This window comes from Amycolatopsis sp. NBC_00348, assembly GCF_036114655.1.
In the GTDB taxonomy this organism is placed as follows: Bacteria; Actinomycetota; Actinomycetes; order Mycobacteriales; family Pseudonocardiaceae; genus Amycolatopsis.
In genome coordinates this window covers 7,536,359-7,989,423 of sequence record NZ_CP107994.1, presented here as the reverse complement: position 1 = coordinate 7,989,423, position 453,065 = coordinate 7,536,359, and the positions used below count along the sequence as shown (strand labels likewise).

439 protein-coding genes, 6 tRNA genes, 1 other RNA gene and 2 pseudogenes (2 of these 448 running past the window's edge) are annotated in these 453,065 nt (G+C 70.6%); 261 read left to right on the top strand and 187 right to left on the bottom strand.

Going from position 1 to position 453,065, the window contains the following annotated elements; all coding sequences use genetic code 11:
• The 5 genes from mshD to pstB form a co-directional block, all read left to right on the top strand.
• Positions 1-352, top strand: partial view of a mycothiol synthase gene (gene mshD / locus OHS58_RS35300; protein WP_326945125.1) — the final stretch only. The gene continues 554 nt to the left of window position 1, outside the view; the window shows 352 of its 906 coding nt (coding positions 555-906); the start codon falls outside the window, past its left edge; the stop codon is at positions 350-352.
• A 227-nt stretch (positions 353-579) separates the two neighbouring features.
• Positions 580-1,710, top strand: coding sequence for a phosphate ABC transporter substrate-binding protein PstS (gene pstS / locus OHS58_RS35295; RefSeq protein ID WP_326945124.1), 1,131 nt, complete (start codon positions 580-582; stop codon positions 1,708-1,710).
• A gap of 199 nt (positions 1,711-1,909) precedes the next feature.
• Positions 1,910-2,830, top strand: coding sequence for a phosphate ABC transporter permease subunit PstC (gene pstC, locus OHS58_RS35290; RefSeq protein ID WP_247063793.1), 921 nt, complete (start codon positions 1,910-1,912; stop codon positions 2,828-2,830).
• A 2-nt stretch (positions 2,831-2,832) separates the two neighbouring features.
• On the top strand, positions 2,833-3,747 hold the full coding sequence (gene pstA, locus OHS58_RS35285) for a phosphate ABC transporter permease PstA (RefSeq protein WP_326956666.1): 915 nt from the start codon (positions 2,833-2,835) through the stop codon (positions 3,745-3,747).
• A gap of 9 nt (positions 3,748-3,756) precedes the next feature.
• The gene (gene pstB, locus OHS58_RS35280) at positions 3,757-4,533 is read left to right on the top strand and encodes a phosphate ABC transporter ATP-binding protein PstB (RefSeq protein WP_247059102.1); all 777 of its coding nucleotides are present in this window, start codon (positions 3,757-3,759) and stop codon (positions 4,531-4,533) included.
• A gap of 159 nt (positions 4,534-4,692) precedes the next feature.
• Here pstB and phoU read toward each other — a convergent pair whose 3' ends face one another.
• From phoU to OHS58_RS35220, 12 genes are all read right to left on the bottom strand, one after another.
• On the bottom strand, positions 4,693-5,358 hold the full coding sequence (gene phoU, locus OHS58_RS35275) for a phosphate signaling complex protein PhoU (RefSeq protein ID WP_247059100.1): 666 nt from the start codon (positions 5,356-5,358) through the stop codon (positions 4,693-4,695).
• Between the two features lie 83 nt (positions 5,359-5,441).
• Positions 5,442-6,896 (bottom strand): LCP family protein, encoded by a 1,455-nt coding sequence (locus OHS58_RS35270; RefSeq protein ID WP_328649910.1) that lies wholly within the window; start codon positions 6,894-6,896, stop codon positions 5,442-5,444.
• 1,083 nt (positions 6,897-7,979) lie between these two features.
• Complete coding sequence (locus OHS58_RS35265; RefSeq protein ID WP_326945120.1) at positions 7,980-8,684, bottom strand: GGDEF domain-containing protein; 705 nt, start codon at positions 8,682-8,684, stop codon at positions 7,980-7,982.
• A 120-nt stretch (positions 8,685-8,804) separates the two neighbouring features.
• Positions 8,805-9,368, bottom strand: coding sequence for an isopentenyl-diphosphate Delta-isomerase (idi, locus tag OHS58_RS35260; RefSeq protein WP_328645349.1), 564 nt, complete (start codon positions 9,366-9,368; stop codon positions 8,805-8,807).
• 82 nt (positions 9,369-9,450) lie between these two features.
• The gene (locus OHS58_RS35255) at positions 9,451-10,284 is read right to left on the bottom strand and encodes an alpha/beta fold hydrolase (RefSeq protein WP_326945118.1); all 834 of its coding nucleotides are present in this window, start codon (positions 10,282-10,284) and stop codon (positions 9,451-9,453) included.
• Positions 10,281-13,451 carry an NACHT domain-containing protein gene (locus OHS58_RS35250; protein ID WP_328645348.1) on the bottom strand — a complete coding sequence of 1,057 codons (3,171 nt, stop codon included), beginning with the start codon at positions 13,449-13,451 and terminating at the stop codon, positions 10,281-10,283. Before OHS58_RS35250 ends, OHS58_RS35255 begins: the two co-directional genes overlap by 4 nt.
• A 9-nt stretch (positions 13,452-13,460) precedes the next feature.
• Positions 13,461-13,988, bottom strand: a complete 528-nt coding sequence (locus OHS58_RS35245) for a cysteine hydrolase family protein (protein ID WP_328645347.1) — start codon at positions 13,986-13,988, stop codon at positions 13,461-13,463.
• A complete protein-coding gene (locus OHS58_RS35240; protein ID WP_328645346.1) occupies positions 13,985-15,421 on the bottom strand; it encodes a purine-cytosine permease family protein in 1,437 nt (478 codons plus the stop codon). Before OHS58_RS35240 ends, OHS58_RS35245 begins: the two co-directional genes overlap by 4 nt.
• A complete protein-coding gene (locus OHS58_RS35235; RefSeq protein ID WP_247059088.1) occupies positions 15,418-16,296 on the bottom strand; it encodes a PfkB family carbohydrate kinase in 879 nt (292 codons plus the stop codon). Before OHS58_RS35235 ends, OHS58_RS35240 begins: the two co-directional genes overlap by 4 nt.
• Complete coding sequence (locus tag OHS58_RS35230) at positions 16,293-17,294, bottom strand: ADP-ribosylglycohydrolase family protein (RefSeq protein WP_326945113.1); 1,002 nt, start codon at positions 17,292-17,294, stop codon at positions 16,293-16,295. Before OHS58_RS35230 ends, OHS58_RS35235 begins: the two co-directional genes overlap by 4 nt.
• Positions 17,291-17,983 carry a GntR family transcriptional regulator gene (locus tag OHS58_RS35225; RefSeq protein WP_328645345.1) on the bottom strand — a complete coding sequence of 231 codons (693 nt, stop codon included), beginning with the start codon at positions 17,981-17,983 and terminating at the stop codon, positions 17,291-17,293. The genes OHS58_RS35230 and OHS58_RS35225 overlap by 4 nt, the downstream gene beginning before the upstream one ends.
• 32 nt (positions 17,984-18,015) lie before the next feature.
• The gene (locus OHS58_RS35220; RefSeq protein WP_326945111.1) at positions 18,016-18,675 is read right to left on the bottom strand and encodes a VC0807 family protein; all 660 of its coding nucleotides are present in this window, start codon (positions 18,673-18,675) and stop codon (positions 18,016-18,018) included.
• Positions 18,676-18,819: 144 nt separating this feature from the next.
• Here OHS58_RS35220 and OHS58_RS35215 point away from each other — a divergent pair, with 144 nt between their 5' ends.
• Together OHS58_RS35215 and OHS58_RS35210 are read left to right on the top strand one after the other, a co-directional pair.
• A complete protein-coding gene (locus OHS58_RS35215; RefSeq protein WP_328645344.1) occupies positions 18,820-19,170 on the top strand; it encodes a hypothetical protein in 351 nt (116 codons plus the stop codon).
• Complete coding sequence (locus OHS58_RS35210; RefSeq protein ID WP_328645343.1) at positions 19,167-19,874, top strand: hypothetical protein; 708 nt, start codon at positions 19,167-19,169, stop codon at positions 19,872-19,874. Before OHS58_RS35215 ends, OHS58_RS35210 begins: the two co-directional genes overlap by 4 nt.
• Before the next feature lie 11 nt (positions 19,875-19,885).
• Here the strand turns inward: OHS58_RS35210 and dusB are convergent, their stop codons facing one another.
• Both dusB and OHS58_RS35200 read right to left on the bottom strand, forming a co-directional pair.
• A complete protein-coding gene (gene dusB, locus OHS58_RS35205; protein WP_328645342.1) occupies positions 19,886-21,025 on the bottom strand; it encodes a tRNA dihydrouridine synthase DusB in 1,140 nt (379 codons plus the stop codon).
• A 223-nt stretch (positions 21,026-21,248) separates the two neighbouring features.
• A complete protein-coding gene (locus OHS58_RS35200; RefSeq protein WP_326945107.1) occupies positions 21,249-21,662 on the bottom strand; it encodes a MarR family winged helix-turn-helix transcriptional regulator in 414 nt (137 codons plus the stop codon).
• Positions 21,663-21,714: 52 nt separating this feature from the next.
• Between OHS58_RS35200 and OHS58_RS35195 the strand changes: the two genes are divergently transcribed.
• The 4 genes from OHS58_RS35195 (at position 21,715) to OHS58_RS35180 (ending at position 25,709) form a co-directional block, all read left to right on the top strand.
• Positions 21,715-22,311: a TIGR03086 family metal-binding protein gene (locus OHS58_RS35195; RefSeq protein WP_328645341.1), complete on the top strand. Its 597-nt coding sequence runs from the start codon at positions 21,715-21,717 to the stop codon at positions 22,309-22,311.
• Positions 22,308-23,273: a Gfo/Idh/MocA family protein gene (locus OHS58_RS35190; protein WP_328645340.1), complete on the top strand. Its 966-nt coding sequence runs from the start codon at positions 22,308-22,310 to the stop codon at positions 23,271-23,273. The genes OHS58_RS35195 and OHS58_RS35190 overlap by 4 nt, the downstream gene beginning before the upstream one ends.
• 60 nt (positions 23,274-23,333) lie before the next feature.
• Positions 23,334-25,244: a DUF2339 domain-containing protein gene (locus tag OHS58_RS35185; protein ID WP_328645339.1), complete on the top strand. Its 1,911-nt coding sequence runs from the start codon at positions 23,334-23,336 to the stop codon at positions 25,242-25,244.
• A gap of 72 nt (positions 25,245-25,316) precedes the next feature.
• Positions 25,317-25,709, top strand: coding sequence for a TIGR03667 family PPOX class F420-dependent oxidoreductase (locus OHS58_RS35180; RefSeq protein ID WP_247059063.1), 393 nt, complete (start codon positions 25,317-25,319; stop codon positions 25,707-25,709).
• A 7-nt stretch (positions 25,710-25,716) separates the two neighbouring features.
• Here the strand turns inward: OHS58_RS35180 and OHS58_RS35175 are convergent, their stop codons facing one another.
• A complete protein-coding gene (locus OHS58_RS35175; RefSeq protein ID WP_328645338.1) occupies positions 25,717-26,274 on the bottom strand; it encodes a superoxide dismutase in 558 nt (185 codons plus the stop codon).
• Between the two features lie 105 nt (positions 26,275-26,379).
• Here OHS58_RS35175 and OHS58_RS35170 point away from each other — a divergent pair, with 105 nt between their 5' ends.
• A complete protein-coding gene (locus tag OHS58_RS35170; protein WP_326945102.1) occupies positions 26,380-26,883 on the top strand; it encodes a DUF6328 family protein in 504 nt (167 codons plus the stop codon).
• Here the strand turns inward: OHS58_RS35170 and OHS58_RS35165 are convergent.
• The gene (locus OHS58_RS35165) at positions 26,859-27,251 is read right to left on the bottom strand and encodes a VOC family protein (RefSeq protein ID WP_247059057.1); all 393 of its coding nucleotides are present in this window, start codon (positions 27,249-27,251) and stop codon (positions 26,859-26,861) included. The two genes, OHS58_RS35170 and OHS58_RS35165, sit on opposite strands and share 25 nt — an antisense overlap.
• Before the next feature lie 142 nt (positions 27,252-27,393).
• On the opposite strand from OHS58_RS35165, the gene helR reads away from it, so the two are divergent.
• The gene (helR, locus tag OHS58_RS35160; RefSeq protein ID WP_442875572.1) at positions 27,394-29,631 is read left to right on the top strand and encodes an RNA polymerase recycling motor ATPase HelR; all 2,238 of its coding nucleotides are present in this window, start codon (positions 27,394-27,396) and stop codon (positions 29,629-29,631) included.
• 46 nt (positions 29,632-29,677) lie between these two features.
• Here helR and OHS58_RS35155 read toward each other — a convergent pair whose 3' ends face one another.
• The 6 genes from OHS58_RS35155 to OHS58_RS35130 all read right to left on the bottom strand — a co-directional run bounded on the left by OHS58_RS35155 (position 29,678) and on the right by OHS58_RS35130 (position 34,952).
• Positions 29,678-30,154 carry an Lrp/AsnC family transcriptional regulator gene (locus tag OHS58_RS35155; RefSeq protein ID WP_247059053.1) on the bottom strand — a complete coding sequence of 159 codons (477 nt, stop codon included), beginning with the start codon at positions 30,152-30,154 and terminating at the stop codon, positions 29,678-29,680.
• A 291-nt stretch (positions 30,155-30,445) separates the two neighbouring features.
• Positions 30,446-31,789, bottom strand: a complete 1,344-nt coding sequence (lysA, locus tag OHS58_RS35150; protein WP_328645336.1) for a diaminopimelate decarboxylase — start codon at positions 31,787-31,789, stop codon at positions 30,446-30,448.
• 381 nt (positions 31,790-32,170) lie between these two features.
• The gene (locus OHS58_RS35145) at positions 32,171-32,329 is read right to left on the bottom strand and encodes a DUF6307 family protein (protein ID WP_247059049.1); all 159 of its coding nucleotides are present in this window, start codon (positions 32,327-32,329) and stop codon (positions 32,171-32,173) included.
• Entirely contained in the window at positions 32,326-32,532 is a 207-nt protein-coding gene (locus tag OHS58_RS35140; protein ID WP_326945099.1) for an RGCVC family protein, read from the bottom strand. The genes OHS58_RS35145 and OHS58_RS35140 overlap by 4 nt, the downstream gene beginning before the upstream one ends.
• Positions 32,529-33,566 (bottom strand): fatty acid desaturase family protein, encoded by a 1,038-nt coding sequence (locus OHS58_RS35135; protein ID WP_247059044.1) that lies wholly within the window; start codon positions 33,564-33,566, stop codon positions 32,529-32,531. Before OHS58_RS35135 ends, OHS58_RS35140 begins: the two co-directional genes overlap by 4 nt.
• A gap of 480 nt (positions 33,567-34,046) precedes the next feature.
• Positions 34,047-34,952 (bottom strand): dihydrodipicolinate synthase family protein, encoded by a 906-nt coding sequence (locus OHS58_RS35130; RefSeq protein ID WP_328645335.1) that lies wholly within the window; start codon positions 34,950-34,952, stop codon positions 34,047-34,049.
• Between the two features lie 130 nt (positions 34,953-35,082).
• Between OHS58_RS35130 and OHS58_RS35125 the strand changes: the two genes are divergently transcribed.
• The 7 genes from OHS58_RS35125 (at position 35,083) to OHS58_RS35095 (ending at position 40,912) form a co-directional block, all read left to right on the top strand.
• Positions 35,083-36,309: an extracellular solute-binding protein gene (locus tag OHS58_RS35125; protein WP_326945097.1), complete on the top strand. Its 1,227-nt coding sequence runs from the start codon at positions 35,083-35,085 to the stop codon at positions 36,307-36,309.
• Positions 36,306-37,430 (top strand): ABC transporter ATP-binding protein, encoded by a 1,125-nt coding sequence (locus OHS58_RS35120; protein WP_328645334.1) that lies wholly within the window; start codon positions 36,306-36,308, stop codon positions 37,428-37,430. The genes OHS58_RS35125 and OHS58_RS35120 overlap by 4 nt, the downstream gene beginning before the upstream one ends.
• A complete protein-coding gene (locus tag OHS58_RS35115; RefSeq protein ID WP_326945095.1) occupies positions 37,427-38,347 on the top strand; it encodes an ABC transporter permease in 921 nt (306 codons plus the stop codon). The genes OHS58_RS35120 and OHS58_RS35115 overlap by 4 nt, the downstream gene beginning before the upstream one ends.
• Positions 38,344-39,171, top strand: a complete 828-nt coding sequence (locus tag OHS58_RS35110) for an ABC transporter permease (protein ID WP_326945094.1) — start codon at positions 38,344-38,346, stop codon at positions 39,169-39,171. The genes OHS58_RS35115 and OHS58_RS35110 overlap by 4 nt, the downstream gene beginning before the upstream one ends.
• A 14-nt stretch (positions 39,172-39,185) precedes the next feature.
• The gene (locus OHS58_RS35105) at positions 39,186-39,455 is read left to right on the top strand and encodes a tyrosine-protein phosphatase (protein ID WP_328645333.1); all 270 of its coding nucleotides are present in this window, start codon (positions 39,186-39,188) and stop codon (positions 39,453-39,455) included.
• Positions 39,455-39,961 (top strand): tyrosine-protein phosphatase, encoded by a 507-nt coding sequence (locus OHS58_RS35100; RefSeq protein WP_328645332.1) that lies wholly within the window; start codon positions 39,455-39,457, stop codon positions 39,959-39,961. Before OHS58_RS35105 ends, OHS58_RS35100 begins: the two co-directional genes overlap by 1 nt.
• Positions 39,962-40,072: 111 nt before the next feature.
• The gene (locus OHS58_RS35095; RefSeq protein WP_328645331.1) at positions 40,073-40,912 is read left to right on the top strand and encodes a MerR family transcriptional regulator; all 840 of its coding nucleotides are present in this window, start codon (positions 40,073-40,075) and stop codon (positions 40,910-40,912) included.
• Here the strand turns inward: OHS58_RS35095 and thrS are convergent.
• The 4 genes from thrS to OHS58_RS35075 all read right to left on the bottom strand — a co-directional run bounded on the left by thrS (position 40,845) and on the right by OHS58_RS35075 (position 43,824).
• Positions 40,845-42,083 carry a threonine--tRNA ligase gene (gene thrS, locus OHS58_RS35090; protein ID WP_442875485.1) on the bottom strand — a complete coding sequence of 413 codons (1,239 nt, stop codon included), beginning with the start codon at positions 42,081-42,083 and terminating at the stop codon, positions 40,845-40,847. The two genes, OHS58_RS35095 and thrS, sit on opposite strands and share 68 nt — an antisense overlap.
• A gap of 166 nt (positions 42,084-42,249) precedes the next feature.
• Entirely contained in the window at positions 42,250-42,873 is a 624-nt protein-coding gene (locus OHS58_RS35085; RefSeq protein WP_326956689.1) for a dihydrofolate reductase family protein, read from the bottom strand.
• An 80-nt stretch (positions 42,874-42,953) separates the two neighbouring features.
• Positions 42,954-43,421: a heme-degrading domain-containing protein gene (locus OHS58_RS35080; RefSeq protein WP_328645330.1), complete on the bottom strand. Its 468-nt coding sequence runs from the start codon at positions 43,419-43,421 to the stop codon at positions 42,954-42,956.
• A 25-nt stretch (positions 43,422-43,446) separates the two neighbouring features.
• On the bottom strand, positions 43,447-43,824 hold the full coding sequence (locus OHS58_RS35075; protein ID WP_328645329.1) for a VOC family protein: 378 nt from the start codon (positions 43,822-43,824) through the stop codon (positions 43,447-43,449).
• Positions 43,825-43,905: 81 nt separating this feature from the next.
• Here OHS58_RS35075 and OHS58_RS35070 point away from each other — a divergent pair, with 81 nt between their 5' ends.
• Complete coding sequence (locus tag OHS58_RS35070) at positions 43,906-45,867, top strand: phosphocholine-specific phospholipase C (RefSeq protein ID WP_328645328.1); 1,962 nt, start codon at positions 43,906-43,908, stop codon at positions 45,865-45,867.
• On the opposite strand, the gene OHS58_RS35065 is transcribed toward OHS58_RS35070, so the two are convergent.
• Complete coding sequence (locus tag OHS58_RS35065; RefSeq protein WP_328645327.1) at positions 45,864-47,093, bottom strand: M20 metallopeptidase family protein; 1,230 nt, start codon at positions 47,091-47,093, stop codon at positions 45,864-45,866. The genes OHS58_RS35070 and OHS58_RS35065 overlap by 4 nt on opposite strands.
• A 77-nt stretch (positions 47,094-47,170) precedes the next feature.
• Between OHS58_RS35065 and OHS58_RS35060 the strand changes: the two genes are divergently transcribed.
• The 4 genes from OHS58_RS35060 to OHS58_RS35045 all read left to right on the top strand — a co-directional run bounded on the left by OHS58_RS35060 (position 47,171) and on the right by OHS58_RS35045 (position 48,493).
• A complete protein-coding gene (locus tag OHS58_RS35060; RefSeq protein WP_247059016.1) occupies positions 47,171-47,653 on the top strand; it encodes a tRNA adenosine deaminase-associated protein in 483 nt (160 codons plus the stop codon).
• A gap of 23 nt (positions 47,654-47,676) precedes the next feature.
• Positions 47,677-48,105: a nucleoside deaminase gene (locus tag OHS58_RS35055; RefSeq protein ID WP_247059014.1), complete on the top strand. Its 429-nt coding sequence runs from the start codon at positions 47,677-47,679 to the stop codon at positions 48,103-48,105.
• A 57-nt stretch (positions 48,106-48,162) separates the two neighbouring features.
• Positions 48,163-48,372: a CsbD family protein gene (locus OHS58_RS35050; RefSeq protein ID WP_328649908.1), complete on the top strand. Its 210-nt coding sequence runs from the start codon at positions 48,163-48,165 to the stop codon at positions 48,370-48,372.
• Between the two features lie 33 nt (positions 48,373-48,405).
• A tRNA-Ser gene (locus OHS58_RS35045) sits at positions 48,406-48,493 on the top strand.
• A 64-nt stretch (positions 48,494-48,557) separates the two neighbouring features.
• Here OHS58_RS35045 and OHS58_RS35040 read toward each other — a convergent pair.
• On the bottom strand, positions 48,558-48,953 hold the full coding sequence (locus tag OHS58_RS35040; RefSeq protein ID WP_328645326.1) for a hypothetical protein: 396 nt from the start codon (positions 48,951-48,953) through the stop codon (positions 48,558-48,560).
• A gap of 171 nt (positions 48,954-49,124) precedes the next feature.
• Here OHS58_RS35040 and OHS58_RS35035 point away from each other — a divergent pair, with 171 nt between their 5' ends.
• Complete coding sequence (locus OHS58_RS35035) at positions 49,125-49,907, top strand: SDR family oxidoreductase (protein ID WP_328645325.1); 783 nt, start codon at positions 49,125-49,127, stop codon at positions 49,905-49,907.
• On the opposite strand, the gene OHS58_RS35030 is transcribed toward OHS58_RS35035, so the two are convergent.
• On the bottom strand, positions 49,900-50,472 hold the full coding sequence (locus OHS58_RS35030; protein ID WP_328645324.1) for a hypothetical protein: 573 nt from the start codon (positions 50,470-50,472) through the stop codon (positions 49,900-49,902). The genes OHS58_RS35035 and OHS58_RS35030 overlap by 8 nt on opposite strands.
• Positions 50,469-50,828 carry a hypothetical protein gene (locus OHS58_RS35025; RefSeq protein ID WP_328645323.1) on the bottom strand — a complete coding sequence of 120 codons (360 nt, stop codon included), beginning with the start codon at positions 50,826-50,828 and terminating at the stop codon, positions 50,469-50,471. Before OHS58_RS35025 ends, OHS58_RS35030 begins: the two co-directional genes overlap by 4 nt.
• Before the next feature lie 324 nt (positions 50,829-51,152).
• Between OHS58_RS35025 and OHS58_RS35020 the strand changes: the two genes are divergently transcribed.
• A complete protein-coding gene (locus OHS58_RS35020; protein ID WP_328645322.1) occupies positions 51,153-52,073 on the top strand; it encodes a TauD/TfdA dioxygenase family protein in 921 nt (306 codons plus the stop codon).
• A gap of 16 nt (positions 52,074-52,089) precedes the next feature.
• Positions 52,090-52,536: a limonene-1,2-epoxide hydrolase family protein gene (locus OHS58_RS35015; protein WP_328645321.1), complete on the top strand. Its 447-nt coding sequence runs from the start codon at positions 52,090-52,092 to the stop codon at positions 52,534-52,536.
• 290 nt (positions 52,537-52,826) lie between these two features.
• Here the strand turns inward: OHS58_RS35015 and OHS58_RS35010 are convergent, their stop codons facing one another.
• Positions 52,827-53,861, bottom strand: a complete 1,035-nt coding sequence (locus tag OHS58_RS35010) for a CapA family protein (protein ID WP_328645320.1) — start codon at positions 53,859-53,861, stop codon at positions 52,827-52,829.
• A gap of 126 nt (positions 53,862-53,987) precedes the next feature.
• On the opposite strand from OHS58_RS35010, the gene OHS58_RS35005 reads away from it, so the two are divergent.
• The 5 genes from OHS58_RS35005 (at position 53,988) to OHS58_RS34985 (ending at position 59,361) form a co-directional block, all read left to right on the top strand.
• Positions 53,988-56,474, top strand: a complete 2,487-nt coding sequence (locus tag OHS58_RS35005) for an endonuclease/exonuclease/phosphatase family protein (protein ID WP_326956703.1) — start codon at positions 53,988-53,990, stop codon at positions 56,472-56,474.
• Between the two features lie 141 nt (positions 56,475-56,615).
• On the top strand, positions 56,616-57,059 hold the full coding sequence (locus tag OHS58_RS35000) for a hypothetical protein (protein WP_328645319.1): 444 nt from the start codon (positions 56,616-56,618) through the stop codon (positions 57,057-57,059).
• Complete coding sequence (locus tag OHS58_RS34995; RefSeq protein WP_328645318.1) at positions 57,056-58,234, top strand: putative T7SS-secreted protein; 1,179 nt, start codon at positions 57,056-57,058, stop codon at positions 58,232-58,234. The genes OHS58_RS35000 and OHS58_RS34995 overlap by 4 nt, the downstream gene beginning before the upstream one ends.
• Positions 58,234-58,809 carry a hypothetical protein gene (locus tag OHS58_RS34990; protein WP_328645317.1) on the top strand — a complete coding sequence of 192 codons (576 nt, stop codon included), beginning with the start codon at positions 58,234-58,236 and terminating at the stop codon, positions 58,807-58,809. Before OHS58_RS34995 ends, OHS58_RS34990 begins: the two co-directional genes overlap by 1 nt.
• A 180-nt stretch (positions 58,810-58,989) precedes the next feature.
• Positions 58,990-59,361 carry a YbaB/EbfC family DNA-binding protein gene (locus OHS58_RS34985; protein WP_328645316.1) on the top strand — a complete coding sequence of 124 codons (372 nt, stop codon included), beginning with the start codon at positions 58,990-58,992 and terminating at the stop codon, positions 59,359-59,361.
• Between the two features lie 25 nt (positions 59,362-59,386).
• Here the strand turns inward: OHS58_RS34985 and OHS58_RS34980 are convergent, their stop codons facing one another.
• The 5 genes from OHS58_RS34980 to OHS58_RS34960 form a co-directional block, all read right to left on the bottom strand.
• Positions 59,387-59,794, bottom strand: a complete 408-nt coding sequence (locus tag OHS58_RS34980; protein WP_328645315.1) for a hypothetical protein — start codon at positions 59,792-59,794, stop codon at positions 59,387-59,389.
• Positions 59,791-62,520 carry an FtsK/SpoIIIE domain-containing protein gene (locus OHS58_RS34975; RefSeq protein ID WP_328645314.1) on the bottom strand — a complete coding sequence of 910 codons (2,730 nt, stop codon included), beginning with the start codon at positions 62,518-62,520 and terminating at the stop codon, positions 59,791-59,793. Before OHS58_RS34975 ends, OHS58_RS34980 begins: the two co-directional genes overlap by 4 nt.
• Before the next feature lie 33 nt (positions 62,521-62,553).
• Positions 62,554-62,799: a hypothetical protein gene (locus tag OHS58_RS34970; protein ID WP_247058978.1), complete on the bottom strand. Its 246-nt coding sequence runs from the start codon at positions 62,797-62,799 to the stop codon at positions 62,554-62,556.
• A gap of 4 nt (positions 62,800-62,803) precedes the next feature.
• On the bottom strand, positions 62,804-63,064 hold the full coding sequence (locus OHS58_RS34965; protein WP_247058976.1) for a hypothetical protein: 261 nt from the start codon (positions 63,062-63,064) through the stop codon (positions 62,804-62,806).
• A 914-nt stretch (positions 63,065-63,978) separates the two neighbouring features.
• On the bottom strand, positions 63,979-64,173 hold the full coding sequence (locus tag OHS58_RS34960; RefSeq protein ID WP_328645313.1) for a hypothetical protein: 195 nt from the start codon (positions 64,171-64,173) through the stop codon (positions 63,979-63,981).
• 1,657 nt (positions 64,174-65,830) lie between these two features.
• Between OHS58_RS34960 and OHS58_RS34955 the strand changes: the two genes are divergently transcribed.
• A complete protein-coding gene (locus OHS58_RS34955) occupies positions 65,831-66,661 on the top strand; it encodes a hypothetical protein (protein WP_328645312.1) in 831 nt (276 codons plus the stop codon).
• Between the two features lie 69 nt (positions 66,662-66,730).
• Here the strand turns inward: OHS58_RS34955 and OHS58_RS34950 are convergent, their stop codons facing one another.
• From OHS58_RS34950 to OHS58_RS34940, 3 genes are all read right to left on the bottom strand, one after another.
• Entirely contained in the window at positions 66,731-68,194 is a 1,464-nt protein-coding gene (locus OHS58_RS34950; protein WP_328645311.1) for a hypothetical protein, read from the bottom strand.
• Positions 68,195-68,248: 54 nt separating this feature from the next.
• Positions 68,249-69,724 carry a helix-turn-helix domain-containing protein gene (locus OHS58_RS34945; RefSeq protein WP_328645310.1) on the bottom strand — a complete coding sequence of 492 codons (1,476 nt, stop codon included), beginning with the start codon at positions 69,722-69,724 and terminating at the stop codon, positions 68,249-68,251.
• A 186-nt stretch (positions 69,725-69,910) separates the two neighbouring features.
• Positions 69,911-70,237: a GntR family transcriptional regulator gene (locus OHS58_RS34940; RefSeq protein ID WP_328645309.1), complete on the bottom strand. Its 327-nt coding sequence runs from the start codon at positions 70,235-70,237 to the stop codon at positions 69,911-69,913.
• Positions 70,238-70,357: 120 nt separating this feature from the next.
• Here OHS58_RS34940 and OHS58_RS34935 point away from each other — a divergent pair, with 120 nt between their 5' ends.
• The 10 genes from OHS58_RS34935 to OHS58_RS34890 all read left to right on the top strand — a co-directional run bounded on the left by OHS58_RS34935 (position 70,358) and on the right by OHS58_RS34890 (position 78,433).
• The gene (locus OHS58_RS34935) at positions 70,358-70,642 is read left to right on the top strand and encodes a hypothetical protein (RefSeq protein WP_328645308.1); all 285 of its coding nucleotides are present in this window, start codon (positions 70,358-70,360) and stop codon (positions 70,640-70,642) included.
• A gap of 122 nt (positions 70,643-70,764) precedes the next feature.
• Positions 70,765-70,995, top strand: a complete 231-nt coding sequence (locus OHS58_RS34930; protein ID WP_328645307.1) for a hypothetical protein — start codon at positions 70,765-70,767, stop codon at positions 70,993-70,995.
• Between the two features lie 13 nt (positions 70,996-71,008).
• Positions 71,009-71,314, top strand: a complete 306-nt coding sequence (locus tag OHS58_RS34925; RefSeq protein WP_328645306.1) for a hypothetical protein — start codon at positions 71,009-71,011, stop codon at positions 71,312-71,314.
• The gene (locus OHS58_RS34920; protein ID WP_328645305.1) at positions 71,314-71,517 is read left to right on the top strand and encodes a hypothetical protein; all 204 of its coding nucleotides are present in this window, start codon (positions 71,314-71,316) and stop codon (positions 71,515-71,517) included. Before OHS58_RS34925 ends, OHS58_RS34920 begins: the two co-directional genes overlap by 1 nt.
• The gene (locus OHS58_RS34915; protein ID WP_328645304.1) at positions 71,517-72,419 is read left to right on the top strand and encodes a hypothetical protein; all 903 of its coding nucleotides are present in this window, start codon (positions 71,517-71,519) and stop codon (positions 72,417-72,419) included. The genes OHS58_RS34920 and OHS58_RS34915 overlap by 1 nt, the downstream gene beginning before the upstream one ends.
• Positions 72,419-74,698 carry an FtsK/SpoIIIE domain-containing protein gene (locus OHS58_RS34910; RefSeq protein ID WP_328645303.1) on the top strand — a complete coding sequence of 760 codons (2,280 nt, stop codon included), beginning with the start codon at positions 72,419-72,421 and terminating at the stop codon, positions 74,696-74,698. Before OHS58_RS34915 ends, OHS58_RS34910 begins: the two co-directional genes overlap by 1 nt.
• Before the next feature lie 234 nt (positions 74,699-74,932).
• Positions 74,933-75,292, top strand: a complete 360-nt coding sequence (locus OHS58_RS34905; protein ID WP_328645302.1) for a hypothetical protein — start codon at positions 74,933-74,935, stop codon at positions 75,290-75,292.
• A gap of 35 nt (positions 75,293-75,327) precedes the next feature.
• Positions 75,328-76,482 carry a DUF3631 domain-containing protein gene (locus OHS58_RS34900; protein ID WP_328645301.1) on the top strand — a complete coding sequence of 385 codons (1,155 nt, stop codon included), beginning with the start codon at positions 75,328-75,330 and terminating at the stop codon, positions 76,480-76,482.
• A 288-nt stretch (positions 76,483-76,770) separates the two neighbouring features.
• The gene (locus tag OHS58_RS34895; RefSeq protein ID WP_328645300.1) at positions 76,771-77,073 is read left to right on the top strand and encodes a helix-turn-helix domain-containing protein; all 303 of its coding nucleotides are present in this window, start codon (positions 76,771-76,773) and stop codon (positions 77,071-77,073) included.
• A gap of 13 nt (positions 77,074-77,086) precedes the next feature.
• Positions 77,087-78,433: a tyrosine-type recombinase/integrase gene (locus tag OHS58_RS34890; RefSeq protein ID WP_328645299.1), complete on the top strand. Its 1,347-nt coding sequence runs from the start codon at positions 77,087-77,089 to the stop codon at positions 78,431-78,433.
• A 90-nt stretch (positions 78,434-78,523) separates the two neighbouring features.
• Here the strand turns inward: OHS58_RS34890 and OHS58_RS34885 are convergent.
• A tRNA-Ser gene (locus tag OHS58_RS34885) sits at positions 78,524-78,608 on the bottom strand.
• Positions 78,609-78,666: 58 nt separating this feature from the next.
• Complete coding sequence (locus tag OHS58_RS34880; RefSeq protein ID WP_326945071.1) at positions 78,667-79,410, bottom strand: PP2C family protein-serine/threonine phosphatase; 744 nt, start codon at positions 79,408-79,410, stop codon at positions 78,667-78,669.
• A gap of 77 nt (positions 79,411-79,487) precedes the next feature.
• Between OHS58_RS34880 and OHS58_RS34875 the strand changes: the two genes are divergently transcribed.
• On the top strand, positions 79,488-81,242 hold the full coding sequence (locus OHS58_RS34875; protein WP_328645298.1) for an HsdM family class I SAM-dependent methyltransferase: 1,755 nt from the start codon (positions 79,488-79,490) through the stop codon (positions 81,240-81,242).
• A gap of 22 nt (positions 81,243-81,264) precedes the next feature.
• Entirely contained in the window at positions 81,265-82,155 is an 891-nt protein-coding gene (locus OHS58_RS34870) for a serine/threonine-protein kinase (protein ID WP_247058973.1), read from the top strand.
• Here OHS58_RS34870 and OHS58_RS34865 read toward each other — a convergent pair.
• Positions 82,145-82,654 carry a hypothetical protein gene (locus OHS58_RS34865; protein WP_328645297.1) on the bottom strand — a complete coding sequence of 170 codons (510 nt, stop codon included), beginning with the start codon at positions 82,652-82,654 and terminating at the stop codon, positions 82,145-82,147. The genes OHS58_RS34870 and OHS58_RS34865 overlap by 11 nt on opposite strands.
• Positions 82,655-82,767: 113 nt before the next feature.
• On the bottom strand, positions 82,768-83,289 hold the full coding sequence (locus OHS58_RS34860) for a GrpB family protein (protein ID WP_328645296.1): 522 nt from the start codon (positions 83,287-83,289) through the stop codon (positions 82,768-82,770).
• 107 nt (positions 83,290-83,396) lie between these two features.
• Between OHS58_RS34860 and OHS58_RS34855 the strand changes: the two genes are divergently transcribed.
• The 3 genes from OHS58_RS34855 (at position 83,397) to OHS58_RS34845 (ending at position 87,650) form a co-directional block, all read left to right on the top strand.
• On the top strand, positions 83,397-84,053 hold the full coding sequence (locus tag OHS58_RS34855; protein ID WP_328645295.1) for a L,D-transpeptidase: 657 nt from the start codon (positions 83,397-83,399) through the stop codon (positions 84,051-84,053).
• 111 nt (positions 84,054-84,164) lie between these two features.
• Complete coding sequence (locus OHS58_RS34850) at positions 84,165-86,990, top strand: PQQ-dependent sugar dehydrogenase (RefSeq protein WP_328645294.1); 2,826 nt, start codon at positions 84,165-84,167, stop codon at positions 86,988-86,990.
• A gap of 132 nt (positions 86,991-87,122) precedes the next feature.
• The gene (locus OHS58_RS34845; protein WP_328645293.1) at positions 87,123-87,650 is read left to right on the top strand and encodes a L,D-transpeptidase family protein; all 528 of its coding nucleotides are present in this window, start codon (positions 87,123-87,125) and stop codon (positions 87,648-87,650) included.
• Here the strand turns inward: OHS58_RS34845 and OHS58_RS34840 are convergent.
• Positions 87,643-89,163 (bottom strand): 3-hydroxyacyl-CoA dehydrogenase, encoded by a 1,521-nt coding sequence (locus OHS58_RS34840; RefSeq protein ID WP_328645292.1) that lies wholly within the window; start codon positions 89,161-89,163, stop codon positions 87,643-87,645. The genes OHS58_RS34845 and OHS58_RS34840 overlap by 8 nt on opposite strands.
• 52 nt (positions 89,164-89,215) lie before the next feature.
• Here OHS58_RS34840 and OHS58_RS34835 point away from each other — a divergent pair, with 52 nt between their 5' ends.
• Complete coding sequence (locus tag OHS58_RS34835) at positions 89,216-89,806, top strand: TetR/AcrR family transcriptional regulator (protein ID WP_328645291.1); 591 nt, start codon at positions 89,216-89,218, stop codon at positions 89,804-89,806.
• Here OHS58_RS34835 and OHS58_RS34830 read toward each other — a convergent pair.
• The gene (locus OHS58_RS34830) at positions 89,803-90,474 is read right to left on the bottom strand and encodes a TetR/AcrR family transcriptional regulator (RefSeq protein WP_328645290.1); all 672 of its coding nucleotides are present in this window, start codon (positions 90,472-90,474) and stop codon (positions 89,803-89,805) included. The two genes, OHS58_RS34835 and OHS58_RS34830, sit on opposite strands and share 4 nt — an antisense overlap.
• Positions 90,475-90,601: 127 nt before the next feature.
• Between OHS58_RS34830 and OHS58_RS34825 the strand changes: the two genes are divergently transcribed.
• Entirely contained in the window at positions 90,602-91,048 is a 447-nt protein-coding gene (locus OHS58_RS34825; protein ID WP_326945062.1) for a nitroreductase family deazaflavin-dependent oxidoreductase, read from the top strand.
• On the opposite strand, the gene OHS58_RS34820 is transcribed toward OHS58_RS34825, so the two are convergent.
• The 4 genes from OHS58_RS34820 to OHS58_RS34805 all read right to left on the bottom strand — a co-directional run bounded on the left by OHS58_RS34820 (position 91,038) and on the right by OHS58_RS34805 (position 93,838).
• Positions 91,038-91,238 (bottom strand): hypothetical protein, encoded by a 201-nt coding sequence (locus OHS58_RS34820; protein WP_328645289.1) that lies wholly within the window; start codon positions 91,236-91,238, stop codon positions 91,038-91,040. The genes OHS58_RS34825 and OHS58_RS34820 overlap by 11 nt on opposite strands.
• Positions 91,239-91,262: 24 nt before the next feature.
• Positions 91,263-91,919 carry a response regulator transcription factor gene (locus tag OHS58_RS34815; RefSeq protein WP_326945061.1) on the bottom strand — a complete coding sequence of 219 codons (657 nt, stop codon included), beginning with the start codon at positions 91,917-91,919 and terminating at the stop codon, positions 91,263-91,265.
• On the bottom strand, positions 91,916-93,070 hold the full coding sequence (locus OHS58_RS34810) for a sensor histidine kinase (RefSeq protein ID WP_326945060.1): 1,155 nt from the start codon (positions 93,068-93,070) through the stop codon (positions 91,916-91,918). The genes OHS58_RS34815 and OHS58_RS34810 overlap by 4 nt, the downstream gene beginning before the upstream one ends.
• Before the next feature lie 120 nt (positions 93,071-93,190).
• On the bottom strand, positions 93,191-93,838 hold the full coding sequence (locus OHS58_RS34805; protein ID WP_328645288.1) for a hypothetical protein: 648 nt from the start codon (positions 93,836-93,838) through the stop codon (positions 93,191-93,193).
• A 183-nt stretch (positions 93,839-94,021) separates the two neighbouring features.
• Between OHS58_RS34805 and OHS58_RS34800 the strand changes: the two genes are divergently transcribed.
• The 11 genes from OHS58_RS34800 to ffs all read left to right on the top strand — a co-directional run bounded on the left by OHS58_RS34800 (position 94,022) and on the right by ffs (position 106,052).
• Positions 94,022-94,762 carry a response regulator transcription factor gene (locus OHS58_RS34800; RefSeq protein WP_371827598.1) on the top strand — a complete coding sequence of 247 codons (741 nt, stop codon included), beginning with the start codon at positions 94,022-94,024 and terminating at the stop codon, positions 94,760-94,762.
• The gene (locus tag OHS58_RS34795) at positions 94,740-96,251 is read left to right on the top strand and encodes a sensor histidine kinase (RefSeq protein WP_326945058.1); all 1,512 of its coding nucleotides are present in this window, start codon (positions 94,740-94,742) and stop codon (positions 96,249-96,251) included. The genes OHS58_RS34800 and OHS58_RS34795 overlap by 23 nt, the downstream gene beginning before the upstream one ends.
• Before the next feature lie 200 nt (positions 96,252-96,451).
• Positions 96,452-98,350, top strand: a complete 1,899-nt coding sequence (locus tag OHS58_RS34790) for a glycosyltransferase family 39 protein (protein WP_328645287.1) — start codon at positions 96,452-96,454, stop codon at positions 98,348-98,350.
• A gap of 631 nt (positions 98,351-98,981) precedes the next feature.
• The gene (locus tag OHS58_RS34785) at positions 98,982-99,992 is read left to right on the top strand and encodes an ABC transporter substrate-binding protein (RefSeq protein ID WP_328645286.1); all 1,011 of its coding nucleotides are present in this window, start codon (positions 98,982-98,984) and stop codon (positions 99,990-99,992) included.
• The gene (locus tag OHS58_RS34780; protein WP_328645285.1) at positions 99,989-100,930 is read left to right on the top strand and encodes an ABC transporter permease; all 942 of its coding nucleotides are present in this window, start codon (positions 99,989-99,991) and stop codon (positions 100,928-100,930) included. Before OHS58_RS34785 ends, OHS58_RS34780 begins: the two co-directional genes overlap by 4 nt.
• Entirely contained in the window at positions 100,927-101,715 is a 789-nt protein-coding gene (locus OHS58_RS34775; RefSeq protein ID WP_326945054.1) for an ABC transporter ATP-binding protein, read from the top strand. The genes OHS58_RS34780 and OHS58_RS34775 overlap by 4 nt, the downstream gene beginning before the upstream one ends.
• A gap of 26 nt (positions 101,716-101,741) precedes the next feature.
• Positions 101,742-104,561: a sensor histidine kinase gene (locus tag OHS58_RS34770; RefSeq protein ID WP_328645284.1), complete on the top strand. Its 2,820-nt coding sequence runs from the start codon at positions 101,742-101,744 to the stop codon at positions 104,559-104,561.
• The gene (locus OHS58_RS34765; RefSeq protein WP_247058954.1) at positions 104,558-104,992 is read left to right on the top strand and encodes a roadblock/LC7 domain-containing protein; all 435 of its coding nucleotides are present in this window, start codon (positions 104,558-104,560) and stop codon (positions 104,990-104,992) included. Before OHS58_RS34770 ends, OHS58_RS34765 begins: the two co-directional genes overlap by 4 nt.
• A 13-nt stretch (positions 104,993-105,005) precedes the next feature.
• A complete protein-coding gene (locus OHS58_RS34760) occupies positions 105,006-105,359 on the top strand; it encodes a DUF742 domain-containing protein (RefSeq protein ID WP_328645283.1) in 354 nt (117 codons plus the stop codon).
• Positions 105,337-105,936 carry a GTP-binding protein gene (locus OHS58_RS34755; RefSeq protein WP_328645282.1) on the top strand — a complete coding sequence of 200 codons (600 nt, stop codon included), beginning with the start codon at positions 105,337-105,339 and terminating at the stop codon, positions 105,934-105,936. Before OHS58_RS34760 ends, OHS58_RS34755 begins: the two co-directional genes overlap by 23 nt.
• Before the next feature lie 21 nt (positions 105,937-105,957).
• Positions 105,958-106,052, top strand: an RNA gene (gene ffs / locus OHS58_RS34750) — signal recognition particle sRNA small type.
• 348 nt (positions 106,053-106,400) lie between these two features.
• Here ffs and OHS58_RS34745 read toward each other — a convergent pair.
• Complete coding sequence (locus OHS58_RS34745) at positions 106,401-107,252, bottom strand: spermidine synthase (protein WP_326945051.1); 852 nt, start codon at positions 107,250-107,252, stop codon at positions 106,401-106,403.
• Positions 107,253-107,345: 93 nt separating this feature from the next.
• Between OHS58_RS34745 and OHS58_RS34740 the strand changes: the two genes are divergently transcribed.
• Together OHS58_RS34740 and OHS58_RS34735 are read left to right on the top strand one after the other, a co-directional pair.
• The gene (locus OHS58_RS34740; protein ID WP_328645281.1) at positions 107,346-108,899 is read left to right on the top strand and encodes an ALF repeat-containing protein; all 1,554 of its coding nucleotides are present in this window, start codon (positions 107,346-107,348) and stop codon (positions 108,897-108,899) included.
• Positions 108,900-108,943: 44 nt separating this feature from the next.
• Positions 108,944-111,313 (top strand): DNA polymerase III subunit gamma and tau, encoded by a 2,370-nt coding sequence (locus OHS58_RS34735; protein WP_328645280.1) that lies wholly within the window; start codon positions 108,944-108,946, stop codon positions 111,311-111,313.
• 309 nt (positions 111,314-111,622) lie between these two features.
• On the opposite strand, the gene OHS58_RS34730 is transcribed toward OHS58_RS34735, so the two are convergent.
• Positions 111,623-112,054 carry a TIGR03618 family F420-dependent PPOX class oxidoreductase gene (locus OHS58_RS34730; RefSeq protein WP_247058949.1) on the bottom strand — a complete coding sequence of 144 codons (432 nt, stop codon included), beginning with the start codon at positions 112,052-112,054 and terminating at the stop codon, positions 111,623-111,625.
• Between the two features lie 49 nt (positions 112,055-112,103).
• Between OHS58_RS34730 and OHS58_RS34725 the strand changes: the two genes are divergently transcribed.
• The gene (locus OHS58_RS34725) at positions 112,104-112,457 is read left to right on the top strand and encodes a winged helix-turn-helix transcriptional regulator (protein WP_326945048.1); all 354 of its coding nucleotides are present in this window, start codon (positions 112,104-112,106) and stop codon (positions 112,455-112,457) included.
• Here OHS58_RS34725 and OHS58_RS34720 read toward each other — a convergent pair.
• Entirely contained in the window at positions 112,442-113,302 is an 861-nt protein-coding gene (locus OHS58_RS34720; RefSeq protein WP_326945047.1) for an N-acetylmuramoyl-L-alanine amidase, read from the bottom strand. The two genes, OHS58_RS34725 and OHS58_RS34720, sit on opposite strands and share 16 nt — an antisense overlap.
• A gap of 78 nt (positions 113,303-113,380) precedes the next feature.
• Between OHS58_RS34720 and OHS58_RS34715 the strand changes: the two genes are divergently transcribed.
• Both OHS58_RS34715 and recR read left to right on the top strand, forming a co-directional pair.
• Positions 113,381-113,743 (top strand): YbaB/EbfC family nucleoid-associated protein, encoded by a 363-nt coding sequence (locus tag OHS58_RS34715; RefSeq protein WP_328645279.1) that lies wholly within the window; start codon positions 113,381-113,383, stop codon positions 113,741-113,743.
• A 5-nt stretch (positions 113,744-113,748) separates the two neighbouring features.
• Positions 113,749-114,345, top strand: a complete 597-nt coding sequence (gene recR / locus OHS58_RS34710; RefSeq protein ID WP_247058945.1) for a recombination mediator RecR — start codon at positions 113,749-113,751, stop codon at positions 114,343-114,345.
• On the opposite strand, the gene OHS58_RS34705 is transcribed toward recR, so the two are convergent.
• Both OHS58_RS34705 and OHS58_RS34700 read right to left on the bottom strand, forming a co-directional pair.
• The gene (locus tag OHS58_RS34705; protein WP_326945045.1) at positions 114,342-114,899 is read right to left on the bottom strand and encodes a glucosaminidase domain-containing protein; all 558 of its coding nucleotides are present in this window, start codon (positions 114,897-114,899) and stop codon (positions 114,342-114,344) included. The genes recR and OHS58_RS34705 overlap by 4 nt on opposite strands.
• A gap of 57 nt (positions 114,900-114,956) precedes the next feature.
• Entirely contained in the window at positions 114,957-116,054 is a 1,098-nt protein-coding gene (locus OHS58_RS34700) for a UDP-N-acetyl glucosamine 2-epimerase (protein WP_247058943.1), read from the bottom strand.
• Between the two features lie 84 nt (positions 116,055-116,138).
• Between OHS58_RS34700 and OHS58_RS34695 the strand changes: the two genes are divergently transcribed.
• From OHS58_RS34695 to OHS58_RS34645, 11 genes are all read left to right on the top strand, one after another.
• Entirely contained in the window at positions 116,139-117,158 is a 1,020-nt protein-coding gene (locus tag OHS58_RS34695) for a glycosyltransferase family 2 protein (protein WP_328645278.1), read from the top strand.
• Positions 117,155-118,459, top strand: coding sequence for a hypothetical protein (locus tag OHS58_RS34690; RefSeq protein WP_326945043.1), 1,305 nt, complete (start codon positions 117,155-117,157; stop codon positions 118,457-118,459). The genes OHS58_RS34695 and OHS58_RS34690 overlap by 4 nt, the downstream gene beginning before the upstream one ends.
• 81 nt (positions 118,460-118,540) lie before the next feature.
• Complete coding sequence (locus tag OHS58_RS34685; RefSeq protein ID WP_326945042.1) at positions 118,541-120,508, top strand: DUF6541 family protein; 1,968 nt, start codon at positions 118,541-118,543, stop codon at positions 120,506-120,508.
• 56 nt (positions 120,509-120,564) lie between these two features.
• A complete protein-coding gene (locus OHS58_RS34680; RefSeq protein WP_328649907.1) occupies positions 120,565-121,278 on the top strand; it encodes a glycosyltransferase family 2 protein in 714 nt (237 codons plus the stop codon).
• 13 nt (positions 121,279-121,291) lie between these two features.
• On the top strand, positions 121,292-121,726 hold the full coding sequence (locus OHS58_RS34675; protein ID WP_247058939.1) for a DUF2304 domain-containing protein: 435 nt from the start codon (positions 121,292-121,294) through the stop codon (positions 121,724-121,726).
• Positions 121,727-121,778: 52 nt separating this feature from the next.
• Complete coding sequence (locus OHS58_RS34670) at positions 121,779-122,321, top strand: uridine kinase family protein (protein WP_328649906.1); 543 nt, start codon at positions 121,779-121,781, stop codon at positions 122,319-122,321.
• A gap of 274 nt (positions 122,322-122,595) precedes the next feature.
• A complete protein-coding gene (locus OHS58_RS34665; RefSeq protein WP_247058938.1) occupies positions 122,596-124,266 on the top strand; it encodes an ABC transporter substrate-binding protein in 1,671 nt (556 codons plus the stop codon).
• A gap of 83 nt (positions 124,267-124,349) precedes the next feature.
• On the top strand, positions 124,350-125,351 hold the full coding sequence (locus OHS58_RS34660) for an ABC transporter permease (protein WP_247058937.1): 1,002 nt from the start codon (positions 124,350-124,352) through the stop codon (positions 125,349-125,351).
• Positions 125,348-126,277 (top strand): ABC transporter permease, encoded by a 930-nt coding sequence (locus OHS58_RS34655; RefSeq protein ID WP_247058936.1) that lies wholly within the window; start codon positions 125,348-125,350, stop codon positions 126,275-126,277. The genes OHS58_RS34660 and OHS58_RS34655 overlap by 4 nt, the downstream gene beginning before the upstream one ends.
• Positions 126,278-126,283: 6 nt before the next feature.
• Positions 126,284-127,279 carry an ABC transporter ATP-binding protein gene (locus OHS58_RS34650; RefSeq protein WP_247058935.1) on the top strand — a complete coding sequence of 332 codons (996 nt, stop codon included), beginning with the start codon at positions 126,284-126,286 and terminating at the stop codon, positions 127,277-127,279.
• A complete protein-coding gene (locus OHS58_RS34645; protein ID WP_326945041.1) occupies positions 127,276-128,388 on the top strand; it encodes an ABC transporter ATP-binding protein in 1,113 nt (370 codons plus the stop codon). The genes OHS58_RS34650 and OHS58_RS34645 overlap by 4 nt, the downstream gene beginning before the upstream one ends.
• Before the next feature lie 414 nt (positions 128,389-128,802).
• Here OHS58_RS34645 and OHS58_RS34640 read toward each other — a convergent pair whose 3' ends face one another.
• Positions 128,803-129,243, bottom strand: coding sequence for a YybH family protein (locus tag OHS58_RS34640; RefSeq protein ID WP_328645277.1), 441 nt, complete (start codon positions 129,241-129,243; stop codon positions 128,803-128,805).
• A gap of 84 nt (positions 129,244-129,327) precedes the next feature.
• On the opposite strand from OHS58_RS34640, the gene OHS58_RS34635 reads away from it, so the two are divergent.
• The 4 genes from OHS58_RS34635 to OHS58_RS34620 all read left to right on the top strand — a co-directional run bounded on the left by OHS58_RS34635 (position 129,328) and on the right by OHS58_RS34620 (position 132,341).
• Positions 129,328-129,699, top strand: a complete 372-nt coding sequence (locus tag OHS58_RS34635) for a YciI family protein (protein ID WP_326945040.1) — start codon at positions 129,328-129,330, stop codon at positions 129,697-129,699.
• Positions 129,696-130,859: an RNA polymerase sigma factor gene (locus tag OHS58_RS34630; protein WP_328645276.1), complete on the top strand. Its 1,164-nt coding sequence runs from the start codon at positions 129,696-129,698 to the stop codon at positions 130,857-130,859. The genes OHS58_RS34635 and OHS58_RS34630 overlap by 4 nt, the downstream gene beginning before the upstream one ends.
• Positions 130,860-130,939: 80 nt before the next feature.
• Entirely contained in the window at positions 130,940-131,581 is a 642-nt protein-coding gene (locus OHS58_RS34625) for an SDR family oxidoreductase (RefSeq protein ID WP_328645275.1), read from the top strand.
• A gap of 109 nt (positions 131,582-131,690) precedes the next feature.
• Positions 131,691-132,341, top strand: a complete 651-nt coding sequence (locus OHS58_RS34620) for a DedA family protein (protein WP_326956741.1) — start codon at positions 131,691-131,693, stop codon at positions 132,339-132,341.
• On the opposite strand, the gene OHS58_RS34615 is transcribed toward OHS58_RS34620, so the two are convergent.
• Entirely contained in the window at positions 132,338-133,246 is a 909-nt protein-coding gene (locus OHS58_RS34615) for an EamA family transporter (protein WP_326945036.1), read from the bottom strand. The genes OHS58_RS34620 and OHS58_RS34615 overlap by 4 nt on opposite strands.
• A gap of 86 nt (positions 133,247-133,332) precedes the next feature.
• Here OHS58_RS34615 and OHS58_RS34610 point away from each other — a divergent pair, with 86 nt between their 5' ends.
• Positions 133,333-134,241 carry a LysR family transcriptional regulator gene (locus OHS58_RS34610; RefSeq protein WP_326945035.1) on the top strand — a complete coding sequence of 303 codons (909 nt, stop codon included), beginning with the start codon at positions 133,333-133,335 and terminating at the stop codon, positions 134,239-134,241.
• 32 nt (positions 134,242-134,273) lie between these two features.
• Here OHS58_RS34610 and OHS58_RS34605 read toward each other — a convergent pair whose 3' ends face one another.
• On the bottom strand, positions 134,274-134,882 hold the full coding sequence (locus OHS58_RS34605; RefSeq protein WP_328645274.1) for a TetR/AcrR family transcriptional regulator: 609 nt from the start codon (positions 134,880-134,882) through the stop codon (positions 134,274-134,276).
• A 58-nt stretch (positions 134,883-134,940) separates the two neighbouring features.
• Between OHS58_RS34605 and OHS58_RS34600 the strand changes: the two genes are divergently transcribed.
• Complete coding sequence (locus OHS58_RS34600; protein WP_328645273.1) at positions 134,941-135,585, top strand: peroxiredoxin-like family protein; 645 nt, start codon at positions 134,941-134,943, stop codon at positions 135,583-135,585.
• Here OHS58_RS34600 and OHS58_RS34595 read toward each other — a convergent pair.
• Positions 135,572-136,123, bottom strand: a complete 552-nt coding sequence (locus OHS58_RS34595) for a DedA family protein (protein WP_326945032.1) — start codon at positions 136,121-136,123, stop codon at positions 135,572-135,574. The genes OHS58_RS34600 and OHS58_RS34595 overlap by 14 nt on opposite strands.
• 129 nt (positions 136,124-136,252) lie before the next feature.
• Here OHS58_RS34595 and OHS58_RS34590 point away from each other — a divergent pair, with 129 nt between their 5' ends.
• Positions 136,253-137,179, top strand: a complete 927-nt coding sequence (locus OHS58_RS34590; protein ID WP_328645272.1) for an SDR family oxidoreductase — start codon at positions 136,253-136,255, stop codon at positions 137,177-137,179.
• Positions 137,180-137,507: 328 nt separating this feature from the next.
• On the opposite strand, the gene OHS58_RS34585 is transcribed toward OHS58_RS34590, so the two are convergent.
• Both OHS58_RS34585 and leuA read right to left on the bottom strand, forming a co-directional pair.
• A complete protein-coding gene (locus tag OHS58_RS34585) occupies positions 137,508-138,482 on the bottom strand; it encodes a helix-turn-helix transcriptional regulator (protein WP_328645271.1) in 975 nt (324 codons plus the stop codon).
• Positions 138,479-140,242 carry a 2-isopropylmalate synthase gene (gene leuA, locus OHS58_RS34580; RefSeq protein WP_328645270.1) on the bottom strand — a complete coding sequence of 588 codons (1,764 nt, stop codon included), beginning with the start codon at positions 140,240-140,242 and terminating at the stop codon, positions 138,479-138,481. The genes OHS58_RS34585 and leuA overlap by 4 nt, the downstream gene beginning before the upstream one ends.
• 239 nt (positions 140,243-140,481) lie before the next feature.
• On the opposite strand from leuA, the gene OHS58_RS34575 reads away from it, so the two are divergent.
• Entirely contained in the window at positions 140,482-140,862 is a 381-nt protein-coding gene (locus OHS58_RS34575) for a hypothetical protein (RefSeq protein ID WP_328645269.1), read from the top strand.
• Positions 140,863-140,868: 6 nt separating this feature from the next.
• On the opposite strand, the gene OHS58_RS34570 is transcribed toward OHS58_RS34575, so the two are convergent.
• The gene (locus tag OHS58_RS34570; protein ID WP_328645268.1) at positions 140,869-142,044 is read right to left on the bottom strand and encodes a Fic family protein; all 1,176 of its coding nucleotides are present in this window, start codon (positions 142,042-142,044) and stop codon (positions 140,869-140,871) included.
• A gap of 123 nt (positions 142,045-142,167) precedes the next feature.
• Positions 142,168-142,758: a nitroreductase family protein gene (locus OHS58_RS34565; protein WP_328645267.1), complete on the bottom strand. Its 591-nt coding sequence runs from the start codon at positions 142,756-142,758 to the stop codon at positions 142,168-142,170.
• A gap of 283 nt (positions 142,759-143,041) precedes the next feature.
• Between OHS58_RS34565 and OHS58_RS34560 the strand changes: the two genes are divergently transcribed.
• From OHS58_RS34560 to OHS58_RS34545, 4 genes are all read left to right on the top strand, one after another.
• Positions 143,042-144,307, top strand: a complete 1,266-nt coding sequence (locus OHS58_RS34560; RefSeq protein ID WP_326945025.1) for an aspartate kinase — start codon at positions 143,042-143,044, stop codon at positions 144,305-144,307.
• On the top strand, positions 144,307-145,344 hold the full coding sequence (locus OHS58_RS34555; RefSeq protein ID WP_326945024.1) for an aspartate-semialdehyde dehydrogenase: 1,038 nt from the start codon (positions 144,307-144,309) through the stop codon (positions 145,342-145,344). Before OHS58_RS34560 ends, OHS58_RS34555 begins: the two co-directional genes overlap by 1 nt.
• 107 nt (positions 145,345-145,451) lie before the next feature.
• Positions 145,452-146,642 carry an RtcB family protein gene (locus OHS58_RS34550; protein WP_326945023.1) on the top strand — a complete coding sequence of 397 codons (1,191 nt, stop codon included), beginning with the start codon at positions 145,452-145,454 and terminating at the stop codon, positions 146,640-146,642.
• A 17-nt stretch (positions 146,643-146,659) separates the two neighbouring features.
• Positions 146,660-147,040 carry a hypothetical protein gene (locus OHS58_RS34545; RefSeq protein WP_326945022.1) on the top strand — a complete coding sequence of 127 codons (381 nt, stop codon included), beginning with the start codon at positions 146,660-146,662 and terminating at the stop codon, positions 147,038-147,040.
• A 54-nt stretch (positions 147,041-147,094) separates the two neighbouring features.
• On the opposite strand, the gene OHS58_RS34540 is transcribed toward OHS58_RS34545, so the two are convergent.
• Entirely contained in the window at positions 147,095-148,240 is a 1,146-nt protein-coding gene (locus OHS58_RS34540) for an MFS transporter (protein ID WP_328649905.1), read from the bottom strand.
• A 175-nt stretch (positions 148,241-148,415) separates the two neighbouring features.
• Between OHS58_RS34540 and OHS58_RS34535 the strand changes: the two genes are divergently transcribed.
• The 3 genes from OHS58_RS34535 to OHS58_RS34525 all read left to right on the top strand — a co-directional run bounded on the left by OHS58_RS34535 (position 148,416) and on the right by OHS58_RS34525 (position 151,448).
• Positions 148,416-149,942, top strand: coding sequence for a DHA2 family efflux MFS transporter permease subunit (locus OHS58_RS34535; RefSeq protein WP_328645266.1), 1,527 nt, complete (start codon positions 148,416-148,418; stop codon positions 149,940-149,942).
• Positions 149,923-150,519: an acyl-CoA-like ligand-binding transcription factor gene (locus OHS58_RS34530; RefSeq protein WP_247058911.1), complete on the top strand. Its 597-nt coding sequence runs from the start codon at positions 149,923-149,925 to the stop codon at positions 150,517-150,519. The genes OHS58_RS34535 and OHS58_RS34530 overlap by 20 nt, the downstream gene beginning before the upstream one ends.
• A 398-nt stretch (positions 150,520-150,917) precedes the next feature.
• Complete coding sequence (locus OHS58_RS34525) at positions 150,918-151,448, top strand: hypothetical protein (RefSeq protein ID WP_247058910.1); 531 nt, start codon at positions 150,918-150,920, stop codon at positions 151,446-151,448.
• A gap of 114 nt (positions 151,449-151,562) precedes the next feature.
• Here OHS58_RS34525 and OHS58_RS34520 read toward each other — a convergent pair whose 3' ends face one another.
• Complete coding sequence (locus tag OHS58_RS34520) at positions 151,563-152,615, bottom strand: alpha/beta hydrolase (RefSeq protein WP_328645265.1); 1,053 nt, start codon at positions 152,613-152,615, stop codon at positions 151,563-151,565.
• Between the two features lie 137 nt (positions 152,616-152,752).
• Between OHS58_RS34520 and OHS58_RS34515 the strand changes: the two genes are divergently transcribed.
• The 3 genes from OHS58_RS34515 to OHS58_RS34505 all read left to right on the top strand — a co-directional run bounded on the left by OHS58_RS34515 (position 152,753) and on the right by OHS58_RS34505 (position 154,391).
• On the top strand, positions 152,753-153,325 hold the full coding sequence (locus OHS58_RS34515; protein ID WP_328645264.1) for an NADPH-dependent FMN reductase: 573 nt from the start codon (positions 152,753-152,755) through the stop codon (positions 153,323-153,325).
• Between the two features lie 135 nt (positions 153,326-153,460).
• On the top strand, positions 153,461-153,883 hold the full coding sequence (locus OHS58_RS34510) for an organic hydroperoxide resistance protein (RefSeq protein ID WP_326956753.1): 423 nt from the start codon (positions 153,461-153,463) through the stop codon (positions 153,881-153,883).
• Between the two features lie 31 nt (positions 153,884-153,914).
• The gene (locus tag OHS58_RS34505) at positions 153,915-154,391 is read left to right on the top strand and encodes a Dps family protein (RefSeq protein ID WP_326945017.1); all 477 of its coding nucleotides are present in this window, start codon (positions 153,915-153,917) and stop codon (positions 154,389-154,391) included.
• A gap of 49 nt (positions 154,392-154,440) precedes the next feature.
• On the opposite strand, the gene OHS58_RS34500 is transcribed toward OHS58_RS34505, so the two are convergent.
• Both OHS58_RS34500 and OHS58_RS34495 read right to left on the bottom strand, forming a co-directional pair.
• Entirely contained in the window at positions 154,441-155,829 is a 1,389-nt protein-coding gene (locus OHS58_RS34500) for a glutamate decarboxylase (protein WP_326956755.1), read from the bottom strand.
• 320 nt (positions 155,830-156,149) lie between these two features.
• Positions 156,150-157,217: an NADH:flavin oxidoreductase/NADH oxidase gene (locus OHS58_RS34495; protein ID WP_328645263.1), complete on the bottom strand. Its 1,068-nt coding sequence runs from the start codon at positions 157,215-157,217 to the stop codon at positions 156,150-156,152.
• A gap of 73 nt (positions 157,218-157,290) precedes the next feature.
• Between OHS58_RS34495 and OHS58_RS34490 the strand changes: the two genes are divergently transcribed.
• Entirely contained in the window at positions 157,291-157,917 is a 627-nt protein-coding gene (locus OHS58_RS34490) for a TIGR03085 family metal-binding protein (RefSeq protein ID WP_328645262.1), read from the top strand.
• Here the strand turns inward: OHS58_RS34490 and OHS58_RS34485 are convergent.
• Genes OHS58_RS34485 through OHS58_RS34465 form a run of 5 tightly spaced genes read right to left on the bottom strand, consistent with a single transcriptional unit; the run spans position 157,883 to position 163,939 of the window.
• The gene (locus OHS58_RS34485) at positions 157,883-158,608 is read right to left on the bottom strand and encodes a hypothetical protein (RefSeq protein ID WP_326956758.1); all 726 of its coding nucleotides are present in this window, start codon (positions 158,606-158,608) and stop codon (positions 157,883-157,885) included. The two genes, OHS58_RS34490 and OHS58_RS34485, sit on opposite strands and share 35 nt — an antisense overlap.
• The gene (locus OHS58_RS34480) at positions 158,605-160,422 is read right to left on the bottom strand and encodes a carbamoyltransferase family protein (RefSeq protein ID WP_328645261.1); all 1,818 of its coding nucleotides are present in this window, start codon (positions 160,420-160,422) and stop codon (positions 158,605-158,607) included. The genes OHS58_RS34485 and OHS58_RS34480 overlap by 4 nt, the downstream gene beginning before the upstream one ends.
• A gap of 12 nt (positions 160,423-160,434) precedes the next feature.
• On the bottom strand, positions 160,435-161,694 hold the full coding sequence (locus OHS58_RS34475) for a hypothetical protein (protein WP_328645260.1): 1,260 nt from the start codon (positions 161,692-161,694) through the stop codon (positions 160,435-160,437).
• On the bottom strand, positions 161,691-162,869 hold the full coding sequence (locus tag OHS58_RS34470) for an ATP-grasp domain-containing protein (protein ID WP_442875484.1): 1,179 nt from the start codon (positions 162,867-162,869) through the stop codon (positions 161,691-161,693). Before OHS58_RS34470 ends, OHS58_RS34475 begins: the two co-directional genes overlap by 4 nt.
• Before the next feature lie 59 nt (positions 162,870-162,928).
• Entirely contained in the window at positions 162,929-163,939 is a 1,011-nt protein-coding gene (locus OHS58_RS34465) for a glycosyltransferase family 2 protein (protein ID WP_326945009.1), read from the bottom strand.
• Between the two features lie 323 nt (positions 163,940-164,262).
• Here OHS58_RS34465 and OHS58_RS34460 point away from each other — a divergent pair, with 323 nt between their 5' ends.
• The 6 genes and pseudogenes from OHS58_RS34460 to OHS58_RS34435 all read left to right on the top strand — a co-directional run.
• Positions 164,263-164,988, top strand: a complete 726-nt coding sequence (locus OHS58_RS34460) for a hypothetical protein (RefSeq protein WP_328649904.1) — start codon at positions 164,263-164,265, stop codon at positions 164,986-164,988.
• Positions 164,985-166,025, top strand: a complete 1,041-nt coding sequence (locus tag OHS58_RS34455) for a GNAT family N-acetyltransferase (protein ID WP_328645258.1) — start codon at positions 164,985-164,987, stop codon at positions 166,023-166,025. The genes OHS58_RS34460 and OHS58_RS34455 overlap by 4 nt, the downstream gene beginning before the upstream one ends.
• Entirely contained in the window at positions 166,022-167,080 is a 1,059-nt protein-coding gene (locus tag OHS58_RS34450; RefSeq protein ID WP_328645257.1) for a hypothetical protein, read from the top strand. Before OHS58_RS34455 ends, OHS58_RS34450 begins: the two co-directional genes overlap by 4 nt.
• Entirely contained in the window at positions 167,077-168,120 is a 1,044-nt protein-coding gene (locus tag OHS58_RS34445; RefSeq protein WP_326945006.1) for a GNAT family N-acetyltransferase, read from the top strand. The genes OHS58_RS34450 and OHS58_RS34445 overlap by 4 nt, the downstream gene beginning before the upstream one ends.
• A complete protein-coding gene (locus OHS58_RS34440; RefSeq protein ID WP_328645256.1) occupies positions 168,114-169,139 on the top strand; it encodes a GNAT family N-acetyltransferase in 1,026 nt (341 codons plus the stop codon). The genes OHS58_RS34445 and OHS58_RS34440 overlap by 7 nt, the downstream gene beginning before the upstream one ends.
• A gap of 36 nt (positions 169,140-169,175) precedes the next feature.
• Positions 169,176-169,367 (top strand): annotated as a pseudogene (locus OHS58_RS34435) (tautomerase family protein); the annotation flags it as partial.
• Between the two features lie 22 nt (positions 169,368-169,389).
• Here the strand turns inward: OHS58_RS34435 and OHS58_RS34430 are convergent.
• Both OHS58_RS34430 and OHS58_RS34425 read right to left on the bottom strand, forming a co-directional pair.
• Entirely contained in the window at positions 169,390-170,595 is a 1,206-nt protein-coding gene (locus OHS58_RS34430; protein ID WP_328645255.1) for an IS30 family transposase, read from the bottom strand.
• A gap of 117 nt (positions 170,596-170,712) precedes the next feature.
• The gene (locus OHS58_RS34425; protein WP_328645254.1) at positions 170,713-172,563 is read right to left on the bottom strand and encodes a prolyl oligopeptidase family serine peptidase; all 1,851 of its coding nucleotides are present in this window, start codon (positions 172,561-172,563) and stop codon (positions 170,713-170,715) included.
• Between the two features lie 39 nt (positions 172,564-172,602).
• Between OHS58_RS34425 and OHS58_RS34420 the strand changes: the two genes are divergently transcribed.
• A complete protein-coding gene (locus OHS58_RS34420) occupies positions 172,603-173,373 on the top strand; it encodes a methyltransferase domain-containing protein (RefSeq protein WP_326956771.1) in 771 nt (256 codons plus the stop codon).
• Between the two features lie 127 nt (positions 173,374-173,500).
• On the opposite strand, the gene OHS58_RS34415 is transcribed toward OHS58_RS34420, so the two are convergent.
• Positions 173,501-173,574: transfer RNA gene (locus tag OHS58_RS34415), tRNA-Pro, on the bottom strand.
• 29 nt (positions 173,575-173,603) lie between these two features.
• The gene (locus OHS58_RS34410; RefSeq protein ID WP_326956772.1) at positions 173,604-174,584 is read right to left on the bottom strand and encodes a metallophosphoesterase; all 981 of its coding nucleotides are present in this window, start codon (positions 174,582-174,584) and stop codon (positions 173,604-173,606) included.
• A gap of 183 nt (positions 174,585-174,767) precedes the next feature.
• On the opposite strand from OHS58_RS34410, the gene OHS58_RS34405 reads away from it, so the two are divergent.
• Entirely contained in the window at positions 174,768-176,582 is a 1,815-nt protein-coding gene (locus tag OHS58_RS34405) for a serine/threonine-protein kinase (RefSeq protein ID WP_328645253.1), read from the top strand.
• 122 nt (positions 176,583-176,704) lie between these two features.
• Here OHS58_RS34405 and OHS58_RS34400 read toward each other — a convergent pair whose 3' ends face one another.
• Positions 176,705-178,873, bottom strand: coding sequence for a transglycosylase domain-containing protein (locus OHS58_RS34400; protein WP_328645252.1), 2,169 nt, complete (start codon positions 178,871-178,873; stop codon positions 176,705-176,707).
• 343 nt (positions 178,874-179,216) lie between these two features.
• Between OHS58_RS34400 and OHS58_RS34395 the strand changes: the two genes are divergently transcribed.
• Positions 179,217-179,513 (top strand): WhiB family transcriptional regulator, encoded by a 297-nt coding sequence (locus OHS58_RS34395; RefSeq protein WP_247058884.1) that lies wholly within the window; start codon positions 179,217-179,219, stop codon positions 179,511-179,513.
• 42 nt (positions 179,514-179,555) lie between these two features.
• On the opposite strand, the gene OHS58_RS34390 is transcribed toward OHS58_RS34395, so the two are convergent.
• From OHS58_RS34390 to OHS58_RS34380, 3 genes are read right to left on the bottom strand one after another with little or no spacing between them, the layout of a single operon-like run.
• A complete protein-coding gene (locus OHS58_RS34390) occupies positions 179,556-180,683 on the bottom strand; it encodes an ArsA family ATPase (protein ID WP_247058883.1) in 1,128 nt (375 codons plus the stop codon).
• A complete protein-coding gene (locus tag OHS58_RS34385; protein ID WP_326945000.1) occupies positions 180,680-181,687 on the bottom strand; it encodes an ArsA-related P-loop ATPase in 1,008 nt (335 codons plus the stop codon). The genes OHS58_RS34390 and OHS58_RS34385 overlap by 4 nt, the downstream gene beginning before the upstream one ends.
• Before the next feature lie 21 nt (positions 181,688-181,708).
• Positions 181,709-181,957, bottom strand: coding sequence for a hypothetical protein (locus OHS58_RS34380; protein WP_328645251.1), 249 nt, complete (start codon positions 181,955-181,957; stop codon positions 181,709-181,711).
• Positions 181,958-182,098: 141 nt separating this feature from the next.
• Between OHS58_RS34380 and OHS58_RS34375 the strand changes: the two genes are divergently transcribed.
• The 7 genes from OHS58_RS34375 to OHS58_RS34345 all read left to right on the top strand — a co-directional run bounded on the left by OHS58_RS34375 (position 182,099) and on the right by OHS58_RS34345 (position 186,475).
• Complete coding sequence (locus tag OHS58_RS34375; RefSeq protein ID WP_020642049.1) at positions 182,099-182,260, top strand: DUF4177 domain-containing protein; 162 nt, start codon at positions 182,099-182,101, stop codon at positions 182,258-182,260.
• A 6-nt stretch (positions 182,261-182,266) separates the two neighbouring features.
• The gene (locus OHS58_RS34370; protein ID WP_326956775.1) at positions 182,267-182,722 is read left to right on the top strand and encodes a RidA family protein; all 456 of its coding nucleotides are present in this window, start codon (positions 182,267-182,269) and stop codon (positions 182,720-182,722) included.
• On the top strand, positions 182,722-183,348 hold the full coding sequence (locus tag OHS58_RS34365; RefSeq protein WP_247058879.1) for a hypothetical protein: 627 nt from the start codon (positions 182,722-182,724) through the stop codon (positions 183,346-183,348). The genes OHS58_RS34370 and OHS58_RS34365 overlap by 1 nt, the downstream gene beginning before the upstream one ends.
• A gap of 37 nt (positions 183,349-183,385) precedes the next feature.
• The gene (locus OHS58_RS34360; protein ID WP_326944997.1) at positions 183,386-184,531 is read left to right on the top strand and encodes a hypothetical protein; all 1,146 of its coding nucleotides are present in this window, start codon (positions 183,386-183,388) and stop codon (positions 184,529-184,531) included.
• 107 nt (positions 184,532-184,638) lie between these two features.
• The gene (locus OHS58_RS34355) at positions 184,639-185,457 is read left to right on the top strand and encodes an NUDIX hydrolase (RefSeq protein ID WP_328645250.1); all 819 of its coding nucleotides are present in this window, start codon (positions 184,639-184,641) and stop codon (positions 185,455-185,457) included.
• The gene (locus OHS58_RS34350; protein ID WP_326956777.1) at positions 185,454-186,224 is read left to right on the top strand and encodes an MBL fold metallo-hydrolase; all 771 of its coding nucleotides are present in this window, start codon (positions 185,454-185,456) and stop codon (positions 186,222-186,224) included. Before OHS58_RS34355 ends, OHS58_RS34350 begins: the two co-directional genes overlap by 4 nt.
• On the top strand, positions 186,221-186,475 hold the full coding sequence (locus tag OHS58_RS34345; protein WP_247058875.1) for a glutaredoxin domain-containing protein: 255 nt from the start codon (positions 186,221-186,223) through the stop codon (positions 186,473-186,475). The genes OHS58_RS34350 and OHS58_RS34345 overlap by 4 nt, the downstream gene beginning before the upstream one ends.
• Here the strand turns inward: OHS58_RS34345 and OHS58_RS34340 are convergent.
• Positions 186,453-187,640, bottom strand: a complete 1,188-nt coding sequence (locus OHS58_RS34340) for a carboxylesterase family protein (protein ID WP_328645249.1) — start codon at positions 187,638-187,640, stop codon at positions 186,453-186,455. The two genes, OHS58_RS34345 and OHS58_RS34340, sit on opposite strands and share 23 nt — an antisense overlap.
• The gene (locus OHS58_RS34335; protein ID WP_328645248.1) at positions 187,640-188,461 is read right to left on the bottom strand and encodes a VOC family protein; all 822 of its coding nucleotides are present in this window, start codon (positions 188,459-188,461) and stop codon (positions 187,640-187,642) included. Before OHS58_RS34335 ends, OHS58_RS34340 begins: the two co-directional genes overlap by 1 nt.
• A gap of 83 nt (positions 188,462-188,544) precedes the next feature.
• Here OHS58_RS34335 and OHS58_RS34330 point away from each other — a divergent pair, with 83 nt between their 5' ends.
• Both OHS58_RS34330 and OHS58_RS34325 read left to right on the top strand, forming a co-directional pair.
• Positions 188,545-189,510 (top strand): Lrp/AsnC family transcriptional regulator, encoded by a 966-nt coding sequence (locus OHS58_RS34330; RefSeq protein WP_328645247.1) that lies wholly within the window; start codon positions 188,545-188,547, stop codon positions 189,508-189,510.
• A 26-nt stretch (positions 189,511-189,536) separates the two neighbouring features.
• On the top strand, positions 189,537-190,397 hold the full coding sequence (locus tag OHS58_RS34325) for a hypothetical protein (RefSeq protein ID WP_328645246.1): 861 nt from the start codon (positions 189,537-189,539) through the stop codon (positions 190,395-190,397).
• Here OHS58_RS34325 and OHS58_RS34320 read toward each other — a convergent pair whose 3' ends face one another.
• Both OHS58_RS34320 and OHS58_RS34315 read right to left on the bottom strand, forming a co-directional pair.
• Positions 190,398-191,462 (bottom strand): DNA polymerase III subunit beta, encoded by a 1,065-nt coding sequence (locus OHS58_RS34320; protein ID WP_328645245.1) that lies wholly within the window; start codon positions 191,460-191,462, stop codon positions 190,398-190,400.
• 9 nt (positions 191,463-191,471) lie between these two features.
• Complete coding sequence (locus OHS58_RS34315; RefSeq protein WP_328645244.1) at positions 191,472-192,077, bottom strand: TetR/AcrR family transcriptional regulator; 606 nt, start codon at positions 192,075-192,077, stop codon at positions 191,472-191,474.
• A 50-nt stretch (positions 192,078-192,127) separates the two neighbouring features.
• Between OHS58_RS34315 and OHS58_RS34310 the strand changes: the two genes are divergently transcribed.
• Positions 192,128-193,558: an MFS transporter gene (locus OHS58_RS34310; RefSeq protein ID WP_328645243.1), complete on the top strand. Its 1,431-nt coding sequence runs from the start codon at positions 192,128-192,130 to the stop codon at positions 193,556-193,558.
• Between the two features lie 307 nt (positions 193,559-193,865).
• Here the strand turns inward: OHS58_RS34310 and OHS58_RS34305 are convergent, their stop codons facing one another.
• From OHS58_RS34305 to OHS58_RS34295, 3 genes are all read right to left on the bottom strand, one after another.
• On the bottom strand, positions 193,866-195,131 hold the full coding sequence (locus OHS58_RS34305) for an MFS transporter (protein WP_328645242.1): 1,266 nt from the start codon (positions 195,129-195,131) through the stop codon (positions 193,866-193,868).
• Between the two features lie 453 nt (positions 195,132-195,584).
• On the bottom strand, positions 195,585-196,259 hold the full coding sequence (locus OHS58_RS34300; protein ID WP_003081747.1) for a Crp/Fnr family transcriptional regulator: 675 nt from the start codon (positions 196,257-196,259) through the stop codon (positions 195,585-195,587).
• Positions 196,260-196,406: 147 nt separating this feature from the next.
• Positions 196,407-196,658 carry a hypothetical protein gene (locus OHS58_RS34295; protein ID WP_247058866.1) on the bottom strand — a complete coding sequence of 84 codons (252 nt, stop codon included), beginning with the start codon at positions 196,656-196,658 and terminating at the stop codon, positions 196,407-196,409.
• A 238-nt stretch (positions 196,659-196,896) separates the two neighbouring features.
• On the opposite strand from OHS58_RS34295, the gene nth reads away from it, so the two are divergent.
• The 4 genes from nth to OHS58_RS34275 are packed head-to-tail and all read left to right on the top strand — an operon-like array spanning position 196,897 to position 200,120.
• Positions 196,897-197,580 carry an endonuclease III gene (nth, locus tag OHS58_RS34290; RefSeq protein ID WP_326951698.1) on the top strand — a complete coding sequence of 228 codons (684 nt, stop codon included), beginning with the start codon at positions 196,897-196,899 and terminating at the stop codon, positions 197,578-197,580.
• Entirely contained in the window at positions 197,577-198,176 is a 600-nt protein-coding gene (locus OHS58_RS34285) for a TlpA family protein disulfide reductase (RefSeq protein ID WP_328645241.1), read from the top strand. Before nth ends, OHS58_RS34285 begins: the two co-directional genes overlap by 4 nt.
• A complete protein-coding gene (locus tag OHS58_RS34280; protein WP_328645240.1) occupies positions 198,173-198,931 on the top strand; it encodes an NUDIX hydrolase in 759 nt (252 codons plus the stop codon). The genes OHS58_RS34285 and OHS58_RS34280 overlap by 4 nt, the downstream gene beginning before the upstream one ends.
• A gap of 4 nt (positions 198,932-198,935) precedes the next feature.
• Positions 198,936-200,120: a MarP family serine protease gene (locus tag OHS58_RS34275; RefSeq protein WP_326944985.1), complete on the top strand. Its 1,185-nt coding sequence runs from the start codon at positions 198,936-198,938 to the stop codon at positions 200,118-200,120.
• Positions 200,121-200,172: 52 nt separating this feature from the next.
• On the opposite strand, the gene OHS58_RS34270 is transcribed toward OHS58_RS34275, so the two are convergent.
• Complete coding sequence (locus OHS58_RS34270; protein ID WP_328645239.1) at positions 200,173-201,063, bottom strand: GntR family transcriptional regulator; 891 nt, start codon at positions 201,061-201,063, stop codon at positions 200,173-200,175.
• Positions 201,064-201,172: 109 nt separating this feature from the next.
• Here OHS58_RS34270 and OHS58_RS34265 point away from each other — a divergent pair, with 109 nt between their 5' ends.
• Positions 201,173-202,267: an FAD-dependent monooxygenase gene (locus tag OHS58_RS34265; protein ID WP_328645238.1), complete on the top strand. Its 1,095-nt coding sequence runs from the start codon at positions 201,173-201,175 to the stop codon at positions 202,265-202,267.
• On the opposite strand, the gene OHS58_RS34260 is transcribed toward OHS58_RS34265, so the two are convergent.
• The 3 genes from OHS58_RS34260 to nhaA are packed head-to-tail and all read right to left on the bottom strand — an operon-like array spanning position 202,254 to position 204,921.
• On the bottom strand, positions 202,254-203,183 hold the full coding sequence (locus OHS58_RS34260) for an alpha/beta fold hydrolase (RefSeq protein WP_326944982.1): 930 nt from the start codon (positions 203,181-203,183) through the stop codon (positions 202,254-202,256). The genes OHS58_RS34265 and OHS58_RS34260 overlap by 14 nt on opposite strands.
• Before the next feature lie 5 nt (positions 203,184-203,188).
• Positions 203,189-203,683: a phage holin family protein gene (locus tag OHS58_RS34255; RefSeq protein WP_326944981.1), complete on the bottom strand. Its 495-nt coding sequence runs from the start codon at positions 203,681-203,683 to the stop codon at positions 203,189-203,191.
• 59 nt (positions 203,684-203,742) lie between these two features.
• The gene (nhaA, locus tag OHS58_RS34250; protein WP_328645237.1) at positions 203,743-204,921 is read right to left on the bottom strand and encodes a Na+/H+ antiporter NhaA; all 1,179 of its coding nucleotides are present in this window, start codon (positions 204,919-204,921) and stop codon (positions 203,743-203,745) included.
• Positions 204,922-205,106: 185 nt separating this feature from the next.
• Between nhaA and OHS58_RS34245 the strand changes: the two genes are divergently transcribed.
• On the top strand, positions 205,107-206,564 hold the full coding sequence (locus OHS58_RS34245; protein ID WP_326944979.1) for a peptide MFS transporter: 1,458 nt from the start codon (positions 205,107-205,109) through the stop codon (positions 206,562-206,564).
• Here the strand turns inward: OHS58_RS34245 and OHS58_RS34240 are convergent.
• Positions 206,561-207,268, bottom strand: coding sequence for a VIT1/CCC1 transporter family protein (locus OHS58_RS34240; RefSeq protein ID WP_326956802.1), 708 nt, complete (start codon positions 207,266-207,268; stop codon positions 206,561-206,563). The genes OHS58_RS34245 and OHS58_RS34240 overlap by 4 nt on opposite strands.
• An 84-nt stretch (positions 207,269-207,352) precedes the next feature.
• Here OHS58_RS34240 and OHS58_RS34235 point away from each other — a divergent pair, with 84 nt between their 5' ends.
• The gene (locus OHS58_RS34235; protein ID WP_328645236.1) at positions 207,353-207,694 is read left to right on the top strand and encodes a cupin domain-containing protein; all 342 of its coding nucleotides are present in this window, start codon (positions 207,353-207,355) and stop codon (positions 207,692-207,694) included.
• Between the two features lie 718 nt (positions 207,695-208,412).
• Here the strand turns inward: OHS58_RS34235 and OHS58_RS34230 are convergent.
• The 3 genes from OHS58_RS34230 to OHS58_RS34220 all read right to left on the bottom strand — a co-directional run bounded on the left by OHS58_RS34230 (position 208,413) and on the right by OHS58_RS34220 (position 211,754).
• Entirely contained in the window at positions 208,413-208,928 is a 516-nt protein-coding gene (locus OHS58_RS34230) for a DUF6319 family protein (protein WP_326944976.1), read from the bottom strand.
• Between the two features lie 142 nt (positions 208,929-209,070).
• Positions 209,071-211,053, bottom strand: coding sequence for an acetate--CoA ligase (acs, locus tag OHS58_RS34225; RefSeq protein ID WP_328645235.1), 1,983 nt, complete (start codon positions 211,051-211,053; stop codon positions 209,071-209,073).
• A 98-nt stretch (positions 211,054-211,151) separates the two neighbouring features.
• Entirely contained in the window at positions 211,152-211,754 is a 603-nt protein-coding gene (locus tag OHS58_RS34220) for a GNAT family N-acetyltransferase (RefSeq protein WP_328645234.1), read from the bottom strand.
• 113 nt (positions 211,755-211,867) lie between these two features.
• Here OHS58_RS34220 and OHS58_RS34215 point away from each other — a divergent pair, with 113 nt between their 5' ends.
• Complete coding sequence (locus OHS58_RS34215) at positions 211,868-212,365, top strand: phosphoribosyltransferase (protein WP_247058852.1); 498 nt, start codon at positions 211,868-211,870, stop codon at positions 212,363-212,365.
• Complete coding sequence (locus OHS58_RS34210) at positions 212,362-213,084, top strand: oxidoreductase (protein ID WP_326956810.1); 723 nt, start codon at positions 212,362-212,364, stop codon at positions 213,082-213,084. The genes OHS58_RS34215 and OHS58_RS34210 overlap by 4 nt, the downstream gene beginning before the upstream one ends.
• Here the strand turns inward: OHS58_RS34210 and OHS58_RS34205 are convergent.
• A complete protein-coding gene (locus OHS58_RS34205; protein ID WP_247058850.1) occupies positions 213,081-213,386 on the bottom strand; it encodes an ArsR/SmtB family transcription factor in 306 nt (101 codons plus the stop codon). The genes OHS58_RS34210 and OHS58_RS34205 overlap by 4 nt on opposite strands.
• Positions 213,387-213,501: 115 nt before the next feature.
• Here OHS58_RS34205 and OHS58_RS34200 point away from each other — a divergent pair, with 115 nt between their 5' ends.
• Entirely contained in the window at positions 213,502-214,650 is a 1,149-nt protein-coding gene (locus tag OHS58_RS34200; RefSeq protein WP_328645233.1) for an MFS transporter, read from the top strand.
• Here the strand turns inward: OHS58_RS34200 and OHS58_RS34195 are convergent.
• The 7 genes from OHS58_RS34195 to OHS58_RS34165 all read right to left on the bottom strand — a co-directional run bounded on the left by OHS58_RS34195 (position 214,577) and on the right by OHS58_RS34165 (position 224,326).
• Positions 214,577-215,662, bottom strand: coding sequence for a HoxN/HupN/NixA family nickel/cobalt transporter (locus OHS58_RS34195; RefSeq protein ID WP_326951697.1), 1,086 nt, complete (start codon positions 215,660-215,662; stop codon positions 214,577-214,579). The genes OHS58_RS34200 and OHS58_RS34195 overlap by 74 nt on opposite strands.
• Positions 215,663-215,728: 66 nt before the next feature.
• Positions 215,729-216,658, bottom strand: a complete 930-nt coding sequence (locus OHS58_RS34190; protein ID WP_328645232.1) for an N-acetylmuramic acid 6-phosphate etherase — start codon at positions 216,656-216,658, stop codon at positions 215,729-215,731.
• 23 nt (positions 216,659-216,681) lie between these two features.
• A complete protein-coding gene (locus OHS58_RS34185; protein ID WP_371827597.1) occupies positions 216,682-217,683 on the bottom strand; it encodes a MurR/RpiR family transcriptional regulator in 1,002 nt (333 codons plus the stop codon).
• A gap of 211 nt (positions 217,684-217,894) precedes the next feature.
• Positions 217,895-219,628 carry a serine hydrolase gene (locus OHS58_RS34180; RefSeq protein WP_328649903.1) on the bottom strand — a complete coding sequence of 578 codons (1,734 nt, stop codon included), beginning with the start codon at positions 219,626-219,628 and terminating at the stop codon, positions 217,895-217,897.
• Positions 219,629-219,675: 47 nt separating this feature from the next.
• Positions 219,676-220,950, bottom strand: a complete 1,275-nt coding sequence (locus OHS58_RS34175; protein ID WP_326944968.1) for an exo-beta-N-acetylmuramidase NamZ family protein — start codon at positions 220,948-220,950, stop codon at positions 219,676-219,678.
• Positions 220,947-222,704 carry a glycoside hydrolase family 3 protein gene (locus tag OHS58_RS34170; protein WP_326960022.1) on the bottom strand — a complete coding sequence of 586 codons (1,758 nt, stop codon included), beginning with the start codon at positions 222,702-222,704 and terminating at the stop codon, positions 220,947-220,949. Before OHS58_RS34170 ends, OHS58_RS34175 begins: the two co-directional genes overlap by 4 nt.
• A gap of 791 nt (positions 222,705-223,495) precedes the next feature.
• Positions 223,496-224,326: an HAD family hydrolase gene (locus tag OHS58_RS34165; protein ID WP_247058844.1), complete on the bottom strand. Its 831-nt coding sequence runs from the start codon at positions 224,324-224,326 to the stop codon at positions 223,496-223,498.
• A gap of 556 nt (positions 224,327-224,882) precedes the next feature.
• Here OHS58_RS34165 and ssd point away from each other — a divergent pair.
• From ssd to OHS58_RS34120, 9 genes are all read left to right on the top strand, one after another.
• The gene (ssd, locus tag OHS58_RS34160) at positions 224,883-225,956 is read left to right on the top strand and encodes a septum site-determining protein Ssd (protein ID WP_326944967.1); all 1,074 of its coding nucleotides are present in this window, start codon (positions 224,883-224,885) and stop codon (positions 225,954-225,956) included.
• A 29-nt stretch (positions 225,957-225,985) separates the two neighbouring features.
• Positions 225,986-226,123 (top strand): hypothetical protein, encoded by a 138-nt coding sequence (locus tag OHS58_RS34155; RefSeq protein WP_328645231.1) that lies wholly within the window; start codon positions 225,986-225,988, stop codon positions 226,121-226,123.
• The gene (locus tag OHS58_RS34150; RefSeq protein WP_328645230.1) at positions 226,120-227,271 is read left to right on the top strand and encodes a TadA family conjugal transfer-associated ATPase; all 1,152 of its coding nucleotides are present in this window, start codon (positions 226,120-226,122) and stop codon (positions 227,269-227,271) included. Before OHS58_RS34155 ends, OHS58_RS34150 begins: the two co-directional genes overlap by 4 nt.
• Before the next feature lie 46 nt (positions 227,272-227,317).
• The gene (locus tag OHS58_RS34145; RefSeq protein ID WP_328645229.1) at positions 227,318-228,085 is read left to right on the top strand and encodes a type II secretion system F family protein; all 768 of its coding nucleotides are present in this window, start codon (positions 227,318-227,320) and stop codon (positions 228,083-228,085) included.
• Positions 228,082-228,807 (top strand): type II secretion system F family protein, encoded by a 726-nt coding sequence (locus OHS58_RS34140; protein WP_328645228.1) that lies wholly within the window; start codon positions 228,082-228,084, stop codon positions 228,805-228,807. Before OHS58_RS34145 ends, OHS58_RS34140 begins: the two co-directional genes overlap by 4 nt.
• Before the next feature lie 23 nt (positions 228,808-228,830).
• Positions 228,831-229,007 (top strand): DUF4244 domain-containing protein, encoded by a 177-nt coding sequence (locus OHS58_RS34135; RefSeq protein ID WP_326944962.1) that lies wholly within the window; start codon positions 228,831-228,833, stop codon positions 229,005-229,007.
• On the top strand, positions 229,004-229,363 hold the full coding sequence (locus OHS58_RS34130; protein WP_328645227.1) for a TadE family type IV pilus minor pilin: 360 nt from the start codon (positions 229,004-229,006) through the stop codon (positions 229,361-229,363). The genes OHS58_RS34135 and OHS58_RS34130 overlap by 4 nt, the downstream gene beginning before the upstream one ends.
• Positions 229,350-229,829: an Rv3654c family TadE-like protein gene (locus tag OHS58_RS34125; protein ID WP_328645226.1), complete on the top strand. Its 480-nt coding sequence runs from the start codon at positions 229,350-229,352 to the stop codon at positions 229,827-229,829. The genes OHS58_RS34130 and OHS58_RS34125 overlap by 14 nt, the downstream gene beginning before the upstream one ends.
• 918 nt (positions 229,830-230,747) lie before the next feature.
• Positions 230,748-231,365, top strand: a complete 618-nt coding sequence (locus OHS58_RS34120; RefSeq protein ID WP_328645225.1) for a bifunctional DNA primase/polymerase — start codon at positions 230,748-230,750, stop codon at positions 231,363-231,365.
• 85 nt (positions 231,366-231,450) lie between these two features.
• Here OHS58_RS34120 and OHS58_RS34115 read toward each other — a convergent pair whose 3' ends face one another.
• A complete protein-coding gene (locus OHS58_RS34115; RefSeq protein ID WP_328645224.1) occupies positions 231,451-234,426 on the bottom strand; it encodes a DEAD/DEAH box helicase in 2,976 nt (991 codons plus the stop codon).
• A 349-nt stretch (positions 234,427-234,775) separates the two neighbouring features.
• Here OHS58_RS34115 and OHS58_RS34110 point away from each other — a divergent pair, with 349 nt between their 5' ends.
• From OHS58_RS34110 to OHS58_RS34100, 3 genes are all read left to right on the top strand, one after another.
• Complete coding sequence (locus tag OHS58_RS34110; RefSeq protein WP_326944959.1) at positions 234,776-237,070, top strand: sodium-translocating pyrophosphatase; 2,295 nt, start codon at positions 234,776-234,778, stop codon at positions 237,068-237,070.
• Positions 237,071-237,338: 268 nt separating this feature from the next.
• The gene (locus tag OHS58_RS34105) at positions 237,339-237,815 is read left to right on the top strand and encodes a hypothetical protein (protein ID WP_328645223.1); all 477 of its coding nucleotides are present in this window, start codon (positions 237,339-237,341) and stop codon (positions 237,813-237,815) included.
• Between the two features lie 51 nt (positions 237,816-237,866).
• The gene (locus OHS58_RS34100; protein ID WP_328645222.1) at positions 237,867-238,520 is read left to right on the top strand and encodes a hypothetical protein; all 654 of its coding nucleotides are present in this window, start codon (positions 237,867-237,869) and stop codon (positions 238,518-238,520) included.
• Between the two features lie 18 nt (positions 238,521-238,538).
• Here the strand turns inward: OHS58_RS34100 and OHS58_RS34095 are convergent, their stop codons facing one another.
• Positions 238,539-239,345, bottom strand: coding sequence for a S1 family peptidase (locus OHS58_RS34095; RefSeq protein WP_326944956.1), 807 nt, complete (start codon positions 239,343-239,345; stop codon positions 238,539-238,541).
• A 310-nt stretch (positions 239,346-239,655) separates the two neighbouring features.
• On the opposite strand from OHS58_RS34095, the gene topA reads away from it, so the two are divergent.
• The 7 genes from topA (at position 239,656) to OHS58_RS34060 (ending at position 248,933) form a co-directional block, all read left to right on the top strand.
• Entirely contained in the window at positions 239,656-242,547 is a 2,892-nt protein-coding gene (gene topA / locus OHS58_RS34090) for a type I DNA topoisomerase (RefSeq protein WP_326944955.1), read from the top strand.
• Positions 242,548-242,706: 159 nt separating this feature from the next.
• Positions 242,707-243,498, top strand: coding sequence for an ESX secretion-associated protein EspG (locus OHS58_RS34085; protein WP_326956833.1), 792 nt, complete (start codon positions 242,707-242,709; stop codon positions 243,496-243,498).
• Positions 243,491-243,703: a hypothetical protein gene (locus OHS58_RS34080; RefSeq protein WP_326956835.1), complete on the top strand. Its 213-nt coding sequence runs from the start codon at positions 243,491-243,493 to the stop codon at positions 243,701-243,703. Before OHS58_RS34085 ends, OHS58_RS34080 begins: the two co-directional genes overlap by 8 nt.
• Positions 243,696-244,487: a hypothetical protein gene (locus tag OHS58_RS34075; RefSeq protein WP_328645221.1), complete on the top strand. Its 792-nt coding sequence runs from the start codon at positions 243,696-243,698 to the stop codon at positions 244,485-244,487. The genes OHS58_RS34080 and OHS58_RS34075 overlap by 8 nt, the downstream gene beginning before the upstream one ends.
• A 318-nt stretch (positions 244,488-244,805) precedes the next feature.
• Complete coding sequence (locus OHS58_RS34070) at positions 244,806-245,435, top strand: hypothetical protein (protein ID WP_326944951.1); 630 nt, start codon at positions 244,806-244,808, stop codon at positions 245,433-245,435.
• Positions 245,436-245,583: 148 nt separating this feature from the next.
• Positions 245,584-247,731 carry a bifunctional MFS transporter/dTMP kinase gene (locus OHS58_RS34065; RefSeq protein WP_326956840.1) on the top strand — a complete coding sequence of 716 codons (2,148 nt, stop codon included), beginning with the start codon at positions 245,584-245,586 and terminating at the stop codon, positions 247,729-247,731.
• Positions 247,728-248,933: a DNA polymerase III subunit delta' gene (locus tag OHS58_RS34060; protein ID WP_326944949.1), complete on the top strand. Its 1,206-nt coding sequence runs from the start codon at positions 247,728-247,730 to the stop codon at positions 248,931-248,933. Before OHS58_RS34065 ends, OHS58_RS34060 begins: the two co-directional genes overlap by 4 nt.
• Positions 248,934-249,001: 68 nt before the next feature.
• Here OHS58_RS34060 and OHS58_RS34055 read toward each other — a convergent pair whose 3' ends face one another.
• The gene (locus tag OHS58_RS34055) at positions 249,002-250,663 is read right to left on the bottom strand and encodes a hypothetical protein (RefSeq protein ID WP_328645220.1); all 1,662 of its coding nucleotides are present in this window, start codon (positions 250,661-250,663) and stop codon (positions 249,002-249,004) included.
• A gap of 133 nt (positions 250,664-250,796) precedes the next feature.
• On the opposite strand from OHS58_RS34055, the gene OHS58_RS34050 reads away from it, so the two are divergent.
• A tRNA-Thr gene (locus OHS58_RS34050) sits at positions 250,797-250,870 on the top strand.
• A 677-nt stretch (positions 250,871-251,547) separates the two neighbouring features.
• On the opposite strand, the gene OHS58_RS34045 is transcribed toward OHS58_RS34050, so the two are convergent.
• From OHS58_RS34045 to OHS58_RS33980, 14 genes are all read right to left on the bottom strand, one after another.
• Positions 251,548-252,714 (bottom strand): tyrosine-type recombinase/integrase, encoded by a 1,167-nt coding sequence (locus tag OHS58_RS34045; protein ID WP_328645219.1) that lies wholly within the window; start codon positions 252,712-252,714, stop codon positions 251,548-251,550.
• On the bottom strand, positions 252,698-252,931 hold the full coding sequence (locus OHS58_RS34040) for a helix-turn-helix domain-containing protein (RefSeq protein WP_328645218.1): 234 nt from the start codon (positions 252,929-252,931) through the stop codon (positions 252,698-252,700). Before OHS58_RS34040 ends, OHS58_RS34045 begins: the two co-directional genes overlap by 17 nt.
• Positions 252,932-253,132: 201 nt before the next feature.
• On the bottom strand, positions 253,133-253,987 hold the full coding sequence (locus OHS58_RS34035) for a hypothetical protein (protein WP_328645217.1): 855 nt from the start codon (positions 253,985-253,987) through the stop codon (positions 253,133-253,135).
• An 8-nt stretch (positions 253,988-253,995) separates the two neighbouring features.
• Positions 253,996-255,045, bottom strand: coding sequence for an AAA family ATPase (locus OHS58_RS34030; RefSeq protein WP_328645216.1), 1,050 nt, complete (start codon positions 255,043-255,045; stop codon positions 253,996-253,998).
• A gap of 345 nt (positions 255,046-255,390) precedes the next feature.
• Positions 255,391-256,341, bottom strand: coding sequence for a bifunctional DNA primase/polymerase (locus OHS58_RS34025; protein WP_328645215.1), 951 nt, complete (start codon positions 256,339-256,341; stop codon positions 255,391-255,393).
• Positions 256,342-256,343: 2 nt separating this feature from the next.
• Entirely contained in the window at positions 256,344-256,523 is a 180-nt protein-coding gene (locus OHS58_RS34020; protein ID WP_328645214.1) for a hypothetical protein, read from the bottom strand.
• Between the two features lie 278 nt (positions 256,524-256,801).
• Positions 256,802-258,976, bottom strand: coding sequence for a cell division protein FtsK (locus tag OHS58_RS34015; RefSeq protein WP_328645213.1), 2,175 nt, complete (start codon positions 258,974-258,976; stop codon positions 256,802-256,804).
• Between the two features lie 17 nt (positions 258,977-258,993).
• Positions 258,994-260,100, bottom strand: a complete 1,107-nt coding sequence (locus OHS58_RS34010; RefSeq protein WP_328645212.1) for a hypothetical protein — start codon at positions 260,098-260,100, stop codon at positions 258,994-258,996.
• Positions 260,097-260,408: a hypothetical protein gene (locus OHS58_RS34005; RefSeq protein ID WP_328645211.1), complete on the bottom strand. Its 312-nt coding sequence runs from the start codon at positions 260,406-260,408 to the stop codon at positions 260,097-260,099. Before OHS58_RS34005 ends, OHS58_RS34010 begins: the two co-directional genes overlap by 4 nt.
• Before the next feature lie 17 nt (positions 260,409-260,425).
• Positions 260,426-260,644, bottom strand: coding sequence for a hypothetical protein (locus tag OHS58_RS34000; protein WP_328645210.1), 219 nt, complete (start codon positions 260,642-260,644; stop codon positions 260,426-260,428).
• 100 nt (positions 260,645-260,744) lie between these two features.
• A complete protein-coding gene (locus OHS58_RS33995; protein ID WP_328645209.1) occupies positions 260,745-261,182 on the bottom strand; it encodes an RRQRL motif-containing zinc-binding protein in 438 nt (145 codons plus the stop codon).
• Entirely contained in the window at positions 261,179-261,451 is a 273-nt protein-coding gene (locus OHS58_RS33990) for a hypothetical protein (RefSeq protein ID WP_328645208.1), read from the bottom strand. The genes OHS58_RS33995 and OHS58_RS33990 overlap by 4 nt, the downstream gene beginning before the upstream one ends.
• A 110-nt stretch (positions 261,452-261,561) precedes the next feature.
• A complete protein-coding gene (locus OHS58_RS33985) occupies positions 261,562-261,840 on the bottom strand; it encodes a hypothetical protein (protein ID WP_328645207.1) in 279 nt (92 codons plus the stop codon).
• Positions 261,841-261,881: 41 nt separating this feature from the next.
• The gene (locus OHS58_RS33980; RefSeq protein WP_328645206.1) at positions 261,882-262,061 is read right to left on the bottom strand and encodes a hypothetical protein; all 180 of its coding nucleotides are present in this window, start codon (positions 262,059-262,061) and stop codon (positions 261,882-261,884) included.
• A gap of 150 nt (positions 262,062-262,211) precedes the next feature.
• Between OHS58_RS33980 and OHS58_RS33975 the strand changes: the two genes are divergently transcribed.
• From OHS58_RS33975 to OHS58_RS33965, 3 genes are all read left to right on the top strand, one after another.
• Complete coding sequence (locus OHS58_RS33975) at positions 262,212-262,979, top strand: GntR family transcriptional regulator (protein ID WP_328645205.1); 768 nt, start codon at positions 262,212-262,214, stop codon at positions 262,977-262,979.
• Between the two features lie 71 nt (positions 262,980-263,050).
• Positions 263,051-263,449, top strand: a complete 399-nt coding sequence (locus tag OHS58_RS33970; RefSeq protein WP_328645204.1) for an HIT family protein — start codon at positions 263,051-263,053, stop codon at positions 263,447-263,449.
• Positions 263,450-264,015: 566 nt separating this feature from the next.
• Positions 264,016-264,252, top strand: coding sequence for a hypothetical protein (locus OHS58_RS33965; RefSeq protein ID WP_328645203.1), 237 nt, complete (start codon positions 264,016-264,018; stop codon positions 264,250-264,252).
• A gap of 244 nt (positions 264,253-264,496) precedes the next feature.
• On the opposite strand, the gene OHS58_RS33960 is transcribed toward OHS58_RS33965, so the two are convergent.
• On the bottom strand, positions 264,497-265,690 hold the full coding sequence (locus OHS58_RS33960; RefSeq protein ID WP_328645202.1) for a Fic family protein: 1,194 nt from the start codon (positions 265,688-265,690) through the stop codon (positions 264,497-264,499).
• Between the two features lie 607 nt (positions 265,691-266,297).
• Between OHS58_RS33960 and OHS58_RS33955 the strand changes: the two genes are divergently transcribed.
• Positions 266,298-266,591, top strand: coding sequence for a type II toxin-antitoxin system Phd/YefM family antitoxin (locus OHS58_RS33955; RefSeq protein WP_328645201.1), 294 nt, complete (start codon positions 266,298-266,300; stop codon positions 266,589-266,591).
• A gap of 6 nt (positions 266,592-266,597) precedes the next feature.
• Entirely contained in the window at positions 266,598-266,978 is a 381-nt protein-coding gene (locus OHS58_RS33950) for a type II toxin-antitoxin system RelE family toxin (RefSeq protein ID WP_328645200.1), read from the top strand.
• Positions 266,979-267,052: 74 nt separating this feature from the next.
• Here the strand turns inward: OHS58_RS33950 and OHS58_RS33945 are convergent, their stop codons facing one another.
• A complete protein-coding gene (locus tag OHS58_RS33945; RefSeq protein WP_328645199.1) occupies positions 267,053-268,078 on the bottom strand; it encodes a hypothetical protein in 1,026 nt (341 codons plus the stop codon).
• Positions 268,079-269,202: 1,124 nt separating this feature from the next.
• Between OHS58_RS33945 and OHS58_RS33940 the strand changes: the two genes are divergently transcribed.
• Positions 269,203-269,415, top strand: coding sequence for a hypothetical protein (locus tag OHS58_RS33940; RefSeq protein WP_328645198.1), 213 nt, complete (start codon positions 269,203-269,205; stop codon positions 269,413-269,415).
• Positions 269,416-271,311: 1,896 nt separating this feature from the next.
• A tRNA-Thr gene (locus OHS58_RS33935) sits at positions 271,312-271,394 on the top strand.
• 543 nt (positions 271,395-271,937) lie between these two features.
• Here OHS58_RS33935 and OHS58_RS33930 read toward each other — a convergent pair.
• Positions 271,938-272,393 (bottom strand): GreA/GreB family elongation factor, encoded by a 456-nt coding sequence (locus OHS58_RS33930; RefSeq protein WP_326944946.1) that lies wholly within the window; start codon positions 272,391-272,393, stop codon positions 271,938-271,940.
• A gap of 123 nt (positions 272,394-272,516) precedes the next feature.
• Here OHS58_RS33930 and OHS58_RS33925 point away from each other — a divergent pair, with 123 nt between their 5' ends.
• Positions 272,517-273,104, top strand: a complete 588-nt coding sequence (locus OHS58_RS33925; RefSeq protein WP_247058822.1) for a TetR/AcrR family transcriptional regulator — start codon at positions 272,517-272,519, stop codon at positions 273,102-273,104.
• Here the strand turns inward: OHS58_RS33925 and OHS58_RS33920 are convergent.
• Complete coding sequence (locus OHS58_RS33920; protein WP_328645197.1) at positions 273,095-273,670, bottom strand: TetR/AcrR family transcriptional regulator; 576 nt, start codon at positions 273,668-273,670, stop codon at positions 273,095-273,097. The two genes, OHS58_RS33925 and OHS58_RS33920, sit on opposite strands and share 10 nt — an antisense overlap.
• Before the next feature lie 65 nt (positions 273,671-273,735).
• Here OHS58_RS33920 and OHS58_RS33915 point away from each other — a divergent pair, with 65 nt between their 5' ends.
• The 5 genes from OHS58_RS33915 to glyA all read left to right on the top strand — a co-directional run bounded on the left by OHS58_RS33915 (position 273,736) and on the right by glyA (position 277,924).
• On the top strand, positions 273,736-274,701 hold the full coding sequence (locus OHS58_RS33915) for an ATP-binding cassette domain-containing protein (RefSeq protein WP_328645196.1): 966 nt from the start codon (positions 273,736-273,738) through the stop codon (positions 274,699-274,701).
• On the top strand, positions 274,698-275,501 hold the full coding sequence (locus OHS58_RS33910; protein WP_328645195.1) for an ABC transporter permease: 804 nt from the start codon (positions 274,698-274,700) through the stop codon (positions 275,499-275,501). Before OHS58_RS33915 ends, OHS58_RS33910 begins: the two co-directional genes overlap by 4 nt.
• Before the next feature lie 26 nt (positions 275,502-275,527).
• Positions 275,528-276,049 (top strand): gamma carbonic anhydrase family protein, encoded by a 522-nt coding sequence (locus OHS58_RS33905; RefSeq protein ID WP_326944942.1) that lies wholly within the window; start codon positions 275,528-275,530, stop codon positions 276,047-276,049.
• A 39-nt stretch (positions 276,050-276,088) separates the two neighbouring features.
• On the top strand, positions 276,089-276,511 hold the full coding sequence (rplK, locus tag OHS58_RS33900; RefSeq protein WP_328645194.1) for a 50S ribosomal protein L11: 423 nt from the start codon (positions 276,089-276,091) through the stop codon (positions 276,509-276,511).
• Between the two features lie 144 nt (positions 276,512-276,655).
• A complete protein-coding gene (gene glyA / locus OHS58_RS33895) occupies positions 276,656-277,924 on the top strand; it encodes a serine hydroxymethyltransferase (RefSeq protein WP_328645193.1) in 1,269 nt (422 codons plus the stop codon).
• Positions 277,925-277,978: 54 nt separating this feature from the next.
• Here glyA and OHS58_RS33890 read toward each other — a convergent pair whose 3' ends face one another.
• Positions 277,979-278,740 carry an inositol monophosphatase family protein gene (locus tag OHS58_RS33890; RefSeq protein WP_328645192.1) on the bottom strand — a complete coding sequence of 254 codons (762 nt, stop codon included), beginning with the start codon at positions 278,738-278,740 and terminating at the stop codon, positions 277,979-277,981.
• Between the two features lie 356 nt (positions 278,741-279,096).
• Here OHS58_RS33890 and OHS58_RS33885 point away from each other — a divergent pair, with 356 nt between their 5' ends.
• From OHS58_RS33885 to OHS58_RS33875, 3 genes are all read left to right on the top strand, one after another.
• Positions 279,097-279,426 (top strand): hypothetical protein, encoded by a 330-nt coding sequence (locus tag OHS58_RS33885; protein ID WP_328645191.1) that lies wholly within the window; start codon positions 279,097-279,099, stop codon positions 279,424-279,426.
• Positions 279,345-279,680, top strand: coding sequence for an Lrp/AsnC family transcriptional regulator (locus OHS58_RS33880; RefSeq protein ID WP_328645190.1), 336 nt, complete (start codon positions 279,345-279,347; stop codon positions 279,678-279,680). The genes OHS58_RS33885 and OHS58_RS33880 overlap by 82 nt, the downstream gene beginning before the upstream one ends.
• 95 nt (positions 279,681-279,775) lie before the next feature.
• Positions 279,776-281,431, top strand: a complete 1,656-nt coding sequence (locus OHS58_RS33875; RefSeq protein ID WP_247058813.1) for an MDR family MFS transporter — start codon at positions 279,776-279,778, stop codon at positions 281,429-281,431.
• A 57-nt stretch (positions 281,432-281,488) separates the two neighbouring features.
• On the opposite strand, the gene OHS58_RS33870 is transcribed toward OHS58_RS33875, so the two are convergent.
• Complete coding sequence (locus tag OHS58_RS33870; protein WP_247058812.1) at positions 281,489-282,007, bottom strand: inorganic diphosphatase; 519 nt, start codon at positions 282,005-282,007, stop codon at positions 281,489-281,491.
• A 175-nt stretch (positions 282,008-282,182) separates the two neighbouring features.
• Here OHS58_RS33870 and dacB point away from each other — a divergent pair, with 175 nt between their 5' ends.
• The 13 genes from dacB (at position 282,183) to folK (ending at position 296,312) form a co-directional block, all read left to right on the top strand.
• Positions 282,183-284,618: a D-alanyl-D-alanine carboxypeptidase/D-alanyl-D-alanine endopeptidase gene (dacB, locus tag OHS58_RS33865; RefSeq protein ID WP_328645189.1), complete on the top strand. Its 2,436-nt coding sequence runs from the start codon at positions 282,183-282,185 to the stop codon at positions 284,616-284,618.
• 102 nt (positions 284,619-284,720) lie between these two features.
• Positions 284,721-285,731 (top strand): zinc-dependent metalloprotease, encoded by a 1,011-nt coding sequence (locus OHS58_RS33860; RefSeq protein WP_328649902.1) that lies wholly within the window; start codon positions 284,721-284,723, stop codon positions 285,729-285,731.
• Positions 285,728-286,687, top strand: a complete 960-nt coding sequence (gene tilS, locus OHS58_RS33855) for a tRNA lysidine(34) synthetase TilS (RefSeq protein ID WP_328645188.1) — start codon at positions 285,728-285,730, stop codon at positions 286,685-286,687. Before OHS58_RS33860 ends, tilS begins: the two co-directional genes overlap by 4 nt.
• Before the next feature lie 3 nt (positions 286,688-286,690).
• The gene (hpt, locus tag OHS58_RS33850; protein ID WP_326944934.1) at positions 286,691-287,242 is read left to right on the top strand and encodes a hypoxanthine phosphoribosyltransferase; all 552 of its coding nucleotides are present in this window, start codon (positions 286,691-286,693) and stop codon (positions 287,240-287,242) included.
• A 154-nt stretch (positions 287,243-287,396) separates the two neighbouring features.
• Positions 287,397-287,762: a hypothetical protein gene (locus tag OHS58_RS33845; RefSeq protein ID WP_247058808.1), complete on the top strand. Its 366-nt coding sequence runs from the start codon at positions 287,397-287,399 to the stop codon at positions 287,760-287,762.
• A 22-nt stretch (positions 287,763-287,784) separates the two neighbouring features.
• Positions 287,785-289,206, top strand: coding sequence for a hypothetical protein (locus tag OHS58_RS33840; protein ID WP_326944933.1), 1,422 nt, complete (start codon positions 287,785-287,787; stop codon positions 289,204-289,206).
• Positions 289,207-289,272: 66 nt separating this feature from the next.
• Positions 289,273-290,058: an ESX secretion-associated protein EspG gene (locus tag OHS58_RS33835; RefSeq protein ID WP_328645187.1), complete on the top strand. Its 786-nt coding sequence runs from the start codon at positions 289,273-289,275 to the stop codon at positions 290,056-290,058.
• A 556-nt stretch (positions 290,059-290,614) separates the two neighbouring features.
• Entirely contained in the window at positions 290,615-291,430 is an 816-nt protein-coding gene (locus tag OHS58_RS33830) for an ESX secretion-associated protein EspG (RefSeq protein ID WP_326956919.1), read from the top strand.
• Positions 291,431-291,632: 202 nt separating this feature from the next.
• Entirely contained in the window at positions 291,633-294,044 is a 2,412-nt protein-coding gene (gene ftsH, locus OHS58_RS33825) for an ATP-dependent zinc metalloprotease FtsH (RefSeq protein ID WP_326944931.1), read from the top strand.
• Positions 294,013-294,627 carry a GTP cyclohydrolase I FolE gene (folE, locus tag OHS58_RS33820; RefSeq protein ID WP_326956921.1) on the top strand — a complete coding sequence of 205 codons (615 nt, stop codon included), beginning with the start codon at positions 294,013-294,015 and terminating at the stop codon, positions 294,625-294,627. The genes ftsH and folE overlap by 32 nt, the downstream gene beginning before the upstream one ends.
• Before the next feature lie 35 nt (positions 294,628-294,662).
• Positions 294,663-295,469 carry a dihydropteroate synthase gene (gene folP, locus OHS58_RS33815; RefSeq protein WP_326951692.1) on the top strand — a complete coding sequence of 269 codons (807 nt, stop codon included), beginning with the start codon at positions 294,663-294,665 and terminating at the stop codon, positions 295,467-295,469.
• On the top strand, positions 295,462-295,821 hold the full coding sequence (folB, locus tag OHS58_RS33810; protein WP_326944930.1) for a dihydroneopterin aldolase: 360 nt from the start codon (positions 295,462-295,464) through the stop codon (positions 295,819-295,821). The genes folP and folB overlap by 8 nt, the downstream gene beginning before the upstream one ends.
• Positions 295,818-296,312, top strand: a complete 495-nt coding sequence (folK, locus tag OHS58_RS33805) for a 2-amino-4-hydroxy-6-hydroxymethyldihydropteridine diphosphokinase (RefSeq protein WP_328645186.1) — start codon at positions 295,818-295,820, stop codon at positions 296,310-296,312. Before folB ends, folK begins: the two co-directional genes overlap by 4 nt.
• 71 nt (positions 296,313-296,383) lie before the next feature.
• Here the strand turns inward: folK and OHS58_RS33800 are convergent, their stop codons facing one another.
• On the bottom strand, positions 296,384-297,319 hold the full coding sequence (locus OHS58_RS33800) for a helix-turn-helix domain-containing protein (protein ID WP_328645185.1): 936 nt from the start codon (positions 297,317-297,319) through the stop codon (positions 296,384-296,386).
• Positions 297,320-297,408: 89 nt separating this feature from the next.
• On the opposite strand from OHS58_RS33800, the gene OHS58_RS33795 reads away from it, so the two are divergent.
• From OHS58_RS33795 to OHS58_RS33765, 7 genes are all read left to right on the top strand, one after another.
• Positions 297,409-297,870, top strand: a complete 462-nt coding sequence (locus OHS58_RS33795; protein ID WP_247058800.1) for a DUF3180 domain-containing protein — start codon at positions 297,409-297,411, stop codon at positions 297,868-297,870.
• Positions 297,871-298,035: 165 nt separating this feature from the next.
• Positions 298,036-300,330: a DUF6779 domain-containing protein gene (locus OHS58_RS33790; RefSeq protein WP_442875483.1), complete on the top strand. Its 2,295-nt coding sequence runs from the start codon at positions 298,036-298,038 to the stop codon at positions 300,328-300,330.
• A gap of 154 nt (positions 300,331-300,484) precedes the next feature.
• Complete coding sequence (locus tag OHS58_RS33785) at positions 300,485-301,588, top strand: PrsW family intramembrane metalloprotease (protein ID WP_328649901.1); 1,104 nt, start codon at positions 300,485-300,487, stop codon at positions 301,586-301,588.
• 89 nt (positions 301,589-301,677) lie between these two features.
• Positions 301,678-302,637, top strand: a complete 960-nt coding sequence (locus OHS58_RS33780; protein ID WP_410618578.1) for a Rossmann-like and DUF2520 domain-containing protein — start codon at positions 301,678-301,680, stop codon at positions 302,635-302,637.
• Complete coding sequence (panC, locus tag OHS58_RS33775) at positions 302,634-303,545, top strand: pantoate--beta-alanine ligase (RefSeq protein WP_328645182.1); 912 nt, start codon at positions 302,634-302,636, stop codon at positions 303,543-303,545. The genes OHS58_RS33780 and panC overlap by 4 nt, the downstream gene beginning before the upstream one ends.
• Positions 303,546-303,554: 9 nt before the next feature.
• Entirely contained in the window at positions 303,555-304,049 is a 495-nt protein-coding gene (gene panD / locus OHS58_RS33770; RefSeq protein WP_326944925.1) for an aspartate 1-decarboxylase, read from the top strand.
• A gap of 5 nt (positions 304,050-304,054) precedes the next feature.
• On the top strand, positions 304,055-304,834 hold the full coding sequence (locus OHS58_RS33765; protein WP_328645181.1) for a type III pantothenate kinase: 780 nt from the start codon (positions 304,055-304,057) through the stop codon (positions 304,832-304,834).
• On the opposite strand, the gene OHS58_RS33760 is transcribed toward OHS58_RS33765, so the two are convergent.
• Together OHS58_RS33760 and OHS58_RS33755 are read right to left on the bottom strand one after the other, a co-directional pair.
• Positions 304,831-305,235: a DUF6640 family protein gene (locus OHS58_RS33760; protein WP_328645180.1), complete on the bottom strand. Its 405-nt coding sequence runs from the start codon at positions 305,233-305,235 to the stop codon at positions 304,831-304,833. The two genes, OHS58_RS33765 and OHS58_RS33760, sit on opposite strands and share 4 nt — an antisense overlap.
• 47 nt (positions 305,236-305,282) lie before the next feature.
• Complete coding sequence (locus OHS58_RS33755; protein WP_328645179.1) at positions 305,283-306,044, bottom strand: class I SAM-dependent methyltransferase; 762 nt, start codon at positions 306,042-306,044, stop codon at positions 305,283-305,285.
• A gap of 76 nt (positions 306,045-306,120) precedes the next feature.
• Here OHS58_RS33755 and lysS point away from each other — a divergent pair, with 76 nt between their 5' ends.
• Together lysS and OHS58_RS33745 are read left to right on the top strand one after the other, a co-directional pair.
• Complete coding sequence (gene lysS / locus OHS58_RS33750) at positions 306,121-307,632, top strand: lysine--tRNA ligase (RefSeq protein WP_326944921.1); 1,512 nt, start codon at positions 306,121-306,123, stop codon at positions 307,630-307,632.
• 144 nt (positions 307,633-307,776) lie between these two features.
• The gene (locus tag OHS58_RS33745; protein ID WP_247058791.1) at positions 307,777-308,130 is read left to right on the top strand and encodes a histone-like nucleoid-structuring protein Lsr2; all 354 of its coding nucleotides are present in this window, start codon (positions 307,777-307,779) and stop codon (positions 308,128-308,130) included.
• A gap of 52 nt (positions 308,131-308,182) precedes the next feature.
• Here the strand turns inward: OHS58_RS33745 and OHS58_RS33740 are convergent, their stop codons facing one another.
• Positions 308,183-309,016 (bottom strand): AraC family transcriptional regulator, encoded by an 834-nt coding sequence (locus tag OHS58_RS33740; protein WP_328645178.1) that lies wholly within the window; start codon positions 309,014-309,016, stop codon positions 308,183-308,185.
• 63 nt (positions 309,017-309,079) lie between these two features.
• On the opposite strand from OHS58_RS33740, the gene OHS58_RS33735 reads away from it, so the two are divergent.
• A complete protein-coding gene (locus OHS58_RS33735) occupies positions 309,080-309,649 on the top strand; it encodes a TIGR03086 family metal-binding protein (protein ID WP_328645177.1) in 570 nt (189 codons plus the stop codon).
• 393 nt (positions 309,650-310,042) lie between these two features.
• Here the strand turns inward: OHS58_RS33735 and OHS58_RS33730 are convergent, their stop codons facing one another.
• Positions 310,043-310,867 carry a (2Fe-2S)-binding protein gene (locus OHS58_RS33730; protein ID WP_328645176.1) on the bottom strand — a complete coding sequence of 275 codons (825 nt, stop codon included), beginning with the start codon at positions 310,865-310,867 and terminating at the stop codon, positions 310,043-310,045.
• 370 nt (positions 310,868-311,237) lie between these two features.
• Between OHS58_RS33730 and OHS58_RS33725 the strand changes: the two genes are divergently transcribed.
• Together OHS58_RS33725 and OHS58_RS33720 are read left to right on the top strand one after the other, a co-directional pair.
• A complete protein-coding gene (locus OHS58_RS33725) occupies positions 311,238-313,796 on the top strand; it encodes an ATP-dependent Clp protease ATP-binding subunit (protein ID WP_247058787.1) in 2,559 nt (852 codons plus the stop codon).
• 155 nt (positions 313,797-313,951) lie between these two features.
• Positions 313,952-315,685 (top strand): Hsp70 family protein, encoded by a 1,734-nt coding sequence (locus OHS58_RS33720; protein WP_328645175.1) that lies wholly within the window; start codon positions 313,952-313,954, stop codon positions 315,683-315,685.
• Position 315,686: 1 nt separating this feature from the next.
• On the opposite strand, the gene OHS58_RS33715 is transcribed toward OHS58_RS33720, so the two are convergent.
• The 3 genes from OHS58_RS33715 to OHS58_RS33705 form a co-directional block, all read right to left on the bottom strand.
• Entirely contained in the window at positions 315,687-316,106 is a 420-nt protein-coding gene (locus OHS58_RS33715) for a hypothetical protein (RefSeq protein WP_328645174.1), read from the bottom strand.
• 23 nt (positions 316,107-316,129) lie between these two features.
• Positions 316,130-316,771 carry a pyroglutamyl-peptidase I gene (gene pcp / locus OHS58_RS33710; RefSeq protein WP_328645173.1) on the bottom strand — a complete coding sequence of 214 codons (642 nt, stop codon included), beginning with the start codon at positions 316,769-316,771 and terminating at the stop codon, positions 316,130-316,132.
• Between the two features lie 77 nt (positions 316,772-316,848).
• Entirely contained in the window at positions 316,849-318,282 is a 1,434-nt protein-coding gene (locus tag OHS58_RS33705; protein ID WP_328645172.1) for a M1 family metallopeptidase, read from the bottom strand.
• A gap of 162 nt (positions 318,283-318,444) precedes the next feature.
• Here OHS58_RS33705 and OHS58_RS33700 point away from each other — a divergent pair, with 162 nt between their 5' ends.
• On the top strand, positions 318,445-321,621 hold the full coding sequence (locus OHS58_RS33700) for a BTAD domain-containing putative transcriptional regulator (protein ID WP_328645171.1): 3,177 nt from the start codon (positions 318,445-318,447) through the stop codon (positions 321,619-321,621).
• A 69-nt stretch (positions 321,622-321,690) separates the two neighbouring features.
• Here the strand turns inward: OHS58_RS33700 and OHS58_RS33695 are convergent, their stop codons facing one another.
• Together OHS58_RS33695 and OHS58_RS33690 are read right to left on the bottom strand one after the other, a co-directional pair.
• Positions 321,691-322,497, bottom strand: coding sequence for an ABC transporter permease (locus tag OHS58_RS33695; protein ID WP_326944912.1), 807 nt, complete (start codon positions 322,495-322,497; stop codon positions 321,691-321,693).
• Positions 322,494-323,474, bottom strand: a complete 981-nt coding sequence (locus OHS58_RS33690) for an ATP-binding cassette domain-containing protein (protein WP_328645170.1) — start codon at positions 323,472-323,474, stop codon at positions 322,494-322,496. The genes OHS58_RS33695 and OHS58_RS33690 overlap by 4 nt, the downstream gene beginning before the upstream one ends.
• 171 nt (positions 323,475-323,645) lie before the next feature.
• Between OHS58_RS33690 and OHS58_RS33685 the strand changes: the two genes are divergently transcribed.
• Complete coding sequence (locus tag OHS58_RS33685) at positions 323,646-324,605, top strand: endonuclease/exonuclease/phosphatase family protein (RefSeq protein ID WP_328645169.1); 960 nt, start codon at positions 323,646-323,648, stop codon at positions 324,603-324,605.
• 30 nt (positions 324,606-324,635) lie between these two features.
• Here the strand turns inward: OHS58_RS33685 and OHS58_RS33680 are convergent, their stop codons facing one another.
• The 3 genes from OHS58_RS33680 to OHS58_RS33670 form a co-directional block, all read right to left on the bottom strand.
• Positions 324,636-325,442, bottom strand: a complete 807-nt coding sequence (locus tag OHS58_RS33680) for an SIR2 family NAD-dependent protein deacylase (RefSeq protein ID WP_328645168.1) — start codon at positions 325,440-325,442, stop codon at positions 324,636-324,638.
• Positions 325,435-325,746, bottom strand: a complete 312-nt coding sequence (locus OHS58_RS33675) for an antibiotic biosynthesis monooxygenase family protein (protein ID WP_326944909.1) — start codon at positions 325,744-325,746, stop codon at positions 325,435-325,437. The genes OHS58_RS33680 and OHS58_RS33675 overlap by 8 nt, the downstream gene beginning before the upstream one ends.
• Before the next feature lie 193 nt (positions 325,747-325,939).
• On the bottom strand, positions 325,940-327,370 hold the full coding sequence (locus tag OHS58_RS33670) for a M1 family metallopeptidase (RefSeq protein ID WP_328645167.1): 1,431 nt from the start codon (positions 327,368-327,370) through the stop codon (positions 325,940-325,942).
• Between the two features lie 74 nt (positions 327,371-327,444).
• Between OHS58_RS33670 and OHS58_RS33665 the strand changes: the two genes are divergently transcribed.
• Complete coding sequence (locus OHS58_RS33665; protein ID WP_328645166.1) at positions 327,445-328,191, top strand: alpha/beta fold hydrolase; 747 nt, start codon at positions 327,445-327,447, stop codon at positions 328,189-328,191.
• Positions 328,192-328,219: 28 nt separating this feature from the next.
• Here OHS58_RS33665 and OHS58_RS33660 read toward each other — a convergent pair whose 3' ends face one another.
• The 5 genes and pseudogenes from OHS58_RS33660 to OHS58_RS33640 all read right to left on the bottom strand — a co-directional run bounded on the left by OHS58_RS33660 (position 328,220) and on the right by OHS58_RS33640 (position 332,659).
• Complete coding sequence (locus OHS58_RS33660; RefSeq protein ID WP_328645165.1) at positions 328,220-329,185, bottom strand: peptidoglycan recognition protein family protein; 966 nt, start codon at positions 329,183-329,185, stop codon at positions 328,220-328,222.
• Positions 329,186-329,274: 89 nt separating this feature from the next.
• Complete coding sequence (locus OHS58_RS33655; protein WP_326944905.1) at positions 329,275-330,150, bottom strand: A/G-specific adenine glycosylase; 876 nt, start codon at positions 330,148-330,150, stop codon at positions 329,275-329,277.
• 9 nt (positions 330,151-330,159) lie between these two features.
• Positions 330,160-330,955: pseudogene (locus OHS58_RS33650) on the bottom strand (glycosyltransferase); the annotation flags it as partial.
• Positions 330,956-331,447, bottom strand: coding sequence for a beta-class carbonic anhydrase (locus OHS58_RS33645; protein WP_247058771.1), 492 nt, complete (start codon positions 331,445-331,447; stop codon positions 330,956-330,958).
• Positions 331,448-331,558: 111 nt separating this feature from the next.
• Positions 331,559-332,659, bottom strand: a complete 1,101-nt coding sequence (locus OHS58_RS33640; RefSeq protein WP_247058770.1) for a LacI family DNA-binding transcriptional regulator — start codon at positions 332,657-332,659, stop codon at positions 331,559-331,561.
• A gap of 186 nt (positions 332,660-332,845) precedes the next feature.
• On the opposite strand from OHS58_RS33640, the gene OHS58_RS33635 reads away from it, so the two are divergent.
• The 3 genes from OHS58_RS33635 to OHS58_RS33625 are packed head-to-tail and all read left to right on the top strand — an operon-like array spanning position 332,846 to position 335,493.
• Positions 332,846-333,760, top strand: coding sequence for a metal ABC transporter solute-binding protein, Zn/Mn family (locus OHS58_RS33635; RefSeq protein WP_328645164.1), 915 nt, complete (start codon positions 332,846-332,848; stop codon positions 333,758-333,760).
• 2 nt (positions 333,761-333,762) lie between these two features.
• Complete coding sequence (locus tag OHS58_RS33630) at positions 333,763-334,608, top strand: metal ABC transporter ATP-binding protein (RefSeq protein WP_326944902.1); 846 nt, start codon at positions 333,763-333,765, stop codon at positions 334,606-334,608.
• Between the two features lie 3 nt (positions 334,609-334,611).
• Positions 334,612-335,493, top strand: a complete 882-nt coding sequence (locus OHS58_RS33625) for a metal ABC transporter permease (protein ID WP_247058767.1) — start codon at positions 334,612-334,614, stop codon at positions 335,491-335,493.
• Here OHS58_RS33625 and OHS58_RS33620 read toward each other — a convergent pair.
• From OHS58_RS33620 to OHS58_RS33610, 3 genes are read right to left on the bottom strand one after another with little or no spacing between them, the layout of a single operon-like run.
• Entirely contained in the window at positions 335,490-336,707 is a 1,218-nt protein-coding gene (locus OHS58_RS33620) for a DUF445 domain-containing protein (protein WP_326944901.1), read from the bottom strand. The two genes, OHS58_RS33625 and OHS58_RS33620, sit on opposite strands and share 4 nt — an antisense overlap.
• A gap of 39 nt (positions 336,708-336,746) precedes the next feature.
• A complete protein-coding gene (locus tag OHS58_RS33615; RefSeq protein ID WP_326960032.1) occupies positions 336,747-337,922 on the bottom strand; it encodes a DUF445 domain-containing protein in 1,176 nt (391 codons plus the stop codon).
• 59 nt (positions 337,923-337,981) lie between these two features.
• Positions 337,982-339,211, bottom strand: a complete 1,230-nt coding sequence (locus tag OHS58_RS33610) for a DUF445 family protein (protein WP_328645163.1) — start codon at positions 339,209-339,211, stop codon at positions 337,982-337,984.
• A 129-nt stretch (positions 339,212-339,340) separates the two neighbouring features.
• Between OHS58_RS33610 and OHS58_RS33605 the strand changes: the two genes are divergently transcribed.
• Complete coding sequence (locus OHS58_RS33605; RefSeq protein ID WP_328645162.1) at positions 339,341-340,345, top strand: hypothetical protein; 1,005 nt, start codon at positions 339,341-339,343, stop codon at positions 340,343-340,345.
• Between the two features lie 155 nt (positions 340,346-340,500).
• Positions 340,501-341,151: a class II aldolase/adducin family protein gene (locus OHS58_RS33600; protein WP_328645161.1), complete on the top strand. Its 651-nt coding sequence runs from the start codon at positions 340,501-340,503 to the stop codon at positions 341,149-341,151.
• On the opposite strand, the gene OHS58_RS33595 is transcribed toward OHS58_RS33600, so the two are convergent.
• From OHS58_RS33595 to OHS58_RS33525, 15 genes are all read right to left on the bottom strand, one after another.
• Positions 341,148-341,819 carry an HD family phosphohydrolase gene (locus OHS58_RS33595; protein WP_326944897.1) on the bottom strand — a complete coding sequence of 224 codons (672 nt, stop codon included), beginning with the start codon at positions 341,817-341,819 and terminating at the stop codon, positions 341,148-341,150. The genes OHS58_RS33600 and OHS58_RS33595 overlap by 4 nt on opposite strands.
• Positions 341,820-341,892: 73 nt before the next feature.
• On the bottom strand, positions 341,893-342,531 hold the full coding sequence (locus OHS58_RS33590; RefSeq protein ID WP_328645160.1) for a hypothetical protein: 639 nt from the start codon (positions 342,529-342,531) through the stop codon (positions 341,893-341,895).
• Between the two features lie 2 nt (positions 342,532-342,533).
• Positions 342,534-343,547: a hypothetical protein gene (locus OHS58_RS33585; protein WP_326944895.1), complete on the bottom strand. Its 1,014-nt coding sequence runs from the start codon at positions 343,545-343,547 to the stop codon at positions 342,534-342,536.
• Positions 343,548-343,719: 172 nt separating this feature from the next.
• Entirely contained in the window at positions 343,720-344,313 is a 594-nt protein-coding gene (locus tag OHS58_RS33580) for a transglutaminase domain-containing protein (protein WP_328645159.1), read from the bottom strand.
• A gap of 73 nt (positions 344,314-344,386) precedes the next feature.
• Positions 344,387-344,995 (bottom strand): histidine phosphatase family protein, encoded by a 609-nt coding sequence (locus OHS58_RS33575; RefSeq protein WP_326956979.1) that lies wholly within the window; start codon positions 344,993-344,995, stop codon positions 344,387-344,389.
• A gap of 5 nt (positions 344,996-345,000) precedes the next feature.
• A complete protein-coding gene (locus OHS58_RS33570) occupies positions 345,001-345,387 on the bottom strand; it encodes a hypothetical protein (RefSeq protein WP_328645158.1) in 387 nt (128 codons plus the stop codon).
• 116 nt (positions 345,388-345,503) lie between these two features.
• Entirely contained in the window at positions 345,504-346,937 is a 1,434-nt protein-coding gene (locus OHS58_RS33565; protein ID WP_326944891.1) for an MBOAT family O-acyltransferase, read from the bottom strand.
• Between the two features lie 89 nt (positions 346,938-347,026).
• Positions 347,027-347,983 (bottom strand): 23S rRNA (guanosine(2251)-2'-O)-methyltransferase RlmB, encoded by a 957-nt coding sequence (rlmB, locus tag OHS58_RS33560; protein ID WP_247058755.1) that lies wholly within the window; start codon positions 347,981-347,983, stop codon positions 347,027-347,029.
• 32 nt (positions 347,984-348,015) lie between these two features.
• Positions 348,016-349,404, bottom strand: coding sequence for a cysteine--tRNA ligase (gene cysS, locus OHS58_RS33555; protein ID WP_328645157.1), 1,389 nt, complete (start codon positions 349,402-349,404; stop codon positions 348,016-348,018).
• A gap of 205 nt (positions 349,405-349,609) precedes the next feature.
• Entirely contained in the window at positions 349,610-350,308 is a 699-nt protein-coding gene (locus OHS58_RS33550; RefSeq protein ID WP_326944889.1) for an HAD family hydrolase, read from the bottom strand.
• 21 nt (positions 350,309-350,329) lie between these two features.
• Positions 350,330-350,725 (bottom strand): PPOX class F420-dependent oxidoreductase, encoded by a 396-nt coding sequence (locus OHS58_RS33545; RefSeq protein WP_328645156.1) that lies wholly within the window; start codon positions 350,723-350,725, stop codon positions 350,330-350,332.
• Between the two features lie 10 nt (positions 350,726-350,735).
• A complete protein-coding gene (locus OHS58_RS33540; RefSeq protein WP_328645155.1) occupies positions 350,736-351,131 on the bottom strand; it encodes a PPOX class F420-dependent oxidoreductase in 396 nt (131 codons plus the stop codon).
• Positions 351,132-351,375: 244 nt separating this feature from the next.
• Positions 351,376-351,843, bottom strand: coding sequence for a 2-C-methyl-D-erythritol 2,4-cyclodiphosphate synthase (ispF, locus tag OHS58_RS33535; RefSeq protein WP_247058750.1), 468 nt, complete (start codon positions 351,841-351,843; stop codon positions 351,376-351,378).
• Complete coding sequence (locus OHS58_RS33530) at positions 351,840-352,466, bottom strand: IspD/TarI family cytidylyltransferase (RefSeq protein WP_328645154.1); 627 nt, start codon at positions 352,464-352,466, stop codon at positions 351,840-351,842. Before OHS58_RS33530 ends, ispF begins: the two co-directional genes overlap by 4 nt.
• Positions 352,467-352,521: 55 nt before the next feature.
• On the bottom strand, positions 352,522-353,013 hold the full coding sequence (locus OHS58_RS33525) for a CarD family transcriptional regulator (RefSeq protein WP_005165253.1): 492 nt from the start codon (positions 353,011-353,013) through the stop codon (positions 352,522-352,524).
• Positions 353,014-353,289: 276 nt separating this feature from the next.
• On the opposite strand from OHS58_RS33525, the gene OHS58_RS33520 reads away from it, so the two are divergent.
• Both OHS58_RS33520 and radA read left to right on the top strand, forming a co-directional pair.
• Positions 353,290-353,955 (top strand): hypothetical protein, encoded by a 666-nt coding sequence (locus OHS58_RS33520; RefSeq protein WP_328645153.1) that lies wholly within the window; start codon positions 353,290-353,292, stop codon positions 353,953-353,955.
• Positions 353,956-353,994: 39 nt separating this feature from the next.
• On the top strand, positions 353,995-355,353 hold the full coding sequence (gene radA / locus OHS58_RS33515) for a DNA repair protein RadA (RefSeq protein WP_328645152.1): 1,359 nt from the start codon (positions 353,995-353,997) through the stop codon (positions 355,351-355,353).
• Positions 355,354-355,794: 441 nt separating this feature from the next.
• Here the strand turns inward: radA and OHS58_RS33510 are convergent, their stop codons facing one another.
• Together OHS58_RS33510 and OHS58_RS33505 are read right to left on the bottom strand one after the other, a co-directional pair.
• Entirely contained in the window at positions 355,795-356,937 is a 1,143-nt protein-coding gene (locus tag OHS58_RS33510; RefSeq protein WP_328645151.1) for a CU044_5270 family protein, read from the bottom strand.
• Between the two features lie 4 nt (positions 356,938-356,941).
• Positions 356,942-357,553, bottom strand: a complete 612-nt coding sequence (locus OHS58_RS33505; protein ID WP_326944882.1) for an RNA polymerase sigma factor — start codon at positions 357,551-357,553, stop codon at positions 356,942-356,944.
• A gap of 155 nt (positions 357,554-357,708) precedes the next feature.
• On the opposite strand from OHS58_RS33505, the gene OHS58_RS33500 reads away from it, so the two are divergent.
• On the top strand, positions 357,709-358,374 hold the full coding sequence (locus OHS58_RS33500; protein WP_247058744.1) for a C39 family peptidase: 666 nt from the start codon (positions 357,709-357,711) through the stop codon (positions 358,372-358,374).
• Between the two features lie 25 nt (positions 358,375-358,399).
• Here the strand turns inward: OHS58_RS33500 and OHS58_RS33495 are convergent, their stop codons facing one another.
• The 4 genes from OHS58_RS33495 to OHS58_RS33480 all read right to left on the bottom strand — a co-directional run bounded on the left by OHS58_RS33495 (position 358,400) and on the right by OHS58_RS33480 (position 364,607).
• Complete coding sequence (locus OHS58_RS33495; RefSeq protein ID WP_328645150.1) at positions 358,400-358,927, bottom strand: hypothetical protein; 528 nt, start codon at positions 358,925-358,927, stop codon at positions 358,400-358,402.
• An 86-nt stretch (positions 358,928-359,013) separates the two neighbouring features.
• Complete coding sequence (gene otsB, locus OHS58_RS33490) at positions 359,014-361,545, bottom strand: trehalose-phosphatase (protein WP_442788272.1); 2,532 nt, start codon at positions 361,543-361,545, stop codon at positions 359,014-359,016.
• A 35-nt stretch (positions 361,546-361,580) separates the two neighbouring features.
• The gene (locus OHS58_RS33485) at positions 361,581-363,026 is read right to left on the bottom strand and encodes an alpha,alpha-trehalose-phosphate synthase (UDP-forming) (protein WP_247058741.1); all 1,446 of its coding nucleotides are present in this window, start codon (positions 363,024-363,026) and stop codon (positions 361,581-361,583) included.
• An 81-nt stretch (positions 363,027-363,107) separates the two neighbouring features.
• The gene (locus tag OHS58_RS33480; RefSeq protein WP_326944878.1) at positions 363,108-364,607 is read right to left on the bottom strand and encodes a threonine/serine ThrE exporter family protein; all 1,500 of its coding nucleotides are present in this window, start codon (positions 364,605-364,607) and stop codon (positions 363,108-363,110) included.
• A gap of 250 nt (positions 364,608-364,857) precedes the next feature.
• Here OHS58_RS33480 and OHS58_RS33475 point away from each other — a divergent pair.
• Positions 364,858-364,930, top strand: a tRNA-Thr gene (locus tag OHS58_RS33475).
• A 45-nt stretch (positions 364,931-364,975) separates the two neighbouring features.
• Here the strand turns inward: OHS58_RS33475 and OHS58_RS33470 are convergent.
• Together OHS58_RS33470 and OHS58_RS33465 are read right to left on the bottom strand one after the other, a co-directional pair.
• The gene (locus OHS58_RS33470) at positions 364,976-365,599 is read right to left on the bottom strand and encodes a hypothetical protein (protein ID WP_328645149.1); all 624 of its coding nucleotides are present in this window, start codon (positions 365,597-365,599) and stop codon (positions 364,976-364,978) included.
• 9 nt (positions 365,600-365,608) lie between these two features.
• The gene (locus OHS58_RS33465) at positions 365,609-369,139 is read right to left on the bottom strand and encodes a hypothetical protein (RefSeq protein ID WP_328645148.1); all 3,531 of its coding nucleotides are present in this window, start codon (positions 369,137-369,139) and stop codon (positions 365,609-365,611) included.
• A gap of 428 nt (positions 369,140-369,567) precedes the next feature.
• Between OHS58_RS33465 and OHS58_RS33460 the strand changes: the two genes are divergently transcribed.
• The 15 genes from OHS58_RS33460 (at position 369,568) to OHS58_RS33390 (ending at position 387,752) form a co-directional block, all read left to right on the top strand.
• A complete protein-coding gene (locus tag OHS58_RS33460; RefSeq protein ID WP_328645147.1) occupies positions 369,568-370,980 on the top strand; it encodes a hypothetical protein in 1,413 nt (470 codons plus the stop codon).
• Positions 370,977-372,407 (top strand): DUF4407 domain-containing protein, encoded by a 1,431-nt coding sequence (locus OHS58_RS33455; protein ID WP_328645146.1) that lies wholly within the window; start codon positions 370,977-370,979, stop codon positions 372,405-372,407. Before OHS58_RS33460 ends, OHS58_RS33455 begins: the two co-directional genes overlap by 4 nt.
• Positions 372,408-372,422: 15 nt before the next feature.
• A complete protein-coding gene (locus OHS58_RS33450; protein WP_328645145.1) occupies positions 372,423-373,163 on the top strand; it encodes a vWA domain-containing protein in 741 nt (246 codons plus the stop codon).
• An 89-nt stretch (positions 373,164-373,252) separates the two neighbouring features.
• Entirely contained in the window at positions 373,253-374,149 is an 897-nt protein-coding gene (locus OHS58_RS33445; RefSeq protein WP_328645144.1) for a protein phosphatase 2C domain-containing protein, read from the top strand.
• Entirely contained in the window at positions 374,146-375,123 is a 978-nt protein-coding gene (locus tag OHS58_RS33440; protein WP_328645143.1) for a hypothetical protein, read from the top strand. Before OHS58_RS33445 ends, OHS58_RS33440 begins: the two co-directional genes overlap by 4 nt.
• A 109-nt stretch (positions 375,124-375,232) precedes the next feature.
• Positions 375,233-375,844, top strand: coding sequence for a protein DA1 (locus OHS58_RS33435; RefSeq protein ID WP_328645142.1), 612 nt, complete (start codon positions 375,233-375,235; stop codon positions 375,842-375,844).
• 155 nt (positions 375,845-375,999) lie between these two features.
• Positions 376,000-376,863, top strand: coding sequence for an alpha/beta fold hydrolase (locus OHS58_RS33430; protein WP_328645141.1), 864 nt, complete (start codon positions 376,000-376,002; stop codon positions 376,861-376,863).
• A 589-nt stretch (positions 376,864-377,452) separates the two neighbouring features.
• The gene (locus tag OHS58_RS33425; protein ID WP_328645140.1) at positions 377,453-379,291 is read left to right on the top strand and encodes an AfsR/SARP family transcriptional regulator; all 1,839 of its coding nucleotides are present in this window, start codon (positions 377,453-377,455) and stop codon (positions 379,289-379,291) included.
• Between the two features lie 97 nt (positions 379,292-379,388).
• Positions 379,389-381,257 (top strand): asparagine synthase (glutamine-hydrolyzing), encoded by a 1,869-nt coding sequence (gene asnB / locus OHS58_RS33420; protein WP_328645139.1) that lies wholly within the window; start codon positions 379,389-379,391, stop codon positions 381,255-381,257.
• A 41-nt stretch (positions 381,258-381,298) separates the two neighbouring features.
• On the top strand, positions 381,299-382,510 hold the full coding sequence (locus tag OHS58_RS33415) for a cytochrome P450 (RefSeq protein ID WP_328645138.1): 1,212 nt from the start codon (positions 381,299-381,301) through the stop codon (positions 382,508-382,510).
• Between the two features lie 324 nt (positions 382,511-382,834).
• On the top strand, positions 382,835-384,313 hold the full coding sequence (locus OHS58_RS33410) for an MFS transporter (protein WP_328645137.1): 1,479 nt from the start codon (positions 382,835-382,837) through the stop codon (positions 384,311-384,313).
• On the top strand, positions 384,310-385,953 hold the full coding sequence (locus tag OHS58_RS33405; protein ID WP_328645136.1) for an FAD-dependent oxidoreductase: 1,644 nt from the start codon (positions 384,310-384,312) through the stop codon (positions 385,951-385,953). Before OHS58_RS33410 ends, OHS58_RS33405 begins: the two co-directional genes overlap by 4 nt.
• A gap of 163 nt (positions 385,954-386,116) precedes the next feature.
• Positions 386,117-386,872: a PEP/pyruvate-binding domain-containing protein gene (locus OHS58_RS33400; protein ID WP_328645135.1), complete on the top strand. Its 756-nt coding sequence runs from the start codon at positions 386,117-386,119 to the stop codon at positions 386,870-386,872.
• Positions 386,869-387,063 (top strand): hypothetical protein, encoded by a 195-nt coding sequence (locus tag OHS58_RS33395; protein ID WP_328645134.1) that lies wholly within the window; start codon positions 386,869-386,871, stop codon positions 387,061-387,063. The genes OHS58_RS33400 and OHS58_RS33395 overlap by 4 nt, the downstream gene beginning before the upstream one ends.
• Entirely contained in the window at positions 387,060-387,752 is a 693-nt protein-coding gene (locus OHS58_RS33390; protein WP_328645133.1) for a FadR/GntR family transcriptional regulator, read from the top strand. Before OHS58_RS33395 ends, OHS58_RS33390 begins: the two co-directional genes overlap by 4 nt.
• A 94-nt stretch (positions 387,753-387,846) precedes the next feature.
• Here the strand turns inward: OHS58_RS33390 and OHS58_RS33385 are convergent, their stop codons facing one another.
• Positions 387,847-388,890, bottom strand: a complete 1,044-nt coding sequence (locus OHS58_RS33385) for an aminotransferase class I/II-fold pyridoxal phosphate-dependent enzyme (protein WP_326944867.1) — start codon at positions 388,888-388,890, stop codon at positions 387,847-387,849.
• A 194-nt stretch (positions 388,891-389,084) separates the two neighbouring features.
• On the opposite strand from OHS58_RS33385, the gene OHS58_RS33380 reads away from it, so the two are divergent.
• Positions 389,085-390,668 carry a hypothetical protein gene (locus tag OHS58_RS33380; RefSeq protein WP_328645132.1) on the top strand — a complete coding sequence of 528 codons (1,584 nt, stop codon included), beginning with the start codon at positions 389,085-389,087 and terminating at the stop codon, positions 390,666-390,668.
• Positions 390,665-391,795 (top strand): FAD-dependent oxidoreductase, encoded by a 1,131-nt coding sequence (locus tag OHS58_RS33375; protein ID WP_328645131.1) that lies wholly within the window; start codon positions 390,665-390,667, stop codon positions 391,793-391,795. Before OHS58_RS33380 ends, OHS58_RS33375 begins: the two co-directional genes overlap by 4 nt.
• A gap of 176 nt (positions 391,796-391,971) precedes the next feature.
• Here the strand turns inward: OHS58_RS33375 and OHS58_RS33370 are convergent, their stop codons facing one another.
• Entirely contained in the window at positions 391,972-393,909 is a 1,938-nt protein-coding gene (locus tag OHS58_RS33370; RefSeq protein ID WP_328645130.1) for an AfsR/SARP family transcriptional regulator, read from the bottom strand.
• Positions 393,910-394,670: 761 nt separating this feature from the next.
• Here OHS58_RS33370 and OHS58_RS33365 point away from each other — a divergent pair.
• Positions 394,671-395,306 carry a TetR/AcrR family transcriptional regulator gene (locus OHS58_RS33365; RefSeq protein WP_247058719.1) on the top strand — a complete coding sequence of 212 codons (636 nt, stop codon included), beginning with the start codon at positions 394,671-394,673 and terminating at the stop codon, positions 395,304-395,306.
• A 116-nt stretch (positions 395,307-395,422) separates the two neighbouring features.
• Here OHS58_RS33365 and OHS58_RS33360 read toward each other — a convergent pair whose 3' ends face one another.
• The 4 genes from OHS58_RS33360 to OHS58_RS33345 all read right to left on the bottom strand — a co-directional run bounded on the left by OHS58_RS33360 (position 395,423) and on the right by OHS58_RS33345 (position 398,199).
• Positions 395,423-396,691 carry a beta-ketoacyl-[acyl-carrier-protein] synthase family protein gene (locus OHS58_RS33360; protein ID WP_326944863.1) on the bottom strand — a complete coding sequence of 423 codons (1,269 nt, stop codon included), beginning with the start codon at positions 396,689-396,691 and terminating at the stop codon, positions 395,423-395,425.
• Positions 396,688-397,116: a cupin domain-containing protein gene (locus OHS58_RS33355; RefSeq protein ID WP_328645129.1), complete on the bottom strand. Its 429-nt coding sequence runs from the start codon at positions 397,114-397,116 to the stop codon at positions 396,688-396,690. Before OHS58_RS33355 ends, OHS58_RS33360 begins: the two co-directional genes overlap by 4 nt.
• A complete protein-coding gene (locus tag OHS58_RS33350; RefSeq protein WP_328645128.1) occupies positions 397,113-397,448 on the bottom strand; it encodes a TcmI family type II polyketide cyclase in 336 nt (111 codons plus the stop codon). Before OHS58_RS33350 ends, OHS58_RS33355 begins: the two co-directional genes overlap by 4 nt.
• A gap of 73 nt (positions 397,449-397,521) precedes the next feature.
• On the bottom strand, positions 397,522-398,199 hold the full coding sequence (locus OHS58_RS33345; RefSeq protein ID WP_328645127.1) for an SDR family NAD(P)-dependent oxidoreductase: 678 nt from the start codon (positions 398,197-398,199) through the stop codon (positions 397,522-397,524).
• Positions 398,200-398,353: 154 nt separating this feature from the next.
• On the opposite strand from OHS58_RS33345, the gene OHS58_RS33340 reads away from it, so the two are divergent.
• Genes OHS58_RS33340 through OHS58_RS33325 form a run of 4 tightly spaced genes read left to right on the top strand, consistent with a single transcriptional unit; the run spans position 398,354 to position 402,185 of the window.
• Complete coding sequence (locus OHS58_RS33340; protein ID WP_326957039.1) at positions 398,354-399,517, top strand: nucleotide disphospho-sugar-binding domain-containing protein; 1,164 nt, start codon at positions 398,354-398,356, stop codon at positions 399,515-399,517.
• 23 nt (positions 399,518-399,540) lie between these two features.
• Entirely contained in the window at positions 399,541-400,743 is a 1,203-nt protein-coding gene (locus tag OHS58_RS33335; RefSeq protein ID WP_328645126.1) for a cytochrome P450, read from the top strand.
• A gap of 36 nt (positions 400,744-400,779) precedes the next feature.
• A complete protein-coding gene (locus OHS58_RS33330) occupies positions 400,780-401,820 on the top strand; it encodes a methyltransferase (protein WP_328645125.1) in 1,041 nt (346 codons plus the stop codon).
• Positions 401,820-402,185, top strand: coding sequence for a SchA/CurD-like domain-containing protein (locus OHS58_RS33325; RefSeq protein WP_328645124.1), 366 nt, complete (start codon positions 401,820-401,822; stop codon positions 402,183-402,185). Before OHS58_RS33330 ends, OHS58_RS33325 begins: the two co-directional genes overlap by 1 nt.
• A gap of 446 nt (positions 402,186-402,631) precedes the next feature.
• Here the strand turns inward: OHS58_RS33325 and OHS58_RS33320 are convergent, their stop codons facing one another.
• On the bottom strand, positions 402,632-403,642 hold the full coding sequence (locus tag OHS58_RS33320) for a methyltransferase (RefSeq protein WP_326944855.1): 1,011 nt from the start codon (positions 403,640-403,642) through the stop codon (positions 402,632-402,634).
• Positions 403,643-403,829: 187 nt separating this feature from the next.
• Here OHS58_RS33320 and OHS58_RS33315 point away from each other — a divergent pair, with 187 nt between their 5' ends.
• The 19 genes from OHS58_RS33315 to OHS58_RS33225 all read left to right on the top strand — a co-directional run bounded on the left by OHS58_RS33315 (position 403,830) and on the right by OHS58_RS33225 (position 419,788).
• On the top strand, positions 403,830-404,567 hold the full coding sequence (locus OHS58_RS33315; RefSeq protein ID WP_328645123.1) for an SDR family NAD(P)-dependent oxidoreductase: 738 nt from the start codon (positions 403,830-403,832) through the stop codon (positions 404,565-404,567).
• Entirely contained in the window at positions 404,567-405,811 is a 1,245-nt protein-coding gene (locus OHS58_RS33310; RefSeq protein WP_328645122.1) for an FAD-dependent oxidoreductase, read from the top strand. Before OHS58_RS33315 ends, OHS58_RS33310 begins: the two co-directional genes overlap by 1 nt.
• 29 nt (positions 405,812-405,840) lie before the next feature.
• Positions 405,841-406,698 carry an LLM class flavin-dependent oxidoreductase gene (locus OHS58_RS33305; RefSeq protein WP_328645121.1) on the top strand — a complete coding sequence of 286 codons (858 nt, stop codon included), beginning with the start codon at positions 405,841-405,843 and terminating at the stop codon, positions 406,696-406,698.
• A 25-nt stretch (positions 406,699-406,723) separates the two neighbouring features.
• The gene (locus OHS58_RS33300; protein ID WP_328645120.1) at positions 406,724-408,346 is read left to right on the top strand and encodes an FAD-dependent oxidoreductase; all 1,623 of its coding nucleotides are present in this window, start codon (positions 406,724-406,726) and stop codon (positions 408,344-408,346) included.
• Positions 408,343-409,854 (top strand): peptide MFS transporter, encoded by a 1,512-nt coding sequence (locus tag OHS58_RS33295; RefSeq protein ID WP_328645119.1) that lies wholly within the window; start codon positions 408,343-408,345, stop codon positions 409,852-409,854. The genes OHS58_RS33300 and OHS58_RS33295 overlap by 4 nt, the downstream gene beginning before the upstream one ends.
• A complete protein-coding gene (locus tag OHS58_RS33290; RefSeq protein ID WP_326957052.1) occupies positions 409,854-410,234 on the top strand; it encodes a SchA/CurD-like domain-containing protein in 381 nt (126 codons plus the stop codon). The genes OHS58_RS33295 and OHS58_RS33290 overlap by 1 nt, the downstream gene beginning before the upstream one ends.
• A gap of 3 nt (positions 410,235-410,237) precedes the next feature.
• The gene (locus OHS58_RS33285; RefSeq protein WP_328645118.1) at positions 410,238-411,116 is read left to right on the top strand and encodes an NAD(P)-dependent oxidoreductase; all 879 of its coding nucleotides are present in this window, start codon (positions 410,238-410,240) and stop codon (positions 411,114-411,116) included.
• On the top strand, positions 411,113-411,562 hold the full coding sequence (locus OHS58_RS33280; protein ID WP_328645117.1) for a DUF1772 domain-containing protein: 450 nt from the start codon (positions 411,113-411,115) through the stop codon (positions 411,560-411,562). The genes OHS58_RS33285 and OHS58_RS33280 overlap by 4 nt, the downstream gene beginning before the upstream one ends.
• 115 nt (positions 411,563-411,677) lie before the next feature.
• A complete protein-coding gene (locus tag OHS58_RS33275) occupies positions 411,678-412,883 on the top strand; it encodes a ketosynthase chain-length factor (protein WP_328645116.1) in 1,206 nt (401 codons plus the stop codon).
• A 21-nt stretch (positions 412,884-412,904) separates the two neighbouring features.
• The gene (locus tag OHS58_RS33270) at positions 412,905-413,165 is read left to right on the top strand and encodes an acyl carrier protein (RefSeq protein ID WP_247058700.1); all 261 of its coding nucleotides are present in this window, start codon (positions 412,905-412,907) and stop codon (positions 413,163-413,165) included.
• A gap of 1 nt (position 413,166) precedes the next feature.
• Entirely contained in the window at positions 413,167-413,625 is a 459-nt protein-coding gene (locus OHS58_RS33265) for an SRPBCC family protein (protein WP_328645115.1), read from the top strand.
• A gap of 24 nt (positions 413,626-413,649) precedes the next feature.
• The gene (locus OHS58_RS33260; RefSeq protein ID WP_247058698.1) at positions 413,650-414,111 is read left to right on the top strand and encodes a DUF1772 domain-containing protein; all 462 of its coding nucleotides are present in this window, start codon (positions 413,650-413,652) and stop codon (positions 414,109-414,111) included.
• Positions 414,112-414,148: 37 nt separating this feature from the next.
• A complete protein-coding gene (locus OHS58_RS33255; RefSeq protein WP_328645114.1) occupies positions 414,149-414,901 on the top strand; it encodes an SDR family NAD(P)-dependent oxidoreductase in 753 nt (250 codons plus the stop codon).
• Positions 414,901-415,248, top strand: a complete 348-nt coding sequence (locus tag OHS58_RS33250) for an antibiotic biosynthesis monooxygenase family protein (RefSeq protein WP_326944843.1) — start codon at positions 414,901-414,903, stop codon at positions 415,246-415,248. The genes OHS58_RS33255 and OHS58_RS33250 overlap by 1 nt, the downstream gene beginning before the upstream one ends.
• Positions 415,245-415,568, top strand: a complete 324-nt coding sequence (locus tag OHS58_RS33245; protein ID WP_328645113.1) for an antibiotic biosynthesis monooxygenase family protein — start codon at positions 415,245-415,247, stop codon at positions 415,566-415,568. Before OHS58_RS33250 ends, OHS58_RS33245 begins: the two co-directional genes overlap by 4 nt.
• A gap of 172 nt (positions 415,569-415,740) precedes the next feature.
• On the top strand, positions 415,741-417,441 hold the full coding sequence (accA, locus tag OHS58_RS33240) for an acetyl-CoA carboxylase carboxyl transferase subunit alpha (protein WP_326957069.1): 1,701 nt from the start codon (positions 415,741-415,743) through the stop codon (positions 417,439-417,441).
• 2 nt (positions 417,442-417,443) lie between these two features.
• A complete protein-coding gene (locus tag OHS58_RS33235; RefSeq protein ID WP_328645112.1) occupies positions 417,444-417,959 on the top strand; it encodes an acetyl-CoA carboxylase biotin carboxyl carrier protein in 516 nt (171 codons plus the stop codon).
• A gap of 4 nt (positions 417,960-417,963) precedes the next feature.
• A complete protein-coding gene (locus OHS58_RS33230) occupies positions 417,964-419,337 on the top strand; it encodes an acetyl-CoA carboxylase biotin carboxylase subunit (RefSeq protein WP_326944840.1) in 1,374 nt (457 codons plus the stop codon).
• 7 nt (positions 419,338-419,344) lie between these two features.
• Positions 419,345-419,788, top strand: a complete 444-nt coding sequence (locus tag OHS58_RS33225; protein WP_328645111.1) for a MarR family winged helix-turn-helix transcriptional regulator — start codon at positions 419,345-419,347, stop codon at positions 419,786-419,788.
• A 5-nt stretch (positions 419,789-419,793) separates the two neighbouring features.
• Here the strand turns inward: OHS58_RS33225 and OHS58_RS33220 are convergent, their stop codons facing one another.
• Positions 419,794-419,961 (bottom strand): hypothetical protein, encoded by a 168-nt coding sequence (locus OHS58_RS33220; RefSeq protein ID WP_328645110.1) that lies wholly within the window; start codon positions 419,959-419,961, stop codon positions 419,794-419,796.
• 437 nt (positions 419,962-420,398) lie between these two features.
• Between OHS58_RS33220 and OHS58_RS33215 the strand changes: the two genes are divergently transcribed.
• Together OHS58_RS33215 and OHS58_RS33210 are read left to right on the top strand one after the other, a co-directional pair.
• Positions 420,399-420,824: a hypothetical protein gene (locus tag OHS58_RS33215; RefSeq protein WP_328645109.1), complete on the top strand. Its 426-nt coding sequence runs from the start codon at positions 420,399-420,401 to the stop codon at positions 420,822-420,824.
• A 35-nt stretch (positions 420,825-420,859) separates the two neighbouring features.
• A complete protein-coding gene (locus tag OHS58_RS33210) occupies positions 420,860-421,708 on the top strand; it encodes an ion transporter (RefSeq protein ID WP_326944821.1) in 849 nt (282 codons plus the stop codon).
• Positions 421,709-421,769: 61 nt separating this feature from the next.
• On the opposite strand, the gene OHS58_RS33205 is transcribed toward OHS58_RS33210, so the two are convergent.
• On the bottom strand, positions 421,770-424,109 hold the full coding sequence (locus OHS58_RS33205; RefSeq protein ID WP_328645108.1) for a chitobiase/beta-hexosaminidase C-terminal domain-containing protein: 2,340 nt from the start codon (positions 424,107-424,109) through the stop codon (positions 421,770-421,772).
• Between the two features lie 268 nt (positions 424,110-424,377).
• Between OHS58_RS33205 and OHS58_RS33200 the strand changes: the two genes are divergently transcribed.
• The 3 genes from OHS58_RS33200 (at position 424,378) to OHS58_RS33190 (ending at position 427,354) form a co-directional block, all read left to right on the top strand.
• Positions 424,378-425,637 carry a S53 family peptidase gene (locus tag OHS58_RS33200; protein ID WP_328645107.1) on the top strand — a complete coding sequence of 420 codons (1,260 nt, stop codon included), beginning with the start codon at positions 424,378-424,380 and terminating at the stop codon, positions 425,635-425,637.
• 140 nt (positions 425,638-425,777) lie between these two features.
• On the top strand, positions 425,778-426,416 hold the full coding sequence (locus OHS58_RS33195; RefSeq protein ID WP_328645106.1) for a hypothetical protein: 639 nt from the start codon (positions 425,778-425,780) through the stop codon (positions 426,414-426,416).
• A gap of 65 nt (positions 426,417-426,481) precedes the next feature.
• The gene (locus OHS58_RS33190) at positions 426,482-427,354 is read left to right on the top strand and encodes a sigma-70 family RNA polymerase sigma factor (protein ID WP_328645105.1); all 873 of its coding nucleotides are present in this window, start codon (positions 426,482-426,484) and stop codon (positions 427,352-427,354) included.
• Positions 427,355-427,535: 181 nt separating this feature from the next.
• Here the strand turns inward: OHS58_RS33190 and OHS58_RS33185 are convergent, their stop codons facing one another.
• Positions 427,536-430,736 (bottom strand): SpvB/TcaC N-terminal domain-containing protein, encoded by a 3,201-nt coding sequence (locus OHS58_RS33185; protein ID WP_328645104.1) that lies wholly within the window; start codon positions 430,734-430,736, stop codon positions 427,536-427,538.
• Between the two features lie 228 nt (positions 430,737-430,964).
• On the opposite strand from OHS58_RS33185, the gene OHS58_RS33180 reads away from it, so the two are divergent.
• From OHS58_RS33180 to OHS58_RS33150, 7 genes are all read left to right on the top strand, one after another.
• Positions 430,965-432,587 (top strand): S8 family peptidase, encoded by a 1,623-nt coding sequence (locus OHS58_RS33180; protein WP_328645103.1) that lies wholly within the window; start codon positions 430,965-430,967, stop codon positions 432,585-432,587.
• On the top strand, positions 432,584-433,159 hold the full coding sequence (locus OHS58_RS33175) for an RNA polymerase sigma factor (protein WP_442875482.1): 576 nt from the start codon (positions 432,584-432,586) through the stop codon (positions 433,157-433,159). The genes OHS58_RS33180 and OHS58_RS33175 overlap by 4 nt, the downstream gene beginning before the upstream one ends.
• Entirely contained in the window at positions 433,156-433,641 is a 486-nt protein-coding gene (locus OHS58_RS33170) for a hypothetical protein (protein ID WP_247058680.1), read from the top strand. Before OHS58_RS33175 ends, OHS58_RS33170 begins: the two co-directional genes overlap by 4 nt.
• Positions 433,642-433,726: 85 nt before the next feature.
• On the top strand, positions 433,727-436,282 hold the full coding sequence (locus tag OHS58_RS33165; protein WP_326944811.1) for a CHAT domain-containing protein: 2,556 nt from the start codon (positions 433,727-433,729) through the stop codon (positions 436,280-436,282).
• Between the two features lie 267 nt (positions 436,283-436,549).
• The gene (locus OHS58_RS33160) at positions 436,550-437,023 is read left to right on the top strand and encodes a DUF4232 domain-containing protein (protein ID WP_328645101.1); all 474 of its coding nucleotides are present in this window, start codon (positions 436,550-436,552) and stop codon (positions 437,021-437,023) included.
• Between the two features lie 137 nt (positions 437,024-437,160).
• Complete coding sequence (locus OHS58_RS33155) at positions 437,161-437,655, top strand: DUF4232 domain-containing protein (protein ID WP_328645100.1); 495 nt, start codon at positions 437,161-437,163, stop codon at positions 437,653-437,655.
• 35 nt (positions 437,656-437,690) lie between these two features.
• Positions 437,691-438,287 (top strand): DUF4232 domain-containing protein, encoded by a 597-nt coding sequence (locus tag OHS58_RS33150; protein WP_328645099.1) that lies wholly within the window; start codon positions 437,691-437,693, stop codon positions 438,285-438,287.
• A gap of 229 nt (positions 438,288-438,516) precedes the next feature.
• Here the strand turns inward: OHS58_RS33150 and OHS58_RS33145 are convergent, their stop codons facing one another.
• Entirely contained in the window at positions 438,517-439,500 is a 984-nt protein-coding gene (locus OHS58_RS33145) for a small ribosomal subunit Rsm22 family protein (RefSeq protein ID WP_328645098.1), read from the bottom strand.
• 144 nt (positions 439,501-439,644) lie between these two features.
• Here OHS58_RS33145 and OHS58_RS33140 point away from each other — a divergent pair, with 144 nt between their 5' ends.
• Genes OHS58_RS33140 through OHS58_RS33130 form a run of 3 tightly spaced genes read left to right on the top strand, consistent with a single transcriptional unit; the run spans position 439,645 to position 441,722 of the window.
• The gene (locus tag OHS58_RS33140) at positions 439,645-440,070 is read left to right on the top strand and encodes a YciI family protein (protein ID WP_326944806.1); all 426 of its coding nucleotides are present in this window, start codon (positions 439,645-439,647) and stop codon (positions 440,068-440,070) included.
• Positions 440,070-440,417, top strand: a complete 348-nt coding sequence (locus tag OHS58_RS33135; protein WP_247058672.1) for a YciI family protein — start codon at positions 440,070-440,072, stop codon at positions 440,415-440,417. Before OHS58_RS33140 ends, OHS58_RS33135 begins: the two co-directional genes overlap by 1 nt.
• Before the next feature lie 39 nt (positions 440,418-440,456).
• Positions 440,457-441,722, top strand: a complete 1,266-nt coding sequence (locus OHS58_RS33130; RefSeq protein ID WP_247058671.1) for an RNA polymerase sigma factor — start codon at positions 440,457-440,459, stop codon at positions 441,720-441,722.
• Here OHS58_RS33130 and OHS58_RS33125 read toward each other — a convergent pair whose 3' ends face one another.
• The 4 genes from OHS58_RS33125 to OHS58_RS33110 all read right to left on the bottom strand — a co-directional run bounded on the left by OHS58_RS33125 (position 441,723) and on the right by OHS58_RS33110 (position 445,733).
• Positions 441,723-442,586, bottom strand: coding sequence for a thermonuclease family protein (locus OHS58_RS33125; protein WP_326944804.1), 864 nt, complete (start codon positions 442,584-442,586; stop codon positions 441,723-441,725).
• A 104-nt stretch (positions 442,587-442,690) separates the two neighbouring features.
• On the bottom strand, positions 442,691-443,248 hold the full coding sequence (locus OHS58_RS33120) for an HD domain-containing protein (RefSeq protein WP_328645097.1): 558 nt from the start codon (positions 443,246-443,248) through the stop codon (positions 442,691-442,693).
• Positions 443,249-443,257: 9 nt separating this feature from the next.
• Positions 443,258-444,949 (bottom strand): L-lactate permease, encoded by a 1,692-nt coding sequence (locus OHS58_RS33115; protein ID WP_328645096.1) that lies wholly within the window; start codon positions 444,947-444,949, stop codon positions 443,258-443,260.
• A 1-nt stretch (position 444,950) separates the two neighbouring features.
• Positions 444,951-445,733 (bottom strand): IclR family transcriptional regulator, encoded by a 783-nt coding sequence (locus OHS58_RS33110; RefSeq protein WP_326944801.1) that lies wholly within the window; start codon positions 445,731-445,733, stop codon positions 444,951-444,953.
• Positions 445,734-446,072: 339 nt separating this feature from the next.
• Between OHS58_RS33110 and OHS58_RS33105 the strand changes: the two genes are divergently transcribed.
• The 6 genes from OHS58_RS33105 to OHS58_RS33080 all read left to right on the top strand — a co-directional run bounded on the left by OHS58_RS33105 (position 446,073) and on the right by OHS58_RS33080 (position 451,717).
• A complete protein-coding gene (locus tag OHS58_RS33105) occupies positions 446,073-447,293 on the top strand; it encodes a Mur ligase family protein (protein ID WP_247058666.1) in 1,221 nt (406 codons plus the stop codon).
• Positions 447,286-448,008 (top strand): type 1 glutamine amidotransferase, encoded by a 723-nt coding sequence (locus tag OHS58_RS33100; protein WP_328645095.1) that lies wholly within the window; start codon positions 447,286-447,288, stop codon positions 448,006-448,008. The genes OHS58_RS33105 and OHS58_RS33100 overlap by 8 nt, the downstream gene beginning before the upstream one ends.
• Before the next feature lie 29 nt (positions 448,009-448,037).
• Entirely contained in the window at positions 448,038-449,441 is a 1,404-nt protein-coding gene (locus tag OHS58_RS33095) for a sensor histidine kinase (protein ID WP_326957111.1), read from the top strand.
• A gap of 1 nt (position 449,442) precedes the next feature.
• Positions 449,443-450,117 carry a response regulator transcription factor gene (locus OHS58_RS33090; protein WP_247058663.1) on the top strand — a complete coding sequence of 225 codons (675 nt, stop codon included), beginning with the start codon at positions 449,443-449,445 and terminating at the stop codon, positions 450,115-450,117.
• Between the two features lie 194 nt (positions 450,118-450,311).
• Entirely contained in the window at positions 450,312-450,821 is a 510-nt protein-coding gene (locus tag OHS58_RS33085; protein ID WP_247058662.1) for a GvpL/GvpF family gas vesicle protein, read from the top strand.
• 80 nt (positions 450,822-450,901) lie between these two features.
• Positions 450,902-451,717, top strand: coding sequence for an NHL repeat-containing protein (locus OHS58_RS33080; protein WP_328649900.1), 816 nt, complete (start codon positions 450,902-450,904; stop codon positions 451,715-451,717).
• Here OHS58_RS33080 and OHS58_RS33075 read toward each other — a convergent pair.
• The 3 genes in view from OHS58_RS33075 to OHS58_RS33065 are tightly spaced (at most 56 nt apart) and all read right to left on the bottom strand, a layout consistent with a single transcriptional unit that may run on beyond the window.
• Entirely contained in the window at positions 451,714-452,115 is a 402-nt protein-coding gene (locus OHS58_RS33075) for a CoA-binding protein (RefSeq protein ID WP_247058661.1), read from the bottom strand. The two genes, OHS58_RS33080 and OHS58_RS33075, sit on opposite strands and share 4 nt — an antisense overlap.
• A 23-nt stretch (positions 452,116-452,138) precedes the next feature.
• Positions 452,139-452,708, bottom strand: coding sequence for a hypothetical protein (locus OHS58_RS33070; protein WP_328645094.1), 570 nt, complete (start codon positions 452,706-452,708; stop codon positions 452,139-452,141).
• 56 nt (positions 452,709-452,764) lie between these two features.
• A protein-coding gene (locus OHS58_RS33065; protein ID WP_328645093.1) for a VOC family protein crosses the window boundary here: on the bottom strand, positions 452,765-453,065 show its 3' portion. The gene runs 203 nt beyond the window's last position; only the last 301 of its 504 coding nucleotides appear in the window; its start codon lies off the right edge, out of view; the stop codon is at positions 452,765-452,767.

The window sequence follows — 453,065 nt, the reverse complement described above, 5'->3', positions numbered from 1 at the left end:
GGCGGACGACATCCGCGCCGACGAACGGCGGTCGTGGTTCGCCCCCGCCGGCTTCTTCCTCGCCGAGGAGAACGGTGCGGTGATCGGCTTCCACTGGACGAAGGTGCACGAGGCCACGCCGGGCCGGTTCGGCGGCGAGCGCGTCGGCGAGGTGTACGTCGTCGGCGTCGACCCGGCCGCCCAGGGCGGTGGCCTCGGCCGGGCGCTGACGCTGGCCGGGCTGCGGTACCTGGCGGAGCAGGGGCTGCGGCAGGTGATCCTGTACGTCGAGGGCGACAACGCGCCGGCGCTGGCGGTCTACACCAAGCTCGGGTTCACGCGTCACGAGACCGACGTCCAGTACGGTCGGTGACCACGTTGGACGCCGTGCAAGCAAGTCGTCACTGTCGGCAAACCCCCAGGTCACGGCCAGGACACGGCATCCTTTCGGAGTAGTCGCACTGCTCACATCCGGGGCCTTGTTCACTTTGCGTTCATTTGTTCACGGCTGACCGTCCACCAGGGCTGCCTAATGTCCGGATCCGGCGCGGCGAAACACGCCGCTGCCGAACCCGTGATGCTCCTGATGGAGGAAATGCAGTGAAGATCATGCGGCCCCTGAGCGCGGTCGGCATCGTGGCGAGCGCCGCGCTCGTGCTCGCCGCCTGTGGTTCCGACCCCGCGGCGACGAACAGCAGCAGCTCGAACTCGGCTGCGGCTCCGGCCGCCACCGGCACGGCCGACGTGGCGTGCGGCGGCAAGAGCCCGCTGTCCGCCGAAGGCTCGTCGGCACAGAAGAACGCGATCGACATCTTCACGCAGCAGTACAGCAAGAAGTGCTCGGGCCAGCAGGTCAACTACAACCCCAGTGGCTCGGGCGCCGGCGTCAAGCAGTTCAACGCCAACCAGATCGACTTCGGCGGCTCGGACTCGCCGGCCACCGGCGCGGACCTCGAAGCGGCCACCAAGCGCTGCGCGAGCCCCGCCTGGAACATCCCGATGGTCGTCGGCCCGGTGGCCGTCGCCTACAAGCTGTCCGGTGTGGACAAGCTGACGCTGACCCCCTCGGTCATCGCCAAGATCTTCAGCGGCGGCGTCACCAAGTGGAACGACCCGGCCATCAAGGCGGTCAAGGGCAACGAGAGCGCGAACCTGCCGGACAAGGCCATCCAGGTCGTCTCCCGCGCCGACGAGTCGGGCACCACCGACAACTTCCAGAAGTACCTGGGCGCGGCGGCGAAGGCCGACTGGACCAAGGGTGCCGGCAAGAAGTTCAACGGTGGCGTCGGCAACGGTGCGCAGGGCTCCAACGGCGTCGCGACCGCGGTGAAGGCCGCCGACGGCGCCATCACCTACGTCGAAGGCGCGTTCGCCAAGGACGGCCTCACGCCGGCCCTGATCGACAGCGGCTCCGGCGGCGTCGAGCTGACCTCGGAGAACGTGGCGAAGTCGCTCGACTCGGCCAAGTTCCTCAAGGACGGCACGAACGACCTCGCGCTCGACCTCAACGGCATCTACGCCAGCAACACCCCGGGTGCCTACCCGCTGCTGCTGACGACCTACGAGATCGTCTGCTCGAAGTACGCGAACGCCGATGTCTCGAAGGCCGTCAAGGCGTTCCTGACGGTGGCCGCCACCGACGGTCAGCAGCCGCTGTCCGCCAAGGGTTACGTGCCGATCCCGCAGTCGCTGCAGACCAAGGTCCTGGCCGCGGTCCAGGCGATCTCCTGACCCCGCGTTGCGACTGGTACCCGAGTTGATAGAGGCTGGTCAGAAGTAGCTGATGAGCGAGTCATCCTCGACGCGAACGCCCACCGGCGACCCCGGTGGGCGTTCGTCGTCCGCCACCACGCCCCCGGAGGATCCGATTTCGGAGCAACCCACCTCGACGGCGGTGCCCGAGCCGCCCGCGAGCGAGAAGCGGAAGAAGGTGCGGCCCGGTGACCGCATCTTCCAGAACCTGACCACCGGGGCCGGGATCTTCGTCGTCGCCCTGATCGGCCTGATCGGGCTCTTCCTGCTCATCCAGGCGATCCCCGCGCTGCAGGCCAACAAGGCCAGCTTCCTGACCAACCACGGCTGGTCGACCAACGACCCGGCGAACATGTCGTTCGGCATCCTCGACCTCCTCGAGGTCACGGTGGCGACGTCGCTGGTGGCGCTGATCATCGCGATGCCGGTGTCGCTGGGCATCGCGCTGTTCCTGACGCACTACGCGCCGAAGCGGCTCGCGCGGCCGTTCGCCTACGTCATCGACCTGCTCGCCGCGGTGCCGTCGATCATCTTCGGCCTCTGGGGCATCCTGGTCTTCGCGCCGGCGATCGAGCCGTTCTCGCAGTGGATCAACGACACCTTCTCGTGGTTCCCGCTGCTGGCGCCCGGCAACGTCGCGCCGAGCGTGCGCGGCACGATCTTCACCGCCGGCATCGTGCTGGCCGTGATGATCCTGCCGATCATCACGTCGCTCTCGCGCGAGGTGTTCGAGCGCACGCCGACCCCGCACCTCGAAGGCGCGCTGGCACTCGGCGCCACGCGCTGGGAAGTCATCCGCACCACCGTGCTGCCGTTCGGCAAGGCCGGCTACATCGGCGCGTCGATGCTCGGCCTCGGCCGCGCGCTCGGCGAGACGATCGCGCTGGCCGTCATCCTGCTCATCCCGCAGGGCCGGAACTTCGACTGGAGCCTCTTCGACGGCGGTTCGACGTTCGCCTCGAAGATCGCCGCCAACTACAGCGAGTTCAACAACGAGATCTCGGCGGGCGCGTACATCGCGGCCGGCCTGGTGCTGTTCGTGCTCACGTTCCTCGTCAACTTCGCGGCGCGGTCCGTCATCGGCAAGAAGGGAGAGTGAGCATGACCAGCACGCTCGAAGCCCCCGCCACGACTCCCGCGTTCCAGCAGGTCAGCCTGGCCCGCAAGGTCAAGAACGGGCTGGCGACCACGCTGGTCTGGCTGTCGTTCCTGATCGCCGTCGTCCCGCTGGTGTGGGTGCTGTACACGGTCGTCGCGAACGGCATCAAGCGCATCCCGTACACCAACTGGTGGTCGCAGGACCTGGGCAACTACCTGTCCGACGAGGTCGGCGGCGGCGTGCTGCACGCCATCGTCGGCAGCCTGCTGCAGGGCCTCGTCTGCGCGATCATCGCGGTGCCGATCGGCATGCTCGTCGCGATCTACCTGGTCGAGTACGGCCGCGGAAAGCTCATGAAGGCCACCACCTTCATGGTCGACATCCTCTCCGGTGTCCCCTCGATCGTCGCCGCGCTGTTCATCTACGCGCTCTGGATCACCACGTTCGGCTTGCCGCGCAGCGGTTTCGCCGTGTCGCTGGCCCTGGTGCTGCTGATGATCCCGGTCGTCGTCCGCTCGTCGGAGGAGATGCTGCGGATCGTCCCGGACGACCTGCGCGAGGCCTCCTACGCGCTGGGCGTGCCGAAGTGGAAGACGATCGTGAAGATCGTGCTGCCGACGGCGTTGTCCGGCATCATCGGCGGCATCATGATGGCGCTCGCCCGCGTGATGGGCGAGACCGCGCCGCTGCTGGTCCTCGTCGGCTACTCCGCCTACACGAACTGGGACATCTTCAGCGGCGAGCAGGCGGCGCTCCCGCTGCTGATGAACAACGAGCGCGTCACCAACTCGATGGACCCCGGCTCGGTCGGCTTCGACCGGATCTGGGGCGCGGCGCTGACGCTGGTGCTCATCATCGCGATCATCAACCTCCTCGCCACCGTGTTCGCGCGCCTTGTCGCCCCGAAGAAGAAGTGAGCTGTAGCCATGGCAAAGCGAATCGACGTCAAGGACGTGGACATCTACTACGGCAAGTTCCACGCCGTCGACGGTGTCTCCCTCTCCGTGCCGCCGCGTAACGTCACCGCGTTCATCGGCCCGTCGGGCTGTGGCAAGTCGACGGTGCTGCGCACGCTGAACCGCATGCACGAGGTCATCCCCGGCGCCCGCGTCGAGGGCGACGTCCTGCTGGACGGCGAGAACATCTACGCGTCGGCCGTCGACCCGGTCCAGGTGCGCCGCACGATCGGCATGGTGTTCCAGCGCCCCAACCCGTTCCCGACGATGTCCATCCGGGACAACGTCGTCGCCGGGCTGAAGCTGGGCGGCACCAAGAACCGCAAGACGCTCGACGAGATCGGCGAGCGCGCCCTGCGCGGCGCCAACCTCTGGAACGAGGTCAAGGACCGCCTCAACAAACCGGGCGGCGGCCTCTCGGGTGGTCAGCAGCAGCGTCTGTGCATCGCCCGCGCGATCGCGGTGCAGCCGGACGTGCTCCTGATGGACGAGCCGTGCTCGGCCCTGGACCCGATCTCGACCCTGGCGATCGAGGACCTGATCGGTGAGCTGAAGAAGGACTACACGATCGTCATCGTCACGCACAACATGCAGCAGGCAGCCCGGGTTTCCGACCAGACGGCGTTCTTCAACCTCGCCGGCGTCGGGCAGCCGGGCCGGCTGGTGGAGCTCAACGACACGGAGAAGATCTTCTCCAACCCGGACGAGAAGGCCACGGAAGATTACATTTCCGGCCGTTTCGGCTGAGTAGTCGTTGTCACGGAAGGCCTTTCTCGCCCGCGCTCGGGGCCGGCGAGAAAGGCCTTCTTCTTTTGTCGGTTGGTGTCCGAAGTGGATGTTCGAAACCATTTGATACACAAAGAAAAGCCCCCGGCGCCGGCCGGGGGCTTTCCTGTCGAACGAGGCTCAGATGTCGTCGTCGGAACCGTAACCCGGCATCTTTCCGGTGACCACGAAGATCATCCGCTTCGCGACCGACACCGCGTGGTCGGCGTAGCGCTCGTAGAAGCGGCCCAGTAGGGTGACGTCGACCGCGGCCGCGACACCGTGGGGCCACTCGCGGTCCATCAGAACGGTGAACAGGTGGCGGTGGATGTCGTCCACCTGGTCGTCGTCGGACTCCAGCGACTTCGCCGCCTCGACGTCCTTCGTCTTGATGACCACCTCGGTCTGCCGGGCCAGCTTGACCGCGACCTCGCCCATCTCGGCGAAGTACGGCCTCACAGCATCGGGCAGCACCGGTTCGGGGTGCCGCCGCCGCGCCGCCTTCGCGACGTGCAGGGCCAGATCGCCCATCCGCTCCAGGCTTTCCGCGGCGTGGATCGCCGCGAGCACGGTCCGCAGATCGGTCGCCACGGGCGCCTGCAGCGCGAGGAGGGCGTACGCCTGCTCCTCGCACAGAGCGCGGGCGTCGTCGACCTTCGCGTCGTCGCTGATCACCTGCTCGGCGAGACTGAGGTCGACCTCCAGGAGCGACCGCGTGGCGCGCTCCATGGCGTCGGCGACCTGGAGCGACATGGCCGCCAGGTTGTCGGCGAGCTGTTCGAGTTCGACATGGTAGGCCTCACGCATGGCCCAACCCTACGGCCAACCGTGGTCCGATACCGCATCGCCGGGTGAACCGCACGTGAACCCGGACTAACGATCCTCGCGCGTCAGCCCGTGCTGCTCGTGCTGCTCGTCTTCTTGCTGCCGCTCGACGTCTTCGACGTGGTCTTGGACGACGACGACTTCGACGAGCTGCTGGGCGGCGGCTGCTCGCTCTGCGGGATCGGCGCGTTCGGGTCGGGCAGCGCGGTGTTGGTGCGCAGCGCGTCGAACAACGCCTTCGCCTTGCTGCGGACGAGGACCTCGTTGCCGCGGTTGTTGGGCAGCCCGACCGTCGGCACGGTGAGGAACGAGATCTTCGACTGGTCGAGGCCCTTCATCGACTGCGCGAGCGTCATCATCTGCTTGACGCCGAGGTTGTCGCCGAAGGTGGCTTTCGCGAACGCCGTGATGAAGTCGCTGAGCTTCCCGGGGTCGAGGACGACGTCGGACGACATGACCTTCTTCAGCAGCGCCCCGATGAACGCCTGCTGCCGCTTGATCCGGCCGTAGTCGGACGTCGGATCGCCCTTGACGTGCCGCGCGCGGACGAAGTTCAGCGCCTGGTCACCGGAGATCGTCACGTCGCCGGTCTCCAGCAGCACCTTGCCGAGGATGGTGTCGTCGATCGGGATCTCGTTGTGGACGGTGACGCCGTGGACCGCGTCGACCATCTCCTTGAAGCCGTTGAAGTCGATCCCGACGAAGTGGTTGATCCGCAGCCCGGTGATCTGCTGGATCACCTTCGTGATGCAGGGCGGCCCGCCGACCGCGTACGCGGTGTTGAGCTTCGCGATCTTCTGGCCGGGGACCTTCTCGTCGGTGTCCTTGTTCTGCGCCGGGTCCCAGCGCTGGCAGTCGGGGCGGTCGATCTCGAGGTCGCGCGGGAACGACGTGACGACGACCCGCTGCCGGTCGGCCGGGATGTGCGCCACCATCACGGTGTCCGAGCGCGCGCCCGGCGTGCTGTCCGCCGTGCCGACGCCTTCTTCGGCCGCCGCGCCGTCGCGGGTGTCCGACCCGACCATCAGGAAGTTCTCGTCGTTGGCCTGCGCCGCGGCGTCCTGGATGTCGGACGAGTTCTCGTCGAGGGCCGAGATCTGCGTGAACTTCGCGTCGAAGTAGGTCTGGGCGCCCCACGCGCCGCCGACGCCGAGGAAGACGAGCGCCGCGACGACGGCCGCGGCGATCCGCCCGAACCGGCTCACCCGCTCGTTCTTCCGCTGCTTCTTCTCCTGCAGCCGGGTCTGCGCGGCCAGCTCGGCGGCGTCGACCTCGGGCTCGTCGCCGCCGATCGGGGTGACGACGCGCTGAAGCGCCGTACGCGTGCTTTCGATCAGCGAAGCAGGCGAGAGCCGCTCACGGCGTTCGCGTCGCTTCGCCTCTTCGGCGTTTCCTTCGTCGTGCGCGGCCGAGAACCGGGCGAGGGTGTGGTCGATCTTGCGGCGGTACTGCGTCGCCTCGTCGATCGCTTCCATCTCGTCGGTCATGGTCAGCGGGTCGAGCTCGGCGCGCGACGGCACCGCGCCCACGGCGGGCGCGTCGGCCTGCGGGTGCCGGAGAGCGGTGGTGTCGGACGCCGCGGCGGCGGGGCGCTGCGCCGGTGCGTCGGCCTGCGGACGCCGTAATGCGGTGGTGTCGCCGGTGGGCCGGGCGCGGCCCGGTGCCGAAGATTCCTTGGCCGCGGCGCGCTTGGCGGCCGGCGAGTCGGCCGGCGGGCGCCGCACGGGCGGGGTTTCCCCGGCGGGGCGGACACGTCCCGGCGCCGACGACTCGTTCGTGGCGGCGCGCTTGGCCGCCGGGCCGTCAGCGGGCTTCGGTGGGGCAGTTGGTGGCCGCTTCACCGGAAACGCGTCGGGCCCCGGGGGGCGCTGGAGTGCCGGCGCGTCCGGCCGCGGCGGCACGGCGCCGTCCGGAGCGGGCGCCGGGCGGCGGAGCCGGCGGGGCGGCTGTTGCGCGGCCGACGTCTGCTGCTGACCGGGGTTCGTGGCCGGCGGGCGGCGCTGGAGCGGGGCCTCGGGCTGCGGGGCGGCGGCGGTCGAGCGGCGGGGCTGCCGCGGCCGCGGGGGGCCCGGTTGCCGCGTGGCGTCCGCGGGTGCCGGGTTGTCCGAGGAGGGCTGCGCCGGTCGCTGCGCCCGCGCCCGGGGCGGCTGCGCGGCCCGAGGCTGGGCGGCCGGCTCGGCCCCGTGCGCGCGGTGTCCCGGCTGGTCAGTGCGGTCCTGCTGATCACGCGGCGGGACGGGCCGGACACCGGTGGTCTTGGCGACGACGTCCGAAACGCTGATCCCGCCCTGGTCCTCCATGGACCTGCGTCTGCCGCTTCGGGGTCGCGCTGGACCATCGACGTGGCGACCGGTTCCCGGGCTGTCGTGCTCGTCCGGCACTCGGTCTCCTTTCGCGCGGTCGCAGGGCGGCTCTTCGACTAGGCCGTCTTCCCCCGCCAGAGGTGATCGTTCCCCCGGAGGTTTTCGTTATCGTACGGATACCCCCCGTTCGTGACGACACCCTCCCGGAATTTTCTTCACCTTGAGTCGACGAACGGCCGCTTGGCGTCGACAAACGGGTGAAGACGCCTTTACTCAATCCGGGGTAATCCGAAGTTTACGTTACTCTGAGTGGGTTATTAACCGAGTGGTTTGCGCGTCGTGATAGGCGACTTTGTTCCGCCCGGCACGTTTCGCGGCGTAAAGCAAGGTGTCCGCGCACCGAAGCTGGCGCTCCGGACTGGGCTCCGCGTCCGGCTCGGTCGCACCGTCGTGGGCGAGCCCGGCGCTGATCGTCACGCGGAGTCCCGGCTGGAGTTCTGACCACGGGTGACGGGCGACGCGCACCCGGGCGGCGTCGACGATGCGGACGGCGGCCCCGACGTCGACGCCGGGCAGCCACAGCACGAACTCCTCGCCGCCGTACCGGGCGCAGAAGCCGTCTTCGGGCAGTTCCTCCTGGAGGAGGTCGGCCACCCGGCGGAGGACGCGGTCGCCGACGAGGTGACCGTACGTGTCGTTGACGCGCTTGAAGCGGTCGAGATCGATCAGCGCGATGGCCAGCGGCGGCCGCGGCCGGGCGGGGTGCCGGCCGGTGAACGGGCCGTAGAGCCGCTCGTCGAGGTAGCGACGGTTGTAGCTCGACGTCAGCGCGTCGCGCAGGCTGCCGTCGCGGGCGATGTCGAGCGCGGAGCGCAGGTGCTGGTAGGCGCGGCGCCAGTCGCCCTGGGTCGCCAGCAGGCTCGCGACGGCCTCGTGGAGGCGGAGCAGGTCCGGCGGCCGGGGTCCGCCGGGCCGGCGCAGCGCGCCCTCGTCCTCGGCGACCATGCCCACCTCCACCACGCATTGGTTGTCGTCGTAGAGGTGCCCGCGCTTGAGGTGTGGGTACGGACGAAAGTGAATTACGCTCAAACGGGAGGTCGCTGGTGACTCAGCGGAGTCGGGGCGTCAGAGGTCCGAGAACGGCTTCATGTCCTTGAGCTGCGCGAACTGGTCCTTGGCCCAGTAACTCACATTAGCCGTCTTGTCGGTCAGCAACTCCGTGTAGTCGTTCCAGGAGATCCAGCGCCAGCCGTCGACCTCGGCGGGGTTCGGCGCGGGCTCGGTATCGGTCCAGGCGGTGAACACCGGGCAGAACTCGTTTTCGACGATTCCCTCGAACGGCGGCGTCCGGTACCGGTACTTCGGCAGCACGCAGTGCAGGCCGGACAGCGACGGCAGCCCGATCTCGTAGGCGGCGCGGCGGCGGACGGCGTCCTCGAGAGACTCGCCCGGCGCGGGGTGCCCGCAGACGCTGTTGGTCCAGACTCCGGGCCAGACCTTCTTCTCGTGGGCGCGCTGGGTGATCAGCAGGGCCTGGTCGCTGCGACGCAGGACGTAGCAGGAGAACGCCAGGTGCAGCCGGGTGTGCTCGTGGTGGCTGGCCAGCTTGGGCCCGGTCTCGCCGGTGGGCACGCCGTCTTCGGTGACGAAGACGACGCGCTCGGTCTCGGTTTCGGTCGCGGTATCCACGCGCCCCAGTAGACACGACGGCCGCGGGTGTCTCGTACCGCGAGGCGGGTGGCTGCGGTGATCACGGCAGGGTGATGGGCGGCTACCGCGCGTCGAGGTGCTCGACGAGCAGCGTCGTGACGGACTCCGGCGCCTCCTCGGGCGCCCAGTGCGTGACGTCTTCGAGCATCTCGAAGCGGTAGGGCCCGGTGACCCAGTTGCCGGTGTCGAGCGCGGCGGTCGAGCCGAACGAGACGTCCTCGGTGCTCCAGATGTAGAGCGTCGGCAGGTCGATCTTGCCGATCTTCCCGCCGGGCCGGCCCGCGCGGTACCAGTTGAGCGCGGCGGTGAGCGCCCCCGGCTCGGACAGCCGCCGGATGTACTCGTCGACCTTGCTCGGCGACACCCGCCGCTCGAACATGTCCCGCAGCGCCCGGCCGTCGTTCTCGAGCATCCGCCGCTCGGTGACGCGCGTCTGCCGCCACTCGGTCATGTACTGGGTCCGCAGGTACTGGTCCTCGTCGGCCTTCATCGCGGCGGAGAGCGCGGCGGGGTGCGGCGTCGAGACCACGGCCAGGCTGCGCAGCCGTTCGGGGTGCGCGTCGGCGGTCCACCAGGCGACGGCCCCACCCCAGTCGTGCCCGACGAGGTCGAACTTCCCCCACCCGAACCGATCGGCGATCGCGATCACGTCCCCGACGAGGTGATCGATCCGGTAGTCGGCGGCCGGTTCGGGCCGCACCCCGGGCGAATACCCCCGCTGATCGGGCGCGACGGCCCGATAGCCGAGTACCCCGAGGGTCGCGACCTGGTGCTCCCACTCGACGGCGGCTTCGGGAAAGCCGTGCAGCAGCATCACGGGCCGCCCGTCTTCGGGCCCGGCGGCAATGGCGTCGAAGGAACCGGCTTCGGTGGTGACGCTGATGTGGTCGATCACGGTTCCGAATCTACTTCGGCCGAGTTGAGCGTGACGACGGCACTGCCAGGTCCCAGCGAGTCGGTTCCGATGAGTTCGATGTGGGTGCTCACCTCGACGCGCAGCCCGGAGTGCCCGGCGAGCGGCCGCAAGTCCAGCACACCCGACCCGGTCACCCGCAGCGCTTCGAGTTCGTGGAGATCGGCCAGCGGCGCCAGGTCGGGCACCGTGCGGAGTGCCCGCAGCCGCAGCGTCCGCAGCCGGCTCAGCCCGGACAGCATCGACAGGTCGGTCAGCTCGACGCCGGTGAGATCGAGCAACCGCAGCTCGGTCAGTTCGCCGATCGGGGCCGGGTCGACGGCCGGGCAGGCGATCAGCCGCAGCCGGCCCAGCCGGTCGGCCCACCGGCGCAGCAGCGACACGTCCCTGAGCGCCTGACAACCCTGGAAGCTGAGGGAAACCGGCGCGGTCAGGAACGCCAGCGGCGTCAGGTCGGTCAGCCCGAAGACGTTGCCGAGCGACAGCGATCGCAGGCCGGTCAGCGCCGTGAGGTCGGCCAGGCGCGCCGGGTCGTCGATCCAGGTCAGCTGGAGGTCCTTCAGCCGGGGCAGGCCCGCCAGCGCCGCCCAGCCGTGGGTTTCGATCCGGGCCTCGATCGAAGTCAGGCCGCGGACCTCGGCGAGCGGGGCGAGGTCGATCGACTGCGGGAGTGGCGGTCCGGTCAGCGCGAGCTGCTTGAGGCCCGTGCCGGCCAGCGCCGGCAGGTCGTACCCGGCGAGGTCGGAGACCCCGAGCACCTTCAGCCGGGGGAGGTCGCGAACGAAGTCCAGCCGGCCGTAGCCGTCGCCGAACTCGCACCGCAGCCCCACTAGCCGGCGCAGGTGCTTCAGGTTCGCCGACATCGCCGGGTCGCGGACGCTGACAAAACCGTCCACCAGCGGGGATTCCGCGAGCACCCGCTCGGCGTACTCCTCGGGATCGAACTTGTCCCACGCCGCAATCAGCGTCGAGGCGACGTTCGGATCCTCGCTCCCGGCGTACCGGGCGAGAAGATCTAGGGCCGCGGCGCCACCGACGAGCGCGACCGCGTTCAGCAGGAACGGGACCTCGGCGGGCTCGGGTGCGCAGGTGGCGAGGAGGTCGAGGACGAACTCGCCGGCCGCCGCCAGCGCCGCCGCCTCCTCGTGGGACTTCGGCGGGATCAGCGTGCTCGCGCGGTCCTCGATCTCGTTGCGCAGCCGCTCGTTCAGCTCCGGCGACGTCTCCAGGCAAGCCAGCGCCACCAAGTCGAGCTTCAGCCGCTGCGCCTCGTCGGCGTCCCAGGTGAGCAACCCGTCCAGGAGGCTTTCGCGCTGCGCGGGATGAGCGTGGCCCGCCGCCATCACGACCACCTCGCGCCACTCGTCCCAGTACGCGTTGGCGATGAGGATGCCGATGTCGTCCTCTTCGACGGCCGCCTGGGCCGCCAGGTACTCCTGGAACGTCCGGTGCACGAAGTCGATCCGGCCCGGGACCGGCTCGCGCAGCACGCCGCCGCGGTCGAGGAGGTGGCGGAACACCGTGCGCGGGGTGACGTCGATCTGGCCCATCGACCGCAGCTTCGCCGCGATGCGCGCCTCGGCGTCGGCGATCGAGGTGTCCGTGTGGCCGTTGCGCACGAGCCAATAAGCTATGTGCCGCAACAGAACCAGCTTCTCCGTCAACGAGAGCCGGATCGGCGACTCGATCCGCCGCTCGACGTCGCGGCTGTCGAGCAGCATGCGCAACGCGACCTCGTACAGCTCCATCCGGTTGTCCGGCAGCTGCCCGTTGCCCTCGTGGTGCAACGCGCAGAGCAGCGCGCACAGCAACGGGTTCTCGGCGAGCCGCCGCAACGCACTGCGCGCGCCGATGGCCGTGATCAGGGCGTCACGGCGGTCGTCGAGGGGATCGCCGGGCATGGCCGCGTGCCAGCGGGTGACGAACGTCCGGACGTCGCGCGGGGTCATCGGCTGGAGCCGGACCTCGGTGAACCCCTCGCCGTGCAGCCAGTCGGGAGCCACGGCGGCCGGGCGGGTGGTGACGACGTACCGGGCCCGCGGGAACGCGACGACGAGTTCGCGGAGCCAGTCCCGCACCTCGCGGCGCCGGTCGTCCGGCAGCTCGTCGAGGCCGTCGACGAGCAGCACGGCCCGGCCGCGGCGCAGGCGCTCCTGCACCCAGCCGCGGGGCATCTCGTCGGCGATGTGCCGGCCGACCTCGTCGAGGAACTGTTCCGGTGCAGGCAACCGGGACCGGCTGAACCGCCGCAGCCGCACCAGGAACGGCTCCAGGCCGGCCCAGCCCTCGACGTCCTGCAGGCTCCGGCTCGCGCACTGGACGGCCAGCCACTGCAGCAGCGTCGTCTTCCCGGAACCGGCCTCGCCGCGCAGCAGGATCCGCGACGTGTGCGGCAGGACGTGCTCGATCCGGTCGCCGGACACGCCGTCCTGGTCGGCGCTGACACTCAGGCTCAGGTAGGCGACCGACAGCGGGTACAGGCGCGTCGCGTCGGCCAGGCCCGCGCCGAACAACGCCATCCGGTCGAGCGCCGTCACGACCTGACGGCGGAAGTCCGCGGCGAAGTCGTCCGGGTGCCGGCGTTCGGGGAGCGCGGCCAGCACATTGCGGACCGTCTCGAGGATCTCCGTCTCCCGCTGGAGGATCTCGACGAGCGCACCCGGCTGGAACCGGGGCAGCGTGCTCGTGACCTGCACCAGGTACGCGCAGCACTCCCGGAGGACACGCTGGTACAGCTCCACCGCGTCGGCCGACAACAGGAACTCGCGCGGGACACCGGGGACGGTCCGGAGCAGCGAGCGGTACAGGAACGCGGCGTCGAGGTCGGTCGCGAACAGGTCGTCGTCGGTCAGCGCGGCCCGGTCGAACGTCTCGCGCGCGGCGTCCACCGCGGCGGCCCGCTCGTGCTCCGGCAGCGCGCGGAACTCGACGTCGAGGAACGGCAGGAGGCGGTCGGCCACCCGCGACTCGAGGTTGGTGAACAGCAGCCGCAGCTTGCGGCGGTCGTTGAGCCCGGTGACCTGCTTCTCCAGCAGGTCGAAGACCTTGGCCGTGGCGTCGGCGGCGATCGGGCGGTCGCCGAGCCAGATCTTCGCCGCGGCCTTCACGACCGCCGTGGTCAACGCGATCGCCGAGGCTTCGAGGCTCACCTGTCGAGCCTAGCCGAGCACCTCCTCCGAAGTGGCCACCTTCACCAGCGGCCCGTACAGGCGCAGGATGTCGAGCGTCTTCGTGTGGCTCTCGTCGTCCACCCCCGCGCACGCGTCCGAGACGACCGTGACCGCGACGCCCGCGTCCGCCGCCGCCAAGGCCGTCGACAACACGCAGCAGTCCGTCGACACGCCCGCCAGCACCAGGCGCGCGCCGCCCACCCGGGTCGCCAGGCGAGGATTCCACTTGCCGAACGTGGTCGCGTCCACAGTGGACGCTGGCTGGAACTCGGGGATCACTTGGTACAACGGCGACTCCGGTGGTTGCAACGCGAACGGCCATTGCGCGTAGTACTGCTTCCACGCGCCTTCCGGGCGGGCCGGCGCGATGAACCGGGTGAACACGACGTCGTCGCCGAACGCCTTCACCAGGCGGTGGATTCGCGGCACCACCTCGGCGAAGCGCGGGGTGAACCACTCGCTCGCCGGGTCGGCGAAGATGTTCTGCAGGTCGATGACCGCCAGGATCGACTTCACGCCGCCTCCTGGGCGCGGATCCGCCGTTTTGTCGCCAGCGTGACGGCGAACCCGAGCACCAGCGCCACCAGCACGCCGAGGTTGGCGAACGCCCACGAGCCGTCGCGGCCGCCGAGGCCGAGCGGTTCCAGCAGGTAACCCTGCCAGTTCAGCCAGCCCGCGGACGTGTTCGTCACCAGGCCCCAGCCGAGCGCCGTCGCCACCACGACCAGCGCGATCGGGCCGACCCGGACGTCTCCGTAGCGCCCCGCCCGGTCGAACAGGTCCTGCTCGGCGTAGTCGCGGCGGCGCAGCAGGACGTCCGCCAGCATCACGCCGCACCAGGCCGCGACCGGGACACCCAGCGTGACCAGGAAGCCCTGGAACTGCCCGAGGAAGCCGTCGCTGAAGAAGACGATGTAGACCGTGCCGAGCACCATGAGCACGCCGTCGACGAGCGCCGCGATCGGCCGCGGCACGCGCACACCGGCCGAGAGCAGCGCCAGTCCGGAGGAGTAGATGTCCAGCACCGCGCCGCCGACCAGCCCCAGCACCGCGACGATCGCGAACGGCACCAGGAACCACAGCGGCAGCAACGTCGTCAGCGCGCCGATCGGGTCGAGGCCGATCGCTTTGCTCAGGTCCGTCGACGACCCGGCCAGCAGCAGCCCGAACACCAGCAGCACCAGGGGTGCGACCGACGCACCGAACGTCGTCCAGCCGATCACGCCGCGGCCGGACGCCGAGCGTGGCAAGTAACGCGAGTAGTCCGCGGCCGCGTTGACCCAGCCGAGGCCGAAGCCGGTCATCAGGAACACCAGCGCGCCGATCCACTGCTGCGCGGAGCCGGACGGCAGCGCGCTGACCGCGTCCCAGTGGACGTCACCCGCCACGAGGATCACGTAGACGATCGTGAGCACGCCGGTGATCCAGGTGATCCACGTCTGCAGCTTCATGATGGCGTCGAACCCGAGCACGCCGGCGCCGACGATCAGCACCGCGACCACGACCAGCGCGATCACGCTCGCCGCCGTGCCGTCACCCCAGCCGAGCCGTTTGACGACGGTTCCCGTGGCCAGTGTCGCCAGCGCCGTGAGCACGGTTTCCCAGCCCACGGTGAGGATCCACGAGATCGCCGACGGCAGCCGGTTGCCGCGGACGCCGAAGGCCGCGCGCGAGAGCAGCATCGTCGGCGCGGACCCGCGTTTGCCCGCGATCGCGACGAACCCGCACAGCAGGAACGAGAAGACGATCCCGACGACGCCCGCGACCAGCGCCTGCCAGAACGAGATGCCGAACGCGAGCGTGAACGAGCCGTAGCTCAGCCCGAGCACCGAGACGTTCGCGCCGAACCACGGCCAGAACAGCCCGCGCGGGCTGCCGCGGCGCTCGGCGTCGTCGATCACGTCGAGGCCGTTGGTCTCCACCTTGAGCTTGCGTTCGGTCGTGGTCATGGCTCGTTCCTGGTCAGTAGGCGGTCGATCGCCGCCCGGTCCGGCGCGGTGGCCGGACCCCGGCGGGTCACCGAAAGCGCGGCCGCCGCGTTGGCGCGCACGGCGGCGTCGAGGAGGGTACTGCCGCGCAACAGCTCCGCGGCCAGCACGCCGCAATGCGTGTCGCCCGCGCCGTTGGTGTCCACGGCGTCCACGGGGAAGCCCGGGACCTCCGCGGTCCGGCCGTTTTCGTGGACGCGGCAACCCTTCGCGCCGTCACGGACGACGGCGACCGAGGGCAGCTCGCCGAGGACCTCGGCTTCGCACGCGTTGCAGCTGAGAATGTCTACTATGGACAGTGTGTCACGGAGGGCTCCAAGATCAAGCTCGGCGATGAGTGGGCCGGGGTCGAACAGAATCCTCGAGCCGGGCAGATGAGGCAGCCAAGCGAAGAGAGCAGTTCGATTGATCTCGTGCAACAGACTGTACCCGGTGACGTAGACGACGTCGTCACTCTTTGGGTGGACATGATCGAGGAGTGCTGGGTACAGCCGTCCTTCGGCGCCGGTGCCGGTCGCGAAGGTGCGCTCACCGGTCGCGTCGACGAGCGCGACGACGACGCCGGTGTCCAGGTCCGGCGTCGGTTCGTGGGCCACCTGGATGCCTTCGTGCGCAAGGGCTTCGCGGGCGAGGTCGCCGAAGGCGCCGGTGCCGTGGCTGCCCGCGTACAGCACCCGGGCGCCGGACCGCGCGGCCGCGGACATGACGTTGAAACCGCCGCCTGGCAGCAAGTTCGTCGAGGACGCCAGGACGTCGCCGCCCGGCGGTGGCAGCGTGGGCACCGCCATGACCAGGTCGATCACGACCTGTCCGGTGTGCACCAGCCGCCCGGTCACCGCGCGCGCCGTCTCAGGGTGAGGAGCTCGTCCACCAGCGGGCCGAGGTCGAGGTGGTTCACGGCGCGGACGGTCTCGGCGAGGTCCGCCGGGATGGCGTCGACGCCGTGCGCGGCGCCGAGCATGGCCCCGCAGATCGCCGCGACGGTGTCGGTGTCGCCGCCCAGCCCGGCGGCCAGGCGCAGCGCCGCGGCGGGGTCGTCACCCATGGCTTCGGCCAGCGCGAAAGCGGCCACGACGGACTCCTGCGACGCCACCGACGTCCCGATCACCTCGGCGACCGCGTCGGCGACGGCGTCGTGCGTCATGCCCCGCACCCAGCCGCGCGCCCAGTGGATCCGGGCGGCGATCTCGCCGCCGGCCGCCCAGTGCCCGCGTTCCCCGCCGACGACGGCCGCGCGCTCGCCGGCGTCGAGCGCTTCGGGCAGGCTCGCGCCGTCGACCCCGGCGGAGACGGCGGCCGCGACCGCCGCCGCGGCGGCGATGCCGAGGCTGGTGTTGTGGGTGACGCGCGCGGTCGCGACGACCGCGTCGACCAGGGCGTGCAGGTTCCCCGACGGCGTCGCGATGCCGACCGGCGTGACGCGCATGGCGGCGCCGTTGGTGGTCCCGGTGCGGCCGGCTTCGTCGGCCGGGACGCCGTCCTGGAGGCGGGAGAGCGCGCGTTTCGTCGACGGGCCGAGGAGGTCCGCGGAGCCGCGGCGGACCATGTCCGCCTCCCAGATCAGCAGGGCGTCGGCGAAGACCCGCGGGTCGACGGTGCCGCGGCCGTCGATGAGCAGCCGGGCCAGCAGGATGGCCTGCTCGGTGTCGTCGGTGATCGAACCGGCGGGCATCGACGGCGCGACCGGCTGCTCGGCGACGGCCGTGAGCAGCCCGGTGACCGGCCCGTAGGCGGCGGCGATGGCGGCGCGGGACATGGACTGCGTCGGCATCCCCAGCGCGTCGCCGACGGCGAGCCCGGTGAACGCGCCGAGCGCCCGGTCCCGCGCGGTCACCGGTGTCCGAAGGTGAGGTGGAACTGGAACCGGTCGGGGTCCAGGAGGCTGACGACGCGTTCGACGAGCCGGCCCTCGACGTCGACCGAGGTGCGCTCGGCGCGGAGGAAGAGCTCACCGATGGCGCGGCCGAGGAGTCCGGCGGCGCAGGCGTCGAGCCGTTCGGTGCTGATCCACTGGTCCCCGCCGGTGGAGACCAGCCCGGCGGCTTCGAGCGTCTTGGTCAGGGAGTCGTCCCGGAGACCGGTCCCGGGGAGTTCGGCCAGCGGCCCGATCGCGGGCACGGTCGCCGTCTCGAGGGAGATCCCGCGCCCGTGTTCCCGCCGCACCCGCCGGACGGCGACGTAGCCGTCCAGTCCGAATTCCTCTTGCAGGGTTTGGTCTTCGACGGCTTCGATGCCGAGCAGCTCGGTGGTGACGGGCGCCCCGGCGTCGGCGAGCGCGCGGGCCCAGCCGAGCCGCTGGTCGAGCTGGACGCCGTCGAAGGTGACGAACGAGCCGACGCCGGCCTGGGTGGAGATGAGCTCGAGCTGCTGCAGTTCGGAGAGCGCGCTGCGGACGGTGCCGCGGCTGACCTGGTACTGCAGCGCGAGCTGGTTCTCGCCGGGCAGCCGATCGCCGTGGGCCAGCCGCCCGGACCGGATCAGGTCGGAGAGATCGCCGACCAGTTGCTCCCGCTTGGTGTACATGTACACACCTGTACACCCGTGGTTTCCGCAGGTCAAGCGGCGACGAGCGCGCGGTCGTCCGTCTTGGCCTCGTTCGCGACCATCTCGCCGGCCTCGGCGCTCATCGCCCCGGCCACGACCATGATCAGCGCGAAGGAGCCGATGAACAGGACGGTGCTCAGCCACACCATGGTCTCGACGGGCAGCGTGAAGGCACCGACAATCCGAGCCGCGCTCTCCAGCATGAAGCCGATACCCCAGACGAAGCTGGCGCGACGCAGGACGGTCTCGAACCGGCGGTTGCCGGTGAGGCGCTCCCAGGCGCCTTCGTGGTCGGCCTTGCCGTGGGTGAGGAACGGGCGCAGCGCCTTGGTCATGATCGGCTGCGCGCCGAACGCGGAGATCAGGATGACGAGCCCGGTGATCCCGCTGCCGATCGAGTCCTTGGCGATCATCATCCGCGCGTCCCCGGCGACGAAGGTCAGCAGCATCCCGACGACGTTGGTCACCAGCACGACCAGCGCGAGACCGTTGAGCGTCCGGTCCTTGGCGAACTGGTAGAGCGTCCGCGCCAGGGGAACGACCCCGCTGAGGGCGAGCGACAGGAAGACACTGGCACCGAGCGAGTGGAGCCCGTAGTAAACGCCGGTCGGCAGAGCGATCTCGACGGCGAGCGTCTTGAGGAGCGAGGCGGGAGCGCTGGAGTTCGTCATGGGAAGAGCTTGTCGCGGCGGAGGGCTGGGGAAGGATGCCGTCCGCCACGACTTCGGGCTGACAGATGTCATGGTTCGCCGGTGTCTCCGAAGCCGTTGACTCGCTAGCATTCGAGCCCACGGCTTCGACGACGGCAGGTGACAGTGAATCCCTGGGTGCAGGCCGGCCTGTCCCTGCTCGCCGGTGTGCTGACCGCAGGTGCGGCCGTGGTGGGAGTCCGCTTCTCGGTCCGCGGCAACGACCGGGCCACCGAGCAGCGTGAGCTCGCCGCTCGCCGCGAAGAGTGGTGGCGGCGCTTCGTATGGGCGTCGGAACTCGCTCTCGACGACCAGCCGGCCAAACGGGTCGTCGGTCTGAAGCTGCTGGCCAAGCTCGCGCAGTCCGAGCTGGCTCAGCGCGACGAGTGCCTGTTGCTCGACGTCTTCCAGGGGCGTGTACTGGACAAGCTGCTCGACGATCTTCCCGAACCGGCAGAAGGGACGCAGGGCGGATGACCGGGTCTCCGGACATCACCGCGGAGCACGTGGCGGCAGCGCAGCTGCGGCTCGTGCTGGACGAAAAGCTGGGCCGGACCACCCCGGAGTGGGTGCGCCAGGTCGCCTCGGCGGCGCCGGATCACGCACCCGCCGTGAGATCGATCGTCATGGACGCGGGGGGCGGTGGCGTGAGGTTCCCGTCGTTGCTCCGAATGCCGGAGGGGTTCCTTCGCGCGATCGTCGAGCTTGAAGATGCGGGCGTGGCGCCTACCCGCGCTCGCGTGGCGGTGCGAGTCGGGAGCAGCGGTCCGACCACGAGCGGAGTCGTCGATCAGCTGGTGCGAGACGGACTCGTGGCGGAAACGGAAACCGGGTTGCAGGTGACTGAGGGCGGCCGCGCGGCGCTCGGTTCCCCGCTCGCCGGACCCGACATCGAGATCGTTGCCCTGGCCGGAACGGACAGCAGTGACCTGTTCGGACTGATGATCGAACTCGGTGACGAAGCGCCCGAACGGTGGCGCACCTCGCGGGTGGGAACACGGCTCCGCATCGCCGACCTGCCGGATCCCGACCTCGAAGTTCTGGTTCAGCTGGTGACGAGCTGGCTGGCACGGACTCGCCACGCCGCGTTGCAACTGCGCCGAGGGGATCAGGTCGTGGAGATCCGGGCCGGCCAGAACCTCGACGTGGCGGCGCTGCTTTCCGCGCTCGTCAGGAGCTGAGTGCTTCTGACTCAGCCGCCGGAGTGCATGTCTTCCGTTTCCGGGACGCAGTCGTCGTCCGGGTCGTTCAGCCAGCCGTGGGGGAGCGTCACCTTGCCCGGCGAACCCTGACGCCCACGCGGGCCGTCGGCGTTCGCTGGGAACGGGGCGTCGTGGTCCAGCTTGCCGATCAGGTCGTCCAGTTCCGGTAAGCCCGACACCATCGCGAACCCGCGGCGCAGTTCCGCGCCGACCGGGAAGTTCATGAAGTACCAGGCCATGTGCTTGCGCAGGTCGCGCAGGGCCTTGGTCTCGCCGTCGTGCTGGATGAGCAGCTCGGCGTGGCGGCGCAGGACTCGCGAGACCTCGCCCAGCGTCGGCGGGGTCGGCAACGGGCGGCCGGCGAAGGCCGCCTCCAGCTCGCCGAACAGCCACGGGCGGCCCAGGCAGCCGCGGCCGACGACGACGCCGTCGCAACCCGTTTCCGCGACCATGCGCAGGGCGTCGGCGGCGGAGAAGATGTCGCCGTTGCCCAGCACCGGGATGGTGGTGACGGCTTCCTTCAGCGCCGCGATCTTCGTCCAGTCGGCCTGGCCCGAGTAGCGCTGGGCCGCGGTGCGCGCGTGCAGGCTGACGGCCGCCGCGCCTTCGGCTTCCGCGATGCGGCCGGCGTCGAGGTAGGTCAGGTGGTCGTCGTCGATGCCGACGCGGAACTTCACGGTGAAGGGGACGTCGCCGGCGGCGGCCGCGGACTCGCGCACGATGTCGGCGAACAGCTTCCGCTTGAACGGCAGCGCCGCTCCGCCGCCCTTGCGCGTCACCTTCGCGACCGGGCAGCCGAAGTTGGAGTCGATGTGGTCGGCGAGACCCTCGCCGACGATGATCCGGACGGCTTCGGCCATGGTCTTCGGGTCGACGCCGTAGAGCTGCATGGACCGGGGCTTTTCGTGCTCGCCGAAGGTCATCATGTGCATGGTCCCGGGGTGCCGTTCGACGACGGCCCGCGCGGTGATCATCTCGCACACGTAGATCCCCGCGCCGTACTCGGCGCACAGCTGCCGGAAGGCGACGTTGGTGATCCCGGCCATGGGTGCGAGCACGACCGGCGGATCGACCTCGTACGGGCCGATCTTCAGGGCGGGCTTGCTCAGGGTGGCGGTCACGTCCTCCATTGTCGCTTGTGGTGTCGGTCACGTCGACCAGGGGCCGGAAGCGTCGCGCGCCTTCACACGGCAGAGCGGTGCCACTACGCTGGGTGCGATGATGCCCGAGGTCGCGGACCTCGCACTGGAGAACCGGCGGTACCGGTCGTCGTCGCGCACGGGCGGGCGCTGCTCGAAGAGAACGACCGGACGCGGTTCATCGCCGGCGTCGTCACCCGCAAGCCCTGACGCGCTACTCCGCCGCGAGCGCCTGCGCCGCGCGGAGGAACGCCGCCCGGTCGGCCGCGGGCAGCCGCGCCAGCAAGCGTTCTTCCTTGGCCTGGATCCGGTTCTGCGCGGCCCGCCGCCGCTCCCGGCCCGCCTCGGTGATCGCCAGCAGGCGGACGCGGCGGTCGGCCGGGTCCGGCTCGCGGCTGATCAGCCCCGCGTCCTGCAGCTCGTCGAGCGTGCCGATGATCCGCGTCTTGTCGGCGCCGATCGCCTGGGCGAGCGCCGCCTGGGTGCGCACCGGGCTGTCGTCGAGCGCGCTGAGCACGACGTAACCCCACATGCTCAGGCGGTGCTCCTCGAGCACCGGTGTCTCCAGCGCGACCAGGCTGCGCACCAGTCCGCCGAGCATCGCCGCGAGATCCGGTCGCTCCGCCATGCGCTGACCCTAGCCGCTTGACAGATGATAAGCGTGCGTAGACGATAGGCGAATGCTTATCAATGAACTCGACGCCGTCGCCACCCGGACCAGCCTCGATCTCGTCGCCCGCAGCACGCCGGCCGACTTCGCCAGGCCGACGCCGTGCGCGGCCTGGACCCTCTACGGCCTCGTGGCCCACATGACCACCCAGAACCTCGGGTTCGCCGCCGCGGCGAGCGGTGACGGCGACCTCGGCCGCTGGAAGCTCGTCTCCCTCGGCGACGACCCGGTCGCCACCTACCGCGACTCCGTGGAGCAGGTCCTGGACGCCTTCGCGGCCATCGACCGCGAGGAGATCCCGTTGCCGGAGTTCAGCACCGAGGTCACCTTCCGCCCGGAGCAGGTGCTCGGCTTCCACTTCGTCGACTACGTCGTGCACTCCTGGGACGTTGCGCGCACGCTCGGCCTGCCGGTCCGCTTCGACCAGGACGTCCTCGACGCCGCGCTGCGCATCACCGCGTCCGTCCCGGGTGGACAGTCCCGGCTCGCGCCCGGTGCGGCCTTCGGACCGGCCGTCGACGCGGGCGAGCTGTCCGGTTTGGACCGCGTCGTCGCGCTGCTCGGACGTTCGCCGAAGTGGCCGGAGGACCTAGAGTCGGTGGCATGACGACCACACCCCTGCGCTGGGGAATCATGGGCACCGGCGGGATCGCGAGCGCTTTCGCGGAAGACCTGGAGCTGACGGGCTCCGGCGTTGTCGCCGCCGTCGGGTCGCGCACGGCCGGGAGCGCGGCCGCCTTCGCCGACCGGCTCGGCGTCGAAACCCGGCACAGCAGCTACGAAGCCCTCGCGAACGATCCTGACATCGATGTCGTCTACGTCGCGACGCCGCACCCGCTGCACCACGGCAACGCGCGGCTCGCGCTCGAAGCCGGCAAGCCCGTGCTCGTCGAGAAGCCGTTCACGATGAACGCCGAGGAGGCGCGGGACCTCGTCGCACTGGCCCGGGAGCGCGGCCTCTTCCTGATGGAGGCGATGTGGACGCGCTTCCTGCCGCACATCCGGCACGTCCGGGAGCTGCTGCCGCGGCTCGGCGACGTCGTCACGGTCACCGCCGACCACGGCCAGTGGTTCGCCGAGGACCCGGCCTTCCGGCTGTTCGCGCCGGAACTGGGCGGCGGCGCCCTGCTGGACCTGGGGATCTACCCGGTTTCGTTCGCGTCGATGATCCTCGGCGCGCCCGACCGCGTCCTCAGCATGGTCGCGCCCGCGTTCACCGGCGTCGACGCGCAGACGTCGATGCTGTTCGGCTACGCCGGTGGCGCGCAGGCCGTGCTGAGCTGCACGTTGCGTGCGGTCTCGCCGACCTCGGCGACGATCGTCGGCACGGACGCGCGGATCGAGATCGAGGGCCCGTTCTACGCGCCCGCGTCGTTCACGCTCATCCCGCGCGAAGGCGACCGGAGCCGCTTCGAGTACGTCGACGAGGGCCGCGGCCTGCGGCACCAAGCCGACGAGGTGGCGCTGCGGCTGGCCGCGGGCGAGACCGAGAGCCCGCACATGCCGCTCGACGAGACCGTCTCGATCATGACCACGATGGACCGGGTGGTGGCCGCGACCAGGACGTGACCGGGGTTTGAGTAGTGCTACGGATCCGCAGGTGGGGGCCGGTGCGTGACGCTGTCCGGTATGACCACCGAAGCGAATGTGCTCCTCCGGCTCGCCGGCGAGATCGACGACCTGGGGCGTCGGCTCGCAGTGGTGGGTTCCGAACTGCGGACCGCCCAGGGCGAGCCGAAGCAGGCTGAAGCGCCGAAGCCGACCGAAGCGCCGAAGCCTGCTGAAGCGCCGAAGCCTGCCGAAGCGCAGAAGCAGGCTGAGCAGCCGAAACCGCAGCCGCAGCAGGCACCGAAGCTGCAGCAGGCCGTGCCGCCGCACTCCCAACCGCAGTCCCAGCCTCAGCCTCAGATGCAGCCGCCGCCGTGGCCGCCGCAGTACCAGTGGCAGCCGCCCCAGCCGCCGCCGCAGCAGCGGTACTTCACGCCGCAGCCGCCGTACCAGCCCGTGCCGCGTCAGACGCTGGGCGAGAAGCTCGGCAAGGAGGGCGCGGGCAGCCGGGTGCTGGCCTGGGTCGGCGGTGGCGTGACGCTGCTCGGCGTCGTCCTGCTGCTGGTCCTGGCCGTGCAGCGGGGCTGGCTCGGGCCGCTGCCGCGGGTGCTCATCGGCGCCGCCTTCGGGCTGGCGCTGACCGGCACCGGCGTGTGGCTGCACCGCAAGCCCGCCGGCCGCACCGGCGCGTTCGCGCTGGCCGCCACCGGCATCGCGACGCTCTACCTGGACGCCGTCGCGGCGACGTCGCTGTACGAGTACCTGCCGGTGCTCGCCGGGCTCGCGATCGGGCTGGCCATCACCGTCGGCGGGCTGCTCGTGGCCGTGCGCTGGGAATCGCCGCTATTGGCCTCCGCCGTCGTCATCGGCTGTGTCGTGTGCGCGCCGATGATCACCGGTGGCTTCACCGCGGAACTGGTCACCTTCCTGCTGATGGTCCAGCTCGCGACGACGCCGGTGCAGCTGCGCCGTGACTGGTCGTCGCTGACGCTGGCCGCCGGGATCCCGCCGCTGCTCGCGTCCGTGATCGCCACCGCAGTCGCGGGTTCGGGCGGTAGCTGGGCCACCACGGCCGCGGCGGCCGGCACCTCGGTCGTCGGGATCGCGCTCGCGCTGATCGTCCTGCGGCGCCGGGAAAACGACCCCGCCGCGCTTTCCGTGCTGGCGACGGCGGTCGTGCCGACGCTGGTCGCCGCGTTGCTGCTGCCGAAGGTCCAGGCCGTGCCGGTCGCGGCCGGGGCGGGTGTCGTGCTGCTCGCCGTGTGGGCCACGCGCAAGTTCTGGGGTGGCCTCGCCGGGCAGCTGGCCGGGCTCGCCGGGCTGCTGGCGATCCTGCAGGCGACGGTCACCCAGTTCGACGGCCCGGCCCGCGCCGGGGTGCTGCTGGGCGAGGCGCTGCTGCTCGTCGTGGCCGCGCTGGGCGGGCGCAACCGCCTCGCCCTCGGTGCCGCGCTCGGCTTCGCGACCCTCGGCGGCCTGATCGGCGTGTTCTTCGACGTGACGCCGGCGCTGCTGATCGTCTCGCGCCCGCGGTCGGCCGCCGACCTGGCCGGCGCGCTCGTGGTGTCACTGCTGATCCTCGCCGCGTCGATCGCGCTGCCGTGGGCGGCGGCGCGGCTGGAGATCTTCAAGGGCCCGTCCGACGACCTGCCCATCTGGCTGCTGGCCGGGATCGCGGCGCTGTACGGCGCCGGCGGGCTCGTGCTGAGCGGGTCGATGCTGGCGCTGCCCGGGCGCGCCGGGTTCCTGCTGGGCCACGCGCTGATCACGGTGTCCTGGACGGTCGCCGCGCTCGTCCTGCTGCTGCGCGGCATCGAGCTGGTCGCGCTGCGCGTGATCGGCTTGATCCTGGTCGGCGCCGCGGTGCTGAAGCTGGTGCTGTTCGACCTCTCGGCGCTGGACGGCCTCGCCCGCGTCGGCGCGTTCCTCGGCGCCGGGCTGGTGCTGCTGGCGGCCGGGTCGCGGTACGCGCGGCGCGTCGCCTCGCGCTGAGCGGGAAGAAATTGTCGGTGCCCCGTGGTTACCTGGATCACAAGTCCGACCGACCCAGGGGAGCACGAAGCCATGGCCGCACCGAAACTCGCCGACCGAGCCGGGGAACCGATCGGCTGGCTGACCACCGTGACGCCGAAGGGGCGGCCCGCGCCACGGCCGGTGTGGTTCGTGCTCGACGGCGACGACATCCTGGTGTTCAGCCGGCCGGACACCGCGAAGCTGCGGCACATCGAGGCGAACCCCGAGGTCACGCTGAACCTGAACAGCGATGACCACGGCGGTTCGATCCTCGTGGTGAACGGGAAAGCGCAGATCGAGGCGGGCAAGGCCTCGGAAGCGCCCGGGTACCTCGACAAGTACGGCTCCCGTTACAGCGCCATCGGCTTCGAGACGCCGGAAGCGTTCGACGCCGCTTACTCCGTCCGCATCCGCGTGGTGCCCGAGCGGTCCTGGGGGTTCTAGCGGAGTTCTAGAAGGCGACGTCCAGGCAGGCGAGGCGGGCGCCGGCGGTGCCCGCGTGGCCCGGGTTGGTGTGCGTGTGGGTTTCGTGGACCACCACGGAGTGCGCCCGCCGCGCACCGAACGTCCAGTCCACAGTGGACCGGGCGAAGCCGGTGCCCAGCCGGTCGGTGCTGAAGTCGAGCCAGATCTCGTTGCGGGGGTTCGCGTACACGGGGTCTACGGACGGCTTCACCGGGTCCGGCGCGTACTGGAAGTGCGGCCCGGCGGCGTCACCGGTGGCGCCGCACGGCTGTACGTGCGCGTGGGCGCCGTAGGAACGGCCGGGCAGCAGCCCGGTGACGACGAGGGAGGTCGTCGTGCCCGCGTGGGCGGCCGAGAGGCTGAACACGTGGGCCCGGGCGCCGAGCGGGACGAGGTCGGGGCGGTACGTCACCGCGTGCGCGCCGGGGGCGTACGCGGTGAACGTGCCGCCCGCGGTCACGGCGTGCACGGGTGACGCGCCGGCGACGCCGGGAACCAGGACAGCGAGGGCGGCGGCCACGACGACGGAGGGGAGAAGGCGCATGGTGCTTCTTAGCGGGCCTGCTCAGGGCGCCGCCATGATCGTCACGCCAACGAGTGACGCTCTTCTCAGAGGGTGGGTGTTGCCGGGGCCGCGTATCGTCCTCCCGTGCCCGAACACACCGGTGAAACCCGCAACCAGCAGCTGACGCGCAACGTCGGCGAGCTGCTGCAGGAGCTGCGGGTGGCGCAGGCCGGCGTGCAGATCCTCTTCGGCTTCCTGCTGTCGGTCGTGTTCACCGACCGGTTCCACAACGCCAGCGGCTTCGAGAAGTCGCTGCACCTGACCGCGGTGATGCTCTCGGTCGCGGCGACGGCGTTGCTGACCGCGCCCGCGGCGTGGCACCGGCTGCTGTTCCGCACGGGCAGCCGTGAGCGGATCCTGACCGTCGGCAACCGGTTCGTGCTGGTGGGGCTCGTCTGCCTGGCCCTGGCCATCACGTCGACCGTCGCGCTCATCGCGAAGGTGGTCTACGGCGAACCCGCGATGATCGTCGTCGCGGTGCTCACGCTGCTGATCTTCGGCGTGCTGTGGTTCGCCATCCCGTTCCGGCTGCACCCGACCGACGACGATCCGCTGGAGGACGCTCAGCCGACGGGCCCGCCCACGTAGAGCGTGTCCTCCTGGACGAAGCAGAGCGGGTTGCCGAACGGGTCGTCGGCGTAGAAGGAGCGTTCGCCCCAGAACTGCGTCGCGATGCTGTCGTCGAGCCACCGCGGCCCGGCGGCCCGCACCCGCTCGAAGACCGCGTCGACGTCATCGACCGCGAGGTAGACGATCCGCGGGTCCCTGGCGGGCCGGGCTTCCCGGTGTTCGAGCGGCGCTTCGACGCAGGCGAGCACCACGCCGCCGCAGGTGAAGTAGTGCCGGTTGAGCGCGACCCGCTCGCCGGGGTCGCCGATGACCCGCGCGTAGAACGCGACCGCCGCCTCGATGTCGTCGACGGGCTGGATCAACCGGAACACCCGTGGACCGCTCATGCGTTGAGACAGTACCGGTGCTCATCCCGCGTCCGGCGGCAGTCGCCTGACCAGCGAGGCCGCGCGGACGAGTTCGCTCTTGACAGCGGGTGGACAATAAAAAATCGACGTGCTCTCCATAAAGAATGGGAGAACCCGCCGAATGTGTTGCCAGTCTAACCGCTGTGAGGGGAACTTGTCAAATCTGGGGTACGACGAGGAATTGCGGGCCGAACGCGCGTACACGGCCGAGCTGTACGCGCGTCTGGACGGTGAACGCGCGCAGGCGGCGGCCCGCTTTCGGGCCGCACTGGGGGAAACCGGGATCGCGCTGGTCGAGCGCGACGCCGACGTGCGCGTCCGGGCGCGCGAGACGGCACGGCTGAACGTCGTCGACAACGGGCTCTGCTTCGGCAGGCTCGACGCCGTTTCGGGAGAACGGAGTTACATCGGCCGGATCGGCATCTTCGACAGCGAAAACGACTACGAACCGCTGCTGCTCGATTGGCGGGCACCGGCGTCGCGCGCGTTCTACGTCGCGACGGCGGCGTCGCCGGAAGACATGCGGCGACGGCGTCAGTTCCACACGATGGGCCGCCGGATCGACGACTTCACCGACGAGGTGTTCGGCCGTCCCGGCGACCACGAGCGCGGTGACGCGGCCCTGCTGGCGGCCGTCAACGCGCCGCGGGGTGCGGGGATGCGCGACATCGTCGCGACGATCCAGGCCGAGCAGGACGAGATCATCCGGCTCGGCCACGCGGGCGTGCTGGTCGTCGAAGGCGGCCCCGGCACCGGCAAGACCGCGGTCGCGCTGCACCGGGTGGCCTACCTGCTCTACACCCAGCGCGAGCGGATGTCGCGCAGCGGCGTGCTGGTGGTCGGGCCGAGCCCGGTGTTCCTGGACCACATCGGCCGCGTGCTGCCCTCGCTCGGCGAGTCGGACGTCGTGTTCCTGACCACCGGCGGCCTCGTGCCGGGCCTGCGCGTCACCGCCGAGGACGCACCGGAGGTGGCGAAGCTCAAGGGCTCGCTGAAGATCCTCGACGTCCTCGCGGCGGCGGTCGCCGACCGGCAGAAGGTGCCCGACGAGCCGGTGCCGGTCGAGCTGGCCGACGTCACGGTCGAACTCGACGAGGACGTCGCCGACGAGGCGCGGACCGAGGCGCGGCGGACGGGGCTGCCGCACAACGAGGCCCGCGCGGTGTTCCGCGAGACCGTCGCCCAGATCCTCACCGAGCGGGCGGTGGCGGAGATCGGCGAAGGCTGGCTGAGCCGGGAGGACGAAGGCGCGTGGGAGAACCTGCGCGCCGACGTCCGCGAAGAACTGGCGGAGCACGAAGAACTCGGCTCGGTGGTCGACGCGCTGTGGCCGTCGCTGACGCCGGAGACGCTGCTGGCGCCGTTGTACCTGTCCCCGCGCCGGCTCCGGGCCGCCGGGGCCGACCCGGCGCTGGCCCGCGCGGACGGCATGGCCTGGACGGTCTCGGACGTCCCGCTGCTCGACGAGCTGGCCGACCTGCTCGGCCGGGACGACGCCGCCGAACGCGCCGCCGCGAAGCGGCAGGCGGAGGAGGACGCCGAGTACGCCGGCGGCGTCATGGACCTCCTCAAGCTGGACCGCGAGGAACTGGACGAAGACGTCCAGCTGGTCGCCACGGACCTGCTCTACGCCGAGGACCTCGCCGGCCGGTTCGCCGAGCGCGACACCCGTGACCTCGCCGAACGCGCGGTCGAGGATCGCGACTGGACGTACGGGCACGTCGTCGTCGACGAGGCGCAGGAACTGTCCGAAATGGACTGGCGGGTGCTGATGCGGCGGTGCCCGAGCCGGTCGTTCACGATCGTCGGCGACCTCGCGCAGCGGCGGTCGGCGGCCGGGGCGACGGCGTGGGCGCCGGTGCTCGCCCCGTACGTCCGCGACCGCTGGCTGTACCGGGAACTGACTGTTAACTACCGCACGCCGGCGGAGATCATGACCGTCGCCGGCAAGCTGCTCGCGGAGTTCGCGCCGGACGCGCGGCTGCCCGAGTCGGTGCGCGCGAGCGGGGTCCGGCCGTGGTCCAGACAAGTTGCGGAGGGCGACTTGCAAGGCGCCATCGACGAATTCGACCGCGACGAAGGCGGCCGTGAGGGCACGAGTGTCGTGATCGGCCCGGCGGGGGTGCCGGGCACGGTCCCGCCGTCGGCGACCAAGGGCCTCGAGTTCGACGCCGTTCTCGTCGTCGAGCCCGAGCGGATCCTGGCCGAAGGGCCGCGTGGCGCGGCCGAGCTGTACGTCGCCCTCACCCGCGCCACGCAGCGCCTCGGTGTCCTCTACCGGGACGCGCTGCCGTCGTCGCTGACCGGGCTCGCGGAGGCCGGCGTGCCGGTTTCCGCGGGGTACCGCCGGTTCCTGTAGCCGGACGGGGGTGGCGGGCTGGGTCTCGGCCCGTCATCCCCGGCCGTCACGCGGTGAGCCGGCCCCAGGCGTAGTTCTGCTTGGCCAGCTTCAGGTACACGAACAGCTCGGTGCCGGAGACACCCGGGATCTGCCGGATCTCCTCACCGAGCACTTCGAGCATGTGGTCGTCGTCCCGGCAGACGAGTTCCGCCAGCAGGTCGTAGCGTCCGGCGCACAGCACGACGTAGTGGACGTGCGGCAGTTCGGACAGCTTGTCCGCCACCGCACGGGGATCCGCGCCGTCGACGCTGATCCCGACCATCGCCTGCCGCGTCAGATCGACGTTGGCGGGGTCCGTCACCGCGACGATCTGCATCAGGTCGTCGCGCAGCAATCGCTGCACCCGCTGGCGGACGGCACCCTCGGAAAGTCCGACCGCCTTGGCGAGCGCGGTGAACGAGGCCCGGCCGTCCTGCTGGAGCAGAGCGATCAGCGATCTGTCCGTATTGTCAAGTCCTCGCGCACGTGATTCGTCACCCATGCCGTCCCTCCCTGTGTTTCGGCATGTGATTTGTCAAGTGCGCAGCGTATCGAGACCTGACCAGAAAGCGAGAGCCCCAGGCCAGCTTCACGTGATCCGGCGTGCGCGCGGCGATCAGCCGAGGAATCGGTGGCCCGGGAGGAAAATCACAAGCCAATCCGAGGCTCTTCCGCGCGCCCGCGCACGCCCGGGGGCACCCGTGGGTCGCTCCCGGGTCCCGTTCGGTGGCTCGTCGTCACCGAACCGGAACTCCAGGAGCACAAACGCATGCCGCGCGGGGCGGCGTCGTCCTCACCCGAGATCCCGCCGGCCGAGGTCTTCCTCGGTCTCGCGGCGCACCAGCAGCGTCGCGACGCCGTCCTTCACACCGACCAGCGGCGGGCGGCCCACCTGGTTGTAGTTCGAGGCCAGCGAGTGGTGGTAGGCGCCGGTGCACGGCACGGCCAGCAGATCGCCGGCGTGCAGGTCGCCGGGCAGGAGGATGCCGTCGGCGAGGACGTCGCCGGACTCGCAGTGCCGGCCGACGACGGTCATCGGGGCGCGCTTTTCCTTCGACCGGCGGCCGACCAGGCGCGTCGTGTAGCGCGCGCCGTAGAGCGACGGCCGCGCGTTGTCGCTCATGCCGCCGTCGACCGCGACGAACGTGCGGCTGCCGCGCTTGACCGCGCACACGCGGTACACCGTGATCCCGGCCGGGCCGACGATCGCCCGGCCGGGCTCGATCGTCAAGCGCGGCAACGGAAAGCCGTGTGCCGCGCACTCGTACCCGAGCGCCACGCGCAGGCGTCGCGAATAGCCGCCGATGTCGAACGCGGGCTCGCCGCCGAAGTACGCGACGGCGTGGCCGCCGCCGAGGTCGAGCTCCCGCAGCGTGACGCCGTGGACGTCGCGGATCCGGACGAGCACCTCGGCCATCCGTCGAGCGGCGGCCTCGTACCGGTCGACGCGCGAGACCTGCGAGCCGATGTGGCAGTGCAGCCCGGCCAGCCGCAGCCCGGGCTGGGCGAGGACGGCTTTCACGGCGGCGTCGACGTTGTCCGGGACGCCGTCGAGCAGCGAAAAGCCGAACTTCTGGCCCTCGGTGCCGGTGCTGATCGACGCGTGCGCGCCGGCCGCGACACCCGGCGTCACGCGGATCATCACCTGCTGCGCGCCGTGGGCGAGCGCGCCGAGCTGCTCGATCTCGTCGAGCGAGTCGACGACGATCCGGCGGACGCCGTACTCGAGCGCGGCCTTCAGGTCTTCGGGCGTCTTCGCGTTGCCGTGCAACAGCATGCGCTCCGCGGGGAAGCCGACTCCGCGGGCGACCGCGATTTCGCCCGCGGAGCAGGTGTCGAGCGACAGCCCCTCTTCGGCGACCCAGCGCAGCACCGAGCGCGTGCACAGCGCCTTGCTCGCGTACGCGACTTCGACGTCCGGCAGCACGCGCCGGTACTCGCGCGCGGTGTCGCGGACCTGCTGCTCGTCGATGAGGTAGGACGGCGTCCCGAAGCGGGCGGCGAGGTGGCTGACCTTCGCGCCGGCGAGGAGCAGCTCGCCGTCTTCGCCGAGTCGGGTGCTTCGCGGCCAGAGTCCTGGCTCGAGGTGATCGGCGGCCTCGCAGCCGAGGCTGGGAAGAAGCTCGCTGAGCGTCACGGTGTGCCTCCGGGCATCACGGCGGATCGGACTCCGTCAGGACACCTTTGCTTCGTTGTTCGCGGAGTACCTCCGAATGCCGTCCTGACGGGTTTCCGACGCCCGCTGACGTGTCCTTAACGCGCGAGTAACTTCGGCCACACCCATGTTGACCTGCGAAGAGGTGACTTTCGCGGCACGCGGAGTGGCGCGCCGAGCCGAGCGGCGACGAGCGCGGGGTCGTCTCGCGGTACATCGCGGCGATCGCGGCCGGAGACGACCAGGCGATCGCGGCGGTCCTGCGGATGCGGTTCGTGCGGGCCGACGCCGGCCCCGCCGTGGCGACGTACCTCCGCCACGACGGCGCGCTTCACGCGTCCGGCCGTGCTGCCGGACCGAGCGTCAGCGGACGGGCTCGGGCACGGTGTCGAGCTCGTGCACCATCCGCACGGCCAGCGCCAGTGCCTTGGTGTCGTTGAGCTTCGTGTCTTCCATGACGATGTTCTTGACGCGCTCGACGCGCAGGTCGTAGCGGCTGTGGTAGGAGGTCGACGCGGTCATCGTGATCCTTGTCCGGTGCTCTGTTTTTTCTGGTGGTCCTGTGCGGTACCGCAGACGCAGCCGCGGTCGACGCCCTGGCCGGCCGCGGTGGCGGCGCAGTAGCGGCGCGCGATGGCGTCGTGCGCGTCGAGGGAGTGCGGGCAGTTGGGGCACTGCGGACCTGTGGCGGACGTTTCGAGAGCGTCCGGGGCGGGGGCGGTCACGCCATCACCTTCTTCGCTCGTAGCGGTTCACCCGCTTCATGGAGGTGTTGCAGTACATAGCCGTAGGAGCGGGCCCAGCCGCACTCCGCGTAGGAAATCCCGTGCCGGTCGCAGAAGTCCCGGACGATGACCTGTGCGTGCTTGAGGTTCGGCCGGGGCATGCTCGGGAACAGGTGGTGCTCGATCTGGTAGTTCAGGCCGCCGAGGGCGAAGTCGACGACCGGGCCGCCGCGGACGTTGCGGGAGGTGAGCACCTGCTTGCGCAGGAAGTCCAGGGTGTGCCCGGCGGTCAGCATCTCCATGCCCTTGTGGTTGGGCGCGAAGGAACAGCCCATGTACAGCCCCCAGAGGAACTGGTGCACGAGGACGAAGATGATCCCGGTGAGCGGGGAGAGCACGATGAACACGGCCGCGAGGTAGGCGGCGAGGTGCGCGATCAGCAGCGCGGACTCCAGCTTGCGCTTGCGGATGTCCTTGTTCAGCACCGCCTTCACGCTGGAGACGTGCAGGTTGAGGCCTTCGAGCAGCAGCAGCGGGAAGAACAGGAACGCCTGGTACTTCGCCATCCAGCGCAGGAAACCGCGTTTGCGCGCGCTCTGCGCCTTGCTGAACGCGAGCGCGGCGATGTCGACGTCCGGGTCTTCGTCTTCGTGGTTCGGGTTGGCGTGGTGGCGGGTGTGGGTGCCCATCCACCAGCCGTAGCTCAGCCCGGTGAGTCCACCGTGGACGAACCCAGTCGCGTCATTCGCTTTGCGGGTGCGGAAGATCTGCTTGTGGCCGGCGTCGTGCCCGATGAACGACAGCTGCGCGAACATCATCGCGAAGAACGCGGCGAGGAACAGCTGCCACCAGGAGTCGCCGAGGTAGACGAACGCGACCCAGCCGCCACCGAAGGCGGCGAGGTTCAACCCGATCCGCAGCACGTAGTAGCGCCGGCGCCGCTGGAGGAGGCCGGCGGCCTTGACGAGCCGGGAGAGTTCGGCGAAGTCGCTGCCGGTGGACACAGGGGTATCCGGAACTTGGGTGGCACTCATCGGCACAACCGCTCTGGGTAAGTCGTAAAGGCTTGACCAGCAACGGTTTCCGGCCCCGACAGGGTCCGGGTCCGGTCCGGGAAAAGGGCACTGGGGCCTGGTCGCGGTGGTACCGCGTCCTTAGGCAAGCCTCTCACTCCACCGCCGTATTGGCAATTCCCGCAGGTGGCCGCCGAGGTGTACAGTCAGCCACATCGGGATGGCGGTGACGTACCGCACACCCGGAGCCTTCCGGCCGGGAGAAGTTTCGGCCGGGGACGGGAGCCGCGCCGGGCACGAGCCCGCGTGTACCGCAACCATGTCAGCCGTTCGGCTGGCGAGCAGCCGCCCGTGGTCGCGTAGAGCGACGCCCGAGGCGCCCAGTGGGGTTGCTACCGCGAGGATCGCGCCCGGTGGACCCCTGTCGCAGGGTGGTTCGCCGGCGAGTCGTGGTTCGGCGTCATCGCACTTCCGGCCCGCCGGCGGGCCGCCATTCGCGCGTCACGAGAGCCCCCAGGACGAGAGCAGGCCGAAGAGCCGTTCCCGCTCGCCTGCCGTCAGCAGCCGGCTGGGCGGCCGGACGTCCGGGCGGCACAAACCGAGCTGGGCGAGCGCGTCCTTCACGACGCTGACGTTGTTGGCGTTCCCGTTGGCCGCACGGAGTTCTTCGAACGGCCGGATGCGTTCCCAGACGGCCATCGCCGCCGGGTAGTCCCCTGTGGACAGTGCGTGGAACATGCCGAGCGAGATCGCCGGGTCGACGTTCACCAGCCCGGACGTGAACCCGGTGGCGCCCACGGCGAAGTAACCGGGAGCGGAGAGCTCCGCCAGCCCGGCGATCCACACGAACCGTTCGAAGCCGGCGTCCCGCGCGACCGAACCGAAGCGCACCGGGTCGGGCACCGCGTACTTCACGCCGATGACGTTCGGTGCCGCGGCACCCAGCGCGTGCAGCTGTTCGCCGCCGATCGCGGGGTTGCGCACGTAGAGCACCACGCCGAGCTCCGGCACCGCGCCGGCGATCGCGGCGTGGTAGTCGACCCAGCCGTCACCGGAGACGTACGGGTGCACCGGCTGGTGGATCATGATCATGTCCGCACCGGAGTCCCGCGCGTGCCGGGCGGCCCGCGTCGCCGACGCGACGTCGTGCCCGATCCCGGCGAGCACATCGGCCCGCCCGGCGACGGCTTCGACGGTGACCTCGAGGCACTGCCGGGCCTCATCCGCGTCGAGCGCGTAGAACTCGCCGGTGTTCCCGTTGGGGGTCACGACCTCGATGCCTCCGGTGACCAGCCGGTCCACGAGCTTCGCGTAGGTCGGGCCGTCGACGGCGCCGTCGGCGTCGAACGGCGTGACCGGGATGGCCACCACCCCGGAAAGCCGCCGCCTCTGCTGCTCGAACGTCATCGGGCCCCTTCCGGATCACGGTCACCACGGTCTTCGCGGCCGGCCGGAAAGGCACGAAAGTCCTCGCCAAGGCCCTGTCCGATCTGATATATGATGCGACATACAACATTATCACGGGCAAGGAGCAGCCATGCAGGGTCGCAGCGGCTTCCGATTCCGACGGGTGGTGCTGGCCGTGAGCCTCGCCGCCGGCCTCACGGCGTGCGGCGCCCCCGGCGGCGACGGCGGCCAGGCAGCGGCCCCGCAGGCCGTGCCGGACAAGCCGAGCAAGCCGGTCGTGCTGAACATCCTCGACATCGCGGGCAACCTGCAGCTCACCAAGCAGATGATCGAGAACTTCAAGGCCGCGCACCCCGAAGTGCTCTCCAAGGTCACCTATTCGACGGCCCCCGCCCCGAGCATGGCGGGCAAGCTCAAGGCCGAGCAGGACGGCGGCGTCGCCCAGACCCACCTGGTCCTCAGCGGCACCGACGGCCTGTCCGCCGGTATCGCGAACGGCACGCTCGCGAAGGTCCTCCCGGACTTCGCCGGCCGGTTCCCGAACCTGATGCAGAACTACCTCGAGCCCGCGGCCAAGATGCAGGACCTGGCCAACGGCTACGGCGTCGAGGTCGTCTACTACCCGTCGGGCCCGTTGCTGGAGTTCAACCCGGCCGCGGCCGCCACGCCACCGGCGTCACCGCAGGAGCTGCTCGACTGGGCGAAGGCGCACCCGGACAAGTTCCAGTACGCCCAGCCGGCGAACTCCGGCCCGGGCCGGACGTTCCTGATGGGCTTGCCCTACCTCCTCGGGGACAAGGATCCGAAGGACCCGGACAAAGGATGGGACAAGACCTGGGCGTTCCTGCAGGAGCTGGGCAAGTACGTGAAGTACTACCCGTCCGGCACCACCGAGGCGATGAAGAACCTCGCCTCCGGCTCGGTCGACATGGTCATGTCCACCACGGGCTGGGACATCAACCCGCGCAAGCTCGGCACGGTGCCGAACACGGTCAAGACCGCGATCATGCAGCCGATGCACTGGGTCACCGACGCCCAGTACGCGCTCATCCCCAAGGGCCTCTCCGGTGACCAGACGTCGGCGATCCTGCAGCTGATCGCGTGGATGCTCAAGCCCGACCAGCAGGCCATCGCCTACGACGACGGCTACTTCTACCCCGGCCCGGCCGTCAAGGACGTCACCCTCCAGATGGCGCCGCAGAAGAGCCAGGACACGATCAAGCAGTTCGGCCGCCCGGAGTACGAGCAGTGGATCGCCCAGTACCCCAAGGAGACGTCGCTGCCGGCCGAGCAGCAGGTCAAGGCGTACGACAAGTGGAACCAGCTGGTCGGCGGCTCGAAGGTCGGCAAGAAGTGACGTTCGAGCAGCTGCGGCTGGACGGTGTCTCGCGCAGCTTCGGCTCCGCGAACGCCCTGCAGGGCCTGGACCTCGCCATCACGCGCGGCGAGTTCGTGGCCCTGCTGGGCCCGTCCGGCTGCGGCAAGTCGACGGCCCTCAACTGCCTCGCCGGCCTGCTGCCCCTGACGGGCGGCAGCATCTGGCTCGACGACACCCGCATCGACGGCCGCCCACCGGAGCAACGCGGGTTCGGGATGGTCTTCCAGAACTACGCGCTGTTCCCGCACCTGTCCGTCCGCGCGAACGTCGGCTTCGGCCTCCAGATGCGCAAGGTCGCCCGCGCCGAGCTCCGCCGACGCGTCGACGAGGCGCTCCGGCTCGTCCAGCTCACCGAGCACGCGGCGAAGTTCCCCGCCCAGCTCTCCGGCGGCCAGCAGCAACGCGTCGCGATCGCACGGGCCGTGGTGCTGGAGCCGGCGGTCGTCCTGATGGACGAGCCGCTGTCCAACCTGGACGCCAAGCTCCGCCTCGAGATGCGGATGGAGATCCGCCGCCTCCACCAGACCCTCGGCCTCACCACGGTCTACGTCACCCACGACCAGGAGGAGGCGCTCTCGCTCGCCGACCGCCTGGTCGTGCTGCGCGAGGGCACGGTCCAGCAGATCGGCACCCCCGAGGAGGTCTACGCCCAGCCGGTGAACAGCTACGTCGCCTCCTTCATGGGCTACCGCAACCTCCTGGACCTGACGCTCACGAGCGCCGCTCGCTTGTCGGCCGCCGGTTCAGCGGCCCTCGGCTCAGCGGCCGCGAGCTCGTCCGTCACCGGTTCGGCGGCCACCGGTTCGCCGGTCACCGTCGAGGGCGACGGCGTCCGCCTGACCGGCACCAACCGCGACGACCTCACGGCCGGCCCGGCCAAGGTCGCCATCCGCCCCGAGGACTTCGTCGTGGGCGAAGGCGCCGAGAACGCCCTCGACGTCACGGTGGAAATCGTCGAGTACCACGGCCGCGAGCTGTCGGTCTCGGCCCGCTTGGCGAACGGGATCCCGGTCTACTTCCGCACGGACAAGCGCCTCGCCCCCGGCGACCCGGTGAAGATCGGCGTCCCGGCCGAGCGGGTCCTGGTGTTCGCGCCGTGACCGCCACGACCTCCACGAACTCCACGACCGTCGTGACCGCTGCCCGCCCGGCCCTGCGCCACCGCCTGGCCGAACGCGGCATCGACCGCGTGTTGCTGCTCCTGGTGCCCGGGTTGCTGGTCACCGCGTGCCTGTTCCTGTATCCGTTCCTCTACGGCCTCCAGTTGTCGTTCGCCCCGCGCCAGGGCGGGGTCTTCGCCAATTACGCCAGGTTCTTCGGCGATCCGTACCTGCGCGACACGATCTGGACGACGCTGGGCATCGCGCTGCCCGCGACGTTCATCAACGTCCTCGCCAGCATCCCGATCGCCTACGTGCTGCGCGGACGCGTGCGCGGCAAGCGCCTCCTGACGACGATCCTGGTCGTCCCGATCACGCTCGGCACGGTGCTCACCGCGCAGGGCCTGATCATGTACGGCGGCCAGTCGGGCTGGCTGAACAAGGTGCTCACGGTCCTCGGGATCACCGACGAGCCGCTGCCACTGATCCACAACTACACGGGTGTGCTCCTGTCGCTGGTCATCACCGGCTTCCCCTTCTCGTTCCTGCTGACGTTGTCCTATCTCTCGGGCATCGACCCCTCCTTGGAGAAGGCGGCCGCGACGCTCGGCGCCAGCTGGAGCCAGCGCTTCCGGCGGATCACGCTGCCCCTGCTCGCACCCGGCCTGGCGATCACCTTCTGCCTCTCGTTCGTGATGGCGTTCTCGGTGTTCCCGTCGGCCCAGCTCGTCGGCGACCCGGCGAACGAGACCCGTGTCATCTCGATCGCGGCCTACCACGCCGCGTTCGAGGAGTACGACTACTCGATGGGCTCGGCCGTCGCGATGATCATGGCGGTGCTCATGCTGATCGTGATCGGCCTGGTCATGGCGTGGCGCGGCACGCTGTACCGCGGAGCGACCGGAGGCAAGGGATGACCGGCTGGGTCACGCGTCCCGGACGTTGGGTCGTCTGGGCCGTCGTCGCGTTCTTCTTCGTCAACCTCGCTGGTGTGGTCCTTTCGGTCGTCGTCGATTCGTTCGGTGTGCAGTGGTTCGGCACCTGGCTCCCGGACGGCTTCACCACCCACTGGTACGCCGACGCCTGGCGCGAGTTCGGCCTCTCGGACGTCCTCCTCACGACGGCGATCGTCGCTCTGGTGGTGATCGCCGTGTCGGTGGCGGTCGGCGTCCCGGCCGCGTACGCACTGGCCCGCCGGAAGTTCCCCGGCAAGCGCCTGGTGATGCTGCTGTTCGTGCTGCCGATCCTGATCCCGCCGATCACCTACGGCATCCCGCTGGCGACGGTGCTCTACAAGTTCCACCTGGCCGGCTCGATCACCGGGGTCATCCTGGCGAACCTGGTGCCGTCGGTGCCGTTCGTGGTGCTCACGATGACGCCGTTCATCGAGCAGATCGACCCGAAGATCGAAGCCGCCGCGCGCATGTCGGGCGCGCGCACGCTGTCGGTGTTCACCCGGATCCTCGGGCCGTTGCTGCTGCCGGGCATCCTGGCCGCGTCGATCCTGGTGCTGGTGCGCACGGTCGGCATGTTCGAGCTGACGTTCCTGACCGCCGGCCCGGACTCGACGACCCTCGTCGTGGCCCTCTACAACTCCGTGTTCGCCGCGGGTATCCGCGCCAACCAGTCGGTCGACGCGATGGCGACGATCTACACCGGTTCCATGCTGTTGCTCCTTGTCGTGGCGTTACGGTTCGTGAATCCGACGCAGCTGGTGACCCGGATCCGCGAAGAAACCTGAGGTGGTGCGAAACCATGAGCAGGGCGGTGGCCTGGGACGGCTTCTTCAACACCAGGGACCTCGGCGGCCTGCCGACCAAGTCCGGGGAGACGACCGGCTACGGCGCCTTCTTCAGGTCGGCGGACCTGCGTTTTGTCATCGACGCGGGCTGGGCCCAAGCTCGTGAAGCCGGTGTCCGCACCGTCGTCGACCTGCGCAACGCGACGAGATCCGGCCTGGGGCCGAATCGCGAACAGCGCAGGCGGGTTCGGCGCAGTTCACCGCACCCGCTGCGACCCCAGTGATGCCGGGCATCGACCGGCTCGAAGTGCCGCTCGACGACATCGACGACGTCGAGTTCTGGCAGCAGGTCAACCGCGAACAGCTCAACGGCAGCCCGCTCTACTACCCCCTCTTCCTCCAGCGGAAAGCCGGCCGCTGCGCCGCCGTCATCAAGGCGATCGCGCACGCCGCTCCCGGCGGTGTCCTGTTCCACTGCGGTGCCGGTCGGGACCGGACCGGGCTGATCACGCTCTTGTTGCTCGCGCTGGCCGATGTCGAACCCCAGGCGATCGCCGCGGACTACGACATGTCGGCCGAGGCCCTCGAGGCACTGTTCGCCGCGATGGGCACCGACGACCAAGGGCCGGTCATCGAGGCCATCCTCGCGAAGCGAGGCACCACGACCGAAGGTGCTGTCTTGGCGGCCCTCGACGGTTTCGACGTCGAGCACTATCTGCTTGATGCCGGTGCCTCCCGCGAAGAACTCCGCGACGTTCGCCATCGGCTCTCGGGATCACGCGCTCACTGACTGTTGCTTCCACGTGATCGACTTTACCGCCGTTCATCGAACATGTGATCGACACGATGAGGTGAAACGACCCTTGCGCCTCCCCTCGGGGGAGGTGTCACGCTGACCGGCATGCGGTACTCGATCGGCGAACTGGCCCGGCTGACCGGCCTCACGGTCAAGGCCGTCCGCTTCTACTCCGACCGCGGTCTCGTGTCGCCGGCCGAGCGCAATTCCGCAGGTCACCGCCTCTACGACGCGACCGCACTCGCGCGGCTCAATCTCATCCGCACCCTTCGCGAACTGGGCGTCGACGTCGCCACGATCCGGCGGATCGTCGACGGCGAAGTCACCGTCGCCGACGTCGCGGCGAGGCACGTCGGAGCCCTGGACGTCCAGATCCGGGTGCTGCGGTTGCGTCGCGCTGTCCTGGCCGCCGTTGCGGAGCGTGGTTCGTCACCCGAGGAGACAAGTCTCATGAATCAGTTGGCCCACCTGACGGACACCGAGCGTCGCCGGCTGATCGACGACTTCCTTCGTGACGCGCTCGGCGACCGTCCCGAACTCGCGGGCATCGCGCGCACGCTGACGCCCGAACTGCCCGACGACCCGGCGTCCGCGCAGGTCGAGGCGTGGATCGAGCTGGCCGAGCTGGCCCAGGACCCGGAGTTCCGCGCGGTCCTGCGCCGGCTCGTCGACCAGCACGAAGGCGGCCTGCGCCGTGACCTGGCCGCCGAAGTCCGCGTCGCCGTCACACCGGCTCTGGCCGCCGGAGTGCCGCCGGATTCGCCCGAGGCCGCCGCGGTCGTCGGCGGCCTCGGGCGCGAACCCGGCCGGCTGCGGGAATGGCTCGCCGTCGTCAACGACCCACGTCGCGAGCGCTACGTGGAGCTGCTCGCCGTCATCAACGGCTGGTCGGCTCCGGAAAGCCTGACGCCGGCGCTGGATTGGCTCGCCGCAGCGGTTTCCTGATCTCGTCGGCCAGCGCGGCCAGCGCTTCCGCCGCCGGTCGTGCCGCCACCTGGCTTCCGTCGCGCAGCCGGAAGGAAAGCGAGCCGGACGAAACCTCCCGAGGCCCGATCACGGCCTGGTACGGCACCAGCCGTCCGTCGCGGATGCGCGCGCCCAGACTGCCGCGGGACGCGTCGACGACCTCGATGCGCAGGTCGTCGTTCTGGATCCGTTGCACGTAAGGCAATTCCGCGTCGGACAACGGCAGCAACCGCAGCTGGACCGGTGCCAGCCAGGCCGGGAACGCGCCGCCGTGGACCTCGATCAGCTGCGCCATCGCCCGCTCGATGCTGCCGATGATGCTGCGGTGGACCATCACCGGGCGGTGTTTCGCACCGTCCGCGCCGACGTACTCCAGGTCGAACTGCGCCGGCTGGTGGAAGTCGACCTGGACGGTGGACAAGGTCGCTTCGCGGCCGGCGTTGTCGGCGACCTGGACGTCGATCTTCGGTCCGTAGAAGGCCGCTTCGCCCTCGACGGCGTCGTACTCGAGCCCGCTGCGGTCGAGGGCCGAACGGAGGATTCGCGCCGCCCGCGCCCACATTTCCCCGTCGCCGACGTACTTCCCGGTGTCCCCGGCGAGCGAGAGCCGGTAGCGCGCCGGGCGGATGCCGAGGGCGTCGTAGGCCCGCCTGATCAGGGCCAACGCGGCCGCGGCTTCGTCCTCGACCTGGTCGAGGGTGCAGAAGACGTGCGCGTCGTTGAGCTGGATCGCGCGCACCCGGCTCAGGCCGCCGAGCACCCCGGACAGCTCGGCGCGGTACATCCCGCCGAGCTCGGCCAGGCGCAGCGGCAGCTCGCGGTAGCTGCGGCCGCGCGAGCGGTAGATCAGCGCGTGGTGCGGGCAGAGGCTCGGCCGCAGTACGACCTGCTCGCCGCCGAGGTCCATCGGCGGGAACATGTCGTCGCGGTAGTGCGACCAGTGCCCGGAGATCTCGTACAGCTCGCGTTTGCCGAGCACGGGCGAATGGACGTGCCGGTAGCCCGCGCGGCGTTCGACGTCGCGGACGTACTCCTCCAGGCTGTGGCGGACGATCGCGCCGTCGGGCAGCCAGTACGGCAGGCCGGCGCCGATCAGCGGGTCGGAGCCGAACAGCTCCAGCTCGCGGCCGAGCTTGCGGTGATCGTGCATTGTGGACTCCTCGTGGACGGCGAGGCGGATGACCACAAGACGAAGCCCGGGGCAACCGCCCCGGGCTGGAAACGTCGTTCAGCGCGCCGGGACACTCTCCGGCGTCGTCGTCATGGCGCGCATCATGGGTCCACGGTAGCCAGCGGCGTCCGGCGCCGCGACGGAATTACTCCGTCACCAGCCGGAACGTGTCGTGGCGGGGTTTCCCGGCCGGGCGCAGGACCAGCACGTTCGCGCCCGACGAGGTCCGGCGCGTCTCGACGTGCTCGAACGACTTCGGAGCCACGCCCTCCGGGAACAGCTTGCGGCCCTGGCCCAGGACGACGGGGTAGAGCCACAGCCGGTACTCGTCGACGAGGTCGTGCGCGATGAGCGTCTGCAGCAGGTCGCCGCTGCCGTGGACCTGGATCTCACCGCCCGGCCGCGCCTTCAGCTCGCGGACGAACTCGACGACGTCGCCGTCGACGACGGATACGCCGGACCAGTCCGAACCCGACAGGGTGCGGGACACGACGTACTTCGGGAGGTTGTTCATCGCGACCGCGACCGGGTCGTCCTGGTCGGTCGCCTTCGGCCAGTACTGCACGAAGATGTCGTACGTCCGGCGGCCGATCAGGAGCGAGCCGGCCTGGCCGAGCCACTCGGCGGCGTAGGCGGCCATGTCGTCCTCGTAGAACGGCGTCACCCAGCCGCCCTGGTCGAAGCCGCCCGACGGGTCCTCCTCGACGCCGCCGGGGCCCTGGTAGACGCCGTCCAGGGACAGGAACGTCGTGACGATCAGTTCGGCCATGGTGCCTCCTCGAATCGGGGATCTCGGAAGACGCGTCGTCCGAGGCGGACCCCGGATCGACAAACCCGCTCGAAGAAATTTCAAGACGCCAGGAACAGCTCCAGCTGCTCGACGACGAACGCGTGGTCGTCGGCCTGGGGAAGGCCGGACACGCCGACCGTGCCGACCGGTCCGACGCCCCGGACCAGCACGGGGAACACGCCGCCGTGGGCCGCGTAGACGTCCGGGTCGAGGCGGGAGTCCTCTTCGAACGTGCCGCCCTTCGCGCGGAACTGCGTGCCGACCAGGAAGGAGCTGTGGCCGTAGCGGTCGACGACGCGGCTCTTGCGCTCGATCCAGGCGTCGTTGTCGGCCGACGTCCCGGGCAGCGCCGCGTGGAAGAGGCGCTGGCCGTTGCGGCGGACGGAGATTGTCACGGCCAGCCCGCGGTCCCGCGCGGCGGCCAGCAGCTGGGCGCCGAGGGCGAGCGCGGTCTCGTTGTCGAACTTCGTGAACTGGAGGCGTTCCTCCTGGTCAGCGAGCTGGGCGAGGCGTTCAGCATCGGTCATGGACCTATTAAATCAACACTGTTGTTTAATCGCCAGCGAACTCGGTCAGGGAGAGCACGTTGCCGTCGGGATCGCGGAACCAGGCGATCCGGCCGCCGGGCGTGGTCCAGATTTTGTCGGTGTCCTGTGGCAGCGTGTCGAAGGTCAGGAACTCGACGCCCCGAGCACGCAGCTCGGCGACGGCCGCGTGGATGTCGGCCACCGCCCAGCCGAGCACGGTGAACGGGTGCGGCGTGAACTCCTGCACAGCGGTGACACGCAGCATGGTGCCACCGCTGCGGAACACACAGGCGAAGGGAGACTGCTCGATGAACTCGAGCCCGGCGACATCCGTGTAGAAGGCACGTGAGCGTTCGAGGTCGGTCGACGGTGCGAAGGCGACCAGATCCGCTGAGTCGAGCATGGCTCCACCTTTCTCCCGGCGGCGACGGTACTCCTTGCCCGGCGTGCTGACGTGCGGAAAGCTCGCGCCGAGGAGGTGGGCATGGGCCGGATCCGGCGGCGGACGGTGCTCGGTGGCGCGGCCGCGGTGACGGTGGCCGGTGCGCTGCCCGCGGCGTGCGCGGTGCCGGCGTCGCGCACGGGCACGATCGACGACGTCCGCCACGTCGTGGTGCTGATGCAGGAGAACCGGTCGTTCGACCACTACTACGGGACGATGGCCGGGGTGCGCGGGTTCGGTGACCGCGCGGCCCTGCGTGACGTCTTCCGGCAACGCGGCAGCGGTGGTGGCGGTGACCCGGTGCTGCCGTTCCGGATCGACACGTCCGTGGTGGACGGTCAGGACCTCGGCGAGCTGCCGCACGACTGGAACAGCACGCACCGCGCGTGGAACGGCGGCGCGTACGACGGCTGGATCGCCGCGAAGAGCCCGATGACGATGGGGCACTTCGCGCGTGAGGACATCCCGTTCCAGCGGGCGCTGGCCGGCGCGTTCACCCTGTGCGACCACTACTTCTGCTCGATCCAAGGGCCGACGCAGCCGAACCGGCTGTTCCACTGGACCGGCACGATCGACCCGGACGGGGTCGCGGGCGGTCCGGTCACCCACAACTTCCCGGACTACGAGCCGTCGTTCCGCTGGACGACGTACCCGGAGCGTCTGGAAGCCGCCGGGGTCTCGTGGCGGATCTACGCGAACGACGAGGAGCGTGGCGTCCCGGAGCACTTCGTCGGGGACTACGGCGACAACCCGTTGTGGCTGTTCCGGAACTACCACGACGCGTTGTACTCGATGGACCCCGTGAAGCAACGGCTGGCCGAGCGCGCGAACCTGCGCACGAAGCTCAAGCCGGACTCCGGCCGTGGCCAGGACCTCGACCACGTGCTGGCCGAGTTCCTCGCGGACTGCGACGCCGGGACCCTGCCCGCGGTGTCGTGGGTCGTAGCGCCCTACGGCTACTGCGAGCACCCCGCAGCCCGGCCGGTCGACGGTGCCGCGTACGTCCAGCGAATGCTGAAAGCGTTGTGGGACAAGCCGGAACTGTGGGAATCCACCGTCGTGTTCGTCAACTATGACGAAAACGACGGGTTCTTCGACCACGTCCTCCCGCCGACCCCGCCACCCGGGACACCCGGCGAGTTCCTGCCGGCGAACCGGCCCGCGAGGGGCGCGCCGTCCGGGCCGCCGGCGCCGATCGGCCTGGGGCCGCGGGTGCCGATGACCGTGATCTCGCCGTGGAGCCGCGGCGGCTGGGTGAACTCGCAGGTCTTCGACCACACGTCGGTGCTGCGGTTCCTCGAGACCTGGACGGGGGTGAAGGAGCCGAACATCTCGGCGTGGCGCCGGGCGATCTGCGGCGACCTGACCAGCTGTTTCGACTTCCGGACGCACGACACGACGATCCCGCTGCTGCCGGACGTCGCCGCGTTGCGCGCCGAAGTGGACCGGACGCAGGCACGGCTGCCGAAGCCGGGAGTGCGGCCCGGTGCGTTGACGCAGGAGTCCGGCACCGCGAAGGCGCGCCCGCTGCCGTACCAGCCGGTCGCGTGGGCCACTGTGGAGCCGGGCGGGCTCAAGCTGCACTTGGCGAACCACGGCACCGAGGCGCTGCAGCTCTCCGCGCACGCCTACCACGCGGGCGCGACGGTGCAACGCTTCGACGTCGCGCCGAGCGGCGTCGTGACCGGCGACGTCGCGTACGGCGCGTCCTACGACGTCGCGATCCACGGCCCGAACGGCTTCCTGGTGGAAGCGTCGGGCAGCGGGCCCGGCCTTGACGCCGCCGTCACCTTCGAGGCGACACCGGCGTTGCGCGTGACGGTGACCAACGCCGGTCCGGCGCCGGTCGCGCTCAACGGCGTCACGATCCCGCCGAGCGGCGAGCACGACTTCCCGGTGGTGACGGCGAACGGCTGGTACGACGTCACGTTCGAAGCGCCGGGGTGGCGCCGGCGCTTCGCCGGGCACCTGGAGGACGGCCGCCCGTCGCGCACCGGGCCCTAGCGGAGGGCGTCCAGGGCGAAGGCGGCCAGCATCGCGACCCCGTTCGGCATCGCGTCTTCGTCGAAGAGCACGCGGTTCGAGTGGTTCGCCGCGGCTTCGGCGGGGTCGACGCCGGGCGGGCACGCGCCGAGGAACGCGAACGCGCCCTGAACGCGTTGCAGGACATAGGAAAAGTCCTCGGCGCCCATGATCGGGTCGGCCATCAGCTCGACGTTCTCCGGGCCGAGCACGGCTTCGCCGATCGTCAGGACCTCGGCGGCGACGCGGTCGTCGTTGACGGTCACCGGGTAGCCCGGCCCGACGTCGGCGACGACGCGGCAGCCGTACGCCGCGCCGACCTGCTCGCACACCTTCGGCACCTCGGCGCGGACCAGCGCGCGCGTGTGCTCGGACAGGGCACGGATCGTGCCCTCCAGCTCGGCGGTCTCCGGGATGATGTTCGACGTCGTGCCGGCCTGGATCCGCGTGACCGAGAGCACGGCCGGGTCGAACACGCTGACCCGGCGCGTGATCATCGTGTGCAGCGCGCCGACCATCGCCGCGGCCGCGGGCACCGGGTCGATCGCGTGCTGCGGCGCCGAACCGTGCCCGCCCTTGCCGGTGACGCGCACGAAGAACGAGTCCGCCGACGCCATCTGCGTTCCCGGCCGGACCGCCAGCAGCCCGCTGCGCAGGTTGGCGAGGATGTGGACGCCGAACGCGCGCTCGACCCGCGTCCCGGCGGCGTCGAGCACGCCTTCGTGGATCATGAACCGGGCGCCGTGGTGGCCCTCTTCGCCCGGCTGGAACATGAACACGACCGACCCGGCCAGCTGATCCTTCCGCTCGGCGAGCAGCCGGGCGGCGGAGGCGAGCATCGCCACGTGGGTGTCGTGCCCGCACGCGTGCATCGACTCCTCGTCCTCGGACGCGAAGTCCAGCCCGGTCGCCTCGGTCAGCGGCAGCGCGTCCATGTCGCCGCGCAGCAGCACCGCCGGGCCGGGCCGGGAGCCGCGCAGGACGGCCGTCAGTGACGTCGCGGCCTTGCCCTCGGTGATCTCCAACGGCAGGTCGGCGAGGGCTTCGCGGATGGCCGCCTGGGTGATCGGGAGGTGGAGGCCCTGTTCCGGGTGCCGGTGCACGGCGCGTCGCAAGGCGACGGTGCGCTCCTGCAGCGCCCGCGCGTCGTCGAGGAGGCCGGCGAACGGCGTGCCGGGCAAGGTGGGCAGGTCAGTGGGGCCGGTCATGCTCCCGATAGTGCCCCATGCGGCGCTTCGGGCGCACCGTGCGTGCGCTCGGTCGAGCGGCGGAATACGGTGTGCGCATGGCGGTGGATGAGCCGGTCACGGGCTTCGCGGTAGCCGTGGTCCGGGAGGACGGTCGGTGGCGGTGCAGTGCGCTCGACCCGGGGGCGTTGACAGAGCTGGACGCGGCGATCACTGAACTGGGCAAACTACGTTCCACCGGCGCGGCCTTCGGGCTACTGGCGGTCGACGACGAGTTCTTCGTCCTCGTCCGGCCGAGCCCGCGGGGACCGGCGTTGCTGCTTTCGGACGCGGCGGCGGCACTCGACTACGACATCGCGGCGGACGTCCTCGACGTCCTGCGCGTCGAACCGCCGGACGAGGAAGACGACTCAGTCTGGCCCGAAGGCGACCTCGAGATCCTCGCGGACCTCGGGCTGCCGGCGCCGGAGCTGGAGGTCATCGTCGGCGAGGTCGACCTGTACCCGGACGAACAGCTGCAGATGATCGCGCAGCGCGTCGGGTTCGGCAGCGAGTTCGCCAAGCTCCTGGACGAGCTCTGAGACGCCCGTCCGACACCGAGGCCGTGGAGGCGGCGCTGGAGGCCGCGCGCGCCCCCGGTGCCGACGTCCCGATCGGCGCGGTCGTGTTCAGCCCCGAAGGCCTCCCGTTGGCCGCGGCGCGCAACGCGCGCACGGAGCTGGGCGACCCGACGGCGCACGCGGAGGTCCTGGCGCTGCGCGCGGCCGCCAAGGTGGTGGGCGACGGCTGGCGCCTCGAGGGCTGCACGCTGGCGGTGACGCTGGAGCCGTGCACGATGTGCGCGGGCGCGCTGGTGCTGGCGCGGATCTCGCGGCTGGTGTTCGGCGCGTGGGAGCCCAAGACGGGCGCGGTGGGGTCCCTGTGGGACGTCGTCCGTGATCGTCGGCTGAACCACCGCCCGGAAGTCCACGGCGGGGTGCTCGTCGCGGAGTGCGCGTCCCTGCTGGAGACGTACTTCGCGACGCGTCGCTGAGTTCTCCTCTGGGTACCCCTTAGGTGAGGTCCCCGTCGAAGGAGGAACGTCGTGACGATGAAGGACAAGGTCCAGCAGGCAGTCGGCGGCGCTCGCGAGAAGCTCGGAGACGTGACCGGCAACGATCGTCTCAAGGCTTCGGGCCGATCCCAGCGAAGGACGGCCCAGGTCCGCGAAGTGGCTCATGACCTGCGCGACAAGGCACGAGGCGTGATCCGCGACGTCCAGACCCGACGTCGCCCCGGCCGCCCCGCTGACCCCATGTGAGGCCGGGGAAGGCCCTCCGGTATATTTCTTGGCGGTGGCGTGTCCGAGCGGCCGAAGGAGCACGACTCGAAATCGTGTGACGGCTAATCCCCGTCCGTGGGTTCAAATCCCACCGCCACCGCGCACCCGGACCCCCGGTCGGCTCAGCCGACCGGGGGTTTCGGCTTTCGCGGGAGGCCGCGGGTTTACCACGATCCGTGGGTCGTGTGCCACCTGCCGATCTCGTAACCGAAGAGGTGCGCGGAGCCGACTCTGGTGGCACGCAGCCAGTCCAGGCCGGCGTCGAGCATGGTCTCGCAGTTCGGATCCGTCAGGTGCTCCGACGTCAGTAGCTCCCAGACCACCCGAGCGCCGCCGCGAGAAGCCTCGCCACCGGCCGGCAGAACCGCGGATGCGAGCTTCTCGATGAAGCGCGCGGGATCGGCGTGCGCGGTCGAATGCAGGCTGTAGATGAGACCGGGAGTGTCGAACGACGCGGGAGCGTTCGGTGAATGCGCCTCGGTCCGGATATAACCGACGACCCGGTCGACGATGTCTGCGGGCAACAGAGAAGTCTTCCGTTTCCGGTTGAACAAAGCCATGCTGTTCCTTCCCGCGGTCACCTCGAGGTGGGTGACGGCACCCTCCCGGTTCGCGCGGAAGCCGGCCCTTGTTGCAGGGCGGGCGAACAATCACTCGAATGCCTCACCCTTGACTTGAAGGGCTCTTGAAGTGTGACCGTGGTGGGGTAGCCGATCACGAGGGAGCACACCATGACCGTTCTCGTCACCGGGGCCACCGGCCACACCGGACGTCATGTCGTCAGTGGCCTGCTGGACGCCGGGGTCGACGTGCGCGTTTTAGTGCGGGACGCGGCGAAGGCCCCGGCGGGCGTCGAGGTCGTTCAGGGGGACATCGCCGATCTCACCGAAGCCGCCGAAGGCGTTGACGCTGTCTATCTGCTCTGGCCTTCCTTCGATTCCGAGGGCATCGAGAAGGCCCTGAAACCGTTGGAAGGCAAGAAGGTCGTCTACCTCTCCGCGATGAGCGCGGAGCACGGCGGTGTCTGGGGAGACGTCGAGAAAGCCGTCCAACGGATCACTGACGACTGGACCTTTCTGAGGGTCACCGGCCTCGCCACCAACACCCTCGGCTGGGCGGACCAAGCCGCGACCGGTGTCGTCCGGGGGCCTTATGGGCAAGCCCGGAGGTCGCTCGTTCACGAGCGCGATGTTGCCGACATGGCGGTGAAGGCGATAACCGGTGACCACGCCAAGCAGATCTACCTCGTCACCGGACCCGAAGCGCTCACCGAAGCCGAGCAGGTGAAACTCATCGGGGATGCGACGGGAAAGTCGACCGTGTGGGAAGAACAGCCGGTTGCGGAAGCGAAAACTCAACTGGGTCAACAGATGGGTGTGGAATTCGCGACTACCGCCCTGGGGTATTGGGCGTCGCTCGTTACGGAACCGGAGCCCGTCTCGCTGGACGTCGCTCGGGTCACCGGGCATCCTGCGCGGCCCTTTGAAGACTGGGCCCGGGAGCACTTCAGCTGAGGTCGACCGCCGGGGTCGTCAGTGGTTCCAGTTCCGCGGCAAGGGAAGTCAGCGACGACGCCTTCTCCTGGACCGTCCGGACCACCGATGCGCACGCGCGGCTGACCGTGCTCACCACCTCGGCCGACCGGTCGTCCGACAGGACCGCTGATGCCGCCGCCTCGGCCGCGTCGGCTATTGCGGTGACCTCGACTGACGTCGATCGGGCCAAGGCGTCCAGTTCCGAGGCGATCCGGAGGCCCAGTGCCGCCGTCGTGGCCGCCGCGTGGGCGGCCTTCGTGTACTGACCGTCCACTGTGTCCGCCCAGGTCGCGAACGTTTCCGCGCTGCCGCCGGCGTCCGCCAGGTCGACGCCGGTGCGGAACTCCGTGGACGCCGACGTCACCACCGACGAACCCGCGTCCACCTCCGTGGCGGACGCGCGGATCGCCGCGCGGGAACAGTCGACGTGGCGCAGGGCCGCGACCGGGTCGGCCGCGCCGATCCGGCCGGCCGCCGCTCGGAGCGTGGCCAGCCGGGTCGCGGCCGAGGTCAGTGCCGGGTGTTCGAACAGCTCGAGCGTCACGGTGCCACCGCGATCCGCCTCCGGAAGCCCGAACCGCTCGTGGTCCCGGCCGCCATGCGGAGCCGGCCGGCCAGGTCCGACGTCGCGTCGCCGAGGACGCGCGCGTCCGCTTCGCGCGCGGCGAGCGCGGCCGACCAGCGCGCCGCGAGCTCGCGGGCCTGGGCCGAGATGCCGAACGGCGTCGAGTCGACGCGGGCCTCGGCGAACCGGCCGGCGGCCTTGTCGTCGGCGGCCGCGGCCTGGTCCAGCTGGTCGGCCGCCCGGCGCAGCCGGTCAGGCTTCTTCCGGGTGGCGGAGCCCCCGGGGCGAAGCTCCGGGGCACCACTGTCGATCCGCGAGCCTCTGCCTTTCGGCATGGGGAGACCTCCGTCGTCAAGGGCGCTCACTCGATCGGGGAAGATCTTGCCTCATCGGCCCGCGTGACCCGCATCGCGGTGACCTGCGGCGTTGGGGGCGTTCCACCAAGTGGACGTCTTGACCGCAGGGCGGGACTAGGTTGACCATGGGCGCATGCCCGCCACCTCGGAAAGCACGCCAATCCGGTGGCACGACCGCGCCTCCAAGCGGTCGATCGGGGAAGGCACCGTGGAGCTGCTCCTGCGCCGCGGCCGCCTGGGCTCGCCCCCTGCCTGACGCGAGCCCGGCGTCCGAATTCTCCCGAAAACCCTTGGAGCACAGTCATGTCCGTAGATCTGCCTGCCCGGATTCAGCTGCGTGAGGCCGTGACGCCCACGGACGGCATCGTCGAGGGCCCGCGCGCCCTTCGCGACAACCCGAGCGAACCGTACGAGCTGTTCCGGATCCGCCCGCTCGGCCGGGTGATCGGCGCCGAGATCGACGGTGTCGACCTCGCCGAGCCGGTCACGCCCGGACTGCGGGCCGAGCTCAACCGCGCCCTGCTCGAGTGGAAGGTCGTCTTCTTCCGCGACCAGCGGATCACGCCGGCGCAGCAGCGCGCGTTCGCCGCGAACTGGGGCGAGCTGGAGACCAACCCGTTCATCCCGCGGGGCGAGAACGACGAGGTCACGCGCTTCGAGCGCACCGCGTCCATGCCCGGCTTCGAGAACATCTGGCACACCGACGTCACCTGGCGGCCCAACCCGGCGCTCGGGTCGGTGCTGCGGCTGATCGAGGTGCCGCCGGTCGGTGGCGACACGATGTGGGCCGACATGGCCGCGGCCTACGACAACCTGCCCGAAGACGTCCGCGGCCGCATCGACGGGCTGACCGCGGTGCACGACTACCTCCCCGGGTTCGACCGGTTCGCCGATCCGGCGTTGCTCGCGCAGTGGCAGGAGCGGTTCCCGCCGGTCGAGCACCCGGTGGTCCGCACGCACCCGGAGACCGGGCGGCGCACCCTGTTCGTCAACCAGGCGTTCACGACGCACATCGTCGGCCTCGACCGGGCCGAGAGCGACCGGCTGCTGCGGTACCTGTTCCTGCAGGCCCACACGCCCGAGTTCCAGGTGCGCTTCAGCTGGCGGCCGGACTCCGTGGCCTTTTGGGACAACCGCGCGACGCAGCACTACGCCGTGAACGACTACCACCCGCACGTCCGGATCGCGGAGCGCGTCGCCATCGCGGGCGACCGGCCGTTCTGAGCCTTAGCCTGGGGGCATGACCGAAGACCCCCAGGCAGTGGTGACCGGTTTCCTGAAGGCTCTCGAAGACCTCGACATCGACCGCGCGCTGACGTTCGCGGCGAGCGACATCGTGTACCAGAACGTGCCGTTGCCGCCCGCTCGCGGCGTCGCCGCGGTCGAGAAGCAGCTGCGGCTGATGGCCCGGTTCGGTTCCGGGTTCGAAGCGCGCACGCACCACATCGCCGTGGACGGCAACATCGTCCTCACCGAACGCACCGACGTCCTGCGCCGCGGCGCGTGGGAAGCGGAGTTCTGGGTGTGCGGCACGTTCGAGGTCGAAGGCGGCCGGATCGTGCTGTGGCGCGACTACTTCGACTGGACGACGGTGCTCGCGGCGAGCGCGAAGGGCGCCGGACGGGTCGCGCTGGCCGGCGCGCGGACGCTCATCGGCCGTTATCGGGCGAGGTCCGCCGTCCGCTGACCCGGGTACTGCCGCGATCGTGGGCCCGAAGGTCCACGACCGCGGCTGTCCCCAGTACCAGCACGAACACGCAGCTGAGAACGATCAGCCCCCACATGATCATTCTCCCTCCCCCCGTGTCGTGCTGACTGTTGTGCCTCCAGAAGTGGTCTACGCCACTTTTCCGGCGGCTCTCGCAGACCGTACCTCTGCTTCACAGCGGTGACTCCGGTCCTTGACCTGCATTTAAGGCAGATGCGCCGGATGGGTGACAGGCGTAACGCGAGCTGTAACTCCTCGCGCGCGATCCGTTACGCCCCAACGCCTAAGCCCGCCACCGACGCGATCCCGTCCCGCACGGTCACGGCGGTGGCGCGCTGCGCGGAGACGTCCGTGACGTAGCGCAGCACCCGGTCCGCTTCCTCGCCCGCGAGCGGTTCGCACTCGTTGTCGGCGTTGCGCCGCACCGGGATGAGCTCGAGCCGGGGTTCGTCGCCGAAGATGCAGCCGGCCAGCAGCCCGTCGAGGTGCCGGCCGCGCATCGCCGGCCAGTCGAACACGAGGTTGCCGAGGCTGTAGAGGATCGCGCGGCCGCGGTACACCTCGACGGCCTGGATCGTGTGCGGGCCGTGTCCGGCGACCAGGTCGGCGCCGGCGTCGATCGCCGCCCGGCCGTAGGTCACCTGGTACTCCGCGAGCTCCGCGCCGGGCAGGCCCCAGTGCATCGAGACGACGACGTGGTCGTTGGCCGCCTTCGCCCGGCGCACGTCGGCGGCGAGCCGCTCCAGGTGCTCGGGCACCGGTGCCGTGCGCACCAGCGGCGGCAGTCCCGGGACGTCGGCGACGCGCGGGTCCGGCTGGTAGGACGTGGTCGCAAGCGCTTGCGCGACGCCCGGAGCCGTCACCTGCGCCGCCTGGCCGAACGGCCAGCAGAGCGACGTGTACGCGAGGAAGGCGACCTTCTGCCCGGCGCGTTCGAGCACGGCGGGCGCGTGCGCGGCGGCGAGGCCCGTACCGGCGCCGCAGTGCGCGATCCCGGCTTCGTCGAGCACGGCGAGGCTCGTCATCGCGGCGGCCGGCGGGTAGGTGACGTCGTTCGCGCACGAGACGACGTCGACGTCGGCGGCCGTCAACGCCTCGACCATCTGCTGCGCGGAGTGGCGCCAGTTCGGTTTGTGCGGGATGTCCGCGCCGCCGGAGTTCCCGGCGGTGCCCGACAGCGGTCCTTCGAGGTTCACGAACCGGATGTCGGCGCCCTGGAGCAGGGGATGCAGGTGTTCGAAGGCCTTCGACGGTGTCGCGCGGCCCTGAACGTTGACGTCTCCGCCAAGTACCAACGTGATCACGAAGCCTGCTCTGCCGATCGAGTGACGACGAAAGTAGTTGTTACGAATCGTTGCATCTTTGTCTTCCTGCTCCTCATCTGTTCGGGGGACTATGCCACGACTGTTCAAGCACAAAGGGGACTCAGGGTGACCAAGACCCACAGATCCAAGGCCGCGCTGACGGTGGCCGTCGCGTCGGGCCTGGTGCTCGGCGGGGTGGCCGCACCAGCCGCGCTCGCGACGCCCAGCGCCGACGCGGTCATCGCCGAGGTCTACGGCGGTGGCGGCAACTCCGGCGCCACGCTGACCAACGACTTCGTCGAACTCGCTAACCACGGTACTGCGGCCGCGAGCCTGGCCGGCTTCAGCGTCCAGTACCTGCCCGGTTCGGCGAGCGCGTCGAGCACCTGGCAGGTGACGCAGCTGGCCGGGAGCGTCGCGCCGAGCGGGCGCTACCTGGTGGCCGAGGGCAAGGGTGCCGGGGGCACCGTCGCACTGCCCGCACCGGACGCGACCGGCACGATCGCGATGTCGGCGACCGCGGGCACGATCGCCCTCGTCTCCGGGACCACCGCGCTGACCTGCAAGACCGCCGCGGACTGCGCGGCCGACACCCGGGTCAAGGACCTCGTCGGGTTCGGCGCCGCCACCGTGCGCGAGGGCAACCCGACGGCGGCGCCGGCCAACGCGACGTCCGTCGCGCGCGGCACCACCCTCGCCGACACCGACGACAACGCCGCGGACTTCACCGTCGGCGACCCGACGCCGACCAACGCCGCGGGCGAGACGACCGGCGGCGGCACCGGGCCCGGCGAGCCGGGGACCCCGGCGAAGATCCACGACATCCAGGGCACCACGCGGCTTTCCCCGCTGAAGGACCAGAAGGTCAGCGGCGTGACCGGCGTCGTCACCGCGACGCGGACCTTCGGCTCGTCCCGCGGCTTCTGGCTCACCGACCCGGCCCCGGACAACGACCCGCGCACCAGCGAGGGCCTGTTCGTGTTCACCGGCTCGACCAGCCCGGCTGTCGCGGTCGGCGACGCCGTGACCGCGACCGGCACCGTCCGCGAGTTCTACCCGGACACCCCGTCGACGTCGGTCTACCAGTCGCTCACCGAGCTGGGCACGGCACAGTGGACGGTCGACTCGCACGACAACGCGCTGCCCGCGCCGACCGTGCTGAGCCCCACGACGGTGCCGGAGACCTACGCGCCGTCGCCCGGCGGGAACATCGAGGCGCTGCCCCTGGAGCCGGCGAAGTACGCGCTGGACTTCTGGGAGGCGCACGAGAGCGAGATCGTGAGCGTCAGCGACGCCCGCGTCGTCGGCCCGTCGAACTCGTTCAACGAGCTGTACGTGACGACCAAGCCGGACCAGCACCGCTCCGTCCGCGGCGGCAGCGTCTACCTGGGCTACGACAAGCTCAACAGCGGTGTCCTCAAGGTGCAGTCGCTGATCTCGTTCGACCAGCGGCCGTTCCCGAAGCTCAACGTCGGTGACGCGCTGACCGGCGTCACGTCCGGTCCGGTCGAGTACAGCACCTTCGGTGGCTACACGCTGTTCGCCAGCGTGCTCGGGGCCGACAAGGACAACGGGCTGCAGGCCGAGACCACGCGCAAGCAGCGCACCGGCGAGCTGGCCGTGGCCACCTACAACGTCGAAAACCTGGCGCCGAGCGACCCGCAGGCCAAGTACGACCGGCTCGGCGAGGCGATCGTGACCCACCTGGCGACGCCGGACATCGTGAACCTGGAAGAGATCCAGGACAACACGGGCGCGACCGACGACGGCGTCGTCGTCGCGGACCAGACGCTGCAGAAGTTCACCGACGCCATCGTCGCCAAGGGTGGCCCGCGCTACCAGTGGCGCTCGATCGACCCGGTGAACGACCAGGACGGCGGCCAGCCGGGCGGCAACATCCGCGTGGCGTTCCTGTTCAACCCGGCTCGGGTGTCCTTTGTGGACCGTCCGGGTGGCACGCCGACCACGCCGGTCAGCGTGACGAAGGACCACGGCAAGGCGCACCTGTCGGCGTCCCCGGGGCGCGTCGACCCGGCCAACGAGGCGTGGACGGCCAGCCGCAAGCCGCTGGCCGGCGAGTTCGTCTTCCAGGGCCGCACGGTGTTCGTCATCGCCAACCACTTCAACTCGAAGGGCGGCGACCAGCCGACGCACGGCCGCAACCAGCCGCCGGTGCGCAGCTCCGAGGTGCAGCGGGCCAAGCAGGCGACGGTGCTGCGCGGGTTCGTCGACTCCCTGCTGGCGGCCGACAAGAACGCCAACATCGTGGTGGCGGGCGACTTGAACGACTACCCGTTCTCGCCGGCCGTCCAGACGCTCACCGCGGGTGGCGCGCTGAAGGACCTGATCGCGACGGTGCCGGAGGCGGAGCGCTACAGCTACGTCTTCGAGGGCCAGTCGCAGGTGCTGGACCACATCCTGGCGTCGAAGGCGCCGCGCGGGGTGGACTACGACGTCGTCCACATCAACGCGGAGTTCGCGGACCAGGCCAGTGACCACGACCCGCAGGTGATCCGGTTCCGGCCGAGCACCGGCAACGCGATCCAGGACGCGCTGTACGACCTGCTCGACTACCTGGAGCAGGTGCTCGGGAAGTACTTCCCGCAGCCGTAGTTCCGTTGGGAAGGCCGTCATCGGGTGTTGCCCGGTGGCGGCCTTCTTCGTGCCCACACCTTCGAGTGACATCGAGTGACTTCGAAACCGCTCTGCGTGTTCGGTCGTCTTACTGGGCGACGGGACCACAGGGAGGGTGGCGTGGACGGATACGCGGTGAAGGTCGACGAGCTGGGCAAGCTCATCGCCGACCTGGGTACGGCGGCGGACCGGATGGCCGACGCGAACCGGAAACTCGGCGGCGGCGGGGCGTTCGGCTCACTCGGCAACGCCGAGCTGGGCCGGGCGGGAGCGGAGTTCGAGGAGGCGTGGGGGTACGGGATCGGGCGTCTCGGCGACGCGGCCGTCGGGATCACGGAGCGGCTGAAGCAGGCGAAGGGGAAGTACGAGCAGATCGAGGCCCAGTTCGGTGGGGAGCTGGGGAAGTTCGGGTCTGACGTGTTCGGCTCGGGTGATGGTCCGGTGGGTGGCGGGATCACGGGCGGGATGCCGGGTGTGGGTGAGCTGGCGGACCGGGGCGACGGCCCGGTCGGTGGCGGTGCGACCGGTGGCATCACCGATCTCCTGAACGGCCTCGACCGATGAGCGCCCGCGACTTCCCGGCGCTGGGCTTCGACCCGGCGCCCGGCGATCTCGACGGCGTCGCCGACCTGGCCGGCAAGTACCGCGTCGTGAGCCGTGATCTGGCCGAGGCGAACGTCTCGCTGCGCGAGATCGTCACCAAGCAGGGTGTCTGGCAGGGCGAGGCGAGCGAGGCCTTCACTCGGCGCGTCGGCCCGCTGCCGGGGTACCTCGACGGCGCCACCAAGGCGATGGGCCAGGCCGCCGACGCGCTGGACGCGTGGTCCCACGACCTCGGCGACCTGCAGAAGCGCGCGGCGGACCTGGAAGCCCGTGCGGAGGCGGCCGCCCGCGCGGCCGAGCAGGCGCGGGCGAACCCGGACCTCGCGCTGGCGAACCGGACGTTCCCGGACCAGCCGTCCCTGCAGATCGCCCAGCGCCTGCTCGACAACGCGGGTGGGCAGCTCGAGACCGCGATCGACGGCTGCCAGAACGTCCAGGACGCGGCGAAGCAGCTGCTGACCGAGCACACCGGCGCCGCGGGCCGGGTCGCCGAGCTGCTGCGGCAGGCGAAGGAGCTGGCCCCTGACGAGCCGGACCTGCTGGACGAGCTGTCCGACGCGGTGGGCGGGGCGCTGACCGACCTGTCGAACACCCTGGCCGACTCGGTCGACGAGGTGTGGAACTTCGTCCAGGACCACGCCGAGGTGATCTCGAAGTGCTCCGACGTGGTGGGCGACATCGGCAACGCACTGGGCGTGCTCGGCGACTTCATCCCGGATCCGGCGGGCGAGATCGTCGGCGCGGTCGGCGGCGGGTTCGGGCTGGCGGCGCTCGACGGGCACGTGCTCGCCAAGACCGCCGGGGCCGACGTGGCCACCGAGACGTTGGTCTTCGACGCGGCCGGAGTGGCCACCACCCTGGTCGGGCTCATCCCGGGGGCGCCGGACCTGGCGGTCAAGGTGGGGACCTACGCCCTCCTGCGTGAGCAGGAGCTCGGTGAAGTCTTCGGTGGTGAGGACTTCGAAAGCCCGTTGGACGACCTCAAGAGCTACTGGGTACCGCAAGACGACCACGGCTGGGTCCACGTGGCTTCGCCGGCCGTCGGCGCGTTCATGAGCGCGGCCGATGCCGGGACAGTGGCCGACAACGCGCCTGATCGTCGTCGCGAGCGGGCGGAAGACGAGGTGTGGAACTGATGCCGCTGCACATCGACCTGCCGCCCGGGTTCGCCGGGATGCCGGTGGGCGGGGATGACAAGCTGAACCGCGGGCACGCCTGGACCGTCGCCGGGAACCTGGCGGCCGGAGCGGGTACGAGCGTCGAAGAGTTCGGCAGCTACCTGATGGCGCTGGTGCCGGCCATGCAGGCCAACGGTATCCGCGTGTTCGGCAAGTTCGCGGTCGGCCCGCGGCCGCCGGACGTCGCGACCCTGACGCTGGGCGTGGTGCAGTGGCCCGAAACCGCGCCCGCCAACCCGGACGCCGTCGTCGCGGCGATGGCCGAGCAGTACCGGAGCAGCCACCCCCGCGCGGTCGTTCAACCAGTGCGATTGCCGATCGGCCCGGCTGTCGTCGCGATCAGCGGCGGCGAGTTCCACCTGCCGGCGGGGGATATACGCGCGCAGATCAAGGCCGAGTACCAGATTCCGTTGCCGGACGGCCGGTCCGTGGTGGTGCTCTCGGTCGCCACAGCGTCGGAGGACGCTTGGCCGGCGGTCGCCGAGGCGACAGCCAGGGTGGCCTGGAGCCTGCGCAGCCAGGGGAACGCGTGACCGCCGGCGGGCCGGCATCCGATTGCTCGTCCAGCGGCTCGACGAGCGGCCGCTCTACCGGCTGACCGCCGCTTTCGAGGAGCTGAGCCTTCCCGAGCTGATGGTGCTCGCCCACAGCCGGGGGTACACGGTGCAACTGAACCAGAGGTACTACGAATTCGTGCGGTATCCGGGGAGACCATGAACAATCCGCAGCTGATCGATGAGATGCGCTGGCAGCTCAAGCAGATCGAGGACCGCAAGGCCGAGAACCGGCGGCTGCTCGCGGGGATCGCGGGGAGCGGGCACACGACCGTCGTCTCGGCGGATCGGAGCGTCACCGTGCTCGCCGGGCCCGGCGGGGTCGTCAGTGAGGTGCGGCTGACGGCCGAGGCCATGCGGTACGACGCCGTCAGTCTCGGCCGGACCATCACCGCCGCTGTGCGGGAAGCCGTGGCCGCCGGTGGCCGTCTCGCGAGTCCGCCGGAACGGCAGCAACAACAGCCGGTGGTGCGGCCGCGCAGGCAGGTTCCGGACGAAGACGAGCCCTACGACACCGTCTACGACGTCTGAGACCGGGCTGGAACGGCTGGAACGGCTAAACCGGCGGCGGCTGCTCTCCCCGCTTCGCCGCCGCGCGCTTGGCTCGCCACCCCAGGCTCAGGACCGCCTGCACCAGTTCCTGGTAGCTCGGCTTGACCTCCTCGAGGTACCGCTCGAGGTAGGCCGCGCGGGCGGTCGGGACCGGGCGGGGGTGGTCGCCCGGGGGGAGCCACGTCAGGCCCTGGATGTTGTGCAGCGCCATCTTCCACCAGCGCGTCGCGCGTTCGGCCGCGCGTTCTTCGCGTTCGGTCGCGACGGCGATCGCGTTCGACGCTTCCTCGATCTCCGCCTCGATCGACTCCGCGCGCCGGAGCTCCCAGGCGCGGAGGTTGTCCGCCGAGCCACGGGACAGGGCGATGATTTCCTTGTACCGCATGGCCGCGGTGGCGCCGTCGTCGGTCATTGCGCGTTCTCCGGACGCTGGAACGGGATGATCACTTCGGGGGCGCCGTGCGTGGTGCGGTCGAAGAACAACGCCCGGCCCGGGCGCGGCGACCAGTGCACGACCTGCCCCGCGGCGAACGGCGCGAGCTCGTTGCCCTGGACGTCCAGGGCCGCCCACGCGCCGATGTCGTCGGTGCCGGCGAACCCCAGCGTGTCCTTGAGCCGGGCGATGCTGCGCCACCAGCCGATCGTGTGGATGCCGTGGCTCGGTCCTTGTTTCAGGATCACGCGCAGGTGGTCGAGGCCGCTCTTCAGCTGCCCGACCGCCTTCGCCTCGAGCGTCGGCAGGGCCGCGTCGACGCCGTACAGCAGCATGATCTTCGCGCCGCCGGACATCGAGCCCGTCATCGACTCGAGCACGCCCGTGAGGTCGTCGACGAGGGTCGCCGCGTGGCCGTCGGCGCGCAGGTGCTCGGTCAGCTCCAGTGCGGCCGAGGCGCACGCCTCGATCGGGCAGCTCAAGATGAACTCGACTTCGCCGGGTTCGTACTGCCGGGACAGCGACCGCGCCGCGGAGTCCATGATGGACAGAGCTTCGGCGGTGGCGGACCCGAGCACCGCGACGTTGCGGCCCGGCGCCCGGGGCAGCTCGACGCCGCACGCCGCCTCGGTGACGTCGATCGACTGGCCCAGCAGCGCCCGCGGCTTGGACGTCGGCTTGAGGTCGAGGAACGCCGGGAACCGTTCCAGCACCGGCGAATGCGCTCCGTCGAACAAGCGCGGGCGCGGGAACCGGCCCTGGTACTCCTCCCACAACCGGTGCTGCAGCCGGACGAACACGTTCTTGCTGCTCGCGTCCGGCACGTGGGACAGCTGGTTGCCGTGCGCGATGCCGGAGTCGTGGTTGATCACCGCGTGCCACTTCGGCGCCGACACCGCCGCGTTGTTCGTCTCGGCCAGCACGCGGCGCGCCTTCGGCATCGCGATCCGCAGCGTGCACTGCTCGAACACCGCCGGCTTGCCCCAGAACGCCTCGATGCCGGCGACGTCCTGGCTGGCCAGCACCATGTGGATGCCCTGCGACCGGCCGCGGCGGGCGATGTCCTCGAGCAGCTGCGTCGCCGTCGCGGTGACCTGGTCGCGCCCGGCGAACAGGTACTGGAACTCGTCGATCACCGCGACGATCCGCGGCCAGTGCCCGCCGGGGTCGGCTTCGCGCAGGTCGGCGAGGTTGGTGACTTCGTGCTCCTTCGCCGCCGACGACCGCCTTCGCAGCTCGTCGGTGAGGAAACGCAGCAGGGCCAGGCCGAACTCGCGGTCGGTGTTGACGTTGACGCCGACGAGCCGCGCGTGCGGCAGCCAGCTCGCGTCCTTGCGCCCCGGCGCCAGCCCGGCGAACGAGACGCCTTCCTTGAAGTCCAGCAGGTACAACGCCAGCTCGTCCGGGGTGTAGCGCGCCGAGAGGCTGCCGAGCAGCGCGTACAGGAAGTTCGTCTTGCCGGACCCGGACGGCCCGCCGATCAGCGCGTGCGGGCTCGCGTCGCCGATCACGACCTCGACCGGTTCGCCTTCGAAGAACCCCACCGGGGCCCGGAGTTCACGCGCGGAGCTGTGGTGCCCGAGCTCGGGCGGGAGCAGGTCGTCGAACGACCGCGGCCCGCCCTGCTTGGCGATCAGCGCGTCCGCGATCTTGCCCGCCGCCCGGATGACCTGGCCGGACGGCATCGGCGGATCGAGGTCCACGAGCAGGTCGGTGCCGGTCATGCTGCTGATCGCGTGCCGGTCGTCGGTCAGGCTCAGCGTCTCGACCGACGCGCTGACCACCGTCGGCACGTCGATCATGATCAGGCAGATCCCCGCGGCCAGCGCCCCGCTCGCGACGCGCTTGAGGTCGCGCGCGCGTTCCGGTTCGAGGGTTTCGCCGTTGCCGTAGAGCACGGCGATGCGGAACGGCTCGATCCGTTGCTGCTGCGCCTTCCGCAGCTCCCGCAACGAGGTGTGGCCCGCCTGCATGCCGGTGGCGTGGATGCGGCGGATGTGCCCGGCCAGCTCGTCGAGGAGGTCCTCCAGCCGGCCCGGGTCGTAGAGCGAGAGCGCGCTGGTGCGGCTCAGCGGGTAGAGGTCCGGCAGGATCGCGGTCAGCTGCCCGATGTCCCACAGGTGGATGCGCACGGCGCCGGGTTCGAACGTCGAAAGCACGCGGATCAGCAGGTTCTGGACGATGCCGTCGATCGTGGGCCGGGTCTTGGGCGCCGACGTGATCGCCAGGTGCGACTCGTCGAGCAGCGGGACGGCTACGTCGAACGAGCGGGTGGGGTCACCGCCGGCGGCCGTGGCGGAACCGACGCGCCACAGACCGGGCGCGGTGATGCCGGCGTTGTGGCCGACGCGGCCGAGCCACTCGCCCGCCGGCAGCCCGGCCGGGCCGGGTGCGTTCTGCGCCACCACTTCGCGCAGGGTCGCGGGGCCTTGGCTCCAGTCCGTGTAGTGGGTGCTGCGGATCGCGCCGAGCGCGCCGAAGACCTCATGCGCGGCGGGGTGGCGGGACCAGTCGTTCTGCTGCTCGGTGCTGGCGTGGTTCATGCCGACGCGGACGATGTCGCGCTCCAGCTCGAGTTTGGCCAGGTCGGCTTCGGCCGCTTGACGGGCTCCGGCCGCCGCGCCCAGTACCAGCCCGATCTGGTGGCGGACCCGGTCGAGTGCGGTCTCGACGCGGTTGCGTTGCTCGGCTGACTTGTTGGCCATCGGCGTCCCCAAGAAAAGGTGTCCCGGAAAGGATTACAGGCGCGACCGGTATCCGCTCACCAGATCCTCGGCGGAGGCCAGGCGGCCGAGGAGCTGATCCAGCCCCTCGCCGGCCTGCGCGTACTGCGAAGGGAGCCAGGGATCGGCCTTGGCCTGGGCGTCCACCAGCGCTTGCCGGGCTTCCCCGAGCAGGCTTGTGGCCCGCTCGGTTTGGGCGCGCGCGTCGGCGAGCCCGGCCACGACGGCGGTGAGCAGCTGGTGAAGTTCGGCGAGTGTCATCCGGCTAGAGACGCGCCGAGTACGAGTCGGCGGACGAAATGCTGGCCTGGATGGTGCTCTGCATACCGCTGATGTCGTGCAGCGCCTGGGCCAGCAGGCCGTGGGCCTGGCTCACTTCGTGCTGGCTGCTTCCCTGCGTCGCCTGCGAGAGCGACTGCTGGGCTTCTTCGAGAGACTGCGCTGCTTGCTGGAGGGCGGCGATGCCTGCGGACGCCTTTTCGTTGGCGAGCGCGATGCCAGCGCGGATCTCTTCGACTCCGGCCATCGGGCCTCTACTCCTCGAGTCTGGTTGGTCTTGCGGGGACGGATTTCTATTGAAACAGATCCAGCGACGCACCGTGATCATCAGATGATGCCCAGTGATCGCGGGTCCGGAATCAGCAAGGCCCCGGACGCAGGAACGTCCGGGGCCTGGCCGATCACGGTGCGTGCGGGGGTCATCCCGGCACGAATGCCGCACACTGGCGTCGGTGGCCTGCACTACCCCAGGTCAGAGCGATTTTCGTGCCACTTCGGGCCTCTCTGAACGGGGGCGGTCGAGGTGGTCCGAAGACTATCGCGCGCTGATCGACAGGCTTCGATCAGCCCTGCTCGTAACTCCCTGCTACCGCGCAGAAAACTTCAGTTCGTTTTTGAAGACGTCTCACGTTAGGCCTGCTGGCCGAACGCGGCTGGGCCGCTGCGATTCCGGGCCCGCAAACGACGAAACGCCGAGCGGCCCGTGAAGGCTGCTCGGCGTCTCGCCTGATCAAGTGCGGAGGATACAGGATTCGAACCTGCGAGGGCGTGAACCCAACACGCTTTCCAAGTCTGCACACAGGTGTTCAGCGGAGTCTGCCAGGCGCAAACCCGCAGGTCAACGGGTCGGATAGCGCGTGGCGGACCGGCTCGAACGCCTGCGAATGAGACTGGAAATGAGACTGGGCCGCGGTGCAGGGTGAAGGTCTGCCGAGACCGGGTCAGCAGGGCTGGCAGGCGGTGACGTTGTGCCTTTGATGTGCTGGGGGTGCGGTCAGGGTGATGGCCTAGGAGTCGGAGCCGGCCGTCCTGGTGAGGGCCGTCGAAGTCGAACCTGCCGGCGTCCACGGTGAGGAGCTGGCCGGGGCCGGCGGGGCGACATGGCGTGGCACTCGGAGGTGGTTGAGGGCGTCGAACGACGACCGGTCAGAGTGATCAGGATCACTCGTCAGCCTCTACGAGCTCGCGCTTCCAACGCTCCCTCACAAGGTCGATGCTGTTCCCCATCCAGGTAGCGTCGTCATAGAACCGCCAGCCAGCCATCTGGTCTATCGGCACGAGCTGCTGATCAGAGGATTCGCCCATGACCCAGCTGAACAGCTCCACGAGAAACCAGCCGGGCGCGGGCTCCGCCATGACGTACCCCTGCGTGGAAGTACGACCCCGCCAGCGAGTCGGTTCGGAGCTCCGCCTGTGCGACAGTCGAGAGTCGGTCCGTCCGGCTCGGTCTGCTCTCTGCGATGTCAGTCACGCCGACTGCTGCCTACGTGTCGTGGTCTCGGGTCGGGGTCGGACAGCGTAAGCACGACGTTACGGCTAGACCTGGGCGACTGGTACGAGACGCAGCGCGCCTGTCTGTCAGACGGCCCCTCGCCGCACGGAGGACTGTATGAGGTCTACGTCAAGGTGCTAGCGGCCTTGAGGAGGTCTCGCTGGGGAAGATCGCGCGCATCTTGGGGTCGGACTCGTAGACGTCTGTTCTACTTGAGCCAAACTCTAAGCAAGGCGGAGACAAGCGCCAATACCACGCCCGTCGCAAGAGTGCCGGTCACGGTTGCTCGAAGCTGACGCAACACCTCACGCCGCGGTGGCCGGGTTCGCTGCCTTGCGGCTGGCGCAAAATCCGCGTGCGGTATTGCTTTCCAGTTCGCCGTAGCAGTAATGAGTTCTGCGAGGTGCGCGCCGACGATCGGCCGGCGCCGCTTGTCTGACGGGTTCCGGCCGAACCACAGCAGTAGCTCACCCACTGTTGCTCCCGTCGATACTGGCTGTCCCGTGAGCCGAGCGGTGTCACGGGTTAGCGCCCATGCAGCAGCGGCGACTCGCTGCCGCTGATATATCGGGTTATTCAGCCATTGGGAAAATACGAAATCTAGATCAATGAGCCTCTTGTTTGGAGCAAGTGTGCATAGTAAGCGCGTGCACCTGGCAGCAGAAGCTAATAGTCGGACGCGTGGCTTCGAACTCGGTATCGTCAGGATGATTGCCAGCACGGCCGCTTCAAATGGTACGTCGCGAGGGACCAAGGCCGGCCCCAAGCCCTGCACTCCGAAGCTGACCAAACCAAGCACAAATGGCGGCATCCAAACCAAAGGAACTATCGCTTGATACCAAACAGCGAGTCTGACTAGCATCAGATCAAACGCAGTAACGCCTAGATCACGTAGGTACTGACGTTCTTGTGGTCTCACTGGTCCCGTGAGCAACAGGTAGGTGGCCACTCCTGGGGCTGACGTCAGCCCCAAGAGGAGCATGCCGACGCAGCCGTATCGGCCTTTGTGCCGCGGGTCCGGCGCAGCCGCGGTGCGGTCCGTTGCAGGCTGCTGCGGCTTGCTAGGTTCCGAGGCTGGAGATGCATCCTGAGTACTCACGCCTAACAAGTCGACGCCAGGGCTGCCACTGATACACCGTGATGCGAGACGTGAGTACGCCGCCTGCTCGCCGAATGACTGTCCAGTCGGCCAGGTCGCCCATTGGTTCTCCGCAGGCCGACGAGCTGGAGTCCGTCAGGCGTCGGCGTGAGACCGGGAATGGGCCGCACTTGGCCGTCTTCTGCCGTTCGTCACCGGTTGTGACCAGGCACGACAAGGTCAGCTCCCGGCCGGGCCTTGCCTGTTCAGGGGCGGGCCTGTGTTAGTCGTCGCGAGTGCCCCGGCGAGATTCGAACTAGCACTGGACGGGTTTTGAACGGATCAGGAAAGTGACCGTTGACCTGCAAAGTCTCCCCTTCCAGAGGTCTGGCGGGGGCGCCTAGGGGTGTAACAACCCGCGTGGGTGAGACGTCTCAACCGGTATGGACGGCGAGGACGCGCAAGGCGGCGGACTTGAGTCTGCGCGGACTCCTGATGAGTTCCAGGTGGCGCAGCCAGGTGAAGGGTTCAAGTTCGCAGTAGGACAGCCTGTCGGGATCAAGTCCACGGTACATAAGATCTTCTCGTCGCGGAATAGCTCTGATGTTTACATGGTCACGATTCCAACCAGTGGTGTAATGAAGGTTAGTTTTCACGAATCGGGCATGTGTCAACATTCATATCTTTCCAATGTTGCTATGGAATACTTCGAAAGGAACTCCGAGCGACACCTAGACCGGTGGATGATGCCGGATCCGTTTACGGACGGCTGGCGTAGGGCGTACTACATCACAATACCTCGCGGCGAGTTGCGCGAATATGAGCTATCAGTGCCTGACCGTGATGGGATCCAATGGATCGAAGATCCTGGTCGTGGATACTGGTTGAATATCCATATCGTCTTCCGTGATCCGTCTTCGCTATTCTACTTGACTATTGATGGCGCCGTTCGCGTGGGCGAGTTGCAGCTCAATAACGGCGGTACGGTTGCGGTATTCGCAAATAGATTTAAGCCGACAGTCGATCAGATAAAAATGTTAGCAAGGCATCGAGATATGTTTCTTGCTAGCGAAGAGCTTCGTGCGAGAATCGGTGAAGCTGATAATCCGGTCGCTGGACTGTATGGCTACGATGCTGATGGTGTACGAGGTGTGACCGAATTATCTATGTCGGTTCCGCCTGTCGGATTTTCCGAGATCTGCACAGGGCGGTATGAGTCGTACCCTATGCCCGGGATTACATTTCACCGACGGCGAGACGGGTCTGCGACTTAATCTCTTGGTCGAACGTGGCTGCCGGTATCACTATTCTGACTGTTGCACGGCGAGGTGTCGGGATGGGAGTCAGATGGTAGTGGACTCGTCGGCCGAGCGTTCTGTACTCGTTTGTTGCCAGAGAGCTAGGGCTCCGCCGATGATCCGCGCATCGATTTGATCGGGAGTCAGCTCCGGTGTGCGCAATCGTGCGTGGAGCAAGTTGCGAAGGAAGTAACGTGCAGCGTCGATCGTGTTCAGGGTTTCGCCTCCTAGTGTGACTTCGGCTGCGCTTGGCTTTTCTCGTCCGTGCACTACTGCGGACCTCAACGCGTAGACTGTCTTCGCGGCTTTCATGACTTCATTTGGGTCATTGATTCCGAGATCGGCAAGAACTGCGGCGGTGCGAACTGAAATCTTGTACGTGGTGTCACCGGGCGATTCGCCTGATACTAGAGCTTCAATGCCGATGCAAAGGTCAATTATTCGATCAACGTCACTGGTTCGCCGTTCGGCTTCCCAAAGGCGTTGCCCGGCAATTGATATTGTCTTTTCATTTGATTGGAGTGCGGTAAACGCCTGTTGAACCAGCAAGGTTTCGTCAGTGCTCAGGATTCGCCCGGGCTCGTCGGCGCCTTTCATTTTCGACGAGTGTTGCGGGATTAGTGGACCTTGGATTATCTCGGGTAGGGGTCCGGAAAATGTGTGGCTCCAACCTAAGGGGCGATATGCTACCTGTAAGTAGCCGCTGGGCTCGGGAATGATCGTTGATAAGGCTTGAAAGAAGCGATCGAGTGTTGGGGCATCGATTGGTTCGTCTTTCGTTGTAAACATCCACCCTAAAGCGCTCAGATTTGGTAGTGTCCAATGACTGAGGATGACAACGTGAGTTGCCATCCGTTGCACTGTCTCGTGGTCGTTCACGCGAGGCCTGCTGGGCCAGCAGGAGAGCTTCAGGTCATCACTCATTCGCTCAACCCTTGTTGAGTTGTCTAAAGCAAAGTGGTCGACTTCAAAAGAGACGTTGAGGATCGGTACGACTAGTTCGATCGGTACGTCCGGGAGGACCCACCAGTTGACAAGCTTCTCGACTGTAGTGTGAAGCTTGTCATCTTCTACTTCCCAGCCATTGTCGAAAATGTATTGCGCTGAAGCTGTTGTCAGAAGCTCGCCAACGCTGATTTCTACTAAGTGAGGGCGATTGTTGTCCTCGGAGTTTAGATTTAGAAAGCGCATCAGCTCTTCGTGCTGACTGGCGAATTCAAGGATTTCAGTGAACCCTTCAATGTCAGTGTACCTGTACTTGGCCTCCCATTGTTCTCTGAATGCGAAAATGCTTCCAAAGTCGTCATATCCGTCTTTGTATGAGCTGGTTTCAATTTTGCGGAAGGTAGGTTGAATTCCGTCATGTTCTGAGAATTTACGAGCGGGGGTCTTCTTGAACTTGTGACCAGAATCCTTTAAGGTCTTAAGTTTATCAATAACGTCTTTCGTTGCAATTAAGGCAAGGTTAACAAGGGTGTCGCGATCGCTGAGGCTATTAACTCTAGGCATTTCAGTCTCGAATCTGTGATCGTTGGCACGAGATGTCTGTGGGCTGACTTTGGCTCAATCTTCGAGAATCTTGTCCCGGAAGCGCCATGCTCTCTCCAAGATGCAGGCTCCAGGAGATGCCATCGGCTCTTTAGTTAGCAGGCGTTGGACGCTCTCCTCGGTGAAGGGAACGCCGTCGGAAACGGACGAAGAGTCGGACGCTGTGACTAGTACTCCCTCGGCGTTGACGTCAACAGCTTGGCCGAATAGCTCGTCGAATACGTCATCGTTTATCACGACGACTGTGAGGATGGTGGCAGTGAGGGTGAGGGTGTCCAGTCCAATGCCAAGGCAGTAGGCAGTAACGCGGCCTTTCTCGCGCGCGGCCTGAAGATCGCGGTATAGCGACCAGTTCTCGTAGTCGAGCGGCTCGCCCTGGCTGCCGTCCCGCTCCGGCTCGCCGAGGATCTCCTCGGAGTACTCCCGAACCATGCTGCGCCACAGGTCGAAGTCGTTCTCCTTGTCCCAGGCCCCCACCGACGATGGCTGGAACTCGCCGGCCGGGATGAGGCCGTAGATGCCGGCGGCCGTCGCCACCTTGGCTGGGTCGCGCCAGTGCAGCAGGAACGTTGCCTTGCCAGTGTCGCGCTGGCGGCGGAGTGTCAGCGTCTCGATCGCGGGCATGACCGGCCGCCGCTCCAGGTCGAATGGGTCGCCGATCAGGCCGCGCAGTGGGAGTTCAGACCAGTCCGCGCGCGGCATCTTCCGATTCGGAGCCTGCGCAACAGCCAGCTCGTGCGCGATGGCCTCGGACAGGTCGAGCTTGTCGAAGTACGTGGCCAGGCCGAACGTCATTCGCTCGTTCGACGGCGTCAGGTCGACGTCCAGCAGCCGGTAGCTCGTGCGGTTCTCGAACAGCGACGGCGGGTCGAGGTACTTAATCGCTGACGTGTACCGCTCAAAACGGCGGCCCGGCGCGCGGAGCGGCAACGCCTTCTCCGCCTCGGGTTCGGTGCCGGTGACCGTGATGGGGACCCGGTGGTCCGCCCACTCAAGCTTGATGTCCTCCAGGCGTACCGGTGCCGGCGGCATCCACTCCCGCCGGGCGATCAGCGGGGCCTTCCCGATGCGCGCTTCCGGCCGGTAAAGCGACGCGGCCGCCTCGGCGAGTTCGCGCCGCCGGGTGTTGAGCTCGCGCCGCATCCGGCGCCACTCGTCCTGGCTCACCGCGACCGGGTCGACCTCGTTGACCAGTGCAGACGTCGAGGGGGGAGCGACGGGCTGCAGCAGCTCCTTGGATAGCCCGAGGCGCGAGGGGGAGATGCTGAGCTGGTTGGCGACCCGCAGCAGCGTGTCCAGGTCGCGGACCTGCCGTTGGCCGGTCTCGATCTTCGAGATGTACGACTGGTCCATGTTGAGGATCTGGGCAAGATCGGCCTGGTTGAGTTCGTTCGTCTTCCGGTACTCCTTCAGGACCTCGGCAAGCAGCCCGGTGTTCAGTTCGACCTCGGTTGTCGACCTCGGCGAGAGCCACGGCTGGTCTGCTTCCACTGGGGGCAAGTCCCTTCGTTTCGATCTTTTCGGCTGCGATCGGGCGAAGCTAGACGGGGTTTGACCTGTGGTTATGCCTAGCTGTCATGCGGGAGCGGCGTTAGGACTGTCCGGCCTTGGACTGTGGTGGCGCTCACGGGTGAAGCTAGCTCCATGATCACGAACCAAGGCGCGAACGGCCGGACATCACGACCGCTTCTCAAGCTCCTCTACCCGGCGACGGAGATCGGCAACCTCGGCTCGGAGGGCGACGACGTCATCGGCGGGGGCGCTCTCATCCGGGAAGCTCCGGACGAACGTGCCGCGCCCGGCGGCGGACTCGAGCACGCCGGCGTGCTGCAGCTCGCGGATGGCGTTGTGGACGGTCAGCTCGGCGACGTTGTACGTCCCGGCCAACGCCTTGAGCGACGGGATCTTCTCTCCGAGGGCGAACTCGCCGGCTCGGATGCGTCGGACCAGGTCATCCCTGATCTGTGCGCCTAGCGGCTGCGCTCCCTGCTGATCGATAGGCATCTGGCCAGGGTACGCAGAAAAACCAACATCACCCTAATGCGCCACACGTGCGTCCTTGACTTACCTAAGCACCATAAGGTGCACTAGGGCGCAATAAGGCACTCGATCGAAAGGTTCCCCATGAAGTCCGCGCACATCACCAACCGCGTTGTCCGTGTCGCCGCTGACGGCGTTTCCGCTGTTCACGGGCACTGCCCGGACGGCTTGGACGAGTCGGCGATCGACGCGCTGATCGCCGATGTCGACCAGGAGTTGACCGCCGCGACGGCCGTGGCTGAGTCCCGTACCCGGCACGCGTTCACCGATCCGCAGCACGCCCACCGCACTCGCCGGCGCACCAGCCGCGCGGCGCTGCGGGTCCTGCCGTTCCGGCTCGACACGGCCGAGAGCGGGGAAGCCGCATGACGGTCCGACTCGCCATCCCCGTCGCATTTGGCCCCGACACGGCGGCTCATCCCGCCAAGAACGCGCACGCCGCGTCGGGTCTCCCCAACCACCACGCAGGTAGCTACTCGGAGAGGTCTCCCATGGTAAGCACCCTGACTCCCCGCGCGATCGAGCGTTTGGCGATCCGCCGGTTCACTGACACCGGCCGGTCGTGGGCCAAGGCCCCGGCCGCCACGCGCCGCGCCTGGCTCGCGGAAACCGAGCCGATCATCCGCGTCGAACACGGCATCGCGCTCGACGCGGTGTGGCACGGCGGGGACTGGCAGGCGCCCGGCCAGGCTGACCTGTTCGGCGTCTCAGAGGTGGCCTGAGATGTCCACGCAGATGCTGATGGTCCTCGGTGGCCTCGCGCTGGTCGGTGTGTTCTCCGTGTGGCGCTCTGGCCGCAAGTCCGCGGTGAGGGCCCAGAAGGGCGTTCGCGAGGTCACCCGCATGACCGGCAACACGATCCGGCTGGTCCTGGCCACGGCGATCATCGCGTTCGTCCAGTGGCTGGTGATCGTGAAAATCCAGAACACGACCGCCACCTGGATCGCGCTGCTCGTGCCGGCGCTGCTGGCCGCCGCCACGATCGTGCGGCTGATGGCCATCACGGAAATCGTCCACACCACCCGTGGGGGTCGTCGCTGATGTTCGGCAAGAAGAAGACCGAAGACGACGCCATCGCGGCCGCCGTCGTCCACACCCTCTTGTCCGGCCTCAAGCCGGAACACCGCAGCGGCGTCCTCGGCGAGCTGACCGACGACCAGCGCCGCCTGGTCCTCGACGCCGAGCTGGAAGGCCGCCAGGACCGCTGGAACCGCACGCACGACACGAAGTGGGGGGAGAGCTGATGAGCACCGAAACCCTTATCCCGCAGGACGCGCAGCACCAGCCGCTGACCGAGGCCGACAAGCTCGCCCAGGACGCCGCCACCGCCGCGCAGGTCCGCCGCCTGGCCAACCACCCCGACGTCGTCGCGCTGCGGGTGGAGAAGGTCCGCACCCAGATCGACGCCGTGATCTGGCTCGGGATCTTCCTCGGGCTCGCGTTCACGATGGTCAACGTCCAGTCCTTCGCCGCCGCCGGTGCGGCCACCTGGTCACTCGGGTGGCTGGCCGGGTGGCTGCTGGACCCGATGGTGTCGCTCGTTCTCGTGGCGGTGCTGCGGGCGGAGCAGGTGACCGCCCGGTACCAGGTCGACACCGGCCGGTGGGCGCACCGGACGAAGTGGTTCGCGTTCCTGGCCACCTATGTCATGAACACCTGGAAGTCCTGGACCCACTTCGACGTGGCCGGGGTGGTGCTGCACTCGGTGCCGCCGGTGCTGGTGTTCCTCGCGGCAGAGACCGCGCCGGTGCTGCGGGACAAGCTCACCGAAGCCGTCATGGCCGCCGCCGGGACCGCGTTCACGGGACAGCCCGCCGCCGACGCTCCGGCCGCCGAGCCTGCCTCGGCGGAGGACAACGTGGGGGAGACGCCCGCGCCGGCCACCCGGCCGCGTCGCCGTCCGGCCCGCAAGCCCGCCGCGAAACCCACGCGGAAGCTGCGTGGCGACTACCTGGCCGATGCCCGCGCCGCGTGGGCACCAGGGATCGAGATCACCCCGGCCTGGGTCCGGTCCGTGTGCCCGGAGATCTCGCGTGGCACCAGCAAGAACGTCGCCGACGACCTGACCGCCGAAACCGCCCGCCCGGCCGTCGCGCCGGTGCCCGCCGACCAGCCCGTGACCGCCGACCAGGAGGAGGCCGCCTGATGTCCACCACCGCCGACCACACGCCTGAGTCCGTGAACGGACCCGACCCCGAAGGGCTTCCTTCCGTGAACAGCACGCCCGACCCGTCCACGAACACCCCGGCCGACGCGCCCGTGAACGCCACCGGCGACGACACCGTGAACACCGACCCGGCCGCCACCGACACCGCCACCACCCGGGCCGGGAACGTCGTCCCGATCCGTCCCGACACCGCTCGCACGCCTGAGGAGATCCCGGAGCAGGACCGGCCCGCCGCCGACGACGCGGAGCCCGGCACGGTCGTCCGGCTGGTCGACCCGCCCGCGACGAAGCCGACGTGGTGGGAGACCGCCGGCAACGCCACCGCCCGGCCGCTGGTCGCGCGCTGGCTGACCTCGGCCGAGGAGTTTCGCTCCCGCGCCCGGTTCCTGGTCCGCTACGCCGCCCACACCACGGCGTTCCACGCGCTGCGGGTGCCGGTGTACGTGCCGACCGCGTTCCTGCGCTCGTTCGGCGCGGCCGGCCGCCTGGTCGCCCGGCTGCGCGCGTGGGTGTACGACGCGGAATCCCACCCGGTCCGTATGAACGCCCGCGACCGCGCCGACGCCGAGCTGTACATGAAGCTGCGCGAGATCCGCAACGAAACCGTCCGCCGCCGCATGGGACCGGTGATGTTCGCCGTGGTCGTGCTCCTGGCGATCGTCTACCTGTGCATCACGTTCGTGACGCCGTTCTGGAACTGGACCGGCCTGGTCGTCGCGATGACGCTCGTGGGCTGGTGGGGCGCCCCGGCGGACAAGCCGGTCGCCGGCCGTGCCGTGGACGCGGTCAAGACACCCAAGCTGACGTCGTCGATGATCGAGGACGCCCTCTGCTCCCTCGGGATCGGTGGCCTGAACCAGGCCTACGCCAAGGGCAAGCGCATCGAGTTCCCGAACCCGATCGCCCGCGACGGCGACGGCTGGCGCGCGGATGTCGACCTGCCGTTGGGTGTCACGGCCGGTGACATCATCGCCAAGCGCGACGAGCTGTCCTCCGCCCTGCGCCGCCAGATCGGGTGCGTGTGGCCGGAAGGGGATGCGAAGGTCCACGAAGGACGGTTGGTGCTGTGGGTCGGGGACACCGACATGTCCAAGGCCAAGCAGAAGCCGTGGCCGCTGGCCAAGCCTGGCGCGACGGTCGACCTGTTCAAGGCCCAGCCCTTCGGTACCGACCAGCGCGGCCGCTGGGTGCCCATCACGCTGATGTTCGCGTCCATGGTGATCGGCGCGGTCCCGCGCATGGGCAAGACGGTCACGCTGCGGGAACTGCTGCTGATCGCCGCCCTCGACCCGCGCGCGGTGCTCTACGCCTACGACCTCAAAGGCACCGGTGACCTGTCCCCGCTGGGGCAGTGCGCGCAGGCCTACGGCGTGGGCGATGACCCCGAGGACATCGAACGCATGGTGGTGGAGATGCGGGAGCTGCGCGAGGAGATGCGCCGCCGCACCAAGGTGATCCGCAACCTGCCCGAGTCGGTCTGCCCGGACAACAAGGTCACCCCGGAATTGGCCGCGCGCAAGGACTTGCGGCTCGCGCCCATCGTGGTCGGGGTGGACGAGTGCCAGGTGTGGTTCGAGCACCCCGAACACGGCGAGGAACTGGAGGAGATCTGCACCGACCTGGTCAAGCGCGGCCCCGCCTTGGGGATCACGCTGATCCTGGCCACGCAGCGCCCGGACGCGAAGTCGCTGCCCACGGGCATCTCCGCCAACGCGATATTGCGGTTCTGTCTCAAGGTGATGGGGCAGCAGGCCAATGACATGGTTCTCGGGACGTCGCAGTACAAGTCCGGGGTGCGGGCCACGATGTTCGCCCGCTCCGACCGGGGCATCGGCTACCTCGCCGGTGAGGGCGACGACGCACAGATCGTCCGCAGCGTCTACAAGGACGCCACCGACGCCAAGAAGATCGCCGCCGGCGCCCGGACCCGGCGTGAGGCGCTGGGCAACATCACCGGCTACGCCGCCGGCGAGGCCGTGGACGTCGAGGCCGCGCGGCTGGACCCGCTGGCCGACACCGTCGCGGTGTTCGCTCGGGGTGAGGACAAGCTCTGGTCCGACGCCATCGTGACCCGGCTCGCCGAGCTGCGGCCCGCGCAGTACCGGGGGTGGACCGCGCAGAACTTGGCGACCGCGCTCAAGCCGTATGGCGTCAAGCCCAAGCAGGTGTGGAGCACCGACCCCGACACGGGCAAGGGCGCTAACCGCAACGGCTACACGCGGGACGCTCTCACCACCGCCAAGAACAACGGAGCGTAGCCGGATCTATGGGCTAGGGGCGGCGGCCGTCCTAGACTCCGCCGCCCCTAGACCTAGACCCCTCCTCTAGACACTCGTAGCAGTCGTGACCAGCGCACTAGCGCCCTAGGCCCACCTCGCTCCGACCTGCGGAAACACCAGGAAAACCAGGCTAGTGCCCTCTCCGCCCGGCCCTAGCTCTGGCTGAACACGCCCACACATCGTCACCCCGTGTGACCGACGTGAGGACTCGCCTTGACCACGCACACCACCGCCGCCGGCCCGGCCGTCCGGGTCACCATCCCGTTTGCCGAGTACCGCGCGCTCACCCTCGACGCCGCCGCCTGGCGACTGCTCAACACCAGCCCGCACATCGTCGAACTCCTGGCCGAGTGGGTTGAGTGGGACCGCCGCCGCACGCTGCGGGAGACCTCTAACGCCGTGTCGGCCGCCGCCGACTGGCGCGCCCTGGCCGGCGCGCCGACCTACGCCGAACTCGAACGCCGCCGCGCCGCCGTCACCCGGCCCGCCCTGACACCGCACCAGATCCGCGCACAGGCCGCCGCGTCCTGGGCGCGGGTCGAAGCCTGGATCGCCACGCGAGAGGCCGCCTGATGACCACCACCACACCGAACGACGGGGGAGCACCGATGGGCACTCACGACCTCGAACCGTCCACCCCGGACGGAGCCGCATTACTCGACTCACTGCGGGCGTCGCTGACCCGATACGTGGCCCTACCCACCCCCGAGACCGCCGACGCCATCGCCCTCTGGATCGCCGCCACCCACGCCCAACCCGCGTGGGCGCACGCCCCGCGCCTGGTGATCCGCGCCCCGGAGAAGCGCTGCGGGAAGTCCCGGCTGCTCGACATCGTCGAGGCCACCTGCCACAACCCTTTCATCACCGTCAACAGCTCCCCGGCGGCGGTCTACCGGTCGGTGTCTGAGGACCCGCCCACGCTGCTCGTGGACGAGGCGGACACGATCTTCGGGCCGAAGGCCGAGGGGAACGAGGACTTGCGCGGGTTGCTCAACGCCGGGCACCAGCGCAACCGGCCGGCCAAGCGCTACGACGCCACCAACCAGCGCGTCGAGTCCATCCCGACCTTCGCCATGGCCGCGCTCGCCGGGATCGGTGCGATGCCCGACACCATCGAGGACCGCGCCGTCATCGTGCGGATGCGCCGCCGCGCGCCCGGCGAAAGCGTTGCGCCGTATCGGCACCGGCGGGACCGGCCCGCGCTGCGGGTGCTCGCCGACGACCTGCGGGCGTGGTTGCGCGCTGATCTGTCCATTTTGGAAGCCGCAGAACCGGAGATGCCCGTGGAAGACCGCGCCGCCGACACCTGGGAACCGCTTGTGGCCGTCGCCGACCACGCCGGCGCCGGTTGGGGTGACCGCTCCCGCGCCGCCGTGCTCGCCCTCACCGCCACCGCAGAAGAAGACGACGGCAACTCCGACCGCCAGCGGCTGCTCGTCGACTGCCGGACCGCGTTCGGGGACGAGACCGCGTTGCCCACTGCCGAACTTCTCCACCGGCTGCGCGCGATGGACGAGTCGCCGTGGCGCGAGTACGGCGCGACCGGGCTCACCGCCATGCGGCTCGGGACGCTGCTCAAGGAGTACGGCATCCGGTCGGACACCATGCGGTTCCCCGGTGCCGGGCAGGCCAAGGGTTACCGGCGCGGCGACTTCGCCGACTCGTGGGAGCGCTACTGCCCGGACCCGTCCACACCGCCGGCCGACCGCGATGGCGAGGCCGTCGGGGGAGCGATTCCGTTGCGCCGGGCGCGGTCGGCCTGACACCCGCCGGGCGGGGGAGCCGTACCAGCCGTACCAGCCTCGTTTTCGCAGGTCAGCCCTGGTACGGCTTCCCCGCCTGGTACGGCTCAAGCCGTACCACCGCATCCGTCTTGGTACGGCTTAAGCCGTACCACAAAACCAAGCCGTACCGCACCTGAACAGGCAAAACGAGGCTGGTACGGCTGGTACGGCTTACCCCCTCAGCACCGACAACCGACCACATCAGACCCGAGGAGAGCCCGTGCACATCACCGCCACCGACAGCACGACCCGAAGGGCTCACCACCAATGGCTACCGCCAACGACATCTCCCAGCTTGCCGCCGGCCTCGCCCAGCTCGCCGAACGCCTCGCGGCCCACGACGCAGACGACGCGCGGCCGGCACCCCGGCCTCTGCCACCTCGCGTGCTCCTGACTGTCGAAGAAGCCGGGGAACGGCTCGGCATCGGCCGCACGACGGCCTACAGCCTGGTCCGCTCCGGCGCGTTGGAATCCGTCCGCATCGGCCGGCTCCGCCGCATCTCCGTATCCGCCATCGACGCGTTCGCTGCCCGCCTGGTCGCCGGTTCCGGCGGCGAGGCCGCCGCCTGAGGAAGGACTTTCAATGGCTAGGAAGAAGCGCCCCGAGGGCACGCGCGCTCCGAACGGCGCGAGCAGCGTCTACTTCAGCCAGACGGACGGCCACTGGCACGGCCGCGTGACGGTCGGCCGTAAGGACAACGGGAAGCCGGACCGCCGGCACACCATGTCCAAGGATGAGGCCAAGGTCCGGAACAAAGTGCGGGAGTGGGAGAACGAGCGCGACGAAGGGCGCGTGCGGAAGGCTGGGCAGAACTGGACTGTTGAATCTTGGCTGACCCACTGGCTTGAGAACATCGTCGCGCCACCGACCATCACTGAGAACGCGTGGGACGCGTACGAGGTGGCGTGCCGGGTTCACCTCATCCCGGGCGTGGGTGCACACCGGCTTCAGCGTTCGCACACGGGCGACAGGCTGGAACCCGACCACCTGGAAAAGCTCTACCGCAAGATGATGCGTGAGGGATCCGCCGCCGGCCGGGTGCATCAGGTTCACCGCACCATCCGTACCGCGCTCAAGGAAGCCAAGAAGCGCAAAATCATCACGGACAACCCGGCGGAACTGGCCCGCGCCCCGAAGGTGGAGGAGCAGGACTACGAGCCGTACGACGTCGACGAGATCCAGCGCATCCTGGAAACCGCCGCGCGTAAGCGAAACAGCGCCCGGTGGGCTATCGCCCTCGCGTTGGGTCTCCGCCAGGGTGAGGCCTTGGGGATCCAGTGGCCCGACGTGAACTGGGACCGGTGGGACCGAGCGTGCAAGAAGCACAAGTCCCCGTTCTGTGCCGAGTGCTTCGAGCACCACACGCCCGAAATCGGCGTGCGACGGAACCGGCTCCGGCCGAAGTACAAACACGGTTGCTCGACGCCGTGCGGCCGGAAGTTCGCCGGGTACTGCCCGCAACGCGTCTCGACGCGCCGGGAGACCGCGCCCACGAAGTCGCGAGCCGGTAAGCGGTACATCGGGCTGCCCAAGCAACTCGCGCTGCTGCTGGTGCGGCACCAGGCGGCCCAGGCCCAGGAACGCGCCCTGGCGGCCGACCTCTGGGAGGAGACCGGCTACGTCTTCACCAAGCCGACCGGTCAGCCGCTCGTGCCCAACACCGACTACCACCACTGGAAGGAGCTGCTGCGCGACGCCAAGGTGGGAGAGCGGCGGCTTCACGACGCCCGACACACCGCCGCGACGGTTCTCCTGCTGCTGGAGGTCCCGGAGCGGACCGTCATGTCCATCATGGGGTGGTCCAGCACAGCCATGGCCGCGCGGTATCAGCACGTGACCGACCGCATCCGCCGGGGCGTGGCCGGCCGTGTCGACGGGCTGCTCTGGGCACCGCCGGACGACGGCGAAGAGGCGCCGGAGGTGGCCTGACCAGGGTCGAATGAGACTAGAACTGAGACTAAGACGGAAAACGCCGGGTGTCCCGAAGTGGGACACCCGGCGTTTTGCCTGGTGAAACGGCGGAGGATACAGGATTCGAACCTGCGAGGGCGTGAACCCAACACGCTTTCCAAGCGTGCGCCTTAGGCCGCTCGGCCAATCCTCCGCAGGAGACGATACCGGACGCCCTTCCGTGCCTGCGAAGGCGGGTCAGGCCGACGCGGTCAGGGTGCGACGTCGGCGACCACGCACGTGATGTTGTCGGGGCCGCCCGCTTCGTTGGCCAGGCGGATCAGCTCCGCGACCAGCTCCGCGGGGTCCGTGATGCCCGCGAGGGTGTCGCGCAACGTGGGTTCGCTGACCGGGCCGCTGAGGCCGTCCGAGCAGAGCAGGTAACGGTCGCCCGGCTTCGCGGTGAACGTCCAGACGTCCGCCTCGCTCGAGCCCGACGTCTGCAGGGCGCGCATCAGCAGGGAGCGCCGCGGGTGGGAGTCGGCGTCTTCGGCGGCGACGCGGCCGTCTTCGACCAACGCTTGGACGAGCGTGTGGTCGCGGGTCAGCCGGCGCAGGTCGCCGTCGCGCAGGAGGTAGCCGCGGGAGTCGCCGATGTGGGCCGCGGCGAACGTGCCGCCGTCGAAGAGCAGTGCGGTGAGGGTGGTGCCCATGCCTTCGGTGGTGGGCTCCTGCGACGCGACTTCGGTCAGCCGCTCGTCGATCGACTTGACGACACCCGTCAGCGTCGGGATCAGATCGATGGTGGTCAGGTCGATCCGGCGCAGGTCGACGTCGAGTTCGCGCAGCACGTCGACGGCGGTCGCGCTGGCCACTTCGCCGTGCGGCTGACCGCCGATGCCGTCGGCGACGGCGATCAGGCGGGAACTCGCGTACATCGAGTCCTCGTTGATCCGGCGCCGCCTGCCGACGTCCGACCCCGCGGCGTACCGCAGGACGTACCGATCGTGTGTCATGCTCCCATGAAAGCATTGGTTGACTGAGTTCACAAGCAAGACGGCTGAACGGACCATCCTCCGATAGAGTCCTCGCCATGGACGACGACGCCACGGTCAGCGCGGCAGACATCGCGCGCCTCGGCGGGGTCGGCCGGGCCGCGGTGAGCAACTGGCGCCGCCGGTACCCCGACTTCCCGCAGCCGGTCGGCGGCACGGCGTCGAGCCCGCTGTTCGGCCTGTCCGACGTCGCCGGCTGGTTCCACGCCCGCGGCAAGAAGTTCGAGCTGTCCGCGGCGGAACGCGCGTGGCAGCGCCTGCGCGCCCTCGGTGACGACCTCGACCTCGCCGAGCGCGTGAACCGCGCGGGCGTCTTCTTCGCTTTCCAGGCCGGGATCTTCGACACCTTCGACCACAAGCTCGCCGACGCCGAACTGCTCACGCTGCTCAGCGAGATGACCCACCGGACGGGCCCGGTCGACGCTTTCGAGTTGTTGTGCCGCAGGTACTTCGAGGCGCACTCGCGGCGGTTGTCGACGACGCCGGAGCCGGTCGCCGAGCTGATGGCCCGGCTCGTCGGGCCGGTGTCGGCCATCCTCGACCCGGCGTGCGGCTTCGGCGCGCTCGCCCTCGCGAGCGGCGCGAAGACCGTGCTGGGGCAGGACAGCGACCCGATGACGGCGTCGATCGCGTCGCTGCGGCTGCGGTTGCGCGGCGTCGAGGCCGACGTCCACGCGGTCGACGCGCTGCGTGAAGACGCCTTCGCCGGCCGGACCGCCGAAGCCGTGCTGTGCGACCCGCCGTTCAACGAACGCGCCTGGGGCCACGACGAACTGGTCGGCGACGCGCGCTGGGAGTACGGCCTGCCGCCGCGTGGCGAGCCCGAGCTCGCCTGGGTGCAGCACTGCCTGGCGCACGTCGAACCCGGTGGCACGGTGGCGATCCTGATGCCGGGCGCGGCGGCCGGGCGGCGCAGCGGGAAGCGCATCCGCGGCAACCTCCTGCGCGCGGGCGCGGTCCGCGCGGTCGTCACGCTGACGTCGGTGGGCCCGGACCTCTGGCTGCTGCGGCGGCCGGTGGCCGGCGAACGACCGCCGTCCACCGTGCTGCTCGGCGAAGCGGGCGACGATCTGTCCACAGTGGAGATCGACTGGCTGGAGTTCCTGGCCCGGCCGGAATCCGGCGTCCGGATCATCGACCTGCTCGACGACGACGTCGACCTCTCGCCCGCCCGGTGGCGGGCCCGGGACGAGGACCCGGGGCAGGCGTTCCAGGCCGTGCGGGAGCGGTTCGACGAGCTGGCGCCGCACCTGCCGCCGCTCGGGACGGCGGACGTCGAGCAGACGTTCACGACCATCGGCGAGCTGGTGAAGGCCGGCGTCGTCGAGGTCCGGCACGCCGCGCGGGCGGACGCCGAGCCACCGGTCGCGGAGGCGGGTGACGTCGTCGCGTCGGTGACCGGCACCGCGTACGTCCACAGTGGACCGTCGCACCCGGTGGGGGCCGGGCTCACCGTCTACCGCGTCGACCCGGAACGGCTGGACGCGGACTTCCTCGCCGGCTGCCTGCGCGCGGCCGACCTCCCGGCCACCTCGGCGTCGACCCGGATCGACAGCAGGCGCGTGCGGATCCCGCGTTGCCCGCTCGACGTCCAGTACCGGTACGGCCTGGTCTTCCAGCAACTCGCCGAGTTCGACGACGTTCTGCGCGAGGCGGCGGAAACGGGCCGTGAGCTGGTCCGGCTAGGCTTTGCCGGACTCGTCGAAGGACGGCTCCGCCCCACCACCGCGGTCGGGGGGTCCGTGGGGGCGGAGCCCCTCGGGCGGGGCGCGGGGGTTGCACCCCCGCATTAGCACAGGGGCCGAAGGGGAACGGATGCTGATCGCCGACCGCTACGAGCTCGACGAACTGCCGCTCGGCCGCGGCGGGATGGGCGCGGTGCACGGCGGGCACGACCGCAGGCTGGGCCGGCGCGTCGCGATCAAGCTGCTCAGGCTCCCGGGCCGTGACGAAGAGCTCGAAGCCCGCTTCGCCCGCGAAGCACGGATTCTCGCGACGCTCGACCACCCCGGCGTCCCGGCGCTGTACGACTACGGCACGCACGACGACCGGTTGTTCCAGGTCATGCAGTTCGTCGAGGGCGTGACGATCGCCGATCTGCTCGCCGAGCACGGGCCGCTGCCGGTGCCGTGGGCCGCGGCGATCGCGGCGCAGGCGTGCGCGGTGCTGACCGCCGCCCACGCGCTCGCGGTGTGCCACCGTGACCTCAAGCCGTCCAACCTGATGCTCGGCCCGGACGGCGGGGTGAAGGTGATGGACTTCGGCCTCGCGGTGCTGCGCGAAGCCGACGCCGCGCAGTTCACGCGGGCCGGGCAGCTGCTGGGTACGCCGTCGTACATGGCGCCCGAGCAGATCCAGCGCGGGGGCGCCGAACCGCGCAGTGACCTCTACGCGCTCGGCTGCGTGCTCCACGAGATGCTCACCGGGCAACGGCTCTTCGACGGCCCCACCGCGTACGCGGTCTTCGAGCGGCAGGTCAAGGAGCTGCCGCCACCGGTCGCGGGGATTCCCCCGCACCTCAACGCGTTGCTCGCCGAGATGCTGGCGAAGGACCCCGAAGACCGGCCGGCCGGCGCGGCGGTGCTGTACGACCGGCTCGGGCCGTTCGTCAGCGGACTGCCGCCGCTGCCGGGGTTCCTGGCGCCGCCGTCGGTGGCCAGCCCGGGCCGGATGTACGCGCGGATGCTGGGCCGCGTCACCGGCTGAGCGCCACCGGGCCGCGTTCGGCCAGCGGCAGGCCGGCCAGCCGGATGCGGCGGCAGGTCGTCGCGTTCTGCACCGCGATGCTGACGCCCAGGGTGAGCGCGATCGACGCCGACGACAGCGGGCCCGCGACGCCGAGCAGGGTGGCCAGCGCGACCAGTCCGATCCGGACGCCGATCGTCAGCACCCAGAGGCCGAGCGTGGCGGCCGAGCCCTTCTGGAACGTCGTGCCTTCGCGGACGCTCAACGTCGTCGTGGTGCTGCGCAGCACGCCGAGCCCGGCGAGCACGACCAGGTCGACACCGAGGAAGCCGAGCTCGGCGGCCGAACTGCCAGGCAGCGCCTTCAGCGTCAGGTAGCCGCCCACCACGACGAGGATCAGCGGCATCGTCACCAGCGACTTGCGGTTGAGCAACGTGCCGCGCAGCTGCTTGTAGACGACCTTGTAGAGGACGAGGCCGGCGAGGGCGACGTAGAGGAGGACGGTGGCGGTGCTGGACATCGGAGGCTCCCGGTTTCGAAGGTGCCTCCAGCTTCGGCGTCCGGCCGCCTGATCACGTCGGCGTGCGGATCGGTCCCGGGTGGAACCCCGGCCTCCACCCCCGGGTTGACGCGCTACTCCTCCCAGACCGGCTCGGGCGGCAGGCCGCGCTCGGCGCGGGCCGCGTCGGACAGTTCCTGGATGAGGTCGGTCTTCGCCCGCGTGTAGGCGTCTCCGGTCATCCCGGACGCGGCCAGCTTCTGCTTCAGCTCGCCGTACCGGCGCGCGGCTTCCGGGTACTTCCGCAGGTGAGCTGCCATGACGCGCTCCTTGTTGTGCTCCCAGTTCGTCGGCGGGAAGACGTGCATGTGGTGCGTGCGGACGTCGCCGGCGCGCCGGACGAACAGCAGCCGTCCCGGGGCGCCGAAGTCCTCGGCGCGGTAGCCGAGGCCGTCGAACAGGTCGGGCGGGACGGCGTCGAGGTCGGGCGCGAGCGCGGCGATGTCGATGATGGGCTTGGCCGCGAGGCCGGGTACCGATGTGCTGCCGACGTGCTCGACCTGGGAGAACCGGTCGCCGGCCACGGCGAGGATCTCGGCGCGGGCCTCGGCGAAGCGCTGCGGCCACGCCTGGTCGTAGGAAGAAACGATCACCATCGGGTCATCATCTACCCAATCGTGACCTTCGTGGACGAACCTCTGGCGGGGGACTCCCGTCTTTAGGGGTGTCCGACGGAGATCGAGTCTTCTGGGGGTACGGGATCGTGAAGAGGCTTCTGGCGGGAGCGGCCGCGCTGGCCACGGCGTTGGTGCTGACCGCGTGCTCGGGCGGGTCGTCCGGTGCGGGCGAGCCGAACGCCGGCGGCGGGGCCGTCGCGGCGGGCACCGGCGGCGGGGCGCCGACGACGTCCGCGAGCACGTCCACGGCTCCGCCCACCACGTCGGCCAGCGCGACGCCGACTCCGACGCCGTCGACGACCAAGCCCGCGCCGACCAGCACCACCCCCAAGCCGAAGCCGAAGCCCAAGCCGGCCCCGAAGCCCGCCGCCGACCCGAGCGTGCCGTGCGCGGCCGCCGCCGCGTCCGCGGGCACGGCCGCCTGCGTCGACCTCTCGGCGCACAAGACCTGGATCCTGCAGGGCGGCAAGGTCATCTACGGGCCGGTTTCGATGCTGCCGGGCCGCAAGGGCTACGCGACGCCGACCGGCACGTTCCACGTGCTGTCGAAGGAGAAGGTGCACCTGTCGAAGGAGTTCGACAACGCGCCGATGCCGAACTCGGTCTTCTTCTACCCGGGTGACGCGTTCCACACCGGCAGCCTGTCGGTGTACTCGCACGGCTGCATCCACCTGTCGGCGAGCTCGTCGCTGAAGTACTTCAACACGCTGCACGTCGGCGACGTCGTGCAGGTTGTTCCGTAACGAGCCATCAATCAATACGGACAGTAGATCACGGTAGGGTAACTTCACTCGTAAGAGTGCAACTGGCCCCCCTGTTCAGGCGATAAGAAATCGCTTGGGAAGGGGGGCCAAATGGCCTTGGGAAAGCTTCGAGCACTACGCCACGCTCTCGTGGCGGTCGTGCTGACGGGGGCATTGCTGCCGGCCGTGACCACTGGGGTGGCCACGGCGGCGGCAGCACTCCCGCAGGGATTCGTCCTGCGGGACACGGACACCGGACTCGGTGTGGGGGAACTGACCGACTTCGCTTACCTGCCGGACAACTCGATGCTCGCCATCGGGAAGAGCGGCGGCGTGCGATGGGTCTCGGCGACGAGTGGCGCGCCGATAACCGTCACCAACCTGACCGTTCGCACGATCGGTGACCTTGGCCTGGTGGGCATCGCCGTGGCACCGGACTACGCGACCACGCACAACATCTACCTGACGCGCTCGATCGACAGCGGGACCGGCTTCGTCATGCGGCTCTCGCGGTTCACCGTCACGCTCGACGGCACGGGGACGCCGTCCGGGCTGACCGGCGAGCAGGTCGTCTTCGAGACGCCGGGCATCCACAACGTCCACGGCATCAACACCGTCCTCGCGCCGGCGGACGGCACGCTCTGGGTGTCGATCGGTGACAGCGGCGACTTCACGCAGGCGGACCCGGGTTCGCTGCGCGCGCAGGACGTCAACCAGCCCTACGGCAAGATCCTGCACCTGACCAAGGACGGCAACGGCGTCCCGGGCAACCCGTACTACGACGCGGCGAACCCGGCGTCGAGCGCGAGCAAGGTCTTCGCACGCGGCTTCCGCAACCCGTTCCGGTTCAGCATCGACCCGAACCTCGGCCTGCCGGTCGCCGGGGACGTCGGCTGGAACAGCTACGAAGAGATCGACGTCGTCCAGCGCGGCGCCAACCAGGGCTGGCCGTGCTGGGAGGGCAACCACCCCACGCCCGGTTTCACCGGCCTCGCCGAGTGCGCCGCGGTGGTGAACCAGCCGCCGATCACCGAGTACCAGCACGGTGACGGCATCAACAACGGCAACAGCGTCAGCGGCGGGATCCTCTACAACGGCTCCAGCTACCCGGCGGCCTACCGCGGTTCCTACTTCTTCGGCGACTACGCGACGCAGAAGATCTGGACCCTGCGCTACGACGACCAGGGCAAGCTCACGCAGGCGCCGGAAACACCGCCCGTCTTCACCGGCGTCGGCGGCCCGGTCAAGTTCGCCCCCGCGCCGAACGGCGACATCGTGTTCGCCGACATCCTCAGCGGCAAGATCCGGCGGCTGACCTACACCTCCGGCAACACCGTGCCGATCGCGGCCGCGACGTCGACCACCAACCCGGACACCCGGACGGTTTCCTTCGACGGTTCGACGTCGGTCGACTACGACAACGACCCGCTGAAGTACGACTGGGACTTCGGCGACGGCACGACCGCCCTCGACGCCGGCCCGCAGGTGAACCACACCTACGCGGCGGGCACCGACGCGTTCACCGCGACGCTGACGGTCCGGGACCCGCTGGGGGCGACCGGGACGACCACCGTCGCGGTCGCGCCGGGCAACCACAGCCCGCAGCTCACCCTGACCACGCCGGGCGACACCACGACGTTCGCGGTGGGCCAGCAGGTCGGCCTGAGCGGCACCGCGACGGACGCCGAGGACGGCTCACTGCCGATCACCTGGACGTCCACGGTGCGCCACTGCCCGAGCGAGGCGACGTGCCACGCGCACCCGGGCGTCGGCGGGACGGGGGCGAGCTTCGCGCAGCCGTTCACCGACCACCCGGACTCCCGGATGGAGTTCACCGCGACGGTGACCGACAGCGCCGGCGTCAAGGCGTCCCAGACCTACGTGGCCCGGCCGCGTGAGCACCGGATCACCCTGGTCAGCACGCAGCCCGCGGCGCTGAGCATCCCGGTCGAGGGCGGCGTCACCACGGCGATGGTCGCCGAAGGCGCGTCCTTCGACGTCGAGGCCCCGGCACTGGGCGTCGACGGCGTCTCGAAGTTCACCGGCTGGCAGGGCGGGCCCACGACCACCACGTGGGTCGTCACGGTCGGCACGAGCGACATGACGCTGACGGCGAACTACGACACCCCGATCGACCAGCGCTACAACGCCGACGCGGCGTTGCGGACCAAGCTCGGGGCGCCGACCGCCGCCGAGGTCACCGACGGTGCGGTCCACTACCGGGCCTACGCCAACGGCAACCTCTACTGGAGCGCGGCGACCGGCGCGAAGTACGTCACCGCGCCGATCCTGGCCAAGTACCTCGCGCTCGGGGGCATCAACGCGCTCGGGGCTCCGGAGAACGACACCACGGTCGCGCCGGACGGCGTCGGCACCTACAACCACTTCACGGCCTGGTCCTCGATCTACTCCACCCCGGCCACCGGGGCGCACCTGATCAAGGGCCTGATCCGCGACAAGTGGCAGGCGCTGGGCTGGGAACGCGGCATCGGCTACCCGACGACCGACGAACTGTCCACTCCGGACGGTGTCGGCCGGTACAACCACTTCCTCAACGGCGGGAACATCGGTTCGATCTACTACACGGTCAACACCGGTGCCCACGCCCTCTACGGGGAGATCCGCAAGAAGTTCGCGGCGCTCGACTACGAGCGCGGCCTCGGCTACCCGACGACCGACGAGCTCGGCACGCCGGACGGCCGCGGCCGGTACAACCACTTCAGCCTCGGCCACTCGATCTACTACACGGTGGCCACGGGTGCGCACGCGGTGAAGGGCGAGATCCGCAAGCGCTGGGCGGCGCTCGGGTGGGAGAACTCCTACCTGCACTACCCGAAGACGGACGAGTACGTGGTGAACGGGGTGTACCGCAGCGACTTCGAAGGCGGTTACATCACGTTCACGCTCGCCGGCGGGGCGGTCGACCGACCCTGGTGAGCTGGTAACCGAAGCACGACGAGGGCCGTCTCCGGAAGTCTCCGGGGGCGGCCTTCGTCGTTTCACTCAACCTTTCGGGGCCTCCGCGCGTCTTGGTGGCAGTAAGAGGGAACACGGATTGCTGGGGGAGAAATGCGGATTCGTCGTGCGTTGGCCGGTCTGTCCACTTTGGTCGCCGCGGCGGTGCTGACCGCCTGCTCGGCCGGGGGTACCGCGGATGTCCGGCTGGCGGCCGAGACGCCGGCGTCCACTTCGGACACGGCGACGGCGCCCGCCACGACGGCGCCGGCCAAGCCCGTGATGGCGGCCGGGGTGCCGTGCACGATCACGGCGAAGGCCTGCGTTTCCCTGTCCGGGAAACAGGCTTGGCTGCTCGACGAGGGCAAGATCGTCTACGGCCCGGTGAAGATCATGCCCGGCAAGAAGGGCAGCACCACGCCGCTGGGGACGTGGCACGTGCTCTACAAGGAAAAGCTGCACCTCAGCCGGGAGTTCAACAACGCTCCGATGCCGAACTCGGTGTTCTTCTACAACGGCGTCGCGTTCCACGAGGGCAGCTTGGCCAAGTACTCCAACGGTTGCGTGCACCTCTCCGCGCCGGTGTCGCTGAAGTTCTTCTCCTCGCTGAGCAAGGGTGACGAGGTCCAGGTCGTCAGGTGAGCAGGTCCGCGGGGGTCGTGCCGGTCGACGTCAGCGGCAGGCCGAGGGTGACGCGCTCGGTGAGCCACGGGCTCGGCCGGTAGCGGGGGTCGCCGGTGGCCGCCTCCAGGCCGCGCAGGATGCGCAGCACGACGTCGCCACCGACCAGGTCGCCCCAGGCCAGCGGGCCGCGCGGGTAGCCGAGGCCGAGGTGGACCGCCGTGTCGATGTCCGCCGGGGTGGCCAGGTGGTGGCCAGCGATGAAGCACGCCGTGTTGACGATCGAGGCCAGCAGGCGCTGGGCGATCGGGGCCGGGCCGTCGCGGACCACCGTCACCGGGTTCCCGGTGGCGGCCAGCGCGCCCCACGCCGCGCGGCCCACGTCCGGGTCGAGGCCGGGGTGCACCGAGAGCGTCAGCCGGCGCTCGTAACCGCCGAGCGGGTCGACGCCGGCGACACGCGCCAGCGGCAGGCCCCCGCGGGTGGCGGCGTCCACTGTGGACTCGCCGTAGAGCGGGACGAGCAGGACGGCGTCCGGGTAGGCGTCCGACACCACGTGCACGCCGGCCGCCGACAGCACGCGCGCGAGGTGCTCGTCGGCGGTGAACACCGGGCCGGTCGGCTTCGGCGGCGCGGCCGGCTCGTCCGGGTTCTGCTGCTTGCCCTCGACGTGCCGGTAGAAACCCTCGCCGTTCTTGCGGCCGAACAGGCCCGCGGCGACACGCGGGCGCGTCAGCCACGACGGCCGCAGCCGCGGGTCGCCGTGGAAGCCGCTCCAGATGCTCTCCAGCACGGCGTGCGAAACGTCGAGACCGGTGAGGTCGAGCAGCTCGAACGGGCCGAGCTTCAGGCCGAGCACGTCCCGCGCGACGCGGTCGACGTCGGCAGGCTCGGCCAGCGCCTCGCCGAGGATCTGCAGCGCCTCGGTGCCGAGCCCGCGTCCGGCGTGGTTGACCAGGAAGCCCGGCGCGTCCTTCGCGAGCACCGGCTCGTGGCCCCAGCCGCGGACCAGTTCGAGCGCCTCGGCGGCCAGCCAGTCGTACGTGCGGGTGCCCGGGACGACCTCGACCAGGCGCATCAGCGGCACCGGGTTGAAGAAGTGCAGGCCGACGAGCCGGCCGGGGTCGGTCAGCTCGGCGGCGATCTCGGTGACCGACAGCGAGCTGGTGTTCGTCGCGAAGATCGTCTCCTGTGGACAGACGCGCTCCAGGCCGGCGAACAGCGCCCGCTTGGTCGCGAGGTCCTCGCGCACGGCTTCGACGACCAGGTCGACGCCGTCGGCGGGCGCGTCCGGCGCATCGACCGGGACGAGCCGGTCCTTCACCGCCTGCGGGTCCTCGGTCAGCTTGCCCTTGGCGGCGAGCTTGTCCACCATCCCGCCGACGAATTCGATCGCCTTGGCGACGGCCTCAGGCTGGACGTCGGCCAGCTCGACGGTCACCCCCGCGGTCGCGGCGAGCTGGACGATCCCGCGGCCCATCACCCCGGTCCCGATCACCCGGATCCTGCCGACCTTCCCGGCCCACCCCGTCACGTCGTGCCCGCCTTCCGCAGTTTGCCGTCCGGGCGACGGTACCGTCTCGGCCGTGGCAGGGAAGCGCCTGACGCGGGCGGAAAGCCGCGAACGCACCAAGGAGCGGCTGCTCGACGCGGCGGCCGCGCTGTTCGCCGAGCGCGGCGTCAACGGGACGTCCGTCGAGCAGATCGCCGAACGCGCCGGTTACACGCGCGGCGCGTTCTACGGCAACTTCGAGGACAAGCACGAGCTGGTGGTGGCGCTGCTGGACCAGCGGCGTTCGCAGGAGGCGGCCGAGGTCGCGGCCCTGAGCGGTGACGTCATGGCCCAGCTCAAGGAGTGGCACGGCGAGCGCGCCGAACACCTGCCGGAGTGGTTCGCACTGCGCACCGAACTGACCCTTTACGCGCTGCGCAACCCCGGGGCGCGGCCGTCGATCGGGGAGAACGAACGCGCCGCGCGTGAGCTGATCGAGGCGGGGGTACGGGCGACGTTCGCCGCGCGCGGGGTCGAGCCGCCCGCCGATCCGGCGTTCCTCGCGCTGATCATCCACGCGCTGGAGGACGGCCTGCTCTGGCAGCGCTACCTGAGCCCGGAAGGCACGAGCGACACCGTGATCGCCGACGCCGTCGAGCTGCTGCTGCGGACCTGGCTGCGTTAGAGCCCGACGAACCCCGCCATCCGCTTCGCCGTGTGGGCGAAGAACTCGTCGGCCGGGTCGACGCTGCCGACGTACTGGCCGAACAGGTCGAAGTTGATCGCCCCGAACAGCTGGGTCCACGCCATGAGCAGCCGGGCCACCGTCTCGGGCCCGGCGACGATCCCGAGGACCTTCGTGAGCGTCTCGGCCTGGGCTCGCAGCCCGGGCGCGACGTCGCCGTCGACGGCCCGCAGCTCGGTGTGCGTGAGCACCTTGACCAGGGCCAGCGCGACGCGGGCCGCCGGCGCGACGGTGTCCTGCGGGGCCTGGTAGCCGGGGATCGGCGAACCGTAGATCAGCGCGTACTCGTGCGGGTGCGCCTTCGCCCACTCGCGCGTCGCCAGCCAGATCGACAGCCAGCGCTCGCGCGGTTCGCCTTTGCCAGGGTCGGCGCCCTCGGCCGCCTCGCCGATCGCGTTGTAGGCGTCGACGATCAGGTCGGTCAGCAGCCGGTCGCGGCTGGGGAAGTAGCGGTACAGCGCGGACGAGACCATGCCCAGCTCACGCGCCACCGCGCGCAGCGAAAGCCCGTTCGCGCCGACCTCGGCGAGCTGGCGGCGGGCCTCGTCCTTGATCTCCTGGGTGAGTTCGGCGCGGGCACGTTCGCGCGCGGTCCGGGTCGCGGTCATGTTGCCCAGTCTGCCATGCACGAGAGCGGCGCACAAAATCGAGAGCACTGCTCTTGACTCGACGCGGCAAAGGGTGTTCACTGCTCTTAACCGAGAGCACTGCTCTCCCAGAACTCCGGAGGACACCGTGACCGAGACCCGCTACCTGAAGCCCGCCAAGTCCACCAACGTCTTCAACGAGCTGGTCGCGAAGCTGACCAAGATGGGCGTGAGCATCCTCGGCAGCCGGGTGCTGACCGTCGTCGGCCGCAAGAGCGGCGAGCCGCGCTCGACGCCGGTCAACCTGCTGACCATCGACGGCGTCGACTACCTCGTCGCCGCCCGCGGCGAGACGCAGTGGGTGCGCAACCTGCGCGTGGCCGGCCAGGGGCAGCTGCGCGTCGGACGGCGCGACGAGACCTTCACTTACCGCGAGCTGGCCGACGACGAGAAGCCCGTGATCCTGCGCGCCTACCTCAAGCGCTGGAAGTTCGAGGTCAGCGCGTTCTTCGAGGGCGTCGACGCCAAGGCGTCGGACGAGCAGCTGCGCGAGATCGCGCCCGGCTACCCGGTCTTCGAGATCTTCACGAAGTAGGTTTGCGCCGCCGGGTCACGTTCGCCGCGACCAGGACGATGCCGGCCAGGAACGCGACGAGCCCGATCAGGAACCACAGCTTCTGGCCGGTCATGAAACTTCCGGTGATGACGCCGAGGCCCTGCAGCACCCAGACGGCGCCGACGAGCAAGAGCACGACCCCGACCCCGACCGCGATCCACCGCTTCATCGCGCCAGTCTCGCACGAACGGCGTCAGTCGCCGGGGACGAGTTTGTGCTTGTAGGCGTAGACGACGGCGTGCACGCGGTCAGGCAGCCCGAGCTTCGAGAGCACCCGTGACACATGGGTCTTCACCGTCTCCTCGCCGACGTGCAGCTGCCGGGCGATCTCGGCGTTGCTGCAGGCGTTGGCGAGCAGGAGCAGCACCTCCCGCTCCCGGGACGTCAGCCGGGCGACCTCGGGCGGTTCGGCGGCGGCCGGCTCGAGCACCGACGTGAACTTCGCGACCAGCCGCCGGGTCACCGACGGGTCGATCAGCGCGTCACCCCGGGCCGCCACCCGCATCGCCGCGACCAGCTCCTCCGGCGCCAGGCTCTTCAGCAGGAACCCGCTCGCCCCGGCCCGCAGCGCGCGGTAGACGTACTCGTCGGCGTCGTAGGTGGTGAGCACGAGGACGCGGGTGTCGTTGCCCGGCGCGGAGAGGATCGCCTCGGTCGCGGCGAGGCCGTCGAGGCGGGGCATCCGGACGTCGAGGACCGCGACGTCCGGGCGCAGGCGAGCCGTCTCGGCCACCGCCTCGCGGCCGTCGGACGCCTCGCCGACGCAGGTGAAGTCGGGCTGGGTGTCGAGCAGCGCGCGCATCCCGGAGCGGAACATCGCGTGGTCGTCGGCCAGCAGGACGCGGATCATGTGCTCTCCACCGGGAAGGTCGTGCGCAGCTGCCACTGCGTGCCGTTTTCGCCGTAGGCGACCTGGCCGCCGAACAGCGTGACGCGCTGCCGGATCCCGGCCAGCCCGCGGTGCGCGTGCTCGCCGCGGGAGGTGCGGCCGGGTCGCAGGCCGTTGGTCACCGTGAGCACGACTTCGGTACGGCCGTGGTTTAGTTCGACCTCGACCGGGCCCACGCCGTGGCGCAGCGCGTTGGTCAGGCCCTCCTGCGCGATCCGGTACAGCGCGACGTCGAGCGAGCCGGCCAGCTCGCGCGGTTCGCCGAGCAGCGTCAGCCGGGTCGGCAGGCCGGCCGCGCGGACGGTCTCGACCAGCTCGTCGAGGTTGTCCAGACCGGGCTGGGCGGCGCCGGTTTCGGCGTGCAGGAGGTCGAGCAGGCGGCGCAGGTCCGCCATCGCCGAGCGGCTCGCGGACTCGACCGCGCCGAGCGACTTGCGCACCGGCGAGTCGCCTTCGGGCAGCCCGAGCCGGGCCGCGCCGGCGTGCACGCCGATGGCGCTGACGTGGTGGGAGATGACGTCGTGCAGGTCGCGCGCGATCGTCGTGCGCTCCTCGGTGACGGCCCTTCGCACGGCCGCTTCTTCGTGCTGGCGGCGTTCGTCCGCCTCGCGCTCGAGGTCGGCGATGTAGGCACGCCGCGCCGTCGTGTACCGGCCGACCAGCCACGGCAGCAGCGCGCTGACGCTGACGCTGACCGCCATCAGCCGCAGGTCGCTCGCGGTCCGGCCGCCGCCTTCGACGCAGCCCGCGGTGACGCCGGCGACCATCGCGAGGAGCGCGAGCACCGCCGGTTTCGGGCGCAGCCAGGCGCCCGCGCGGTACCCCGCGATCAGGATGCCCGCGTTGTTGCCGACGACGTACCCCGCGGTGGTGCTGATCAGCAGCGGCGAGGCGGCGAAGAGCAGGGCGTGGGCCAGCGAGACCCAGCCCGAGTAGCGGGCCGGCCCGGCGAGCGCGGCGTTGACGGCGACGCCGCCGAGCAGCACGGCCCACGGCTGCCAGTGGCCGTTGCCGAGCGGTCCGCGCACGCTGAAGAGGACGGCGTCGCAAACGACGCAGACCACCGCGACGAGCAGCGACTGCCGCCGCAGCGACCCCCTGATGTCGTACACGCCCGCAACTGTGCCCTAACCGGGCCGCCGGGGTCCGCAAAAGCCGTGAAGGCCTCCTTCCCGGCTCTTACGGCCGGTAAGGAGGCCTTCACGGCTTTTCGGTGTGGTGGAGCGGGAGCGTCAGTTCGAGGGGCGGGCCGGGTAGCCGCCGCGGCGCTGGCCCGGCTGGCGCTGGCCCTGGCCCGCCAGCGCCTGGCCGAGGGACGTCGCCGTCGCGGTCTGGCCGTCGACCTTCGCCACCACCGTCACGTTGGTGTCGCCGGTCTTCACGTCGCCCGTCTTCTGCGTCGAGCCGTCGAGCGTGTACGTCTGCTTGTAGCCGTCCTTGCTGGTCAGCGTCACGGACGTGGCGCTCAGCTCGGTGACGTCGCCGGTCTGCAGCCGCTCGGTCGTGTAGCCGCCGTTCGGGTTGGCGACGACGAAGTCGCCGTGCAGCGCGTCCCGCAGCGCGGCCGCGCCGCCGCCGAAGTTGCCGCCGGGCATGCCCTGGCCGCGGAACTGGCCGCCGCCGGGACCGCCCGGGCCGCCGAAGCCGCCGGGGCCGCCCTGCTGCGCGGAGTTGTCGGCGCTGCTGGTGCCCGCCCAGATCGCCGCGCCGCCACCGGCCGCGATCACCACGGCGATGCCGGCGGCGATCGCCGTCTTCTTGCCGGACCAGCCCTTCTTCGGCGCGGCCGCCGCGGGGTCGCCCCAGTTCGCCGCGGCCGGTTGGCTCGCGGGTGCCGGCTCGCCCTGGGGCGGAGTGTTCGGCGTCGGCTCGGTCGTCATCGTGTCCTCCGGTCGTACCCACACTGGTCCAGCCCAGGCTCACCGCCCTGGCTGTGTTTGAGCTGTGCGAGCCGTCAGCGGGTCCTGTGGCTCCCTTACCCAGGCGAAGGACCTCACAGGCAACGCACAGCGCGCCCACAGCGAACCCGGTGGGCGCGTGGCGAAGATGGCACTATGACCGCTATGAACACCACGTCACCCGGCCCCGGCAAGGCCGACCTGCGCCGCGCCGACGGGAGCCCCGTGCGGGTCCTCGTCGTCGACGACGAGGCGACGCTGGCCGAGCTCGTCTCGATGGCCCTGCGGATGGAGGGCTGGGAGGTGCGCAGCGCGGGTGACGGCACGGAGGCCGTCCGGATCGCGCGCGACTTCCGGCCCGACGCGGTCGTCCTGGACGTCATGCTCCCCGACTTCAGCGGCCTGGAAGTGCTGCGGCGCATGCGTTCCGAGGCCCCGCACCTGCCGGTGCTGTTCCTGACGGCGAAGGACGCGGTCGAGGACCGCATCGCCGGGCTCACCGCGGGCGGCGACGACTACGTCACCAAGCCGTTCAGCCTCGAAGAGGTCGCGCTGCGCCTGCGCGCGCTGCTGCGCCGGGCGGGCGGCGTCACCGGCGCGAGCGGGTCGACGCTGGTCGTCGGCGACCTCACCCTGGACGAGGACAGCCGCGAGGTGCACCGCGGCGGCGACCTGGTGCCGTTGACGGCGACCGAGTTCGAGCTGCTGCGCTACCTCATGCGCAACCCGAAGCGGGTGCTGTCGAAGGCCCAGATCCTGGACCGCGTGTGGAGCTACGACTTCGGCGGCCAGGCCAACATCGTCGAGCTCTACATCTCCTACCTGCGCAAGAAGATCGACGCCGACCGCGAGCCGATGATCCACACCATGCGGGGCGCCGGGTATGTCCTCAAGCCAGCGGGCTGAGCGGCGGCGGTTCGGGACGCAGCGGCCGTGGTCGTTGCGCCGGCGGCTGATCGTCCAGCTCGCCGCGCTGCTCGCGCTCGTGTGCGTCGTCGTCGGCGTGGTCACGGAGTTCGCGCTCAGCGAGTTCCTGGTGCGCCAGCAGGACGACCGGCTCGCCGCGGCCACCGACCGCGCCAAGCACGGCGGGGAACGGCCGCCCTGGACCTACGGCGACGCACCACCACCGGACCCGCTGCGGGCGCTGGGCCAGGGCGAGGGCACGCTCGCCGCCGTCCAGGTCGGTTCGCGGGGCACCGGGGCCGTGCTCGACTCGAGCGTGGGCTCGCCGACCAAGCGGCGGGCACCGTACCGGCAGCTCGACGAGGGCCAGGTGCGGACGCTGCTGGCGTTGCCGTCCGACGGGAAGCCGCACAGCATCGTCCTCAGCGGCAGCCTCGGGGCCTACCGCGTCGTCTCGACGGCGTCTCCGGCCGGCGACAAGACCGTCATCGGCCTGCCGCTGAAGGACGTCGACGAGACGCTGTGGCGGCTGGGCTTCATCCTCGGCGGCGTCGCGCTCGCCGGGATCCTGGTCGCGGGCGCGGTCGGCGCGGCGACGATCCGCCGTACGATGCTCCCGCTGGACCGGCTGGCCGCGACCGCCACGCGCGTCTCGGAACTGCCGCTGGACCGCGGCGAAGTCGCGCTGTCCGAACGCGTCCCGGAGGCCGACACCAACCCGAACACCGAGGTCGGCAAGGTCGGCTCGGCGCTGAACCGGATGCTGCAGCACATCGCGAACGCGCTGACCGCGCGGCAGGCGAGCGAAAGCCGCGTGCGCCAGTTCGTCGCGGACGCGAGCCACGAGCTGCGGACGCCGCTGGCCGCGATCCGCGGGTACGCGGAGCTGACCCGGCGCAGCGGCGAGCAGGTGCCGCCGGACATCGCGTTCGCGATGAGCCGCGTCGAGTCGGAGTCGCGCCGGATGACGACGCTGGTGGAGGACCTGCTGCTGCTCGCCCGGCTGGACTCGGGCCGCGCGGTGGTGCCGGAGTGGGTCGACCTGTGCCGGCTGGTGGCCGACGCGGTCGCGGACGCGCACGTCGCGGGCCCGGACCACAAGTGGCTGATGGACGTCCCGGGCGAGCCGATCGGCGTCCTCGGCGACGCGGGCCAGCTGCACCAGGTGGTGATCAACGTGCTGGCCAACGCCCGCACGCACACCCCGGCGGGCACCACGGTGACGACCACACTGTCCACATCGGACGGCTTCGTGCGGTTGCGGGTCGCCGACGACGGCCCGGGCATCCCACCGGAGATCCTCCCGGACATCTTCGAGCGCTTCGCCCGCGGCGACAACTCACGCTCACGGGCGGCGGGCAGCACGGGCCTCGGCCTGGCGATCGTGGCGGCGGTGGCGGGTGCGCACGGCGCCCGCGTCGGCGTGCAGAGCCGGCCGGGACGCACGGAGTTCGAGATCGTCTTCGCGGCGGCCCCGGCGCCGGAGTGACGGCGACCACACCGCCTGGTTGTTGTCCACATCCTCCGAAATCGCTCCACAACCTCGCATCTTTCGTAGTGAAAGTGGCGCTTTGGCCCCCCGAGGTGGGGCGCGGTGGGCTGTGTTCGTCACTCGATCGTGGTCGATGCACAGCGGGTCCACAGGTTCGGCACAAGTTCACCACATGCGCCACCGAGACGGTGGGGCTCATGACGACCACCCTGTCGGCGCCCGAACTCGCCCAGCCCGCGCCCCAGGCCGCCCCGGAAGCGCGGTGGGTCAAGCCTTCGGTGGCCGCGCTGTTGCTCGGGACCGGGCTGCTCTACCTGTGGGACCTGGCGAAAACGGGCTGGGCCAACGACTTCTACGCGATGGCCGCGCAGGCCGGGACGTGGAGCTGGAAGGCGTTGTTCTTCGGCTCGCTCGACCCGGGCAACGTCGTCACGGTCGACAAACCGCCGTTCTCCCTGTGGGCCATGGGGTTGTCCGGCCGGATCTTCGGGTTCTCCAGCTGGAGCCTGCTGGTGCCGAACGCGCTGGCCGGCGTCGCGTCCGTCGGCCTGCTGTACCTCGCGGTGCGCCGGCTCTCCGGACCCGGTGCGGGGCTGCTGGCCGGGGCCGCGCTCGCGCTGACGCCGGTCGCCGCGCTGATGTTCCGCTACGACAACCCGGACGCCTTCCTCGTCCTGCTGCTCGTCGCCGGCGCGTACTGCGTCGTGCGCGCGCTCGACAAGGCGAGCACCTGGTGGCTGGTGCTCGCCGGGGTCGCGATCGGCTTCGGCTTCCTCGACAAGATGCTGCAGGCGTTCCTCGTGCTGCCCGCGTTCGTGCTGGTGTACTCCGTCGCCGCGCCGACGTCGCTCGGGCGCCGGGTCGGCCAGCTGTTCGCGGCCGCCGGTGCGGTGCTCGTCTCCGCGGGCTGGTGGGTCGCGGCCGTCGCGCTGTGGCCCGTCGCGGACCGGCCCTACATCAGCGGCTCGACCGACAACACCGTGCTGGAACTGGCTTTCGGCTACAACGGCCTCGGCCGGATCTTCGGCGAGGGCCGCGGTGGTGGCGGTGGTGGCTTCACGCCGCCGACCGGGGCGGCAGCAGGCGGCTTCGGCGGCGGCGCGTTCGGCGGCCAGACCGGGCTGACGCGGTTGTTCAGCGGCGAGTTCGGCGCGGAAGCGTCGTGGTTGCTGCCCGCCGCGCTGGTCGGCCTGGTCGCGGGGCTGTGGTTCACCCGCCGCGCGCCGCGCACCGACGGGACCCGCGCGGCCCTGCTGCTGTGGGGCGGCTGGACGGTCGTCACGGTGCTGGTGTTCAGCTACATGAGCGGCATCATCCACCCGTACTACACGGTCGCGCTGGCGCCCGGGATCGCCGGCACACTGGGGATTTCCGCGAGTGAGCTGTGGCGTGGCCGGGCCAACTTCGCGGCCCGCGCGGTGCTGGCCGTCATGCTCGCGGTGTCCGCGGTGTGGGGCTTCGTGCTGCTCGCCCGGACGCCGGAGTGGCAGCCGTGGCTGCGCTACGCGCTGCTGGTGCTGAGCGCGCTCGCGGCGTTCGCCCTGCTCTTCGGCGCGGACCGGGTCCGGCGGCTCGGCCCGGTCGTGGCCGCGGCCGGCCTGTGCGGCGCGTTGCTCGGGACGGCGTCCTTCACCTTCGTGACGGCGGCGACGGCGCACTCGGGTGGCACGCCGTCGTCCGGCCCGGCGGTCGCGAGTGGACGCGGCTTCGGCGGTTTCGGCGGCGGCCGCGGTGGGGCCGGCGGGTTCGGCGGAGGACAGGCCGACACCGCCGTGATCGACCTGCTGAAGGGCACGACGACGAAGTGGGCCGCGGCGCAGAGCGGCGCGATGCAGGCGGCCGGGCTGGCGCTCGACAGCGGCCGGCCGGTGCTCGCGATCGGCGGTTTCAGCGGCAGCGATCCGGCGCCGACACTGCAGCAGTTCGAGAAGTACGTCGCCGACGGCGACATCCACTACTACGTTGCGGGCGGGCGCGGCGGTTTCGGCGGGGGCCGCGGCACCTCGGGCGAAATCCAGACGTGGGTGGAGCAGAACTTCGCGTCCTCGACCGTCGGGAGCACGACGGTTTACGACCTCACAAAATCGATCGCTTGACAGAAACATTGAATGTTTCAGCCGTGTAAACAGTTGCGGAATCATTCGACGGCCTTGACGTCCGTGCGGTATTCGCGGATGCGGACACCTGTTCGAACGGGCCGCCGATCAGTGGCACATTCCGAACGACTGTTCGCTTGTCCGGCGAGGCCTCGCTGCTGATCTCGACATCCCGCGCCGACGTGTAACAACGCGGCCTTGCCGCCCGTGCGCCTGCACGAGCGGACCTCTTCAGGCGTGCGGAGATCTTGACCGGGCGGCCGACAGAAACACCCGCGTACTTGATCTTGCCGACCCGCGAAGACGCTGGTTGACCTGGTTGAGCGTCACCCTTTTGGAGGCATTGGGATGGCGTTGTGGGGATCTTGTGTCACTCGCTAGAGTCTCCGCCGGGAGAGGGACAAGGGGTGAGTGGTCCGGTGCGTGCGGCGCCGGTTTTCACTGGGTGTAGGTACTTCTTGTCCGCGTTCTCTCGCCTTGACCCGATCAGGTGCGTCTGGAAGAGAGCAGCGATGACCGTGCGCGGTGGCGCAGCCTTGCCCGAACCATCTCCTCGTCGTCACGGCAGGTAGGCCTCGTTCCCTCTTCGGTGTCGCTCTACTCCACTTCCCCCGCCTTCTGGAGTTTCGCTGTGACTTCCCGCCCTCGTCGTCTGCTGACGGCGCTCCTGACGCTGCTGACCCTCCTCGGGGTCACCGCCCTGTCCGGCTGCAGTGACAGTTCCGCCTCCGGCGACGGCGGCAAGATCACGCTCGGGTTCAGCGCCTGGCCGGGGTGGTTCCCCTGGCAGGTGGCGCAGGAGCAGGGCCTGTTCGCCAAGAACGGCGTCAACGTCGACCTCAAGTGGTTCGACAACTACACCGACAGCATCAACGCGCTGTCCAGCGGCGCGATCGACGCCAACAGCCAGACCCTCAACGACACGCTTTCGTCGGCCTCGGGCGGCGCGAAGCTCTCGATCGTGCTGGTGAACGACAACTCGACCGGCAACGACAAGATCATCGCGCGGAACGGGATCACCGCCGTCGCCGACCTCCGTGGCAAGAAGGTCGCCGTCGAGCAGGGCACCGTCGACCACTACCTCCTGCTGCTCGCGCTGCAGGAAGCGAAACTGACCGAAAAGGACATCCAGCTGGTCAACCTGCCGACCGACGCCGCGGCCGCCGCGTTCGTCGGCGGTCAGGTCGACGCGGTGGGCGCGTTCGCGCCGTTCACCACCAAGGCCCTCGAGCTCCCGGGCAGCCGCGCGATCTCGTCGTCGACGGAGTTCCCCGGCGCCATCCCGGATCACCTGGTCACCTCGCAGAAGCTGGTCAAGGAGCACCCGAAGGACGTGCAGGCGCTCGTCAACACCTGGTTCGAGACGCTGACCTGGATCAAGAACAACAAGGACGCGGCGGTCAAGATCATGGCCGAGCGCGGCGGGGTGTCCGACGCGGACTACAAGACCTACGACGCCGGCACCACGATCTTCACGCGCCAGCAGAACCTCGACGCGTTCACCCCGGGTGTCACCGCGCAGCACCTCGACTTCCAGGCGAACAAGATCATCGACTTCATCGTGAGCACCGGCCTCGCCCAGCAGCGGCCTTCGCTCGACGGCCTGTTCGACGACCAGTTCGTGAAGGCCGCGCCGCAGTGACCGGTCCCACCCAGCGCACTGCGGCCTCCCACTCCCCGGCCGACGCGCGAGCGGCCGAGGAGCTGGAGGCCGAACAGGGGCTCGCCGAGCGCGTCCAGGCGGGCCGGGGCCGGCCGGCCTGGACGCCGTTGCCGCGCCGGGCCGCGCCGAAACCCGCGTCACCCCTGTTCTCCTTGCGGACGCCGATTTCGGCGTCCGCGCGGTGGACGCTGGCGGTGCTCTCGTTCGCGATCCCGTTCGTCGCCTGGGTGCTGCTCAGCGTCAGCGGTGCCGTCGACTCGACGTTCCTGCCGTCCCCGGTGGCGGTGCTCAAGGCCGGGGCCGACATGGCGGGCACCGGCGAGCTGTTCGACGACCTGTGGGCGACGACGCAGCGGGTGCTCGAAGGCTTCGGTCTCGCGGTGCTCGTCTCGGTGCCGCTCGGTTTGCTGATGGGCACGTTCACCGCGGGCCAGGCCTTCTTCGAGCCGCTGATCGGGCTGCTGCGCTACCTGCCGGCGAGCGCGTTCATCCCGCTGCTCATCATCTGGCTCGGCCTCGGCGAGCCGTCGAAGATCGCGATCCTGTTCATCGGGACGGTCTTCTTCAACACCCTGATGACCGCGGACGTCGTGCGCGCGGTGCCGAACGCGCTGCTCGACGTCTCCTACACCCTCGGCGCGCGCCGGGGCGAGGTGCTGCGCAAGATCGTCGTGCCGCACTCGCTGCCGGGCATGATCGACGCGGTCCGGGTCAACGCCGCCGCGGCGTGGAACTTCGTGGTCGTCGCCGAGCTGATCAACTCCCAGGCCGGCCTGGGTTACCGGATCGTCCGCGCGCAGCGGTTCCTGCAGACGGACAAGATCTTCGCGGTGCTCATCGTGATCGGCGTCGCCGGGCTGACCATCGACGTCGTGCTGCGCCTGGTGCGCACCCAGGTCGGGAAGTGGGCGGCATGACGCTGGAACTGCGGAACGTCGCCAAGGACTACACCGTCCGCGGCAAGGTGACGCGCGCCCTCGACGGCGTCGACCTCGAGGTGCTGCGCGGCGAGTTCGTCTGCGTCGTCGGTGCCAGTGGCTCGGGCAAGTCGACGCTGTTGTCGCTGGTGGCCGGGCTGAGCGGGCCGACCGAGGGCGAGATCCTGCTCGACGGCGTCCCGGTGACGGGCCCCGGCCCCGACCGCGGGCTGGTGTTCCAGGCCGGCGCGCTCTACCCGTGGCGCAGCGTCGAGAAGAACGTCGCGTTCGGCCTCGAGCTGCTCCCGATCGACGCGGCCGAGCGCGGCGAGCGCGTCGACTGGTACCTCGCCGAGACCGGGCTCGACGCGGTGCGCCGCTCGCTGCCGAAACAGCTTTCCGGCGGCCAGAAGCAGCGCGTCGCGATCGCGCGGGCGCTGGCCTGCGAACCGGAAGTGCTGCTGCTGGACGAACCCTTCGGCGCCTTGGACGTCCAGACCAAAGAGGACATGCAGGTGCTGATCCGCCGGATCTGGGCCGACACCGGCACCACGGTGCTGATGGTCACCCACGACGTCGAAGAAGCGGTCTTCCTGGGCGGCCGGGTCGTGGTGCTCGCCTCCGACCCGGGGCGGATCGCCGCCGACGTCGAGGTGACGCTGCCGGCCGAACGGGATCTGGCGGTGAAGCGCGAACCGCAGTTCCTCGCGCTGCGCGCCCGGATCGAGGACCTCGTCCGGGAGCAGCACCGCGGCCACGTGAACCGGGTGGCCGCGGGCGAGTGAGAACGTCGGAGGGGAAAGGTGGCGGGATGAGGCACGGCAGGTCGACCGCGAAACGGGCGGGCGGCGGGGGATTCCTCGCGCGGCTCGGCATTCGCGGCAAGCTGAACCTGCTGCTCCTGCCGCCGCTGGTCGCGGTGGTCCTGGTTTCGGTGCCGTTCGTGCTGACCCAGGTGAACAGCGCGACGGCGGCCACGCAGTCGGCGACCGTGGCGCGGCACACCCAGCAGCTCGGCGGCCTGGTCTGGCAGCTGCAGCGGGAGCGGCTGCTGACCGGCGCGTTCGTCGCGACGCCGTCGATGTCGCCGGACGAGATGACGAAGCAGCGCCGGATGGTCGACGCCGCGGTCGAGGACGTGCGGTCCTCGCTCGGCGCCGACGCGCCGGACGAGCTGTCGGCGGCGCTGACCCGGATCGGCTCGCTGAACGAGCTGCGGCAGAACGCCGAACGCCGCGGGGTCGCGCTCGACAGCGTCGCCCGCACCTACCACGCCGTGATCGGCGCGGTCATCGACTCGCTGCGGCTGGTGCCGCAGCTGACCAGTGACGCCGAGGGCACCCGGGAGCTGACCGCCCTCGAAGCGCTGCTGCGGGCGAACGAGGAGAACTCGTTGCGCGGCATGGCGTTGATCGTGACGGCGGTCGCGCCGGACGCCGGCAAGTCCATCCTGGACGACGCGACCCAGCAGGCGCCGATCTTCACCGACCGGTTCGTCCAGCAGGCCGACAACGCGTCCGACAACCAGCAGGCGTCGCTGGTCGTCAACGTCGAGCAGAGCGACGCCGGCCGCCGGATCGAGGACCTCGCGGCCCAGATCGACAACCCGCGTGACGCGGCGGCCACCGGCCAGTACGTCACCGACGTCCTCGCCGCGGCGGAAACCCAGGCGGGACAACGGAAGCTCGTCCAGGAACGGGTCACCGGCGAGATCGCCGACGGCGCGACCGGCCGCGCCGGCGACGCGACCCGGCTGGCCTGGACCGTCGGCGTCGGCGCCGCCGCGCTGTTCCTGCTGGTCGCCTTCCTCGCCGTCGCGGTGTCCCGCTCGATCGCCCAGCCGCTGCGCCGGCTGACCACGGCGGCGACGTCGGTCGCCGACCTCGCCGGCACCGAGCTCGTCCGCGTGACCGACACCGAGGAGGCCGAGGAGCAGGTCCCGCGGCTGGCCACCATCGACGTCACCTCCGACGACGAGCTCGGGAAGCTCGCCGCGGCGTTCAACCGGGTCCAGACGACCGCCGCCGAGCTGGTCGAGCGGCAGGCGCTCACCCGGCGCAACACCAGCCTGATGTTCGCGAACGTCGCGAAGCGCACGCAGAACCTCGTCGGCCGCCAGCTCGCGCTGATCGACGAGGTCGAGCGCAACGAGCAGGACACCCGCCTGCTGGCCAGCCTCTACCGGCTCGACCACCTCTCCACCCGCCTGCGCCGCAACGCCGACAACCTGCTCGTCGTCTCCGGCACCCGCGACGAGGCCCGCATCGCCGGCCCGATCGAGCTGGCCACCGCGCTGCGGTCCGCGCTGGCCGAGATCGAGGACTACCAGCGCGTCAAGCTCGGCGTCGTCGCGGAGATCCTGCTGTCCTCGGCGCTGGGCGCCGACCTGGTGCTGGTCTTCGCCGAGCTGCTGGAGAACGCGACGTCGTTCTCGCCGCCGGGCTCGATGGTCGAGGTGGACACGATGTTCCTCACCGACGGCTCGTGCCTGGTGAGCATCGTCGACCACGGCATCGGCATGACCGCCGAGAAGATGGCGCAGGAGAACAAGCGGCTCGTCGAGCGCGAACGCCTCGAGCTCGCGCCGACCAGTGTGCTCGGCCTGTTCGTGGTCGGCCGCCTCGCGCGACGCCACGAGCTGGGCGTCGAGCTGCTCGCGACGCCGACGACCGGCGGCGTGACCGCGCGGCTGACGGTCCCGCCGTCGCTGTTCGACCACCGCACCGGGCTGCTCCCGAAGGTCGAACGCGCGCCGGCGATCCCGGCGCAGGCGGCACCCCCGGTGGCCACGCCGAAACCCCGGCACGCCGCCCCGGCCCCGGCGCCGCGCTCGAAGTCCACTTTGGACATGTTCCGGCCCGCGGAGCCGGAGCGCCAGAAGGAACTGCCGTCGCCGGCGATCCCGGCCCTGCTCGGCACCCTCCACGCCAACGGGTTCCGCTGGTTCAACCAGCCGGCGCCGGTGTGGCCGGACGACGAACCCGCCGATCCCGCTCCCGCCGTCGCCGCTCCCGCCGTCGCTCCCGCCGTCGCTTCCGACGTCGCCGAAGCGCCGAAGTCGGAGTCCCGTGGCGGCCTGCGCCGTCGCGTCCGCGGGGCGCAGCTGCCCAGCCCGGGCACGACAGCCGCGGTCGTCGACGACAAGCCGCGCCACGACCCGGAGGCCACCAGGGTCGCCATGGACGGCTTCCAGGAGGCGTTCGCCAAGGCCGCCGTGGACGTCGAAGCCGGTGCCGCACCGGCCGAGCCGCCGCCCGCGCCGCCCACCGTCGTCACCGAACCCGTCGCGGCGACCCCGCCGCTTCCGGTGCGCGTCCCCGGAACCGACCGGATCGCGCTCTCGGCCGCCGTCGCCCCGCCGCCGGTCACCGCCCCGATCTCGCGGGACGGCCTGACCCGGCGCGTGCCCGGCGCCCAGCTCGCCCCCGGCCTCCGCAAGCAGGAGGCCGCGGGACGGCCGATCGCCCGGCCCGTCGTGAACCGCGCCAAGCGGGACCCGGCGGCCGAGCGCGCGGCGTTCGACTCGTTCGCCGCCGGCCTGGCCAAGGCGGACGAGCTTACGGCAGACACCCCGCCGCCGGGCGTGGTCGCCGGTCGTGTGATGGAACGAGAAGAAGAGAGCAGGAAATGAGCATCCCCGCACCTGGTGTCAGCGTCGAAGCCCAGAACTTCAACTGGCTGGTGAGCCGCTTCGCGCAGCACACCGCGGGCGCGATCGCCGCCATCGCGGTCTCGGCCGACGGCTTGCTGATCGCGGTGTCCTCGGAGCTCGAGCGCTCCAACGCCGACCGCCTCGCCGCGATCTCGTCCGCCATGCTCGGCCTCGCCCACGGCGTCTCCGAAAGCCACCCGCTCGGCGCGCCCGACAAGGTGATCATCGAGCTGGAGCACGGTTACCTGCTGGTCTGCACCATCAGCATCGGCTGCTCGCTCGGCGTCCTCGCCAACAAGCAGGCGAGCCTCGGCACGATCGCCTACGAGATGGCGATGTTCGCCAACCGCGCCACCGAAGTCCTCACGCCCGGGCTCATCGAGGAGCTGAAGAACAGCGTCGGCAGCTAGAAGGAGCGTCGCGATGACCGAAGATCCGGACATCTCGCTGCTGCGGCCCTACCTGATGACCTCGGGACGGGCGCAGCCGGTCGACCAGAGCCTCGAGATCGAGGCGCAGGTCATGACGTCACGCCTCGGGGCGGCGTCGCACCCGAAGCTCACCTTCGAACGCCAGGAAATCGTTTCCCTCTGCCGCAGCACGGTGTCGGTCGCCGAAGTGGCCGCCTTGCTCGGCCTGCACATCGGCGTCGCGCGCGTGCTGGTGGCCGACCTCGCCGAGCAGGGCTACGTCGTCGTCCGCCGGCCGGGGAACCACAACTCGCACGACCTCGGCATGATCGAAAGGGTCATTCGTGGACTCGAAGCCATTCACTGAACCGCCCGCCCGCCCGCCGGCGCCGGTCAAGATCGTCATCGCGGGCGGCTTCGGCGTCGGCAAGACGACGGCGGTGTCGTCCATCTCCGAGATCAAGCCCCTGACGACCGAGGCGGCGATCACGTCGGTCGCGGCGAACGTCGACCGCACGGGCCACGTCCCGGCGAAGACCACGACGACGGTCGCCCTCGACTTCGGCTGCATCACGATCGACGACGAGGTCAAGCTGTACCTGTTCGGCACGCCCGGCCAGGACCGCTTCGGCTTCATGTGGCAGGACCTGGTCCACGGCGCCCTGGGCGCGCTGGTCATCGTCGACACCCGCCGGATGGACGACTGCTACCCGGCGGTCGACTACTTCGAGAACGCCGGCCTCCCGTTCGTGGTCGCGGTCAACATGTTCGACGGCGCGCTGGGCCACAACCTGGACGACATCCGCTGGGCACTGGCGGTGAGCGAGGACGTCCCGCTGATCACGTTCGACGCGCGCCAGAAGCTGTCGGTGCGCGACGCGCTGCTGGCGGTCCTGCACAACACGTTCAAACGGGCCCGAGCCCAGGCTGGTGCGGGGGCCTGAGCGGGACCCGCTACACTTGACCACGGACCCCGCGCGGCGTCCACCCTGTGAACTTCCCCAGGGCCGGAAGGCAGCAAGGATAAGCAGGCTCTGACGGGTGCGCGGGGTCCCCTTCGTTTCGGCTTCCCTGCTTCGGGGCTTCGCCCCTTCGCCGGGGCCTTCACTTCGTTCTTTCACCCGGGGGCCGAGCCCCCGGACCCCCACGGTGCCTCCCTTGCGGCCTGACAGCGCTGCCGTGGCCTTCCTGGTGACCTGGGAGCGCTGCCGGGCCTCTTCGTAACCTGAGCGCCGCCGGGCTTCCCTCGTAACCTGAGTGCGCTGCCGGGCCCTGCTCGTGGTCTGAGCGCGCTGCCGGGCCTTCCTTGCGGCTTGGGTGCGCTGCCGCCCTCCTTGGGGTCTGGGTGGGGTGGCGGGTTGTCGTGAGTGGTTAGGGGGGTTCTAACCCTGCTAACCACTCACGAGGCCTAGAAGATGCCCAAGATGTCTTTTGGTGGCTTTGGGGGTGGGGGTTTGTCGTTGTCTGTTATCGGCTTTGCTTTGCCTGCCAGTTTGGTTAGTTCTGCGCCTTCTACGCATCTTGCCGGGAAGGCTGCTGAGGCTGTTCGGGCTGCCAATGCCGCTGTGGGGATTCCTGTTGCCGATGCTGCGAATACCAGGTTTCCGAAGCGGCGTCCTCTCAGTACTCCTGGGTCCGCCAGTAGTACTACCTGGGGGAATACCTCTTTCAGGGTGGCCAGGAAGCGGCGGGCGAAGGGGAGGCCTGCTCCGTCTGTGATGTTGGCCAGGTAGGTGCCTGTGGGGCGGAGGATTTGCTCGATTGAGCTTACTGATTCCAGGGTTGCCAGGCCGCCTGCCAGGGTTGCCTGTTCGAATGCGTCTACCACTATCAGGTCTGCTGTGTTTTCCCTGCGGGTTGTCAGGCCTTCTCGGCCGTCCGTTATTCGGACTCTCAGGCCTGGGATTTTCAGGCCCAGCTGGGTGCGTACTACGTCTACCAGTTCCGGGTCTGCGTCGAAGACCAGTTGGCGGGAGCCCGGGCGCTTTGCCGCTATGTAGCGCGGGAGGGTGCAGGCCGCGCCGCCTATGTGCAGTGCCTCTACCGGGCCTGGTGGGAGTAGGTCCACTACGTCGCCGAAGCGGCGGACGTAGTCGAACTCCAGGTGGGTCGGGTCGTCCAGGTCCACGTACGACTGGGCCACTCCGCCCACTGACAGCAGCCATGCGTTGCCGCGGTCGGCGAAGCGCTGGAGCTCCGCTGCCCCGAACCGCACCGGGTACTGGCCCGGGATCGGTGCCGGCTTGCTCGTTCGACTCACGGAACCGGAGCCTAGCCGGGGTCGGAAACATTCTTGCTTTACCGGCGATAGGGGAGTGGAAGATCGACCGATCCGAGGGGGATCACCTTGCGTGTGAACGCAGTTCTCGTTGTCGCGGCCTTGGCCGTCGGCGTACTCGCTACGCCCGCTTCGGCGGACGTCCTGCCCGACCGGGCGCAGGCCGTCTCGCTGCTGGAGACCGGCGGCCCCGGCGTGGCCCGGGGCGCCGAAACGGCGTTGCTCGGCTCGCCGGCCGACCTGCAGGCCTTCCTGGCCACCGGCCGCTACCAGGCCAAGGACGACGACGACCGGGTCCTGGTCACCCAGGTCCTGTCGACCGGCGGCCCGGTCGCCAAGCGCGCCGCCCAGCAGGCGCTCAGCGGCACCATCGACGACGTCCGCGCGTTCCTGGCCACCGGCCTGGCCCGGGCGCGGGTGGCCGACGACCGGATCGCCGTCGGCCAGGCCATGAGCACCGGCGGCCCGACCGTGAACGCGCGTGCCCAGCAGGCGCTCGACGGCACGCCCGCCGACGTCCGCGCGTTCCTTGAAACCGGCCTGCAGCAGGCCAGGGACACCGACGACCGGATCACCACGAACCAGGCGCTCGCCGCCGGCGGTCCCGAGGTGAAGGCCGCCGCGCAGACGGCCCTCGACGGCGACCCGGCCGACGTCCGCTACTTCCTGGCCCTCTGGAAGCAGGTCGCCGCGGCCGGTGACGCCGAGGTCACCGCCGTCCAGGGCCAGGTCGACGGCGCGAAGGCGGCCAAGGCCCGGCACAACGGCGTCGCGGTCCAGATCGCGGCGAACCAGGCCGCCAAGCTCGCGTCGGACGCGCGGAAGGCGAACGCCGACCGGCTCGCCGCCCAGCAGAGCAAGAACCAGCAGGACGGCCAGGCCGCGGCGGGCGCCGAGGCCACCGCGCAGCAGCAGGCCAAGGAGGCCGCGGCCCGCGCCGCGCAGGCCAAGACCGACAACGACAAGCTGCTGGCCGACGCGGCCGACCCGGCCCTGACGGTGCCGAACGGCCGTCGCGCGTCGGTCTACCTGCTGCGCAACGGCGGGGCCGCGGTCAAGGACGCCGCCCGCGCCGCGCTCAGCGGTTCGGACGACGACGTCGTCACCTTCGTGCACAGCGGGCTCGCCGTCGCGCAGGAGTCCGACGACCGGGTGGCCGTCGCGGCGATCGCGGCGGACCCGAAGGCCCGTCCGGGCCTGCGCCAGGCCGCTCGGGACGCGCTCGCGGGCCCGTACGCCGGTGTCGCCGCGCTGCTGCGCACCGGCGACTACCCGGGCCGCGACACCGACGACCGCGTCGAGGTCAACCAGATCCTGGCGGCCGGCGGCCCGTCGACGAAGCCGGCGGCCCAGAAGGCCCTCGACGGCACCGTCGCCGACGTCCGCGAGTTCCTGGCGCACGGCCAGTACGTCACGCACCTGATCGACCTGTCGGTGTACGCGACCCGGACGCTGTCGGAAGGGCCCGAGGTCGTCGCCGTCGCGCAGGGTGTGCTCGACGGTCCCGACTCGGCTCTGCAGGCGTATCTGGACGGCGAGCTGCTCAAGGCGCGGGCGCGTGACGCCTTCACCGCGCAGCACGTCGCCAAGGTGAACGCCCTGGTCGCCGAGGCCGCTGCCCTGGCCTGACCCGCACGGCGAAGGTTGTCGGACGGTCCCGGTACTCTCGCGGCGTGGCTCTCGCGCTGTACCGCAAGTACCGTCCGGCAACCTTCGCCGAGGTCGTCGGGCAGGAGCATGTGACCGAACCCCTCCGCACGGCGTTGTCCGCCGGGCGGATCAACCACGCCTACCTCTTCTCCGGCCCGCGCGGCTGCGGGAAGACGTCGAGCGCGCGCATCATGGCGCGCTCGCTGAACTGCGTGAAGGGCCCGACACCGGACCCGTGCGGCGAGTGCAGCTCCTGCAAGGCACTCGCGCCGGAGGGTTCGGGCAGCGTCGACGTCACGGAGCTCGACGCGGCCAGCCACGGTGGTGTCGACGACGCCCGTGAGCTGCGGGACAAGGCGTTCTACGCCCCCGCCGAGTCGCGCTACCGCGTGTTCATCATCGACGAGGCGCACATGGTCACCACGCAGGGCTTCAACGCCCTGCTGAAGATCGTGGAAGAGCCGCCAGAGCACGTCATCTTCATCTTCGCGACCACCGAGCAGGACAAGGTGCTCACCACCATCCGCTCGCGCACGCACCACTACCCGTTCCGGCTGATCCCGCCCGGCGCGATGCGCACGCTGCTGGAGAGCAACGTCGCCTCCGAGGGCGTCGAGGTCGAGCCCGCGGTCTACCCGCTGGTCATCCGGGCCGGCGGCGGTTCGGCGCGCGACACGCAGTCGGTGCTCGACCAGCTGCTCGCCGGCGCCGGGCCCGACGGGATCAACTACAGCCGCGCGGTGTCGCTGCTGGGCGTCACCGACGTCGCGCTGATCGACGACATGGTCGACGCGCTCTCGACCGACGACGCCGGCACCGTGTTCGGCACCGTCGAGAAGGTCGCCGAAGCCGGGCACGACCCGCGCCGGTTCGCGACCGACCTGCTCGACCGGCTGCGCGACCTGGTGCTGCTGCGCGCGGTGCCGGAGTCCGCGGGTGGCCTGGTGTCCGCGCCCGAAGACGAACTGGCGCGGATGGTCGGCCAGGCCGAACGCCTCGGCCTCGGCACGCTTTCGCGGTACGCCGACATCGTCCACAATGGACTCCTGGAGATGCGCGGCGCGACGTCCGCCCGGCTCGTGCTCGAGCTGCTGTGCGCGCGGATGTTGCTGCCGTCGGTCACCGACGCGGAAAAGGCGTTGCTGGCGCGGATCGAGCGGCTGGAACGCCGCGCGACGGTGGTCGCCGGCGGTGGCGCGCCCGCCGAGGGCGGCGTCGAGCCGCCGATGCGGGCCGCGCCGGAGAAGGAGTTCTCGCGGCCGTCGCAGCGCCCGGCGTCGGCCGGCCCGGCGCCGGTGGCGATCCCGGAGCCGCCCACCGCCGAACCGAACCCGCCCGCTTCCGCGGCGGCCGCCCCTGCTCAACCCGCTCCTGCTGCTGCCGCCCCGGTGGCTCGTCCCGCGCAGTCTGCTGCTGCGACAGGCGGTCCTGCGCAGCCTGCTGCTGGGTCGGCTCAGCCCGCTCCTGCGGCTGCCGCCGCGCAGTCTGCTGCTGCGCCAGCCGGTGCTGCCCGGCCTGCCTCCGCACCGGCCGGTGCTGCCCAGTCTGCTGCTGCGCCGGGTGGTTCTGCCCAGCCTGCCTCCGCACCGGCCTCCACTTCGGCGTCCGCGGACGGTGGCTGGGGCACACCTCGCACCCCGGGCGGCGGGATCCCCGCGCAGCCGGCGGCGGCCGCACCCAGCGACGCCAGCGGCTGGGGCGCGACCCGGACGCCGGGCGGGGACCCACCCGCCCCGGCCGCCGAGCCCGAGCCGGTGGCCGCCGCCGCACCCGCGGCGCCCGGCGCGCTGGACGCGGCCGGGCTCCGGAACATCTGGCCGCAGCTGATGACGGCGCTGCGCAAGTTCACCGGCGGCCGCAGCCTCGAGGCGATGCTCACGCAGGCCACGGTGGCGACCGTCGAGGGCAGCGCCGTCACGCTGACGCACAAGTCCGAGCCGCTGGCCCGCCGGCTGTCCGACCAGGACAACGCCCGCAAGATCGCCGGCGCGCTGACCGAGGTCCTCGGCGGCGACTGGCAGGTCCGCTGCGTCCACGGCAACGCCCCGTCGGCCGCCCCCGCGGCCCGCGCCCAGCAGGCGGCGCCCGCGCCGAAGCAGTCGTTCACCCGCCAGTCGGCGGCCGCCCCCGCGGCGCCCCCGGCCCCACCTGCCGCACCGACCCGCCCGGCGGCCCCGCCCGCCCCGGCAGCCCAGCCGGTGCGCCCCAAGGTCACGACGGCCGAGCCGGACATCCCGCTGCCCCCGGAACCCTCCGACGAGGACGACGACGACCTCTACAACGAGGACGCCAGCCCGGCCCCGCCGCCACCCCCGCCCCCGCCGGACCAGGACCCGGACGAGCTGGCCCGCAGGCTGATCTCGGACCAGCTGGGCGCCCGCCCCCTGGACTGACCAAGTCCGTGAATGTCACATCGAGGGATCTGAAGTCCCTCAATGCGACATCCACGGCTTCGGCCCCGCCACCCCACGTACCCGGACGGTCGGCCGGCGTACCCGCACAGTCGGCTCGCGTACCTGGACGGTCGGCTCACGACCCGGCCCTCTGGGTACGCGACCCGACCCTCTGGGTACGCGACCCGACCCTCTGGGTACGCAAGCCGACCCTCTGGGCACGCGAGCCGACGCTCTCGGCACGCGAGCCGACTCTCTCGGTGCGTGAGCCGACTGCCTGGGTGTGTGGGCCGACCTCTGGGTCGGGGGTCAGGAGGCCCAGGGGCCGATGCCCGTGACCCGGTCCGCCTTGATCCGGACGATCACCGCGGTCGGCGAGCCCTGGTTGCCCAGCAGGTACTTCGGGACGCCGAGGTAGCGCTGGGCCTGGCGGTCCATCAACGCCGTGAACTCGTCGGCGATGTCCGGGCCGACGATCGACGCCGTGCCGCGGACCAGCAGGTACTGCGGCAGCCCACGGGCGTCGTGGCCGTCGTGGTCCTCGATCAGGACCGTCACGCGCGGGTCGTTGCGGATGTTGCGCACCTTGGGCCGGCGGCCTTCCATGCCCATCACGATCTCGTCGCCCTCGCGGCTGGCCCAGACCATCGACGTCTGCGGGGAGCCGTCCGGGTTGATCGTGGTCAGGACGGCGTTGAAGGGCCGCTCGAACAGCCGGTGGCTGCTTTCGGGGAGTTCCATAACCCCGAGACTAGGAAGCCGACAGGTACTCCTCGGTACCTTGGTTCCCATGGGTGACTTCTCCGGCGACGTCTTCCTCGCGGACTGCCCGGCCCGGCTGGCGATCGAGATCATCGCCGACAAGTGGGCCGTCGTCGTGGTGTTCGCGCTCAGCCGCGGCCCGCGGCGGCACGGCGAGCTCGTCGACCTCATCGGCGGCATCTCCCGCAAGGTCCTCACCCAGACGCTGCGCAAGCTCCAGGGTTACGGCCTGGTCGACCGCCGCGGCTACGCCGAGGCGCCACCGCGCGTCGACTACAGCCTGACCGACCTCGGGCAGACGCTCGTCGAGCCGATCGGCGTCCTCACGAAGTGGGCGACCCTGCACGGCGAGGCCGTCACCGCGGCTCACGAGGCCAGGTAGGCCTCGATCGCCGCCGCGATGGCGGACGCGAACTGCTGCCGCCCCTCGGCGCTCGACATCCGGGCCGCTTCGGTCGCGTTGCGCATGTTCCCGCACTCGACGAGCGCGATCGGCCGCGTCGAGAGGTTCAGGCCACCGAGGTCCGCGCGCGCCGAAAGGCCGTTGCCGCCGATGTAGTTCGACGTGCTGAAACCGCCGGTGCGCATCGTGTCGCGCAACGTCTGGGCCAGCCGCGTCGACGGCGCGCCCTGCGCCGCGTTCAGCGGCGGCGACGAGTAGGCGACGTGGAAGCCGGTCGCCCCGGGCGCGTTCGAGCCGTCGGCGTGGATCGAGACGACGGCGTCGGCGTTCGCGTCGTTGCCGGCCGCGGCCCGCTTGTCGACGCACGGGCCGACGCCGGTGTCGTTCTGTCGCGTGTAGACAACGCGGATTCCCTTGGCCGACAACGCTTCCCCGACCCGCTGGGAGACGTCCCAGGTGAACGCGTGCTCGGGGTAACCGGCGTTGGTCGACGTCCCGGTGGTGTTGCACGGCTTGGTCTGCCCGCGCCCCGCGGGCACGAGCCGGTTGATCTCCGCGCTGTGCGAGCCGTTGCCGCCGTTGTGCCCCGGGTCGAGCACGACGACCTTGCCCGAAGCGACCGGGGCGACCGGCGGCGCGGCCGCCGAAGAGGGCGGCGCGGGCGGCACGACCGGCGAAGGCGTGACGGTCGTCGGCGTGGGCGTGACCGTCCGGGTGACGACGGGAGCGGGCGCGGGAGCCGCCGGGGTGTCTTCTTCGCAGCCGGTGAGCAGCAGGGCACCGGCCAGCAGGAGGGGAGCAATCGCGCGTCGCACGGCGACCACGGTGCCACAACCGGGGCCCGCCCGTGGCGCGACTACCCTGGTGGTGACACAGGCGTGCAGAGAGGACCGAGTGCGATCATGGTGCAACCCGGCGGCGGCTTCGACATTTCCCAGCTGATGCAGCAGGCCCAGCAGATGCAGCAGAAGCTCGTCGAGGCGCAGGAGGAGCTCGCCAACACCGAGGTCACCGGCAGTGCCGGCGGCGGGCTGGTCACCGCGACCGTGTCCGGTGACAGCCAGCTCAAGAGCCTCCAGATCGACCCGAAGGTCGTCGACCCGGACGACGTCGAGACCCTGTCCGACCTGATCGTGGCGGCGGTCCGCGACGCGTCGGCGAGCGCGCAGAAGCTCACCGAGCAGAAGCTCGGCCCGCTGGCCGGCGGCCTGGGTGGCGGCGGTGGCGGCATGCCGGACCTCGGCGCCCTCGGCTTCGGCGGCTGACGAACTTGTACGAAGGTGTCGTCCAGGACCTGATCGACGAGCTCGGGCGGTTGCCAGGGGTCGGGCCGAAGAGCGCCCAGCGGATCGCGTTCCACTTGCTGGCCGCGGACCCGGTGGACATCTCCCGGCTGCAGGACGTCCTCGGCAAGGTCAAGGAGGGCGTGCAGTTCTGCGAGGTCTGCGGCAACGTCTCCGAGCAGCAGCGGTGCCGCATCTGCCGCGACGAGCGCCGCGACCTCACGGTCATCTGCGTGGTCGAGGAGCCGAAGGACGTCCTGGCGGTCGAGCGCACGCGCGAGTTCAAGGGCCGCTACCACGTCCTGGGCGGCGCGCTGGACCCGTTGTCGGGCATCGGCCCGGAGCAGCTGCGGATGCGCGAGCTGCTCAAGCGCATCGGCGAGGCGGACATCACCGAGATCATCATCGCGACCGACCCCAACACCGAGGGTGAGGCGACGGCGACGTACCTGGTCCGCATGCTGCGCGACTTCCCGGGGTTGAGCGTGACGCGGCTGGCGTCGGGCCTGCCGATGGGCGGTGACCTGGAGTTCGCGGACGAGCTGACCCTGGGCCGCGCGCTCTCGGGCCGCCGGGTGCTCTAACGGGCGTCGAAGCGGCGCAGGTCGTAGAGGTCCATCAGCCGGATCACCTTGTTCGCGTACTCCGGGTCGGTGGCGTACTTCCGCGCCACCGCCCGGATGAACGCGTCCGGGTCGGCGCGCACCGGCAGCGCCGCCGCGTAGTTCGGTGACGTCGTCAGCAGCCGGCCGTAGTCGCGGAACGAGTCGTCGGCCGAGGCGTACGAGCGGAAGAACGCGTCCACCGGGTGGCACGGCGACGGCACGCACTCGGACGTCTGGTAGCGCGCGCACCGCACCGCGATCGGCCCCGGGCTCGCCGGCCGGACGCACTTGAAGCCGAAGTAGTTCAGCTCGGCCGTCGACAGCTTGCTGCGGCCCCAGTTCGACTCCAGGATCGACTGGGCCACCGTGACCGACGCCGGGATGTCGTACGCCGCGCGGATCCGCAGGGCGATCGGGGCCGCCGCGCCGACGTACGCCTGCTGGTAGCCCGCGCTCAGCGCCGCGTCACGCGTGGCGGCCTGGTCGATCGGCGGGACGACCAGCAGGACCGCCGCGAGTCCGAAGTGGATCATGGCGGCAAAGCTGCCCGATCCCCGCGGCCGCGGCGACCCGCGTCACCCCAACGGGCGTCAGCAGTAGCCGAGCTGCGCCAGGGTGTCCACGATGATCTCGGACGGGTGGTACTTGTCCATCCAGGACTCACCGCGGCGGTTCTGGTAGGTGTCGAGGAAGTTCTGCAGCTTGTCGCCGCGCATCTCCGTCAGCACCACCGTCTCGCCGAGGTGCTGCGGCGTCTCGGTGCGCTCGCGGTGCACCGCGCACGGCAGGCCGAGGTAGTAGCACTCCGCCGAGAGACCACCCGAGTCGGTGACGACGTACTCGGCGCGCGCGACCAGCGGCAGGAACTTCAGGTACCGCATCTTCGGCTGCGCGATGAACTTGTCGTCGAACAGGTTGTCCAGGCCCAGTGAGCGGATCTTCTCGCGCTCGGGCGCGCCGGCCATGTACAGGATCGGCATCTTGCGGCTCTGCTCGCGCAGGATCTCCAGCACCTCGCGGTACTTGTCCGCGCGCGAGACCAGCTCGAAGCGGTGCAGCGTGGCCAGGCCGAACTTCTCCGGCAGGTTCGGCACGTCCAGCGGCTGGTTGATGGCCAGGCGCATCGCGTCGATCGCGGTGTTCGCCTCGGTGTCGACGACGACGCCGCGGGCGTTGCGCAGGTTGTTCACCTCGCGGATGCTCGGCGCGAAGTGCATGTCGACGATCTTCGCCGCGATCTTGCGGTTGAGCTCCTCGGGCAGCGGCGACAAGATGCTGCCCGACCGCGCCCCGGCCTCGACGTGCCCGACGCGGGACTTCAGGATCCGCTTCCCGATCAGCGAGCCGTACGGCGTGGTGAACGTGTCGCCGTGCACCAGCACCAGCGGCGGCCGGCCGTCCTCGTTCAGGGCGGCGCGCAGCTCGTGGCGGCGGCTCCAGGCGGTGCGCATGACCTGCGCGGCCCAGCCCGGCACCTGCGACGGCGACTCGAGGTTGTGCGCCTTCTCCTCCGGCACCAGCCAGACGTCGGGCGCCGGCATGTCCAGGTCGGCCAGTACGTCGGCCACCTCGTCGACGTGCTGGGCGGTGAACCAGATCTTGGGCCGCATCCCGCGCTCGCGGATCCCGTGGTAGACGGGCGCGATCTTGATCAGTTCCGCGGTGGTGCCGAGAATGAAGGAAATCACCGTGAAGGCCCATTTCTGGTCGGGTGCGGTGGCGCAAGGATACTGGCCGACCCGGCGTGGAGGCCGCCGGGTAGCCTCGGCCCGGTGAGTGCGAACCCGCTCCTCCCCTCGCTCAGCGTCGTGATCCCGGTCTACAACGAGCAGGACTGGATCGAACGCAGTGTCGGCGCGCTGCTCGCCTCGGCCGAGGCGGCCAACTGGCCGATCGAGGTCGTCGTGGTCGACGACGGCAGCACCGACGCCACGCCGACCCGCCTCGACGCACTGCGCGAACGCCACGGCATCACCGTGCTCAGCCAGGCCAACGGCGGCCGGTTCGAGGCCCGCAGCGCGGGCATCGCGAAGTCGTCCGGCGAGTGGATCGCGCTGCTCGACAGCCGCGTCATCCTCGACGAGCCGACCCTCACGTTCCTGCGCGACCAGCTCGTGGACCACCCCGAGCGCGCGGTCTGGAACGGGCACATCAACGTCGCCTCCGAGCACAACCCGTACGCGGGTTTCATGGCCGGGCTGGTCAAGGTCCCGTGGCGCAAGTACTGCGCGAACCCGCGGCTGATGTCCTACGGCATCGAGGAATTCGACGTCTACCCGAAGGGGACGACGTTCTTCTGCGCCCGCCGCGCCCTCCTCGAAGGCTCGGTCACGGCGTTCGCGTCGCTGTTCGACGACATCCGCTTCGCCAGCGACGACACCCGCATGCTGCGCTGGATCGCCGAGCGCGAGCGGATCTGGCTGGCCCCGGACCTCTCCGCGACCTACAACGGGCGCGACTCCTTCAAGAAGTTCACGCAGCAGGCCTACTTCCGCGGCACGACCTATGTGGACTCCTACATCGGCTCGCCCGGCCCGGCCCGCAACGCGCTGTTCGGCGCGCTCGCCGTCGGCGTACTCGGGCTGGCTTTCGCCGCGAAGAAGCCGAAGACGACGCTGGCCGCCGGGGTGCTCGGCGCGGTCGCGGCCGGCGAGGTCGTGAAGAAGTGCGGCGCGACCGGGCCGGAGGCCCGCGCGGTCACCAAGCTGCTGCCGGTGTTCGCCGGCGGCTTCGGCGCGGGTGTCGTGCGCGGACTGGCGATGGCCGTGCGGACCTCGCTCCGGCGCCGATGAGCACCGAGGTGGAGACTCCGGCCGCCGCCCGCAGCGGCCGCACGACCGCGGGCAGCCTCGGCGGCTCGCTGATCGTGTCGATCGGCCTCGGCTACGTCCTCACCGTCGCCTGCCAGCGGCTGCTGCCGCCGCAGGAGTACGCCATCTTCGTCACGTTCTGGGGCCTGGTGATGGGCCTCGGCAGCACGCTCTCGCCGCTGGAGCAGGAGCTCTCCCGCCAGTCGGCGGTGGCCGCGCTCGGCGGCGGCAAGGCGGGCCGCCCGGCGCTGCGCGCGGTGGCCGTCGGCGTGCTGGTCGCGGCGGTCTTCTCCCTCGCCCTGCTGATCCCGCCGGTCAACGAAAAGCTCTTCCACGGCGACTGGTCGCTGGCCCTGATCGTGCTGGCCGGCGGCGTCGCGTTCGCCTGCCAGTTCGGCACCCGCGGGCTGCTGATCGGGCAGCACAAGGTGAAGGCGTTCTCGCTGCTCGTGGTGGCCGAACCGGCGATCCGGGCGCTCGTGCTGGGCGTGCTGGTCGTCTCGGTCGCCTACAACATCGTCTCGCTGGCCATCGCGGTCGCCGCGGGGTCGTTCGCCTGGCTGCTGTTCGCCCGGCCGGCCCGGCGGCTGCTCGACCCGCACGTGGACGGCGACGGCTGGGGCGTCACCTCCCGCCGGATGGGCATGCTGCTGGTCGGCGCGGCCCTGACGGCCGCGGTCATCACCGGCTACCCGGCGCTGGTCGGGCTGCTGGCCCCGGGCGGCGACGGCGACCGCGTCGGCGCCCTGTTCGCCGCGCTGGTCATCGCCCGGCTGCCGCTGACGCTGATCGGGCCGGTGCAGTCGCTGGCCGTCCCGTTCGTCGTGCGGCTCTCGGTCACCGCCGAAGGCCGCCACAAGCTGCGCCGCGTGCTCGCGCTCGGCGCGGCCGCGTCCCTGGTCCTCGCCGCGCTCGGCGCCCTGGTCGGGATGTGGCTCGGGCCGTGGGCGGTGCGGTTCATCAGCGGCCCCCGCTACGACATCGACGGCTGGTCGGTCGCGGGGCTGGTGTGGTCATCGGTGCTGCTGGTGCCGATGCAGCTGCTCACGGCCGTGCTCGTGGCCCGCACCCAGGCCAAGCTCGTGCTGCTCACCTGGGCCGTGGTCACCGGCACGGCGTCCCTGCTGCTGGTGCTCCTGCCAGGCGACACCGTGTTCCGCGCGGTCGTCGCGCTGGCCGTGGCGCCGACGCTGGGCCTGGCCGTGGTGCTCGCGTTCGTTCTCCGGCGCGCACCGGAATCGACGGCCGTGACAACCTCGGACACCGGTGAAACGTCTTCATAGCGGCCCAGTAAGGTGCGTTGGGCCCGCCGGTGGGGACGGGAAACGGCGTGAAGTGCCGGTAAGGTTTGGACTGCGAATTCGATGAACGTACTGCTCGTTTTGCTCGCGTTCTGGCTGCCGGGTCTGGTGTTCGGTGCCGCGATCCAGCTGCGCGGCTGGACGCTGGCCGCCGCCGCGCCGATGCTGACGTTCGGCCTGGTCGCGCTCGGCATCCCGGTGCTCGGCCGGTTCGGCATCCGCTGGACGACGCTCAACGTCGCGTTGTGGACGCTGGTGCTCTCGGCGGCCGGCTTCGGCCTGGCCTTCGCCGTGACCCGGTTCACGCGCCGCCGCCACCCCGACTGGGAAGAGCCGGAGCGGCCCGCGCGCAGCGTCCGCGACCACGTGCTGATCGGCCTCGGCGTCGCCGCCGGCATGGGCATCGGCACCGTGACGATCCTGCGCGGCTTCCGGAGCATCGACAACGTCCAGCAGGGCTGGGACGCGCCGTTCCACGCCAACCTGGTGCGCTGGATCGCCGAGCACGGCGACGCGCGCCCGTCGACCGTCGGCACGATCGCGAACCTGCCGAACGAGACGCACTACTTCTACCCGGACACCTACCACGCGCTGCTCGCCCTGGTCTTCGGCAAGGGCGGCCTGACGATCATGCCGACGCTGAACCTCGCGGCGCTCGCGGTGGTCCTCACCGTGCCGCTCGGCGTCGCCGCGATGTGCCACGCCTGGCGGATGCCGGCCATCGGCGTCGCCGCGGCCGCCACGGTGTCGGCGTGCTTCACGGTGTTCCCGTACGACTCGCTGTGGCGCGGCCCGCTGTGGCCGTTCGTCGCCGGTGTCGCGCTCATCCCGGCCATGCTCGCGGTGGCGCGCCACCTGCTGGAGCCCCGCTCGATCGCCGGGCCGGTCGCCATCGGCGTCGGCGTCGCCGGGCTGGCCGGGCTGCACACGAGTGTCGTGTTCGTCGTCATCGTGTACTTCCTGCTGATCCTGCTCGCGGTGGTCTTCCGCTTCGAGAAGATCGTCTGGCGGCGGTCGCTGACCTCGCTGGTCGCGAGCGTCGTGCTGGCGGCCGCGTTCGGCATCCCGGTCGTGCTGCCGTCGCTGTACAACGCGGGCGGCGTGACGAGCGCCTTCTGGGCGTCCGAAGCCACCGTGTCCGGCGCGTTCGGCGAGACGATCACGTTCTCGCCGATGGCCGCGTTCCCGCAGTGGTGGATCGGCATCCCAGCCATCATCGGCGTGTTCCTGCTGGTCAAGCACCGCCGGATGCTGTGGATGGTCGGCGCCTACGTCGTGCTGGGCACGCTCTTCGCCGCGACGGTGTCGATGGAGAGCAACCTGATCCACACGCTGAGCAGCCCGTTCTACAACGACAACTGGCGCGTCGCGGCCCTGGTGCCGCTGGCCGGCTGCGTCGCGTTCGGCGAGTTCGCGCACACCGCGTCCGGCTGGTTCGCCGAGAAGGTCGCACCCCGGCTGCCGAACCTCAAGCCGGCGACGCTCACCCTGGCCGGCGTCGTCGTGGTGGCCCTGGTGGTCGGCGGGTTGAGCCGCGGCGGCTACATCGGCCGCAACGCCGCCCGCCTGCAGCTCAACTACAGCGACGGCCCGACGGTCAGCAAGGACGAGGAGACCGCGTTCGCCTGGCTCGCGCAGCACACCGCGCCGGGCGAGCGGGTGCTGAACGACAAGGCCGACGGCTCGGTCTGGATGTACGCGCTGGCCGGCGTGATGCCGACGCAGTGGAACTTCTACGGCGCCGAGCTGAACACGGACGCGGGCTACCTGAGCGTCTACGCCAACGAGGTCGAGAAGTACCCGGAAGTGCGCCGGCTGCTCACCAACCTGAAGGTGCGCTACGCCTTCGTCGGGGAGGGGAAGGTCACCAAGACGACCCCCAACGACGTCGGCCTCCTGGGCCTGGACAAGAGCCCCGGGTTCAAGCTGGTCTACCACAACGCCGGTGCCTCGATCTACGAGATCGAGGGGCAGCAGGGTGTCGTCGCTTCCGGGGCCGCGCCTGGGTCTCCGGCCGGTAACGGGCAGTGAAAGGCTAAAGTGATCGCGTGTCCGCGTCTTCTGTGACCTCCGTGACCCACCGCAAGGTGCTGATCGTGATGCCCGCGCTGAACGAGCAGGCGAGCGTCGCTTCGGTCATCGAGCACGTGAAACGGGCTCGGCCGGACGTTGATCTGCTGGTCGTCGACGACGGTTCGGTCGACGACACCGCCCGCCTGGCCCGCGCGGCCGGCGCCGAAGTGGCCCGGCTCGCCGTGAACCTCGGGGTCGGCGGGGCCATGCGCACCGGCTTCCGCTACGCCGCCGCCCGCGGGTACGACGTCGTCGTGCAGGTGGACGCGGACGGCCAGCACGACCCCGACGAGCTCGAGGCCCTCCTGCGCGGCCTGGACGACGCGGACATCGTGATCGGCTCGCGGTTCGCCGGCAAGGGCTCGTACAAGGCCAGCGGCCCGCGCAAGTACGCCATGGTCGCGCTGTCGCTGGTGTTCTCGCGGCTGGGCAAGACCAAGCTCACCGACGTCACGTCGGGGTTCAAGGCGATGGGCCCGCGCGCGATCCGGCTGTTCGCCGGCTATTACCCGGCCGAGTACCTCGGCGACACGGTGGAGTCGCTGGTGATGGCGATCCGCGCGAAGCTGGTCATCAAGGAGATCCCGGTCGTCATGCGCGAGCGCGCGGGCGGCACCCCCAGTCACTCGCCCGTCAAGTCCGCTGTCTACCTGGGCCGGGCCGGGCTCGCGCTGCTGCTGGCGCTGGTGCGCCGCCGCCCCGCGGTCGACTCGTCCGACTCGGCATAAGGAGCTCGCGAAGATGGCCGGTTGGCGCATCCTCAGCATCGTCATCGCCTGCTTGGTGCTGTTCGTCGTCCTCGAGATGATGCGACGCCGCAAGCTCCGCGAGAAGTACGCGGGCGTGTGGCTGGTCGTCGCCGTCGGCGTGGTGGTGCTGGCCGTGATCCCGTCGGCCGCGCAGTTCCTGGCCAACCTGAGCGGGGTCGAGACCCCGTCGAACTTCGTCTTCCTGCTCGCCGGTGTCGTGCTCGCGCTGGTGTCGCTGCACCTGTCGACCGAGGTCGGGCACCTGGAGGAAGAAGTGCGCACGTCGGTCGAGGAGACCGCGTTGCTGCGCTGCGAGCTCGAAGACGCCAAGCGCGAGCTCGAACGCCGGATCGTCGAGCTGGAGGCCCGGGTGTCGGCCCCGGACGACGTCAAAGGGCTTCCCGCGGTCGAGCGCGTCGGCAAGTGACGCGCTGATCGAAGCCCTGCTGGCCGCGCCCGCGCGGCTCGGCGGGGTGCGGCTGCTGGCCGTCGACGGCCCCTCGGGGGCCGGGAAGTCCACGCTGGCCTCGGAAGTCGTCGCCGGGCTGCGGGCCCGCGGGTGCCGCACCGAGCTCGTGAGCACGGACGCTTTCGCGACCTGGGACGACCCGGTCGGGTGGTGGCCACGGCTCGTCGACGGCGTCCTGAAGCCGCTCGCGGCCGGCGTCGAAGGCGCTTACCGGCGGACGGACTGGTCCTCCGGGGTCCCACAACCGGGGGAACTCGTCCGGGTGACGGTCGCGGACGTCCTGGTGCTGGAAGGTGTTTCGAGCGGCCGGGCTTCGGCAAGACCCCTGCTTTCCCACCTCTGCTGGATCTCCGGCGGCACGGAGGCCGAGCGGCTGGCCCGGTCCGTGGCGCGCGACGGCGTGGCGTCGAGGGCGGAACTGGGCCGCTGGCAACGGTTCGAGCGCGGCTGGTTCGCCGTCGACGGCACCCCCGATGCGGCCGGAACCCGACTTTCGTCGGGGTTGGATCACTCACGCTCCGTGTCCGAAGCACTCCGTATCGATCAAGGGTGACTGCGCGCAAAACACTGCTGGGCTAACGCGGGTACCGCCATCTGAGTCAGGGTTCGGGCACTCGGCGCACCCATAGCCCACAAATGGTCACATTCTGTCGTGATTTACGGACACATTGCGGTCAAATCGACGCCCACGTAGCGCGATCGTAACCTCACGTGCTTAAGTGCGAGCCGAGTTCCCGCTAGTGTCGGCGAGCACACCGATCGTCCGGGGTGTTCCTGACCGACCGGACGGTGACTTAAAAACCCGAACATCTCCCAAGGGGTGCCAGATGCAGCAATTGCGGCTGACCCGAACACGCCGCGTGGCCCTGATCGGGCTCACCGGCGCGCTCGCGGTTTCGCTGTCCGCCTGTGCGGATTCGAAGCGTGACGAGGGCGCCGGAGGTGGTACCGGAGGCACGCTGATCTTCGGCGCCGCCGGAAACCCGAAGATGTTCGACCCGGCGTTCAACGACGAGGGCGAGACCTTCCGGATCACCCGCCAGATCTACGACACGCTGATCCAGAACAAGCCGGGCACCGCCGACCTCGAGCCGTCTCTCGCCGAGAAGTGGGAGCCGAGCAACGACGGCAAGACCTGGACGTTCACCCTGAAGTCGGGCGTCAAGTTCTCCGACGGCACCCCGATGGACGCCGCCTCGGTCTGCTTCAACTTCGACCGCTGGTTCAACATGAAGGGCGCCGCCGCCCAGAGCCAGATGATCTACTACGGCGACGTCTTCGAGGGCTTCGCCAAGAACGAGGGCGACGCGACGGGTGACCCCGTCTACAAGAGCTGCGAGGCGAAGGACCCGGCGACCGCGGTCCTGAACCTGAACAAGCCCAAGGGCGCGTTCCCGTCGGCGTTCACGCTGCCGTCGTTCGCCATCCAGAGCCCGACCGCGCTCAAGGCGCACAACGCCGACACGGTCACCCAGAGCGGCGACTCGTTCACCTACAGCGAGTACGCGAACAAGTTCCCGGTCGGCACCGGCCCGTTCAAGTTCGAGAGCTGGGACCAGGCCAAGGGCGAGATCACGCTGGTCAAGAACGACAGCAGCCCGACGCCGCCGAAGCTCGACAAGCTGATCTTCAAGGTGATCCCGGACGAGAACGCCCGCAAGCAGGCGCTCAAGGCCGGCGACATCAACGGCTACGACTACCCGAACCCGGCGGACTACGGCCTGCTGCGCAACGACGGTGAGCAGGTTCTCATCCGCCCGTCGTTCAACGTGCTGTACCTGGGCATCAACCAGGCCAACAACCCGAAGCTCAAGGACGTCAAGGTCCGCCAGGCGCTGGCCTACGGCGTCAACCGCGAGCAGTTCGTGAAGTCGAAGCTGGCCGAGGGTTCCGAGGTCGCGACCGAGTTCGTCCCGAAGGTCATCTCGGGTTACACCGACGACGTCACCAAGTACCCGTACGACCCGGAGAAGGCCAAGCAGCTGCTGCAGGAGGCCGGGGCGACGGATCTGACGCTGAAGTTCTACTACCCGACCGAGGTCACCCGGCCGTACATGCCGAACCCGGCGGACACCTTCACGGCGATCTCCGAGGACCTGAAGAAGATCGGCATCAAGATCGAGACCCACGCCGAGCCGTGGAACGGTGGTTACAAGGACGACGTCCAGAAGGCCGGCAAGCAGGACCTCCACCTGCTCGGCTGGACCGGTGACTACAACGACGCCGGCAACTTCGTGGGCACGTTCTTCGGCCGTGAGAAGAAGGAGTTCGGGTTCAACAACCCGCAGCTCTTCTCGGCTCTGAGCGCGGCGGACGCTTCGGCGGCCGGTGACGCCCACGCCAAGGCGTACCAGGAAGTCAACAAGCAGATCATGGACTTCCTGCCGGCGATCCCGATCGCCTACCCGACCCCGGCGATCGTGGTCGGCCCGAAGGTCAAGGGTCTGGTGGCGAGCCCGCTCACCGACGAGCGCTTCAACACCGTGACCGTCAGCTGATCTGAATTTCGGCCAAGCAAGGGGTGGGCGCTACCGCGCCCACCCCTTGCGCCTAATCCCGGGCTGGCTACGAAGGACTGCACGTGCTCCGTTTTCTCGTGCGTCGGTTGCTACAAGCGATTCCGACGCTCTTCATCCTGTCCATCCTGATCTTCGCCTGGCTCCGGTCCCTGCCCGGCGGCCCCGCCGCCGCGCTGCTGGGTGACAAGGCGACGCCGGAGAAGATCGCCAACCTCAACCACGTCCTCGGGCTCGACCAGCCGATCATCCTGCAGTACTTCGGGTTCCTCGGCCGGGCGTTCACCGGCGACTTCGGCAACTCCCTGGTGTCGACCCAGCCCGTCATGGGCGAGATCGTCACCTTCCTGCCGGCGACCATCGAGCTCGGTCTCACCGCGATGATCATCGCGATCGTCGTCGGCATCCCCGCCGGTTACCTGGCCGCGCGGTTCCGCGGCGGGCCGGTCGACAACCTGGTCATCGTGCTCAGCCTCATCGGCGTCGCGGTGCCGGTGTTCTTCCTCGGCTACATGATGCAGGACCTGCTGGCCTCCCCGCTCGGCTTGCCGTCGCAGGGCCGCCAGGCCGCGGGTCTCGACGCCACCGCGATCACGAACTTCGCCATCCTCGACGGCATCATGACCGGCGAGTGGGACGCCGTCTGGGACGCGATCAAGCACCTGGTCCTGCCCGCGTTCGCGCTCGCCACCATCCCGCTCGCGGTGATCACCCGGATCACCCGCGCGTCGGTGCTGGACGTCCTCAACGAGGACTTCGTCCGCACGGCCAACTCCAAGGGCCTGACGCAGCAGGTGGTGCGCACCCGGCACGTCCTGCGCAACGGCCTGCTGCCGGTGGTCACGACGATCGGCCTCCAGACCGGCGCCCTGCTCGGCGGCGCGGTGCTGACCGAGCGGGTGTTCAACTTCCGCGGCCTCGGGTTCCTGCTGGCCGAGGGCATCGAACGGCGTGACTACCCCCGGCTGCAGGCCCTCCTGCTGTTCGGGGCGGTGGTGTACGTGCTGGTGAACATGCTGGTCGACGTCTCTTACGGGATCATCGACCCGAGGGTGCGTGTGCGATGAACACTCTGCTGAACAAGAAGAAGGAACCGATCGACAAGCTCGCCGCGGCGAGCGGGCGCAGCCTCGGCGGTGAAGCCCTGCGCCGGATGCTGCGCAGCCCGGTCGCGCTCACCGGCGGCGGCATCACCGGCCTGTTCCTGCTCCTGGCGATCTTCGCGCCGCTGCTGGCCCCCAAGGACCCGCAGGACCGCGCGTTGCAGGACCAGGTCCAGCTGGGCCGGGGCATCATCCCCGGTTCGATGCCCGGTTACCCGCTCGGCGTGGACGACTTCGGCCGCGACTTCCTGTCCCGGCTCATCGTCGGCGCCCAGCAGACGCTGCTCGTCGGTGTGCTGGCCACGGTGATCGGCGTGCTCATCGGCGTCATCATCGGCGGGATCGCGGGCGCGTTCGGCGGCTGGGTCGACACCGTCCTCATGCGGCTCGTCGACGTCATGCTGTCGTTCCCCTCGCTGCTGCTGGCCATCTCGATCGCGGCGCTGTTCGCGAACCCGAGCCAGTGGACGGTCATCCTGGCCGTGTCGATGGTCGGCGTGCCGATCTTCGCCCGGCTGCTGCGCGGTTCCATGCTGGTGCAGCGCGACGCCGACCACGTGCTGGCGGCGACGTCCCTCGGCGTGAAGCGCGGGGCGATCGTGTTCCGGCACATGCTGCCGAACTCGCTCGGCCCGGTCATCGTGCAGGCCACGCTCACGTTGGCCACGTCGATCCTCGAGGCCGCGGCGCTGTCGTTCCTCGGCCTGGGCGACCCGGACCCGTCGCGCGCGGAGTGGGGGCTGATGCTGGGCAAGGCCTCGCGCCAGTTCCTCGACATCCGCCCGGAGCTCGCGTACTACCCGGCGATCGCGATCATCATCGTGGCACTCGGGTTCACGCTGCTCGGCGAGTCCCTCCGCGAAGCCCTCGACCCGAAGAACAGGCGGTGAGAACCCATGGCACTCCTTGAAGTCCGTGACCTGACGGTCGACTTCGTCCGCCGTGGCGAGCGGCCGTTCACCGCGGTGGACAGCGTCAGCTTCGACGTCGAACCGGGCCAGACCGTCGGCCTGGTCGGCGAATCCGGCTGCGGCAAGTCCGTGACGTCGCTGGCGATCATGCGGCTGCTGGCGCGGCGCGGCAACAAGGTCAGCGGTTCGGTGAGCTACGAAGGCACCGACCTGCTGAAGCTGTCGGACCGCGAAATGCGCGACCGGCGCGGCCGCGACCTCGGCATGGTGTTCCAGGACCCGCTTTCCTCGCTGAACCCGGTCATCCCGATCGGGCTGCAGATCACCGAGGTCCTGGAGCGGCACCGCGGGATGTCGCGCAAGGCGGCGTCCGTCGAAGCGACGGACCTGCTGGACAAGGTCGGCATCCCCGACCCGTCGCGGCGGCTTTCCGAGTACCCGCACCAGCTTTCCGGCGGCATGCGGCAGCGCGCGCTGATCGCGATCGCGCTGGCCTGCCGGCCGCGGCTGCTCATCGCCGACGAGCCGACCACGGCCCTGGACGTCACCATCCAGGCGCAGATCCTGGCGCTGCTGCGGGAACTGGTGCAGGACACCGGAACCGCGCTGATCATGATCACGCACGACCTCGGCGTCGTCGCCGGGCTGTGCGACGAGGTCAACGTGCTCTACGGCGGCCGGATCGTCGAGCGGGCGAAGCGGCACCAGCTGTTCGCCGAGCCGCGTCACCCGTACACCCACGGCCTGCTCGCCTCGATCCCGCGCCTGGACGCGGGCCGCGGCGAGAAACTGGTCCCCATCAAGGGATCCGTGGCCGACAACATCCCGTGGGACGGCGGCTGCGCGTTCGCGCCCCGCTGCCCCAACGCGCTGCCGGTCTGCCGCGAGGTCTCGCCGCAGCTGGTGCCCGACCACGGCGGGCTGCTGCGCTGCCACAACCCCGTGCGGCCGGCGGTCGTGGCGGGAGGAGGAGCCCGATGAACCAGCCTGCTGGTGACGTGCTGCTCGAGGTCAACGACCTCAAGGTGCACTTCCCGATCAAGAGCGGCGTCGTGTTCGACCGGACGGTCGGGCACGTCTACGCGGTCGACGGCGTCGACCTGGCCATCCGCCGCGGGGAGACCTACGGCCTGGTGGGCGAGTCCGGCTGCGGCAAGTCCACGCTGGGCCGGGCGATCCTGCGGCTCAACGAGCCGACGTCCGGTTCGGTGAAGTTCGACGGCACCGACGTCGCGAAGCTCAAGGGAGAGGATCTGCGGAAGGCCCGGCGCCGGATGCAGATGATCTTCCAGGATCCGATGTCCAGCCTGGACCCGCGGCAGTCGGTCGAGTCGATCCTCGTCGAGGGCATGCACGCGCACGGCCTCGACAAGGACAAGGAGGCCACCCAGCGGCGGCTGCGTCAGCTGCTGTCCGCCGTCGGCCTGCCGGAGTCGTCGCTGCGGAAGTACCCGCACGAGTTCTCGGGCGGGCAGCGCCAGCGCATCGGCATCGCGCGGGCGCTGGCGGTGGAGCCGGACCTGATCGTCGCGGACGAGCCGGTGTCGGCGTTGGACGTCTCGGTGCAGGCCCAGGTGGTGAACCTGCTGGAGGACCTGCAGGACCAGCTCGGCCTGACGTACGTGGTGATCGCGCACGACCTCGCGGTGGTGCGGCACATCTCCGACCGCATCGGCGTGATGTACCTGGGCGCGCTGGTGGAGGAGACGGACGCGGACTCGCTCTACCGCGACCCGCTGCACCCGTACACCCGGGCGCTGCTGTCGGCGATCCCGGTGCCGGACCCGCAGGTGGAGGACACGCGCGAGCAGATCCTGCTCGCGGGCGACCTCCCGTCACCCGCCAACCCGCCGTCGGGCTGCCGCTTCCACACGCGCTGCCCCTGGCGCCAGGCGAGCTTGTGCGACACGGACCGCCCCCAGCTCCGCGAAATCGGCGGCGGCCACCGGGTGGCCTGCCACTACGCGGAGGACATCCGCGACGGCCGCATCCAGCCACACGAGGTGAAGCCGGAACTGGTGGAACTGACCGGGGCGCTGAACCCCGACCTGGGCCCGCCGGACATCGGCACTTCAGCCGAGATCCTGTGACCTGGTGACGTCGTGATCTCGTGACCTTGTGATCCGAAGGCCGGCCGGGCAGTTGCTGCCCGGCCGGCCTTTTGTTCGGGGTCCGCTTCCGGTTTCGCCGGGTTCCGGAATTGCTTCGCCGATGGACGTTTCGAGACGTTCACCGTCCCAAAACCGCCATTGCCCGCCGCTGGGCATATCGCCCGCTTCCGGTCTTGCCCCAAGACTTTCTCGGTGCGTTCGGCCTGGCCGCGCCGGCTGAGTGGGCCCCTTCCGCATCTCCATCGCCCGTTCACGGCCGGTTGTCCACAGGCCTGCTCCAATGTGGACAACTCCGGTTCCTGAAGCCCGATCAGCCTTTCCCGTCGGTGGTCGCCGATAGACTGGACAAGGGCACGCCCCCCAGGAGGAGGGCGGGGGGCGGGCTTCGGCGGATCAGGGCTTCAGGTCCAGTGCCGCGCTCATCGTGGCGTCCATGTAGAACGGCGTCGAGTCGTGGACGTGCGTGATCCGCCATTCCCCGCCGCCCTTGCGGAAGCAGAGCGTCGAGCGGAACCACAGCTCGAAGCCCGCCGGCGCGCCCTTCGGTGTCGTCGAGAGGCGGGTCAGCGAGTGGCAGTAAGCGATGTCGCCGCCCACCGTGATCTCCAGGTCGCGGACCTCGTACTCGATCGGGCCCTCGAAGCCGTCGAACCACGCCTTGCGGGCCTCGACGTCGATGACGTCCGCGCCGCGGTGGGCGAGGGGCGGCGCGAGGGTGAAGGCGATGACGTCCGGCGTGTACTGCGAAGCCAGCGTTTCGGCGTCACGGCTGGTCATCGCGTCCGTGCGCACCGCCAGCAGCTCGCGAATCCGGGTCTCGTCGTGCTCGGTCATGACATTCTCCTGGGGTGTCGGTGGCGCTTCCGATGGGGACGTAGGCGCCGCCGGGCGGATTTCGACACAGCTGCGGAGGCGCTCGTGAAATACGTGGTCCTGATCTACGGCAACCCCGAGTCCCGCCGGGCGTGGGAGGGGATGAGCGCTGAGCAGCGGGCCGCCGGGCTGGCCTACTACCAGCAGCTCAACGACGATCTCGACGCGTCCGGTGAGCGGCTCGTCTCCGAGCGGCTCGCCTTTCCCGAACTCACCAAGCAGGTCAGCGTCGGCGACAGCGGGCCGCTGACCACTGACGGGCCCTTCGCGGAGGCCAAGGAGTTCCTCGCCGGCTTCTACCTGCTCGACTGCGAAAGCGAAGAGCGCGCCCTCGAGATCGCCGGGCGGATCCCGGAGGCGGCGTTCGGGGTGGTGGAGGTGCGGCCGGTGATGGGGCTGCACGGGACCGAGCTGTGATCGAAGGCCTGCTCCGCGAGCTCGCGCCGCAGGTCCTCGCCGCGCTCGTCCGGCGGTACGGCGGCTTCGACACCTGCGAGGACGCCGTCCAGGAGGCGCTGCTGGCGGCGTCGCTGCAGTGGCCCGTCGACGGGGTGCCCGATCACCCGAAGGGGTGGCTGATCACGACGGCGTCCCGGCGCCGGATCGAGCAGTGGCGCAGCGAGACCGCGCGGCAGCGGCGCGAGGAGACGGTCGCGCTGGCCGAGCCGCCCGATCCGGAGCCGGTCGCCGGCGTCGACGACACGCTGACGCTCCTGCTGCTCTGCTGCCACCCGTCGCTGACCCGGCCGTCCCAGGTCGCGCTGACGCTCCGGGCGGTCGGCGGCCTGACGACCGCGGAGATCGCGCGCGCGTTCCTCGTCCCGGAGGCGACGATCGGCCAGCGCATCAGCCGCGCGAAGCAGAAGCTGCGCGGCGAGCGCTTCACGCCGTCGCCGGACCCCGGCCGCCTGGCCGCGGTGCTGCAGGTCCTGTACCTGATCTTCACCGAGGGCCACACGGCCAGCTCGGGTGACGCCCTGAACCGCGTCGAGCTGACGACCGAAGCGATCCGCCTGACCCGCCAGCTGCCGGCCGGCGGCGAGGTCACGGGCCTGCTGGCCTTGATGCTCCTGACCGAAGCCCGCCGCCCGGCCCGGGTCGACGCGACCGGCGCGCTCGTCCCGCTCGCGGCGCAGGACCGGTCCCACTGGAACGCGGAGCTCATCGCCGAGGGCGTCTCGCTGATCACGACCGCGTTGGCGACGTCGCCGGTCGGCCCATACCAGCTCCAGGCGGCGATCGCGGCCGTCCACGCCGAGGCCCCGACGGCCGCGGACACCGACTGGGCCGAGATCCTCACCCTCTACGACCTGCTGCGCGTGGTCGCGCCGGGCCCGATGGTCACGCTCAACCGCGTCGTGGCGTTCGCCCAGGTCCACGGGCCGGAAGCGGGCTTGGCCGAGCTGGCCGGCGCCGATCTGGAGGCCCACCACCGGGTGGACGCGGTCCGGGCGCACCTGCTGGAGCTGGCGGGGGACGTCGTCGGGGCGCGAGAGGCGTACCTGACGGCGTCGCGGCGGACGTTGAGCCTGCCGGAGCAGGCCTACCTGCAGTCACGGGCGTCCCGGCTGGCGTGAGTTGTCCACATGGGGGCACACCTGTGGACAACCTGGGGAAGGACGAGCGCGGCCGCCGTTCTTGCGGGAGGATCGACCGCATGCAGGTCACCGTGCTGGGCGCGTCGGGGCGAACCGGGTTCCACATCGCACGGCTTCTCGCGGCCAAGGGACACGCCGTCCGGGCCGGGCTTCGCAGCCGCCAGCGGGCCGAAGTCCTCCGAGACCTCGACGTCGAACCCGTGGTCGCCGACGTCACGGCGGATCCCGAGGACCTCGTCGAAGCCTTCCTCGGCTCGGACGTCGTCATCGCGGCCATCGGGGCGCCGGATCCGGAACCCGCGTCGGTGAACCTCGTGGACCGGGACGGCTCCGTCACGGCCATCCACGCCGCCGAGAAGGCCGGCGTCGCGCGGTACATCCAGGTCTCCGCGCAGTTCGCCGACTCCCCGGACCAGGGCGACCGGCTCGTGCGGTCGATCCTGCTCGCCAAGCAGCTGTCCGACCTCGCGCTGCAGAAGTCCGCGCTGACCTGGACCATCGTCCGGCCCGGCACGCTCACCGACGGCCCCGCCACCGGGCGCGTCAAGGTCGCCGGGCACCTCGAACCCGGGCGGGTGACGCGGCTGGACGTCGCCGCCGTGGTCGTCGGGGTGCTCGGGGAGCCACTCACCGAAAACCGCGGGTTCGACGTCGTTTCCGGCGACTTCCCGGTCGGGCCGGCCCTTGCCGCGTTGGGGTGAAAAACGCGACTTAAGTCGTACACGGAGGGATACCTGAGTGGGGCTCCCGGTGCGGACCGGCCCCGGTACCCTGCGGTGACAGACGACCGATTTCCAGGGGGTACCCGCAGTGCACATCGATCAATGGCTGGAGGCGATCCCGCCGATCTCGGTGTACCTGATCGTCGCCGCGGTGATCATGATCGAGAGCCTCGGCATTCCGCTGCCCGGCGAGATCGTGCTGGTCAGCGCCGCGTTGCTGGCGTCGCAGCACAGCAACCTGAACCCGCTCTGGATCGGCGCGCTGGCCAGCGCCGGCGCCATCGTCGGCGACAGCATCGGTTACCTGATCGGGAAGACCGGCGGGCAACGGCTGTTCGCCTGGGCGGGCCGGAAATTCCCGAAGCATTTCGGGCCGACGCACATCGCCAACGCGGAACGCATCTTCAACAAACGCGGCATGTGGGCCGTGTTCCTCGGCCGGTTCATCGCGTTCCTGCGGATCCTCGCCGGCCCGCTCGCCGGGTCGCTGAAGATGCACTACCCGAAGTTCCTGATCGCCAACGCGCTCGGCGGCATCGTCTGGGCGGGCGGTACCACCGCGCTCGTCTACTACCTCGGCGTCGTCGCCGAGAAGTGGCTCGGCAACTTCTCCAAGTACGGCCTGGTCGCCGCGATCATCATCGGCGTCGTCGTCTTCTTCGTCATGAAGAAGCGTCTCGGCCAGAAGCACGAGGGTGAAGAAGAGACGCCGCAGGAGAAGCAGGAAGCGGCTTCCTAGACCGGCACTTCCTCCGGCAGCAGCTCGGGATCGGGCTTGCGCGCGGACTTGAGCGAGCCGAGGAGAACGCCGCCGATCACGACCACGGCGGCGGCGATCTCCAGGCCGCTCGGCCGCTCGCCCAGCAGCAGGAACGACGCCGTCAGCCCGACCACCGGCACCAGCAGCGAAAACGGCGAGACGACGCCGGCCGGGTTGCGGCGCATCAGCGTCGTCCAGATGCCGGAGCCGACGATCGTGCCGAACAGCACGACGTAGGCCAGCCCGCCGAGCGCGGTCAGCCCGGTCGGCGTGCCCAGCGTCGTCAGCGCGTGCCACTGCGCCGCCGGACCCTCCATGACCAGCGACAACGCGAACATCGGCAGCGGCGGGACCACGGACATCCACAGCGTGAAGTGCAGCGGGTTGTCCGGCTCGGCCCGCCGCGTGCTCAGGTTGCCGAACGCCCAGCTCAGCGCGGCCAGCACGGTGAGCACCATCGGCAGCAGCGCCGCGTGCCCGGACTGCTGCCACGCGATCGCCGTCATCCCCGCGACGGCCAGCAGGATCCCGGCCAGCTGCCGCGCGGTGACGCGTTCCCGCAGGAAGACGGCGCCGAGCAGCACCGTGAACGGCGCCGACGCCTGCAGCACCAGCGACGCGAGCCCGGTCGGCATCCCGGTGTCCATCGCGATGAACAGGAACGCGAACTGCCCGGTGCCGAAGCCGAGCCCGTAACCGAGCAGGTGCCGCACCTTCACCTTCGGCCACGGCACGAACAGGATCGTCGGCACGGCGATCACGGCGAACCGCAGCGCGCCCGCGAACACCGGCGGGAACTGCCCGAGCGTGGCGTGGATGGCCAGGAAGTTGAGGCCCCACAGGACGGCGACGAACATGGCCAGCAGACGGTCACGGGTGGGCATGCCTCCACTCTGACAAGACCGACCGTGAAGGACCAGCGAGAATATCTGCAGGAATCGTGTAGCCGTGCTTCACGTACGCTGACGCCGTGGATCTGGGTCGCCTGCGCACGCTGCGGGAGTTCGCCGACCGCGGGAGCGTGACGGCCGCCGCTCGCGCGCTGCACTGCACGCCGTCCGCGGTGTCGCAGCAACTGCGTGCGCTGCAGGGCGAAGTCGGCCTGCCGCTCACCGAGCCGGCGGGCCGCGGCCTGCGGCTGACCGACGCCGGCCGCGCGCTGGTCGCCCGGGCCGACGAGGTGCTGGCCGCGCTGGAGCGTGCCGAGTCCGAACTGGACACCTACCGCAGCGCGCCGCGTGGCCGCGTGCGCGTCGCGATCTTCCAGTCGGCCGGGCTGATGCTGCTGCCGGGCCTGCTCACCCGCGTCGCCGGGTACGAGGGCCTGGAGATCGACGTCCGGGACGTCGACATGACGCCACCGGAGGTGCCGGGCCTGGTCGCGGACTACGACGTCGTCGTGGCGCACCGCGACGAGCACGCGCCGGAGTTCGACGCCGGCCGCCTCGACGTCGTCCCGCTGCTGCGCGAACCCCTCGACGTCGCGCTCCCGGCCGGGCACCGGCTGGCGAACCGGCGCCGCGTCGAGCTGCCGGAGCTGGCCGACGAACGCTGGATCAGCGTCGACTTCGGCTTCCCGGTGGACGACGTGCTGCGCTCGCTGACCGTCCGCACCGGCGTCCGGCCGGTGGTGGTGCAGCGGATCAACGACTTCCGGATCACCGAGCGGCTGGTCGCGGCCGGGCACGGCATCGCGCTGCTGCCGCGGTACACGATGGACACCCGCCGCGGCAGCGGCCTGATCGGCCGGCCGCTGGCCGGGATCCGCGCCGCCCGCCTGGTGGAAGCGGTCTGCCGCACCGGCGCGCTGCAGCGTCCGGCCGTGGCCCAGGTGATCGAAGAGCTGCGCGCGGAGGTCGCCCAGCTCACCGGCTCGTGAGTGTTTAGGGCGGTTCTAACCGCCCTAAACACTCACGACGTGCGGTGGGCGCGGAGGTGGGCGACGGCGATGTGCAGCGCGTCTTCCAGCGCCGTCAGGTCGCCGCGGATGTGGGCCAGCAGCAGGCCGCCCTGCACGCACGCCATCGCGGCCTGGGCCAGCCGCGCCGGGTCGGCGCCGGCCGCGAGTTCGCCCTGGTCCCGTAGCCGTTCGAGGCCGCGCGTCAGGTGGGACTCCCAGGTCCGGTAGGCCTGGTCGAGCAGCGGCCGCACCTTCGGGTCGTCGCCGAGTTCGCCGGCGAGGTTGCCGAGCGGGCACGGGATCGGCGCCGCGGCGCGGCGCTGGACGTCGAGGAGCTGCTCGGTCCACGTGTCGAAGTCGGCCCACGACGCCAGCGTGAAGATCGCGGGCTGGTTGCCGAGGATCTCCGTCAGATAGCGGTCGATCACGGCCTCGACCAGCTGATCCTTGTTCTTGAAGTAGTGGTACATCTGCGATTTCCCGGCCCCGCTCGCGGCGAGCACCTTGTCGACGCTCGTGCCCGCGACGCCGTGGACGTACATCAGCTCCGCCGCCGCGTCGACGATCGCGTCGCGGGTCCGCTGGCCACGCGCGGTCGTGGCCGCTGCTTGCGTCTCCATGTACTGAACAGTACAGTCAGTCTCACTGTACCGATCAGTACAACGAACGGGGACCCAAGTGGGGAACGACCTGAAGAGCGGGCTGGACGGCGTCAAGGACTACGGCCGGAGCGCGTTGCCGCCGGAGGTGTTCACGGTCTTCGAGGCCGACATGGCCCGCGCGGCCGACGAGACGAAGTTCGCCGAAGCCGGGGTCACGATCGAGGACTTCACACTGCCGGGCGCGAACGGCGAACCCGTCAGCCTGGGGCAGCTCGTCGCCGACGGGCCCGCGGTGCTCGTGTTCTACCGCGGCGAGTGGTGCCCGTTCTGCAACCTGACGCTGCGCACGTACCAGCAGGAAGTCGTCCCCGAGCTGGCGAAGATCGGCGCGACGCTGGCCGCGATCAGCCCGCAGACCGCGGACGGCTCGCTGTCCACGCGGGAGAAGAACGAACTCGACTTCGCGGTGCTGTCGGATGTCGGACACGTCGTCTCGCGGCAGCTCGGGCTGACGTTCCGGGTGTCGGACGCCGTGCGGGCTGCGATGAGTTCGATCGGCACGGACCTGGGCCAGGTCAACGGCACCGGCGAATGGGAGCTGGCGTACCCGGCGGTCGTCGTCGTGGATCGGGACCGCACGATCCGGTACGTCGACGTCCACCCGGATTACACGACGCGCACGGAGCCCGCGGCGATCATCGAGGCCGTCAAATCGCTCTAGCTCCGCGCTTCACGCTGTAGGTGATCACCGAACCCAGGACCAAGGCGACGCCGAGGGAGAGCAGCATGCTGATCCCGGGTTCGGTGATGATCTGGCCGCCCGCGTAGCCGAGGAAGGCGACGTAGGACGTCCAGAGCGTGACGCCGACGGCCGACGCGGTGAAGAACTCCGCCATGGGCCACCGGAGGGAGCCGGCGAGGAGGGCGCCGACCGTCCCGCCCGACGGCAGCCAGCGGGCCACCACCAGCACCGGCCGCGGGTGGCGCTGCAGGCGGCCGTCGAGCCAGCCGATGCCGGCGGCGATCTTCTTCCGCCGGCTCAACCGGTCCAGCGCCGCCCGGCCACCGAACCGGCCGAGGGCGTAGAGCGCCTGGTCGGAGGCCAGGCACCCGGCCGTGGCCACGGCGATCACCAGCGCCAGCGACGTCCCGCCCTGCGCCGCCGCGATGCCCATGCCGAGGAGTGTCACCTCGGTGGGCAGCAGCGGCACCAGCGAGACGACGAACAGCACCAGCAGTCCTGCCGTAGTCGCGTCCACACCTCCATTAACCGCCCGCGCGGCCCGGATGAATCCCGATCAAGGGGGACTCACAGGAAGCCGACAGCTCTTCCACAGATTGGGTGAACCATGTCAGGAGTTGTCATGGTTCGGGGTGATCGTGAGGTCATGAGCACCGAATCGAACACTCTGTCCGGAAAGGTCGCGCTGGTCGCCGGCGGCACCCGCGGCGCGAGCCGGGCGATCGCGGTCGAGCTGGGCCGCGCGGGCGCCTTCGTCTACGTGACCGGCCGCAGCAGCGGCACCACGAAGTCCGAAGTGGACCGTCCGGAGACCATCGAAGAGACCGTCGAGCTGATCGAGAAGGCGGGCGGCCAGGCCGAGGCCGTCCGCGTCGACCACCTGGAGCCGGCGGAGGTCGCAGCGCTGGCGAAGCGGGTCGACGCGGCGCACGGCGGCCTCGACATCCTGGTCGACGGCATCTGGGGCGGCGACCAGCACCTGGGCTGGGGCAAGCCGGTCTGGGAGCACGACCTCGACGCCGGCCTGCGCATGATCCGCCTCGGCATCGACGCGCACCTGATCACCGGCCACCACCTGCTGCCGCTGCTGATCCGCCGCCCGGGCGGCCTGGTCGTCGAGATGACCGACGGCACCGCGGAGTACAACGCGAACTACCGCGAGGGCACGTCGCTACCGTTCTACGTCGCGAAGGCGTCGGCGCACCTGCTGGCAAAGGGTGAAGCGGCGGAGCTGTCGGCGCACGCGTGCACGGCGGTCGCGTTCACACCGGGCTACCTGCGCTCGGAGGCGATGCTGGACATCTACGGCGTCACGGAGGAGAACTGGCGCGACGCGCTGGAGAAGACCCCGCACTTCGCGATCTCGGAGTCCCCGACCTTCTGCGGCCGCACAGTGGCGGCCCTGGCCGCGGACCCGAAGCGGCACCGGTGGTCCGGGCAGACGGTGAGCAGCGGCCAGCTGGCGCGGGAGTACGAAGTCGACGACATCGACGGCAGCCGCCCGGACGCGTGGCGCTACATGGTCGAGGTGGTCGACGCGGGCAAGGAGGCGGATACAACGGGCTACAGGTGATCGCGACCCGGCTGTGCGGTGGTGCGGCTGATCGCGGCCTGGCTGCGCGGTGGTGCGGCTGAGCACGGCCCGGCTGAGCGGTAGTCCAGCTGAGCGTGGTCCCGCCAATCGCAGGCCCTGCTGGCGGGGCTCCCGCTGAGAGCGGTGCCTGCAGTCCTCGCTGACCGCAGCTCCCGCTGTTCGCAGCCCCGCCGCCACAGCCTCGCGATGGCAGCCCCCACCCACCTCAGGGGGGCGTGCCCTTGTCCAGTCTATCGGTGGCCCCCGCCGAAACCGGCCGCAAGCCCGTCGGGGCAGCCAGTTGTCCACAACCGCCGGGGCCTGTGGACTACCCGCTGTTGCGGGCTGCGACCTCGGTGCCGATCGCCGCGAGCGCGGCCCGGATCTCCGGCGGCGTCACGACTTCCACGCCGGGGCTCAGTGCGATCAGCTGGCCGAGGCCGATCTCGGTGCTTTCCAGGGCCAGTTCGGCTTCGGCCCAGCCGTCGGCTGTCGGTTCGGCCAGCGATATCACCGTGTGTGCCAGGTCTTCGGCGCCGAACACGCGTCGCAAGCCGCGTACCGCCGTTCGGTTCAGTCGGGCCGTCACCCGCAATGGGCGGTCTACCTGCTCGAACGTCGCCGATGCCGCGCGCCACCAGCCCGCCAGGTCGAAATCCGGTGGCCGCTCGAAGTGTGCTTCCAGCTCGGCGGCCGTCAAGATCCGGGACACGCGGTACGTGCGGCGCGCGTCGTCGTCCGGCACGCCGGCGACCAGGTACCAGACGCCCGCCTTGAGCACGAGACCCAGCGGTTCGAGCACCCGATCGGCCACCTTGTCGCGGCGCCGGTAGCTGATCGCGATCCGCCGTTGCGCCCAGACCGCGCGGGCCACCGTCGCCAGTTCGGGTGAGGAGTCCGCGGCGCCGAACCAGCCCGGCGCGTCCAGGTGGAAGCGGCCCGCGACGAGCGCGGCCTGCTCGTGCAGCTCCGGCGGCATCCCCGCCGACACCTTGGCCCGCGCCGCGCTGCCCGCGGTGTCGAGGCCGAGCCCGGCCAGCGCCTCCGGCACGCCGAGGGCGAACAGCGCGACGGCTTCCCGCGCGGTCAAGCCGTCCAGGCCCGCGCGCCAGCCGTCGACCAGGCGGAAGCCGCCGTGCCGGCCCGGCTCTGTCCACAGTGGAACGCCGGCGTCGCGCAACGCCGTCAGGTCGCGGTGCATGGTGCGTTCGGAGACGCCCAGCTCCTCGGCGAGTTCAGCGGCGGTCGCGCTGCGCCGCCGTTGCAGCGTGAACAGCAGCGCGACCAGCCGCTCGGCCTTCACCGGTTGGCGCGGTTCACCGCCGAGACGACGGCGCGCAGCGACGCCGTGACGATCGACGGGTCGATCCCGATGCCCCAGAACACCCGGTCCGAGATCGCGCACTCGATGTACGACGCGGCGCGCGCGTCGTCGCCCGGCGAGAGCGTGTGCTCGGAGTAGTCCAGCAGGCGCAGGTCGAAGCCCACCGTCGAGAGCGCGTCGAAGAACGCCGCGATCGGCCCGTTGCCGCGGCCGGTGACCTCGTGCTCGTCGCCTTCCACGCGCACCGTCGCGGTGATGTCGTACTCGCCGTCACCGTTGTCGCGGACGTGCTGGCGCACCAGCTCCAGCGGCGTCTTCAGCTCCAGGTACTCGGCCGAGAAGGCGTTGTACATCGTGGTCGGGTCGACCTCGCCGCCCTCGGTGTCGGTGTAGCGCTGGATGACCTTCGAGAACTCGATCTGCAGGCGCCGCGGCAGGTCGAGCTGGTGCTCGGCCTTCATGATGTAGGCGACGCCGCCCTTGCCGGACTGCGAGTTCACCCGGATCACGGCCTCGTACGTGCGGCCGACGTCCTTCGGGTCGATCGGCAGGTACGGGACCTCCCACGGGTACTCGTCGACCGGCACGCCCTGCTTGCCGGCAGCGTCCTTCAGCGCGTCGAGACCCTTGTTGATCGCGTCCTGGTGCGAGCCCGAAAACGCGGTGAACACCAGGTCGCCGCCCCACGGCGAGCGCTCGGGCACCGGCAGCTGGTTGCAGTACTCGACCGTCCGCTTGATCTCGTCCATGTCCGAGAAGTCGATCTGCGGGTCGATGCCCTGGCTGTAGAGGTTCATGCCCAGCGCGACCAGGTCGACGTTGCCGGTGCGCTCGCCGTTGCCGAACAGGCAGCCCTCGATCCGGTCCGCGCCGGCCTGGTAGCCCAGCTCGGCGGCGGCGATGCCGGTGCCGCGGTCGTTGTGCGGGTGCAGCGACAGGATCACCGAGTCGCGACGGGCCAGGTTCCGGCTCATCCACTCGATCGAGTCGGCGTAGACGTTCGGCGTGGCCATCTCGACGGTCGCCGGCAGGTTCAGGATCACCGGCTTCTCCGGCGTCGGCTGCCAGATCTCGGTGACGGCGTTGCAGACCTCGAGCGCGTACGACAGCTCGGTGCCGGTGTAGGACTCCGGCGAGTACTGGAAGCGGAAGTCGGTGTCCGGCTGCTTCGCGGCCAGCTCGACGACCAGTTCCGCGGCCTGCGTCGCGATCTTCTTGATGCCTTCGCGCTCCTCGCGGAAGACCACGCGGCGCTGCAGGATCGACGTCGAGTTGTAGATGTGGACGATCGCGCGCGGCGCGCCTTCGAGGGCCTGGAACGTCCGCTCGATCAGCTCGTGGCGGCACTGGGTCAGCACCTGGATGCTGACGTCGTCCGGGATGGCGCCCTCTTCGATGATCTCGCGGACGAAGTCGAAGTCGGTCTGCGACGCGGCCGGGAAGCCGACCTCGATCTCCTTGTAGCCCATGCGTACGAGCAGGTCGAAGAACTTGCGCTTGCGCGCGGGCGACATCGGGTCGATCAGGGCCTGGTTGCCGTCCCGCAGGTCGACGGCGCACCACAGCGGCGCGCGGTCGACGCGCTTGTCCGGCCAGGTGCGGTCGGGGACGTCGATGTTCTCGATCAGGTCGTACCAGGGGCGGTAGCGGTGCACCGGCATGGACGTGCCGCGCTGGGTGTTCCAGGCGGGCTGATCAGCGGGCGCGGTGCGAGAGGGTTTGCGGATGCGCGAACTCATGGAAAGGGTTCTCCTGAAAAACGGGTGCGGACGACCGGCACCACGAAGCCCCGCGACGGGGAGCCGGTCCGGTCAGGCCCCGTCGCGGCAGCGAAGCAGGAGAGCACGCGCCACGTACCCACCATAACCATCGAGCGCGGCCGGGGGGAAGTGAGGTCGCGATCCAACCGTTACTTCTCATCCGCCATCCGAGTTACCAGCGGGTAGCAATCGGCCCAGTGCCGTGCGAAACTGCGGGCATGGCTGAACACGCAGAGTCGTCGGCGTCTTCGGAGGACACGGAGACGCGCGTCGCCCGCCGGGCACCGGTCGACTGGCGTCGCGCCGGGGGCAAGGTGGCCAACGCGGTGGCGTCGATCGTGCGCTGGGTGGGCTTGGTCTTCGCCGCGATCCTGGTGATCCACGTGATCTTCACGGTCGGCTCGGCCAACCCGGACAACGGCATCGTCTCGTTCGTCCACTCCTGGGCGGACGGCTTGGCGCTGGGCTTCAGCGACCTGTTCACACCCACCGACGCCAAGCTGCGGGTCCTGGTGAACTTCGGCATCGCGGCGATCTTCTGGCTCGTGGTCTCGGGAATCCTGGCGAAGGTGATCCGCCGGGTGGGCGGCTCTTCCTGAGCCGGCCTAGCTCTCGGCGAGTTCGTCGTACACCCGGTCGCAGATGTACCGGCGCCCGTAGTTCCCCCCGGTGACCTCGCGGAGGAAACCGGCTTCCTCCAGCTTCCTGATCGCGCTGGCGGCGGTCGGATAGGACACGCCGAGGTCGGCCTGCACCTTCGGAATGGTCATCATCGGGTATCCGATGATGTTCACCGCCAGGTCGTGGACGCTGCCGCGCGCGCCCGCGTCCTTCATCGTTTCGATGACTTCCTGGGAGAACGCCATCAGGCTCCGGATGGTTTCCGTGGCCGCCAGGGCGCGTGCTTTCACGGCTTCGGCGAAGAATCGAACCCACGGGTCGAAGTTCCCCGTCCTGCTCACGGTGAGCAGGTGGTCGATGTAGTCGTCACGCCGGGGTTCCAGCCAGGGGGACAGGTTCAGCACGGGGTGCTTCAACACGTGCTCTTCGATGAGCTGCAAGGTGATGATCAGCCGGCCGATCCGGCCGTTTCCGTCGCTGAACGGATGCAGTGTTTCGAACTGGTAGTGACCAAGCGCCACTTTCACCAGTACCGGCATCTCCTGGTCGGCGTTTATCCACTTTTCCCAGTCGCTGACGCCGTCGCGCAGCACGTCGCCATTGGGTGGTGGGACGAACCTGGACTGTTCGATTCCTCTGCCGCGGTCTCCGATGCAGACGAGTCGCTCTCGGAGCCGGCCGGCGTCGTAGGCGTCGCCGCGTGTTCCCGTCACCAGTATCTGTTGAAGCCTCGACACCACTTGCAGGCAGATCGGCAGCTTCTTGATGAGGTCGAGGCCGGCGAAAGCCGCTTGGACGTAGTTCTGCACCTCCTGGACCTCTGCCGTCGGCTGGTGACTTTCGGTGTATTGAGCCTCCAATACATCGGCGTAAGGGGCGAAGGTTCCTTCGAGCGCAGAGGTGCTGACGGCTTCCCGGGTCAGTGACGGTCGCACCAGAAGGTCGGGGTTGGGTAGCCGGTCGGTCAGGGCGTCCAGTACGCCCAGCGCGCGATCGGCCTCGCTGATGAACTTGTAGGTGCCGGGCGACAGGTCGACTACAGTCGGGAGCGGAGCGGGTACGAAGGCGAAGTGGTTGTAGGCCTGTTTGGTCCGGCCGTCCACGCCGCTGATCGGCTCCAGCCGGCCGACGGGTGACTTGCTGAACGTCTCTACCTGCACTTTTAAAGTTTAGCGCATGAAGCTTTCGTTCTGGCGGCGACATCTAAGGGTTCTTGCAGTCTCGGCCTTGAATTTCAAGGTTCGGGCTCAAGTCTTGAAATCTGGTGGCTGCCAGAGCGGCGCCTAGAGCGCCGGGTTGCCCCACTTTTCGGTGAACGCGAACTCCTCCAGCGGGATCCGGACCCGGTCCGCCCGCTCGCGCTCGATTCGCCAGTCCTCCTCCAGGACGTCCGGGTGCGCCGGCGAACCGACCGCGATCGCCACCTTCGGGACCGCGTCCGCGGGCAGTGAGAACGTCGACTGGACCGCCTCCGCCGAGAAGCCCGCCATCTGGTGGGCGATCAGCCCCAGCTCCACCGCCTGCAGCACGAGGTTCTCCGAAGCCAGCCCGAGCCCGTACTCCGCGTAGGGGACCTCGCCCTTCGCGTTCGTCGTCACCATGACGCCGATCAGCAGGAGGCTCGCCCGCCGGGCCCACGCCTGGTTGCCCGAGTTGAGCGTCGCCAGGATCGCGTCGAACGCCGGCGTGCCGCGGACGCCCACCAGGTACCGCGCCGGCTGGGTGTTGCCGAACGACGGTGCCCAGCGGGCCGCCTCCAGGAGGGCCCGCAGCTGGTCCGGGGTGACGACGGCAGACGCGTCGTAGGCCCGCGGGCTCCAGCGCTCGGCCATCAGGGAGGCGATCGGGATGCTCGTCACAGCTGGTTTGCGCACGATCGAAAAGCTACAGCGGCGCGAAGCGCCTCCGCTGAGGGTGGTGGCGGGGGCATGGATGGAGGTACCGAGGAGTGCGCTGCATCACTCGGAAGGAAGGGCTCCGCGCATTTCCTTGGTGTTACGGAAGATTTACTTCCGCGCTGCCCCGGACCGGTGGCCGGCGCCACTCGATGGTGTGGCAGGCCGCTGAACCCCCGGTAGGCTCCTTCTCAACTATGGGACGCGGGGGCTCTCCGGTGCCCACCAGGGAGCAGACCCGGCCCGTCGAGGAGGTTCGGGCGTGGCCCTCGTGGTCCAGAAGTACGGCGGATCGTCGCTGGAAAGTGCCGACCGGATCAAGCGCGTCGCGGAGCGGATCGTCGCCACCAAGAAGGCCGGCAACGACGTCGTCGTGGTCTGCTCGGCGATGGGTGACACCACCGACGAGCTGCTCGACCTGGCGCAGCAGGTCAACCCGGCGCCGCCGGAGCGGGAGATGGACATGCTGCTCACCGCGGGTGAGCGCATCTCGAACTCGCTGGTCGCCATGGCCATCGCGGCCCAGGGGGCCGAGGCGTGGTCGTTCACCGGTTCGCAGGCCGGCGTCGTCACGACGTCCGTGCACGGCAACGCGCGCATCATCGACGTCACCCCGAGCCGGGTCACCGAAGCCCTCGAGCAGGGCTACGTCGCGCTGGTGGCGGGGTTCCAGGGCGTCGCGCAGGACACCAAGGACATCACCACGCTGGGCCGCGGCGGTTCGGACACCACCGCCGTCGCGCTGGCCGCCGCGCTGAACGCCGACGTCTGCGAGATCTACTCCGATGTGGACGGTGTGTACTCGGCGGACCCGCGCATCGTGCCGGACGCGAAGAAGCTCGACGTCATCCCCTACGAGGAGATGCTGGAGCTGGCCGCCAGCGGGTCGAAGATCCTGCACCTGCGGTCGGTCGAGTACGCGCGCCGCTACGGCGTCCCGATCCGAGTCCGTTCTTCCTACAGTGACAAGCCGGGCACCACGGTGACCGGTTCTATCGAGGAGATCCCCGTGGAACAAGCGCTGATCACCGGTGTCGCGCACGACCGCTCCGAAGCCAAGATCACGGTCACCGGGGTACCGGACCACGCCGGTGCCGCGGCCCGGATCTTCCGCGTGATCGCCGACGCCGAGATCGACATCGACATGGTGCTGCAGAACGTGTCGAGCACCGTCTCCGGCCGCACCGACATCACCTTCACGCTGTCGAAGGCCAACGGCGCCAAGGCCGTCAAGGAGCTGGAGAAGGTCAAGGCCGAGATCGGCTTCGAGTCCGTGCTCTACGACGACCACGTCGGCAAGGTCTCGCTGGTCGGCGCCGGGATGCGGTCGCACCCGGGTGTCACGGCGACGTTCTGCGAGGCGCTGGCCTCCTCCGGCGTCAACATCGAGATCATCAACACCTCGGAGATCCGCATCTCGGTGCTGATCCGGGACGCCCAGCTCGACGACGCCGTGCGCGCGATCCACGCCGCGTTCGAGCTCGGTGGCGACGAAGAAGCCGTGGTCTACGCGGGGAGTGGTCGCTGATGGCGGACGGGCTGCGGGTCGGGGTGGTCGGCGCGACCGGCCAGGTCGGCGCGGTGATGCGCAAGCTGCTGGCGGAGCGGGAGTTCCCGATCGCCGAGCTCCGGTACTTCGCTTCGGCGCGCTCGGCGGGGTCGAAACTCCCTTGGCGCGACAGCGAAATCACGATCGAAGACGCGTCCACGGCGGACCCGTCCGGGTTGGACATCGCGCTGTTCTCCGCGGGCGGCTCGACGTCGAAGGCGCAGGCGCCGCGGTTCGCCGACGCCGGCGTCACGGTGATCGACAACTCCTCGGCGTTCCGGATGGACCCGGACGTGCCGCTGGTCGTCAGCGAGGTCAACCCGGAGGCCATCAAGGAAGCGCGGAAGGGGATCATCGCGAACCCCAACTGCACGACCATGGCCGCGATGCCGGTCCTCAAGCCGCTGCACGACGAGGCCGGCCTGGTCCGGCTGGTCGCGTCGACCTACCAGGCGGTGTCCGGCAGCGGGCTGGCCGGCGTCGACGAGCTGGCCGGTCAGGTTCGCGCGGGAGCGGAGCACGCGGCGCTGCTGACGCACGACGGCGCGGCGATCGCGTTCCCCGCGCCGAACAAGTACGTCCGCCCGATCGCGTTCAACGTCCTGCCGATGGCGGGGTCCATTGTGGACGACGGTGAGCTCGAGACGGACGAGGAGAAGAAGTTCCGCAACGAGAGCCGCAAGATCCTGAGCATCCCGGGGCTGGGCGTGTCCTGCACCTGCGTGCGGGTCCCGGTGTTCTCGGGGCACTCGATCTCGGTCAACGCGGAGTTCGCGCAGCCGCTGACGGTCGAGCGCGCGACGCAGCTGCTGGCCCACGCGCCGGGCGTCGAGCTGTCCGACATCCCGACCCCGCTGCAGGCGGCGGGCAACGACCCGAGCTACGTCGGCCGCATCCGCGTCGACCAGGGCGTCGGGGGCGGCCGCGGGCTCGCGTTGTTCATCGCGAACGACAACCTGCGCAAGGGCGCGGCGCTGAACGCGGTGCAGATCGCGGAGCTGATCGCGCAGCAGTAGGTCCACAGTGGACGACAACTGACTGTGTTCACTGAAAACTCGCTTGGTGGTTTCGCGGTGCCCGGGAGATCCTGGGCACCGCGAAACCATTTCCAGGGGAGGAAATCATGTACACGGCTGTCGACGGTGCCCGCGTGCCGATTCGGATGTGGGCTGATCCCGCGTCCGTCGAAGAGCAGGCCATGCGGCAGCTGCACAACGTCGCGAACCTGCCGTGGGTGCACGGGGTCGCCGTGATGCCCGATGTGCACTACGGCAAGGGGGCGACCGTCGGCAGTGTCATCGCCATGCGCGACGCCGTTTCGCCCGCCGCGGTCGGTGTGGACATCGGGTGCGGGATGAGCGCGGTGCGGACGTCGTTGACCGCGGCCGACCTGCCCGACGACCTCGGGAAGCTGCGCCGGCGCATCGAGAACACCGTGCCGGTCGGGTTCGGGCTGCACAAGACGCCCGTGAACCCGGCGAAGGTGCACGGTGTCGGTGGCTGGGACGCGTTCTGGAAGGGCTTCGGCGAGCTGCACACCGGCGTCCAGGAGCTGCACGACCGGGCCGCGCGGCAGATCGGGAGCCTCGGCGGCGGGAACCACTTCATCGAGGTCTGCCTCGAGCAGGATGGCGCCGAAGAAGGCCGCGTCTGGCTGATGCTGCACTCGGGTTCGCGCAACATCGGCAAGGAGCTCGCGGAGCGGCACATGGCCGTCGCGCGGAAGCTGCCGCACAACGCCGACCTGCCCGACCGGGACCTCGCGGTGTTCGTCGCGGGCACCCCGGAGATGCAGGCCTACCGGCGCGACCTGTTCTGGGCGCAGGACTACGCGGCGCGCAACCGCGCCACGATGGTCGCGCTGGTGAAGCTGGCGCTGGCGGACGTCGTGCCGGGCACGACCTTCGACGACGCGATCTCGTGCCACCACAACTACGTCGCCGAAGAGACCTACGACGGCGTCGAGCTGCTCGTCACCCGCAAGGGCGCGATCCGCGCCGGCTCGGGTGACCTGGGGATCATCCCGGGCAGCATGGGGACCGGTTCGTACATCGTCCGCGGGCTCGGCAACGAGTCGTCGTTCCAGTCGGCGTCGCACGGCGCCGGCCGCCGGATGTCGCGGACCAAGGCGAAGAAGCTCTACACCGCGGACGACCTGGCGGCGCAGACGGCGGGTGTCGAATGCCGCAAGGACTCGGGCGTCGTCGACGAGATCCCGGCGGCGTACAAGGACATCGACTCGGTCATCAGGGCCCAGACCGACCTGGTCGAGGTCGTCGCCCACCTCAAGCAGGTGGTCTGCGTCAAGGGCTGAGCGGTACCTTGGGTGATATGACCAGTTGGGGGAGGACGGCCGCGTTGCTGGCCGGGGCCGCGCTGCTGCTGAGCGGGTGCGATCAGGTCAGCGACGCGGTCGACCAGGGCAGCAAGACCGCGGACAAGGTCGGCGCCTGCGCCGAGGCGCTCGGGCTGGCGGACCTGAATCCGCTCGTCGACCCGCAGCGGCTCAAGGAGCGGGCCGCGGACAAGGCGCAGCGGCTGCGCGCGCTGGCCGGGAACGTCGGTGACCAGGACGTCAAGAACGCGCTCCTCGGCATGGCCGACTCCTACGTCGAGGTGCAGAAGGAACACATCGAGGACGCCGGTGTCGTGGCCCGGTGGGCCAAGCGCAACGTCGGCAAGCTCGACGCGCTGCGCACCGCCTGCAGCTGACCGGTCGTGAGTGGTAATGCGGGTTAGAACCCGCATTACCACTTACGACGGCGGCTAGCAGGGGGTCTCGGCGAGCGCGGGCACCGGCGCCGGTTCGGGCCTGCGGGGCCGGCGTAGGCCGACCAGGCCCGCTGACGCGATCACCAGCCCGCCGATGCCGGCCGCGGCGAAGCCCCAGGCCGGGCTCGAGTGGTCGATCGCGAAGCCGACCACCGGGCTGCCCGCCGCGAGGCCGAGCCGGGTGAACCCGTCCATCAGCCCCATCGCCTCGCCGCGCACCCGCGGCGGCGCGAGCCGGCTGACCGTCTCGGTGGTCGCGGCCAGCGTCGGCGCGCAGAGCAGGTTCGTCGGGATCAGCACGAGCGTCAGCAGCCACCACGGCTGTTCGGCGAGCCCCACGGGCACCACCAGCAGCGCGAGCAGCAGCATCAGCACGCCCTGGGGCAGCGACCGCTTCACCGACCCGTGCACGATGCCGCCGGTGATCGACGCGGCGCACATCACCGCGATCACCAGCCCGGTCACGCCGATGTCGCCGTGCGCGCGCAGGGTCGCGAGTGTCGCCAGCTCGGTGCCGACGAGCACGAACAACGCGCCCGCGGCGACCATCAGCGTGCCCACCAGCCTGCCGGTCAGCCAGCTGCGCAGCGGCGGCCGGGCGGTGGCCACCCCCAGGTCGGCGGCGTCGCGGATCGGCGGGTTCACCAGCCAGATCAGGAACGCCGTGCCGCCGAAGAGCACGCCGAGCGCGCTGAGCGTCCACGTCGGTGAGAACGCGGTGATCGCCGCGATCCCGGCCGCGGGGCCGATCATGAAGGTCGCCTCGATCGAGATGGTGTCGAGCGAGTACGCCGCCCGGCGCTCCTCGACCGGGACGAGCGTGGCCAGCACCTGCCGGGCCAGCGAGCCCGCGGGGACCGAGAGCATCCCGGCCGGGACGGCGACCGCGGCGAGCGCTTCGAACGGCAGGTGCGGCGCGAGGATCCAGAACGCCGTGGTGCCGGTGCCGCAGACGGCGACGATCGGGCGCAGCCCGTACTTGTCGAAGGCGCGGCCGAGCAGCGGCGCCCCGAGGGCCATCCCGAGCGTGACGCCGGCGCCGACCAGCCCGGCGGCGCCGTAGCCGCGGCCGAGCCCGGTGACGACGTACAGCGTCAGCAGGACGCCGTTCATGGTCATCGGCAGCCGGGCCAGGAACATCATGGCCATCGTCGAGGGGACGCGGGGGACGGAGAGCACCCGGCGGTAGGGCTGCAGAGGCACGCCTCGATGAGAACCCAAGGTGGTACGCGCGTGCAACTTATTTCTCGGACCTGGCGCCCGGACAACATGACAGCTACTCTCATTTGGTAGTAACTACCAAATGGGGGTCACTATGAATCAGCTGTACCCACGCAGGTGGTGGGCGCTCGGGGCGCTCGCGGTGAGCCTGCTGACCGTCGGCCTGGACCTGACCGTGCTGAACGTCGCCGTGCCGACCCTGGCCGTCGACCTCGGCGCCACGACCACGCAGCTGCAGTGGTTCGGCAACGCCTACACGCTGGCGCTGGCCGCGCTGCTGCTGCCGGCGGGCCTGCTCGGCGACCGGTTCGGGCCGAAGAGGCTGCTGCTCGGTGCGCTCGCGGTGTTCGGGCTGGCGTCGCTGTGGTGTGCCTACGCGGGTTCGCCCGGCGAGCTGATCGCCGCCCGCGTCCTGCTCGGCGTCGGCGCCGCGTTCCTGATCCCGCTGTCGCTCTCGCTGCTGAACATCCTGTTCCCGCCGGAGGAACGGGCGAAGGCGCTGACGACGTGGGTGCTGGCGACGTTCGTCGGCATCCCGCTCGGCCCGCTGCTCGGCGGCTGGCTGCTCGACCACTTCGCCTGGGGCTCGGTGTTCCTGATCAACGTCCCGCTGACGGTTGTCGGCCTGGTCGCGGTGCTGCTGCTGGTGCCGCTCACCCGCGGCTCCGGCCGTGGCGGGATCGACTACCCGGGCATCGCGCTGTCGGCGGCCGGGCTCGTCGCGCTCACCTACGGCTTCGTCCACGCGGGCGAGCACGGCTGGGCCGACCCGGTGACGTACGGGCTGCTCGGGCTCGGCGCCGTCCTGCTCGCGGTGTTCGTCCGGGAGCAGACGCGGGTGGCCGCGCCGCTCGCCGACCTCGCGCTGTTCCGGGAGCCGCGGTTCGTCTGGGGCGCGGTGCTCGCGACCGTCGCGTCGTTCGCGTTGATGGGCCTGCTGTTCGTGCTGCCGCAGCTGTTCCAGGCGGTGCAGGGCGCCGACGCGCTGCAGACCGGGGTGCGGCTGCTGCCGCTGATCGGCGGGATGCTGGTCTCGGCGAAGATCGCCGAGCGGCTGGTCGCCGCGTCCGGCGTCCGCGTGGTCGTCACCGGCGGGTTCGTGCTGCTGGCGGCGGGTCTGGGTTGGGGTGCGACGGCGCCGGCCGCGGCCGGGTACGGCCTGACCCTCGGCTGGGAGAGCGTCATCGGCCTCGGCACCGGGTGCACCCTGCCGCCGCTGATGTCGATGGCGATGGGCGCGCTGACCGAGGGCCGCTCGGGCGCGGGTTCGGCGTTGATCCAGGTGCTGCGCCAGGTCGGCGGCACCATCGGCGTCGCGGTGCTCGGTACGGTCCTCAACGGCGTTTACCGCGACGGCGTCGCCGTCGAGGGGCTGCCCGCGCCGGTGGCCGACGCGGCCCGCGGGAGCGCGTCCGCCGCGGTCGCCGTCGCGGCGAAGCTGCACCTGCCCGCGCTGGCCGATTCCGCGCGGGCGGCGTTCGCCGACGGCATGGCCGCGACGCTGTGGGTCTGCGCCGGGCTCGGCGTGGCCGGTGCGCTGCTGGCGGCGCTGTTCCTGCCCGGCCGCGCGGCCGCCGGGACCGAGCCGCGAGAATCGGAGCATGACGTCGTCGCCGGCTGAGCCCACGGGGTTGCGAGAGCGCAAGAAGGCCAAGACGCGGGCCGCGATCCAGCGGCACGCGTTGCGGCTGTTCCGGGAGCAGGGCTACACGGCCACGACGGTCGACCAGATCGCGGCCGCGGCGGAGATCTCGCCGAGCACCTTCTTCCGGTACTTCCCGACGAAGGAGGCGACGGTCCTCTACGACGCCCTCGACCCGATGATGGTCGAGGCCGCGCTGGCCCAGCCGCCCGAGCTGAGCTTGATCGGCGCGCTGCGGGCGACGTTGCGCGACGTCTACGAGGCGCTGCCGGAGGACGCCTGGCAGGACGAGCGCGAGCGGCAGCTGCTGGTGTTCAACGAGCCGGAGCTGCGCGCCCCGATGCTGGAGCAGTACGGCGCCGGCATCGACCTGCTCGCCGACCTCGCGGCCCGCCGCGCCGGCCGGTCCGCGACCGACTTCGAGGTGCGCAACTGGGCGGGCGCCGTGGTCGGCGTCGTGCTCGCGGCGTTCTACACCGCCGGCGGCGACCCGGACCTGCTCCTGAACTCGCTCGACGAGGCCTTCGCGCACCTGGAGGCGGGCCTCCCGCTCTGAAGCGTTTTCCATTTCGTGCTCCCACCACGGGGAACGCCGTTTTTCGGCGCACCTTGTGGGTGGCGGTGCGAACGCGCGGGCCGCCCTTCTGGAGCAGTTGCGACACGCGGTCCCACGGAGTGATGAAGCCAATTGATCACCAGTTACACCCGGATGAGTGGCCGAACTGTTCCATAGTGGACGGCCGTGACCCGTGGTGGCGAACGGGATCGTCTCGGATGATCTTCAGGGGTATTGGCAAGGTTTCGGCGTTAATCAATTGCGGGCGAGTTCACCGTTTCCGCATCCGGCACGTAAGGGTAGGAAAACGTCACCAACCGGTGAGAGGGTGGCTTATCTCCGATACGGCGGGTATCGCTTTAACCCGTCAGGTCTCCCGAGGCCAGGAGGTAAAAGGTATGAAAGGCAAGTTCGGGCGGTCCATCGCCCTGGTAGCCGCCGGCAGTCTGCTGGCGGTCGCGACGGCGGGTATCGCTTCGGCGAGCCCGGACGGGGGCAAGGGTTCCTCCAGCACCCAGGCCCTCGCCGCGCAGGTGCTGCAGATGCGTGACGACCTGACCAAGGTGGCTTACGCGGGCAACGTCGGCGCGACCCGGTCCGACCTGGGGCAGATGAGCCCGGTGATGTCGGACATCGCCGCCGGGAAGCGCTACACGATCCAGACCGACACCCAGCAGCTCGCCGGGCTGGCCAAGGGCCGCGCGGACGAGTCCGTCCGGCTGCTGACCGACCCGACGGCCAAGGCGCGCCAGCTGCCGCCGTTGCCGCTGCCGATCCCTTCGCTGCCGGACCTGCCGGGACCGCTGAAGATCGTCAGTGACCTGGTGAAGGCGCTGCTGGGCGCGGTAACGGGCATTCTCGGCGGCCTGCTCGGCGGGCTCCCGGTGCCGCCGTTGCCGCTGCCGGTGCCGCCACTGCCCGCGGGCTGAGCCATCGGAGGAACAGGGGGACCCGGAGCCCGGCGGCGGACATTCCTCCGCGCCGGGCTCCGGGTCGTTTCCCGGGGCGCCGATCAGTCCTCAGTGGACGGATCCGGTCCCGCGTCAGTCGTGAATGGACAGACCCTGGCGCAACGCACCCGCCGTCTCGGCGAGGGCTTCGCGGAACCTCGTGCCCACGCCCGTGAAGTTGATGAACCCGTGGATCAGGTCCTCGTGGCGGCGCAACGCCACCTCGACCCCGGCGTCGGCGAGTTTCTTCGCGTACGCCTCACCTTCGTCGCGCAGCGGGTCGAAGCCCGCCGTCACGACCAGGGTCGGCGGGAGGCCGCTCAGGTCGTCCGCGCGCAGCGGGGAGAGGCGCGGGTCGGTCAGGTCACTGCCCTCCGGCACGTAGTGGCCCTCGAACCACTTCATGTGCACGTCGGTCAGGAACAGGTTCTCGGCGAACAGGTCCTGCGAGCGGTAGCGCTGGGCGAAGTCGGTGGCCGGGTAGATCAGCAGCTGGAACGCCGGCGCCGGGCCGCCGCGCTTGACGGCCTGCTGGGCCGTCACCGCGGCGAGGTTGCCGCCCGCGCTGTCGCCGCCGACCGCGATGCGGGCCGGGTCGGCGCCGAGATCGCCCGCCTTGGCGTGCGCGAAGTCGAACGCGGCCAGCGCGTCGTCTGCGGCCGCCGGGAACGGGAACTCCGGGGCCAGCCGGTACTCGATCGACAGCACTCGCACCCCGGCGTGCTTGGCCAGGAAGCGGACGGCGTTGTCGTGGCTGGCGCGGGTGCCGATCACCCAGCCGCCGCCGTGGAAGAACACCAGCAGCGGCGACTTCTCCGGCAGCCCGACCGGCGTGTAGAGCGTCGCCGGGAGATCGCCGTCCGGGGTCGGCACCGAGAGTTCGCGCACCGAGACGGGCTCGATCGACTTGCCGCTCACCAGGTGCCGGCCGACGTCGAGCAGGGCGCGGGAGCTGTCGACCGAGCCCTGGACCAGCTCCGCGCCGGAGAGCTTCTGCAGCCGCAGCAGCAGCTGGGCGTCGAGGGCGAGGTCCTGGCCGTCGAGGCGCACCGGGCGCCCGGCCACCGCCCGCCGGACCGGCTCGGGTAGCCAGAACACGAGCTGGGACGCGGCGGCCTGGACGCGGACCGGGAGCGGGATCGCCATCGTTGCCTCCTGTGCATCGGTGCCGCCCAGATGTTACTTGTCAGTAGGTAGCTGGTCCAGTGGGACACCGGCTGTGACCTGGACCTCCGTCCCAAAGTCTGGTCCTCCACTTAAGTAGAGGGGTTAGCCTGGAAAGCGTGACTTCAGCCAAGACGGTCAATGTGCTCGGGATCGGCGGCTCTCTGCGCGAGGGCTCGCAGTCCGAACGCGCGCTGCAGATCGCGCTCGCCGCCGCGGCGGAAGTCGGCGTCCGGACGCGGCTGCTCTCCGGCCCGGACCTGGTGCTGCCCTTCTACGACGCGGGCGAGCCGGCGCGCGACGAACGCGCGCTGCAGCTCGTCGACGCCGTCCGCCACGCCGACGGGCTGATCGTCGTCTCGCCGGGCTACCACGGCGCGCTGTCCGGCCTGGTCAAGAACGCCTTGGACTACGTCGAGGACCTCCGCGACGACGCCCGCCCCTACCTCGACGGCCGCGCTGTCGGCCTCGCCGCCGTCGCGTACGGCTGGCAGGCCGCGGTCACCACGCTCGAGCAGCTGCGCACGATCACGCACGCGCTGCGCGGCTGGGCCACGCCGCTGGGCGGTTCGATCAACTCGGCCGAGACCAAGTTCGACGACGGCGGTGGCGCGTCCGACGAGAAGAGCACCCGCACGCTGCGGCTGATCGGCCGTCAGGTCGCCGAGTTCGCGGTGTCGCGCCACTCCTGAGCGTTTCGCCCGGCCGGTGCCGGGTAACCGAAGCACGTGATGCCTGCCATGTAGGGGCACTGTTCCGCGGGTGCGGGATGTTGTACCCAGTGAGACGCTCGACGCGGAGCGTTCCCGAAAGAAGGCAGGCGAAGCATGGGTCAGGCGATCTACACCGCGGTGGCGACGGCGCGCGGAGACGGCCGCAACGGCGAGGTCACCTCGTCCGACGGCGTCATCGACGAGTCGTTGGCCATCCCGAAGGAGATGGGTGGCCCGGGCGGGGACAAGACGAACCCCGAACAGCTCTTCGCCGCCGGCTACTCGGCGTGCTTCCACAGCGCGCTGCAGCTGGTCGCGCGTCAGGCCAAGGTGCCGCTGCACGACACGACCGTCACGGCCGAGGTCAGCGTGCTCAAGCAGGACGTCGGGTTCGGTCTCGGCGTCGCGCTGAAGGTGTCGCTGCCGGGTGTCGAGCAGGCCCAAGCCGACCAGCTGGTCGAGCAGGCCCACCAGGTCTGCCCCTACTCCAACGCCACCCGCGGGAACATCGAGGTCGCGCTCTCCGCGACCGTCTGATCCCGCTCCGGATTCCAGGAAAGGATCAAGCATGGCCAAGTCCCCGATCAAGAGCCCGCTGGCCGAGGCCGACAAGGAGATCACCGGCAACGCCCTCCAGGCGACGCTGGTGGACCTGGTCGACCTCTCCCTCATCGCCAAGCAGGCGCACTGGAACGTCGTCGGCGCGAACTTCCGCAGCGCGCACCTGCAGCTCGACGAGCTCGTGACCACCGCGCGCGAGTACGTCGACCAGGTCGCCGAGCGGGCGAACGCCATCGGCGTCTCGCCGAACGGCAAGGCGAAGACCGTCGTCGAGAGCTCCGGCGTGCCCGACTACCCGGACAACTGGCAGTCGGTCGAGTCGACGGTCGGCGCGATCGTCGACATCCTTTCGGCCCTCATCGAGCGGCTGCGCAAGCGCATCGACGAGACCGACAAGAGCGACCTCGTGACGCAGGACCTGCTGATCGAGATCACCCGCGCCCTCGAAGAGGCGCACTGGATGTGGCAGGCCCAGCAGGCCTGACCCCGTCTCGCGAACGGCCGGTTCCTCCGGGAGCCGGCCGTTCGCGCGCTCAGTGGTGGAACGCCGTCGCCTTGGCCGGGTCCTTGGGGCGGCCTCCTTCCTTCTCCAGTTCCGGGACCACCCGGGCCAGGTCGGCCAGCAGCAGGTCCGCCAGGTCGTGCGTGAAGCCGTTGCGGACCACGATCCGGAGCACCGCCAGGTCCGTGCGGTCGGCCGGGAACGTGTACGCCGGTACCAGCCAGCCGCGCTCGCGCAGCCGGCGGGACACGTCGAAGACGTCGAAGTTCACGCCTGGGCGGGTGGTGACGGCGAACACCGGTAGCTGGTCGCCGTGGGTCAGCAGCTCGAACGGGCCCAGGTCGGCGACGCCGGCCGACAAGTGCGTCGCCACATCACGTGAGGCTTGCTGCACCGCGCGGAATCCCTCGCGGCCGAGCCGCACGAACGTGTAGTACTGGGCCGCGACCTCCGCGCCCGGGCGGGAGAAGTTCAGCGCGAACGTCGGCATGTCGCCGCCCAGGTAGTTGACGTTGAACACCAGCTCCGACGGCAGCGCCTCCTTGTTCCGCCAGATCACCCAGCCCACACCCGGGTACACCAGCCCGTACTTGTGGCCGGACGTGTTGATCGACGCGACCCGCGGCAGCCGGAAGTCCCACTCCAGCTCCGGGTCGAGGAACGGCGCGATCATCGCGCCCGACGCGCCGTCGACGTGGACCGGGATGTCCCAGCCCGCGCGCTCCTGCAGCGCGTCGAGTGCCGCCGAGATCTCCGCTACCGGCTCGTAGCTGCCGTCGAACGTCGAGCCGAGGATCGCCACCACGCCGATCGTGTTCTCGTCGCAGCGCGCCACCGCCTCCTCGGCGGAGAGGTGGTACCGGTCGCCCTCCATCGGCACCAGCCGCGGCTCGACCTCCCAGTACTCGCAGAACTTCTCCCAGCACACCTGGACGTTCACGCCCATCACCAGGTTCGGCTTCCCGGTGCGGCCCAGCTTGGACCAGCGCCGCTTCAACGCCATCCCGGCGAGCATGCAGGCCTCGGACGACCCGGTCGTCGAGCAGCCCATGATGTCGGTGAGGTCGGGCGCGTGCCACAGGTCGGCGAGGATGTTCACGCAGCGCCGCTCCAGCTCGGCGGTCTGCGGGTACTCGTCCTTGTCGATCATGTTCTTGTCGACGCACTCGGCCATCAGCTCACGCGCTTGCGGCTCCATCCACGTCGTGACGAACGTGGCGAGGTTCAGCCGCGCGTTGCCGTCGAGCATCAGCTCGTCGCGCACGAGCTGCAGCGCCGTGTCCGGTGGCACGGGCGCGTCGAGCAGCTTGTCGTGCGGCATCACGAAGCCCGCCGCGAGCGCCGGGTTCGCTCCGGCGTACATCGGATTCGTGCCGCCGACGCGGTCCGGGCGGTCGGTTTTTCCCTGGTGCAGAACCATGAAACCGACGGTAGCGCCATCCGCCGACAGCCGCGTGCGCGAACGGTCGGTCCCGGTCCGAAAGAGACCGCAACCGACCTTTCGCGGCAAAAGTCAGTCTCGCCACGGCCCCGGAACCCCCGTGATCAGAGCCGGAACCCGCGTGTCTGAACCCGGAACTCGCGTGATTGGGCCCGGAAATCGCGTGATTGGGGCCGGAACTCGCGAGTTCCGGCCCCAATCACGTGGGAGACGGGTCGGATCACGCGGGAGACGGGTCCAGACACATGGGTTACGGCCCCAGTCACGTGGGAGACGGGCTCGAGCCCGTGGGTTGCGGGTCAGTGCCAGGACTTGGCTCGGGCGTACTGGTTCGGCCAGCGAACCTCGCCGCCGAGGACGTTCGCCGCGCGTAGCGGCCAGTGCGGGTCGCGCAGCAGGGCTCGGGCCAGGAACACCGCGTCCGCCGAGCCCGAGGCCACGATCTCCTCCGCCTGCTCCGGGTCCGTGATCATGCCCACCGCGCCCGTCGGCAGGCCCGTTTCGGTGCGGATCCGGGCGGCGAACGGGACCTGGTAGCCCGGGCCGACCGGGATGTCCGGGTTCGGGGTGTTGCCGCCCGAGGACGCGTCGACCAGGTCGACGCCGCGCTCGGCCAGCAGCTTCGTGAGACGCACCGAGTCCTCGATCGTCCAGCCGCCCTCGGTCCAGTCCGACGACGACAAGCGCGCGAACAGCGGCACCGACGAACCCACCTCGGCGCGCACCGCGTCGGTGATCTCCAGCGCCAGCCGGGTGCGGCCCTCGAAGTCGCCGCCGTAGCGGTCCGTGCGCGAGTTGGACAGCGGCGACAGGAACTGGTGCACCAGGTAGCCGTGCGCGAAGTGCAGCTCCAGCAGGTCGAACCCGGCGTCGAGCGCGTGGCGGGCGCCGGCCGCGAACGTCGCCGGCAGGGCGCTCACCTCGTCCGTCGAAAGCGGCCGCGCCGGGTCGTAGGTGCCGAACGCCTGGGCGTCGGCGCCGACGCTCTGCCAGCCGCCGTCCGAAGCGGCGACGCTGCCCGAGCCGTCCCACGGGCGCTTCGTCGATCCCTTGCGGCCCGCGTGGGCCAGCTGCATGCCGATCGACGTGCCCTGGGCGTGCACGAAGCCGACGACCCGGCGCCACGCGTCGGCGTGCGCCTCGCTCCAGATGCCGGTGTCCTGCGGGCTGATCCGGCCCTCGGGGGTGACGGCCGTCGCCTCGGTCAGCACCAGGCCGGCGCCGCCGGTGGCGAACTGGCCCAGGTGGACGAGGTGCCAGTCGCCTGGCAGGCCGTCGGTCGCGGAGTACTGGCACATCGGGGACACCCACGCGCGGTTCGGCAGCGTCAGGCCGCGGACGGTGATCGGGCTGAAGAGTCGGCTCACATCCCGATCAACGACACGTGCTCGCGGTCTCTTCCCGTCGCCGACCCGGGTACCGGCGAGTAGCGTCACACACATGGGTGTCGCTGCTGACGAACGCCAGGCGTTGAGCTCGCTCTTCGAGGACCTCGGGCCCGACGCGCCGACTTTGTGCGAAGGCTGGACGACGCGGGATCTCGCCGCGCACCTCGTCGTGCGCGAGCATCGGATCGACGCCGCGCCGGGCATCGCGGTGCCCGCGCTCGCCGGGTACACGAAGAAGGTCCAGGACCGCTACGCCGCGAAGCCGTGGGCGAGCCTCGTCGACCAGGTGCGCCAGGGGCCGTCGAAGTTCTGGCCCACCTCGATCGGCCCGCTCGACGAGCTGACCAACGGCGCCGAGTTCCTCGTCCACCACGAGGACGTCCGCCGCGCGCAGCCGGACTGGAAGCCGCGCCCGGCCGACCCCGCCCGGGACGCCACCGCGTGGCGCTCGGCGAAGGGCGCCGCGAAGCTCAACCTCCGCAAGTCGCCGGTCGGCGTCACCTTCCGGACCGCCGACGGCCGCGAGGCCGCGGTCAAGACCGGGCCCGACCCCGTGACGGTGGTCGGGGACCCGGTCGACCTGCTGCTGTTCGTGTTCGGCCGGGACGCCGTGAACCTGGACTTCCAGGGCGACCCGGCCGCGGTCACGAAGCTCCAGTCGGTGAAGCGGGGACTCTGAGCGCCCGGTTCACCCACCGCCCCACCGGCAACGCGACGACGATCGCGGCCAGCACCAGGTGCACGGCCATGAACGCCACCGCGGCGGGCACGCTCGGCGGCCCGCCGAGGAACACGATCATGTGCGACGCCCACTTCAGCTCGGTCGGCTTCGTGCCCGCCGCCCAGACGTCGTTGAGCGCCCAGAACGTCAGGTCGTTGACACCCGAGATGACCACCAGGATCGACGCGACGCCGGCCTTGAGCACGTTCGCCGTCCGGCCGCCGCCGAGGCGGTAGGCGAGCAGCGCGAACAGCACGATGAACGTCGTCACGAACAGCTCGAACTGGTAGACGGGCTGGAACGCGTCGTCGTCCGTGGCCGCGTCGCGGGCGAACGCCTGGACCCGCATCACCAGTTCGGTGTCCAAATAGGACATGTAGACGAACACGGCGAACACGATCAGCGCCGGGCCCAGCTTCGTGCGCGGGAACAGCGCGACCGTGAGCACCGCGAACAGGAACGGGCACAGCTTGAACGCCCAGTCGCCGACGTTGTCCAGCGTCTGGTCCGGCGGCAGGATCACCATGATCAGCAGCGTCGTGACCACGGCCGGGACGGCGGCCACCAGCCACAGCCACCGCCGCCGCCGGTACAACGCGCCGACCCACCCCTGATCGGGGGTGACCGGGGCGGGTGCGGAGATCGTCATTCGGTGTCTTCCTCCAGCCGCGGCTTCTCGACCCAGAACGGGCCGAGGGCCAGCGCGTCGACGTCGGTCTTCAGGTAGCAGGCGATGGCGTCGGCCGGGCTCGCCACGATCGGCTCGTTGTTGTCGTTGAACGACGTGTTGACGACCATCGGCACGCCGGTCAGCTTCTCGAACTCGCTGATCAGCCGGTAGTACAGCGGATTGTCCGCCTCGCTGACCGTCTGCACCCGCGCGGTCCCGTCGACGTGCGTGATCGCCGGCACCTCGGCGCGCTTGTCGGGCAGGACGTCGAACACCAGCAGCATCACCGGTGACGGGTAGTCGCTGACGAAGTACTCGCCCGCGCGCTCGGCCAGGCACGACGGCGCGAACGGCCGGAACGCCTCGCGGTGCTTGACCTTCTCGTTCATCCGGGTCTTCGACTCCGGGTCGCGCGGGTCGGCGACGAGCGAGCGGTTGCCCAGCGCTCGCGGCCCGCACTCCATCCGGCCCTGCACCCAGCCGACGATCCGGCCGTCGGCGATCTTCGCGGCGGTGTGCGCGGCGATGTCGTCGACGTGGGTGTACTCGACGCCGGCGTCCTGCAGCGCCACCTCCATCTCGGCCTCGGTGTAGTCCGGGCCGGTGTAGGTGTAGCCCTCGCGCGGGCGCGGCTTGCCGTACTTGCCGACCGAGACCTCCAGCGCCGCGCCGAGCGCGCAGCCGTCGTCGGCCGCCGCGGGCTGGGCGAAGAAGTCCTCGAACGGCGTCTCCAGCAGGATCCGGCCGTTCATGACGCTGTTCAGCGCGACGCCGCCGGCGACGCACAGCCGCTTCGAGCCGGTCTCGCGCTGGAGCCACCGGGCCAGGTGCAGGCCCGCTTCCTCCAGCGTCACCTGCAGCGCGTACGCGATGTCGCAGTAGTGCTGGGGAACGGGGTTCGCGGTCGTGACGCGGGTTTTCGGCCGCGCCGGGCCGAAGGTGCGGGAGAACTTCTCGGCCATCACGTGCTTGCCGGTGCGGTGGTGGGCGAACCAGCTCAGGTCCAGCTCGAAGCCGCCGTCGTCGTCGAGGTGGATGAGCTGCTTGAACGCGTCGACGTAGGTGTCCTCGCCCAGCGGCGCGAGGCCCATGATCTTGCCCTCGTCGCGGGTCGGGTAGAAGCCGAGGTAGCCGGTGACGCCGGCGTACATCGCGCCGAGCGAGTGCGGGAACTTGATGCGCCGCAGGTCGACGATCTTGTTGCCGCGGCCGTGCGCGAGGTAGGTCGCGGTGCCGTCGCTGCCGATGCCGTCGAAGGTGAGCACGGCCGACTCGTCCCACGGCGAGATGAAGTAGCCGCTGGCCGCGTGCGCGCGGTGGTGGTCGACGAGGTGCGTCTTGAACTTCGTCGGGCCGGTCCACCCGGTGGCGTCCTTGACGTCCTGCTCCAGCGTGTAGGACCGCTTGATGTGGGCCAGGACCGCGCCGCCGACGTGGTAGTCGTCGTGGCCCGAACCGCCGCCGGTCTTGAAGGTGTCGACCATGCCCGACGAGCGGCCGCCTTCGTCACCGTTGGGGTTGCGGAAGACGTCCAGCGTGCCGGGGAAGTAGCGCGCGAACACCTTGGCCGCGTGGATGCCTTCCTTCCAGCGCTGCCAGTAGTAGGCGACGTGGTCGACGTCGGCCAGCGTGATCCCGGCGCGCTCCAGGCAGAACTTGATGGCCTCGGCGGGGAAACCGCCGTCGTGCTTCTTGCGGGTGAAGCGTTCCTCCTCGGCGAAGGCGATGATCTCGCCGTCGCGCACGAGTGCCGCCGCCGAGTCGTGGACCCTGCTGATGCCCAGTACGTACATGATTCTCCCAGTTCAGAACGAGTGACGGCGGTGGAGCAGGCGCCGCAGGACGGCCGCCTTGACCGCGAGCGCGAGGACGAGGGCGGCGAACCCGCCGACCGGCCCGAGCGGGGGCACGAGCAGCGCGGCGCCGACGGCGGTGGCGGCGAGCGCTACTACGGCGGTGCCCGAGGTCAGGGTCAGCACCTTGCTGTTGGTGTTTTCGATGAGGAAGCTCGCGTAGAGCCCGGTCGCGTACAGCGCCGTCTCGACGAGCACGAGCACCCCGAGCACGACGTAGCTGTCCTCGGTCATGAGCAACGCGCGTGTCGACGGCACGGCGAGACCCGCCCCGAGCAGCACGGCGAAGCCGATCCCGGCCCGTTCGACCAGCTTCAGCAGCTCCGACGCGCGGGCCCGGCCGGCCACCGCGCCGGTGCCGCGCATGCGACGTGACGCCGTCGGCTGGTGCAGCTTCAGCTGGTAGAACAGCAGCGAGCAGAACGCGCTCGACACCAGCAGCGCCAGGTAGAACGGGCCGCTGTCGGTTGTCCGCCCGGACAGGGCCAGCACGCCGAACACCACCGACGTCGAGATCACGTCGAGCAGTTCGGTCAGGCCGAGCAGGACCGTGCTGCGCCCGTACGCCGGCAGGAGCCGGTGCCCGGGTACGCCGCCGCCGCGCAGCCACGGCCTCGGCAGCAGGGCCACCGACGCGCCGAGGATCACGACGAGCCCGGCGAGCAGCAGCGCGAGGTGCGTCTCGGGGGACCACCGCACCGCCCAGGTCACGCACGTGACGATCCCGACGACGACCGAGCCCGCGGCGAACGCGAGCGCGTCCAAAGTGGACTTGTCGCGCAGCCGGTGCAGACCGGACACGGTCATCAGCAGCCCGCCGGCGATCGACCACGCGGCCGCCGTCAGGTACAGCGCCGCGTCCGATTCCGGCGCGACGACGAGCGCGACGACCATGGCGGCCAGCACCACCAGCACCGGCACGGCGGCGATCCGGACCGCGAGCGCGGCGACCGCGTCCCGGGTCAGGCGCAGCCGGGGCAACGCCTTGAGCGCGGACTTCTCCGCCGCGGCCGGCACGAAGTTCAGCCACGTCATCAGGCCGAGCGCGTTCGTGAAGCGCCCGTAGTCGTGCGCGCCCCACGCGGTGAGCAGGACCAGCCCCATCAGCTGGACCGACAACCGGAACACCCCGCGGCCGGCGAGCAGGCGCAGCACCACCGCCGGCCGTGGCGGGGCCACGACCGGCGGGGCGGCGGGGGACAACCCCGTCACGGCAGGGGTACCGCCATGTCCTGCTCGTGGAGCAGGAACTTCAGCGTGCCGCGCACCTCGTTCTCCGCGGCGAGCACCTCGGGCACGGACCGGGCGGTGAGCACGACGTAACCCAGCTTGTAGCCGGCCTGCTCGTACGGCTTGACGTAGGACCCTTCGTCGGCGAACAGGTGCAGCCCGACCACGCCGGGCATCGCGGCGACGTCCTCGACACCGTCCACCCGGGACAGATGACCACCGCGGTCGGACGCGAGGATGTGCACCAGCGTCGGCTTCGCCGCGTGCAGGTCCAGCTCCACCGCGTCACCGGTGGCCGCCGCGATCCCGGCGGCGATCAGGTCGGCGCCGTAACAGTGCTGGATCGCTTCCGCGAGGCCGTTTCCGCCCATCCGCGCGCCCATCTCGATGAGGTAGAGCTGCCCGTCGCGGCCCAGGACGGCGTCCAGCGTGAGCGGCCCGGTCCGGTAGCCGAGCTCGGCGCAGATCAGGTCGAGCGCCTCGATCAGCCGCAGCTCGGCGTCCGCGGGCAGTTCACCGGGCAGCAGGTGCGACGACGTCACGAAGAACGGCGGCGGCGTGAGCGTGCGTTCGGTGACGGCGTGGAAGACGATCCGGCCGTCCACGACCAGTGCTTCGATCGTGTAGTGCGTGCCGTCGAGGTGCTCCTCGACGACCAGGCGGCCGGACGGCGAGAACGCGAGCGACTCGGTGAACGCCTTGGCCAGCCGGCCGGGGCCGGAACACGAGACGACCCCGCGGCTGCCGGACGAGTCGACCGGCTTGACCAGCGTCGGGAACCGCAGCTGCTGGGCGGCGTTGACCAGCTCCGGGCCCGGGCGGCCGGCGACACTGCGGTAACCCGGGAGTCCTAAGTGGTCACACAACGCGCGGAAGACGGACTTGTCCGTCGACGCCTGGACCGCGTACTCCGGCAGGGGATCCGGCAGGCCCCAGTGCCGGGTGAGCCACGCGAGCGTCGGCAGGCCGACGTCGCTCGCCGGGCAGAGCACCCCGGCGATGTCGGGCCGGCCGTCGAGCGCCGCCGCGATCTGCTCCGGCGCCCGCACGCTGACCTGCAGGAACTCGTCCGCGAACGCGACACCCGGCGCGCCGGGCCGGACGTCGACGCAGATCGTGCGGAAACCCAGCTCGCGGGCCCGTTCGTAGGTGCTCACCGCACCGTCCGCGCCGCCCAGGATCACCAGGGTTCTCGCGGAGCCTCTCTCGGAACTTGTCACGCTGAAATGCCTTTCCCCAGTTGCACATCGATCCGCCGGGGCCCCTCGGGGTCCTCGGTCGTGAAGAGCCGGTCCTCGACGTCGACCACGACGTTCGCCTCCCGGATGTAGAACTGCCGCGGCTTCGGCTGCCCCGCGCCGACCACGACGAGGTAGCGCACGGTCAGCGAGAGCACCAGCAGCAGCACGGTGAGCAGCATGAAGAGCGTCACGGCCGTGGCACTCGCGCCGAGCAGGCCGGACGCCGCCGCCGCGGCGGCCAGCACCCCGAAGCCGGCGGCGAACAACGCGGTCGCCGAGGCCATGGTGGTCAGCCGGCGGGTGAACCCGACGAACAGCTCGATGGCGTGCGACGACAGGAAGCTCATGCCCACTTTGGACTCGCCGCGCTCGCGGGCCCGGTGTGCCACCTGGACACAGGTGTAGCGGCTCGTCAGCCGCGGGACCGTGGCCAGGAAGTACGGCGTGCCGAGCCGCAGGTCCACGATCTTGCGGGCCAGCTCGGCCCGGACCAGCCGGAACGCCGTGGCGCCCGGCGGGATCTCGATGCGCAGCAGGCGGGCGCCGATGAAGTGGAACGCGGCGGTGCCCCAGCGCCGCAGCCGCGGGTCCTGCCGGTTCGTGCGGACGCCGAAGACCGCGTCGTACCCCTGTTCGGCCGCCGCGATGAGCTTGTGCGACTCGGCGGCGGGGAACTGCTGGTCGGCGTCGATGTGCAGCACCCAGGGTTGCGACGCGTACCGGTAGCCGGCCGAGAAGGCGGCTTCGAAACCGAAATTGCGGCTGAAGGACACATACCGCACCCGGGGGTCGGCCGCGGCGAGTGTGCGGATCTCGCCCAGCGTTCCGTCGGTGCTCCCGTCATCGATGTAAAACAGTTCGAGTGAATAGTCGGACAGTTCGTTGGTTATTTCCCGATAAGACGGTCCGACGTTGTCGACTTCGTTGAAGCACGGAATGACTACGGTGAGTCCGCATGTCGCCGGACCAGGGAATGCCCTGGTCATCTGCAACGCCGGGCGGGTGATGCCGGATTCGTGTCCGTCCGATCACCGACAGTGCGAATGGTGCTCATGAATACCCCAGTTGGATCTGCTCAGACCGCTTGTCGATGCGCGGCGTTGCGGAGTTATAAGCAGACCGATCGACGTTTGGGGACGGGTTCACTACGAATTCCTCCGTTCAGACCCAGACCAAAGTATTAACCCATCCGGCATTCGGGGTGTCCTGCGGACGAAGTCCTTCCACTACGCCCCGCGATGGCGCAGACTCCCCGGCCATGTGGAGTCTGGGGGCTGGTGTTGTGTGGCGTGCTGCCTACGCGCGGGCGGTGCGCTCGGCGTTCGCCACGGTGCCGTTCTACCGCGAGCGCTGGGCGCTCGACGGCCGCGAAGATCCAGTGCTGGTACCGGGTCGCACCGGGACGAACGGCGGCGCGGCGCCGCTCGCGGAAGCCGTGCACAAGCTCGTGGACCTGGTCCCGCTCGCCGGGGGCGCGCAGCGGACCGACCCTTCGCGCGGCCTCGGCCGGGTGCTGCGGACGGCGCGGCGGCCCACGCCCGGCAGCTTGATCGTCCTTTTGGGACAAGACGATCTCCGCCCGCCTGCCGACCTGCCGAAAGACGTTCGTGGCTGCGTCGCCGATCCCGACGCGCCGAGCGCGTCCGTGCTCCGCGAGCTGACGGCGGTGCTGGCGCGCGGTCACCGCGTGCTCGCCGTCGGCGACGACAAGGCGATCACGACGTTCACCGCCGCACTGCCCGAAAACAGCGCGCACCGTGTCGAAGCCGTGCCGCACCGTGAACTCGACTCGCTGGACGCCGGCCCGTACGGCGTGCTGCACGACCCGGCGCTCGGCTACCTCGGCGCACTGGCCGGCTGCGGGCGGTGGCACCTCGACTGGCCGCACGTCCACGCCCGGCCGACGGCCGGCGGGCTCGCCTTCACCTTGCTGCGCCAGGAGTCCCCGCGGTTCGTCGACGTCATCCCGGCCGGCGGGGTGCCCGGCCGGATCGAGTCCTGCCCGCGTCACGGCAGCCCGGTCGTCGTCGCATGAGGTTCGTGTTCCACGATCCCCGCACGGACCCGGCGCCCGCGGGCTGGGCGGACTTCTCCCGGACCGCGCGGCTGCACCCGGTGTGGGACTACGGCTTGATGGGTCTCGAGGCCTGGGGCGCGCGCAACCCGCAGCTGGTGGCCGCCGCCGTCGAGGGGGACGAGGTCGTCGCCGGGATGTCGGTTCTGGTCTGCCGCTTGCCGTGGTCTTCACGGTTCGCGCCCGCGCCGGGACGTCGTTCGCCGCGCCCGTGCTGGGCCGAGGTCTACCAGCCGTGGCTGAGCGGCTTCCCGGGCATCGTGTTCGCGCCGGCGCTCCCGGCCGCCGACCGGCAGCCGCTGGTGCGCGAGTTCGAACGGCAGCTGCGCCGGCACCTGGGCCCCGGGCTGCTGGGCGTGGTCTACCGCGCGATCGGCGAGGAGTTCGCCGCCGGCGTCGGCGGCCGGGCCCGGCTGGTCAAGCCGACCGACCCGACGACCGTGCTGGAAAACCGCTTCACCACCGAAGACGATTGGCTCGCGACGCTCCCGTCCGGCCGCCGGTCGAGCCTGCGGCGCCGCGGCCGGCGGATCGCCGAGGACCCGGCGCTGGTGGTGCGCGGCGGCCCCGGCCGGGACGACGTCGACGGCGTCGAGGTCGCTTCGCTGATCAAGGTGCACCGCGAGCGGTACGGGAAGCTCCCGCTGGACACGCGCACGATGCCGTCGGCCGGGTTCCTGCACCGCTACGTCCGGCGCCCGGACGTCCACACGCTGACCTACCGCGACGCCGACGGCCGGCTGCTGGCCGTGAACACCATGCTCGACCACCCGGACAGCCCCAGCCTGCAGCACTGGGCGGCGTTGCCGCTGGACGAACGCGGCCGGGGCGCAGGACTGTACTTCGACGCGTATGTCCGTGCTGTCCGTTTTATGGCGCGTCGTGGGGCGAAAGAACTTTCGGCGGGCCGGGGCATGGTCGAACTGAAGCAGGAATTGGGGTTCCGGCCGCGCGCGCTCTTCGCCGCGGCGGTGCCGAGGCTGGTGCTGGGCCGATGACCGCGACCGCGACCAGGGTGTCGCAAGTGGACGTCGTCGACCCCCGCGTCGACCCGCAACCCGACGGCTGGGCGGCGTTCCGCGCCCGGTGCCTGCCGCCCGTGTGGGACTACGAACTACTGCGCCGCGAGGCGTGGTTGGCGAAGAACCCACCGGTGCTCGCCGTCGTCCGCGAGGGCGAGCGGGTCGTCGGGGCGCTGTCGGTGATGGTGTGCCGGGGCTGGCGGGCCCGGGAGTTCGGGCCGCTTTCCGGCGGCCGGCTGCGGCCGCGCTGGGCCGAGGTCTACCTCCCGCTGCTGAGCGGCTACCCCGCGTGCGTCTTCGACGACGGCGTCGACGAGCGGGCCGCCGTCCGGCAGTTCGAAGGCGCGTTGCGCGAGTACGTCGGACCCGGGCTGCTCGGGGTGATCTACCGGGCGATGAACCCGGAACTGGTGCCCGCGCTTGAAGGCCGTGGCCGAGCAGCCCGCGAGATCGACCCGGCCGCCGTGCTGCGCAACACCTATTCCACAGTGGACGCATGGGAGCGTGAGCTGGCTCCGGAAGTCCGCCGGTACCTCCACCAGGACGTCGGCACCGAAGCGGCGTTCGGCCGCACCGACGTCGACCCGCACGAGCTGGCCGTGCTGCTCAACGCCCACCGCGCGCGGCAGGACGAACGCGCGTGGGCGGGGGGACAGCGATCGCGGATCGGCGGGCTGCACATGGACACCCGCAGCCCGGTCGCGCCCGGTTACCTCGACACGCTGGTCCGCCGTTCGGACGTCCTGACCCGGACCTACCGCGACGACGCCGGCCGCCTGCTCGGCTTCGCCACGATGATCGACCATCCCGCGGGCTGCGCGGTGCACCACTGGGCGGCGCGGCCGAGCGCGGCCGGCGGCCGGAAGGGGCTCTATGTCGACTGTTACGCCCGTTGCGTGGCGCACATGATCGCCGAAGGGCGGCCGGAACTGACCGCGGGCCGGGCGATGCTCGCCGAAAAGACCGCGCTCGGCTTCGGCACGCGCTCGTTGTGGTCGGTCGCCGTACCGCGTCCGGTGCTGGGCCGATGACCTTCACCGTGCGGGTGCTCGACCCGCGCACCGATCCCGAGCCCGCCGGCTGGGCCGCGTTCCTGCACGCCCAGCAGGCGCCGTTGACCTGGGACTACAGCCTGCTGTGCACGGAGTCGCGGCACTCGCGCAGCCCGTACCTGCTGACCGTGGTCACCGACGGCGGCGCGATCGTCGCCGCCGTCCTCGCCATGCTGTGCCGCCCGGGTTCGGCCACCGGCCCGGGCCCGGTCGGCGGGGTCGCCCGCTGGGGCCCGCGCTGGCTGGAGGTCCAGCACGCCTGGCTCAGCAGTTATCCGGCGTGGCTGTTCGCCGAAGACGTCGACCCGGCCGGGCAGCGCGAGATCCTGCGGCGCTTCGAGCGGGCGGTCTGCCGGTTCGCCGGGCCGGGCTGTCTCGGCGTGGTCTACCGCGCGGTCGCGCCGGACGCCACCGGGCTGGTGTCCGGGCGGGGCCGGCTCGTCCGGGAGATCCAGCCGACGCTGGTGCTGGAGAACACCTTCACCGACCTCGACGGCTGGCTCGCGACGCTGAGCCGCAACCGCCGGTCGAGCCTGCGCGGCCAGATCCGCAAGATCGCCGCCGACCCCGGCCTGACCGTTCGCGCCGGCACCGCCCGCGACGACCTCGACGGCGCCGAACTGGCCGCGATGCTGCACGCGCACCGCGCGGCCAAGGGCCCGGTGAAGTTCGACCAGCGCGGCCCGGTCACCGGCGAGTACCTCGACGAGCTGATCCGGCGCCCGGACGTCGTCACGACGACCTACCACGACGCCGACGGCCGGCTGCTCGCCTTCACCGACCTGCTCGACCACCCGGTGATGCCGCTGCACCAGCACTGGGCCGCGCTGCCGCCCGCCGAGGGCCGGCCCAAGCACCTCTACTTCGACGTCGTCGCGCGCGGGGTGGGGCACATGATCGAGCACCGCCGGAAGTTCCTGTCCCTGGGCCGCGGGGTCACCGACCTCAAGACGTCGCTGGGGTTCTCCCCGGCCCCGATGGCCGGGGCCGTCGTGCCGAGGCCGGTGATCCGATGGTGACCGACGTGCTCGACCCGCGCCACGACGCGGAACCGGCGTACTGGACGGCGTTGCGGGAGCGCGCCGGGCTCCGGGCCGACTGGAGCTGGGAGGTGCTCCGGACCCAGGCGTGGGCCGCACGGACCCCGCAGCCGGTCACCGTGCTCCGCGACGGCGACGAACCCCGCGGCGTCGTCTGCGCCGCGTGGGTCACCGGCCGGACCCGCCGCAACCGCTTCGGCTCCGCGACCGCGCGCCGCGGCCGGCTCGGCGGCCTCGACGTCCGCGGGCCCGGCGCGAGTTCGCAGCCCGGCTGGTGGTTCGCGGACCCGGGCGACGACGGCGGCGTGACGCGGCTGCTCGAGACGTACGTCCCGGCGATCCGCGCCGAGCTCGGCCGCGGGTTCCGCGGGATGCTGGTCCGGCAGGTCGGCGAGGCCGGGCTCGACGCCGTCGGCGGCCGGTTCCGGCTGGTGCGGCGGACCGAGGACATCGCCGTGCTCGACGTCAGCGCGTTCGGCTCCCGCGACGACTGGATGCACTCGCTGGCCCGCAAGCGCAAGCAGAACCTGCGGAAGATCTTCCGCACCTTCGACGCCGACCCGAGCGTCGAGGTGCGGTGCGTGCCGGGCAAGGAAGCCGACCCGGTCGCCATCGCGGAAGTGTTGCGGCACAACGAACGCAAGCACCACGACGTGCCGATCGTGCCGTTGCCGCACTTCACCGGCTACCTGACGGAGCTGCTGCGCCAGCCCGACGTCACGGTGATCGAGTACCGCGACGCTGGCACCGGGCGGCTGCTCGCCGTGGCCACCCTGCTCGACCACCCGGAGCTGCCGATCGCGCGGCACTGGGGCGCGCTCGGGCCCGAGGCCGGCGGGCGGCCCAACCTGTACTTCCACTTCTACGGCGAGGCGGTGAGCTGGGCGATCGCGCAGGGGCGGTCGTCGGTGGTGTTCGGCAAGAAGATGACCGAGATGAAGGCGACGCTCGGGGCGCGGCTCGTCCCGCAGTACGCGGCGGCCGTCCCGGTTTGCTAGCTTCGCGGCGTCTCACCCGCCGCGCTTCAGGAGAGCCCCGCCATGCCGATGATCAGCGTCTCGATGTTCCCCGGCCGCACGCCCGCCCAGAAGAGTGCCCTGGTCCGGGAGCTGACCGACGCCTTCGTCCGCACCTGCGGCGGCAAGCCCGAAGGCGTCCAGGTGACGCTCATCGAGGTCGGCGCGGACCACTGGGCCACCGGCGGGGTCCTGCACTCGGAACGCTGAAAGCCGTGAAGGCCTGGCGGATTCATGCGGTGGTTGCAACACCTGGTGTTTGTTGATCTGACAGTAGCTTCGTGAGGGCCTCGGTTGGTGTCCGCCAGCCGAGGGTCTCCCGAGGCCGCCCGTTCAGCTCCTCCGCCACCCGCACCAGATCATCCGCGCTGTGCTGGGACAGGTCGGTGCTTTTGGGGAAGTACTGCCGGAGCAGTCCGTTGGTGTTCTCGTTGCTGCCGCGCTGCCAGGGCGAATGCGGATCGCAGAAGTAGATCTGCAACCCGGTGTCGAGGGTGATCTTCCGGTGATGGGCCATTTCTTTGCCCTGATCCCAGGTCAGCGAGCCCAGCAGCAGCGGCGGCAACGTCTGGATCATCTCGGTCATCGACGCCGCGACCGTGGCTGCGTCTCGCCCGTGGGGCAGGTGCAGCAGCATCACGAACCGGGTCGACCGTTCCACCAGCGTCCCGATCGCGGACCGATTGTCCTGGCCCAGGATCAGGTCGCCTTCCCAATGCCCCGGCACCGCCCGGTCGGCGGCCTCGGCAGGCCGCTCGGAAATGTTGACCATGTCCTGGATCCCGCCCGACGGGCGCTCCCGCCGGGCCTGGGCCTGCCGCCGCGGCATCCGCAACGCCCGCCCGGTCCGCAGTGCTGCGGTCAGTTCCCGGCGCAGCGCGCCCCGGCCCTGCACATACAGCGACTGATAGATCGTCTCGTGCGACACCCGCATCTCCGGCCGGTCGGGAAAGTCCAGCACCAGTCTCTCGGAGATCTGCCGCGGCGACCACTTCCGGGTCAGCCCGTCCTGCACCGCCGCCCGCAACGCCGGATCGGCACGCAGCTTCGCGGTCTTGGGTCGTTTCGCGCGGTGTTCGGCCCGGTGCTGGGCGCTGCTGGCCCGGTAGTGGCCGGTCAGGCCGGTGTTGCGGGCCAGCTCCCGTGACACTGTCGAGGCCGGCCGGTCGATCGTTCTGCCGATGGCGCGTGGGCCGTGACCTGCGGCTTTCAGACAGGCGATCTCTTCCCGCTCGGCGATAGTCAGCCGGACCGGCCCGGGCTGGTGGGGTGCGTTGCTGATCACCCCGCCAGCTTGGCGGAACAGCCGCCCGCCTGTGGCGGGGGCGAAACCGGCCGCTTGCGCGGCCGGTTTCGCGGTCAGGCCTGCCCGGATCTGCTGCCAGAACAGCAGCTGCGCCGAGCGTGGTAGCCACCGATGGGTTCGTACCCGTGTCATCGCAGTTCCACCCTTCGCTGGGCGGTGTTGCAACGACTCCATGACTCCGAGACTCCTTACCGGCTCTTATGGCCGGTAAGGAGGCCTTCACGGCTTTTGGGCCGGGCTTCGGGCGGATCAGCGCAGGCCGAGGGCCCGCTGGGCGAAGTTGACCTCGATGGACGTCTGCTTGATCGTCTCGGCGATCACCAGCGAGCCGTGGCCGGCGTCGTACCGGTAGAACTCGTGGTGCAGCTCGCGGCCGCCGAGCCGGTCGAGGTAGTTCTCGATCTGCCGGATCGGGCAGCGCGGGTCGTTGTCGCCGGCCAGCACCAGCACCGGCGCGGTGACGGCGTCGACGTAGGTGATCGGCGAGCACTCCGCGTACACCGCGGGCACGTCGTCGGGCGAACCGCCGAAGAGGGCGCGGTCGAACGAGCGCAACTGCTCCATCTCGTCCTCGTACGCGGCGACGTAGTCCGCCACCGGCACCCCGGCGACGCCGGCCGCCCAGCGCGCGGGCTGCGTGCCGAGCGCCAGCAGGGAGAGGTAACCGCCCCACGAAGCGCCGTTCACAACGCACTTCTTCGGGTCGCTGAGTCCACTTTGGACGGCCCAGTCGTGCACCGAGGCGACGTCTTCCAGCTCGGTCAGCCCGGGCCGGCCCTCGATGGCGTCGCGCCAGGCCGAGCCGTAGCCGGTCGAACCGCGGTAGTTGACCTCGACCACGGCGAACCCGGCGTCGAGCCAGGTCGCGCGGTACGCCGAGAAGCGGTCCTCGTCGGCCGCGTGCGGGCCGCCGTGCAGCGAGAACACCGTCGGCAGCGGGCCATCCGGCGCGCCGGACGGCCGTGAGACCAGCGCGTGGATCCGCCCGCCGACGCCTTCGACGAACGCGTCGGTCAGCGGCTCCGACCCCGGCGCCCGATCACCCGGCGGTGACAGCAGCACCGCGTCGGCGCCGTCGGTGGTGCGGGCCCGGACGGCGGCCGGCTCGGCCGCGCTCGACCAGGAGTACTCGACGGTCCCGTCGGGACGCACGCCGGCGCCGCCGATCCGGCCCGCCGGAGTGTCCACAGAGGACAGCTCGGCGGAGTCGAGGTCGTAGCGGTACAACGAGCTGCGGCCTTCGTGGAAGTGCACGACCAGCAGGGCGCGCGCGTCCGGGTACCAGCCGGCGACGACCTCGCCGGGCAGGTCGAGCTCGATCTCGGTCTCGGTGTCCGCCCGGACGTCCCAGACCAGCAGCTCCTCGCGGCCCCGCCGTTCGTGCAGCACCAGCAGGCGCTGATCGCCCGGCAGCGGGGAGAACTCGAGGGCGGACAGGGCCTTGCCCTCGCCGTCCCACTTGTCGGCGACGGTGGCGAACCCGTCGGTGGCGAGGATCCGCAGCGCCGGGTGGCGCGAGTCGCCGTGCTCGGAGTGCGAGATGGCGATCAGGCTCTCGTCGCGCGAGAGCGACGTGATGCCGGCGTCGTCCGCGTGGCTGTAGAAGCGGTGCGTCTCGCCGCCGATCCGGGCGAACAGCTCGCTGCCGTCGTCGGTCGAGACGCCGACCGCGATGAGGCCGGTGCCGATCTCGAGGCCGGCCGGGTAGCCGTCGTGGACGTCCGGCACCGCCTTCTCGGGCTTGCTGCCCTCGGTCGCGGCGAACGGCTCGCGCACCCACGAGCCGAACTCGTCGCCGTCGGTGTCGTCGAACCACCAGATCCACTCGCCGTCCGGCGAGGGCGTGGCGTGCATGGTGCCGTTGGGCCGATCGGTGACGCGGCGGTGCTCGCCGGTCGCGCGGTTCCAGGCGTAGACCTCCCAGACACCGCTGGAGTTGGAGACGTAGACGCATCGATCGGGGGCGTCGCGGGCCCAGTCGGGCACGGAAATGCGCGGCGCGTGGAAGCGGGCGCGCCAGCGGGCTTCGGTCTCGGCCTCGTCGAACAGCCGGTCCGGGACCACCGCGGGCGGATATTGGTTGGCTGACTGCGTGCTCACCCCTCGATCCTGCCACCTTCTGGCCGTACTGTGTGCGGGGTGCTGGAGGGTTACGCGCCGGGCTACGGGCGAGACGCGGTTTCGATGATGTCCGCGCGCACGGCTGCCGAACGCGCGACGTTCGCCCAGCCGCTGTTCGGGCCGGGGATGTGGGTGGTCGACCTCGGCTGCGGCCCGGGTTCGATCACGCTGGGGCTGGGCGCCGGGTCGCGCGTCACCGGCGTCGACCGCGACGCCGGTCAGGTCGCGATGGCCCGCGACTCCGCGCGCCGGGCCGGCCGGTCCACAGTGGACTTCGTGGTGGCGTCGGCGTACGCGCTGCCGTTCGACGACGGCTGCGTCGACGTCGCGTTCTCGCACGCGCTGTTCGAGCACCTCGCCGCGCCGGTGGCCGCGCTGGCGGAGCTGCGCCGCGTCCTGAAGCCGGGTGGCAGGCTCGCGCTGTCCACTTCGGACTGGAGCAAGGCCCGGCTGCGCCCGAAGACGGCGAACGTCGACGCGGCCCTGCGTGGCCACTACCTGCTGCGCCGCCGTGCGGGCGGCGACCCGTTCGCCGGCCGCAAGATCGCCGACCACTGCGCGGCGGCGGGGTTCGCCGAGATCGTTTCGCGCCCCCGCTACCGCGAGGACATGACGTACCGCGACCTGGCGAGGTACGTCGAGTCCCGGTTGGACGCGGCGATCTCGGACCCGGACTACGGCCGCGACCGCGACCAGCTGGCGAGCGCGGCCCGCTCGGCGTGGACGTGGGTCAGAAGCGGCGACGGCGACTTCAGCCAGTGCTGGGTGGAACTGACCGCAACGCGTTAGCCGCGCACACGCGGGGGTCCGGGGGCGGAGCCGCCCGGCGGGGTTTGGGGTTCGACCCCAAAAAATGCCGATAGGGCCGGAGTGGCTGGCGTTTTCCGCCAGCAGACCGGCCCTATCGGCACTATCGTCGGGGTGGCGGGATTCGAACCCACGACCTCCTCGACCCGAACGAGGCACGCTACCAAGCTGCGCCACACCCCGAGGTACTGCTTAACGGGTCGTGGAGAAGTCTAGCGGACGTTGTCGCGGGCTTTCCGGCGGGCCGCCTTACGCGGTTCGTCGGCCCCTGACCCGCGCGGGACCAGCGTCAACAGGCTCGCTTCCGGCGGGCACGCGAACCGGGCCGGGGCCCACGGCGACGTCCCCAAGCCGGCCGAGACGTGCAGCCACATGTGCGCGCCCCAGCGCGAGGCGCCACGGGCGCGACTGCGATCCAGGTCACAGTTGGTGACGAGCGCGCCGTAACCCGGGAGGCGCAGCTGGCCGCCGTGGGTGTGGCCGGCCAGCACGAGGTCGTAACCGTCCGTGGCGAACGTGTCGAGCACCCGCGGCTCCGGCGAGTGCGTCACGCCGAGGCGGACGGCCGCGCCGCTGTCGGCCGGGCCGGAGATGTCGGCGTAGCGGTCGCGGCGCAGGTGCGGGTCGTCGACACCCGCGGCGAACACCCGCTGGCCGCCGACGTCGATCGTGCGGCGCACGTGCGTCAGGTCGGTCCAGCCGTGCTCGACGAACGCCGCGCGCAGGTCGCGCCACGGCAGCTGGACGCCGTGGATGCGCTTCTTCTTGCCCTTCGGCATCAGGTAGCGGGCCGGGTTCTTGGGTTTCGGCGCGTAGTAGTCGTTGCTCCCGAAGACGAACACGCCGGGCCGGTCGAGCAGCGGGCCGAGCGCGCGCAGCACCGAAGGCACGGCCTGGTGGTGCGACAGGTTGTCACCCGTGTTGACGACCAGGTCCGGGTTCAGCTCGTTGAGGGCCGCGACCCAGCGCTGCTTGCTCCGGTGGCTCGGCAGCATGTGCAGGTCCGAAACGTGCAGGATGGTGAACGGCCGTGACCCGGGCGCCAGCACCGGGAGTTCGGCGGTGCGCAGGGTCCAGAGGCGCCGTTCGATGCCGACGGCGTAACCGAGGGTGGCGGCGCCGAGCGCCACTGTCCCCGCGGCGAGGCGGATCGCCTTCGCCCCCGACGTGGGTTTGTTACTGAGCGTGCTCACGGGCTCCAGGATACGTGCTCAACGGTTGGATGACTTCGCCCCCGTTCCGGGGAACCTGCGCCTTAGCATTTGCGTCGGCCCTGTCACACGGGGGTTTTCGGGGGTTCCGGGTGGCGGAGCCCCCGGCCCGGGGCGAAGCCCCGATTGTCACAGTGCAACGAGCCGGGGGGCTTGGGGAGAACGATGGAGCAGTTCGGGCCGTACCGGATCGAAGGCCTGCTGGGCCGCGGTGGCATGGGTGAGGTCCACCGCGCCTACGACACGGCGCACGACCGCGTCGTCGCGTTGAAGCTGTTGTCCGACCCGTACGTATCGGACGAGGCCTTCCGCGCGCGCTTCCGCCGCGAGTCACAGATCGTGGCACGGCTGCGCGAGCCGCACGTGATCCCGATCCACGCGTACGGCGAGATCGACGGGCAGCTGTACCTCGACATGCGGCTGGTCGAGGGCAAGGACCTGAAGGAGCTGCTCGAAGAGGGGCCGCTGACGCCCGATCGTGCCGCGGGGATCGTGGAGCAGGTGGCGGGCGCGCTCGACGCCGCGCACGTGGACGGCCTGGTGCACCGCGACGTCAAGCCGTCGAACGTGCTCGTCACGAGCGGCGACTTCGTGTACCTCGTGGACTTCGGCATCGCGCGCTCGATGAGCGGCGAGGCGACGTCGCTCACCGGCACCGGCAACGTGATCGGCACGCTCGACTACATGGCGCCGGAACGCTTCGGCGACGCCCCGATCACCGGCCTCGTCGACGTCTACGCGCTCGCGTGCGTGTTCTTCGAGTGCCTCACCGGGCACCGTCCGTTCCAGGCGGAAGGTGCGGCCGCGCAGATGGGCGCGCACCTGACCGCGCCGCCGCCCGTGCTTTCGCAGGCGCGCCCGGGCGTGCCGAGCGCGCTGGACGCCGTGGTGGCGCGCGGGATGGCGAAGAACCCGGCCGACCGCTACCCGACGGCGGCGGCGTTCGCGGCCGCCGTCCGGACCGCCTTGGCGGCGCCGGCCGCGGCGCCCATCCCGACGTGGCAGAAGACGCTGCCCGGTCCGGTGACCCCGCCACGCCCGATGCCGACTCTGCAGGCGCAGCACGGCCTGTCCGCGCCGGTGACCCCGCCACGGCCGATGCCGGCCTACGCGGCTCCGCCGACCGGCCCGTACCCGGCCGCGCCGACCGGCCCGTACCCGGGCCCGCCGACGGGGCCGTACACCGGCCCGCCGACGGGCCCGCGGCCGTTGACCGGCCCGGCCCCGCTGACCGCGCCGTCGCAGCCTCAGCCGTCGAAGTCCCAGCGGGGCCGGTGGATCGCGTTGTGCAGCGCGCTCGCCGGGATCGTCGTGGTGGCGTTGCTGGTCACGTACTTCGTCAGCAAGGACAAGACGACGCAGACGGGCAGCCCGTCGCCGACCGTGCCGGTCACGGTGCCGCCGGGTTCGTCCTCCTCGCCACCGCCGTCGTCTTCACAGCCGCCACCGTCCACTTCGGAATCTTCGCCGCCGAAGCAGGAGCACGACATGGCGCTGTACAACGCCCTTCCGGCCGTCTACAAGCAATACACGTGCGTCGACGCGGCCGCGCCCGCCGGCACGGCCGCGGCGGTCGAGTGTACGGATTCGAACGTCGGCGACGTCAGGATCGGCAACGTGGTCTTCCCCCAGCCGACCGGAGCGAAGTTCTACCGCTTCGCCGACGCGGCCGCTATGGACGCGTACTTCCAGAACGTCGTCAAGACCCAGGGCCTGACCCGCAACGACGCGCAAGGTGCGTGCCGCCCGAAGACGTACCCGAAGATCTGGGGCACGTACTACCGAGCGGAAGTCCCGAAGCCCATCGAGGGTGAGTACCTGACGTGCTTCCTGGGCGACCCGGCGCAGCTCGTGTGGACGGAGAAGAAGAACCTGATCGCGGGCGTCCTGCTGTCCACGAAGGTCGCGGACACCAACCAGCTGGACATGCTCTACCAGTGGTGGAACACGGAGGTCCTGTCGGAGATGCCGCAGAGCTGATCCGAGAAGATCGCGGAGCAGCTCGGAGGGCTGAGCCGGCTCCGAGTGTCAAACGCTGCTGCGGGACAAGAAATGGGCGGGGCCGGAGCAAGTCAAGCTGCTCCGGCCCCGCCCAGGTGTTTCTAGCGGCCCGGGCCGCCCATGTACTGCGGGTCCGGCTGGGGTAGGCCCACGACCGGCTGGCTGGCGTCCATGATGTTCTTCATCGCGCCGAACCACGTCCGGGCCGGGGCCTTGCCGCCGAACATGTTTCCGCTGCCGCACACCCGGACGTTGCCCGGGCCTGCGTCGCAGAGACCGCCCGAGCCGCCGCCGCCGAACTTGAACGTCATCGCCGCGCCCGCGAGCTGCGGGGTGCCGCCGACGAACGTCGCCGAGACGTTGCCCTGGGTCGTGCCCGTCTTGCCGATGATCGGGCGGTTCCACCCGGCCGCGGCGGCCGCGGCCGCCGACGTGCCGCCCGGCTGGTCGTCCTTGCTCATGCCGACCGCCAGGGTGTTCGCCAGGCCTTCGGGCACCGCCTGCTCGCAACCGGCTTCCTTGACCGGCACCGGCTGGCCGTTGCGGTCGGTCACGCCGGCGATCGGCGTCGGCGGGCACCAGACGCCGCCGGAGAGGATCGTCGCCGCGACGTTGCCCAGCTCCAGGCCGCTCAGCGGGCTGAAGCCCAGGGTGAACGCGCCGAAGCCCGCCCAACCCGGCCTGGGGCCGTAGTACTCGGCCTGGGTCTGGCTCTTCTCGGCCTTGTCCGCCTTCGGGTCGACCGTGCCGCCGCCGATGTTGCTCGCCATGGTGTCGCGCATGCCGAGCCGCTTGGCCATGTCGATGCCGGGGGCGGTGCTGCCGAGCCGGTCTTCCAGCTCCACGAACGCGGTGTTCGGCGACGTCGCGAGCGCGGTCTGGACCGTCGCGCCCTGCGCGATGCGGCTGTAGTCACCGGCGTTGCCGACGCAGTACCAGTTCGAGTTCCCGGCCTTCGGACAGGTCTTCGCACCACCCAGGAACACGTGCGAGGTGTAGGAGTCCGGCACCTCGACCGGCGAGTAGATCCCCGCCACGCCCTTCTCCATCGCCGCGGCCGTGGTGAAGATCTTGTACGTCGACCCGGCGCCACCGGTGTTGTAGACACCCGCCGGCAGCGCGTACGTCGTCTGGCCCTGGTCCGGGTCCTGCCCGTAGTCGCGGTTGGCCGCCAGCGCGACCACCTCGTGCCGGTTCTTGCCCGGCTTGATCAGCGACAACGTGTTCGCCACGTACTGCTGGGTCTTCTTGACCTGCGTCTCCGCCGAGACCTTCGCCTCGTGGTTGGCGCGCTGGTCCAGCGTCGTCTTGATCGTGTAGCCGCCGGTGTAGAGCTGGTCCTTGCTCATCCCCGACTTGATCAGGTAGTCCTCGACGTACTGGCAGAAGAACCCGGCCTCCGGGCCCGCGCCGATGCAGTTGGCCGGCGGCTTCGCCGGGAAGTCCGGCACGACACCCAGCGGCTCGCCCTTGAAGCGGTCGGCGTCGGCCTTGGCCAGCTTCTTGTTCTCGACCATCCGGTCCAGCACGATGTTGCGGCGCGCGGTCGCCTTGTCCGCGTGCTTCCACGGGTCGTTGTTGATCGGGTTGTTCACCAATCCGGCGAGCAACGCGGCCTGCGGCACGGTCAGCTTTTCCGGCGTGGTGTTGAAGTACGCGTGCGCGGCGGCGCCGATCCCGTAGATCTGCCGGGAGAATTCGACGATGTTCAGGTAACCCGCGAGAATCTGCTGCTTGGTCAGCTTCGTCTCGAGCTGGATCGCGATCCGCGCTTCCTTCAGCTTGCGGGCGACCGACTGTTCCTGCGCTTTCTTCTGACCCACCGTGTCGCCGCGGTAGACGACGTTGATCAGGTAGTTCTTGACGTACTGCTGCGTGAGCGTCGACGCACCCTGCGTGTCCGCGCCGGTGCTGTTGCTGACGGCCGCGCGCAGCGTGCCCTGCCAGTCGACGCCGTGGTGGTCGTAGAACCGCTTGTCCTCGACCGAGACCAGCGCCCATTTCATGGCTTCGTTGATCTGGTTCTCGTTGATCGGCAGCCGGTACTGGTCGTACATCGTCGCGATCGGGGTACCGGCGCTGTCGGTGACGGTCGTGACCAGCGGTGGCGGGATGTCCGCGAGGTCCGACGACGTCTTCTCGACCGTCTCGCTGGCCTGGTTGGACATGACACCGGCGGCCCCCACGACCGGGAAGAGCATGCCGGCGACGAGCACCCCCGCGAGCAGGCAGAGGCCGATGAGCTTGAACAAACCATCCGCTTTTCGCACGAGGGCCAGCCTACGCGGGGCGGGTCAGGCGCCGGTGACGCCGTGTCCCCGAAGATGTGAATTCAGTGACAAACGCGACCCCCTTCGGTGACATCTGGTAACGGAAGGCATTCTAGGTCTTGGCGGAGGGAACCGAGGGCCCTTACAGTCCGTCAACGTCTCACGAAGAAAGCCGACAGGCGGATCACCGCGAGTGGGAGCTCGCGCGGTCCGGCTTCAGGCACCGGCACCGGGGAGGTGTCCGGCAAACCGACGTGAGCTGAGGGAGACGCTCGCGGGGGCGAGGAGCGCAGTGCCTTTGTCCCCGCTGGTGCGTCGATCACCAGGGTAGGGAGCTGGGGGTATGGAAACCAACCAGTCGAGCTGGCGAATCAACGCGTCCTGCCGGGACGCCGATCCGGACGGCCTGTTCGTCCGGGGTGCGGAGCAGAACCGGGCGAAAGCCGTTTGCATGGGCTGCCCGGTCCGCACGGAATGCCTCGCCGAAGCACTCGACGGCCGGATCAACTTCGGTGTCTGGGGTGGCATGACCGAACGGGAACGGCGGGCGTTGCTGCGCCGCCGTCCCGACGTGCTGAACTGGGCCGAGCTGCTCGAGGCGGCCAAGAGGGACGCCCTGGAGCGGGTCGAAGTCGGCTGACCGCTCGTGAGTGTTCAGGGCGGTTGGAACCGCCCTGAACACTCACGAGGAGGCGAGCTTGGTGCCGATGTCGCGCAGGCCGTCGAGGTCGTGCACGTCACCGGCCAGCGCGGGCACCCGGGCCAGCGCCACCTCGGGGTGGGCCCGGGTGAACCGCGCGAGCAGCCGTTCCTCGCGGGCGGCGAGGTCGACGCGGTCGGCGTGCAGCCGCAGCACGGCTTCGGCCAGCGGCGCGTTCACGTCGCCCTCCTGCAGGGACTCGGCCGCGGCCAGCGCTTCGGAACCGGACAGCTTCGCGAGCACCGGGTGCGTCCGGTTCGCGATCAGCCCGCCCAGCGGCATCGACTCGGCCGAGAGCCGTTCGACGAAGTAGGACGCCTCGCGCAGCGCGTCCGGCTCCGGCGCGGCCACGACCAGGAACGACGTCCCGGACGAGCGCAGCAGCTCGGCCGTCTTGCGGGCGCGCTCGCGGAAGCCGCCGAACATGCTGTCGAAGGCCTGCATGAACGCCGACGCGTCGGTCAGCAGCTGGCCGCCGATGATCGTCGACACGGCCTTGGCGAACATCGAGAACCCGGCGTTGACGACCTTGCGCAGGCCCCAGCCGCCGGCCTTCGCCGGGCCGGTGAGCAGCCGGATCATCCGGCCGTCCAAAGCGGACGACAGGCGCGTCGGCGCGTCGAGGAAGTCCAGCGCGGAGCGGCTCGGCGGGGTGTCGACGATGATCAGGTCCCAGTCGCCGGTCGCCGCGAGCTGCCCCAGCTTCTCCATCGCCATGTACTCCTGCGTGCCGGAGAACGACGTGGAAATGGTCTGGTAGAAGGGGTTCTGCAGCAGCTGCTCGGCGCGTTCCGGGCCGGCGTGCACGCGCACCATGTCGTCGAACGTGCGGCGCATGTCGAGCATCATCGCCCACAGCTCGCCCTTGGGCTCGAACCCTTCGACCTGCACCTGCCTCGGGTGGTTGCCCAGCTCACGCAGGCCGAGCGCCTGCGCCAGGCGGCGCGCGGGGTCGATGGTGAGCACGACGGTCTGGCGGCCGCGCTCGGCCGCGCGCAGTGCCAGCGCCGCGGCGGTGGTCGTCTTGCCGACGCCGCCGGAACCGCAGCAGACGATCACGCGGCTCTTCTCGTCGTCGAGCAGCGCGTCGATGTCGATGGTGGTGGTCACAACCGCACCCCCTGGTCGGTCAGAGCCTCGGCCAGCTCGTAGAGCGCCCCGACGTCGACGCCGCCGGTGAGGTCCGGCAGCTCGAGCGTCGGCAGGTCGGCTTCGGCGAGCTGCTCGCGGGCCCGCTGCTCGGCGGCGACCCGCACCGCGTGCTCGACGGTCTCCTCGACCAGCGCGTCCAGCGTGGTGTCGGGCAGCTTCAGCCCGGCCGACGCGAGCCCGGTGCGGACGCGGGAGGCGTCGACGCGCCCGTCGGCCGCGGCCAGCACCGAGCGGGCCGGCAGCCGCGGCGGCCGGACCCGGTTGACCAGCACCGCGCCGGGGCGCAGGTCGGCGCCGTCCAGCTCGGCGACGGCCTCGACGGTCTCGCGGACCGGCATCTCCTCGAGCAGCGTGGCGATGTGGATCACGGTCTCGCCGGAGTGCAGCAGCCGGACGACGCCGTCGGCCTGGCCGCGGATCGGGCCGGTCTTGGCGAGGTCGGTCAGGGCCTTGGTGACGTCGAGGAACTTGACGACCCGGCCGGTCGGCGGCGAGTCGACGACGACGGCGTCGTAGGTGTGCCGCCCGTCGGACTCGGTGCGCCCGACGCACTCCTTGATCTTCCCGGTGAGCAGGACGTCGCGCAGGCCGGGCGCGAGGGTGGTCGCGAACTCGATCGCGCCCATCCGCCGCAGCGTCCGGCCGGCGAAGCCGAGGTTGTAGAACATCTCGAAGTACTCGAGCAGCGCGGCTTCGACGTCGATGTGCAGCGCGCGCAGCTCCCCGCCGCCGGGGACGGAGGCGATCCGCTGCTCGGCGTAGGGCAGCGGCTCGGTGTCGAAGAGCTGCGCGATGCCCTGCCGGCCCTCGACCTCGATCAGCAGCACCCGGCGGCCCTCACGGGCGAGCGCGAGGCCGAGCGCGGCGGCGAGCGTCGTCTTGCCGGTCCCGCCCTTGCCGGTGACGAAGTGCAGCCGGGCGCGGGCAAGCTCGTCGGTCCAGCCGGCATGGGAAGTGGTCACTTCTTCACCCTAAACCGGTGCTCAGCTGGCCAGCAGCATGACGCTGACCGCAGCCGCCACGGCGGCGACCAGCAACCAGGTCGCCAGGCCGGGCAGCACGGTGAGCATCAGCACACCGAGCACGACCAGCAGGGTGAGGGTGACCACTCCGCCGAGGAGCACCTGCCCCGAACTCTGCGTCCGATCGCGCACCTTCGCCATCACGACCAGCACGAGCGGCAGCCCGGCCGCGGCCAGCAGTGCCGTCGCGATCACCCGCCACGTTTCCACGCGCCCACGCTAGCGGGCCCCGGCCGGATGTGAGGTGCCCCACAACGAGTGATCGTTCACTCGGACGGGGTCACCCGGACCTCGGCGCTTTTCCGGCGGCGGACCCCGGCGCCCTTGCCCGCTTGGCTACGCTCCCGAGCTATGAGCGCCACCAAGTGGGAGTACTCGACGGTCCCCCTGCTGATCCACGCGACGAAGCAGATCCTCGACCAGTGGGGCGAGGACGGCTGGGAGCTGGTCACCGTCCTGCCGAACCCGACGGGCGAGCAGCACGTCGCGTACCTCAAGCGTCCGAAGGGCTGAGCCGCAGTGAGCTGGAGCGAACGGCTGAAGGAACTCGGCGTCGAGCTGCCCGGCGTGGCCGCCCCGCTGGCCGCCTACGTGCCCGCCGTCAAGAGCGGCTCGTACGTCTACACGTCCGGCCAGCTGCCCTTCGTCGACGGCGTGCTCGCCGCGACCGGCAAGGTCGGCGCGGAGATCAGCCCCGAGGAGGCCAAGGGCCACGCCCGCACCTCGGCGCTCAACGCGCTCGCGGCGGTGCACGCTCTGGTCGGCATTGACAACGTCACGCGGATCGTCAAGGTTGTCGGCTTCGTGGCTTCCGCGGAGGGCTTCACCGGCCAGCCCGCGGTCGTCAACGGCGCGTCCGAGCTTCTCGGCGAGGTCTTCGGCGACGCGGGTGTCCACGCCCGCTCGGCCGTCGGCGTCGCGGAGCTGCCGATCGGCTCGCCGGTGGAGGTCGAACTGATCGTGGAGGTGCAGTGATGGACCCGGACATCGAGCAGTCCACCCACGAGCTGCTGCTCCGGCTGGCCGGGCGGCTGCCCGACCAGCTGCTGTGGCGCTTCCGGGACTGGCTCGGCGAGGGCGCTATGGGCACTCTCGCCCGGACCCTGCCGAGGTCTTTGCTTAAGCACAGGATTGACCTCGACCAGACGGAGTACCGCCTGCTCGTGGCCGGGCTCATCCCGCACGGCGCCGACTGGCACCAGGTGAGTTCGACCCTGGGGGTAGACGACGTCACCGAGAACAGGTACACATTCACGTCGAGTGCGCCCGAATGGGTTAACTCGGTCGACTCCGTGTCCGTGTTGATCCACGCAACGTTGCGGGGACGTCCGGACGTGGGGGAAGTGCGGCAGAGCTGGCGGCACGTCGGTGTCGTCGGGCAAGGAACGGCCAAACGCGTCCTGCTGATCACCGCGCTGTCGGGGCTGCCGAGGTTGACCGGCGAACTGCAGCGGGTGCTGCGGGTCCTGGGCGACGAAGAGCCCAGCGTCGAGGTCATCCCGCCGCGCTTCGACCTGCCGGGCTACCACCGGGCCGCGCTGGCTGATTCCGAGCTGGTCTGCGTGGGCGCGGTGGCGGGCAACCGGCTCGTAGCCGCTTAACGCTCGCACCGCCAGCGAGCCGGGAGGGAGCAAGGCAATGGTGGAGGTCCACGACGGCCCGCCCATGGACGGGTTCTCGGTGCCCCTGCGCCTGCACAACCTGTTGCTGGCCTTGGCGGGCCGGATCGACGACAGCGCGCTCACCGAAGCGCGGGAGCTGATCGCCCGCGCGCACATCGACGAGGCCGTCGAGCTGACCACCGGCACGCTCATCGCGGGCCGGATCCCGGTCAGCTCCGCCGAACAGCGCGAGCTGGCGCTGGTCCTCGAGATGAGCCGGTCGGACGCGACGCTGGCGAACGACCTGCTGGTCGACGAGGCCGAGCCGGTCAACACGCACCGGTTCACCGGCGAGAACTCCCCGGAGTTCGGCATCGCCGAGGCGCTCGACCGGACGCTGCAGGTGCTGCCGGACGTCCGGTCGGTGCACGCGGTGTGGCGCAACACCCCGGCCGGGAGCGTGCCGGGCGCGCTGCCGCAGCGCGTGGTGCTCGTCGAGCTGGGGCCGGAGGGCAACCCGCCCGCCGTCGCCTTCCGCGTCGACACGGCGCTGCGCCGGGCCGGCATCCACTCGGTCGTCGAGGTGAGCGGCCCGGGCGTCGCGCACTCCGAGTACCACCAGGCCGCTTCGGCGGCCGCGTCGCCGGCCTGGGTGACCGGGAGCGCGACGTCGAACACGTCCTCCTACCGGCCCGAGCCGGTCGCGAAGCCGCCGGCCCCCGCCATCTCGGCGGAGCCGGTCGCGGAGTCGGGCAGCCGGCACAGCATGCGGGCGAACGCCCCGACGACCACGGCGCCGGAGCCGGTCGCCCCGGTGGTGCCGATCGTGTCGCCGCCGCCCCCGGTCCCCGAGCCGCCCCGCAAGGTGCGGTCGGAACGGGCCGAGACGCGGGCGGAGCGCACGGCCGACCTGACGCCGGCGGAGGTCGCGCAGCTGCGGCAGGCTCTGGCCGAGGACCCGGAGAAGGGGCGCGAGATCGCCGCGGGCAAGCCGTCGATGCACGAGGTCGTCGAACTGCCCGCGCTGGACCTGGACGACCCGAGCCTGAGCGAGCGCGACCGGGCGTTGCTGCGTGAGCTGCACGCAGAGCTGGCCGAGCGCGAGCGGGCCGAGGCGGCGAAGATGCGGCTCAACGGCGCGTCCCGCTCCGGTGGCGACCAGCGCGGCTGGACCGCCCCGTAGGTTTTGCGGCACAAGGCGGCACTTTCACGTGAAAGTGCCGCCTTCGCTGTGTCCGGGACACCACAACTGCGCGACGGAACGTCGGGTGTCGGAGGTATGTTTCCCGGGTGGAGCAGCCCAAGGAGTTCGTCTTCGACATCCCCGTCGGCGCCGGGATCGCCACCCGCGCCAACGCCGATGGACCACCGGCCGTCCCCAAGGACGCGGCCACGGTGATCCTCGTCCGCGACGGGGCCGAGGGCGTCGAGATCTTCCTGCAGCACCGGGTCAAGGGCATGCCCTTCGCCGGCGGCATGACGGTCTTCCCCGGCGGTGGCGTCGACAAGCGCGACGCCGACGCGTCCGTGGCGTGGGCCGGCCCGGCGCCGTCCTGGTGGGCGGCCCGGTTCGGCTGTGACGACGCGCTCGCCCGCGCGTTGACCTGCGCGGCGGTGCGCGAGACGTTCGAGGAGTCCGGCGTGCTGCTCGCGGGCAGCGCCGAGGAGGTCCTCACCGACGTGACGCCGTACGCGCCGGCCCGCCACGCCCTGGAGACCCGCGAGGTGTCGCTGGCCGGGTTCCTCGCCGACGCCGGGCTGACGCTGCGCGCGGACCTGCTGCGCCCGTGGGCGCACTGGATCACCCCCGAGCAGGAGCCGCGCCGGTACGACACCCGCTTCTACGTCGCGAAGCTGCCCGACGGCCAGCAGGCGGACGGCGCGACGTCCGAGGCGTCGAGCTCCGGCTGGCAGCGCCCGGAGGACGCGATCGCCGACGCCCGCGAGGGCCGCCGGATGCTGATGCCGCCGACCTGGCTGACGCTGAGCGAGCTGGCCGAGTTCGCGACGGCCGACGACGTGCTGAACGCGCAGCGCGAGATCGTCCGGATCGCGCCGACGCTGGTCCGCGAGAACGACCAGGTCCGCGTCGTGCTGGAGCGGCGATGAGCGCCCCGGCCTACGGCGTCCTGCGGCGGGTGTCGGAGACGGCGTCGGTGCTGCTGGAGAACAACCCGTCGTCGATGACGCTCGAGGGCACGAACAGCTGGGTGCTGCGGGCGACGCCGGACACCCCGGCCGTCGTCGTCGACCCGGGCTACCGCGACCTCGAGCACCTGGAGCTGCTGGCCGGCGTCGGCGACGTCGAGCTGATCGTGCTGACGCACTTCCACCCGGACCACGCCGAGGGCGCGCCGTGGTTCGCCGAGCGCGTCGGGGCGCCGGTGCGGGCGTTCGACCCGGCGCTGTGCCTGGATGCTCAGTCCTTTGTGGACGGCGACGTGCTTTCGGCCGGTGGCTTGGAGATCCGCGTCCTGCATACCCCCGGGCACACCCCCGACTCGGTGTCGCTGGTGCTCGAGGGGCAGGTGCTGACCGGCGACACCGTGCTCGGCCGCGGCACCACCGTGCTGCACGACCTCGGTGACTACCTGCGGTCGCTGCGCAAGCTGATCGAGCTGCCGGCGGGCACGCGCGGGCTGCCGGGTCACGGTCCGGAGCTGTCCGATCTGCCCGCGACCGCGCGCGAGTACCTTGCCCATCGGGAACAGCGGCTCGACCAGGTGCGTTCCGCTTTGCAGGTGCTCGGGGCGGACGCCACACCGCGCCAGGTGGTCGAAGTCGTCTACGCCGACGTCGACCGGGCACTGTGGGCGCCCGCCGAATGGAGCGTGCAGGCGCAGCTGGACTACTTGCGGTCGGAAGGACAGGGATGAGCAACGTCGAGGTGGAGTTCTACTGGCGGCCCGGGTGCGGGTTCTGTGCCGCGCTCGACCGGCCGATCTCCAAGAGCGGCTTCAACGTCCGGAAGATCAACATCTGGGAGGACCCGGACGGCGCGGCGCGCGTGCGCGAGGTGGCGAACGGGAACGAAACCGTCCCGACGGTGATCGTCGGCTCGGTCGCGATGGTCAACCCGTCGTTCGCCGAGGTCGAGGCCGCCGTCAAGGCCGCTCAGGCGGCCTGAGCGCGGCCCACTCGAGGCTGGGCCGCTTTCCGTGCAGGAAGGCGGCCCAGACCTCGCGCAGCCCGGCCTCCTCTTCGAGGCCCTTCGGCGCGCCTTCGAGCATCGGCGCGGCCCAGACGTCGTGGGTGCCGAACAGGAACGGCAGATCGACGCAGTGGCACGCGCCGAACCGGTTGCCGGGCGCCTGCCAGTCGAAGCGGAAGGTGACGGCGTCGAGCTTCCCGGCGAGCCGCGGGATGTCACCGGCGAAGAACGTGCTGGTCGCTTTGTCGACGACGTCTTGGGGCGCGTCGGGGACGAACGCGCGCAGCTCGTCGCGCGTCCAGCTGATGAGCGCTTCGCCGCGCGGCGCCGCCTCGATGAGGTCTTCCGCGACGAGATCGCCGTCGGCGACGAGCTGGAACGGCGGTTCGAGCGAACCGGGCTTCGTGGTCTTCGCGGCGACCTTGAGCTGCGCCGCGAGCAGCTTGTCCAGTGTGGTCGTACGGACGTCCACTTCTTGTTGTAGCAGCAAGGCATTCTGATTCGCATCGTCCCAAGTGGATGGTCGCATACCGAGCGGTGCGCTCTGCAGGGCGATCCGCTTGACGAGGTTCCTCGCCCGCGGTGACGACCACAGTGCGAGCGTCGACTGGGCGCCGGCCGACTGACCGCCGAGGGTGACCTCGGCCGGGTTTCCGCCGAACGCGGCGATGTTGTCGCGGACCCATTCGAGGGCGGCGAGCTGGTCGGCGATCCCGAGGTTGGGCGGAACGCCGTCCACGGCCAGGAAACCGAGGGCGCCGAGCCGGTAGTTGAGCGTCACGACGACGGCGTCCGCCTCACGGGCCAGGCGCGTGCCGGTGTACCAGACCTGAGCGCCCGAGCCGCTGGAGAACCCGCCGCCGTGGATCCACACGAGCACCGGGCGGCGGCCGCTGGTCGACGGCGTGAAGACGTTGAGCGACAAGCAGTCTTCGCTCTGGGGGAGCGGCATCGGCCCGAGGGCGTGTTCGAGCCGCGACGGCGGCTGCGGCGCCGCGGGCCCGGGTTCGAGGGCGTCGCGGACGCCGGTCCACGGCTTCGGCGGCGTCGGAGGTTCGAAGCGTTTCGCTTCCGCGTAAGGGATCCCGCGGAACGTGCCGTTCAGTCCGCGGACCTGCCCGCTGGTGGTGTCGACGATCATCAGGCCTCCTCTTCGAAGTACACGGCGGCGCCGTACGCGTCCTCGGCGCGGACGAAGAACCCGCGGTCGCGAGTGGTGGTCGGGACGTGCCGCTCGACCAGTCTCCGCGCCTTCTCCAGATCGTCCACCGCGACGCCGTGCGCCGCGAAGTAAGGCAGCCGCGGCGCGGTCTCACCGGGCAGGACGGCGTCGAGGTCGCTCGCGCCGACGATGTCGACAACGTGCTCGCCGCCGGTGATCACGTCGTAGCGCTTGCGGTAGGTCTCGACTTCGTCGTCGGCCACGACCAGCAGGATCCCGGCGACCCGGCGGGCGCCGTTCGGGTGATCGAGGTAGCGCGGCTGGTGGACGTACTCCGGGGTGAGGTGCTCGGCGGTGTGCAGGATGCCTTCGGGCGTCTTGTCGCGGCTGATGTGGACGCTGCGGAAGCGCGCGGTGCGCGTGCCTTCCGGCAGGTCGACGTCGCGCTGCAGCGAGAGCACCCCGGACGTCGAGAGGCCGGCTTCGCGCAGCCGGCGTTCGGCGGCTTCGGAGTCGTCGCAGCCGAAGGAGACACCGTGCAGGCCGTCGCCGCGTTCGTCGAGGATGGGCAGCACGCGCCACGGGTCGCCGGCGGCCGCGTCGACGACGCCGATCAGTTCGAGGAAGGAGCCGCCGAAGTAGGCGCAGCGGTTCGCCGTGCAGCTCGGCAGCAGTTCGCCGCCTTCGCTGCGGGACGCGAAGTGCCGCGACGGCGGGCTGAGCGTGAAGCCGAGTTCTTCGTAGCGCTGCCAGGTTTTCTCGTAGTTCCGGGTGAGGAAGACGGTGTGGTCGATGTTCATGACCCCAGCGTGGGTTCCCTCGGGCAGCTCTTCCATCCGTGGCGGGATTGTGCGCGAAATCCGACGTTATCTAGGCTGATTTGATGAATTCCGACCTGCTGGACGACCTGGACCGCCGGCTCGCGCACGCGCTCCAGCTGGACGGGCGCGCGTCGTTCAGCACGATCGCCGAGGTGCTCGGCGTCTCGGACCAGACGATCGCGCGCCGCTACCGCAAGCTGCGCTCGTCCGGAGTGCTGCGCGTGGTCGGCGTCCCGGAGGCGGCGCCGCTGGGCCAGGTCCACTGGCTGGTGCGCTTGAGGTGCGTCCCGGACGCGGCGGCCCCGATCGCGACCGCCCTGGCCCGGCGCGCGGACACGCAGTGGGTGAGCCTGATGTCCGGTGGGACGGAGATCGTGTGCTTCATCCGCGCCCCACAACGCGAGGAAGCGGACGGCCTGCTCCTGGGCCAGCTCCCGCGCACGCCGCGAGTGGTCTCGATGACGGCGTACCGCCTGCTACGCCGTTTCGCGGGCGGCCCGGCAGGCTGGCCGGGCCGATCGAGCGCACTGCCGGAGTCATCGGTGGTGTCGCTACGCCGTCCTCCTGCCGAGGTCGCCTATCGCCCGGAACCGGAGGACCCGGCCCTGCTGGCAGCCTTGGCCCACGACGGCCGCGCCGACATGTCGACACTCTCCGCGGCCGCGGGCCGCTCGGAGTCGACAACCCGCCGCCGCCTGGAGCACCTGCGAGACGCGGGAGCGCTGTACTTCGACGTCGAGATAGACGCAGCCCGCCTCGGCTACCCGCTGACGGCGACCCTTTGGCTCACGGTGGCCCCCTCGGCCTTGTCATCGACGGGCCGCGCACTGGCACAGCATCCCCAGGTCGCCTTCGCGGCGGCCACGACGGGCCCGTCGAACCTGGTGGCGAACGTAGGCTGCCGCGACGACGCGGCCCTGTACGAGTACCTGGCCGACGACCTGGGCGGCCTGTCCGGAGTCCAGCAGGTGGAGACGGCCCCGATGATCCGCACCCTGAAACGCTTCGGCACGCTGGATCCGGTGTAGTAACGGAGGCGATTCGCGAACACTGGGTGTCCATCGCAGACCAGCAATGGCCGCCGAAGCAGATCTTCGAACGTGCTTCCGGCATCGCTCGTACCGAGTTCATCTCGCACTTCGCCATTCGGCAGTTGCGTCGCCTCGGCTTCCCGACGAGCCCGTTGCCCCAGGAGGCCGGTGTCCGGGCGACTCCCCGTCCCCGCGAGCCGAAGATCACCGCGCCGCCACCGGCGATCGACGTCGCCTCGGCGGTCACTTCCTTCATCGAGCTGCTGCGATTCTTCGGCGACGAAGATCTGTCCAGTCGCGTCCTGCGACTGGAGGACCGGCTGGAAGGTGCTGACCGCGAGACGGTCGACGACCGGGTGGCGGCCGAGGGGATGACCGACGGTCTGCTGCAGGCCGCGCTGCTGGTGCGGCAGCACGCCGGCCGGATCAACGACCTCATCCACGCGACGATGATCGTCCGGGCGCTGCCGAAGGTCCTCGAGCCGGGCGAGCGCATCGTCCGGCGCCCGTCGCTGGCCGCCGGGAACGATCCGAGCCGGAAGTTCGATCTCGAGACGAACCTTCGGGTAGCGGAGTTCAAGGCCGGGCAATGGAAGGGCCGCGACGCCATGCGCAAACGTGGGCTCGTGGCCGACCTGGTCGGCTTGGTGCTCGGCCGCGGCGATCGTCGTGCCGAGCTTTACGTGCTCGGGCGCCTGCCCATCGAGTTCCTGCGCAACAGCAACTCGACCATGGAGTGGGCACTCGGCCGCTCGTCGCCCCACCTCCGGCGGGCTTATGACGACCGCTTCGGGACCGCGTCGTTCACCGTGCGCCAGTTCACCGAAGGGCCGGCGGCGGACGTGGCCTTGATCGACTTGGCCGAAGTGCTCAAGGCCGGCTGATCAGCGGGGCAGCATCGGCATCAGGTAGTACGTCAGCTCCACCTCCCCGGCGTCCACAGCCCGAAGGATGCACGCCCTCATACCCGGCTGGATCGACAGCTCCACCCGCTCCCCGGCGAACGCGCTCAGCGCGTCCAGCAGGTACCGGGCCTGGAACGACGGCGACGTCCGGCCACCACTGACGTCCGCCTTCAGGGTCTCCTCCGCCTCGCCGGCGTCCAGGCGTGCGCTCGCCAGGCGGACCTGTGCGTCGCCGACCTCCAGGGTCAGCACCCGGCGGTCCTCCGCGTACACCCCGACCCGGCGGACCGCCGCCGCGAGGGCGTCCGACTCCAGTGTCACCCTGGTGTCGACCGCGCCCGAGGGGATTGCTTCCTCCGACAGGAAACCCGCGTCCAGGACCGCTGTGCCCACCAAACCGCCCGCCCAGCTCAAGCCGAACCGGCCCGGTCCCGTGTGGAGTCCGACCACTCCCCGCGCCTGCCGCGCCGCCTCCGTCAGCAGGGCCGCGGGTACCAGGACGTCGAGGGACCCAGGCGTCCGCAGCGGCAGCCGGGCCACCGCCATCCGGTAGCGGTCCGACGCCGTCAGCGTCAGCCGGCCGTCGGCGGCCTGGACGCGGACGCCGGTGAACAACGGCAGCGGGTCGTCCTTGGCCGCTGTGCCGGCGACGATCCGCAACGCCGACGCGAACGCCGGTCCGTCCACTTCGGACACTTGGGGTGCGGCAAAAGCCGGGGACGCGGCAGCAGAAGCTAGCAACGGCAACGCGAACCGGGCCTGGTCCAGGCGCAACGCCAGCCTGCTGCCTTCGACGACCAGGCGCACCGGCGCCGCGCCCAGCATCTTCAGCGTCTCGGCCAGCGGGGCCGCGGGCACGGCCACCTCGCCGTCGGTGTGGGTGGTCGCCGGGCAGTCGAACCGGACGGCGAGATCCGGGTCGCTGCCCGCGACCGTCAGCCCGGACGCGTCCGCCCGCAGCCTCAGCGCGGCGCGCGCGGGCAGCAGGCGGGACGCGGCGGAGACGGCCGCCGAGAGGCGGTGAGCAGGCGCGGTGACGTCCATCCCCGCAAGCTAGCGGCGACCACCGACAAAAACGACGCCGCCGCGGAGGGCGTCGAACAGCCGCTCCAGCCGGACGCGGTGGTCGTCCACCACGGCGTCCGGCGATTCTCCCGCCACGAGCCGGGAAGCGGTCTCCGTCAGCACCGCGGCGTACCCGGCGATGAAGAAGGCGGCGAGCAACGTCCCGTCGGCGCCGAGTTCCTCGACCAGGACGCCCTGGAGCTCGGCGGCGATCTCCCGGGCGCGCGCGATCAGCGCGGGCGAACCCGCGACGGTCCGGAAGAACGGGATCGAGTGGTCATTGACGCCGGACAGCGGGTGACGGTCGTCGAAGAGCCGGAACGCCGCGTCGCGCAGGGACGTCAGCACGTCGACGTCCGGGGCGCGGTCGCGCACCGCCGCGCGCAGGACCTCGACGGCGTCGTCCGCGCGGTCCAGGAAGAGGTCCTCCTTGCGCGGGAAGTGGTTGAAGACCGTCACGCTCGAGACACCGGCCTCCTTCGCGACCTCGGCGACCGTGACCTTGTCGTACCCGCGCTCGAGGAACAGCCGAGCCGCGACCTCCGCGATCTTCGCGCGCGTCTGCGGCCCGCCGCGTTCACTCGTCCTGGGCATCCGGACCTCACTCTCTTGTGTAACTAAACTTAGTTGCTTAACCTAGTGGCATGCACACCGAACTGACAGCCCGCTCGCCACGATCGTTGCGGGAGGCCTGGGTGGCCCTGGCGGGGCTGTCCGCGGTCTTCCTCTTCGAGATGCTGGACAACTCGATCCTGAACGTCGCGCTGCCGACGATCGGCCGCGAACTGCACGCGTCGACGACGTCCCTGCAGTGGGTGACCGGCGCGTACTCGGTCGTCTTCGGCGGGCTGATGCTGGCGTTCGGCGCGCTCGCCGACCGGTTCGGCCGGCGGCGGATCATGCTCACCGGGCTGGTCCTGCTCGGCCTCGCGAGCCTGGCGACGGCGTTCGTCGGCAACGCCGAACAGCTGATCGCCGTCCGGGTGCTGATGGGGATCGCGGCCGCGATGACGACGCCGGGCTCGATGGCGCTGGCCTTCCGGCTGTTCGAGGCGGACGACCTGCGCGTCCGGGCGACCACGCTCATCTCGACCGTGGGCCTGGTCGGCCTCGCGATCGGCCCGACCGCGGGTGGTCTCGTGCTCGCGATCGCGCCGTGGCAGGTCCTGCTCCTGGTGAACGTGCCGATCGCCGCGCTCGCGATCATCGGCGTGCGGGCCGGCATCGCCGCGGACGACCCCGCTGACCTCCACCGCGACCCATTGGACGTCCTCGGAGCGGTGCTGGGCACGGCGACGATCGTACTCGCGCTCGTCGCGCCCACCCTGTTCGTGAACGAAGGCACCGGATCGTGGGCGCCGTGGACGGTCACCGCCGCGGCCGTCGCGGGGGCGATCTCGTTCGTCCGCCGCGAGCGCTCGACCCGGTACCCGCTGCTCGACCTGAAGCTCGTCGCCCGCCCGCTGGTGTCCAGCGGCCTCGCGTTCAAGTCCGCGGCCGGGCTGGCGACCGCCGGCCTCGGGTACCTGGTGACGCTGCAGTTGCAGCTCGACTGGGGGTGGCCGCCCGTGCTCGCGGCCCTCGGGCTGCTGCCGCAGGTGGTCGTGCTCGTCGCGGGCGGCGCGTTCGTCAGCCCGTTCGTGCGGAAGGTCGGCCTCGAGCGGGCCGCGTGGCTCAGCGCCGCCGCGGTCGTGCTCGGGCTCGCGTTCTACGCGCTGCTCGGCCGGCTCGGCTACGTCTGGGTCGCGCTGGCGCTGGCGCTCGTGGCCGCCGGGCTGCGCGTGGTCGGCGTCGTCGCGGGGGTCAACGTCCTCCGCGGCCTGCCCGAGAACCGCACGACGATCGGCGCGGCCCTCATCGACACCGCGTCGGAAGTCACCACGGGCGCCGGCATCGCCGCGGCGGGCACCATCTTGGCGGCGCTGTTCACCGGCAGCATCGCCACGTCGAACTGGAGCGCCCAGCAGACGTCACAGTTCGAGACGGCGGTCATGATCGCAGCCTTGGTGCTCACCGCGGCCGCCGCAGCGCTGGTCGGCTGGGGCTTCGTCAGGTCACGGCGCGCCACGTCCTAGCGAGCCACGCTCACCAGTGTGGTCGGCTCGACGGCCGCCGAGCGCACCGGGTGGACCGTGCCGCGCGGCAGTCAGGTGGCCCTGGCGAGCACCAGCTCGCGCCCACCGGTCGTGGTTGCCCGACGGGCGCCCGCCCCGCGAGCATCAGGTCCGCCGCAACCTAGCGGGGTCGGCTCGATCGCCGTCGGCCGGACGGGTGGACCCCGTGCCGCGCAGTCAGGCGGCCCTGGCGAGCATCAGCCCGCGCCCACCGGTCGTGCTCGTCCGATGGCCGCCGCCTCCGCGAGCATCAGACCCGCGCCACGTCCTAGCGGGCCACGCTCACCAGCTCGGTCGGCTCGACCGCCGCCGAGCGCACCGGGTGGACCGTGCCGCGCAGCAGCCAGACGACCCCGGCCAGCACCACGCCGGCGATGCTCGCCACCAGGAATGCCGTGCTCGGGCCTGCGTGCTCGACTACGTAACCGCTCACCGACTGGCCCATGGCCAGCCCCAGCGTCACTGCCGTCAGGACCCAGCCGAACGCCTCCGCGGCCGTGCCCTCGGGGGCGACCACCTCGATCGCCGCCGAGTGGGCCGTCGACTGCGGGGTGATCAGCGCCCCGGCGACCAGCATCGCCAGCGCCAGGCCCCACAGCGACGACGGCCACGCGAGCAGCGCCACCAGTGCGCCGAACCCGCCCAGCAGCACCGGCAGCCGCACGCCCAGCCGGCGCGGCCACGGTGACAGGCTGTACACGACGCCGAAGGCGACCGAGCTCAGCGACCACGCCGACAGCAGCAGGCCGCCGACCGACGCGTGCCCGGCTTCGGTGGCCGACGCCGGGACGGCGACCTCGACGAAGCCGATCACGATGCCGAAGCCGAGCGCGGCCACGGCGAGCGTCCGCATGCCGGGGCTCGACAGCGCGCCCAGCAGCGAGCCGCGCGAAGCGGCGGCCGGGCCCCACGCGCGGACGGCCGGGCTCAGCGCGAACAGCACCGCGCCGGTGAACTGCAGGGCGACGCCCAGCACCAGGCCGGTGCCCGCCCACGGCGCCATGACCAGCAGCCCGGCCACGCCCGGGCCGAGGATGAAGAAGACCTCCATGCTGATCGCCTCGTACGAGAACGCGGCGTTGCGCGCCCCGCCCGGCGGCAGGAGACGCGTCCACAGCGCGCGTGACGCCGACCCGACCATCGGCTCCGACAGCCCGGTGGCCGCGCCCAGCGCGACCAGCACGGCGGTCGGCGCGTGCGACTCGATCGCCGTGACGAGCGCGCTCATCAACAGCATCAGGAGGACCGCGACGGTGAGCAGCGGCCGCGTCGGCCCGAACCGGTCGATCAGCCGGCCCTGGATCACCGCGCCCACCGAGACACCGGCGAGTGAACCGGCCGAGACGAGCCCGGCGGCGGCGAAGGAACCGGTTTCGCGCTGGACGTAGAGCAGGGCCGAGATGCCGATCATGGCGATCGGCAGGCGGGCGAGCACGGACGCGACGGCGGGCCGCCGGGCCGCGCGGGTCGTCAGCGCGGTGCGGTAGTCGGCGAGGGACGTCCGGCTTTCGTGGTTCGAGGCAGACTGGGACACGCGTACCAGTATGCCGCAGAGTGGTACGTCGGTACCAGTTATTTGACGGTCAGGTGGGTCACCGGCAGACTGGTGGTGGATCTTGGTGCCGGAGCGCGAAGTCTCGATCAGGTAACACTCACGACATTCTGTGTGGTCTCCTGCAACGAAACGGCGCCGACCGCGTCCTTGAGAGTGAATGGCCTTGAATTAGTGGGTATGGGCCGTGATGGTTGAACAACAGCAACAGATAAACCCAGCTCCCTCCGGCATATGGGTCGGGGCCTGGCCCGGAGGGCGGGGAGCGCGGATCGTCGGGGGATGGTCCGCGCGACAAACGAAGAGCCGGTGCGCCACGTCGGGGGTGGCGCCCGGCTCTTTGTTTTGGGCAAGCACTGTGTTTTGGTGTCGAACACTACGAAGAAGGCCTCCTGATCCGCAGGTCAGGAGGCCTTCTTCATACGTGGAACAGGATCAACGGGCGCGGCGGGCCAGGCGCTCCGGGTCCAGGATCAGGACGCTCTTGCCTTCCAGCCGCAGCCAGCCACGGTGCGCGAAGTCGGCCAGGGCCTTGTTCACGGTCTCGCGGGACGCGCCGACGTACTGGGCGATCTCTTCCTGCGTCAGGTCGTGCGTGACCCGCAGCAGGCCCGCCTCCTGGCTGCCGAACCGCTGCGCGAGCTGCAGCAGCGCGCGCGCCACGCGGCCCGGGACGTCGGTGAAGATCAGTTCCGCGACCATGTTGTTCGTCCGGCGCAGGCGGCGCGCGACGACGCGCAGCAGCTGTTCCGCTATCTCCGGACGGGTCGAGATCCACTGCCGCAGCGCCGGGCGGTCCATCGTGACCGCGCGGACCTCGGTGACCGTGGTCGCGCTCGACGTCCGGGGGCCGGGGTCGAAGATCGACAGCTCGCCGAACATGTCGGACGGGCCGAAGATGCCCAGCAGGTTCTCGCGGCCGTCCGGGGACTTGCGGCCGATCTTCACCTTGCCGGACTGGATGATGTACAGCTTGTCGCCGGGTTCACCCTCGTTGAAGATGACATGGCCGCGGGGGAACTCCACGGATTCCAAGGTCTGGGCCAGCGCCTCCGCCGCTGCCGGCTCCACACCCTGGAAAATGCCCGCACGGGCCAGGGTTTCGTCCACCTCGGGTGCCTCCTCGTCGAGAAACGATCACGCTCGGCGTCGGTCGCAGAGCGTGACGCCAGTCACTTGCGCGTCAGTCTAGGGCGTACAGCCGAGATCGCCCGCCGGGCGCGCGGCCCGGCAAACGATCTCGTCCGAACGTGGAGCCTAACTCCGCACGCGACGCGCGCGTTGCCTGGCTGCCCGTCCGCCCAGCCTACGCAGCCGGAACAGCTCCAGCGCGCGGCCGATGCCGTGCCCGTAGAGCGCCCGGACCTCGTTGGGCTGCGCCTGCTCGAGGAACTCTTCGACCTCGTTCTCCTGCACCGCGACGTGCTTCAACCGGCTCTCCACCCGCTCCATGAACAGGGCGAAGAACATGATCACCAGGGGGACCAGGATGACGAACCAGACGGTCATGGCCGGACTCCTGAACACAGCCGGAAACACTCAGTGAAAAGCATCTACTCCAGATCCTCGCTCATGGCGGCCGGAAACTGCGCCGAGGTGGTGCTCTGGCGTGTCGGTCGTCCACCGGTGCTGTGCCCGGCCCGTCCGACGGCGCCCGTAGGCTATCGGGGTGCCACCTGCCACCACGAACGCCCCCCGTGAGGGCGCTGGTGAAAGCCGGTTAGCTCTGGTGAGACGCGCCAGGCGGATGAAGCGTTGCCTCGACGACGTGTATCCGGACGCCCACTGCGAGCTCGACTTCACCACACCACTGGAACTGCTGGTCGCGGTCGTGTTGTCCGCCCAGACCACCGACGTCCGGGTGAACCTCGTCACGCCCGCGCTGTTCAAGCGCTACCGGACCGCCGCCGACTACGCCGGCGCCGACCGTCCTGAACTGGAGGAATACCTGCGTTCGACCGGCTTCTACCGGGCCAAGGCGAACTCCGTGATGGGGCTCGGCGCGGCACTGGTCGAACGCTTCGGCGGCGAGGTGCCCGCCAAGCTCGCCGACCTCGTCACCCTGCCCGGCGTCGGCCGCAAGACCGCCAACGTCGTGCTCGGGAACGCCTTCGACGTGCCGGGGATCACCGTCGACACCCACTTCGGCCGGCTGGTCCGGCGCTGGGGCTGGACGGCGGAGGAGGACCCGGTCAAGGTCGAGCACGTGATCGGCGAGCTGATCCCCCGCAAGGAGTGGACGATGCTGTCCCACCGGGTGATCTTCCACGGCCGCCGCGTCTGCCACGCCAAGAAACCGGCCTGCGGCGCCTGCCCGCTGGCCCGGGACTGCCCGTCCTACGGCACCGGCCCGACCGGGTTCGAGGAAGCCGCGAAGCTGGTCAAGGGCGTCGAACGGGACCACATCCTGGCCCTGGCGGCGCCCCGGTGACGACCGTCACCAAATGGGCGCTGGCCGTCGCCGTGCTGGTGGTGGCGCTGATCGTCGCGCTGCTGCCGCGCGGGGGCGCGGACACCGCGGCGACGCCGTCGGCCGATCTCGCGCCCGCGCGGTCGGCGGCGGCGCTGCAGCCGTGCCCGCCGGCGAGCCCGGCCGCGCCCGTGAAGCAGCTCGACGGCGTCCGCGCCGACTGCCTCGGTGACGGCGCGAGCGTCGACGTCGGACGCGCGCTGGCCGGCGCTCCGGTGCTGGTCAACGTCTGGGCGTCGTGGTGCCAGCCGTGCAAGACGGAGCTGCCCGTGCTCCAGGACTACGCGAAGCAGCCGGGCGCGGTGCGCGTCCTCGGCGTCCAGGTCCAGAGCCCGGCGGAGGACGGCTTGAACCTGCTGGCCCGGCTGGGCGTGCACCTACCGTCGGTGTTCGACGGCGACGGGCAGAGCGGGCCGGTCCGGACCGCGCTCAAGGTGCCGGCGTCGTTGCCGGCGTCGTACCTGGTCACCGCCGCGGGTGCGGTGCGGTTCATCGCGAATCCCCGGACCTTCGGGAACACTGACGAGGTGCGTGTGGCTGTCGAGGGGGCATCGTGATCGGACCGCTGGTCGAGCCGGAGTCGGTTCCGGAGTGGCTCCGGCCGCTGGTCAAGGTCAGCGGTGAGGTCGACTCGAAGACGTTCACCCGGTTCAGCCCGCCCGACGGCGCCTACACCCGGTCCGCCGCGGTGCTCATCCTCTTCGGGGAGAGCGAAGCCGACGGCGAGCCGGACGTCCTGCTGCAGCGGCGCGCCGACACGCTCGGCTCGCACGCCGGCCAGGTCGCCTTCCCGGGCGGCGGCGCCGAGGACGGCGACGGCGGCCCGGTCGGGACGGCGCTGCGCGAGGCCGAGGAGGAGACCGGGGTCGTCCCGGCGGGCATCCGGCCGGTGGCGATCCTGCCGGAGCTTTTCGTCCCGGTGTCGGCGTTCGCCGTGACGCCGGTGCTGGCGTACTGGGCCGAGCCGTCGCCGGTGCACGCCGTCGACCCGGGCGAGACGGCGTCGGTGGCCCGCGTCCCGGTGGCCGAGCTCGTCGACCCGGCCAACCGGTTCACGGTCAAGAAGGCCGGCGCGCCGTGGAAGGGCCCGGCCTTCGAGGTCTCGGGCCTGTTCGTGTGGGGGTTCACCGCCGGGTTGCTGTCCGTGTTGCTCGGCCTGGGAGGCTGGGAGCGCGAATGGGACCCGGGCGACGTCCGGGACCTCGACGAGGCGCTGGCCGCGCACCAGGCGCGGATAGCGGCGTCTCACCAGGGCTCCGCCCCGGGCCGGGGGCTCCGCCACCCGGAGCCCCCGAAAGCAGTGGAGGAGTGACACCGTGAACTGGGTCGATGTGCTGGTCCTCCTGCTCGCCGTGCTGGCGGCGGTGTCCGGTGCATACCAGGGCGTGATCATCGCGCTGCCGTCCTTGGTCGGGGTCGTGCTCGGCGCGATCACCGGCATCAAGCTGGCGCCGGTGGTCGTCGCGTTCTTCGACGACCCGGTGTGGAAGGTCGCGTTCGCGGTGGCGACCGTGGTGTTCCTGGTCGCCTTCGGCGAGGCGCTCGGCGTGTACGTCGGCCGCCGGCTGCGGCAGAAGATCAACCCGGACAAGCTCTCCGGCATCGACAAGACCCTCGGCGCGGTCGTGCAGGCCGCGGTCGTGTTCGTGGTCGCGTGGCTGATCGCGACGCCACTGACGACCGTGTCCGGCCTGCCCGGGCTGGCCAAGGCGATCAACAACTCGGTCGTGCTCGGCAAGGTCAACGACACCATGCCGGCGGCCGCCCAGGGCTTCCCGAGCCAGCTGCGGAAGCTGCTCGACGCGTCCGGCTTCCCGTCCATAGTGGACCCGTTCGAGAAGGCGCCGACGGCGGACACGTCCCCGCCGGACCCGGCCCTGCAGAGCAGCGGGATCGTCCAGCAGCTGCACGGCAGCGTCGTCAAGATCCGCGGCACGGCCAGCTCCTGCTCGCGATCCCTCGAAGGCAGCGGGTTCGTCATCTCGCCGCAGCGGGTGATGACCAACGCGCACGTCGTGGCGGGCACCGACACCGTCGGCATCGAGACGACGCAGGGCGACTACCCGGCGCGGGTCGTCTACTTCGACCCCGAGGTCGACATCGCCGTGCTCGCCGTGCCCCGGCTGAGCGCCCCGCCGCTGCAGTTCGCGCCGGAGACGGCCCGCGCGAGTGACAGCGCGGTCGTGCTCGGCTACCCGCTCGACGGCCCGTACCGCGCGACGCCCGCCCGCGTGCGCGGCCGGATCAACCTGCGTGGCCCGGACATCTACGAGGCCAACACCGTGCAGCGCGACGTCTTCACGGTCCGCGCGGAGATCCGCAGCGGCAACTCCGGCGGCCCGATGGTGACGCCGGACGGCCGGGTCATCGGCGTCGTGTTCGGCGCGGCCGTGGAGGACCCGGAAACCGGCTTCACGCTGACGGCCGAGCAGGTCCGCGGCGAGGTCGACGCGGCGTCGACGCAGACGACGGAAGTCTCCACCGGCTCCTGCGCGGCCTGACACCTGCTGCTGCCGCGGCCGGTCGTGAGTGGTTAGGGCGGTTCTAACCGCCCTAACCACTCACGACCCCGTAGCGCAGGGCGAGGCCGTCGAGCAGGGCGCGCAGGCCCGACTCGAAGAGGTCGTCCAGGACGAGGTCGTAGCCGTTCGTGCTCAGCTCGGTCATCATCCGGGCGAAGATCGGGTGGCCGCTGACCATCGCCGCCATCGCGGGCGCCTGGTGGTCGATCCACTGCTCTTCGGACAGCCCGGACGCGGCGAGCGCGTGCTGCTCGCGTTCGAGGTGGATCGCGATGCCCTGGACGTAGCTGAAGAACAGCACGTGCAGGTCGCACAGGGTGGCGGCGTCGTCGTCCAGCTCGGCCAGCGCCGAGAGCGCCCATTCCGCGTGCGTCGCGAGGTTGCGCAGCGGCAGCGGACGGGTGATCGGCGTGAGCTGGGCCAGCCACGGGTGCCGCCGGTGGAGCGACCAGAGCGTCCGGCCGGCCAGCGTCAGCCGCTCGCGCCAGCCAGCCGGCGGGACTTCCGGGTAGCCGCGCTCGCCGTAGGCGGAGTCGGCCATCAGCAGCACCAGCTCGTCCTTGCCGCGCACGTACCGGTAGGGCGCCATGGCCGCGACGCCGAGCCGGGCCGCCACCCCGCGCATGGACAGCGCGCCGAGCCCTTCGGCGTCGGCGATGTCGATCGCCGTGCGCACGATCCGGTCGCGCGTCAGGCCCTGGTGCCCGCCGCGGTGCTCACGGCCGGCGACGACCGTGCCGGACCGCGGCTCCGCGCGCACCAGCCCCTCCTGGTTCAGCAGAGCGAGCGCCTTCGCCGCGGTCGCCATCGCGACGCCGTGATCGGCCGCGAGCCGCCGGGTCGAGGGCACCCGCGCGCCCGGCGGAAGCTCGCCGCGCGCGATTCGGCCGCGCAGTTCCTCGGCGATGACCACGTACTTCACGGCTGCCCCCTGATCTAGTACAGACGACCTTCTGTACTAGTACAGAATTAGTCTCTGAACTGCGATGACTCCAGTGTGATGCGGGCAAGCGTACAACTCTGGAGGAAGCATGCGGAACGTACTGATCTCGGGAGCGGGCGTCGCCGGCGGCACCCTGGCCTGGTTCCTGGCCCGCGACGGCTGGACGGTGACCGTGGTGGAACGCGCGGTCGGCTCGCGCACCGGCGGCCAGGCGGTCGACGTGCGCGGGGTCGCGCTCGACGTCGTCGACCGGATGGGCCTGGGCGAGCGGCTGCGGGCGGAGCGGACGCGGATGCGCGGGATGTCCGTGGTGGACGGGGCCGGGCAGGAGCTGTACCGGTCCGAGGAGTTCACCCACAGCAGCGGCCGGCTCGACAGCACCGACTTCGAGCTGCTGCGCGACGACGCCGTCGCGATCCTGCACGAGGCGACCGCGGACCGCGTCGAGTACGTCTTCGGCGACTCGGTCACGGCGTTGACCGAGGACGCGCACGGCGTGCGCGTGGAGTTCGAGCACGGCGGCTTCCGGACGTTCGACCTCGTCGTCGGCGCCGACGGCCCGCACTCGGCGGTCCGGCGGCTGGCCTTCGGCCCGGAGGAGCGCTTCAGCACGCACCTCGGCCAGTACCTGGCGATCTTCCCGGCGCCGAACTTCCTGGGCCTCGAGGACTGGCAGCTGTGGGTCCGGCACGAGGAGACCGGCGGCGCGGTCTACCCGGTGCGGGACAACACCGAGCTGCGCGTGACGCTCGGATTCGGCTCGGAACCGCTGCCCCCGATGAGCGTCGCGGAGCAGAAGCGGCTGGTCGCCGAGCAGCTGGCCGGCGTCGGCTGGGAAATGCCGAAGCTGCTGGCAGCGATGGCCGAAGCCGAGGTGTTCTACTTCGACGCGATGGCGCAGATCCACCTGGACCGCTGGTCGGCGGGCCGGGTCGTGCTGGTCGGCGACGCCGGGTACTGCGCGTCGGCGCTGTCCGGCCAGGGCACGAGTCTCGCGCTCGCCGGCGCGTACGTCCTGGCGCAGGAGCTGGGCCGCGCCGAACACACCGACGCGTTCGCCGCGTACGAGCGCCGGATGCGGCCGTTCGTCGCGCTCAACCAGGCGCTGGCCACGGAGAACCCGACCGGCGGACCTTCGGAGGAGTCGCTGGCGCGGGCCAAGAACGCGCTCACGCTCGGCTGAGGAAGTCCACCAGGGCCGCCGACGTGCGGTCCGGCACCTCGAGGTGGGGGAAGTGCCCGACGCCCGGCCAGAACTCCGGCTCGGCGTGCGGGCCCGCCCAGCGCGCGGACGACCTCGCCGTCTCGGGGAGGATGCAGGTGTCGTCGGCGCCGTGCAGCTGCAACGTCGGGGCCGCGATCCGGCGGCCGACGGCGTCGGTGAACCGGCGGCCCTCCCCGCGGAACTGCGCGCGGAACGCCCAGCGGTAGTACTCCAGCGCGCTGTGCGCGACGCCCGGCACGAGCATCGCCTGCCGGAACGCCGCCGTGCTCTCGGCGAAGTCCGAAGTGGACCGCCAGGAGTCGCCGGCCCACGCATCGAAGAGGTCCTCGACGGCTTGGGCGTCTTCGCGGGTCAGCCACTTCTCGGGCGCCATCGGCATCTGGAAGCGGAAGAGGTGCCCGGCCGCGCGGCCCTGGCCACGCCAGAGCGTGCGGGCGATCGACGACCGCAGCGCGAGCGGGTGGGCGCCGCCGATGGCCGTCACCGACGACACGAGCCGGGGGTGCAGCGCGGCGACGGTCCAGGCGAGCATGCCGCCCCAGGCGTGTCCGACGAGGTGCGCGCGCCGGGCGCCGAGCGACTTGACCAGCCCGCCGATGTCCCCGGCGAGCGTCCACGCGTCGTAACCACGCGGCGGCTTGTCCGAGTCGCCGTACCCGCGCAGGTCGACGGCGACCGCGCGGTACCCGGCGTCGGCGAGGGCCTGCAGCTGGTGGTGCCAGGTCCACCAGAACTCGGCGAACCCGTGCAGCAGCACCACGACGGGACCCTCGCCGAGCTCGGCGATGTGCAGCCGGATGCCGTTGGCGGAGACGTCGCGGTGCGCCCACGATCCGTCGATGCGGACGATCGACGGATCGGGGGACGGGTGCAACGAACTCAGTCGCGCGTGGTGGTCAAGTCGGCTTCGGGCGCCTTCTGCGGCTTGAGCGCGGCGGCGGTCTCCTTGACGCTGGCGATGGTCCGCTCCGGTGCCTTGAACTTCTTCACCTTGCGGTAGCCGAGGAACCCGGCCACACCCGCGACCAGCAGCATCAGGAAGAACACGATGCCGAACGCGATCCAGCGGTAGCGCACCCACTCCGCCAGGCCTTCGGCCGCGAAGAAGAACAAGAAGAACGTGCTGTACAGGAAGACCGTCAGCGCGATCAAGAAGTAGACGGCGCCCTTGAGGCCCTTCTTCACCTCGCCGACCAGCTCGGACTTCGCCAGTTCCATCTCGGCCCTGACCAGGGTGGAGATGTGCTGGGTCGCGTCGCCGACCAGGCGGCCGAGGGACTGGTCGCCGGGGACGTCGGTGTCGGAGGACAGCGGGAGGTAAGGCACGGCCCCCACGCCGTCGGGGCCGGTGCGTTCGTGTTTGGGGCTGCTCACCGGGTCATCGTGCCATGACGTCGTGGAGCGGGCGCGGCGGACTGTCCGAGTGTCGAGGATCAATCCATCTCGGCGTGGACCTTGCTCCGCCGCAGGAGCATCACCGCGGCCAGCAGGGACGCGATCCCGGACGCGATCAGCACCGCCGCCTTGGCCAGTTCGCTCGCCTCCGCGGGCAGCGCGAGGTCGGCGATCAGCAGGCTGACCGTGAAGCCCACGCCGCCGAGCAGCGACAACGCGCCGATGTCGCGCCAGCCCACGCCGCGCGGCTTCTCGGCGAGCTTCAACTTCACCGCCAGGAAGCTCGCGCCGAAGATCCCGACGACCTTGCCGCCGAGCAGCCCGGCGAGCACCGCGAGCGGTAACGCCGTCGTGAACACCTTGCCGAGCGAGTCGCCGCTGACCGAGATCCCGGCCGCGAACAGCGCGAAGAGCGGCACGGCGACGGCCGCCGACCACGGCTGCAGCCGGTGCTCCAGCCGCAACGCCGGCGCCTCGGCCTCGCCGTCGTCGGCCCGGACGCGGGTGAGCAGGCCCAGCGCGACGCCGGCGATCGTCGCGTGGATACCCGCGGAGTGCACCGCGACCCAGGTGACGAGCGCGAGCGGGACGTAGATCCACGCCGTCCGGACGCGCTTGTGCTGCAGGAAGGCGTAGAGCGCCAGGGCCACGACGGCGACGGCCACCGCGACCAGGTCGAAGCCGGTCGTGAAGAGCACGGCGATGACGATGATCGCGCCGAGGTCGTCCACCACGGCCAGCGACAGCAGGAACACCCGCGCGCTCGAGGGCAGGTTCGACGCCGTCAGCGCGAGGACGCCGAGCGCGAACGCGATGTCCGTCGCGACCGGGATCGCCCACGCCCGGTCGATCCCCGGCGTCCCCCAGCCGACGCCCAGCGCGACCAGCGCGGGCACGATCATCCCGCCGATCGCGGCGACGATCGGCAGCACGGCCTGCTTGAACCGCGACAGCTCGCCGATGACGAGCTCGCGCTTGAGCTCCAGCCCGGCGACGAAGAAGAAGATCGCGAGCAGGCCGTCCTTCGCCCAGTCGCCGATGGTGAGGTTCAGGTGGAGCAGCTCCGGGCCGAGCCGGAACTCGCGCAGCGCGTGGTAGCTGTCGCGCAGCGGGGAGTTGGCCCAGACCAGGGCGAGCGCCGTCGCGCCGAGCAGGATCATCCCGCCGGTGGTCTCGGTGCGCAGGTAACGCGCGAATTCGCTCAACGGGCGGGACACGGGCGGCTCCTGGGGTCGCTGATCACTGTTGCCGACCAGACTTCCCGGCGCACCTTGACGGTATTTTAATGCCGTTCGTCACCGACCGTTATGGCGGGGACCACACCTTGTGCCGGTGGTGGGTCACACGGTGGCCTCATAACATGCGAACGGACAACGAAGTCCAGACAAAGGATGACTCAGTTGTGAGCACCTCCACCGAGGTCCAGCAGGACAAGAGGTTCTTCGGGCACCCACGAGGGCTGGCGAACCTCTTCGGCGTCGAGATGTGGGAGCGCTTCTCCTACTACGGGATGCTCGGCATCCTGCCGTTCTACCTGTACTACGCGATCGACCAGGGCGGGCTCGCGCTGCCCAAGGCGCCGGCGCTCGGCATCGTCGGCGCGTACGGCGGCCTGGTCTACCTCGCGACCGTGCTCGGGTCGTGGGTCGCGGACCGGCTGCTCGGCTCCGAACGGACGTTGTTCTTCAGCGCCGTGCTGATCATGGTCGGCCACATCAGCCTGGCCGTGATCCCGGGCGTCGCGGGCCTCGGCGTCGGCCTCGCCTGCGTCGCGATCGGCAGCGGCGGGCTCAAGGCGAACGCCACCGGCATCGTCGGCACGCTCTACGCGCCGGACGACGAACGCCGTGACGCCGGCTTCACGATCTTCTACATGGGCATCAACCTCGGCGCGTTCGTCGGGCAGATCCTCACCGGCCTGGTCTGGGACCAGGCGGGCTTCCACTTCGGCTTCGGCCTGGCCGCGATCGGCATGGCGCTGGGCCTGGTCCAGTACACGCTGGGCCGGCGCAACCTGCCGGACAAGGCGAACGAGGTGCCGAACCCGCTGCCGTCGTCGAACCGCCTGCTGGTCGTCGCCGGCGTGGTCGTCGTCCTCGCGCTGATCGTCGTGCTGCTGCTCACCGGCGTCGTCCGGGCGGACAACCTCGCCGACGTCGTGCTCTGGGCGGTCGGCGGGATCTCGATCGTCTACTTCGCGGTGATCCTCTCGAGCCGCAAGATCGACGCCGACGAGCGCAGCCGGGTGTACTCGTTCATCCCGATGTTCATCGCCAGCGCCGCGTTCTTCTCGTTGTACCAGCAGATCTTCACGGTGCTCGCGACCTACGCCGACACCCGCCTCGACCGGCGGATCTTCGGCTGGGAGATGCCGATCCCGTGGGTCGGCTCGGTCGGCCCGGTGTTCGTCATCCTGTTCTCGCCGCTGTTCGCGCTGCTGTGGACGAAACTGGGGACGCGGCAGCCGTCGTCGCCGATCAAGTTCGTCATCAGCACGATCATCATGGGCGTCGCGTTCCTGCTGTTCCTGCCGTTCACCGGCACCGGCCAGAACGGCACCCCGCTGATCGCGATGGTCGGCGTGCTGGCCGTGTTCACCCTGGGCGAGCTGGGCCTGTCCCCGGTCGGGCTGGCGCTGGCCACGAAGCTGGCGCCGAACGCCTTCCGCACCCAGATGGTGGCGCTGAACTTCCTGTCGATCTCGTTCGGCACGGCGATGTCGGGCAAGCTCGCCGAGTTCTACTCACCCGAGCACGAAGGCGCGTACTTCGGCACGGTCGGCGGCGTCGCCATCGTCATCGGCGTCCTGCTGTTCGCGGCGTCGCCGTTCATCCGCCGGATGATGAAGGGCGTGCACTAACCGATCGTGACGCCGAACAGCACCCCGACGAAGTAGGTCACCACCATCGTGAGGGCGCCGACACCGACGTTGCGGAGGATCGCGCGCCCCACGTGCGCGTCGCCGAGCCTCGCGCTGACCCACCCGGTCAGCGTGAGGCCGACGACGACCGCGGCCGCGCACGCCCACACCCGCAGCGAGACGCCGGTCCAGGCGATGGCCAGCAGCGGCAGCAGCGCGCCGACGGAGAACGCGATCAGCGACGCCCACGCCGCCTGCCACGGGCTGGTCAGGTGGCCCGGGTCGATGCCGAGCTCGGCTTCCGCGTGCGCCTGCAGCGCGTCCTTTTCGGTCAGTTCGCGGGCGACCTGCCGCGCCAGCTCGGGCGAGAGGCCCTTCTGCCGGTAGATGTCGGCGAGCTCGTGCTCCTCGGCCTCCGGCATGGTCGTGAGTTCTTGTTTTTCCAGCCGGATCAGGGCCTGCTCGGTGTCGCGCTGGGTGCTCACCGAGACGTACTCGCCGCCGGCCATGGAGAAGGCCCCGGCGACCAGCCCGGCGATCCCGGCGGTGAGGATCGTGGTGCGTTCGGCGGTCGCGCCGGCCACCCCGACGACGATGCCCGCGACGGACACGATCCCGTCGTTCGCCCCGAGAACCCCGGCCCGCAGCCAGTTCAGCTTCCCGCCGACACCTTCGTGCGGCTCGTGGGGATGCGTTTCGATCACCCGGCAAGTGAAACACGAAAGACGTTCCTGAGAGAGTCCTCAGTGGACTTCTCGCTCAGCGGGACATTCGGTCATGATGGGGGCATGGACGAGCAAGTGTGGCAGCCCCTGCTTACGGTCGAGGGCCTGCCGCTCCAGGGCGGCGAGGGCCGGTTCCGGCTGCTGGAGAGCGCGGACTCGGGGCTGGCGTACTTGATCCACTACCCGGCCGGGGTGTCCTCACCTGCTCATTCGCACGACCACGACTCGATCGTGTACGTCCTGTCGGGTCGTCTTCGGGGCGTGGTCGATGGGGCGGAGTCGATCCTGGAGCCGGGGGACTCGGCGGTGCACCCTCGCGGGGTTCCGCACCAGGTGGAGGCCCTGACGGACTCGATGTGGGTGGAGTTCAAGTCCCCACTGCCGACCCGCCCCCCGATCGCCTGACCCCCCGCTGCCCCAGCTCCCGTCCCGGCTCCCTGATCACGCGAGTTGACCCTTCAGTCACGCGAGCCGACCGTCCAGACACGTGCGCCGACCGTCTCGGTACGCGTGTCGGCCCCTAGCCACGCGATTGACCCGCTGATCACGCGAGTTGACCCTTCAGTCACGCGTGTCGACTGTCCAGACACACGAGCCGACTGTCTCGGTGTGCGAGCCGACCCTCCAGGTACGCGAGCCGACCGTCTAGGTACGCGAGCCGACTTTCTGGGTACGTGAGCCGACCCCTCGGGTGCGTGAGCCGACCGTCCAGGTGCACGAGGCCGACCGCGCAGTTACGTCAGCCGACCGCCTCGGTACACGAGCCGAGCCTCCAGATAAGCGAGCCGATCGCCCAGTCACGTCAGCAGATCGTCTCGGTGCGGAGCTGGCCCGTCGGCCGCCGTTTCAAGTCTCCGTTAATACCGGAATTCGAGCGGCCACGCAAACGTCCATCCACAGTCGCGCAAGTTGTCCACAGATCGCTGAGCGGCCGTTTTCGCAGGTGGGGGCCGGTAGACTGGAACAGGGGACGCCCCCCAAGGGAAGGGTGGGGGGCGCCCTTCGGGCGTCGCGGCCGCCGCAAAACCGCGGAAGGGTGCGGAAGGCGGAAAGGGTCTGGAAAGCGGAAACGCCCGGCCCCGCCAATGCGGAACCGGGCGCTTCCTGGAGAGAAAGCTGAAACTCAGGCGTCCAGCTCGGCGAGGGCCTGCTTGGCCTTCTCGAGCTCGGCCTCCAGCGCGGCGACCTTCGCGGCCTGCGCCTCGCGGGCCTGGTTGATCACCTCGTCGATCGGGCCGGACAGGTCGGCGTGCAGTTCCTTCGCCGCGCGCGACACCGCGGCGGCGGGGATCTCCAGACCCTTCGCGACCCACTTCGAGCCGTTCTTCAGCTCGGCCTGCCACTCGCCATCGGCGGTGCCGGTGACGGTCAGGATCAGCTCGACCGTGCGGGTCTTCTTCGCCGTCGACGCGGTCGCCGCACCCTTCGGGCGGCCTCGCTTCGGCTTCGGTGCCTCTTCGGCGGCGGGCTCAGCGGAAGCAGAGTCCTCCGAAGGAGCGGCAGCCTCCGAAGAAGCAGCGCCCTCCGAAGAGGTGGACGCGGACTCGGTGACGGTCGTCGCCTCGTCAGTGGCAACGGCGGGCGCCTCAGGGGTCGCCGAAGCCGTTTCCTCGTCGTGCGTCAGGACATCCACGGTCATCGTCGTGTCGTCTCCTTGCCCGGGAAGGGGGTGTGGTTCGCGGCACAGTGTAGAACATGCGTTCGAAGTGCGCCGCTCGGGGGGTTCATGAAAGAGCCCTCCCGGCGCGAAGCCGGAAGGGCTCTGACAAGAAGACGCTAGCTCACTCCTCGGACTTGCCCGTCTGCAGGCCCGACGAGATCAGATCCATCACCGTCGAGTCGGCCAGCGTGGTGACGTCGCCGACCTGCCGGTTCTCCGCGACGTCGCGCAGGAGACGGCGCATGATCTTGCCCGAGCGCGTCTTCGGCAGCTCCGGCACGACCATGATCTGCCGCGGCTTCGCGATCGGCCCGATCTCCTTCGCGACGTGGTTGCGCAGCGCCTGGATGGCCTCTTCGCCACCGTCGACGGCGTTGCCGCGCAGGATGACGAACGCGACGATGCCCTGCCCGGTCGTCGGGTCGGTCGCGCCGACGACCGCCGCCTCGGCGACCGTCGGGTGCGAGACGAGCGCCGACTCGACCTCGGTCGTCGAGATGCGGTGGCCGGACACGTTCATGACGTCGTCGACGCGGCCGAGCAGCCAGATGTCGCCGTCGTTGTCGTACTTCGCGCCGTCACCGGCGAAGTAGAAGCCCTGCTCCTTGAAGCGCGACCAGTACGTCTCCTCGTAGCGCTCGTTGTCGCCCCAGATGCCGCGCAGCATCGACGGCCACGGCTCGTCGAGCACCAGGTAGCCACCGCCGCCGTGCGGGACTTCCTGAGCCTGGTCGTCGACGACCTTCGCGGAGATGCCCGGCAGCGCCTTCTGCGCCGAGCCCGGCTTGGTCGAGGTGACGCCCGGCAGCGGCGAGATCATGATCGCGCCGGTTTCGGTCTGCCACCACGTGTCGACGATCGGCGCCTTGCCCGCGCCGATGTTCTCGCGGTACCAGATCCACGCCTCGGGGTTGATCGGCTCGCCGACCGAGCCCAGCACCCGCAGCGACGAGAGGTCGTACTTCTCCGGGATTTCCGCGCCCCACTTCATGAACGTGCGGATCAGCGTCGGCGCGGTGTAGTAGATGGAGACCTTGTGCTTCTGGATGATCTCCCAGTGCCGGCCCTCGTGCGGGGTGTTCGGCGTGCCTTCGTAGACGACCTGCGTGACGCGGTTCGCGAGCGGGCCGTAGACGATGTAGCTGTGGCCGGTGATCCAGCCGATGTCGGCGGTGCACCAGTAGACGTCTTCGCCGGCCTTGTGGTCGAAGACGTTGTGGTGCGTGTACGCCGTCTGCGTCAGGTAGCCGCCGGAGGTGTGCAGGATGCCCTTCGGCTTCCCGGTGGTGCCGGAGGTGTAGAGGATGAACAGCGGGTGCTCGCTGTCGAACGCCTCGGGAGTGTGCTCTTCGGACTGTCCGCCGACGAGCTCGTGCCACCAGAGGTCGCGGCCGTCGGTCCACGGGACGTCGCCCTCGAGCTGGTCGCCGGTGCGCTGCACGACGATGACCTTCTCGACGCTGTCGGCGCCTTCGAGCGCTTCGTCGACGTTGGCCTTCATCGGCGCGGCCTTGCCGCGGCGGAACTGGCCGTCGGAGGTGATCACGATCTTCGCGGCGGCGTCGTCGACGCGGGCGCGCAGCGCGGTCGGGGAGAAGCCGCCGAAGACGACGCTGTGCAGCGCGCCGATCCGGGCGCACGCGAGCATCGCGAAGATGGCCTCGGGGATCATCTGCAGCTGGATCGCCACGACGTCGCCGGCGGTGACGCCGAGGGACAGGAGGGCGTTGGCGGCCCGGGAGACCTCGGTCTTCAGTTCGGCGTAGGTGATGTCCCGGGTGTCACCCGGCTCGCCGACCCAGTGGATCGCGACCTGGTCGCCGTGGCCGGACTCGACGTGCCGGTCGACGCAGTTGTACGCGACGTTCAGCTTGCCGCCGACGAACCACTTCGCGAAGGGCGCATTGGTCCAGTCCAGTACCGTGGCCCACTTCGTGTCCCACGTGAGCCGCTCCGCCTGCTTCGCCCAGAAGGCCTCGCGATCGGCGTCCGCCTCGGCGTAGAGCTCGGCCTGCGCGTTGGCCTGAGCAGCGAAATCGTCACTGGGCGGGAAAGTACGGCTCTCGGTGAGCAGGTTGTCCAGGGCTGGGGACTGCTCGGTCATGTTGCAAGGCCTCCTGTAGTGCGCCGATCACCGGCTAGCGGCACGCTAGCGACGTTAGTCCGCCTTGTAAAAGGTTGCACCCACGTTGCCCCGGGGTTTCACCGAGGCAGGCGAGCGCCGGTGACTAAGCGTTCAGTCAGCCGGGCTTTCACGGCCGGCCACTCCGGCGCGAGCATCGAGTAGGTGACGGTGTCGCGCGACGACCCGTCCGGCCGGATCCGGTGCGCGCGCAGGACGCCTTCGCGAAGCGCGCCAAGTCGTTCGATGGCGCGTTGTGAGCGCAGGTTGCGGATGTCGGTCTCCCACGCGACCCGTTGCGCGTCAAGGGTTTCGAACGCGTGCGTGAGCAACAGCAGTTTCGACTCGGTGTTCAGCCCGGTGCGCTGCCAGTCCGCGCCGATCCAGGTGTGCCCGATCGAGAGGATCCGGTGCTGCGCCACGACCTGGTAGTACGACGTCGTCCCGGCGACCCGGCCGGAGGCGGCGTCGAGCTGCGCGAAGGGCCGCCGGGCGGGGTCGGCCAGCGCGTCCGAGATCATCCGTTCGGCGGCCGGGACGTCCAGTGGCTGCCGGATGCTGAGCCAGGCCCAGATGCCCGGGTCGGCACCGGCCTCGAACAGGCCCTTGGCGTGGTCGAGCGTCAACGGCTCCAGGCGGACGTGCTCACCGGACAGGGTCGGCAGGGTGCTCCAGTCACTCACAGGACCACCGTAAGGCGGCCAGTGGCTGTTCGTGATAGCCAATTTCGGAGCAATTCCAGAGTCCACTTCGGCGTTGCCTATGCTCGGCCGACCACGACCGAAGGGCGAGAACGATGGCCGAAGAGCGGGAAGAGCTGAGCTGGGAGCTGTTCGGCACGGCAGCGCGTGAACTGGCTCACACCGTCGCCGACGACGGCTTCGCGCCTGACCTCATCCTGTCGATCGCCCGCGGCGGCCTGTTCGTCGCCGGCTCGCTCGGTTACGCGCTCGACGTGAAGAACCTGCACGTGATGAACGTCGAGTTCTACACCGGCGTCGACCAGCGCCTCGACCTGCCGGTGATGCTGCCGCCGGTGCCGAACGCCGTCGACCTCACGAGCAAGAAGGTGCTGATCGCCGACGACGTCGCCGACACCGGCGCCACCCTCAAGCTCGTCCGCGACTACTGCCTCGACCACGTCGCCGAGGTGCGTTCGGCCGTCGTCTACGAGAAGCCGCACTCCACCGTGAAGTGCGAGTACGTCTGGCGCCACACCGACAAGTGGATCAACTTCCCGTGGTCGGTGCTGCCGCCCGTGGTCAAGCGCGAAGGACAGGTTCTCGACGCATGAGCGACCCGCTGAAGCCCCTGCTCGACCTCGAAGGCGTGGCCGCGGCGGCGAAGTCCGCGCAGGACGCTGTGTTCGCGGTGCACCGTCTCCCGGCGAACCTGCGCGGGGGTGCGGCGACCGCGAGCGAAGCCTCGGTCCGCGCGGCGCGCGCGTCCGCCGGGATCGAAGGCGCCAACCCGGAACTGCCGGCCGACGGCGCGGTGGCCGACCCGGTGCTGGCGGGTGCGCTGCGCGTCGCCGAGACGTTGGAGACGCTGCTGCCGACGTGGCGCCGCGCGCCCATGCAGGCGTTGGCCCGCATGCACGTTCTCGCCGCGGCGGACCTCGTCAGCGACCCGGATGCGTTGGGGCGCCCGCATTCCGGTGGTGGGCGGCTGGAGATGCTGGCGCAGCTGGTGACCGGCGCGACGTCGGTGCCGGGGCCGGTACTGGCGGCCGTCGTGCACGGGGAACTGCTGGCGCTCAAGCCTTTCGGCAGCGCGGACGGCGTCGTGGCGCGGGCCGCGGCCCGGCTGACGATGATCGCGACGGGCTTGGACCCGAAGGCGCTGAGCATCCCGGAGGTCGCGTTCTTCCGCCGGGTGCCGCGTTATCTCGAAGCGGCACAAGGATTCGCGAGCGGGACGTCGGAAGGCGTCCGCGCGTGGCTGCTCTTCAACTGCGAAGCGTTCGAAGCCGGTGCGCGCGAGGCGAAGAGCATCTCGGACGCGGCCTCTTAGCTGAGCACGGCGTCCAGCAGGCCGGGAAACCGCGCCTGCAGGTCGTCACGCCGTAGTTCGACCCAGCGCCGGCGTCCGTCGACGAACGTCGTCGTCAACCCCGCTTCGCGCAGCACGCGCCAGTGGTGCGACAGCGTCGCCGCCGTGATGTCAACGTCGTACGCCTCGAGCGAGCAGCTGCGCGGCTCCGTCACCGTCGACAGCTCACGGATGACCTCCAGGCGCACCGGATCGGCGAGCGCCTGCAGCACCGTCACGATCTCGATCGCCTCGCGCGCCGGTTGAGGCAGCGTCCTGGTCACCGTGATCTCCCAACAGTTGGATCGTTTGACAACGATCGAAGTGTAGCTCCATCATGACCGTATGACGATTCGACGATCATCTAATGATCGGCTGGGGATCCTGCTCGTCCTCGCGGTGGGCACGTTCACCGTCGGCACCGACGGGTTCGTGCTCAACGGCCTGCTACCGGTCATCGCCGCCGACCTGCACGTGACGGAGTCCGTCGCGGGCCAGCTCACCACCGTCTTCGCCCTGACGTACGCGGTCGCGTCACCGCTCATCGCCGCGTTCACCGGCGGCTGGGACCGCCGCCGGCTGCTCGCGGGCGGCATGGCGCTGTTCACCGTCGGCATGGCCGGGCAGGCGCTCGGGACGTCGTTCGCGGTGGTCGCCGCGGCCCGGCTGCTTGCCGCCGTCGGCGCCGCGGCGTTCCAGTCGAACGCCTACGTCCTCGCCGGGGCGCTCTCGTCCGAGCAACGCCGGGGGCGGGCCCTGTCGACGGTCGCCGCCGGGATGAGCGTGTCGATGGTGCTCGGCGTCCCGATCGGCGTGCTCGCCGGGCACTGGTTCGGCTGGCGCGCGGTGATGTGGGGGATCGGGGTGGTCGCGGTCGTCGTCGCCGCGCTGATCCCGATCATCCCCGAGGTCCGCGTGCCCGCGGCCGGGCTGCGCGAACGCCTCGCCGTCGTCGCCCGGCCGGCGGTCGCCCGCGTCCTGGTGGTGACGGTCTTCGGCACGCTCGCGGCGTTCACCGTGTTCGTCTACCTGCCGGTGCTGGTCGCGCCGGTCGCGAGCGGCGCCGTGCTGTCCTGGGTGCTGGTCGGGTTCGGGCTCGGCCAGCTCGCCGGGACCACGTTCACCGGCCGCGCCACCGACCGTCTCGGCCCGGCCCGGGTCCTCGCGTTTTCGCTGGCGGGCACGGCGGTCGTGCTCGCGGTCGTGGACGTCGCCGTGCTGTCCCTGCCCGGGGCGCTGCTGTTCGCGCTGTTCGCGGGCGCGTTCGGCGGGATGCTGATGGTCCCGCAGCAGCACCGGCTCTTCACGATCGCGCCGGACGTCCCGACCGTCGCGCTGGGCGTGAACGGTTCGGCGATCTACGTCGGCGGCGCGCTCGGCTCGGTGCTCGGCGGCGTCGTGCTGGCCGACGCGGGCCCGGGGTGGGTCGGGCCGGCCGGCGCGCTCGCCGCCCTGGCCGCCCTCGCGCTGGGCGTCAACCCAGCTTCGCGGACCACTTCTCCTCGATCCGCCCGAACCGCCACACCGCCAGTGCGATCACCCAGGTGAGGACGAACAACCCGACGATCGCGAACCCGACGTAGTCCAGGTCGACCGACGCGATCGCGGCCAGCGGCCCGGACGTGATGTCGAGCTTCTCGGCGAGGATCGACACCAGCTCGATCGTGCCGATCAGCAGCGCGACGGCGACCGACAAGGCCGTCACCGTGAGGTTGTAGAAGATCTTGCGAACCGGCTTCGCGAACGCCCAGCCGTAGGCGAAGTTCATGAAGCAGCCGTCCACGGTGTCGAACAGGCTCATCCCCGCGGCGAACAGGATCGGCAGCACGAGGATCGCGTACCAGGGCAGGGCGAACGTCGCGGCGCCCGCGGCCAGCACCAGCAGGCCGATCTCCGTCGCGGTGTCGAAGCCCAGCCCGAAGAGCAGGCCGACCGGGTAGATGTGCCACGGCTTGCGCACGGCCTTCGTCGCCCCGCGCAGCAGCCGGTTCATCAGGCCCCGGTTGTCCAGCTGGTGCTCCAGCGCGGCTTCGTCGAACTCGCCGCGGCGCATCCTCTTGAACACCCGCAGGATCCCGACGAGCACCACGAGGTTGAGGATCGCGATCACGTACAGGAACACGCCGGACACCGACGTCCCGATGAGGCCGGTGGTCCGGTGCAGCGTCGAGGAGTCGTCCTCGACCTGCCCGGCCAGGGCGCGGACGCCGAGGGAGAGCAGGAGGCACAGCACGAAGACGATCGTCGAGTGCCCGAGGGAGAACCAGAAGCCGACCGACAGCGGCCGCTGGCCGTCGGCCATCAGCTTGCGGGTGGTGTTGTCGATCGCCGCGATGTGATCGGCGTCGAAGGCGTGCCGCATGCCGAGCGTGAACGCCGTGACGCCCAGCCCGATCCCGAACACGCCGGAAGTGCCCAACGCGTAGTGCTGGGGTGCGACGAAAGCCGCCAGCACCACCCAGCCCACGACGTTCAGCAGCAGGATGAACCCGGCCATCCCGCCCACGGAGACCCATTCACGGCGTGACAGCCGTGAACCGGTCGCTTCGAGCACGCCCATCGTCGCCACCCGCCTTCCCTCTCATCTGAGAGGTTAGACAGGTGAACAGATGATGGGCAATCAATCTCAGCTGGCGCGCGCTCGCACCAAGTCAAGAGCCTTGCGAACGTGTCCGCCGGACGTGTGGAGCGCCTTCGCCGCGCTCGTGACGTCCACCCCGGACAGCAGGTGCACCAGCGCCACCTTGAGGTCGCCCCCGGCCTCGGTGAGCGCGTCGGAGCAGTCCGCCATCGTCATGCCGGTGGCTTCCTGCAGGATGCGGATGGTCCGGCCGCGCAGCTTCGCGTTGGTGGCCCGCATGCTGACCATCAGGTTGGAGTAGGTCCGGCCGAGCTTGATCATCGTCGCCGTCGAGAACGACGTGAGGATCATCTTCTGCGCCGTGCCCGCCTTCATCCGGGTCGAGCCGGCGATCGCCTCCGGCCCGGTGTCGACGGCGATGAGCACGTCGACGCCCGGCGGCTTGGCGGCCTTCGCGTTGCCCGACACCAGCCCGGTGCGGGCCCCCTGACGCGACGCCGCGAGCAGCGCGCCCAAGACGTACGGCGTCCTGCCCGACGCCGTCAGCCCCAGCACGAAGTCGCCCGGCTGGACCATGGCGGCCATCTCGGCCGCGCCCGCCCCGTCGTCGTCCTCCGCGTTTTCGACGGCCTGGCGCAGGGCGCGCTCGCCGCCGGCGTGGTGCGCGATGAACCAGTCACCCGGCACGTTGAACGTCGGCACCAGCTCGGCCGCGTCCAGCGTGGCGAGACGACCCGAGGTCCCCGCGCCGACGTAGTGCACCCGGCCGCCGGCCCGCAGTGCCTCCACCGCGTAGTCCACCGCCCGTGCCACCTGCGGCAGCACCGCGGCGACCGCGCCGGCGACCGTGCGGTCCTCGGCGTTGATCGCGCCCAGGATCCCCGCGGTGGACATCAGGTCGATGTCCGTGGTGCGGGGGTTGCGGGTCTCGGTCGGCGAATCGACGTGCACCGCCTGCGTGGGGACGGTCATCATGCGCCTCACATTTTCTCCGGTCATTACTTGCCGGTTTCCCGAGGACGGCGACGACCGTCCGGCCTGACACCCAGGCGGTGCGAGCCGACCGCGTCCCTGGTGGCGTCCAGGGCGTTGACCGACGCGTCCATGTGCCGCTGCGCGACGCCGATGAACAGGCAGTCGATGACGGTGAGCTGGGCGATGCGGCTCGCCGTGGCCCCCGAACGGAAGGTGGTTTCCCGGGCGGCCGTCGTCAAAACGTAGTCGGCGACCTCGGTGATCGGGGAGCGCGGGAAGTTCGTCACGGCGATGGTGATCGCGCCGTGCTCCCGGGCCACCCGCAGCGCCTCGACGGTGTCGGTGGTCGCGCCGGTGTGCGAGACGCCGATCGCGACGTCACCGGGGCTCAGCACCGCGGCCGAGGTGAGCATGATGTGCGTGTCCGACCACGCGAAGCACACGCGGCCGATGCGGTGCAGCTTCTGCTGCAGGTCCGCGGCGACGAACGCGCTGGCGCCCACGCCGTAGACGTCGGAGCGGCCGGCGTTGGCGACGACCTCGATGACGCGCTGCATCGTGGCGACGTCGAGCTGCTCGGCCGTCTCTTCGACGGCGCGCGCGTCGGCGAAGCTGACCTTGCTGATCACGGCGGCCAGGTCGTCGTCCGGGCCGATCTCGCCGCCGAGGTTGCGCGAGCTGCGCGCCTCGGTGCGGGCGGTGTCCGCGGCCAGCGCGATGCGCAGCTGCGGGTACCCGCCGACGCCGACGGCCTTGCAGAACCGCGTCACCGTCGTCTCGCTCGTGTTGGCGGCCAGGGCCACCTCGGTGATGCTGCGTCTCGCGACGTGCGCGGGATCCTCCAGCACCACCTTGGCCACGCGCTGCTCGGCGCGGGCCAGTCCGGGGAGCAGCGACCGGATCCGCACCAGCGGGCTGGCGTCGGCGTCCCGCACGGCCGTCTGGACCGGTACGGCTTCGGACGGTGCCGTTCCGACTACGGATTCGGTATCAGTCACCGTCGGAAAGTTACTAACCGTTGGCATTTGCGACAAGGTTACCCACACCCTTCGGTACGATCGCAACCCGTCCGTGTCTGCGGATCTCGATTTGCGATTAATCGTTGACCAGAAAGTCGCCAACAGGGTCGACCTTGTTAACGAGGTCAAGCTAACGACTTGGCAACTTAGTGTCGCGACGCAAACGGCTTGGTACCGCTCAGCGGTACACGGATGTCGGCGTTGGGCGACCGAACGGTCACCGTGCGCTCAACTGGAAACCTTCAGCGGTGAAAGCAGACGATTCTCGCTCACCGTCGAGGAGTGCTCGGCCGCGTTCGGTGACTTTCACACCGTCGACCGAAACTCCGCGGCCCGTGTAGTTCGGATCGGTGCCGTAACGCCACCTGAGGCTGATCCCGGCGGCCTGGGGCAGCTTGGCCGTCACCTTCCACCAGGCACGGTGCCCGTGCCCGGAGAGCGACGTCACGTCTCCGGACGGTGCACCCGGCCCGGATACCGATAGCGCGATCGGTTGCCAGTTCACCCCGTCGGTGCTGGCCTGCAGCTGAAGTGGATCGGTGCTTCCCTCGGTGTCCACGAAGGCGTAGAAGGACACGCGAGCTTGATCACTTTGCGTAGTAATGGGGCGGGTACTCAGCGTGGCAACGGCGTTGTTACCCAGCGTGCTCGTCCAGGCGTCCTTCCCGGCGGCCGGCTTGACGGCCATCGCGCGCGCGAGCGACGTCGCCCACACCTGGCGGGCGGTGTTGATCGAGCCCCAGTTGCGGCTCGGGTGCACGCGGTTCGTCAGCAAGATCGCGAACGAGCGCGACTCCGGGTCGATGACCAGCGTCGTTCCGGTGAAACCGGTGTGCCCGGCGGTGACCGGCGAGGCCAGCGCACCCATGTACCAGGGCTGGTCGAGCTCGAAGCCGAGGCCGTGCGAGTCGTCCGGGAACTGCTGGTTGTAGTTGGTGAGCATCAGACGCACGGTGTCCGGGCGCAGGACCCGGTGCCCGCGGTAACTGCCGCCGTTGAGGATCGTCTGGGCCAGCACGGCCATGTCGCCCGCCGTGCTGAACACCCCGGCGTGCCCGGCGACGCCGCCGAGCGACCACGCGTTCTCGTCGTGCACGCTGCCGCGCACCATCCCGCGTGGCGGGTTCGCCTCGAACTCCGTCGCGGCGATCCTGCTCAGCTTCGACGCGGGCGGGTTGTACCCCGTGTCGGCCATGCCCAGCGGCCCGGTGATCCGGTCGTGCACCACCTCGTCCAGCGGCTGCCCGGTCAGCTTCTCGACGATGAAGCCGAGGGTGAGCAGGTTGATGTCGGAGTAGAGGTACGTCGTGCCCGGCTTGTTTTTCAGCGGGCTGTCGAGCACGGCCTGCCGGCGCGACGGGATGTCCGGGTAGCCGGCCCACAGCGAGGGGATCGGGTCGGCGTCGAACCCGGAGACGTGCGTGAGCAGCATCTTGATCGTGATGGCGGCCTTGTCGCCGGTCGCGAACTCCGGGAAGAAGCGGGACACCGGGGTGTCGACGGTCAGCTGCCCGCGTTCGATGAGCTGCAGCACGGCGATCGAGGTGAACAGCTTCGAGATCGACGCCATGTCGAAGATGGTGTCGTTCCGCATCGGGACCTGCTGGTCGGCGGGCAGTTCGGTGCCCGCGGCGTCGGCGTACCGCACTGCGCCGCCGACCGCGTACCGGTCGACGACCACGCCGTCGTGCGCCAGCAGCCCGACCGCGCCGGAGAAGTGCGGGTGCCCGGTGGCGTCCGGCTTCGTCCAGCTCGCCAGGAAGTCCTCGGCGGACTTGATCGGCGCCGGGTCGAGGTTGACGTCCTTCGGGGGCCCGTCGCGCAGGGTCGTCCACGAAGGCGCGAAGCCTTGCTGCGGCCGGTCGAAGCGGCCGGCATCGGGGTCATGGCGCCCGGCGGGGGTGGTGATGGCACTGGCTCCCGAGGTCAACGTGGTCAGCGCGACCAGCACTCCGGTGGCCGCGGCGAGGACCTTCCTAGCACGCACGACTCTTCCTCTCAGCGGTAGAGCAGGTGGCGACGGCGGGTGTGGTCGAACGCGGCGAGCTCGGCCCGCCAGGCCCCGGTGACCTCGTCGACGCCCGCACCGGCGTCGATCATGGTCCGGAGCCGGTCGGACCCGGAGAGCTTGTCGATGTAGTTGTCGGGGCGCCAGGCGAACTTGTCCGGGTGCAGCGCCTTCGCCGTGACGAGCATGGCGACCGCGGTCCGGATCGCGTCGAAGGCCCGCGGATCGCTGACGCTCACCTGGACACCACCGCAGGTCTCGTTGACGAACTTGTTGAACGTCGGCACGAAGTAGATCTCCCGGAACTTCGCGCCGGGCAGGTGGAGCTCCTCGAGCTTCTCCCGCCAGCGCCAGTCGAGCCCGGGCGCGCCGATGATCTCGAACGGCCGCGTCGTCCCGCGGCCTTCGGAGAACACCGTGCCTTCGAACATGCCGGTGCCGGGGTAGACGAGCGCCGTGTCCGGCGTCGGCACGTTCGGGCTCGGCAGCACCCAGTTCAGCCCGGTCTGCGCGAACTGGACGTCACGCTGCCAACCGCGTACCTGGACGACGTCCAGCTTCGCGAGCTTCACGCCTTCGCCCGGCAGGAACTCTTCGGCGAAGAAGTGCGCGAGCTCGCCGACGGTCATGCCGTGCTGCTGGGCGATCGGCTTCTTCCCGATCCCGGAGGCGAACTTCGGGTCGAGCACCGGCCCGGCGAGCCGGCCGCCGATGGGGTTCGGGCGGTCGAGCACGACGACAGCGACGTCGGTCCGGGCCGCGGCCACCATCGCCGTGTAGAGCGACCAAATGTAGGTGTAGAAGCGCGCGCCGACGTCCGCGATGTCGAACACGAGCGTGTCGATGCCCGCCTTGGTGAACAGCGAAGCGAGCTTCGTCGCGTCGGCGCCGTACGCGTCGTACACGGGCACGCCGGTGCGCGGGTCCGTGTAGTCGCCTTCGGAGCCGCCGGCCTGCGCGCTGCCGCGGAAGCCGTGCTCGGGCCCGAAGGCCGCGACCGGCTTGACGCCGGCCGCGACCATCGAGTCGACGATGTGGTCCCCGTTCAGCAGGACCCCGGTCGGGTTCGACAGCACGCCGAGCTTGCGGCCCTTGAAGGCCTGCCAGCCCTGGCCGGCCAGCTGCTCCGCGCCGGTCAGCACCCTTCCGTGGGTCTGCGTCTGCCCGGGTTGTTCCGACTGCGCCCGGGCTGAACCACCCGCCAGGACCGGGACCGCGAGGGCGCCCGCGCTCGCGCCGAGGAAGTGGCGCCGGTTCAGGTTCACCAGGTGAGCCCGTGGCCGAACGGGTACTTCACGGTTTGCAGGTCGGCGCCCGCCGGGATGTCGACCGGCAGCTTCCCGACCGGCTTCGTCTCGCCGAGGATGACCTTGGTCAGCGCCTCCAGCGTCGGGTTGATGTAGCCGTAGGTCGCCAGCCAGGTCGGCACGGCGTTCGCGTAACCCGCGTCGTACGGGATCTGCGCGGCGACCGCGACGACCGGCTTGCCGGTGGCCTGCAGGGCCTGGAGGAGCTTGGTCTGCAGCGGGAAGCCGCCGATGTTGTTGGTCAGCACGACCACGAGGTCGACGTTCTTGGCGTTCGCCGCGGCCTGCGCGATCTGGGCGTCGGTCGGGGCCTGCCCGGTCTGGTACGCCGTCGCCGCCGTGCCGTGCGCGGTGAGCTTCTGGGCGAGCGTCGCCGTCGTGGAGACGCCCCAGCCGGTCACGAGCGCCGTCGCGGGCTTCTGCTTGAGCGGCAGGACGCCGGCGTCGTTGGCGATGGCCGTGATGCCGCGGTCGGCGATGTCCTGCGCGGTCTTGAGGTTGGCCGGCGTGCCGACGGTCTTCATCACCCGGTTCGCGTCGACGAACGGCGAGAACAGGATGCCGCGCTTGAACTTCAGCTTCAGCACGCGCAGCACGCTCTGGTCGATCCGCTGCATCGACAGGTCGCCGGTCTTCACGGCGTTGAGCACCGCGTTGATCGCGACGTCCAGGTGCACCGGCATGAGCAGCTGGTCGATGCCTGCCTTCAGCGCGAGCACCGGGATCTCGGCGTCGCTGTGCATTTCCCGCACACCCTGCATTTCCAGTGAGTCGGTGATGACCACGCCGTTGTAACCGAGTTCCTTGCGCAGTTTGCCGGTGATGATCGGCTGCGACAGCGTCGCCGGCTCGAGCGACGGGTCGAGGCTCGGGAACTGGATGTGCGCGCTCATGATCGAGTCGATGCCCGCCGCGATCGCGGCCTTGAACGGCGGCACGTCGATGGCACGCCACTGCTGCTCGGTGCGGTCGATCCGGGGCAGGCCGGTGTGGCTGTCGGTGGCGGCGTCACCGTGGCCGGGGAAGTGCTTGGCCGTCGCGGAGACGGTCTTCGTCGGGAAGTCCGAGTTCTGATAACCCTTGACCTCGGCGGTGACGAACTGGCTCGCGAGGCCGGGCTGCCCGGCGAAGGAGCGGACGCCGATGACCGGGTTCGCCGGGTTCGAGTTGACGTCCGAATCGGGTGCGAAGTCCTGGTTGATGCCGACCGCGCGCAGCTCGTGCCCGAGGACCGTCGCGGCCTTCGTCGCCCGGCCGGTGTCACGCCCGGCCGAGACGGCCATCGAGTTCGGGAACTCCGTGGCGGGCGCGCCCATCCGGGTGACCGTGCCACCCTCCTGGTCGGCGCCGACCTGCAGCGGGATGTGCGCCCCGCTCGAGACGGCGGCCTTCTGGAGGCCGTTGGACAGCTTCGCGACCTGGACGGGGTCGTCGAAGTTGTCGCGGCTGTCGTTGTTGAAGTAGATGACGCCGCCCAGGTGGTACTTCTGGACCACCTGCGCCGGGGTGTCGACGCCGAAGTCGGTCTGGTTCTTCGGGTTGACCTCGTCCGCGGACTTGCCGTTCACCCAGGTGACGAACAGCTGCCCGACCTTCTGCTCGAGCGTCAGTCCCCGAAGCGCCTGCGTCGCCGCGGCGTCGGCCTGCGCGTCCGCGCTCACCGCCGGTGCGCTGGCCGCGGTCGCGACACCCACACCGGTGAGGGCGAGCAGCCCCGCGACGGGCAGCGCGAACGCATGGAACCTCCGATTTCGGGTCGTCACGACCAGCCTCCCAGAAAGTTGCGGGCGCCCGGTGTGACGTGAGAAGTCCACTCAGAGGCGCCAATATCGGGAAGCTACTCACCGAATCCTTCGATGTCCATCGACCGACCGCAGCAACGGTCGAGTTCGTACCCGGATCGGTAGGAAATTCGCCGTTCGCAAGATGCGGCTCACCCGAACGGACTGGTGGGAGGGGTGACCCGAACGGCCCAGCCTCGCCTCGCACGGCTTCGTTCCACCGCCGGCGGCTCGGCTCCTGTGCGCCAGGGGCGCGCGTTCGGCGTCGGCGGCTCCTCCGAGCGGCCGATACCGCGCGCTCGGGCTACCCATATGACGAGGCGGCGCCCGTGGCCAAAGGCCAACGGGCGCCGCCTGCAAAGCGCGAACATCTCGGGCGACCAAGCGTGCAACTCTGGTCGTACCTACATGGACTCGGCGTGTGGCGTCCCACTACGCAGTCCCTAGACGACGAGCCTCCCGCGGCGCGCTGCGCGTGGGTTCCCGGAGTCCGCGCACGGAGATTCGCCGGGGTGGAACAGGCTTCTCTTCTACCTGTTCCCTGGCCGACCGAACGTCCGCACCTTCTTTCTACGCCGTGAGCCCGGTCACTTCAAGTGCGCGGATGGGTGCACCGGTACAGAGGCTGGATCGGGTGACACGGGCACCCTCAGCGACGGACAATTCGGGGCTGGGCCAAGCAAAGCGGAAGTTGTACGGCCGTATGGGTGGCCCGGCCGCCGCTACCGGGTCCGGCGGCGCCGGCTGAGGCCGTACCAGGTCGCCCCGGCGGCCATCGCGCCGACACCGAGGGCCACCATGCCGGCCGACCGGGTCGGGATCCGGCTGCGCAGCGACATGGGCCGGTCGAACGCCAGGATCGGCCAGCCGCGGTCGAGCGCCTCCCGCCGCAGCAGCTTGTCCGGGTTGACCGCGTGCGGGTGCCCGACGACCTCGAGCAGCGGGATGTCGGTGCTCGAATCGGTGTAGGCGAAACACTCGGCGAGGTCGTAGCCGTGGGTCGCGGCGAGCTGCTTCGCGGCGACGGCTTTGTTGGCGCCGTAGCAGTAGAAGTCGACCTCGCCGGAGTAGCGGCCGTCGACGATCTGCATCCGCGTCGCCACGCTCCGGGTCGCCCCGAGCATCTCCGCGACGGGCGCGACGACCTCCTCGCCGGTCGCCGAGAGCACGATGACGTCGTGGCCGTCTTCGCGGTGCTGCGCGATCAGCTCCGTCGCCTCCGCGTACACGAGCGGGTCGACGACGTCGTGCAGGGTTTCCCGCACGATCGCCGAAACCTGCGCGACGTCCCAGCCGGTGCACAGCGCGGAGACCTCCGCGCGCATCCGCTCGGTCTTGTTCTCGTCCGCGCCGGCGAGCGAGAACACCAGCTGCGCGTAGGCGCTGCGCAACGCGGCGCGACGGTTGATCAGTCCCTCCTTCAGCAATGGTTTGCTGAACGCCAGCGCGCTAGAAGAAGCGATGATCGTCTTGTCCAGGTCGAAGAACGCGGCCACCGCGTGCTCCGGGCCCGGCTTCCGGATGCGCGTCGGCGCGCTGATCGGTTCGGCCACGTGTCCAGGATAAGAGCTTGATCGCGACGCGTCCCGTTGATCCACCACAAGCGCGTCGTGTCGCCGGAAAATCCATGACAGGAAGGGACTTTCGACGCGCGATGCCGTTACCGAACTGTGTGCCTCGTCCGCTGGGCTCCCGGGCGTCCGGCGGAGTTACAGTGAGGGAGCCCGGTGTCCAACCGGGCCGGTTCAGTCCGACCCCCCGGGGCTGAACCCTTGGCGGCCCCCGTCCCTCCCCCCTGGCGGGGGCCGCCTTCTTAACCTCACGCTCGCCTTTCGCGAGCCCGGGTTCCGAATCGCCGGACGATTCTGTCGCGCCATTCGCCTTTCCGGAAATCTTTTCCCGTCGGGCCTATTGCGACGCGGGTGCCGCCGCGATCCTGCCACGCCCCACCGACAGAACCGGCGCGCGAGCCGTTCCCCCAGCGGCAGTTGTCCACAACACCCCGGTTGTCCACAGCCCGGCCCCCGACCCGTTGTGCCCCCAGGCCCCCCGCCGCGACGGTGGAACCCGGGCCATCCGAGGCCCGCACCGACGACGGGGGAGGAACACATGGCGGGGGAACGACCGCTCGTGGTCGCCACGGACGAAACCGTGCTCGACGAGATTCTGCGCGTGGCCGCGGTGGCGGGCTGCGAGCTCGACCGCGCCCCGGACCTGACCGCGGCCGGCGGGCAGTGGGCCCGGGCGCCGCTGGTGGTCCTCGACGAGGAAACGGCGTTGCGGCCACCCTCGCTGCCCCGGCGTGGCGGGATCCTCCTGGTCTGCAAAGGCACCCCGGAGCCGAGGACGTGGGAGCACGCGTTCCGCGTCGGCGTCGAGCGCGTGATCTCGTTGCCGGAGGAGGAGACCGAGCTAGCGGGGGCGTTCGCGGACGTCGTCGAGACGCCGGCCGAGCAGGCCGGGCTGGTGCTCGGCGTGGTCGGCGGCCGCGGGGGCGCGGGCGCGTCCGTCTTCGCCGCGACTCTCGCGCTGGCGGCCGACCGCGACCCCGGCGGCGCGTTGCTCGTGGACTGCGATCCGCTGGGCGGCGGTCTGGATCTGTTGCTCGGCTTGGAGAAGACGCCCGGCCCGCGCTGGTCCGAGGTCCGGCTGAGCGGCCGGGTGTCGGTACCGGCGCTGGCCGCCGCGCTGCCCCAGCGCCGTCACCGAGGCGGCAGCCTGCCGGTGCTGGCGTGCGGCCGGGAAGGTGAAGGCCCGGGGGTGGAGTCGCTGTCGGCGGTCCTCGCCGCGGGCCGCCGCGCGGGTCGCACGGTGGTCTGCGATCTCCCGCGCACCTTGGGTGACGCGGCGTTGGAAGCGGTCACGGTGGCCGACCTGGTGGTGCTCGTCGTTCCGGTGGAGTTCCGCGCGTGCATGGCGGCGAAGCAGGTGCTGCGCGGGCTGTCGGAGCTGACGGCCCGCCTGGGGGTGGTCGCGTGTGGACGGTCCCGCTCCGGAGTCTCACCCGCCCAGACGGCCGGCCTCCTCGGGCCGCCTCTGCTGGCTTCGATGCCCCTGGAGCGAGGCCTGCCCGCGGCCGTGGAGCGCGGCGAATTCCCGGCCAAGCAGACCGGGCCCCTGTCCACAGCGGCGGCGGACGTCCTGTCGGTGGCCCGCCGCGAAGCCCGGGCGGCGACCCGATGACGTCAGGTCTGCCGACATCCCCGACCCGAGTGGGTGACCTCCTGCTCCCGACGATCCTGACCCTGGCCGGCCGCAACACCGCGAGCGTGAAGCAGTTCCTGGAGCTGTTCCCGCCTCGCAGCTCCCCGCCCCGGCCACCCTCCCAGCCCAAGGCGGTGAACCCGTGACGACCGACTTCGTGGACCGCGTCCGCAACCGCCTCGCCGGCGACCGCCGCCAGGCCGATCCGGTCGCCGTCGCGACCGCGGTCCGTGCCGAAGCGGGCGGCGCCCTCGGCCACGACGCCGTGCTCGACGCCGTCCGCCAGGCCCGTGACGAGTTCGTCGGCGCCGGCCCGCTGGCTCCGCTCCTCGACGACCCGGCGACCACCGACGTCCTCGTCACCGGCCCGGGCGAGGTCTGGACGGACGGCCCGCACGGCCTCACCCGCACCGGAATCCGCTTCGAAGGCGAGGAATCCGTCCGCCGCCTGGCCCAGCGCCTCGCGCTGGCGGCCGGCCGCCGCCTCGACGACGCACAGCCCTATGTGGACGGCTGGCTCCCCGGATCCGGCCCGCACGGGCGCATCCGCGTGCACGCCGTCCTCCCGCCGGTCGCGGCCAACGGCACCTGCCTGTCCCTGCGCGTCCTCCGCCCGGCTACGCACGACCTCTCCGCCCTGCAAGAGCTCGGCGCGTTCGACGCGAGCGGCGCGAAACTGCTGCAGCACGTCGTGACGCGGCGAATGGCGTTCCTCGTCACCGGCGGCACCGGCGCGGGCAAGACCACCCTGCTGGCCGCGCTGCTCGGCGCGGTCGACCCGGGCGAGCGGATCGTCTGCGTCGAGGACGCCGGCGAGCTGCAGCCCGCGCACCCGCAGTTCGTCGGCCTCGTCGCCCGGCCGGCCAACGTGGAGGGGGCGGGCGCGGTCGGCCTGCCCGAGCTGGTGCGCCAGGCCTTGCGCATGCGCCCCGACCGGCTGGTCGTCGGCGAGGTCCGCGGCGCCGAGGTCGGCGCCCTGCTCACCGCCCTGAACACCGGCCACGACGGCGGCGCCTGCACGCTCCACGCCAACTCCCCGGCCGAGGTGCCCGCCCGCATCGAGGCGCTGGCCGCACTCGGCGGGCTGGGCCGTGACGCCGTGCACAGCCAGCTCGTCGCGGCGGTCCGCGTCGTCCTCCACATGCGACGCGAGCCGGGCGGCCGACGCCGCCTCGCCGAAGTCGGCGTGCTCCGCGGCGAGCACGGCCGCGCGCGGGTGGTGCCGGTGTGGCGCGCGGGTCGCTGGACGGTCGACCGCCACCTCTTCGTGACGACGGGATCCCTCACGTGCTGACTTTCCTTACCGGACAACGTTTCCCGCACCGTCGAAGGAGAGACCGATGATCACCGCGTGGCTCCCGCTGTGCGTCGGCGCGGCCCTGGCGTGCTGGCCCGCGGCGCCGGACCGGCTGCAGGTCGTGGTGGAACAGCCGGCGACGAAGTCCCGCAGCCGGCTGCCCGAGCTGTGGCCGGTCGTCCGCTGGCTGCTCCCCGCCGCGCTGGCCGGGCTGGTCGCCGGAGTCGGCGGCGCCGTCGCCGTCGGAGTGCTGACGCTGGCGTGGCGCCAGGAATGGCAAGCCCACCGCCGCGCGAACCGGGACCTCGCGATGGCCGCGCACACGGCGACCGCGTTGCGGACGATGGTCGCCGAGCTGCGCGCCGGAGCCCACCCGGTGACCGCGGCGGAGGCCGCCGCCGAAGTCGTCCCCGCGGTCTCGGCGGACTTGCGTGCCTTGGCGGCCGCGGCCCGCCTGGACGGTGAGCTACGGGCACCGGCCATCCCGGAGCTGGCCACGGCGTGGACGTTGGGCAGGCGCTACGGCCTGCCGATGGCCGACGTCCTGGACGCCGCCCGCCGCGACGCCGAAGCCGTGCTGGCGTACGCCCGCAGGATGCGCGCGAAACTGGCAGGCCCACGCTCGAGCGCGGCGGTGCTCACCGGCCTCCCGGTGCTGTGCGTGCTCCTCGGGCAGGCGATGGGCGCGTCACCGCTGTCGGTGTTGATCGAAAGCACGCCCGGGCAGCTCCTCCTGGTCCTGGGCAGCGTCCTCCTGTGGGCGGGAACGGCCTGGTGCCGCGCCCTGACCGGCCGAGTAAGGCTCCGATGAACGCGGCAGCACTCCTACTGTTGGCCGGCGCGGTCGTCACCTGGCCGACCGACGCCACCGCGGCCCGGCGATTCGCTTGGCTGCGGGCCGCCCGAAGACCCGAGCCCGTTCGCAAGTGGCCGGGCGCAGTCCCGCACATCGCGACGACCTTGGGCGGCGTCTCGCTGGCCGTACTCGTCGGCGGCCTGGCCGGGATCGTCGTGGGCGCGCTGGTGACCGCCGCCGGCTGGTGGGCGATCGGCCGTTCCCGGCGACCACGCGCACCCACGGCCGACATCGCCACCAGACTGCGGCTCGCGGGCACGCTCGACCTCCTGGCGGCCTGCCTGCGAGCGGGCCTCCCGGTCCCGACGGCGCTCGACGCGATCTCCGGCGCCGCACCCACCGAGGCAGCCACGGCGTTGCGATCAGCCGCGGCCCTGCTCGCCCTCGGCTCGGAGCCCGGTGAGGCCTGGGCACCGGTGCAGGCGTTCCCGGGCCTCGACGAACTGGCGGTCGCGGCGATCCGCACCTCCCGCTCGGGCGCGGCGTTCGCCACGGCCGCCGCCGACCTCGCCGAGCGGCTCCGCGAGGAGCTGGCCACCGAGGCCGAGGAACGCGCCGAACGAGCCGGAGTGGCGCTGGCCCTGCCGGTGGGTCTGGTCTTCCTGCCCGCCTTCTTCTGCCTGGGCGTCCTGCCGGTCGTCCTGGGCCTGGCCGCCCGTCTCGGCCCCCTCTTCTGACCTCTTTATCGAAGGGAATCCCCATGAACACGCCCCACCGACGTCCCACTAACGACGACGGCTCCACAACGGTCGAGTACGCCATCGTCACGGTCGCGGTAGCGGCTTTCGCGGCCGTCCTCTACACCCTGCTCACGGGCGACTCGGTCGTCTCGTGGCTGACGAGCCTGGTCATGAAGGCCTTGTCGGTCCCGTCATGACCCGCCGCGACGACGGCTCGGTCACGGTCGAAGCAGCCCTCGGGCTGGCCGGCCTCACAGTGCTGGGGCTGTTGCTGTTGGCGGCAACGACGATGGTGACAGCCCAGCTGCACTGCACAGACGCGGCCCGCGAGGCAGCGCGCCTCCTGGCCAGAGGCCAACCCACCCAGGCCGAGGCGGCGGTCCACCAGATCGCACCACCGGGAGCAACCCTCGACGTCCAGCACACGGGCGAAGAAATCACGGTCAGAGTGGCAGCCCACCCAGCCGACACCCTCCTGCCGATGATCACCTTGAAGGCGACGGCGTACGCCCTGGCCGAGCCAGGCACAGAGGCCCCCAATGCCTCACGCTGACAACCAGAGGGCCCGAACACAGCACAGTCCGCGCACCGCCAGCCGCCCTAACGCCAAGGCGCGACGCCGCACTGCGGCAACCGCGCGGATACGTAGCCGCCAAGCCGCCTCCACCACGAAGGCGGACAGCGGAGCGGCGACAATCTGGACAGCAGTGGCAGTCGCGGCGCTAACGGGAATAGCAGTGCTCGGCCTCTGGCTGAGCACGGTGACCATCGCTCGGCACCAAGTCGAATCGGCAGCCGATCTGGGAGCCCTAGCAGCGGCATCACACGCATCAGAGGGCCCGGACAAAGCCTGCGGCCGCGCCCGCTGGGTGACGGACCACATGGGAGCCAAGCTCCTGACCTGCCGGTGGCAAAGACTGGACGCCCTAATCGAGGTAGAAGCCCCAAACTCGAAGTTCGCCGGACTGCCCGCCCCATCAGCACACGCCCGAGCAGGCCCCGTCAACGAACCACCCTGACCCGGCCCCACACCGGCCACCCACGCTGGTAACCAACTGCCGAGGCCGACCAGCCTCGCTGGCCGACCACCGTGCCCTGCCCCGCCGACTACCCCCGGCCAAACCAACCCACGAGGACCTAGCTGCACCGAACCGGCCCACTGTCCAACCGCCGTGACCACCTGCGCCGCAGACCAGCGTCCGTGAGCGGCATCGAGCAGGGTCACCAGCGAAGCCGGTTATGCCGTGCGTGGGCGTGAGCCGACCCCGCAAGCGGTGAACCGAGCACTTGCTCGGCGGCGAGCCTGGCCAAGCCCAACTGCTGTCCGTGCAGACCGCTGGCCACCGCCCGCGCTCGCCGAGCACGAGACTCGACCCATGTCACATGCGATGAACAGCTGCGGCGACAGATGGGCGCCAAGTGACTGGCCGTTCACCAACGCGCCAACCAGCGGGGACCCGCCGCACCGGCAATGTGCCGCCCGGAATCGCCGCTCGCCTTCCACCGGGCTGACTCGCTGGTGTGGTCGACCGGCGGACGCCGACCGGTCGGTATGCGGGGGTGACCGGCGCGGCGGCCGGGCCGCGCGATGAGCGGTGGTTGGTCACGCGCAGCGGTCATCAGTGCACGGTGAGCGGTCAGAACCCTCTCTCACCTGGGCTGATGGGTGGCCTGTGTGGGCTCTGTGAGGCCTCCTGCGGGTGCCGATCCTGGGGTTCACCGCGACGAACGGTCTTTGTTTGCCTGCCGTTCACCGTCGGAGGCCCGTCAGTCCGTTCGGTCCGGCGTAGGGACTACTGGGCGCTCATCGCCCCGTAACCACCGGTTGTCGCGTGGGGGTTCCGGGCAATGTGCAACTTGCCGTTAAGTGAGACGTGCGACACCACGGCAGGGTCTCGGGGGGTCGCGACGAACCAGACCTCACAGGCAGGAAAGACATGTTGGACGCGAATTGGCCGGACAGCTGGCGCGGCGCCTTCCGCATCGAAATGCGGGCGGAGGCGATCGGTCTCGCCTGGCGTGGCTGGCCGGTGCTGCCGGGCGTCAACCCCGCGCCGCTCACCGAGGGTGACGACCTCACCTGGCGCCGTCCCGTTCCGGCCAGTGACAACTGGCGCGAGCAGATCGGCACCCACGCTCACGAGGTCGCCACCTGGTTCTCCGACCGCACCCACAGCCTGCTCGTCGCGACCGGCACCGTGCTCGACGCCATCGAGGTCGACGACGAACTCGGCAAGCGCGCCTGCCGCCTGCTCCGCGCCCTCGGCCACCCGGCGCCCATCATCGCGCTGCCGAACGGCCGCTGGCTCTTCCTCACCACCGCCGCCGACAGCATCCCGGCGGAGCTCGCCTCCCGCGCCACGATCCAGTGGCACGGCAAGGACAGCTGGATCCCGCTGCCTCCCTCGCCGTTCCAGCACGGTGTCGTGCACTGGCGCGTCAAGCCCGAGGTCTGCGGCTGGCAGCTGCCGGACGCCGCCGAGGTGCACGACGTGCTCGTCCGTGCACTGGCCGGCGCCGACGCCGCCCTGCTGGTTCAGACCACTGCGGCCTGAGCCACTTCGAACCACCGCCCCAGGCCGGTCCCAGCCCGGCCGAGGCGGAGCAGGACACAACTCCATGGACCACTGAGTGGCCGTTCTAGGCGCCGTGTTGACGCAATGCCCCGAGCACGGTTCCGAGAACTGCCACCGCCCCCGCCTTGTCCAGCGGTTCGTTGCCGTTCCCGCACTTCGGCGACTGAACGCAGGACGGGCATCCCGTCGGGCACTCGCAGGAGACGATCGCCTCCCGCGTTGCGACCAGCCACGGGACAATCGCGGCATAACCGCGCTCGGCAAATCCCGCACCCCCGGGATGGCCGTCGTGCACGAACACCGTTGCCTCCCCGGTGTCTTCGTGCCACGCGGTACTCACCCCGCCGATGTCCCATCGGTCGCACGTAGCAAAAAGCGGTAGCAGGCCGATCGCCGCGTGCTCGGCGGCATGCAGGGCACCGGGGACCCGTGCCGGAACCAATCCGGCACCCCCCGGTGTCCTGCCACCCTCGTGAACGGGCCCCCGACCGTTCGCCAGGGTTTCCTCCCCGGTCCCCACCGTCCCCGCAGATTCGGTCCCCACCCGATGGCCCCCGGTCCCCGCCTCGCCATCGGCCCCAGAACCGCGGACGACCTCAACCGAGCCGACCATCGCAGGCCCGCCGACGACGGTCTCGCGGCCGGCTGAATTCCGGCCGCCGGAGCCCTCGCCGCCTGCGCCTCGCCCGACCGGGCCACGGCCGCCCGAATCCCGATCGGCCGCCGCACGGTCGCCCGGATCCTGGGCGGCCGCACCATCGCCAGCCGAATCTCGCTCGGTCGGCCCGCGGTCGCCCGAGCTTCGCCCGGCGGGGCCGCGGTCGCTCGGATCCCGATTGGTCGCGCCACAAGCGCCCGACTCCTGAACGGCCGGATTCCGGTGGTCGGAATCCACGCCACTCGAGTCTTGCCCGGTCGGCTCGCGGTCGCCCGAATCCCGATCGGCCTCGCCGCGTTCGCCTGGCTCCCGTCCGGCCGGATTCCGGTCGCCTGAGTCCGCATCACCCAGGTCTCGCCCAGCCGCATCACGGTCGCCCGACTGCCGTCCGGCCGGATGCCGGTCGTCCGAACCCGTGCCTCCCGAGTCCCGCTCGGCCGCGCTGCGGTCGCCCGAACCCAGGACCGCCGCACGTGGCGGCTCGCTAGGGCCGAGCAGGTGCGACGAGATCGTGTACCAGACCGCCCGCGTGTGGAGGCTTTGCTCCGGCAGGTCCAACGGTGTCGAGTCCAGCACCTCGCCCGACGGACGTCTTCGCAGGTAGCCCACTACTTGGGACGTCACCGCTACCTCGCCCAGGCAGATGCTCACTCCGCCGAAGTCCTGCTTCTCCTGGGTGCTCAGCACCGAGATGTCCACGATCTCGCGCGGTGTCGTCGTCCAGTCCGGGTTCTCCGCGTGCACCAGCGCCAAGCCCTGCTCCAAGTCCAGCTCATCCACTACGTACGACGAACCCTGGTGCAGGTAGACCGCGCCGGGGTGGACGGCGAAGCAGGCCGAGCCCGGGTCGACCGTGCCCAGCATTCGGCCGGAGTCCGACTCGACCACCGCTATCTGCTCGCCGCCCGTTCCGCGGATGCCGACGTCGGCGTGGGGGCGGTCGCGGGATGTCCAGTACCAGCCGCTCGATCGGCGGCGCAGCAGTTTCTGCTCCGCCAGTTCGGCCAGCACCGCCTGGGCGGCCGCGCCGCCGAACATCTCCAGCTCGGGCACGGTCAGCGGCAGCTCGGCGACGGCGCACGCGAGCTGCGGCGCCAGCACGTACGGGTTCGACGGGTCTAGCACCGCCGACTCCACCGGCCTCTCGAGCAACGCCGCCGGGTGGTGCACCAGGTACGTGTCCAGCGGGTCGTCGCGTGCGACGAACACCACCAGCGCCGAGTCGCCCGAACGGCCCGCGCGGCCGGCCTGCTGCCAGAACGACGCGAGCGTGCCCGGATAGCCCGCCAGCACCACCGCGTCCAGCCCCGCGATGTCGACGCCCAGCTCCAGCGCGTTGGTCGTCGCGACGCCCAGCAACCGGCCCGACAGCAACGCCGCTTCGAGGGCCCGACGCTCCTCCGGTAAGTAGCCAGATCTGTACGCCGCAACGGTTCCCGCCAAGCGTGGGTCCACTTCGGACAGTATGCGACGCGCACCCAGCGCGGCCAGCTCCGCGCCCCGGCGCGAGCGGATGAAGGCCAGCGACCGCGCGCCTTCGACGACCAGGTCGGCGAGGATCCGCGACGCCTCCGCGCCGGCCGACCGCCGGACCGGTGCGCCGTTCTCACCCGTCAGCTCCTCCAGCAGCGGCGGCTCCCACAACGCCACCGTGCGAGCGCCGCGCGGCGACGCGTCATCGGTGACGGCGACGCACGGAACTCCAGTCAGCCGCGAAGCGAAAGAAGCCGGCGAAGCCGTTGTCGCGGAAGCCAGTACGAACACCGGTGAAGCGCCGTAGTGCTCCGCCACCCGCCGAAGCCGGCGCAGCAACAGGGCCACGTGCGACCCGAAGACCCCGCGATAGCTGTGGCACTCATCGACGACGACGCAGCCGAGCCGCCGGAAGAACGGCGCCCACCGGCCGTGCGCCGAGAGGATTCCGCGGTGCAGCATGTCCGGGTTGGTGAAGACCCAGTTCGCGTGCGCGCGCACCCAGTCGCGTTCGACCATCGGGGTATCCCCGTCGAACGCCGCCGCCCGGACGCCGGGCACGTCCAAAGAGGACACCGACCGCAGCTGGTCCGCGCCCAGCGCCTTGGTCGGCGACAGGTACAGCGCCGTCGTCTTCTCACCCGCGGCCAGCCGGGACAGCACCGGCAGCTGGTAGGCGAGCGACTTGCCGGACGCCGTGCCGGTCGAAATCACGACATGACGACCCTCGTACGCGTGCGACGCCGCCTCGGCCTGGTGCGCCCACGGCGACGGGACGCCGCAGTCACGCAGCGCGTTCACCACCGCCGGATCCGCCCACGACGGCCACGGCGAGAAGCGCGCCGCGCGGCCCGGCAGGTCCGCGACGTGCGTGATCGGGTCTTCGCGCGCCGGGATGCCCGCGGTCACCCGCCCCAGCAGCCGCCGCCCACGTGAATCGTCCACTCGCCGAGCTTGGCACAGGGGTCCGACAGTTCCGGCGTATCCCAGCAGGGCCAACGGATCGGCGGCAGAGTGATCGATCAAGTGAGGAGGCTCACAAGGTAACGGATTGTACCGACCCTGGGACGGCTTGTCGGGCCTGGTTGCAGTACCAATACACTCCCGCAATCCACACTCTCTGTGGTGAGCGTCATGTGAGACGTGCGTTGCTGCCCGGCTAGCGTGTCGCTCGGTACAGGGTCCAAGCCAGCGTCGGCCGTGTCGAACCTCGGCCTGCCGTCGACGCTGGCGCATGTCGACGTCTCCTGGAGGACGAATGGCACGGCAGTTCCTCGCGGAGGGCGGCAACATCACGCTCTCCGGAGGTGGCTACACGATCGTCGGTGTAGTCGCCGTGGTCGCGCTTGCCGCACTCGTCATCGGCTACGTCTTGCTCAAGGAGGTGCTGGCCGCGGGCCAGGGCACCGCCAAGATGCAGGACATCGCCAAGGCGGTGCAGGAAGGCGCGGCCGCTTACCTCAAGCGGCAGCGGAACACTCTCGCCATTTTCGGCGCGATCGTGTTCCTCCTGCTCTTCGCACTTCCCGCCGACGACTGGAACGAGAAGATCGGCCGCTCGCTCTTCTTCCTGGTCGGCGCCGGCTTCTCGTTCGCGATCGGTTACCTCGGCATGTGGCTGGCGACGCAGGCGAACCTGCGCGTGGCCGCCGCGTCACGTGAGGAAGGCGGCCGCGAGACCGCTATGCGCGTGGCCTTCCGCACCGGTGGTGTGGTCGGCATGATCACCGTCGGCCTCGGCCTGTTCGGTGCCGCGGTCGTCGTGCTGGTGTACACCGGCCAGGCGCCCAAGGTCCTCGAAGGCTTCGGTTTCGGTGCCGCGCTGATCGCCATGTTCATGCGTGTCGGCGGCGGTATCTTCACCAAGGCCGCCGACGTCGGCGCGGACCTGGTCGGCAAGGTCGAGCAGGGCATCCCGGAGGACGACCCCCGCAACGCCGCGACCATCGCGGACAACGTCGGTGACAACGTGGGTGACTGCGCCGGCATGGCGGCGGACCTCTTCGAGTCCTACGCCGTCATGCTCGTCGCCGCCCTGATCCTGGGCAGCACCGCCTTCGGTGTGCACGGCCTGATCTTCCCGCTGATCGTGCCGGCCATCGGCGTGATCACCGCGGTGATCGGTGTCTACATCACGAAGGCGCGCGTCGGCGAGCCCGGCCTCGTCACGATCAACCGCTCCTTCTACATCTCCGCGGTCATTTCCGCGGTGCTGTCGGCGATCGCGGCGTTCGTCTACCTGCCGAGCAGCTTCTCGGACTTCGGTGCGGGCTTCGAAAACTCGGGCAACCCGGCGGTCATCGCGACCATCGCGGTGATCATCGGCATCGTGCTCGCCGCGGTCATCCTGAAGCTGACCGGTTACTACACGGGCACCGAGTACAAGCCGGTGAAGGACGTCGCGCAGACGTCGGAGACCGGCGGCGCGACCGTCATCCTCTCCGGCATCTCGGTCGGTTTCGAGTCCGCTGTGTACACCGCGCTGGTGATCGCCGCGGCCGTGTTCGGCGCGTACCTCCTGGGCGGCGGCGTCGCGCTGTTCGCCGTGGCGCTCGCCGGTACCGGCCTGCTGACCACCGTCGGCGTCATCGTCGCGATGGACACCTTCGGCCCGGTTTCGGACAACGCGCAGGGCATCGCCGAGATGTCGGGCGACGTCGACGAGAAGGCCGCGCAGATCCTCACCGAGCTGGACGCGGTCGGCAACACCACCAAGGCGATCACCAAGGGCATCGCGATCGCCACGGCGGTGCTCGCGGCGACGGCGCTGTTCGGCTCCTATTCGGACGCGATCGCGAAGACGCTGACCGGCATGGGCACCGGCGTCGCCGACGGCATCGCCGGGGCGAACTCGTTCGTCAACACGATCGTCAGCCCGAACACCCTCGTCGGCGTCATCGTCGGCGCGGCCGTGGTGTTCATGTTCTCCGGTCTCGCCGTCAACGCGGTCTCCCGCGCCGCCGGCGCGGTGGTCTACGAGGTCCGTCGCCAGTTCCGCGACATCCCCGGGATCATGGAGGGCACCACCCGTCCCGAGTACGGCCGGGTCGTCGACATCGTCACGCGCGACTCGCTGCGTGAGCTGACGACGCCGGGTCTGCTGGCGGTCTTCGCCCCGATCGCGGTCGGTTTCGGCCTGGGCACCGGCGCGCTCGCCGGCTACCTGGCCGGCGCGATCGCGTGCGGCACCCTGATGGCGATCTTCCTCGCCAACTCCGGTGGCGCGTGGGACAACGCGAAGAAGCTCGTGGAGGACGGCAACCACGGTGGCAAGGGCTCGTCCGCGCACGAGGCCACCATCATCGGTGACACCGTGGGTGACCCGTTCAAGGACACCGCCGGCCCGGCGATCAACCCGCTGATCAAGGTGATGAACTTGGTCTCAGTGCTGATCGCGCCCGCCATCGTGCAGTTCTCGATCGGCCCGGACCAGAACACCGCGGTGCGCATCATCATCTCGCTGGTCGCGGTCGCCGTGATCGTGGCGGCGATCGTGGTCTCGAAGCGGCGGGGAACGGTCCTCACGGACACCCCGACGGAGATCAAGGCCTGATCCTCGCGGTACCCGTCCACGGGCCCGGCACGCAGCGTCGCGTGCCGGGCCCGTGGCGTACCGGGGCATCCCACGCCGGACTGGCGAGTTGCGAAGCGGCACCGAGTCGGTACCGTCGGGCTCTCCGGGACGTCGTCGAGCAGGAGGTGTGCAGGTGCGGCCGCGGTCAACCGTCTTAGCCGCTCTGACCACGACGATCACGATCGGCCTCGCCGGCTGCGGGCAGCAAGCCGCCACGCAGCCGCCGGCGCGGGACCAGGGTCTGTCGGTGACGACCGTGGTGCCGCAGGCCGATCCCGCGGCGAGATGGGCGGACGCCTACTGCGGCGCGGTGGGCGGCCTGGTCCGCACCCTGGCTTCGCTCCCGACGGTCGACCCGAGCACGCCGCAGCAGGCGTCCCGGACGTCGAGCGAGCTGCTTTCGTCGGTGGTCGGCGGGCTCGACCGGAGCCTGGCCGGGCTGACCGCGCTCGGCGCGCCGCCCGTGCCCGCCGCGGACGGCGGCCGCGAGGACGTCATCGGGCAGTTCACCGAGATCCGCACGCAGGCCGAGAACGCGCGTCAGCGGATCGACGCGGTCCGCGGCGACGCGGCGGCGACCAAGGAGGCCCTCGGCGAGGCCAGGGCCACGCTGGACCGCATCGACGCGCTCGACTACCTCAAGGGCCTCAAGGACGTCCCGGCCCTGGAGGCGGCGCAGCAGCGGGCCCCCGGCTGCCGTCAGCTCGACGGGCCGCCACGCTGAAAGATCCCGTGACCCTCGCCACGAATCGAACTTGTGTTCTAGTATGGCGCGGTGGATCGGACGATCTCGCTCTTCTCCGCGGAGGCCAGCGGGCCCGGCCTGGGCGACCTGGCCGGGCTCTTGTGCTGCCACGGTCAGATCACCGGGTTCGGGCGCACCGCCGCGCGGCTTTCGGTGGTCGTCGAGGAGCCGTGGCGGGCGCACATCCTCGCGCGTGAGCTGCGGCAGCGCGGCGCGGACGCCCAGGTTTCCAGGGCCGACTGCGGCAACCCGCAGGTCCGGACGTCGTTCCGGGTGGACCTGCTCCCGATGGCGGTGAAATGGCTGCGTACGGGCTGCGCCGGCCCGGTGGAGGACGACTCGGGCAAGGCGGTGCCGGACGGCTTCCGGCTGAGCGGGGCGATGCTGCGGATGTGGGCGCTGGCCGGCGGCCGGCCCGGCACGCAGGGCTACCTGCTGGCCGTCGACCCGCTGGCGCCCGGCATGCACGAGCGGCTGGTCGACGCGCTGACGCCGCTGGGCGTCCTGGCCAAGCTGACCGGCCCGAAAGCCGAGGTCCCGGCCGTGAAGGTCACCGGGAAACGCCGGTTGGAGGCGCTGCTGGAGCTGATCGGCGAGCCGCCGCCGGGCGCCGAAGCGGCGTGGCCCGGGGCGGTGCCGGCGGAGGTGGAACCGCACCCGGAGGCCGTGACGAGCACGGCCTGACCGGGTGCGGCCGCCGCGTCAGGGCCGGGGCAGGGTGCAGCCGGCCTGGGTGAGGGCGATCTCGTTGGCCGCGGTGAGGCAGGCCGGGATGCCGTAGGTCTCTTCGCCGTAGTTCGTCAGGTGGTGCACGGTGACGTTGCCGGCCTGGTCGACCTCGCACGGGTTGTTCTCCGTGCAGCGCTGGCCGTCTTCGTTGCCGGTGTTGTTGACGCCGACGACCTTGCCGCCGGAGATGATCGGAGAGCCCGAGGTCCCGCCGATGGTCTGGCACGCGGAGGTGTAGCGGATCGAGTCCTTCCAGGTCCAGCTGCCCTCCTTGAGGCGGTAGACGAACCCGTCGATGTTGCAGGAGTAGACGCGCTTCCAGTAGCCGGAGACGACGTCGATCGCGGAGCCGGCGGTCGGGTGCGCGTTCGACAGCTCGAGCGGGGAGATCCCGTAGTTGGACTTGATCTGCGCGTAGGTGGTGGTGAGCTGGTAGAGCGACACGTCGGTGTCGGTCATCGTGCCGTAGATGATCTTCTTCGCGCGGAGCGTGGCCTTGTTGCTCCCGCTGGCCGTGAGCAGCGTGAACGTCCGGGTCGAGGTCTGGTTCGTGATCACCTGGCCGGGGCCGGGGAAGCCGCTTTCGAGGCAGTGGCCGTTGGACATGACGAGGGCGGGCGCGGTGTCCGGCGTGGCGGCCGGCTTGACCACGGAGCCCGAGCAGTTGGACAGCGCCACGGTGCCGGCGAAGTTCGCCGCCGCCGCGTTCGCCGGAGTGACTCCCAGTAATACGGTGGCGGTCACGGCGGTGAGCAGGGCGCCGAGCAGGCGTCGGGTCATGGCGGTTCCTTTCGGCTGGACGGGGAATCCAGTGAAGCGGTCACCTCCACGCGCCCACCACCGTCGAACGGAGGGTATCCGGACGGTCACGCGCTAGGCTGCGCGGCACGTGGCCGAAATCACGTGCCCGGTGTAGAGAGGAAACATCGCCGAGGTCAGCGGCGATGCGGTGGACACGGGCCCAGCGGCGTGTTGGGCCACCTCCACGCCGTCCGGGCTGGGAGAGCGTGCACACTGACAGGCCGAGACGCGGGCTCGGGCCCTCCGTCAGGGGTCCGGACGTGGTGCAGTCCCGCGGCGGCGGGACGAGATGAGCGGAGAGCAGGACAGCGTGGCAGGAGCAGGGACCAAGAAGAACGGAGCCGGGGCGGACAACGGCGCCGGGCACCGGCGGCTCGTGATCGTCGAGTCACCGACCAAGGCCCGCAAGATCGCCCCCTACCTCGGCGGCGGTTACGTCGTCGAGTCCTCCGTCGGGCACATCCGCGACCTGCCGCGCGGCGCCGCCGACGTCCCCGCCCAGTACAAGGGCGAGTCGTGGGCCCGGCTCGGTGTCGACGTCGACAACGACTTCAAGGCCCTCTACGTGGTCACCCCGGACAAGAAGTCCAAGGTCACCGAGCTCAAGGGGCTGCTGAAGGACGTCGACGAGCTCTACCTCGCGACGGACCCCGACCGCGAGGGCGAAGCCATCGCGTGGCACCTGCTCGAGACGCTGAAGCCGAAGGTCCCGGTCCGCCGGATGGTCTTCCACGAGGTCACCGAGCAGGCGATCCTCGCGGCCGCCGACTCGACCCGTGAGCTGGACGTCGACCTCGTCGACGCTCAGGAGACCCGCCGCATCCTCGACCGCCTCTACGGCTACGAGGTCTCGCCGGTGCTGTGGAAGAAGGTCATGCCGAAGCTTTCGGCGGGCCGCGTGCAGTCGGTGGCGACCCGGATCGTGGTCGAGCGCGAACGCGAGCGGATGCGTTTCACCTCGGCGTCCTACTGGGACATCTCGGCGACGATGGACGCGGGTGAAGAGGCGTCGCCGCGGAACTTCCCGGCTCGCCTGGTCGCCGTGGACGGCGCGCGCCTGGCCACCGGCCGCGACTTCGGCTCGGACGGGCAGCTCAAGGCCTCGAACAACGAGATCCGCGTGCTGGCCGAGGCCGACGCGCGGCGCCTGGCCGACGCGCTGAAGCAGCGTGACTTCAAGGTCTCGAGCGTCGAGGAGAAGCCGTACACGCGGAAGCCGTACGCGCCGTTCATGACCTCGACGCTGCAGCAGGAGGCGGGCCGCAAGATGCGGTTCACCTCCGAGCGCACCATGCGGATCGCGCAGAAGCTGTACGAGAACGGTTACATCACTTACATGCGTACCGACTCGACGACCCTGTCGGAGTCGGCGATCTCGGCGGCGCGCAGCCAGGCCACGCAGCTGTACGGCAAGGAGTACGTCTCGCCGTCGCCGCGCCAGTACACCCGCAAGGTGAAGAACGCGCAGGAAGCGCACGAGGCGATCCGGCCCTCGGGCGAGGTCTTCCGCACGCCGGGTCAGGTCGCGAGCGAGCTGGACACCGACGAGTACCGCCTCTACGAGATGATCTGGCAGCGCACGATCGCCTCGCAGATGACCGACGCCAAGGGCACCACGATGTCGGTGCGCATCGTCGGCAACGCGACGTCGGGCGAGGAGTGCACCTTCGCGGCTTCGGGCCGCACGATCACCTTCGCGGGCTTCCTGAAGGCGTACGTCGAAGCGGTCGACACCGAGACCGGTGGCGACGCCGACGACAAGCAGAGCCGCCTGCCGGTGCTCGAGAAGGACCAGGACCTCACCGCGACCGAGCTGAGCCCGGACGGGCACACGACGTCGCCGCCGGCCCGGTACTCCGAGCCGAGCCTGGTCAGCAAGCTGGAAGAGCTGGGCATCGGCCGCCCGTCGACGTACGCGTCGATCATCAAGACCATCCAGGACCGCGGCTACGTCTGGAAGAAGGGCTCCGCGCTCGTTCCGTCGTGGGTCGCGTTCGCCGTGATCGGCCTGATGGAACGGCACTTCGAGCGGCTGGTCGACTACGACTTCACCGCCGGCATGGAGGACGAGCTCGACCGCATCGCCAACGGCGACGAGCAGCGCGGGCAGTGGCTGTCGAAGTTCTACTTCGGCGGCGACATGGGCGTCGACGGCTCGATCGGCCGCCTCGGCGGTTTGAAGAAGCTGGTCGAGGGCAGTGTCGAGGACATCGACGCGCGGGAGATCAACTCGATCCCGCTGTTCAACGACTCCGAAGGCCACAAGGTCGTCGTCCGCGTCGGCCGCTACGGGCCGTACCTGGAGCGCGAGGTCGACGGCAACTCGCAGCGTGCGAACCTGCCCGAAGACCTGCCGCCGGACGAGCTGTCCCTGGAGCTGGCGGAGAAGCTGTTCGCGACCCCGCAGGAGGGCCGCACGCTGGGCGCCGACCCGGTGAGCGGGCACGACATCGTCGCGAAGGAAGGCCGCTTCGGACCGTACGTGACCGAGGTGCTGCCGGAGGCCGAGCCGCTGCCCGAGACCGCGACGGCCGCGCAGAAGAAGGCCGCGAAGGCGAAGCAGCCGAAGCCGCGCACCGGTTCGCTGTTCAAGTCGATGGACATCGAGTCGGTGACGCTCGAAGACGCGCTGAAGCTGCTTTCGCTGCCGCGCGTGGTCGGCAAGGACCCGGAGTCCGGCGACGAGATCACGGCGCAGAACGGGCGCTACGGGCCGTACCTGAAGAAGGGCACGGACTCGCGTTCGCTCGCGACCGAGGACCAGCTGTTCTCGATCACCGTCGAAGAGGCGCTGAAGATCTACGCGGAGCCGAAGCAGCGCGGCCGGTCGGCCACGGCGAAGCCGCCGCTCAAGGAGCTCGGCGAGGACCCGGTGTCGAAGAAGCCGATGGTGGTCAAGGACGGCCGGTTCGGCCCGTACGTGACCGACGGCGAGTACAACGCGACGCTGCGCAAGGGTGACGAGATCGAGGAGCTCACCACCGAACGCGCGTCCGAGCTGCTGGCGGAGAAGCGGGCCAAGGGCCCGGCGCCGAAGCGGAAGGCGCCGGCGCGCAAACCCGCTTCGACGACGGCGAAGACGGTCAAGGCGGGCACGAGCAAGACCGCCAAGGCTGCGGCCACGAAGTCCACCGCGACGAAGACCGCCCCGAAGCGCACCACGGCCACCAAGGCGAAGTAGCGCTCCCAGGAAGTCCGTGAAGGCCTCCTTACCGGCTCTTATGGCCGGCAAGGGGGCCTTCACGGCGTTTCGGACCATGCACCGACCGTTCGGCGACTCATCTCGCCTGTTCGAACGTATGTGCGAGAAATTGTCGGTGCCAGGGTGTTCAATTCAGGGGTGAACAACTCAGTCGCGGTCTTCGACGTCATCGACGAGGTCATCGCCCCGCTCTCGGCCGAGGTCCCGGAGCGGCCCTCCGTGATGGAGTTCTACGACCCCGAGTTCGAGATCCCGCCGGTGCTCGCGGACACCGAGCCCCGGTTCTCGCGCCGGGCGAACCGGCCGCGGACCCTGGCCGACGAAGTCGAGCAGTACACCCGGTTCGTCGCCGGGATGGCCGCGATCGGCCTGGCGCCGGGCGGCGAGGTTACGGCGGAGGCCGTCGGGCTGTACCGGGCGTTGCGCGGCGGCTTCATCCGCGGCGTCGTCACCGGCGTCTTCCCGGCCCGGCGCGAGCCGTGGGAGGTCCGGTTCTTCGGCGACGAGGACTACACCACGGTGCTGCACAAGCTGGGCAACCGCGCGCGGCTGCGGTCCGGGTTCCTCAGCGAGCTGCCGGGCTGGGTGTTCGACGGCCTGCCGGACCGGCCGCCGGGCCCGGGCCGGCAGGTGCGCATCGAGACCGACGAGGGCGGCCTGATCCCGCGGCGGTGCGAGGAGGCCGTCGAGCTGATCCGGGAGTGCGCGGCGCGGCCGCGGCTGGGCACGGTGCTGGTCGACCTCGCGGTGCGCGACTCGATACTGGCCGAGTACCCGCACGGCGCGTTCGGCCTGGTCGACAACGACCTCGGCCGCTACCAGTTCAGCGCGGCCGTGGGCCGGACCGGGCGCTGGACGGTCACGTGGGGGCCGGCCTCGCGGAGCACGGCCGAGCAGTGGATCGTCGAGGCGGTGCAGAGCCATGCCTGAGCCGGCTGCCCGGAGAGACCTCACGGTGCGCGACGCGATCCTCGCCGCGGTCGAGGAGAACAGCGGTGTGCCGGAGTGGCGGGGCGCGGCCGCCGCCGGTGAGCCGCCGGTCGGCTCCGGTCCGGGCGAGGGCTCTGGCGGGCCCGCGGTCAAGCCGCCGGTCGAGCGGAGCGACGTGGAGGGCGAGGTGCGACGCCATGCCTGAGCGGACGGCGGCGCGCGAGCTGCTGGAGCTGGCGGCCGGGCCGGTGCTGGCGGCGATGCCGGACCGCGAGCCCGTGGACCGGCTCTACAACCCGGACGTCAGCGACCACGACATCCTCGTGCACGGCCCGGTCTCCGACGACCCGGCGGACCTGGCCGAGGAGGTCGAGCGGCACGTGGCGTGGGCCGCCTGGATCGACGGCACGCCGTTCGGCGAAGACGGCGAGCTCAACGACGTCGGCTTCGAGGTCGTGTCGCTGATGCTGCGCGGTTCCGTCCGCGCGGCGCTGTGCGGCGTGTTCGACGAGGGACCGGAGACCGCGGACATCCGGTGCTACGCCGACGGCGAGCGGGCCTTCATGATGGGCTCGCTGCCCGGCCGCACGGCGATCCACCTGGCCGACTTCGAGGAGCTCCCCGAGATGCTGGTGGCGGAGCTGCCGGAGGCGCCGTTCGGCAGCCCGCGCCGCGCGATTTGGGTCACGGTGGACGACGACGGCCTGGTCCACGACGGCCAGGACGACGACGTCGGCACGATGCGCGACGTCCTGGCCCGGCCTCGCTCGGGCACGGCGGTCCTGGACATGCTCGCGTTCGGCGGGCTGTGCGCGGAGTTCCCCGACCACGGCTTCGTCCTGGTCGACACGGACCTCGGCCGCTTCGCGCTGGCGGCCCTGGACCGCGGTGACGGCCGTCGCCAGCTGGTGCTGAGCCCGTTCAGCCGCGAAATGCTCCGCGACTGGTGCCGGAAGATGATCGACCTCGGGCAGGAGGAGGTCTCCTGATCAATTGACGACGACGCCGACGCCGCCAGGGCTGCTCCATCCGGGCTCGATCGCCACGCGCGAAACTGGTCATCCTGACACCCTGGGTATGACCGGTTACGGGCGGTCGCTGTCGGTGACTGTGATGGGCTTCACTACGATCTGTCACCATTGGCGGTCGACCGGAGCCTCGGCGGATTGGACACTGCTGGGGGTTCGGGCGTGGGCTTGCGCTGCGTGACGAACCCTCCCGTGGAGACAGAGCCATTGGGCGGATGCGTTATCCGCCTTGGTCGCTACCCTGGAAAGGCGAGGACATTCAGTAGTGAGGTGGTCACCATGAGCGCGAACGGTGAGGCTCCCTTCTTCAGTGCCCCCGAGCTCACTCAGCGCGACGGCACACTGTCCGAAACACCAGGCGAGACGTTCGCGGACCCGGTCTCCGGACTGGTCACCACGGACCCCGAGCCACGCACCGCGATGCCGAACGGCCACGAGCCCGCCGCCATCTCGGTCGCCGGGCCCGTGCAGCACGACGAGGAGGTCGTACGCCGGATGGTGGAGGAAACGCTCCGCGAAGACGGCGTGCCCGGGGCCCGTGCCCCGGAAGCGATCCCACCCGCCGGCACCACGGGCACGCTCGGCGAGGACGTGACGCCGCCGCTCGGGGTGTTGCCACGGCAACGCAACCGGCAACGGACCTGGCCGAAGCGGGCACCGCAGATGCTCCGGCCCGTCCGGCAGCTGCCACCGCCCGCCGAGGACGACTTCGACGACGACCTCGAGGTCGTGCCCGTCAAGCGGCGCAAGCTGCCGAAGCTGCCCGCGGTGTCGATGCCGGCGATCGGCAGGCCGTCGTCGAGCGCTTCGGGCGTGATACTCGCGGTGGTGCTGCTGATCGTGTTCGGGGTCGTCGCCATCGAGATGGTCTCGAGCCTGGTCAGCAGCGTGACGGGGTTGTTCGACTGACGTTCACCAGCTGATCCCCACCCCACTGGGACCTCGGGGTCGTCCGCGTGCCAGAGGCCGATCGGGCTACCCTGGCTACACGGTCGGGCTAACTCACGAGGGTGCCCGGCACCGCGGTGACTAGTGGGGTGGGCGTATCAGCGAGGGCGTGCGATCGGTACCCGGGTCCGGCCCGGGCGGGTCGTCGGGCGCCGAGGCGTCCACGATCAGCCGGGTCCGGCGGGTGCTGGCGATCAAACCGTTCCGGCGCCTCTGGGGCGTCACGTACCTGTGCAGCGTGGCCGACTGGCTGAACATCCTGGCCCTCACCGGCCTGGCCACGAAGCTGACGAACAACTACTTCGCGCAGAACTTCGCCTTCGTCGGCGTCGTGCTGACCGGACTGGCGCCGGGGCTGCTGTTCGCCCCGGTCGGCGGCCTGCTCGCGGACCGGTTCGACCGCCGCAAGGTGATGGTGGTCGCCGACCTCCTGCGCTGCGGGTTCCTGCTGTCCATCGCCTTCGTCAGCGCGCCGTGGTGGCTGCTGGTCGGCAACTTCCTGGTCGGCAGCGCGGCGAGCATGTGGATCCCCTCGAAAGAGGCGGCGGTCCCGAACCTGCTTCGCCGCCCCGACCAGGTCGAGACGGCCAACCAGCTCGGCATGGTGATGACCTACGGCCTCGCCGTCATCACCGCGGCCGGCGCGAACGCGATCCTCACCGGCATCAACACGAACTTCCTCCACGTTCCCGGCGAAGACACCAGCCTCCGCATCGCGAAGCTGGTCGTCATCATCACCGCCCTGCTCTACCTGGCCAGCGCGATCCTCATCGCCACCCGGATCCCCGAGCTTTCGCTGCGCAACGTCCACGAGTCGCCCGAGAAGAAGGCCGACCTGGCCGACGAGGAGAAGCTCGGCATCGGCCGGATGATCGCCGACGGCTTCCGGTTCGTCCGCAGCACGCCGCTCGTGCGCGGGCTGCTGGTCGGCGCGTTCGGCGCGTTCGCCGCCGGTGGCGCCGTGATCGGCTCGGCCAAGCCGTACTCCTCGAGCCTGCTGGCCGGTGACTCGGCGTTCAGCCTCCTGGTGCTGGCCATCTTCCTCGGCCTCGCCTCCGGCATGGCCTTCGCGCCCAAGCTTTCCCGGCGGCTCCCGCACGACCGGCTGTTCGGCGTCTCGATCATCGCGGCCGGGCTCTCGCTCGCGCTGGTCGCGTTGTCGCCGCACCTGTCGGTCTCGCTGGTCACCGTGGTCCTGGTGGGGTTCTGGGCCGGGACGGCGTTCCTCACCGGCGTCACGATCATCGGCTCCCGCGTCGAAGACGCCATCCGCGGCCGGATCAACGCGATCTACCAGCTGATGATGAAGCTCGTGCTGTTCGGCACCACGGTCACCGTCCCGGTCCTGGTCGGTGTCGTGGCGACGCGCACCATCAACGTCTGGGGCAGCCCGGTCACGATCGACGGCACCCGGCCGATCATGCTCGTCGGCGCCGCGCTCGCCCTGATCGCCGGCTTCTTCGCCTACCGGCAGATGGACGACAAGCGCACCGAGCCGATCCTGTCCGACCTGCGCAACGCGCTGCGCCGCACACCGCGGCGGGTCAACGGCTTCCTCATCGCCGTCGAGGGCACCACCGCGATCAACACCGCGATCCAGGCCGTCAACCTCGCCGACTGGATGCGCGGCGGAACCCGGCCGGTGGTGGTCGCCGCCGACCCGGCGCTCGACGACAAACGGTTGACAGCGCTGGTTTCCGGCGCGTCGCTGACCGGCGCGCGGGCCCAGGCGCTGGCCGCCGCCGCGGTGCGGGCCGACATCGTCGAGCGGCACGTCCAGCCGGCGCTCGACGCCGGTTCGGTGGTCGTGATGGAGCGGTTCGTCGATTCGCCGCTGGCGCACCTGTCCGCCGTCGCCGGACTCGACAGCGACGAGCTCGAAGGCCTCGCCGACTGGGCGACCGGACGGCTGCGGCCGGACCTGACCGTCCTGCTCGACGCCGCTCCGCCCGGGGCGCCGCGCGACCGGGCGGCCACGATGAACGACCAGTGGCGCGTCCAGCACCTGCTCGTCGAGATGGCCGCCGCGGACCCGGATCGCTACGTCGTGATCGACGCCGACGGCACCGACACCGAGGTCGCCGCGCGGATCCGGACCGCCCTGCGCGCGGTGTTCGTCGGCCGCCTTTCGGCGCTGGCCCCGGCCGCGTCCACACCGGAGCAGCCGGTGACCCTGCCACTCGACGTCGACGAGCCGTCGGCCGAGGAGACCCGGCCCGTCGAGACCGCGGACGCGTCTCGCGTGGAGGCGAAGTGACGACGACCGAACGCATCGGCGTCTGGAACCAGCTGGTCGGCCAGGAACCCGCGGTCGAAACCCTGACGGCGGCCGCGTCCGCCGCGGCGAAGATCGTCGCCGGGGAGCCCGCGCCGCCCGGCGCGATGACGCACGCCTGGCTGATCACCGGCCCGGCCGGGTCCGGCCGCTCGGTGGCCGCCCGGACGTTCGCCGCGGGCCTGCAGTGCAGCACCGGCACCGGTTGTGACGCCTGCCCCGGCTGCCACACGACGATGGCGGGCACCCACGCCGACGTCCGGCTCGTGGTGCCCGAAGGCCTGTCGATCTCGGTCGCCGAGATGCGCGCGCTGGTCCAGGCCGCGGCGCGCCGCCCGACCACCGGCAGCTGGCAGGTCGTGATCATCGAAGACGCCGACAGGCTCACCGAAGGCGCGTCGAACGCGCTGCTGAAGGCCGTCGAAGAACCGCCGGACCGCACGGTGTTCCTGCTCTGCGCGCCCTCGGACCACCCCGAGGACGTCTCCGTGACGATCCGTTCGCGCTGCCGCCTGGTCAACCTGCGGACGCCGCCGCCGGAGGCGATCGCCGACGTGCTCGTGCGCCGGGACCACGTCGACCCGGAGCAGGCGCAGTGGGCCGCCGCGGTCTGCGGCGGGCACGTCGGCCGCGCGCGCCGGCTCGCCACCGACGAGGCCGCGCGCCAGCGTCGCGCCACGGTCCTGCGGATCCCGCTCGGTCTGCGCCGTCCCAGCGACGTCTTCACCTGCGCCGACCAGCTGATCAGCGCGGCGGAGGCCGACGCGGGCGAGGCGAGCAAGGGCCGCGACGAGGACGAGCGCAACGAGCTGCGCACGGCGATGGGCGGCGACGGCGTCGGCAAGGGCGTCGCGGGGGCCAAGCGGGCCGCGGAAGCCGCGGTGAAGCAGCTGGAGAAGAAGCAGAAGTCCCGCGCCACCCGCACCCAGCGCGACACGCTGGACCTGGCGCTGATCGACCTCGCGGGCTTCTACCGCGACGTCCTGGTGACGACGACCCGCTCCGGCGCGACGCTCAACCACCCCGACCACTTCGACCAGATCGCCGAAGCCGCGACGGCGTGGACCCCGGAGTCGGCGCTGCGCCGTCTCGAAGCGGTGCTGGAATGCCGCGAGGCGATCGACCTGAACGTGAAGCCCCGCATCGCCGTCGAGGCGATGGTCACCACGCTTCGTCAGGGCTGAGCACAAAGAACCCCGTCAGGAGCCAGGCTCCTGACGGGGTTCTTCACTGTCCCCGGGGCGGTCTCAGGTCACTCGCGCGGCCGCGGTGACGGCTTGAACGGCTTCTCCTCGGCCAAGATCGGCAGCGGACGACGTCGCGAGCCCGGCATCGCGGCCACCATGACCACGCCGAGCAGGAGCATCGCGGTGCCCGACCAGAACAGCGGCACCGTGTCGTACGCGCCGCCGGTGTAGGCGAGGTTCTTCACCGGGCCCTTGGGCGCTTCCCCGCCCGCGGGCGGCGGTGTCGTCGTGCTCCCGCAGACCACGCCGTCGGTCGGCGCGTAGGCCCGCGCGATCTGCTCGCCGATCGACAGCTGCGCCAGCGAGGACGGCAGGTTGCTCGCCGCGTCGCCGGGCAGCAGGCTCTTCAGCTTCGTCGTGGGCAGCAGCTGCAGGTCGAACATCCGCGCCGAAGCGCCGAGCTGGAAGCCCTTGAACGGCGTCGTCATCGCCGCGCTCTTCTGGTCGAGCCCGGCGATGCTCAGCCGCAGCACGCCCAGGTCGAGCACGGTGCCCGCGGTGTTGCCGACCTGCTGGATGCCCTTGGTGAGCGTCGAAACCAGGCCGCCGACCACCGGGATGTCGTTGAGCTGCCCGAACTGGTCGCTCAGCCCGGCCAGCGGCAGCCCGATCGGGATGTCCTTGGTCGGGTGCGCGGCGTCCAGCGTGTAGAGCACCTTGCCGCCTGCCTCGATGGTCAGCACCGGCGCGGTGTACTCCACTTTGGACGTCTTCGCGTCACCGGTGGAGGTCACCTTCAGCGTCGGCTGGCTGGCCACCTTGATGCTCAGCGCCAGCGGCGTGCCCTTGAGGATCTCGATGTCCGCGCCCTGCAGCGTCGACGTCGACTGCACGGCCTTGTTCTTCGAGCCGGGGATGTCGACGAGCTTCACCTGCGAGCGCGACGACAGCGCGTTCGGCAGGCTCAGCAGCGAACCGGTGCCGCTGGCCGCGGTCTGCCCGCCGCCCTGCAGCAGGCCGCCGAGGCTCTGCAGGCCCTTGGTCAGGTCGAAGCCCTTCGCGAGCGTCGACGGGTCGAGCGCCAGCTTGTCGAGGCCGAGGTTCGGCAGCGACGGGATGACGTTCAGCAGCGACAGGCTCGCGACGGACGTGCTGGCGTCGGCGATGGTGTCGACGCACGGGCCGAGCGTCGGGCTCCAGCGCGCGTGCGCGGAGCCGTTCAGCAGCCCGACGTTCAGCAGCGGGTTGGACGGCGCGTTGAGCCCGCCGGTGATCGGCTGCGGGTTGTCCGGCAACGCGGTCTGCACCACGCTGCCCGGCGTCTGCGGCGCGTTCCCGCCCACCGACAGCCCGAGCGGCGACGCCTGCGCGACGGCCTTCTCGTAGCTCAGGTAGGCGTCGGAGTTCGCGGACGCGCTGGACAGGCCCATCCCGGCCTCGAGCGCCGACTGCTTGGGCAGCGTCGCCCCGAAGCCGGGCAGAATCGTGCTGGTGGGCACGGCGTTGGGCAGCAACCGCACGATGCCGAGCGCGGTCCCGGCATCCCCGACGGCCTGCCCCAGCGGCTGCGGCCCGATCGGCGCCGAGATGGGCGCCTGCCCGGAACTCGCCGGCTGCGGGATCGGCGTGGTCGGATAGGTCGGGTCGGCCATCGCCGGCGCCGCGCTGAGCAGGAGCAACGCCGCGGCCGCCGGCAGGGCCGCCGAACGGGGCAGTCTTCGCCGCATGTGCCAGTGCCTCCAGGTAGGTCGATCCTGGTGTGAGATCGACGTCATAGGGCCCTAACGACGGTGCCCCGGGAAAGTGACGCTCACAGCCTCCGCTACACTGGTTCCCGTCGCCAGCGCGAGCCGGAGACATGCCGCCTTAGCTCAGTCGGCCAGAGCGATTCACTCGTAATGAATAGGTCAGGGGTTCGATTCCCCTAGGCGGCTCCGCAGGTCAGGCCCCATCCGAGACACCTCGGATGGGGCCTGACTCGTCTGGTGGGTGACTAAGTGGGTGACTACGGCGCCTGATCAGTGGGTGAAGAAAGTTCTGCAGGTTCACCCGTCGCGGGGAACTTGTCGATTGCGCCTGGCGCTGGGTGCGGGGGTGCAGGTGCGGCCCGGAATCTATGTGACTTGAGTCACACTCGCCGTCTGCTTTGGTCGTCCCGGTCGACGGTTGCGCAGTGCAATGTCTTGATCGCCCATGTATGTAATACTGCGAATGCGCGATGGGGACGTTGTCGTGTCGACAACGCCCCCACCGGCGGTTTCGGTGCGAAACCATTTAGTGCACGAGGATGTTGACCTCATGTACTAACGCCGTCAAGGCGATGAGGAGCGTGGTGGCTGCTACCACTGCGCTCCTCGCTTGGCGGCGGGCGCGACTGCAAATGCAGTCAGGCCGCTCCTTGTTCATCGATCCTCCTGGGTGGGGGATTCGCAGGACATCCAGCCGCGTCCGGCTGGGCAGAGCGCGCCTCGGCGGATCCCGCCGAGGCGACTCCTTTGGCCATGCGGCAACCATAGCTCATATCAAGCAGACGTTTGTTTATGTTAGGCGATGAGCTAATCAACTGTCGATACAATTGAATTAGCTACTGATACGAAAAGTCGGTGTCTTGTCAACCCTTTGAGGGGAAGAGTTGATCCATCGCGGTCGCGCCCGACTCAACCACAGGCCGGATCTGCTTCCGGTAGACCAGCTCCGTCACGGCGGTGCTGCTGTGTCCGACCAACCGCGAGATCTCCTCGATCGGCATCCCGCCGTCCGAGAGGATCGACACGAAGCTGTGCCGCAGCTCTCGGGGCGTCCACTGCTTCGGGTTGAGCCCGGCCGCCTTGACCACCCGGCGGAAGTCCCGCCGGACGTTGTTCACGTCCTGCTCGGTGCCGACGCTGGTCGCGAAAACGAGCCCTTGCTCGCGCCAGTCGTCGCCTGCCACTGCCTTCACAGCTCTCTGGGCCACACGGTGCGCCTCCAGCGCCTTCACGGCCCGCTCAGCCAGTGCCAGCGTGCGCCGGGACTTCCTCGTCTTCGTCTCCCCGCGGGCACGGACCGAACGCCACACCCTGACGTTCGGCGGGATCGCCGGAGACGCCTCTGGCCTGCCGACCAGGTCGACGTGGTCCCACGTGAGCGGGCGCATCTCCTCAGTTCGCGCACCGGTCAGCAACGACACCACGATGTAGGCGCGCAGAGGTGATGACTCCGCCGCCGCGAGCACCGCTTCCGCCTGGGCCAGTGTGAGCGCCTTCGACGGCCGCCCGGTCCCCTTACCCGCTGGCAGCTCCTCGCAGAGCAGCACGACGTTGTGCCGAACTCGCTTGCGCACCTGAGCGCGGTTGATCGCGCGCCGGAGAATCGAGCGGAGATTACGCAGAGTCGAGGTCACCAGCACTTCCGCCTTCTCCGCCAACCACTCTTCGACGTCGTCGACATCGAGCTTCACCAGCGGTCGAGCGCCGATCGCGGGCACGATGTGGTTGTTCGCCAGGGACCGGACGGCCTTGACGGTGTTGGGGTCGCGCTCGCCTCGTCCGTAGCTGTCCAGCCAGTCGTTCACGGCCTGCGCGACCGTGTACCCGGCGGACGCGTTGGTCGCGCCCTCTTCGATGTCGCTGAGCAGTTCCTTGAGCTTGTTCTTGGCGTCCGTCTTCGTCGTGCCGCGCGCTTTCCGCACGATGCGCTTGCCGTTCGGCCGGAAACCAACGGTGACCTCTGCGGTCCAGCGCTGGCGCGACTCGTCCCAATAGAGCCCGCCATCCCCGCGACTACGCCGCGTGGCCATAGCCGGTCACCTCCGCTTCGCTGATGAGCATGTCCACGTACTGCTGAATGGCTTTCGCCGGAATGAGCCGTGCCCGGCCCTGCTTCACGGACCCGAGGCGACCGGCTCGCATCTGCTCGTAGATCACCGATCGGCTCATGGAAAGCAGGAGCTTGGCTTCCTCGACCGTGTACAGGTGCCGCGCGGGAACCGCGTCCGGCGTGATGGCGGTGTCCATCGGGTGTGTCCCCTCGGGTCGTGCTGCTGGCGGGCGGGAGCGATGAACATCGGTGACTCCTTTCGTTGGCTGTCACAGCTGGTGTCACAGCTGTTTGTGCTGTTCAGGGTGGGTTGAGTGACGGGGTGACAGGTGTGACACCGCTGGGGTGGTCGCTGGTGTCACACCTGGCGGGGACGTGACAATGTGCAGGTCAGGCCACTACGTGAGTCCGCGGCGCTTCTGCTCCGCCCGGATCTCGTCGTAGGTCCGTGACGGGGTCAGCGGGTCGCGCAGGGCCTGGGCGAGGTCGTCCGGGCTGGCGTTGCCGACGCCGGCGGTCTGCACGCGGTCCTTCGCGCTGGTGTCGCGGGGGCGCTCGATCCGCATGATGTGCTGGGCGTCTCCGCCGATCTCGACCGCCGCGGCGTGGTCCTCGTCGGTCAGGGCCTTGCGGTTGTCCTCGGGTACGAAGTGAACGTTGGGGTCGTCGCGGTTCATGTCCCGCAGGACCCGGGTCAGCTCGTCGTGGTCGACGTCCCCGAGGGCCTTGCGTAGGTCCACGAGGCCGACCCACTCGCCTTCCTCCTTGGCGAGTTTGACCACGGCGTCGCGGACGCGACCCTCCGTCGAGCCGGACGACGTGCCGGCGGGTTCCGGCTTGCTGGCCTGGGGTTCGGACTTCGGCATGGATTCCTCCGCTGCGGTCGGCTCGTGCGGGGTGGTCAGCTCGCCGGCGAACTGACCTGAGTTGGTGGATGCGGGCGGGGCGTGCAGGTCGCCGGCGAACTGACCGACTTCGGGCTGGTCGCCGGTGACGGCGGTGTACTTCGCCGCGGCGGTGGCGACCGCGGCCGGGTCGCCGGTGGCGTAGGCGGCTTCGAGGCCGCGACGGGCGCGGCTGCGTTGCTGGCGGAGCCGGGCGCCCGGCGGCGCCGCAGCTGCGTCCGTTGCACCGGCGTCCGCCTTCAGCGGCTGAGCGACACATCCAGGTTCTCCTCTCGGCGCGTTGATCTGGGCCTTGTCACGTCCCCACCAGGTAGGGGGCTGAGGTGTGACAGCCCGCGGACGTGTCACACCCGCTGTCACTCCTGTTCGTGCTGGTCAGAGCCTTGTGGTGACAGCCGTGACAGGTGTGACGGGGGCAGGGTGCTCCCGCTGTCACCGGCCTTGGGAGCGCTGTAAGTGCCATCGGGGGTCTTGTGCAGCTGTCCCGCGTTGCCCATGCGCTTGCAGGTCTGCCGGACCGTGCCCGGGTTGGCCTGCAGCGCGTCGGCGATCCGGGCCGGGGTGAGCGGCCCGTGCTCACGCAGGAGACGCAGGATCTGCGCCCGGGTGTCCCCGACCAAGTGATCGGCGGCCGGACCGTCGAGCTTGGTCCAAGCACCGGCGGTCGCGTCGAAACTCATGGCGTAGTCGGTCTCTTCGACGTCGCGGCCGGTCACGTGCAGCACCCCGTCCGCCTGCCCACGGCCGCGCTCGAGAACGAGCGTGGCGTCGACCGCGCCGGTGAGCCCGGACGTGCCGGACACGAGGTTTTGCCAGTCGTCGGCGCCTTGCTTGCGGACGTGGTGGATGAGCAGGAACGGGACGCTGTAGTGGTCGGCGAGCTGCTTGAACCGGCCGGCTGCGGCGTAGTCCCCGGAGTAGGCGGACATGCCTGGTGCGTCGGAGCCGCGCATCTTCTCGTAGGTGTCGATGATGACCAGCCGGGCGTGCGGGTTCTCCTCCAGCCACTCGACCAGCACGGCGTCACCGCCGGCGGTCATGGTGGGGCAGGCGGTTTCGAGGGTGAGCAGTGGAGCGGCCCGGCCGCCGGCGGCGAGCATCTGCCGCCGGCGGCGCTGCAGCCGGCGCCCGGTGTCCTCCAGGGCGCAGTACAGGACCGGTCCGCGCTCCACCTCAATCGACCCGAGCACCGGATCGCCGTTGGCGATGTCGGCGCCGACCCCGAGGGACAGCCATGACTTGCCCAGCTTCGGCGCGCCGGCCAGCAGGTTGAGCCCTTCGGCGAGCAGACCGGGGACGGCCCACTTCGGCGGCGGGAACTCCTCTCGCATCAGCTCCGCATCCGTCCACCGGGTGCGGCGGGCAGGTGGTGCCGGGACGGCGGCCAAGGGCCGGGGCGAGGTCATGGGTGGTGCCTCCTGTGTCAAATCGGGTGGAATGCGCTGGGGTCGTAGACTCAGATCGAGACGTCGAGACACGAGGAGCGTCGGTGAACAGGCGTAGATCCACCGCGCGGCGTCGACGAAAGCGCGCGGCTCTGCAGCGTCGTACACAGCAGAGGAAGCGGCAGCATCGGGCCACCGACCGATCGATAGCGATCGCCAGCCTGGTTGCAGGAGTGATCGGCTCAGCCTTCGGCGGGGGTCAGCTCTTCGTCGCCATAGAGCAAGGCTCGTCGCCGACCACAACCGCAACCACAACCGTTACCGTGGCAAGCGGACCGGAGAAGCCGCCAAAAATGTTTTGGTGGCTCAACGACGCTCGGTGGTGGTGATTCGTCGGGGCCGGTTACGGCCTGCGCGCAAACCAGACGTGATCGTGGTTTCGGCCTCGCGGGCGGTGAAGCGCCGCGTCCCGATGTGGCGCCCGGCCGCGGTTGTCAGTGCCGCACGAACCGCTTCTTCGGTGAGCGCATTCCCTTCGACCAGTTGCCCGAGCGCGATCGCGGCGGCGTAGAGCGTGGCGTTGCGGTTCTGCGTGGCGTCGGCGACCTTCCCGGCCTCCGCCCGCACTGCCGCGTCGAGGTAGCGCGAGCGCCGGTCGCCGGCCGGGCGGATCGGCACCACCGGCGCCGCGGGTAGTGGCGCCGGTGTGAGCTGCTCGACCAGCCACCGCGGCAGCTCCGCCACCGCGCCGTCCCACAGAAACTCGTACTGGCCGCCGTCGGTGACCGTGCCGGGGCCGACGACGTAGCCGCCCCACGCGCGGGTGTCGACCTTCCACCCGAGTCCGTTCCCGCGGTCCCCGCTGGTGTTCCGCAGTGTCACGTCCCCCGGCACCCGGTAGTACAAGTGCAGCCCACCGGATGGCGTCCGGACTGTGAGCGTGTCGCCGGGCAGCTCTTCCCCGGCCTCGTCGGCGACGACGGCGAGCACGTCCTCACCGGACCGTGCATCGGCCGCGGCCCACCGCTCGGGGACTTCCTCGCCGGGCTTGAGCGTGTCGAGGTCGAGCACGCACAGCCCGGAAGGCCCTGTGGCCACGCCGATCCCGTACGGGGCCTGCGTCCACGCCGCGCGGATCTTGTCCGGGTCGGTGGTGGCGCGCTGCTCCCAAGTCCGGTGCCCGTCGGCGCACCGACCGGTCCCGGGGCACCGGTCCTCGGGATGCCCGGCCGGGCGCTTGCTGCCCGGCCGCAACGGGAAGACGTGCCAGCCGCGGGTCGCGGCGTCGAGCGCGGCGTCCAATGTGGTCGTGTCCATCGCTACTTGCCTCCGTTGCGGGTGAGCTGGTGGACGGCTTCGCAGCCAGGGCAGGCTTTGAGGAGGATCGGGAACCACGGCGCTTTGGCGGTGCCGGCCGGGAGGGTGAGACCGCAGAGCGTCTTGACGTTGCCGGACCACCAGGACTTCTTGCCGCGGTGCACGAGTCGGCTGCTGTCCATCGAACGTCCCTTCGATCGGTGACGGTGTGTGCCTGTTTTTGGGTAGGAGGTGCCGGCACGAGCACCTCTTGCGGTGTCGCGTGGCGGTTAGATCGGTGGGGTTAGGTCAGCGAATCCGGGTTAGGTTTCTAACCCCGAGGGTTAGAGCCCCCGTGTGGCCGCTGGCCTGCGGAAAGTTAGCTGGGTTAGGTGGGTTAGCCCGCTCCGGCGGCCGGATTTCCGGCTGGAATCCCGGGGCGCGTGCGGCCTGATGGGTGGGCTAACCCGGAGCGGTTCGGCTAGTTCTCGTCGTCGAGGTCGGCGGTCGCCTGGTCGGCCAGAGCTTTACGGATCGTGACCGGGTCTACCAGGTAGACGTTCTTCGAGCTGGGGACTTTCACTCCGACCGCGGCGAGGTCGGCGCACAGCTGCTTGCCGGTCAGGCCGCTGTACTCGGTGGCCAGCGAGATGAGCAGCGGCGCGACCTTCGCCGCGGGCGCTGGGTCATCCCCGAGGACCTCGTCGAGGTCTTCGAGCAGGTTCCGCGGCGCCGGCGGCGCCTCACTTTCGTTGTTGTCCCTGGTGGACCAGGGGACGCGACCGCGCTTGGCGATCGCCGCGAGCCCGCGTTCGATGATCGGGGTGACCTGGTCGTTCTCCCGTGAGACGTCCAGGAAGTAGACTTGCACGATCTCCGAACGCTCCCCCGAGAAGCCCTTGACCACTGCGGTTCCCTTGTCGGTGCCGGGAATCAGCTCGGTGGCGCGGTGCCCGGCGGAGTAGGCGCCCTGACCGAGCAGCGCGTCGTTGGCGACGTGGTCGCCGACCGCGAACGCGATCCCGTTCGAGCAGTTGCGCGTCACGTCCCTGGGCATGCTGTCCTTGGTCGGGGCTTGGGTCGACACGATCACGTGAATTGCGCGCTTGCGTCCCAACCGGACGATGTCGACGAGCAGCTGCGAGATTTCCTTGCCGTACTTGGGGTGCTGGATCGCGACGTGCGCCTCTTCCAGCAGCGCGAAGATCGGGTGCAGCCCGACGTTCTTCGACGCGTACTCCCTGGTCACGGACGGGATCTCGTACTTGACCAGCTGCTCACCGCGGCGCTGCACTTCGGCGTGCAGCTCGCGCAGGTCAGCGAGAATCTGGGCGATCTTCTCGTCTTCGGCGCCCATCACGTAGCGGGAGCACCGCGGCGCGAACACCTCGAAGTCGAAGTTGGCGTCCGGCACCCAAATCCGCAGCTCAGCCGTAGGGTCGAGCGCCGCGCCGGCCATCACGATCCGGGCCGCGGACGACTTGCCCTGACCGGGCATGCCACCGCAGATGGTGTTGCGCTCCAGCAGCGGCGCCAACATCGGCTCCCCGCGCAGCGTCCGTCCGAACGGGACACCCTTGAACACGTCCACCGCACCGTCCTCCAGCAGCGGATACGCGCCGGCACCCTCGGACAGGGCGCCCTTGTCGGCCACCCACAGGTCCAGGATCCCGGCTTCGCTGCCGGTGGTGGGCCAGACCTCTTTGGACAGTCGGTGCAGCCCGGTGGCGAGGTCAGCGCGGCGCCGGGCGACCTTTTCCGCGGTCACCCCAGCCGGAAGGCGCACGATGGCGTGCGTGCCGCGCCCGTCCCGGCGCGCCGGGGTGAGGTACTGCATCGGCAGACCTTCTTTGAGGTAGTTGGTGATCTGCGGAATCCGCAGCGCCCCAAGGGCTTGCGCGATCGTGGTTTCGTCGATCGTGACGTCACTGTCCTGTGTGGACGTCGCCAACCAGCCCGGAACCTTGCCCCGCTGCCGACCTTCGCGCCACGCTCCGAGCACGACGCCCATGCTGATGACGTAGGGGGCGACCAGGGCGAGCGGGGTCCAGGCCCACGCGATGGCGGTGAAGATGAACCGCAGGGCGTCCATCACCCCGCCGACGACGCGGGTGAATTCGCCGGCCCCGGAGAGCTGCACGAGCAGCCCGATGAGCAGCACGATCACCACCAGCGCGGCGAGGCCGATGACGCCGGCTTTGACCAGCCCGACCAGCAGCCGCGGTAGGTCCATCAGCCGGCGGTGGCGGGATTCCTGCACGCGTTCTTTGCGTTCGACCCATTCGGCGACCATGGCGTTGTCCCCGAGGGCTTCGGCGGCTTTGATCTGGCGGCGGTAGACGCCCATCGTGGAGGCGTCCCACAGCCGACCGCGCCACGAGTCGAGCCCCTGGATCACGGTGAGACTGTGGTGCAGCGCGACCTTAGTTTTCTCGTGGGTGGCGGCGTTGCGGGCCGCGGCGGCGACCACGGTCACGTCCCTGCGGTAGCCGGCGTAGCGGGTCAGCGCCCGCGTCTTCTGCGAGGTGAGCCGGGCGTACTCCTCCTCGGTGACGATCTCGCCCTCGATCCCCTCGCCCTGCTCGGGGCCGACCGGGAGACGGTGCACGGTGGCCAGCACGCTAGCCGGGGTCTGCTCGGTGGTGTTGTCGTTCATCGTGGTGTCCTCCGGGCTCACTGGCGGTGGGGGTTCTTGTGCTCGTCACGCAGCTGCCGCGCGGCCTTGATCGCGCAGTGCAGCGTCTTGCGGATCGACTCCGCCGACGCCGGGTTGATCGCCACGTCGGGGTCCTCGATCGCCGCGGCAAATTCGGTGCGCAGCTGGTCGATCGTGCGTGCCTTCGGCGCCGGGATCGTCCGCCGCGGCGGGGTCGACTCCCGCTGGTCAGCGGGCCGGTCGAGGGTCAACACCGGCGCGTCGACGATCGGCCCGTCGTCAACCCCGTGGCCGGGGCGGACCTGGTCGGCCAGGAACGCGGACACCTCGTCGGCGAGGACGTCCCCGGCGTGGCGGTCCGGTTCGACCACCGCGGCGAGCCGACGGCCGTCGAGGGTGTAGCGACCCGGGATGAACACCAGCCGCGCCGTGCCGGCGGCGTCGATTTCGGCGACCGCCGTGCGGACCGCGGCGGCCCGGACCTTCGCGACCTTCCGCAGGGCCTTGCGCTCGATCCGGCCGGCGGCCCGCTCCGCAGGCGACCGCGGCGGGGACGCGACCGCGAGCTGGTGAGCGATGACCCCGGCGACCGACACGATGCCCATCACCAGGGCGGCGTCCCACCCGCGGTGCCAGCCGTGCAGCACGTTGAGGGTGAACCCGACGCCGGCGAACACCCACGTCCCCAGCTGCAGCGCCCAGACCGGCCGGTCTGGGTGGCGGTGGCGGGACACCTCCACGGCGAGGGCGAAGGCCCACATGCCCAGCTCCGACAACGCCGGCAACGCGGTGCCTGTCACGTCCCCGTAGGTGTCGAGCCCGTATCCAGCCATCGCGGGCAACGCCATCCCCGCGGACACCAGCGCGAGCAGGTAGATCGGGAGCCGGACCCGGTTCGCCGACAGCCACCCAGTGACCCGGGCGACCATCGCGGCCCGGGCGGCCCGGCGGGTTTCGCGCTGCTTGTCGGCGAGCTTCGCCGCGGCGGCGGCGTCGGCGCGGCGCTGCTCCGCCCGCGCGGCCTGCTCCCGCAGCTTCCGCGCCACGGCGACGTCGGCATCCTGGCGGTTCTGCTCTGCGTCGGCGGCGCGGTTCGCGCGGCGTTCCTCTGCCCAGCTGGTCATCGCGCACCCTCCCGGGTTTCGTCGCTGCGCCCGGCAGTCGCCGACGCATCCGTGCTGGTGGTGCTGGTGGTGTCGGTGATCTGCCGCGGCGTGACGCCGGTGAGCTGGGCGCGGGTGCGGCGGTGGTCGGTGATCTCGTGCACGGTCCAGGCCGCGGCGGCGAGCAGGGACAGCAGCGCGAGCCAGCCGGAGACCAGCCACGCCAGGACCAGCGGCGCGGCCACGGCGAGCAGTTCAGCGAAGTGCCACACCACCCACGTGGTGGCCTGTTCGGTCCGGGTGCGGGTTGCGGCGTGTTGAGTCGTCATCGGGTGTCACCTCCAGCTCAGGTAGGGAAGAAGTTGTTGACCGGCCGGCGCCTGCGTGGGCGGGAGGCCTGGGCTGTGGCGTAGCGGTCGAGCTCGCGCATGACGCCTTCCAGGACCCGGGAGATCAGGACCAGGGGGATGCGCAGCAGGTGCAGCGTGAGGAACAGCAGCACCGTGATCAGGTGGCGGATCAGCGCCCATGTGCCGTAGCGGTCCAGGACCTCGAACGTGCTCATTGCTGCTTCGCCTCCTGCCGGGCGGCCTCACGACGCGCCCGCTCGGTGGCTTCCTCCTGGGATTGCACGAGGTCGTGCCAGGCGCCGGAGTCGTTGCTGCTCACGCGGCCACCCCCGCCCGGTCGGCCTGCTCCAGGTCGAAGCAGGTCCAGCACTGCCGGGTGCTGGTCGGCACGCAGTAGTCCTGGATCCCGGCGCAGTCGACGCAGGTCCGGCGGGCTTCCATCGCGCGGTCCAGCGCGGTCAGCTGCGCCGGCGTCGGCGGCCGGTAGGGCGCGGCGAGCTCGACCGAGAACAGCTCGGCGGTGGTCTCTCGGGCGTAGGGGAGGTGGTGCCGGAACACCAGCAACGCCGACGGGTCCTGCCCGTTCGGCCGCAACCCAACCGCCCGCAGCTGCGAGCGAGTCAACAGGGTCGAGGGGGCCTCGCTCCAGCCGAACACGGGCAGCCCGTCGCGTTCTCCGCGGCAGAGCGCTACGTGGTGGGTCCGGCCGTCGAACACCTTGGTCACCGTCTGGCGACGGTTGCGCGGGTTCACCGGGCCACCTGGCCCAGCTCGGCGCCGCGGATCTCGCCGTCGGCGAGCTGGTGCAGCTGCATCGCGATGTCGAGGTAGGCGCGGGAACGCTGCTGCTTGACCCGGGCGGGCACGGTGTCGTTGGCGATCAGGAACGCGGCGTTGTCGCAGAGGGTAGAGGCCAGTTCGCGGTAGCGGCCGGCGATCTCGCGGGAGACCAGGCGGTTGAGCTCTGCGACGGTGTAGGCCACCGTGTGGACGTCGCGGACCGGGCTGGTGGTGTCTACCATCTGGGGTTCCTCCGTGCGGTTTTGTGACTGGTCGGTGGAACCCGGCGCGGTCGGCGCGTTCTTGCCGGAAGGGGCCGCCGCGTCGGGGTGAAACAGCAGGCGGGCCGCCATCACGCGGCCTCGCCGAACGTCCAGGTCTCGGGCAGCACCCGCAGTGCCTCGCGGGCAGCCCGGCGACGTGCCCGGTTCACTCGACGCTGGTCGTTGAAGTCGAAGCGGTAGGCGGCCTCCGCGGCGAACGCGTCGGCGGCCAGCTCGCGGTCGACGTCCTCCAGCAGCGCGTCGATCGCCGATTCGGTCAGGCCGTCCGGGTAGATGGCCTCGCCGACGTGCTCGTCAGTGATCAGCGCGGCGGCGTCGATCCGGCGGCGGTAGACGTTGGTGTCCATCTGAGATGTCCCTTCACGCAAAGTTGCTGGTCAGCGGATGATCAGAGCGAGCTAAAGAACGTGGTCAGGCTGTGCACGATGTGCCGAACGTGACAGGCGGCCTCCATCGGCGACGACACGACGAACAGCAGCGCCGCAACCAGCAGCACCAGCCCGACGGCCTTCCGTCCGAACCCCGAACCGGTCTTCAAGACCGGGAACCCCTGCTGCTTTCTCGCCATGTCGGCCTCCTGCTGGTCGTTCGTCGCCTTGGTCTGCCTCCCTAGGGAGGTCTCAGTAGACTGCACTCCCCTAGGGAGGTTGTCAAGCAATCTGTGGAGGTCTCACTAGGGAGGCCGTAGGCTGGACACAGCGACAGGAGAGGAGGCTCAATGCCTGACCGGCTACCGCTCAGCAGGAGAATTGCGGCCGATCTGCGTGCGGCGATCACGCAGGGAGAGCTAGCACCGGGGGCAGTTCTCCCCTCTGAAAGACAGTTGATCGCCCAGTACGGAACCACGAAAGCGACCGCCGGCAAGGCGATCGCGTTCTTGGTCGCCGAGGGTCTGGTGACGACGGAGTTCGGCCGTGGCACCTTCGTTCGACGGCGCCCACCCCTCCGCCGCGTCTCTGCGGCAAGGCGCCATGCCGCTCATCGAGAAACTGGAAAACCTGTCTTCGACGTCGGAGCCGCTAGTCAGGGACGAGTTCCGTCGCGACGAATACTTTTTGTCGGACGGATGCCTCTACCGGCGCATGCGGCCAAATGGCTGCATGCGGCCCGTGACGACGAGGTCGTCGTGCGTCGCCGCGTGCAGTTCTTGGACGGAGAACCGGTTGTGGTCTCCGCGAGCTACTACCCGTTGTGGCTCGCGGCCGATACTCGCCTCGAATCTCCTGAAGCGCTACCGGAAGGGCCTGACGAGTTAATTGAGTCTCTTGGGTACAGGTTTTTCCGGGGGGTTGAAGTGTTCAGTACGCACATGCCAACTCCGGAGGAGACGGAGTTGCTCGAATTGCACGCTGGGGTGCCAGTGATGCACATGTGGGACGTGGACTACGACGAAGCTGGCAGGCCGCTTCAGGCGGCGCACGACGTCTACGCGGGCGACAAACACGAGTTCATCTACGAATGGCAGGAGAGTGATATTCAGCCATGAGGAAAGAGTGGCCCAGCAACTGGTCAGACCGAATCAGTGGTCAAGCCTGTGAGATGTGCCAATCGACACGCTTGGATGAAGATGCCTATGGAGTGCGTATCTTCAGTACAGACCAGGTTGACGCCGTGCTTCAGCGGGCCGATATCCAGCGTGGATACACGCTTATCATCTGGCGGGGGCGTCATGTTGTCGAGCCGTTCGAGCTGGATAAATCAGAGGCGAACTCGTATTGGAGCGCAATTCTGGCTGTAGCAAAAGCGCTGGTTGCGTTCTATCAGCCGCTCAAGATGAATTACGAAACCCTCGGAAACACGGTGCCACACCTTCATACGCACTTGCTTCCTCGATTTGTCGAAGACCCTGCGCCAGGTAGGCCGTTCCCATTGCTTCCTCAGAGCGGCGACGAGCCCAAGATTGACCCTGGGCTACTTGCCAGTGACGCCGCTGCGCTTAGGGCACTACTCCGTTGATGGCAAATACCTTCACGACGTCTTCGTAAGGGGTTTCCGTCTGTGCGCGGAGGTTGAACCTCTTCTGGAGGTGCCGCACCCTTGGTGTGCAGTCCTCATTCGTACGAACGTGTCACTCTCGGTAGGAACATCCTTGAGAGGCGATGTAACTCCGTAGAGTGAATCTGAATTCCCTAACGGGCGACCTTGACTCCGTTGTGTGAGATAGAATATCGCCACGTGGTGGAACGTTAAACACTTTCACGTTACTTTCCTGTAATGCTAACCTTTCGAGTGATTTGCTGGCCACACTGCGCAAGATTCTGCCCCTGCTTTTCCTTGCACTCTCTGCATGTACATGTACTCATGCAGGGGCTCGTGCTAGCGTGATCAGGTCGACTTCGCCGGGGCTACGGACGAGGTGGGCAAATTTAAGAAGAATTCCAAGGAAGATTGGCGCGTGAATTGTAGATCCCGTTACTTCTATCGGGTTCGTTCAATAAGAAGGGCACCTGGCTGGTTGCGTCAGACCAGGTGCCCCGTACGACACCCCAAGTCGGCGGTTAACCAGGTCTAGGAGTGTCGCAATGAGAAACTCTACCCCAGATGAAGAGCATGACTGCATCGGCATCAGTCGATTGGCTGCAGATGCAGTCCGGTTCCTCGCTCTCACATTGCGTGACGAGCAGCGGTTCCGACTCTTCATGCGCTTCATGACGATGGTCTGCGTGACCCTTGTCCTTCTTGCCGGGATGTCAACCGCGGTGCTGCTCGCGCACCCCAGCTTGGTGCCCACTTATGCGCGGGAGGTGCTTGGCAAGTGACAGGGCGGGGGTCGGGGCGGGCGGTTACTCCCGAGTAGCCTGCCCTGGCCCCCGCGTCGGCAGGCGGGGGGGACCGCTTGCAATACGCCGACCGGTTTCTCGGATGCGAGTGCATTAGTTCAGTTTGATTGGGACATGAGGTTCGGCGGTGGTCCTACGGCGCCTAAAGTGTTGTGCTTCGGTGGAGTTGTTGAGCGTCGTAGTCGACCGCCGTAGACGAGTCGCGGCTTGTGTGACCCGAGAATTAAATTCGACTTTCTTGATTCTCGGTATCGTAGTCCAAGGGGTCCTCAATGATATTATAGATCTCTTCTGCTGCCCAAAGCGTGCGCCCGCCGCGTCCGATAGTCGTGTATTTTGTAATCCAGCCGTACTGCTCAGCCTTCGATAGTAGATCGCGAGCTCCTTGGTCGCTAACGCCGACCGCTTGTTGCACATCCTGAACTGATATGTAGGGATTGCGAAAAATTAAAGGTACGATTGCTGCAACGCGCGATCGGTCTTTCTGGCTCTCTGTTAAATATCGCTCGCGAAGTGCGACTATTCCGGAAGCTCGCTTGACGGAATCCAGGGCCTGATCCCGGACGGCGCGTAGAAAGAACTGAATCCATTGCTGAATTTCGCCCTTTTCCCTGACGGCTTGCAGGCGGTCATAATACTCTGACCTGTGGTTCTCGAGGTAGCCTGATAGGTATAGCAGAGGCCTAGTTAACCTCTTTTCATTTACCAGCATTAGGCCGACAAGGAGTCGTCCAATTCGACCGTTCCCGTCAAGGAATGGGTGGATTGTTTCGAACTGGTAGTGCATAAGCGCACAGCGGGCTAGTACTGGGAGTTTGCTATCAAGGTCATTGACAAAGTCTTCCCAGTCGGAAAGTAAGTCAGGTATGTGTACGGGGAGAGGTGCGACATACTGAGCATCTTCAATTCGATGAGTGCCGGATCCGATCCATACCGGCGAAGTTCTAATTGTTCCAGGCTGCTTCTCTTCGCCGCGCACTCCGCTCATTAGAGCTTCGTGGATCTGGCAAATTAGCCGTTGTGATATTGGCAACTTATTGATTAGGTCAAACCCTAATCTGCTCGCACGTAGGTACCGGATTACTTCCGCTGTATCATTAGTTCGTTCGGTTTCGTTCAGTTGTTCGGCCTTGAGGACGTCGGATAAAGAAGCCCTGGTCCCCTCGATGCGCGAGCTTGCGACTGCCTCTCGCGTCACGAAGGGGCCGATGAGTAGATCGGGGTCTCTGACCAGTTGGCCAAGCCCTTGGAGGTAGCCCAGTGCGCTGTCGGCATCGGATAGGGCTAGGACTGTCTTGTCGTCCAAGGCAAGCTGCCGCGGCAGTCTTGCCGGTAGGAAGTAGTCAAATGCCCACTTGTTACCGGGCTCGCGTTGCGCGCTGCCGAAGGTGGACGACGTGTAGCGACGTGGGTCCATACGTGCACACGCTACATGTAAGCTGGCTGTTCACTTGGAGCGTGGCCTCGACTCTCCAAGCTAGGGTCACCCTGACTTGTGGCGTGGGGACGGGCGGCAAAATGTCTTGGGGCGTGAAGTGACGCCCCAAGTTAGCCGGCTCATGACTTGGAGCGTGTGCTCGAGTTCGCAAGTTGCTTGGGAGCGTCACCGCTTTAGCCAAGAGAAGTAGCCTTTGCCTTGGAGCGTCCTCGTCACTCTGCGCCTTGACTGCGGCTGGGCTTGACCTTTCCGATGCAGAGAACCTTCTTCGGGTATGCCCGCTCGTGTATGCATCCGATCGTGGGCCGGTGAGCCGTACAGGGGCTCTGAGCTGGGGTTTTCTCAAGTCGATCGATCGCGATGTGTCCAACTCCACGCTAGATCGTGACACTGACCTAAGAATTCTCAGCAAGATTCTGTGTAGAATACAGGTAGCAAGACGGATGAGAGCGCACCGACGAAACGATGCCCACGCCCACGCACACGACAACGCACGCGAACCTGCCACTGCCTGAACCCACCACGCCACCCTCGACCACCACTCCCGATCACCGTGAACGACCCGCGTCACCCAGGGGACTTGCCAATGAACATCGATACCGACGACATCGTCAGCGTGACTGATGCTGGTCAGCGCTTCTCAAGGCTGGTCAACGACGTCAGCGAGACAGGTCGCCGCTTCGTTGTCATGCGCAACAACCGTCCTGCTGCAGTAATCGCAAACATCGAATCCATGGAACGGCTACAGCGCATTGAGGAGGTTGAGGAGGACTTGAAGCTTCTGAGCATCGCTTGGGTCAGAACCATGACCGACTCCGGTGCGCGGCACAGCTTGGAAGACGTCGCAACCGAGTTTGAAATTGATCTAGACGAGGACTGATGATCGATGGCCAGGGTTGACCTGACGGACGACGCTAAAGAAGACCTGAAGGACCTTGACGGGTCCGCACGGAAGATGGTCGTTAAGGCCCTGGCCAAGTTGAAAGATGAACCTGCAAAACGTGGGCAACCGCTTGGAAGTCGCGCGGACGGCGACCTCACGACGTTCCGGAAGCTTGTCATCGGTGACCGCGACTACAGGGCGGTCTACCGAGTCGAAGCCGACGGCAACGTCGTAGTCGTCTGGGTGATCAAAGAGCGAGCCGACAACGAGTGCTACGAGTTGGCGGTCAGTCGTCTACGGCTGCATGGTGATCGTCAGATGGCTGAACTCGCGCAGAATCTCCTCGAGAGCGCCTGGCGCTACAAGCAGGAAGTCGACTCGTAGTTCAGCGGCTAGTAGGGCGGCCCCGGGTGTCTCACCTGGGGCCGCTTCTTTGCGGTCGCCGGATCTTCATCCGCTTACTGCGATTCGGGGTTGCTGGAGAGTCGGCCTCGCTTAGTTGAGGGGGGCGAGGCCGGGTAGCCGATGTAGTTGTCGCCGTCGCGGTAGACCAGTGCGATGCCGGCGCTGGCGATGAGGTCCTGAAGGTCGTCGTGCGGCCTGGTAGGGAGCAGGACCGCGGTGGTGGGGTTCGGTGGTGTCACGTGGCGGCAGTAGTCCAAGAGTTGACCGACGGCTTCCCGCACAGCCTCGCGGGAAGCGCTGCCCTTGGCTTCGTGGAGGATATGCGCTGTCTGGTCGTAGATGTCGGTGACCAGGGTGGTTGTGGTGCCCTTTACCGCGATCTGGAACCGAGCAAACGTGTGCCCCTGCTTCTTGAGGAAGTCCTCGTAGTGGTCGGTGAGCTCGGCCTCTCGACGCTTCGCCGTGGTAGTTGCAGAGCCGGAGCGATTGCTCGACTTCGATTTGGAGCGTTCCGTGGGAACGATGGAACTAATGGTCACGTCGGCCGGCACCAGCACGGCTGTGGTCGTGAAGGCCGGGGGAATCCTGTCTTTGGCCTCGGGGGTACGGCCGTCGGCAGCCCGCAAGCGGAACACGATGACCTTGCGCTGGTCGCCGGCCTCGTCGCGGGACTGTCGAACGTAGTACGGCCGGTCCTCGTCAAGGGCCATCTCTCCGACATATCTGTGCGTCTTGGTGTCGGTGTTCGGCACCTTGCCCACGGCTTTAAAGACGTGCAGGGCGCGGCCCGCAGTTGCGTGGTTCAAGACGGCCCTGTTCATGGCGCCGTTCTGACCGTCGAAGGTCTGGTCGCCGTCGTTGCCGGCGCCGGTGTACTCGAAGATCGCGCCGGCTGCGTCTTCTTCGTCCAGCCAGCCGTCGAGGTAGCCGTACCGCTTGCCGGCCTCGTCGTCGGAGTAGATCAAGATGGTGTTTGAGCTGGTGGAGGGGACGATGCCGCCCTGTCCTGAGCCGCCCATTAGCGCCCGGACCTCATAGCGGGTGTAGATCTCATCCGGCTTGAGCTGCGCCGCGCCCATGCGTCCCCTCCGGTCGTGCTTCCTCCGAGCCTGAGTCTGGCACTCGCCGCTGACAGATTCAGGTCACGCCGCGGCGGCGGCCGCGGCCGAGTCGAGCTGTTCCTTGTCGGCGGGGGAGTTCGGTCCAGAGCGGGGCGGTCGCGCAAGGTGGCGGCGGTCAGCACGCGGGCCTGTTCGAACTCGCCGGAGCGACGCTCGTAGATCACGGTCATGTCGGGCAGAACGTGCCAGCGGTCGACCGCGGTGGGCTGGGCAACTACGACATACGTCGTGGCGTGCGTCAGGCCGGGTGGTATTTCCATCGCGTGCTCCGGTTTGGGCGCACGTCGCCCCGCCATGTGCGGTACGGGGCGACGTGCTGTGGTGCGTCGGGCGGGACCTTCCCCGCCTCGCCCGACACTCGCCACCGTAGAACACGTGTTCGATGGTACGCAAGTCGAGTTGCTGCGAGCGTCGCTACGCAAGGCGACGTGACAAACGGCTGTTGCGACGCGTCGGGCGCACTCTCTCCGTTCCTCCGAGCCAGTCGTCGTAGAACGCCTGCTCAAGGAGCGAGGTCAGACGATGAGTGGTGGGCTACGTCCGTCAGGCGGCATATCGATGCAGGTCCACGGCCCAAACGGCACTCACATTAACCAATGTCAACCAACGCCCAACTGACATCAACCACGCTGGACCACGCGTAGACCACGCTTGGCTGCTCCAAGTCCCTCACACGCTGGGCGAGTTCAGCTGGGCTGATGGTCTACGCGGCGCACATCGCGCCGTAATCACCGGTCGTCGACTGGGGGCATCGAGCGTCTTCGTCACGGGCATGACCAGCCCTACTCTTGGACGCGAGCAAAAGGTTGAAAGCGATCGGGCGGCTTCCTCGTGCTAGAGGAAGCCGCCCGTGCCGGTTCGGTGCGTTGGAGCGCCCCTGCCGGTGTCGCCTTCGGCATGAAGCCAGCTACTACGTCGCACCCCGTCGACATCTCATCCGGCCTCAACAGCAGATGCTCGTCAGCGGGGCTCTCTATAACTGTCACTGAAGGGCGACACCAATGACCTTAAGGCGTGACCCTCGCCGGTCGCGAGGCTCGCACGACGACCAGCATGCGCGGGACGCCAGGCGGCAGACCGCGATGGCCGGCCCCTATAGACGAGCGGGCGACGAACGGCGGGGACTGGCCGACCTCGCCGGTCGCATCGTGACGAGCCCAGGCACGATGGTCCGTGCGCTCATCTTCATCGGCGTTCTGCTCGTCCTGGTCCTCGCCGCGGCCGGTCTGTTCAGTTTGAAGATCGATGTCGGCCCCGTGCATGTTGGCCCGGCCGTCACGACGAGCGGGGTGTGACACGGGTGGGGTGTCGAAGGTGTCACACCTGTCACCCTGTCACTCACTCTGCTCTGACCTGCGGGTTTATGTGTGACAGGGGAGTGACACCGTCGGTGACAGGTCTACTCCCACTCTAATTCTATGTCTCTCTAGTCACTGAGCGGTGAAATGAGGCTGAAACAGCGGTGAGTGGATGCGTGTGCCCCCGCTGTTCCAGCCTCATTTGGTCTGGAGTGGATGACAATCTGGGTGACTCCCAGACGTTCGCGCACGATGAAACTGCAGGTCAGAGTCCTGTGATCGACGCTAAAACTGATAAATTCAGCTGCGCCTATGTTCGGCCACGAGCCAGCCGAGACAGCGGTCACTTAGGGTCCGTCGGTCTCTGTCCGCACGATTGGAGTTGAGAGGAGGTTGAACATGGGTCCAGTGAAGAGGTTGGCGGTGGGGCTCACCCGCTGGGTGGGCCCCACCGCCAAATTGTTGACCGCGGTGACCAAGCTGGTTGCTGAGCTCCGTCGCTGGTTCAGCTAGACGCAGGAAGGCTGTCGCCTCTCGGGTGAGGCCGAGAGGCGACACTTGCGCCGCCTAAGGGTAGTTCCGTCTCTAGTCGACACCAGATAACTCGAGGATTGGTCAGGAGTCCTTGAAGTTGCAGGGCTGGCGGTCAGCACGCGAGCCTCTTCGAACTCTCCGGGTCGACGCTCGTAGATCACGGTCATATCGGGCAGGACGGTGGGCTGGTCGGCGACTACGAAGTTTGTGGCATTTGTCAGATCAGGCGTGGTTTCCGCCGCGCGCTCCGAGCTTGCAGGCTCGCCGCCTCGCTGGCCGGGCTACGGGTTCGTGGTCGTCCTACGCACAGCCGGGAGACGGGGCTGTGATGCGTTGGGCGGGACCTTCTCCGCCCCGCTCAACACTTACCTCGATAGGACACGTGTTCTGCGACGTGCAAGTCGAGGTACCCGATTCTCTGCCGAGTGTCAGTTCGGGAGTGATCGCGTAACCCGCAGGGGTGAGACCGCGACACGCCACCCCTTGATGCCCGTGCGGTAGGCCCATTCCAGTGGGTAATCTCAACGAGTCGGCAGGCCCCATGCTCGGGGTTCGCTGTGGCCCCGAGGGAGCCGTCTCGCCCAGAGGCTGGATCCCGCAAGGGGGTGAGAGATGCCCAGATCTAAGAAAGGACCGTTACCAGGGGACGCTGTCCGCTGGTACGGCCCGATCTTGAACTTCCTGGGTGGTGCATGCCGGTTGCTGGCAGAACTTTTGCACCTCACCCACTAACCACCTGTCGGCACGAGGAAGGAGTGGTCCCCGCTGAGTTGCAGCTCGGCGGGGTCGCTTCCATGCGCTTGCTAGCTACTCGCGCTCATGTTCCGACATCGCACCTCATGTTCGCTCATGTCAGCTCATGTTCGCTCATTGCCACCCAGATTACCCATCTGGGTAGCCTGCTGCGCAACATGGCGCACCGTGAATTCGCTCATCAGGGGTGCTGAGGTCGGTGGCCGCACGGGTAGGCGTGCGCAGGCAGGTTCTACCTGGCCCTTGCGGAGGTGCCTGGTGTTCGCACGCGCCTGGAGAGCGGGAAGGCGCGTCACGGACTGACGGACTGGGTGGGCGGGAAGACTTGTAGGCGCCCCAAGTGAGGCAGCGTGTCGAATCCGGAGTTTCCCGCTGTCAGAACCTCAGACGGAGTGTGACACCGGCGGGATGTCGAGGCTGTCACACCTGTCGCTGAACCCTTCTGACCTGCGGGTTTAGGTGTGACAGGTGAGTGGCACCTTCGATAACGGCTCTCGTCCCACTCTACTTCTATGTCTCTTTGGTCTGGGTGGGTGTCTAACTGGGTGACAATCCGGGTGACTAACCCCGGACGTGTGCGGACGTTCGAGGACAGCAGACGCCCAGGCCAGAGCCTTGCAGTCAAGGTCAACAAGTGACGAATTCCGCTCGTAATGAATAGGTCAGGGGTTCGATTCCCCTAGGCGGCTCCGCAGGTCAGGCCCCATCCGAGACACCTCGGGTGGGGCCTGACTCGTCTGGTGAGTGTCTAAGTGAGTGACAACGAAGGCTCGTCGGTGGGCGAAGAAAGTCCGCAGGTTCACCCGTCGCGGGGAAACCGGGTAGCCGCGAGATCTGCGGGAAGTGGCTTAGCCGCGCCGCTTCTTTGCTCGGCCGCGAAGACCTCCAGAACGTGCCGGAGTGCTCCGTCACGGAAAGGCGGCCGCTCGGCGAGGGCTCTAGGAGCGGTTTCGGCGGCGCGGCGCTTGCGCCTCGCGATACAGCGGCTCGACAAGACCTGGAAGGCCCGTGCTCGCACAGAGCGCGGGCCTTTTGGCTTGTCTCGCGTGTTTTGTGGGGCTTCGCCCCACAACCCGTCCGGAGGGCTTCGCCCCCTGCCGTGGGCGCCTTCGTGGGTGGGCGCGGCTTGGTGAGATTCTTCTGGGGAATCACCCCTATGGGTCAAGTTTTGGGCTTGAAGCAAGCGAAGGCCCCCGCCTTGTGGGTGGGGGCCTTCGAGGTGAGCAGGGGGGTTACTTCGGCGGGGCTACCTTGACCACGCTGGCCTTGGCGTCGCCTCGGGGGGTGCGGTAGGTGATCTCGTCGCCCGCTTTGCGGCCGACCAGGGCCAGGCCCAGGGGGCTGTCCGAGGTGATCGCGTCGGAGTCTTCGCCCGGGACCGTCACCACTTGGAACGTCTCTTCGTCGCCGTCCGAGAAGCGGAGGGTGACCGTTGTGCCGTCCGGGAGCTGGGCGTTGCCGTAGCCGCCGTGTTCCATCTTCGCGGCCAGGTCCGCGATCTGGCGGTCGAGCCGCGCCGCGGCTTCCGCTCGGTCGATCACGTCCGCCTGGTCCGCCGCGTCGCCCGTTCGCTCCTGCTCGCCGGGTTGCGGTGCGAGAGCTTCGCGTTGCGTGCGCAGGTTCGCGATTTCCTTCTCCAGCTGGCTGCGCGCAGCCGGGCTGAGCCCCTTGTCCCCTGAGATCACCATGCCGCGCATTGTCCGCCGCGCGGACCGGGGTGGCCAATCCGGTTTTTCACCCGGCGGCCACCCGCAGGACGTCTGCCCTAGGATTTGGGGCCGTCGTCCAGGAAGAAGGTAACGAGAATCACCGTGAGCGCCGTCCCCGGTCGCAGTGACCGGCTCTCTCCCAACCAGCTGGCCAAGCAGGAACAGATCGTCGAGGCCGCCCGCGTCGTGCTGGCCCGCGACGGCCTCGCGGGCTGCACCGTCCGCGCCATCGCGGACGCCGGACCGCTCACCAAGAGCGCGATCCACTACTACTTCGCCGACATCGACGTCCTCATCGACCGGGCCATGGCCGCGCACATCACCGCGTTCGCCGCGGGCCTGCGCGACGTCGGCGCGAAGCACGCCGACCCGCGCAAGCGGCTGTTCGCGGTGGTCGAGGAGTACCTGAGCGTGTTCGCCGCGAACCCGAACGCCGCGTTCCTCTGGTTCGAGTACTGGATCGCCGCCGGCCGGGCGCAGCACCCGCAGGCCATCGACGTGATGCTCACGTCGCTCACCGAGCTCCTCGCCGAGCTGCTGGCGCCCCTGGACGTCGACGACCCGCGCGCCCGGGCCCGCGCGCTGCTCTCGTACCTGCTGGGCACGGTCGTCCAGCAGCGGGTGCGGCCGCGGTCGTTCGCGACCCTGCGCGCCGACATCGAAGCGCTCTGCTTCGCCAACTACGGCTGACGGCAGAGGCGCAGCGCGCTCTCCAGGCACAACCTCTCGGCTTCTTCGGCGGTGACGCGCCCGGCCGTGACTTCCGCGGCGGCCGTGTGCAGGAGCCCGAGGATCGCGGCGGCGAGCCACGCCGCGGGCAGCGCCGCGTCGAACTCGCCTGTGTCCTGGCCTCGCACGATGAGCCGCTCGAGCCGTGGCGGCACGACGTCGTGGGGGTCGTTGCCGGGCCGGGGGAGCCCGGCGGCGGGGCTCAGCAACAGCGGGAAGCGGTCCAGGAACCGCCAGCCCGCCCCGAGGAACGCGGCCAGCGCGTCGGCGGGCGGGGCCGTGTCGAGGCCGGCGTCGTCGAGCAGCGCGACGTATTCGGCGGCCGCCACCTCGACCAAGGCGGCGAGCAGGGCGTCGCGTGACGGGAAGTGCGCGTAGACGGTCTGGCGGGTGACGCCGGCCGCCGCGGCGATGTCCTCCATGCCCGCGTCCGGCTGTTCGCCGAGCACGCCCCTGGCCGCCGTGAGGATGGCGTCGATGCTGCGCTGGGCGTCGGCGCGGCGACGGCGTGGCTGCGTGGTGACCATTCCGAGCATCGTAGGAGCCCGGTCATAACCTTGACAACTTGTCAGAGATAGCTAACTCTTACGGCATGTCAAAGAACAGTGATCCGCCGGCGGTCGAAGCACGCGGCCTGGTCAAGGCCTACGGCGGGCACCGGGCGCTGGACGGGATCGACCTCACGATCCGGCGCGGCGAGGTGTTCGGCTTCCTCGGCCCGAACGGCGCGGGCAAGACGACCACCATCCGCGTCCTGGCCACGCTGACCAGGCCGGACGGCGGCACCACCCGCGTCCTCGGCCACGACGTCGTGACCGGAACGGCCGCGATCCGCGCCCGGGTGGCGGTGACCGGCCAGTTCGCCTCCCTCGACGAAGACCTGACCGGCTTCGAGAACCTGCTGCTCCTCGGCCGGCTGCACGGCCTGTCCCGGGCGGCCAGCAGGAAACGCGCCGACGACCTGCTCGCCGCGTTCGACCTGACCCGCTCGGCCGGGCGTCCGGTGGGCGGCTACTCGGGCGGCATGCGGCGCCGGCTCGACATCGGCGCCAGCCTGATCACGACGCCCGACCTGCTGTTCCTCGACGAGCCGACCACCGGCCTCGACCCGCGCAGCCGCAACCAGGTGTGGGAGCTCGTCCGCCGGATCGCCGCGGCCGGCACCACGGTGCTGCTCACCACCCAGTACCTCGAGGAGGCCGACCAGCTCGCCGAGCGGATCGCGGTCATCGACCACGGCCGGATCGTGGCCGAAGGCACCAGCGCCCAGCTCAAGTCCCGGGTCGGCGCGGGCACCCTGCACGTCCGGCTGCTCGACGGCGAGCAGCGGCCGCGGGCCCGGCAGATCCTGGCGGCGGCCGGTGCGGTCCAGCTCGCCGACGACCCGCTTGCGCTGTCGATACCGCTCGACGCCGGGGTGGACGCGGGCCGGCTGGCCGGGCGCGCCATGACGCAGCTGGCTGACGCCGGGGTGGGCGTCGCCGAGTTCTCCCTCGGCCGGCCCAGCCTCGACGAGGCCTTCCTCGCCCTGACCGAGCACCGGGAGCTGACGGCATGAGCACCTCGATCGACGTCCTGCTCGCCGAGGGCCGCACCCGCCGCCACGCCGGCGCCCTCACGTCCTCGGTCACCTTCGGCCGGCGCGGCCTGCTCAAGATCAAGCACGACCCCAAGCAGCTCGTGGACTCGGCCGCCGTGCCGATCCTGTTCACGGTGCTGTTCACCTACCTGTTCGGCGGCGCGCTCAGCGGCTCGACCGGCGACTACCTCGAGGTTCTCCTGCCCGGCGTGCTGAGCATGAGCATCGCCATCGTCACGATGTACGGCGGCGCCCGGCTCGCCCGGGACGTCCGGAGCGGCGCCTTCGACCGCTTCCGCGGCCTGCCGATCTGGCGTGGCGCCTTCGTGCTCGGCGGCCTGCTCAGCGACGCCGCCCGGTACGTGTTCGCCGCCGCCATCGTGGTCGTCCTCGGCCTGGTCATGGGCTACCGCCCGGACGGCGGCGCGCTGGGCGTGCTCGCCGCGGTCGCGCTGGTCGTCGCGTTCGGGCTCGCGCTGTCGCTGGTGTGGGCGGCGGTCGCCTTGGTCGTGCGTGACCCGGCCGTCGTGATCAGCATCGCCAACGCCGTGCTGATCCCGCTTTCGTTCGCCAGCAACATCTTCGTCGAGCCCACGACGTTGCCTGGCTGGCTCCGGGCCTTCGTCGACGTCAACCCGCTGAGCCACGTCGCGAGCGCGGCGCGGGACCTGATGAACGACGCCGGCGGCACCGGCGTCGTGTGGTCCCTCGTCGCGACGGCCGTCCTCGTCGTCGTGGCCGGCCCGGTGACGCTCCGGCTCTACAGCAGGCAGGGCTGAGGAAACCGCTCGTCTAGGGTGCGGACATGCCTCTGTTCTCGTTCGAAGGGCTCAGCCCGCAGGTCCACCCGGACGCCTGGATCGCGCCCACCGCCACCCTCATCGGCGACGTCGTCGTCGAGAAGGACGCCTCGATCTGGTACGGCGTGGTGGTCCGGGCCGACTTCGGCCGGATCGTCATCCGCGAGGGTGCCAACATCCAGGACAACTCGGTGATCCACGTCAACGACGGCGTCTGCGAGGTCGGCAAGAACGTCACCGTCGGCCACCAGTGCCTGGTGCACGACTGCACCATCGGGGAGCAGGCGCTGATCGGCAACGGCTCGACGGTGCTCGACAAGGCGAAGATCGGCGCGCGGGCGCTGGTCGCGGCGGGCGCGACGGTCACCCCGGCGACCGAGGTCCCCGAGGAGGTCATCGCGATGGGCAGCCCGGCGAAGAAGTTCGTCCCGCTGACCGATTCGGCGCGGATGTGGGTCGACCACAACGCCGCGATCTACCAGGAGCTGGCCCGCCGCCACCGCGCCGGCACCAAGCCGATCGATTGAGGTTGACTCTCCAGTAACTGGAGACTCTAGCTTCGGGCCATGGCTCCGAAGAAACTCACCCACCAGGTCACCCTCGAACTCGCCGCGGGCAACGCCCCGGTCGTCGACCTCGGCAAGATGCTGGGGCAGACCGGGGTCAACCTGGTCGAGATCAAGAAGACCTACGACGCGGCGACGGCGAACCAGCGCGGCGACGTCGTGCCGGTGGTCGTCTCGGTCTTCGAGGACCGCTCGTTCGCGCTCCGCCTCAAGTCCCCGCCGACGGCGTTCCTGATCAAGAAGGCGTTGGGGGACAAGGGGTCCTCGCGGCCGGGGCACGAGGTGGCGGGCAAGATCACGACGGCGCAGCTGCGCGAGATCGCCGAGCGCAAGCTGCCGGACCTGAACACGTCCGACGTCGAGATGGCGATGCGCACGATCGCCGGTACGGCTCGGTCGATGGGCGTCGCGGTCGTCGACTGAAGTGAACCGCGGCTCGAGCGGGGTGCACTAAGCTCTTCCCCGCAGCAGCGACTGGCGCCATCGAGGTGGAGCACCACCGGGAAGCGACGACGAGGCCGGCACCGCGCGCCTGGGTGAAGGCCACTCCAGAGCCGGAGTACGCCCATGACCCACCAGCCGAAACTGAACGCGCTCGCGTCCGCCGACCCCGCCATCGCCGGGCTCGTCGAGGACGAAGCCAAGCGCCAGCACGACAAGATCCGCTTGATCGCGTCGGAGAACTACGTCTCGCAGGCCGTGCTCGAAGCCACCGGGACCGTGCTCACCAACAAGTACTCCGAGGGGTACGCGGGCAAGCGATACTACGAGGGCCAGCAGTTCATCGACCAGGTCGAGCTGCTCGCCATCGAGCGCGCGAAGGCCGTCTTCGGCGCGGACCACGCCAACGTCCAGCCCTACTCCGGGTCTCCGGCGAACCTGGCCGTGTACCTCGCGTTCGCGAAGCCCGGCGACACCGTGCTCGGCATGGCGCTGCCGGACGGCGGCCACCTGACCCACGGCTGGAGCGTCTCCGCGACCGGCAAGTGGTTCACGCCGGTGCGCTACGGCGTCACCAAGGAGACCGGCCGCGTCGACCTCGACCAGGTGCGCGACCTGGCCCGCGAGCACCGGCCGAAGTTGATCTTCGCCGGTGGTACGGCGATCCCGCGGACCATCGACTTCCCGGCGTTCGCCGAGATCGCCGCCGAGGTGGACGCGGTGCTCGTCGCCGACATCGCGCACATCGCCGGGCTGGTCGCGGGCGGCGCGCACCCGTCGCCGGTCGGGCACGCGCAGGTCATCACCACGACGACGCACAAGACGTTGCGCGGCCCGCGCGGCGCGATGATCCTGTCCGACGCCGAGCACGCGAAGGCCGTCGACAAGGCCGTGTTCCCCGGCCTGCAGGGCGGCCCGCACAACCACACGACGGCGGCCATCGCGGTCGCCCTCGGGGAGGCGCAGCAGCCGTCGTTCAGCGAGTACGCGCACAGCATCGTCGCCAACGCCCGTGCGCTGGCCGACGCGCTGCTGGCGCGCGGTTACGACCTCGTCTCCGGCGGCACGGACAACCACCTGCTGCTGATCGACCTGACGAACAAGGCCGTCGCGGGCAAGCCGGCCGCGCAGGCCCTCGACCGCGCGGGCATCGAGCTGAACTACAACACGGTGCCGTTCGACCCGCGCAAGCCGTTCGACCCGTCCGGCATCCGGCTCGGCACGTCCGCGATCACCACCCGCGGCTTGCGGCCGGAGCACCAGACGCAGGTGGCGGACTGGATCGACCGCACGGTCACCGCGGCCGCCGCGCAGAACGAGTCCTCTTTGGACACGATCGCCGCGGAGATCCGCGAGTTCCTGGCGCCGTTCCCGATCCCGGGCTACTCGGCCTGAGTTGTAAAGCCGTGAAGGCCTCCTTACCGGCTCTTATGGCCGGGAAGGAGGCCTTCACGGCTTTCGCGCCAGGGTGGCGAGGGCGAGCGGGTGCAGGGTGGGGGTGGCGGCGAGGAAGCTCGGGGACGCGGGGGTCCACGGGGCGCCGTCGGCGGTGGTGACCACCGCGCCGGCCTCGCGGGCGATCAGGGCCGCGCCGACGAGGTTCGTCGCGTCGCGGCCGTACTGCCAGAAGACGTCCAGGCGCCCGGCCGCGACGTCGGCGACCTGCCACGACGTCGGGCCGAGGTTCCGGACCGCGGCGACCTCGTCGAGTACCGCCGTGAGCGATCGGCCCGCCGCGGCCGAGACACCGGGCTGGCGCGTGACGAACGGCGGCTGGCTGGTCGCCGCGACCGCCGCGTCCAGGGAAGTCTTGCGCGACGGCGAAATCGGCGTCCCGTTGCGCCACGCGCCGGCGCCGCGCGCAGCCGCGTAGGTCTCGCCGAGCCACGGCGAGTGCAGCACCGCCAGCTCCGCCTCGCCGTCGCGCAGCAGCGTCACGGTGACGCAGTACTGCGGCAGGCCCTGGACGAGCTGGACGGCGCCGTCGAGGGCGTCCACCACCCAGACCTCGCCGCCGGGGACGTCCTCGAACTCGTCGACCCAGCCCGCGTCCGGCCGGATTCCGGCGAGCGCCGCGCGCAGGCTCGCGACCAGCGGGTCGTCGATCGCCGAGAACGTCGTGGCGAGCTCGCCGAGCGTCGCGGGTGGCCGCCGCGGTGCGCGGATGCCGGTGGCCAGGGTTTCCACGACGTCGATCACTGATTTCAGCATGCGCCCAGGGTTACGCTCGGACGGCTGAGAGCGCTCGTGCCCGACGGATCGGATGTTGGCGCCATGGCTTGCGCTGCGGTTGTCCACAGGGGCGGAGCGTTGTGGACAGGTCGGCCGAGAACCCGCGCTGCGGCCGGGTTTGCCACCCGCCGCCGATAGACTGGACTGGGGACGTCCCCCCGAGGAGGGTGGGGGTGTTTTCGGTTGCCGGCCCCGAGCCTGAGCCCGAGCGCGGCGCGCTGCTTCTGCGGGTGAAGCTGTTCCGCGGCTGGACGCCGGTGATCGGCGAGGCCGGCCGGGCGCACCCTGTGTCGACCTCCTGGCCGGTAGCGCGGAGATCAGCTTCCGGCCGGCTGGTGCACGACGCGCTGCCGTCGACCTCCGCGATCACCGAGCTGCGCGCGCACTCGATCCTCCACGTCTTCTCCGACGCGACGCGCTGGCGCACCGGCCTGCTCACCGACGCCGAGGTCGCCGCGCTGACCCCGCCGCCGCCCGGCGGCGACGTCACCCTCGACGAACTCGACCGGCGGCTCCTGGCCCGGCTCGCGATCGACGCCCGGCTCGGCCCGGTGAGCTGGCCGCGGAAGCCCCGGAGTCCACCGTGCGCAGGCGGCTCGACCGGCTCGCGGCGTCGGGACGCATCCGCACCTACGCGAACATCGACGTCACGGCGCTGGGCCTGACGGTCGACGCCAACGTCTGGATGACCGTCCCGCCCGGCCGGCTCGACGACGTCGGGCGCGTGCTCGCGCGGCACCCGATGGTCCACGGCACCCTCGCCACGACCGGCGTGACCAACCTGATGGCCGCCGTCTGGTGCCGTGACCTGGCCGGCCTCTACGCCTTCGTCACCGGCCTCGACGTGCCGTCCGCCGAGGTCACGGTGGTCGCGCGGGCCGTAAAGCGGGGCGGGAGACCAGGGTCACAGGATATTTGATTGCACGATACAAGCTTCCGCGGAATAGTTGGCCGAAGCAAGTAGTTGACAGCTACAAGCAACTACGACGAAGGCTTCATCCGAGGGAGACCACCATGAGCGACACCACCACGGCGGAAGGAGCAGCCGCTACGAAAGGCCGGCTATCGCACCGTCAGATCCTGACCATCCTGTCCGGGCTGATGCTCGGCATGTTCCTCGCCGCACTCGACCAGACCATCGTGTCGTCGTCGATGCGCACCATCGCCGACGAGCTCCACGGCCTGTCGCTGCAGGCCTGGGCCACCACGGCGTACCTCATCACCGCCACGCTTTCGACGCCGCTCTACGGCAAGCTGTCCGACCTCTACGGCCGCAAGCCCATGTACCTGACGGCGATCTCGCTGTTCCTGGTCGGCTCGCTGGCCAGCGGCATGGCGACCTCGATGTACGAGCTGGCCGCGTTCCGCGCGTTCCAGGGCCTCGGCGCCGGTGGCCTGATGTCCCTGGCGCTGGCGATCATCACCGACATCACCGCGCCGCGTGAGCGCAGCAAGTACCAGGGTTACTTCATGGCGGTGTTCGGCATCTCGAGCGTCGCGGGCCCGGTCGTCGGCGGCTTCTTCGCCGGCATCGACTCCTTCGCCGGCATCACCGGCTGGCGCTGGGTGTTCCTGGTCAACGTCCCGATCGCGCTCGCCGCGCTGGCCGTCGTCAGCAAGGTCCTCAACCTCCCGCACACCCGCGTCGAGCAGAAGGTCGACTACTGGGGCGCGGTGACGCTGGCCGTCGGGCTGGTGCCGCTGCTGATCGTCGCCGAGCAGGGCCGCGAGTGGGGCTGGGGCTCGGCCGCGTCGATCGCGATGTACGTCATCGGCGGGCTGGGTGTCGTGGCCTTCATCTGGCAGGAACGCCGGATGGGCGACGCCGCGCTGCTGCCGCTGCGCCTGTTCAACCGCCCCGTGTTCCGGATGGCCACGCTGGTCACCGTCGTGCAGGGCGCCGGGATGTTCGGCGCGATGATGTCGCTGCCGCTGTACCTGCAGATCGTCAAGGGCGCGACGCCGACCCAGGCCGGCCTGCAGATGCTCCCGCTGACGCTCGGCATCATGGTCGCCAGCCTGACCAGCGGCCGGCTGATCTCGAAGACCGGGCGCTACAAGATGTTCGCGGTGGCCGGGATCGGCCTGATGGCGGCGGCGCTGTTCGCGCTGTCGACGATCACCGTCGACACCTCGCTCAACCTGGTCATGGTGATCGCCTTCGTGATCGGCCTCGGCCTCGGCGCCTCGATGCAGACGCTGGTGCTGGCCGCGACCAACGACGTCCGCCCGCAGGACATCGGCGTCGCCACCTCGGCGGCGACGTTCTTCCGGCAGATCGGCGGCACGGCGGGCACCGCGGTGTTCCTGTCGATCCTGTTCGGCACGGTCGGCGACAAGATCGCCGGCGCCGTCCGCTCGGCGATCAGCACCCCGGCCTACGCCGCGGCGCTGGCCCAGCACCCGGAGTTCGCGCAGCAGCTGAAGAGCGGCTTGGACGTCAACGACACGTCGTTCCTGTCCTCGCTCGACCCGACGCTGGCCCGGCCGATCCTGCAGGGCTTCGCCGACTCGATGAGCACGGTGTTCCTGGTCGGCGGGATCGTGCTGACCGTCGGTTTCGCCCTGGTGTGGTTCCTCAAGGAGAAGCCGCTCTCGGACAAGTCGGCGATGGAGCAGCGCGCGGAGGCCGAGGAAGAGGGCACTCCCGCCCTGGCCCTGGCGCACTGACCTGCTGAAACACGAAGAGGCCCCTCGGTTTCCGAGGGGCCTCTTTCGCGTGGGGCGTCAGTGGGCGGTGCCGCCGTCGGCCTTCTCCTTGGCCAGGCGGTCGGTCTCGCGCTCGTACGAGCGGCCGATCTCGGCCTCGGCCTCGGTGCGGCCGACCCAGGACGAGCCCTCGACGCTCTTGCCGGGCTCGAGGTCCTTGTACACCTCGAAGAAGTGCTGGATCTCCAGGCGGTGGAACTCGTTCATGTGGTGGATGTCGCGCAGGTGCTCGAGGCGCGGGTCGTTCGACGGGACGGCGATGACCTTGTCGTCCGGGCCCTTCTCGTCGGTCATCCGGAACATGCCGATCGCGCGGCAGCGGATCAGGCAACCCGGGAAGGTGGGCTCCTGGACGAGCACCATCACGTCCAGGGGGTCGCCGTCCTGGCCGAGGGTGTCGTCGATGAAGCCGTAGTCGGCCGGGTACTGCGTGGCCGTGAACAGCGTCCGGTCCAGCTTGATGCGGCCGGTCTTGTGGTCGACCTCGTACTTGTTGCGCTCCCCTTTGGGGATTTCGATCGTGACGTCGAACTCCACGGCGTCCTCACTGCTTCTTTTAGATCCGGGCGTGCCCGCACGTCGCGGGCGGCAACCTCAGCGACTGTCTTGACGTCTCCTAGTGTGGACTACGGCCTGCCCGGCGGTCGCATCGATGTCGGCCGGGAGGCATGTGAGCTTGGCCCCTTCCGGGGCAGGTGAGAAGGAGTGGTGGGTGCCGGAAAACGACCAGCCGATGTGGCCTTCGTCGGACGAAGACCGCTCGTCGTCGGGTGCGGGCAAGACCACTCCGATGTCGCTGCCGGACACCCCACCGGCGTCAGCCGGACGGGTGAGCGTGCCGAAGGTCACAGGCAGTGAAGCGCCGAAGGGCTCGTGGTTCGCGCCGAACGTCGAGCCGGAGCCGGTGCCGGGCTTGAACGCGCCGGTCGAGCCGCCGGAGCCGCCCGAGCCGCCGCCCGCGGTCAAGCAGGACCTCGCCGACCGCCTCGGCGGCGCCCCGAAGCCGAAGCTGCCGCAGCAGGCGCCGGAGCCGAAGCCCGCCGAGCCAGAGCCGGAGCCGGCCGAAGCCGCCGAGCCGGTCGAGGCCGAGCCGGAGCCCGCGGAGCCGAAGGCCGCGGAGCCGAAGTGGGACCCCGAGAGCACCCGGCAGATCAAGGTCGAGAAGCAGGAGAAGCCGGAGAAGGCGCCGTGGGTGCCGGTCGAGCGGAACGTCTGGCCCGGCGGGAAGCCGGAGCAGGGCGAGCCGAAGAAGCCGGACGAGCCGCAGCAGCCGTGGCGCGAGGAGCTGCAGCACTGGCGCGAGACGCAGCAGCGCGGCGAGACGCACCAGCAGCAACAGCGGCCGCCGGACCAGCAGCGGCCCCAGGACCAGCAGCAACGCCGTGACGAGACGTCGTCGCGGCCGAACCCGGACGCCCCCTGGGCGCAGCGGATCGACCTGCGGGAACACCGCGGCGACCGGCCCGCCGAGCCCGGCGAACGCCGTCCCGGCCTGCCGCCCGAGCCGCCGCGCGGGGTCGTCCCGTCGGCGTCGGCCGGCTCGCTGGCCCGGCCGATGCGGATCGAGCCGGACGGGCGGCAGTTCGACGCCGAGGCGACCGTCGGGATCGAACGGCCCGCCCAGTTCCCCGGCGCCTTCCAGCAGCAGCCCCAGCCCCGCAACGAGCAGCCCCAGCCCCGCAGCGAGCCGCAAGCCGAGCCCCCGACACCGGAGCCGCCCGCTGCCGAGGCCGCGACCGCCGCGGAGCCGCCGAAGAAGAAGCGCAAGGGCAAGCTGATCGCGATCGGCGCCATCGTGCTGGTGGTGCTCGTCGGCCTCGGGGTCGCCGCGGCCATGCCGAAGGTGTCGAACCGGCTGGGCCTGCCGTGGGCGCCGAACGCGCCGAAGGGCGACAGCCCCGACCCCGCCGCGGCCAGCCGCGTCTTGCAGGGGCCGAACACGTCCGGGCAGCCGCCGACCGCCAACGGCGTCAAGTCGGCGCTGGCCGGTGCGGCCGGCAGCAGCGCGCTCGGCCAGCTCACCGGCAGCGTCGTCGACCCGGTCAGCGGCACCGAGCTGTGGAACCGCAACGCGACGTCGCCCGTCACGCCCGCGTCGACGACGAAGGTGCTTACCTCCGCGGCCGCGTTGCTCTCGATGGACCCGAACACCCGGCTGTCGACGAAGATCGTGCAGGGCACCGACCCGGGCACGGTGATCCTGGTCGGCGGCGGCGACCCCACCCTCACCTCGCTGCCGCAGGGCACCGAGTCGCCGCTGTACCCGAGCGCGGCGCACGTCGACGACCTCGTCGCGCAGGTCAAGAAGGCCAACCCGGGCGTCAAGAAGGTGCAGGTCGACCTGAGCCTGTTCAAGGGCGCGACGACCGCGCCGGGCTGGGCCGCGGGCGACGCGCCGTCGACGTTCGCCACCCAGATCTCGTCGGTGATGGCCGACGCCGGCCGCACGGACCCGAAGAACAACAACTCCCAGCGCGTGCCCAACGCGGGCAGCGCGCTCGCGGGGACGATCGCGTCGAAGCTCAGCGCCTCGGCCGGCGGCCAGGCGACCGCGCCCAAGGACGCCAAGGTCCTCGCCGAGGTCAAGTCGGCCCCGCTGACCGAGCTGGTCTCCGACACCATGGAGCTGTCCGACGACGTCCTCGCCGAAGCCCTCGCCCGCCAGGTGGCCATGGCCAACGGCCAGGAAGCCAGCTTCGCCGGCGGTGCCGCCGCGACGCTCAAGGTGCTGAAGGACCACGGCTTCGACACGACCGGCGTCCAGCTGTCCGACGGCAGCGGCATCTCGGACCAGAACAAGATCCCGGCGAAGCTGCTGTCCCAGGTCCTCGCGGCCGCGGCGGGCCCGGAGGGCAAGCACCCGGACACCGCCAAGCTGCGCGCGCTGCTGGCCGGCCTGCCCGTGGCCGGTGCGTCGGGCACCCTCGCCGACAAGCGGTTCGACACGGCGGGCTCGCAGGCCGGCCGCGGCTGGGTGCGGGCCAAGACGGGCACGCTCACCGGCGTCAACACCCTCGCCGGGGTGGTGCTCGACCAGGACGGCCGGGTGCTGGTGTTCGCGTTCATGTCCAACGGCTCGGACACCGACGCCGGCCGGGACGCCCTGGACGTCCTCGCTACGGGCCTCCGGAAGTGCGGCTGCGGCTGATCGCGTACCGGTCCGTGTGCGAAGCGTGCGGAAGTCGTGGCCGGAAACCCGCTCCGGGCAGGTAGCGTCGAAAGGGTGAGTCAGGAAACCGACACCCGGCCCATGGTCGACTGGTCGCTCGCCGCGCAGACGGGGGCGCTGCTCGTGCGCGGTGGCCCCCAGGTCCCGCGCGACGAGGCCGAGGCCGCCGTCACCGATCTGCGCGAGCTGACGATGGCGGCCGAGGGACACGTCCGCCAGCTGACGAACCTCGGGCTCGACCTGCCGCTGCTGCCCGGCGAGGTCGTCGACCGCCCGGGCTGGGTCCGGTCCGCCGCCGCGGGCCTCGACGCGCTCACCGGGCGCGCGCTGCCGCAGCAGGGCGGGCCGTTCGGGCCGATCCTCGCCGGCGGTGCCGGCGTCCAGACCGGCCTGGTGCTCGCGTTCCTCGCCAGCCGCGTGCTCGGCCAGTACGACCCCTTCGGCGGCCCTGAGCGCCAAGGCCAGCTGCTGCTGGTCGCGCCGAACGTCGTCGCCGCGGAACGCGCGATGAAGGTGCCCGGGCGCGACTTCCGGCTCTGGGTCTGCCTGCACGAGTGCACCCACCGGCTCCAGTTCACCGCCGTCACCTGGCTGCGCGACTACTTCGCCGACGAGGTCGAGCGGCTCGTCTCCGGCTTGGCCGGCGGCAGCAACGACAGCCTCGCCGACCTGGTCGGCCGGCTGCCCGAGGCGATCAAGCAGGGCCCGAAGCTGAACCTCGCCGAGCTGCTCCAGTCGCCGAAGGACCGCGCGGTGTTCGACCGGCTGCTCGCGCTCTCGACGTTGCTGGAAGGCCACGCCGACTACGTGATGGACGCCGTCGGCCCGCAGGTCGTGCCGAGCGTCGACACCATCCGCGCGCGGTTCTCCGCCCGGCGCAAGGGCGGCGGCGTCTTCGACCGGCTGCTGCGCGCGCTGCTCGGCGTCGACGCGAAGATCCGTCAGTACGAAGAAGGCGCGAAGTTCACGAAGTACGTCGTGGACGCCGTCGGTATGGCGGGCTTCAACGCCGTCTGGCGCTCGCCGAACACCCTGCCGTCGCGTGCCGAGATCGCCGATCCGGCCGCCTGGGTCCGGCGCCTGCACGGATGACCGGGCCGGCGGTCGCGGCCGTCCGGCGGGCCGTCCGCGGGTTCCTGGAGAGCGTCGAGGCGCCCGCCGAGCTGTGCGTCGCGGTCTCCGGCGGCGCCGACTCCCTCGCGCTGGCCGAGGCCACGGCGTACGTCGGGCGCCACCGCGGCCACCGCGTCCGCGCGCTGGTCGTCGACCACGGCCTCCAGGAGGGCTCGGCGAAGATCGCGCGCGACGCCGCCGCGGCGGCGAAGTCACTGGGCGCCGACGAGGCCGAGGTGCGCCGGGTCGACGTCACCGGACCGGGCGGGCCCGAGGCGGCCGCGCGCAAGGCCCGCTACCGCGCGCTCGCCGGCCACGATCTCGTCCTGCTCGGCCACACCCTCGACGACCAGGCCGAAACCGTCCTGCTCGGGCTCGGCCGCGGCTCCGGCCCGCGCAGCGTCTCCGGGATGCGGCCGCACGACCCGCCGTGGGGCCGGCCGCTGCTGGCGGTGCCGCGCGCGACCACCCGGGCGGCGTGCGCCGAGCTCGGCGTCGAGCCGTGGGAGGACCCGCACAACGCCGAAGCGCGCTTCACCCGGGTCCGGCTGCGCACCGAGGTCCTGCCGCTCCTGGAGGACGTCCTCAACGGCGGGGTGGCGGCCGCGCTCGCCCGCACGGCCGCGCAGCTGCGGGAGGACAGCGAGGCGTTGGACACATCGGCGGACAGGATCTTCACCCGTGCGGGCGGCGTCGAAGGGCTGGATGTCGCAGTCCTCGAAGGCGAGCCTGCGGCCCTGCGGCGGCGGGTTCTCCGCAGGTGGCTGCTGGAGTCGGGGGTGCGCGAGCTCACCGACGGGCACCTCCGGGCGGTCGACGCGCTCGTCGCCCGGTGGCGTGGTCAGGGTGGCGTCTGGTTACCCGGCAACTTGGAAGCACGACGGTGCCGTGGCAGGCTCTGCGTCATCTCCCAACCCACCACCCGAGGGGACTGACCCGTGTACGAGGGCGAAATCGCCTCCGTGCTCGTCACCGAGCAGCAGATCCAGGACAAGATCACGGAGCTGTCGGCGCAGATCGCCGCCGACTATCCGGCCAACGGGCAGGGTGAACTCCTGCTGGTGGGTGTCCTGAAGGGCGCGGTCATGTTCATGACCGACTTCGCCCGTGCGCTGCCGCTGCCGACGCAGCTGGAATTCATGGCCGTCTCTTCCTACGGCTCGGCGACGTCGTCGTCCGGTGTCGTCCGCATCCTCAAGGACCTCGACCGCGACATCGCGGGCCGCGACGTGCTGATCGTCGAGGACATCGTCGACTCCGGCCTCACGCTCTCGTGGCTGCTGAAGAACCTGGCCAGCCGCAACCCGGCCTCGCTCGAGGTGGTTTCGCTGCTGCGCAAGCCGGACGCGGTCAAGGTCGACGTCCCGGTGAAGTACATCGGCTTCGACATCCCGAACGAGTTCGTCGTCGGCTACGGCCTGGACTACGCCGAGCGCTACCGGGACCTGCCCTACATCGGGACGCTGGACCCGAAGGTCTACACGTCCTGACGGACGGGGTTCACCGACCGTTCACCGCAATTACCGGTTTCGCGGAACCCCGGCGCCGCCGATCGCGTCATACGCTCTGATCACGTGCGTTAACCTATGCGAAGACATTGTCGTGCCCGCGGTGACCGGGTCGGGGGAACGGGAGAGAGTTCTGATGGCGAACAGCAGCGCTGCCGACGCGAACGCCTTCAAGGCGGCCGCCGCGGCTGGTCAGGTCGGGATCGACCCCGACGCCGCGCAGACCGTGCTGAACAAGATCCGCACCGGCAAGGACGCCGTCGAGGCCCTGCTCAGCGGTGCGGGCACGCTCGCCCAGCCGCCGAAGCTCGGGGACAACCCGGTCGGCAACGCGATGGCGGCGAAGTTCGTGCAGCGCGCGGACGGCGGGGGCGACTCGTACGCCGCCGCCCTGCAGAACCTGCTCGACCAGTACTCCGCCGCCGAGGAGGGCATCGTCACGGCGATGTCCCGGTACCACGAGATCGACCAGGCCGCGGCCGACCCGTTCCGCAACGCCTGAGCCCAGAGGGGGACTCGAAGTCATGGCTCCGAACCACAGCGACCAGCCGTCGACCGCCACCACTGACCCGGGCTCGCTGGTCCCGCTCGGCGACAACGCGTCGGCCCAGAACATCGTCGCGGACGCCCGCGGCCGTTCCGACGGCTTCGACATGGGCAGCGACCGCGCGATCGCGAACCCGCCGAACTGGAACGCGCAGGCCAGCCAGCAGCTCTACGACGGCGCGGTCAACAACAACGACCCCGGCACGGCCGAGGCGACCGGGCAGGCCTGGTCGCACCACGGCAGCGAGCTGAAGCAGGCCTCCGACCACCTGTACAACGCGATCTCCGAGCTGGGCAACGCCTGGGTCGGCCGCGGTGCCGCGGGTGCCCAGGGCGCGCTGGTGGCCATCGCCAACTCGGGCTCGCAGGCCTCCGAGGCCGCGCACACGATGTCGGACCGGCTCGCCCGGCAGGCCGCCGCGGCCGCCGAGGTCAAGAAGATGCCGGCCCCCAAGGACTACGACCCGAAGCAGTCGATGGCGGCGGCACTGGCCGGCGGCCCGGCGGCGCTGGTCGCCGACCAGAAGGCCCAGGCGGACGCGGCCAACGACGTCAAGACGCAGCAGGTCGCGTTCTTCAACGCCTACACCAAGTCGATGAGCGACGTCGACAGCTCGACCCCGAGCTTCGGCCCGGAGTCGCTCGGCATGAAGCCGACGGGGTCGCACAACTCGATCTCGTTCGACGGCATCAGCAGCGTCGGCGCCACCGGCCCGGTCCACGGCCTCGGCGGCGCGGGCAACGCGGTCTTCGCCTCGAGCGGCGGGGGCTTCGGCGGCCACGGCGGCGCGTTCGACGCGCAGCACTCGGCGTTCGCCCCGAACGCGGCCCACGGCGGCGTCGGCGGGACCGGCGGTTTCGGCGGCCACGAAGCGGCGGCGGCGCTCGGCAGCGACGTGCCCGGTGGCACCGCGGCCGGGACGACCGGCGGCACCACCACGGGTGCCGGCCAGGTGCCCGGTGGCGCGCAGACCGGCGGCGGCAGCAGCAACCCGCTCGGCAAGATCGGCATGGGCCTGGGCATCGGCGGCGCCGCCGGCGGTCTCGGCGCCCTGGCGTCCCGCGCGCTGGGCAAGGGCAACCGCTCCGGGGCGAAGTCGGAGAACGAGACGTCCCTGGCGTCGGCGGACGGCCAGGCGCAGAGCGCCGCCTCGGCCCAGGCGCCGCAGCAGGGTCTCGTGTCGTCGGCCGGCACCATCGGCGGCCAGACCCCGCCGCCGCCCGGCATGGGCGGCATGGGCGGCGGAATGGCCCCGCGCGGTGCGCAGGGCGAGCAGGACGAGGAGCACACGCACGCGTCGTTCCTCATCGAAGCCGACCCGGACGAGGCCTTCGGCGCCAACCAGGCGACCCCGCCGCCGGTCATCGGCGCGTGGTCCGAGGACGACGAAGACCGCTGATCCTGATCGGGCCGGACGCGCTTCCCGCGCGTCCGGCCCGCTTTCACATCTCTGGGGGGTGGCTCGATGCCGAACGCTGAGCTGCTGACCCCGGCCGAGCTGGACTTCCTGTGGGAGTCGGCCGGGCTGGGTGAGCTGCCGTACCCGCTGCGCGTCCGGTCGCACGGCGAGACGCTCGACGAGCGGTCGCTGTTGCGCCAGCGGACGCTGGAGGGGCTGGCGGCACGCGGGCTAGCGGACGGCCGCGGCCGCCCCGAACCGCACGTCGAGGACTACTTCGGCGTGCTGGCCACCCCCGAACTGAGCTTGGACGCCGTCCAGCTGATCGCCCCGGACGCCGAGCCGCTGCTCGCGATCGCCGGCGTACTGGGCGGTCAAGGTCTGCTGGCCGTCCAGGACACCCGCGGCCTGCACCTGCAGCCGTGCCCGGTGGACGGCCTGGCGAGCGCGATCGTCTCGCTGCTGCCCGCCGCCCCGCGCGGCAGCGAGAAGTCGATCACGGTGCCGCTGGAGCAGCTGGTCGGCGCACACGGCGTCGACTTCCTGCAGCGCCGCGGCAACCCCGAGGACCGCACCAGCGCCGACGACGACCGCAAGGCCCTCGCCCGCCTGCACGCCCAGCCCCGCCTGCGCGGCGGCCAGATCGCGGCGAACGCCCGCACCCGGATGGGCGCCCGCAGCCGCACCCCGGTGCTGAGCTGGTTCGACACGGAGACGGGCCGCTACTTCACCCAGGCATCCAAGGGCCACGACGGCCGCGACTGGATCACGATCGCCCCCGCCGACGCGGCAACGCTGCGCCACCGGCTGGGCGAGCTGCTCGCGGGAGCGTCGGCGACCAGCTCGGTCTGACCCGGCTGCCTGCTTTAGCGGGCGGATTCCGGATCCCGTCGCCCGGCTTGCCTCGCGCCCGCACCCGGCGCGGCCCCGCGAGTGGCTGATTCCGGACATCGTGAGCACCGGTCCCGCACGATCACTGCCAGGAAGCTACCCCGCGGCCGAGGTGGGTTCGAGAGCTGCTCACCGGCTCAACTCGTGCCCCCACCCCGGCGCTGCCTCGCGAACGGCTGATTCCGGACACCGCCGCCCACGCCCGGCTCGACTCGCGCTCGGCGCGGCCCCGCGAGTGGCTGATTCCGGACACCGTGAGCACGGGTCCCGCACTATCACTGCCAAGAAGCTGCCTCGCGGCTGAGGTGGGTTCGAGAGCTGCTCACCGGCTCAACTCGTGCCCGGCCCCGGCGCCGCCTCGCGAACGGCTGATTCCGGACACCGTGAACGCGGGTCCCACACCATCTCTGCCAAGATCGGCCCCGGGTTCTCCGAGCGTGCCCAACCGGCAGCGGGAACGGTCCCGTTCTGTCGGTGGTGCGGGCTACGCTGAGCGAGAATCCGATCCGGGAGAGTAGTGATGCAAGAGTTCTTCTCGCCGCTGGCGTTCGACTTCCTGTGGGAGTCGGCGCGGGTCGGTGAGCTGCCCTACCCGCTGCACGTCCGGTCGCACGGCGCGACCGAGGATGAGCGGGTCTCGCTGCGCCACCGCACCGACGTCGAGCTGAAGGCGCGTGGCATCCGCGAGCCGCGCGGCCGGCTGGCGCCACCGATCGAAGACGCGCTGGAGCTGCTGGCCTTCGCGCCCCTGACCATCGACGCGCTGCACATCCCGCGGTTCGAGACCCCGACGGTCGGGGTGCTGGCGGCGGCCGACGACACCAAGGGCGTGCTCGCGGTCCAGGACGCCGACGGCATCTGGCTGCGGGACGTCCCGCCGGACGCGCTGGTTTCCGCCGTCATCGGCGTGCTGCCCGCCGGGCCGCGGGGAACCGAGGCCTCCGTCACACTCCCGCTGGACGACGCCCTGCACACGGCCCCCATCCGGGTGCCCGTGTCGCTGCCGGCGTCCGGTGAGGAAGAGAACAAGGGCAAACGCCGGACACCGCTGAGCGAGCGGGTCGTCGCCGATCCGCGCGAGGCCTACGCTCGGCTCGCCGGGCAGCCCCGGCTGTGCGGCGGTCAGCTGGCAGCGAACAGCCGGTCCCCGGTCGGGGCCAAGCAGCGGTCCCGGGTGCTGGCCTGGTTCGACACGGCCACCGGGCGCTACCTGAGCCTCTCCCGTGCAGGTACAGACGGTCGGGAGTGGGTCACGGTGGCCCCGGCGGACCCGCCGACACTGCGGACCCGGCTGGGCGAGATGGTGAGTGGTGTGTCCGACGGCACGCGATAGCGTGACAGAGGTGTAGGCCGAACGGGAACCAGGACGCGGTATCGCCCGTTGACCTGCGAGAGGCTCACAGGGGATGAACGCGGCAGCGGACGGTACCCTGTTGGGACGGGTGTCCAGGCACCACGGGTTGTCAAGATCGTGATGGCGGGTATCACAGGAGCCGCCCAACCAGGGAGGGTCGAGGCCACCAGGGCCGAGTCGTATGAACCGGAAGAGCGTGCTCAGGAACCCACTGCTGTGGATCGTCGCGGGGTTGCTGGCGTTGTTCGCGTACAACACGATCTTCGACAGCGATCGTGGGTACACCCAAGCACCCATCTCGGTGGCGAACTCCCAGATCACCACGAACAACGTCAAGGAAGCCAGCCTCGAGGACAAGGAACAGCAGGTCAAACTCCTGCTGAACAAACCTGTCGACGTCGATGGCCAGCAGACCACCCAGCTCATCGCGCAGTACCCGGCCAACGCGTCGCTTGAGATCTACGACAAGCTGCTGGCCGCGAAGAACGGCGATGGCGGGGTCAAGTTCACCACCAAGGTCACCCAGCAGGGTGTACTGACCCAGATCCTCATCTTCGCCATCCCGCTGGCCCTCGTGCTGGGCCTGCTGATGTGGATGATGAACAACGCCCAGGGCGGCGGCAACCGCGTCCTCAACTTCGGCAAGTCCAAGGCCAAGCAGCTGAATAAGGACATGCCCAAGACGACCTTCGGGGACGTCGCGGGTGCCGACGAGGCCGTCGAAGAGCTGTACGAGATCAAGGACTTCCTCCAGAACCCGGCGCGATATCAGGCGCTCGGCGCGAAGATCCCGAAGGGCGTCCTGCTCTACGGGCCACCCGGTACCGGCAAGACGCTGCTCGCGCGAGCTGTCGCGGGTGAAGCGGGCGTGCCGTTCTACACGATCTCGGGCTCGGACTTCGTCGAGATGTTCGTCGGTGTCGGTGCCTCCCGTGTGCGTGACCTGTTCGAACAGGCCAAGCAGAACGCGCCGTGCATCATCTTCGTGGACGAGATCGACGCGGTCGGCCGCCAGCGCGGCGCCGGCCTCGGCGGCGGCCACGACGAGCGCGAGCAGACGCTGAACCAGCTGCTCGTCGAGATGGACGGCTTCGACGCCCGCGGCGGCATCATCCTGATCGCGGCCACCAACCGGCCCGACATCCTGGACCCCGCGCTGCTGCGCCCGGGCCGCTTCGACCGGCAGATCCCGGTCTCCGCGCCCGACATGCGTGGCCGTCGCGCGATCCTCGAGGTGCACTCCAAGGGCAAGCCGATCGCGCAGGGCACCGACATGGGCAGCCTGGCCAAGCGGACCGTCGGCATGTCCGGCGCCGACCTGGCCAACGTGCTCAACGAGGCCGCACTGCTCACCGCCCGCAAGAACGGGCACGTGATCAGCGACGTCGAGCTGGAGGAGTCCGTCGACCGCGTCGTCGGCGGGCCCGCCCGCAAGAGCCGGATCATCTCCGAGAAGGAGAAGAAGATCACGGCCTACCACGAGGGCGGGCACGCGCTCGCCGCGTGGGCGATGCCGGACATCGAACCGGTCTACAAGCTGACCATCCTGCCGCGCGGACGCACGGGCGGGCACGCGCTGCTCGTCCCGGAGGACGACAAGGACCTGATGACCCGCTCCGAGATGATCGGGCGGCTGGTCTTCGCGATGGGTGGCCGCACGGCGGAGGAGCTCGTCTTCCACGAGCCCACCACCGGCGCGTCCTCGGACATCGAGCAGGCGACGAAGATCGCCCGCGCGATGGTCACCGAGTACGGCATGAGCGCCCGCCTGGGCGCGGTCAAGTACGGCCAGGAGCAGGGCGACCCGTTCCTGGGCCGCTCGGCCGGCCGTCAGGCGGACTACTCGCTCGAGGTGGCGCACGAGATCGACGAGGAGGTGCGCAAGCTCATCGAGACCGCGCACACCGAGGCGTGGCACGTGCTCAACACCTACCGTGACGTGCTCGACGAGCTGGTCATCGAACTCCTCGAAAAGGAGACGCTGACCCGCAAGGACCTCGAGCGGATCTTCGCGACGGTCGAGAAGCGCCCGCACATCACCGTGTTCAACGAGTTCGGCGAGCGCACGCCGTCCGACAAGCCGCCCATCAAGACCCCGGGCGAGCTGGCGATCGAGCGCGGCGAGCCGTGGCCCCCGCCGGAGAAGGAGAAGCCGGTCCTGAAGCCGGAGCCGACCCCGGTCGGCACCGCCCAGGGTGCGGGCGACCTGCCCGGTGGTCCGCCGTACCCGGCGTCGGCACCGGACCCGAACGCCAACCCGTACGCCCCGCCGCCGCCGGGCGCCTACCCGAACGGCGGCCGCTCCTACGGCGGTCCCAACGGTGGCCCGAACGGCTCGTCCCACTGGCCGCAGAGCTACACCGGCCAGACGGGCGGCGGTGGCCCGGCGGGCCAGAGCGGCCCGCCGAACTACGGTGCCCCTCCGGGCTGGACCCCCGCGACCTCCCCCGGCGGCCAGCCGGGCCAGTCGTGGCGGCCCGGTGGCGAAGATCGTTCTCGCGAGCACGGCTGGTTCGCCGATCAAGCGGGCGGCAACCAGCAGCAGAGCGAGGGGGAACGACGTGACGTGGACGGACCAGAAAAGCCCCAGTGACGCCGACCGCCCGGTCTTCGACCAAGACCGGGCGGAGAAGGCGATCCACGAGCTTCTGCTGGCCTGCGGCGAAAACCCGGACCGGGACGGCCTGAAGGACACCCCGGCCCGGGTCGCCCGCGCGTACAAGGAGATGTTCGCCGGCCTGTACACCGAGCCCGACTCGGTGCTGGACAAGACGTTCGACGAGTCCCACGAAGAACTGGTGCTCGTCACGGACATCCCGATGTACAGCCAATGTGAACACCACCTCGTGCCCTTCCACGGCGTTGCGCACGTGGGGTACATCCCCAACGCGGGCGGCAAGGTCACCGGGCTCTCCAAGCTCGCGCGGCTCGTCGACCTCTACGCCAAGCGGCCCCAGGTTCAGGAACGTCTCACCTCGCAGGTCGCCGACGCGCTCGTGCGCAAGCTCGAGCCGCGGGGGGTCATCGTCGTGATCGAGGCCGAGCACCTGTGCATGGCCATGCGCGGCATCCGGAAGCCCGGCGCGCGCACGACCACCTCGGCCGTGCGGGGGCAGCTCAAGACCTCCGCTTCGTCACGGGCGGAGGCGCTCGACCTCATCAAGGCGCGTCGGTGAGCACGAACCTTCCCGCGCCGGGGCGGTGCGTCGTGATGGGCGTGCTCAACGTGACCCCGGATTCCTTTTCGGACGGTGGCCGCTACCTCGACGTCGATCAGGCGCTGGAGCACGCCCGGGCGATGTGGACGCGCGGGGCCGACCTGATCGACGTCGGCGGGGAGTCGACGCGGCCCGGGGCGTTGCGGGTGGACGCCGGGACCGAGCTGGCCCGGGTTCTCCCGGTGATCCGGACGCTCGCCGGTGAAGGCGTGGCCGTGTCGGTCGACACCACGCGTGCGGCCGTCGCCGCCGCCGCGCTCGAGGCCGGGGCCCACGTCGTCAACGACGTCTCGGGTGGGCTGGCCGATCCGGACATGGCGCGGGTCGCGGCCGAGTCCGGGGCGCCGTGGGTGCTGATGCACTGGCGGGGCCACAGCGAGGACATGCAGGCCCTCGCGCAGTACGAAGACGTCGTCGCCGAAGTCCGGTCCGAGCTGCTGTCCCGGGTGGACGACGCGCTCGCGGCCGGCGTGGCCGAGAGTGCGATCGTGCTCGATCCCGGGCTCGGCTTCGCGAAGAACGCCGAGCACGACTGGGCGTTGCTGCGGGGGCTGGACTCGGTGCTCTCCCTCGGTTTCCCGGTGCTCGTGGGAGCTTCGCGCAAACGGTTCCTCGGCCGGCTGCTGTCCGAAAAGGACGGCACGCCGCGGTCACCGGACGGCCGGGAGGACGCGACCGCGGCCATCTCGGCCCTGGCCGCGGCCGCCGGGGCCTGGGGTGTGCGGGTGCACGAGGTCGGGGCGTCGCTGGACGCGGTGGCGGTGGCCGCGGCTTGGTGGAAGGGTTCTCCGGATGTCTGACCGGATCACGTTGACCGGCTTGCGCGTGTTCGGCCACCACGGCGTGTTCGAGCACGAGAAGCGGGACGGCCAGGAGTTCGTCATCGACGTCACGGTGTGGCTCGACCTCGGGCCCGCCGCCGCGTCGGACGACCTGACCAAGACGCTGCACTACGGCGAGCTGGCCGAGCTGGCCGCCGGGATCGTCGCCGGTGAGCCGTACGACCTCATCGAGAAGGTCGCCGGCACGATCGCCGACGCGGTCATGCGGGACGAGCGGCTCGACGCGGTCGAGGTGACGGTGCACAAGCCGTCGGCGCCGATCCCGCTGACCTTCGACGACGTCGCCGTCACGGTCCGGCGCGACCGGTGAGCCGCGCCGTCCTTTCGCTCGGCTCCAACCTCGGCGACCGGCTCGGCTTCCTGAAGCTCGCGCTGGACGCCGTCCGGCCCGCGCTGGTCGCGGTGTCGAGCGTGTACGAGACGAAGGCGTGGGGCGTCGAGGACCAGCCGGACTTCCTCAACGCCGTCTGCGTCGTCGACGACCCGGGCCGCGACCACTGGGCGTGGCTGCGCACCGGCCAGGCCGCCGAGCAGGCGGCCGGGCGCGTGCGCGAGCTGCGGTGGGGGCCGCGGACGCTGGACGTCGACGTCGTCACGGTCGACGGCGTCACCTCCGCCGACCCGGAGCTGCTGCTGCCGCACCCGGGCACGCCGGAGCGCGCGAGCGTGCTGGTCCCGTGGCTGGAGATCGAGCCGGGCGCGGTCCTGCCCGGTCACGGCCCGCTCGCCACGCTGCTGGCCGCGCGCCCGGCGTCGGACGTCGGCTCGGTCCGGCGGACCGATCTCGACCTGAAGGCATAAAAGATCGGTGAACCGGGGGTGTCCGTTACCGCCCACCCCCGGTTCGTCGCCGAACTGCGGTCCTCGTGCGGTCAGCCGCGCAGGGCCGCGATCATGAACTGCACCGCCGGCTGGGCCGTCGGGACCGGGGGCCAGCCGTTGATGGTGGCCAGCAGCTGCCAGTAGCGCTCGGCCCGGGGGTCGCCGCTCGCGGCGAAGCGGTCCGCCATCTCCGTGCGGAACTCCGGCGACGTCGCGTCCTGGCCGGGGCGGGCGGTGGCCGTCGCGATGTCGGCCGCAAGCGTTTGCCCCGCCTCCGACGTCGGCGATTCTCCGGCCGTCACGGCCGCTTCGGCGCGCGAGACCCAGCCCGGCCAGTTCTGCTGCCAGGCGTCCGCGGGCGGGTGGAACTCGCCGTCCGCGATCTGCCGGGCCTGGGTTTCGCTCAGCTCGCGGATCAAGGTGCGGAACGACGGGTCCTGGACGAGCTCGGCGAACTCGATCCACGCCTCCAGCTGCTCGGGTGACGGGTCGTCGGGCAGCTCGGGCTTCCCGGCGCGCATCCGCGCGTAGAACTGAGGGTCGATCTCCAGTCCCGAGACCATCTCGTCCCAGAACTCGTCGACCAGCCGCTTGCGCTCCTCGTCGGACATCGACGCGAGACGGTTCATCAGGTTCACTTCCTCCAGCTCGGAATCACGCTTGGCCACCGCGCGCAGCACCGCCCGGCGCAGCCGCAGCCGCCGGATCTGCTCGTCGAGCGCCTCGACGTGCCGGTTCGCCAGCTCGCCGACCGTCGCGGAGCGCGACAGGGCGGCTTCGACGTCGGCGAGGCCGAGACCCAGCTCGCGCAGGGTGCGGACCAGCTCCAGCCGGGCCATGGCCGTGGCGTCGTAGAGCCGGTAGCCGGCGTCCGTCCGGTCGGTCGGGGGCAGCAGGCCCTCGTCCGAGTAGAACCGGATGGTCTTGACCGGCAGGCCCGTGCGCCTGGCCAGCTCGCCGATGGTGAAGATCGCGGTGGTACCCACAAGACGCATGGTGAACTCTCCAGTCGGTGGAGAGTCAAGGCTAGGCGCGGGTCCGGGTGTGCGGGGGCGAGCCCCGGTACGGTTGGTACATGCACTTCACCCGGCCTCGCGACCTGGTGGTGGCCGGGGTACTCGGCCTGGTCCTCGGTTACCTGCTCTTCCAGATGGCCTACGGCTCGCTGCCCCAGCTGCCGCTGCTCGCCGGCGTCACGTTCGCGGTGCTCGCCGTGATCGAGGCCGTGCTCGCGTTCCGGGTCCGCTCCCGGATCAGGAACGGCCGCGTCGTTGCCGCTATCGGGATCGCCCGATCGGTGGCGCTGGCGAAGGCTTCGTCACTCGCCGGCGCGTTCATGGCGGGTGCTTGGCTGGCGGCGCTCGCCTACCTTTTTCCCCGACGTGACGAACTCGTCGCCGCGGTCCTCGACACCCGGGCCGCGGTGGTCGGCGTGGTTTCCGCGGCACTGCTGGTAGCAGCGGGTTTGTGGCTCGAACACTGCTGCCGGACCCCGCGCGACCAGCCCCGTGAACGGACCCGCGGGACGACCGGTTAGCGCTCGAATCCCACCGCTCGCTGGACCGAGTAGGTCTCGTTCGGATTACGAGCAGGTACGGTGTCAGTCATGACCGGCGTGGGTGACGACTCGCGCGGCCGCCTTCTGGGTAGGCCGTGGCTTGTTGTCGGATTCGTCCTCGCCATCGGAGCCACCCTCGCACTGGTGCTCAGCAACGATCTCAAGTACCTCAGACTCGGGATCGTCGCCGCCCTCTGGGCTGCCCTGATCGGCGCGTTCCTCGCCGTGAAGTACCGCAAGCACGCGGCACAGAGCGAGGACGCGGTCTCCGAGGCGCAGGCTGTGTACGAGTTGGAGCTGGAACGCGAGATCGCGGCCCGGCGCGAGTACGAACTGGAGGTGGAGGCGGAGAACCGCACGACGGCCGACTCCCGCGGCCGCGAGGAGCTCGAGGCGCTGCGCGTCGAAGTCTCCGCGCTGCGCGACAGCCTCCAGTCGCTGTTCGGCGGTGAGGTGCTGCTCGAACGCGTCGCGCTGACCGCGCAGGCGACCCGCATGCGCAAGGTGTCCGACGACAACCGGATGATCCCCGACGGCGCCCCGAAGAAGAAGCCGGCGCAGCTGATGGCCGCGAAGAAGCCCGTTCCCGAGGGCGGCGAACGGCCGACCGAGCTGATCGACCGCGTGCTCGACGAGCGCCGCCGCAAGGCGTCGAACGGCAAGCCCGCGAACGGCAAGGGGTTCGGCGGCAAGGGCAAGGGGTTCGGCGGCAAGCCGGGCACCGGCCCGAAGGCCCCGGCCAACGTCAACGCCCAGAGCACCCAGCAGATCGCCCGGCCGAAGCCGCTGAGCGACCGCCGTCCGCCCGTGCCGGAGGTCGACCCGGCGCTGAACGCCGCGCAGCGCGAGCTGAAGGCCGCCGAGCTGCGCGCCGAGGCGGCCCGCCGCCAGGCCGAGTCGCAGCCGATGCGGCTGCCGGACCCGGCCGAGGTCGCCAAGCAGCCCGAACGCCGTCCCGAAGCCCCTGCCGAGCCGACGCGCCGGGAGATGCCGCGGACCCCCGACCCCAGTGCCGAGGTCCGCCGCCCGGAGCCGAAGACCGAGATCCGCCGTCCCGAGCCGCCGCCCGCGCGCCGCGCGGAGATCTCGCGCTCGGAGATGCGGCCCGTCGAGATGTCCCGCCCCGACATCCCCCGCGTGGAGATGTCGCGTCCGGACATCCCGCGCGTCGAGATGTCGCGGTCCGACCTGCCCCGCGTCGAGCGGCAGCGGCCCGCCGAGCGGTCGCGCCAGGAGATGCGGCCAGCCGAGATGTCCCGGCCGGACCTGCCGCGCGTCCCCAACCCGAACGGCGCGCGCCCCGATCCGCGGAAGGCGCCCGAGCCGCCCGCGCGGCCGCTCCAGGGCCGTCCGGCGGCCAGTGTGCCGCCGCCGAAGCCGTCCGAGATGTCCCGGTCGGACATCCGGCCGGTCGAGCGCCCGGTGGCCGACCTGAGCGCGGCGTTCCAGAACCGCGACGACTTCGCCGAGCGGCAGCGGCCCAACCGGCCGAAGCCGCCGGAGCCGAAGCCCGCCGACCGCAAGCCGCCGATGCCGCGGGACGCCACGGCATCGCGCACCGACCTGCCCGCGGTACCCAGGCGGGATCCGGCCGGCTCGCGGACCGATCTGCCCGCCGTGCCGCGGCGCGATCCGGCCGGGTCGCGCACCGACCTGCCCGCCGTGGCGCGCCGGGACCCGGCCGGGTCCCGGACCGACCTCCCGGTCGTCCCGATGACGATGCCGGTGCCCAGCGCCGGCCCGCCGTCGCGGACCAACCTGCCGCCCGTCGTGCCGCCGACCACGCCGGTGCCGGCCGCCGACGGCCGCCGTCCGTCGCGCCTCGAGCAGTTCTCGCGGCCCGACATGTCGCCGATCCTCGACGAGCCGCCGTCCCGCCACGGTTCGCACGGTTCGCACCGCGCTCCCACGGAAGCGGCGGCCCAGGCCGAGGCGCCGGTGAACCCGACGCTGCCGGAGTCGATGCGCAGCTTCCAGGGCCGTTCCACCGGCGGCGGTCGCCGCCGGAAGCCGGACGACTCGCAGGTGATGCCCGCCGTGCCCCCGCCGCCCGAGCCATCGGGTGGCCGCAGGCGCCGTCCGGACGGCGAACCGCCGGCCTGGGAAGGCATGGTCGCCGAACGCGCGTCCATGTCGCGGCGCAACATGACGCCGGTCGACCCGGCCGACCTCGAGCGCAACGGCACCGGGCAGCACGGCAACGGCCAGAACGGCAACGGGCAGAACGGGAACGGGCAGAACGGGAACGGCCAGAACGGGAACGGCCAGAACGGCCACAGCAACGGGAACGGCAACGGCCAGGCCCCGCGCAACGGCCACCGTTCCACCGAGGTGCCGGGCAGCGGGTCGCACAACACCGGCCGGTCGGTCAGCGAGCTGCTGGCGGCCAACGGCGGCACCGGTTCGACCCCGCGCCGCAGGCGGCGTGCCGAGGACTGAGGCGAGCCGGGTGGTGGCCGCGACGGCCCCGCCGGGCCACACCCGGGGTTCGCATTCCGGTCCGTGTCCGGTCTGCGTAGGGTGACCCGCTGTGAGCGGAACCCTCTCGCCCGCGACGGGACTCGATCGCGGACGGCGGCCTCGCCGGATCACCGTGCTGCTGCCGGTGCTCGGGCTGATCGTGGTCGCCCTGTGCGGCCTGTTCCTGTTCGGCCTGGCGACGGCGCGGGTCGGCCCGCTGGCCGTCACCATCGGCGTCCTGGCCGCCCTGGTGCCGGTCGCCGGGGTGGTGGCCGGCTTCCTGTGGGTCGACCGCTGGGAGCCCGAGCCGGCGAAGTTCCTGCTGCTGGCGTTCGCCTGGGGCGCCTGCATCGCGACGATCACCGCGCTGCTCATCAACACCACCGCCGAGGCGGTCGGTGACGAGCTGCTCGGCAAGGGCAGCGGCAACACCGTCGCCGCGCTGGTGTCCGCGCCGGTCGTCGAGGAGGCCGCGAAGGCGCTCTTCGTGGTCCTCATCCTGTGGCGCCGCCGCAGTGAGTTCGACGGCGTCGTGGACGGCGTCGTCTACGCCGGGTTCAGCGCGGCCGGGTTCGCCTTCACCGAGAACATCTACTACTTCGGCCGGGCCTTCTACGACTACGGCTTCGGCGACGGGCACAGCCAGGGCGTCATCACGGCGTTCTTCCTGCGCGGCGTGCTCGCGCCGTTCACGCACCCGCTGTTCGCGGTGCTCACCGGCATCGGGATCGGCATCGCCGCCCGGACGACGACCAAGGCGCTGCGGATCATCGCGCCGGTCGCCGGGTACCTGGCCGCGGTCTGCCTGCACGCGCTGTGGAACAGCGCCGCGCTGCTGGGCGGGTCGAAGTTCCTGACCGTGTACTTCCTGATCATGCTGCCGCTGTTCCTCGGCGTGGTCTACCTGGTCATCCTGCAACGACGGCGGGAGCAGCGGATCATCGAAGCCGCTCTGCCGCACATGGCCGCGGCGCGGTGGATCGCGCCGTCGGAGGTCGAGCTGCTGGCCAGCCTGCCCGGCCGCCGCGCTTGGCGCCGTCAGGCGAAACGCCAGTCCGGCAAGCAGGCCGCGAAGGCCGTCGCCGTGTACCAGGCCAGCGTCACGGAGCTCGCGTTCCTGGACCGCCAGGAGCTGCACAGCGCGATCGACCGGCAACGCCAGCAGGAGCTGCTGCGCACGCTCAAAGCCGCTCGTGCCGAAGCCACCCGGCTCGCCCAGGAAGCGCCACAAGGGTGAACCGGTCCGGGTGAAGCTTGTCACCCGGGCTCAACGGTCCACGCTCAGCCGAGTTAGTCTCGCGCCGTCGTCCGGTACCCGGAGCGGGACTGGAACGAGAGCAGAGGGAGTCTGCCAACCATGAGCGTCCACAGGCGCACGCCATGATGAGACCTGCTCGCCTCGCGGTCGGGGTCGTTTCCGCCGGCCGGGTGGGCAGTGTGCTCGGTGCTGCCCTGGCCCGGGCGGGCCACACGGTGGTCGCCGCGTCCGGCCTGTCCGCCGCGTCGCTGGCCCGCGCCGAACGCCTCCTCCCCGACGTGCCCATCCTGCCGCCCGACGAAACCGTCCGCCGGGCTGACTTGGTCGTGCTCGCCCTCCCGGACGACGCGCTGGCCGGCATGGTCCGCGGCTTGGTGGCCACCAAGTCGCTGCGGCCGGGCCAGATCGTCGTCCACACCTCCGGCGCGCAGGGCATCGACGTCCTGGCACCCGCGGCCGAAGCCGGGGCGCTCCCGCTGGCCCTGCACCCGGTGATGACGTTCACCGGCCGCGAGGAGGACCTCGAACGGCTGGCGGCGTGCAGCATCGGCGTCACGGCGATGGCCGACGACGAAGCGGCGTGGAACGTCGGCGAAGCGCTGGCCGTCGAGATGGGTGCCGAGCCGGTGCGCATCCCCGACTCCGCGCGAGCGCTCTACCACGCTGCGTTGACCCACGGCGCGAACCACCTGATGACGCTGGTCGCGGACTGCGCGGAAGTCTTGCGCGAAGCGGGAATCGGGCATTCCGAACGCCTGGTCGCACCACTGCTTTCGGCCGCGTTGGATAATGTGCTCCGACACGGCGACCGCGCGCTCACCGGCCCGGTCGCCCGTGGCGACATCGGCACCGTCCGCAAGCACCTCGAGGTGCTGGGGGACCGGGCGCCAGACGTCGCACCGGCCTACCGCGCGCTGGCCAAGCGCACGGCGGAGCGTTCCGTGGCCGCCGGGCTGCTCGACACCGCGGCCGCCAAGGAACTCACCGACCTCCTCGACGATCCCGCCGAAGGGCATCCAGACCAGTGACCACACCGAAATTCAGCCGCGGCACCCTGAACACCTTCGCCTCGCCCGAGCAGATGAGCCAGGTCAGCCGGGCCCTGCACGGCGTCGGGCGCAAGCTGGCGCTCGTGCCGACCATGGGCGCGCTGCACGCCGGGCACCGCGAGCTGATCCGCCGCGCCAAGCGGCTGCCGAACAACGTCGTGGCCACCTCGATCTTCGTCAACCCGCTGCAGTTCGGCGAGGGCGAGGACTTCGCGGCCTACCCGCGTCCGCTGGAGGCCGACCTGGCCGTGCTGGGCGAGGACGGCGTCGAAATCGCCTTCACCCCGGCCGCCGACGCGCTGTACGCCGAGGGCGCCGCCGTCACCGTGCACCCCGGTCCGCTCGGCGACGAGCTCGAAGGCGTCGTCCGGCCCGGCCACTTCGCCGGCGTGCTGACCGTCGTGGCGAAGCTGTTCAACCTGCTCCGTCCGGACTACGCGCTCTTCGGCGAAAAGGACTACCAGCAACTGGTCCTGATCAAGCGGATGGTGCGCGACCTGAACATCGGCACGCACGTGATCGGCGTGCCGACCGTGCGTGAACGCGACGGGCTCGCGCTGTCGTCGCGCAACGTCTACCTCACACCTGAGCAGCGTGAGGACGCCATCGTCCTGTCGGCCGCCCTCACCGCGGGGGCGTTCGTCGGCCGGGACGGGGCGGAAGCGGTCCTCGAGACCGCGTGGAAGACCCTCGCCGCGCGGCCCGCGGTCGAGGTGGATTACCTGGAGTTGAGGGGAACCGACCTCGGGCCCGCGCCCGTCGATGGTGAAGCACGACTGTTGATCGCGGCCCGGGTGGGGAGTACCCGGCTGATCGACAACGTCCCGGTGTTGCTCGGTGCGGCGGTTGACCACCCAGCGCAGCCGGAGCGGGACGCAGGGGAATAGGAGTCCACGATGTACCGCACCATGCTCAAGTCGAAGATCCACCGGGTCACCGTCACCCAGGCCGACCTGCACTACGTCGGCTCGGTCACCGTCGACGAGGACCTGATGGAGGCCGCGGACCTGCTGCCGGGGGAACAGGTGTCCATTGTGGACGTCACCAACGGCTCGCGGCTGGAGACCTACGTCATCAAGGGGGAACGCGGCAGCGGCGTGCTCGGCATCAACGGCGCCGCGGCCCACCTGGTGCACCCCGGTGACCTGGTCATCCTGATCTCCTACGGTCAGATGGAGGACGCCGAGGCCGCGACGTACGAACCGCGCGTGGTGTTCGTCGACGCGGACAACCGGATCGTCCACCGGCACACCGATCCCGGCCACGCGCCGGAGGGTTCCGGGCTGCTCAGCGGCACGGTGACCCTGCCGGAGGAGGAGACGGCGATCTTCCCGGTGGCCGAGACGGCGGACGCCCGCCGGCTCGACGCGTTGCTGCACGCGGAAAGCTGACCCGCTTGCTGCTCACCGTCGACGTCGGCAACACGAACATCGTGCTGGGGCTCTATTCCGGCACCGAGCTCGTGGGCGACTGGCGCATGCGCACCGACGCGCGGATGACCGCCGACGAGCTCGCGCTGACCGTGCGCGGGCTCCTCGGCCCGCACGCGGATGACGTCACGGGGATCAGCGCGTTGTCGACGGTGCCGGCGGTGCTGCGCGAACTGCGGGTGATGCTTTCGCGCTACTACGCGAAAGTGCCGAAGATCGTCGTCGAGCCGGGGGTGCGCACGGGCGTGCCCCTGCTCGTCGACAACCCGAAGGAAGTGGGCGCGGACCGGCTGGCGAACACGCTGGCCGCGCACCACCTGCACAGCGACACGGCGTGCGTCGTCGTCGACTTCGGCACGTCGACCAACGTGGACGCGATCTCGGCCCGCGGCGAGTTCCTGGGCGGCGCGTTCGCCCCCGGGATCGAGATCTCGGTCGACGCGCTGGCCGCGCGCGCGGCGGCGCTGCGGAAGGTCGAGCTGGTGCCGCCGCGGTCGGTGATCGGCAAGAACACGGTGGAGTGCCTGCAGTCGGGCATCCTGTACGGCTTCGCGGGCCAGGTCGACGGCCTGGTCCGCCGGATCGTCCGCGAGCTGTCCCCGGGCGGCCGGGACCCGGTGGCGGTGCTCGCCACCGGTGGCCTGGCGCCGCTGGTGATCAGCGAGTCGGAGACGATCACGGACCACGTCCCGGACCTGACCCTGCTCGGGCTGCGCCTGGTCTACGAGCGCAACATCCGCCCTTAGCCCCGCGTCAGGCGCCGGCGTTCGAGAACGTAGCCCAGCGCCGTCACGGCCAGTGCCGGGAACGCGATCGCCGCCTGCGGGAACTTCGCCGTCCCCGGCGGGTCGACGGCCTTCGAGCCCGGGTAGGCCAGCGCCGAGATCTGCGTCAGCCAGTACAGCGAAGCCAGCGCGGCGCCGGCGTCGAGCCCCTCCCGGGACGAGGGCGCCCGCCAGAGCTGCCACAGGCTCGTGACGCCGAGCGCGAGCCCGAGGCTCATCGTCTGGCCGTTGTGGAACTTCGCGTGCGGTGGCCAGGCCGGGTTCTTCACGTGGGTCTCGTTCCAGTCGGCCCGGTACGGGCCCGCTGCGGTCACGAGCGACGTCAGGGAGATCAGTGCCCGGCCCCAGGATTTGGTACGCATGGGGTCCAGTCTGGAACCTCCAGTTTGCTGGAGGTCAAGGTAAAGCTTCAGCGGCGTCGGCTGCGGAACGTCCAGGTGATCAGCGGCAGGTCGAACTCGCCGGACGCCGTCGCGGGGTTCGTCTCCAGGAAGTGGCGGACGCGGGCGACCAGCGGCGCGGACTCCGCCGGGTCCGAGATGATCACGCGTGAATAGGTCTGCAGCGTTTCGAGCAGGCTCTCCGCCGTCCGCCGGTGGGCGTGGTGGAAGCGGTGGCTCTCGAACGTCGTGAACGCCGGGTGGGTGGCCGGTTGCCGATCGCCGTCGGCGGCCGGGCGGCGCCGGCCCATGCTCGCGCTTTCGGTGAACTCCGCCACCCACGGCACCGATTCGTCCTCGTAGTTCCACATCGGCACGAACACCCCGCCCGGGCGCAGCACCCGCGCCATTTCGGTCATCGCGGGCCCGACGTCGAACCAGTGGAACGCCTGGCCGACGAAAATCGCGTCGACGGCCGCGTCGGGCAGCGGGATCCGTTCCGCGCTGCCGGCCAGCGCCGTCACCGCCGGCAGCAGGCGGGACAGTTCGGCCAGCATTTCCGGGTCGGGTTCGACGGCGGTGACGTCGAGGCCGAGGTCGACCAGGGTCGCCGTGACCTTGCCGGTTCCGGCGCCGAGGTCGAGCACCCGCCGGGGGGTGCCGTCCGCTCCGGCGAGCCCCCACTCGATGGCTTCCCGCGAGTAGTCGGGCCGGTGCTCGGCGTACGCGCCGGCGCGTGAACCGAAGGAAGCGGCTTGCCGGGCGCGGATGTCCGCTGTGTGATCACTCACCGGCCCAGGTTAATGGACGGAAAGGAAAGGTAATCCGGTTGGCGTAGCGCCAGGTGAGGTTCGTACCCTATGGGCCATGACCGAAAACCCCGCGTCCACCAGCGACCCCGCCGAAGACGAACTGCCCGAGCAGATGCGGGTGCGCCGGGAGAAGCGCGACCGGATCATCGCCGAAGGGATCGATCCGTACCCGGTGGAGGTGCCCCGCACGCACTCGCTCGCCGAGGTGCGCGCGTCCCATTCCGGCCTGCCGGCCGACACCGCCACCGGCGATCTGGTCGGCGTCACCGGCCGGGTGATGTTCCTGCGCAATACGGGCAAACTGTGCTTCGCGAGCCTTCGCGAGGGCGACGGCACCGAACTGCAGGCGATGATCAGCCTGGCGAAGGTCGGCGAAGACGCGCTCGCGGCGTGGAAGTCCGACGTCGACCTGGGCGACCACGTCTTCGTGCACGGTGAGGTCATCACCTCCAAGCGCGGCGAGCTTTCGGTGATGGCCGACAGCTGGCGGCTCACGTCGAAGTCGCTGCGCCCGCTCCCGGTGGCCCACAAGGAGCTCGCCGAGGAGACGCGGATCCGGCAGCGCTACGTCGACCTCATCCTGCGTCCGCGCGCGCGGGACGTCGTGCGCACGCGCGCCGGCGTCGTCCGGTCGCTGCGGGAGTCGTTCCACCGGCGCGGGTACACCGAGGTCGAGACGCCGATGCTGCAGACGCTGCACGGCGGCGCCGCGGCCCGCCCGTTCGTCACGCATTCGAACGCTTTCGACCTGGAGCTCTTCCTGCGGATCGCGCCGGAGCTCTACCTCAAGCGCTGCGTCGTCGGCGGCATCGAGAAGGTTTTCGAGATCAATCGCAACTTCCGGAACGAGGGCAGCGACTCGTCGCACTCGCCGGAGTTCGCGATGCTGGAGTACTACGAGGCGTACGCCACGTACGACACCAATGCCGTGATGACCCGCGAGCTGATCCAGGAAGCCGCGCAGGCGGTCTTGGACACCCAGGTCGTCACCCTGCCCGACGGTTCGGAGTACGACCTCTCCGGCGAATGGACCACACTCGGAATGTACGAGTCGTTGTCCGATTCCCTCGGCGAAGAGGTGACGCCGGAGACCCCCGCCGCCAAACTGCACGGATTCGCGCAGGCCAGGGGCTTGGAAGTGGATCCGAAGCTCACGCACGGCAAGCTGGTCGAGGAACTGTGGGAACACCTCGTGGGAGATCACCTGCACGCCCCGACGTTTGTGCGTGATTTTCCGCTGGAGACGTCGCCATTGACCAGGCAGCACCGCTCGCGGGCCGGTGTGGCCGAGAAGTGGGACCTCTACGTGCGCGGATTCGAACTCGCCACCGGATACTCCGAGCTGGTCGATCCGGTCGTCGAACGGGAACGGCTCACCGAACAGTCCAGGCTGGCGGCACAGGGCGATAGCGAAGCCATGCGGCTGGATGAAGATTTCCTCCGGGCACTTGAGTACGGAATGCCACCGAGCGGCGGGGTCGGAATGGGGATCGACCGGCTGCTGATGGCGCTGACCGGTCTCGGTATCCGGGAGACGATCCTCTTCCCGCTCACCCGGCCCGAATAACCCGGCCGTGTGAGTTGTCTACTGGTTATCTCAATGAGATTTGCGCTGTCACCCGGAAGCGGGTACTAATGTACAGACAAAGTCTTCTGTGCGGGGCACGCCCCGTAACCAGATCATTGAGTAAGCCCCCGCAGGAGGAAACAGATGGCACAGAAGGTGCTCGTCTCGCTGGTCGACGACCTCGACGGCAGTGAGGCGGAAGAGACCGTCGAGTTCGGTTTGGACGGCATCAGCTACCAGATCGACCTCTCCTCGGAAAACGCCGAGGAGCTCCGGGACGCGCTCGCGCAGTATGTCGAGCACGCCCGCCGTGCCGGTGGTCGCAAGCGCGCTTCCGTGCGTCCGGTCGCGGGTGGCAAGGGCTCCGCTCGCCCGGCCGCCGTCGACCGTGAGCAGAACCAGGCCATTCGGTCCTGGGCGCGCAAGAACGGGTACGCGGTTTCGGACCGGGGCCGGATCCCCTCCGAGGTCGTCGAGGCCTACCACAAGAAGAACTGACGCGGGGTTTGCGGGACTGGGGCCGCCGGGCGAATTCGCCCGGCGGCTTTCTTCATGTCCGGTGACTGTCCGGCACCGGTCCGGGGCCGGTCCGGGCCGTTCGGGCGTACTCACCGGGCGACTGACCGGTCACCGCCGCGAAATCACGGATGAAGTGCGACTGGTCGCTATAGCCCAGCCGAGCCGCCAGTCCGGCGTAATCCACTGGTCCTTCGGTGGTGATCCGGTGCGCGGCGTCGTTGAGCCGGTATATCCGGATCGCCCACTTGGGTGCGCATCCGACGTGTTCGGCGAACAGCCGTTGCAGTGAGCGGGTGGTTAGTCCAGTATCGGTGCAGAGCTGTGCCACCCGGGTAATTCCCGGATCCCGCGCGATTGATTCGACCGCGGCCGCGGCTTCTCGTGCCGCCGGTCGGAGTACCGCCGCATTTGCGATCAGCAAGTTGTCGATCGCACCGACCATTTGCGCGTCGTCCGGCGCGGTCCGCACCGATTCCGCGGCTTCGCGGGCCTTCGCGCCGAAAACGTCCGTGAGCGGGACGGCGCGGTCGGCGATGTCACTCACGGGGCCGTCGAGGAACGCGCGGAAGCACCCGGGCCGGAATCGCACGCCGAGGCCCTGCACCCGGCCTTCCAGCCGATGTGAAAAGACTTCACGACCTGGTCCGTACACCCCGGAAGCGGTGGGGAAGAACGTCGCGTGCACCGCGAGGTTCGGCAGCACGCGCTGCTCGTGCGGCGGTTTGCCGCGCCGGTCCCAGTGCAGCACCCAGTGGTAGTCGACGCATTCCGCCAGTTCGGGCACCGGCGGGTACCGGGTCAAGGTGAACATCGTGCGGGCGGTGGCCGCGGCCACGATGCCCTGCGGGATCCGGTGTTCCACCACCGCTCAACGGTAACTGTCGCGTTCGTTCAAGACGGCGCCGAGGCGGGGCCGTTTGATCTCGGCATGACTGCCGAGTTGATGCGCCCCGCCGCGGCCGAGTTCCTGAGCGTCGCGCTGGCCGTGGACGACCTGAGCGCCCCGACGCCGTGTGCCGGCTACGACGTCTCCGGACTGCTGAACCACCTCCTTTACTGGGGCCCGTGGCTCATCGCCGCGGGCCGGCGCGAGGAGCCGCCGTCACCCGGAGCGGGCGAGGCCGACGCGGGGCTGGTGACGGCCGGCTGGGCGGCCGCGCTGGAGAAGCAGACGGAGACGCTGGTGGAGATCTTCGAGGAGGCCCCGGCGTGGACCGGCACGACGAAGCTGGGCACGGCCGAGCTGCCCGGGGCGGTGATCGGCGACATGGTCCTGGGCGAGTTCGTCCTGCACGGCTGGGACCTGGCCCGGGCGAGCGGCCGACCGCTGCACTGCGCGCCCCCTGCGGCGACGGCGGTCCTGGAGTCCGCGCGGGCGATGGGCGAGCAGGCGCGCGCGATGGGCGTCTACGGCCCGGAGGTACCGGTTCCGGCGGAGGCGGCTGTGTTGGACCGTGCGCTGGGGGCGGCGGGCCGTGATCCGTCGTGGAGCCGCTGAGCGGTGGTTCTGTGCGCTGTGTGCTGTCTGTGGCCCTGGCTGCGCTGAGCGTCGGCCCTGCCCGGCTGTCCGCGGCCTTGGCCGCGCTGAGCGTCGGCCTTGCCCGCTGTCCGCTGTCTCGCTGTCCCGCTGTCCGCTGCCCTGGCCTGCTGAGCGTCGGCCCCGCTCGGCTGTCCGCGACCCTGGCCGCCCGAAGCGTTGTCCACGGCCCTAGCCTCGCTGAGCGTTTGTCCACAGCCCGGCCCGGATGTGGACAACTCCGGCGCTCAGGCGGCGATTCGGGCTTTTCGTCCTACCCCGCCGATAGACTGGGTCGGGGCCGTCCCCCCGGGGATGGGTGGGGGGCGCCGTCAGGCGCCGGAGGGCCGGAACAGCATCGGACGTTGCCTAGGGCTAGCGGGCGCAGGTTCGGGGGCAGCCGTCGCACTCGGACTCGGCCGGCAGCAGGTACGAGAAGCAGCAGCTCTCGCGGCGGCGGGTCCACTCGCGGTGGCCGTCCGCCCCCTCCGTCAGCCGCAGGGTCGATGCCGACGTCAGTGGTGGGTAGACCGTGTCCAGCACCAGGGCCGCGTCGGCGACGCCTGCGCCTTCGGCCTCCGCGGTGCCTCCTTGGCGGCCGGCCCACCAGAGCGAGTTCTCCAGCGCGTCGGTCGCCGCGGCCCAGAGCATGCGGCGGCCCAGTCTGCTGACCGGGGCGTACGCCTGGACGAACTTGGCCGCGTGGGCCAGGTAGTGGGCCCGCAGCACCGCCGCGAGGGTCCGCTCGTCGCGAACGACCGTTGCCTCCGGGCGGGCCGAGCCCGGGTCCGTCGGGAGGCAGTAGAAGTCGTCGCCGAGCACGGCCATGCCGTCCGGGTGCGGGCGGTCGTCGGCCAGCCGGAACGCCAGCTCGCCGGGCTTCAGCGAGGGCACCCGGCGCTCGTGGTGCAGCAGCAGCGCGCCGACGTACGCCGGGACGTGCAGGTACCAGGTCATCACGTAGCTGGCCGTGGTCCGCGCCGGCGCGGCGTCGTGCTCGCGCAGCAGCCAGTCGCCCAGCAGGCCGCGCCACTCGTCGAAGTACGCCGGCGTCTCCAGCAGCTCCGAACAGCGGATCCAGCCCACCGGGACGTCACGCCGCAGTTCGTTGCGTTCCTGCAGGCCGGAGACCCGCAGGAGCGACGACGCGAGGCCGTCGCCGACCTCGCGTGCGTCACGGAAGGACCGCTGCTGGTTCAACCGCGGCCCTCCTAGCGCCGTGGGGATTAGGCCTGCCTAACCTTACAGGCTTTCCGTTACTGCGCCAATCGGGTGGCCGGTCTCACGGGTCTCCCATGTTGCGGACCTGTTCGCGTTGAGCGGACACCGCGCGGATGGCGGAATCCGGGTGGCCGTCCGCACGTTGGGGTTGACGTAAAGGTGCAGGGCAACCTGATGATGGGATGCGCCCGGAGTGCTCCACGTCCGGGTGCGAAAAAGACCGCGAACAGCCGTAGTGGTACGCCAGCGCTACCAGTTGGCTACTAGAGTGGTCTCACGGTGCTGAATCCATCGCGGTGAAAGCACGGATGGATAACGGGCCGCCGGCGCAGCAGTCGAGGGAGTGCACATGTTTGAGAGGTTCACCGACCGCGCGAGGCGGGTGGTCGTTCTGGCTCAAGAAGAAGCCAGGATGCTCAACCACAACTACATCGGCACCGAGCACATCCTCCTGGGTCTGATCCACGAGGGTGAGGGTGTCGCCGCCAAGGCGCTGGAGTCGCTGGGCATCGCCCTGGAGGGCGTGCGCCAGCAGGTCGAAGAGATCATCGGCCAGGGCCAGCAGGCGCCGAGCGGGCACATCCCGTTCACGCCGCGGGCGAAGAAGGTGCTGGAGCTGTCGCTGCGCGAAGCGCTGCAGCTCGGCCACAACTACATCGGTACCGAGCACATCCTGCTGGGCCTGATCCGCGAGGGCGAAGGCGTCGCCGCGCAGGTGCTGGTCAAGCTGGGTGCGGACCTGAACCGCGTCCGCCAGCAGGTCCTGCAGCTGCTCTCGGGCTACCAGGGCAAGGAGTCCACCGAAACCGGTTCCGGCGGTCGCGGTGAAGGCACCCCGTCGTCGTCGCTGGTGCTGGACCAGTTCGGCCGCAACATGACCGTGCTCGCCCGGGAGGGCAAGCTCGACCCGGTCATCGGGCGCGGCAAGGAGATCGAGCGGGTCATGCAGGTCCTGTCCCGCCGGACCAAGAACAACCCGGTGCTCATCGGCGAGCCCGGCGTCGGCAAGACCGCCGTCGTCGAGGGCCTCGCGCAGAGCATCGTCAAGGGCGAGGTGCCCGAGACGCTCAAGGACAAGCAGCTCTACACGCTTGACCTGGGCTCCCTGGTCGCCGGCTCCCGCTACCGCGGTGACTTCGAAGAGCGCCTGAAGAAGGTGCTCAAGGAGATCAAGACCCGCGGCGACATCATCCTGTTCATCGACGAGCTGCACACGCTGGTCGGGGCGGGTGCCGCCGAGGGTGCGATCGACGCGGCTTCGATCCTGAAGCCGATGCTCGCCCGCGGTGAGCTGCAGACGATTGGCGCGACCACCCTCGAGGAGTACCGCAAGTACATCGAGAAGGACGCCGCCCTCGAGCGCCGGTTCCAGCCGATCCAGGTCGGCGAGCCCTCGCTGGAGCACACCATCGAGATCCTCAAGGGCCTGCGTGACCGGTACGAGGCGCACCACCGCGTCTCGATCACCGACTCGGCGCTGGTCGCCGCCGCGACCCTGGCGGACCGGTACATCAACGACCGGTTCCTCCCGGACAAGGCGATCGACCTGATCGACGAGGCCGGCGCCCGGATGCGCATCCGCCGGATGACCGCGCCGCCGGACCTGCGCGAGTTCGACGAGAAGATCGCGAACGTCCGTCGCGACAAGGAGTCCGCGATCGACGCGCAGGACTTCGAGCGGGCCGCCCGCCTGCGTGACGAGGAGAAAACCCTCCTCGGCCAGAAGGGCGAGCGGGAGAAGCAGTGGAAGGACGGCGACCTCGACGTCGTCGCCGAGGTCGACGACGAGCAGATCGCGGAGGTGCTGGCCAACTGGACCGGCATCCCGGTGTTCAAGCTGACCGAGGAGGAGACCACCCGGCTGCTGCGCATGGAGGAAGAGCTCCACAAGCGCATCATCGGCCAGGAGGACGCGGTCAAGGCCGTCTCGCAGGCGATCCGCCGTACGCGTGCCGGTCTGAAGGACCCGAAGCGCCCGTCGGGCTCGTTCATCTTCGCCGGCCCGTCCGGTGTCGGTAAGACCGAGCTCTCGAAGGCGCTGGCGGCGTTCCTGTTCGGCGAGGACGACGCGCTCATCCAGATCGACATGGGCGAGTTCCACGACCGCTACACCGCGTCGCGGCTCTTCGGTGCCCCTCCGGGCTACGTCGGCTACGAAGAGGGTGGCCAGCTGACGGAGAAGGTGCGGCGCAAGCCGTTCTCGGTGGTCCTCTTCGACGAGATCGAGAAGGCGCACCAGGAGATCTACAACACGCTCCTGCAGGTGCTGGAAGACGGCCGCCTGACCGACGGTCAGGGTCGCACGGTCGACTTCAAGAACACGGTCCTCATCTTCACGTCCAACCTGGGCACTTCGGACATCTCGAAGTCCGTCTCGCTCGGGTTCGCCGGCGGCAACGACGTCAGCACGAAGTACGAGAAGATGAAGCAAAAGGTCAACGAGGAAATGAAGAAGCATTTCCGCCCGGAGTTCCTGAACCGGATCGATGACATCATCGTGTTCCACCAGCTGACCAAGGAACAGATCATCATGATGGTCGATCTGATGATCGGCCGCGTGGAGAAGCAGCTCAAGGCCAAGGACATGGAGCTGGAGCTGACCGAGAAGGCGAAGTCCTTGCTCGCGAAGCGCGGCTTCGACCCGGTGCTGGGTGCCCGGCCGCTGCGCCGCACCATCCAGCGCGAGATCGAGGACCAGCTGTCGGAGAAGATCCTCTTCGGCGAGGTCGAGGCCGGCCAGATCATCCTGGTCGACGTCGAAGGCTGGAGCGGCAACCCCGAGGACAAGGACGACCAGGCGAAGTTCACCTTCCGCGGTGAGCGCCGGCCGTCCTCGATCCCGGACGCCCCGCCGGTCAGCATCGGCGCCGGCCACGAAGAGAACGGCGGCGAAGCCGAAGGCGAGTGATCGCCTGAACGCTTGAAGGTCGAGTAGTACGCCGGAAGGGCGGTTCCCCACTGGGGAGCCGCCCTTCTTGCATGTCCGGGCTCGCTGCCGGACGCAACCAACGCCCTGTCGGGGCGCATGAGACGATGCCCGCGGGCCTTGGGAGGGGACGCCGCGTGGATGTTTTGTCGATCGACTTCGGGACTTCCAGTACGGTCGGCGTGCTCTCCGCTTTCGGGCGGGGGCCGCGGGCCATCGAGGTTGATGGGTCCGTCACCATGTCCTCCGCCGTCTTCCTCAACGATGACGGCCTGCTCATCGTCGGGCAGGATGCCGAACGTGGTGGGCGGCTCGATCCCAGCCGGTTCGAGGCGAATCCCAAGCGGCGGATCGACGAAGGCATCTTGCAGCTCGGCGAAACCACCGTCCGGATCACCGACGCCTTCGCTGCCGTCCTGCGGCGGATGGGTGAGGAAGCCGGGCGGCAGCTGGGACGGCTGCCCGGGCAGACGCGGATCTCGCACCCCGCCGGCTGGGGTGCGGCGCGGCAGGAAGTCCTGCGGATCGCCGCCGCCGATGCCGGGCTCGTCGACGTGCGGCTGGTTCCCGAACCGGTGGCCGCCGCCGCGCACTACGGGAGTCTCGGCAACCGCGACACCGGGCCGATCGGGGTTTACGACCTCGGGGCCGGCACCTTCGACTGCGCCGTCGTCGGCATGTCCGCGCACGGCTTCGCCGTGCTCGCCGAGGACGGCCTGCCCGACCTGGGCAGCCTCGACATCGACCAGGCGCTGCTCGTCCACATCGGCCGCTCGGTGTCGCACGCCGATCCGGCGCAGTGGCAACGGCTGCTGCGCCCGCAGACGACGGCCGACCGCCGCCTGCGGCGCGCGTTGCTCCAGGATGTCCGTGACGCCAAGGAAAGCCTCTCCCGCCACCCGCAGACCGACGTGCCGATGCCCGAGCCGTTCGGCGACGTCCTCGTCAGCCGTGCGGAGCTCGAGGCGCTCGTGCGGCCGAGCCTGCTGCGCAGCGCCGAACTGCTCGCCGCGACCATCCACCGCGCCGGGCTGAACCCCGCGCAGCTCGCCGGCGTCTACCTGGTCGGCGGGCCGAGCCGGATGCCGTTGCTGGCCGGGCTGCTCGGCCGTCAGCTCGGCATCGTGCCGACCACGCAGGACCAGCCCGAGACGGCCGTCGCGTTCGGGCTGCACCACGTGCCGCTCGGCACGAGCGACCCGAACCTCACCGTGCCCGCGTTCGCGCCGGTCCGCCCGCCCGCGGCCCCGCCGCGCCCGCAACCCTGGCCGCAGCAGGCCTTCCGCCCACCGCAGCCACCACCGGAACCCCGGCCGGGCAAGAAGAAACCGCTGCTGATCGCGGCCGCGCTGCTCGTCGTCGTCGCGATCGTGGTGACCGTCGTCCTGCTCGCGACCCGCACCGACGCCGCCGAGTCCACAGTGGACTGCACGAGCACGGCGCAGCGCGACCAGGCCGGGTTCACCGGCTGCCTGCGATCACTCGCCGGGACGGTGCCGGACCGCGCCGCGTGCCGGCCGTCCGACAGCGTGGCCAGGATCGTGCACGCGCAAACCGCTGTCACGTGCGGTTTCCCGGGCGGGTCCGGCAAGAGCAGCGCCGTCACCTACTACCAGGGCTTGACCGTCGACGCCTTCGAGGCGGGTGCGAAGCTGCAGATGGGCGAGGGCACCGTCGTCCGCGGGACCTGGGACGGCGGCGGGCTGCACGGCCGGTACGTCGCCGGCGTCGGCACCCTCGCCGGGATCGTGCTCTTCGGCGCGGACGGCCGTGACGCGGCCGCGCTCTACGTCTCGATCGACTTCACGGACCGCGACCGCCGCACCGAAGACCTCGTCGCGTACTTCACCGGCGACCTCAAGCCGGCCTGACTCACCGGCCGGGTGGGCCCGACGTCACGGAGCGGCGGCCGGGCAGGAACCGGATCCCCGCCAGCCACGGCCAGAGAGCCTGCAGCAGGCCGGAAACCACGGCCAGCAGGAGGATCCGGTAGTCGCCGAGGGCGCCCGTCACGTTGTAGACGACCAGCAGCGGCACCTGGGTGATGAGCGCGGACACCACGGCCTGCAACTGCGGCCAGATCCGGGCCACCATCAGCGCGGCCAGGGTGAGCAGGGCCGAGCCGCCGGACGCGGCCCACAGGACGAACACACCGAGCGCGCTCTGGTTGACCATCGCGCAGAAGCCTTCGACGGCGTCGGCGCACATGGTGTCGTAACGGTGGCCGGCCCACACCCAGAGCGCGCCGGTGCCCGCGCCACCGCCCAGGGCCGCGAGGACCACCACGAGCACCGCCCGTGGGTCCGCCCGGGGTCTCAGTGCTCCACGCCCGCACTGACCGCGATGTCCTCCGTGCGCCGCGAAGCCGTGTCCGCCAAGGCTTCCAGCGCGTCGGCGATCCGGTCGACGCCCAGTGACGGCGCGGTCTTGCCCGACGCCGCGACCTGCTCGGGGCTGAACGGCACGTGCACAAAACCGCCGCGCACGCCCGGGAAGTCCGTGGCCAGCAGGTGCATCAGGCCGTAGAAGACCTGGTTGCAGACGTACGTCCCGGCCGTGTGGGACACCGACGCCGGGACGCCCGCCGCGCGGATCGCCGCGACGCAGGCCTTCACCGGGAGCGTCGTGAAGTACGCCGCCGGGCCGCCTTCGACGACCGGGACGTCGACCGGCTGGGCACCGGCGTTGTCCGGGATGCGGGCGTCGACGAGGTTGATCGCGACACGCTCCGGCGTCACCTCGGCCCGGCCGCCGGCCTGCCCGACGCACACGACCAGCTCCGGCTGGTGCTCGGCCAGAGCCCGCCGCAACGCGGGCAGCGACGCCGCGAACTCGACCGGCAGCTCGACGGCGGCGATGTCGTCCCGCCGCGCCCCGACGAGCGACACCGCCTGCCACGACGGGTTCACCGGCTCGCCGCCGAACGGCGCGAACCCCGTCATCAGCACCCTGGCCATGGTTCCCTCCCCGAAGTCCGTGAATGCCACATCGAGAGACACTACGTCCCTCGATGTGGCATTCACGGACTTGAAGCTCAGGCGGCGGGCTTGAGGCCGCCCGGGTAGAGGTACTGGTCGGCCGGCTTGCCGGTGCCGTAGATCCACGCGTCGAAGAAGCCCTTGAGGTTCTTGTGCGCGACGCTTTCGGTGTAGCGCTGGAAGTCCTGCATGCTCGCGTTGCCGCCCCGGTGCAGCGACGGCCAGGTCTTGAGCACCCGGTCGAACGCGCTCTGCCCGATGTAGTTGCGCAGCGCGTGCAGCATGACCGGGCCCTTCGAGTACACGTACGTGAACTCGTTGCCGGCGCCCATGTCGTAGAGCTTGCCGTTCCAGAACGCCGTCGACGCCTTCTTGACGTCGTCCGCGTACTGCTTGTTCAGGTCGACGCCGTTCTTGGCCTCGTCCCAGAGCCACTCGGCGTAGGAGGCGAAGCACTCGTTCATGCAGACGTCACGCCAGTGGTCGACGGCCACCGAGTCGCCGTACCACTGGTGGGCGTTCTCGTGGACGATCGTCGGGACCGTGCCGGCCCAGCCCGCGGAGTAGATCGGCCGGCTCATCGTCTCCAGCGAGAAGCCGATCTGCTCGTTGAGGAAGATGCCGCCCGCGGCGTCGATCGGGTACTTGCCGAACTTCGACTCGAGGAAGTCGAGGATCTCCGGCAGCTTCGCCTCGGCCTGCTTCGTCGAGTCGGGCGTACCCGGGGCGAACGCGCTGATGATCGGCGTGCCGTCCTTGCGCTTCTGCTTGTCGAACGTCCACTTGTCGATCGCGACCGTGGTCATGTACGGCACGATCGGCGTTTCCTCGGCCCAGACATGCGTCGTGCCGCCGGGGGCCGGGAAGGTGGCGCGCTCGCGGCCGTTGGAGATCACGCCCCACTCGTCGGGCACGGTGATCGCGAGGTGGAACGTGGCCTTGTCGAGCGGGGTGTCGTTGACCGGGTACCAGGTGGTCGCCGACTTCGGCTCGCCGGCGACGAACGCGCCGCCCGCCTGGGCGTACTGCCAGCCGTTGTCGCCCAGCGACGGGTCGCTGATCGCCGCGGGCACGCCGTGGTAGCCGATCTTGACGTCGAAGTCCTGGCCGCGCCGCAGGGGCCGCGACGGCGTGATCGTCAGCTCGTGGTCGCCACTGCGGCCGAACTTCGCGTCCCGGCCGTCGACCCGGACGTTGTCGACGGTCAGCCCGCGCAGGTCCAGGTTGAACGAGCTGAGTGCCTGCGTCGCCCGCGCGGTGATGTCCTGCAGCCCGATGAGCTGGTGCGACGTCGTGTCGTAAGTGACCTTCAGGTTGTAGTCGGCGACGTCGTAGCCGCCGTTGCCGTCCTGGGGGTAGTAGCTGTCCCCGGCGCCGTCGCTGCCCGGCTTCGCGGCGCCCCAGTCGTTCCCGGCGGCGGCGACGCCCGAGCTCAGGCAGATGCCGGTGAGCAGGGCCGCCGCGAGCACGACCGGTTTCTTGCCCCTCATGAACGCTCCTGTCCGTCTGGGGTGCGTGAACCCGCAACGTAGCGCCACGGCTGTGTGCCAGGCCGGGTCGAAGTCGTATTTGTCCGGAAAATCAACCCTTCCGTCGGTGCCGCTCCGGGCATCCGCCCCCGGCCCTCAGCGCGGGTCTGGAAAGCTGGGTGCATGCGCGTTGCGCTGCTGGGCCCGCTGCGGGCAGCGGAGGACGACGGCACCCCGATCGACATCGGCGGCGCCCGCCTCCGCATGCTCTTGGCCAGGCTGGCGCTGGACGCCGGCCGGGCCGTCCCGGCCGACGCGCTGATCGACGGCCTCTGGGGTGCCGAGCCGCCCGCCGACGCGCCGAACGCCCTCCAGTCGCTGGTCTCGCGGCTGCGGAAGGCCCTGCCGGTGGCGATCGAGTCCGGCCCCGGCGGCTACCGGCTCGCCGTCGCCCGGGAGGACGTCGACGCGGAGCGCTTCGAACGGCTGGCCGCCGACGGCCGGCGTGAGCTCGCCGCCGGCCGGGCCGCCCGCGCGGCCGAGCTGCTGGCCGAGGCGCTCGTGCTGTGGCAGGGCGGTGCGCTCGCCGACGTCCTCGACGCGCCGTTCGCGCAAGCTCCGGCCCGGCGGCTCACCGACCTGCGCGCGGAGGCGGCCGAAGACCGCTTCGACGCGCTCATCCGCTTGGGCGAGCACACCGCCGTCCTGCCCGACCTGGCCGCCGCGGCCGAGGCCGACCCGCTGCGTGAACGGCTCGCCGGCCTGCTGATCCGCGCGCTCTGCGCCGCCGGGCGGCAGTCCGAGGCGCTGACCGTCTACTCCGGTCTGCGCCGCACGCTGGCCGACCAGCTCGGCGTCGACCCGTCCGCCGAGCTGCAGGAGATCCAGCTGGCCGCGCTGCGGGGCGAGTTCGCGCCGCCGTCACCGGTGGCCGACCGGCTGCCGACGCGGCTGACGACGTTCATCGGCCGCGACGACGAGCTCAAGCTGCTGGCCGAGCTGCTCGGCGGGAACCGGCTGGTCACCCTGACCGGGCCGGGCGGCGCCGGCAAGACCCGGCTGGCCACCGAAACGGCGTCCCGGCACCCGGTGCACCAGCAGGGGCGGGTCTGGTTCGCCGCGCTGGCCGGCGTCCGCGACCCCGACGACGTCGAGGCCGCGCTGCTGGGCGCGCTGGGCGTCCGTGACATGCGCAGCACCGAGACCGACGTCCGCCGGCGCCCGGCGGACCCGCTCGAGCAGGCCGTCGAGGTGCTCGGCGGCGCGGACGCGCTGCTGGTGCTGGACAACTGCGAGCACGTCGTCGACGCCGCCGCGCGGCTGGCGGACGACCTGCTGCACCGCGCGCCGCGGCTGCGGATCCTGGCCACCAGCCGCGAACCGCTGGCGATCACCGGGGAGGCGCTCTGCCCGCTGGGGCCGTTGCCGGTGCCCGCGGAACGCGCCGCGCCCGCCGAAGCCGCCGAGCTGGACTCGACGCGGCTGTTCCTCGACCGGGCGGCCGCGGTCCGCCCCGACTTCGTCCTCGACCGGTCCACTGTGGACCACGTCGGCGAGATCTGCCGCCGGCTCGACGGCATGCCGCTGGCCCTGGAGCTGGCCGCGGCGCGGCTGCGGTCGATGACGGTCGCGCAGATCGCCGGCCGGCTCGGCGACCGGTTCCGGCTGCTCACCTCGGGCAGCCGCACGGCGTTGCCGCGTCAGCGCACGCTGCGCGCGGTCGTCGAGTGGAGCTGGGACCTGCTGACCGACGCCGAGCGGGTGCTGGCCCGGCGGCTCTCGGTGTTCACCGGCGGCGCCGAGCTGGAGACGGTCGAAGCCGTCTGCGCGGACGAGCCGCTGCTCGCGGCCGACGTTCCGTACGTGCTCGGCAGCCTGGTCGAGAAGTCCATTGTGGACACCGTGCCGGGGAGTTTCGGCGAGCCGCGGTACCGGATGCTGGAGACGCTGCGGGCCTACGCGACCGAGCGCCTGGCGGAGTCGGGCGAGTTGGACGCGACGCGACGCGCGATGGCGAAGTACTACACCGAACTGGCGGCCCGGCTGGAGCCGGTGCTGCGCACCCGTGAACAGCTGCCGGCGATCGCCCGGTACGAGGCCGAGAACGCCAACATGATCACGGCACTGCGTGGCGCGCTCGAGATGTCCGATGTGGACAACGCGATCGGTCTGCTGGACGGGATGTTCTGGTACCTCACCATTCTCGGGCAGAGCGGCCGGTTCGGCGGGCTGGTCCGCGAGACGCTCGCCTTCGGCGACCGGCTGCCCGCCGTCGTCGCCGCGGCCTACAAGGCGATCCTGTACCTGATGGACATGGTCCCGATGCGCACCGACGACTCGGACACCCTGCCGGTGGTCGACGAATGCGTCCGCACCGGCGCGATGGACCGCTACGCCGGGCTCTCGGTGGCCCTGCCGATGCTGGCCTTCCTCGGCGGCGACCGCGATGTCGCGCTCCGCGAGGTGCGCCGGTCGGAGCGGAGCGCGGACGCGTGGACCCGCGCCGGCGGGCACTGGGTGGAGAGCTTCGTGCTCGACGACGAGGGGGACGTCGAGGGCGCGGACCGGGCGCGCGACCTGGCTTACGCCGGCTTCGTCGAGGTCGGCGACCGCTGGGGCATCGCGATGACGCTGAGCTTCAAGGCGTACGCGCTTTCGCAGGCGGGCGAGAGCGCGAAGGCCATCGAGACCTACCAGCAGGGCCTGGCGATGTCGATGGAGCTGCGTTCGCACGAGGACGCCGTCCAGCACTGGTGGCGGCTGGCCGTGGAGCGGGCCCGGGCCGGCGACATCGAAGGTGCCTGGCGCGACCAGGAGGCGGCCGAGCGCTACGGCGCGAGCGTCACGAACCCGCAGCAGAAGATCGTCCTGATGTTCGGCCGGCTGGAGCTGCTGGTGCGCACGGACCGGCTGACCGAGGCCCGGGTGCAGCTCGACCGCATCGCGGAGCTGGCGCGGGACGAGGCGTTCCCCGGCGGGATGGGCGAAGAGTGGGTCTGCGCGGCCGAAGCGCGGCTGAGCCTCGCCACCGGCCGCGCCGACGAGGCGGAGGCCCCCGCCGCCTCGGCGATCCGGTCCACCTACCGCCGCGGCGACATGCCGGACCTGGCCGGGGCGGTCGAGCTGCTGGCGCTGATCCGCGCCCGGCAGGGCCGCCTCGACGTGGCGGTCCGGGCGCTCGCGGCGTCCGCCGTCATCCGCGGCCGGCTCGACCTCGGCAGCCCCGAGCTGCGGGACCTGCGGGCCGAGCTGAGCGAAGCGTTGCCCGGTTACGAAGAGCTGTACGAGCAGGCCCGGGCGATGTCCAAAGAGGACACGATCGCCTGGCTGCTGGCGCAGCTGGAAGCCGTCAAAAGCTGAAGGGGACGCTCGCCCCCGCGAACGTCCCCTTCAGCTACCGGCGTGGGTCACCCCCGTGCACCCGCGCCCTCAGACCCGCCGGCGGTAGGCCCAGGTGGCCAGCGGGAAGAACACGATGACCGCGCCTGCCATCCAGGCCAGGGCCCCGGCCAGCGGACCGGCGACGGCGCCGCCGTTCATCAGGCCGCGCAACGCGTTCGCCATCAGGCTCACCGGGCTGATGTCCGCCCACGCCTTCAGCCAGCCCGGCATCGTGGCCGTGCTGACGAACACGTTGCTGCCGAACGTCAGCGGCATGATGAAGACGAACATCAGCGCCTGCGCCGCGCCCGGCGACTTCATGATCATGCCGACGAACACCGAGCCCCAGCAGAAGCAGAGCCCGAACGCCAGCGCCAGCAGGATCGCCACGGCGAACTCGCCGGGGCTGGTCGCGATCCGGTAGCCCATGATCGTCGCGACGACCATCAGCACGACCAGGCAGACCACGTACCGCACGATGTCCGCCAGCACCGCCCCGATCAGGGGTGCCGACCGGGCGATCGGCATGCTGCGGAACCGGTCGAACACGCCCTTGGTGATGTCGGTGTTGAGGTTCGTGCCGACGGTGAGACAGGCCTGCAGGATGTTCATCACCATGATGCCCGGCACGACCATCTGCAGGTACGCGTCGGTCGATCCGGACAGCGCGCCACCGAACAGGTAGACGAACATGACCAGGAAGATGATCGGCATCAGCGTGACGTCGGCCAGCTGCTCCGGGTTCTTGCGGATCTTCAGCACGCCGCGCCACGCCAGCGAAAGCGCGTGCTGGAAGCCCTTTCCCGGGCTGATGTGCCGCGGCGGGGCCGGGCGGTCGAGTGCCAAGGTCGTCATGCCAGGCTCCCTTCGAGGTCGCGGGTGTCCTTCTTGGGTTCATCGGCGGCGTGCCCGGTCAGTGCGAGGAACACCTCGTCGAGGCTGGGCAGCCGCAGCGCCAGCTCGTCCGCGGTGATCCCGGCCTCGTCGAGCTTGCGGACCAATGTGGACAGCAGTACCGGGTCGTTGACCGGCGCGGTGAGCAGCCCGGAGGCGTCGTCCCGGATCGGCCGGACGCCGCTGAGGTCGCCGAGGATCCGGTTGACGGCGTCCATGTCGGACAGCTGGGTCGGGCGCACCTGCAGCGTCTGGCCGCCGACGCGGCGCTTCAGCTCGTCGGCCCGGCCGTCGGCGACGACGCGGCCGTGGTCGAACACGGTGATCTTGTCGGCCAGCTGGTCGGCCTCCTCCAGGTACTGCGTGGTCAGCAGCACCGTCGCGCCGTCGGCGACGAGGTTGCGGACGACGTCCCAGACCTCGTTGCGGGCGTGCGGGTCGAGCCCGGTGGTCGGTTCGTCGAGGTAGAGCACCTCGGGGCCGCCGACGAGGCTGGCGGCCAGGTCGATCCGGCGCCGCATGCCGCCCGAGAACGTCCGGATCGCCCGCTTGGCCGCGCCGGTCAGCTCGAACCGCTCGATCAGCTCGGTGGCGCGCTTGCGGGCCTGGGCCCGGGGCAGGCCGTAGAGCCGGCCGATGAGCATCAGGTTCTCGATGCCGTTGAGGTCCTCGTCGACCGACGCGTACTGCCCGGTCAGCCCGATCAGGCTGCGGACCCGGACCGGGTCGGAGACCACGTCGTAGCCCCCGACCGTGGCTCTCCCGGAGTCGGGTTTCATCAACGTGGCCAGAATGCGGATCGCGGTCGTCTTGCCCGCGCCGTTCGGCCCGAGCACCCCCACCACCTGGCCGTAGGGGACCTCGAGGTCCACCCCGTCCAGCGCCTTGGTTTCCCCGAAATGCTTGACCAGGCCTTCGGCCTGGATCGCGTGCGACATGGGCGTCCTCCTTCGCTGGTCGCTGTGAGGACCACAGTGGACGTCCGGGCTGGCAGGCCGCGCACAGCGCGCTGACAGCGGCTGTCCGGCGCTGGCAGCGCCGGTGGAGATGTTGTGGAGGTGTGGCCGCCGCCCGGGCCGTCCGGCGGCGACCTCGGCATACTCGGCTGCATGGTGACAACGGAAGAGACGCGGGTGCGGCGGAAGAACCCGCTGGTCACGGCCCTGCTGGTGGTACCGGTGGTGCCGCTGGCGGTGCTGGTCGTGCTGCGCCTGGTCGGCTTCGACGGCGACTGGTACGTCCTGGTCGCGCTGTCGTTGACGCCGTACGCGGTGCTGTACGGCGTGCTGGCCGGCGGCCTGGCGCTGGCGTGCCGGCGCTGGTGGGTCGGCGGGGTCGCGCTGGTGCTGGCGATCGTGCTGGCCGTCCTGGTCGTGCCGCGGCTGTCGGCGAGCGACCAGCGCGACGTGCACGGCAAGACACTGCGCGTGCTCTCCTCGAACCTGCTCTACGGCCAGGCGGACCCGAAAGTCGTCGTCGACCTGGTGCGCGCGCAGCGGATCGACGTGCTGAACCTGGTCGAGATGACGCCCCGCGTGGTCGACGGCCTGACCGCGGCCGGGCTGTTCCAGACGCTGCCGTACCGCGTCCTGCACCCCGCGCCCGGCGCGTTCGGCTCGGGGATCGTGTCGCGCTTCCCCCTGACGGAGGTCAACCTGACGGGTGATTCCGCGGCCAAGCAGCCGGGCGCCCAGGCCGACCTCGGCGACGGCGTGGTGGTGGAGATCGTCGCCGTTCACCCGATCTCCCCGGACGTCGACACCCCGCAGTGGGAGCGCGAGACGAAGGACCTCTCCCGCGCGGCGGGCGAGCACGGCCTCCGGATCCTCGCGGGCGACTTCAACGCGACCCTGGACCACGCGGCGTTCCGCACGGTCCTGTCCCGCGGCTACAACGACGCGGCCGAGCAGCACGGCTCGGGGCTGACGCCGACGTGGCCGTCGTCGCTGCCGCTGGTGACGATCGACCACGTCGTGGTGGACAACCGCGCCGCGGTCCGGGACTACGGCGTGTTCGACGTCCCGGGCAGCGACCACCGCGCGGTCTTCGCCGAGGTGCAACTGCCCTGAGTGCGGCGCTCGTGAGTGGTAATGAGGGTTCTAACCCGAATTACCACTCACGAGCTGTTCGAGCGTCTCCAGCGCACCGGCCGCGATCGAGACGCCGCGGCCGTGGCGGATCTGGGGTTCGCGCGGGTTGATGCGGATCAACGCGCCCGTCGCGGCGCTGGCGAGTTCGCTGTAGCGGCGGACCGTCGGGACCGCCTGGCCCGCGCCCAGCTCCACCACCACGAGGTCGCGCGCCGTGCGGCGCCACGTCGTCAGCTCGTCGAGCTGGGCCTGGCTGCGGTCCGGCACCCACTCGTAGTCGCCGAACATCAGGATGTTGGGGCGGGCCAAGCCGCCGCAGCGCGGGCACGACGGCAGCGGCGGCACCGCGCGCATCGTCTCGGTGTCGACGGGCACGTCGACGTCGGCCGGCCAGATCTCCGTGGTGCAGCCGGACAGGCACTGCAGGTGGTGGATCGACCCGTGCGCCTCGGCGACGTGCTCGAAACCCGCCTTCTGGAACTGGCCGTCCACATTGGACGTGAAGACGCGGACGCCGCCGGCCGGCCGGAGTTCGCGCAGCAGGCCGAAACCGCGGTGGGGCAGCGTCTTGCGGTACAGGTCCAGCCGGTGGCCGTAGAACCCCCAGGCCAGCTCGGGGTCCTCGGCGAAGTGACGCGGGTCGGCGATCTCCTCGAACCGCAGGCCGAGCCGCGCGTACGGCGGGTACGCGCGCCAGAACCCTTCGCCGCCCCGGAAGTCCGGCAGCCCGGAGTCGACGCCCATCCCGGCGCCGGCGCAGATCAGGAGCGCGCCGGCGCCGTCGAGCAGCTCCGCGGCGCGGGCGAGGTCACTCACCCGGCTGCGAGCCGAGGACGACCTCGAACTCCAGCAGGCTGGCACCGCTCGACACGGGCTTGGCCCGCTCCCCGGAGTGCGCGGCCGCGGCGGCGCCACCGGTCGCCCAGGCCTGGTAGGCCTCCTCCGTCTCCCACTTCGTGTAGACGAAGTACCGCGTCTCGCCGGAAACCGGCCGCAGCAGCTCGAAGCCGAGGAAGCCGGGCTGCTGGTCGACGGCGTGCAGCCGCGCACCGAACCGCTTCTCCAGCTCGGCGCCGGAACCTTCGGGAACCTCGATCGCGTTGATCTTCACAACACTCATGGCCCCAGCCTACTGACGCCGTGTCGACCCTCCAATCACGTGTGATGGCCGTTCAATCACACGAGATGTCTCCCCAATCACGGGTGTGACCCGTCCGAGCACAGGCTCCGGGGCATCTCGCGTGATTAGAGAGACATCACACGTGATTGGGGGGTCGACTCACGTGATTGGAGGGTCGACACGCGGGGCCCGGTCAGCTGCGTAGGGAGCCGGGGAAGAGGTCGGCGTCCGCGGGTAGTGCTGTGCCGTGGAACCAGTCGGTGAAGAAGGCGTGGAGGTCTTGGCCCGCGATGCTGCCCGCCATGTTCTCGAAGTCGGTCCAGGTTGCGTTCGCGTGGCGGTAGCGGGCCGGCCACTCGTGCAGGAGGCGGTCGAACGCCGGGTCGCCGATCTTGCGGCGCAGCGCGTGCAGAGCGAGGATGCCCTTGTCGTAGACGCCTTCGAACTCGTGGCCGGCACCCATGCCGACCAGCTTGCGGCTCCAGAAGTCGGTGCTGCCGCGGGTCAGCTCGATCGCCGCGCGGTAGCGGTCGTCGAGGTTCTGGCCCTCGCGCTCGCCCCACAGCCACTGCGCGTACGACGCGAAGCACTCGTTCAGGCAGGCGTCGGACCAGTCGGCCACCGACACCGAGTCGCCGAACCACTGGTGGGCGTTCTCGTGCACCAGCGTCAGCAGCTCGGCCCACTTCGCGTACGTCGGCCGGGTCTGCGTCTCCAGCGAGAAGTGGATGTCCTCGTTCAGGTAGATCCCGCCGGCCGCCGACTGCGGGTACGGCCCGAACTTGCCGGTCAGGAAGGTGAGGATCTCGGGCAGCCGGTCGCCGGTCGCGCGGTGGGCCTCGGCGCCGGGCGCGTACGCGGAGACGACCGGGGTGCCGTCCGGCAGCGTCGAGCGGTCGACGCTGAACTTGCCGATCGCGACGGTCGTCAGGTAGCTCGCTACCGGGTTCGTCTCGGTCCACGTCGTCGTGGTCTTGCCGCCGGCGTGCACCGGCGGCAGCTCGCGGCCGTTCGAGATCACCGTCCAGCCGTCGGGGACGTGCGCGGTGAGCGTGAAGGTGGCCTTGTCGCGCGGGGTGTCGTTGACCGGGTACCAGAACGCCGCCGAGTGCGGCTCGCCGACCATGAACGCGCCGCCGTCGGCCGAGTGCTGCCAGCCGTTCTCGCTGCCGCCGCCGTGCGGGGTCTTCGCCGGGTCGCCGCCGTAGCGGACGCGCGTGCGGAACGTCGTCCCGGCGCGGATCGGCGCCGCCGGCGTGACGACCAGTTCGTACGCCTTCTCCCGGCTGAACTTCACCGGCTGCCCGTCGACCTCGACGCCGGCGACGTCGAGCCCGCGCAGGTCGAGGTCGAACCGGCTGAGGTCCTGGGTCGCCTTGGCCGTGACGGTCGTGTCGCCGTCGAGCCGGCCGCTCGGCGGGTCGTAGGTCGCGTCGACGTCGTAGTGCAGGGCGTCGTAACCGCCGTTGCCGTCGTCCGGGTAATACGGATCACCGGCGCCGGACGCGCCGGGCACCGGGTGCATGGGCGGCGGTGGTGGGGGCGCCGGGACGGCGTCACCGCTGCAGGCCACGGCGGAGATCACCACACTGCAGAGGGCGAGGGCGGTGAGTCGGCGGCGCATGCGACCAGCCTAGGTCATCGTGCGCGACCACTCGGTCACGTTCCGCACCTGCGGATCTGTGGTTAGGTGGCCGCGTGCTCTGTTTCGGCGGCAGCGGCGTGCCGATCGTTCTGCTCCACGGCCTGATGGGCCGGGCGCGGACGTGGCGGCGGGTCGCGGAGTGGCTCCGGCCCTACGGCGCGGTCTACGGCCTCGACGCGCGCGGCCACGGCAGCGCGCCGCGGGTCGGGCCGTGGACGACCGAGCGGTTCGCCGCCGACGTCGCCGACGCGCTGCGCACCCTCGACGCCGGCCCGGCGGTGCTCATCGGCCACTCGATGGGCGGCCTGCACGCGTGGGCGACGGCCGCGCGGTACCCGGAGCTGGTGCGCGCGGTGGTGTCCGAGGACTTCGCGCCGGACCAGCGCGGCCGGACGGTCGAGACCTGGCGTGGCTACTTCGAGAGCTGGCCGGTGCCGTTCGAGTCGCTCGACCACGTCCGGGAGTTCTTCGGCGACGCGGGCGAGTACTTCACCGACTGCGTCGAGGAGCGTCCCGACGGCTACCACCTGGTCGCCGACCTCGAAGACCTGTACGTCATCGCCGCCGAGTGGGGCCGCGTCGACTACTGGTCCACTGTGGACGGAATCCGCTGCCCCCTGCTGGTGGTCGAGGGCGAGCACACGGCCATGCCGCCGGGCCAGCAGGCGCTGGTCGCCGCCCGGGTGCCGGGCGCGAAACACCTGGTCGTCCCGGGTTCGGCCCACCTGCCCCACGACGAAGCCCCGGAGACCTACCGGGGCGCCGTCGAGGCCTTCCTGTCCCAAGTCTTGAACCGTTAAAGCGGCACTTTCACGTGAAAGTGCCGCTTCAGGCGCGGGACAGGTCCGCTCGCCAAGCCGTCGTGGAGCGGTCCGCCGGGACGATCAGCGGCCAGACGTCCGAGCCGAGGAAGCCCGTCTCGTCGGCCGCCTTCGCCGCCGTGCACGTGTCACGCGGCAGGTCGGCCCGGGCCGCCAGCGCGGCCACGGCGTCCTTTGTGGACGCTCCGAAGACGCCGTCGGTCGGGACGTCGGCGCCGGCCGCGCGCAGGAACTGCTGCGCCAGCTGGACCCGCCGGCCCGTGTCACCCGGCTTCAGCAGCGGCCACTCCGCGACGTCCGATCGCGCGACCGAGACGCCGAGCACGCGCCCCACCGCCGTCCGCAGCTCCGGCAGCCGGTCGTAGAGGACCTGGCCGCAGCACTCCGTCGAGTTGAAGTCGCGGTGGCCCTTGATGAACTCGGGCGTGATGCCGTACTGGTGCGCGATGTAGGCGACCAGGCCGACCAGCGAGTTCCACAGCGCCACCGGGACGTCGACCGTGCTGTAGAGGCCTTCGTTCTCGATGCCGATGCACTCGCTGTTGTGGTTGCCGACGTTCGCGCCCTGCACGTGCTGGGTGCCGCCGCGCAGGATCTCGAGGCTGCGGTGCCTGCCTTCGGTGATGTAGCCGCCGCGGCTGTTCGTGAACTGCTGGCCGGTGTCGATCCAGCCGCGCGTGTCCATGTGGAAGTTCTGGATGTCCCGCGAGATCTGCAGCGCGTGGGCCAGCGAGTAGTCGGTGACGTTCCCCGGATCCACGGTGTGGTGCACGACGATGTACGTCGGTTTGTGGTTCTCGACCACGATCGCGCCGGTCGCGGCCCGAGCTTTCCACTCCGCTGTGCCGTGGATGGTCGGCGTCGGTACCGCGGCCGCCGCTGCCGCTGTTCGAACCCCGGTCAGCCCCAGTGTTCCGACCGCGGTCGCCGTGAATCCCGCCTTCAGCAGGGCACGGCGGTCAAAGTCCGCCATTGCGAGAACCTTCCGCCGGAATGCAATCAGCAGAAGGTAGCCCCGGAGCGCGCCGTTGACAACTATTGACCAACTTTTGTTGTAGCGCGTCAGTGTTCGCCCGGAAGTGCGAACAGGCCGTCGCGGGTCTGCTCCAGCAGGCCGTCGACCAGCAGGGAGTCCAGGCATCGATCACGCTGGCCGTCGTCGTGCCAGACCAGGTCCAGCTTCGCTTTTTCGACCGGCCCGTCGGTGCCGCGCAGGACGTCGAGCAGTCGCCCGCGGACCTGCCGGTCGGTGCCGGCGAACTTCTGCACCGGCTTGGCCGGGCCCGCGTACTCGGGCCGGCCGGCGTGCTGCCACGCGCACTCGTCGTACACCGGGCAGTCCGCGCAGCGCGGGGCGCGCGCGGTGCAGATCAGCGCGCCGAGTTCCATGATCGCCGCCGAAAACCGGGCCGCCGGCGCGTCGTCGGCCGGCAGCAGTGCCTCGACGTCGGCCATGTCGCGGGTGTTCGACGCGGGCCCGGCGTCGCCGGCGCCGTGCACCGCCCGCGCGACGACCCGCCGCACGTTGGTGTCCACGACCGGCGCACGCTGCCCGTAGGCGAACGCGGCGACGGCCCGCGCGGTGTAGGCGCCGATCCCCGGCAGCGCGAGCAGGGTGTCCACATCGGACGGGACGACGTCGCCGTGCTCGGCCGCGATCACGCCCGCCGCCTGGTGCAGCCGCAGCGCGCGGCGCGGGTAACCGAGCTTGCCCCAGGCCCGCACGACCTCGCCCTGGGACGACGCGGCCAGCGCCGATGGCACCGGCCAGCGCGCCAGCCACTCGTGCCAGATCGGCTCGACGCGCGCGACCGGCGTCTGCTGCAGCATGATTTCGCTGACCAGGACGCCCCAGGCCGAGCACTCGGGCTCGCGCCAGGGCAGGTCCCGGCCGTGCGCGGAGAACCAGTCGAGCAGTACGTCAGCGTCCACAGCCACGCCGGGAGGCTACTTCGCGTGCTTCGGCAGCTCGCGAGCGACCTCGTCCGGCGACGGCATGGCGGCGATCTCCGCGGCGATCGCGCGCGCCGCGTCACGGCGGGACGGCAGCTTCCGCGCCTGTTCGGTGACGGCGTCCGCGCTCAGTTCGTCCGGGGAGGAGGCGCAGCGCCGCACCCACGGTGACTAACGCTTCCGCGTTGGCGAACTGGTCGGCGCCCTGGGGCAGGACCAGCTGCGGGACGCCCTCGGCGAGCGCGCCGAGCGTGGTGCCGCTGCCGCCGTGGTGCACCACCAGGTCGGCGTGCGCCACCACGTCGGCCTGTGGCACCCAGGCCCGGACCGTGACGTCGGCTGGCAGTTCGCCGAGGTCCTCCGGACGTACCCGGCCGGCGGCGACGACCACGTGCGCGTCCAGGCGGGCCAGGCCCCGGATCGCCGTGGTGAGCACCTCGGCGGTGCCGAACGCGGTGCCGAGCGTCAGGTAGATCAGCGGCCGCGGCGGCCGCTCGAAGGGGCCGGGTTCGAACCCGATCCCGTCCGGGAACATGCGGCCGAACCCGTGCCAGAGGGCGGGCATCCCGGCGCGTCGCGCGGCGACGGCCGCCTCGGGCACGCCCCAGCCGTGCACCACGAGATCCGGTCGCAGCCGCGTCAGCTCCGGTTCGAGGTCTTCGGCGTAGATCTCGTAGAACGAATCCGCCGGCCGGAAGGGCCGGAGCCCGTTCCGGACCAGCGGCGCGTGCACGTTCTCACCGGCCGCGAAGTGCACCTCGTGCCCGGCCTCCCGCGCCGCGGCGGCGAGCTACTCGACCTCGGAAAGCCGCCCGGTCTTGACGTCGTAGACGAAGCCGCGGACGTTGTCGGTGTGCGGCAGGAAGTCGCTGCGGCGCACGCGCTCCACCGACGTCCGGACGCTGTTCTCGACGTTGCGGAACGCTTCGACCGCCCAGGTCGGGCGCAGTCCGGTGTCGCTCTCGAGCTCGTCCTTGAAGTCGTCTTCGGTGACCATCGAGAGGCCGCACTCGGTGTGCTGCACGATCAGGACCTCGCGGGTGCCGAGCTTGCGCTGCGACAGGGCCAGCGACCGGATCATGTCGTCGGTCACCACGCCACCGGCGTTGCGCAGGACGTGCGATTCGCCCTGGAGCAGGCCGAAGAGCTCGAACACCCGGATGCGGGCGTCCATGCAGGTCAGGACGGCCACCTGGAGCGACGGCTTCGGCGACGAACGGTCGCCGGGCGTGACTTCGCCGAGTTCTTGGTTCCGCTTGAGCAGTACGTCGATCGAGGTCATCGGTCACCTTCCGGCCAGTGGCCCCGCGGCGCGGGCGTACCCCACCTATTGGACCGGCCGGTGCTCGATCGGGCAACGGGATACGAGCAAAGTCACGGCGAAAGCCGGTGCTCAGCCCCCGAACCAGGGCTCCTCGACAGTCCGCGGCGGCGCCGACGTCCGGCCGATGCGCAGCTCGGTCGGCAGCGTGATCACCTTCGGCGCGCTCCGCTCGCCCGAGCTGAGCAGCAGCCGTCCGGCCGCCTTGCCCTTCTCGAGCACCGGCTGGTGCACGGTGGTGAGCCCGATCCGCTCGGCTTCGGCGATGCCGTCGAAACCGGTGACGGTGAGATCCTGCGGCACGCGCAGCCCGCGGCGTTCGGCCTCGGCCATGGCGCCGAGCGCGAGGATGTCGGAGGTGCAGATCACGGCCGTGATCTGCGGGTACGCGTCGAGCAGCTGCCGGGCGGCCGACGCGCCGTCGTCCACCGTGTGGTCGAACCGCTCGACCACCGGGACGCCCGCCCAGTCGACGCCGGCGCCGGAGAAGGCCACGGCGAGCGCTTCGAGCCGGGTGCGCTGGACGTGGAAGTGCGCGCCGCTCTGGCGCGCCGGGGAGACGAAGTCGTCGTTGCGCTCGCGGGCCAGCCGCATGCAGATGACGCCGACCTGCCGGTGGCCGAGGCCGACGAGGTGCTCGGCGATCTTGCCGACCGCCGCCGCGTCGTCCGGGCCGACGCGGTCGATCCCCTCGATGCTCGGCTGGTCGATGATCACCGTGGGCACCGGCCGCTCCAGCACGGCGGCCAGGTGCGGGTCGTCGTCCGGCACGGAGTAGACGACGAAGCCGTCGACACCCGCGCGGTGCACCGCGGCGACGTCCTCCCGGCCCGGGCTGGCCGGCACCAGGTGGAGGCCGACGCTGGCGTCTTCGCAGGCCAGGGCCAGTCCTTCGAGCACGCCGACGGCGGCGGGGTCGCGGAAGGCGTAGGAGAGGTTTTCGGTGAGCAGCAGCCCGACGGCGCCGGCCCTGCGGGTGCGCAGCGAGCGGGCGACGGGGTCGGGGCCGGGGTAACCGAGGCGCCGCGCGGTCTCGAGGACCCGGCGGCGCAGTTCCGGGGACAACTGGTCCGGCCGATTGTAGGCGTTGGACACCGTGGTCCTGGACACACCGAGCTCCGCCGCGAGCGACGCCAGTGTCGCCTGCCTCCGGGTGCGAATAGGACGTCCCATCAGCAAACCGTAACGGTTCAGATCGTTTTCCTGAAGAGACACCCCGCGTGGTCGATGTCTCGATCCGTATGCACGTCGGCGCATACACCAGCCACGATCGGATTGCCAGGGTGTCATCCGGATGGGGTAAAGTGAATCTGACAACGGTTTCCATTAGCAGTCGTGCATCTCTCGCAGGAGTCCCCGATGAGTTCCCGCCGCACCAGGAGCGCGCTCGCCGCCGCTTCGGCCCTGTCCCTCTTCGCGCTCGCCGCGTGCTCCGGCGGCGGGTCGTCCGGCGCCGACGGCGGCGGCCAGTCCGGCGGTGACGGCCGGATCGAGGTCGTCGCCTCGACAGACGTCTGGGGCAGCGTGGCCAGTGCTGTCGGCGGCGACAAGGTCGAGGTCAAGTCGGTCATCCACGACCCGTCGGCCGACCCGCACTCCTACGAGACGACGGCCGAAGACGCGCTGGCGGCCAAGGACGCGCAGCTGCTGCTGTCCAACGGCGGCGGCTACGACGAGTTCTTCGGCAAGCTCACCGACCAGGCGGGCGACGCGAAGAAGCTCGTCGCCTACGACATCGCCGCGACCGGCGACGAGAACGAGCACGTCTGGTACGACCTGCCGGGCGTCGACAAGGTGGCCGACCAGGTCGCCGCGCAGCTCGGCGAGCTGCAGCCGGCGTCGAAGCAGCTCTTCACCGACAACGCGACCGCGTTCAAGGCGAAGGTCGACGCGCTGGAGAAGCGCCTCGGCGAGCTGGGCGCGGCGCACCCGGGTGTGAAGGTCGTCGTCACCGAGCCGGTCGCGCACTACCTGCTCCGGAGCGCGAAGCTGACGGACGCGACGCCCAAGGCGTTTTCGGACGCGGTGGAGAACGACACGGACGTCCCGGCGGGCGCGGTCAGCGAGTACAAGCAGCTCATCGCCACCAAGCAGGTCAAGGCGCTGATCAACAACGCCCAGACGGTGACGCCGCTGACCCAGGACGTCGTCGGCCAGGCGAAGGCCGCCGGGGTCGGCGTCGTGGACGTGACCGAAACGCTGCCCCAGGGTGTGACGGACTACATTGGCTGGATGACCGGGGAAGTCGATGCACTCGCGAAAGCGTTGAGCTGAGCATGTCCCCCGTCTCCGATGACGTACGCCCCGCGGTCCGGGTCCGCGGCGCGGGTCTCGCGTTCGGTCCCCGGACGCTCTGGTCGGGCCTCGACCTCGTCGTCGAGCCCGGGGAGTTCCTCGCGGTGCTCGGCCCGAACGGTTCCGGCAAGAGCAGCCTGCTCAAAGCGTTGCTCGGCATGCAGGGCCTGTCCGCGGGCACGGTCGAGATCGCCGGCGGCCGCCCGGGCGGCGCGAACCGCAAGGTCGGCTACATCCCGCAGCAGCGCGCGATCGACGAGTCGCTCACGCTGCGCGGCGTCGACCTGGTCGGGCTGGGCCTCGACGGCCACCGCTGGGGCCCGGGCCTGTTCGGCATGGCCGCCCGCCGCCGTCGGGTCGCCGAAGCCATCGAAGCGGTGGGCGCGACGCGGTACGCGAAGCAGCCCGTCGGCCGGCTGTCCGGCGGCGAGCAGCAGCGGCTGCGGGTCGCGCAGGCCCTGGTCGGCGACCCCGAGGTGCTGCTCTGCGACGAGCCGCTGCTGTCACTGGACCTGGCGCACCAGCGCGCGATCAGCGAGCTGATCGACGAGCGGCGCAGCACGTCCGGCACCGCGGTGCTGTTCGTGACGCACGAGATCAACCCGGTGCTGCCCTTCGTCGACCGGGTGTTGTACCTGGTCAACGGCTCTTTCCGGATCGGCAAGCCGGACGAGGTGATGAACACCGAGACGCTGTCGCAGCTGTACGGCGCGCGGGTCGAGGTGCTCGAGGTCGGCGGCCAGATCCACATCGCGGGCTCGCAGAGCTCGCTGTGCGAGGAAGAGCCGCACCACCACGAACACGACGTCGAAGAACAAGTGGGCTGAGTCTTGGATCTGTTCGACTTCGGCAAGACCTGGGAGCTGATCACCGAGCTCGAAGGCGTCCAGACGGCGTTGCTGGCGGCCGCGATCCTCGGGCTGGTGGCCGGGGTGCTGGGCCCGCTGATCGTGATGCGCCGCATGTCGTTCGCCGTGCACGGCACGTCCGAGCTGGCCTTCACCGGCGGCGCGGCGGCGCTGCTGCTGGGCATCGGCGTCGAGTACGGCGCGTTGATCGGCGCGGTCGTCGCGGCCCTGCTGCTGGGCATCCTGGGCGCGCGGGACGCCGACCGCGACTCGGTGATCGGCGTGATCCTCTCGTTCGGTCTCGGCATGGGCGTGCTGTTCCTGTCGTTCTACAAAGGACGGTCGGGCAACAAGTTCGGCATCCTGACCGGCCAGATCATCACCATCGACTCGACGAACCTGACGTTGTTCGTGGTGTCGTCGGTGGTGGTGCTGGCCGTGCTGGCACTGGTTTACCGGCCGCTGCTGTTCGCGTCGGTCGACCGCAACGTGGCGATCGCGCGCGGCGTCCCGGTGAAGACGCTGACGGTGGTGTTCGCGCTGCTGGTGGGCATCTCAACGGCGCTGAGCGTGAAGGTCGTCGGCTCGCTGCTGGTGGTGGCCCTGATGGTGACACCGGCCGCGGCGGCGGCGCGCGTGACGGCGTCCCCCTGGAAGGCGACGGTGCTGGCGATCGTGTTCGCCGAAGTGTCGGCGCTGGGCGGGATCGTGCTGTCGCTGGCCCCGGGCCTGCCGGTGAGCGCGTTCGTCACGGCGATCTCGTTCTTGATCTACGTGGTCTGCCGCCTGATCGCCTGGCGGCGCGACCGCCGGACGCGGGTGCGCGCGGTGACCTCGGCGGCCGAGCTGACCCCGGTGGCCTAACCCAGCATCAGCAGGACCTGCAGCTCCCCGACCAGGAACCCGATCACCCCGCCGACCGCGATCAGCTTCCACTCGTCCTGGCGGAACGCCGGGCGCAGCAGGCCCTCGAACTCCAGCGGCGTCAGCGCCAGCATCCGCTGCTCGATCATCTTCGCGACGTCCATCGCCTCGGTCAGGTAGCCCTCGGCGTAGCGCGCCGTGTCCGGCAGCTGCTCCAGCGCCTTCGTCGCGGCCGCGTGCTTCATCTCGCGCAGCCGGGGGCCGCCCACCGTCAGCGTCAGCACCGAGGCCGACATCTGTGTGTCGACCGCCGACGAGACCATTTGCTCCACCATCGCGGCCAAGCGGTCCGCGCGCGGACCGCGCAGGACGGCGTCCAGCAGGTTCTGGACGGTGAGGACCTCGGTCGCGATCAGCTCGCCGTACTGCCGGGCGACCTCGGCGCGGCGGCGCTGGAACTTGCCCTGGAAGATCACCCGGCCGACGCGGACCGGCTCGCGGGGGACGAAGATCAGCTTGATCGCCAGCCAGTCCGTGCACAGCCCGATCACGCCGCCGAACACCGGCAGCACCCACGGCTCGCGCGTGAACGCCCACACGATCGTCTGCACCAGGCCCAGCCCGAAGCCGAAGTAGATGCCCATCCGGGCGATGAACGCCATCTCCGGCCGGGACGTCTCGCGGATCAGCCGCACCAGCAGCGCCTTGTCGCGGGTGAGCCGCTGGACCGTCATGTGCTGGACGTCGAGCACCTCGTCGAGGTTCTCGCGGACGTCGTCGAGGAACTCCCGCACCAGCCGCGGCGCCGACGCCTGGACCTGCTTGATCAGCATCTCCTGCGCGAGCGTCGGCATGACCTCCCACAGCCGCGGGTGGTGCTCGGCGAGCACCTCGCGCGCGATGTGGTCGACCGCGCGCAGCAGCGGCTGCTCCAGCTCGCTCGTGATGATCACGGGGTCGATCCGGCCGAAGACCTCTTTCAGGTCGAGCAGGTTCGCCGTCAGCAGCTCGGTCGCGACGGCCGCCATCCGGCCGCCGTGCTTCGGGACGACGCCCTGCCAGCCGAGCAGCGGCGGGACGCCGAGGAACTCCAGCGGCCGGAACATCATCTCGATCGCGACGCGCTTGGTGACGTACCCGATCAGCGCGGCGATGAACGGCATCGCCGCGTACAGCGGCCAATGCAGCGCGAGGTCGGCCAGGACAGCGTCCATCCGACCTCCCTCGCCGTGCCGAGAACGAAACCGTACCGGCTAGCCGAGCAACGCGAGCACCTGCAGTTCGCCGACGAGACCGCCGATCACCGCGCCCACCGCGATCAGCTTCCACTCGTCCTGGCGGAACGCCGGCCGCAGCAGCTGCTCGAACTCCAGCGCGCTCAGCTTCCGCATCCGGTCCACGATCGTGTTGCGGACGTCGAGCGCGTTGACCGCGTAGTTCTCGGCGTACCGGATCGTCTCCGGGACGCGCTCCGCGGCTTTCGTCGCCGCTGTCTGCTTCATCTCCTGGAACCGCCTGGTGCCGACGGCGATGGCGACGAACGGCTTGACGACGCTCGCCTGCGCGTCGATCGTCTTCTGCACCTCACGCGTGATCATCGCGAAGAGCCTGTCCGACTTCGGCCCGCGCAGCACGGCTTCGAGCAGGTTCGGGATCGTGATGATCTCGCGCGCGATCATGTCGCCGTAGTCGGCGGCCACGACGTCGCGGCGCTTCTGGAACACGCCCTGCCAGGTGTAGAGCCCGAAGAACCGGCGCGGCTCGCGCGGCAGGAAGATCATCTTCAGCGCCAGCCAGTCGGTGAGCCAGCCGATGCCGATGCCGAACAGCGGCAGCACGATCGGCGACTTCGTCAGCGCCCAGACGACGAGCTGCACGCAGCCGAGGATGAACCCGAAGCCGATCCCGGAGCGGGCGATGAACCGCATCTCCGGGCGCGAGATGTCGCGGATCAGCCGGTTCAGCAACGCCTTGTCGCGCACCAGGTTCGTCACGACCATGTGCTTGAGGTCGAGGACGTCCTCGATGTTGTCGGCGATCTCCCGCATGATCTTGGTGATCGCCTTCGGCGCTTCGGCCTGCACGCGCTTGAGCAGCACCTGCTGCGCGGTGTTCGGCAGGACCTCCCACAGCCGCGGCTGGTAGGTCTCCATGACGTCGCGGGTGACGTCCTCGACGACCCGCAGCAGCGGCTGCTCGATCTCCTTCGCCACCTGCTCCGGGTCGAGCCGGGAGAAGATCTCCTTCGGGTCGACGAGGTTCGTCGTCAGCATCTCGGTGGCGGTCGTGGCCATGCGCTCCGCGTTCGCCGGCAGCACGCCCTGCCAGCCGAGGAACGGTCTGACGCCGGTGAACTCGAGCGGCCGGAACATCATCTCGATGGCGACGCGCTTGGTGACGTACCCGATCAGCGCCGCGATGAACGGCATGGTGACGTACACCTGCCAGTGCGTGCCGAAGTCCACGTCCGCACGCTAGCGGCCCGGTGTCAGTGGAGCAGGAGCAGGACCTGCAGTTCACCGACGAGCCCGCCGATGACCGCGCCGACCGCGATGAGCTTCCATTCGTCCTGCTTGAAGGCCGGACGCAGGATCCCTTCGAACTCGATCGGCGTCAGCTGCCGCATCTTTTCGACGATCGTGTTGCGGACGTCGAGGGCGCCGGTGGCGTAGCTCTCGACGTGTTTCACCGTTTCGGGGAGGTAGGCGATGGCCTTCTCGGCGGCCGCGCGTTTCATCTCCTGGTACTGCTTGCCGCCCATGGTCAGCGCGACCAGTGGTTTGGCGATGCTCGCCTGGGCGTCGATCGTGCGTTGCACCTCGCGGGTGATGAGCGCGAACAGCCTGTCCGCGCGCGGGCCGGTGAGCACGGCCTCCATCACGTTCCGCACGGTCAGCACCTCGTCGGCGATCAGCGCGCCGTAGTCGGCGGCGACCTCCTGACGGCGTTTCTGGAACATGCCCTGCCAGCGGAAGAAGCCGAAGCCGCGGGGCTCGCGCGGGTAGAAGATCATCTTGAGGGCGAGCCAGTCCGTGACAAAGCCCGTGACGAAACCGAAGATCGGCATGATCAGCGGCTCCTTCGTCAGCGCCCAGGCGACGAACTGGACGAGCCCGATGACGAACCCGAACCAGACGCCGGACCGCGCGATGAACTTGAACTCGGGCGCGGCGACCTCGCGGATCAGCCGGCAGGTGAGCGACTTGTCGCGGACCATGGCGCCGATGAGCATGTCGTTGACGTCGAGGACGTCGTCGATGTTGGTCGAGACCTCGCGCAGGAGCCGCTTGACGACGTCCGGCGCCTGCGCGCGCACCTGGTCGACGAGCAGCCGCTGCGCCCGCGACGGCAGCATCTCCCACAGCCGCGGCTGGTAGGTCTCCATGACCTCCCGCGTGACGTCTTCGACGGCCTTGAGCAGCGGCGTTTCGAGCTCTTTGAGCATTTCCTCCGGATCGAGCCTGGCGAAGATCTCCTGCGGGTCGACGAGGTTGCGCGTCAGCAGATCGACGGCGGTGGTGGCCATCCGCCGCGAGTTGGCCGGGATGACGCCCTGCCAGCCGAGGAACGGCTTGATCCCGGTGAACTCGAGGGGCCGGAACATCATCTCGATGGCGACGCGCTTGGTGACGTAACCGATCAACGCCGCGATGAACGGCATCGTGAGGTACACGTGCCAGTGAGCGCCGATGTCCGCGAGGATCGCCGATGTGTCCAAAGTGGCCTCCCCGCGGCAACCGCTGGTCAACGGAGGTCAGAATGCCATGGGTGACCGGGGGTTCCCAAATTCGTGATGCATCCGTTTGGCGGTACGTCCGGAAGGCCCCTTGCTTACTAAGGTGGCGCGATGGTCGCGCCTGAGAAGCCCCAATCCGCCCCGAAGACCGCCCAGTTCGCCGTGGGCCTCCGCGGCTACAACCAGCGTCAGGTCGACGAACGCATCGCCGAGCTGACCAAGGAGTTCCGCGAGACCGCCCGCAACCGCGACGACGCCGTCGCGACGTCGTCCGATCTCACGAAGGCTCTCGCGTACGCGCAGAAGGAGCTGGCCGAGACGAAGGCCGCCCTCGCGCGGATGAGCTCCAGCCCGTCCGGCGCCGGCGCGATGGCCGAGCGCGTCCGCACGATGATGCAGCTTGCCGAGGAGGAGATCGCCGACCTGCGCTCCGCCGCGGACGCCGACGCGGCCTCGACGCGCGACCAGGCGGACAAGTACGCGCACGAGACCCACCGCACGGCCGACAAGCTGGCGAAGGACGCGGAAGAAGAGCGCGCGCGCCTGCTGAAGGACGCGAAGATCGAGATCGACAAGCTGACCGCGGCGGCGGGCGCCAAGCGGGTGGAGCTGGCGGCGGCGGCCGAGCGGACCCGCAAGGAGGCCGACGCGAAGGCCGAGGCCGCGGCGGCCGCGAAGCGCGCTGACGCGGACCGGGTGGCGTCCGAGGAGCTGGCGAAGAAGAAGCAGGCCTTCGAGCAGGAGGTCGCGCGCAAGAAGCAGGAGACGGAGGCGGCGCTGGCGCAGGCCCGCGACCGCCAGGCGGAGGCGGACCGGAACCGGAAGCTGGCACTGGACCTGCGGACGAAGGTCGCGGAGCGGATCGCGGCGACGGACGTGGCGGTACGCGAGGCGATGAAGCTGCTGGCCCCGGCGGAGGACGCCCCGGCTGCGGCGTCGACTCCGGCGTCGGCTTCGGCTCAGACCCCGGCTTCGGCTCAGGCTCCGGCGAACGGTGACCGCAAGCCGGCTCCGGCGCCTGCCCCCGCCTCGACGCCCGCTGCCAAGCCCCAGGCCCAGGCTGCTCCGGCGCCCGCTGCCAAGGCTCCGGCTCCCGCGCCGGCCGCGAAGGCGTAGTTATCCACATCGGCTCCGGTTGTCCACAGATTTCCGGAGACCCCGTTTTTGCAGGTCAGACCCGATAGACTGGACAGGGGACGCCCCCCAGGGAGTGGTGGGGGCTGCGTGTGGGCCAGAGTGGTGGGCGTGAGCTCACGAGACGGGACCCGCGCATGATCCTCGAGACCGAGCGGGCCGCCGTCTGCGCTTATGCCCGGCGGATGGTCGGTGACGGCCTCGTCGTCGGGACCTCGGGGAACGTCTCCGTGCGCGCCGGGAACCTCGTCGCCGTCACGCCCACCGGCGTCGCCTACTCCGCGATGACCCCCGCCGACATCCCCGTGGTCGATCTCGGCGGGGAGGTCATCGACGGCGAGCTGCAGCCGACCAGTGAGCTGCCGATGCACCTGTCCGTCTACTGGGACGCGCGCGATCCCGACGGCGAGCCGGTGACCGCCGTCGTGCACACGCACTCGCCGCACGCCACCGCCGTGTCGACGCTCGTGCGGGAGGTGCCGCCGATCCACTACATCGTCGCCACCATCGGCCCTTCCGTGCGCGTCGCGCGCTACGCCACCTACGGCACGCCCGAGCTCGCCTCCGCCGTTCTGGAAGCACTCGAAGGGCGCCGTGGCTGCCTGATGGCCAACCACGGCACCCTCACCTTCGGCGATGGCCTCGAAGCCGCCTACCACCGCGCGCAGCAGCTCGAGTGGGCGTGCCGCGTGTGGCTGCTCGCGCAGAGCGCCGGCCGGCCGAGCCTGCTGCCGCCGCCCGAGGTGGCGAACGTCGTCGACCGGTTGCGGGGCTACGGCCAGCGTTAGGACGCCAGCGCGTCGACCGCGTGCACCGCGTCCAGCAGCTCCACGACCGTCGGGTCGTCGACCGCTTCCTTGATGCACTGCCACAGCTGGAGGTTCGCCATCGCCCAGCGCGAGTACGTCGCCGCCGCTTCGGGGTTGTAGAAGTAGTACCCCTCGTCGTGGACGTCGCACTGCTCGCCGACGATCTTGTCCGCCAGTTCCCGCAGGCTCAGGCCGTTCTCGCGCAGGTAGCGGTGCGCGAGCACCACCGGCGTCACCGGCAGCGCCTTGAACAGCGTGTCCGCGTCGCTCAAGGCCTGCGCCTCCAGCGAAATGTCGCGGCCGCGGGTGGCCATCTCGGCTTCGTCGACGATTTCGTCGATCCAGCTCGCCACGCCGTCGGCGACGCCGCACTCCGCGAGGATCTCCCCGCGGAGGCCGCTGCCGGCGGCGGCCGGCGAGTTGCGGAGCACCAGGTAGTTGACGTCGTGCACCAGCGCGGCCACCTCCACCACGGTGCGGTCGGCTCCGTTGTGCTGGGCGAAGCCGGCCGCCTTCGCGCGGACGAAGCTGACGTGGTGCCAGCCGTGGAACGGCAGCCGCTCGGCGTACTGCCGGCACAGCCGGCGAACCCGGTTTTCGACGGCGTCGAGAGTCACGTTGTCGATCGTGCTTTCCTGCGTACGCATACACCTCTCCGATCCCGGCCGTGGTATTCAGACGGGTGGAGTAATGGTAAGCGTCGCTGACGCCGGTGTGTAGCTAGATGCGGTCCGCCAATTCCCCCAATCGGACCTCGACCGGAACGTGACGATGGCCGATTCCGCTGGTCGGATCGTAGGAAAGGCTGAACGTGCTCACCGGACGTGATTTCACGAGGAAGGTCATCGTGCCGGGGGCCGCTTCGGGAATCCGGTGGTATTCGTCGGCCAGCATGGTGGCGCAGGCCCCGGCCTGGCACAACGTCCGGCGACGCAGGTGCGCGGAGTCGATCAAGCCGGTGCCGGGATTGTGGGTCGTCTCGTACCTTTCGTGGAGGTAGCTGCCCCGGAGGATGGTGGTGCAGAAGTGGTACCTGTGGTTGTGCACGGAATCCGCGTACCCCTCCCGCCAGTCCTGCTGCGGCTTGTATTCGTGCAGCCAGAAGGAAAACGGGTCGGTCGGCGAATCGAGCAGGCACCACGCGAAATGGGTCGTGGTTTCCCGGGACGAGCGCAGCAGTTTCGCGGCCTGCGCGGCGGACAGTGAGCGGAGCTGCGAGCGCAGCTCCTCCCGCAGCTCGGGGTGGTCGGCCCACGACCGGAACCAGGTCTCGACCGTGCGCCAGTCGACGGCGAGCGGGAACCCGGCCGTGCGCAGGCGCGTGGCCAGTTCGGTGAGCGGGGACAGGCGGGTGAGCAAGGTCAGCTCCCTAGCTCGGCGACTTCGGAGAACTCCGTGCGGAAGGCGTGGAACTTGCTTTCCAGCTCACGGAACTGCTCCTCGGACAACGGGGATCCGGTGATCTTTTCGAACAGCGCCAGGAAATCCGCCCGCGTCGTCGCGGACGTGATGCGGAAGTGGCGGCCGGTCCGGGACTGCGAGACGCGCACGAACTCGGCGCGCTCCATGTTGTAGAGGAAGGAACCCTCGGTGAACCGCAGGGACCGCGGGTACAGCTTCGTGGCGCCGCGCACGTCGCTGTAGAGCGACATCCACACGCTGTCGTCGAACATCTCGAGCCGGTCCAGCGGCGGGTCGGCTATCACGGTGATGTCGACCTGCGCGCAGCGGCTGCGCGCCAGGAAGAGGCCCACCAGCCCGATCCGGATCTCTTCGTCGAGCCGGGTCTGGATCTGTTCGTAGTCGACGTCGCCCGCCTCGCGGCGGAGCAGGTAGCGGGCACGCCCGCTGATCGAGCTCGCGTCACGCGGATCGGCGATCACGGCCCGCAGTTCGCGTTCCGTGCGGGAAAGCAACAGGCGGGCGGCGGCGTGCCGCCCGGAGAAGCCGCGGAAGAAGTACTGCCGGGTCGCGTCGAGGTCGGCCATCAGCGCGCGGTTGAACGCGGGGTCGGGATCGGTCGTCGCCTCGAACACGTCGGTGGGGAAGAACTCCTTGTTCAGCGCGCGGTATTCGGCGCTGAGGTCCTCCAGCGCGCGCCTGCTCTCTTCGATCACCGGGGTCACCAGCGCCCGCTGCGAGGCGCTGGCGGTGATCAAGCTGGTGCCGAACCCCACGATCGCGGAGATCAGGGTGCCGGTGCCCAGCGACGTCACCAGGTTCTTCCCGGTGCCGGGTTCCATCAAGCCGGCCAGCCACAGGCTGAGACCGGCGACCACCACGAGTACCGTGAGCAGCAGGCTCGTCCTGGTCCAGAAGATCTCCTGCAGTGGGGTACGGCGGAGGCGTCCGCCTTCCGCGGCCACGTGCTTCACCTCCCTCGAATCACCCGAACAGACGAATGCGTAAAGTGTCGGTTCGAGTGCGGGGAGTCACTTTACGCGCGTCTCGGGGACCGCGAAATAAGAGATTCGGGGGACAGGCGGAGGCCTCGGACGTCACTCTCGGCAATAATTCACCGAATTGCCGGGTTTTCGGAAAATACCGCTAAACCTGGGGTTCCAGGGTGGCCGGCAGGCCGGTTTCGTACCAGCCGGCCCCCGGTGCGACCGTCATCAGGAAGTCCACGACCGCCGGCGCGGGCGCGGGGTGGATCTCCGGGTGGTCGCGTTCACCGCGCGCGGGATCGACGGGCCAGGCGAGCCGTTCGACGTCGAGGGAGAACTCCCCGCCGGCCCCCGTGCGGATGCCGCGGGCGTCGAGGCGTGACCACTTGCCGTGCAGGTACACCGCGTTCAGACCGTGCAGCGCGGACAGCTCCTGGTAGCAGAAACCGGCCGGGATCCCTTGCGCCCGAAGCAAAGCGGCCAGCAGGTGTGCCTTGGCGTAGCAGATCCCGACGCGTTCGCGCAGCACGTCCGACGCCCGCCAGGTGACCCGCGGATCGGCGGCGTCGACGACGTGGTCGACCTCGTCGCGCACGAACCGGAACGCGGCTTCGGCGTACCCGGCCGGGCTGTCCGTCAGGGGTCTGAGCGCGCCGGCTCGGTCCCGGATCGACGGGTGGCCGTGATCGATGACGGCGTCGGCCGCGAGGTAGTCGCTCAGCCGAACGGACGTGGGCGACGGCACGAAACTCATCCGGCCATCGTGCCAGGCTCGGCCATTCGGGCGAGACCTGTTTTCGGTACCGGACACGCTCCGCGTTCCCCGGTTACGGAAGGTAAAACTCGGGCGGGAAGCCCGTCCAGCGCAGTGCGGGCGGGAGATGACCTTGGTCGTTGTACGCCAGCAGTGCGGCGGGCCGCCCCGGCACGTAGCGGATGACGGTCAGCGCCGCGTTGCCGTGGTTGAGGGCGAGCCACCGCCACGGCGGTGCGTCCTGCGACGCGCGCACGAGCCAGGAGATGAGGTAGTTGTGCGTGACGACGAGGTCGAACCGCGCCTCGTTCCCGGGAACGGGCCCGGTGAACCGTCGTTCGGCCTCGGCGGCGAGCTCCTCGTCGGCGGGCGGCAGCTGCCGGGTGAAGGCGAGCAGCCGGTCGGCGGACGTCTCGGGCAGTTCCTCGCGCTTCGGCAGGTAGGGCACGAAGTCGCCGGCCGCTTCTTCGACGTGGAGCGGAACGCCGGGCAGCTGGTCCCCGATGATCGCCGCGGTGAGCGCGGCCCGCCGGAGCGGCCCGTGGTGGATGGCGGCGACGGGCAGCTCGCGCAACCGCCGTCCGAGCAGAACCGCCTGCTGCTGCCCGGCTTCGGTGAGCCCGGCCTCGTCGGGCGTCGCTTCGCCGTGCCGGGTGAGGAGGAGGTAGCGCGCAGCCAGCACGTGGTTCACCCGAGGGGCACGAGCGAGCCCTGGGGGCCCTGGCGCGGCACGAACTGGGCGAGCAGCCGCAGCGGCGCGGAGTGGGCGGACAGGACGATCGAGGCGAACGGCGTGATCGTGTGCTCGTGGCCGCTGTTCGTGTGCAGGTGGACGCTGACGTGCACGTTGCGGTCGGCGGGGATCTCGAAGGTCACCGAGCCCCAGGAGACCACGTACTGCCTTCCGTCGACGCTGGCGATCGGGGCGTAGGCGCGGACGGTGTGGCCCAGGTGGGGGATTTCCAGGGTGAGCAGCCGTCTTGGGCCGGTGTGGTGGTCCACGTAGGGGATCACGCCTGGGATGTTGTCCAGGTCGGTCATCCCGGTGCCCCCTTCCTCGCGGCCTTCGATCATGCTGCCACGGTCGTTGGTTCTCTGCCGTGGCTCCACCGACCCGAACGCCGGATCGTCCAACGGCGGCTGCTTATCGGTTCGATGGGGGCGGGCTGGTCTTGGTTCCTTCTTGCGCCTTAGAACTGGTAGTACAAGAACGGGCTGAATGTGCCCGTTGCTATCAAGATGGCCGCGTAGATCAAGCCCACCGTCATCACGCCGATGCGTAGCGCTGTTGCCGGGCGGCTTCTGGACGACTCCAGTAGGGGGCCCGTTACCGGGTGAGCCGGTAGTGCGAATACCGCCAAGGCCGCCAGTAGCAGGACCAGGCGTTGGTTGGTGAACGCCTGTTCCACTCCTGCGCCCAAGCCGTCGAAGTCGGGGATCAGCATGTGGCCGATCATCGCCAAGGCGTGGCCGATGTCCTGTGAGCGGAAGAAGACCCAGCCGAATACCACCAGGAGCATCGTCAAGGCCCTGCGTAGGTAGCGCTGGCGGGGGTTTGCGGGGTTCAGGTCCAGGCCGAAGCGGCGCTCTATCACCAGCAGTGCTCCGTGGTAGCAGCCCCACACCAGGAACGTCCACTGCGCGCCGTGCCAGAAGCCTGTCAGGACGAACACCACGCAGAGGTTGCGGTAGGTCTTGCCCGCTCCGTGACGGTTGCCGCCCAGGGGGATGTAGACGTAGTCGCGGAACCAGCGGGACAGGCTCATGTGCCAGCGGCGCCAGAACTCCGTGATCGTCACCGATGAGTACGGCCTGGCGAAGTTCTCCGGCAGGCGGAAGCCCAGCATGCGGCCCAGGCCGATCGCCATGTCCGAATAGCCCGAGAAGTCGAAGAACAGCTGCAACGTGTAGCCGATCGCGCCCAGCCACGCCGTCGCGAACGTCATCTGGTCCGGTGGCACCTTGAAACACGCCTCGACCAGCGGGCTCAGGGAGTCCGCGATGATCGTCTTCTTGCACAGGCCCAGCGCGAACCGGGGGAAGCCCGCCGCGATGTCGTCCAGGCGGTGCGAACGCAGCTGGGGCAGCTGGTCGGCGATCTCGCGGTAGCGGACGATCGGGCCGGCCACCAGCTGCGGGAACATCGCGATGTACGCGGCGAACGACACCGGGTTGCGCAGCGCCGGCCGCTCGCCGCGGTAGATGTCGACCACGTACGAGATGTGATGGAACGTGTAGAACGAGATGCCGATCGGCACCACCAGGCTCGCGACCGGCAGGCTGCCGCCGAACCAGTGCGAGACGGCGGCGATCTGCTGCGTCGCGAACCCGGCGTACTTCCAGATCAGCAGGACGCCGACGTCGAGCGAGACGACGGCGATGAGGATCCGCCGCCGCCGGACGCCCTGGACGTCCCACGGGCTCGCCTCCAGCAGCGGCCCGGCCATGAAGTTGACGACCATGCAGCCGAGCAGCAGGAACACGAACGGCCCGGCGCCGATCGTGTAGAACAGCAGGCTGCCGACCGCGATGATGCCGTTGCGCCAGGTCCGCGGGCACACCAGGACGGCGATGAGCACCGCCGGCATGAAGTACCACAGGAACAGTGGCGAAACGAATGACATCGGTGGTCAGGTCCCCTCGGTTTATCCGATGGTGACCTTAACCCGAGTGGGTGGTTCCTCGTCGTGAAGGTGGGTCGTGGAGGCGGGGCTCAGATCCGTCCGGCGAGACGACGGCGCCGCGCCACCTCGGCCAGCAGCACACCGGCCGCCACCGACGCGTTCAACGACTCCACGCCCGCCGCCATCGGGATCGACACGGTCGCGTCGCACGTCTCGCGCACCAAGCGCGACAGGCCGCGGCCCTCCGAGCCCAGCACGATGACCAGCGGGTCCGCCGCCAGCTCCAGCCCGTCGATCTCGACCGAGCCGTCCGCGTCCAAGCCGACCAGCATCAGGCCCTCGTTGGCCCACGACTTCAGCTGGCGCGTGAGGTTGGTCGCGACCGCGATCGGCAGCTTCGCCGCCGTGCCCGCGCTCGTGCGCCACGCCACCGCCGTCATGCCCGCGCTGCGCCGCTCCGGGAGCAGCACGCCGTGGGCGCCGAACGCGGCCGCCGAGCGGATCACCGCGCCGAGGTTGCGCGGGTCGGTGACGCCGTCGAGCGCGACGAACAGGGGCACCTCGCCCGAGTTGCGCGCCGCCGCCATCAGGTCGTCCGGGTGGGCGTACTCGAACGGCGGGACCTGCAGGCCGAGGCCCTGGTGCACGGCCCGGTTCGTCTTGCGGTCCAGTTCCTCGCGCGGGATCTCCAGGATCGAGATGCCCTTGTCGCCGGCCAGCCGGACGGCGTCGTTCACGCGGTCGTCGATCTCGATGTTGATCGCGACGTACAGCGCGGTCGCCGGGACGTCCGCGCGCAGCGCCTCGACCACCGGGTTGCGCCCGGCGATCAGTTCCGGCTTGTCGGCCTTCTTCTGCCGCGCCTGGTCGCGCTTGGTCTGGGCGTTGTTCTGGCGGTAGGCCTTGTGCCCGGGACGGTCCTCCGCCTTCGGGGTCGGGCCCTTGCCTTCGAGGGCCTTGCGGCGTTGTCCGCCGGAACCGACGACGGCACCCTTCTTGGTGCCCGTCTTGCGGATGGCGCCCTGGCGCCGGGAGTTGCCTGCCATGCTGAAAAGTCCTTGCGGTTATGGAGAACGGCTCAGTCGGACTTGACTGTCCACTGTGGACCGTTAGGGGTGTCCTCCACCACGATGCCCGCCTGCTGGAGGCGGTCACGGGCGGCGTCCGCGCGGGCGAAGTCCTTCTCGGCCCGGGCCTGCTGGCGCTCGGCCAGCAGATCCTTGACGAGGAAGTCCAGCGCCTCTTTGGTGGGCGTTTCGGAACCGCCCGCCTCGGACCAGCGCGCGGACAGCGGGTCGAGGCCGAGCACGTCGGTCATCGCGCGCACGGCGGCGGCGAGTTCGAGTGCCTTGGAGGTGTCGCCCGCGTCGAGGGCGGCGTTACCGTCCCGCACCGTGGTGTGGACCACGGCGAACGCCTGCGGGGTGGCCAGATCGTCGTCCATCGCGGCGGCGAACCCGGCCGGGATCGTGCCGATCCCCACCTCGCCGGAAGAAGTGGCGCGACGCAGGAACGTCTCGATCCGCCGGTAGCCCTGCGCGGCTTCCGAGACCGCGCCGTCGGAGTACTCGATCTTGGACCGGTAGTGCGGCTGCATCAGGTAGTAGCGCAGCTCGGCCGCCCGGTAGCGCTCCAGCATCGCGGGGATCGTCACGGTGTTGCCCAGCGACTTCGACATCTTCTCGCCGGACATGGTCACCCAGTCGTTGTGCAGCCAATAGCGGGCGAACGGGTCGCCGGCGGCGTTCGACTGCGCGCGCTCGTTTTCGTGGTGCGGGAAGACCAGGTCGCGCCCGCCGCCGTGGATGTCGAACTCCGCGCCGAGGTAGGCCGTGGCCATCGCCGAGCACTCGAGGTGCCAGCCCGGCCGGCCGTCGCCCCACGGCGTCGGCCACGACGGCTCGCCCGGCTTCGCGGACTTCCACAGCGTGAAGTCGTGCGGGTCCCGCTTGCCGCGGGCCGGCGTCTCGCCCTGCTGGACGTCGTCGAGGACCTGGCCGGACAGCTTGCCGTAGTCGTCGAACGACTTCACCGAGAAGTAGACGTCGCCGTCCACGGCGTAGGCGTGCCCCTGGTCGATCAGCCGCTGCATCAGCTCGACCATCTGGGTGACGTGCCCGGTCGCGCGCGGGTTGATCGACGGCGGGAGGCAGCCGAGCTGCTCGTAGGCCTGCTCGAAGGCGCGCTCGTGCGTCGCCGCCCATTCCCACCAGGGGCGATCCGCGGCCGCGGCCTTGGCCAGGATCTTGTCGTCGATGTCCGTGACGTTGCGGACCAGCAGCACGTCCAGTCCACTGTGGACGAGCCAGCGGCGCAGGACGTCGTAGTTCAGGGCGCCGCGGATGTGCCCGATGTGCGGCACGCCCTGCACGGTGGCACCACACACGTAGATCGACGCCGTTCCGCTACGGGCGGGCTGGAACTCCCGCACGCTCCGGGTCGCTGTGTCGAAAAGGTGTAGGGCCACCCTGAAAGGGTACGGGGTGGGCGTGAGCGAGGTCGCAGGCGCCTAGGCGCTGTTCTGCGAGTCAAGCTCGCGGTCTTCGCGCCCAGGCGGCCCCTGGCGGCACGGGCGGCTCACCCGAGTACGACCCGGTACGAGGGTGATCCGCCCGCACCGCCAGGAACCACCTGGATCACGAAGCCCATCGAGCAGACTCGCAGAACAGCGCCTAGCTGGGCTCCTGCCCGACGCCGAACGCGCTCAGCGCCGTGAGCAGGGCGTCCGGCCGCTGCGCCGTCGGCAGCGGGTCGACCAGCGCGAACTCGCAGCCGAGCGCGCGGGCCCCGCCGTCGGCCTCTTCGCTGTCGCCGACCATCAGGGTCTCGGTGGCCGGGACGCCGAGCGCCTGCACGGCCCGGCGGAAGATCTCCAGCTCCGGCTTGATCGCCCCGACCTCGAAGGACAGGACGAACTCGTCGACGTAGGCGTCCCAGCCGCGGGCGGTGAACGCGGGCCGGATGTCGAAGGCGATGTTGCTCAGGACGCCGACCTTGAGCCCCTGCTCGGACGCCGCCTTGAGCGCGGCCTCGGTGTCCGGGTAGGGCGTCCACTGACTGGGATCGATCAGCCGGTCGTACAGCGCGACGGCCTGCTCGGGCCGCGGGACGCCGGACTTCTTGAGGACCTCCAGGTACACCTTCCGGTGCAGCACCGGGTCGCGGTCGCGGTGGTGCCAGGCGTGCTGGTGGTCGGCGTCCAGCTCGACGACCTGGCCGACCGGCGCCGTCATCCGGCGCATCAGCTCGGCCTGGGCCTCGATGTCGAGCGGCGTGCCCACGTGGTCGGTCAGTTCGGTGAGCCAGGTCTCGTCCTGCTCGAGCCGGAAAAGCGTGCCGGAGTAGTCGAACAACACCGCCCTGATCGTCATGGGTTCAGCCTAACGGGATCGTCAGGCCGAATGCCCTGTGATGTGTTCGGGAACAACGCGGACGAGCACCCGCACGACGTCGGCCGGCTCGGGCGGGAAGGCCTCGCCGATGTACTTGTGGGCCAGATCGTCGTTCAGCTCGGGGCCGCCCTCGACGGTGACCTCGGCCCGCCCGCGGATCTCGACGTAGTTCTCCGGATCGGCCAAGTCGAAGACGGAGAGCGAGACGCGGGGGTCGCGGCGGATGTTGCGTTCCTTCCGCCGGCCCTGGACGGTCACGAAGACCACGGTGTCGCCGTCGCGGCGGGCCCAGACGACCGAGCTCTGCGGCGAGCCGTCGGCGTTGGTGGTGGCGACGACGGGGTAGTTCTTCCCGTCGAGGAGCGCCTTGGTCGCGTCGTTGAATGTCACACCCATGGTCCGGACCCTATTTGACGTTGCCCGCGATCTTCTCGACGTGCAGGCGGACGATCACCCGTTCGACGTCGCCACCCTCCGCGGGCGGGTCCTCGCCGAGGTACTTGTGGCTCAGTGTCTTCGGCAGCGTCTTGCCCGGGTCGGGGGTGAGCGTCACCGTGCCGCGCAGCTGCGTGTGCCGGTAGGGGTTGCCGGCGTCGGTGATCGACACGCCGACGCGGGGATCGCGCCGCAGGTTGCGGACCTTCCGGCGGTCTTCGGTGGCGCTGAACACGAGGTCACCGCCGTCGAGGCCGATCCAGACGACGGAGGTCTGCGGGCTGCCGTCGGGGTCGAGCGTGGCGACGGTGGCGAAGTTCTTGCCGTCGACGAGCGCGCGGACGGCGTCGGGGAGAGTGAGGGCCATGTCACGCCGAACGTGCTCGGGCGGCGAGGCTATTCCGCTGCGCGGGCCGGCTGCGAGGCCGCGGCCATTCGGAGCGATCCTGCCGAGCAAGGCAGGCCCCCGCCGGAAAGCACCCCCCACCCTCTCCGGGGGACCGGCCCCGCTTCCAGCGTATCGGGACCCTCCGACGAAAAGCGGGAAACGTCACAGGCGGGGCCTTGTTGTCCACATCTCGGTCTGGCTGTGGATAACCCAGGCGGCGAGGCTATTCCGCCGTCAGCAGCAGTGCCGTGGCGAAGGCCGCGATGCCTTCGCCGCGGCCGGTGAGGCCCAAGCCGTCGGATGTGGTGCCCGAGACGCTCACCGGGCCGCCGACGGCCTCCGAGAGCACCTTCTGCGCTTCGTCGCGCCGCTTGCCCACCCGGGGGGCGTTGCCGACGATCTGGACCGTCGCGTTCGCGACGCGCCAGCCCTCGGCCTCGATCAGGCCGCGGACCTCGGCGAGCATGTCGGCGCCGTGCGCGCCGTCCATCCGGGGGTCGCCGGTGCCGAACACCGCGCCGAGGTCGCCCAGGCCGGCTGCGGACAGCAGCGCGTCGCACAGGGCGTGCGCCGCGACGTCGCCGTCCGAGTGGCCCGCGCAGCCGTCGACGCCCGGCCAGCTCAGCCCGGCGATCCAGCACTCGCGGCCCGCCTCGATCGGGTGGACGTCCACCCCGTTGCCGATCCTCACAGCGTCTCCTCCGTGCTCGGTGCCGCCGCGATCGCCTCGGCCAGGGAAAGTTCGAAGTCGGTGGTGACGCGCATCGCGTCCGGGTGCCCCGGCACGGTCGCCGCGCCCTCGGGGACGGCCGCGTCGAGGTCCGCCGCGCGGAAGGCGTCGAGGGTGTAGCCGACCGGGGTCTGGGCGGTGCGCAGCCGCGTGCGGTCCTCGGTGCCGACGATCAGCTCGGCCGCGTCGGTCACCTTCACCGTGTCGGCCATCGGGAGCACCGGGACGACGACGGGATTCGCGTCACCGACCGCGGCGATCACGTCACGCACCGTTTGCGCAGGAATGAAGGCCCGCAAGGCGTCGTGGAGGAGTAGAACGGAGTCACGGGAAAGTTCGGGCTCGACGACGGCGAAGGCCTGCCGGAGCGAACCGGGGACGACCCGGCACGAGAGATCCTCGAGGACCTGTGAATAGACTTGCGCACACCGCTGGGGGGCCGCGACGAGAACCAGATCGATCTCCGGTACTGCCAGCAGCCCCCGCACGGTGTGCGTGAGTAGCGCTTCACCACGGACCGGCGTGAGAGCGAGCTCTCCGTCGGAGGCGTGGTGTGCGACGGTCACGATCACGGCGACGTTCATCGGTTCGCGATCGTAGAGGCACCTGCTCGCCCGTCGAGCAGGAAGGCCTGGGGTGTCAGACCGCCGCGGTTTCCAGAACTTCGTCGAGGAGGACTTCAGCCTTGTCCTCGTCGGTGCCCTCCGCGAGCGCGAGCTCGCTGACCAGAATTTGCCGCGCCTTCGCCAGCATGCGCTTCTCGCCGGCTGAAAGTCCGCGGTCCTTCTCTCGTCGCCAGAGGTCGCGCACCACTTCGGCCACCTTGTTCACATCGCCGGAGGCGAGCTTCTCGAGGTTGGCCTTGTACCGACGAGACCAGTTCGTGGGCTCTTCGGTGTGCGGAGCACGCAGTACGTCGAAAACCTTGTCCAGTCCTTCTTGCCCGACGACATCACGCACACCGACGATCTCGGCGTTGTCAGCGGGCACGCGAACCGTAAGATCCCCTTGCGCGACTTTGAGGACGAGGTACTTCTTCTCCTCGCCCTTGATCACGCGGGTCTCGATGGCTTCGATGAGTGCGGCACCGTGGTGCGGGTAGACGACGGTCTCTCCGACCTTGAAAACCATGTGTCCTCTGCCCCTTTCGCTGACCCCATCCTATCACGGTCCGCCAGTGCCCACCTAGCGGGCCGGAGTCGTCCTCGCAGGTCAGCGGCCTGAGCGGGGGTTGACAAACGTCGGACCCCCGTGCTCACGCAGGTTACGGCGAAGGGTCCGTGCGACCATTGGGAATTCCTTTGTGGACGGTTGATCTTGAGGACAACGCGGACCGGTTCCGCGCTGGAGATCGCTCCGGGCTAGTCTTCGCGGGAACGAGGCCGTGAAAAGGGAAGGGACTGCGACGTGAGGCTGCAGAATCGTCGCGTGCTCGGTACGGGCGTGCTGGCGCTCGGTGCCGCGCTCGCGCTCGCCGGGTGCGGGGCCGGCCAGATCACCCAGACCGACACGCAGCAGCCCGCCGTCAACGGCACGCACGCCCAGGTCAAGACCATCGTGATGCGCGACGTGGCGGTCCAGTACCCGACGTCCGGCCCGGGCTACGCGGCCGGCGCGACCCCGGCGCTGACCCTGACGATCGTCAACCAGGGCGCCCAGGACGACTCGCTCGTCTCGGTGACGACCGAGGACGGCACGCAGGCGACCGTCGGCGGCTCGAAGGACATCGTCGCCGGGCACTCCCTGGTGATCGGCCCGGACGACGCGGTCGAGTCCACCAACCAGGTCGAGCCCACCTCCTCGGGCGCGCCGAGCTCCTCTTCGGAAGCGCCTACGGCGACCGGGACCAGCTCCGCGGGCACCGCTACCTCTTCCTCTTCCGCTGAGGCCCCTGCCACCAGTGCGACGCCGACCGCGGCCCCCGCGACCGTCGGCAAGGGCACTGTGACGCTCGCCGCGCTGAAGCAGCCCCTCTGGCCCGGTCAGACCGTGAAGGTCACGTTCGTCTTCAAGAACGCCGGACCGGTCACCGTCGAGCTGCCCGTGGCGGCGCCGGCGCACGACAAGGGGTAGGTCCCCGTTTTTGTCGGTGGGCGCCGATAGCCTCGCGGGGTGAAGAAAGGCGTCAACTACCGCTGCGCGAGCTGCGGCTACGAAGCGGCCAAGTGGCTGGGCCGGTGTCCGGAGTGCCAGGAGTGGGGCTCGTTCGCGGAACGCGGGGCCGCCGGGAAACCGGCGATCCAGCGCGTCGCGGCCGGTGCGCCGAGTGCGCCCGCGCGGCCGATCGGCGAAGTCGACGTCGAAACCGCCCGCGCTCGCCGCACCGGGGTGTCCGAGCTGGACCGCGTCCTCGGTGGCGGCCTGGTGCCGGGCGCGGTGGTGCTGCTCGCGGGTGAGCCGGGTGTCGGCAAGTCGACCCTGCTGCTCGAAGTCGCCTACCAATGGGCGAAAACGGTCGACCGCTCCCTGTACGTCACGGGCGAGGAGTCCGCGGGCCAGGTCCGGTTGCGCGCGGAGCGGACCGGCAACGTCCACGACCGGATGTTCCTCGCCGCCGAAAGCGATCTCTCGGCCATCCTCGGGCACGTCGACGACGTGAAGCCGGGCGTGCTGATCGTCGACTCGGTGCAGACGATGGCGTCCCCGCTGGTGGACGGTTCACCCGGTGGGGTGACCCAGGTCAAGGCGGTGACGTCCGGGCTGGTCGCGCTGGCCAAGGAGCGCGGGCTGCCGGTGGTGCTGGTGGGGCACGTCACGAAGGACGGCACGGTGGCCGGTCCGCGCGTGCTGGAGCACTTGGTGGACGTCGTGCTGCAGTTCGAGGGCGACAAGCACTCGACGCTGCGCATGGTCCGCGGCATCAAGAACCGATTCGGCGCGGCCGACGAGATCGGCTGCTTCGAGCTGGTGGAGGAAGGCATCGTCGGGGTGCCGGATCCGTCGGGGCTGTTCATCAGCCAGACGGCGGAGCCGGTCCCGGGCACGGCGATCACGGTCGCGATGGAGGGCAAGCGCCCGCTGCTGGGCGAGGTCCAGGCGCTGGTGTCGTCGACGTCGGCACCCCAGCCGAGGCGCGCGGTCAGCGGTCTCGACTCGGCGCGGGTCGCGATGGTGCTGGCGGTGCTGGAGAAGCGCGGCGGCCTGAAGCTCGCCGACAAGGACGTCTACGTCGCCACAGTCGGCGGCATGAAGATCACCGAACCGGGCATCGACCTGGCGCTGGTGCTGGCCCTGACGTCCTCGTTCGGCGACGTGGCGTTGTCGCCCCGGCTGGTGTCGGTGGGCGAAGTCGGGCTGGCGGGAGAGATCCGCCGCGTGCCGAGCGTCGGCCGCCGCCTCGCGGAGGCAGCGCGGTTGGGGTTCACGCACGCGCTGGTACCGCCGGACTCGGGCAAGCCCCCGGCCGGGATCCGGGTGCTGGAGGTGGCGAACGTAGCGGACGCACTGAACGCGGCAAGCCACGCCCGCTGACGGTGTCGGCTCGGCGGTGGTCGGATGGCTGGCGGTGTCGGCTTGGTGATGGCAGGCACGGCTGATGCCGCCGGTTCGGCGGGTGGCCGAGCTGTTGCTGCCCTTGGCTCGGTGGGTAGCCGGGCCACTGGCGTCGGGGGCGCCCGGCGGATGGTCTGCATCGCTGATGCCGCCGGACCGAGGGTGGGCAGGCGGATACCGGTCGCTGATGCCGCCGGCTTGGCGGGTGACTGGGCTGCAGATGCCGTCAACTTGGCGGGTGGCCGAGCTGCGGCTGCCGCGGGCTCGGCGCGTGACCGGGCTGCTGGTGCCGTGGCGCCGGAGGATGGCAGGCATCGCTGATGCCGCCGGCCCGAGGGTGGACCGCTGGCTGGGGTGAGCCGGGTCGTTCCCCGCTTGGTGTGGTGGCCGGGCGCCCCCAGGGCGCCCGGCCACCACAGGTCAGTGGTCGGTCTTGGTTATCGAGTACGTGTAGCTCTCCGCCATCGAGTTCTGCTCCTCCGCCGGCTGGTGGGGCGAGTGTGGCGGGAGAATCGTGGTCATGATCGGGACTCTGGGCTCGTTGGACGTCGACGAGTCCGGTGGGACCACCTCCGAACTCTGGATGCCCGGCCCGCCGATCGACTCCTTCAGCGGCAGCGTGTAGCCGATCAGCTGGGCCGTCGCCTGGTCGGCGATCAGGGTGCCGCCGTCCTTTGCCGTGAAGCCGATGCCTGTCCGGCCGTCCGGGGAGCGCATGCCCGGGGTGGTCACGATGCCTTCGACGCCGGCCAGTGCGCGCCAGAGCGCCACCCGCACGTCGCCGCGGGCCAGGCCCAGCTCCAGCGTTTTGCGCACCATCTGGACGACCGCTCCGGGGCTGCTCTCCTCGCCCCGGCGCACCGGGGTCCCCACGCCGGCCTGGGCGTTGGTCAGCTGCGCTCGCAGCGCCTGGACGTCCGCGGGCAGGCTCGTGACGAACAGCGCCGTCGGCGCGTCCCAGGAACCCTGGAAGTCGGGTCCGCCGTACATCCCGGGGAAGATCCCGCCGGCGCCGGTCGTGTCGGTGTTGTGCACCGGTACCGGTTCGAGGCGCGGTACGGGGACCTGCAGGCCGGTCGGGGTGTTCGTGAGCGTGGAGCGCAGGTGCCAGTCCCCGGCCGGGTCGGCGGGGATCCAGAGCCTGGCCTGCATCCCCACGTAGGTCTTCGGGTTCGCGCCCTTGTCGGCCTCCATCCACGACGACGACGTCGTGAGCCGGAACTCGCCGGGGCCGATCGGGAGGTCCACGCCACGCAGGTCGTCGAGTCCGGGCAACGTGGCGGCCGGTGCGATCGGGGTGGGGGCGGGGTCGCGGTTGGTCAGCTGCGTGGCGACGACCAGGCCGCCGGTGAGCGTGGCGACGGCGGCCGCCACCGCGATCCACCGCCACGCGCCGCGGGACTCCGACGGCGCGGGGGGTGCTTCGGGCTCAGCACCGGCCGCCGCCAGCAGCGAGGTGCGGGCAAACGTCAGATCACCGTCGCCGACGTCGTCGTGGAGGTCGGCCAGCGCCGCGTCCAGCTCGGCGTCGGACCAGATCTGCCGGATGTTGTCGTCGGTCATGGCACTACGCCTCCTTCACGGCGGTAGCGGCGGGAGCGGGGATGGCGGGAGTGGGGGCGGCGGTTCTCAGCCAGCGGCGGATCCGGTGCAGCCGGGAGCGCACCGTGCCCTGCGGGATGCCCAGGGCTTCGGCCACTTCGGCCGCGTCGAGCCCGGCCCACGAGACGAGCAGCAGCGTGTCGCGGTCGGCCGGGTTGAGCTTCGCCAGCGCGCCGGCCAGCTGGGCCGCGCGGGCCTGGGCGTCGACCCGCTCGGCGACGCGGCCGTCGTGCCCGGCGTGGCTGAGCTCGCCGGTGTGCGCCAGCCGCGCGGTCGCCTGCAGGCCACGCAGCTCGGACCGCACGTGGTGGCGCAGCAGGTTGGTCGCGATGCCGTAGAGCCACGAGCGCGCCGTGCCCAGCTCCGGCCGGTAGCTCTCCCGGCGCCGGAGCGCGACGAGGAACGTCTCGGCGACGAGGTCGTTGGCCGTTTCGGCGCCGGCCCGGCGGGCGAGGTAGCGCCGCAGCGGCCCGGCGTGGGCGTCGAAGAGCTTGGCGAACACCGGTGCCGGATCGGCCCCGCCCAGGTCGGGACGGTCCTGCCCCCAGACGTCGGCACCTTCTTGGATCACCTGCATGCCCCCTGTTGCCCGCAGGCGCCGCCGGCGTTCACGGCGAACCTACCTTCGTCGTGATCCGTTCAGGGACGGTACGAGACAACGGGCGTCTCTTGTCGCGATCATCCCTTTGTTCGGCGCTGGCCAACCGGCGTCAAAACTGGGGAAGGATCGTCATGCGCAGATTCCGTCTGGGGCTCGTCACGCTCATGGCCGTTTCCGGGCTCCTCACCGCGCCCGCGGTGGCCGGGGCCCAGAAGTACGTCGTGCCGGCGCCCGGGTTCGTCAACGCCATGGCCGCGCCCGCGCACGTCGACGGCGTCGAACGGGCCGAGGCCGTGCTGAACGTCCAGTACCAGGTCCAGAACACCGGCTACTGGTGCGGACCGGCCGCGACCCGGATCGCCATCTCGGCCCGGACGTCGAACGTGCCGAGCCAGGCCACGCTCGCCTCGCAGCTCGGCACGACCACCAACGGCACCGACTGGATCGGGCAGGTCACCGGCGTCCTCAACCAGGACCTCGGCACCAGCTGGTACGAGACGAAGGAGATGCCGAACGACCCGCCGACGCAGGCCCAGCGCGACCTGCTGTGGCGCGACATCGTCCTGGACGTCAACAACGGCTACGCGATCGTCGCGAACATCGTCGCCCCGGCGAACAACCACCCGCCGGGCTACCCGAACTACACGATCTACCACTACTTCACGGTGATCGGCTACGACAGCTCCGACATGACGGTCAAGATCGCCGACCCCGCCAGCTTCGGCGGCAACCAGATCTACTGGCTGACCTTCAACCAGCTCGCGACGCTCATCCCGCCGAAGGGCTACGCGGCCTGAGCCGTCCACTGTGGACTGAACCCGCTCACCAGATCGGGTGGTCGCTGAACCGCCGCAACGTCTGCATCGAGGGGCGCACGTAGAACATGCCCGCCAGGAAACCCATGGTGGCGAAGGCGAGGGTCGCGACCGTCGTGAGCAGGTCCGGGGCTCGCGCCGCGTGGGTTTCGTGCCAGACGTGGAACACGATCGGGACCGCGCACGCGCCGATGATGAGGATCAGCGTCAGCACGTAGGTGACCACGAACGCGTTGCGCGCCGACTGGGCGCTCGCGATCACGAGGTAGTCGCCGCGCAGGCACCGGCGGCACGTCAGCACCAGAACCGCCATCGCCAGCACCGCCAGCGGGGGCAGCACGGCCGCCGCTTTGCCCAGCAACGAGTCCGGGAACGCGTGGCCGTGGACGATGCCCTGCAGGAACGTGGTGAGGCCGAACAGCAGGACCGTGCCGACGATCATCGAGCAGCCGATGACGACCGATCCCGAGCGCACGCGCTCGGCGAACCGGGGCGGCAGCGGCACGTACTCGACCTGCCCGAACGTTCCTTGCACCGCATCACCTCCGAACGCCGTCAAGGCCACCTTACGGGCGCGAGACGCCTGCAAGGTGGCCTTGACGGCAGTTCGGACCGAAAGGGCTAACTGGTCGCCAGCAAGTTGGCGCACCGGATGAGCCCGATGTGCGAATACGCCTGCGGGTGGTTGCCCAGGGATCGTTCGGCGATCGGGTCGTACTGCTCCGGCAGCAGGCCCGTCGGGCCGGCCGCCGCCACGATCTGGTCGAACAGCTCCTGGGCCTCGTTGCGCCGCCCGGTGAGCAGGTACGCCTCGATCAGCCACGCCGCGCAGATGTGGAAGCCGCCCTCCCCGCCGGGGAGGCCGTCGTCGCGGCGGTAACGGTACACAGTGGACCCACTGCGCAGCTCCGCCTCGATCGCGGTCACCGTCTGCTGGAAGCGCTCGTCGGCCGGGTCGATCAGGCCGGTGAGCCCGACGAACAGCGACGCCGCGTCCAGGTCCGTGCCGTCGTAGGCCGTGGTGAACGCCTGGACCTCGTCGTTCCAGCCGTGCTCCAGCACGTCGGCGGCGATCGCGTCGCGCAACGGCGGCCACGCGCCCGGCACGTCCCGGCCGTACTGCGCACCGAGCTTGACCGCGCGGTCGATGGTCACCCAGCACATGACGCGCGAGTAGACCCGGTGGCGCGGCACGTGCCGCTCCTCCCAGATCCCGTGGTCCGGCTCGTTCCAGCGCCGCGTGACGGCTTCCGCCATCGCGCGCACCATCTGCCAGTCCTCGTCACGCAGATCGCCGCGCGCCGCGGCGAGCGTGCCGACCAGCTCGACGACCGGGCCGAAGACGTCCAGCTGCACCTGGTGGTTGGCCAGGTTGCCGACGCGCACCGGCCGCGAACCCGCGTACCCGGGCAGCGACTCGATGACGGCTTCGGCGCCGATGACGCTGCCCGCGAGCGTGTACAGCGGGTGGAGCCGCTCCGGGCCGGCCAGCGTCGCGAGCACGCCGTGGAGCCACTTGAGGTAGCCCTCGGCCTCCTCGATCGAGCCCAGGTGCACGAGCTCCCGCACGGTCATCGCCGCGTCGCGGATCCAGCAGTAGCGGTAGTCCCAGTTGCGGACGCCGCCGATCTCCTCCGGCAGCGACGACGTCGCCGCGGCCAGCACGCCACCGGTGTCGGTGTTGACCAGGCCGCGCAGGGTCAGCGCCGAGCGCAGCACCAGGTCGGTCTGCACCTTCGGCAGCTGCAGCTTCGACGTCCACTCGCTCCAGTACCGGCCCGCGCGGTCGCGTCGCTCCACTTCGGACAGTTCGTGCGGCCCGAGGTCCGGCGTGCCGCAGCGCAGCTCCAGTACGACCGGCTGGGTCGGCGTCGGCTGCACCAGCGCGGTGGCCGTGTCGTGCAGGCCGTCCGAGGTGATCGTCCACTCGACGCCCGGCGCGTAGAGCACGAACGGCTCCGACGTGCCGAGCACCTTGACGCCGCCCTCGGTGATCTCCAGGCTCACCGGCACGCCGCCGAACTCGGGGCGCGGCGCGAACGTCACGGCCGCGGCCGCCTCACCCGAGATGACGCGGACCAGGTCCGTCCGGTGCGGCGCGCTCTCCGGCTCGAGGTAGTCGGTGACGAGCAGGCGCGACCAGCGCGTCTCGACCGTCATCGTGTTCGGCAGGTAGCGCTGGCCGAGCGGGAGGCCGTTGCGGTGCGGCTTGATGGAGAAGTGGCCCGCGCCCTCGCCGCCGAGCAGGTCGGCGAACACCGCGGGCGCGTCCGGGCCCGGGTGGCACAGCCAGGTCAGCTTGGCGTCCGGCGTCAGGAGCGCGACCGAGCGCTCGTTGGCCAGCATCGACAGCCGCTCGATCGGCGGCGCCGACTCGCCGTACAGCCAGTTGCGCCGCTCCTCCAGCAGGAAGCCGAGGACCAGCGCGACGTCGACGGTGTCCGGCACGTGGTAGCCCGCCAGCGTCTCGCCGTCGCCGACCTTGATGCCCAGGTCGGGGCCGGAGAGCCGGGAGAAGGCCTTCTCGTCGGTGACGTCGTCGCCGAGGAAGATCGCCGCGGTCGCGCCCACCTGGTGGCGCAGGATGTCGAGCGCGTGGCCCTTGTCCGTCTGGACGACCGCGAGCTCCACCACCTCCTTGCCGTCGGTGGTCGAGACGCCGTCCCACTTCGACGGTCCGTTGTGGACGTCCGCGAGCACGCGGCGGCCGGCCTCGTGCTCGGCGCGGCGCACGTGCACCGCGATGCTGGCCGGCTTGACCTCCAGCGACACGCCCGGGACGTCGAGGACGAGTTGTTCGAGCTCGGTCTCGAGCCGTCGGTGCAGCTCACGCGCCTTGTCGTCCAGCGCGTGGATGAAACCGATGTCGAACTCCGACCCGTGGCTGCCGACGAGGTTCACCTCGGACGGCAGCCGCGACAGCGTGGCCAGGTCGCGCAGGGCCCGGCCCGAGATGACCGCGGTGGTCGTCTCGTGCAGACCGGCGAGCGATCTGAGGGCGCCAACGGACTCCGGCAGCGGCCGGGCCTCGTCCGGGTTGAGCGTGATGGGAGCCAGCGTGCCGTCGTAGTCGCAGGCGACCAGCAGTCGCGGAGTACGGGCGATCTGGACGATCGCTCGCCGCAGCTCGGCGGGCAGGGCCTCGGCAGTCAACACTCCTCCTCAGGAGCTCGTGCGTGGTCGTGTGGTCACTCGACCGCTTCGGCACCCAACGCCTGCAAGAACGAGCGCGCCCAACGGTCGACATCGTGAGTGAGAACCTGGCGACGCATGGCGCGCATCCGGCGACGGCCCTCAGCCGGGTCGAGCGTAATGGCAGCCACCAGAGCATCCTTCACCCCGTCCAGGTCGTGGGGGTTCACGAGGAATGCGCTAGAGAGTTCCGAGGCCGCGCCGGCGAACTCGCTGAGCACCAAGGCGCCGCCCAGATCGTGCCTCGTGGCGACGTACTCCTTGCAGACGAGGTTCATCCCGTCACGCAGCGGCGTCACGACCATGACGTCCGCGGCGGAGAAGAAGGCGGCCAGCTCGGTGCGGTCGACCGATTGGTGCAGGTAGTGCACGACCGGGTGACCGACGCGGGAGAACTCGCCGTTGATCCGGCCGACCATCTGCTCGATCTCGCCGCGCATCCGCTGGTAGTGCTCGACGCGCTCGCGGCTCGGCGTGGCCAGCTGCACGAACGTGACGTCGTCCGGCTGGAGTCGACCCTCGTGCAGCAGCTCGTGCAGCGCCTGCAGCCGCAGGTCGATGCCCTTGGTGTAGTCGAGGCGGTCGACGCCGAGCAGCACGGTCTTCGGGTTGCCGAGGTCGCGCCGCAGCTGCGCGGCCCGCTCCTGGACGCCCTTCGTGCGGGACAGCTGGTCGAGGCCGGCGGCGTCGATGGAGATGGGGAACGCGCCGACCCGCACGGTCCGGTCGCCGACCTGCATGGTGCCCGGCCGCGACCGGACGCCGACCGCGCCGCGCGTCGATTCCAGGCCGATCAGCTGGCGGCACAGCCACAGGAAGTTCTGCGCCCCGCCGGGGCGGTGGAAGCCGACGAGGTCCGCGCCGGTGAGGCCGCGGATGATCGCGGCGCGCCACGGCATCTGCATGAACAGCTCGACCGGCGGGAACGGGATGTGCAGGAAGAAGCCGATGCGCAGGTCCGGTCTCAGCTCGCGCAGCATCGCCGGCACCAGCTGCAGCTGGTAGTCCTGGATCCAGACCGTCGCGCCCGGCGCGGCGACCTCGGCGCTGGCCTGCGCGAACCGCTGGTTCACCTTCACGTAGCTGTTCCACCAGGCCCGGTCGAACACCGGGCGCTCGACGACGTCGTGGTAAAGCGGCCAGAGCGTCGCGTTGGAGAAGCCCTCGTAGTAGTCGCGGACCTCGTCGGCGCTCAGCGAGACGGGGTGCAGCACGAGGCCGTCGTCGTCGAACTCCTCGACGTCGACGTCGGGCACGCCCGGCCAGCCGACCCACGCGCCCTTGCGCGACCGGAGGAACGGCTCGAGCGCCGACACCAGCCCGCCCGGGCTGGCCGTCCAGCGGCGTTCTCCGTCGGTCGTGCGTTCGAGGTCCACCGGTAGCCGGTTCGCCACCACGACGAAATCCGCCTGGTTCGAGTTCTCCTTCGTCGCTTCAGTCACGTGCTCGCTCCTCGCGTCCCGGGTCGCGGCCCCAGAGTGAAACCCTATCGCGTGAGCGATGAACAGCCGGTGACCGTAGGGTTACTCCAAGCGCCGATCGGCCGGTTCGAGCGGACCGGCCATGCGTGGTCCGGCGAACCGGCGTTCGAGCCTGCCCAAGCCGGTGCGGACCGGCTGAGCGAGCCATTCGCCGAGTACCACGCCCGCTGCCAGCGCAAGCCCGATTGCGACCGCCGTCATGAGCGTCGAGATATTGCCGTTCGGCTCGACCCCGATTTGGTATAGACCACGATAGGTGGACAGGCCCGGGAGCAGGGGAGTGATCCCGGACACGGCGACGACGAGCGGCGTGACGCCCAGTCGTCGCGCGAGCACGCCACCGCAGAACCCGACCAGCGTCGCGGCGATCGCGGACGAGCTGACGCCGTCGAGCCGGATCACCGTGAGCCCGCCGTAGACGGTCGCGCCGATCGCGCCGGCGGCCATCGCGACCAGCATCGCGCGCATCTTGGAGTAGGACGCGAGCGCGAAGCAGGCCGAGGCCCCGGCCCCGCCGAGGATGACCAGCGGCAGGTGCTGCGGTGTGGAGGTGGGGACGTCGGGCAGCGGGGTGGGCGGCAGCCCGAGCATCACGGCGATCCGCAGGGCCAGCACGACCCCGGAGATCAGGCCGGCCGACATCAGCACCACTTCCATGGTGCGGCCGGCGGCGGTGACGTTGTAGCCGGTGATGGCGTCCTGCACCGCCGAGACCGTCGACAGCCCGGACAGCAGCACGGTCAGCGCGGCCGCGACGACGAGCGTCGGTTTGTCGGTGGTCAGGACGTGGGTCCGCATGATCGTCATCGCGGACAGCGTCGCGACCAGGCCGCCGATCACCTGCTGGAAGAAGAACGGCAGCGAGTAGCGGTTGACGAACCGCCCGATCCGGTCGATCACGCCGCTGATGACGAACGCGACGGCGGCGATGTCGGGCCCGCCGCCGAGCAGGATGGTGATGAACGCGGCGACCCCGCCCCAGGCGAGCGTCGCGACCCAGCGCGGGTACGGGTGCGGCGCCTGCGAGATCCGCTCCAGCTCGGTCTGCGCCTGCTCGGCGCCGAGGTGCCCGCGGACGATCCGGCGGATGAGCTTCTCGGTCTCGGTCAGCCGCGTGTAGTCGAGGCTGCGGCTGCGCACGACGCGCAGCGCGGTCACCGGCGCGAGGTCGGTGCCGCGGTGGCAGGTCACGGTGATCGACGTGAAGATGACGTCGACCTCGCAGTGCGGCAGCCCGAGCGCGGCGGTGACGGCGATGATCGTCGCGCTGACGTCCGAGGCGCCGGCCCCGCTGGCCATCTGCACCTCGCCGAGGCGCAGGGAGAGGTCGAGCACGAAGTTGACGGTGGCGTCATCGGGCAGCTGCGGCCCCATCGCCTCCTCGGCGTCGACCGCCGGGAACTCCCCGGTGGGCGCTTCGAGAACGTGCCAGGGACGGCGTCGCAACAGGTTCGGCCGGTGGGTGCGCGGTCTCTGCGCGGGCGGTTCCAGCAGGGGCCATCTGGTCGCCTTGCCCCCGTTGGTGCGCTCGTTGATCTTCATGATCCATCCACCTCCTCGCTCGTTCCCGAGGACCATCGACGCCCGTCCCCCGACCGTTGCACGGATCATGGAGTGGCGTCCACCACGTTCTGATCATCTTGTCCTGACCAGGGGATCTGCGCTCGTCGGACGGCTTTGGGCGAGGGCCGGCCGACGCCGTCGTCCCGATCTTCGAGACGGGCAGGCGGGGGTGGCTCCCCGGGGCGCGCGGCGGGGGCCCGGTAGACTGCGAGCGGCGCTGCGGCGCCAGGCCGCTATAGCTCAGCTGGTAGAGCATCTGTCTTGTAAACAGAAGGTCAGGGGTTCGAGCCCCCTTGGCGGCTCCTCTTGTTCCGCTCAGGTCCGGTCGTTTACGGCGAGACCCACACTCAGGCGGTGTCCGGCCGGTGGCGGCGGGCCAGAAGCTCTCTGCGACCGGCCGGCATACCGAAGCCCGGTCGATCGGTGCTGGGAACCGGGTGGCTCGCGGGCGGCTGTCCCAAGGCTTCCTTCGGGTATTTCGGATCGTCGAACAACAGGCGCAGCAGTGCGTCGATGCCCTGCGGGGTGAGCTCGTCCACGGGATAGCGGGGTACGCGGCGCAGATCGTAAGGGACGGTTTTGTCCTGCTCGCCCGGCAGCAAGATGATCAAGGTGCGCTCTTGGAAGGCGCGCTGATCCGCGTCGAACAAACCGTGCAGGGCGTCCGCCTCGCGGGTTACTCCGGCGCCTTCGTCCGGCGGATTGCGGCCTTCCCAACGTTCCCAATACGGCTCGTTGCCCACGATCAGGACGGTGACGTCTGGTCGGCTGATGACCGAAGCGCCGTAACGGGTCCAGTCCACCCCTCGGGTGGTGTAGTCGAAGATGTCGGCGATGACCTCGACGTGGTGGTGGCGTAGTAGATAGGCGAACTCGACGATCGACTCTTCCCAGCGCTGCGTCCGTTCCGGTGACCAGTCCCGGTGCGTGTGCGCCCAGCTGAGGAACACGATCGGAGCTTCGCTGTCCATCGTCGGATCCTAGATGGCCTGTGGCGCGGTGATGGCCTGCCGCAGCGCGGCCGGGTCGTTCTCCGCGATCGCCGCGGCCGCCGCGCGCAGGAGGGTCCACGGGTGGAACGGGCCGTACAACGCCGTGCTCCCCATGACGGCTTCGCGCAGGACTTCGGCTGCGCGCGGGAAGCCGGCAACCGCGGCGAGGCGGCCGGCGTTGGCCAGCCAGCAGAGTTGCTCGCCCGGGTCGAGATCCAGGACGTCGTCCGCGAGGAGGTGGTTCAGGCGGTCGGCTTCCCAACCCGGACGAGCCTGATCTAGCGGCGGCTGGCCATGCCGGGCGAGGTCCGCGGTGAACCCCTCGGCCCCGGGCGCCACGAATGAGTCGGGCGTGATGAGCAAGGCGCGTCCGGTTCCCGTGGACAACGGCCGCCGGTGGCCGGCGAGATCGTCCCGGACCAGGGCGAGGCGAGCCTTGGCGAGCAACGTTCGCGGGTGGACCGCACCCGCTGCTCGCCCGTGCAGCACCACGGCACGTTTCGCGTCGGTCACCGGGTCGGTGCCGGGCACCAGGTCTTCACACTGTCCGGCGAGGACTGCGGCGGTGAGGAAGTCGAGACCGGCCGCAGCGCGGATTCCCCGCCCGTCGAAGGCGTCGACCAGCTCGAACGCGAGCCGCCGGGCCGTGTCCGGGGTCAACGCCGCGACCCCCGACAACCACGCCACCTCCGTCCGGCGGACCGGCACCCAGGGCGTGCCGGGATGCGCGCTGTTCAGTTCCAGCTCGAGGTCGGCCAGGATTCCCTGGCCGGCCTCGGCCAGCTCTCCGCGTGCGAGCTGCAGTTGCGCGAGCATCGTGCGTCTGACCAGGGTTTCCCGGTCGCCGGGGCCGAGCCGGTCCGCCGCCGTCCGCCAAGCACCCTGTACCAGGGCCAGTCCCTCCTCCGTGGCACCGAGGTCGTAGGCGACCAGACCGGCGTTGCATTGCTGGATCATCACCGTGGAACTGCGGGGGTCCTCTCGATCCCACAGCCATTCCAGGCCCGCCATGAGCCGCTGGTGGGCTGATCGGAGGTGCCCGGCTTCGTGCTCCGCTCTGGCCAGGTTGTTGTCGATGTTGAAGAGGACCTGAGGATCAGGGTGTGCACCTGTTCGCGCGGCCTCGGCCGCCGCCGCGAAGTCCTGACGGCACCGAGTCGGGAAACCGCCGTCGAGCAGGGTCAGGGCCCGGTCATTGAGCAGTTCGCTGTACTTGTACTCGCGTTCGGCGCCAGGAATCCGCTGGTACAGCGCCAACGCTCGGTCGAAGGTGCGGACGGACTCGCGGCTGTCGCCGCGCAGCATCAGCGAGTACCCGAGGTTGTCGAGGATTTCCGCGCGGATCCGCACCGGCCACGGCACCATCCGGCCACCGTCGGTCTTCGCCGAAGGGCTGATCCGCGGCAGCATGGCCAGTGCCCGCCGTGAGTAGTCCTCGGCAAGCTCGACGTTCAGGTCCATCAGCAGCGTCGCGTTCTCGTTCACCCAGCGAGCCGCCGACTGCCGGACCGAGGCCGGACCGACCCGGCCCAGCTCGCCGGCGGGGACGACCTCTTTCGCTGTGAGGTCGTCGAACCCGTCGTGCACCGGTCCCGACCAGCCCCGGACCGCGGCCGCCGCGGCTTGGTCCCCGTGCAGCGCCAAGGCGAGCAGCCGGACCCGATACGCCTCACGTGCGGACCCGCGTTCGTGGAGGTAGGCCGCGGACAGCCACAGCGCATGGTTGGCCAGACCTGTCCGCCGGTCGCGGCTCGGATTGCGCGAGTCGGGGTCGGCTTCGAGAACCAGACGGCACGCCGCGACCGCTGCGCTCGTCAGCGCCGCGGTGCGGGACCACTGCCCGGCGTCGTCGACGTCGGCTTCCTCGATCAGGTGCCCGGCGACCGCCGCGACCTGGAACGCCAGTGTCGTCGAATCGACCGCAGGATCGTCCCGCACGACGTCCGCGAGCAAGGGGTGTACGGAGATCGTCTCTTCGTCGACACCGGTCCGGACGAGTGCCTGGGCCCGCAGTTCGGCGACGGCGGCGTCCCGGCGAGCGGCGTCCGCGCAGACGTCGACCTCGGGGCCCTCGAAATCCTCACCCAGGGTCGTCAGCAGTTCGGCCGGGACGGCTCCCGCGCCCGCGCACGCGAGGATGCGAAGCACGGCAAGCGCGTCCGGGTGCCGCCGGCGTAGCCCGTGGATGCGGACCTCCCACGCGGAACGCAGCGTTGCGAGCGCGTTCACCGGCTTGGTCTCGTAGCGATCGAGCCAGCCTCGCAGGGAGAGCCCGTCGACCACCGCCGCGGCCGCCTGCTCCAACGCGACGGGGTAGCCGTGCAGCCGGTCCGCGACTTCGGCGGCCAGTTCGTCGTTCTCGGCACCGGTCCGGGCGAGCAGGTACTCCACGGCCTCCGATCGGTCGAGCGCACCGAGCTCGACGACTTGCGCCGCCGCACGCCAGCGCACCGATTGGGATGTGACGAGCAGGTGCACTCCCGGCAGCCGCGGCAGGGAACCCCGGATGGCCGCGGGTTCGGGGGCGTCGTCCACGACGATCAATGCGGGACCCCGTTCGGACAACGCTTCCCAGAGTTCGTCCGGTCCGTCAGTGGTGCCCAGCCGCTCGGCGAGCAGCGCGGTCGACGATCGCCAGGCCGCCGCGTCGACGGCCGAGAGCCAGCCGACGGTGGTGTACCCGGTTCGCAGGTGCCGGCACAGCCGGGTGGCCAGGGCGGACTTGCCCATGCCGCTCTCGCCGACCAACGCCACCCAGTCCGAGCCTCGGCTGTCGGCGAACAGGCTCGCCAAGGTGTTCAGCTCGTCGCGCCGGGTCTTCTCCTCCGCGGGGCTGCCCTCACCCGGCACCGCGAAAACCCGCGATCGCACCGGGGCCGGCGCGCCTGGTTCCGCCGTGAGGTCGATGGGTCGCGGCCAGGCCGCGAACGCCTCGTCGCACAGCACGCCGAGCCGGGCGGCCGCCGCTTGGTCGCCGACCCGGACCCGGCTCAGCTCTTCGACCTCGGACCGCCTCGGCACGCGCACGCGTCGCAGCCGGTCGTGCAGCGCACGCCGCTGGTCGTTCGTGGAAACCTCGCCCTGGATGGTGGTCAGCAAGGCACGGGCGGAGGTCCGGCGATCGCTGCGCAGTACCGACGCGATGAAGTGGTCGGCCGTCTCGGTCGTGCGGGCGTGGCGGACCAGCGAGCGCAGCCCGGCAGCGAGTGCCACCTGGTTCGTGGATCCGTCCCGCGCCACCGCGAGGACCGTCGTGGCCCGGTCTTCGGGCACGAGGTCGAGAAGCACGGTCAGTTCTTCCGCCGTGGCTTCGGCCGGCAGCAGGCGGAGGAGGACTGTGCCGACGCCGATGCCGCCGACGGCTGCTTCGGCGCACGCCAGCACGTGCTCTCCGGTCGCCTCGGCCCGCACGCGTGCCACCGGGCCCGCGAGTCCCCACGCAGGCCTTCGTTCCAGCAGCCCGGCGACGGCGGCGCGCAGGAGCCCGGCCACGGGGCGCGCCAGACCGGCGTCGGCCACACCGCTCACCTGCTTTCCGCGGGCTACCTGCTCGGGACGAACTTCTTCAGCTTTTCGGGATAACGACGCCCGGACTTCACGTACGTGGCGCAGTCGTGGTTCCGGCAGACGTAAGTCACGTCGGTTCCCTTGTCATAGTACTTCTCGACGTCCGCATACATGACCTGCCGGCATGTCGGACATTTCTCAACAGGAGCCATGAGGTACCCTTCGACTTCGGTTTCGGTCGAGAAGAATAGGTATCCCGATCGTGTGGTCGACGACAAGGCGAATCGCCGAATGTCCAGAATCTGTCATGAAATAAAGTTGACAACGTAACGAAGTGGTCTCCATTGGTAACGGCGGTGGAGCGCAGTTCGACATCTGTTTCGTGTCGCGGGCGGTCTGCCGGCGCCCCGTCCCGTTCATGACCGACCCCCAGGAGATCAGTGGATTCCGCAGCGTTCGGCGTTCCGCTGACCATGTCGCGTGCGTCGCTGCCCGACCTCGGCGGAGTCGTGGGCCGGGGCGGTGAGGCGACGATCTACGAACTTCCGGGGTTTCGCCTCCCGGACGTCTCGGGGCCCCTGGTTTACAAGGAGTTCCACGCCGGTCAGGTCAAGACGGGATTGGCGGCGATCGTACGGGCGCGGCTCAAACTGGACCCCGTCCGGCAAGCCCGGCTCGACGCCATCGCCGCGTGGCCGTGTCGGATCGTCGGTGACGAGAACCAGGCGACCGGCCTGCTCATGCCGCGCATTCCTGATTCCTTCTTCGACAGAATCGTGCTTCTCGGCAGTGGGGGCACGAAGCCTTCATTGCGCTTGGCGATGAATCTGTTCATCCCCACCGGCCTGGCGAATCGAATCGGTCGCCCGGAGCCGACCGAGGAGCAGCGGATCTCGATTTGCCGGGATTTCGCCAGTGCACTCTCGTTCTTCCACGAAGAACTGCGGATGGTCTTCGGTGACATCAACCCGCAGAACGCCGCGTACCGGATCGGCGACGAGCCGCAGGTGATGTTCATCGACTGCGACGGGGCCCGCGCACTCGGCGTCGTCGGCGCAGACCTGCAGCTCAACGCGCCGGACTGGGTACCGCCCGAAGGCGGCAGGCTCACACTGGCTTCGGACCTGTACAAGCTCGGGCTGTTCGTGCTCCGCTGCCTCAGCCCCAGCCGGGGCGGCTCGATCCTGCTCGACCCGGACGAGGTGGGGAGCGGCCTCGACACGGAAGGCCGCGCCATGCTGCGGCGGGCCATAACCGGTGCGCAGGCCGACCGCCCGTCCGCCCGGGCGTGGTTCGTGCACCTGAGCAGGCTGCTCGGTGACGCCATCGAGCCGCCGAAGCTGCTGGACGTCGGTCTCGACGCCGACTTCGTCCTCAGCGGCCGGCCGACGGAACTGCACTGGACCGCCGAGGACGCGACGAGCATCGAGGTTGTCACCAGCCGGGAACGGCTCGTGTTCGACGGGCGGCCGGGGGCGGGCTCGGTGGCGCTCGTGTTCACCGAACCCGGCTTCGTCATGGTGCGCGCGGTGAACGACCTGGGGATCGACAACCGGGTGCTCGGCCCGCTGACGGTGGTCACCCCGCCGGTGCAGCAGCCGATGCCGATCGCGATGCCGGTGCTCGACATGCCGTTACAGGGCTGGCCGCAGCCGCCGGAACTGGTTCTGCCTCGTTTGCCCGAGATGCGCCCGCTCGCGTTCCCCGGCCGACCGGGGGACGTCCCCGCGGCCGACGACCTGCCGTGGCCGGACTTGTGGCCCGCGGACTTCCCGTTCGACTTGACGTCGCTGACGACCGGTGGACCCGGTTTCGACCTCGGCTTCGTCCCGCACCCCAAGAGGAACCGATGAACCTGCGGATGTGGCTCGCGCGACTGGCCGGCGCGCGCCCGGACATCTTGGCGAAGACCCCCGGCGATCTGGCCAAGCACGCGACGATGGGCGGGGTGCTGATCAGCACCTCCGCCGTCGCCGGCCTGTCGGCGTTCTTCGCGCTCAACTCGGTCCTCGACCTCTCGTGGCCGATCTGCGTGGTCGTCGGGTTCGGTTGGGCCGTACTCATCCTGAACCTCGACCGGATGCTCGTGGTCTCGATGAGCGGCGCGGGTTCGCTGCGGCGGAACTTGGCGACGGCGCTGCCCAGGCTGGTGCTCGCCATCGTGCTCGGCACGGTCATTTCGACCCCGCTGGTGCTGCGGGTCTTCGAGCAGGAGATCAACGCCGAGCTGACGACGATGAAGGCCGAGAACGTCCAGCACTCGAAAGACGCCCTGAACAAGACCTACGACGACATCGCGAAGCTGGAGGCCGCCGAGAAGGGCCTCCAAGACGTCATCTCCGGGAAGACAACGCGTGCGGTGTCCGACGATCCCGACGTCAAGGCCGCGCAGGCCGCCTTCGACAGCGCGAACCGCGCGTACGACGAGGCGGAGAAGTCCGCCCAGTGCGAGCTGGACGGCACGTGCGGGACCAAGCGTCCGGGAGACGGCGACGCGTACCGGCAGAAGCAGGTCGCCGCGGACACCGCACGTGGCGCCCGTGACGAGGCCAAGCGCAAGCTCGATGACCTCTCCGCGAAAGCCGCGGGCAGCATCCAGAACGGTTCGGCGTCCGATGTCGAGGCCGCGAAGGCCAAGCTTCCCGGGGTCCAGCGGGACCTGGCCACCCAACGGGAGCTCCGCCGCACCGCGGAAGACGAGGCGACCCAGGCGCAGGACCACAACTCCGGCCTGCTCGCCCGGCTGGAGGCGCTGGGCCGGATCACCGACGGTCATCCCGTCGGGTGGACCGCGCACCTCATGTTGTTCCTGCTCTTCCTGTGCATCGAGGTGCTCCCGGTGCTCACCAAGATCCTCGCCGGTCTGGGCCCGCCGACAACCTATGACCGCCTGCTCGCTCAGCAGGACCGGCAGATCGAGGACGCGGACCGGCTCCGCGCCGACGGCGACCGTCAGTTGCTCGAAGAGCGGGAAAACGCCCGGGTGACGCACGAACGGGAACAGCTCGAACTCCAAACGGAAGCCGGACGGACGGCAACCGAAGAGCTCGTGCGGCAGCAGACGCAGATCGCCCTCAAGGCCATCGGCGTCTGGGCGGAACTCGCGAAGCTGCGCAGCGATGAAGAACTGGACCGCTGGTACCGCGCGAACGTCGGCAAGGTCGGCGGCCACGCGGTTCCCCCTCCTTCGCCGAGTGAACAGACCATGCCGATCCCCGTCCTGTTCCACAACGGACATCCCCGCAACGGCCACGCCGTGCCTGCCGTGCACCAGAACTGACCCGAAAGGAACCCGATGGAGAAGAACAAAGGCAAGTTGTTGCCCTTCTACCTGGTCGTGGACGTCTCCTATTCCATGCAGGGTGAGAAGCTCGAGTCCGCGAACAAGATCATGCCGAAGGTGCTCGATGCGCTCGCCGAGGCGCCGATCCTCTCGGACAAGGTCCGGTTCGCCGTGCTCGACTTCGCCGACGACGCGCAGGTGCGGCTGCCGTTGTGCGACCTGCTGGACGAGGACGTCACGCTGCCGTCGTTGAGCTTGCGCGGCGGAACCTCCTATGCGGCCGCGTTCCGGTTGTTGCGCAGCGAGATCGAAGCCAACGTCAAGCAGCTCAAGGCTGATGGCTTCGCGGTGCACCGCCCGGCGGTGTTCTTCCTCAGCGACGGAGAGCCGACCGACGGCGAGGCCGAATGGCGCGCCGCGTTCACCGAGCTGACGACCTACGACAAGGGGACGGGCCAAGGCTTTTCCATGTACCCCAACCTGGTTCCCTGCGGGGTCGAAGACGCGAACCCGCGCGGGATGCAGGCGCTGATCCACCCCGCCACCGGTTCGAAGATGATGAAGATGTACCTGATGGACAAAGGGGAGGACCCGGCGGCGGCGATCACCAAGATCGCGGAGATCCTCATCTCGAGCATGCTGGCTTCCGGTGCGAGCATCGCGCAGGGTGGCTCGGGGATCGTGCTGCCGTCGGCGCAGGACACCCCGGCCGGGCTGACCGCGTACACCGCTGACGACGACGACTTCGTGTGATGACGGCGGACATCGATACCGCCGGCCCCGGCGGAACCGCGGATCCGGCTACCGGATCGGGTTGGCGAGGCGGGTTCAGCCCGTACTCCGTGGGATCGCCGGGCCGGGCGCCCTCGCGCGTCGTGCCGTTGCCGGACCTGGAGTTCGCCCGCGTGCCGGACACGATCGTGGACGGGTTCAGCCTTCGCGACGCCGGGCTGACCGAGCAGGTCCGGGTCCGAGCCGTCAGCCTGCGCGGCCTTTCGCACCGTTGTTACGGTCGTGTGCGGCAGGACACCTACGACTGGCGGGTCACCGCGGACGACCGCTACCTCGTTGTCTGTGTCGCCGACGGGGTCTCCGCGGGCCGGTTGTCGCACCTGGCTGCCGATCAGGCGGGTGTCTTCGGCACCCGGTTGTTGTGCGAGCAGCTCGCCGACACCGCGCCGGCCGAACTGCGCTGGGACGAGCTCCTGGACGCGACCGCGGAGGCGATTCTGGGGGTGGGAGCGGCCTTCGTCGCGCCCAAGGCGGCTGTGGGCACCGAGGCGGCTCGCTGGGAGATCGCCGAGCACATGGCCACGACCGTCCTTTACGCCGTTGTCGATCTGGTTCCGGCAGACGGACGGCACGACGTGACTCTGCTGACCGTGGGTGACACCTCAGCGTGGGTGTTGGGCACGGACGGGAGATGGCGCGCCCAGCAGCCGATCAAGAACGAAGGCGACGAGATCTACTCCCCGGCGGTGGTGGCGTTGCCGATCTTGCCGTCCGTCGCGTCCCGGCCGGTGCGGACCGGGGTGGCGCCCGGCGAAGCCTTGGTCCTCATGACCGATGGCGTCGGCGACCCGCTCGGTGACGGCACCGGTGCGGTTGCGGACTTCCTCGCCGAGAGCTGGCGAGAGCCGCCCGCGGATCTGGAGTTCGCCGCCCAGGCCGGCTTCTCGCGCCGGAGCTTCGACGACGACCGCACGGTGTTCGCGCTCTGGCCGGTCGGCCGGTCATGACCGAGACGGTGGTCGGGCGGAGCACGCTCGGCCCGATCGCCGATCTGCTCGGCGCGGGCGGGCAGGCGAAGGTGTACCGGGTGACCGGGCTCACGCTGGCCGACGTTCCCGGGCCGCTGGTGTACAAGGAATACCGGGAAGGGCACGCACCGCCGCACGGGCTGCACACGCTCGTCAACCGCAGGCTGCGGTTGGACGCCGCCACGCGCGCCCGGCTCGACGGCCTGACCGCCTGGCCGGTGCGGGTCGTCGAGCAGGACGGGAACGTCGCCGGGGTGCTGATGCGATTGATCCCCGAAAGCTTCTTCCACCAGCGGGTGCTGCCCAGTGGAACAACGAGCAGCACGTTGTGCGAAATCCAGCACTTGTTCGTCGAGCCGCGGCGGACGGCTCGGCTCGGCATGCCGACGCCTTCCACCGCGGAACGAATGCTGATCATCCGCGATTTCGCCAGCGCCGTGCATTTGCTGCACCGCCACAACCTCGTCATCGGCGATCTCAATTCCAAGAACGCAGTCTTCCGGCTGGAAGCGCGACCGGCGATCATGCTGGTCGACTGCGACGCGATCCGGATCAAAGGCAGCGTGGCGGTGGTGCGCCAGCTGAACGCCCCGGACTGGGAGCCGCCGGAAGGCTCGTCGCTGAGCCAGGCGACCGACTTGTACAAGCTCGGCCTGTTCGTGCTGCGCTGCCTCAGCCCGGGCGACCAGGCATCGGTGTCCCGTGACCCCCGCCGAGCCGACTCGCTGCTCGACGACGAAGGCCGCCGATTGCTGCGCGCCGCGTTGGGCGCCGCACCCGGGGCGCGGCCGGTCGCACGAGATTGGGGACGCCACTTCGACCGGATCCTGGAGGCGGCATATGGCACCCCCCGGCGAGCGGCCGCGATCGCGCCACCGCGGAGCGGGACGAACGCAACCACGACGGGCTGGCGGCGTGACCCCACAACCGGATCCTGGGTCCCGGCGGGGTGACCCGCGCCGGACACCGTGCACCATTTGCGGCCTGCTCCCGGTGGGGGTAATTGCCGTCTCGCTGCACGGCGAGCTGACATGTTCCAGCCACCCGATCGCAGATCGTTGCGTGCTGTGCGGACTCCCCCGTTCGCCGACGGCCCGGTGGGCCGCGTTCACCGCGAGCACCGTCCGCTGCCCGACCTGTAGCCGGAGCGCAATCGACGACCGGCTCGACGCGCGGAGCCTGCTGCCGGGAATCCGCGCGCAGATGGTCGCGCTGGGGTTCGAACTCAAGGCCAGGGTCCGGGTGACGGTCGTCGATCCGGACGAGCTGGCCGCGGAGACCGGGCACGACCAGGACGGCCTCCTGTTCGGTGTCACCTGGCACCAACCGCACGCTCACGGCCGGGACGACGCCGTGCTCGGCATCAAGGTCGTGCGGGGGTTGACCGCGATCCACTTCGGGCAGACCGTGGCCCACGAGATCGGCCACGCGTGGCTGGCGCAGCACAGCAGTGCCCACCGCGACCTCATCGTCGAGGAGGGGGTGAGCGAGCTCCTGGCCGGAGCTTGGCTGAAGAAGCAGCGCATGCCCTTCGCGGACTCTCTGCGCGAAAATCTGCTCACCAACCCCGACCCGGTGTACGGCGGCGGGTACCGGTTGACGCGGGAAGCGGTGCGGCGGCACGGGATCCGGGTGGTGCTGGACCACGTGTGCCGGACCGGTGCGTTGCCGTGACCCACTGCAGGGTTCCGGGCACCGAGCGTACCGGCCGTACTGGTCTGACCAGCGGCTATCCCCGGGACGCCGGTGGCCGGGACACGCCGGGGTCCCGGCGTGGCGGCCCGTCCCGGGCTAGGGTCCGGGCAGTTTCTCGACCCGGGAGGATCCCTGTGGCTACGACGTACACGCTGGAGACGGCCGAAGCCGATCTTGTCTATGACGTGCATGGGCCCGCTTCCGTCGACAGTTCCGCGCCGCCGTTGGTCATGGTTGGGCAGCCGATGGCCGCTGATGGGTTCACCACCCTTGCTTCCTTCTTTCCCGAGCGGACCGTTGTCACCTATGACCCTCGGGGTATCGGGCGCAGTGTGCGGAAGGACGGCCGGGTCGAGCATGAGCCCGAGGTTCAAGCTCGGGATGTGCACGCCGTCATCGGGGCGGTCGGGGGTGGGCCTGTCGATCTCTTCGGCAGCAGTGGGGGCGCCGTGACCGCGCTTGCGCTCGTGGCTGCCTTTCCGGGTGATGTGCGGACGCTTGTGGCGCACGAGCCGCCGTTGCTCTCCGTTGTTCCTGATGCCGCAGCTGCCGAGCGGGCTCGGAACGCCGTGACCGATGCCTATCTCGCCAAGGGGTTCGGGGCCGGGATGGCCGCCTTCATCGGGATGACGTCGTGGGCCGGCGAGTACAACGATGACTACTTCGCGCAGCCCGCCGCCGATCCGGCGCAGTTCGGGATGCCTGCCGATGACGATGGGCGGCGGGACGATCCGCTGTTGTCCGACCGGTCCTGGGCCGTCAGCGGGTACCGGCCCGACGTCGACGCGCTCGCCGCGGCGTCCACGCGGGTGGTGATCGCCGTCGGTGAGGAATCGCTGAGTGTCTTCACCGGGCGGACGGCGGTGGCGACCGCGGAGTTGCTGGGGCAGCGGGCCACCGTGTTCCCGAGTCACCACGGTGGGTTCCTCGCCGGCGATTTCGGCTATGCCGGTCAGCCGGCGGCCTTCGCCGCGCGGTTGCGTGAGGTTCTCGGCTGAGTGGGCGCCGAGCGGAATCCGAGAAAAGCGGTTCGGCTGATCGGAAGATGCTTTTGGTGCGCTCGGGTGCTCGCGTGGTGATCATGAATTGCCGCGGGCTTGATCATCCGGCCGGCAGTGCTCCGAACGGCGCAAAGCCGCGCCTCGAACTTGTCGGAATGTGAGCACTCGCGCCAGGTGAACCAGGCATATCCGGCTTATTGCCGGCGCGTGAATCCGCCCTTGAAGACGGCCGTTCGAGGGTTTCGACGGTGTGTCTGTTCGCGTACGCTGCGCAGCGTACGCGGGTTGACCTCGGGCAACGACGGCGGGTAACCTGCTTTCGGCACAAGTCGATCTACGAATGTGTCGCCTGGGGTGGTGATCTATGCGGAATTCGAGTGTCCGGACGCTGTTCCGGATGCGGAAAAACTACCTGCGATAAACAACGATGTGCGGTGCGGCGGCTTGGGGGAGGTGCCGGTTCCGTACTCGCTTTCGTGGGTGATCGCAACACATTTCCGGACGTCGGGGAAACCGGGCTGACGGAATCGTCATCTGGGGGATGTTCGGCGTGTTGCTGCAATTCAAACTATTGGGTCCGTTGTGCGTGCTGTCCGATGACCGGGACATCACGCCGAGTGCGCCCAAGCTCCGGGAAATCCTCGCGCTGCTGATCGTGCGGGCCAACCAGTTCGTGTCGACGACCGATCTCGTCGACGAAGTGTGGGGTGCCGACCCGCCCCGCAGCGCCCACGTGACCGTGCAGACCTACATCCACCGGCTGCGGAAGTCGTTGTTCCCCAAGGAATCCGGGCACGAACCCGCCGGGCTGCACACGGGGTGGCACGGGTACCGGCTCGAGATCGCCGCCGAGGCCGTCGACAAGATCCAGTTCGAGCACCTGGCGCACCAGGGCAGCGCGGCGCTGGAGAGCGGCGAACCCGGGGAGGCCACCGAACTGCTGCGGCACGCGCTGCGGCTGTGGCGCGGCCCCGCGATGAGCGACGTCGAGACCGGCGAGCTGCTCAGCGCGTACGCTGTCCGGCTCGAGGAGAGCCGGCTGCGCGCGCTGGAGGGCCGGATCGAGGCGGACCTGCAGCTGGGCCGGCACCGCGGCCTGGTCAGCGAGCTCAAGGAACTGACCATGACCCAGCCCCTCCACGAGGGGTTCCACAGCCAGCTGATGCTCGCCCTGCAACGCTGCCAGCGCCGTGACGAGGCCCTCGACGTCTACCGGCGCTTCCGCGGCCGGCTCGTCGAAGAGCTCGCCCTCGAACCGTCGTCCGACCTGCAGCGGCTGCACCGCTCGCTGCTGACCGAGACCGCCGACGCCCGCCCGGCGCCCGAGGTCGCGGCGGAGCGGGTGCAGCTCGTCGCGCCCGCGCAGCTGCCCAACGACATCGCCGACTTCACCGGACGCGCCGAGCTGATCAGCTCGGCCGTGCAGTGGCTTTCGCCGGCCGAACGCTCGGACGACGGGCTGCGGATCGTGTCGGTGATGGGCATGCCCGGCGTCGGCAAGTCGACGTTCGCGGTCCGCGTCGCGCACCGGCTGCGGTCCGCGTTCGGCGACGGGCAGTTCTACGCGAACCTCGGCGGCCCGGCCGGCGCCGGCCCGAAGGAGGTGCTCGGCCAGTTCCTGCGGTCGATCGGGTTCCCCGGCGAGCGGCTGCCCGACAGCGTCGACGAGCGCGCGACGATGTTCCGGACCTGGAGCGTCGATCGCAACGTGCTGGTCGTGCTGGACGACGTCACCTCGGACGCCGACGTCCAGCCGTTGCTGCCCGCCGGGCCGCGGTGCGCCGCCGTGGCCACCGCGTGTTCCGGTCTGCAGGGCCTGGCCGGCACGCACACCATCGACCTCGAACCGCTGACCGGCGAGGAGAGCCTCGAGATGCTCGCCGTGATCGTCGGGCGGGACCGGGTCGCCGCCGAGCGCGACGAGGCGCGCAGCCTGGTCGCGCTGTGCGGGTACCTGCCGCTGGCGGTGCGGTGCATCGGCGCGCGGCTGCGGTCGGTGCCCGGGTGGCCGGTGCGGAACATGCGGCAACACCTGGAAACCAGCAACCGGCCGCTGGACCTGTTGCAGTTCAACCAGCTCGACGTCCGGGCGCGGCTGGCCGGCAGCTACCGGTCGGTGCCGTCGCACGCGCAGACGGCGTTCCGGCTGCTGCCGACGCTCGGCGCGAGCTCGTTCACCGCGGCCGAGGTCGCGGTGCGGCTCGACTGCCCGCCGAAACGGGCCGAGGCACTGCTGGCCCGGCTCGTCGGGCACGGGCTGCTGCGGATCCAGAAGGACGTGGTCGACGAGGGCCCGGTGCGGTTCGAGTTCCACCCGATCGCGCGGTGCTACGCCGAGGAGCTGCTCGGCGGGGAGGCCGACGCGACGCCGTACCTCTGGCCGATCTACATGCGCACGGTGCTCGGGTTCCGCAACCACGCCTGAGCGAAGGGCATCTGGTCCACCTCGGAAGCCGGTCCGAGGTGCTGTCGAGGCGGGTTCGAGCCGTGGTCGACAGGCTCGGCGGCAGCCGAACGACCAGATGGAGGCCAGCATGTGTGGTATCGCCGGTTGGGTGGACTTCGGGCGTGACCTGTCCGGGGAACGCGCCACGATCGAAGCGATGAACGAGGCCCAGAAGCACCGCGGGACCAACGCCCGCGGGGTCTGGTGCTCCCGGAACGTCGCGATCGGGCACACCAGGACGTCGGTGATCGACCTGGCCGGCGGCGTTCAGCCGATGTTCGCGGAGGAGGACGGGCGCACGATCGCCGTGCTGACGTACTCCGGGGAGGTCTTCAACTTCAAGGAGCTGCGCAGCGAGCTCGAACGGCGGGGGCACCACTTCCGCACCCGCAGCGACACCGAGGTCGTGCTGCGGTCCTACCTCGAGTGGGGCGCCGACTGCGGCAAGCACCTCGAAGGCATGTACGCCTTCGGGGTCTGGGACCTGCGCACCGAGACGATGCTGCTCGTGCGGGACCGGTTCGGCATCAAGCCGCTGTTCTACAGCCTGCAGCCCGAAGGCGTCATCTTCTCGTCCGAGCCGAAGGCGCTGCTGACGCACCCGCTGACCAAGGCGGTCGTCGGCATCGAGGGCCTGCGCGAGGTCTTCTCGACGGCGAAGCTGCCGGGCGAGGCCGTGTTCCGCGACCAGGACCAGCTGCGGCCCGGGCACACGCTCGCGATCGGCCGCAACGGCGTCGTCGACCGGACGTACTGGGAGCTCGAAGCCAAGCCGCACACCGACGACCTGGACAACACCGTCTCGCACACCCGGCAGCTGCTGGAGGACATCGTCCTCGGCCAGCTGACCGCCGACGTCCCGCTGTGCACGCTGCTCTCCGGCGGCCTCGACTCCAGCGCCGTCACCGGGATCGCGGCCGGCTGGCTGAAGAAGAACGGCGAACGCGTCCGCAGCGTCACGACCACCTACGTCGGCTACAGCGAGAACTTCCGGCCGGACGACACCCGCGACACCGCGGACGGCCCGTTCGCCGACGAGGTCGCCCAGCACCACGGGGCCGAGCACATCCACCTCGTGCTCGACACCCGCGACCTGATGGACCCCGAGGTCCGGCTGGCCGCGCTCGTCGCGCAGGACATGCCGACCACGGCCGGCGACATGGACGCGTCGCACCTGCTGATGATGCGCGCGACCCGGGAGCACTCGGTCGTCGCGCTGACCGGCGAGGTCGGCGACGAGGTGTTCGGCGGCTTCCGCTGGATGCACGACGACGAGCTCGTGCGCTCGGGCACGTTCCCCTGGATCGCCAACGAGAAGCGGGTGCCGGGCTGCGTCAAGGGCCAGGGCCGTGGCTTGTTCAACGACGGCTTCCTCAAGAAGCTCGACATGGACGGTTATTACCGCGACAACTACGCCCAAGCGCTGCGCGAAACCCCGCACCAGGAGGGCGAAAGCGAGTTCGAGGGCATCATGCGGAACGTCCGCTACGTCAAGCTGATGCGCTGGCTGCCGATGCTGCTGGAACGCGGTGACCGGCTGGCCGCGGCGTGCGGGCTCGAGGCGCGGCTGCCGTTCCTCGACCACCGGCTCGTCGAGTACATGTACAACGCGCCGTGGGCGTTCCAGTCGTTCGACGGCCGCGAGAAGAGCATCCTGCGCGCCGCCGTGAAGGACCTGCTGCCGGAGTCGGTGTTCGAGCGGCGCAAGGCGCCCTACCCCGTCACGCAGGACCCGGCCTACACCGAAGCGCTGCACGGGCTGCTCGCCGAGACGCTCGCCGACCCGAACGCGCCGATCCGGCCGCTGCTGGACCAGGCGTCCGTCGACGAGGTCTTCCGGCACCCCAAGGGCGTTTCGCAGGACTGGCCGAGCCGGATGAACGTCGAGATGGCGCTGCAGTTCAACACCTGGCTCACGCACTACGGCATCACCCTCGACATCTGAACCACGCCGTCCGACCCGCGATCCGCGGAAGGAGCAAGCCGATGACCCAGACCCGGCCCAAGCCCGTGCCGATGAACCGGCGGTGCCCGCTGGCCCCGCCCGACGAGTACGCGCAGCTGCGCGAGGAGACCCCGGTCAGCGAGGTGGCCCTGCCGGACGGGAACACCGGCTGGCTGGTCACCCGCTTCGAAGACGTCACGACCGTGCTGGTGCACCCCGACGTGAGCGCCCAGCGGAAGTTCCAGACCTCGGTCACGTCGGTCACCCTCAGCCCCGAGGAGTACCTGGCGTCCGGGTTCGGCGTGTCGTTCATCGGGATGGACCCGCCGGACCACACGCACTACCGCAAGCTGATGACCGGGATGTTCACCGTGAAGCGGCTGAAGTCGCTGGTGCCGCGGATCGAGAAGATCGTCGACGACCAGCTGGACGTCCTGGTCGCCGGCGGCTCGCCCGCCGACCTGATCACGGACTTCGCGACGCCGGTGCCGTCGCTGGTCATCTGCGAGCTGCTCGGGATGCCGTACGACGACAGCAAGCTGTTCCAGGAACGCACGCACGTCATCATGAGCCTCGAGCGGACCAAGGAAGGCCTGCTCGACGCCATGACCGGGATGTCCGACGACATGCGCGCGCTGGTCCACGAGAAGCGCGCGCACCCGGACGGCCGGCTGATGAGCAACCTCATCGAAGCCGTGCCGGACGACGGCGTCCCGCTCACCGACGACGAGCTGGTCGCCATCGGGAACCTGATGATGATCGCGGGCTACGAGACCACCGCGAACATGATCGGGCTCGGCGCGCTGACCCTGCTGCACTACCGCGAGCAGTGGGAAACCCTGTGCCGGCAACCGGAACTGGCCGAGCGCGCGGTCGAGGAGATCCTGCGGTACCTCACGGTCGGGCCGTTCTGCCTGCCGCGCACGGCGAAGACGGACCTCGAGCTCGGCGGCAAGCACATCCGCGCCGGCGACCCGATCCTGCTCTCGACCGAGTCGGCGAACTGGGACCCGGCGCAGTTCGAGCACCCCGAGGCGTTCGACGTCACCCGCAAGCCCAAGCGGCACGTCGGGTTCGCCTTCGGCGCGCACCAGTGCCTCGGGCAGGAGCTGGCCCGGATGGAGATGCGGATCGCGTTCGCCAAGCTGGCGCAGCGGCTGCCGGGGCTGCGGCTGGCCGTGCCGCTGGAGGAGATCCCGATGCGCACCGACATGCAGATCTACGGCGCGCACGAGGTCCCCGTCGTCTGGTAGGCCCGTCCGGTAGGTCCCGCTGGCAGTTCCCGCGACGAAGCAGTCGCCTCCGGCCCTTGTCGCTCGCACCGGCCGCCGGCCGGTGCGAGCGGCTTTTTTGCGTCCGGGCGGGGATTCGTGCGGCTTGGTCCCGGCGCCGGCTCGTGAGTGTTTAGGGCGGTTCTAACCGCCCTAAACACTCACGACAGCCGCGGCAGACCCTGGACTCGCGCCCGTCGCGCTCTGCCGCGCCGACGTCACTGATTGTAGTTTCGGATGAGTCGGACAACCTCTTGATCGACTTAATCAAACAAGTAGTTGACAGTGTGAGTCGCCTCGTTGATTATGAGTGCAGACGAGAGTTCACTGTGGGAAAAGGAGTACGTCGTGGAGAAGCACCCGCTCAGGTGGTGGGCACTGGCGGTCGCGGTTCTGGCCGTCCTGGTGGACATGATCGACAACCAGATCGTGGCGGTGGCGCTGCCCACCATCCAGCGGGAGCTGGGCACGGGGGATTCCGCGCTGCAGTGGATTTCGGCCGGGTACGCGCTGGGGTTCGCGCTCACCCTGATCACCGGTGGCCGCCTGGGTGACCGGTACGGCACCAAGAAGCTGTTCCTCGCCGGCATGGTCGTGTTCACGGCCGCGTCGCTGGCCGCCGGGCTGGCCGGGCACGTCGAGGTGCTGATCGCCGCGCGGGTGATCCAGGGTGTCGGGTCCGGGCTGATGGTGCCGCAGGTCCTGTCGTTCATCCACGCGGAGTTCGACGAGAAGGAACGCCCCAAGGCGATGACGTACTACGCCGGCGCGTTCCCGATCGGCGGGCTCGCCGGGCCGCTGCTGGGCGGCGTGCTGACGCAGGCCGACCTGTTCGGCATCGGCTGGCGCGCGATCTTCCTGATCAACCTGCCCATCGGCGTGCTCGCGCTGATCGGTGCGCTGATCACGATGCCGAGCCGGCCCGGCTTCTTCCGGCACCGCATGGACTTCAGCGGCCTGCTGCTGCTGACCGCGGGGCTCTTCGCGATCTTCTACCCGCTGGTGCAGGGCCGTGAGCTGGGCTGGCCGAAGTGGTCGATCTACCTGATGCTGGCCGCGATCCCGCTGCTCGCGATCTTCGCGCTGCACCAGCGGATCAAGGCTAAGCGCGGCGGCGAACCGCTGGTCCCGCCGGCGCTGCTGAAGTACCGCAGCCTCTCGGGCGGCCAGGCCGTCATGCTCTGCATCAACACCGCGGTCGGCGTCTTCTTCATCCTGACGCTGCACCTGCAGCTCGGGCTCGGGTTCTCGCCGCTGCAGGCCGCGCTGACGTTCGCGCCGTCGACGATCGGCATCGTCGTGGGCAACGTCCTGGGCATGCAGCTGGCCCCGAAGCTCGGGCGGGCGTTCACCGCCGGGGCGATCGTGGTGCTGCTGGCCAGCCTGGTCGCGATCGCGGTACTGGTGCAGCAAATGGGTCACGACCTGAACGTGTGGGCGCTGCTGGCCCCGGTCATCGGCTTCGGGCTCGGCATGGGCGCGGTGCTGAACTCGCTCTTCGGCGTCTCGATGTCGGAGATCCAGATGCAGCAGGCGGGCGCCGCGTCCGGGCTGGTGAACACGACCGTCCAGCTCGGCACCGCGACCGGGATCGCGTTGTTCGGCACGGTGTTCTTCTCGCGGCTGGGCAGCGGGTTCGAGTCCGCCACGGTCAGCGCGATCGCGGTCAGCGTCGGCGTGCTGGTGCTGGCGTTGCTGTTCACGACCGCCCTGCCGGGCAAGAAGGCCGCGGGCCGGTCGGCCGCGGCCGCCGACGAGCACAAGGCCGGGGCCTCGGCGCGATGACCGAGCCGGGCAACCACGAGACAGCGGTGCTCATCGTGGGCGGGGGCATCACCGGCCTGTCCACGGCGCTCTTCCTCGCAAGGCTCGGGGTTCGCCCGATCCTGGTCGAACGGCACCCGTCCACGGCCCTGCTGCCCCAGGCGCGCGCGTTCAACCCGCGCTCCATGGAGATCTACCGCGCCCTGGGGCTCGCGGAGGCCATCCGGGACCGGACGTCGATCCTCACCGACATGCCCGACATGATCGGCGCGGACACCCTGGCCGGGCGGGAGCACTTCCGGTTCGACGTGCTCGCCCAGGCCCGGCCGCCGGCGTCCCTCAGCCCGGCGGACTGGGAGATGATCGACCAGGACGAACTGGAACGGATCGTGCGCGTCCGCGCCGAAAGCAGCGGCGCGGACGTGCGGTTCGGCACCGAACTGGTCGCGCTGACCGACGCCGGCGACGGCGTCACGGCGGTCGTGCGCGACCTGGAAACCGGCGTCCACCAACGGCTTCACGCCGACTACGTCGTCGCCGCCGACGGGCACCGCGCGGGGCTGCGCGAGCGGCTCGGCGTCGGCGCCGACGGGCCGGGCGTGCTCCTGGAGGTGGCGAACTTCGTGTTCGACGCCGACCTCGGGGCCGCGCTGCAGGGCCGCCGGTTCCTGCTCGCCTACCTGGACCGGCCGACGAAGGGCTCGACCCTGATCCCGCTGCGGGAGTTCGGGCGGTGGGCGCTCGCCGTGCCCTACCGGCCCGAGCTGGGCGAGAGCGTCGCCGACTTCACGCGGGAGCACTGCGTGGAGCTGGCGCGGCAGGCGATCGGCCTGCCGGACGTCGACATCCGGCTGGTGCCGTCGATGCCGGGGTCGGACCGGATCGTCACGACCACCACCATCGGCGGCTGGGTCGCGCGACGCTACCGGACCGGGCGGGTGTTCTTCGCCGGCGACGCGGCGCACGTCGTGCCGCCGTCGGGCTCCTACGGCGCGAACACCGGCATCGCCGACGCGCACAACCTGGCGTGGAAGCTCGCCGCCGTGCTCGAAGACGGCGCCGGTGACGAGCTGCTCGACACCTACGAGGACGAACGGCGGCCGGTCGCCCGGCTGACGCTCGAAAGCGCGATGCAGCTGCTCCACGACCGCCACGAAGGCGCGGGCGACAAGACGAAGACCGATGACCTGGCCATGATCTTCGGGTACCGGTACCGCTCGTCGGCGGTCCTCGCCGGGACGGCCGGCGCGGGCCGGCCCGTCGAGGACCCGCGCACGCCCAGCGGCGAACCCGGGCTGCGGGCGCCGCACGTGCGGCTGGAGCAGGGCGGCGCCGGACTGTCCACACTGGACCTGTTCACCGGGTCGTTCACGGTGCTGGCCGGGCCGGCCGGGGTCGGCTGGGTCGCGGCGGCGAAGGCGGCCGCGGCGGCGCTCGGGCTCGCGGTGGACGTCCACCGCGTGGGTTTCGAGTTCGACGACCCGGACGACCGGTGGGCCGCGGCCTACGGCGTCACCGCCGGCGGCGCGGTCCTCGTGCGGCCGGACGGGTTCGTCGCCTGGCGGGCCGGGGAGCTGCCCCGCCACCCCGAGCAGGAGCTGCGGGCCGCGCTGGCCCGGGTGCTCGCTTTGCGCGAGGAGGATCGCCGCTGCGCAGGCTGATCAGTTCGCCGGCACGCCGTCCGGGCCGTGGGGGACCATCCCCGCGGCCCGGACGGTTCGTCGGCTCAGGTCCGGTTCGGCAAGCACGTCTTGGGAGCACGAGTTGTGTGCAACGCGCGAAGGGGGACCCGCCCGGCCGTCGAATCCGCCCGGCCGGGACGAGGTGCGGTGGCTGCCGGTCACGGACGAGCGCTGCGGCGACGACGGGTTCGCGGGCCCCGCGATCGGGGCCCTGCACCGGGTCGGTGACCTGGTCCCGGTGCCGGAGACGATCGTGCTGACCGCGCCCGTCCGGCACTGGCGGGACCGGGTGCGGCAGCGGCCCGCCGACCCGTTCGCGGAGTACGCGGGGCTGGTCGAAGAGCCGGTTTCGGTGCGGGCGTGGCAGATCCGGCCGCGGCGCTCGGACCTGCCGATCGGGCCGGTGTTCAACAACCTCGGCCCCGGCACGGTGGCCGAGGCGATGCTGGAGCTGCTGGCGCTCGCCGAAGACGGCGCCCGCGAGTTCCCGCGGCTGGCGTTCGCGCTGCAGCGGTTCACCGCGGCGGAGGCGAGCGCGCACGTCCACGCGGCGCCCGACGGCGAGCGCATCCGGGTGCAGGCGTTCCTGGGGCTCGCCGAGCAGCTGTCCGAGCCGCTGCACCCGGACCTGATCGTGCTGGCGGGCCCGGAGCTCGCCGTCCGCGAGTACCGGGTGGCCGACAAGCCGACGGCGACGGTCGCCGCGGCCGGTGGCAGCCGGACGTCGACGGTCGCCGAGCTGCGCCGGCGCGCGCCGGCGCTGCGCGTGAAGACGGTGCAGCACCTCGGTTCGCTCGCTGTCGCGGCCGCGCGCCGGCTGGCCGTCCCGGTGGCCGCGGAGTTCGCCGTCACCGACGGTGAGGTGGCGTTGCTGCGGTGCCGCCCGGTGCCGTCGTGACCGGGGAGCTGGGTGCGGTGTTGCGGGTGGGCCGGTCAGAGGTGCGTGAATGGCTGCTGTGTCCGGTGAAGGTGTTGCGGCGTCGGGGTTCGGTCGCGGCCGCCCGGCGGCTGGCCGTCCCGGTGGCCGCGGAGTTCGCCGTCACCGACGGTGAGGTGGCGCTGCTGCGGTGCCGCCCGGTGCCGCCGTGACCGGGGAGCTCGACGCCGTGTTCCGGCCGGTGCGGGCGGGCCGGGCGGTCGAGGAGACGATCGAGCGGCTGCGGCAGCTGGTGCGGCTCGGCGTCGTCGCCACGGGCTCGCGGCTGCCTGCCGAACGGGAGCTGGCCGAACGGCTCGCCGTCAGCCGCGTGACGCTGCGGGAAGCGTTGCGGGCGCTCGCTTCCGAGGGGTACGTCGAGTCCCGGCGGGGCCGCTACGGCGGCACGTTCGTCGTCGAGCGGCTGCCCGCGCCGGCCCGGACCGGGCGGCTCGACGCGGCCGGGCTGGACGACGTCCTGCGCCTGCGGCACGTCGTGGAGACGGGCGCGGCGGAGCTGGCGGCCGGACGGCGGCTGAGCTCGGCGGACCGGCGGCACCTGGTCACGACCTGCGCCGAGGCGGCTGCGGCGAGCCCGGCCGATCACCGGCGCCGGGACGCGCGGCTGCACCTGGCGATCGCGGAGGTGACGGCGTCCGGCTCGCTGACGACCGTGGTCGCCGACGTCCGGATGCAGCTTGCCGAGTGGCTCGACGGGATCCCGCCGGACCCGGAGCGTTCGCAGGCCCAGCACGCGGCGATCCTCGACGCGATCCTGGCGGGCGACCCACCCGCGGCCCGCGCGGCGATGGCGGCCCACGTCGAAGCGACGGCGGCCCGGCTGCGCGCGTCTCGGTCGTGAGTGGTTAGGGCGGTTCTAACCGCCCTAAACACTCACGACGGGTGGGTGAGACGGGTGCCGGGGCGGTGGTGGACACGCCCCGGCACCCGGGGTCCTAACCGGCGAGCGCCGCGGCCAGCAGCGGGAACTCGTCGTCCGTCGGGGCCGTGATGCGCAGGCCCGGGACGCGGCCCGCCTGGTCGTCGCCGAAGACGCGGACCACCACGCCCGCCCGGACCAGCTCGTCGTAGTCGCGCTGCGGGTCGTCGGAAGCGACGAACCGGTAGTGCACCGGCGCGCCCTTGACGACGCCCGGGTACCGGCGGACCAGCAGGGCCTCCATCGCCGCCGCGTTGACGAGCAGCCGCTCGCGGGTGCGTTCGGCCCAGGCCGTCTCCCGCAGGGCCGCGATCGCCACCACGGAGTCCACATAGGACAGTGGCCAGTTGAGGCGCTGGGCGGCGACGGCCGTCCGCAGGTCCTCGTTGACCGTCCACATGGCACCCGTGCGGGCGCCGGCGATGCCGAACAGCTTGTTCGGCGACGACAACACGACCACATTGGACAGACCGGACCACGCCATCGAGCGCCGGGTGCCGCCGCCGAGGAAGTCGACGTAGGCCTCGTCGACGATCAGCGTCGACGCCGGGTTCTCGCGGCACACCTCGGCCAGGTCGCCGGGCGGGATGTGCAGGCCCAGCGGGTTGTTCGGGTTCGACAGCACGACGTAGCCGTAGCGGGCCATGCCCTCGGCGACCCGCGCGAGCCGCGTCGCGACGGTGTCGATCTCGCCGGTCGCGGGCGGCAGGTGGTTGGTGAACCAGCGGATGCTGTCGGTGTAGTCCGGCGTCACCACGGCGATCCGGTCCGCCGGCAGCAGCCGCGCCAGCACCCGGATGAACTCGGTGATCCCGCGCCCCGAGACCAGCAGCTCGGGGTCCACCGTGAGGTAGTTCGCGTAGGTGGCCCGGAACAGCGAGTCGGCTTCGTAGGGGTGGGCGCGCAGCCGCTGGACGTCCAGCTCCCGCAGCGCGACGCGGACCGCGGACGGCGGCCCGTACCGGTTCACGCAGGTGCCCAGGTCCAGGTAGGTGTCGCCGGCGAGGCCCCGGAGATCTCCGCCCTGCCTGTGGATGGCGTCGTCGGAAAGACTCTTCATCACTTCCTGCCTTCTGGTGGCGGACGTCCGGTGCCGCCTCGTCAGGGTCCGCTGACCGTGCCAGGGGGCGGTCCAGCTTGGCTCGAACCGGGCTGACGCGGCGGGAATCCAGGTCGTCGCGAGTTGCGCACGAGTGCGCGTGGTGACCATCCGGGGGTTCGCAGAACCCCCGCCGAAACCAGGAAGGACCCACGATGACCGCTGCGTGGATTCGCAGACTCGCCCTCGTCTCCGGGGTGCTGACCGTCGTCGGGCTCAGCACCCCGGCCGCACTCGCCGACACTTCGCACGCGCGGGGGACCCAGTACTACGTCGACTGCGCCGGCGGCCACGACTCGGCGTCCGGGCTCGGGGCAGGCCAGGCGTGGAAGACGCTGGCCAAGGTGAACTCCGTCGTGTTCCAGCCGGGCAGCCGGATCACGTTCAAGCGCGGGACGACGTGCGACGGCACGTTCGCGCCGAAGGGCTCCGGCACCGCCGGCCGGCCGATCACCACCGGCACCTACGGCTGGGGCGCCAAGCCGAAGATCGACGCGCACGGCGCGCTCGCCGCGGTGCTGCTGCACAACGTCGAGGGCTGGGAGGTGCGCGACCTCGACGTCAGCAACCAGGGCCCGACGCCGGGCGACAACGACGTGCGCATCGGCGTCTTCCTCCAGCTCGAGGACTTCGGCGTCGCGCACCACCTCGTCGTCTCGGGTGTCGACGTCCACGACGTCAACGGCTGCGACTGCCGCAACCCGCACACCCCGGACGTCAGCGGCGCCATCGTCGTCAAGGCGGGCGGCACGGCCAAGCCGAGCGGCTTCGACGACGTCGTCATCGAGAACAACACGCTGCGGCACGTCGACCGCCAGGGCATCGCGACGTCGTCCGACTGGGAGAAGCGCGCGCAGTACCCCGACGGCCGCGGCACGACGTACGTCCCGATCACCCGGCTGCGCATCGCGCACAACTACGGCGAGGACATCGGCGGCGACGCGGTCGGCGTCTACAACGCAACGAACGCCGTGGTCGAGTACAACACCTTCCGCGGCTGGGCCGAGCGCGCGCCGTCCTACACCGCCGCGCTGAGCGCGTTCAACGCCGACGGCACGGTGTTCCGCTACAACGAGGTCTCCTACGGCCACGGCTCCGGCCCGCTGCCCTCGGCGGCGTACATGACCGAGCACGCGAACCTCGACACGGTGTTCGAGCACAACCTCAGCCGCGAGAACCAGGGCGGCATGCTGGTGGTCTGCGCCGACGCCGGCCGCCCGACGGACCGCACCACGGTCCGCTACAACATCAGCCAGAACGACTTCTCCAACGGCTACTACCCGGACTTCAACGGTGGCACCGACCCGGTCGGCGTCATCACGGTGATCTGCCTGGAGACCGGGCGCGTGCAGGTGTACGGCAACACGATCTACGCCCCGAACGCCGAGCGGCTGCTGATGAACTACGCCACCGACCCGCTGGAGTTCTCCGACAACATCTTCGTCGGGCGTGCTGGCGGGTCGGCGTTCAGCGACGCGTACGGGACCTACGACCACAACCTGTACCGGAACGTCACGACCGTGCCGGCCGGTGACGCGCACGCCGTCGTCGCCGACCCGAAGTTCACCGCGCCGGGCCTGGCGGCCGACCGCCAGGACGCCACCGGTTACCGGCTGCGCGGCGGTTCGCCGGCGCTGTCGGCGGGTGCGGCCAACCCGGGCGTGCGGGACTACTTCGGTTACCCGGTCCCGCCGGTGCGCCCGAACATCGGCGCGTACGCCGGTCCCGCGGTCCGATGAGCCGGCGGGTCCTCGTCGTCGGGGCCGGGATCGGCGGGCTCTGCCTGGCGCACGGGTTGCGGCAGGCCGGCGTCGACGTCGTGGTGCACGAACGCGACGAGACGCCGGCCCCGCGGCACCGGCTGCGGATCACGCCGGACGGCGAGCGGGCGTTCCGCGCCTGCCTGCCGCCGGCGGTGCGGGACCGGTTCGTCGCGACGTCCATGCGTTACACGAAGGGCATGGCCGCCTACGACGAACACCTGGTACAGCAATGGGAACACCACGACGAGGACGACGGGAACCTCGACCGCGTCGACGCCGTCGACCACCGGACGCTGCGCGAGGTGCTGCTGGCCGGGCTCGGCGACGTCGTCCGGTCCGGTTCGTCGTTCGACCACCACGCGCTGACGGCGTCGGGTGGGGTGCGCGCGTACTTCCGCGACGGCACGTCCGACGCCGGTGACGTCCTGGTCGCCGCGGACGGGACGGACTCCGCGGTGCGCGCGGCGTGGCGGCCCGGCGACGAACCCCGCGACCTCGGCGTCCGCGCGATCGTCTCGCGGATCCCGATGGCGAAGGCGATCAAGGGCGGGCTGCCGGAGTTCATGCACGACCGGTTCACGTCGGTGGTCAGCTCCGGCGGCGTCAGCTTCGGGTTGCTGCCCATGGTGTTCCGGCCGGGCGCCGACGCCGAGGACTACTACACGGCGGTGTTCAACACGCACCGCGCGCACCTCGGGATCGCCGACGACGTCCTGTTCGGGCTGCCCGGGGCCGCTCTGCGGGAGGTGCTGCTGAACCGGACCGCGGACTGGCACCCGGACCTGCACGGGTTGTTCGCGCACGCGGAGCCGGCGGAGACGCACGTGCTGGCCCTGCGGGCGACCCCGCCGGGTCCGGCGTGGGGCCAGGGCCCGGTGGTCCCGCTGGGCGACGCGGCGCACACGATGCCGCTGTCCGGCGGGGCCGGCGCGAACGTCGCGGCCCAGGACGCCGCGGCGTTGTGCCGCGTCCTGACGCTGCCGGGCTCACTGGCCGAAGGCCTGGCGGGCTACCAGGCGGACGTCACCCGCCGCGGCACGGCCGCCGTCGCGGAGTCGGTCCGCATGGCCCAAGCCTCGATGCGCCTGGACTGGGAGTACTGAGTTCGAACGCCGTGAGGGGCACCTTCAGGGACACCACGTCCCTGAAGGTGCCCCTCACGGCGTTGCGGCGCGCGGGGATGGCGGGCGCGCCACCTCGTTGTGGGGTAACGGGTCGCGCACCGCACCGGGGGGTAGCGGTGCGGTGCGCGATCCTCTTTCACCGGGGAGGCTGGGGGTCAACCCCGGTTCGGCGCGACGGCCACCCGCCCGGCCTCGTGGCACAGGGGCTGGTAGGCGTCGCCGGTCGTGACGGCCAGTGCCGGCTGCGGCTCGGTGCGGGCCGCTCCCAGGAGCTCCGCCTCCAGGTGCAGCCGGCGGCCGATGTCGCGGAAGGTCGGCAGCATGCGGTAGTGGTGTTCCTCCGTGTGGTCGGCCGCGTGCTCGAACTCCAGCAGGTGCAGGTTCACCAAGTCGTCCAGCAGGGTCTCCGCCAGGCAGCCGTCGAGGTTCAGCACCGCCGACGCGGCCGCCAGCGACAGGCTCCCGGCGTCGGAGGTGCTCAGCGTCCGGAACGCCCAGCGCACCTCCGGCGTCGCGACGCGGTAGCTGAGCGAGACGCTCGAGCGCAGGTCGAACGGGTCGTCCGCGCCCGTCGCGGCCCAGTCCGCCGCCCGCCGCACCGGCCAGTGCGGGCGGTGCCGCAGCCGGGTCGCCGCCGCGTGCAGCGCCAGCGGCAGGCCGTCGCAGCGGGCGACCAGCGCGCGGGTGCCGTCCGGGTCCTGAGCGAGCCGCTCCGGGCCGACCAGCCCGCTCAGCACCCGGACGCCGTCCGCGCCGCTCAGCGGGCTCAGGCTGACCACCGTCGTCACCGACGGGTCCGACAGCTGCATCCGGCTCGCGACGACGACCGCGCACCCGCGGCCCGCGGGCAGCAGCGGCGCGAGCTGGTGGTCGTCCAGCACGTCGTCGAGCACCACCAGCACCCGGCGGTCGGCCGTCCAGGTGCGGAACTGGGTGCTGCGTTCCGCGACCGAGCCGGCGATCCGGTCGCCCGGGACGCCGATCGCGCGCAGGAACCCGGCCAGCACCGTGCCCGGGTCGACCGGCTGCCCGGCGGCGTCGGCCAGGCTCGCGTGGAACTGCCCGTCCGGGAACTTCTCCCGCACGTCGTGGCCCGCGTGCACGCACAGCGCCGTCTTGCCCGATCCCGGCGGGCCGTCGACGGTGACGACCGCCGGGCCCCGCCGGTCCGGCGCGGTGACGGCGGTGACGACCGTGTGCAGCTCGCTGTCCCGGCCGACCAGCCCCGGCCCGGCTGGTGGCAGCTGACGCGGCGGTTCCGGCCGCGCCACCTGCCGCCGGACCTGGGCCGGGACGGCGTCGAGGCTGCCGTTGGCGGCCAGCACCGCGCGGTGGACGCGCTGGAGTTCCGCGCCCGGGTCGAGGCCCAGCTCGTCGGCCAGCGACGAGCGGGTCCGTTGATAGACGCCCAGCGCTTCGGAGCGCCGGCCGGAGCGGTAGAGCGCCAGCATCAGCTTGGCCTGGAAGCCCTCGTGCGTCGGCTGCTGCGCCGCCAGCCGGGTGAGCTCGCCCAGCACCTCCTGGTGCCGGCCGAGCTGCAGCGCGGCGTCGATGCGGTGCTCCAGGGCGTTCTTGCGCATCTCGTCGAGCCGCAGCACCTCGGCCTGCAGCACCGGCCCGGGGTTGAGGTCGACGAGCGCGGAGCCGCGCCAGAGCCGCAGCGCGCCGTCCAGCGTGTGGAAGGCCGCCTCCGCGTCCCCGGCGTCGAGCTCGGTCCAGCCCTGCGTCGCCTGGCGCTCGAAGTGGCTCGAGTCCAGGGCGTCGCGGTCCACCGCGAGCATGTAGCCACCGGAGAGGGTGAGCAGCACGGGCTGCCCGTCGTCACGGCGGACGCGCGCCGACGGCCGCTGCGCCGGGTCCAGCTCCAGCAGCTTCCGCAGCTGGTAGACGTAGGTCTGCAGGGTCGTCTTGACGCTGGTCGGCGGGTTCTCCTCCCAGAGTTCCTCGATGAGCTGTTCGGTCCGGACGATGTGGTTAGCGGACACGGCGAGCAGGCTGAACACGCGCTGGAGCTTCGGCGCGGACGGCGTGATGGGCACCCCGTCGCGTACGACCTCCAACGGGCCGAGAACCTTGACGCACAACATCTGCATCCTCCAAGTATCGATGCGGCGTGGTCCGCTCCCCGTCGGAGAACACCGCTCCCCAGTCCCCAGGTTTGCCCGCATCCCGAACCGGGTATGAACCAGTCGGGTGCGGGCTTCTGCCCACCATGGCCGGGTCCGCTGGACGAGCATTAGCAGAGCGCTGACGCCGCCTTGGGAATGTCAGCCTATCGTGCAAGGTTTTCGTAGCTCCAGGTGCATTCTAGTGACCGGCGGTCACTTTCTGGTCGAAGAGCGCACGATAGAAGGGGTGATCGGGATGCAATACTCCCGGCGAAATTCACCTGATCGGCCCGCATCGTTCTGACCTGCGGTGACGTAGATCGTGAGCAAGGCGTACGACTTCGGCCCGCGTCCGGCCGCGGATTTCCCGTCGGCCGCCGAGCGGATTTCCTGCGACGGGAACGGCACGCGCGCGCGTATTGCCGAGGGGTCGTGAATGAATTCGAGGACGCGATTGCCGCTCGACGCGAAATGGTCGCGGAGCGGTCGCTCGACTCGTTTCCCGGGACTGCTGCTACGCAATTCCGGAGGCGGCTCGCGGGCGTCCCGGTGCAGTTCACGGGGACGCGGGAAAGCGCTGTCTTCGGTTGTCCACGGCGGCCGTGAGTGGTTGCTCCCGTGCCGGGTGGGCGGTGTTGCCGGTGTGTCTCTCACCATAGTCAGGGACTTGCCTCACTGTGTCAACCGTCTGTTTCATTAAGTCGATCAGCCGGTTGAGGTGGTTGGGCGCATGTATAGTCGCCGGTGTGACCGCGTCGTCGAAGCCCCGCCGTTCGCCGAAGCCGCAGGAGCGGCAGCGGGATCCGGACCGCACGCGCCGGCTGATCCTGGAAGCGGCCGTCGCGGAGTTCGCCGCGCACGGGTACGCGGGCGCGCGCATCGCGGCGATCGCGTCGCGCGCGGGCGTGAACCAGCAGCTCATCTCGTACTACTTCGACGGCAAGGAAGGCCTGTACCAGGCCATGTCGGAGGGCTGGGGCCAGCGTGAGAGCGAGCTGGTGGCGCCCGGCACCCCGCTGTCGGAGCAGCTGCGCCGCTACGTCCTGGAGGTGCTGACGTCCCGGGACGGCATGCGCCTGCTGGCGTGGTCGGGCCTGGAGTACGGCGGCCCGGACACCGACCCGGACCACGCGCCGCGGTCGGCCCGGCTGGGCGGCACCGTGGACCAGGTGGCCGAGCTGCAGAAGTCCGGTCAGCTCCCCGAGTGGGTGGATCCCGCCTGCCTGACGGTGATGCTGATGGCCGCGGCGATGGCGCCGGTGACCCTGCCGCACGTCATCGAGGGCGTGGCGCAGCAGGACCCGGAGTCCCCGGAGTTCGTCAAGCAGTACGCCGACCAGCTCGCGCGCTTGATCGAATACCTGAATCCCGACAAATCGTGACAACCGGTCGTGAGTGGTAATGAGGGTTCTAACCCTCTTTACCACTCACGACTTGTTCGTGGGCACGGGAAAGAGCGGTGGCGCCGCGAACCCGCACCACCGCTCCTTCTCCTCCCTCAGGCGCCGGCCGCTCCGGGCCGGGCCAGGACCATCGCGCTCTGGAAGCCGCCGAAACCGCTGCCGACCGTGAGAACCACGTCCATCTCGTGCTCGCGCGCCGTCAACGGGACGTAGTCCAGGTCGCACTCCGGGTCGGCCTCGTGCAGGTTCGCCGTCGGCGGGACCACCTGGCGGTCGAGCGCCAGGGCGCACGCCGCCACCTCCAGCGAGCCGATCGCGCCGAGCGAGTGCCCGATCATCGACTTGATGGAGCTGACCGGGACCTCGTACGCCCGCTCCCCGAGGCTGCGCTTGAACGCCGCCGTCTCGTGGCGGTCGTTCTGCTTGGTCCCCGAACCGTGGGCGTTGATGTAGTCGACGTCCGCCGGCGCCAGCCGCGCGTGGTCGAGCGCGACCCGGATCGCCTCCGCCATCTCGCGGCCGTCCGGCTTGAGCCCGGTCATGTGGAAGGCGTTGCTGCGCCCGGCGAACCCGACGATCCGCGCGTACTCGCGAGCCCCGCGCCGCAGCGCGGCCGACGTCTCCTCGAGCACCAGCACCGCGGACCCCTCGCCGAGCACGAACCCGTCGCGCCGCGCGTCGAACGGCCTCGACGCGTGCTCGGCGTCGTCGTTGTTCGCCGACGTCGCGCGGATCGCGTCGAAGCACGCCGAGGTGATCGGCGACAGCGGCGCGTCCGTGGCGCCGGCGAGCACGACGTCCGCCGAGCCCTCCTCGATCAGCGCCACGCCGTGGCCGACCGCGTCGAGGCCCGACGTGCAGCCCGTCGACACCAGCGCCGTCGGGCCCTCGGCCGCCACCTCCCACGCGACCTCGACGGCCAGCGTGCTCGGCACCATGTAGCCGTAGAGGTGCGGGACGCCGTAGGTGTGGTCGACCAGCCAGTGCTTGCCCTCGTCGGCGAGCACGGCGTACTCCTCCTCCAGGCCCATCGTGCAGCCGACGGCGCTGCCGATGCTGACCGCGATCCGCCCGGGGTCCAGGCCCGTGAGGTCGAGGCCGCTGTCGGCCACCGCCTCCCGGGTGCACACCGTGGCGAACTGCGCGGCCCGGTCCATCCGCCGCACCTGCTGCGCCGACAGGCCCGCGGCCCGCGGGTCGAAGTCCACCTCCGCCGCGATCTTCGAGCGGAAACCGGTGGCGTCGAACAGGCTGATCCGGCGGGTCGCGGTGCGCCCGGCGCTCAGCAGTGCCCAGAACGGTTCCCGGCCGACCCCGCCGGGCGCCACCACACCGATCCCGGTGATGGAGACGCTCCGGGTCACGAAGCACCCCCGACCGCCGGGTTCGGGGCGTCCGGGCGCTGCGGTTGTTCCGTGTCGACGTGGCCGAGCTCCGGCCGCGGCGCCAGCGGCGACAGGTGGAACACGCCGCGCGCCTCGACGTCGCCGACGTTGACCAGCCGGTGCCGCACGCCGATCGGGACCATCAGCGAGTCACCCGGGCCGAGCCGCACCGCGACGCCGTCGAGCGTCATCTCCAGCTCGCCCTCGACGACGTGCAGGAACTCCTCGGAGTACGGGTGGTAGTGCTCGGTGACGTGCTCGCCCGCGCCGAGGATGAGGAAGCCGCCGAAGCCGGACGTCGAGCCGACCGTCTTCGGGCTGAGCGTCACGCGGATGTCGCCGCCGCGGCGCTGGTTCGGGGCCGCCTCGGCGACGTTGACCTTCACCCTGTCCACTGTGGTCATCGAACGCGGCCTTCCTCGGGAGTCCAGACGTAGAACGGGGACGCCATCGCGTCCTTCGGTTCCTTCCAGCCGGGGTCGTACGGCGAGACGAGCTCGGCGAGCTTGGTGTTGATGTCGCTGTACAGCTCCGTGCTGCGCGCCTTGTACAGGCTCGGGTTGATGTCCTGGTCCGCCTCGACGAGGTGGAAGTACAGGTCGTGGAAGGTGAAGAGGGTCCGCCGCGAGACGCCGACCATGCGCGGCAGGTCGGTGGCGTCGGACTCGGCGAAGACGTCCGCGATCCGTTCGGGTGAGTCGGTCTTGAGCTTCGCGACGATCAGGGTGCGGTGCACGTTCTCGCCTCCTGGCAACGTGGTGGTACGGGACGCTTCATGTTCCGGGCCGCCGGTGTAGCCCGGCTCGAATTCACCACGGAATCCGCTTGCCCGAGCGCAGAAACGCGCCCGTCGGGCCGTCGTCCGGCAGGGTCGCGACGTCGGCGATGTCGACGGCGGCGTCTTCGGGACTGCGTTGCGCAGCCGGCACCATGCGCGTGCGCACCTGGCCGGGGTTGACGGCGTTGACCAGCACGCCCGTGCCCTCGATCTCCCGCGCCAGCATGGTGGTCAGGCCGTTCACCGCGGTCTTCGACAGCGAGTACGCCGGCGCGCCCAGCCACAGCCCCAGCTCGAACGACCCGGTGGCGCTGGAGAGGAACACGACGCGGCCCCAGCCGCGGCGCACCATCGCGGGCAGGAACGCCTGCGCGGTGCGCCAGCCGCCGAGCAGGTTCACCGAAAGCGTTTGCTCGACGAGCTCGAGCGGCACGGTCAGCGGGTCGTGGCCGCCGTCGAGCAGGACGCCGGCGTTGCACACCAGGACGTCTACCTCGGTCAGCTCGGCGGCGGCCCGCGCCACGCTCGCGGGATCGGTGACGTCGAGGGCGTACGGCCGCGCGCCGATCTCGGCGGCGGCTTTCGCGGCGGCGTCGAAGTCCCGCGCGGTCATGATGACGTCGAGCCCCCGGCCGGCCAGCTCGGCGGCGACGGCCTGGCCGAGCCCCCGGTTGGCCCCGGTGATCAGGGCGGTGCGTTGTGCGGCCACGGTGTTCCTCCGCTGTCGGTGGTCGTTCCGTCGCGATGGTCGCGGCCGCTGCTCGATCCGCGCTGGAGTGCCGGTCGTTCGAGTCAGGCTTCAGAACGCGGTGCCACCGTCGTCGCCGAGACGGCCGTCGGCGAGAAGCACAGGAGGAACGGACATGCGGGTGGTGTTCACGACGTGGGCCTGGCCGACGCACCTGTACGCGCTGGCGCCGCTGGCCTGGGCGTGCCGGGCGGCCGGCCACGAGGTGCTGTTCGCGAGCCAGCCCGGGCTGGCCGGGGAGATCCGGCGGGCCGGGCTGACCGCGGCGCGGGTCGGCGTCGACGTCGACACCGCGGGGATCGTGCGGGAGTACCTGCTGCCGACCGTTCCCGGGGCCGCGTCGCCGGCGAAGAGCGGCAAACCCCGTGCGGTGCGGCTGTTGCTGGAGCACGCCGAGTCCATGGTGGACGATCTGGCCGAGCTGGTCCGCGACTGGCGCGCCGATCTCGTCGTCTACGACCCGACGGCGCTGGCCGGTCCGCTCGCCGCCGCGGCCGCCGGCGTTCCCGCCGTGCGCCACCTCTACGGCGCCGACCTGCTTTCGCGGGTGAGCGGTGTGCTCGCCGAGGCGTTCGCGCCGCTGGCCGCCCGGTTCGGCGGCCTGCCCTTCGACGCCGCCGGCGCCGCGACGATCGACCCGGTGCCGGCGAGCATGCAGGTGCCGGGCGAGCACCGGCGGCTGCCCGTGCGGTACGTCCCGGTCAACGGCCCGGCCACGCCGCCGCGCGGGTTCCGCATCGGCCGCGACCGGCCGCGGGTCTGCGTCAGCTGGGGCCACACGATCGCGAAGGTCGACCCGCGGCGGTTCCTCGTCGACCGGGTCGTCGCCGCGACGGCGGACCTCGACGTCGACGTCGTGCTGGCGGTGTCCTCGGCCCAGCGCCCGCTGCTCGGGCCGCTGCCGGGCCACGTCCACGTGCTCGTCGACGAGCCCCTGCAGCCGATCCTGGCCGGCTGCGACCTGCTGGTCGGCCACGGCGGCGCGAGCAGCCTGCTGACGTCGTTGCACGAAGGCGTCCCGGTGCTGCTGGTGCCGCAGCTGCCCGACCACGCCGGGCACTCGGCGCGGGCCGGGGCGCGCGGGGCCGGCGTGGTCGTGGGGATCGCCGACGCGACGGCCGACGTGCTGCACGACCACATCGTGCGGCTGATCGCCCCCGGCACACCGCAGCGGACGGCGGCCCGGGAGGTCGCGGCGGAGATGCGCGAGCAGCCGTCGCCGTCGAAGGTCGCCGCCGCGCTGGAAACCCTGACCGGCCCGGTCCTCAATCGTCCGTAGCAGACTGTCCATAGGAGACGCAGATGACCCAAGAAGCCGTCGACACGCTGCGGTTTCCGTTCACCAGCAAGCATCCGCTGCTGCCGCCGGAGGAGTACGCACGGTTGCGCGCCGAGGAGCCGGTCGCGAAGGCGATCCTGCCCAACGGCCACGCCGTCTGGCTGGTCACCAAGCACGCCGACGTCCGCAAGGTGCTGGCCGACGCGCGGTTCAGCCGCGAGGCCATCACCCGCCCGGACGCGCCCCGGCTGCTGCCGGTCGCGGCCGGGTCGAAGTCGATCTTCGTGATGGACCCGCCCGAGCACACCCGGCTGCGCAAGCTCGTCGGCCGCGTGTTCACGACGCGGCAGGTGGAGAACCTGCGCCCGCGCGTCGAGGAGCTGGCCGAGGAGATGGTGGCCGGGATGGTCAAGGCCGGCCCGGGCGCCGACCTGATCGAGCACCTCGCGCAGCCGCTGCCGATCACCGTGATCTGCGAGATGCTCGGCGTCCCGCAGGACGACCACGACCTGTTCCGCGGCTGGACCGACGTGATGCTGAGCGTCGGGCACCGGTCGTCCGGACAGGTCGGCGAAGCCGCCGGGAAGCTGCGGCAGTACCTCAACGACCTCATCGAGACCAAGCAGAAGAACCCGGCCGACGACCTGCTCGCCGTGCTGATCACCGCGCGGGACGAGGACGATTCGCTCAGCACCGAGGAGCTGCTCGCGTTCGCCGAGACCATGCTGATGGCCGGTTACCACGCGACGACGTCCGAGATCGCGCACGGCGTGCTCACGCTGACCGAACAGCCGGGCGCGGTGCGGCGGCTCGTCGAGCACCGCGACGAATTGCCCGCCGCCGTCGACGAGCTGCTGCGGTACTCGCAGGCCGGCGGCGGCGTCGGGCCGATCCGGATCGCCTTGGAAGACATGGAGATCGGCGGCGTCACGGTCAAGGCGGGCGACGCGGTGCTGCCGTGCATCAACTCCGCGAACCGCGACGAAAGCGTTTTCACCGGCGCCGAAGAGGTGGACCTGACCCGCGCGCACAACCCGCACCTCGCCTTCGGGCACGGCATCCACCACTGCCTCGGCGCGCACCTGGGCCGGGTCGAGCTGACGGTCGCGCTGGACCGGATGCTCGAGCACTTCGGCGAGTTCCGCATCGCCGTCCCGCCCGCCGAACTCGAGTGGAGCGCGAACCGCGCGTTCACCCGACCGGACACCCTGCCGCTGCAGTGGTGACCCCTGTTGATCACACCACGCAAGGAAGGACCGTTCATGACCACCACTGCTGACCAGGGCACGGTTTCCGCGATCAACGCCCGGCCGCTGATCGAGCTGGGGACGTCGTTCTGGGCCGCCAAGACGCTGCTGACCGCCGTCGAGATCGGCCTGTTCACCGAACTGGGCGCCGGGTCGGCGAGCGAGGAGCAGCTGCGGGCGAAGCTGGACCTGCACCCGCGCTCGTCGCGGGACTTCCTCGACGCGCTCGTCTCGCTCGACCTGCTGGAGCGCGAGGACGGGCTCTACCGCAACACCGCGACCACGGGGTACTTCCTCGACGAGCACAAGGAAACCTTCCTCGGCGGCTGGATGCGGCAGGCGAGCAAGCACCTGTTCCGCGCCTGGGGCGGGCTGACCGAAAGCCTCCGTTCGGGCAAGCCGTTCATCGGCTGGGACACCGCGGACTACTTCGAGCGGCTGTACGAGGACATGGAGGAGCGGCGCTCGTTCATCGCCGCGATGGACGCGTGGACGACGCACATCGCGACCGAGCTGGCCGACGGCGTCAACTGGGCCGAGCACAAGACGTTCGTCGACGTCGGCGGCGCGCGCGGCAACCTGTCGGCGTCGCTGGTGAAGGCCCAGCCGCACCTGGACGGCGTCGTGTTCGACCGGCCGGAGATCGCCGAGCTGTTCCACGAGCACATGGCGGCCAAGGGCACCACGGGGCGCGTCGGGTTCGTCGTCGGCGACTTCTTCACCGAGCCGATCCCGCCGGCGGACGTGCTGATCTTCGGGCACATCCTGCACGACTGGAACGACGAGGAGCGCGCGACGCTGGTGCGGCGCGCGTACGAGTCCGTCAACCCCGGCGGCATCGTGGTGATCTACGACCGGATGATCGACGACGACCGCCGCGTCAACAAGGTCGGCCTGCTGGGATGCCTGAACCTGCTGGTGGTGACCCCGGGCGGCTCGGAGTACACGATCGCCGACTGCCGCGAGTACGCGGCGGCCGCGGGCTTCGAGTCGACGACGACGGTGGCGCTGTTCGACGGCCTCGAGACGGCCGTCGTCTGCCGGAAGGCCCGCTGATGCCGTACGTGGCGATCACCTACGACATCAAGAGCGGCTGCGAGGACGACGTCGCCGAGGTGTTCGCGGACTTCCAGCGGCCGAGGTCGAGCGTCCTGCCGGACGGTGCCCGGATCCTGGCGACCGCGGTGTTCATCCGGGACGCGACCTTGGTGCGGTTCATCGAGTACGAAGGCGACCTGGACGCCGTGGCCCGCTTCATGGCGAACCAGCCGGGGGTGCGGGAGGTGGAGCGCAAGCTGGCGCCGTACCTGAACAACCCGCGTGACACGGGGACGGTGGAAGGCTTCGTCCGGACGTTCCGGGAAAGCATGCTGCGGTGCGTCACGCAGTTCGCGGTGCCCCGGAGCCCGGTACCCGCCTGACCCGCCGTACCTGCCGCCACGAGAACGGGCCGGGATCCTGTCGGATCCCGGCCCGTTCTTCGTGTCGACCCTCTGATCACGCGTGTCGGCTTCCTGATCACGCGAGTCGACCCTTCGATCACGGACCCTGCCCGGCCCCGGAGGGTCGGCTCGTGTGTCTGGAGGGTCGGCTCGCGTGATCCCAGGGTCGACACGCGTGATTGAAGGGTCGACACGCGTGATTCCGAGGACGACACGCGTCGCGTCTCGGGTCCGCGCCGACACCCGGATCCCGGCCCGTTCTGCGCACCCGGAGGGTCGGCTCGCGTACCTGGGGAGTCAGCTCGCGTACCCGTCGGGTCGGCTCCGCGGCCGGCCTCCCCGGGGGTAGCGAAAAGCCGTGAAGGCCTCCTTACCGGCCATAAGAGCCGGTAAGGAGGCCTTCACGGCCCTTGGGGGTGCGGGACTCAGGCGGGGCGGCGAAGGACGACCAGGGTGTCGTAGTCGCCCAGGGGCTTCGACGTGAAGTCCGTGAAGCCGACCTCCGCGGCGTGCTCGCGGACCTCCGACGCCGGGTACTCCGAGCCGCCGTCGCTGACCAGGAGCATGTCGATGCTGATCACCAGGTTCTCGACGTGGCGGGGGTCCTCGTCCAGCATGCGGTCGTACACCAGCAGCGTGCCGCCGGGGTTGACCGACGCCGAGGCCTTCTGCAGGATGCGCTTGCGGTGGTCGCGGTCGAAGTCGTGCAGGATGTGGCCCAGCACCACCAGGTCGGCCGACGGCAGGTCGTCGTGGAAGACGTTGCCGCCGTGGAACTCCAGGCGGTCGGTCAGGCCGAGCGTCGCCATGTGCTCGGTGAAGAACGGCTTCATCGGCGGCAGGTCGAAGACGTGCCCGTAGAGGTCCGGGTTCGCCTTGACGATCTGGCTCGCCATGTTGCCGCGGCAGCCGCCGATGTCGAGCATGGTCTTGAACTCCGACCACTCGAACGCCTCGATCAGCTGCGGCCCGAGCACCTGCGTGAGCGCGTCCATCATCCGGATGAACTGGCCCAGCACCTTCGGGTTCGCGATGACCTGCTCGAAGTCGCCCTCGGCCTGCGGCTTCCCGGTCTTGAGCGCCTCGGTGAGCAGGCCCCACGCCGGGTACAGGTTGTTGTTGGCGCGGTGCATGAAGCCGCCGACGTACGTCGGGAGGTTCGTCACCAGGTAGCGGTCGGCGCCGGCGGCGTTGCGGTAGCGGTCGCCCTCCTTCTCCAGCAGGCCCAGCGCCACCAGCAGGTTCAGGAAGTCGCCGAGGCCGCGCCCGTGCAGCGCCAGGCTCTTCCGGAGCTGCTCTTCGGTCGCCGAGCCCGAGTGCAGCTTGGTGAACAGGTCGAGTTCCACCGCGGTGAGCAACGCCTTGGCGTCACAGAAAGCGTTGCAGAGCCTGATGATTCCCGCCGGGGTGCTGACATCCGGTGCGGTACTCGTCATGTGCCGACTTCCCTTCTCGACAGTTCGCGCGGCCACTGACCGGGCCGGATCTGTCGTCACCGTTCCACCGCGGGGTGGAGCGCAACTCGAACCGGCGTGGAACCGGCGGGCTCCACCCGGGTTCGAGTTCCGGTTCAGCGGTCCTTGTCAGGCTCACGGCCAAGTCGAACGGGAAAGGTGGCGTCCGGTGGAGCAAGGACTGCGGGGCAAACGAGTACTGGTGACCGGTGGCACCAAGGGGATCGGCCGGGCCACGGCGCTGGCCTTCGCCCGGGCCGGAGCCTGGGTGCTCGCCGGCCACCGAACCGGTGACGAGGCGGCGGAAAGCCTGGCGCGGGAACTTAAGGCGCTCGGCGAGCACCACCGCCTGGTGCAGGCGGACGTGACGCGCCGCGCGGACGTCGCGGCGCTGGCGGAGACGGTGCGAGCCGACTGGGGTGGGCTCGACGTCGTCGTCAACAACGTCGGCGTCGACGGCGGGGTCCCTTTCGGGGAGATCGACGACGCCGAGTGGAGCCGGCTCATCGACCACAACGTGACGTCGGCCTACCTGGTCACGCAGGCCGTGCTGGACCTGCTGACCGACGGCGCGTCGGTGGTGAACGTCGGGTCGTCGGTCGCGCTGCGCGGCCGCGTCAACGGCGTGCACTACACCGCGTCGAAGGCCGCGCTGATCGGCTTCACCCGCGGCCTGTGCAAGGAGCTCGGCCCGCGCGGCATCCGGGTCAACACCGTCGCCCCCGGTCTCACCGAGACCGAGCCGGGCGCGGGCCTGCCGCCGCACGCCGTCGAGCGGATCGTCGGGATGACGGCGCTGGGCCGGATCTGCCAGCCGGAAGACGTCGCCGGCGCCGTGCTGTTCCTTGCCGGTGACACGGCGAAGTACATCAGCGGTGTCACCCTCAACGTCGACGGCGGGGTCTGATGGCCACCGCGCGACGCGGCCTGCGGGTCGTCGTCATCGGCGGTGGTGTCGGCGGGTTGTGCCTGGCCCAGGGGCTGCGCAAGGCCGGTGTCGACGTCTCCGTGCACGAACGCGACGACTCGATCCGCGGCCGCAACCAGGGCTACCGGCTGCACATCAGCCAAGACGGCGAACGCGCGCTGCGGGAGTGCCTGCCCGAGCGCGTCCAAGAAGTACTGACCGCGACCGCGAACAGCCGCTACGGCTTCGGCATGGCGAACTACGACGAGCACCTCACTCCACAGTGGACTCCGGAGATGACCGACCCGCGGGCCGGGCAGGCGGACAAGGTCGACGCCGTCGACCGCGTCACGCTGCGGAAGGTCCTGCTGGCCGGGCTCACCGACGCCGTCCACTTCGGCAAGCGCTACACCCACCACGAGGTCCAGCCGGACGGCACGGTCGCCGTGCAGTTCGCGGACGGCAGCGTCGACACCGGGGACGTCCTCGTCGCCGCCGACGGCGCGAACTCCGGCATCCGGCGGGCGCGTGGCGGAGCCGAGCCGCGCGACCTCGGCGTCCGGACGATCTTCGGCCGGATCCCGATGACCGCGCGGCTGCGCGCGGAACTGCCGGAGATCCTGCAGGACCGGTTCACCTGGGTGATCGGCTCGGACGAGCACAAGCTCGGCCTGATGCCGATGGTCTTCCGGACCGAACCGGCGACGGCGTCCGCGCGGCTCTGGCCGGAGCTGGCCTTCGAGCCGTGCGACGACTACTTCATGTCGGTGTTCTCCATGCACCGCACCGCGACCGGGATGCCGGACGAGCAGTTCCTCGCGATGAGCGGCGCCGAGCTGTGGGAGTTCGCGAAGGCCCGCACCACCGGCTGGCACCCGCACCTGCGGGCGATCATGGAGTTCGCCGACGTCGAGGAGACGTTCCCGGTGGCCGTCCGGGCGACCGCGCCGATCGAGCCGTGGGAGCCGGGCCCGGTCATCCCGCTCGGCGACGCCGTCCACGCGATGCCGCCGTCCGGTGGTGTCGGCGCGAACACGGCGCTGCGCGACGCCGCGACGCTCACCCGCGAACTGCTCGCCGCCGACCGCGGCGAGCAGCCGGTCGCGCTGGCTTCCGAGCGGTACCAGACGGAAATGCTCGGCTACGCCACGGACGCCGTCGCGATGTCGCTGCAGGTCGCGAAGTGGTCGCTCAAGCGGATCGACTTCGACGAGTCGGTGCTCCCGGCGCGCGTGGCCGGCTGACTCGGCCAGCTGAAAAGACAGGAGGAGTTATGGACATCGGAGTGGGCCTGCCCAACACCGTCCCCGGCACGGACGGCCGGCAGCTGATCGAGTTCGCCGCTCGCGCGGACGAGCTCGGGTTCAGCACGCTGGCCGTGCTCGACCGGCTGGTGTACGACAGCTACGACGCCACGGTGGCGCTGGCCGCGGCGGCCGCCGCCACCAGCCGGATCACCCTGGCCCCGACCATCCTGCTGGCCGGCTACTGGCCGAGCGCGGCGCTGCTGGCCAAGCAACTGGCGAGCATCGACCGGCTCTCCGGCGGGCGGCTGGTGGTCGGCGTCGCCGCCGGCGGGCGCGAGGACGACTTCCTCGCCACCGGCGTCGACTTCCACACCCGTGGCAGATGGCTCGACCAGCTGCTCGGCGAGCTCAAGGAGGTCTGGGCGGGCCGCGGCCCGGTGCCCGGCATCGGCCCGAAGCCGTCGAACGGCACGGCCGTCCCGATCTGGGCCGGCGGCAACGGGCCGGCGTTCGTGCGGCGCGCCGCCGAGCACGGCATCGGCTGGGTCTCCGGCGGTGGCCCGGTTTCGCGCTACCCGCAGCAGGCCGACCTGGTCCGCGACGCGTTCACCGCGGCGGGCCGCGCGGACACGCCGAAGATGGGCGCGCTCACCTACGTCGCCCTCGGCGAGGAGCGCAAGGCGGCCGGTGGCCGCTACCTGCTCGACTACTACTCCTACATGGGCGAGAAGGCGCAGTTCCTGGCGAACGGCGTCATCTCCGACGAGACCCGGCTGCGCGAGACGATCGACGCCTACGCCGCCGCCGGGTGCGACGAACTGCTGCTCTTCCCCTGCACGTCCGACGTCGACCAGCTCGACGAGCTGGCCAAGGTCTGCCTGTAACCCGGCCGCGAGCAAAGGAAAACGCATGACTGACATCCGAGTGCCGGTGCTCGTCGTGGGCGCCGGCCCGGTCGGTATCTCGACCGCGCTGTTCCTGGCCCGCCACGGCGTCGGGCCCCTGCTCGTGGAGCAGCGGGACGGCACGTCCACGCTGCCGCGGGCGCCCGGGCTGCAGGCCCGGACCATGGAGCTGTTCCGCGCCGCCGGGGTGAACCAGGAGATCCGCGCCCTCGAGGTCGGCGACTCCCACCCGTACTTCGAAGGCGGCATCATCCAGGTCCGCACCTTCGCCGAGATCGACGACGCCGAGGTGCTGGAGTCGCCGTCGCTCGACGGCCCGACCGTCAGCCCCGAGCGCGTGATGGGCTGCGGGCAGGACCGCTACGAGCGGGTGCTGGCCGACCTGGCCCGCGGCGCGGGCGCCGACATCCGGTTCGGGACGCGGCTGACGTCGTTCACCCAGGACTCCGACGGCGTCACCGCGCAGATCAAGGACCTCACCACCGGCGAGGAGACCACGGTCCGGGCCGACTACCTGGTCGCCGGGGACGGCGCGAACAGCCGGATCCGCAAGGCGCTCGGCGTCGAGCGCAGTGGCATCGGCACCGTGTTCAACGCGCTGAGCGTGTACTTCCGCGCGCCGCAGCTGACGTCGGTGCTCAAGGACCGCAAGTTCATCCTGTGCTACGCCACCGCGGCGCCCGGCACGCTGATGGGCCTGTCGCGGCTGCACGGCGCCGACCCGTGGCTGGCCGCGCCGCTGTACTACCCGGAGAAGGGCGAGACGCCGGCCGACTACCCGGACGAGCGCTGCGTCGACATCGTGCGCACGGCCGCCGGGGTGCCGGACATGGACGTCGAGATCGTCGCGAAGGTGCCGTGGCAGGGCGCGCAGCTGGTGGCCGACACGTTCCGCAGCGGGCGCGTCTTCCTCGCCGGCGACGCGGCGCACGTGCACCCGCCGGCCGGCGGGTTCGGGGCGAACACCGGCATCCACGACGCGCACAACCTCGCGTGGAAGATCGCCGCCGTGCTCGCCGGCACAGGCGGTGACGCGCTGCTCGACAGCTACGACGCCGAGCGCCGCGGGGTCGGCGGGGCGATGGCCCGCCAGGCCATGGTGCGCAACCGGATCCGGCACGGTTACGCCGACGAAGAGACCCGGGCGTCCCTGGTGGACGACGTCATCATCACCCTCGGGTACCGCTACCACTCCGAGGCGATCACCGGCGGTCAGGCGGACGCCCCGACGCTCAGCCCGGGCCTGGAGCTGGCCGGCGAGCCCGGCACGCGCGCGCCGCACGTCTGGCTGGAGCGCAACGGGCAGCGACTGTCCACAATCGACCTGTTCTGGGACAAGTTCGTGCTGCTCACCGGCTCCCGTGCCAACGGGTGGGTCGAGGCCGCCGAGCGCGTCGCCAAGCAGACGGGCCTGCCGCTGGAGGTCCAGGTGATCGACGGCGGCGAGATCACCGCCGTCGACCGCGACTGGGCCAAGGCGTACGGCGTCTCGGCGGACGGCGCGGTGCTCGTGCGGCCGGACGCGTTCGTCGCGTGGCGCTCGGCCGGCAAGGTCGCCGACCAGGACACCGTGCTCGCCGACGTGCTGACCCGCGCCAGCGGCCTGCCGCCCGAGGGCGTGGCGTGAGCGCGCCGGAGATCGACCGGGTCGCGCTCGACGGCACGGTCTCGTTGCGACGGATGCCGCGGTGGTACACCACGCTGTTCGTCACGGACACGTTGGAGCGCTTCGGGTTCTACGGCATGCAGGCGATCCTCGTGCTGTACGCCGCCGCGCCGGTGGAGCGGGGCGGCCTCGGGCTGCGCACGGCCGACGCGGCCGCGTTGTTCGGCGCCTGGATCAGCGTGATGTTCCTGCTGTCGCTGCCCGGCGGCTGGATCGGCGACCGGCTGCTCGGGCAGTGGCGCGGGTTGCTGTGCGGCTGCGTGCTCAGCGGCGCCGGCTACCTGGCGCTGGCCGCGCCGACCGGCTGGGCCACCACGGCCGGCCTGATCCTGCTCGCCGCGGGTGGCGGGTTGTTCAAGCCGAACCACCAGGCGCTGATCAACCTGATGTTCGACGGCCGCCGCGGCCGCGAGTCGGGCATCTCGCTGATGTACGTCGGCGTCCAGATCTCGGCGCTCGCCGCGCCGCTGATCACCGGCTACCTCGGCGAGAAGGTCAGCTGGCACCTCGGGTTCTCGGTCGCCTCGGCGGCCGTCCTGGTGACGGCGGTGCTGCTGGCCTTCTCGGCCGGGCAGTTCGGCGGCACCGGGATGCGCGCGCGCCGGCCGGCCACGCCGCTCGAGCGGCGCCGGGCCCTGCGCGGGGCGGGCCTGGTGCTCGGGCTCGCCGTGGTGCTCGTCGCGCTGCTGGCCGTGACCGGCCGGCTGTCCGCGACCACCGCGATCATGATCGCGAGCGTGCTCAGCATCCTGCTGCCGGTCGTGGGGTACGTGACGCTGTACCGGAACCCGGCCCTCACCGCGGGACGACGGCGCCGGCTGCGTGGTTACCTCGCGGTGTGCCTCGGGGCAACGTTGTTCTGGATCATCATCGCGCACTCGGCGTCGCTGCTGACGCTGTTCGCGCGGGACCACACCGACCTCACGGTGTTCGGCCTGGGCATCCCGGCCAGCTGGCTGCAGGCGGCGACGCCGGCGTTCATCCTGGTGCTCGCCCCGGTGGTGGCCAAGGTGCTGCCCGCGGTCGACGGCGTCGGCGTGAAGCTCGGCGTCGGCCTGGTGATGGTGGGTACCGGGTTCCTCGTGATGTGCGTCGGGTCCTCGCTCGCCGGAGACGGTCAGCAGGTGTCACTGCTGTGGCTCGCGCTGGTCTACCTGCTGCACGCGGCCGGTGAGGTGATCATCGCGGCGGTCGCGATCTCGTCGGCCGCCGACGTGCTCGGGCCGGAGTTCATCGGCCGCGTCATCGGGATGCTGTGGCTGTTCGCCGCCCTGGGTGGCGGGCTCGGCAGTTTGCTGGTGCGGCTGAGCACGGCCATGAGCGAGCCCGTCTACTACGCCTCCCTCGGCGGGGTGGCCGCCCTCATCGGCGTCGTCTTCCTGCTGTCCCGCCGCACACTCGGCAACGCGCTCGTCGCCGAAGTCGCCGACGTCGTCGAAGTCGCTGACGTCCAGAAAGGACACGTGTAATGCCCTACGCGGCCATCACCTACCGGGTCAAGCCCGGGTTCGAGGACGAGATCGCCGACGTCTTCGCGCGGTTCAAGCGGGTCGACACGCCGGACTTCCGTGGCGACGACGGCGACGCGGCGGGCCGGCTGCTCGGCACGGCCGTGTTCGTCAAGGACGACATCGTCGTGCGGTTCATCCACTTCGAAGGCGACTTCGCGGCCGTCGGCAAGCACATGGCGGCCCAGAGCGGGGTGCACACGGTCGAGCACGAGCTCGCGCCGTACCTCGCCGAGCAGCGCGACACCGACAGCGCGGCCGGGTTCGCCGAGTACTTCCGGAACGCGACCATGCGGTGCGTCTCCCAGCTGTCCGTGGCGACCCACCCGGCGGGGAGCTGAGCCATGACTCTGGCACGCATCGGCGTGATCGGCCTCGGGATGATGGGCGGGGGCATGGCCCGGGCCCTGCTCGCCGCCGGGTTCGAGGTCACCGCCTACAACCGGACCGCGGCGAAGGCCGCCCCGCTCGCGGAAGCGGGGGCGCGGATCGCCGCGTCCCCGGCGGAAGCCGCGGCGGACGTGGACGTGGTGCTGCTCAGCCTGGCCGACGAAGCCGCTGTCACGCAGGTCGTGTTCGACGGCCTCGCGACCCAGCTGCGGCCCGGACTGACCATTGTGGACACTTCGACGGTGTCGCCCGCTTTCGCCGAGGAGATCACCGAGCGGCTCGACGCGCTCGGCGTGCGGCGGGTCGAGGCGTGCGTCATCGGGAACCCGAAGATGGCCGCGACCGGTGAGCTGCGGGTGTTCGTGGCCGGCGAGCGCGCGTGGGCGGACGACGTGTCCGGCGTGCTGTCCGCGCTCGGCCGGGACGTCCGCTACCTCGGCGGGCCCGGCAGCGCCGGCGTGCTGAAGCTGGCGTTCAACCTGCTGCTCGGCGTGCAGACGGCCGGGCTGGCCGAGGCGGTCGCGCTCGCCGAGTCGATGGGCATGGAACGCGACCTGCTGCTGGACGCGTTCGACAACAGCGGCTGGCGCTCGCCGGTGCTGGCGTTCCGCGCGGACTTCATGCGGCGTCGCTCCTACCGCCCGGCCGCGTTCCGGACGACGTTGATGCACAAGGACCTCCGGCTCGCGACGGCCGAGGCGGAGCGGCACGGAGCATCGCTGCCACTGACGTCGAAAGCGGCCGAGCGGTTCGAAGAACTGCTCGACGCGGGCCGCGGTGACGACGACGCGGCCGCGGTCGTCGAGCTGTCCCGGGCGGCTGTCCGGCCATGATCACGTGGCTGCTGTCCGTCGCGGTGCTGGCCGGCAGCGGTGTTGTGGCCGGGGTGCTGTTCGCGGTGGCGCTGAGCGTGCTGCCCGCCCTGATCACGATGCCCGCCGACCGGTACGTCTACGCGCACCAGCTGATCGGCAAGCGGTGGGACCCGACGATGCCGATCATCGTGCTTTCCTCGACGGTGATCGACGTCGTGCTGGTGTTCACGGCCGATTCCGGGAACGGGTTGTTCGCGGTCGCCGCGGTGCTTTTGCTGGCGGTTTCGATCGTCTCGCACTTCTGCAACGTGCCGATCAACCGCGTCGTCAAATCCCTCGACCCGGAAAGCATTCCGCCGGACTGGCGCGACCCGCGTCCGTTGTGGCGCCGCTTCCACCTGCTGCGGACGGCGTTGGCGCTGGTCGCAGTGGTCGTCAACGCGGTCGCCTTGGTCCCGGCCTGAGCGGTTTCGAGTCCCGTCCTAGGTGGGTTGTAGGGGTGGTCCGCATTCTGGATCGCGTGAGCAGGAAAGCGTTTGCCGTTATCCGTCTCGGATTCTTTTCGCGTGGAGGGCATCGATGAGCACGGTCGTCACCGGGATCGGCGTGGTCGCGCCGACCGGGATCGGCGCCACGGCGCACTGGGAGGCGGTCCTGGCGGGCAAGTCGGGCATCGCCCGCATCGACCGCTTCGACGCCTCCGGCTACCCGGTCCGGCACGCCGGCCAGGTGCCCGGGTTCTCCGCGAAGGAGCGGATTCCCGGCCGGCTGATCCCGCAGACCGACCACTGGACGCACCTCGGCCTCGCCGCCGCGGCCGACGCGCTGGCCGACGCCGCGCTCGACCCGGCGGGCGTGCCCGAGTTCGAGATGGCCGTCGTCACCTCGAGCTCGTCCGGCGGCACCGAGTTCGGGCAGCACGAGATGGAGCGGCTGTACCAGAACGGGCCGTCATGGGTCGGCGCGTACCAGTCCATCGCCTGGTTCTACGCCGCGACCACCGGCCAGATCTCGATCCGGCACGGCATGCGCGGCCCGTGCGGCGTGCTGGCCTGCGAACAGGCGGGCGGGCTCGACGTCCTCGGCCAGGCGCGCCGGCTGATCCGCGGCGGCTCGCGGGTCGTCGTCAGCGGCGGCACCGACGCGTCGCTGTGCCCGTACGGCCTCGTGGCCCAGCTGTCCGCCGGTGGCTTGTCCACAGTGGACGATCCGGCCCGCGCGTACCTCCCCTTCGACGTCGAGGCGTCCGGGCACCTGCCCGGCGAGGGCGGCGCGATCCTGATCGCGGAGAGCGCCGAAAGCGCCCGCGAGCGGGGCGTCGAGGCGTACGGCGTCATCGCCGGGTACGCGGCCGGGTTCGACCCGCCGCCCGGCTCCGACCGGCCGCCGGTCCTCCGGCGCACCATCGCGCGGGCCCTGGCCGACGCCGGCGTCAAACCGTCCGAAGTGGACGTCGTGTTCGCCGACGCGTCCGGCGTGCCGGCCGCCGACCTGATCGAGGCTCGAGCCCTCGTCGAGACGTTCGGACCAGGGTCGGTACCGGTCACCGCGCCGAAGACGCTGACCGGCCGGCTCTACGGCGGCGGCGCCGCGCTCGACGTCGCGACCGCGCTGCTCGCGATGCGGGCCGGGATCGTCCCGCACACCGTCGGCCCGGAGCGGCTCGCCCCGGGCTGCGACCTCGACCTGGTGACCCGGCCGCGTGACGCCGACCTGCGCACCGCGCTCGTACTGGCCCGCGGTCACGGCGGCTTCACCGCCGCACTCGTCTTGCGCCGCCCGTAGCACCTAAGAACGGAGAAACCCATGAGCGAGTTCACCCTGCTGGAGCTCAAGGAGATCATGACGACCAGCGCCGGCGTCGACGAGGGCGTCGAGCTGGACGGCGACATCGCCGGCGTCGAGTTCGCGGACCTCGGTTACGACTCCCTGGCCATGCTGGAGCTGCGCAGCCAGGTCGAGCGCCGCTACGGCGTGAGCCTGCCGGACGACGCCGTCTCGGAGACGACCACGCCCGGCGACGCCGTCGCGTTCGTCAACGACCTGCTCTCGAAGGCGGCCGTCTGAGATGGCCGGGCACACCGACAACGAGATCGTCATCGACGCGCCGCTCGCGCTCGTCTGGGCGATGACCAACGACATCCCGACGTGGACGACGTTGTTCAGCGAGTACTCCGAGGCGACCGTGCTGTCCGAAAAGGACGGCACGATCCGCTTCCGGCTGGCGCTGCACCCGGACGAGACCGGCAAGGTCTGGGACTGGGTGTCCGCGCGGACGCCGGACGAGGCCACGCACACCGTGCGCTCGCAGCGCGTCGAAACGGGTCCCTTCAAGTACATGTGGATCTACTGGGAGTACTTCGCGGTCCCCGAAGGCACCCGGATGCGCTGGGTGCAGGACTTCGAGATGAAGCCGCAGGCGCCGGTCGGCGACCAGGCGATGCAGGACCGGCTCAACACCAACACGCCGATCCAGATGCGGCTGATCAAGGACAAGGTCGAGGCGGCGGCGCGGGCCGTCGTCTGAAGCGAGCAGTGAAGGAGGTGTGCGGTGCTGCAGGTGCTCGTCCCGCTCGTGATCCTGGCCAACGGCCTCGCCGCGGGGGTCCTGATGGGAACCCAGCTCGGGGGCTGGCCGCTGCTGCAGAGCCTGCCGGCGGACCGGTACGTGCACGCGCACGCCTTCTTCGCCACGCGCTACGACCCGTTCATGCCGGTCTGCCTGATCGTGACCGTGCTCGGCGACGTCACGCTCGCGCTGGTCGCGGACGCGGCGGGCACCCGGCCGCTGTTCCTGGCCGCGACCGTGCTCGCGCTGGCCACGATCACCATCTCCCTGCTCAAGAACGTCCCGGTCAACAAGTGGGTGCGGGCCCTCGACCCGGACGACCTGCCCGCCGACTTCGCCGGCCGCGACCCGCGGCCGGCGTGGGGCCGGTGGAACCGGACGCGCACCGCGCTGTCGGTGCTCGCCCTGCTCGCCAACTGCCTCGCGCTCGGCCTGTCGCTGTGAGCCGCGACGCCCACGTCACCAGAACACGGAGGACCTGATGAATCTCGGTTTGGCAGGCAAGAAGGCACTCGTGACCGGCGGGACGCGCGGGGTCGGCCGCGGCGTTGTGCTCGCGCTGGCACGCCAGGGCGTCGACGTCGTCACGTGCTACCGGCAGGAGGGCGAAGCCGCCCTTTCGCTGGAGCGCGAGCTGAAGGAGTTCGGCGGCAACCACCACGTCGTGCGCGCCGACCTGGCCGACCCGGCGCAGATCACCGAGCTGCTCGGCGAGTGCCGGACGCGCTTCGGGCAGCTCGACGTCATCGTCAACAACGCCGCGATCATCAACCACGTGCCGTACGAAAAGCTGTCGCTCGAGGACTGGCAGCGGACGCTCGACACCAACGTCACGGCCGTGCACCTGGTCATCCAGGGCGCGCTTCCCCTGCTGCACGAGGGAAGTTCGGTGATGAGCATGAGTTCGAAGTCGATCGAGGTCGGCATCCCGCTGCGGGCGCACTACACCACCACCAAAGCGGCGTTGCACGGACTCCACAGGTCGGTTGCCCGTGAACTGGGTTCACGAGGTATCCGCTTCAACATCCTGTCCCTCGGCATGATTCACACCGAGGCCATCGACGCGATGCCGGAAGAGCAGCGCGCGCTGATGATCCAGCGCTACAGCGACAAGACGGCGCTCGGCCGCCTCGGCACGCCCGACGAGGTCGCCGGCGCGGTGTCCTGGCTCAGCAGTGACTACGCGCGGTACGTCACCGGCTCGGTCGTCTCGGTCGACGGCGGGATCGCCTGATGGCCGCCGCGTTCCGCGTCATGCTGCGGATGGAGATCAAGCCCGGCCTCGGCGGCGAGTTCGAGCGCGTCTGGGCGGAGATCGGCGACTCGGTGACGTCGCACCCGGCGAACCTCGGGCAGTGGCTGTCGCGGTCGGACGAGGACGGCGTCTACTACATCGTCAGCGACTGGGTCGACGAGCCGCGCTTCCGCGAGTTCGAGACCAGCGACCGGCACCTGGAGCACCGGCAGAAGCTGCACCCGTTCCGCTCGGGCGGCTCGATGACGACCATGCACGTCGTCGCCCACCTGGCCGGCAGCGCCGAAGCCGGCCGAGCGCACGCGGACTGGGCGGTGGCCCGGTGACCGACGGCGGCGTGCGCGTCCTGCTCTACCACGTGACCGACGACGCCGCCGGCATCGAAGCGGCCTACCACGAGGCCGGCGACCGGCTGGCGGGCACGCCCGGCCTGCTCGGCAACGAGCTGCTGCGCTCGGTCCACGCCGAGAACGGCTTCGTGGTGGTCAGCTCCTGGGCCGACCTGGCCGCGTTCGACGCCTGGGAGCAGGGCGCCGGGCACAAGGACCAGACGGCGCCGCTGCGGCCCTACCGCGATCTGTCGCTGGCGCGGCCGTACGCCGTCTACCGGGTCGCCGCGACCCGCTCGGGACCGGACGCGCCGTGAACCCCGAGTTCACGGCGGAACCGCGGTGGCGGACGGCCGGCCGGGCCGTGCTCGGCGCGCTGATCGAGTGCGGCGGCGCGCTGGCCGGGCAGCCGCCGTTCAGCCCGGCCCCTGACTCCGGCTTTCAAACCGAGGAACACCATTCCGAGACGCAAGAGGGAGACGGTGCGTCATGACGACTTCGGTGACGAACCGCCCGCCGGACACGGCCGGGCCGGTGGAGGAGGAGTGGCTGTCCTGTCCGGACTGCCGCTCGCTGCTCTACCGCAAGCGCCTCGAGCGCGGCGCCAAGGTCTGCTACGAGTGCGGCCGGTACTTCCGGCTGACCGCGGCCGAACGGCTCGACCTGCTGCTCGACCCCGGGTCGGCCGAGCTGGTCGAGCCCGCCGCGACCGTGCACGACCCGCTGGAGTTCACCGACCTGCAGCCCTACGAGCGCCGGCTGGCCAAGGCGCGGGAGAACAGCGGGACGTCGGACGCGGTGCTCGTCGCCCGCGGGGCCATCCGCGGCGCGCCCGTGGTCGTCGCGGTGATGGACTTCGGATTCCTGGGCGGCAGCCTCGGCACGGCCGCGGGCGAGGCGATCACGACGGCCGCCGAGACGGCGCTCGCCGACCGCGTCCCGCTGCTGGTCGTCACCGCGTCGGGCGGCGCCCGGATGCAGGAAGGCGTGCTCTCGCTGGTGCAGATGGCCAAGACCAGCAACGCGATGGCCGCGCTGGACGAGGCCGGGCTGCTGACCGTCACGCTCGTCACCGACCCGACGTTCGGCGGGGTCGCCGCGTCGTTCGCGACGCTCGCCGACGTGATCGTCGCGGAACCGGGCGCCCGCATGGGGTTCGCCGGCCCGCGCGTCATCGAGCAGACGATCCGGCAGCGGCTGCCGGAAGGCTTCCAGTCCTCGGAGTTCCTGCTGGAGCACGGGCTCGTGGACGACGTCCGCGCCCGCGCCGAGCTGCCGTTCGTGCTGGCGGCGCTGTTCACCGCGACCCGGCCGGTCGACCCGGACTGGGGCGAGAGCGACACCGACCCGGTGATCCGGGACGTCGTCGCGCTGGAGCGCCGCGACATCCGCCAGACCGTCGAGCTCGCCCGGCACCCCGACCGGCCGACCACGCTCGACCACGCCGTCTCCTGGCTCGACGGGTTCGTCGAGCTGCACGGCGACCGCGCGGGCGAGGACTGCCCGGCCATCGTCGGCGGCCTCGCCGCCATCGACGGGCTGCCGGTGATGCTGATCGGCCACCAGAAGGGCCACGCGACCGACGAACTGGTGCGCCGCAACTTCGGCATGCCCTCGCCCGCGGGTTACCGCAAGGCCGCCCGGCTGATGCGGCTGGCGGGCAAGCTCGGCGTGCCGGTGGTGACCCTGATCGACACCCCGGGCGCGCACCCCGGCCTCGACGCCGAACGCGCCGGGCAGGCCGGCGCGATCGCGGAGTGCCTGCGGGTGCTCGGCGGGCTGCGGGTGCCGGTGGTCAGCGTCGTCACCGGTGAAGGCGGCAGCGGTGGCGCGCTCGCGCTGGCCGTCGGCGATCAGGTGCTGTTGTGCGAAAACGCGACCTACTCGGTGATCAGCCCCGAAGGCTGCGCCGCGATCCTGTGGCGCGATCCGGCGGCGGCCGGCGTCGCCGCGGAGGCGTTGCGGGTGGACGCGAGGTCGTTGCTGGAACTGGGCGTCATCGACGGGGTGGTGCCCGAGCCACCCGGTGGGGCGCACCGCGACCCGGCGCGCGCGGGACTGCTCGTGCGCGACGCCGTCGTGTGCGCGTTGCGCGAGCTGCGCGGCCGGGACGGCGCCGGCCTGGCCGCGGCCCGGCGGGCCAAGTTCCGCCGGTTCGGGACCCTTGAAGCGGCGCGGGAACGGAGCTGAGCATGACCAGGACCTATCCCGAAATCACGACCGACGAGGACTCGGTGCTGCCGGCCTCGACGTTCGGCGGGCTCGACGCGGAGGACGCCATGGCGATCCTCGGCCGCAGCCTCGCCGACGCCGTCCGCGCGGCGCCGGAGCCGCCGAGCCGGGCCGTGGTGCGGTTCGGCTGCGCCAGCATCGAGGTCGAGTGGCCGGTGGGGGTGCGCGTCACCGACGGCGTCGCCGTCGTGGCCCGGCCCGAGGTGAGCGACCCGGCCGAGGACCTGGTGGCGGTGGCGGCCCCGGTGGTCGGCACCTTCTACCGGTGCCCCGAGCCGGGTGCGCGGCCGTTCGTCGAGGTCGGTGACGAGATCGAGGTCGGCACGCAGGTGGGCATCGTCGAGGCGATGAAGCTGATGAACCCGATCCTCGCCGAGGAGGCCGGCGTCGTCGCCGAGATCGTCGCGGGCGACGCCGAGTCCGTCGAGTACGGCCAGCCGCTGCTGCTGCTGCTCCGGCCGCGAACCGAAGGGTGACGCCGTGACAGCGCAGACGTCACAGACGTCGCAGACCGAGCCGCCGTTCCGCAAGATCCTCGTCGCCAACCGCGGCGAGATCGCGCTGCGCGTCGTGCGGACCTGCCGCGAGATGGGGATCCGCACGGTCGTCGTGCACTCGACGGCCGACCGCGACTCGGCCGCCGTCCGGCTGGCCGACGAGGCGGTGCAGATCGGGCCCGGGGCGCCGCGCAAGAGCTACCTGTACCCGGCGATGATCATCGAGGCCGCGCTGCGCACCGGCGCCGAGGCGATCCACCCCGGGTACGGGTTCCTGTCGGAGGACCCGGACTTCGCCGAGATCTGCGACAAGAACGGCATCGTGTTCATCGGCCCGCACCCGGACGTCATGGCGCGCCTCGGCGACAAGGCGACCGCGCGCGAGCTGATGGCCGCGGCCGGCCTGCCGGTGGTCCCCGGTTCGGCCGAGGCCATCGGCTCGCCGGCCGAGCTGGTCGAGACGACCAAGCGCGTCGGCCTGCCGGTGATCATCAAGGCGTCCGCGGGCGGCGGTGGCCGCGGCATGGCGGTGGTCCGCGAGTGGGACGAGCTGCTCCCGACGTTCCGCACGACGCGGGCGACCGCGCGCGGCGTGTTCGGCGACGACCGCGTCTACCTCGAGCGGTACTGGGAGAACGCGCGGCACATCGAGGTCCAGGTGCTGGCCGACAACCACGGCACGGTGCTGCACCTGGGCGAACGCGACTGCTCGGTGCAGCGGCGGCACCAGAAGCTGATCGAGGAGAGCCCGGCGCCGCTGCTCCCGCCGGCCTTGCGCGAGCGGCTCACTCAGGCGGCCGTCCGCGGCGCGGCGGCGGTCGGCTACACCGGCGCGGGCACGTTCGAGTTCCTGGTGGACGGCGACGAAGCGGCGTTCATCGAGGTGAACTGCCGGATCCAGGTGGAGCACCCGGTGACGGAGGCGGTCACCGGGATCGACCTGGTCCGCGAGCAGATCCGCGTCGCGGCGGGCCTGCCGCTGTCGGTGACGCAGGACGAGGTGCGCCCCAACGGCGTCGCGATCGAGTGCCGGGTGAACGCCGAGGACCCGCGGCGCGACTTCGCGCCGTGCCCGGGCCTGCTGACGGAGTTCGTCCCGCCGGGCGGCCAGTTCGTCCGGGTGGACACGCACGCGTACGCGGGCTGGCACGTCCCGCCGTACTACGACTCGTTGCTGGCCAAGGTGATCGTCTGGGCCCCGGACCGCGACCAGGCGATCGCCCGCATGCGGCGCGCGCTCGCCGAGTTCCGCATCGCGGGCCCGGGCATCAGCACGACGAGCGACCTGCTGCAGGAGGTACTGGCCGACCCGGTGTTCCGGGCCGGCCAGCACAGCACAGCGTTGCTCCGGAAGTGAGGCGGCGATGCGCACGACGGCACCGGACCCGGGCCGCATCGCGGACCTGGGCGGCCGCTTGGGAACGGCGCTGCGCGAGCGTTTCGACGCAGTGACCCGCGGCTTGGGCTTGACGTTCCGGGAGTACCGGTGCCTGGAAACGCTCCGCGGCGCCGACGGCCCGGTGACCGCGGGGCGCATCGCCCTGGAGACGCACCTCTCGACGGGCGCGGTGACGGGAATGCTGGACCGCCTCGAACGAGCGGGCCACCTCCACCGCCGGAAGGATCGCCTGGACCGCCGCCGCATCCTGGTGGAATGCACCCCAGCGGGCGCGGCCAGGGTGGCAACGGCGAGGGCGGCGCTGTCCCGCCTGCCGGAGGCGGTGGTGTCGAACTGCACGGTGACGGAACTGCTGGCGGTGGAGCGCTGCTTGACCCTCTGGCTGGCGGCCCTGCCGGACGAGCCCTAGCGCGGTCACTGCTCGACCGGCACGGACGTGGTGGCCGAACTGCTCACCGGGCTCGGGTGCGGTGCGGTGGCCGGTGCGGCCGGCCCCGCGAGGGACAGCCCGGCCACGAGGGCGAGGGCGGCCAGCAGCACGGCGGCCCGTACCAGCGACGCGAAAGAACAGACGACCATCATGGCAGACTCCTCGAATTTCCCGGACCAGCCGGATTTCGACGATTTCGGCGTGGGTGCGAAATCGGGTGACTACATCGATGGTGCGCGTGCGGTGTCCGCGGCGACAAGGTGTTTCCCGTTGCCCGGCAAAGACTTCCGAGGTGGACGGCCGCAGGGTCCGGGCGGCCGTATCGGCTCGGGGGCTCAGTGCGTCGTCATGGCGACTTCCTCACGACTGGATCGAACTTTCCTGTCGGTTGATCGGTATCGGCTCCGGTTTCGCTACCCGGTGGCGCAGATTCCTCGGCAAGTGTCCTGTTTTTGACGGGTTTCCCTCGCGGGTCCCAGCCGGTTCAACCCTGAGAGGGAGTTCTCGCGCCGGGCGCGCGTCGAGGATCGGGCTCATGACAACAACGCCTCCTCGCTGGGCCGTGGTCGCTGCGCATCTGGTGCCTTTGGTGACCTTGCCGTCCGGGTTGTGGCGGATCGCCTTGGTTGCCGGGGTGCCGCTCGGGCTTCGGGCCGGGGACGCCGATGTCGGCGGGGACGCGGTCTACATCGTCGGGCTCAGTGTGGTTTCCGAGGCGCTCGCGCTGCTGACCCTCGGGCTCGTGCGGCCGTGGGGTGAGCGGGTGCCGCGGTGGGTGCCGCTGCTGGGTGGGCGGCGCGCGGCGCCGTGGGCCGCGATCGGGCCGGCGGCGGCCGGGTCCGTCGCGCTCGCGGTGATCTGGGGCTTCGCTTTCCGGGACTTCCCGGACTTCGGGCTCGTCGCGTTCTCCCACCCGGCCGGGCACGTCCTGCTCGTGGCGTGTTACCTGCCGGTACTGCTGTGGGCGCCGCTGCTGGCCGCGGTGACGTGGAGCTACCACCGGCGGCGCTGCTGACCGGCTCGGGAGCGCCGTCCGTGCCATCATCGGGCATGGCCACCCTTCGCGAAGCCCGCGAGCCGGAGCTCAACAGCGGGATTCTGCCCGGGAACGTGCGCGCCGACGACTGGATCATGCTCATCCTGGCCGCCGGTTCGGTCGGGTTGCTGGGGTTCACGCTCCTCAGCCCGCCCGCGCGCGACGTCGGCCTGGTGCTCTTCTACATCGACTGCGGGATCTGCGCGATCTTCCTCGGCGAGTTCCTGTGGCGGTGGCGCAAACGCAAGTGGGCCAAGAAGTTCCTGGTGCGCAACTGGTACGAGCTGTTCGCCATGATCCCCGTCGCGCACCCCTTCATCGCCGGGCACAGGTTCATCGGCGTCGTGCTGCTGCTGATCCGGATCGGGCGGGCCGCGGACCGGGCCGTCGGGGAACAGTTCACTTATCGGCTTGTCGACAAACTGTCCGAGCCGATCGTGAAGGCCATCAAGAAGCCGGTGACCATCGCCGTGCTCGACGAGGTCGTCAAGGTCCTCGAGACGGGCAACTACCCCGAGAACCTCGCGAAGTCGCTCGGCGCCAACAAGGACGAGCTGCGCACGATCATCGCCGAGAAGATCGCCGCCGACCCGCAGCTGGGCAAGCTCAAGCGGCTGCCGTTCCACGACGAGATCGTCCGCACGGTCGTCGACACGTCCTTCCGCGTGCTGCTGGAAGTCCTGCTCGACCCGCGGATCGACGACTTCTTCTCCACGGTCGTCCGCGACAACCGAGAGCAGATCCGCCAGGCCGTCCAGCTGGGCCTCAACGACCTGGACGCCGAAGACGACGAGCACTCACTCCCCACACGCACCCAGCGCGAAGCGGCCCACGAGTACGACACGCTCCACCCGAAGCGCTGACGACGAAGGCCGCCCCACCGGGGTCGGGTCCGGTGAGGCGGCCTTCATTGCGTTACCCGGTTTACGGGTAGCTCACCACGTTGACCGGCACCGTGCCCGTAGGCGTGACACCGCCCGTGTCGTTGATGACGTGCGTGATCGTGCCGCGGTAATTGAGCGACACCGTCAGCAGGCTGTGGAACTTCACGCCGCTGTTGTTCGGCACCTCGAACGCGTGGTAACTGGACACCGCCGGGTTCGTGTCGAAGAAGCAGTAACTCCCGAGACCCCAGGCCTCATGGGACGTCACCCCCGCCGCGACCTTGTACGCGGCGTACCCCGCCACACCCGATGGCGCGTTCCACGACGCCTGGTTCGGCACGTCGTAGGGCATCTCGTTCTGGAAGAAGATCGTCTTCCCGCCTTGGCCGTTCCAGATCACCTGGTACTTCTGGTAGTGCTCGACGAACAGGCCGGTCGCCAGCACGTTCGCGCCGTTCACCACCAAGCCCGTCTCGGCCGTGTTCGTGTTCCAGCCGACCGTGCCCGCGTTGCCGTGGTCGGCCCGCCAGGCCCAGATGTGGTCGATGATCGTGTTGGCGCTGTTGACGATCAGGCTGTTGGTCGCCTTGCCGGCGATCGCGCCGCCGATCCGGAAGAACACGTCCTGGACCGTCGTCGGGTTCGCCGCGTGGGACGCCGTCGAGCCGGACTGGCCGACCGTGAGCAGCGCCTGCGAGTTCGTCGTGCCGGCGTCGAACAGCAGGCCCTTGAGCCGCACGCCGTCCACATCGGACACCTGCATCGCGTTGACGCCGTTGTCCGGCACCAGCGTCGGGTAGCCGATGCCGAGGATCGTCGTGCCGGCCTTCGTCACGTTGAGCGTCTGGTTGAGGTGGTAGACGCCCGGCGTGAAGAACAGGTTGCAGCCCGCCGCGAGCGCGTTGTTGATCGACGAGGCCGTGTCGCCGGCCTTGACGACGTAGAACTGGCTCATCGGCGCCGACGTGCCCGGGGTGCTGCCGTTCGCCCAGCTCGGGCCGGACGCGTTGGTGCGCAGCGAAGGCAGGAACACGCGGTACTTGCCGGTGCCGTCGACGTAGAGGTACGGCACGTCGCGGGAGACCGGGGTGGTCGCCAGCGTCGTCTCCGGCGGGTTCGGGAACGTCGTCGCCGGCGCACCGCTGGTGCCGGAGAAGACCATGTTCCAGACGCCGCCGTTCCAGCTGCCGAGCTGCGAGTCGCGGGTGTACCACTGCTGCTGCGAGATCGACGCGGCCTGGCCGGCCACCTTCGTGTCGGCGATGTAGCCGCCGCTCGCGTAGCCGTAGCTCGCCGGGTACAGCTGCAGCCCGCCGCGGACGTCCATCCGGCGGAACGGCGCGGCCTGCGCGACCGCCCAGCGCTCCTGGCCACCGGAGGGGTTGACCGCCAGGTTCTCGGCCGAGCGCCAGAAGTTCTGCAGCGCGACGCCGTTGTCGGAGGCGTTGAACGCGTCCACCGTGACGTCACCGTTGATCAGGACGTCGCCGGGGTTCTGGCCGAGGCCGGCCACCGAGGTGTAGAAGCCCACGTTGTCGTGCACGTTGTTGTACGTGCCGGGCTTGAACAGGTGGGCGACGCGCCGGTCCGCGAACTGCGCGGTGAGCGTGTCCTTCTGGTTGTTGAAGTCGGTGTCCAGCTGCGCCTGGATCGTCGCCGCGGACATGCTCGGGTCGAAGATCCGCACGTTGGACCCGAAGTTCGGGGTGTCCGACTGCGTCGGGCAGCCCGCCTGGGTGCCGATCGTGTAGGTCGCGCTCGACACCGCCGACGTCGTCGAACCGGACTTGAGCGCGATCGCGTTGACCGTCCGCGAGCCCGGGACGCTGATCGGCGCCGTGTACTGCGGCGACGACGCGGTGGGCGTCGAACCGTCCACTGTGTACCGGATGGTCGCGCCGGAGGTGGCGCTGCTGATCGTCACCGTCTGGCCCGCCGAGTACGTCCCGCCGGGCGGGCTGAACGTCGGCGCCGCGACGGTCGTCGTGCCGCCGCCACCCACGGTGAAGGTGAAGTGCGGGGTGTCGTACTGCGGCCCGCTCTTCTCGTAGGTGAACCAGTAGTCGAGCGTGTTTCCGCTGCTCAGACCGTTGACGGTGGAGTGCCACGTGCCGGAGGCGTTCGTCATCCGGACGTTCTGCTGCCCGGCGCCCGGCACGCCGGTGTAGTGGACGTCCACGTACACCGCGGGGGTCGTCGGGGTGAAGTTGAGCTGCAGCTGCGTCGAGCTGAGCTGCGTGACGCTCTGCGTGTAGTCGTCCGCGGCCAGTGCGGCCGGGGCGTTCAACCCGGCGCCGAGCAACAGGGTCGACGCCGTGAGGGCGAGCGTCGCGACGGCGCCACGCCGGCGTCGTCGAATCTTTTCCAAAGTCCGGGCCACGCCGTGACACCTCCGCCGTTGGGGATCCACGAGCATTTGTTGCGAGTCACAACAAAGTAGCTCCCGCTCAGCGGTGCTTCGATCACGAATCGGTAACACTTGTCTGGACCAATCATCCAGGTGGGTGAGGCGTTCTGTGATCGATGACCCGATTTGCACGGTAGTGGGCGAATGACTGAACCGAGAAACCTCCGTCGGTCGGGTGACCCCGAACGTGTGACATGCGACGATCCGGTGCCACACCGTGGTCCCCTACCGAGGAGTAGGTATGGCTGAATCATCGCGTGGCAGAACCCTCGTCCGAGCCTTCGTGGCCTTCGCCCTCGTCGCGGCGCCCGTGGTCGCCGCCGTCCCCGCGGTCGCTGCTGAGGCCGCGCCGTTGCCGAGCGGCGGCGTGATCAGCTTCGGCTGCGCCACATCCGGAAAGATGCCCGGGAAAATGCACTGCCTGGGCAAGGCCATCCGGTCGCCGAAGGGTGCCGGCCCGCTGCTGACGTCGACGCCGGTCGGCTACGGCCCGGCCGAGATCCAGGCCGCCTACAACCTCGGCGGGCTGCACGCGAACGGCCGCACAGTGGCCATTGTGGACGCCATGGACGCGCCGACCGCGGAAGCCGATCTCGCGAAGTTCCGTGCGGCGCGCGGACTTTCGCCGTGCACGTCCGCCAATGGCTGTTTCAAGAAGGTCAACCAGAACGGCGCCGCGAGCCCGTTGCCGGCGGGCGACTACGGCTGGGCCGAGGAGATCAGCCTCGACCTCGACGCCGTGTCGGCGACCTGTCCGGACTGTCACATCCTGTTGGTGGAAGCCAGTTCCGCGGACACCGACCCGCTGATGACGGCGGTCGACACGGCCGCGGCGACACCCGGCGTGGTGGCCATCTCCAACAGCTACGGCGGCACCGAGGACTCGACGATCCTCGCCGCCGACGCGCACCTGAACCACCCGGGCATCGCGGTGACGGCGTCGTCGGGCGACTCCGGGTACGGCGTGAGCTGGCCGGCGTCCTCGCCGTACGTCACGGCGGTCGGCGGCACGACGCTGAAGAAGGCCGCGGGCACCACGCGCGGCTGGTCGGAGACGACGTGGTCCGGCAGCGGCAGCGGGTGTTCGGCGCTGGAGGCCAAGCCGTCGTGGCAGCACGACACGGGCTGCGCCAAGCGGACCGTCGCCGACGTCTCGGCGGTCGCGGACCCGGCCACCGGGCTCGGCGTCTACGACACGTACAACAGCTGCGGCAGCTCGTCGTTCTGCGACTTGCTGCTGGCACTGGGCCTGGCCCAGGGCGCGGACGGCTGGGTCCAGGTCGGCGGCACGAGCCTGTCGTCGCCGGTGATCGCGAGCGTGTACGCGCTGGCGGGCACCGCGGTGACGTCGGGGTCGTACCCGTACGCCCACGCGGGCAGCCTGAACGACGTGACGTCGGGGTCGAACGGCAGCTGCGGCGGCACGTACCTCTGCACGGCGGGCACGGGTTACGACGGCCCGACCGGCCTGGGCACCCCGAACGGCACGGGCGGCTTCTGACACATCTCCCACCGACGAGTCCGCTGTGGACGATTTGGCCGGTTCATCCACAGCGGACTCTTCGCGGTCGATCTTCCACGGACGGGTGACGTTCGTGCTGCGCGTTTTCGCGGATCCCGGGGTGGGGTGAGGATGACTTCATGCTGGACACCGACGTGCTGTCGACGACACGGCCGCGGGCGCTGGGCATCGACACGCCGCTCGGCGCCGTGCGGTTCGCCGTGCGCGTCGACGGGTGGGACGTGCCGGCGCGGCCGGAGCTGACCTGGGGCCTGGACTCCGGCGCGTGGCTGTGCCGGTGGCGGCACCGGTCCGTGCGGCTCGACGTGCTGTCCGGGCCGAGCGCGCCGCACCTGCCCGACGGCTACCCCGCCGTCACCCGGCAGACCACCATCTTCCGCGTGCTGGCGCGGGAACCGCTGAGCGAGTTCGCTGTCCAGGCCGAGCTGATCGGCGCCGAAGACGTGAGTCCCGCCGATGCCGGCTTCACGGCCGAGAGCGCCGACGCCGTGGTCACCGTCGGCGGCCCCGGCGTCGAGGTGCTGCGCGAGTGCGCGCGGGCCGGGCAGCACGTGCCGCCGTACTGGGCCGGGTCGCTCACCGAGGACACCGTGGAGCGGGAAGGCGCGCGGCTCACCTGGCAGCTCCCGGCCGTCGACCGCGGTGACTACGCCGACCTGTGGGTGTCGGCCGCGTGGAGCGCGCCGAGCGAGCACCCCGGCACGTGCCGCGCGGTGGACGTCGATCCGGCGCGGGTGCTGCGGGACCTCACGCACTGAGCTGTCACATCTCGCGCACGGGATCCGTCAAGGTGGTGAGGGCACCTGAGCGAAGGACGAGAACCGTGAACGACGCCGACTGGCTGGCGCACCGCTTCGAGACGCACCGCGAGCACCTGCGGGCCGTCGCCTACCGGATGCTGGGCTCGTTGAGCGAGGCCGACGACGCCGTGCAGGAGTCGTGGCTGCGGCTCAGCCGGAGTGACACGTCCGACGTCGAGAACCTGGCCGGCTGGCTCACCACCGTCGTCGGGCGCGTCTGCCTCGACATGCTGCGCTCGCGCAAGGCCCGGCGCGAGGAGTTCGTGCCGGACCCGATCATCACCCGCGAGGACTATGGCCCCGAGGAGTCGGTGCTGCTGGCCGATTCCGTCGGCCTCGCGCTGCTGGTCGTGCTCGACACGCTCACCCCGGGCGAGCGACTGGCGTTCGTGCTGCGCGACATGTTCGCGATGCCGTTCGAGGAGATCGCGCCGATCGTCGGCCGCTCCGAGGCGGCGACCCGCCAGCTCGCCAGCCGCGCGCGCCGGCGGGTGCAGGGCGCGCCGGTCGCGCCGGACCCGGACGTCGCCCGGCAGCGCGCGGTCGTCGACGCGTTCCTCGCCGCCGCCCGCGGTGGCGACTTCGAAGCGCTCGTCTCGGTGCTCGCCCCGGACGTCGTCCTGCGCGCGGACCGCGGCGTGGAGCGGGGTGGCTCGATCGAGGTCACCGGCGCGGCGGCGGTCGCCGACCAGGCCCTGACGTTCTCCCGCCTCGGCGCGGGCGGCGGTACTGTCCGGCGCGCCCTGGTCAACGGCGCGGCCGGCGTGGTGGCGACCCGCGAGGGCCGCCCGTTCTCGGTGCTCGGCTTCACGGTCGCGGGTGGCCGTATCGTGGCGATCGACATCCTCGCCGACCCGGCCCGGCTCGACCGGCTGGACCTGGCGGTGCTCGACTGAGCGCGCACTCTGTGGAGTTGATCCACTACGTGGTGCTACCATAGGGTGTATCGGCGCAAGGGGAGGGGTCGACATGGGGAAGCACGAGAAAAAAGACAGCGGTGACGCCAACACCACCACGGGCACCGAGAACTCCGGCGGTGAGCGGCAAGGGGGCAAGCACCGCAAGTGACCGCGGCGGTCACCACGCGAGGTCGACCACCGCGCCCTTCTCGTCCGTGACCAGCGCGACCCGGTCCCGGTCGTCGAAGTGCAGGTACCGCCGGGCCCCGTCGGCGTGCCGCCGCACCGCCCCGGCGACCACGATCACCAGCTCGCCGTCCTCGATCGCGTAGAGCTCGTCCGGGGTCAGCGTCTCGTGGATGTCGGTGCCGTGGGTCACCAGCGTGCGGACCTGCCGGCCGGCGTGGTCGTAGCCGTACAGCTCGTTGACGCCGTCGTCGCCGTGCACCCCGCGCAGCCGGCCGAACGCGTCGCGGATCTCGATGCCGGCGGGCTGGTCCAGGCCTTCGACCGGCGCCGGCGGCGGGATCTCGCGCAGCAGGCCGCCCGGGCCGCGGACCACGTGCAGGCCGTTGCCGAAGTGCTCGCTGACGCCGTTCGCGTAGTGGACCGCGGTGCGCCGGCCGCGCACGTCGTACTGCACGGTGTCGACGAAGCCCGGCACGCTCACCAGCCTGCTCACGTCGTCGTACTGGTACCGCACGGTCAGCCGGCCGTCCCCGGCGTCGGGGTAGGTCACCTGCGACAGCCGCCCGTCGGCGCGGCGGACGATGTCGAGCCGGTACTCGATCGCCACGTGCGCCGGGCGCCACCGCTTCGTGACGGCGTGCCCGAGCGCGTCGTAACCGAGCAGCGTGACGCCCGATTCGTCGGTCACGCGCACCAGCCGCCCGCAGCTGTGCGGGCCCGCTTCGAGCGGCACCGGGAGCCCGCCGTCGTGGTAGGTGAACGTGGTGACCGGCGGCCCGGCCGGGTCGTCGACCCGCACCGCGGCCACCCGGCCCGCCACGTCGTGGACGCGGTACACCGTGCGCCCGCCGGTGGTCCGCGCCTGGACCGAGTTCCCGGCCGCGTCCCGCACGTGGACAACACCGTCCGCGTCGCGCAGCACCCGCCCGAGCAGGTCGCGGACCGGCTCGACGGCTTCGGGAGCCGACGACGCGGGCTCGAACGTCCGGACCGAGCCGTCCGGGGCCGTCACCCGCACCGGGCGGGCCAGCGCGTCGTAGCGGTACTCGGTCGCCGGCGCGCGCCGGCCGCCGATCCGGAACGCCCGCGACGTCCGGCACACCAGGCCCCGCGCGCAGTACTCGTGGTGCTCGTCGACGACGTCGCCGAGAAGCTCGGCGTGCCGCCGCTGCAGCAGCCGCCCGGCGCCGTCGCGCACCTCCGCCGTCACGAGCACCTCCGCCTCGCCGGACACCGCGCGCTGCTCGGTGGTGACCCGCACCGGCCCGTGGTGGTGGTCGTAGCGGTGGCGCAGCGTCGGCAGGTCCGCCGAATCGCCCGGCCGCACGACGGTTTCCGGGCGCCCGAGGGGATCGTGCGTCACGGTGGTCACCGCGCCCGCCGGGTCGATCACCTCGCAGACCCGCGCCGTCCGGACGTCGTAGCGCGTCGCCGTGATGTTCCCGACCGGGTCCGTGGCCACCTCGGGGAAGCAGCGGTCCGCCGAGTACCGCACCTCGTGGCTGTCGCCGCGTGGTCCGGTGGTCGTCGTGCGCAGCCCGGTGACGTTGCCGACCCGCCGGTGGAACGTCGTGGTCCACCAGCCGGCCTCGCCGTCGCGGCGGTGGTGGCCGTGCCGGCCGAGGTCCGGCGGGATCGGGCCGTAGACGTCGGCGACGAGCGCGTCGGGGAGCACCAGCTCCTCCCGCGCGGTGAGCTGCCCCTGCGAGCCGGCGCTCCCGTCGGGACGCTCGTCGTAGCGGAACAGCTTGTCCGACAACACCTTCCCGGCGCCGTCCAGCTCGCGGACCCGGGCGGGCAGCGCGGCGAAGCGGTGGTCGGGATCGGTCGCGTACGTCGTGCGCGTCTCGCGCACCGCGGGCTCCTGGCCGGGCCGCTCGGTCGTCTCCACCACCCGGACCGGGTTCCCGGCGGCGTCCAGGTCCGACTCCGTCGTGGTGACCGAGACCGGTTTCTCCTGGCGCTCGAACACCGTCGTCACCGATTTCGTCCACTGTGGACGTCCACTGTGCTCGATCCGGCGGTACGGCCGGACGGCGTCGGGCGAGTCGTCGAGGCCGTAGGTCTCCTCCTGCCGCAGGAGCCCGTCGTCGCCGAACCAGCGCACGGTCCGCAGGGTCGGCGCGTGCTCGTCGCCGAGGTCGTCCTGGACGACCCGGCCGAAACCCGTGAAGGCGTCGCCGGACCGCCGTTCGTGGTACTCGAACTCGGTCGCGCCCGCGTGCCCGGTCGCCGACTCGCGGTGCGTGACGCGCCAGACCACCGGGACCGCCTCGACCATCGTGTACTCGATCGCGGTGCGCAGGCCGATGCCGTTGTCGATCTCGCTCAGCCGCCCGGCACCCGCGAGGTCGCCGGGTTCGAGGGCGTACCACGGCAGCGGTTCGTCCTCGGCGTCGAGGAGCAGCACGCCGGAGCCGCTGCTCGCGCGGGCCCGGGCCGGGACCGGGACCCGTGGCGCGGCCGGTGGATCCGCACGGGCGTAGGCGAGCCGCAGCAGCGGCGCGGCCGCTTCGGCGCCGCGCGCGTCGAAGCCGGTCAGCGCGACGGACGTCAGCACGGAAGCGCCGTCGTCGACGTCGTAACCGAGGGTCCAGCGGCGGACGAGCGGGCGCGCGGCGGCCGGCACCCGCAGCTCGATCCGGGAGCAGCGCAACGCCGTCGTCACGCGGTCGGCGTGCAGGACGTCCGGCCGCGGCTCGTACGCGAAGTCCACTTCGTACGGTCCGTAGGAGATGCGCGCGAGGTACGCCTGCCCGCTGTGGTGCGCCCAGCCGAAGGCCGTGGTGTTGCCCAAGGCGTCTTCGGTCCGCTCGAGGTGCCAGGCGTGGGTGCCGGACCGGCCGCCGTCGGAGGTGCCGAGGAAGTGCCGGGTGCCCGACCGCGCGGTGAGCACAAAACCCTCGCCGCGGCGGGCCAGCCGGCCGCTGGTCCGGCTCCGCGCGCGGCCGTCGTCCAGCCGGACGTTCGGCAGCGGTACGGCGAACCCCGCGCCGAACGGGCCGTTCGGCGCGCCGGTGACGTACCGCAGGGCCAGCGCCGGCGCGATGCCGCCCGGGCCGGCCGGCAGGTCGAGCGGGACGGCGAAACTCCCGCCCCCGGTCGCGGGTTCCGGTGTGAAGGCGCCGCCCAGCCCGCGGACCCGTGCGGGCTGGGCCGCGTCCTGGACGCTCGACCGGAGCAGAGCCATGGCGATCTCCCCGAATGCCGGGCGGCGCGGGTGCGCCACCGGTGACTTCCGAGGTCCAAGTGGGTGAGCCGGCGACGCCAGATACGTCGTCACCCGTTTGCCGTCGTAGTTACGCATTCGTGACGTCCGTGCCGTATCCCGGGTGCGGCTGCCCGGTCTTTCCCGAGTAACCACACGTGATCAATGGCGGGGGCGAACGAGAGGGTGGACCCGATGGTGGTCAGGTTCGTGAGGGACGAGGGCTCCAGAGCACCGAAGGAGGATCCCGGCACGCTCAACGAGCTCCCGGCACCGCCGAGGCAGCTGCTCGACCGGCACGGCGCGCGGGTGCTCGACCCGGCGACGTCGACGGCGGTGCCGGGCCGGCCGGTGCCGCGCACGACCGTGTACCGGCCGGGGGTGTTCCTCATGCCGAACCGGTACCTGCACGACCAGGGGACCCTCGACGCCGTCAACGGCGTGCTCGCCCGCATCGGCATCTACGCCGAGCCGGCCGACCGCGGCGGCGACACCAAGGCGAGCGCCCGGGCCCGGCAGCTCGAAGACCTGCCCGTGCGGGCACTGCTCCACGTGCGCGAGGACTCCGACCCCGTCGTCGTCGACTGCTGGAAGGCCGTGCAGCTGCTGCGGGGCGCGTCGGCGGGCGAGAACCCGGAGATCGACCCCGAGATCGTTGCGAAGATTTCCGTGGAGCACCTGGTGTTCTCGACGCCGGTGTTCGGCGGGGTGCCGTGGGAGACCAGCGGCCTCGGCGGAACCCCGTGGGAGACCAGCGGGTTCGGCGCCGGCAGCTCGTACGGCCGGACGCGCGGCGCCAACCGGATCCCGGTGACGCTGTCGGCGGCCCCGCCCCACCGCAGCGCCGAGCCCGCGCACCGGCGCCCGGTCGTCGCGGTGCTCGACACCGGCATCGGCCCGCACCCGTGGTTCGGGCTGGCCGACCGCAGCGGCCCGCCGCCCGCCGACAGCGGGCTGCGCGTCGCGCCGGACATCCAGGCGGCGATCCTGCAGGCGGAGACCGACTCCGGCGTCACCGTGCCGACCCAGCTGCTCAGCGACTACTGGGACGCGCCGACGACCGGCCAGCCGCTGATCGGCGACGTCGACACCGACACCGGCCACGGCCTGTTCATCGCCGGCATCATCCGGCAGGCCTGCCCCGAAGCCGACACCCTCGCGATCCGCGTCGTGCACAGCGACGGCGTCGCGTACGAAGGTGATGTGCTGCTCGCGCTGCACCTGCTGGCCGACCGCGTGCGGAACGCGCAGGCGGACAACCGGCCCGAGGACATGGTCGACATCGTCTCGCTGTCGCTGGGCTACTACGAGGAGAACCCGGTCGACGTCGCCTACACCGGCCAGTTCGCCGCGGCGATCACCGAGCTGACCGACCTCGGCGTGCTCGTCGTCGCCGCGGCGGGCAACGACGCCACCACCCGCCGCTTCTACCCGGCGGCCTTCGCCGACCAGCCGCCCGGCCCGAACGGCGGCCCGCCGGTGATCAGCGTCGGCGCGCTCAACCCCGACCGCACCGCCAGCAAGGCGCTGTTCTCCAACGAGGGCCCGTGGGTCCGCTGCTGGGCGACCGGCGCGGGCGTCGTCAGCACCTACCCGGACGACGTCCGCGGCACCGCGTCCGCCGACCACGAAGTGCCGGACCAGGGCCGCAACTCGTTCGACCCGGACGACTACAGCGCCGGCTTCGCGGTGTGGGACGGCACGTCGTTCGCCGCGCCGCTCGCCGCCGCGGAGATCGGCAAGGCGCTGCTCAAGACCGCGGGCGCCGACCTCGCCACGGTCGAGCGCGACACCGTCGTCAAGCGGGCTTGGACCGCGCTGGGCGCACTGTGACCGTGGCCAAGACGGACCACGAACGGGTCGCCACCCTGTTCGGCGCCGCGCGGGACGGGGACCGCGCGGCGCTGGACGAACTCGTCGTCCTGCTCACGCCGCTGCTCTGGCAGGTGGCGCGTGATCAGGGCCTGGACGTCGATCAGGCGTCGGACGTCGTGCAGACGGCGTGGCTGCGCCTGCTCGGCTCGTTCGCGGAGATCCGCTCGCCGGTGGCGCTCACCGGCTGGCTGATCACCGTCACGAAGCGGGAAGCCTGGCGTACGGGGGAAAAACGCCGGCTTGAACGGCCGCTGCCGGAACTGCCGGAGCGGCTCGCCGAAGCATCACCGGCACCCGAGGAGGGGGTGCTGCGCGACGACCAGCGCGCGCGGTTGTGGCGCGCGGTCGACCAGCTGCCCGAACGCTGCCGCAGCCTGCTGCGGATCGTGGCGTTCGTGCACCGGCCGGACTACGCCGAAGTCGGCGTCCGGCTGGGCATGCCGAGGGGGAGTATCGGCCCGACCAGGGGACGCTGTCTCGCGCGCCTGCGTGAGCAGCTACTCGCCAACGGCGAAGGAGATTGGCTGTGACCACCGTCGAACCAGCAGGCGCGAACGAGCCCTTGGACGAGCTCGACCTCCGGCTGCTGGCCGGGGTGCGCGAGCTGTGGGAAGACGCCGACCCGATGCCCGCCACGCTGGTGGACCAGATCCGGTTCGCGATCCAGCTCGAGGACATCGACCTGGAAGTGATGCGGATCCGGGAACAGGAGGGACTCGTCGCCGCCCGCAGCGCCGCCGAGCAGGGCAGGCTGATCACGTTCGACAGCGAAAGCCTGACCATCATGGTGAACGTCAGCCCCGAGCAGGCGGGCACGATCCGCCTGGACGGCTGGCTCACCCCACCGGCCGAGCACCCGATCGAGGTCCGCACCAGCGGCGGCCCGCTGACCACGACGTCCGACCCCGAAGGCCGGTTCGCGGTCTGCGGTGTGCCGCACGGAATGGTGCAGGTCCTGGTCCGCACACTCGGCCGGTCGAGGACGGTGAGCACCCCGGCCATCGAGTTGTGACCCGCTCTTCGCGAGCGCTCAAAAACGCGAGCACCGCGAGGTAGGATCCGGCCGGGGGAACGGTTCCCGGCCGGAAGGGCTGCCTGTGCGCACCGAGGTCGCCTCGCCGAAGGTCGAAGACCGGGTGCGCGACCTGCACAAGCGCGCGGTCGCGGCGACCAACGACGGCCAGCCGGTGGTCGGCGGGCGGCTGATCCGCGCCGCCGCGCGGTTGCTCGGCCTGCCCGCGACGTCCGCGCCGGAAGACTGGCCGGGGTGGACGGACCTCGCCACGCGCGTCCTCGGCACCTACGCGGCCGTCGAAACGGCGCTCGGCAACAGCACCCGCGGCCTCGCGCTGCTCGACGAGGCCGACGTCCTCGTGTCGGACGCCGGGCGCGGGATCCTGCGCCAGCAACGGGGTCTGGTGCTCATCCTGATCGGCCGGATGGACGAGGCCCTCGACTGTTTCGACGAGGCGATCCCGTTGCTGCGGCAGGCGGGCGAGTTCGTCGTGCTGGCCCGGACCCTGCTCAACCGCGCGATGCTGCACCAGTACGCCGGGCGCGTCCGGCTCGCGCTGGCCGACCTCGACCAGTGCGAGCAGATCGGCGCCGGCCAGTCCGAAGAAGAGGGCCTGGCCAGGATCTTCGCGAAGGCGGCGCACGGCCGCGGCCAGGCGCGCGTGCTGACCGGCGACATCCCCGGCGCCCTGCGCGACTTCGACGCGGCGAGCGGTTTCTACGCCGAGCAGAGCGTCGGGATGCTGCCGGTGCTGGCCGTCGACAAGGCCCGCGCGCTGCTCGCGGCCGGGCTGCCCAACGAAGCCGCGGCCGAACTCGGTGCGGCGCTGGAACAGTTCCCGCGGCTGCGGATGAACCAGGAACACGCCGAGGCCGAGCTGACCCGCGCGCTGGCCGCGCTGGCGAGCGGGGAGACGTCGACCGCGCGCAGCTGGGCCGGGCGCGCCGAGCGTCGATTTCGTCGAAGGGGCAACGAAACCTGGGCGGCGGTCGCCCAGCTGACCGTGCTGCGCGCGGACTTCGCGGCCGGCCGGCGGATCGCCCGCGTCGCCGCCGACGCGACGTCGCTGGCCGCCCGGCTCACCGCGCTGGGCCTGCGCAACGACGCGGAGATCGCCGCGCTGCTCGGCGCCCGGGCCCGGATCGTGCTGGGCGACCTCGACGGCGCCCGCGCCGGCATCGCCGCGCGCGACCGCCGCACCGCGCCGCTGGAGAACCGCCTCTTCCGGCGGCTGGCGCTGGCCGAGCTCGGGGCGGCGACCGGCAACCGGCGCGTGACGTTCGCGAACGCACGGGCCGGGCTGACGCAGCTGCAGCGCCACCGCAGCCGGTTCGGCAGCGTCGACCTGAAGACCGGGACGACGTCGCTGGGCAAGGAGCTCGCCGACGCCGGCCTCGCCGCGGCGCTCGCCCAGCGGTCGCCGGGGGTGGTGTTCCGGTGGCTCGACCGGTCGCGCGCCCAGGCGTTCCGATTCCGGCCGGTGCGCCCGCCCGCGCACCCGCAGACCGTCGACGCCGTCGCCGAGCTGCGGTACCTCTCGATGCAGATCCGCGCCGGCGAGCTGTCCGGGAAGCCGGACGCGCAGGCCGTGAAGCGTTGTGCCGCACTGGAACACGAGATCCGCGCCAAGGGCTGGCAGGCCGAGGGCACCGACGAGGACCACCCGGAAGCGAAGCTGCGCGAGGTCGGCGACGAGCTCGCGGCGAGCGGCAGCGCGATGGTGTGCTTCCTCGCCGACCACGGCGCGTTGTGCGCGCAGGTGATCGCCGACCACCGGGTCGCGCTGATCGAGCTGGGCCCGGCGGCGGCGGTCGCGGAGCCGGTCGCGCGGCTGCACAGCGACCTCGACGCCCTGTGCGGCCGCCAGCTGCCGCCGCAGCTGGACCACGTCATCCGCCGGTCGGTGCGCACCCAGGTCACGGCGCTCGACGCGATCCTCCTGAAGCCGCTGGCCGCGCGGCTCGGCGACCTCGACGTCGTCGTCGTGCCGACCGGCGCGCTGTCCGCGATCCCGTGGGGGCTGCTGCCGACGTTGCGCGGCCGCCCGGTGACCGTGACGCCGTCGTCGTCGGCCTGGCTCGACGCCGGCCGCCGGCCGCGGCGCGCGACCGGGGCGCCGCTGCTGGTCGCGGGCTCCGACCTGACCCACGCCGACGCCGAGGTGTCCCGGCTGGCCGCGCTCTACCCGGAGGCCGCGGTGCTGACCGGCCCGGACGCGACGGTCGCGGCAACGCTCAAGGCGTTCGACGGCTGCCGCCTGGCGCACTTCGCCGCGCACGGCCACCACGAGCAGGAGAACGTGCTGTTCTCCCGGCTCAACCTGGCCGACGGGCCGCTGATGGCCTACGACGTCCAGCAGCTTTCGACGGCCCCGGAGCAGGTGGTGCTGTCCTCGTGCGACGTCGGCCAGACGGTCGTCCGCGCGGGTGACGAGGTCCTGGGCTTCACGGCGGCACTGCTCTACGGCGGCAGCCGGACGGTGGTCTCGAGCGTGGCCCGCGTCGACGACCGGACGGCGGGTGGCGTGATGCTGGCCTACCACCGGGCCCTGTCGTCGGGAACGCCCCCGGCCCGCGCACTGGCGGACGCCGCCCAGGCCGAGCCGCTGATGCCGTTCGTGTGCTTCGGCCGCAGCTGAGCGTTCTTCCGCTGTCCGTATGACGTTTCGCCCGGGCCGAGGTTGCCCGCCGGTGATCAAACCCACGGAACGTATCCCCGAAGATCACCGGCGCATCTTTCCCGCGTGAGTCCACTTTCGACACACCGGAGGAAAGCCATCGTGAAGCGCGTTTTGCTGGGAATCGGGGCCGCGGCGGGAACACTCGCACTGACGGCGTGCGGTTCGGCCACGCCTGCCGCACCTGCCGCTCCGAAGACATCGACGTCCGCACCCGCGTCGTCGATCGTGCCGAGTACGGCAGCCACCGCGAAACCGGCCGACACGACCGCGACGCCGCGCTGCGCCACGGCCGACCTGTCGGTGTCGCTCGGCGCGCCGAAGGAGAGCCAGGACGCGAAGGGCCAGTTCGACGTGCCGCTGACGTTCAAGAACACCTCGGCCCGCACCTGCGGCCTGCACGGCGTCCCGGGCGTCGACCTGGTCGGCCCGGACGACCCGAACGGCACCGTCTACCACCTGCCGCGGGAGGACAACGGCGCCAAGTACAACGAGGTCCCCGCGGGCACCACGGCGTCGGCGACGATCACGGTCCTGACGCCGTCCGACGGTGGCGCGTCCTGGACGCCGACGAAGCTCGTGACCATCCCGCCGGGCCAGACCCAGGCGCTGACCGCCGCATGGCCGGCGAACCTGCCGGTGCTGCGTCAGGACGCCGCGACGCACCCGGGCAGCTACGTCAACGGCATCCTCGCCGGGTGAGCGTTCTTTCTTTTCGACGTCTCACCCGGGCCGGGGTTGCTTTCGGGTGATCGACCCCATCGGGACGCATCCTCGGTGATCACTTGGGCATCTTCCTCATGAGTCCGAAAGTTGTTGACGGAACGAGGGAGAGCACCATGAAGCGCACTGTTACCGCGATCGCCGTCGGTGGCCTGGTGGCCGGGGGACTGTTCCTGGCGGCCGGCGCCGCGAACGCCATGCCGAGCGACACCCCGTGCGGCGCGTCCGACGTGCACGTGACGGTCGCGAAGGACCCGTCGAACGCGGCGGGCCACGAGGCCTACGTCCTGACCTACACCGCGACCTCGCCGACCACGAACTGCAAGCTCCAGGGCGCGCCGACGGCGTTGACCTTCGTCGCCGACGGGCAGCGGCTGCCGATCGCCACCACGGTCGACGGGGCCGAGGCGCTGCCGGTGAACCTGCGCGCCGGCCACCCGGCCGTGTCGCGGATCGTGCAGCGCTCGGCCGCGACGCCGTCGCCGGTCGTGCCGACGACCGTCACGTTCGACCTGCCGACCGGCCCGTACGGCCAGCCGGTGAGCGTCGACTGGCCGGCCGCTGCGCCGGTCAAGGGTGACTCCGTGCAGGTCACGCCCGTCAGCAGCTGAATCTCGCCGGCTTTCCGGACACAGGGAGGAATGTCATGAAGCGCATCTTGATGGGGATCGGGGCCGCGGCGGGGATGGCCGCGTTGACCGCTTGTGGCGCGGCGGGGGCCGCGACGCAGCCGTCGTCCGGCGCGGCGGGGGCCGCGGGGACGGCCGGGGGCGCCGTGGCGCCGGCAGCGGCCGCGTCCACCGCGACGCCGCGCTGCACCACCGCCGACCTGGCGGTCTCGCTGGGCAAGCCGGCTGAGAAGACCGACGCGCCGGGCCAGTTCGACGTGCCGCTGACCTACCGCAACACCTCGGACCACACGTGCGGCCTGTACGGCGTCCCGGGCGTCGACCTCGTCGGCCCGGACGACGCGACGTTCGGCCCGGTCTACCACCTGCCGCGCGAGGACAACGGCGTGAAGTACAACGAGGTCCCGGCGGGCACCACGGCGTCGGCGACGATCACCGTCCTGACGCCGTCGGAGGGCGGCGCGTCCTGGACGCCGACGTCGCTCAAGACGATCCCGCCGGGCCAGACCCAGCCGCTGACGGCGGACTGGCCGGCCGGCCTCCCGGTCCTGCGCCAGGACGCGGCGACCCACCCGGGCACCTACGTGAACGGCATCCTCGCCGACCCGGCCTGACCCGGTACCGAGCGCCCCGAGGCCACCTCGGGGCGCTTGGGCCGAATGCCACGCCCTCACTCGATCGGGTGAAGCGCGAGAGCGCGCGTCATACCTGAGGCGAGGTGCCCTCTTCCTCCATGCGGCGGTAACCGGCCGGCACGCCCCCCGACTGGCCGGTTACCGCTGCGGTCTTTCCTACTCACGGTGGACCGGCTCGACGCGCAGGCACCCGTGCTCTCCAGCTCGGTCAGGTCGTCGACCAGCCGTCGCCCCACTCGACGTCGCGGGCGGCGCGGTACCGGGGGCCCTGCTTCTTCGACACGGCGACGCCGCTCTCGAGGCCGTCTTCGGCGGTGCAGAGGTCGAGCGCGACCCAGCCCTTGTGCTTCTTCGGGTGCCGGATGATCCGCGCGTCCGGCCGCGACGGCGTGAACCGCCCGGCGACGACGTAGGCGAACTTCTCGTCCTCGAACCCGAGCGTGGCGGTCTTCATCCGGCGGTGCAGGTTGGACCGCGGCAGCCGCGCGGCGAAGTGGCACCAGTCCTTGCCGGGCGTGATCGGGCACTCGCCGTCGTGCGGACACGGCGCGACGACCTGCAGGCCGAGCCCGATGAGCTGGGCGCGCGCGGCCCGGACCCGCTCGTAACCGGCGGGCGTGCCGGGCTCGACCACCGCGACGGCCCCGGCTTTCGCGGCGAGCCACCGGACGACGTCTTCGCGGTCCGCTTCCGGCAGCTCGCCGAGGACGTAGGACAGCGTCACGAGGTCCGCTTCCGGCGCGGGCGCGGCCGGGTCGACGAGCCCGCGCCGCCACTCGGCGCCCCGGACGGCGGGCTTCCGCGCCCCGGCGGCCAGCCGTTTCCCGAGCCCGATGGCCCCGGCGACCTGCTCGACGACGGCGCACTTCTCGAGCGAAGGCCAGACCTCCGCGGCGGCCCAGACAGCGGCGCCGGTACCCCCGCCGACGTCGACCTGCGTACGCGGCTCGAAGCCGGGAGCACGCGAAGCGGCTTCGGCGAGCACCGCGTGCACGGCGGCGTAGGTCGCGGGCATGCGGTAACCGGCGTAGGCGGCGACGTCGACCTCGGAGGCGAGGATCGGCGACGTGGCCGCGTCACCTTGCCGGTAGCGCGCACTGAGCCGGTCGAAGGCCTGCGTGAGCCGGTGGAGATGGTGCTTGGCCAGCTCGTCGTCGAGCGCGGCGGAGAGATCGTCGGGGAGTACGGCCACGGCCGTTGATTCTCCCCTGTCCGGATCGTCCCGGCTCCACGCACCCTGAGCTGCTACTTTCCGGGCGCGAAAAAGTTTTCCGGCGCACCCGTCGATCCGGCGTCCCGCTGTTCGACGCGTAAGCAGAAGCGAGAGGAGACCGCGATGCGGTTCATGGTCATCGTCAAGGCGTCGGAGGAGTTCGAGGGCGGGCAGGGTCCCAGCGCCGAGCTGCTGGAAGAGATGGCGAAGTTCAACGAAGAGATGCTGAAGGCCGGCATCCTGCTCGCCGGCGAGGGGCTCACGCCGAGCTCGCAGGGCGCGCGCATCGTGTTCTCCGGCAAGGAAGAGCCCAAGGTCGTCGACGGGCCGTTCGCCGAGACCAAGGAGCTCGTCGGCGGCTTCTGGATCCTGCAGGTCCGCAACCGCGAAGAGGCGGTCGAGTGGATCAAGCGGATGCCGAACACCGACGGCTCGACCCACGAGGTCGAGATCCGGCGCGTCGCCGAGGCGTCCGACTTCGACAACCTGAGCCCGGAGGTCGCCGAGATCGAGGCGCAGCTGCGCGCGAAGACGTCCGGGGAGGCGTGATGCGCTTCCTGGTGATGGTCAAGTCGAGCCCGGAGTCGGAAACGGGCGCGCCGCCGAACGCCGTCCTGCTCGAAGAGATGGCGAAGTTCAACGAGGAACTGCTCGCCGACGACCGGATCGTGCTGGCCGAGGGGCTCACCGCCAGCGCGGAAGGCGTGCGCGTCCTGTTCGAAGGCGACGCGGAACCGAAGCTCATCGACGGGCCGTTCGCGGAGTCGAAGGAGCTCGTCGCCGGGGTGTGGGTGCTCAACGGCGAATCGCTCGACGACGTCGTCGAGCTGATGAAGCGGGCGCCGAACCCGGAGGAGCAGGGCGGCGTGATCGAGATCCGCCCCATCGCCGAGTAGTGGGTTGCACCGGGCGGGCGCAGCCTGTCTGATGGCCGGGTGACGGTAGCGGACACCCGGAGCACGGTCGAAGCGGTTTGGCGGATCGAGTCGCCGCGGCTCATCGCGGGCTTGGCCCGGATGGCCCGCGGCGACGTGGGGCTCGCCGAGGAGCTGGCGCAGGACGCGCTCGTCGCGGCGCTGGAGCAGTGGCCGGAGTCCGGCGTGCCGCGCAACCCCGGCGCGTGGCTGATGACCACCGCGAAACGCCGCGCCGTCGACCAGTTCCGCCGCAACGAGCGGTACGCCGAGAAGCTCGTGGAGGTCGGCCGCGACCAGCAGGTCGGCGAGGGCGTGCTGCCGGACTTCGACGCGGCGCTCGACGACCACATCGAGGACGACCTGCTGCGGCTGCTGTTCGTCGCGTGCCACCCGGTGCTCAACACCCAGGCGCGCGTCGCGCTGACGCTGCGGATGCTCGGCGGCCTGACGACCGACGAGATCGCGCGCGCCTTCCTCGTCCGCGAGTCGACGATCGCGCAGCGGATCGTCCGCGCGAAGAAGGCCCTCGCGGCGGCGAAGGTCCCGTTCGAGGTGCCCGAGGGCGACGAGCGGGTCGCCCGGGTGTCGTCCGTGCTCGAGGTCCTCTACCTGGTGTTCAACGAGGGTTATTCGGCCACCCGCGGCGACGACTGGATGCGCCCGGCGCTGTGCGAGGAGGCCATGCGGCTCGGCCGCGTGCTGGCCGGGCTGATGCCGGGCGAGTCCGAGGTGCACGGCCTCGTCGCGCTGATGGAACTGCAGTCGTCCCGGTCGAAGGCCCGCACCGGCCCGGCCGGCGAGCCGGTGCTGCTGCTGGACCAGGACCGCGCCCGCTGGGACCGGCTGCTGATCCAGCACGGCCTCGCCGCGCTGACGCTGTCGGAGCAGATCGCCGAAGGCGCGTACGGCCCGTACTCGGCCCAGGCGGCGATCGCGGCCTGCCACGCGCGCGCCCGCAAGGCCGACGAGACGGACTGGGCGCGCATCGCGGCGCTCTACGAAGGCCTCGGCAAGCTCCAGCCGTCCCCGGTGGTCGAGCTGAACCGCGGAGTCGCGGTGGCGATGGCGTACGGCCCCGAGGCGGGCCTGGCGGTCGTCGACGCGGTGGCCGACGAGCCGGCGCTGAAGGACTACCACCTCCTGCCGAGCGTCCGCGGCGACCTGCTGCGCAAACTGGGCCGGCTGGAGGAGGCCGAGCAGGAGTTCCGCCGCGCGGCGGAGATGACGGAGAACGCCCGCGAGCGAGCCCTGCTCCTGTCCCGCGCGACGGCGGTGGGTCGCTAGTCAGGCCTCGATGAACACGATCTGTTCCGGTGCCACCGTCAGCTTCACGCTCTGCCGTTTCACCTCCACCAGCGTCGAGAGCTCCGTCGCGTGGCCGCCGGGGACCGTGAACAGGCGGTCGTTCCTCGTGTCCAGGAAATGCGCGAAGCCCGACAAGGACGCGCCGCCCGTTTCGTCGAGGACCAGGTAGTCGGCCAGTCTGCGGAACAGTTTCGGCAGCAGGACCAGGTCGTCGCTGAGCTGGGCGCGGTTGCTCAGCTTGAAGCCCGACGTCGTGACGTCCGACGCCCACACGCCGCTGCCGGACTTCCGGGCCGCGACCGCCGCGTCCGACAGGGCCTGGCGGAGATCCGGGTACAGCAGGGAATAGAACGTCGGGTACGCCAAGCCCTCGGTGATCATCCGGAAGTTGACGGAGTTCTTGAGCTGCTTGACGTCCAGGTGCACGAGGCTGCCGTCGACCGAACGGCCCGGGCGTTGGCCGGGGAACGCGAACGCGACCGCGCGACCGTACTTGTCGGCGAAACGGGTGAGAATGTGCCCGGTCACCTTGTCCGGCGTCGCCGACTTCACCTTGCCGTCGTCGGCCCGGAGAACGTCGGTGAATCCCAGCACGGCGACCAGCCGGTCGGCGGCCGCCGTGCCCAAGGCGACCGGCTGGTGCAGCATCGGGCCGCCGTGCGGGCGGTAGTGCGTCTCCAGCGCGTCGATCGCGTCGAGCCGCAGCTGCATGCCGCCGCGGGAATTGAGCCGGACCTTCAGCCCGGCCTTCTTCGTCGCCTCGGGATCGTCCGGGTAGAACCGCACGGAATCGCCGTCCGGCGAAGCTCCGACGAGCTGGAACGTACCTTTGATCAGCGTCATGGGCATACGACAACGGTAGGACGCCCGGCCATTGATCCGTTCGCTTTTCCACCCGGACAGACCAGTGACCACAGTGGAAACAACCGCGATACCGCCGGACGCGGTTAACGGATTTCCCGCCAGGAAAGCGGGGAAAGCGCCACCGCCGCCGCGGCGATCCTGCGGGCGGTCTCCGTGGTGAGACCCGTTCGGCCGGATTCGATCCACTCGCCGACCGGCCGGATGCCGGCGTGCTGGTACTCGAGCGCCTGCAGCAGCATCTCCAGCTTGTCCGCGTCCTTGGCGCAAAGCGCTTCGGGCGTTTCCCGTGACTCGTATTCGTCGACGGCCGCGCGGACGACGTCTCGCGAAGACACCGGCAGCGCCGCCGTCTGGTCCGCGGTGATCTCCCGCGGTTCCGGCTTCCGCAGGTACGCCACGGCCGTGTGCGGCAGATCGCCGGTGCGGGTTTCCTGCGTGTCGTGCCACAGCGCCAGGAACGCCGCCCGTTCCGGGGACGCGCCTTCCTCCGCCGCGAGCAACGCGGCCAGCTGCGCCGCCCGCAGGCTGTGCTCGCCGACCGACTCCGGGTCGCGGACGCCCGCCTGCCACCACCCCGACCGCCGGATGCGTTTCAGCACCCCGAGTTCGTAACCGAAAGCGGCCAAGGCGTCAGCACTCATGCCGTCAGCCTAGGGCGACGGGATCATCGCCGTGAGGATCGTCGCCTGCAAGAGGGAAATCACGCCGACCACCGCGGTCAGCGCGAACGACCACAGGAACGTCTGCCGCAGCAGCGAGCCCTCCTTGCCGGTCTGCCCGATCGCCGTCGCGCCGATCGACAGGTTCTGCGGCGAGATCATCTTGCCCATCACGCCGCCCGACGTGTTCGTCGCGCCGGCCAGGATCGGGTCGATGTGCAGCTGCTGGGCCGAAATCACCTGCATCGGGCCGAACAGGCTGTTCGTCGACGCGTCCGACCCGGTCAGGAACACGCCCAGCCAGCCGATGTACGCCGAGAACAGCGGGAACACCGCGCCGGTCGTCGCCAGGGCGAGGCCGAGGGTCTGCGTCGCGCCCGAGTAGTTCATCACGAACGCGATCGCCAGGATCATGAAGATCGTCGCGAGCGCCCAGCGCATCTGGTGCAGCGTTTTGCGGTACGTCGAAAGCAGCAGCCCCGGCTTCGCGCCCATCGCGAACCCGGCGATCACCGCCGCGATCAGCGCGACCGTGCCCGGCGAGAACAGGAAGTCCACCGTGAACGTCGCCGCGTACGGCGCGTTCTTCGCGGTGATCGGCGGGTGCTGGATCACGTGGTTGTGCAGCCCCGGCCACGCGAAGATCCAGTCGGCCTTGTGCAGCAGCTTCGTCAGGTCCAGCCACACCGGCAGGTTCTTGAAGATCGTGCCGATCCGGGTCAGGAAGATCGCCGCGATCAGGATGATGTAGGGCATCCACGCGTAGAGCGCGCCCCGCGAAGCCTTGGCCGCGCCCAAGTTCGACGAGGCGGGAACGGGCGTCTCGCCCTCGAAGCGCCACACCGACGCGGGCTGCCAGAAGCGGGTCAGGATCCACAGCGCGGCCATCGCGGTGAGCGCGGCGAGGACGTCGACGAGGCTGGCACTGATGTAGTTCGACGCCACGAACTGCATGGCCGCGAACGCGAGACCCGCCGTCAGCACCGCCGGCCAGACCTCGACCATGCGCTTGAAACCGGCCAGTACGACGACCAGGAACGCCGGGATGATCAGCGCCAGCACCGGGACCTGCCGCCCGACCATCGCCGAGAACAGGTCGGTCGCCTGGTCCGGCTTGAGGTGCATGATCGGCGCGGTCAGCCGGCCCAGCACGATCAGCGGGTTGCCGAGGCCGCCGAACGCCACCGGCGCGGTGTTCGCCAGCAGGGCCAGCACGACGGCCTTCACCGGCGGGAAGCCGAGCGCGGCCATCATCGCCGCGGTGATCGCGATCGGCGACCCACCGCCCGCGACGCCTTCCAGGAGCGCGCCGAAGCCGAACGCGATCAGCAGCGCCTGCAGCCGCCGGTCCTCGCTGAACCCGGCCAGCACCCGCTTGATCGAGTCGAATCGGCCGGTCGCGACCGTGACGTTGTGGAAGTACACCGCGTGGAACGCGATCCAGGCCACCGACCAGACGCCGAACACCACGCCCATCGCCGCCGAGTCGAACGCCAGCCCGGCCGGCATCCCGTACAGCAGCAGGGCGACGCCCAGCGCCGTGACCAGGGCGAGCGCCGCCGACAGGTGCGCCGACAAGCGGACCACCCCGAGCGCCACCAGCAGCACGATGATCGGGAGCGCGGCCAGCAGGGCCGACACCCACAGCCCGCCCGCCGGCTGGTAGTCCTGGATCCAGGTCACGTCAGCTCCTTTGCCCTCGCACGTACCCGAGCCTCAGCGACAGGGCGGCGGCGGTCCCGGCCACGGAGGCACCCAGTTCGTCCAGCCTGCGTAGCACCCGCGGTGCCGGCCCGGCGACGCTGATGGCGGCGATCGGCCGGCCCGAGTGGTCGCGGACGGCGGCGGCGACACAGCCGACGTCCGGCTCGTTCTCGACCTCGTCGACGGCCCAGCCACGACGGCACGTCCGCGCGAGCTCGTCGAGCAGCCGGTGCGGGTCGATGATCGTCTTGAGCGTGAGGGAGTCCAGCTTCATCCGCCGGACGCGCTCGGCGCGGTCGGGCTCCGGCAGCGCGGCGAGCCAGGCCTTGCCCAGCGACGTCGCGTGCTGCGGGCGCCGCGTGCCGAGGCGGCAGGCCAGGGTGACGGCGCTGGCGCTGCGTTCGGTGGCGACGTAGACCATGGTGTCGTTGTCCGGCACGGCCAGGTAGGTCGTCTCGCCGGAGCGCTCCGCGAGCGACGCGAGGTACCGCGGCGCGCACCGGTGGAGATCGGTCGCGGCCATCGCCCGGGCACCCAGTTCGACGAGCCGAGTCCCCAGCCGCACCCGGCCGGTGACCTGGTCGGCTTCGAGGTATTCGAGGTTCTTCAGGGTGCCGACGATGCGATAGGCGGCACTGCGGGAAAGCCCCAGTTGCCGCGCGATCGCGTTGGTGGAAATCTCCTGGTGACGACCCACGTGCTCCAGCACCGCGAGCCCGCGCTCGAGAGTTCCGCTCTGTTCCAGCCCGCGCTCCGGTCCCACGTTGCCCTCCGTTGGACGTTCCGTTCCCGCTCAGCGGTACGTATTTCCGCTGGGCGGGTTTGGACGGTAACACCTCCGATGTATGCGGGGAAGATCTTGGAATAACTCGCAATAGCGCGGAATGTTAGCTCGGCTAATTGGTACAACCTCCGATGGTTAGGTTTCCTACCTAAGGCGGTTGTGGCGGCGGTCACGTCACGCTAGGCGGTGGTCCACGTTCATATCCGTGAACATTCGGCCGAACGAGTGGGCAATTCGGAGTGACCATTGGTCACCCGTGCGGAGACCGCCGTCACGCGCTCAGGAAACTCACAGCGCCTTCCGGGCACCGTCTGCGGCATGACCGTCCTGCGTACCCGCGCGTCCGTGGCCGCCGGCCGGCTGACCGCGTGGCTGTCCCGCAGCGCCGGGCTCGGCTCGGGCGGGATGATCGGCGGGCGCGTCACCCTCGCGCTCGACCCGCGGGCGCTGCGCCGCCTCGGCCGGGAACGCACCGTCGTGCTCGTCACCGGCACCAACGGCAAGACGACGACGTCGCTGATGCTCACCCGCGCGCTCGAAGCGCTGGCCGAGGTCGCCTCCAACGGCGACGGCGCGAACATGCCCGACGGCGTCCTCGCCGCGCTCACCGCCCGCCCGGACGCGCCGTACGCGGTCCTCGAAGTCGACGAGACCTACGTGCCGCAGGTCGCGGACCAGGTCCAGCCCGCGGTCCTGGTGCTGCTCAACCTGAGCCGCGACCAGCTCGACCGGGTCGGCGAGGTCCGCGCGACCGAACGCGACCTCCGCGCCGCGATCGCCGCGCTGCCCGGCACGCTGGTCGTCGCCAACTGCGACGACGTCCTCGTGACGTCCGCCGCGAGCGCGGCCGCGAAGCCGGTGTGGGTGAGCACGGGCCGCCGCTGGACCGGCGACGCGACAGCGTGCCCGCGTTGCGAAGGCCTGATCGCCGAGACCGACCGGCACTGGAGCTGCGGCTGCGGCCTGAGCCGCCCGGAACCCAGCTGGACGCTCGAAGGCGACCTCGTCCGCACGCCCGGCGGCCGCCAGGTCGACCTCGACCTGCGGCTGCCCGGCGACGCGAACCGCGGGAACGCCGCGCTCGCGCTGGCCGCGGCGCACCGGCTCGGCGTGCCGCCGCACACCGCCGCGGCCCGGCTGCGGACCATCACCGACATCGGCGGGCGCTACCGCACGGTCCGCCGCACCCGCCATTCCGTGCGGCTGATGCTGGCGAAGAACCCGGCCGGCTGGGTGGAAACGCTGCGTGTGCTGGACGAAGACACGCCGGTGGTGGTCGCGGTCAACGCCCAGGAGGCCGACGGGCGCGACCTGTCCTGGCTCTGGGACGTCCACTTCGAACGGCTGCGCGGGCGCCAGGTCGTCGTCACCGGCGAGCGCTGCGCCGATCTCGCCGTCCGGCTCTGCTACGCCGAGGTGGCGCACTGGGCCGAGCCGGACCCGGTCGCCGCGATCGACACGCTGCCGCCCGGCGCGGTCGAGCTGGTCGCCAACTACACCGCGTTCCGCGACCTGGTCGGCAGGCTGCCCGGTGGCTGAGTCGATCGTCCACATCGGACTGCTGCTGCCCGAGGTGCTCGGCACCTACGGCGATTCCGGCAACGCCCAGGTGCTGTGCAAACGGCTGCAGTGGCGCGGGTTCGACGCCGAGGTCGTGCCGGTCGGGCTCGGCGTGCCGGTGCCGTCCACTTTGGACCTGTACCTGCTCGGCGGCGGCGAGGACGGCGCGCAGGTGCTGGCCGCCGCGCACCTGCGGAAGCACCCCGGGCTGCGGCGCGCGGTGGCCCAGGGCGCCGTGGTGTTCGGTGTCTGCGCCGGGCTGCAGGTGCTCGGCACCCGCTTCCGCGGCCTCGACGGCGTCGACCACGACGGCCTCGGCCTGCTCGACGTCACCACCGAACCCGGCGAGCGGCGGTCGGTCGCCGAGCTGGTCGCGACGTCGTCCGCGCTCCTGGGGAACTCACCGCTGACCGGCTTCGAGAACCACCTCGGCGTCAGCAAGCTCGGCGCCGACAGCGCGCCGCTCGGCCAGGTCGTGCGCGGCACCGGCAACGGCGACGGCACCGAGGGCGCGGTGACCGGCCGGATCATCGGCACCTACCTGCACGGCCCGGCGCTCGCCCGCAACCCGGCGCTCGCGGACCTGCTGCTCGCCTGGACGGCCGGGCACCCGCTGCCGGCGTTGCCGGTGCCCGAGGTCGACCGGCTGCGCGGGGAGCGGCTCACCACTTCGCGCCGCCGCCGGACGTCGTGACGGCGTCGCGTCGTGGTTACGCTGAGTTGGTGAAACTGGGCAGGGTGATCGCCGCGACCGGCGTCCGGATGCGCACCACCGCGGTGGCGGTGTTCGCGCTCGCGCTGGCCATCGCGGCGGCGCTCGCGATCGTCGTGGTACTGCTGGAGGAGTCGCTCGATCGCAGCGTCACCGAGAGTGCCCGCAGCACCGGCCGCCAGGTCGCGATCCAGCTCGTCCGCGAAGGCGCGCGGGACCTGAGCGCGAGCGACGTCGCGAGCACCGGCGACACCGAAGCCGTCACGCAGGTGCTGAACGCGCAGGGCCGGCCGATCGCGAGCGACCCGGCCATCGTCGGGCACCCGCCGCTGACGTCCGCGCGGCCGACGATCGGCCACGAAACCGTCGAGACGCTCCCGCTGGGTCTCAACGGCGACGGCGACGACTACCGCGTCGTCTCCCAGGAGGTGAACGGGCCGGGCGGGCCGTTCACGGTGATCTCGGCGCGCTCGCTGGAGCCGGTGACGGAGGCGTCGACGCGGCTGACGTTGCTGCTCGGCCTGATCGCCGTGCCGCTGCTGGCCATCTCCGGCCTCGCCGTCTACCGCGCGGTCGGCTCCGCGCTGCGGCCGGTCGAGCGGATGCGCCGGACCGTCGCCGAGATCTCGACGCGCGACCTCGAAGCCCGCGTCCCGCTGCCGCCGGGCGGCGACGAGGTGCACCGGCTTGCCGTGACGCTCAACGAAATGCTCGGCCGGCTGGCCTCCGCGCAGGCGGCGCAACGCCGGTTCGTCGCGGACGCCAGCCACGAGCTGCGGTCACCGCTCTCGACGATCAGCACCGCGCTCGACGTCTCCGGGCGGCACCCGGAGAGCACCGAGGAGCTGGTGCCGGTGATCGCCCGCGAGACCGCGCGGCTGCGCGAACTGGTCGACGACCTGCTGATGCTCGCCCGCACCGACGACGCCACCGACCGGCCGTCGCGCACCGAGGTCGACCTCGACGACATCGTCCGCGCCGAGGCCGAACGCGTGCGCGGCGAATGCGCGCTCGACGTCGAGGTCCGGGCCGGCCCGGCGAAGGTCTACGGCAGTGAGGCCCAGCTGCGCCGCGCCGTGCGCAACCTCGTCGACAACGCGCGCGGCCACGCGCGGGACCGGATCCGCGTCGCCAGCTCGGTGCACGGCGACCTCGCCGTCGTCGAGGTGAGCGACGACGGCCCCGGCGTCGGCGAGGCCGACCGCGACCGGATCTTCGAGCGGTTCGTCCGGCTCGACGCGTCCCGCCAGCGCGGCCACGGCGGCACCGGGCTGGGCCTGCCGATCGTCGCCGGCATCGCGGCGCGCCACGGCGGCCGGGCGCGCTACGCCGCGTCCGAGGAACCCGGGGCGCCCGGTGCGCGGTTCGTGATCGAGCTGCCCGTCATCGCCGTGCCGGAAGAGGAGGAGGACTGACGTGCGCCTGCTGATCGTGGAGGACGGGCGCGAGTTCGCGGAGACGCTCCGGCGCGGCCTGGTCGCCGAGGGCTTCACCGTGGACGTCGCGCACACCGGCAAGGACGGCCTGTGGTCGGCGACCGAGCAGGAGTACGACGTCATCGTGCTCGACATCATGCTGCCCGAGCTGTCCGGCTACGAGGTGCTCAAACGCCTGCGGGCGGCCGAGAACTGGACGCCGGTGCTGATGCTGACCGCGAAGGACGGCGAGTACGACGAGGCCGACGCGTTCGACCTCGGCGCCGACGACTACCTGTCGAAACCGTTCTCGTTCGTCGTGCTCATCGCCCGGCTGCGGGCCCTGCTCCGGCGCGGCGCCCCGGCCCGTCCGGCCGTGCTGGAGGCCGGTGACCTGCGGCTCGACCCGTCGGCCCGGACCGTCCACAGAGGACAGAAGCGGATCGAGCTGACCGCGCGCGAGTTCGGGCTGCTGGAGTTCCTGCTGCGCCGGGCGGGCACCGCGCTGACGAAGAACGAGATCCTCGGCCACGTCTGGGACGCGCACTACGACGGCGACGAGAACGTCGTCGAGGTCTACATCGGCTACCTCCGCCGCAAGATCGACGTGCCGTTCGGCACCCACACCATCGAAACGGTCCGCGGGGTCGGTTATCGGCTGGCCGGTGGAAATTAACCGGAATCACCTTTTCGGCGCAGTCACCGCCAACCGGGTGGCCGACCTCGGCGAACCGGTGAAAACCACGGTGTGAACGGCATTAGTGCCGAAGCTCCGACGTTGCTACGGTGACGGTCCGGCCGGCGAAGGAGCCGATTTCCCGCAATTTCGCCGCGGTGTCGAGAGCCATTGTCGAACGAGAACGGAGAACCGTGGCGCTGCAGTTGTTCGGGGTGGTCCGGGCCGGTCATCCGAGGGTGCCGCGCGCGGTGCGGTGGGAGGACATCGCGATGGTCGTCGGCGAGGCGCCCGCCGATCCGGACCCGGCCGCGCACCTGGCCGTGGTGTCGTCGCTCGTCGAAGGCGGGCCGGTGCTGCCCGCCCGGTTCGGCGCGGTCGCGGAGGACGAAGAGGCCGTCCGCCGCGAGGTGCTCGCCCCGGCCGCCGACGAGTACCGCGCCGACCTCGCCCGCCTCGACGGCCTGGCCGAGGTGCACGTCTGCCTGCGGTTCGGCGACTCCGTGTCGGGGGTGGGCCTGCTCGCGGAGGTGGCGGAACGGGCCCGCGACTCGGTGTCGCTGCCGGCGGGGGAGCACGCCGACGAGCGCTGGGCGTTCCTGGTGGGCCTGGGCGACCTGCTCGTCGTCCGGGAGGCGGTCGCCGGGCACGGCGCCGACTGGCTCGGGCCGCTGCCCGCGTACAGCTTCGTCGACCGGCGGTGAGCGACGGCGGAACAGTTGCTGAACAGTCCTGACGTCGCTGGTCACTGCGGCCCCGCGTCGGTGATCCTGACGCCGTGGCCATGATCGCGACCCGCACCGACCAGCAGGCTCCGCCGCCGGAGTACCGCGGCGCGTTCGGCCGCGTCGGCCCCGGGCCGGGGCAGTTCGCCGGCCCGGCCGGGATCACGGTCGACGCCCGCGGGCAGCTGTGGGTGGCCGACACCGGCAACGACCGCGTCCAGGCGTTCACCCGCGACGGCAAGCTCGTGCGCGTGCTGGCCGGGCGGCTCAAGGCACCGGAAGCCGTCGCGGTCGACGCGGCGGGCAACGTCTACGTCGCCGACACCGGCAACCACCGCGTCGCGCAGTACGCGTGGTGGGGCGGGTTCGTCCGGGAGTTCGGCACCGGCAAGCTCGCCGGCCCGTGCGGCATAGCGCTCGATTCGGCCGGCCGCCTGCTCGTCGCCGACCCCGGGCACCAGCGCGTCGCGCGCTTCGACACCCGCACCGGCGCGGCGCTGAGCGACATCACCGAGAAGGTCGGCTCACCGCGGGGCATCGCCGGCGACGGCGCGGGCGGCGCCTGGATCGTCCACAACGGACACCCGGCGGACGGCGACGTCGCGGTCGCGCGGTACAACGCCGACGGCCAGGTCATCGGGTCCCTCGGGATCGGCCGGTCCCGCGCGGCGGACGTCGCCGTGACCGCGTCGGGCGACGCGTACGTGACGTCGCCGGACCACGGCCGGATCACGCGGTTCGACACCACCGGCTCGTGCCGCGTGGAGTTCGGCTCGGACGCGCTCGGCGCCCCGCTCGGCGTGGCCGTCGACGCGGCCGGCGGGATCTGGGTCACCGACGCCGGTCACCACCGCGTCGTCAGCTTCGGCGGCTAGCTCTTCGAGATCGACGCCGTCGCGCGGACCACCGCGGTGCAGCGGTTCTGCACGAACTCCAGCCCACCCTCCTCGGCGATGCGGCGCGCCTCGGCGGAGGTGATGCCCTGCTGCAGCCACAGCGCCTTGGCGCCGATCTCGACGGCGTCGCGCGCGATCCCCGGCGCCTCGGCGGACGGGCGGAAGACGTCGACCAAGTCGACCGGCTCGGGGATGTCCTTCAAGGACCGGTAGACCTTCTCGCCGAGCAGCTCGGTCGCGGTCGGGTGGACCGGGATGATGCGGAAGCCGTGGGCCTGCAGCACCGCCGGCACCCCGTGCGCGGCCTTGGCCGGGTCGCGGCTCAGGCCGACGACCGCGATCGTCTTCGCGTTCGCCAAGATCTCTTCAGCGTTCATGCGGGTGGAACGCCCGGCGCGCGTCAAAGCTTCCAGAGCCGCAGGCCGCGGACGCGGTAGACGGGCCAGAGCACGTGCCACGGCTTCCGGTGGGCGAACGTCGCGCAGCAGGTCAGGATGTTGCGCGCGGACGTCGTCGACACCTCGTGCCGGTCCGGCCACGCCTCGCCCTTGGCGCCGACGGCGATGCGGAACACCGTCAGCAGGCCGCGGCCCTGCAGGTCGTACTTGGCGCCGGTGTCGCCGGAGTCGGGGCCGAGTTCGAGGATCTCGGCCCCGAAGGCGCGCGCGATCCCGGACGCCCCGCTGGGGACCGCGCCGACACTGCGGGTGATCGCCTTGCCGTGCAGCCGCCGGGCGTAGCGGGCGAGCAGCAGCCGTTCCCACAGCGGGAGGACGCGGCGGTGCGCGAGCAACGCGGCGCACTCGCCGTGTCCGATCGCGAAGATGGTCTCCACGTCTTCGTAGCTGCCGTACTCCGCGGGCTCGTTCAGGTGCAGCCGCACCTCGAACCGGGTGCGGGCGGTGAGCTCGTCGAGGTGCTCACGGCGGTCGAGCCGGGCCTTCGCGCGGGAAAGCGACCAATCGGCCATCGGACCTCCAGACGTCGCGGACAGGGTAGATCGCCCGCGACGTCCAGACCACGCTTTCAGCCGATCTTCTCGCCGTACATCTCGCCCAGCGGGTCGGAGATCAGCTCGACGCGGGCGCCGTCGGGGTCGGCCAGGTAGATCGACGTCTCGCTCTCGAGCAGGTACTGCACGCCGGCTTCGTCGAGCTTGTCCTTGATGACGCGCCACCGCTCCGGCGTGACGGACAGCGCGAGGTGGTGCAGTCCGCCGAGGACCTCCGCGTACGGGCCGAGGTCCAGGCCGGGCAGGTCGAAGAAGGCGACCGCGTTGCCGTTGCCGACGTCGAAGAAGAAGTGGCTGGAGCCGGGGTAGTCGCGG

Bases quoted from the DNA above. Each gene is read 5' to 3' on its own strand.
- pstA (WP_326956666.1), top strand. From the start codon at position 2,833: ATGACCAGCACGCTCGAAGCCCCCGCCACGACTCCCGCGTTCCAGCAG.
- pstB (WP_247059102.1), top strand. From the start codon at position 3,757: ATGGCAAAGCGAATCGACGTCAAGGACGTGGACATCTACTACGGCAAG.
- phoU (WP_247059100.1), bottom strand. From the start codon at position 5,358: ATGCGTGAGGCCTACCATGTCGAACTCGAACAGCTCGCCGACAACCTG.
- OHS58_RS35265 (WP_326945120.1), bottom strand. From the start codon at position 8,684: ATGGTCGCCGAGGACGAGGGCGCGCTGCGCCGGCCCGGCGGACCCCGG.
- OHS58_RS35240 (WP_328645346.1), bottom strand. From the start codon at position 15,421: ATGACCACGACCGAACGCAAGCTCAAGGTGGAGACCAACGGCCTCGAC.
- OHS58_RS35225 (WP_328645345.1), bottom strand. From the start codon at position 17,983: ATGTACACCAAGCGGGAGCAACTGGTCGGCGATCTCTCCGACCTGATC.
- OHS58_RS35220 (WP_326945111.1), bottom strand. From the start codon at position 18,675: ATGACGAACTCCAGCGCTCCCGCCTCGCTCCTCAAGACGCTCGCCGTC.
- OHS58_RS35210 (WP_328645343.1), top strand. From the start codon at position 19,167: ATGACCGGGTCTCCGGACATCACCGCGGAGCACGTGGCGGCAGCGCAG.
- dusB (WP_328645342.1), bottom strand. From the start codon at position 21,025: ATGGAGGACGTGACCGCCACCCTGAGCAAGCCCGCCCTGAAGATCGGC.
- OHS58_RS35200 (WP_326945107.1), bottom strand. From the start codon at position 21,662: ATGGCGGAGCGACCGGATCTCGCGGCGATGCTCGGCGGACTGGTGCGC.
- OHS58_RS35195 (WP_328645341.1), top strand. From the start codon at position 21,715: ATGCTTATCAATGAACTCGACGCCGTCGCCACCCGGACCAGCCTCGAT.
- OHS58_RS35190 (WP_328645340.1), top strand. From the start codon at position 22,308: ATGACGACCACACCCCTGCGCTGGGGAATCATGGGCACCGGCGGGATC.
- OHS58_RS35185 (WP_328645339.1), top strand. From the start codon at position 23,334: ATGACCACCGAAGCGAATGTGCTCCTCCGGCTCGCCGGCGAGATCGAC.
- OHS58_RS35180 (WP_247059063.1), top strand. From the start codon at position 25,317: ATGGCCGCACCGAAACTCGCCGACCGAGCCGGGGAACCGATCGGCTGG.
- OHS58_RS35175 (WP_328645338.1), bottom strand. From the start codon at position 26,274: ATGCGCCTTCTCCCCTCCGTCGTCGTGGCCGCCGCCCTCGCTGTCCTG.
- OHS58_RS35165 (WP_247059057.1), bottom strand. From the start codon at position 27,251: ATGAGCGGTCCACGGGTGTTCCGGTTGATCCAGCCCGTCGACGACATC.
- helR (WP_442875572.1), top strand. From the start codon at position 27,394: ATGTGTTGCCAGTCTAACCGCTGTGAGGGGAACTTGTCAAATCTGGGG.
- OHS58_RS35155 (WP_247059053.1), bottom strand. From the start codon at position 30,154: ATGGGTGACGAATCACGTGCGCGAGGACTTGACAATACGGACAGATCG.
- OHS58_RS35145 (WP_247059049.1), bottom strand. From the start codon at position 32,329: ATGACCGCGTCGACCTCCTACCACAGCCGCTACGACCTGCGCGTCGAG.
- OHS58_RS35135 (WP_247059044.1), bottom strand. From the start codon at position 33,566: ATGAGTGCCACCCAAGTTCCGGATACCCCTGTGTCCACCGGCAGCGAC.
- OHS58_RS35130 (WP_328645335.1), bottom strand. From the start codon at position 34,952: ATGACGTTCGAGCAGCAGAGGCGGCGGCTTTCCGGGGTGGTGGCCATC.
- OHS58_RS35125 (WP_326945097.1), top strand. From the start codon at position 35,083: ATGCAGGGTCGCAGCGGCTTCCGATTCCGACGGGTGGTGCTGGCCGTG.
- OHS58_RS35110 (WP_326945094.1), top strand. From the start codon at position 38,344: ATGACCGGCTGGGTCACGCGTCCCGGACGTTGGGTCGTCTGGGCCGTC.
- OHS58_RS35105 (WP_328645333.1), top strand. From the start codon at position 39,186: ATGAGCAGGGCGGTGGCCTGGGACGGCTTCTTCAACACCAGGGACCTC.
- OHS58_RS35100 (WP_328645332.1), top strand. From the start codon at position 39,455: ATGCCGGGCATCGACCGGCTCGAAGTGCCGCTCGACGACATCGACGAC.
- OHS58_RS35095 (WP_328645331.1), top strand. From the start codon at position 40,073: ATGCGGTACTCGATCGGCGAACTGGCCCGGCTGACCGGCCTCACGGTC.
- thrS (WP_442875485.1), bottom strand. From the start codon at position 42,083: ATGCACGATCACCGCAAGCTCGGCCGCGAGCTGGAGCTGTTCGGCTCC.
- OHS58_RS35085 (WP_326956689.1), bottom strand. From the start codon at position 42,873: ATGGCCGAACTGATCGTCACGACGTTCCTGTCCCTGGACGGCGTCTAC.
- OHS58_RS35080 (WP_328645330.1), bottom strand. From the start codon at position 43,421: ATGACCGATGCTGAACGCCTCGCCCAGCTCGCTGACCAGGAGGAACGC.
- OHS58_RS35075 (WP_328645329.1), bottom strand. From the start codon at position 43,824: ATGCTCGACTCAGCGGATCTGGTCGCCTTCGCACCGTCGACCGACCTC.
- OHS58_RS35070 (WP_328645328.1), top strand. From the start codon at position 43,906: ATGGGCCGGATCCGGCGGCGGACGGTGCTCGGTGGCGCGGCCGCGGTG.
- OHS58_RS35065 (WP_328645327.1), bottom strand. From the start codon at position 47,093: ATGACCGGCCCCACTGACCTGCCCACCTTGCCCGGCACGCCGTTCGCC.
- OHS58_RS35060 (WP_247059016.1), top strand. From the start codon at position 47,171: ATGGCGGTGGATGAGCCGGTCACGGGCTTCGCGGTAGCCGTGGTCCGG.
- OHS58_RS35050 (WP_328649908.1), top strand. From the start codon at position 48,163: ATGAAGGACAAGGTCCAGCAGGCAGTCGGCGGCGCTCGCGAGAAGCTC.
- OHS58_RS35040 (WP_328645326.1), bottom strand. From the start codon at position 48,953: ATGGCTTTGTTCAACCGGAAACGGAAGACTTCTCTGTTGCCCGCAGAC.
- OHS58_RS35035 (WP_328645325.1), top strand. From the start codon at position 49,125: ATGACCGTTCTCGTCACCGGGGCCACCGGCCACACCGGACGTCATGTC.
- OHS58_RS35025 (WP_328645323.1), bottom strand. From the start codon at position 50,828: ATGCCGAAAGGCAGAGGCTCGCGGATCGACAGTGGTGCCCCGGAGCTT.
- OHS58_RS35020 (WP_328645322.1), top strand. From the start codon at position 51,153: ATGTCCGTAGATCTGCCTGCCCGGATTCAGCTGCGTGAGGCCGTGACG.
- OHS58_RS35015 (WP_328645321.1), top strand. From the start codon at position 52,090: ATGACCGAAGACCCCCAGGCAGTGGTGACCGGTTTCCTGAAGGCTCTC.
- OHS58_RS34995 (WP_328645318.1), top strand. From the start codon at position 57,056: ATGAGCGCCCGCGACTTCCCGGCGCTGGGCTTCGACCCGGCGCCCGGC.
- OHS58_RS34990 (WP_328645317.1), top strand. From the start codon at position 58,234: ATGCCGCTGCACATCGACCTGCCGCCCGGGTTCGCCGGGATGCCGGTG.
- OHS58_RS34985 (WP_328645316.1), top strand. From the start codon at position 58,990: ATGAACAATCCGCAGCTGATCGATGAGATGCGCTGGCAGCTCAAGCAG.
- OHS58_RS34980 (WP_328645315.1), bottom strand. From the start codon at position 59,794: ATGACCGACGACGGCGCCACCGCGGCCATGCGGTACAAGGAAATCATC.
- OHS58_RS34975 (WP_328645314.1), bottom strand. From the start codon at position 62,520: ATGGCCAACAAGTCAGCCGAGCAACGCAACCGCGTCGAGACCGCACTC.
- OHS58_RS34970 (WP_247058978.1), bottom strand. From the start codon at position 62,799: ATGACACTCGCCGAACTTCACCAGCTGCTCACCGCCGTCGTGGCCGGG.
- OHS58_RS34965 (WP_247058976.1), bottom strand. From the start codon at position 63,064: ATGGCCGGAGTCGAAGAGATCCGCGCTGGCATCGCGCTCGCCAACGAA.
- OHS58_RS34960 (WP_328645313.1), bottom strand. From the start codon at position 64,173: ATGGCGGAGCCCGCGCCCGGCTGGTTTCTCGTGGAGCTGTTCAGCTGG.
- OHS58_RS34955 (WP_328645312.1), top strand. From the start codon at position 65,831: ATGGACGGCGAGGACGCGCAAGGCGGCGGACTTGAGTCTGCGCGGACT.
- OHS58_RS34950 (WP_328645311.1), bottom strand. From the start codon at position 68,194: ATGCCTAGAGTTAATAGCCTCAGCGATCGCGACACCCTTGTTAACCTT.
- OHS58_RS34940 (WP_328645309.1), bottom strand. From the start codon at position 70,237: ATGCCTATCGATCAGCAGGGAGCGCAGCCGCTAGGCGCACAGATCAGG.
- OHS58_RS34935 (WP_328645308.1), top strand. From the start codon at position 70,358: ATGAAGTCCGCGCACATCACCAACCGCGTTGTCCGTGTCGCCGCTGAC.
- OHS58_RS34930 (WP_328645307.1), top strand. From the start codon at position 70,765: ATGGTAAGCACCCTGACTCCCCGCGCGATCGAGCGTTTGGCGATCCGC.
- OHS58_RS34925 (WP_328645306.1), top strand. From the start codon at position 71,009: ATGCTGATGGTCCTCGGTGGCCTCGCGCTGGTCGGTGTGTTCTCCGTG.
- OHS58_RS34920 (WP_328645305.1), top strand. From the start codon at position 71,314: ATGTTCGGCAAGAAGAAGACCGAAGACGACGCCATCGCGGCCGCCGTC.
- OHS58_RS34915 (WP_328645304.1), top strand. From the start codon at position 71,517: ATGAGCACCGAAACCCTTATCCCGCAGGACGCGCAGCACCAGCCGCTG.
- OHS58_RS34910 (WP_328645303.1), top strand. From the start codon at position 72,419: ATGTCCACCACCGCCGACCACACGCCTGAGTCCGTGAACGGACCCGAC.
- OHS58_RS34900 (WP_328645301.1), top strand. From the start codon at position 75,328: ATGGGCACTCACGACCTCGAACCGTCCACCCCGGACGGAGCCGCATTA.
- OHS58_RS34895 (WP_328645300.1), top strand. From the start codon at position 76,771: ATGGCTACCGCCAACGACATCTCCCAGCTTGCCGCCGGCCTCGCCCAG.
- OHS58_RS34890 (WP_328645299.1), top strand. From the start codon at position 77,087: ATGGCTAGGAAGAAGCGCCCCGAGGGCACGCGCGCTCCGAACGGCGCG.
- OHS58_RS34880 (WP_326945071.1), bottom strand. From the start codon at position 79,410: ATGACACACGATCGGTACGTCCTGCGGTACGCCGCGGGGTCGGACGTC.
- OHS58_RS34875 (WP_328645298.1), top strand. From the start codon at position 79,488: ATGGACGACGACGCCACGGTCAGCGCGGCAGACATCGCGCGCCTCGGC.
- OHS58_RS34870 (WP_247058973.1), top strand. From the start codon at position 81,265: ATGCTGATCGCCGACCGCTACGAGCTCGACGAACTGCCGCTCGGCCGC.
- OHS58_RS34865 (WP_328645297.1), bottom strand. From the start codon at position 82,654: ATGTCCAGCACCGCCACCGTCCTCCTCTACGTCGCCCTCGCCGGCCTC.
- OHS58_RS34860 (WP_328645296.1), bottom strand. From the start codon at position 83,289: ATGGTGATCGTTTCTTCCTACGACCAGGCGTGGCCGCAGCGCTTCGCC.
- OHS58_RS34850 (WP_328645294.1), top strand. From the start codon at position 84,165: ATGGCCTTGGGAAAGCTTCGAGCACTACGCCACGCTCTCGTGGCGGTC.
- OHS58_RS34845 (WP_328645293.1), top strand. From the start codon at position 87,123: ATGCGGATTCGTCGTGCGTTGGCCGGTCTGTCCACTTTGGTCGCCGCG.
- OHS58_RS34830 (WP_328645290.1), bottom strand. From the start codon at position 90,474: ATGACCGCGACCCGGACCGCGCGCGAACGTGCCCGCGCCGAACTCACC.
- OHS58_RS34820 (WP_328645289.1), bottom strand. From the start codon at position 91,238: ATGAAGCGGTGGATCGCGGTCGGGGTCGGGGTCGTGCTCTTGCTCGTC.
- OHS58_RS34815 (WP_326945061.1), bottom strand. From the start codon at position 91,919: ATGATCCGCGTCCTGCTGGCCGACGACCACGCGATGTTCCGCTCCGGG.
- OHS58_RS34805 (WP_328645288.1), bottom strand. From the start codon at position 93,838: ATGACGACCGAGCCGACGCCGAACACTCCGCCCCAGGGCGAGCCGGCA.
- OHS58_RS34800 (WP_371827598.1), top strand. From the start codon at position 94,022: ATGAACACCACGTCACCCGGCCCCGGCAAGGCCGACCTGCGCCGCGCC.
- OHS58_RS34795 (WP_326945058.1), top strand. From the start codon at position 94,740: ATGTCCTCAAGCCAGCGGGCTGAGCGGCGGCGGTTCGGGACGCAGCGG.
- OHS58_RS34790 (WP_328645287.1), top strand. From the start codon at position 96,452: ATGACGACCACCCTGTCGGCGCCCGAACTCGCCCAGCCCGCGCCCCAG.
- OHS58_RS34775 (WP_326945054.1), top strand. From the start codon at position 100,927: ATGACGCTGGAACTGCGGAACGTCGCCAAGGACTACACCGTCCGCGGC.
- OHS58_RS34770 (WP_328645284.1), top strand. From the start codon at position 101,742: ATGAGGCACGGCAGGTCGACCGCGAAACGGGCGGGCGGCGGGGGATTC.
- OHS58_RS34765 (WP_247058954.1), top strand. From the start codon at position 104,558: ATGAGCATCCCCGCACCTGGTGTCAGCGTCGAAGCCCAGAACTTCAAC.
- OHS58_RS34760 (WP_328645283.1), top strand. From the start codon at position 105,006: ATGACCGAAGATCCGGACATCTCGCTGCTGCGGCCCTACCTGATGACC.
- OHS58_RS34730 (WP_247058949.1), bottom strand. From the start codon at position 112,054: ATGGAACTCCCCGAAAGCAGCCACCGGCTGTTCGAGCGGCCCTTCAAC.
- OHS58_RS34725 (WP_326945048.1), top strand. From the start codon at position 112,104: ATGGGTGACTTCTCCGGCGACGTCTTCCTCGCGGACTGCCCGGCCCGG.
- OHS58_RS34715 (WP_328645279.1), top strand. From the start codon at position 113,381: ATGGTGCAACCCGGCGGCGGCTTCGACATTTCCCAGCTGATGCAGCAG.
- OHS58_RS34705 (WP_326945045.1), bottom strand. From the start codon at position 114,899: ATGATCCACTTCGGACTCGCGGCGGTCCTGCTGGTCGTCCCGCCGATC.
- OHS58_RS34690 (WP_326945043.1), top strand. From the start codon at position 117,155: ATGAGCACCGAGGTGGAGACTCCGGCCGCCGCCCGCAGCGGCCGCACG.
- OHS58_RS34685 (WP_326945042.1), top strand. From the start codon at position 118,541: ATGAACGTACTGCTCGTTTTGCTCGCGTTCTGGCTGCCGGGTCTGGTG.
- OHS58_RS34675 (WP_247058939.1), top strand. From the start codon at position 121,292: ATGGCCGGTTGGCGCATCCTCAGCATCGTCATCGCCTGCTTGGTGCTG.
- OHS58_RS34665 (WP_247058938.1), top strand. From the start codon at position 122,596: ATGCAGCAATTGCGGCTGACCCGAACACGCCGCGTGGCCCTGATCGGG.
- OHS58_RS34655 (WP_247058936.1), top strand. From the start codon at position 125,348: ATGAACACTCTGCTGAACAAGAAGAAGGAACCGATCGACAAGCTCGCC.
- OHS58_RS34650 (WP_247058935.1), top strand. From the start codon at position 126,284: ATGGCACTCCTTGAAGTCCGTGACCTGACGGTCGACTTCGTCCGCCGT.
- OHS58_RS34645 (WP_326945041.1), top strand. From the start codon at position 127,276: ATGAACCAGCCTGCTGGTGACGTGCTGCTCGAGGTCAACGACCTCAAG.
- OHS58_RS34640 (WP_328645277.1), bottom strand. From the start codon at position 129,243: ATGACCGAGCACGACGAGACCCGGATTCGCGAGCTGCTGGCGGTGCGC.
- OHS58_RS34625 (WP_328645275.1), top strand. From the start codon at position 130,940: ATGCAGGTCACCGTGCTGGGCGCGTCGGGGCGAACCGGGTTCCACATC.
- OHS58_RS34615 (WP_326945036.1), bottom strand. From the start codon at position 133,246: ATGCCCACCCGTGACCGTCTGCTGGCCATGTTCGTCGCCGTCCTGTGG.
- OHS58_RS34605 (WP_328645274.1), bottom strand. From the start codon at position 134,882: ATGGAGACGCAAGCAGCGGCCACGACCGCGCGTGGCCAGCGGACCCGC.
- OHS58_RS34590 (WP_328645272.1), top strand. From the start codon at position 136,253: ATGAGCACCGAATCGAACACTCTGTCCGGAAAGGTCGCGCTGGTCGCC.
- leuA (WP_328645270.1), bottom strand. From the start codon at position 140,242: ATGAGTTCGCGCATCCGCAAACCCTCTCGCACCGCGCCCGCTGATCAG.
- OHS58_RS34575 (WP_328645269.1), top strand. From the start codon at position 140,482: ATGGCTGAACACGCAGAGTCGTCGGCGTCTTCGGAGGACACGGAGACG.
- OHS58_RS34555 (WP_326945024.1), top strand. From the start codon at position 144,307: ATGGCGGACGGGCTGCGGGTCGGGGTGGTCGGCGCGACCGGCCAGGTC.
- OHS58_RS34550 (WP_326945023.1), top strand. From the start codon at position 145,452: ATGTACACGGCTGTCGACGGTGCCCGCGTGCCGATTCGGATGTGGGCT.
- OHS58_RS34545 (WP_326945022.1), top strand. From the start codon at position 146,660: ATGACCAGTTGGGGGAGGACGGCCGCGTTGCTGGCCGGGGCCGCGCTG.
- OHS58_RS34540 (WP_328649905.1), bottom strand. From the start codon at position 148,240: ATGTTCCTGGCCCGGCTGCCGATGACCATGAACGGCGTCCTGCTGACG.
- OHS58_RS34535 (WP_328645266.1), top strand. From the start codon at position 148,416: ATGAATCAGCTGTACCCACGCAGGTGGTGGGCGCTCGGGGCGCTCGCG.
- OHS58_RS34530 (WP_247058911.1), top strand. From the start codon at position 149,923: ATGACGTCGTCGCCGGCTGAGCCCACGGGGTTGCGAGAGCGCAAGAAG.
- OHS58_RS34525 (WP_247058910.1), top strand. From the start codon at position 150,918: ATGAAAGGCAAGTTCGGGCGGTCCATCGCCCTGGTAGCCGCCGGCAGT.
- OHS58_RS34520 (WP_328645265.1), bottom strand. From the start codon at position 152,615: ATGGCGATCCCGCTCCCGGTCCGCGTCCAGGCCGCCGCGTCCCAGCTC.
- OHS58_RS34510 (WP_326956753.1), top strand. From the start codon at position 153,461: ATGGGTCAGGCGATCTACACCGCGGTGGCGACGGCGCGCGGAGACGGC.
- OHS58_RS34505 (WP_326945017.1), top strand. From the start codon at position 153,915: ATGGCCAAGTCCCCGATCAAGAGCCCGCTGGCCGAGGCCGACAAGGAG.
- OHS58_RS34500 (WP_326956755.1), bottom strand. From the start codon at position 155,829: ATGGTTCTGCACCAGGGAAAAACCGACCGCCCGGACCGCGTCGGCGGC.
- OHS58_RS34490 (WP_328645262.1), top strand. From the start codon at position 157,291: ATGGGTGTCGCTGCTGACGAACGCCAGGCGTTGAGCTCGCTCTTCGAG.
- OHS58_RS34485 (WP_326956758.1), bottom strand. From the start codon at position 158,608: ATGACGATCTCCGCACCCGCCCCGGTCACCCCCGATCAGGGGTGGGTC.
- OHS58_RS34480 (WP_328645261.1), bottom strand. From the start codon at position 160,422: ATGTACGTACTGGGCATCAGCAGGGTCCACGACTCGGCGGCGGCACTC.
- OHS58_RS34465 (WP_326945009.1), bottom strand. From the start codon at position 163,939: ATGACCAGGGCATTCCCTGGTCCGGCGACATGCGGACTCACCGTAGTC.
- OHS58_RS34455 (WP_328645258.1), top strand. From the start codon at position 164,985: ATGAGGTTCGTGTTCCACGATCCCCGCACGGACCCGGCGCCCGCGGGC.
- OHS58_RS34450 (WP_328645257.1), top strand. From the start codon at position 166,022: ATGACCGCGACCGCGACCAGGGTGTCGCAAGTGGACGTCGTCGACCCC.
- OHS58_RS34445 (WP_326945006.1), top strand. From the start codon at position 167,077: ATGACCTTCACCGTGCGGGTGCTCGACCCGCGCACCGATCCCGAGCCC.
- OHS58_RS34440 (WP_328645256.1), top strand. From the start codon at position 168,114: ATGGTGACCGACGTGCTCGACCCGCGCCACGACGCGGAACCGGCGTAC.
- OHS58_RS34430 (WP_328645255.1), bottom strand. From the start codon at position 170,595: ATGACACGGGTACGAACCCATCGGTGGCTACCACGCTCGGCGCAGCTG.
- OHS58_RS34405 (WP_328645253.1), top strand. From the start codon at position 174,768: ATGGAGCAGTTCGGGCCGTACCGGATCGAAGGCCTGCTGGGCCGCGGT.
- OHS58_RS34395 (WP_247058884.1), top strand. From the start codon at position 179,217: ATGGAAACCAACCAGTCGAGCTGGCGAATCAACGCGTCCTGCCGGGAC.
- OHS58_RS34375 (WP_020642049.1), top strand. From the start codon at position 182,099: ATGAGCGCCACCAAGTGGGAGTACTCGACGGTCCCCCTGCTGATCCAC.
- OHS58_RS34365 (WP_247058879.1), top strand. From the start codon at position 182,722: ATGGACCCGGACATCGAGCAGTCCACCCACGAGCTGCTGCTCCGGCTG.
- OHS58_RS34360 (WP_326944997.1), top strand. From the start codon at position 183,386: ATGGTGGAGGTCCACGACGGCCCGCCCATGGACGGGTTCTCGGTGCCC.
- OHS58_RS34350 (WP_326956777.1), top strand. From the start codon at position 185,454: ATGAGCGCCCCGGCCTACGGCGTCCTGCGGCGGGTGTCGGAGACGGCG.
- OHS58_RS34345 (WP_247058875.1), top strand. From the start codon at position 186,221: ATGAGCAACGTCGAGGTGGAGTTCTACTGGCGGCCCGGGTGCGGGTTC.
- OHS58_RS34340 (WP_328645249.1), bottom strand. From the start codon at position 187,640: ATGATCGTCGACACCACCAGCGGGCAGGTCCGCGGACTGAACGGCACG.
- OHS58_RS34335 (WP_328645248.1), bottom strand. From the start codon at position 188,461: ATGAACATCGACCACACCGTCTTCCTCACCCGGAACTACGAGAAAACC.
- OHS58_RS34330 (WP_328645247.1), top strand. From the start codon at position 188,545: ATGAATTCCGACCTGCTGGACGACCTGGACCGCCGGCTCGCGCACGCG.
- OHS58_RS34320 (WP_328645245.1), bottom strand. From the start codon at position 191,462: ATGGACGTCACCGCGCCTGCTCACCGCCTCTCGGCGGCCGTCTCCGCC.
- OHS58_RS34315 (WP_328645244.1), bottom strand. From the start codon at position 192,077: ATGCCCAGGACGAGTGAACGCGGCGGGCCGCAGACGCGCGCGAAGATC.
- OHS58_RS34310 (WP_328645243.1), top strand. From the start codon at position 192,128: ATGCACACCGAACTGACAGCCCGCTCGCCACGATCGTTGCGGGAGGCC.
- OHS58_RS34295 (WP_247058866.1), bottom strand. From the start codon at position 196,658: ATGACCGTCTGGTTCGTCATCCTGGTCCCCCTGGTGATCATGTTCTTC.
- nth (WP_326951698.1), top strand. From the start codon at position 196,897: ATGAAGCGTTGCCTCGACGACGTGTATCCGGACGCCCACTGCGAGCTC.
- OHS58_RS34265 (WP_328645238.1), top strand. From the start codon at position 201,173: ATGCGGAACGTACTGATCTCGGGAGCGGGCGTCGCCGGCGGCACCCTG.
- OHS58_RS34235 (WP_328645236.1), top strand. From the start codon at position 207,353: ATGGACGAGCAAGTGTGGCAGCCCCTGCTTACGGTCGAGGGCCTGCCG.
- OHS58_RS34230 (WP_326944976.1), bottom strand. From the start codon at position 208,928: ATGACCGTGGATGTCCTGACGCACGACGAGGAAACGGCTTCGGCGACC.
- acs (WP_328645235.1), bottom strand. From the start codon at position 211,053: ATGACCGAGCAGTCCCCAGCCCTGGACAACCTGCTCACCGAGAGCCGT.
- OHS58_RS34215 (WP_247058852.1), top strand. From the start codon at position 211,868: ATGGCCGAAGAGCGGGAAGAGCTGAGCTGGGAGCTGTTCGGCACGGCA.
- OHS58_RS34210 (WP_326956810.1), top strand. From the start codon at position 212,362: ATGAGCGACCCGCTGAAGCCCCTGCTCGACCTCGAAGGCGTGGCCGCG.
- OHS58_RS34195 (WP_326951697.1), bottom strand. From the start codon at position 215,662: ATGGGCGTGCTCGAAGCGACCGGTTCACGGCTGTCACGCCGTGAATGG.
- OHS58_RS34190 (WP_328645232.1), bottom strand. From the start codon at position 216,658: ATGATGACCGTCCCCACGCAGGCGGTGCACGTCGATTCGCCGACCGAG.
- OHS58_RS34185 (WP_371827597.1), bottom strand. From the start codon at position 217,683: ATGCCAACGGTTAGTAACTTTCCGACGGTGACTGATACCGAATCCGTA.
- ssd (WP_326944967.1), top strand. From the start codon at position 224,883: ATGGCGGGGGAACGACCGCTCGTGGTCGCCACGGACGAAACCGTGCTC.
- OHS58_RS34145 (WP_328645229.1), top strand. From the start codon at position 227,318: ATGATCACCGCGTGGCTCCCGCTGTGCGTCGGCGCGGCCCTGGCGTGC.
- OHS58_RS34140 (WP_328645228.1), top strand. From the start codon at position 228,082: ATGAACGCGGCAGCACTCCTACTGTTGGCCGGCGCGGTCGTCACCTGG.
- OHS58_RS34135 (WP_326944962.1), top strand. From the start codon at position 228,831: ATGAACACGCCCCACCGACGTCCCACTAACGACGACGGCTCCACAACG.
- OHS58_RS34130 (WP_328645227.1), top strand. From the start codon at position 229,004: ATGACCCGCCGCGACGACGGCTCGGTCACGGTCGAAGCAGCCCTCGGG.
- OHS58_RS34125 (WP_328645226.1), top strand. From the start codon at position 229,350: ATGCCTCACGCTGACAACCAGAGGGCCCGAACACAGCACAGTCCGCGC.
- OHS58_RS34120 (WP_328645225.1), top strand. From the start codon at position 230,748: ATGTTGGACGCGAATTGGCCGGACAGCTGGCGCGGCGCCTTCCGCATC.
- OHS58_RS34110 (WP_326944959.1), top strand. From the start codon at position 234,776: ATGGCACGGCAGTTCCTCGCGGAGGGCGGCAACATCACGCTCTCCGGA.
- OHS58_RS34095 (WP_326944956.1), bottom strand. From the start codon at position 239,345: ATGACCCGACGCCTGCTCGGCGCCCTGCTCACCGCCGTGACCGCCACC.
- topA (WP_326944955.1), top strand. From the start codon at position 239,656: ATGAGCGGAGAGCAGGACAGCGTGGCAGGAGCAGGGACCAAGAAGAAC.
- OHS58_RS34080 (WP_326956835.1), top strand. From the start codon at position 243,491: ATGCCTGAGCCGGCTGCCCGGAGAGACCTCACGGTGCGCGACGCGATC.
- OHS58_RS34075 (WP_328645221.1), top strand. From the start codon at position 243,696: ATGCCTGAGCGGACGGCGGCGCGCGAGCTGCTGGAGCTGGCGGCCGGG.
- OHS58_RS34070 (WP_326944951.1), top strand. From the start codon at position 244,806: ATGAGCGCGAACGGTGAGGCTCCCTTCTTCAGTGCCCCCGAGCTCACT.
- OHS58_RS34055 (WP_328645220.1), bottom strand. From the start codon at position 250,663: ATGCGGCGAAGACTGCCCCGTTCGGCGGCCCTGCCGGCGGCCGCGGCG.
- OHS58_RS34045 (WP_328645219.1), bottom strand. From the start codon at position 252,714: ATGGCCACGCGGCGTAGTCGCGGGGATGGCGGGCTCTATTGGGACGAG.
- OHS58_RS34040 (WP_328645218.1), bottom strand. From the start codon at position 252,931: ATGGACACCGCCATCACGCCGGACGCGGTTCCCGCGCGGCACCTGTAC.
- OHS58_RS34030 (WP_328645216.1), bottom strand. From the start codon at position 255,045: ATGACCTCGCCCCGGCCCTTGGCCGCCGTCCCGGCACCACCTGCCCGC.
- OHS58_RS34025 (WP_328645215.1), bottom strand. From the start codon at position 256,341: ATGGACACGACCACATTGGACGCCGCGCTCGACGCCGCGACCCGCGGC.
- OHS58_RS34020 (WP_328645214.1), bottom strand. From the start codon at position 256,523: ATGGACAGCAGCCGACTCGTGCACCGCGGCAAGAAGTCCTGGTGGTCC.
- OHS58_RS34015 (WP_328645213.1), bottom strand. From the start codon at position 258,976: ATGAACGACAACACCACCGAGCAGACCCCGGCTAGCGTGCTGGCCACC.
- OHS58_RS34010 (WP_328645212.1), bottom strand. From the start codon at position 260,100: ATGACCAGCTGGGCAGAGGAACGCCGCGCGAACCGCGCCGCCGACGCA.
- OHS58_RS34005 (WP_328645211.1), bottom strand. From the start codon at position 260,408: ATGACGACTCAACACGCCGCAACCCGCACCCGGACCGAACAGGCCACC.
- OHS58_RS34000 (WP_328645210.1), bottom strand. From the start codon at position 260,644: ATGAGCACGTTCGAGGTCCTGGACCGCTACGGCACATGGGCGCTGATC.
- OHS58_RS33990 (WP_328645208.1), bottom strand. From the start codon at position 261,451: ATGGTAGACACCACCAGCCCGGTCCGCGACGTCCACACGGTGGCCTAC.
- OHS58_RS33985 (WP_328645207.1), bottom strand. From the start codon at position 261,840: ATGGACACCAACGTCTACCGCCGCCGGATCGACGCCGCCGCGCTGATC.
- OHS58_RS33980 (WP_328645206.1), bottom strand. From the start codon at position 262,061: ATGGCGAGAAAGCAGCAGGGGTTCCCGGTCTTGAAGACCGGTTCGGGG.
- OHS58_RS33975 (WP_328645205.1), top strand. From the start codon at position 262,212: ATGCCTGACCGGCTACCGCTCAGCAGGAGAATTGCGGCCGATCTGCGT.
- OHS58_RS33965 (WP_328645203.1), top strand. From the start codon at position 264,016: ATGAGAAACTCTACCCCAGATGAAGAGCATGACTGCATCGGCATCAGT.
- OHS58_RS33960 (WP_328645202.1), bottom strand. From the start codon at position 265,690: ATGGACCCACGTCGCTACACGTCGTCCACCTTCGGCAGCGCGCAACGC.
- OHS58_RS33955 (WP_328645201.1), top strand. From the start codon at position 266,298: ATGAACATCGATACCGACGACATCGTCAGCGTGACTGATGCTGGTCAG.
- OHS58_RS33950 (WP_328645200.1), top strand. From the start codon at position 266,598: ATGGCCAGGGTTGACCTGACGGACGACGCTAAAGAAGACCTGAAGGAC.
- OHS58_RS33945 (WP_328645199.1), bottom strand. From the start codon at position 268,078: ATGGGCGCGGCGCAGCTCAAGCCGGATGAGATCTACACCCGCTATGAG.
- OHS58_RS33940 (WP_328645198.1), top strand. From the start codon at position 269,203: ATGGCCGGCCCCTATAGACGAGCGGGCGACGAACGGCGGGGACTGGCC.
- OHS58_RS33930 (WP_326944946.1), bottom strand. From the start codon at position 272,393: ATGGTGATCTCAGGGGACAAGGGGCTCAGCCCGGCTGCGCGCAGCCAG.
- OHS58_RS33920 (WP_328645197.1), bottom strand. From the start codon at position 273,670: ATGGTCACCACGCAGCCACGCCGTCGCCGCGCCGACGCCCAGCGCAGC.
- OHS58_RS33915 (WP_328645196.1), top strand. From the start codon at position 273,736: ATGTCAAAGAACAGTGATCCGCCGGCGGTCGAAGCACGCGGCCTGGTC.
- OHS58_RS33910 (WP_328645195.1), top strand. From the start codon at position 274,698: ATGAGCACCTCGATCGACGTCCTGCTCGCCGAGGGCCGCACCCGCCGC.
- OHS58_RS33905 (WP_326944942.1), top strand. From the start codon at position 275,528: ATGCCTCTGTTCTCGTTCGAAGGGCTCAGCCCGCAGGTCCACCCGGAC.
- rplK (WP_328645194.1), top strand. From the start codon at position 276,089: ATGGCTCCGAAGAAACTCACCCACCAGGTCACCCTCGAACTCGCCGCG.
- glyA (WP_328645193.1), top strand. From the start codon at position 276,656: ATGACCCACCAGCCGAAACTGAACGCGCTCGCGTCCGCCGACCCCGCC.
- OHS58_RS33890 (WP_328645192.1), bottom strand. From the start codon at position 278,740: ATGCTGAAATCAGTGATCGACGTCGTGGAAACCCTGGCCACCGGCATC.
- OHS58_RS33875 (WP_247058813.1), top strand. From the start codon at position 279,776: ATGAGCGACACCACCACGGCGGAAGGAGCAGCCGCTACGAAAGGCCGG.
- OHS58_RS33860 (WP_328649902.1), top strand. From the start codon at position 284,721: ATGGTCGACTGGTCGCTCGCCGCGCAGACGGGGGCGCTGCTCGTGCGC.
- tilS (WP_328645188.1), top strand. From the start codon at position 285,728: ATGACCGGGCCGGCGGTCGCGGCCGTCCGGCGGGCCGTCCGCGGGTTC.
- OHS58_RS33845 (WP_247058808.1), top strand. From the start codon at position 287,397: ATGGCGAACAGCAGCGCTGCCGACGCGAACGCCTTCAAGGCGGCCGCC.
- OHS58_RS33840 (WP_326944933.1), top strand. From the start codon at position 287,785: ATGGCTCCGAACCACAGCGACCAGCCGTCGACCGCCACCACTGACCCG.
- OHS58_RS33835 (WP_328645187.1), top strand. From the start codon at position 289,273: ATGCCGAACGCTGAGCTGCTGACCCCGGCCGAGCTGGACTTCCTGTGG.
- ftsH (WP_326944931.1), top strand. From the start codon at position 291,633: ATGAACCGGAAGAGCGTGCTCAGGAACCCACTGCTGTGGATCGTCGCG.
- folP (WP_326951692.1), top strand. From the start codon at position 294,663: ATGGGCGTGCTCAACGTGACCCCGGATTCCTTTTCGGACGGTGGCCGC.
- folB (WP_326944930.1), top strand. From the start codon at position 295,462: ATGTCTGACCGGATCACGTTGACCGGCTTGCGCGTGTTCGGCCACCAC.
- OHS58_RS33795 (WP_247058800.1), top strand. From the start codon at position 297,409: ATGCACTTCACCCGGCCTCGCGACCTGGTGGTGGCCGGGGTACTCGGC.
- panD (WP_326944925.1), top strand. From the start codon at position 303,555: ATGTACCGCACCATGCTCAAGTCGAAGATCCACCGGGTCACCGTCACC.
- OHS58_RS33760 (WP_328645180.1), bottom strand. From the start codon at position 305,235: ATGCGTACCAAATCCTGGGGCCGGGCACTGATCTCCCTGACGTCGCTC.
- lysS (WP_326944921.1), top strand. From the start codon at position 306,121: ATGACCGAAAACCCCGCGTCCACCAGCGACCCCGCCGAAGACGAACTG.
- OHS58_RS33745 (WP_247058791.1), top strand. From the start codon at position 307,777: ATGGCACAGAAGGTGCTCGTCTCGCTGGTCGACGACCTCGACGGCAGT.
- OHS58_RS33735 (WP_328645177.1), top strand. From the start codon at position 309,080: ATGACTGCCGAGTTGATGCGCCCCGCCGCGGCCGAGTTCCTGAGCGTC.
- OHS58_RS33725 (WP_247058787.1), top strand. From the start codon at position 311,238: ATGTTTGAGAGGTTCACCGACCGCGCGAGGCGGGTGGTCGTTCTGGCT.
- pcp (WP_328645173.1), bottom strand. From the start codon at position 316,771: ATGGCCAGGGTGCTGATGACGGGGTTCGCGCCGTTCGGCGGCGAGCCG.
- OHS58_RS33705 (WP_328645172.1), bottom strand. From the start codon at position 318,282: ATGAGGGGCAAGAAACCGGTCGTGCTCGCGGCGGCCCTGCTCACCGGC.
- OHS58_RS33700 (WP_328645171.1), top strand. From the start codon at position 318,445: ATGCGCGTTGCGCTGCTGGGCCCGCTGCGGGCAGCGGAGGACGACGGC.
- OHS58_RS33695 (WP_326944912.1), bottom strand. From the start codon at position 322,497: ATGACGACCTTGGCACTCGACCGCCCGGCCCCGCCGCGGCACATCAGC.
- OHS58_RS33690 (WP_328645170.1), bottom strand. From the start codon at position 323,474: ATGTCGCACGCGATCCAGGCCGAAGGCCTGGTCAAGCATTTCGGGGAA.
- OHS58_RS33685 (WP_328645169.1), top strand. From the start codon at position 323,646: ATGGTGACAACGGAAGAGACGCGGGTGCGGCGGAAGAACCCGCTGGTC.
- OHS58_RS33675 (WP_326944909.1), bottom strand. From the start codon at position 325,746: ATGAGTGTTGTGAAGATCAACGCGATCGAGGTTCCCGAAGGTTCCGGC.
- OHS58_RS33670 (WP_328645167.1), bottom strand. From the start codon at position 327,370: ATGCGCCGCCGACTCACCGCCCTCGCCCTCTGCAGTGTGGTGATCTCC.
- OHS58_RS33660 (WP_328645165.1), bottom strand. From the start codon at position 329,185: ATGGCGGACTTTGACCGCCGTGCCCTGCTGAAGGCGGGATTCACGGCG.
- OHS58_RS33645 (WP_247058771.1), bottom strand. From the start codon at position 331,447: ATGACCTCGATCGACGTACTGCTCAAGCGGAACCAAGAACTCGGCGAA.
- OHS58_RS33640 (WP_247058770.1), bottom strand. From the start codon at position 332,659: ATGGGACGTCCTATTCGCACCCGGAGGCAGGCGACACTGGCGTCGCTC.
- OHS58_RS33635 (WP_328645164.1), top strand. From the start codon at position 332,846: ATGAGTTCCCGCCGCACCAGGAGCGCGCTCGCCGCCGCTTCGGCCCTG.
- OHS58_RS33630 (WP_326944902.1), top strand. From the start codon at position 333,763: ATGTCCCCCGTCTCCGATGACGTACGCCCCGCGGTCCGGGTCCGCGGC.
- OHS58_RS33620 (WP_326944901.1), bottom strand. From the start codon at position 336,707: ATGGACGCTGTCCTGGCCGACCTCGCGCTGCATTGGCCGCTGTACGCG.
- OHS58_RS33615 (WP_326960032.1), bottom strand. From the start codon at position 337,922: ATGCCGTTCATCGCGGCGCTGATCGGGTACGTCACCAAGCGCGTCGCC.
- OHS58_RS33605 (WP_328645162.1), top strand. From the start codon at position 339,341: ATGGTCGCGCCTGAGAAGCCCCAATCCGCCCCGAAGACCGCCCAGTTC.
- OHS58_RS33600 (WP_328645161.1), top strand. From the start codon at position 340,501: ATGATCCTCGAGACCGAGCGGGCCGCCGTCTGCGCTTATGCCCGGCGG.
- OHS58_RS33595 (WP_326944897.1), bottom strand. From the start codon at position 341,819: ATGCGTACGCAGGAAAGCACGATCGACAACGTGACTCTCGACGCCGTC.
- OHS58_RS33580 (WP_328645159.1), bottom strand. From the start codon at position 344,313: ATGAGTTTCGTGCCGTCGCCCACGTCCGTTCGGCTGAGCGACTACCTC.
- OHS58_RS33570 (WP_328645158.1), bottom strand. From the start codon at position 345,387: ATGATCGAAGGCCGCGAGGAAGGGGGCACCGGGATGACCGACCTGGAC.
- OHS58_RS33565 (WP_326944891.1), bottom strand. From the start codon at position 346,937: ATGTCATTCGTTTCGCCACTGTTCCTGTGGTACTTCATGCCGGCGGTG.
- rlmB (WP_247058755.1), bottom strand. From the start codon at position 347,983: ATGGCAGGCAACTCCCGGCGCCAGGGCGCCATCCGCAAGACGGGCACC.
- OHS58_RS33550 (WP_326944889.1), bottom strand. From the start codon at position 350,308: ATGACGATCAGGGCGGTGTTGTTCGACTACTCCGGCACGCTTTTCCGG.
- OHS58_RS33545 (WP_328645156.1), bottom strand. From the start codon at position 350,725: ATGGGTGTGACATTCAACGACGCGACCAAGGCGCTCCTCGACGGGAAG.
- OHS58_RS33540 (WP_328645155.1), bottom strand. From the start codon at position 351,131: ATGGCCCTCACTCTCCCCGACGCCGTCCGCGCGCTCGTCGACGGCAAG.
- OHS58_RS33530 (WP_328645154.1), bottom strand. From the start codon at position 352,466: ATGAACGTCGCCGTGATCGTGACCGTCGCACACCACGCCTCCGACGGA.
- OHS58_RS33525 (WP_005165253.1), bottom strand. From the start codon at position 353,013: ATGGTTTTCAAGGTCGGAGAGACCGTCGTCTACCCGCACCACGGTGCC.
- OHS58_RS33510 (WP_328645151.1), bottom strand. From the start codon at position 356,937: ATGACCGACGACAACATCCGGCAGATCTGGTCCGACGCCGAGCTGGAC.
- OHS58_RS33505 (WP_326944882.1), bottom strand. From the start codon at position 357,553: ATGCAGGTGATCCAAGAAGGTGCCGACGTCTGGGGGCAGGACCGTCCC.
- OHS58_RS33500 (WP_247058744.1), top strand. From the start codon at position 357,709: ATGCGCAGATTCCGTCTGGGGCTCGTCACGCTCATGGCCGTTTCCGGG.
- OHS58_RS33480 (WP_326944878.1), bottom strand. From the start codon at position 364,607: ATGAAGATCAACGAGCGCACCAACGGGGGCAAGGCGACCAGATGGCCC.
- OHS58_RS33470 (WP_328645149.1), bottom strand. From the start codon at position 365,599: ATGGACAGCGAAGCTCCGATCGTGTTCCTCAGCTGGGCGCACACGCAC.
- OHS58_RS33455 (WP_328645146.1), top strand. From the start codon at position 370,977: ATGAACCTGCGGATGTGGCTCGCGCGACTGGCCGGCGCGCGCCCGGAC.
- OHS58_RS33450 (WP_328645145.1), top strand. From the start codon at position 372,423: ATGGAGAAGAACAAAGGCAAGTTGTTGCCCTTCTACCTGGTCGTGGAC.
- OHS58_RS33440 (WP_328645143.1), top strand. From the start codon at position 374,146: ATGACCGAGACGGTGGTCGGGCGGAGCACGCTCGGCCCGATCGCCGAT.
- asnB (WP_328645139.1), top strand. From the start codon at position 379,389: ATGGAGGCCAGCATGTGTGGTATCGCCGGTTGGGTGGACTTCGGGCGT.
- OHS58_RS33415 (WP_328645138.1), top strand. From the start codon at position 381,299: ATGACCCAGACCCGGCCCAAGCCCGTGCCGATGAACCGGCGGTGCCCG.
- OHS58_RS33410 (WP_328645137.1), top strand. From the start codon at position 382,835: ATGAGTGCAGACGAGAGTTCACTGTGGGAAAAGGAGTACGTCGTGGAG.
- OHS58_RS33405 (WP_328645136.1), top strand. From the start codon at position 384,310: ATGACCGAGCCGGGCAACCACGAGACAGCGGTGCTCATCGTGGGCGGG.
- OHS58_RS33385 (WP_326944867.1), bottom strand. From the start codon at position 388,890: ATGAAGAGTCTTTCCGACGACGCCATCCACAGGCAGGGCGGAGATCTC.
- OHS58_RS33380 (WP_328645132.1), top strand. From the start codon at position 389,085: ATGACCGCTGCGTGGATTCGCAGACTCGCCCTCGTCTCCGGGGTGCTG.
- OHS58_RS33375 (WP_328645131.1), top strand. From the start codon at position 390,665: ATGAGCCGGCGGGTCCTCGTCGTCGGGGCCGGGATCGGCGGGCTCTGC.
- OHS58_RS33370 (WP_328645130.1), bottom strand. From the start codon at position 393,909: ATGCAGATGTTGTGCGTCAAGGTTCTCGGCCCGTTGGAGGTCGTACGC.
- OHS58_RS33355 (WP_328645129.1), bottom strand. From the start codon at position 397,116: ATGACCACAGTGGACAGGGTGAAGGTCAACGTCGCCGAGGCGGCCCCG.
- OHS58_RS33340 (WP_326957039.1), top strand. From the start codon at position 398,354: ATGCGGGTGGTGTTCACGACGTGGGCCTGGCCGACGCACCTGTACGCG.
- OHS58_RS33335 (WP_328645126.1), top strand. From the start codon at position 399,541: ATGACCCAAGAAGCCGTCGACACGCTGCGGTTTCCGTTCACCAGCAAG.
- OHS58_RS33330 (WP_328645125.1), top strand. From the start codon at position 400,780: ATGACCACCACTGCTGACCAGGGCACGGTTTCCGCGATCAACGCCCGG.
- OHS58_RS33325 (WP_328645124.1), top strand. From the start codon at position 401,820: ATGCCGTACGTGGCGATCACCTACGACATCAAGAGCGGCTGCGAGGAC.
- OHS58_RS33320 (WP_326944855.1), bottom strand. From the start codon at position 403,642: ATGACGAGTACCGCACCGGATGTCAGCACCCCGGCGGGAATCATCAGG.
- OHS58_RS33310 (WP_328645122.1), top strand. From the start codon at position 404,567: ATGGCCACCGCGCGACGCGGCCTGCGGGTCGTCGTCATCGGCGGTGGT.
- OHS58_RS33305 (WP_328645121.1), top strand. From the start codon at position 405,841: ATGGACATCGGAGTGGGCCTGCCCAACACCGTCCCCGGCACGGACGGC.
- OHS58_RS33300 (WP_328645120.1), top strand. From the start codon at position 406,724: ATGACTGACATCCGAGTGCCGGTGCTCGTCGTGGGCGCCGGCCCGGTC.
- OHS58_RS33290 (WP_326957052.1), top strand. From the start codon at position 409,854: ATGCCCTACGCGGCCATCACCTACCGGGTCAAGCCCGGGTTCGAGGAC.
- OHS58_RS33285 (WP_328645118.1), top strand. From the start codon at position 410,238: ATGACTCTGGCACGCATCGGCGTGATCGGCCTCGGGATGATGGGCGGG.
- OHS58_RS33280 (WP_328645117.1), top strand. From the start codon at position 411,113: ATGATCACGTGGCTGCTGTCCGTCGCGGTGCTGGCCGGCAGCGGTGTT.
- OHS58_RS33275 (WP_328645116.1), top strand. From the start codon at position 411,678: ATGAGCACGGTCGTCACCGGGATCGGCGTGGTCGCGCCGACCGGGATC.
- OHS58_RS33270 (WP_247058700.1), top strand. From the start codon at position 412,905: ATGAGCGAGTTCACCCTGCTGGAGCTCAAGGAGATCATGACGACCAGC.
- OHS58_RS33265 (WP_328645115.1), top strand. From the start codon at position 413,167: ATGGCCGGGCACACCGACAACGAGATCGTCATCGACGCGCCGCTCGCG.
- OHS58_RS33255 (WP_328645114.1), top strand. From the start codon at position 414,149: ATGAATCTCGGTTTGGCAGGCAAGAAGGCACTCGTGACCGGCGGGACG.
- OHS58_RS33250 (WP_326944843.1), top strand. From the start codon at position 414,901: ATGGCCGCCGCGTTCCGCGTCATGCTGCGGATGGAGATCAAGCCCGGC.
- accA (WP_326957069.1), top strand. From the start codon at position 415,741: ATGACGACTTCGGTGACGAACCGCCCGCCGGACACGGCCGGGCCGGTG.
- OHS58_RS33235 (WP_328645112.1), top strand. From the start codon at position 417,444: ATGACCAGGACCTATCCCGAAATCACGACCGACGAGGACTCGGTGCTG.
- OHS58_RS33225 (WP_328645111.1), top strand. From the start codon at position 419,345: ATGCGCACGACGGCACCGGACCCGGGCCGCATCGCGGACCTGGGCGGC.
- OHS58_RS33220 (WP_328645110.1), bottom strand. From the start codon at position 419,961: ATGATGGTCGTCTGTTCTTTCGCGTCGCTGGTACGGGCCGCCGTGCTG.
- OHS58_RS33210 (WP_326944821.1), top strand. From the start codon at position 420,860: ATGGCCACCCTTCGCGAAGCCCGCGAGCCGGAGCTCAACAGCGGGATT.
- OHS58_RS33200 (WP_328645107.1), top strand. From the start codon at position 424,378: ATGGCTGAATCATCGCGTGGCAGAACCCTCGTCCGAGCCTTCGTGGCC.
- OHS58_RS33195 (WP_328645106.1), top strand. From the start codon at position 425,778: ATGCTGGACACCGACGTGCTGTCGACGACACGGCCGCGGGCGCTGGGC.
- OHS58_RS33185 (WP_328645104.1), bottom strand. From the start codon at position 430,736: ATGGCTCTGCTCCGGTCGAGCGTCCAGGACGCGGCCCAGCCCGCACGG.
- OHS58_RS33155 (WP_328645100.1), top strand. From the start codon at position 437,161: ATGAAGCGCACTGTTACCGCGATCGCCGTCGGTGGCCTGGTGGCCGGG.
- OHS58_RS33150 (WP_328645099.1), top strand. From the start codon at position 437,691: ATGAAGCGCATCTTGATGGGGATCGGGGCCGCGGCGGGGATGGCCGCG.
- OHS58_RS33140 (WP_326944806.1), top strand. From the start codon at position 439,645: ATGCGGTTCATGGTCATCGTCAAGGCGTCGGAGGAGTTCGAGGGCGGG.
- OHS58_RS33135 (WP_247058672.1), top strand. From the start codon at position 440,070: ATGCGCTTCCTGGTGATGGTCAAGTCGAGCCCGGAGTCGGAAACGGGC.
- OHS58_RS33125 (WP_326944804.1), bottom strand. From the start codon at position 442,586: ATGACGCTGATCAAAGGTACGTTCCAGCTCGTCGGAGCTTCGCCGGAC.
- OHS58_RS33120 (WP_328645097.1), bottom strand. From the start codon at position 443,248: ATGAGTGCTGACGCCTTGGCCGCTTTCGGTTACGAACTCGGGGTGCTG.
- OHS58_RS33105 (WP_247058666.1), top strand. From the start codon at position 446,073: ATGACCGTCCTGCGTACCCGCGCGTCCGTGGCCGCCGGCCGGCTGACC.
- OHS58_RS33080 (WP_328649900.1), top strand. From the start codon at position 450,902: ATGATCGCGACCCGCACCGACCAGCAGGCTCCGCCGCCGGAGTACCGC.
- OHS58_RS33075 (WP_247058661.1), bottom strand. From the start codon at position 452,115: ATGAACGCTGAAGAGATCTTGGCGAACGCGAAGACGATCGCGGTCGTC.
- OHS58_RS33070 (WP_328645094.1), bottom strand. From the start codon at position 452,708: ATGGCCGATTGGTCGCTTTCCCGCGCGAAGGCCCGGCTCGACCGCCGT.